We start from the raw sequence: 461373 nt of genomic DNA on the forward strand, positions 1-461373 counted from the left end.
CTGATCGTCGCGATGCTGGGCGGTGAGCAGCACCTCCCCTGCCCCGATCACCTTGGTAAACGCCTGGTAACGTGCGTTACGCGCGGCCCGCTCCAGGCTGGCACCAGGTTGCACCTGTACACGTAATACCTGCAAAGGTATGCCCAGGCTGTCACATAACGCTTGGCAATGACTGGGCCAGGCGTCAGCGGCCGCTTGCAGGCCATGATGGACATGCACAGCGCTGAGGGGCGGCAGGCTTTCGGTGTTTGCCAGGGAGGCCAGAAGGTGCAGCAGGACGGTGGAATCAAGGCCACCGGAGAATGCGATGTGCCAGGCGGGGGCATTGCGCCAGGGGGCCAGGGTTCTCAGGAGCCTGGCGGGTAGAGCCGGTTTCATCAGATGTCACCGCCACAAATCTGGAATACGTAGGCTGAGCATACACAAAGCAAATGTGGGAGGGGGCTTGCTCCCGATTGCTGAGTGTCAGTCACTGCATCTGGTGACTGATCCACCGCTATCGGGAGCAAGCCCCCTCCCACATTGAGTTACGGCGTCGACTTTAGAGACCGTAGCTCATCAGGCGCTCGTAACGACGGGCCAGCAGCGCTTCGTTATCCAGCTTCTTGAGCATCGCCAATTGCGAGCCCAATTCAGCACGGATGGTCGCGGCGGCCGCAGCCGGGTCGCGGTGAGCGCCGCCCAGTGGCTCGGCAATGACTTTATCCACAATCCCCAGGCCCTTGAGGCGATCGGCGGTGATGCCCATGGCTTCAGCCGCATCCGGTGCCTTCTCTGCGGTTTTCCACAGGATCGAGGCGCAACCTTCCGGTGAGATCACCGCGTAGGTCGAGTATTGCAGCATGTTCAGCTGGTCGCAGACGCCGATGGCCAGTGCACCGCCGGACCCACCCTCACCGATGACGGTGGCGATGATCGGGGTTTTCAGGCGCGCCATGACACGCAGGTTCCAGGCAATCGCCTCGCTCTGGTTACGCTCCTCGGCGTCGATGCCTGGGTAGGCGCCCGGGGTGTCGATGAAGGTCAGGATCGGCATCTTGAAGCGCTCGGCCATTTCCATCAGGCGGCACGCCTTGCGGTAGCCTTCCGGACGCGGCATGCCGAAGTTACGGCGCACCTTCTCGCGCACTTCACGGCCTTTCTGGTGACCGATCACCATCACCGGCTGGTCGTCCAGGCGAGCAATACCGCCCACGATGGCTGCGTCATCGGAAAAATGGCGATCGCCGTGCAGCTCGTCGAACTCGGTGAAGATGTGCTCGATGTAGTCCAGGGTGTACGGACGGCGCGGGTGGCGAGCCAGGCGCGCGATCTGCCAGCTGGTCAGCTTGCCGAAAATATCTTCGGTGAGCGTGCTGCTCTTGTCTTGCAGGCGAGCGATCTCATCGCCGATATTCAGCGAATTGTCATTGCCGACCAGGCGCAGCTCTTCGATCTTGGCTTGCAGGTCAGCGATCGGCTGTTCGAAATCAAGAAAATTCGGGTTCATAAGCGTCCGTCTTGGGTCGACGGCCAAGGAGTGCCTGGCCAGCCGGTTGTCTATTCGCGCCCTACCTTAAGGGAGAGGCGCGTTTAGGTCGAGATTAAATGTTCAGCCGAGGTCAGGGGTGCTGACCGTCAACGGTATTGGAGGAAGACGTTGTCTCGCCCGAACTGGTCACGCAAAGCTTGAATCAAGCCATCGGCGGGATCGATTCGCCACGTCTCGCCAAACTGCAACATGGCCTTGGCGTCGCTGCCGGTGTACTCCATGGTCACCGGGCACGCGCCGCGGTGGCGTTTGAGCAGGTCACCCAACCAGCGTAGCTGATCGCCCTTGAGCGCTTCAGTCTTGACTTTCAGGCGCAGGCTCTCGGCGAGGTTGGTACGGGCATCTTCCATGCTCATCACCCGCTTGATACGCAGGCGCAGGCCGCCGGAGAAGTCGTCGTTGCTGACCTCCCCTTCCACCACCACCATGGCGTCGGTCTGCAGCAGCGACTGGGCGGAGTGGAAGGCATCGGCAAACAGCGACGCCTCGATACGGCCCGAGCGGTCGTCCAGGGTGATAAAGCCCATCTTGTCGCCCTTCTTATTTTTCATCACTCGCAGGGCGATAATCATGCCGGCGACGGTCTGGGTATCGCGCGCCGGTTTCAGGTCGATGATGCGCTGGCGGGCAAAACGCCGGATCTCGCCTTCGTATTCGTCAATCGGATGGCCGGTCAGGTACAGGCCCAGGGTGTCTTTTTCCCCCTTGAGACGTTCCTTGAGCGTGAGTTCCTTGGCCTTGCGATGGTTGGCGTAGACATCGGCATCTTCTTCGACAAAAAGCCCGCCAAACAGGTCGGCGTGGCCGCTGTCATGGGTGCGGGCGGTCTGTTCGGCGGCCTTGATTGCCTCTTCCATGGCGGTGAGCAGCACTGCGCGGTTGCGGTCGATATTGGCCTGGTAAGCCTTGGGCTCATCATGGAAATACGGGCCGAGCCGGTCGAGTGCGCCGCTGCGGATCAAGCCATCGAGAGTACGTTTGTTGATGCGCTTGAGGTCAACCCGTGCGCAAAAATCGAACAGGTCCTTGAACGGCCCGTCCTGGCGCGCCTCGGTGATGGCTTCCACCGGGCCTTCGCCCACGCCCTTGATCGCGCCGAGGCCATAGATGATGCGGCCTTCGTCATTCACCGTGAACTTGAACTCCGAGGCGTTCACGTCCGGCGCGTCGAGGCGCAGTTTCATGGTGCGCACTTCCTCGATCAAGGTCACGACCTTGTCGGTGTTATGCATATCCGCCGAGAGTACCGCCGCCATGAACGGCGCCGGGTAGTGGGCTTTTAGCCAGGCGGTCTGGTACGACACCAGGCCGTAGGCGGCGGAGTGGGATTTGTTGAAGCCATAACCGGCGAATTTCTCCACCAGGTCGAAGATGTTACCCGCCAGGTCGGCGTCGATATTGTTAGTTGCGCAGCCCTCAATGAAACCGCCACGCTGCTTGGCCATTTCCTCGGGCTTTTTCTTACCCATGGCGCGACGCAGCATGTCTGCACCACCAAGGGTATAGCCAGCCATCACCTGGGCGATCTGCATCACCTGTTCCTGATACAGAATAATGCCGTAGGTCGGCGCCAATACGGGCTTGAGGCCCTCGTACTGGTAGTCGGAGTGCGGGTACGCCAGTTCGGCGCGGCCGTGCTTACGGTTGATGAAGTCATCCACCATGCCTGATTGCAGCGGGCCCGGACGGAACAGGGCCACCAGTGCGATCAAGTCTTCCAGGCAGTCGGGCTTGAGCTTTTTGATCAGCTCCTTCATGCCCCGGGATTCAAGCTGGAACACCGCCGTGGTTTCGGCTTTTTGCAACAGGCTGTAGGTCGGTTTGTCATCCAGCGGGATAAACGCGATATCCAGCGGTTCTTCGCCCACCTTGGCACGGTCGCGGTTGATGGTCTTGAGCGCCCAGTCGATGATGGTCAAGGTGCGCAGGCCAAGGAAGTCGAACTTCACCAGGCCGGCCGCCTCCACGTCATCCTTGTCGAACTGGGTCACCAGGCCGTCGCCTTCTTCATCGCAATAGATCGGCGAAAAGTCGGTCAGCTTGGTCGGCGCGATCACCACGCCACCGGCGTGCTTACCGACGTTACGCACTACGCCTTCAAGCTTGCGCGCCATCTCCCAGATTTCCGCGGCTTCTTCGTCGACCTTGATGAAGTCGCGCAGGATCTCTTCCTGCTCGTAGGCTTTTTCCAGGGTCATGCCGACTTCGAACGGGATCATCTTCGACAGGCGATCCGCCAAACCGTAGGACTTGCCTTGCACCCGTGCCACGTCACGGATTACCGCCTTGGCGGCCATGGAACCGAAGGTGATGATCTGGCTTACCGCGTTGCGGCCGTATTTCTCGGCCACGTACTCAATGACCCGGTCGCGGCCATCCATGCAGAAGTCAACGTCGAAGTCGGGCATGGATACCCGTTCCGGGTTCAGGAACCGTTCGAACAGCAGGTCATATTCCAGCGGGTCAAGGTCGGTAATCTTCTGCACATAGGCCACCAGCGAGCCAGCGCCTGACCCCCGGCCCGGACCGACCGGCACGCCGTTGTTCTTGGCCCACTGGATAAAGTCCATCACGATCAGGAAGTAACCGGGGAACCCCATCTGGATGATGATATCCAGCTCGAAATTCAACCGGTCGACATATACCTGACGCTTGGCTTCATAGTCTTCGGTGGTGTCCTTGGGCAGCAGGACGCTGAGGCGCTCCTCCAGGCCATCGAACGACACCTTGCGAAAGTACTCATCGATGGTCATGCCATCGGGAATCGGGAAGTTGGGCAGGAAGTGCTTGCCCAGCTTCACTTCAATGTTGCAGCGCTTGGCGATCTCGACGGAGTTTTCCAGGGCCTCGGGCAAATCGCTGAACAACTCCGCCATTTCTTCGGCGCTTTTGAGGTACTGCTCTTCGCTGTAGTTTTTCGAGCGGCGCGGGTCATCCAGGGCCCGGCCTTCGCCGATGCACACGCGGGTTTCGTGGGCCTCGAAATCTTCTTTCTTGATAAAGCGCACATCGTTGGTCGCCACCAGCGGCGCGCCCAGCTTGTCGGCCAGAGCCACGGCGGCGTGCAGATGCTCTTCATCATTGGGGCGGTTGGTACGTTGGACTTCCAGGTAGAAGCGGTCCGGAAAAACCTGCATCCATTCGCGAGCCAGCACTTCGGCTTCTTGGGGATTACCGCCCAGCAGCGCGATACCGATTTCACCTTCCTTGGCCGCCGAGAGCATGATCACGCCTTCGCTGGCTTCGGCCACCCACTCGCGCTCGATAATAATCGAGCCGTTGCGCTGGCCGTCGATAAAACCACGGGAAATCAGCTCGGTAAGGTTGCGATAACCCACGCCGTTCATCGCCAGCAGGCTGATGCGGCTAAGGGGGTTATCCGGGTCTTTGTTGGACAGCCACAGGTCGACACCGCAGATCGGCTTGATGCCGGCGCCCATGGCATTCTTGTAGAACTTGACCAGGGAGCACATGTTGTTCTGATCGGTAACCGCCACCGCAGGCATGTTCATGCCCACCAGGGTTTTGACCAGTGGCTTGATCCGTACCAGGCCGTCGACCAGGGAGTATTCAGTGTGCAGGCGCAGGTGAACGAATGAAGCCGGCATAGTGATCCTGTCTTGATACATGAAAACAACAAGGCCCGGATTGTACCGGGCCTTGGTAAAAACATCAGCCTTGCCGCTAAACCTCGATCAGGCTCTCACGCGCCTCATAAGCCTGGCGCACCGGGGCAAAGGAACGACGATGAATAGGCGTTGGGCCGAGGCGGGCCAGGGCTTCCAGATGAACGGGCGTCGGATAGCCCTTATGCCCACCCATGCCATAGCCGGGGTAGATCAAATCGAACGCAGCCATTTCGCGGTCACGACTGACCTTGGCCAAGATCGACGCCGCAGCAATGGCCGGAACCTTGCCATCGCCCTGAACCACGGCTTCAGCGCGCATCGCCAGTTTCGGGCAACGGTTGCCGTCGATCATCGCCAATTTCGGGGTGATATGCAGGCCTTCCACCGCACGCTGCATGGCCAGCATAGTAGCGTGCAGGATGTTCAATTCGTCGATTTCTTCTACTTCTGCCCGGGCAATATGCCAGCTCAGGGCTTTCTCACAGATCTCGTCGAAGAGTTTTTCACGACGGGCTTCGGTGAGTTTTTTCGAATCGTTGAGGCCCAGGATCGGACGGTTCGGGTCAAGGATCACCGCTGCCGTGACCACTGCACCGCACAACGGACCGCGCCCTACTTCGTCAACGCCGGCCACCAGCTCATGAGCTTGGGCAACCAGGCTGAAATCCAGGCCCATTTGCGTGATCATAAGGCTCCCTGTTTTTGGCCGATCAAGGTCAACACGGCGTCGGCCGCCTGGTTCGAGGCATCACGACGCAGGGTACGGTGAATGTCATCGAAACCACGGGTCTGCTCTTCGCCGCCGTCGATCAAGGGTAGTAGAGTTTGCGCGAGCGCTTCGGGCGTTGCATCGTCCTGCAATAACTCCGGCACCAGCAGGCGCTGGGCCAGCAGGTTGGGCAGAGAGATGTAGGGGCTCTTGACCATGCGCTTGAGGATCCAGAAGGTCAGCGGCGCCAGGCGATAGGCTACGACCATGGGGCGCTTGTACAGCAAGGCCTCCAGGGTGGCAGTACCCGACGCGATCAGCACGGCATCGCAGGCTGCCAGGGCCAGGTGGGACTGGCCGTCGAGCAGGGTCAGCGGCAGGTCGCGGCCTTCCAGCAAGGTTTCGATCTGCGCGCGACGTTGCGGGCTGGCGCATGGCAATACAAAACGAACGCCCGGTTTTTGCGCTTGCAGACGTTCGGCGGCGTCAAAAAACAGCGCACCCAAGCGCCCGACCTCACCGCCACGACTGCCCGGCATCAACGCCACCAATGGGCCATCGGGCAAGCCCAATGCGGCACGCGCCGCAGCACGGTCAGCGTGCAGGGGGATGGCATCTGCCAAGGTATGACCGACAAAGCGCACCGGCACGCCCTGCTCTTCGTAGAACCGCGCCTCGAATGGCAACAGGGTCAACATCAGGTCGCAGCCTTCGCGGATCTTCAACACGCGCTTCTGCCGCCACGCCCATACGGACGGGCTGACGTAGTGCACGGTCTTGATTCCGGCCTGACGCAGCTTGAGTTCAATATTGAGGGTGAAATCCGGCGCATCGATACCGATAAACACATCGGGCTTTTCTTCGACGAGCGTCTTGACCAGCAGTTTGCGACGAGCGAGAAGCTCGCGCAGGCGTCCCAATACCTCCACCAGGCCCATGACCGACAGACGCTCCATGGGAAAATAGGAGGCAAGACCTTCGGCCTGCATCAAGGGGCCACCCACCCCGATAAATTCCACCGCGGGATGCTGGGCCTTGAGGGCACGCATCAGGCCAGCACCCAGGATATCGCCGGAAGCTTCACCGGCCACTAGCGCAATACGCAGGTTGGCCATGATCAGCGGGTGATGCCGCGAGTCGACGCCTGGATCGAGTCACGGAACACCGCGACTTCCGGGAACAGCGTAGCCGGCTCGGTCAGTTCGGTCAGGGCCTGCTCAACCGTCAATCCTTGGCGGTAAACGGTCTTGTAGGCGCGGCGCAGGGCGTGGATCGCATCCTCGCTGAAACCCCGGCGGCGCATGCCTTCGAAGTTCATGCTACGGGCTTCGGCAGGATTGCCGAACACCGTAACGAATGCCGGGACATCCTTGCCGATAGCAGTGCCCATGCCGGAGAAACTGTGGGCGCCGATATGGCAATACTGATGCACAAGGGTGAATCCCGACAGGATCGCCCAGTCGTCAACGTGCACGTGGCCTGCCAGCGCGGTGTTATTGACCAGGATGCAATGGTTGCCGATCACGCTGTCATGGCCGATATGCGCATAGGCCATGACGAGGTTGTGATCACCCAAGGTGGTTTCGGCACGATCCTGCACAGTCCCGCGGTGAATGGTGACGCCTTCACGGATGATGTTGTGGTCACCGATTACCAGGCGTGTTTCTTCACCCTTGTACTTCATGTCCGGGGTGTCTTCGCCTACCGAGGAAAACTGGTAGATACGATTGTGTTTGCCAATGCGGGTCGGACCCTTGAGGATCACGTGCGGCCCGATGACAGTCCCCTCGCCGATTTCCACACCTGCGCCGACGATCGACCAAGGGCCGACCTCAACGTCGGCGGCCAGTACGGCCGACGGATCGATGATTGCGCGAGGGTCAATCAAACTCATAGTTTGCGTTCCGCACAGATGATCTCGGCAGAGCACACTGGCTTGCCATCGACCGAGGCCTGGCATTCGAACTTCCAGATCTGGCGCTTGCAGCTGATGAACTTGGCTTCCAGGATCAACTGGTCACCCGGGGTGACCGGGCTGCGAAAACGCAGTTTGTCGGAACCCACGAAATAGTAGAGCGTGCCGTCGGCAGGCTTGAGGTCGAGCATTTTAAAACCAAGGATACCGGCAGCCTGGGCCATCGCCTCGATGATCAACACACCCGGCATGATTGGATGCGCAGGAAAGTGACCGTTGAAGAATGGTTCGTTGATGCTGACATTCTTGTAGGCACGAATGCGCTTTTCCTCGACGTTGAGGTCCACTACACGATCCACCAGCAGGAACGGGTAACGGTGAGGCAGGTATTCGCGAATCTCGTTGATGTCCATCATTTCGGGGGGAAGCCTGTAATAAAGATTGGGGGCGGGCGGACTAAGCGCACGCCCCGCTAGCAAATCAAGGGGGCAGTCTAGCGGCTGTGCACACTTGATATGGAAATGGTATCAGCCTTCTGATGAAGCATTACCGCCAGGGGTCACGTCCCCAACACGCTTTTCCAGCTGTTTGATGCGTCGTGCCATGTCGTCGATCTTCCTCAACCGCGCCGCACTCTTGCGCCATTCAGCCGCAGGTTGCATGGCGGTACCGGAAGAATAGGCACCAGGCTCGGTAATCGAGTGGGTCACCATGGTCATGCCGGTGATGAAGACGTTGTCGCAAATGTCGATATGCCCGACCAGCCCGACACCACCGGCGAGCATGCAATGCTTGCCGATCCTGGTGCTGCCGGAGATGCCCACGCAGGCAGCCATGGCGGTGTGATCGCCAATCTGTACGTTGTGGGCGATCTGGATCTGGTTATCGAGCTTCACGCCGTTGCCGATCACGGTATCGGCCAGGGCCCCGCGATCAACAGCGGTGTTCACGCCGATCTCCACATCGTCGCCGATCAATACGCCGCCGACCTGGGCGATCTTGTGCCAGACACCCTTGGAGTTGGCAAAACCGAACCCTTCACCGCCGATCACCGCACCCGACTGAATGACCACACGCTGACCAATACGCACATCGTGGTAGAGAGTCACACGGGGAGCCAGCCAGCCATCGGTGCCGATTTCACAGCGCGCACCGATAAAGCAGTGGGCGCCCACGGTCACGCCTGCACCGATACGCGCGCCACTCTCGATCACGGCAAACGCACCAATGCTGGCCGAAGGGTCAACCTGAGCATCCGTGGCGATCACGGCCGAAGGATGAATACCACCGGCCGCCTTAGGCTTTGGATCGAACAGGTGTGACGCCTTGGCGTACGACAGGTACGGGTCGGCCACCACCAGCGCATCCCCGATAAACCCTTCGGCGTCAGCGGCCTTCAGCAACACGGCTGCGGCCTGGCAATCGACCAGGTACTTACGGTATTGGGGATTTGCGAGGAAGCTCAACTGAGCTGGGCCAGCCTCCTGCAAGGTGGCTAGCCCAGTAATTTCTTTCTCCGGGGAGCCACGCAAGGTGGCCCCCAGGAACTCGGCCAACTCGCCGAGCCTGATAGTCGCGGTCATGGGTTACTTCAGCTGGTTCATGCGCTCGATCACCTGGCGGGTGATGTCGTATTGAGGCTTGACGTCAATCACGGCGCCGCGCTCGAACACCAGGTCGAAGGCACCCTTCTTGATGACTTCTTCCACGGCGCTGTCGAGCTTGGGCTTGAGCTGCTTGAGCATCTCACGGTCAGCCACGGCCTTGGCTTCGTTCAGTTCCTTGGACTGGAACTGGTAGTCACGGGCCTTTTGCTTGAATTCAAGCTCCAGACGCTCGCGCTCGCCTTGCTGCATCTTGTCGCCACCGGCTACCAGGCGATCCTGGATGCCCTTGGCGCTGCTTTCCAGGGTCTTGAGCTTGGTCAGTTGCGGACCGAATTTCTTCTCGGCGTCCACGGCGTAACGCTTGGCCGCGTCGGATTCCAACAGGGCCATCTGATAGTTCAGGACGGCGATTTTCATTTCGGCGAAGGCCGGGGTGGTTACCAGCACAGTGGCCAGCAAGACCAATTGAGTCAACTTACGCACGATGTACTCCTACAGAATCCGTTGTCGTTATCTTAGGTCAGACGCTTAGAACGTCTGGCCGAGGGAGAATTGGAAAATCTGGGTTTCAGCGTTATCCGGTTTCTTGATCGGCATGGCCAGCGCAAAGCTCAACGGGCCCAGCGCAGTCACCCAGGTCACACCCACGCCCACGGAGCTCGCCAGGTTGCTGAGGCTCACGTCGTTGCATTGGGTGTTGGACCGCGAACCGTTCGGGTTGGTGACTTGTTCACACTTGGAGTCGAACACGTTACCCACGTCCCAGAAGACTGAGGTGCGCAGCGAACGCTGGTCCTTGACGAATGGCAGCGGGAACAGGATCTCTGCACCACCCTGGATCAGCACGTTACCACCGAATGGCAGCGGGTCGTTGTCATCATCCCGGCGAGTGCCTGAGTTACCTGTTGCCAGTTCACCACGGCTAGGCGTACCACGTGGACCCAGAGTGCTGTCCTTGAAGCCACGCACCGAGTTGAAACCACCCGCATAGTAGTTCTCATAGAACGGCAAGCCATTGGTCGAACCATAACCATCGCCATAACCCAGCTCTGTGTGCAGGCGCATGGTGTAGTTATCGCTCAACGGCTGGAACAGCTGGCCGCGGTAATCGAGCTTGAAGAACGACAGGTCGCTGCCCGGCGTGGTGACTTCCGCAGTCAGGCTTTGGGAATGGCCACGGGTTGCCAGCACACCTTTGTTCAGGGTCGACTCGGACCAGCCGGCAGAGGCCTTGAAGTTCAGGAACTTGTCACCTTCACGGCGGGTGAAGTCGAAGATCTCGTCCACGGTGTACACACCGGTCTTGATCTCATCCTGTTGCGCAGTGATACCGAAGGTCAGGCGCGAGGTCTCGCTGATCGGGTAACCGATGTTGGCGCCCACACCCAGGCTGTCGATTGCATAGCTTGCAACGTCAACGTCGAGGTCTTTGTAGTCGGTGGTGCGGTAGAAGGCGTTGTAGCCCAGGCTCACACCGTCAGCAGTCCAGTAGGGGTCGACATAACCGAAGTTATAGCGGCTCTGGTATTCGCTTCGGGTCAGGCCGATGGAAACCTTGTTACCGGTACCCAGGAAGTTGTTCTGGGTGATCGAGCCACCGAGGATCAGGCCGGCACTCTGTGCGAAACCGACGCTGGCGGTGATCGAACCCGAGGCTTGCTCTTCAACGGCGTAGTTCACGTCTACCTGGTCATCCACACCCGGTACGGCCGGGGTTTCGACGTTGACTTCCTTGAAGAAGCCCAGGCGCTCAAGACGGGTCTTGGACTGGTCGATCAGGTAGGTCGAAGCCCAGCCACCTTCCATCTGGCGCATTTCACGACGCAACACTTCGTCCGCAGACTTGGTGTTGCCACGGAAGTTGATGCGGTTTACGTAGGCGCGCTTGCCCGGATCAACAACGAAGGTGATGTCCACGGTGTGGTCTTCATCATTCGGGGTCGGTACACCGTTGACGTTGGCGAAGGTATAGCCTTCGTTACCCAGGCGGCGGGTGATCAGTTCGGAAGTAGTGGTCATCAGCTTGCGCGAGAACACCTGGTCCTTCTGCACCAGCAACAGGGACTTGACCTGGTCTTCAGGAACTTTCAGGTCGCCGCTGAGCTTGACGTCACGAACCTTGTACTTCTCGCCTTCGTTGACGTTGACGGTGATATAGACGTGCTTTTTGTCCGGGGTGATGGACACCTGGGTCGAAGCGATGTCCATGTTGATGTAGCCACGGTCCAGGTAGTAGGAGCGCAGGCGTTCCAGGTCACCGGAGAGTTTTTCACGGGCGTACTTGTCATCGTTTTTGAAGAACGACAGCCAGTTGGTGGTCTTGAGTTCGAACAGGTCGACCAGGTCGTCATCAGCGAACTTGGTGTTGCCCACCACGTTGATGTGCTGGATGGCCGCCACGGTGCCTTCGTTGATGTTGACCTTCAGGCCCACACGGTTACGAGGCTGCGGGATCACTTCGGTTTCCACGGTCGCGGAGTAGCGGCCCTGGGCAACGTACTGGCGTTGCAGCTCGTTACGCACACCTTCAAGGGTAGCGCGCTGGAAGATCTCGCCCTCGGCCAGGCCGGATTGCTTGAGGCCCTTCATCAGGTCTTCAGTGGAGATGGCCTTGTTACCCTCGATCGCGATACTGGCGACGGAAGGTCGCTCGACGACCGTGATAACCAGGACGTTGCCTTCGCGACCCAGCTGGATATCTTGAAAGAACCCGGTTTTGAACAGCGCACGAGTGGATTCCACCAGGCGACGATCATCCGCCTGTTCCCCGACGTTCAACGGCAAGGCACCAAAGACGCTACCGGCGGATACCCGCTGGAGGCCGTTGACACGAATATCGGAGATAGTGAAGGACTCGGCGTGAACTTCGGCGATCATCAATACGGTGAGAACCGCAGTTAGCAGCAGACGTTTCATGAAGTCCTTTCTTATTCCAACTGGCAATAAACAAACTGCCGCAAAATGCGGCAGATTCGCAATTCAGCGAAGCGTTACAGTCGTCCCAGATCGTTGACCAGAGCTAACAACATCACTCCGACCACCAAACTGATACCGATCTGTATCCCCCAACCCTGCACCCGATCCGACAAGGGGCGACCACGCACCCACTCGACCAGATAAAACAACAGATGCCCCCCATCCAATACTGGAATGGGCAGCAAATTCAGAACCCCCAGGCTAATACTCAGATAAGCCAGGAAATTCAGGAAATCCGCGACACCCGACTGGGCAGAAGCGCCCGCCACTTTAGCAATGGTTATCGGTCCACTCAAGTTTTTTACCGAGAGCTCACCGAACAACATTTTCTTGAGGGATTCGAGGGTCAGCACGCTCATGGTCCAGGTGCGTTTCGCGCCCTCGCCAATCGCGGCCAAAGGCCCGAAGCTGACCTCTCGAACCATTGATGGCGGCCACTCGACACCTTTGACGCCGGCCCCCAGGTACCCCCCGGCCGCCTTGGCCTCGCCACGAACCGACAAGGTCACAGGCACATCGATTTGAGCACCGTCTCGCTCAACTTTCAGCACGATCCTGGTATCAGGGCGTACACGCACCAGGTCGACCACTTGCTGCCAGTCACCCAGCGCCTGGCCATCGAGGGCCAACAGACGATCACCGGTTTTCAGGCCCGCGGCCTGGGCCGGGCCTTTCGGATCGAGCTCAGCCAGCACCGGCGGCAATGCCGGGCGCCAAGGGCGAATCCCCAGGGATTTGATCGGATCCGGCTCGTCGGCCCCTTTGAGCCAATGATCCAGCGCCAATGCCCGCGGGGTTTCGGCGCTGGAATCCTGGTCACGCACCACCACATTGACGGTGCCGCTTTCACCCAGGCGACGCACCAACTGCAAATTGACCGCGCCCCAACCCGTGGTTGGCTCGCCATCAATGGAAACAATTTCCTGCCCTGCGATGAGGCCGGCCTTGGCCGCGATGCTGTCCGCCTCGACCGCGCCGATGACCGGACGCACCTGCTGGCTGCCCATCATGGCCAGCACCCAGAAGAACACCATCGCCAACAGGAAGTTGGCAATCGGGCCCGCAGCAACAATCGCGATACGCTGACGAACGGTCTTGCGATTGAACGATTGGTCCAACTGATCGGCGGGCACTTCGCCTTCACGCTCATCGAGCATCTTGACGTAGCCACCCAGCGGGATAGCGGCGATTACAAACTCGGTGCCACGGCGATCATGCCAGCGCAACAACGGCATGCCGAAACCGACGGAAAAGCGCAATACCTTGACGCCGCAACGACGCGCCACCCAGAAGTGGCCAAATTCGTGGAAGGTAACCAGCACACCCAGAGCAACCAGGGTGCCGACAATCATGTAGAGCGCACTCATCTAATTTCTCCGCATTTCAATCCAATGCCTGAAGGCTCGAACCCACCCACAGCCTAACGCGTATTGCGGCCCAGCCATTGTCCGGCCAGGGCTCGCGCCTTGGTATCCGCCTCAAACACGGCCCCCAGGTCATTCACCGCCACGACAGGCTCAAGGCCCAGGACGTCCTCGATGATACTCGCGATCTGCGGAAAGCGGATGCGCCGTTCGAGAAACGCCGCCACGGCCACTTCATTGGCCGCATTCAGCATCGCCGGCGCGGTGCCGCCCGCCTCGGCCACCTGCCGCGCCAGGCGCAGGCATGGGAAGCGCTGCTCGTCCGGCGCTTCGAAGTCCAGGCGCGCCACCGCAAACAGATCCAATGGCGCTACGCCGGAATCAATCCGCTGCGGCCAGGCCAAGGCGTTGGCGATCGGTGTACGCATATCCGGATTACCCAGCTGCGCCAACACCGAACCGTCCACGTAATCGACCAGGGAATGGATCACGCTTTGCGGGTGAATCACCACCTCGACCTGGTCAGGCCGCGCATCGAACAACCAGCACGCCTCGATCAACTCCAGGCCCTTGTTCATCATGCTTGCCGAATCCACGGAGATTTTGCGCCCCATGGACCAGTTCGGATGAGCGCAGGCCTGATCGGGAGACACATGTTCCAGCTCGGCCAACGGAGTCTGCCGGAATGGACCACCAGACGCCGTCAGTAGAATCCGGCGCACGCCGACCTGGTTCAAGCCGCGGGCAAAATCCCCGGGCATGCACTGGAAAATTGCGTTGTGCTCGCTGTCGAGTGGCAGCAGCACCGCACCGCTCTTGCGCACCGCCTGCATGAAGAGCGCCCCGGACATGACCAGGGCTTCCTTATTGGCCAACAGAATCTTCTTGCCGGCATCGACTGCAGCGAGGGTCGGGCGTAAACCCGCCGCACCGACAATCGCCGCCACGACGGTATCCACCTGCGCATCGGCTGACACCTGGCACAGCCCCGCCTCACCCACCAGGACCTGCGTGTCCAGCCCGGCAGCCCGCAGATCATCCTGCAAGCTACGGGCTGCCGCAGCCTCAGGCACCACGGCAAAGCGCGGCGCATGGCGTACACACAAGGCCAGCAACTCGCTCAAGCGCGTGAAGCCGGTCAGGGCGAAAACCTGATAGCGATCAGGATGACGGGCAATGACGTCCAGGGTACTCAGCCCGACCGAGCCGGTCGCCCCCAGCACGGTGACCTGTTGCAGGCGGCTCACGAAGCGATCATCCACAGCAGCACGGCGAAGATCGGCAGCGCGGCAGTCAGGCTGTCGATACGATCCAGCACACCACCATGCCCCGGCAGCAGGTTACTGCTGTCCTTGATTCCGGCCTGGCGCTTGAACATGCTTTCGGTGAGGTCACCCACCACCGAGATGAACACGACGATAGCCGCGCCCAGCAAGGCCAGAAAAATCTCCTTTACCGACCAGCCGCGTACCACACCGACTACCAGCGTGATCAGCAGCGTCAATGCCAAGCCTCCGTATACGCCTTCCCAGCTTTTGCCGGGGCTGACGGCCGGGGCCAGCTTGCGCTTGCCGAAGGCACGGCCGGAGAAGTAAGCGCCAATATCTGCGCCCCACACCAGCACCATCACCGCCAGGATCAATTCGTTACCGAGGGGGTAACGCTTGATTTCCACCAGCCCTTGCCAGGCCGGCAGCAGGATCAGCAGGCCAATCACCAGCTTGCAGGCCACGCTCGACCATTGACTACTGGTGCGCGGGTAAGTCAGCACCAGGAATGTCGCCAACGCCCACCACAGCACTGCCGCACCCAGCACCCAAGGCGCAATGTCCGGCAGGATGTACATCAGGAACAACAGCACTGCGACCACTGCCGCATACGCCACACGCGGCAATTGGTTGCTGAAACCCGCCAGGCGCGCCCATTCCCAGGCCCCCAGGGTCACGACCAGGCCGATAAACAGCGCAAAGCCTGAACCTTCAAGCAGGAAAAAACCGCACAAGGCAATCGGCAGCAGGATCAGCGCCGTGATGATTCGTTGTTTTAACATTTAAACCCGGGCTCCAGCTTCGATCTGCTCGCTCGTTTTACCGAAGCGACGCTGACGGGAAGCGAAATCAGCCAGCGCATTGCGCATGGCATCGTGTTTGAAGTCCGGCCAGAACAGGTCGGAGAAGTACAACTCGGTGTATGCCAGCTGCCACAGCAGGAAATTGCTGATGCGATGCTCGCCACCGGTACGAATGCACAAGTCCGGCAACGGCAGGTCGCCAGTCACCAGGCAGGTTTGCAACAGTTCAGGCGTGATGTCGTCCGGTCGCAGGTGACCGGCCTGCACTTCGCGGGCCAGCCGCTGCGCTGCCTGGGCGATATCCCACTGACCACCGTAGTTGGCTGCGATCTGCAGCACAAAGCGGTTACTGCCTGCGGTAATAGCCTCGGCTTCGCGCATGGCGGCTTGCAGTTCCGGGTGGAACCGCGAGCGATCACCAATGATGCGCAGACTGATGTTGTTGTCATTGAGGCGCTTGGCCTCACGACGCAACGCCTTGAAGAACAGGTCCATCAAGGCGCTGACTTCATCGGCGGGCCGCTGCCAGTTTTCACTGGAGAAGGCGAACAAGGTCAACACTTCGACCTTGGCCTCAGCGCACACCTCAATCACTGCCCTTACCGCGTCAACACCCGCTTTATGCCCGGCAACACCCGGCATAAAGCGTTTTTTCGCCCAGCGATTATTCCCATCCATGATGATCGCGACATGGCGCGGCACCACGGAGGGCACAGTCTGCTTGGTCTTTTCCATGAAGGCGTCCTGACCCCTTATACGGCCATCAGGTCCTTTTCTTTTTCTTCGGTCGCCTTGGTGATCTGCGCTTCGGCGTCCTTGGTCAGCTTGTCGATATCAGCGACGGCACGACGTTCTTCGTCTTCGCTGATTTCCTTGTCCTTGACCAGCTTTTTCAGGTCACCCAATGCATCACGGCGGATGTTGCGCACGGCAACGCGCGCATCTTCAGCGGCACTGCGTGCCTGCTTGGTGAAGCCTTTACGGGTTTCCTCGGTCAGGGCAGGCATGGAGATCAGCAACAACTCGCCCAGGTTGGTCGGGTTGAGGTTCAGGCCGGCGCTCTGGATCGCTTTGTCTACAGCAGCAAGCATGTTGCGCTCGAAGGCCACGACTTGCAGGGTACGCGAGTCCTTGACGGTGACGTTGGCCACGCTGCTCAGGGGAGTGTCAGCGCCGTAGTAAGGCACCATCACGCTGCCCAGGATGCTCGGGTGCGCCTTGCCGGTACGGATCTGGCCAAATGCGTGGCTCAGGGATTCCAGGGATTTTTGCATACGCGCCTGGGCGTCTTTCTTGATTTCATTGATCATTGTTGGCCTTCCTCGATCAGAGTCCCTTCTGCGCCGCCGTGTACGATATTCAGCAGGGCGCCGGGCTTGTTCATGTTAAATACGCGCAACGGCATCTTGTGGTCGCGGCACAGGCAGATAGCCGTCAGGTCCATCACGCCCAGCTTGCGATCCAGCACTTCATCGTAGGTCAGATGATCGAACTTCTCGGCATGCGGGTCTTTGAATGGGTCTGCAGTGTATACGCCGTCTACCTTGGTCGCCTTGAGCACCACGTCGGCATCGATTTCGATCGCGCGCAGGCACGCAGCCGAGTCGGTGGTAAAGAATGGGTTACCAGTGCCGGCAGCAAAGATCACCACTTCCTTGGAATTCAGGTGGCGCATGGCTTTGCGTCGATCATAGTGATCGGTCACGCCAACCATGGAAATAGCCGACATCACGATGGCCGAAATGTTGGCGCGCTCCAGGGCGTCGCGCATGGCCAGGGCGTTCATCACAGTGGCCAGCATGCCCATGTGGTCGCCGGTGACTCGATCCATGCCAGCCGCACTCAGTGCCGCACCACGGAACAGGTTGCCACCGCCAATCACCAGGCCGACCTGCACGCCGATACCGACCAGTTGGCCGACTTCCAGCGCCATGCGATCAAGCACCTTGGGGTCGATCCCGAACTCTTCCGAGCCCATCAGGGCCTCGCCGCTGAGCTTGAGTAGAATGCGTTTATAGCGAGCCTGATAACCACTGCCCTGCTGAGCCATTGCGAATCTCTCCTGCGGCGTATTTTTTAAAAAATTCTTGGCGAGCCGTTTACGGCTTGCGTTCACTCTAGCTGGACGCTATCACAGCGCCATCGGAACACGGCTTTGTAAGCCAGTTCCGAGAGGAAACCAAATAAAATTGGCCTTCCCATTTGAAAAGAGGCTGCGCGCGTGAGCGGGCAGCCTCTTTCGGCGACAGTCTGGAACTGTCTTATTGCTTGGCGGCAGCCAGCTGGGCAGCAACTTCTTCAGCGAAGTTGTCGACCGGCTTCTCGATGCCTTCGCCTACTTTGAAGTAAGTGAAGGAAACGATTTCAGCACCGGCTTTCTTAGCCAGTTCGCCAACCTTGATTTCAGGGTTCTTGACGAACGCCTGCTCAACCAGGCTTGCTTCAGCCAGGAACTTGCTGATACGGCCTTTGATCATGTTTTCAACGATGTTCTCTGGCTTGCCGGCGATCTTGTCGGCGTTGAGGCTCAGGAACACAGCTTTTTCACGCTCGATTGCGTCGGCAGACACTTCCGAAGGCAGCAGGAACTCAGGGTTGCTTGCAGCAACGTGCATTGCGATGTCTTTAGCCAGCTCAACGTCGCCGCCTTTCAGAACAACTGCAACACCGATCTTGTTGCCGTGCAGGTAACCACCAACCACATCACCCTCAACGCGAACCAGGCGACGGATGTTGACGTTTTCGCCAACCTTGCCGACCAGTACCAGGCGATCAGCTTCTTGAGCTTCGATCAGCGGAGCGGCGTCAGTCATTTTCTCGGCGAACGCTTTTTCAACGCTGGCAGCAACGAATGCCTTGAAGTCATCCTGCAGGGCCAGGAAGTCGGTCTGCGAGTTCACTTCCAGCAGAACGGCGGATTTACCGTCTTCCTTCAGGGCGATGGCGCCTTCAGCAGCGACGTTGCCTGCTTTCTTGGCAGCCTTGATGGCGCCGGAAGCACGCATGTCATCAATGGCTTTTTCGATGTCGCCGCCGGCCTTGGTCAAGGCCTTTTTGCAATCCATCATGCCTTCGCCGGTACGCTCACGCAGTTCTTTAACCAACGCTGCAGTAATCTCTGCCATTTCAAAATCCTCTTGGATAGGTTTTCAACCATTCCACCCGATCAAACGGGCGATCAATTCTTCCCGAATCTCCGTTGTAGGCCGCTGCACGTTACAAAGAATGTAGCTGCGCTGCCGACAAATGGTTTTCGAGGTGGCAAAAAGGGGGCCAAGCCCCCTTTTTGCTTACTGAGTCAACGCCAGGGCGTCAGTTACTCAGCGGCAGCTACCGGAGCTTCTTCAACGAACTGCTCGGTACCACCAGCAACGTGGTTGCGGCCACGGATTACAGCGTCAGCCATCGAACCCATGTACAGCTGGATAGCGCGGATTGCGTCATCGTTGCCTGGGATGATGTAGTCAACGCCTTCCGGGCTGCTGTTGGTATCGACTACGCCGATAACCGGGATGCCCAGCTTGTTGGCTTCGGTGATCGCGATGCGCTCGTGATCAACGTCGATAACGAACAGTGCGTCAGGCAGACCGCCCATGTCCTTGATACCACCCAGGGAACGATCGAGCTTTTCCAGGTCACGAGTGCGCATCAGCGCTTCTTTCTTGGTCAGCTTGGCGAAAGTACCGTCTTCGGCTTGCACTTCAAGGTCACGCAGACGCTTGATGGAAGCACGGATGGTTTTGAAGTTGGTCAGCATGCCGCCCAACCAGCGGTGATCGACGTACGGCGAACCGCAACGTGCTGCTTCTTCAGCAACGATCTTGCCAGCGGAACGCTTGGTGCCGACGAACAGGATCTTGTTTTTACCCTGGGCCAGGCGCTCTACGAAAGTCAGTGCTTCGTTGAACATTGGCAGGGTTTTTTCAAGGTTGATAATGTGGATCTTGTTACGCGCGCCGAAAATGTACTTACCCATTTTCGGGTTCCAGTAACGGGTCTGGTGACCGAAGTGCACACCGGCCTTCAGCATATCGCGCATGTTGACTTGGGACATGATAGTTCCTTAATAAGTCGGGTTTGGCCTCCACGTATCCCAATGACCAACCAGCGGCATCAAGGCCTCCGGCACCCAGGTCATCGTGTCGACACGTGTGTGGATTTAAGCTTCGCGGGGTATCCCCGGAAAGCGGCGCATTTTATACCACAGCATCGACAAAAACGAAACCCGCAATCACATTTGCCCCGCCGCCTTTAGCCAAACCCTTGGATAGAGCGACCCTGGCGCTACCTTAATAGAGAGAAGCGATCACCAGACGCTCATGATTTGACACCATCGTCTGTTAGAATTGCGTTTTTTGGGACTTGCGCGAATGCTTCACCCCTTTGTCGCGCCCCCCGTGAACCGTATTGATTTCAGCGCGTCGCGCTAGAGAGAGCCTGTATGACCGTTACCTTGAAAACCGCCGAAGACATCGCAGGCATGCGCGTTGCCGGCAAACTGGCTGCCGACGTGCTGGAAATGATTGCCGAACACGTCAAGCCCGGTGTCACCACCGAAGCGCTGGACCGTATCTGCCACGACTATATAGTCAACGTGCAAAAAGCCATCCCTGCCCCACTGAACTACAAAGGCTTCCCCAAGTCGATCTGCACCTCGATCAACCACGTGGTCTGCCACGGGATTCCCGGTGACAAGCCGCTGAAGGATGGCGACACCCTGAACATCGACGTCACCGTGATCAAGGATGGCTACCACGGCGACACCAGCCGTATGTTCCACGTCGGCAACGTGCCGGTGTGGGCCGAGCGCCTGTCCCAGGTCACCCAGGAATGCATGTACAAGGCTATCGAGATCGTCAAGCCTGGCTGCCGCCTGGGTGACATCGGCGAAGTGATCCAGAAGCACGCGGAAAAGAACGGCTTCTCGGTCGTGCGTGAATTCTGCGGCCACGGCATCGGCAAGGTGTTCCACGAAGAACCGCAGATCCTGCATTACGGCAAGGCCGGCACCGGCATGGAACTCAAGGCCGGCATGACCTTCACCATCGAGCCGATGATCAACCAAGGCAAGGCCGACACCAAGGTGCTGGGCGACGGCTGGACCGCCATCACCAAGGACCGCAAGCTCTCGGCCCAGTGGGAACACACCCTGCTGGTCACCGAGACCGGCTACGAGATCTTCACCCTGCGCGCCGACGACACAATTCCTCGCGTCTCTGCGTAAAAAGCTGTGTTGGTTTTCCCACGCTGTGCTGTGACTGACTATTAGATAGAAAGGAAAGCCGATCGATGCCCCAGGTGGATCCCGAACTCTTCGACCGCGGCCAGTTCCAGGCCGAGCTGGCACTGAAGGCGAGCCCCATCGCCGCCTTCAAGAAGGCTATCCGTCAAGCCCGCGAGGTGCTCGACGCGCGCTTTCGCAGCGGTCGGGACATCCGTCGCCTGATCGAGGACCGCGCCTGGTTCGTCGATAACATCCTGCAAAAGGCCTGGGAACAGTTCAGCTGGAGTGCAAACGCCGATATCGCCCTGGTGGCGGTCGGCGGCTACGGTCGTGGCGAACTGCACCCCTACTCCGACATCGACCTGTTGATCCTGCTGGACAGCGCCGACCATGAGATCTTTCGCGATTCTATCGAGCGTTTTCTGACGTTGCTGTGGGACATCGGCCTGGAGGTCGGCCAGAGCGTGCGGTCGGTGGCCGAGTGCGCCGAAGAAGCCCGCGCTGACCTGACGGTGATCACCAACCTGATGGAAAGCCGCACCATCGCCGGCCCCGAACGCCTGCGCCAACGCATGCTCGAAGTCACCAGCACTGCACACATGTGGCCGAGCAAGGATTTCTTCCTGGCCAAGCGCGCCGAACAGAAGGCGCGGCACCACAAGTACAACGACACCGAATACAACCTGGAACCCAACGTCAAAGGCTCCCCGGGCGGGCTGCGGGATATCCAGACGATTTTGTGGGTGGCGCGCCGCCAATATGGCACGCTGAACCTGCGCGCCCTGGCCGGCGAGGGCTTCCTGGTGGAAAGCGAAAACACCCTGCTGGCCTCGTCCCAGGAGTTCCTGTGGAAGGTGCGCTACGCCCTGCACATGCTTGCCGGACGTTCCGAAGACCGCCTGCTGTTCGATCACCAGCGCTCCATCGCCACCCTGCTGGGGTTTGAAGGCGAAGACGCGAAGACCAGCATCGAAAGCTTCATGCAGCAGTATTACCGGGTGGTCATGAGCATTGCCCAGCTCAGTGACCTGATCATCCAGCACTTCGAAGAGGTGATCCTGGCTCCCGAAGACGAAGCGCCGCCGCAGCCGATCAATGCGCGCTTCCAGCTGCACGATGGCTATATCGAGGCACGCAATGACAACGTGTTCCGCCGCACCCCGTTCGCCATGCTGGAAATCTTCGTACTGATGGCCCAGCAGCCGGATATCAAAGGCGTGCGTGCCGATACCATTCGCCTGCTGCGGGAAAACCGCCACCTGATCGACGACGAATTTCGCAACGACATCCGCAACACCAGCCTGTTCATCGAGCTGTTCAAGTGCCGCATCGGCATCCACCGCAACCTGCGGCGCATGAACCGCTACGGCATCCTCGGGCGCTATCTGCCGGAGTTCGGCTTTATCGTCGGGCAAATGCAACATGATCTGTTCCACATCTATACCGTCGACGCCCACACCCTGAACCTGATCAAGCATCTACGTAAGTTGCAGTACACCCAGGTCTCAGAGAAATTCCCGTTGGCCAGTAAGCTGATGGCCAAGCTGCCCAAGCCCGAGCTGATCTATCTGGCCGGCCTGTATCACGACATCGGCAAGGGCCGGCATGGCGACCACTCGGAAATCGGCGCGGTGGACGCCGAAGCCTTCTGCCAGCGCCACCAGTTGCCCCTGTGGGACAGCCGCCTGATTGTCTGGCTGGTGCAAAACCACCTGGTGATGTCGACTACTGCCCAGCGCAAGGATTTGTCCGACCCGCAGGTGATCCACGATTTCGCGGGAGTCGTCGGCGATGAAACCCGCCTCGACTACCTGTATGTGCTGACGGTCTCCGACATCAACGCCACCAACCCCACGCTGTGGAACTCCTGGCGTGCCAGCCTGTTGCGCCAGTTGTACACCGAGACCAAGCGCGCCCTGCGCCGCGGCCTGGAAAACCCGGTGGATCGCGAAGAACAGATCCGCCGCACCCAGAGCGCGGCCCTGGATATCCTGGTGCGCGGTGGCAACGACCCGGACGACGTCGAGCAACTCTGGTCGCAACTGGGTGACGATTATTTCCTGCGTCACACCGCCGGCGACGTGGCCTGGCACAGCGACGCGATCCTGCAGCAACCGGCCGATGGCGGCCCTTTGGTGCTGATCAAGGAAACCACCCAGCGCGAATTCGAAGGCGGCACGCAGATCTTCATCTACGCGCCGGACCAGCACGATTTCTTTGCCGTGACCGTGGCCGCCATGGACCAGCTCAACCTGAACATCCATGACGCCCGGGTCATCACCTCCAGCAGCCAGTTCACCCTCGACACCTACATCGTGCTCGACACCGACGGCGACTCGATTGGCGACAACCCGGCGCGGGTGAAAAAGATCCGCGAGGGCCTGACCGAAGCCCTGCGCAACCCGGACGATTACCCGACCATCATCCAGCGCCGGGTGCCGCGCCAGCTCAAGCATTTTGCCTTTGCGCCCCAGGTGACCATTTCCAACGATGCCCAGCGCCCGGTAACGGTGCTGGAGCTCAGCGCACCGGACCGCCCAGGCCTGCTGGCACGCATCGGCGGGATCTTCCTGGAATTCGACCTGTCATTGCAGAACGCCAAGATTGCGACCCTTGGCGAGCGGGTGGAAGACGTGTTCTTTATTACCGATGCCGACAACCAGCCGCTGTCCGACCCGGAGCTGTGCCGACGTTTGCAGGACGCCATCGTCCAGCAATTGAGCGTGACCCAGGAACCTGGCGTTGAGCTGACGCGCCTGACTATTTGAACACCCGGCTTATTGTGGGAGGGGGCTTGCTCCCGATAGCGGTGGGTCAGCAACAAAGAGATCAACTGACAGGCCGCTATCGGGAGCAAGCCCCCCTCCCACCTTTAGATCTGCTTTGTCCGGCACATCGCATTACAACTGAATTAAACGAGATCTTCGATGAACAACGCCCTTAACCAGTTGCAGCCCTACCCCTTCGAGAAATTGCGCGCTCTGCTCGGCAGTGTCACGCCGAACCCGGACAAACGCCCGATCGCACTGTCCATCGGCGAGCCCAAGCACACGTCGCCAGCATTCGTTGCCGAGGCATTGAGCAACAATCTCGACCAGATGGCGGTGTACCCCACCACCCTCGGTATCCCGGCACTGCGCGAAGCCATCGGCGCCTGGTGCGAACGCCGCTTCAACGTGCCCAAAGGCTGGTTGGACCCGGCGCGTAACATCCTGCCAGTCAACGGCACCCGTGAAGCCCTGTTCGCCTTTACCCAGACCGTGGTCAACCGCGGCGATGATGCGCTGGTGGTCAGCCCGAACCCGTTCTACCAAATCTACGAAGGCGCTGCGTTTCTCGCCGGCGCCAAGCCGCACTACCTGCCGTGCCTGGATGCCAATGGCTTCAACCCGGATTTCGAGGCGGTTTCGCCGGATATCTGGAAACGCTGCCAGATCCTGTTCCTGTGCTCGCCAGGCAACCCGACCGGCGCGCTGATCCCGGTGGACACCCTGAAAAAACTCATCGTCCTGGCCGACGAATACGACTTCGTGATCGCCGCCGACGAGTGCTACAGCGAGCTGTACTTCGACGAACAAACTCCGCCGCCGGGCCTGCTCAGTGCCTGCGTCGAGCTGGGGCGCCAGGACTTCAAGCGTTGCGTGGTATTCCACAGCCTGTCCAAGCGTTCCAATCTTCCGGGCCTGCGTTCCGGGTTCGTGGCCGGCGACGCCGATATCCTCAAGGCGTTCCTGCTGTACCGCACTTACCACGGCTGCGCGATGCCGGTGCAAACCCAGCTGGCGAGCATTGCCGCCTGGCAGGACGAAGCCCACGTGCAAGCCAACCGTGACCTATATCGCGAGAAGTTCGACGCGGTGCTGGCGATCCTCAAGCCGGTGCTGGACGTACAAAGCCCGGACGGCGGCTTTTATCTATGGCCGAATGTAAATGGCGACGACGCCGAGTTCTGCCGTGACCTCTTCGTGCAAGAGCACGTGACCGTGGTGCCGGGTTCCTACCTGTCGCGGGCAGTGGATGGCGTCAACCCGGGTGCTGGCCGCGTGCGCATGGCGCTGGTTGCGCCGCTGGCCGAATGCGTGGAAGCAGCCGAGCGGATTCGCGACTTTATCCAGCGTCGCCGATAAGCACCACGGGTCACTTCATGTGACCCAGGTTCGCCTCACTCATATCCAACTCCGCCAGCACTTCCCTCAAGACGTCGTCACCAATCTGGTGATGACGGCTCAAGCTGTACAACTCCAGGCGTTGCGCCCGCAGAGCCTTGAGTCGCAGCCTGCGTTCCAGCAGGTCCATCTGCTGCGCCAGTGCCTGGGCCTCAGCCGAATCGTTGAACACCTCCAGTTGATGGCGATATTCCGACATCAGCCGCGCCTTCAGTTCCGTAGCCAATGCCGCCTGGGCGGCGTCGGGGGTTTCGGCTTCAGCAGGTTCCTCAGCCTCCAGAGCATGAATCGCGGCCACGGCGGTCTTTTTCCACGCCTCGCGCACCTCGTTATGACGCTTTTCATCCGGGCTCTTTTCCACACCGCGCAACAGCAGCGGCAGCGCAATACAGGCGGCGACCAGCGACAGCAGGATCACCCCGGCCGCAATGAAGATCAGCAGGTCGCGCTCAGGAAAATCCTGCCCCGGTGCCAACAGCAGCGGCACCGACATGACACCGGCCAAGGTCACCGCCCCGCGGACACCGCCGACGGTCAACAACCAGCAGGAACGGGCAGTCGGCACCAGTGTGAGCGCACTTTTCCCACGCAGCCTGCGGAGCAAACCCGACAGCCGCCAGATGCTCTGCACCCAGATAAAACGTAACACCACCAGCACCAGGAAGATCGCCACCACATCCAGGCAGCGGTACAACAGGGTGGGCCACAGCGTGGTTTCATGACTCACCACCGCCTTGATGATGTCCGGCAATTGCAAGCCGAGCAGCAGGAAGATCAGGCCGTTGAAGGCGAATTCCAGCAACGACCAGACACTGCGATTGAGCAAGCGTGTACTGGTCTGGCGTGGCAACAGGTCGAGCCAGCTCTGCATCATGCCCGCCGCCACCGCCGACAAAATGCCCGACGCGCCCAGGCGCTCGGCCAACACATAGGCAGCAAAGGGCAGCAACAGCATGAACACCACATGGGTCGCGGGGTCATCCCAGCCCCGCGCAATCATCCAGGCACGCAGGCGGCCGACCAGCCAGCTCAACGCCACGCCGACCGCAAGGCCGCCCACGGCGACCAGGACAAAGGTCAGGCTGGCATCCGCCAGGGAAAATACCCCGGTTAACGCCGCCGCCAGGGCGAACTTGAAGGTCACCAGGCCCGACGCGTCATTCATCAACGCCTCGCCCTGAAGCATGTGCATCAGCGGCTTGGGTAAACGGTTCTGGGAAATGGCCGACACCGCCACGGCATCCGTCGGTGATAAAACTGCCGCCAGGGCGAAGGCCACCGGCAGCGGAATCGTCGGCAATATCCAGTGGATGAAGTAGCCGGCGCCGACCACGGTGAACAACACCAACCCTACCGCCAGCGTCAGGATCGGCCCGCGCAGACGCCACAATTCGCGCTTGGGCATGCGCCAGCCATCCGAAAACAGCAGCGGCGGCAGGAACAGAAACAGGAACAGCTCCGGGTCCAGGGCCACATGCAGCCCCAGCGTAGGCCAGGCCAACAAGGCCCCGGCGGCAATCTGCACCAGCGGCAGGGGCAGAGGAATGACACGCCCGACAAGGCGCGAAACGCTGACCAGCATCAGCAGGATAAGAACGGTATAGGCGGTTTGCATAACGCGGGTTTCCCGGGCAATCGACTTGCAACGACACACGTGAGGCAACAACTGGCCGTTGAAGTGCCATATTACCCGGCTATGTTACCTGCTCATGCTACGCGCAGGCTTTTGCACAAAAGTCGCAGAGTGGTGACGAGCGGCGCCGAAACTTGCTGGTCGTGGCATAATCCGTGACCTTTCATTTTCGTACGTCCAAAGGGGGGCAATTCCTTGACCGCTTCAAGCAAAACCTTGCACCTTTTCGGCATCAAAGCCTGCGATACCATGAAAAAGGCGCGCAACTGGCTCGATGAGCACGCGGTGAGCTATGAGTTCCATGACTACAAAACGGTCGGTATCGACCGCGAACACTTGACCCAATGGTGCAACGAGCACGGTTGGCAGGTGGTTTTGAACCGTGCGGGTACCACCTTTCGCAAACTCGAAGACGAACGCAAAGCCGATCTCGATCAGTCGAAAGCCATTGAATTGATGCTCGCACAACCCTCGATGATCAAGCGCCCGGTGCTCGATCTCGGCGACAGAACCCTGATTGGCTTCAAGCCAGATAGTTATTCGGCGGCCCTCAAGTAGGCCAGCCTTCCATTTTTGTAGAGGTAACAGCATGTCCAATTCCCTGTTCAGCCTGGGCTTCGGCGTCGGCACTCAGAACCGCCAAGGTGCTTGGCTGGAAGTGTTTTACGCACAACCGTTGCTCAACCCGTCGGCCGAGATCGTTGCCGCCATTGCGCCGATCCTGGGTTACACCGAGGGCAACCAGGCGATCACGTTCACCATCAGCCAAGCGCTGCAACTGGCCGATGCACTCAAGAACGTCGACTCCACCCAAGCCGCGCTGCTAAACCGCCTGGCTGAAAGCCACACCCCACTGGTTGCCACACTGCTGGCCGAAGACGCCGCGCTGACCTCCACGCCTGAGGCCTACCTCAAGCTGCACCTGCTGTCCCATCGCCTGGTCAAGCCCCACGGCCTGAACCTGGCCGGCGTGTTCCCGCAGTTGCCGAACGTGGCCTGGACCAGCCAGGGTGCCATCGACATCAACGAACTGGCCGAACGCCAACTCGAAGCGCGCCTGCGTGGCGAGCTGCTGGAAGTGTTCTCGGTGGACAAGTTCCCGAAAATGACCGACTACGTGGTACCGGCTGGCGTGCGTATCGCTGACGCAGCACGTATCCGCCTGGGCGCCTACGTGGGCGAAGGCACCACGGTGATGCACGAAGGCTTCGTCAACTTCAACGCCGGCACCGAAGGCCCAGGCATGATCGAAGGCCGTGTATCGGCAGGTGTATTCGTCGGCAAAGGCTCGGACCTGGGCGGCGGCTGCTCCACCATGGGCACCCTGTCAGGCGGCGGCAATATCGTGATCAAGGTCGGCGAAGGCTGCCTGATCGGCGCCAACGCCGGTACCGGCATCCCGTTGGGCGATCGCAACACCTTGGAGTCGGGCCTGTACATCACCGCCGGCACCAAGGTTGCCCTGCTGGACGAGCAGAACCAATTGGTCAAGGTGGTCAAGGCGCGCGAACTGGCTGGTCAACCAGACCTGCTGTTCCGCCGCAACTCCGTGACCGGTGCCGTGGAATGCAAAACCCACAAATCGGCCATCGAACTGAACGAAGCGCTGCACGCTCACAACTAAGCAGCCACTCGATGCCACTAGCGGGCCGCACCTCCGGGGCGGCCCGCTTATACGAGTCTTGATCACCATGCTTGTGCCCTCCCCCTGGCGCGCCGATTTCCCGGCCATCGCCACCCTGCAACGGCAGGACCAGACCTACCTGGACAACGCCGCCACCACGCAAAAGCCCCAAGTCCTGCTGGATGCACTCAGCCATTACTACGCCAATGGCGCCGCCAATGTGCACCGTGCCCAACATTTGCCGGGCGCCCATGCGACCCAGGCCTTTGAAGACAGTCGCAGCAAGGTCGCGCAGTGGTTGAACGCAGGTGACAGCGGGCAGATCGTGTTCACCCACGGCGCGACCTCTGCGCTGAATCTCCTGGCCTACGGCCTGGAGCACTTATTCAACGCGGGCGATGAGATTGTCATCAGCGCCCTGGAACACCACGCCAACCTGTTGCCCTGGCAGCAACTGGCCAGGCGTCGCGCGCTCACACTGGTGGTAATGCCCCTGGGTGATGACGGGGTGATCGATCTTGCGGCCGCCGACGACTTGATCGGCCCGCGCACGCGCCTGCTCGCCGTAAGCCAGTTATCCAACGTGCTCGGCGCCTGGCAGCCGTTGGAAGCCTTACTGGCGATGGCCAAAGCAAACGGCGCCTTTACCGTGGTGGATGGCGCCCAAGGCATCGTCCATGGCCGCCATGATGTGCAGGCCCTGGGCTGCGACTTCTATGTATTCTCCAGCCATAAACTCTACGGCCCCGACGGCGTAGGCGTGCTATTTGGCCGCAATGAAGCCCTGCATCACCTGCGTCATTGGCAATTCGGCGGCGAGATGGTGCAACAGGCGGATTACCAGAGCGCCAGTTTCCGTCCCGCGCCCTTGGGCTTCGAGGCCGGCACGCCGCCGATTGCCAGCGTGATCGGCCTGGGGGCGACCCTCGACTACCTGAATTCCCTGGATCAGCCCGCCGTTATCGCCCATGAAGCGGCGTTGCACGACTACCTGTTGCGTGGGCTCAAGGCACGCAATGGCGTACGCATACTCGGATCGCCGCACGTGGCGCTGGTCAGCTTTGTGGTGGACGGCGTGCACAATGCCGACCTCGCCCATCTCCTGACCGAGCAAGGTATTGCCGTACGCGCCGGTCATCATTGCGCGATGCCGTTGCTCAAGGCGATGCAGTTGTCCGGGGCCATTCGCGTCTCCCTCGCGCTGTACAACGATTCCGATGACCTGGAGCGCTTGTTTGAAGCGCTGGACCAGGCGCTGGACATGTTGCGATGAGCCTGCCAATTGACGCAGCAGCAGCGCTGGACGCGTTCCAGGCCGTCGGTAGCTGGGAGCAACGGGCCCGGTTGCTGATGCAATGGGGCGAGCGGCTGCCCGTGTTGGCGGAGGATCAAAAGATCGACGCCAACCTGGTGCAAGGCTGCGAAAGCCTGGTGTGGCTGGTGGGGCGTTTGCAGGGCGGCCATTGGCAGTTTGCTGCCAGCAGCGAGGCACGGATGATCCGTGGGTTGGTAGCGTTGCTGCTGGCGCGGGTCAATGGGTTGTCGGCGGCGCAGTTGCAGGCGGTTGATTTGCCTGGTTGGTTCGATCAACTGGGGCTTTCTCGCCAGCTTTCACCGTCGCGCAGCAACGGCCTGAATGCAGTCCTGCAGCGCATGCGTGAATTAAGCCGTACACACAACTAAATGTGGGGAGGGGGCTTGCTGCCGATAGCGGTGCATCAGGTACGTATATCAATCTGACACACCGTAATCGGGAGCAAGCCCCCTCCCACATTTGGATCTATGTTCGACAGTGGGATCTAGGTGGGCTTGACCCGCTCCGAGGGTCTACGCACACCAGCCACAATCTTATCTACCGCCTTGGTCGCCGCCACCATGCCGAACGTGGCGGTTACCATCATCACCGCGCCAAATCCCCCTGCGCAGTCAAGCTTGACCCCATCGCCAACAAAACTCTTCTGCAAACAGATGCTGCCATCCGGCTTGGGATAGCGCAGCTGCTCGGTGGAAAACACGCAGGGCACGCTGTAATGACGGGTCACTGTGCGTGAGAAACCGTAGTCCCGCCGCAGCGTGGAGCGCACTTTCGAGGCCAGGGGGTCATTAAAGGTACGGTTCAGGTCGCACACCTGGATCAACGTCGGGTCAATCTGCCCGCCGGCGCCGCCGGTGGTGATGATCTGGATCTTGCGGCGCTTGCACCAGGCGATCAGCGCCGCCTTGGCGTTAACGGCGTCGATGCAGTCGATCACGCAATCGATGTTCGGGGTGATGTACTCGGCCATGGTGTCGCGAGTGACGAAATCCGCCACGGCATGCACGGTGCAATCCGGGTTGATGCCCCGCAGGCGCTCGGCCATAACCTCGACCTTGGGCTTGCCCACGGTGCTGTCCAGGGCATGCAACTGCCGGTTGCTATTGCTGACGCAGACATCGTCCAGATCAAACAGTGAAATCTCGCCCACCCCGCAACGGGCAATCGCTTCCGCCGCCCAGGAGCCTACGCCGCCGACGCCGACAATCGCCACATGGGCCGCTTTCAAGCGTTCCAGGCCCTCAATGCCGTACAAGCGGGCGACGCCTGCAAACCGCGGATCTTCTGTACTCATGATCATTACCCCAAAAACCGGCGCGCATTATGGACTACAGAGCGACAAGTTCGAAGCTTCCAGCTACAAGTAAAGAACTTAGGTGGACTTTCGCAGACTAACGTCCGGCTTTTCCTTGTCTGCTATACGCTCAGGGAGGGGCCGGTGTAGGATGCGCGCCGTTCGGCGTAGGCCGACACCTCTTTTCGTTCCACACCTTTTGGAACCCGAAATCGCCATGTCATCGCGTAAATTTGGACTCAACCTGGTGGTAGTGCTGGCAATTGCCGCGCTTTTCACCGGCTTCTGGGCGCTGATCAACCGCCCGGTCACTACCCCCAACTGGCCTGAACAGATCTCCGGGTTTTCCTACTCGCCTTTCCAGCAGGGCCAGTACCCGCAGAAGAACCAGTTCCCCACTGACGAACAGATGCGTCAAGACCTGGCGATCATGAGCAAGCTGACGGACAACATCCGTACCTACTCGGTCGACGGTACCCTGGGTGACATCCCCAAGCTGGCCGAAGAGTTCGGTCTGCGCGTGACCTTGGGGATCTGGATCAGCCCGGATCTTGAACGCAACGAGCGTGAAATCCAGCGCGCCATCGAAATCGCCAACACCTCGCGCAGTGTTGTGCGCGTGGTGGTCGGCAACGAAGCGTTGTTCCGTGAAGAAATCACCCCAGAAGACCTGATCGTACTGCTCGACCGCGTACGCGCCGCGGTAAAAGTGCCGGTGACCACCTCCGAGCAATGGCACATCTGGGAAAAGAACCCGCAACTGGCCAAGCACGTTGACCTGATTGCCGCGCACATCCTGCCATTCTGGGAATACATCCCGATGGACAAGGCCGGCCAATACGTGATTGACCGCGCCAAAGACCTGAAGAAAGCCTTCCCGAAAAAACCGCTGCTGCTGTCGGAAGTTGGCTGGCCGAGCAACGGCCGTATGCGCGGTGGCAATGAATCGTCCCCGGCCGACCAGGCGATTTACCTGCGCACGCTGGTGAACAAGCTCAATCGCCAGGGTTACAACTACTTTGTAATCGAAGCCTTTGACCAGCCTTGGAAGGTCAGCGACGAAGGTTCGGCGGGCGCCTACTGGGGCGTGTTCAACGCCGCACGCCAGCAGAAATTCAATTTTGAAGGCCCGGTGGTGGCGATCCCGCAATGGCGCGTGCTGGCCATCGGCTCGGTGGTGCTTGCACTGCTGTCCCTGACCCTGTTGATGATCGACGGTTCGGCCCTGCGCCAGCGTGGTCGTACCTTCCTGACCTTTATCGCGTTCCTGTGTGGGTCGGTGCTGGTCTGGATCGGCTACGACTACAGCCAGCAATACAGCACCTGGTTCAGCGTCACCGTGGGCATTCTCCTCGCTCTGGGCGCCCTCGGTGTGTTTATCGTGTTGCTGACCGAAGCCCACGAACTGGCAGAAGCAGTCTGGACCCACAAGCGTCGGCGTGAATTCCTGCCGGTGATCGGGGATTCGCACTACCGCCCGAAAGTGTCGATCCATGTGCCGTGCTACAACGAGCCGCCGGAGATGGTCAAACAGACCCTCGACGCCCTGGCCGCCCTTGATTACCCGGACTACGAAGTCCTGATCATCGACAACAACACCAAGGACCCCGCGGTGTGGGAACCGGTGCGTGACTACTGCCAAACCCTGGGCCCGCGCTTCAAGTTCTTCCACGTCGCCCCTCTGGCTGGTTTCAAGGGTGGCGCGCTGAACTACCTGATCCCGCACACCGCCAAGGATGCCGAAGTGATCGCAGTGATCGACTCGGACTACTGCGTGTCGCCCAACTGGCTCAAGCACATGGTGCCGCACTTCGCCGACCCGAAAATCGCTGTGGTGCAGTCGCCCCAGGATTACCGCGACCAGAACGAAAGCACCTTCAAGAAGCTCTGCTACGCCGAATACAAGGGTTTCTTCCATATCGGCATGGTCACCCGCAACGACCGCGACGCGATCATCCAGCACGGCACCATGACCATGACCCGGCGCTCAGTGCTTGAAGAACTGGGCTGGGCCGACTGGTGCATCTGTGAAGACGCCGAACTGGGCCTGCGCGTGTTCGAGAAAGGCCTGTCAGCGGCTTATTACCACGACAGCTACGGCAAGGGCCTGATGCCGGATACCTTTATCGACTTCAAGAAACAGCGTTTCCGCTGGGCCTATGGTGCGATCCAGATCATCAAGCGTCATACCGCCAGCCTTTTGCGCGGCAAGGACACCGAGCTGACCCGTGGCCAGCGCTACCACTTCCTCGCCGGCTGGCTGCCGTGGGTGGCCGATGGCATGAACATCTTCTTTACCGTCGGCGCGCTGTTGTGGTCGGCGGCAATGATCATCGTGCCGACGCGGGTCGACCCGCCGTTGCTGATTTTCGCCATCCCGCCCTTGGCGTTGTTTGTGTTCAAGGTCGGCAAGATCATCTTCCTCTACCGTCGTGCGGTAGGTGTGAACTTGAAAGATGCGTTCTGCGCGGCGCTGGCTGGGTTGGCGCTGTCCCACACCATCGCCAAGGCGGTGCTGTATGGCTTCTTCACCACCAGTATTCCGTTCTTTCGTACGCCGAAAAACGCGGATAACCACGGCTTCTGGGTGGCGATCTCCGAAGCCCGCGAAGAAATGTTCATCATGCTGCTGCTGTGGGGCGCCGCGCTGGGGATCTACCTGGTGCAGGGCCTGCCCAGCAATGACATACGCTTCTGGGTGGTGATGCTGCTGGTGCAATCGCTGCCGTACGTGGCGGCGTTGATCATGGCGTTCCTGTCGTCGCTGCCCAAGCCGGCACCGAAGGCAGAGCCTGTGACTGCGGTGTAAAAACTTGCGCATTGCACTAAACGGCGGCCTCTGGCCGCCGTTTTGCTATAAGATAACGGCCCTTTTGTGTGCCCGCCCCGCTCTTCCAAATACGCTTTCCGGAGTTTCCCCATGACGGCCCATGCCGACCTTTCGCCGACCCTTCAACTTGCCATCGACCTGATCCGTCGCCCATCGGTCACGCCGGTCGATGCCGATTGCCAGAAGCTGATGATGCAGCGCCTGGGCGACGCCGGTTTTGCACTTGAACCGATGCGCATCTTCGACGTGGACAACTTCTGGGCCACCCACGGCAAGCATGAGGGCCCGGTGTTGTGCTTCGCCGGTCACACCGACGTAGTACCGACCGGCCCGGTGCAGGCCTGGCAGAACGACCCGTTCGATGCGTTGATCGATGAAAATGGCATGCTCTGCGGGCGTGGCGCGGCGGACATGAAAGGCAGCCTGGCGGCGATGCTGGTGGCGGCGGAACGCTTCGTCACCGACTACCCGGACCACAAGGGTTCGGTGGCCTTCCTGATCACCAGCGATGAAGAAGGTCCCGCGCACCACGGCACCAAGGCTGTGATCGAACGCCTGGCGGCACGCAAGGAGCGCCTGGACTGGTGCATCGTCGGCGAACCGTCGAGCACCACCCTGGTGGGCGACGTAGTCAAGAATGGCCGTCGCGGCTCCCTCGGCGCCACCCTGACCGTACGCGGTGTACAGGGCCACGTGGCCTACCCGCACCTGGCGAAGAACCCGATCCACCTCGCCGCGCCGGCCCTGGCGGAACTCGCTGCCGAGCACTGGGATGACGGCAACACCTTCTTCCCGCCGACCAGCTTCCAGATTTCCAATCTCAACTCCGGCACCGGCGCCACCAACGTGATCCCCGGTGACCTGATGGCGGTGTTCAACTTCCGCTTCTCCACCGAGTCCACCGTCGAGGGCCTGCAACAACGGGTCGCGGCGATCCTGGACAAACATGGCCTGGACTGGCACGTGGACTGGGCGCTGTCGGGCCTGCCGTTCCTCACCGAGCCGGGGGCTCTGTTGGATGCGGTATCCGCCAGCATCAAGGCGATCACCGGGCGTGAGACCAAGGCGTCCACCAGCGGCGGTACCTCCGATGGGCGCTTTATTGCCACCCTGGGTACCCAAGTGGTCGAACTGGGCCCGGTCAACGCGACGATCCACCAGGTCAACGAGCGCATTCTCGCCAGCGACCTGGATGTACTGACCGAAATCTATTACCAGACCCTGATCAAGTTGCTCGCCTGATGCTTGCCTGCCCCATTTGCAGCGCACCGCTCAACGCGGTGGACAATGGCGTGGTCTGCCCGGCCGGGCACCGTTTCGATCGCGCGCGCCAGGGTTACCTGAACCTGTTGCCGGTGCAGCACAAGAACAGCCGCGACCCGGGCGACAACCTGGCCATGGTCGAGGCACGCCGTGACTTCCTCAACGCCGGGCACTACGCCCCGGTGGCCAAGCGCCTGGCCGAGCTGGCCGCCGAGCGCGCACCGCAGCGCTGGGTCGACATCGGCTGTGGCGAGGGTTACTACACCGCGCAAATCGCCGAGGCCCTGCCCAACGCCGATGGCTATGCCCTGGATATCTCCAAGGAAGCGGTCAAGCGTGCGTGCAAACGCAACCCATACCTGACTTGGTTGATCGCCAGCATGGCCCGTGTGCCATTGGCCGATGCCAGCTGCCAGTTCCTCGCCAGTGTGTTCAGCCCTTTGGACTGGCAGGAAGCCAAGCGCCTGCTCAGCCCCGGTGGCGGCTTGATGAAGGTCGGCCCCACCAGCGGCCACTTGATGGAACTGCGCGAGCGCCTGTACGACGAAGTGCGCGAGTACACCGACGACAAACACCTGGCCCTGGTGCCGGACGGCATGAGCCTTGCGCACAGTGAAACCCTGGAGTTCAGCCTGAGCCTGGCCGCCCCCAAGGACCGCGCCAACCTGCTGGCGATGACGCCCCACGGCTGGCGTGCCAGTGCCGAGCGTCGCAGCGAGGTGATCGAGGCGGTTGAGCCACTGCTGGTCACTGTGTCGATGCGCTACGATTATTTCGTGCTTCAATAACCGCCTTTCAAGCATCCGCGAATGGATTTTCGAATCCCGCAACGAGGAACATCCATGCGCCAACCCGATATTGAGATTTACCTGAAAGACGCCGACGTCGATCACAAGGCCATCGCCGCCTGGCTCGGCGCCGCCCTGGGCCCGTGCACCGACTGGATCCAGAAAGGCCAGACCTACAAGTGCAAGGCCGGCAGCGTGCCGGTCACCTGGCTGCCGAAAGCCGTCGGCAAGTGGAACAGCCTGTACCTGGAAAGCGACCAGACCCCGTGGGAAGACGACATCGCCTGCGCCCGCGCTGCGTTCGCCGCGCTGAACGTCGAAGTGCGCTGTGCACCGGGGACGTGGGTTGAGGAGGAAGGTGAGGAAAGTGCCGACACCTGGATTCGCATCAGCGTAGACGGTGAAGAGCAGATCACCTGGAAGACCACCTGATCCTGATCTATAAACCCAATCAAAAGTGTGGGAGGGGGCTTGCTCCCGATAGCGGTGGGTCAGTCACTGAATACATTGACTGATACTCTGCCATCTGGAGCAAGCCCCCTCCCACATTGGTTCAGTGGTGAACTTACAAACCGACCACATCCTCGGCCTGCAAGCCCTTCTCACCCGTCACCACGGCATACTCCACCTGCTGGCCTTCGGCCAACGAACGGTGGCCTTCACCGCGAATGGCGCGGTAGTGCACAAACACATCCTTGCCATCTTCCCGTTGAATAAAGCCGTAGCCTTTTGCATCGTTGAACCACTTCACATTGCCGGTTTCGCGCGTTGCCATCAGTTCACTCCCACTTGGTTTTTATTATTGAGTCGCTTATTTGAACTGCCGAGTATAAGACAGGCTCAAAAACCATCAACTCAACTTTACATCGCTGCTTTTTTGCCGATTTTCGGCGAATACGGCACACTACCCGCCCGAGCGCCTGCTCGGTTTTTTTTCCACTTGAAGCAGTTCGCCTATGACCCGCTCCCCGTTCCGCCGTCTGGTGTTTGGCACCTTGCGCCGACTGTTGTACCTCTGGGTTCGCTCGGAGACGATCAACCAGTCGTCCCTAACCCTTAACCTGGACCGCAGCCGGCCGGTTTTCTACGTCCTGCAATCACCCTCCCTCACCGAGTTGGCCGTGGTCGATGCCGAGTGCACCAAGGCCGGCCTGCCGCGCCCGGTGCTGCCGGTCTCGGTGGGGCCGTTGCTGGAGCCCGCGGCGTTTTTCTACCTCACGCCGGATCCGGACTGGCTCGGTCGCCAGGACAAGCGCGGTACGCCGCCTGCCCTGACGCGCCTGGTCAACACCCTTACCGAACACGCCGAAGAGAATGCACAAATCATTCCGGTCAGCGTGTTCTGGGGACAATCCCCGGAAAGCGAGTCCAGCCCGTGGAAATTGCTATTTGCCGACAGCTGGGCCGTCACCGGGCGCCTGCGTCGGTTGTTGAGCATCCTGATCCTCGGGCGCAAGACCCGGGTGCAATTCTCCGCGCCTATCAACCTGCGCGAATTGATCGAGCACAATAAAGGGCATGAACGTACCGTGCGCATGGCCCAGCGCATCCTGCGTGTGCACTTTCGTAACCTGAAGACTGCGGTGATCGGCCCAGACTTGTCCCACCGACGTAACCTGGTGAAGGGCCTGGTCAATATGCCGCTGGTCCGCCAGGCCATCCTGGATGAGGCTGAACGGGAGAAGATCAGCCCGGAAAAAGCCAAGGCCCAGGCCCTGCGCTATGGCAACGAGATTGCCTCGGACTACACCTATACCGCGATCCGCTTCCTGGAAGTGGTACTGAGCTGGTTCTGGAACAAGATCTACGACGGCATCAAGGTCAACAACATCGAAGGCGTGCAGAAGGTCGCCCAAGGCTACGAGGTGATCTATGTACCTTGCCACCGCAGCCATATCGACTACCTGCTGCTGTCTTACCTGCTGTTCAAGAATGGCCTGACCCCACCGCACATCGCCGCCGGGATCAACCTCAACATGCCGGTGATCGGCAGCCTGCTGCGCCGTGGCGGGGCGTTTTTCATGCGCCGCACCTTCAAGGGCAACCCGCTGTACACCTCGGTATTCAATGAATACCTGCATACCCTGTTCACCAAGGGTTTCCCGGTGGAGTATTTCGTCGAAGGCGGCCGTTCGCGCACCGGGCGCATGCTGCAACCGAAAACCGGGATGCTGGCGATTACCCTGCGCAGCTTCCTGCGCTCCTCGCGCATGCCAATCGTGTTCGTGCCGGTGTATATCGGCTATGAACGCGTGCTCGAAGGCCGCACCTACCTGGGCGAACTGCGCGGCGCGAGCAAGAAGAAAGAATCGATCTTCGATATTTTCAAAGTGGTCGGCGCTCTCAAGCAGCGCTTTGGCCAAGTCGCCGTCAACTTCGGCGAACCGATCAAGCTGGCCGAATTCCTCGACGCCGAACAACCGGATTGGCGCGCCCAGGAACTGGGCCCGAACTACAAGCCGGCCTGGCTCAACGAAACCACCAACCGCCTCGGCGAACAGGTGGCGCGGCACTTGAACGAAGCTGCAGCGATCAACCCGGTGAACCTGGTGGCCCTGGCACTGCTGTCGACCACCCGCCTGGCCCTGGATGAGCAAGCCATGGCGCGCCAGTTGGACCTGTACCTGGCGCTGTTGCGCCGCGTGCCCTACTCGCCCCATACCACCCTGCCGGAAGGCAATGGCCTGGCGCTGATCAAGCACGTCAAGGACATGAAGCTGCTGTCGGAACAGAGCGACGCCCTGGGCAAGATCGTCTACCTGGACGAACAGAACGCCGTCCTGATGACCTACTACCGCAACAACGTGCTGCACATTTTTGCCCTGCCGGCGTTGCTTGCGAGCTTCTTCCAAAGCAGCTCGCGGATGAGCCGCGAACAGATCCTGCGCTACACCCGCGCGCTCTATCCGTACCTGCAATCGGAGCTGTTCATCCGTTGGTCGCTGGAGGAGTTGGACACAGTGGTCGACCAATGGCTGGACGCGTTCGTCGAACAAGGCCTGCTGCGCTTCGAAAACAACGTGTACCTGCGCCCGGCCCCGAGTTCGCGGCAGTTTGTGCTGCTGACGCTACTGTCCAAGAGCATCGCCCAGACCCTGCAGCGCTTCTACATGGCGATATCGCTGCTGCTCAACAGTGGCCAGAACAGCATCAGCGCCGAAGAGTTGGAAGACCTGTGCACGATCATGGCCCAGCGCCTGTCGATCCTGCACGGCCTCAACGCCCCGGAATTCTTCGACAAGAGTCTTTTCCGACATTTCATCCAGACGTTGCTGGAGCAAGACGTGCTGCGCCGCGATGAAGCGGGCAAACTGGGCTATCACGACCTGCTTGGCGAACTGGCCGAAGGCGCGGCCAAACGCGTGCTGCCGGCCGATATCCGCCTGTCGATCCGCCAGGTCGCCTTGCACCGCGTGGATGGCGCCGCCGAAGCATCGCCCGAAGCGGATGCGGTGCCCCCTAAAGAAAGCCGCTAGATTGACTGAGGCGCCGGGCGGATTCCGGCGCCGTTGAAAAGGAGCTGCACTATGAAAAAGATCATCCTCCTGGGCCTGACTGCTCTGCTCGGAGCCTGCCACTCGATGACCCCTACCCCGAAGGCCAGCCTCGACGGCGAAGTGTTCTACCTGCAACGCATTGCCCTGCCGCCTGCCGCCACACTGAGTGTCAGCCTGCAAGACGTGTCCCTGATGGACGCTCCGGCCGTGACCCTTGCCGAACAGAAAGGCCCGGTCAAAGGCCAGGTGCCGCTGCCGTTTCACCTGAGCTATGACCCTGCCCAGGTCAAGCCCGGCCACACCTACTCGGTGAGCGCTCGCATCGAGCTGGACGGCAAGCTACTGTTTATCACCACTGAGCGGCACACCGTGCAACTCAATGGCCAGGATCCCCAACCGCTGCGCCTGCGGGTTGATGCGGTCGCACACTGATCATTCCACAGTCATAAGGAAGCGCCCATGCTTCGTAAAACTCTTCGCCTTACCGCCCTGTGCGCCGGATTGGTGTTCGGTGCCAATGCAATGGCCCTGGATCTCGGTAGCCTGTCCCAGGGCGACGCCAGCGGTGGCCTCAAGGATGCCTTGACTCAGGGTGCGCAGATCGCCGTGAAACAACTGGGTAAACCCGGTGGTTTCAGCGACAACCCGGAAGTGAAAATCGGCCTGCCGGGCAAACTCGGCAAAGTCGCCGACAAGCTGAAAATGTTTGGCATGGGTGACCAGGTCACGCAGCTGGAAACCAGCATGAACGCGGCGGCTGAAACCGCCGTGACCCAGGCCCAGCCGATTCTGGTCAACGCCGTGAAGAAGATGAGTGTGACCGACGCCAAGGGCATTCTCAGTGGTGGTCAGGACTCCGCCACTCAATACCTGAACAAAAGCAGCCGAGAGGAAATCCGCGCCAAGTTCCTGCCCATCGTCAAGGCCGCCACCGACAAGGTCGGCGTGGCCCAGCAGTACAACGCCCTGGCCGGCAAGGCCGCAGCTTTCGGCGCCGTGGATGCCAAGAGCGCCAACGTTGAAAACTACGTGACCGAGCAAGCCCTGGATGGTTTGTTCAAGATGATTGCGCAACAGGAAGAGACCATTCGCAAGAATCCGGCCGCTGCAGCAACCAGTCTGGCGAAAAAGGTGTTTGGGGCGCTGTAACCCTCAACTGCACCTGTTTACCACTGCGCCAAGGCCGCTTCTAACGGCCTTGGCGCGGTTGTTTCAGGCAACGCCCACTAATGGATCAACGAAAAAGCGGGTACAAGGGTCTGTGGAGCGAGTGATAGCCGCTGACCGGTTGTTGATGCTGGTATGTCGTCACGGGTCGGGTGTGGCTGAAGTGGGGACGATGATGGCCCGAAGCCCCTTCATCAGGCCTGTAGGGTCGGGTGGTGCCAACGTCATCACGGGGAAAATGATTACCTAGCAAAGCCCCGAGAAACGCCCCTTTGAAAGCTGCAATGGCATTAAAAAACGACATGTAGAACTCCATATACTCATTGAAAACGGCTTGGCCGCCTAGATGGCGATGCCAAGTCTTCTGCCTGTCCATCAGGCATTTCTGAGTCGGGGAAACAGGCGCAGGCGTTCCAACTGAGCTGCTGGGTGTTTGCATCAGCATGTAAATCAGCGTGGATAACCAGCCAACAGCCTGGCCCATGGAGCATTGCTTGATCGTAAACGGCAAACACTTCGCGGGGCGCGAAGTGTTTGCGATTACTCAATGACAAAAGTTACAGAGGCTCACTCAATGCATTGAGCGTCCCATTTGGGTGTTGCTATTGGCATTGGCATTGGCATTGGCAATGCTGTTGTTGATTGTGATATTGCCCTTAGGCTGTGAATGGTCATATTTGAAGGATGCGAGCGCCTCAGTCAGCTCACGCCGGCTGACTGAGTCATTATGCAAATGTTTGTGAGGCAGTCCCCCCCCCAGCAGCATGCCGATCCCGGTATAAAAGTTACCCAATGCTTGTAGTAGCATCTCAGTTCCACCTCTATGAATGTTCTGGAAACTTGATCCTGGCGATAAAAATCGACCGGATTAAATACCTGTCGAACAGGTAACCATATGTGGCAAGCGTGAAAAAAAGGTTCCCGCCCGGCTTACCAAAACATTCGCAGATTTACACCCCATCCTTCCTGATTCTGAACCATGCTGCGTACAGCGCCGGCAAGAACAGCAGCGTCAACGCCGTCGCTACAATCAATCCGCCCATGATCGCTACGGCCATCGGCCCGAAGAACACGCTACGCGACAGCGGAATCATCGCCAGCACGGCCGCCAGGGCCGTCAGCACAATGGGGCGAAAACGCCGGACAGTGGCTTCGATGATCGCCTGCCAGGGCGCCAGGCCGGCCTTGATGTCCTGCTCGATCTGGTCGACCAGGATCACCGAGTTGCGCATGATCATCCCCGACAAGGCGATGGTGCCGAGCATGGCGACGAAACCGAAGGGTTGGCGGAATACCAGCAGAAACAGGGTGACGCCAATCAACCCCAACGGCGCGGTAAGGAAGACCATCGCCGTGCGTGAGAAGCTGCGTAACTGCAGCATCAGCAACGTCAGCACCACCACAATAAACAGCGGCACGCCCGCCTTCACCGAGTTCTGCCCACGAGCGGAGTCTTCCACTGTGCCGCCCACGTCCAGCAGGTAGCCGTCCGGCAGTTCGGCACGCACCTGTGCGAGGGTCGGCAGGATCTGCTGGACCAATGTCGCCGGTTGTTCCTTGCCGTAGATATCAGCGCGCACCGTCACCGTCGGCAGGCGGTTGCGGTGCCAGATAATGCCCTCTTCAAAACCGTACTCGAGGGTGGCGATTTGCGAGAGCGCCACGCTTTTACCATTGTCGGTAGGCACCGCCAGGCTTGGCAGCAGCGACAACTCGGTACGCTCATGGACAGTGCCGCGCAGGAGGATTTCGATCAATTCATTGTCCTCCCGGTATTGGCTGACACTGGAACCGGTCAAGGAACTCTGCAGGAACTTCGACAGGTTGGCGGTGCTCACGCCGAGGGCACGCGCACGGTCCTGGTCGATGTTCAGGTAGACGATTTTGCTCGGTTCTTCCCAATCCAGGTGCACGTTGACCACATGGGCGTTTTCGCGCACCTTGGCCGCCACTTTGCGGGCCAGGGCGCGAACTTCTTCAATGTGCTCGCCAGTCACGCGAAACTGCACCGGGTAACCCACGGGCGGGCCGTTCTCCAGGCGGGTGACCCGCGAGCGCAGGTCGGGGAATTGCTCGTTGAGGGTTTCAATCAGCCAGGTGCGCAGGCTTTCACGTTCCTCGATGGTGTTAGCCAGCACCACGAATTGCGCAAAGCTGGCGGCCGGCAATTGCTGGTCCAAAGGCAGGTAAAAGCGCGGCGAACCGGTGCCCACATAAGCCACGTAGTTATTGATGCCGGCGTGTTCCTTGAGCAACGCCTCCAGGCGCTTGACCTGGTCGGCGGTGTTGCTCAGGGAGGCGCCTTCGGCCAGTTTCAGATCGACCATCAGCTCCAGGCGCCCGGACGCCGGGAAGAACTGTTGCGGCACGAAGCGGAACAACGCAACCGAGCCGATGAACAGCAGCAGGGTCAGGACGATGACCGTCTTACGCCGACGTACGCACCACTCCACCAAACGTCTTACGCGCTGGTAGAAGGGCGTGCCGTAGGGATCAGGACCATCGGCGCCATGCTTGGCCGCATGAATCTTTGCCAGGTCCGGCAAGAGCTTTTCCCCCAGATAGGGTACGAACACCACGGCGGCCACCCAGGAAGCCAGCAAGGCGATGGTCACCACCTGGAATATCGAACGGGTGTATTCGCCGGTGCTCGATTGCGCAGTGGCAATCGGCAGGAAGCCCGCCGCCGTGATCAACGTACCGGTGAGCATGGGGAACGCGGTGCTGGTCCAGGCGAAGCTGGCAGCCTTGAGGCGGTCGTAGCCCTGTTCCATTTTGATCGCCATCATTTCCACGGCGATGATCGCGTCGTCCACCAGCAAGCCCAGGGCCAGGACCAGGGCGCCGAGGGAAATCTTGTGCAGGCCGATGCCGAGGTAATACATGGTGGCAAAGGTCATCGCCAGTACCAGCGGAATCGCCAGGGCGACCACCATGCCGGTGCGCACCCCCAGGGAGAAAAAACTCACCAGCAATACAATCGCCAATGCTTCGGCCAGTACCTGGACAAATTCGCCGACGCTGGTCTTCACCGCGGCCGGCTGGTCTGACACCTTGCGCAGCTCCATGCCTGCTGGAAGGTTCTTCTGCAAGCGTGCGAATTCACCTTCCAGGGCTTTACCCAGTACCAGAATATCGCCGCCGTCGCGCATGGCCACGGCCAGGCCGATGGCGTCTGCGCCCATATAACGCATGCGCGGTGCCGGAGGGTCATTGAAGCCACGGTGGATGTCGGCCACATCACCGATGCGGAAGGTGCGATCCCCCACACGGATCGGGAAGTTGCGGATTTCCTCCACGGTTTTGAAATTGCCCGATACCCGCAACTGCACGCGCTCGCTCGGGGTTTCAAAGAAACCGGCGGTCGAGACCGCATTTTGCTCCTGCAACGCCTGCTGTACCGCGGCCAATGGCAACCCGAGGGTGGCGAGCTTGAGGTTGGACAGCTCGATCCAGATCTTCTCGTCCTGTAGGCCAAGCAGCTCGACCTTGCCTACGTCCGGTACCCGCTGCAGTTGAATCTGGATGCGGTCGGCGTAGTCCTTGAGCACGGCATAGTCAAAGCCGTCGCCGGTCAGCGCATAGATATTGCCGAAAGTGGTGCCGAATTCATCGTTGAAAAATGGCCCCTGGATGTCCGGCGGCAAGGTCTGGCGGATGTCGCTGATTTTCTTGCGCACCTGGTACCACAGCTCAGGGATCCGTGCCGAGGGCATCGAATCGCGAGCCATGAAGGTCACCTGTGATTCACCGGGGCGCGAGAAGGACACGATGCGCTCGTACTCACCGGTCTCCATCAGTTTTTTCTCGATGCGCTCGGTGACCTGGCGTGACACTTCCTGGGCCGTGGCGCCGGGCCAGTTGGTCTTGATCACCATGGCCTTGAAGGTAAAGGGCGGGTCTTCGCTTTGCCCCAGCTTGGTGTAGGACAAGGTGCCGACCACCGCCAGCAGGATCATCAGGAACAGCACGATCTGGCGATTACGCAGCGCCCATTCGGAGAGATTGAAACCCATGGGACTACTCCTTGGCCGCCAGATTCACCACACGGTTGGAGCGATCCACCGGGCGCACTTGCTGGCCCTCATGGAGCACATGCACGCCTGCGGCAACCACCCAGTCGGTGGGGGTCAAGCCTTCCAGTACCGGCACGGTTTTTTCACCGAAGGCGCCAATGCGCACCGGGGTGCGCTCAAGCGTGTTGTCCGGCTGTACACGCCAGACGTAGGACGCGCCATTCTCGGCGCTGAGGGCAGACAGCGGCACCGACAGTGGGATGACACCGTCAGCTTGTATGAACACACGGGCACTTTGGCCCAGCTCGGCGGGTACTTTGCCACCCGTGAAGGCCACGCGAGCGGCGAAGGTGCGTGATTTCGGGTCGGCGGCAGGTGAGAGCTCACGAATGCGCCCGGCGAAGCGTTGATCCGGCTGGCTCCACAACTCCACCGACACCGCTTGGCCAATCTTGAAACGACCAAAGCCATGTTCGGGCAGGCTGATCAACACCTCACGCTCGCCATCGGTGGCCAGGGTGAACACAGTCTGGCCAGCAGAAACCACTTGTCCCACTTCCACCGCACGCTTGGCGACCACTCCGTCCTGAGGCGCACGCAGCACAGCATAACCGGCCTGATTGCTCGAGACCTCGTGCTCGGCCTTGATCTGCTTCAGGCGTGCTTCACCCGCTCGGTAGAGGTTTTCGGAATTGTCGTACTGCGAACGGCTGACCATCTGACGATCCATCAGGGTCTTGTAGCGATCACGCTCTGCGCGCACCAGGCTCAGGTTGGCCTCGGCGGCAGCCACTTGGGCACGGGTGGCTTCCAGTTGCAGGCGCACATCCTGGGGGTCGAGTTCGGCAAGCGGCTGATTGGTTTTGACCCGCTCCCCCTCCTCCACCAGGCGCTTGCTGACTTTGCCACCGATGCGAAAGGCCAGGTCTGGCTCATAACGGGCACGCACCTCGCCAGGGTAACTGTCCATTGCCTGCGCCGAGGGTTGCGGTTGTACCACCATGGCTGGGCGGACGCTGGTTGGGGTCGCTTCTTCATGGCCGCAGGCGGCCAACAGGAAGACCAGGCTGACAGGCAAAGCAAGGGGCAGGACGGCGCTGCGCATGCTGAAGGACCTTTCGCAAATAGAGCTAGGAATAATTATACTGGCCGGTATGTTATTAATACCAAACTCGCCAGTCCAGTATTAAAGGTAAAAATGTCCGACAATCCTGTGAACACCGCCAGCCCCGGGCGTCCCAAGGACATGGCAAAACGCCGGGCAATCCTCGAAGCGGCGAAGTCCCTGTTCTTGAGCAACGGTTACGCGAACACCAGCATGGATGCCGTCGCCCTGGCGGCCGGCGTATCGAAACTCACCGTATACAGCCATTTCACCGACAAAGAGACGTTGTTCACTGCCGCGGTGGTGGCCAAGTGTGAAGAGCAATTGCCGGTGATGTACTTCGAGCTACCCGCAGGCATGCCCGTCGAGACTGTGCTGTTGAACATCGCCCGGGGCTTCCATCGGCTGATCAACAGCGAGGAGTCGGTGAACCTGCATCGCCTGATGATGACCACCGGCAATCAGGACGTGAAACTCTCACAAATCTTCTTCGAGGCCGGCCCCATGCGCATGCTGCAAGGCATGGAGCGCCTGCTCGGCAAGATTGACCAGAGCGGTGCCCTGCGCATCGATAAACCATTCAAGGCAGCCGAACACTTCTTTTGCCTGCTCAAGGGCACGGCGAATTTTCGCTTGTTGTATGGCTGCGGCGGGCAACTGAGCGCCGTAGAGGCCGAGGAACATGTGCAGGAGGTGGTGAGGTTGTTTATGCGCGCGTTCAGGCCCTGAACCCATCGGCCCCACGCGCCTGCGTGGGAACGACCAGCCTCAGGGTTTCAGGGCTTTTTTAGCATAGATGTCATAACGGCTGGATTTACCATCCAATGCATGGCTCGGCTTCGGCCCGTCAATGCAAGGCGCCTTGCGCGGGCGCTTGACCACCACGCGGTGGCTGGCCAGCGCCAGGGCAGCCACGAGCAACGCCGGTGCATCCGGATCATCGCCTACCAGCGGCCGGAACAGGCGCATTTCCTTCTTCACCAGAGCAGTTTTCTCACGGTGCGGAAACATCGGATCCAGGTAGATCACCTGCGGCGGCTCACCCTCCCAATTGAGCATCACGTCGATAGAGTTGCCCTTGAGCAACTGCATGCGCGCCACAATCGGTGCCACTTCAACATCTTGCGCAGCGCGTGCCAGACCGTCTTCGAGCAAGGCGCCGATCAACGGCTGGCGCTCGATCAGGCTCATCTCGCACCCCAGGCTGGCGAGTACGAACGCATCCTTGCCCAAGCCGGCCGTGGCGTCCAGTACCCGGGGCCGCACGCCTTGGGCGATGCCCACGGCCTTGGCGATCATTTGCCCGCTGCCACCGCCATATAGACGCCGGTGCGCCGCGCCTCCTTCGACAAAGTCGACCCGCACGGGCCCCGGCGCATCAGGCCCAAGCTGTTGCAGTTGCAGGCCCTGTTCCCCGACTTGCAGGGAAAAATCCGCATCCACCACCTGCTGGGGCAAGCCCAGCAGCGCAGCCCACTGCTCGGCGCGGGCCTGGAAACTGTCGGCCAACGCCTCGACCTGGATGCGGCTGGCCGCTGGTTGTTCGTTCATCAATCGCTACGCTCGAAAATATTAAGGATCGGCCAAAAACGGCCGATAAAAACAACAGTCAGGTATTTTGCCAGAGCTGAGCGACGACCGAGAAAAATGTCAGACATTCTTCCTCTAACCATCGGTGTACTGCCGACCCACAACCACTACGGCCTGCGCAATACCCAAGCGCTGGCCGGGGTGAGTCATGTGTGGCAGGACTTCTTCGCCCGGGCATTGGCCGAGCAGCTCGGTGAAACGCCGCAGGCGCTGGCCGCCAAGGCGCCAGCACCGCTGGACCCAGCGGTTGAGCCCAGTGAAGGCGCCGACCTGTTGTCGCAGATCCTCACCCAACGCGAGTGCGAGGTCAAAGACACCGAGATCGCGCCGCCCGAGCCGCTGTTCCTGCCGATAGCCGAATTCGAAACCGAGCTACTGCCACCGGCCGCGACACCGTTCCCGGAAGACGAAATCATCGCCCAGCAGCGCCTGCAGGATTTCGACAGTGGCTGGGTACGCCCGATTGTCCTGAACGCCGGCCAACCGCTGCCAGCGCCAGGCCCGGCGCCGCAGCCACGCCCACTGCATTTGCCGATTGCCGAGTTCGAACTGGACCTGTTGCCACCGGCTGCTGCGCCTTACCCTGAAGAAGAGCTCGTGGCACAACAAAAAGCCTTGGATTTCGACTACTACTGGGCACGCCCGCTGGTTACCCAAAACCTGCGCCTGGCCGCTTAAACCTCAGCGACATACCCACCAGCGTCCCATATCCAGATGAAAGTGGTTGCGATGCGCTGCGTTGTAGTCCGGGCTCAATACCACGTTGAAATCATCACAAGCGCCATCGCGCACCTGGCGCAGGAAACGCGCACTGTCACCCTCCCCCGGCCAATCCTTGAGCACACTGATGCTGCGCCCATCCGCCAGGCGAAAACCGGCGATGTCCAGGGCATTGGCCGAGGCGTGCTGGCTAAGTCGCCCTTCGGCTCGGTTGTAGACATTGCGACAGGCAAAGCTGCCCAAATGCTCGACGCGACTCACCCGTTGGCCAAAAATCGCCTGGGCCGCCGGTTGCAGGCTGTGGCGCTCGAACAAGGCGAACGCCACGGCCAGCGGGCAACTGGCGAGAAAGCTGCTGCTCAAGACGACGTCAGCGCCCTGCACCCGCAAGATATTGCGCAAGGGGCACGCCGCATCGGCTGCGGTGTCCGCCTGGCGACTTACCCGCAGGCCGGAGGTTTGCAATACCTGGTCACACAGCGCCGGATCATCTTGCAAACGGCTGAGCTTGTAGCGCGTCAGCAGGTTCGGGCTGGCGCGCACATCCAAAGGTGCCCAGGGATTCCATTCAGCCGGCATCGGCACCCAGCCCCGCCAGACAGCCAGCGCAGATATGCCCGTCAGCAATAGCAGCGCACCCAGCGCTTTTATCCAGCCCACGGTTCAATCCTTGAAGAATTGAGTGGCCTGGCCATAAGGCATCGAACGCTCAGTAAAGGTGAAGGTACCTCGCTCATGGACTTCCTGCGCCGCACGGTAGAACTCGCCATACGCCGCCAACGCCATGGCCGAGCCGACACTGATGCGCTTGACGCCCATCGCATTCAATTGCCCTACGCTGAGCTTAAGGCCACCGGACATCAACACATTCACGGGTTTGGGCGCCACCGCCTTGACCACTGCCAGCACCTCTTCGGCACTGCGCAAGCCCGGGGCATAAAGCACGTCGGCACCGGCTTCGGCAAAGGCCTGAAGGCGCCGAAGGGTGTCGGGCAGATCGAGGCGGCCATGCAGGAGATTTTCTGCGCGGGCGGTCAAGGTGAAGGGGAATGGCAAACTGCGGGCAGCGGCGACGGCGGCCTCCACACGTTCAACCGCCAGATCGAAGGGATAGATCGGGTCTACGGCAATGCCCGTGGCATCTTCGATGGAGCCACCAACAATCCCGCTGGCCGCCGCCCGCAAGATGGCCTGGGCGCAGCCTTCGGGCGTATCACTGAAGCCGTTTTCCAAGTCCGCCGCGACCGGCAGCGTGGTGGCGTTGGCGATCATTGCAGCATTGAGCAGGGTGTCCTCGAGGGTCAGGGCGCCCTGCGAATCCGGCCGCCCCAGGCTGAATGCATAACCCGCGCTGGTGGTGGCCAGCGCCTCGAAGCCCAGGCTGGCGAGCATGATCGCGGAGCCCGCATCCCAGGGGTTGGGCATCACAAACGCGCGGTCACGTTCATGCAGGGCCTTGAAGGTTTCGGCGCGTAGGGTTTGGGCATCCATGACTGACTCCTGGCGAGAAAAGGAGCCTTAGAGTAACCCCAGTTGCTCCGCTTCGGGCGCTCGATGCAAGGTGGGCAGCGGCGGCAAGCCGGGCAGGCGCGCCATCAGCTTGGCGTGAAAGCGCAGGGCCAGTTGTGCGGCGAGGCGGTTATCCGAGGTGTGCAGGAACATGTAGGGCGTACGCCCCTCTTCGATCCAGCTGGCGATCTTTTCCACCCACGGGATCAGGAACGGGTCGTTGGCCTCAAGCTGCGGATGGCCGATAAAACGCACCTGGGGAAACTGGGTCAGCGCCGCCGGGCGCGGTGGCACCCTGGGCTTTTTTGCCTGGGCATGCAGAACCGCCGCCGACGTGGAGGTGCAGCTGAACAGGGCACGGGGATCCAGGCAGATGCGCTCGACGCCACGGTCACGTAAAAGGCGGTTGAGCATGCGTTCGGCGTCGCCCTTGGCGAAGAACTGCTCATGCCTGACTTCCACGGCCAGCGGACGATCAATACCATCAAGGAACCCGGCCAGCTCAGCGAGGCGTTGCGGTGTAAAACCCTTGGAGAGTTGCAGCCACAGCGGCGAAACGCGCGCACCCAGAGGGCTCATCAGCCCGACAAAACTTTCGGCCGCCGGCAATTGCTCACGCAAGTCGCCGGCATGGCTGATATCCCCGGGGAATTTGGCGGTGAAGCGAAAGTCATCGGGCATGATGTCAGCCCAGCGCTGTACTGTGGCGGTCGAGGGGCGAGCATAGAATGTGGTATTGCCTTCAACAGCGTTGAAGACCTGGGAGTAGAGCCCGAGGTAATCGCCGGAACGAGCATCGAGGGGATACAGGTATTCACGCCAGGCGTTTTCACTCCAGGACGGGCAGCCGATGTAGTAAGGCAACCCCATCAGATATGGATATCGAGACCCAGAACTTCCATATCCCACTCGACAAAACCGGCAGTGGTCAGGTAACTGGCCAAGGCGGTGGCAACGCTTTTGCTCATGGAGCGGGGGAAGACCATGTCTTGCTGACGGGCGGGAACGCCGCTGGTACGGGCGCCTCCAGCACTTTGGGCGCGGGAGGGCGACTCAGAGTGGACTTCGATGAAGTCCGGCGAATCCTCGACCGAATCATCTACCGTCACGTTGGCCTTGCGCGGCTTACGCTTGAGTGGGTAGGACTGTGAGGAAAAGCCGTCTATACGCATACATGCAGACTCGGTATCAATGATGGCAATTTAGCGGCACTTTCCGTGGTGCGCAAATGCTCTGGTGATAACTAGAACACATAATTCGTAAAAGGTTTAAAAACTGCGGCAAATTCTGACGATTGGCGAAATTTGCCACCGAATGCCTACATTCTTGACGTCAAATAATTCCGCGTTCGGCCTTGGTCTGCGCCACTTTATCGCGCAGGTAAACAGGTGCAGCCTGATCTGCCGCAATGGCCTCGCCGCGCTCGAACGCGAACCGTGCCAATGCCAGCAAATCTTCGGCGTGGGGCAACATCGCAGCGTCCCGTCCTGCCAACTGCACCTTGATGCGTTCGCCATAACCCCAGCCCGTGCCGGCACCAAACCAATCCCCACTGACGTCATCCGGTAATGTCACCGCTTGCGGCGCCTGTACCGCTTCCACACCCACCAGGCGCATTTCGCCGGCGGTCTCGCGGTAGCAACCCCAATAGACTTCATCCATGCGCGCATCGATCGCCGCCGCCACTTGCGTGGCGCCGTGTTCACGCAATGCGCGCTGGGCCAGCACGGCGAGGTTGGACACCGGCAATACCGGACGCTCCAATGCAAAGGCCAGGCCCTGCACCACGCCGATGGCAATACGCACACCGGTAAAGGCACCCGGGCCACGACCGAAGGCGATGGCATCCACACACGCCAGGGTGGTGCCGGCGTCTTCAAGCAACTGCTTGATCATCGGCAACAGCTTCTGCGCATGCAGGCGCGGGATCACCTCGTAGTGGCTCGTTACCTTGCCATCGTGCAGCAAGGCAACGGAGCAAGCTTCAGTCGCGGTGTCCAGGGCCAGCAGGGTGCTCATCGGTGTAGGTGTCCAAGTCGGGAAAAAAGTGCGCCAGTATAAACAACAACGGCCCGCAAGCGGGCCGTTGTACGTAAAGCCGATGGCAGGATCAGCTCAATGCTTGCAACACCTTGGCGGTGATGGCTTCTACCGAGCCCACGCCTGGGATATGGCTGTACTTCGGCTTGCCTTGGGCTGCTGACAGCTTCTGGTAGAAATCCACCAGCGGCTTGGTCTGGGAGTGGTAGACCGACAGGCGATGACGCACGGTTTCTTCGGTGTCGTCTTTACGCTGCACCAGGTCTTCGCCGGTAACATCGTCCTTGCCTTCCACTTTCGGCGGGTTGTAGACGACGTGATACACGCGGCCGGAGCCTTCGTGAACACGACGGCCGGCAATACGCTGGACGATTTCTTCATCTTCAACCGCGATTTCGACCACGGCGTCCAGCTCCACGCCCGCCTTCACCAGGGCTTCAGCCTGGGGAATGGTGCGTGGGAAGCCGTCGAACAGGAAACCGTTCTTGCAATCGTCCTGGCTGATGCGTTCCTTGACCAGGTTGATGATCAGGTCATCGGAGACCAGGCCGCCGCTGTCCATCACACTCTTGGCGATCAGGCCCAGCTCGGTGCCAGCCTTGACGGCCGCACGCAGCATGTCGCCGGTGGAGATTTGTGGAATGCCGAATTTTTCAGTGATGAACTTTGCCTGAGTACCTTTACCGGCCCCGGGAGCTCCCAGCAGAATGACGCGCATCGATGTGCTCCTCAATTTTTTATAGAGATGACGCTCGGATTCGCCGCGTGGGGCCAATCTCGTAAAAATGTGGTTCCAGGCCGATCAAACGGCCAAAGGCTGATCAAGATACACAGCGGGCCCTTACCATACAAGCCGCCAAAAGTAGGAGAAACCCACGCCCGGCATGCGTCAGCGACGGGGTGTGCCTGAGCGCAACCCGCCCCCTCAAACGATGACCGCCCTTTTCAGGGCGGTCCTCGGGGTTTATCCGCAAGCCGTTGAGAACACGCAAGAAACCTCAACCGGTGTTGCGCAAACCGGCGGCAATACCGGCGACGGACACCAGCAGCGCCTGTTCCAGAGGGCTGTCTTGCGCCGCCTCCTGTTGACGCGAACGTGCCAGCAACTCGGCCTGCAACAAGTGCAAAGGGTCGAGGTAGGTGTTGCGAAGACGAATGAACTCCAGGGTGTCGGGGCTATGGGCCAGCAGCTGGGACTGCCCGGTCAGGCCAAGCACCACGCCACACGCCTGCGACAATAGGTCGCGTAAGTGCGCACCCAATGGCAGCAGGTCCGCCTGCACCAGACGCTCATCATATAGACGAGCAATATCGGCATCCGCCTTGGCCAGCACCATTTCCAGCATGTCGATGCGCGTGCGGAAGAACGGCCACCGTTCACGCATCTGCCCCAGCAACGGGCCTTCACCCCGTTCCAGCGCCTTGCTCAATGCCGCTTCCCAACCAAGCCAGGCGGGCAGCATAAGGCGCGTCTGGGTCCAGCCGAAAATCCACGGGATGGCGCGCAGGCTTTCAATACCGCCGGCCCGACGCTTGGCCGGACGACTGCCCAGGGGCAAACGTCCCAACTCCTGCTCCGGGGTGGACTGGCGGAAGTATTCGACGAACTGCGGATTTTCCCGCACCACGGCACGGTAAGCGCTGACCCCGTCGGCCGCCAACTCATCCATCAAATGACGCCAGGCCGGCTCCGGTGGCGGCGGCGGCAACAACGTCGCTTCCAGCACGGCGGCCAGGTAGAGGTTGAGGTTTTGTTCGGCAATATCCGGCAGGCCGAATTTGAAGCGAATCATCTCGCCTTGTTCAGTCGTACGGAACCGCCCCGCCACCGAGCCCGGTGGCTGCGACAGGATCGCCGCGTGAGCCGGGCCGCCGCCACGGCCGACCGTGCCGCCACGACCGTGGAACAGCAGCAGCTCCACCTGCTGCTCGCGGCAAATATCCACCAACTGCTCCTGCGCCCGGTACTGCGCCCAGGCCGCGGCTGTGGTGCCAGCGTCCTTGGCCGAATCCGAATAGCCGATCATCACTTCCTGTGGGCCCTGCAACCTTGCGCGATAGCCCGGCAGTTGCAACAGCCGCTCCATCACCGGCCCGGCGTTATCCAGGTCGGCCAGGGTCTCGAACAGCGGCACCACGCGCATCGGCCGTTGTACACCCGATTCTTTGAGCAGCAACTGCACCGCCAGCACATCCGACGCGGCGCCCGCCATGGAGATAACGTACGAACCTAATGATGCCGCTGGTGCGGCAGCAATTTCCTTGCAGGTATTCAACACTTCGGCAGTGTCCGCCGACGGTTTGAAATAGCCCGGCAGCAACGGACGACGATTGGCCAGCTCCTGGGTGAGGAAGCTGATGCGGGCCTCTTCGTCCCAGTCCTCATAACAGCCCAGCCCCAGGTAATCGGTGATTTCAGTCAGGGCCGAGCAATGGCGGCTGGAATCCTGGCGCACGTCCAGGCGCACCAGGAACAGGCCGAAGGTCACGGCGCGTCGCAGGCAGTCGAGCAGCGGGCCATCGGCAATCACGCCCATGCCGCATTCATGCAGCGACTGGTAGCACAACTCCAATGGGTCCAGCAGGTCGCGGTTGTCCTGCAACACCTCGGCAGGCGCCGCCGTGTAGGCGGTCAACGAGGTGTGAGCCCACTGGCGCGTCGCACGCAGGCGCTCACGCAGTTGCTTGAGCAACGCGCGATAGGGCTCGACGCTGTCGCCAACCTTGGCCTGCAACGCCGGGCTGGCTTGTTGCATCGACAACTCGGAGGCCAGGTGGTCGATGTCGCGCAAATACAAGTCAGCCGCCATCCAGCGTGCCAACAACAGCACTTCGCGGGTGACCGGCGCGGTGACATTCGGGTTGCCGTCACGGTCGCCGCCCATCCACGATGCAAAGCGAATCGGCGCTGCCTCCAGGGGCAGGCGCAGCCCGGTAGCGGCAAACAGGGCCTGGTCAGCCTTGCGCAGGTAATTGGGGATGGCGTGCCACAGCGAATGCTCGATGACCGCAAAGCCCCATTTGGCTTCGTCTACCGGGGTGGGCCGGACCCGGCGGATTTCCTCGGTATGCCAGGCTTCGGCGATCAGTCGTTGCAGGCGTGTGCGGATCTGCTCGCGCTCGGCACTGGTGAGGTCACGGTGATCCTGCAAGGCCAGTTGCGCGGCGATTGCATCGTATTTCTGGATCAGGGTGCGGCGAGCCACTTCAGTGGGGTGGGCGGTGAGCACCAGCTCAATCTCCAACCGTGCCAACTGGCGGGCCAGGGATTCATTGCTGTGCCCCTCGCCTTGCAGGCGGGCCAGCAACTCCGGCAAGACTCGGGATTCGAACGGCGCGGGTTGCGACTCATCGCGCCGATGAAGCAACTGATATTGCTCGGCAATGTTGGCCAGGTTGAGAAACTGGTTGAAGGCCCGGGCCACGGGCAGCAATTCGTCTTCCTGCAGCTGGTTGAGACGGGTGCTCAGTTCATCGCCGGCGCCGCGACGGTCGGCCTTGGCGCCTTTGCGGATCTGCTCGATCTTATCGAGGAAATCATCGCCGTACTGCTCTCGAATGGTGTTGCCCAACAGCTCACCCAGCAGGTGAACATCCTCACGCAAGCGTGCATCGATATCACTCATCAGCCAATCTCCAGCCAGAAATCCGGGACGCGCAGGTGTTCCAGAGTGCCGCCCGCGTCGGTATCTGACAAGGCCGAACGCAAACGACTTTAAACCTTGTGGCTGACAGCTAGTCTCAAGAGTGAGCCGCCACGTTATCCAAGCAGGCGGCTGGTCACTCATCACCGCCTGCCATCGCAGGCTTATTGAGGTTGCCATGAAGATTCGAGAACTGCCCCAGCACTGGGAAGAAACCGCCAAGGGTCGCCTGACCCAGACTGAATACGCGATTCATCTGGACGTGGAATCCGCGGCACGCTTGGCTGCCCTTGCCGAGATGTATCCCAAGCGCCATACCGAAGAATTGCTCGGAGAGCTGATCGGTGCCGCCCTGGAAGAGCTGGAAGCCAGCTTCCCCTATATCAAGGGCCAGCAGGTGATTGCCACCGACGAGGAAGGTGACCCGCTGTATGAAGACGTCGGGCCCACTCCACGTTTTCTGACCCTGTCGCGCCGTTATCTGCATGATCTGTCAGCCAGTGCCGACGAACAAAAGCACTGATATACATCCGCAATGCCCATCTGAATCAAGTATTCCGGGCCTCCTAGAGGCTCGGGCTACCTCTGCGAGCGCTGAAAGTTCCATGTTTAAACCCTGACCGATCAGTCAGATATTTTTTTAGGCAAATCGCCATCTTCTCTGAACTTTTGAAAAAAGCCGCCGGTCACAGCCAGTAAGCCATCACTTGGAACGGTCGTTTGAAACTGGCGTCATGTGCTTTATCGCCGGGGCCGCAATCGATACGCCACGATGGATTTTGATGTTTTTCAGGAGTTATCCAATGGAGTTGAAGACGATGAACACCAGCACTGCCAAATCCTCGTTTAACCACCTGCGCGGGCTCAAATTGGCCGCGCTGGCAATCGGCACCAGCTTCGTTCTCGCGGGCTGCGCCGGCAATCCTCCAACCGAGCAGTACGCCGTGACTCAATCGGCTGTCAACAGCGCCGTGAGCGCCGGCGGCACCGAGTATGCCGCCGTGGAAATGAAGGCGGCCCAGGACAAGCTCAAGGAAGCTGAACTGGCCATGCACGACAAGAACTACGACAAGGCTCGTATGTTGGCCGAGCAGGCCGAGTGGGACGCTCGCGTTGCTGAGCGTAAAGCCCAGGCTGCCAAGGCTGAACAGGCTGTGAAGGACTCCCAGAAGGCTGTTGAAGAGCTGCGTAAGGAAGGCATGCGCCCGGCTGCTATCCAGCAGAAGTAAGCCGCAGCCCCTTGACTGCATCGCACCTGATATCGAATTGAAAGGACGACACGACTATGCGTAAACAACTGATGATCCCTGCCCTGCTGGCGATGAGCGTTGCCTTGGCGGCCTGCTCCACCCCGCCGAACGCGAACCTGGAAAATGCACGGACCAACTTCTCGGCCCTGCAAACCAACCCGCAAGCCACCAAGCTGGCAGCGCTGGAAACCAAAGACGCCAGCGAATGGCTGGACAAGGCTGACAAGGCGTACCGCGACAAGGAAGACGAGAAGAAGGTCGACCAACTCGCCTACCTGACCAACCAGCGCGTTGAAGTCGCCAAGGACACCATCGCCCTGCGCGAAAACGAAGCCAAGCTGAAAAACGCCGGCGACGAACGTGCCCGCGCCCTGCTGGACGCCCGTGATGCGCAGATCAAGCAACTGCAAAACAGCTTGAATGCCAAGCAGACCGACCGTGGCACCCTGGTGACTTTCGGCGACGTATTGTTTGCCACCAACAAGTCCGACCTGAAATCCAGCGGCCTGGTGAACATCACCAAACTGGCTCAGTTCCTGCGCGATAACCCGGACCGTAAAGTCATCGTTGAAGGCTACACCGACAGCACCGGTTCGGACTCGTACAACCAGAGCCTGTCCGAGCGTCGTGCCGCTTCCGTACAACGTGCACTGGCTCAACAAGGCGTGGACATCTCGCGCATCGTGACCCAGGGCTACGGCAAGGAATACCCGGTTGCCGACAACGGCAGCGTGTCTGGCCGTGCCATGAACCGTCGCGTTGAAGTCACCATCTCCAACGATAACCAGCCGGTCAAGCCACGCTCTTCCGTTGCTTATTGATCGTTGACGCTGGATAAAAAAACCCACCTTATGGTGGGTTTTTTTTGATCAGGAATACTGGATCGTGCGATCTGTATCTTCATCTGGCGGCGTTATCATTGCTCCGCTACGGGAGGTATCGGCCAAATCGTCCGTCCAGTTGTTACGCGCCTGCTCTTGCGCGTTTTGCCGCTCCAATGCCTGATGTGCCCTGGCCATGGCCACCATGTTGTGTATCGCATCAATATTTATCACTGCTTCCCGGCCCCGCTCCGTGTAAAAGTTATATGCCCTTTGTGGCTATTTACACAAAACGGTTCCAGGTAATTTCGTTACATGCGAGCTTCTGCGTGAAGCTGGGGATCAACCCCATTCATCTCTGCACGCGTGAAAACCCGCCCATAACCGGCGGCTTGTTCAACAACCGTCAATCAGTAGTTGACCGGGCCCTGGCTAGGGGCCCCACCTGCCTGGATCTGGCCACCACCTTGCGTGGCATCCTGACCGCCTTCACCACCTTGGCCGGCCTGGGCAAGCAGCTGTTTCAGCTTTTCCAGCAGCTCCTCAAGGGTATCGCCGCCTCCAGCCCCCTGAGCGCCTCCGCCCCCTTGTGAACCACCAGCCCCTTGACTGCCGCCTCCACCCTGCCCGCCTTGGGCACCCTCGGCAAGCTTGGCGTCAATTTGATCCCTGATATTTTGAATGGCGGAGCCTTGCTGAGAATCTGCGGCATTGCCCGAATTGCCAACATTGCCTGCGCCCTGTACACCACTTGCACCAACGATACCAACCATAATTGCATGCTCCAGATTAATGAATACGGTGAACTGATCAGCCAAGCGAATCAGTTCACGATCTGTGGCAAGCACGCCAAAGTGGTTCCAGCCTGTAACGGTTCGCAGCAGTCTTAAATGACTAATCGGCATCTATAAGGGAGTTTTCCCACAGAGGCGATGCAGCGCCTCATTGTTGCAACTGCGGGGTTTCCTGCCCCATGCAACGAACGGCCTGCTTCTTGTTGTTCACCAGTACGCCGCTCAAGCCTTTCTGTTCGGTATCAAACATCACCAACACACCGTCCACGCACTGCGCCACTTGCGCGGCGGGCGTCAGGGATATTTTGTAATCCTCACCCGGCAAGGTCTTGAGCATGGTGAAGTCGCTGAGCAGCAACGCATCCTCCGGCTTGGCGAAATGCAGGTAGCCGTAGTACCACAGGCAACCGACGGTGCCGATGATGGTGCCGATACCGGTGAGGATCAGCGGGATCATGTTGCGTTCTTCACTCATTGCGGGCTCTCTGATGGATCGACTTTAGAGGTTGGATAATTCGGGATTTCGCCCAGGCGACGCAGGCCATTGAAATGCTGTGGATCTTCCAGGTAACGCAGCATCACGGTTTGCCAGGTTTTGTCGGCAAAAGTCTGCACATGGCCGCCACGGGTCAGCTGCAGCACCCTTGGCGGTGGGGCCGCTTGATACAGGCGCAGCCCATTGGACACCGGCACGATCGGGTCATCCAGGCTGTGAAACAGCAGTTTTGGCACGCCGGTCAACTGGGGCATGGTGTTAATTGCACTGTCGGCGTCGGGCACCAACCAAGACAAGGGAACCTGGAACGGCCAGGTTAACCATGAAGTGCTCAGGGCGAATTGTCCTACGTCACGATAACTGGCCGGCACACCGTCCAGCACCAGGGCCTTGAGTTGGCTTTGACGCTCCGGATGGGCTGCCAGGTAATGCACGGCCAGTGCGCCGCCCAGGCTTTGGCCCAACACAATCAGCGGTTGGCCCTGGGTTTGGGGCGCCTTGTCGATCCAGCTGAACGCGGCGTCGATATCCTGATAGATCGCCGGCAACGACGGCTTGCCTTGCGAAAGTCCATAGCCGCGATAGTCCAGCAGCAGCACTTGATAGCCCTGCTCGGGCAACCACCAACTGCCACCCAGGTGCCAGGACAGGTTGCCGCCGTTGCCGTGCAGGTGCAGCACCGTGCCCTTGAGCGGCACACCGGGTTTGGCCGGCAGCCACCAGGCGTGGAGTTTGATGCCGTCGGCGGTGGTGATGGTGACGTCGCGGTATTGCAGGCGGGCTTTTTCCGGCGTAAACGGCAGGCCGGGTTCGGGGTAGAACAGCAAGGAGCTGCAGCCATTGAGTGTAAGTAGCAGGCATAGAATGCCGAGGATTCTCATCCGTTGAAACCTCGCTGACAAATATGAAGTCCCTTGGAGACCCCCTAAAGGATATTGGAGTAATCCGCCTCGATCCGGTCCAGGCTCAGGTGATTGAGGAAGTTGGAGAAACACATCCACGCCGCCAGCGCGTTCATGTCACGAAACTGATCCGGCAGGTACTTGGGCGGTACCACCAGGCCTTCGTCGACCAATTGGCGCAGGGTACGCATGTCTTCCAGGGTGGTCTTGCCGCAGAACAGCAGCGGCACTTGTTCCAGCTTACCTTTACGCACAGCAAGCTGGATGTAGTTGTAGACCATGATAAAGCCCTTAAGGTAGGACAAATCCTTGGTAAACGGCAGACCGGTCGGCACCGAGCCACGAAATACCCGGCTGGCGTTGCCATAGCTCTCGGCCATTTCAAAGCCTTGCTCGCGGAAGAACTCGAACACCTGCAGGAAGTCGGCGCCCTCCTCCACCATGTGGATGGCGCGGGTACGGTTGGTCAACTTGCGCAGACGGCTGGGGTAGGAAGCAAACGTGATGATTTCCATCAGGATCGCCAGGCCTTCCTGGGTCACGGTGGATGACGGCGGCCCCTTGGACAGGAACGTGCAGATCGGCTGGTTCTGGCCATTGAGGGTGGTGCCCACATGCACCAGCCCTTCATGCACTTCCAGGGCGCGCACGTCACGGTCGTTGAACATCGCGTCGGCGCGGATCTTAATGTAGTCGGCACCCGCCGCCGCGTCGGCGACGATGCCATCGGACTCAAACACGCGAATGGTTTCTTCCGCTTCGCCGAACACCTTGTTCAGCCGGGTCTGCAACAGTGCAACGGCGTCCTTGGCGGTAAGGGTCTTGGCTTCGTCCTTGAGGTCGCCACGGCCATCGATATTGTTCAGGTAATCGGACAGCATCAGGCCCAGGTCGGCCAGGGTCGGGTCGCCGGCGTGGAAGGCATCGGAAGCGGCGCCATACAGCTCCTGGGAGATCAGGCCGAAATCCTCGGTGCCGCGTGCTTCGAGCATGCGCACCACCATGCGGTATTCGCGGCACATGCGACGCATGATCTGCCCCACCGGGCTGAACTGCCCAAGGCGACGGGTGATGTCGCGCTCGATGTTCTGGAACTCCAGCTTGACCGCACTGGAGTCGAACGACAACGGCCGGCTCAAGTAGTAATCGCGGTCCACGGCAGGCATGGCCTTGCCCTTGGCCTTGAGAAATCCCTGGCGGATATTCTCGTCCCATTTCACCGCGTCGAGGACACGGATCGGTGTTTGCGCCAGCACAATGCGATCGGACAAGGTGCGTATCGTCTGCTGGTATTCGTCCACCCGGTGCTTCCTCTTTAAACGTTATTTACCCACGCGCCGGTAGCGCACGGCTTCAACGAACACATCGGCATTGGCCGGGTCATCCAGGTAGGCAAACACCTGGTCCATGGGGCTATCCACCAGCACACCGGCGCCTTCGACGGTGTCTACAGTGCTGCCGTGCAAGGCCTGCTGGCCAATGGCTTGGTGGATCTGTTCGAGGTCGAGGTTGTAGACCACCAGTTCGTGCTTTTCATCAAACTCAAAGCCCGCCAGGATGAAATGCCCGCCCAGTCTTGCAGGCAGCGGCGCCGACATATACCAGCGGCTGCCGTGGCGCGAGACGCTAAACAGATACTCATCGCGCTGGCCCGGCTTGGCTTTAGGGTAGCTCACCGCTTTATAACGATGCTCGCCGGCACGGGTGATCTGCAGGTTGAGCGGCTCGCCCCAGGCATTCCTGCTGGCCCACTTGCCTAGCAGAGCCTCTGGCGCGGCTTCAGCCGTCGGCAATGGTTCCTTGAAAGTCACCAGGCAACCGCTGAGCAACAGGACCAACAAGGCGATTACCGCGACGCGCCAGACTTTCATTGGACATCCCCCGGTGTCAGACCGAAGCCAGCACCAAATGCATGTAACGCTTGAGGATTTCAAGCATCTCTTCGCCGGTCAGCGGCTCTGGGCCGCCAAGCAGGCCCTGATATTCCATCCGACTGATAATAGCCGTCAACACTTTGGCATCCTGTTGCGGCTCACGGGAGCCCAATACCTGGAAAAACTGCCCGGTGCCCTGCAACAGGATCTGCTGATGGGAACGCACCAGCTCGGCCAGGCGCGGGTTCAACAGCGCCTCTTGGCGAAAGGCCAGTTCGGCCATCAGGTATTCGCGACGGTTGGTCAGTTGGCGCAGCACGTAGTCGGCGGTCAGCCGGGCGATGTCATCGGCCAGTTGCGAACGCGACTGTGGGCTGCCATCGCCATAGGCAACCATCTCGCGCAGCAAGCCCTCGTTGCGCACCCATAGCTTGCCCATGAACGCGGCACTGCGTTCGACGTACTGGGCGAAGGTGTCGGTAAGCAGGTCGTCGATATCCTTGAAATAGTAGGTAGTGGCCGACAGCGGCACGCCGGCCTCCGCGGCCACGGCCCGATGGCGCACGGCGCGTACGCCTTCGCGCACCACGATGCGCATCGCCGCATCGAGAATGTCCTGGCGGCGTTGCTCGCTGCCCCGGCGACTGGCCTTGCGGCCTTGGTACTGAACGCTTTCAGCCACGGCGGCAGCAATGCCGGCGGCACCTTCTTGAGCCATTACGCGGTTCACCAAACACATCCTTGAATAGATCAAAACCTGGCGCTGTTCGCTTGACGCTTGAATACGCCACATAAAAAAGCCGCCTTATAAAAGGCGGCTTCGGTTTTCGCTACGGTTACGCTTGTGGCCGCATGTGCGGGAACAGGATCACGTCGCGGATCGACGGCGAGTTGGTCAACAGCATCACCAGGCGGTCGATACCGATGCCTTCACCGGCGGTGGGCGGCATGCCGTATTCCAGGGCCCGTACGAAGTCGGCGTCGTAGTGCATGGCTTCGTCATCGCCGGCGTCCTTGTCGGCCACCTGGGCCATGAAGCGCTCGGCCTGGTCTTCCGCGTCGTTAAGCTCGGAGTAGGCGTTGGCGATTTCACGGCCACCAATGAACAGCTCGAAACGGTCGGTGACGTTCGGGTTGTCGTCGTTGCGACGGGCCAGCGGCGACACTTCGAACGGGTACTGGGTAATGAAGTGCGGCTGTTCCAGCTTGTGCTCCACCAGTTCTTCGAAAATCATCACCTGCAACTTGCCCAGGCCTTCGAAACCCAGCACCTTGGCCCCGGCTTTCTTGGCGATGGCGCGGGCCTTGTCGATGTCATTCAGGTCGTCAGCCGTCAGCTCAGGGTTGTACTTGAGGATCGAGTCGAACACCGACAGACGCACAAACGGCTCGCCGAAATGGAACACCTTGTCGCCGTACGGCACGTCGGTGCTGCCCAGAACCAGCTGTGCCAGCTCGCGGAACAGTTCTTCGGTGAGGTCCATGTTGTCTTCGTAGTCGGCGTAGGCCTGGTAGAACTCCAACATGGTGAATTCAGGGTTGTGACGGGTCGAGACACCTTCGTTACGGAAGTTGCGGTTGATCTCGAACACTTTCTCGAAACCGCCGACAACCAGGCGCTTGAGGTAAAGCTCAGGCGCGATGCGCAGGAACATTTCCATGTCCAGGGCGTTATGGTGGGTTTCGAACGGCTTGGCTGCGGCACCACCTGGGATGGTTTGCAGCATCGGCGTTTCCACTTCGAGGAAGTCACGCTGCATCAGGAAGCTGCGGATGTGCGCAATGACTTGCGAACGCACGCGGAACGTCTGGCGCACCTCTTCGTTGACGATCAGGTCGACATAGCGCTGGCGATAACGCTGCTCGGTGTCGGTCAGGCCGTGGTGTTTGTCCGGCAGCGGGCGCAGGGACTTGGTCAGCAGGCGCACGCTGGTCATCTCGACGTACAGGTCGCCCTTGCCGGAACGGGCCAGGGTGCCCTCGGCTGCGATGATGTCGCCCATGTCCCAGGTTTTCACCGAGGCCAGGGTTTCTTCGGAAAGGGTCTTGCGGTTGACGTAGACCTGGATACGCCCGGTCATGTCCTGGATCACCATGAACGAGCCACGGTTTAGCATGATGCGACCTGCCACCTTGACCGGGATCGCAGCCTCTGCCAGCTCTTCCTTGGTCTTGTCCGCGTACTGCTTCTGCAAGGCATCGCAGTAGTTGTCGCGGCGGAAGTCATTGGGGAAGGCATTACCCTTGGCGCGCTCGGCAGCAAGCTTTTCCTTGCGCAGGGCGATCAGGGAGTTTTCTTCCTGTTGCAGGGCTTGCGGGTCGAGTTGTTGGTCGCTCATGTCTTTAAATTTTCCATCTGGTTCGTTGTCCCAGGCGTAGGCCGGGGATCGCCTACAGTATTCTTACAGGCCGGATTTGAGGCTGGCTTCCAGGTATTCGTCGATATCGCCGTCGAGTACCTTGTCGCAGTCGCTGCGTTCGATGTTGGTGCGCAGGTCCTTGATCCGCGACGCATCGAGCACGTACGAACGAATCTGGTGACCCCAGCCGATATCCGACTTGGTATCTTCCAGCGCCTGGGAAGCCGCATTGCGCTTCTGCATTTCCTGCTCGTACAACTTGGCCCGCAGCATTTTCATGGCGGTGTCCTTGTTGGCATGCTGGGAACGCTCGTTCTGGCAACTGACCACGGTGTTGGTCGGTACGTGGGTGATACGTACGGCCGAGTCAGTGGTGTTTACGTGCTGGCCACCAGCACCGGAGGAACGGTAGGTATCGATGCGCAGGTCGGCCGGGTTGATCTCGATTTCCACCTTGTCGTCGATCTCGGGCGAGACGAACACTGCGGAAAACGAGGTGTGGCGACGGTTGCCGGAGTCGAACGGGCTCTTGCGCACCAGGCGGTGTACACCGATCTCGGTACGCAGCCAGCCAAAGGCGTATTCACCCTTGATGTGCACGGTCGCGCCCTTGATACCGGCGACTTCACCGGCGGACAGTTCCATGATGGTCGCGTCGAAACCGCGCTTGTCGGCCCAACGCAGGTACATGCGCAACAGGATGTTGGCCCAGTCCTGGGCCTCGGTGCCGCCGGAACCGGCCTGGATGTCCAGGTAGGCGTTGTTCGGGTCCATTTCATGGCTGAACATGCGGCGGAACTCAAGCTTGGCGAGGTTTTCCTCAAGACGGGCCAGCTCGGCGACGACATCGCCCACTGCGCCTTCGTCGTTTTCCTCGACGGCCATGTCCAGCAGGTCACGGCAATCACCCAGGCCGGTGTTCAGTTCATCGAGGGTATCGACGATCTGCGCCAGCGCAGAGCGCTCGCGCCCCAGCTCCTGGGCGTATTCAGGTTTGTTCCAGACGCTCGGATCTTCAAGCTCGCGATTGACCTCGGTCAGACGCTCATGCTTTTGATCGTAGTCAAAGATACCCCCGAATAGTTTCGGAGCGCTCGGACAGGTCCTTGATGGTGTTAAGGATCGGGTTGATTTCCATGGCAGGCAGCACTCGTTGGCGAACTTTTGAAAGCCGGCGAGTATAACGGCAAACGGCTGGAAACGGCAGTCCGCTTGGCCGAAAAGGCGGGGGTTTGTACACAATCCCAAGACCAATGAAGATTGAAATGTGGGAGGGGACTTGCCTTTCCCACATTTGGCTTTGTGCTGACCTTGAGTTATTCGATGCCCACTTGATTGCGCCCATTATGCTTGGCCGTATACAGCCCCTTGTCCGCCGCCATGATCAACTGCCGGCAATCCGTGCCCTGTACCGGTGTCAAGGTCGACAAGCCGATACTGATGGTCAGGCTCGAACCTTCCACCGGCGCATTGTGCGGGATTTTCAACGCGGCCACGGCCATGCGCAGTTTTTCCGCCACCAGCCGCGCACCGCCCGGGGAGGTGTTTGGCAGCACCAGGGCGAATTCTTCACCGCCGTAGCGCGCCGGCAGGTCCGAAGGGCGGCTGCTGGCATCGCGGATGGCTTCGGCGACTTTGCGCAGGGCTTCGTCGCCTTCGACGTGACCGAAGCTGTCGTTGAAGGTCTTGAAGAAATCCACGTCGATCATCAACAGCGACAGTTGGGTCTGATCGCGCATGGCACGGCGCCATTCCAGTTCAAGGTACTCGTCGAAGTGGCGGCGGTTGGACAACCCGGTCAGGCCGTCGGAGTGCATCAGGCGTTGCAGCACCAGGTTGGTGTCCAGCAGCTGTTGCTGGCTGACCCGTAGTGCGCGGTAGGCGGCATCGCGCTGCAACAAGGTCATGTAGGAACGCGAGTGGTAGCGGATGCGGGCCACCAGCTCGATGTTGTCCGGCAGTTTGACCAGGTAGTCATTGGCTCCGGCGGCAAAGGCCGCGCTCTTGATCAGCGGGTCTTCCTTGGTAGACAGCACGATGATCGGGATATTAGCGGTGGCCGGATGATTGCGGTATTCGCGCACCAGGGTCAAGCCGTCGAGCCCCGGCATTACCAGATCTTGCAGGATCACCGTCGGTTTGATGCGGATCGCCTGGGCAATCGCCTGATGCGGGTCGGCGCAAAAGTGGAAGTCGATGTTTTCTTCATGGGCCAGGCCACGCCGAACGGCTTCGCCGATCATGGCCTGGTCGTCGACCAGCAACACCATCGCGGCGTTTTCGTCGGTCTTGAAGTCGTCGAGCTGTAAATCATTCATGTGCAATCACCTGAATTACTACCTGCAAACCGGCACGGCGGGAGATTTTTGTTCATTTCGCAAAGACCTCCAGCAATCGGGGCGCAATTCTATCCAGTGGGCGAATTTCAACAGCGGCGTCGATCGCCGCTGCCGCTTTGGGCATGCCATACACCGCCGAACTCTGCTGGTCCTGGGCGATGGTCAAATATCCTTGTTCCCGCATCAACTTGAGGCCCTGGGCGCCATCGCGCCCCATGCCGGTCAGCAAGACGCCGACGGCATCGCCGTTCCAATGGCTGGCGACGCTTTCGAAAAATACGTCGATGGACGGCCGGTATATCTCATTCACCGGCTCTGCCGTATAGGCTAGCGTGCCATTTTTCAACAAGCGAATATGGTGGTTGGTACCGGCCAGCAATACCACCCCGGTTTGCGGCGGCTCGCCTTCACAGGCCAGGCGTACCGGCAGGCCGGAGGCGCTGCCCAACCATTCGGCCATGCCCGCGGCGAACACCTGGTCCACGTGCTGCACCAGCACGATGGCGGCGGGGAAATTGCGCGGCAAGCCCTTGAGCAGGATCTCCAGGGCCGCCGGCCCACCGGCCGAAGAACCAATGGCCACCAACCGTTGACGCTTGCCAGTGATGCGCTGCGTCGGGGTTTCGACACGCACACGACTGCCGCGCTGGCCGACCAGCCAGCCGATATTGAGGATCTTGCGCAACAACGGCGCGGCCGCATCCTTGGGGTTGCCCACACCCAGCGCCGGCGTATCCACCACGTCCAGGGCGCCATGGCCCATGGCCTCGAATACGCGGCTGACGTTAGCCTGGCGGTCGACCGTGACGATCACGATCGGACATGGCGTGTCGGCCATGATCTGGCGGGTAGCCTCTACCCCATCCATGACGGGCATGATCAGGTCCATAAGGATCAGGTCCGGGGTCAGTTCGGCGCAACGCTGCACCGCTTCCAGGCCATTGCTGGCCACCCACACCACCTCATGGGCGGGTTCGAAACTCAAGGCACGACGCAATGCCTCTACGGCCAGGGGCATGTCGTTGACGATCGCAATCCTCATGCCCGGGCGCCTCCGATCAGTTCAACCACGGCGTCGAGCAAGGCGTCGTCATGGAAACTGGCTTTGGCTAGATAATAGTCGGCACCGGCGTCGAGCCCACGGCGCCGGTCTTCTTCACGATCCTTGTAGGAAACCACCATCACCGGCAACGATTGCAGGCGACTGTCACGACGCAAGAGTGTGACCAATTCAATACCGTCCATGCGAGGCATATCAATGTCAGTGATAAGCAGGTCGAAGTCCTCGGAACGCAATGCGTTCCAGCCATCCATGCCATCGACCGCAACAGCCACTTCATAACCACGATTGAGTAATAATTTGCGCTGCAGCTCGCGTACGGTCAGCGAGTCGTCTACCACCAGCACGCGCTTGCGCGGTGCTTCGCTGGCCTGCTGGCTGCGCCGGGCGATACGCTCCAGGCGGCCGGTGTTGAGCAGCTTGTCCACCGAACGCAGCATGTCTTCGACATCGACGATCAACACCACCGAGCCGTCATCGAGCAGGGCCCCGGCAGAGATGTCCTGAACCTTGCCCAGGCGATCATCCAGGGGCAACACCACCAGGGTGCGCTCACCGATAAAGCGCTCCACGGCAATCCCGTACACGGCGTCGCGCTCGCGGATCACCACCACTTTCAAGGTATCTGATGGGGTTTGCCCCGGCGGACGCTGCAACAACTGGCTGGCGGCTACCAGGCCGACGTGCCGGCCCTCATGCCAAAAGTGCTGGCGCCCCTCCAATTGCACGATGTCGTCGGGTGCCAGGTCGCACATGCGTTCGATATGGGCCAGCGGAAAGGCATAGGCTTCTTCGCCCACCTCCACCACCAGGCTGCGCACCACCGACAAGGTCAACGGCACTTCCAGGTGGAAGCGGCTGCCCTGCCCCACCGTTTGCTCCAGCACCACGGCGCCGCGCAGTTGCCGGACCATGTGCTGCACCGCGTCCAGGCCGACGCCGCGCCCGGACACTTCGGTGACTGTGTCGCGCAGGCTGAAACCGGGCAGGAACAGGAACGTCAGCAGTTCCTCTTCGCTCAAGCGCAGAGCGGTGTCCACCGGCGACAGGTGCCGGTCGACGATGGCGCCGCGCAGGCGCTCGAGGTCCACACCGTTGCCGTCATCGCTCAACTCCAGCACCAGCAGCCCGGCCTGGTGGGACGCGCGCAGGCGGATCAGGCCCTCCGCGGGCTTGCCTGCCAGCATGCGCTGTTCGGGCGTTTCGATGCCGTGGTCGACGGCATTGCGTAGTAAATGAGTGAGCGGCGCTTCGAGTTTTTCCAGTACGTCGCGGTCGACCTGGGTCTTTTCGCCCTCGATCTCCAGGCGCACTTGTTTGCCCAGGCTGCGGCCCAAGTCACGGACCATGCGCACCTGCCCGGCCAGCACGTCGGCAAACGGACGCATGCGGCAGGCCAACGCAGTGTCGTAGAGCACCTGGGCACGCTGCCCGGCCTGCCAGCCGAACTCATCCAGCTCGGCGTGTTTTTCCGCCAGCAGCGCCTGGGCTTCGCTCAACAGGCGACGGGTATCGGCCAGGGCCTCCTGGGCTTCCAGGCTCAAGTCCAGGGCCTTGAGCTGGCCGTCCAACGTATCCAGGGCGCGCAAGCCGTTGCTTTGAATGCGCTTGAGGCGTTGCATGCTCGCCAGGTACGGCTTGAGCCGTTGGGTTTCCACCAGGGACTTGCTGGACAGGTCCAACAGGCTGTTCAAGCGCTCGGCCGTCACCCGCAGCACGCGCTCGCCGCCTTCGGTCATGCGTTTGTTCTGACGCGGGGCTTCACTGCTGACCGGCGGCGCTGGCTCCGGCTCCGGCTCGTGCTGCACTTCGTCAACGGCGGGCGCAGGCTCGGGTTTTGGCGCACCCATGGCGATGGGCTGTGTCGGATCGAGCAGACGCTCCATCAGCGCCACATACACCTCGATATCTGTCGCGCCCACATCATTGCCCGGCGTGGCGATACGCATCAACAGATCGGTGCCTTGCAGCAACGCGTCGATGTGTTCGGGTTGCAGATACAGGCGGCCTTCCTGGGCGCTGACCAGGCAATCTTCCATGACGTGGGCCACGCTGACCCCGGCATCCACGCCGACAATCCGCGCCGCGCCCTTGAGCGAGTGCGCGGCGCGCATGCAGGCTTCGAGCTGGTCGGCTTGGGTTGGGTTGCGCTCCAGGGCCAAAAGGCCCGCGCTCAATACCTGTGTCTGCGCATCGGCCTCCAGGCTGAACAGTTCCAACAGCGAGGCATCGCGCATCTGGTCGGGGGTCATGCGAGGCTCCGAGTCACGGCGGACAACAATTGCGCTTCGTCCAGCCAGCGCAGGCTGCGGCCTTTCCACTGCAACACGCCCTGGGTGTAGCGTGCGCTGGCCTGGGTACCGGAGGCCGACGCCGCCTTCAGGGTGCGTTCATCGATGGCATGAATGCCATCCACTTCGTCCACCGGCACAACCACCGGGCCGTCCTGAGCCGCGATGATCAACATGCGCGGCATGATGCGCGCGCCGCTGGCACCAGCACTGGTGCTGTCCAGGCCCAGCAGTTCTATCAGTGACAGGCACGCCACCAACGCGCCGCGCACATTAGCCACGCCCAGCAGCGCCCGGGAACGCTGGTGCGGCAGGGAGTGGATCGGCTGCAATGGCGCCACTTCCACCAGGCAGCGGGTAGCAATACCGAGCCATTCCTCGCCGAGGCGAAACATCAACAGTGAACGGGTGACTACCTCGTTATCCGCTTCGACGGCAGCCTGTGGGCGATGATCGTCCTGCTGCAGCGCATAGCGGTCCAGCAGGCGCGTGGCGGCGGCGGAGTACACCGAGCAATTGCGGCAGTGGATGTGCTCAGCCAGCAATGGGCAAGACTTGTCGCCATGAATGCCGATGCGATTCCAGCAGTCGTCGATGGCTTGGGTATCGGTCAGCGTCAGGTCCAGGCCTGCGGTGTCGAGCGCGTCAGGGCTACTCATGGTTTGGACTCACTGTCAGCTCGCTCGCTACGGGCGGCGCGCGCCTGAAGACGGCGCGCCCCCGCACTGTCGCCCTGGGACTCGAGCAGCGCGGCCAGATGCATCAGGGCCTGCGAATGCTGCGGTTCCAGGTACAAGGCTTTGCGGTAATACCCCTGGGCCTCCAGGGCGCTGCCGGCCACATCGCTGAGCAGCCCCAGCCAGTAGAACACCTGGGCGGCCGGTGGATGGCTGCCCAAAAAGCGTTCGCAGGCGGCACGAGCCTCGGCACTCTTGCCTTCATTGGCCAAGGTCGCGATCTGGCTGAGCAGCTCGCCGGCATCGGTATGTGGCACTTTGGCCGGTGGCTCTGGCGGGCGGGGCTTGCTGAACGGACGCGGCTTGAGCGGTATCGGTGCCGCGCTGCGTTGCGGCGTTGGCGCGGGCATGGGGACAAATACCGGTGCCGGCGGTGTCTGTTCTACATGCCGGCTGAAGGCAAAAGATTGCGGCACCCCAATCGAACGCATGCCGTGGCGGCCCAATAGGCTGCCCTCGGCCGGGCCGATAAATAGCACGCCGTCCACGTGGGTCAGTTCCTTGAGCACGTCAAAGACTTGCTTTTGGGTCGGCTGGTCGAAATAGATCAGCAGGTTGCGGCAGAACACAAAGTCATAGATGGGCTCGTTGGCCAGCAGTGCCGGGTCGAGCAAGTTGCCCACTTGCAGGCGGACTTGTTCACGTACCCGGTCGGCGATGCGGTAACCGCCCGCCTCTTCGGTGAAGTGGCGGTCGCGAAACTCAAGATCGGCGCCGCGAAACGAGTTCTTGCCGTACACACCGCGCCGCGCACGCTCTACCGACAGGGGGCTGACGTCCATCCCCTGCACTTTGAACTGATGGGGCGCCAAGCCCGCGTCGAGTAAGGCCATGGCAATCGAATAGGGCTCTTCGCCGGTAGAACACGGCAGGCTGAGAATGCGCAGGGCGCGCATTTGCTTGATTTCGGCCAGGCGCACCTGGGCCAGGCGAGCCAGGGTTGCAAAGGATTCGGGATAGCGAAAAAACCAGGTCTCGGGGACGATCACCGCTTCGATCAGCGCCTGCTGCTCGTCACGGGAGTTTTGCAGGTACTGCCAGTAATCCTGCGCCGACTGTGCCTGGGATGACTGGCAGCGCTGACGCACGGCACGCTCGATGATCGCCTCGCCCACCGAAGCAACGTCCAGGCCGATGCGTTCTTTCAAGAACGCCGAAAAACGCGGGTCGCTGCTCATAAACTCAACTCGGCGGAAAACAGCAAGGCGCGCACTTCAGCGGTCAGCAGCTCGGCGACGCCAATCCACTGCATCAAGCCCTGGGCATCCTCGCGCACCGGCCCCAGGTACGGCGCCCGCTGGTTGTCCAGGCCATAGGGCTGGAACTCGGCGGGGTCGCAACGCAGGGTGTCGGTGGCCTGCTCCAGGATCAGCCCCAGCCAGCGCGCTTGGCTCCAGGGCTGCGGCTGGTAATTGACCAGCACCAGCCGCGTACTGGTGCGAGCCTGGGCCGAGGTGCCGAAGGTCAGGGCGCTCAAGTCAATCACCGGCACCAGCGCCCCGCGATGGGCGAAGATACCCGCCACCCACAGGGGCGCATGGGCGATGGGTTTGAGCGCCAGGCGCGGCAGCACTTCCGCCACTTCGGTGGCCTTGAGGGCAAAGCGTTCGTTGCCGATGTGGAACACCAGGAACAAGGCCTTTTTCGCTGCCGGGACGGCGCTGCGTTTAGCCGCAATATCGCTCATCAGACTTTGAAACGCGACACGCCGCTGCGCAGACCGACCGCAACCTGGCTCAGTTCATCAATGGCGAAGCTTGCCTGGCGCAGGGATTCGACGGTCTGGCTGCTGGCATCGCCTAATTGCACCAGCGCGTGGTTGATCTGTTCGGCGCCGGTGGCCTGGGCCTGCATGCCTTCGTTGACCATCAGCACACGCGGCGCCAGGGCCTGGACCTGATGGATGATCTGCGACAACTGCTCGCCGACTTGCTGCACTTCGAACATGCCCCGGCGTACTTCCTCGGAGAACTTGTCCATGCCCATCACCCCCGCCGACACTGCCGACTGGATCTCACGCACCATTTGCTCGATATCATAGGTGGCTACGGCGGTCTGGTCGGCCAGGCGGCGCACTTCGGTGGCTACCACGGCAAAACCGCGACCGTATTCGCCGGCTTTCTCCGCCTCGATGGCGGCGTTGAGCGACAACAGGTTGGTCTGGTCAGCCACCTTGACGATGGTCACCACCACCTGGTTGATATTGCCGGCCTTCTCGTTGAGGATCGCCAGCTTGGCGTTGACCAGGTCGGCCGCGCCCATCACCGAGTGCATGGTTTCTTCCATGCGCGCCAGGCCCTGCTGGCCTGAACCGGCCGCGACCGAGGCCTGGTCAGCGGCGGTGGACACTTCGGTCATGGTGCGGACCAGGTCCTTGGAGGTAGCCGCGATCTCGCGGGACGTGGCACCGATTTCGGTGGTGGTGGCCGCGGTTTCCGTGGCGGTGGCCTGTTGCTGCTTGGAGGTCGCAGCAATCTCGGTGACCGAGGTGGTGACCTGCACCGACGAACGTTGCGCCTGGGATACCAGGGCGGTCAGTTCGGTCATCATGTCGTTGAAGCCGGTTTCGACAACGTTGAATTCGTCTTTGCGCTCCAGGTTCAGGCGCTTGCTCAGGTCACCGGTGCGCATGACTTCGAGGATCTCGACGATGCGCTGCATCGGCGCCATGATCGCGCGCATCAGCAACAGGCCGCACAACGCGGCGGCGAGAATCGCCAGCAGCAGCGAGACGCCCATGCTGACCTTTGCGGCCGCAACGGCATCATCGATGGCGGCCGTGGCATTGTCAGCAACCTGTTTGTTCTCATTGATGATGTCGTTGAGCTTCATGCGGCCTGCGGTCCAGGCAGGAGTCAGTTGCTCGTTGAACAGTCTCAGCGCCTCAGCCGGGTTATTGTTCTGATGGGCCGCCAGGACCTGGGCGAGAATCGCGTTGTAGTTCTGGTGGAGTTTTTCGAAGGCATCGAATTGGGTGCGATCCTGGGTGATGTTGATAGTCCCCGCGTAGCTCTCCATGTGCTGCTCGAGTCGCGCCTCGAACGACTTGTAGTCCTGCTTGTCTTCCTCGGAAATGGCCTGGTTTTCGTGGATTCCGACCAACTCTTGGGTCTGCAGGTAGCTGTCGACCCAGGCACTGCGGATCATCGAGCTGAAAAACACCCCTGGCACGGCATCGTCACGGACTGAGTTTTCGCTGGCTTCGATCTTCAGCAGACGCGAATACGAGAGCACCACCATCAGTAGCATGATCGCGATGATTACCGCAAAGCTCGCCAAAATCCTTTGGCGCAGGGTCCAGTTCTTCACAGTAATTCCTCGCAGGGCCATTCAAATGGAGGGAAGTATAGCTGAGCGGGTGCCTGCGTTTATCAACGCTTTTGAGGGCGCGTGCACAGAATGAAAATGTAGGATGGATATCACCTGTGGGGATGGACCTTGCTCCCTCGTGGGCTCGAAAGCCCACGCAGATCCAACTGACGGACCTCAGTTCAAATGTGGGAGGGGACTTGCCCCCGATGGCGGCCTTGGGGCCGGCCGGGATACGGAAACGGGACGCATGAGATCAGGCTCAGAGGCAAGATCAAGAGCGGCCCGCCTCACGTCGTACTTACCGTTGGCCTACAGAGTTGTATCGGTTGCCTTAACTTATGTGCTTATCCGCACCTGCTTTTCCAACTCCAGCTTCAAACCCGGCTCAAGCTTCAGTTGGCGAGCCAATTCGTCCAGATAGGACTTCTCCATGAAGTTTTCCTCGTCCACCAGCATCACACTGGCGATGTACATCTCGGCAGCCATTTCCGGGGTGCTGGCGGCGCGGGCGACGTCGGCAGGGTCCAGGGGCTTGTTGAGTTCGGCGTGCAGCCAGTGTTGCAGTTCCTGGTCGTTGTCCAGCTTGGTGAACTCCCCTTCGATCAACGCGCGCTCGCGCTCATCCACATGCCCGTCAGCCTTGGCCGCCGCCACCAGGGCCTTGAGGATGCCCTGGCTGTGTTGCTCGACCTGGGCCGGTGGCAGGCGGTCGATGGTTTGTGGCTCACCCAGGGGGGCGCTGGCCTGCTGGGCCTGCCAGTTGCCGTAGGCTTTGTAGGCAATCACACCCAGTGCCGCCAGGCCGCCGTAGGTCAGGGCCTTGCCGCCGAATTTGCGTGCCTTCTTGTTACCCAGCAGCAAGCCCATGGCCCCGGCCGCCAAGGCGCCGCCGCCAGCACCGCCGAGCAGGCTACCGAGCCCGCCGCCACCGAGCAAACCGCCCAGGGCGCCTTTGTCATTGGATTTTCCCTGGCCGCCAGCCTTGTTCTGCAACATGTCCTGACCAGACTTGAGCAACTGATCGAGCAATCCACGGGTATTCATTTGTAGCCTCCAGACACTTGAGTTCGTAGGAACAATAGGCCCTCAGCCTAAAACTAAGTGCCAAAGAGCCACGATCTAGAGTGCTTCCAGATGTAACGTTTGACTGCCATGCTGGAAATGTCTTGTTGCACATGCAACGCCATCATCACGCCATCAATCATTTTTCCTTATGCATCGAACCGCTTAAGCTATCCGGCGTCTGTTTAATGTCCGTTGCGTTTGGCCGAAGGCATGTCCGAACCGTTATTTCTGATCCATTACGTGCCAGGAACGGCGCGGGATTTGCTCACGACAGGTTGTCTCTATGCACCGCAGGAATTTGCTCAAAGCATCCATGGCCATTGCGGCTTACACCGGTTTGTCGGCCAGTGGCCTGATGGCCGCGCAGGCCTGGGCCGGGAACCGGGCCGCCGATGGCAAGGCCGTGGCGTTCGATTTCGAATCGCTCAAGGCGCAAGCCAAGCAATTGGCCACCCGTGGCTATCAGGACACTAAACAGGTACTGCCACCGACCCTGGCAAGCATGACCCCGCAGAATTTCAATGCCATTGGCTATGACGGCAACCATTCATTGTGGAAAGAGCTGAACGGCCAACTCGACGTGCAGTTCTTCCACGTCGGCATGGGCTTCAAGACGCCGGTGCGCATGCACAGTGTCGATCCCAAGACCCGCGAGGCCCGCGAAGTGCATTTCCGCCCTTCGCTGTTCAACTATGAAAAAACCACGGTGGACACCAAGCAACTGACCGGCGACCTGGGCTTTTCCGGCTTCAAGCTGTTCAAGGCGCCGGAACTGGACCGCCATGACGTGCTGTCGTTTCTCGGCGCCAGCTACTTCCGCGCAGTGGACTCCACCGGCCAATACGGCCTCTCGGCTCGTGGCCTGGCGATTGATACCTACGCGAAAAAACGCGAAGAATTCCCCGATTTCACGCAGTTCTGGTTCGAAACCCCGGACAAGAACGCCACGCGTTTTGTGGTCTATGCCCTGCTCGACTCGCCAAGCGCCACTGGCGCCTACCGCTTCGATATCGACTGCCAGGCCAATCAGGTGGTCATGGCGATCGATGCGCATATCAATGCGCGCACCGCCATCGAACAACTGGGCATCGCGCCGATGACCAGCATGTTCAGCTGTGGTACCCACGAGCGGCGCATGTGCGACACCATCCACCCGCAAATCCACGATTCGGACCGCCTGGCGATGTGGCGCGGCAATGGCGAGTGGATCTGCCGCCCGCTGAACAACCCGGCCAAGCTGCAATTCAATGCGTTCGCCGACACCGACCCCAAAGGCTTCGGCCTGGTGCAGACCGATCATGAATTCGCCAGCTACCAGGACACCGTCGACTGGTACAGCAAGCGCCCCAGCCTATGGGTAGAACCTACCACTGCGTGGGGCGAAGGCTCGATCGACCTGCTGGAAATCCCTACCACCGGCGAAACCCTGGATAACATCGTGGCCTTCTGGACCCCGAAAAACCCAGTGGCCGCCGGTGATTCGCTCAACTATGGCTACAAGCTGTACTGGAGCGCATTGCCGCCGGTGAGCACGCCGCTGGCACAGGTCGACGCGACTCGTTCGGGCATGGGTGGATTTACCGAGGGCTGGGCGCCCGGCGAGCATTACCCGCAGGTGTGGGCACGGCGTTTCGCCGTCGACTTCAAGGGCGGCGGCCTGGATCGCCTGCCGGCGGGCACCGGCATCGAACCGGTGGTGACCTGCTCCCATGGTGAGGTAAAGGATTTCAGCGTGCTGATGCTGGACAACATCAAGGGCTATCGCATCCTGTTCGACTGGTACCCCACCAGCGACAGCGTGGAGCCGGTGGAGCTGCGCCTGTTTATTCGCACCCAGGACCGAACCTTGAGCGAAACCTGGCTCTACCAGTACTTCCCGCCAGCGCCGGAGCAGCGCAAGTACACCTGAGGTGAGCTTCGCGATCATTCCCACGCGAGAACGTGGGAGTGATCGTATATAGCTCAGAAGCGCGATACGCTTTTCATCGCACCAATCAAGTACCGCATCGCCACCTGATCGCTTTCGGTCAGCGCCCGATACTGGGCCAGCAGCTCCATTTCATCCGAACTCAACCTTCGATCCCGCAAGGACATCCGGCGGCTGAGAAAAGACGCCACCGCACCCGCTACGCCATAGGACTTGGCCATGGACTGTTACTCCTGATATCAGTCAAATACTCCTGGTGCCCACTTCCCAACTCCCCGAAGCGCAACGCTTCCGTGGACAAGCAACCTGCCTCCCTGGGCCAGGAACCAGACTTACCCTAATCTTAGAAACTATCTCGTCGCACGTGGGATTTTTTTAGAGTATTAACTTAAAAAAATAGCCTGGGTAATAAAACCCTACAGCCGTTACTCACACAGTGGTCGATACAGGTGAATATCCAACGGCTCCTGTGCATACAGCTCGGCATGGGGTTGCTGCAACAGTCGGCAACCATGGCGCAGGTAAAAGTCCACGGTGTTACGCGACGACGTGGCCGAGATATACAGCGCTTGAGCTCCCACTTGCCGGCCGTGCTCGCAGGCCAGCACCAACAACCGGCTGCCCAGGCCCGAGCCACGGGCCGAGTGACTGACATGCAGGAACTTCAACTGCCGCATCAGCAGGCCTTGATGATGGAAAGGCCGATTGTCCACCACCGCTGCGGCGACCAGCGCCTGGCCGTCAAATACGCCCCACAACCATCCGCCACGCTGGAGGCAGGCCCGCAGAGCCTCTGCATCCTGCTCGGCCTCGCCTTCGGGCCAGCCGCGCATATCATGGTGCGCGGCATACAACACCAGTTCGCCGCGATCCATGCGATAGCACGCCTGGATCAGTTCCGTACGGTCGATGGTTGCCAGCAAGGGGATATCGTTTTCGGTTAACGCGCGTTCCACCAGCATAGGGATCTCCTGCTTCACGGCCACCAAGGATCAGCCTTCCTTTAAAGGCGAGCAAGAAAAAACCCACCGTGTCAGGGTGGGTCTGGCAGGGCCGTGTGCAAGATCAGTCGCGCAGATCCGACTCATGGATCGGCTGGTCGCGATGGGTCGCCCGCTGGTATTGCGCCGGCCAGATGGCCTTGCGCCCACCCAGGTCATCATCGGCATGCAGCGGCCAGTACGGGTCGCGCAACAATTCACGGGCCAGGAAGATAATGTCGGCCTGGCAGGTGCGCAGGATGTGCTCGGCCTGGGCCGGTTCGGTGATCATGCCGACCGTGCCGGTGGCGATGCCCGACTCCTTGCGCACACGCTCGGCGAAGCGCGTCTGATAGCCGGGGCCGGTGGGGATCTCGGCATTGGCGGCGGTGCCCCCGGACGACACGTCGATCAGATCGACGCCCAGGTCTTTCAGGCGGCGCGCCAGCTCCACGGTTTCATCCGGGTTCCAGCCGTCTTCCACCCAGTCAGTGGCCGATACCCGCACAAACAGCGGCAACTCCTGGGGCCATGCGGCGCGCACCGCCTGGGTCACCTCAAGCACCAGGCGAATGCGATTTTCGAACGACCCACCGTACTGGTCCTGCCGCTGGTTGCTGATCGGCGAAAGAAACTGGTGCAGCAGGTAACCGTGGGCAGCATGGATTTCCACCACTTTAAAACCGGCACTCAAGGCGCGATTGGCGGCGGCAACAAAATCGGCGATCACTTGCTGGATCTGCCCTTCGTCCAGTGGCTTGGGCTGGGTGTGATTCGGGTCGAAGGCAATCGGTGATGGCCCCACCGGCACCCATCCACCTTCGTCCGGCTTGACGCTGCCGTGCTTGCCGATCCAGGGCCGATGGGTGCTGGCCTTGCGCCCGGCATGGGCCAGCTGAATACCCGCCACCGCCCCCTGGGCCGCGATAAAGCGCGTGATGCGCCGCAGCGGTTCGATCTGGGCGTCGTTCCACAGGCCCAGGTCCTGGGCGGTGATGCGCCCGTCGGCCGTCACAGCGGTGGCTTCGGTGAAAATCAGCCCGGCGCCACCCACGGCGCGACTGCCGAGATGTACCAGGTGCCAGTCATTGGCCAGGCCGTCGTCGCTTGAGTATTGGCACATCGGCGAGACCGCGATGCGGTTGAGCAGGGTCAATTGGCGCAGGGTATAGGGTTCGAGCAGCTGACTCATGGCGCACCTCTTCTGGGTTCTATGGGCACTGTTCAACAGTGCTTAGAGCCTAGTCGACAACCATCGATTGCACAGGGTTCAGAAAGGAAAGCGGGAGCCGATTGCCGGCTCCCGTGATGCAGCGTCTTACATTTCGACCTGGGTGCCCAGCTCGATCACGCGGTTTACCGGCAGCTTGAAGAAGCGCAGGTTGCCGTTGGCGTTCTTCAACATGAAGGCGAACAGGGCTTCGCGCCAGCGCGCCATGCCCTTGATGCGGGAGGCGATCACCGTTTCGCGGCTGAGAAAATAGGTGGTGCGCATCGGGCTGAAATCCAGCTCATCCAGATGGCACAGCTTCAGCGCTTCGGGCACATCCGGTTCGTCGGTAAAGCCGAAGTGCAGGATCACCCGGAAGAAGCCTTCGCCGTAGGAATCCACCTCGAAGCGCCGTGCGGCAGGCACCCTCGGAATGTCTTCGTAGACCACCGTCAGCAACACCACCTGCTCATGCAACACCTGGTTATGCAGCAGGTTGTGCAACAGCGCATGGGGCACCGCATCCGGACGTGCGGTGAGGAACACCGCAGTACCCTGCACGCGATGGGGCGGCTGCACGCGGATGCTGTTGATAAAAATCGGCAACGGCAAACCGCCTTCGTCGAGGCGCTCGACCAGCAACTGCTTGCCGCGCTTCCAGGTGGTCATCAACACAAACAAGACGATCCCCGCCAACACCGGAAAGGCGCCACCCTGGATCACCTTGGGCACGTTTGCCGCGAAGAACAGGCCGTCCACCAACAGGCAGCAAAGCAATACCGGCACAGCCAGCACCGGTGGCCATTTCCACAGCAGCAGCATGACCGCCGACACCAGGATAGTGGTCATCAGCATGGTGCCCGTCACCGCTACGCCGTAGGCCGAAGCCAGGGCGCCGGAGGATTCGAAGCCCAGCACCAGCAGGATCACACCCACCATCAGCGACCAGTTCACGGCACCGATGTAGATCTGGCCCTGTTCAGCACTGGAGGTGTGCTGGATATGCATACGCGGGATGTAACCAAGCTGGATCGCCTGGCGAGTCAATGAGAACGCACCAGAGATCACCGCCTGGGATGCAATCACTGTAGCCAGTGTGGACAAGCCCACCAGCGGGATCAGCGCCCAGCTCGGTGCCAGCAGGTAGAACGGGTTGCGCGCGGCTTCCGGATCCCCCAGCAGCATGGCGCCCTGGCCGAAATAATTGAGCACCAGCGCCGGCAGCACCAGGATGAACCAGGCACGGGCAATGGGTTTGCGGCCGAAGTGGCCCATGTCGGCGTAGAGCGCTTCGGCACCGGTCAAGGCCAGCACCACCGCGCCGAGAATCGCCACGCCGATACCGGGGTGCACCATAAAGAAGCGCACGCCCCATGCCGGGTTCAGTGCATTCAGCACTTCGGGCTGCCGCAGGATGCCGTACACACCCAGCCCTCCCAGCACCAGAAACCAGGTGACCATCACCGGACCGAACAGTTTGCCGATGCGATCGGTGCCGTGCTTCTGAATCAGGAACAGCGCCACCAGCACAATCAATGCGATGGGCACCACCCATTTTTCCAGGCCGTCGAACGCCAGCTCCAGGCCTTCGATGGCCGACAACACGGAAATGGCCGGGGTGATCATGCTGTCGCCATAGAACAGTGCCGCGCCACACAGCCCGCACACCACCAGGAAACTGCGCAGTTTTGCACGCTCCCCGGCCGCTCGCCGCGCCAGTGCGGTGAGCGCCATGATGCCGCCTTCGCCCTGGTTGTCGGCACGCAGCACGAACAGCATGTACTTGATCGACACCACCCAGATCAGCGACCAAAAGATCAGTGCCAGGATCCCCAAGACGCCGTCATGGTTGACCTGCACGCCATAACCGCCGTTGAACACCTCTTTAAGGGTGTAGAGCGGGCTGGTCCCGATATCGCCATAAACCACCCCGACCGCTGCCACCAGCATGCCAATCGGCTTGGCGTTTGAATGCTCGGCACCTGTTGCCTGACTACTTGCCTGACCCATCAACCACTCCTGCCCTTTGACCCGAGGTCTTTTATAAACAGCACGTCTAAGCTGACCCTAGCATGCGCTGTTTTACTTCTCGTAACAGACGTTTTATTGACCCAAGGGCTTCGCCCGTGCGCAACGGCGCGAAGCATAGCGCAGCACTCGTCGCATTTCCCTGCATAAAGCTGGTCAAGTGCATCGCCCGTCGCTAGAATTGCGCACTTTTTGATCAGAGGCGCACCAAGCGCCCATCCGTTGCCTTGTCGTGCACGACCGGCAGCGTCATTCAATACCGAGGTTAGACATGTCCACCACCATCGCAAAAGCCAACCCCAAGGTTGGCTTTGTTTCCCTGGGTTGCCCGAAGGCCCTGGTCGACTCCGAGCGCATCCTCACGCAATTGCGGATGGAAGGCTATGACGTCGTGTCCACTTACCAGGACGCCGACGTGGTGGTGGTCAACACCTGCGGCTTCATCGACTCGGCTAAAGCCGAGTCGCTGGAAGTGATTGGCGAAGCCATCAAGGAAAACGGCAAGGTCATCGTGACCGGCTGCATGGGTGTGGAAGAAGGCAATATCCGCAACGTGCACCCGAGCGTGCTCGCCGTGACCGGCCCGCAGCAGTACGAGCAGGTGGTCAATGCCGTGCACGACGTGGTGCCGCCACGCCAGGACCACAACCCGTTGATCGACCTGGTGCCCCCCCAAGGCATCAAGTTGACCCCGCGCCATTACGCGTACCTGAAGATTTCCGAAGGCTGCAACCACAGTTGCAGCTTCTGCATCATCCCGTCGATGCGCGGCAAACTGGTGAGCCGCCCGGTCGGTGACGTGCTCGACGAGGCCCAGCGCCTGGTCAAGTCAGGCGTCAAGGAGCTGCTGGTGATCTCCCAGGACACCAGCGCCTACGGCGTCGATGTGAAATACCGCACCGGCTTCTGGAACGGCGCGCCGGTGAAAACCCGTATGACCGAACTCTGCGAAGCCTTGAGCAGCCTGGGTGTGTGGGTGCGCCTGCACTACGTTTACCCGTACCCGCACGTTGATGAGCTGATCCCGCTGATGGCCGCCGGCAAGATCCTGCCGTACCTGGACATCCCGTTCCAGCACGCCAGCCCGAAAGTGCTCAAGGCCATGAAACGCCCGGCCTTCGAAGACAAGACCCTGGCGCGGATCAAGAACTGGCGCGAGATCTGCCCGGAACTGATCATCCGTTCCACCTTCATCGTCGGCTTTCCCGGCGAGACCGAAGAAGATTTCCAGTACCTGCTCGACTGGCTGACCGAAGCGCAGCTGGACCGCGTCGGTTGCTTCCAGTATTCGCCGGTGGAAGGCGCTCCAGCAAACCTGCTGGACCTGGCCGTGGTGCCGGACGACGTCAAGCAGGACCGTTGGGAGCGTTTCATGGCACACCAGCAGGCGATCAGTTCGGCACGCCTGCAACTGCGCATCGGCAAGGAAATCGAAGTGTTGATCGATGAAGTCGACGAGCAAGGCGCGGTTGGCCGTTGCTTCTTCGATGCGCCGGAAATCGACGGTAACGTGTTTATCGACGACGCCAGCGGCTTGAAGCCGGGCGACAAGGTCTGGTGCACCGTGACCGATGCCGACGAGTACGACTTGTGGGCTGAAAAACGCGACTGATAGCATTTGCGTAATTGATCGTTCCCACGCTCTGTGTGGGAATGGACCCTCAGCGTCCCGCCAGCCGGCGCCGACAATGATGATCAAGGCGTAATATTTTTGAAAAAGCCCCGCCTCTGACAAGATGCGGGGCTTTTTTCGGTCTATCGTTTTGCCCATCAACGCCAATTACGGCAAGAGGCAGCAGGCATGCGGCAGCATTCGGTTATCCACACACCTCAATCCAGCGATTACGCGCGTTTGGCGCAGATCTGGGAAGACTCGGTACGCGCCACCCACGATTTCCTGCCGGGCAGCTATATCGACTTGCTGAAAAACCTGGTGCTGACCCGCTACCTGGACGCGGTGATGCTGGTCTGCACCAAGGACTCACGCCAGCACATAACCGGGTTCGCCGGGGTGGCGGCGGGCAAGGTGGAGATGCTGTTTATCGACCCGCAACATCGTGGCCAGGGCCTGGGCCGCCAATTGCTGGGCTATGCAATTGACCACATGAATGCCGATGAGCTGGACGTCAACGAACAGAACCCCCAGGCCCTGGGATTTTACTTAAAACAAGGCTTCGAGGTGATCGGACGCACGGAACATGACGGCCTTGGCCAGCCCTACCCGTTGCTGCATATGCGTTTGCGCCAGGCGCAACAACAGTCGCGTCAGGGCTAAATGAAATGGGCTCGGGATTAACCGGCGCCAGGCAGGTACAATAGCCGCCCCCTTTTGCTACGGCCCTTGTCATGACTGACCCCATACGCCTCTCCAAACGCCTTATCGAACTGGTCGGTTGCTCCCGTCGGGAGGCTGAGCTGTTTATCGAAGGCGGCTGGGTCTCGGTGGACGGCGAAGTGATCGACGAGCCGCAGTTCAAAGTCACGACCGAGAAAGTCGAGCTGGATCCGGAGGCTAAAGCCACCGCGCCAGAGCCGGTCACCATCCTGCTGCACGCACCGGCGGGCATGGATGCTGAAACCGCCATGGGCTTGATCAGCGCCGAGACCTTGTCCGAAGAACATCGCTTCAGCAAGCGCCCGCTCAAGGGGCATTTCCTGCGCCTGACCGCCAGCGCCGACCTGCAAGCCAAGGCCAGCGGCCTGCTGGTGTTCACCCAGGACTGGAAGATTCTGCGCAAGTTGACTGCCGATGCCGCCAAGATCGAGCAAGAGTACGTGGTAGAAGTCGAAGGCGACATGGTTGCCCACGGCCTCAACCGCCTGAACCATGGCCTGACCTACAAAGGCAAAGAGCTGCCGGCCGTCAAAGCCAGCTGGCAGAACGAAAACCGCCTGCGCTTTGCGATGAAAAATCCGCAACCCGGCGTGATCGCGCTGTTCTGCGAAGCGGTTGGCCTGAAAGTCGTCGCCATTCGCCGTATCCGCATCGGCGGCGTGTCCATCGGCAAGGTGCCAGTTGGCCAATGGCGCTACTTGTCCGGCAAAGAGAAGTTTTAAGTCGTTCCCCGTTTCCCGACACCGCCCGATTGGGCGGTGTCCACCGTTGAAAACCAGGATTGCCCACCATGATTCACAACGACGTACTGCGTAGCGTGCGCTACATGCTCGACATCAGCGACAACAAGATGGTCGAGATCATCAAGCTCGGCGGCATGGATGTGACCAAGGAAGACCTGCTGACCTATCTCAAGAAAGATGAAGAAGAAGGCTTTGTGTTCTGTCCGGATGAGGTCATGGCCCACTTCCTCGATGGCTTGGTGATCTTCAAGCGCGGCAAGGACGAAAGCCGTCCGCCGCAGCCGATTGAAACCCCGGTGACCAACAACATTATCCTTAAAAAACTTCGCGTGGCCTTCGAGCTGAAAGAAGACGACATGCATGCGATCCTTAAGGCAGCTGAATTCCCGGTGTCCAAGCCTGAACTGAGCGCGCTGTTTCGCAAGTTCGGTCACACCAACTACCGCCCGTGCGGCGACCAGTTGCTGCGTAATTTCCTCAAGGGCCTGACCCTGCGGGTCCGCGCTTAAGCCATGAGTTACCAGGTCTCGCCCGTCGGCTTCGTACGCTCCTGCTTTAAGGAGAAGTTCGCTATCCCGCGCCAACCGCAACTGGCGCCGGCCGCCCGCGGCGTGCTGGAGCTGGTGGCGCCGTTCGACCAGGGTGAGGCGGTGCAGGGGTTGGAGCAGGTCAGCCATGTGTGGCTGCTGTTTCTGTTTCACCAGGCCCTGGAAGACAAGCCGCGCCTGAAAGTGCGCCCGCCACGTTTGGGTGGCAATACGTCCATGGGCGTTTTTGCCACTCGCGCCACTCACCGGCCTAATGGCATTGGCCAGTCAGTGGTGAAGCTGGACAAGGTGGAGCCGGGGCGGCTGTGGATATCCGGGATTGATCTGCTCGATGGTACTCCGGTGCTGGATATCAAGCCGTATGTGCCGTATGCCGACGTTATCGACGGCGCCACCAACGGCATCGCCAGCAGTGCGCCGCAGCTGATTGCTGTGCAGTGGCTCAAGACTGCGCTGCAACAGGCACAAGGCCACGCTCAGCGCCTCGGCGAGCCGTTGGTGGAACTGATTGAGCAGTGCTTGGCGCAAGATCCGCGGCCGGCGTACCAGATGCCTACGTCCGAACGGGAGTACGGGGCGCAATTCTGGGATGTAGATGTGCGCTGGCACTATCCGGAACCGGGGATGATTTGTGTGCTGGAAGTGGTTCCCGCCGGATAAACCGGACACCCAATGTGGGAGGGGGCTTGCCCCCGATGGCAGTGTGTCAGTCAGTTATTTGTTAACTGGTACACCGCTATCGGGGGCAAGCCCCCTCCCACATTGGGTCTTGCTGACTTTGTATTATTTCTCGACGAACGCACGCTCAATCAAGTAATCACCCGGCTCACGCATCCGGGGCGAAACCTTCAGACCGAAGCTGTTCAACACTTCGCTGGTCTCGTCCAACATGCTTGGGCTGCCGCACAGCATGGCGCGGTCATCCTCGGGGTTGATCGGCGGCAGGCCGATGTCGCTGAACAGCTTGCCGCTGCGCATCAGGTCGGTCAGGCGGCCTTCGTTTTCGAACGGCTCGCGGGTCACAGTCGGGTAGTAGATCAACTTTTCACGCAGGGCCTCGCCGAAGAATTCGTTCTGCGGCAGATGCTCGGTGATGAATTCGCGGTAGGCGACTTCGTTGACGTAACGCACGCCGTGGCACAGGATCACTTTTTCGAAACGCTCGTAGGTTTCCGGGTCCTGGATCACGCTCATGAAGGGCGCGAGGCCAGTACCGGTGCTGAGCAGGTACAGGTGCTTGCCCGGCTTTAAATCGTCAAGCACCAGGGTGCCTGTCGGTTTTTTGCTGATAATGATCTCGTCGCCTTCCTTCAAGTGCTGCAATTGGGAAGTCAGCGGGCCATCGGGCACCTTAATGCTGAAAAACTCCAGATGCTCTTCCCAGTTCGGGCTGGCAATCGAGTAAGCGCGCATGAGCGGGCGGCCGTTGGGCTGTTGCAGGCCGATCATCACGAACTGACCGTTCTCGAAGCGCAGGCCCGGATCGCGGGTGCACTTGAAGCTGAACAGAGTGTCGTTCCAGTGATGAACACTGAGGACACGCTCGTGGTTCATGTTGCTCATGTACGGGGGACTCCTGGAAATGGGTCTGCGCCAAAGATACAGATGCGCAATTGCACAGCATTCTAATGGCGGCGACAATATCTGTTAACTGGATTATTAAGATAAGGGTTATCGGTTATATCGATATGCGATTTACTCTCCGTCAACTGCAAGTCTTCGTCGCCGTCGCCCAGCAGGAAAGCGTCTCCCGCGCTGCTGGCCTTCTGGCCTTATCTCAATCTGCCGCCAGCACATCGATCACCGAGCTGGAGCGTCAATCCAGCTGTCAATTATTCGACCGCGCCGGTAAACGCCTGAGCCTCAACGCCCTCGGCCACCAGCTGCTGCCCCAGGCCGTGGCGTTGCTGGACCAGGCCAAGGAGATCGAGGACCTGCTCAACGGCAAGTCCGGCTTCGGTTCCCTGGCGGTCGGTGCCACCCTGACCATCGGCAATTACCTGGCGACGCTGTTGATCGGCAGCTTTATGCAGCAACACCCCGAGAGCCAAGTGAAGCTGCACGTGCAGAACACTGCGCATATCGTGCATCAGGTGGCGCACTATGAAATTGACCTGGGTCTAATCGAAGGCGACTGCAGCCACCCGGATATCGAGGTGCAAACCTGGGTGGAGGACGAACTGGTGGTGTTTTGTGCGCCGCAGCATCACCTGGCCAAGGGTGGCGTGGCAAGCATGGAGGAGTTGACCCATGAAGCCTGGATCCTGCGGGAACAAGGCTCGGGCACGCGCCTGACCTTCGACCAGGCCATGCGTCATCACCGCAGCGCGCTGAATATCCGCCTGGAGCTGGAACACACAGAGGCGATCAAACGGGCGGTGGAATCTGGTTTGGGGATTGGTTGCATTTCGCGGCTGGCGCTACGCGATGCGTTCCGCCGTGGCAGCCTGGTGCCGGTGGAAACCCCAGATCTGGACCTGGCCCGGCAGTTCTACTTCATCTGGCATAAGCAGAAGTACCAGACCTCGGCCATGCGCGAGTTCCTGGAGCTGTGCCGCGCCTTCACTGCGGGGGTGCAGCGCAGCGACGAGATCGTACTGCCGAGTATCGCTTGATGCTCAGACGAGGATCACCGCCCACACCAGGGTGATCATGGTCAGCGCCACGAATTGCGCGGCGCTGCCCATGTCCTTGGCATTTTTCGACAAGGGGTGGCGGTCCAGGGAAATGCGGTCGATAGCCGCTTCCACCGCGGAGTTGAGCAGCTCGACGATCAGGGCCAACAGGCACACCGCAATCAGCAGTGCCCGCTCAACCCGGCTGACCTGCAGGAAAAAGCTCACTGGGATCAGGATAACGTTCAGCAACACCAACTGACGGAATGCCGCCTCGCCAGTGAAAGCCGCGCGCAGGCCATCCAGGGAATAGCCCCCTGCATTGAAGATACGTTTGATACCGGTTTGACCCTTGAAAGGCGACATAGATGTAGGCAACTGAACCAAAGAAGTGGGGAAGCTAGATCACGCAAAGTCAAAAAAGCGTGAAGCGGTTGTAACTTAATGCTGCGAAATTGACTCAAGTTGTTGCAACAGCAGTGCCGCCTGGGTTCGCGTACGCACCCCCAGCTTGCGGAAAATCGCTGTCACGTGTGCCTTGATGGTCGCCTCGGACACGCTCAGCTCGTAGGCAATCTGCTTGTTCAGCAGCCCCTCACAGACCATGGTCAACACGCGAAACTGCTGGGGAGTCAAGCTGGCCAGGCCATCACGGGCAGCCTTGGCTTCCTCGGACACATTGATTTCTTCAAACGCCTGGGGTGGCCACGAAACATCGCCATCCAACACCGCGCGCACGGCTTTCTGGATATCTTCCATCGCGCTGGACTTGGGAATGAAACCGCTGGCACCAAACTCCTTGGAGCGCACTACCACGTCGGCTTCTTCCTGGGCCGAAACCATCACCACAGGAATTTGTGGGTATTGCCCGCGCAGCAGCACCAGGCCCGAGAAACCGTAGGCGCCCGGCATATTCAGGTCGAGCAATACCAGGTCCCAGTCGGATTTTTCGGTGAGGCGGGCTTCGAGTTCGGCGATGCTGGCCACTTCGACCAGGCGTACATCAGGACCAAGGCCCAGGGTTACCGCCTGATGCAGTGCGCTGCGAAACAGCGGGTGGTCATCGGCTATCAGGATTTCGTATGTGGCCATTGGTTAAATGATCCTGTTTTTTATGGGAGCCCTGATGGGTTCAGGGTTCACCAATACACAAGGCGACGGCCAGGCAGCTATCGCCACAGGGCTCGCCCAACGCCAAAAGCACATGAAATGACGTCGAGCATTCACGGTTGCGCCCCAATCGGCGCCCAGCATGCCCAGCGCAGCCTGGAGGGTCAAGCGCTACGCCCGTGGGCATTCTAGCGGGTGGCGGGTTCAGGGTGCCATCATGCAAACGTCGTCTGGCTAGACTGCCGGTATATAGGGTGCAAGGCGCGTATGGACAGCGTCCATCGGGTCCAAGGGCATTTGGAACTTGGCTGCCAGGTAATGGGCGCTGAATACATCGAGGTAGGCGTCCAGCACTTCGCTTGCAGTCAAGTCTTCGGCCAGCTCCAGACACAGCGCCGCCACCTCGGCAGTACAGAAATGGTCATCACGCTTGGAACGCCGCAGCTTGTAGCGCGATAACTGCTCAGGGGCCAGGCTTAGGACTGGCAAATGCTCCAGGTAGGGGCTTTTGCGAAACATCTTGCGCGCTTCGCTCCAAGTGCCATCCAGCAGGATAAACAGCGGACGCTTGCCCTCCTCCACGCGAACTTGACTGACCACCCGTTGCGGCGCCACAAACTCGCCGGGAAATACGATGTATGGCTGCCACTGCGGGTCAGCCAACAACGTCAGCAAATCAGGATCCACCTCGGTACGTGACCAGGCATATGCCGTGGTGTCGCCGATTACATCGGCAATCAGCCAGCCCGTGTTGCTCGGCTTCATCGGTTCAACGTCGTGCATCAGCAGGCACATGGCTGACCTGGCCGCGACTTTGGGCCGCCAGGCGCACAAGCAATATTCGGGAATCACCCGACAGCCGGGGCAGCGCTCAGCCCGGGAACCACGATTGAGAAACGGCCTGATGGCACGCGCCAGGCGTTGGGTGCGCAAGCGGGAAACGGCGTGGCTCATCGGGCACGCGGCGAAGAAAAGGAAATCGACACGGAACAAACTCGTGAAAAACAGAAGTGCCCGCAGTTTACCAGCGATACGCCTGGCTGTAGTGGCAAGGGCTCACCTATAATTGCGCGCCACTGAACGCACAGCGCAGTGGCTGGTCTATGCACCAGTAACCGAATCAGGAGAGTTTAATGCTGCGTTCCATGCTGCGCCTTGTTGCCCCATCCGTCGCCCTTGCGTTGGCCTTGCCTATGGGCGCCCATGCGGCCTCGCTGCTGGAGGCTCAAATGAACAGGAAGCTGCAAAGCGTCGCGGCTGAAAGCAATAAGGACCTGCCCCGGGAAATCGATGAAAAGACCCTGGAAGTGGCCTACACCGTCGAAGGCATGCAGCTGATTGATCACCTCAGCGTGCTACCTGATCGCGCCGAACAGATGCGCGCCAACCCCAAGGCTGTGTACTTCCAGCTGGGCCGCAGTGTGTGCACCAACCCGGGCTATCGCGAGCTGATGGCCAAGGGCGCGGTGATGCGCTACGAAATCACCGAAAACAAGACCAACCGTCCTGTAGCGTCGGTCAAGTTTGTTGAGGCCGATTGCCCGGCGCCGGCAAAGAAGAAAAAGTAACCATTGCTGACTCCTCACGCGCTGCTGTCCAGTAGCGCGTATGCCCCCGCTGCGTTTCCTGCCAACAACCGAACTTCGTGATGGGTGACCAATAAGCGGTTGCCAGCCAAGGGTTTTTCAGCCCATGATCAGCCATCCCATACGCCCATCCACAGCAGTTTCAATGCTGTTCTGTAGTACTTTCAGGGCAAGAAAGGCCTGCCCTCCTGCGGCATGTCGCGACACATGCAGTGTCGTGGCCCCGACGACGCTCTCGTCGACTACCCAGGCCCTGCAAAGAAGGAGAAGTTGAATGCCTTATGAATCGAATGAGCAATTGCTTCGTCATTTTGAAGAAAACGGGACCGACCTCACGCAGCAGGTCGACGCGCAAATCCAGCTGATCGCCCCTAATAGCCCAAATATCCCCCTTTATCGCGACATGATCCTCACCGTCCTGCGCATGGCCCAGGACGACCGCGACCGCTGGAACGCCAAGATCACCCTGCGCGCCATCCGCGAACTGGACCACGCCTTTCGTGTACTCGAACAGTTCAAGGGGCGGCGCAAGGTGACAGTATTCGGCTCGGCACGCACACCTGTGGAAAGCCCATTGTATGCGTTAGCCCGAGAAGTGGGCGCTGCGTTGGCGCGTTCCGACCTGATGGTCATCACCGGCGGCGGCGGCGGTATCATGGCCGCAGCCCACGAGGGCGCGGGCCTGGAGCACAGCCTGGGGTTCAACATCACCCTGCCGTTTGAACAGCACGCCAATCCGACCATCGATGGCACCGAAAACCTGCTGTCCTTCCACTTCTTCTTTACCCGCAAGCTGTTCTTCGTCAAGGAAGCCGATGCGCTGGTGCTATGCCCGGGTGGTTTCGGCACCCTGGATGAGGCACTTGAAGTGTTGACCCTGATTCAGACCGGTAAGAGCCCACTGGTGCCGGTGGTATTGCTGGATGCACCGGGTGGTGGGTTCTGGCAAGGCGCCCTGGACTTTATCCGCAGCCAGTTGGAAGCCAATCGCTATATCCTGCCCACCGACCTCAAGCTGATCCGCCTGGTCTACAGCGCCGAGGAAGCGGTGGACGAAATCAACCAGTTTTACGCCAACTTCCACTCTACCCGTTGGTTGAAGCGTGAGTTTGTGGTGCGCATGCACCATCCCCTCAGCGACCATGCCTTGGCCCATTTGCAGGAAGAATTTGCCAGCCTGCGGCTCAGTGGTGAGTTCCAGCAACTCGCCTATACAGGTGAAGACCACGACGAACCGCGATTCAGTCATTTGACCCGCTTGGTGTTCAACTTCAATGGCCGCGATCAGGGGCGGCTACGAGAGTTGGTGGATTACATCAACCTCCCGGAAAACTGGGCGCAGGCTCAGGGCAAGACGCAGCAACGGGTGACGCCAGAACCCGCGTGACTTTATTGCAGGCGAAAAAAAAGGCCCACTATTTTCATAGTGGGCCTTTTGTTTTGTAGCGTTCAATCGTCCATATCTCGACCGCTTAACAAGCGACTGATCATGTCCATGGAAAACCCACGATAACTCAGAAAACGACCTTGCTTCGCACGCTCCCTGGCATCTATCGGAAGGTGACCGGCAAACTTGCGACGCCAGGTGTCTTCCAACTGCGACTGCCAACTGATACCGCATTCACGTAGCGCGAGGTCGATATCGGCACGTTGCAGGCCACGCTGGCTCAGCTCTTCGCGAATTCGCACTGGGCCATAGCCAGATCGCGCGCGGTAAGACACAAAGCTTTCAAGGTAACGGGCTTCCGACAACAGCCCCTCTTCCGTCAACCGGTCAAGGGCTGTTTCGATCATCTCAGGCTCTGCGCCGCGCTGACGCAATTTACGCGTCAGCTCGACTCGACCATGCTCGCGGCGAGCGAGCAGGTCCATCGCAGTGCGCCGAACGGCGACGAGTGTATCCAGTACCACAGTCATCGTTTGCTTCAGATGTCAGTGTCTGCTTCTTCCATTTCGTCAACCGGCTCGCGGTTGGCGGCAGCTTTCACGTCCGGCGCTGGGGTCAGCAGCTTATCGCGAATCTGCTTCTCAAGCGTGGCGGCGATATCCGGGTTGTCTGCCAGGAACTTGGCGGAGTTGGCCTTGCCCTGACCGATCTTGCTGCCGTTGTAGGCATACCAGGCACCGGATTTCTCGACGAAACCGTGCAGCACGCCCAGGTCGATCATCTCGCCGTTCAGGTAGATACCCTTGCCGTAGAGGATCTGGAACTCGGCCTGACGGAACGGAGGAGCCACCTTGTTCTTCACAACCTTGACGCGGGTTTCGCTACCGACAACCTCATCACCTTCCTTCACCGCGCCAGTACGTCGGATATCCAGACGGACCGAAGCGTAGAACTTCAGCGCGTTACCACCCGTGGTGGTTTCCGGGCTGCCGAACATCACGCCGATCTTCATACGGATCTGGTTGATGAAGATCACCAGGCAGTTGGCGTTCTTGATGTTACCGGTGATTTTACGCAGCGCCTGGGACATCAGGCGGGCTTGCAGGCCCACGTGCATGTCACCCATTTCGCCTTCGATTTCAGCCTTGGGTACCAATGCGGCCACGGAGTCGACCACGATCACGTCGATGGCGTTGGAGCGCACCAGCATGTCGGTGATTTCCAGGGCCTGTTCGCCGGTGTCCGGCTGGGAAACCAGCAGGTCGTCGACGTTGACGCCCAGCTTGCCGGCGTACTCAGGGTCCAGGGCGTGCTCGGCGTCGACGAATGCGCAGGTCGCTCCCATCTTTTGCGCCTGGGCGATCACCGACAGAGTCAGGGTGGTTTTACCGGAAGATTCAGGACCGTAGATCTCAACGATACGGCCTTTTGGCAGGCCGCCAATGCCGAGCGCGATATCCAGACCCAGAGAGCCAGTGGAAATAGCCGGGATCGCCTGACGGTCGTGATCGCCCATACGCATTACGGCACCCTTGCCGAATTGACGTTCGATCTGACCCAGGGCCGCAGCCAAGGCTTTCTTCTTGTTGTCGTCCATTAAAGTCCTCACGTAATCAATAAGGCCTGACGGCCAACACCTGTATAAGTAGACAGTATTGTTCCACAAAGATACGGGATCGCCTACCCCTGTTTTTCTATTTCTGCTGCAGCTCGTCGCAACAAGCCCTCCAGCGCGGCCTTTACCGTTTGTCGGCGGACGTCATCGCGGTTGCCGGGAAAGTGCGCAAGCTCGGCCGTGACCTCGTCACCTACTGCAAAGGCCAGCCAGACAGTACCGACCGGCTTGTCCGGCGAACCGCCATCCGGGCCGGCAATACCGCTGACCGCGACGGCAAAGCGCGCCAGGCTTTTTTCCTGCGCGCCACGGGCCATGGCCTCCACCACTTCCTGGCTGACGGCGCCTACTTTGGAGAAAAGTTTTTCCGGCACGTTCAACTGCCGCGTCTTCTGCCGGTTGGAATAGGTGACATAGCCCGCCTCGAACCAGGCCGAACTGCCCGGTATCCGCGTAATGGCCTCGGCAATCCCGCCGCCGGTGCAGGACTCGGCAGTGGTGACGTGAGCATTGAGCACCTGCAAACGACGACCAAGGTCGGCAGCCAGTTGAGTGATTTCCTTCACGGTCTTCTCCAGGAATGAGCGAGGGGTTCGCCTACCCTACAGGAGCTTATCGACCATGCAAGATAGAGAGTGCATCAAGAGGCTAACGTGCGACGGCCTGCACATACACCTGGCAGGCACGCAGGGCGATCAGGGCGCTGTCGCCGTCGTCGGTGATGCGGATAATTCGCTGAGCATGCGCCGGGTCAAGTCGGGCTCGCGGGGCTGCATGAACCAGGCTGCCGGCGGTGGTGGTGGCTGGCACTGTACAGCCACTGGCGGAATCGGCGGCGTCGAAAAGGACTGACAACCGCACATCAGCAGTGGCCAGGCGATCACGCAGAGCAGCTTGGTTGCGTTGGGCATCGTTCATCTCCTGGGTGTGTTGGTGGTCGTTGGCGTTGAGTTGTTGCTCAAGGGCCAGGCGCTTTTCCTGTTCCGCCCTCTGCTGGCTCAGCGCCGCCTGGTTTTGCTGGTTCAACGTTTGCAAATGGGAAGCGGCCTGATGCTCCAGCTGCGCACCATATCGCCAGGCCTGCAACTGCCACACCAGCGCCATGAGCAGGCCTATGCCGATCCACCGCAACACACTTAGGAAACGCATAGCACCGCCTTCGCCCGCGCCCACAACTGCAAGCGGTCCTCCAGGCCGTTGAGTCCGCCGTTGATACGCCGGGTAATGGTGGTGAACTGGTTTTTGTCAGCCAGTTCGTTGAGCCCGTTGCTTTGCCAGAACCAGGCGGCGGATTCACAGGCCCATTGCGGTTGTTCCAATAAATGGGGTTGCCTCAACAAGCGATCATCACCAAACAGTGCCTGACTGCAAGCGAGGTAATTGCGACGCCCCGTGATCTGGATCAGCCCCCTGCCCCGGTACCTTTGACCGTCACCATCTGCTTCGGGGGTATTACCCAAGCGTGCGGCCAAGTTACCGGTGTCGTACTTGCTGAGGTATTGATCGCTGCCTAGTTCTCGGACGTAGCGCAGCTCGGCGGACTCATGGCCGATCTGGGCGAGAAACGCGGCGATGCGCTTGGGCGTGTTGATGTCCCAATTCAGCATGGCCGAATTGATAGCAGATATGAAAATGCCCGCTTGAGAGCGGGCATTCGGGAACATTTGCTGGAACTGATCGAGCGTCATGTGAGGACCTTGCCACGCGCCTCCGCCCGGGCCGCCAGAACATTTTCGGGTATGGGTGTGTTTTCCTCAAGGAACCTCAAGCTGTACCAGTCGGTAGAGGCAAGATAAGCGCGGGCCTCACGGGAGTCCGCCTGCGCCTGGAGGTCTTGCAGTGTCTGGTTTTTTTCCAACTTCGACAGATCAAACATCGTTCAGACCCTCAACAGGTTTGGCCAGGTGGGTGGGCGGATCAATTGGCTCAACCGGGAAAGGAACGGGCCCGGCCGATACCTGGAGTCTGCCGTTCTGCCACATATAAGCTGGTGCACCTGCGTTAACGGCCAATTTCAAGGTCAACTCGATCTCACCGTTGCGACGACTGACGGGCCCTGCGAACAACTCATGTCCGATGGCGGACATGGGCAGGGTCATCCCGTCAGGGATCAGTGAAAGATCAATCCTTTCGCCGTTCAGGATCAGTGTTTCGCCCTCGACGATGGCCGTCGTGGGAATAGCGGTGCCAAGAGGCCGAAAAGGAACGTGGTGAATAATCATGCGTGCCATCTCCCGATTGCCGTCACTGTCACGATATTGTTCAGCGTCCGGTCGGACATAAAAAAGTAGGAACCACTATTGCCGTAGCACCTGGCCGACATGTCCCAGTCAACCGACGGGTAAATGTTGGGGAACACCGCCACAGGCGTGTCCGCGAAAGCCGCCAGCCATGCAACGTTGCGCGTGACACCAGCGGTATAGCCGGTAAACCGCTGCTGACAGATTTGCAGGCCGCCGGCAAAGCGGAAGTACCAGTTATCGAGCGCACCACCACGCTCGATCAGCCCGGAGTTAATTGGCAAAGCACCCGAAGGGCCAGCATTGAGCACCCCGGAAATCGCGTTGCCGTTATGAAGAATGCTGCGCCAGTTGGGCGCAGCCGCGCCTGGGTTGACACTGAACTGGCGAAAGTGAATACCATCCCCCGATACCGCCATGGACAATTGCGCACGCCACTGCGGATCATGGCCCCAGGCCTGGGACAGCACACTGACTGCAGTAAACCCCGGCACTCCGTCCGGGTGACCGTAATAACTGTACAGACCCGTATTGGCTTTATTCGGCGAGGCTGTTTGCGCCGCCGACAACCCAATCAACTCCCCCGGTGTTGCACCTGGCCCGGTCCCCAGGGCGAAGACCGACGTGTTGATTTCGGCACGCCACGGAGACCACAGACCGTCGCCACGTCGACCCCGAGTAAAAACCGATTCATCGAGCATGGCCTTCGCGGTTTGCCACACATAACCGCCGGAGTTAGCAACCTGCAGAATCTGTACAAACGGGTTAGGCAGGTTGATGCCGCCATTGCCGAATTGAAACAGACCACTGACTCGAGGCAACTCATTGGCATCATCCGTGGGCTGTTTTGAAATCGGTGTGCTGCCCCAACCTGCATGCCCCATCATTGACACCCGCCCTGGGGTGAAGTCGTCGCTGCCGGTCACCACGTTTTGAGTGGCTGCCGTACCCAACTGAGCCTGGCGGGCAAACAACTCCTGGGTCATTGCGTTGATCTTGATACTGGCGCTGCGCGGTGTGTCACCACCGACGCCAGTGGGTGCCGCACCAATATTGATTTCCTGTCGTGCCATGTGGACTCTCCATAGTCAGTGCAATAAAAAACCCGCTAAAAAGCGGGTACGGGGTATCTGCGTCATTCTCAGGGCAGATGTTTTTCACCAAGCCGGTAGATCGTGGCGCGTGCCGCATTGCGAGCAGCCTGGATGTCGGCAGGCATGAGAATGCCCTCCTCCATCTGCGCCAACGCATACCAGTCACTGTCCCTGAGGTAGCCATGGGCCTGATCCAGGGCGAGATCATCTTCCAGCTCCTGGGCGCTCTTTATTTTTTGCAACTGGCTGACATCAATCATGGATCACCTCTTCCAGGGAGGGTGCTGACCACTCTTCAGTTATTGCCGAGGTGGGTACTTCAACTGGCCCATTAGAGATCACCTCAATGATCCCAGGCTCCGCCGGGTTTCGCAGCCACAGCGGGTCATCCCACTTGACCGGCAATTTAAGCGTCAGGGTCAGGTCGCCGCCGATACGTGCGACGGTATCGACAAAACAGTCACTGTCCATGGCACTGGCCAGAAGGCGGTATCCGTCCGGGATGACCGAAAGATCAAAATCCCGACCATTGACCGTGATCACTTCATCGTGCACAGAGACCTTCAGCGGCTCATCCGTCAAGAAGGGAAACAATTTGATCCTGATCATTTCCAGGCTCCCCATACAGTCACGGCGTTTTGGAAACTTTGAGCTGTCGAGCCATTTCTGATGATGATGTCCACCGCACTGGTCCCGTTGACGTAGCAGTTCAACGCGCCGAAATGTTCATAAGTCATCTGAGGCTGCGGATTTACATAAACACTGCCACTGCCCAATACGATTGCTACCGGCAAAGCAACCGTCACCACCGTAGGCTGATTAGGTGGCAATACCGCACTGACCGGACTATAGCCCTGAATGCAGATCTGGCCGTTGATGTACTTGCTGATATTCCAACCGCCTACCACTGTTTTATTCATTAACCCGAGACCCGATACTGGATCGCCCTCGGCATTGGCGCCGGTGTACAGACGCGCCCATGCTGTCCATGTGCCGTTAGCATTGACTCGCCTGAACGCTGTGTTAGTGGTGTCGGGGTTGACCCACTCTTGGGTGGAGTACACGGCCGACAAATACTTGTGCGACAAAAAGCCGTAACTGTTAGGACCGTTGGGGCCGGGAATATTATTGCCGTAGTACTCCCCAGTGGCCGCCAATGCGTCCGCACTGGTGGTCAGTATCTTGACGACACCGCCCACGCCAAAATCACCCGCCTTGATAACTTGCGTCCAGGCTTTGCCCGCTGCGGCCCCCTGCAAGAACTGACGCTCCCAGGTCATATTTTCCAACAGGCTATAGGCAATTTGCCGCACATACCCACCTGAGCCGGAGAGCACCTGAATAATGAATACGTAAGGGTAAGGCAGGGAGATACCACCATTCCCGAACATGAACAGCCCATTCACAATAGGTAAGTTATCGGCACTTTCGGTGGGTTGCATGACGATGGGGGTAGTCCCTCCCCAGCCATTGGCTTTTGCCAAGGTATAACCATTGTAAAGCTCATAGGTCATCGCATTGATCTTGGTCATCGCACTACGCGAAGTGTCTCCGCCTATCCCGCTGGGGAGTGCGCCAAGATTGATTTCTTGTCGTGCCACTTGAGTATCCCAAATAGAAAAAATCGCAAATGTGTGGTATTCGAAAACACCGTCAACTTGGAAGTGTCAGTTGTAATAGCGCTCAATAGGAAACTTACAGACTGGAATTGAAAAACAAGTCACACCCAAATTATCAATATTAATTGAATCACCCAAGGTCGAACGTTGAACGCTCACACGCACCCTACGTTCATTACCCGTCATCATATGCAAAGAGGCATACTGCGCGTGATTAACAAACCAGCTCATCCCTCTATCCATGCTGGAGACACTCAAGTAGTCATCTGCATCCATAACCAAACCACTATCCCATGTATCAAAATAGTTTACGGATTGACTATAAGACCAACTTTTTGTAAACCGGCTATAGCGAACAACCCGATCACTTGACGAGAAATCTACGTTGGCGTGTTCATCATAAATCTCCATGCCGTAAGCGCTCTTACTTCTCTGATCAGCATACTTACACGACACGTATTCCATAAGATGATTCTGAAGGTATTTACCGCCCATGGTGCCAGACGTAACTTTGAATCCCGTCCATCCACCTGGCCCACCGAGTATCGTAGTGTAAAGGCTCAAGCTCGGATGGCTGGGCGTGATAATTCTTAAAAATATCTGGGGTGGCTCTTGCGTTAGAATCGGCTTTGCAAAATTGGCAGCACCATAACCCGGCCTATCTGTATATCTAGACTGGATTCTGAACTGCCCCCGCTCAGAGAATACCAACACCTTATTGTCGCTACTGATGACTACATCGCCCGTGCTATTTGCTGCCAAAAGTCCATAAGCCATCAGGTCACCCTCATCACTTCAACGACACATTCAACCGTCCTGGCTGACCAGTAATATTTATAGCGATGACCGTCATACACGCCGTAATTCAACCATGTGCGTATACCTATCTGGGTCCCCCCCAGTTCTTTATAGGTAGGAAGAACAGGCCAACTATCAGATATTGTCTGGTCATACCCGGCGTACTTTCTGGGCGTAATGAGAACGAAACATTTAGCGGGGTCATAACCTGGCACATCCATGATGATATCGTAGTTACTTCTCACACCTCCGCCGCCGGCAGTAATAGCCGGAATAATCTTCGAACTAAGACGTTGGATCGTAAAATCCTCCATACCCAAAGTCTTTACGCCAAGGCTATCGAAAACATTCAATCCATACTCCGCCATTACGACAACCTCCCGACCATAGTTCGCTTCACGCCGCCAGCATCAAATACCGCCAAGCCATCATTATTGAGCAAGGCAGAACCACCTCCTCCCGCGCTACGAAGGGTAAAAGTACCCGCCTTGACATTAATCTCAAGCAGCGGCAGGCCATTTGCATCCTTGGTTTCAGACGTCAGGGTCATACCCAAAACGATGTTCTGGATAAATGCCGTGTTAATAACCGCCGTATTGATAAATACTTGGCCGTTATCGACTACGAACGGCGTCACCAACGCCCCCCCCACTTCATCAACCACCGAAAAGCGCTGGGCGAAAGCAATGATCTCAGCGGTATCACCATCGGCCCCCAGGGCAAGACCCGCTATTACCTTCTTGCCGTTCTTGCTGGTCTCGACCTTGAGCGTCTTCATGGCCGAGACCTTGCCATCGGTAGTAGCCAATACCCGGTTGGTCTCCTGAATATTCGAGTTGTTTTTTCCAGCCTCCACTCGAACATTTTCGAGTTTCTCACCCTGCGCCTTATCCGCAGCGGTCAACAGGTTGACCTGGGAAGTGAAGGTCGAAGCGTTGGCGTCTACCTTGGTACTCAAGGTCGTTACCCTAGACGCCAGAGCCTGGGTGACGGTTGCCGACGTTTTCGCCACATCCAGGATGCTTGCGGCGTTTTGTCCCACTTTGGCTTCCAGCCCATCGGAGCGTTGTGATTGCGCGAAGTCCCGCTCTGCAATCGCCGACATCAGCGACCAAACACCTACTGACGATGTATCGTCGCCGACACTCCCAGCCTCATCCCCGACAGAGCCGGATTTGACCAAGGCGTAGACACCATCAAGTTTCTCGGAGGTAGCCTTGACCCTGCCGTCTACCGCCTCTACGGCGCTGGAGTTCTTGCTGATTTCCAACGCCATGGCGGCATTGGTTTCGGCAACGGTACCTACATCGAACCAATAACCAGGGTTTGGCGGTGGAGTATTGGCAGGCACGGCAATGATCGCCTGAAACAAATGCTGTCCCCGGCGGACCATGTCACCTTTTGTATAGGGCTTCGTGAGCTCGTACTCCAAGGCATCGGAAACTTCAGCAATCAAATCCTGAAATTCCTTCTTCGCCTGGGCCAACCGATCATTCACCGATCCTGGCCCAGCCCCCCCGATAAGATCAATTTCCTGACGCAAGCTCTCGTACAGCGCTCCCTTGCCAATGGTGTTGGCAAAATATTCGTCGTATTCAGTCTGATCAGAGCTTGCACGGCCATTCACAGCCCCGTTCACCGGGTAAAAAGCCCCGATGTTGCCGGTGCGGTCCACCAGCCTTGCCCAGAAAAAAAGTGATGTACCGGCACCCAGGCCCATCAACGTCAGTTCGCTTTGCGGATACGCGTAATCCCCCAACTTGGTCGCCATCGCCAGGTCGGCAGTCTTTCCATACCAGACCTCCGTGCGCTGCAAATCCGCCGTGCTCACCCCCTGCGGAATCTGCCATTTCACCTTGATCGCAAACACCAACGATTCCGTCGTCAGCGCTGCCACGATCGGCGGCAGTGTGGTCTTGCCGTTAAGTACGGTCTCTACAGACTCGCTATAGAGGGAGCCGATATCCAGCGCGTTGATCGCCCGCACCTTGGCCACATAACGCCCGGCATAAATGCCGGACACCTCGATAGAACTACCACCCGTGCGGCCAGCGTAGACCCATTCGCCGTCGTTCTTGCGCCAGTAAGCCTCATAGGCGATGGCATTGGCCGCCCGCTGCCACTCGATGGTCATGACATTGACCGCGCTGCCTTGCTCAACAAAATGGTCATTGCTGACCGTCACGCCGGTCGGGCCCGCTTGCACGCTCGGCGGGATCACGGTGATGGGTGGGCTGTCGATTTTCGCGCCGTTGTCGATGGCCGCGAACTTGCTCGGCACGTGCTTGACCGCGCTGAGGCTATATTTGATTTCGTCATTCGAAAAGTCTTCGGAAATCGACAGCACGCGGAACTGTTGCAAAGCCAGGGTCGCGGAGTCGATGGCCCAGATCGATTGAGCCGGGGGCAGTTCGTCGAGCTTGGTTTGCAACACAACCAACTGCTCATCCGCACCTGCGGCGCTGACGGATTTGACCTCACGGGACACGGCCTTGCCGTTGGGCATCACCAAGGTAATGGTGTCGCCCGCCGTGGCGCTGACTTCGGCATCCAGGGTCAGGCTGTCGAGGGTCGCATCCCGCAGGCGCCCGCCAATGCGGCGGCCGGCGCGGTCGTTGTCGGCCACGCGAATGATCTGGCCGGGGCGTGCCAGGGTGCCGTCGAGGCCGACCGCGAAAGTCACGCTTTCGGTTTCCAGGCGGTTGGTCAGCAAGGCCCATTTGCCGATGCGCTGGGCTTGGGCCTGGGACGTGCAACCGGTGGCACTGATTTCGGTTTGCTGGATGCCATAGCGCGCGATGCCTTCGGCGTCGTCGACGTACTGCACCTTCTGGCGATAGAAATCCGTCGGGTCATTCCAGCTGACCAGGGCGACGGTGTAGCGAGTCTTTTTCGCTGACCCGCCGTAGATGAATTGGCCACCAATGACGTTGGCGTTGGAGTAGGTGTAGACCGGGTCTTCCGGCATATCTGCTACTGCCATCACCGAACCTGCGCCCCAATAGGCCATGCCGCGGAAGGTGGTCGCCAGGTCCTGCAGCACCTTCAGGGCATCGGCACGCACCGACAGGTACAAGTTGCAGGTGAAGCGCGGTTCGGTGCCGCCCTTGCCATCGGACACTGGCTGGTCGCAATACTGGCCGATGCGGTATAGCTCCCACTTATCCACTTGGCCGGCGTTGAGCAGGTGGCCGAGGCCGTAGCGTTGGTGCAACAGCAGGTCGTAGTAGATCCAGGCCGGGTTGTCGGTCCAGGCGGATTTGAACGTGCCGTCCCACACGCCGCTGTAGGTGCGGGTTTGCGCGTCGTAGTTGCTCGGCACCTTGATGATCCGCCCGCGCAGCTCGAAGGAACGCGAGGGAATCGATTGGAATTGCGCGGCATCGAATTGCAGGCCGATCAGCGCCGAGCCCGGGTAGCGCAGCTTGGCGTCGATCACCTCGGTGGACGACTCCACGGTGGTGGTATCGGCGATCGCGCCACTGGTGGAGTTCGGTGTGATCCGGCGTACACGCAGGGTCCAGCTGTTTTTTGCCGGTGGCAGATCAACCCGGTGGGAGCGTTCGTACTTGGTGGTGGTTTTACCGCTGAAGGCTGCCGCCAGTACCTGCACGAAGGCGCCGCCATCGGTGGCTAGATCAATAGCGTATTGCACCGTGTAGCCGTTGGTGTCGCCGTTGCTGGTGTTGGTCTGCGACAACCGCGTGACAGCCAGGCGAACCCGCACCGCCGACAGTTGCAGGTTGGAATAGGACTTGGTCCAGGGCTGATCGCTACGCAGCTCGACGGACACCGGGCTTTCGTTTTCCACGGCAGGGAAGCCTGGGATGTGCGTCTGGTCCTGGCTGCCGTTGCGTGTATCGAGGGTCACGCCACTGAAATTGAGGCTGCCATCGGCGTTGGCCAGTGGCGTCTCGTCGAGAAATACCGAGCGCTTATCGTTTTTCAAACCGACAATCTCGCCTTCGCTGACGAGATCGAGGATACGGGCATAGGCCGTACTTTGCAGGCTGTCTGGCGCCTCTACGGAGGGACGGGGCTTGGACGCGCCGCCTTTGCTGCCAGCGAGAGTGAGGTCAGTCATGGCTTTCCTTCAGGCGAAATAAAGCCCGCACTCGGCGGGCTGGGTGAAAAGGAGAACGGTTAGAGTTGGTCCTGGGCGTAGATGCCGGCACTGATCACAGCACTGCCGACGACCAACTCGCCGTATAGCAAGCCGACCGGATTGCCCTGGGCGTTGGTGTTGACCGGGCCGTTGAAGCTGTAGCTCGGGCGGTTATTAGGACTGTCCTGGGCACCAAGCCCTTTGGGGGGCGGTGACAACATCTGCATGACACCGCCCATCGCCATGGACGCCCCCGCCATCAACATCATGCTGGCAGCCGGCCCCGTCAGGAAACCAAACGGGTTGTAATACGCCACCGCGATCAATACCGCACCGATAATAGTCTGCAACCCGCCTGCGCGCTTGGAGCCGGTCAATACCGGCGCGATGCGGATCACGTCCTTGCCAAGGGGCTTTTGAATATCGTCTTCGGCGATGTTGCGCTTGCCGTTGAATACGGCAAAGCGCAAACCTTTATCAGCGCTCTGCAGCATGTAGCGCTCAAAGCCAGGAAACTGTTTGAAGTAGCCCATTACATCCTTGAAACCACCTGCGGTGGTCACGCGATGTTCTCGACCGAAAAGCCTGGCGAGCGAGCCTGATAGCAGCACCGTTCGCATCGTATGTTGTTCGACTGCCAATCCCATGAGCACTCTCCTGATCATCTTCAAAACGTTGGCTAGAGCTGATCCTGCGCATAGATACCCGCACTGACCACCGCACTGCCCACCGTCAGCTCGCCATACAGCAAGCCCACCGGGCCGCCCTGGATGCTGGTGTTGACCGGGCCGTTGAAGCTGTAGCTGGAGCGGTTATCCGGGCGGTCCATGGTGCTCAGCCCCTTGGGCATCGGCGACATCAACTGCATGACGCCGCCCATGGCCATGGAAATCCCCATACTCGCGGCGAAGGTCCAGCCAGTGGTGGATGAAGCGCCGATCAAGGTCGAGGAGCTACCGGAAGCGGCGAGGCCACCAGAGAAATACGACGCCGCGACAATCAATGCGACCCCGATAATGGTTTGCATCGACCCTGCGCGCTTGCTGCCCATCAGCACCGGGGCGATGCGGATATCCGAGGTTCCGGAAGGTGCGTTGAGCCGGTCCTGGCCGATATTGTCGCAGCCCAGGAAAATCGAGTAGGTCACGCCGCGGTCCTTGGACTCCATCAGGAAACGCTCGAACCCGGGCACCAGGATGCACAGCGCGTGAATCGCTTCCGAGGCGTTCCTCACCGCCAGCCGATGCACTCGGCCAAAGCTGGCGCCCAGGCTGCCGTAGAGGCGCACCGTTCGGACTTTTTCATGATGCATGGCATCCTCCAGGCGAATGATCCGCCGATGTGGTTAGTGTTCGGCCCGCAGGCCATGTCGCCAATAGCTGACCGTCACCTCGCCCCAATAGCCGCCGTAGGTATCGCGCTTGCTATCGCGACCATACAGGTGGTGCAGGATGGAACCAGGGGCCGGGTAATGCTCGGGTTCGCTTTGCAGCACGCCGTCGGCCAGGTAGATCGCGGCATGGTTGGGCACTGGCGACCGAATCTGCATCAGCACGATATCGCCCTGTTGCAGTTGGCTGACTTGCATAAAACCGGCGGCCGGCAGGTTGTCCAGGTAGAGATTGCCGCCCTTGTCCCACCAGCCGTCTTCGCGCTGATAATCGCCGAGTTCGATGCCCAACTCGCGGCGGTAGTAGTCGAGGATGATGCTCAGGCAGTCATGCACGCCGTGGGCGAAAGCGCGACCGATCAGGGGCGCCTGGTAGCCATTCGGCGTGCAACTGGCCCATTCACCGGTACACACCTGCCCGTCGTCCCCCTTGCGCACTTCGACAATGTGCCAAGGCAACCCTGAGGCTTCACACGCCACGCGGTCCGCTTCACTGGGCGTCGCCGGGCAATCGGGATGGCTGTGCACCACCGCAAGGATTTCGCCATGCTCTTCGGCGGCGGCATAGTCCTCGGGTGCCAGGCGAAAGTGTTCGCTGGGCGTGCTCGCCGTATTGCGACACGGCACATACACACGCTTGCGCCCTTCGCGAATCATCAGGCCACAGCACTCATGGGGGTAGTCGGCCACGGCGTGTCGGGCAATCGCCGCCAGGTTGGTCTTGTTCATGTTCAGCTCCGCAACAGGCCCGCAGCCGGAAATGAACCGTAGGGCAGTGGGTTGTTCTCGCCGAAACGCAGCTTGCAGCTGGTCAGCCGCCCACCGCATTTATCCTTGGCCGCATCCGTGACGATCACGTCATTGGCATCCGCCACCGGGCCGCCGTTGTAGCCGCAATAGGGGCCGCGGTAACCGCCGCAGCTGAGCCACCAACACACATTGGCGACGATCTGCCGACGGGGCAGTTGCACGCCATTGAAGTCCAGCGCGCTGGCCAGTTCGAACTTCACCGTCTCGCTGCTTTCCGCGACTTTGCGCTCGACGTACCAGATGTCCGGCGGCAGTTCCTCTTCCGGGTCCGCTTCGGGCTGGCCGTCGAGGTACTTGGCCAAGGTGCGGTGACGGATCAGCCGAGCGCCGACCAGGTCCTCGAAATACAACACCAACGCCGTGATGAAACCACCGACGTTACCTACGGCCAGCGTTGGCGTCGGTTGGGTGCCCTGCCCCGACATTTCAAAGCCCTCGGCCTGGATCGGCCAAGGTGAATATTCGTGACCCTGCCAGAAGATCGATGACTCCTGGGGGTAACCGTGAAACCGGTACAACTCGGCGCCCAGGGGGGTGGCATCGAGCTCGAAAAGCTCCACCCAGGCCCCGGGCTCCAGGGTCTGGATATCTGCTGTGATGGACATATGATTCTCCGGGCAAAGAAAACCCCGCACTACGGCGGGGTGGAGGCGGCGCTAGGGGTGGAAGGCTTGCTCGAACGTTGCCGTCAGAGAGTAGAGCCCGGCGCCCATGGGCGTTGGCTGGTAACCCTTGCAGCGATACAACGCAGGCGCTGCCAGTGGTGCGGTCCAGTTGAATGCCTTGGCGCCGGCATGGCGGTCGAGGAAAGCAACGATCGCTTTGATGCGCGCTTCGTCACCCACGAACGTCAGTGGCCAGGACTGGGTCTTGTTGTGGATCCCATCCGCAGCCGTTTGCTGGTAGCCGTCGCCGAACTTGGCCGACTTCAAGCGAAACTCGACGCTGCCGACGGGTTCCACCTTGGGCACCCAAGTGAAAGTTTCTGTGCTCATGTTTTCTCCAGGCGTAAGCCGTTGGTGGTCAGCGGCCGTTGATGGCCGACCAGATTTGCCCGCCCGGCTTGAGGTCACGGGCGATCTGTTCGGCAGCACCCTGGCGGGCGGAACCGGCATAGGCGCGGGCGACATTCTGGGCGTTGGTGTCGGTGCCCGAGCCCTGGCCGTCGGCAACGTTGATGGTTTGCTGGATCACCACCTGGTTGCTGCTAGTAGTGCCTGATTGACCGCCGCCCAGTGCGCGCACGCCCAGGGAGCCGTCGGCGCCACGGCTCAGAGGCATGATGGCTTCGGGGCCGGCTTCGCCGAAGAGGGCCATGGGGGCCAGGGTTGGGCCGGTCGCAATGGAGTTGGTGAATACACCTCCATTGGCATACTTAATGCCGGAGACATTGAGTTCATTTTGATACCCGCTTGGCCCCAGCACTGAACCTGCGGGAACAGAAGGGCTCAACCAACTGGTGATGGCCGAGCCGGCCAAACTGAACAACGACTTCAGGGCACTAGAGGCCGCCGTTTTGGCAGCCATCGCCGCCATGTCTTTAAGTACCGAGGTGGCAAAGTCTGAGAAGTTGAACTTCCCCGTAGTCGCAAACGTCAGGACCGCGGCATCCATCTTTTCAAAAGCACTGGCGAACACCGCCTTCGATTGCTCGGCTGCCGTACCTGCGCTAGTAGAATACTCTTTGAACGCGGCACTGGCGCCTTCGCGCCAATCATCGAGCAGCTGGGTCATATCGGCGAAATTACTTTTAACTTGCCCAGTTTTTTCTTCACTCAGAAGAGCCATCCCCTCCTGATCCGATGAAGCTGCATCCCCATACGGCCCACCCGTTGGAAACTTCAGCCCCGCCCGCTCGGTGTAACTGGACTGCGCCTCCAGCGCACCAACAAAATCATTCTGCGCACCCTGGCTCTGCTTGAGCACTTGCACCAGTTGCGCATTTTTCTGAATAAAATTTTCCGCCGCATCCGTGGCCGGGTCATAGGCCCTTTGAAAGCCCTTGAACTGGCCGGACGTGACCTGTAGCGCCGCTGCGGCAGAGGCGCTGACCTTTTTACTGGCGTCCTCGATCTTCTGCTGCATCTCGCGCATGCTGTTTTCGGTAATCCGCGACGCCTTCGCCAGGGCCTGCTCCAGGCTGCCGAGGTTGAGCGTCAGACTACCCTGGGAAGCAGTTGCCATAGGTTTCTCCGGGTCATGGATAAAACCCGTCGAAACGGGTTTCAAGGAAAGTGGCGTCGTCCTTAACGCCACTCGTTCATCGCACGTTCGAGCGACACACCCCGGCGCAGCTCGTGGGGCATGAAGTCAATCATTTCGGCCGTGCCGCCGCCCAGCCGGTGGGTCTGCAGCGCTATCAACGCGCTGCCCGCCTCCAGCCGCCTACCGGCGTGCAGGGAACCATATCGGTCGATATAGCGTCCCCAGGCCAGGGCTTCGTGATAGGTCATGCGTTCTTTGGCTTCGGTGATCGTGCGGCCGCCCACTCCGTTCAGCACCAGTTCGTGCCAGAACTCATCGGCGACCGTCAGCTCTTTGCGCCGCTACCCTGAGTGCCATTGACCTCATTGACTGCATTGAGGATCAGAAATCCCAATGACGGCTCAAGACCGAAAGCATCGTCGTAACTAAGGGCTTCATCGCCCTCAGCCCCCAACGATACCGACGCGGCGAGGTAGCTGGCGTTGCGGCTTTGTGACGACTCACCCTGGCTGAACAGACGCTCGATCACGCCGAACGACTGACGGCGGATGTGCAACGTGAAGGTATCGGTCACTTCCTTGCCGGTTTTGCTGTCCAGGTGCGTCCAGCTGATGTCTTTCTTCACCGGCAGGCCATCGACGATGCCGCCCTTGGCTTTCAGTTGTTTGAGGTTCATGGCGTCTCTCAGGCTTTCTTGATCCAGGCGCTTGCGCCGGTGCGTTGGATGGTGACGGTGGTAGTCACGACCGCGTTCAGTGCGAAATTGAACGGGAAGTCCGACACGTAGCCGTCGAAAGTGAACCAGGTGCGGGTCGCCGGCAGTTCAAAGCCATCGCCCTTGGCGTTCAGCGTGGGCAGCACGTCCTTGCCGTCGGACCAGCCCACCGCCCACTTCACACCGGTATCGCCCTTGGCTTCAGACAGCTGGTGCAGGCGGATATGGCTGGCGTTGGTCGGGTCGGCGTTCAGGCCCAGGCTCGCAGTGCCTGGGGTGCGCAAACCTTTCTTGTAGCTGCGCTCTTCGGCATTGAGGCTGGTGTCTTCAATCTGCTCGGCCGGCGCGCCACCAGGTTCGAATGAAGTGGCGTGCTCAATTTCCAGCACGGTGTAGGGCCCGGTGCCGGAGACCGGCGGGACGAGGGCAAAAATCTGGGTACCTTGGGTAAGAATCGACATCGAGTGTTCTCCATGAACAATAAAAAACCCGCGAAGGCGGGCTGTGGGGTGCAACGGCTGTGTTGCTGCGTGCAAGGCAGGTCGAGACGGGATCAGGGTGCCGGTTTGCCATCCAGGTAAGGCGGCGCATTCGGGTCCGGCTCTCGGCTCTTGATCAGGTCGACCAATGCCTGGTTGCTCTGGGCCAACAGTCGAATGGCCGCGTTGAGCGCCACCTGGCCATCGGTCTGGGTTTGCAGGGCGGCGATCAAGCGGTTGATCGCGGCCAATTCTTCGTCGTTCATAGGCATCTTGGTTCCTGTATCACGTCAGGTAGGCAGGGTGTGGGAGCTTCAACAGCGCGCAGCGATGACAATCAAGACGCCAACCCAGTGGCCATGATCGAACTGCGATACCCCGTCGCCGGGTCGCCAACGTGGGTCAGTTGGGTAATCGACCAGCGCCCCTGCATGTACGAAGGCCAGGTTTCATCCAGCACCAGCAAGCCTTCGGCAGCGAGCAACGGGTTACCTGGGCAATCGATCTGCAGCTTCAAACCTTCACGGCCCACTCGGCGCAGTTCGCCTTCGGCCACGGCGCGGGCTTCGGCTTCGTTCTGGCAGCGCTGACGCAAGGTCTTGAACGGGGCAATCCCGACCTGGACCACGCGCTGTTTGCCGGCGGCGGCGTCCCACCAGCTGACGCGGCTGCCCATGTATTTGGAGCGTGATTTTTCGTCGAGCTTGGCGGTAATGAAGGCATGCTCACCGGGCCGGTTGTCCTCGGTCACCGATAATTTCACTGGCGGCAATAGCTGACCGGAGAGTGACTTGGCCTGCCCCGCTTCGGCCAGTACATAGAGCTCGTTGAACGGTTTGGTGACCGCGTTGTAGCGCTTGGCCAGGCGAGTGATGAAGGCCATGTCGCTTTCATTGGACTGGTCGATGTGCGCAATCGCAATGCCGTCCAACGCGGGTGCCACTCGCGGTGAAAAACCATGGCGGCTGACCAGTTGGCGAAACAATGCCCCCAATGTCGTCGGCCCATGGCTGGCGGAGCGGCGCTGGCGATATCCGCTCTTATCCACCTCACTGAAGGGCGCGGCCGTGGCCACGATCATCAGGCGCATCGGAAACAACACCGGGGTTCTTTGGGTGACGACAAACTCGCCTTTTTCCACCAAGCCGGTTTCCTGGTAACCGACGCGCAGGCCGATCTTGCCGCTCAGGCTGGGCAACCCCTCCAGCCCTTCGATATTGAGGGTCAATTCCAGGCGGTCAGTCTGGATACCGGCAGCGTCGGTGTGGCTCCAGTGCATCAGGCGTTGATTGAGCAGCGCCGCGTTGGCGCCGTAGAACTCTACGATCGGGGTAAATCCCTGTGCCATGCAGCCTCCTTAATCCCACGCCAGCACGGGTCGTACAGCCGCCGGCCTGGCTTGCATCTCAGGCACGATCACCCATACGCCGGCCGGCAATACCGGACCGTATTCAGCCAGTTCAGGGTTCAAGCGCCAGAGGGTTTCTTCCGCAGCGTCGTCGCAACGCCCCAGCTCGCGATAGAGCAACAGGTTGACCGAATCACCGGCGATACTTCGCACTCTACGCATTGACGAACTCCTCCAGTTCCAGGGTCCAGGTCATGACCATGGCAGTGCCGTCATCGATCACGTTGCTTTGGGTTTCCACCACTGAGTTGATCCGCCACAGCCCCCAGTTACGGCCGATACCATCGACCAGCGGCAAAGGCGCACGCGCATTTTGCAGTGCGCGCAGTTCGTCCAGGCGCTGCATGCCGGTGGCGTACATGGCCGTGCCGCTGAACGTGAGCTTTTCCAGCTTCTGGCCGTTCTGCCGCGACTGGGGTTTGCTGGCAATAATCGCCAGGTCACTCCAGCCGCCGTCGCTGTTGCGGATCAACGACGAATAGGCAAAACCTCGGGACAAGCCAAAGATAAAGTCGCCGAGTACCATTTGTTGTCGCATCAATCACCTCCTGAAGGATCGGCCAGTGCCGCGTTGCGCCGAATGCCAAGAGAGTCGGTGACCATGGGCATGCATTGAAACTGCAGTGCCTGGATCACCTGGTTGACCACTTGCTGGGCATCGGCGGGGTTGACGCCGGTGATCTGGATACTCGGTGAGATCGTGACCTGAACGTTATCCGTGCGGGCACTGTTGAGCTCCTTGCTCAGTGCATTGGGTGCGGGCAGGCGATCATTTGAGCTGAACAGTTTGTCACCGAGCCAACTGCCCGCTTCGCTGCCCAGCAAGCCACCGATGGCGCCGCCAACTGCGGTGCCGATACCTGGGAAAACCAGGGTGCCGAGCGCGGCGCCGGCGGACGCTCCGGCCCAGGCGCCACCGGCGGTGCTGAGACCGGAACCGACAGCCTTGGCGTCGTCAGTGCGTACGCCCTGAATCACATCAAACGCCGTGTCGGCGTACCTCATCGGGCCAAGGCGGCGAGCACCCGCCAGCCCCAGTTTGCTCACTGCTCCCGAAGGATTGGCAGGCATCTTCAGCGGGCCCGGCAGAGGTTCACGACTGAAGTTGCGAGCCTGTGGCGCTGTCGCTACCCGACCTTCGGAAGGCATGGGGATGAGCTTGCGCTCTAAGGCTTCGATCAGCCCTGGACCTCTGCTCGCTGGCGACTGGCCCGCAGTTCCACTCTTGCTTCGACGGTTCGCCACGGCCACTCGAGGTTGCAACCGTCGAGCCGGACCACCGGCATCGAAACCTAAAAATGGTGCAGGCAACGATGCCTTTGCATCACGTTCGAGGCTGTTTAGGATCCGCGCAAACACACCGCCGTTCTTGCGGGCGGGTGATCGTTTGGTCGAGGCAGTCTTCGGTGCAACCAGTTGTTTCTTCGGCCTGTTCTGAGTGTGTTGAGATCCCTGCTTTTTTTGCGACCTCGGCTGACGAGGGTTCTTTTTCCCGCGAGAACCTGGCGAGCGCGAACGGCGGCTTTCGATGGGATGCTGAGTTGCCGTTGCACAGCAGCACGACTTATCTTTTTCAGCACCGCCCTCCTTGAACAGCTTGCCAACACCCGGAAGCTTACCCAGCGTCGCATCGACCACGTTGCCTGCAACGCGGGTTTTTATCGTTTCTCCCAAACCGGAGAAAAACTCGGAAAACACCGGCGTAACGGCGCCCGCTGTTTTAACCGCGCCCGCCAGAGCCGGCGACTCTGCAGCAGCGCCATTGACACTATCCACCAGGCCCGTTTTGGCTTTCAGCCAAAGTGCTTCGCCCCAGACCGGCGTGGCCTCCAGGGTCGTAGAGAAACGCTTGCCGCTTTCGCTGGACTCCTCGCGCAGCGCCTTGATCGACTTTTCCGAAGTCGCCGTTTTGTCAAACTTCAACTGGCTGCCTGAATGCTGCAGCGCACTTGCCAGATCGATTATCTGTGCGCTGCCCAGCGTCATGGCCTCGCGGGTATGGCGCAAATCCTCTGAGGTGGTCGAAACGGATTCAGCCACCGTCTTCGATTCTGTTCGCCCATCCATGTTGGACGAACGCACAGCAATCGCCCTGAGCGACGACAAGGCGGTGTCGAGAGAATCCACACCCTCACGCAATGAGCCGAGCGACAGAGCCAGCTCATCGAGTTTCAGCGTCGCGTCAGTGAGGGCGGCAACTGTCCCGGACAAGTCAGCCAGACCTGTTGATGGGGTTGAGCTGCCAACCGACAAAGCGCCAAGGCTGACGATATCGGCGTCATGTGCGCCGTCTGTAGTGCCGAACGCATCCCGGCCATTCTTGGCCATGGCATATGCGAGCGAATACTTGTCCTGCATCCCGCTTACTCCTGTTTAACGCCAAGGCGAGTGATCGCAATGTCGTAGCGGCGCAATGCTTTTCCGGCGTCCCAGTCGAGGATCTCCGCCTCATTGACCGAGTAGATCAACGGCACCACATCGAGGATTACGTCGATGTCGCGCTGCGAAAGAAGTCCGCCGGTTGATTTAAAAAATCGTCGATGCGCTCCTGCAGTTCCGTCCAGTCGGGCACGGTCAAACCAGCCAGGTCGGGAATCATCAGGCCGGTGCAATGGGCGGTAATGAACTCGGCGCGCTCTTTGTTAGTGGCGAGCTTTTTCATCACTTTGGTGGCGCGCAGGGCGGGCATTTCCAGGGGCAGTTCGGTCAGGGTTCGGCCGGCTGCGTCCAGGGGCAATAGCAACTGGACGGGTTGGTCGTGGGGTGTCGCGTCCTGTGCGTCCATGAAGAACGACGCAGGGCGCGTCGACATTTCATGTACGTACTGGGCAATGCTCACGTAGTCCGGACGCTTGAGCTGATCGAGCTCTTTTTCCGACAGGCCGGTGGCGAGTTTCGCCAGTTCGAAAAACTGATCGTCCTCGTCATCACCGGCCCGGGCCAGCGCGTCTTTTTGCGCGGCGTAAAACAACGGTTTGAGCTGAACCTGCTGGATCGTCGCGCCGGTGTCGGCGGTGATCGGAGCCAGCAGGATATGCAACGGTGGCATCCAGGCCATGGGGCAATTCCTTGTTGAAAGGTATTGAAAAGTACCGAAAATCCAGATCTGAACGCGGTCCCTGTAGGAGCAGGCTTGCCTGCGATAGCATCAACTCGGTGCTCCAGACACACCGAGTCGCCTGCATCGCGGGCAAGCCCGGCTCCCACATTGACCGTGCCTGCCTTAGATTGCAGTCATTTTTAAGGCATCAGTACGGCGCGGCGCGCATCGCCAAGAATGTCGACACCGTTGAGCACGAACTTCTGGGTGCGCACGTCGATGTCGATCACCGAAATGCCATTTTCCAGACGGTTGTAGGTACGGCAAGACAGTTCCAGTGTGGTGGTGGCCTTGTCGCCCATCTTCAGCTTCGCCTCCTCCAGGGATTTGAGCTTGCCGCCGACGGTGTGGTAGGTGAAGTAGGTCTTGCCGTCCTGGTCCTGGCCGGCTTCACGCACGTTCAGCAAAATGTCGTCGCCCGTGCGCACGCCCAGGGCCAGCATGATTTCCGGGCCGGCACCTTGCAGCACCAGTTTGGCATTGAGCACTTTGCCGCTCTTGGCCATTTCTTCGGCGATGAAACGCCCGCCGGACATGGCTTCCATGTCGAACTCGATCTTCGGCGGGGTGAACTCTTCCACGGTTGCGGACAACGGCAGGCCTTGAAGGGTGGCCGCGATGGCCTGTCTGACTCGGTTGGTAAACATTAGAGAACGTCCTCCAGGAACTGCTCGATGATTTCATCGCGGGCGTTGAGTTGATAAACCATGTGTTCGTTCGGCGCGTAGCGGCCGTAGTCGATAACGATGAACCAGGTGCCGTTCTTGTACTTCTCGACGCTGTTCAGTTCCGGGTGCAGGTATACGCTGCCGCCGGGAATGGTTTCGTCGGCCACCAGGGTTTGCAGCCAGTCGTTGATGCGCTTGACCTCCTGGTCCATGAAGGACTTGGTGAGGTTCTTGGCCATGGCTTTCTGGCCGGCCTTGACCAGCTTGCGGCTGATGGCATCTTCCAGGCCGACGTAGCTGATGAACTTGCCGGTGATGGAGCGGTTACCCAACAGCGAGAAACCGCCGAGGATGGTGCGGGCGTAGTAGCTCACGCCATGGCGGTTGAGCAGGTCGCCCTCGGTGGAGGTGTCGAGGATGTTGTACTCGACCACGCGGGAAACGTCCTCGGCGAAGGTCACTTGGTTGCCGGGGCTTTCCCACTGCTTGACCTTGGCCAATGCGGCGATGGCCAACGAGGATGGCGACAGGAACACGTTTTTCTTCGCGGCCTTGGAGTACACCGACGGCATGTTGTGCACCAGCAGGCAACGGTCGAAACCAAGGTCGGCACCGCCCAGCTCGCCGCTGTAGGCAACTTGGTCTGCAACGGAAGCGTCCTTGCCATCCAGCACCACACGCGCCTTGATGCGCTTGCCGAAGGAGGCGAATTCACCGGCCACGGCCTTGGTGCCGGTAAAGCCTGGGGCGCCAATGATGGTCAGGTCTTCCGGGACGCTGCTCAGGGCCGCCAGTCCCAGCTTGCGACCGGTGACCGGGTCGTTGCCGCCGATCACATTGTTGACGGTATCAGCCGGGGTGGCGCCTTCTTCGACAATGACCACATAGACCGGCACCTTGACCACTTTGAGGATCTGGTACACAGCCTGGAACAAGGTGCCCGACTCGGTGCCGGTAGGGTCCAGCAACGCCTGGGTGGTGAAGCTGTTGATACGGAACGGCGCGTTTTTCGGGATCGATGCGTGGGCATTCGGCGCAGTGCCGACCAGCCCGATCACGTTATCGCCAAGGCCGCCCATGGCCTCGGGGGATTCAGTGGCATTCACAGTGATGCCGTTGTGCTCGAAGTTCAGGACTTCTGCCATGGTTATTCAGCCTTCTTGGGGGTGGAATTGAGGACGCTGGTCAGTTCCAGGCGGCCAGCGGTGCGTAGGGCGGATGCTTCGACGTCGAGCAGTTCCAGTTCCTCGCCGGCGGTGGACCAATGGCCGTTGCCGATGGGGAATGGGATGAGGACGGTGTAGGTTTGGCGGGTGGGCATGGGTGGAAAACTCCGGGTGGAAAATGCAAAAGCCCCTGCGGGGAGGGGCTTTTGAGGGGCGAAAAAAAACCGCTTTCGCGGTTGTCAGTTACTTGAGGAAATCGGGTTTGGATGGCCAGATTACTGTGTCTGGATCGTCTCCCTGATCTGGAATATCACGCAGCTTCTGGCGATATTCAGCAAATATGAGCTTGTGACTGTCGAGCATCGGATAGTCTGGCATCGCTGCATAATCACTCGCCGACAAGTCTTGATCCCTTGCCTTACGAATCATTTCCCACTTGATAATCGGATGGAGTTCCGCAGGTATAAATTGTGGTTTCATATTCTCTCCTCAGCCTAGAGCCAACATCGTGCCCCAGTCACCTGGGTTGGTTACAACGCCTGTGCAAGCCCCTGCCAGCATCACCTCAACGACGCCAGTTGATGATGTGCGCATCGGGTGCAGATGGTAATAACTACCAAACAATTCTGTAGGAGAAATGACACTGGAACACCAGCGCCATTTGCCTTTCTCAACGCCATTACTCCATGCTCCAGACACGTTACCTTCCAAAAGACGCACGAATGCACCTACCGTCAGGTAGGAGTTCTGTGGTACTGCACCAGAGCCATTCGCGAGCGCCATATCGACCGTGTAAGGGAACGCAAGCCAAGGACTAACGCCTGAAACCGACCATTTCATTTGCCACAGATATACAAACGTGCGCCAATAGTCGCTCGCCCTGATTTCAAAGTTTGGATATTGTTCACGCACATCTGCCTGCACCTGAAGCATGAAATCCACATCAGTCTGCGGGCGTCCGGCCGCTTGAGAGACAGGGGTGATAGTTCGCAACTTAGTGGGCGTCACTTCAGCATGAATCCCCCAGTTTTCAATCAGTGTCCCGTCGGCATTGGGGGAAAGATTAAAGTTCTTGGTGACCGCTAACCTTGGGAGTCTATTTTTCAACTCCGCCAATTGAGCGTCATACGCCAAGCGGGCATCCGCTATCGCCTTGTCAATTTCCCCGACTTTTCCGGTAATAACATTAGTCAAGTTATTTGCCGCACTAACGACGGCAGCAAGTTGCTGTTCAGTACTCAAATGAAAGCTCCTAAACGCTTGGAGAGCGTCATGTAAAATCAATTAAAAACGCTCTATTTCTTTTCGACTTCCATCACCCGAAATAGAACCCCTACACCGCGTGCCATATTGTCTATGCTCGCGGCCGACAAGGCCGCAATTTCATCAGTCAATAGCACATTCAAATTCTCACTCCCCACCACAATCGTCACGCTATCCGCCGGCAACGGCGAAATATCCAGCGTAAACTTCTGCAGCACTCGCGCCGCCGCCGCTTTATACGTCAGCAACTTCCCCGCTACGGAATACACCGCCAGCAAGGTCCCACTGGCGAGGTAAAAACCGAACTCACCAATCTCATACTCACCATCGCCATCAAACAGCGCGGCCATCCTGAGTTGGCGCTCGCCCAGGTCTTCGTAATCGACGATGGCCACCCGTTGGCGCTCGTCACGCAAGGCGACTTCGCTGCCGTCAGGGTTGTAGCGGCCAGTGCCGGCGCCGATGTGGGTGATTTCGCCTTTGAGGCCCTGGTTCTTTGCCTGCAGCACTTCATCCAAACCTTTGGAGGTGAAGCGCACCAGGCGCGTGATTTCATCTGTCATGGCTGCGCCCTGAGGTCGTAGTCGTTAATGGTGTAGTGCTGGGCAACCCCGGCACTGTTTAACCGGGCAACCAGCGCCAATTCCGGCAACGCGCCGTTTAGATAGAACTCGCCGTCGCTTAAAGGAGCGTCGAGGACTTGTGTGAACGCGAGTTGACCTTCGGTCTCATGCACGATGGTAATCGTCGCCTGATCGCGCTCACTCTTGGCCGCATTGATACGCCGGATCAGCCGGTTGTGATCGCCGCTGGACCAACTGCGTCCGATGATCGCCTGCACGTCGAAGGTGTAAGGCACACCCAAAGGGCGCTGCTGATACCAGGCGCTGATGTTAGGGGTAAAACCCAATGACTCCACCGCATGACTCAGCGCCTTGGGCGTACCGGCCTGGCGCTGGATCTGCCAGGACAATGCGACGGTCAGACGCTTTTCCGCCTCGCTGGCCTCGGCATCCCATTCGCTGACGCCGCGGTCGGCGGCCAGGTAAGGGAGGAATTCGCTTGGGGTTTGAAGTGGATTCATCAGCGCTGGAAACGGCGGTGTGACTCGTTCAAGCAACGTGCCGAAGCCCAAGTCCAACGCCTTTTCCAGCGGTGAACTGTTGGCCGGCAACAAACTCGCTTTAGGTTCACTCATAGCGTGCGCACCTCCACCTCGACACCCGTGCAATACGGGGCCTGGAACGCGGTGCTGACAATCGGCGCCAGCGGTTCAAGGATTTGCAGTTGCGCAGCGCCAGCGCTGTGTATGGCATAGTCGATCCAGCTGGGGTCAACCCGCCCTTCCAGGCGATGGCAGGACTCTGCGTAGCCTTGCAACAGTTTCTGCGCGGCCACTTGGGTCAACCCGGAGTCCGGGCCGGCGTTGATCTTGGCCACCACGCGAATTTTATAAGGTTGAATCTGCGCACCTTGGACGGTGACAAGGTCGGTTTCCGGCCGTACATCCGGTCGTGCGAAATGTCGACGTACACCGTCAAGCAAGTCCGCAGACGGTGTACCGTCGCCCTCCCTGGAAAGCACGGTGACCATGACTTCGCCCGGTGCGGTGCGTCGAGCGTTGCCGTCCTTGACCTGGGCCGCATAACCATCCGGATCGAAGGTGTAGGTGACGGTCACCACTCCAGGCGTCGCACTCTGCACTTTCACCGCAGGACGCTCGCCAAGGGTGAAGACTTCGCGGCGATACTGCATCCGCGAGCCGGCCGCAGGAGCATGGGGCGCCAGGTAGTAACGCAGGCGAGCGTCGTCGTCGCTTTCCAGGGTGGGCGGCACGGGCGGGAAAGCCGCCGGGTCGCCAGGGTCGAGCACTTGGCGCTCCAGGCCCATATCGGCCAGGCGCGCATCCAGGTTGCTGCCGGTGGCCCACCACGCGAGCATCTGCTTGATACGGGCGTTGTATTTGCGCTCATGGGTTTGCAGGCGCACGCAAAACGCTTCCAGGGCCAGGGTCAGCAGTTCGCTTTCGTTGTCGAGGCTGACCTTGAGTTTGGCCGCGCTTTGCGGAGCTCGGCTGGCAACGTAGTCGATGACGAACGCCTTGAACTCGGCCAGCAACGGTTCGAACTCATCCACCTTGATGATGGCCGGTTCCGCCAGTTGGTTCTGGCCGGGGATCAGCATGCTCATGTCACGACCTCGAAGGATTGTTGGCGGTTTTTCCAGGTGCCGGCAAACCGCAGCAGCAGGCCGGCGCCTTGGCGGGTGGCGACGATGACCTGGGGTTCAAAATCGTCGATGCCGTTGTGGGTGTTGTAGAACGCCTGGGCGGCGTGGCTCTGGGCGAGGATCAGCAGGTCATCACCGAGGTTTTGCCCGAGCAACTGCGGGATCAGCGAACCGTACAACGGACGCTTTTGCCGAGTGCCCACGGGGGTGGTCAGCGCTCGGGTGGCGCGCTGCACAAATTGCAGCCAGTCATCGACGGCTGCCCCGGTGTTCCTCTCGATTCCGAGCATGGGGTGTCCTTATCGGGGGCTGATGAGTCGTCCTTGGTGGTCCACTACCGGGCCGCTGAAATGCGCGCCGCTGGCATCGAGCAACAGGCTGGTGCCGCCGACCTGCAGGACGATGCCGTGGGCGTTGAGGGTCAGGCTGGTGGCGCCGACCTTGACGTCGACTTGTTCGCGGGAGCCGCTGAAGGTAGTGGGGCCATTGACCCAATTGAAGGTATGACTGGCATCGTCATAGTCGGTTTGGGTGCCATCTTGATGGCGACGCCGGGTCAGCGTCGCAACACTGGAGACCGGTGGAAAACGATCACTGTTGAGACCAAACAGGGCCACGGACTGCGCACCGCCCTCTCCACCCCCGTAGTTGAGCAACAGACATTGTTCGCCCACCGTTGGAATGCGGGTTTCGGTTTGCGCACCGGCGCTGGGGTTGAAAAAGCGGATCGCAGGGGTGAGCAAGTCACCGTGGCTGACCTTGCAGGTATTGCTGGCAGCATCGACCTGCTGGCAAATGCCAATCCGGCAGAAGCTTTCAGCGCGGCGGTAAAGGTCTTCGAGTTGGGTCTCCATCTCTGCCAGGCGTTCGACGATCGGTCCCAATTGCATGCGTAACAGCGCGTCGAACATGGGCTACTCCGCCAGTGGTTTGTATTGGGCCGGGTCGTCGATATTGGAGACGTCCCAGGTGCAGGCAAACAGCGGCTGGCCTGTAGGATCCTCAAGTAGCGGCGGCCCCAGATAGAGGGTTTGGGTGAAGGAGACCGTCCAGGTGTCGTAGTCCGCATCAAGGGTGCTGCGCACAGCCGGAGCGGCAACAATATTTGCGGGCAGATCGCACTGTGCCTGGGGCAGGTTCCAACGGTTATCCAGCACCAGGTCCATCAGTTGGCTGGCCAGGTCGCAGGCATCGAACGGCAATGCACCGGGGGCGACCATGGCCCTGATTGAAATGCTCAGCACGTGGGCCTTGCGCCCTTCGCGAGAGCGAATGCCCGGGCCATTGCCTTCGACGGTGACCTGCACACCGGTTTTTTCAACGTCGCCCTGGAAGTCCTGGTGGCTGCCGACCTTGAGGTCCGGGAAGGCTGCATGCAGCGCAGCGCCCACGGCCTGGGGCAGTTGGGATGGCTTTTCGATAAGCGTCATTTTGAGTAGCGTCCTTGCAACAATTACTGCGGGTCCTGGCCGGAGCCTTGGTTGATCCCGATGCGCTTGGCCGCCCACCGCTCATAAAGGCCGATGGCCACATCGGCACCGGCCATGGCGGTCAGGCAACCAATGGCGCCGGCGGTCCAGATCGACATGCCGGCGGCGTAGCACAGCATCAGCGCCGAAACCCCACAGACCATGCAGGCCCCGGAGCGCAGCGCCAGACGGCGGATCAACGACCAACCGCGGGCACCTTCCTTGTCGGCGCGCCACATTTCTCCAGACACTCCGCCGATCACGGCCAATACGATCACCAGCCAGATAGGCATTTCCGCTAACGCTTGCTGTTCATTTGTCATGTCACGCCTCCTGGCTGAGCAATTAATAATCCATATTTCATTTACACATGCTTCGATAGGTAGGCATTCCAAAAAGCCCGGTTACCCGGGCTTTTCAGTAATGCTGTCCTCGGACTTTCGGCGCTACTGGCGCGGTACGGTCCTTTCCTCAATGTTTTTCCGACCACGATCCCTGTCTGCCGGATAACTGCTTCTGGTGCTTTACGCTGCACACCCGGGTCAGTTGCCAACCCTCTGAACCATCAAGGCCGGTTCATCGCTGCCTGTTTTTGAAGCGTTGAAACTAAAGAGCGTCGGCATCCTTGCCGGTGTTGCCTGGCATCCCTGCCATCGCTTCGATGGCGTCCTTGCCGATGTTGCGTGCCTTCCTTGTCTTCCTTGGCAGCATCCTTGCCGCCTCCACCAGGCCTTGTTGGCTGGCTTGAGGTGAAGAATATGCATGTATGCATATACAGTCAATGCATAAATGCATTTATTTTGGCCGTGGAAATGCACGTATGCATTCGAAGCCTTGCGGGCTTGGGGTTTGGCGGTTTTCTGCGGGCGAAAAAAAACCCGCTCATGGGCGGGTTTCGTCTTACGCGAGGAGGTTAACGGGCGTACATGCCCCACCAGAAAACATGCCCGAGAATGCTGATCTGCTCATCCTGGATATCCTGGAAGCTGTAGTCCTCATCCGGATGCTCATCACGGTTGAAACTGCGCAGGCGGATTCCCGAAGGCAGGCGGTAGAGCTGTTTAACCCGCAGTTGGCCGTTGTGGTTGATGGCATACAGATCACCATCAACGATATCGCCGATGCCGCTCTTGCCGGCATTCACGCCAACCGTGGCGCCGTCGCGCAGTACCGGCAACATACTGTTACCGCGCACCGTCACGCACTTGGCCTGGTCGAACTGCACTCCGTTATGCCGCAGGCTGCGCTTGCCGAACCGCAGGCTGGCCTTCTCGCTTTCCTCGATGACGAATCTTCCTGATCCAGCAGCCAATTCAACCTCGCGCAGAAAGGGGATCGACACCTCGTCATCATTGACGGGAGTGTCGTCGTCCCACAGGCTTATGTCCTTGAGTTCCGAATGCATCGGGTCGCGCCCGTCATCGCGCAACCCACCCACCGCAGCGCGCCCGCGCAGTTGGTCGGTGCTCACGCGAAAATACTCGGCGATGCGCGAGATGTGTTTATCCGACGGATCAACGATCTTGCCGCTGAGGATCCGGGACAGTGTGGATTGAGGCACGCCGGTGCGCCGATGAAGCTCCGTGGGGGAGATTCGGTCGCGATCCAGCAGCTCTCTTAAGACGATAGAAACGTTGCGTTTTTGCATAACGCGGATAGTGACGGGAGTTTTCGGAGTTGGCAAATGCTAATTTGCATATTTATGCATTAAACAGCCAATTCTGTTTACCATGAAACAAAATACTGTATATGCAAACAGTGAACTACCCATTACTCTTGCGGGCGGCCTGATGTTGAGACACCAAGGATTTCAGCGTCCCTTGCTTATCGACAATTCAGGGGCTATGTATAAAACTCATTAATCACCTAGCCAGCAACGACGGAGGTGCTCATGGCTTATTCAGCGCTAGCTGTCGCTAACGCCTTCATTGAACGTGCGAAGGAAGGCAAGGTTTCGGGCCTGACCCCGATGAAGCTGCAGAAACTGTTGTTCTATACGCAGTCCTGGCATTTGCGCGAACGGGACCAGCCCCTTATGGATGACCACTTCGCCCGCTGGCAATATGGCCCGGTCATCCCGTCGCTTTACCATGAGTTGAAATCCTATGGTAATCGCCCGGTGACCGCGCTGCTCAGCAACCTGAAGCCCGACGCCGAAGACATTGTCTTCGTGACACCGAGGGTTCCTGAGAGCGACACCTACACCCATCGTTTGATTGACCGGATCATTAACAAATACGGCAAATGGTCCGGCACCCAACTGTCCAACCTTTCCCACGAGGACGGCACAGCCTGGGCCCTCAAGGGCGCCGACGGTTCGGCCATTGACTGGGAAGACATGGCAGCACTCATTCACCCAAAGAGCCGCATCCGTGAGTGAGGAACTCGATAACCTGGAACTCACCCTGCCCCCCGTGGCAGGGCCTGACCAGGACTCCCAGGCCGGCGGCGAGCAAGCCCTAGGCACCGACGATGAAAGAAGCCAGAACCTCAAAGACCAGAAGGCCGAAAGGCAACTGCGCAAGAAGTATGCGGGGCGTGCGTTTTGGTTCGCTGCGTGCGGGGTGATCTTCTGGGGGGTCCTGCTGGTGTGGAATGGCTGGTCGACGTATTACTCGGGTAAGGCGCCGTTCTCGGACAATGTATTGATTGCCATCACTACGGCGACTTCAATCAACTTGTTTGCGGCGTTTCTTGGGGTGATCAGAGGGTTGTTTCCGGCTAGTGGGCGTAAATCCAAATAGTCTGGTCGTACTCATGCCCCTGACTTCTCTCTATCCGGCATTGAGATGTGAGCGCGCAAAAGTCAGCTCATCATTTTCAAGGCACTGATCGGATTTTTAGTTTTTGCCCACCTTATCCAGCAGCGACCGGCTGCAAAAATCGCACCGAGGCGGAGTTTCATCTTGCGGCCAACACCCCAGATTTCCGCCACGTCCGTATTGCGCAAGACCCAGTTCCGCTTAATCGGGTCGGTGATATTGGCCACCCCGGCCAGCATCAACTGAAGCCGCACCCGCGGCGGCTTCTGTCGTCGGCCAGTCAGCGGCGCGGAGTCTGCAAGGCGTGGTAGCCGTAATCGGCGCGAGCTTTGCGTAGAGGAACGCCCGCCTCGATAGCCGCACGAATATGTTCTTCGGCCTGGTGGATTTCTTCGGCCACCGCCAGCACTTCGCTCAGTGAACCGGCCGGAATCACCACCAGGCCATCACCGTCGCCGCGCAACCAATCATCGGGTTGTACCCGCACGCCACCCAGCGTAACGGGCGCCTGAATCGCTTCGACACGCACGCGATCCTTGCCGGTGCGCATCCAGTTACCCCGGGAAAAGATCGGGTAGTTAAGCTCCAACGCACGGTCGACATCGCGGCAGATACCGTCAATCACCGTCCCGGCCAACTGCCTACGGGCGGCGGTAGAGGTCAGCAAATCGCCCCACACGGTGGTGTCGAGCCGCGCCTGGTTGTCGATCACTACCACCTGGCCGGCCTCAAGGTCGTCGATGTAGTCACCCACCGAGCCGCCGTCCAGGCCAATAGGGCCGTAGCGCAGGGTCCAGGCTTTGCCTGTGAGGTTGAACGACCGGTCCAGAGGCATGATGTCGGTGCACTGGCAAACGATTTTCAGGCGGTCCATCGCATCGCTGAGGTCGGTGCAACTCAGGGCGTCGAGGCGGGTAACAATAGAGGTTTGCATGATGTGGCCTTCCTTGTGTCCTGTGGGTTAACGCGCGGTGGCGTCAGCACTGAATGCGTGGATCTTGTCGACGATCTGGCGTGACGCCGTCCGGATTGCCGTGGCGGTATTGCCAGCGATGTGCGGCGTCAATTGCGCATTGGCAATAGCGGTCAATGGCGAGTCGAAGCGGTCTTTTTCAAGGGCAAAGGTATCGATGGCGACGGCTTTGATATGCCTGGGAAACTGGCGCATGAAGGCGGCCAACTGGTGTTCGTCGACGATCCCGCCGCGCGCGGTATTGATGAGGATTGATCCCTGGCGCATCTGCTGGAACTCGGCAGTGCCGAACAAGCCTCGGGTCTGCGGGGTGAGCGGTACGTGGATCGAGACGATGTTCGCCTCGGCCAGTAACTGTTCAAGACCTGCCCGTCGTTCAAGCCCAAGGCTGTGCGCCACCGGTTCGGTAAAACGTTCGGACCCGGTAGCGATCACCTTGATGCCCAGCGCCGCAGCCTTGCGCGCCACCTGCCGGGCAATGCTGCCGGTGCCCACCAGCCCAAGCGTCAGTTCGGCGTATTCGCAGGCAGGTGCCAAGGAGCCTTTTGCCCAATGGCCGTTGTGCGTTTTAGTGTTGTAGTCATCCAGGTCGCGCGACAGAAACAGCGCCTGGGCCACGACGTATTCGGCAACAGCGGCCGCGTTGGAGCCTGGGGTGTTGAGGATCGCCACACCACACTGCTCGCACGCCAGCCGATCAATATGATTGACCCCTGTGCCAGCCTGGGCAATGGCGCGCAGTGGCGTGGCCAACGCCGGCGAGGTGGCAGCGCGGATCAGGCCAGCGCCCAACGGGATGTTCAGGCGCGTCTTGAACACGCTGTAGCCCCCGGCCTGACTCACGGCGGCAATAAAGCCAGGCTCGTCATGGCAGTTGATCTCGGCATAGTGAATGCGCGTGCCGTAGTGCTGCCGAATGCGCTCTTTGTCCGCGAAATAATGCAGGTTGAGGGTGACGCCCAGGCCCAGTTCAAGAAAGCGATCGGCTTCCTCAAACAGTAACGGCGGCCCAGGGGCATCCAGTATCAGGGTGGTAAATGCCATACAGTTGATCCTCTTGGAGGGTAGCGCCTGCCGATACCCAGGTTGCCCTGGGCATCGAGGTTAATCACCAAGTGAAATGGTGGGCGCTTGCGGGATCGACCAGGCCTGCATCGGTACTCACGGCCGCGAGGAACCCGCTGTAGAAATCATTCAGCGATGACGACTGGATGAACGCGGGATTGCTTTTGGCGTAGATCAGAAACAAGCGATAGATTCGCAAGTTCTTTTCCTTGAGGTAGACCTCGGCCTTGAGACTGGGCCACAGGTTGAGCAAGCTGCCCTCCTTGAATTTCCATGGATCTGCCGGCTCGGTGCCGGTGGTGGCCTTGTACACGAAGCGCTTACCTTCAATCACTTCCAGATGCAGGCTGGCCAGCAGCTGTTCGGCGGTGCCGACGGCTTCGGTCTTCAAGGCTTGCGCCAGCATCTGGATATGGGTCTTTTCCGGGATGCTGCCGGTCAGGGTCAGCCAGGCGCATTTGAGGTCGGTTCGCGCAATGGCGTAGGCCATGCCTTTGACGTAGGTGTGAAAGCTCTCATCCTCGTTGAAGGCCTTGGACAAGTAAGTTGCCGGTTCTTGCGCAAACTGCCCGACGCCGATCAGTTCGCTGTGCAACCCACCGGCCAGCAAGGCGCGGGTCCAGGGAATCGCACGAATGGCATCGGGACGCGACTCGAACACCTTGATGTTGAAGATACGAGAAGGCGGCCGGGTGCCTTTGGCTGTGGCCCTGACCACATCGAATCGCGCCAGGTCCCGCAGCAGGGAAGGCAGCGCCGGATGCTCGAAGAACGTCGCCTGGTAGCGGCGCACCACGTCCCCCCAACGCTGAATCCTGCCGGCAATGACCTCCTCGGACGGCTGCGGCTGGCGCTCGGCGTGCATACGGTACAACTGGCTGAGAAAGTTGACGGACTGGTTGCGGGTCAGCAGATGAGCGCGCATCTCCGCGCAGCCGGCCAGCATGAAGCGGGTTTCCGGGCCCTCCAGCGCGCCGAACTCCTGCAAGGTCTCGGCGATCACCCCATTACCCCGTGCGTGTTCCCCGCCCATGATGACGTGGACGACCACCTCGATGCCGTAGCGGGCCGCGATCAACTTGTGCTGATTGGCAATCGCCATGTTCAGCTTGTGCATGGCCTTGCCGCCTTGCTTGCCCGTGTCGCTGGGGCCAAACGTGATGTATTGGCGGTTGCCGCGCGTTGCCAGGTGCTGGCGGTACACCGGGTTTTCGTACACCTCATGCACCGTGGCCAGCGTGCGCTCGGCGCCTGCCAGATCTTCAGGTTGCAAAGCGATGTCAATCCCGTCCCGTACCTGGGCCGCTTTCATCAGGAACAGCACCTCTAGCGCGCTGAGGGCCGAGGTGTACTCGGCGATCCCGTGGATTTTCATCCGGTCGCGATAACGGTCGATCATTTCAAACCGTTCCACCGCATTGCGCGCATCGTGCATACGGATATAGCTCGGATCCTGCTCCATCAGCGCAATGTAATCCTGGCCGGCATATTGCTCGGCTTTCCGGGTGTAAATCGGCGTGGTGCGTTGCAAATACTCCTGCCACAGGGCAGCGGGCGTCCGGGCCGCCCCGCCCTCCAGCGCGACCTCAAGGGCGGCCTGACGCGCACGCTCATCCAGCTCGTGATAGTGCCGGCCCTGGCCCAGGCCGATGGTTTCCAGCCACTGGCTGGAAAGAATCTCATCGACCACGCTGCTGAACATCTCGGCGTTTTCACGAAACTCGATATCCAGATAGTGAAAGCCAAACGCATGCACCCGCAGCAGCAGACGGTCGATGGCGGCGGGCTGTGTAAAACGGATGCTGCTCAGTGCGTCGATCAGTTCGGCGGGACGCTTGAAATGCTCGGGATGATCCTTGCCCACGCGAGCACGAATCTCTTCAAGGCGATGCCGTGCGCCGCCGTCCTTGATCAGACTGTCGATATCAGCGATGTAGCGATTGCGCAGCGCCGTTTCCAGCGCCACCACCAGGGTTTCGGTGTGCTGGTTGGTGTCATAGGGGCGGCCATCCTTGTCGCCGTATAACCAGGTGAACAAGGTCAGCCATTTTTCCTGCGGCGCCAGGCCCAGGGCGTGATGCACGTCGGGCAACGCGTCATACACACTGTCGGCGTAAAAAATCTGTGACTCGATATCGGTGCCATTGCTGCCCGACCACACGGCGTTGTACAACTCCAGCAGGAGCTGCGCGGTGACTTGAGGCTTTTTCAAGCCACGGTCCTCGACGTGCTGTGCCAGTTTCTGCAAGACCAGCACAACGGAATGCTTGAGCTGGTCGGTCTCTTTGCACAGCACTCCCAGGCTGATATTTACCCCCGCCGGCGCTGCAATCAACTGCGGATCGAGCGTGAGCAACTGACGAGGCAGACTGGCTTGCGAAGCAATCTGGGTCGCCACACTCCTGACCGACAACTCGAAAAGCAGTTGCTTGATCAGCAGCAACTTCCAGAACGCCTCGACGTCTTTGCTGGAGCGCGATTCGAAGAACGCCTTGCCCAAGGCTGCAGCCAATTTCGAATCACCCTTGTCCAGATACGACAGCGTATCGATTTCAGCATAGATCCTGAGACAGGCACGGGCATGCGGGGTGTGGGAAGCATCATCCGTGTTGGCCTTGAGTGCGTGCTCCAGGGCTCGCCATAGGACGTCATGCAGTAGCGCAGGGTTGGTATGGCCGATTGAGGGGCGAGTTGATGCATTTTCCAGTATGGAGTTGATCACATGATTCATGGGTTCAAGCCTCGATAATTGTCAAATCCCTTGTTTGCAGTACGCCGAACAGACACACGCAAAATCATCAATGTCCCAGGCTTAACCCACTGCGTCGCAACGAACGGAACTCACCTGTTCGCCGACAGAAAGCCCCCTTGTCGGTACCGAAAAACGGCAAAAAAAAGAAACAATTTGTTACATCTGTGAGCAATAAAACATGCTCCGAATTTTTCAACAAAAGACCTTTTTGGAATAGAAAGTTAGGAAAAACTGGTAGGAAGCTAATAAAAATCACATCAATGATTCTGTTTTAGTACAGGTGTTTTTTCTAAAACCCTGATTATTCGAAATTAAATCCACCCGCTCAAAAACGCTCGCCCCAAGAAGAATCTCGCGCAGGCACGGCCTGCGAGCGCAACCTAAACAATTCTTCATAAACACGACTTTATGAATAGCCTTGCACCACGCCTCTAATCTTCTCCACGTCGCCAAGCTACTCGCAGAAGATGCGGCGATGACCAAGGAGACGGACCGTTATGCCTGGGCTTCGCATTACTTGCAGGAAATGGTCAAGGCGGTGGTTGATGATGTGGTGAAGGTGTTGGATTCGCCGGTTAATACTCAGTAAGCCGCGAAAATAGAAAAGGCGGGTAACCGCTAACCTGTGGCGGCGCCGCTCCTTTAGTGGTGGATGTCGGGGCGGCACCGCTTTTGTTTTTTTTACCTATCCGTTGCTGCAGGTAAAAGAATCGGGCGACGCGCTGGATGTCGGTGAGGGTTTCCGGGCGGGTCATCTTCTGCCATTCGAACACCTGCCGGAAACTGAGCGCCCATTTGAACTGGCGCACGAATTCTTCCAGGTGGTTCTGCACGACGCGGTACAGCGTCACCAGGTCGCCGTTGATGTCGTTGAGGACCTCAACCGGTGCTGCCTGGGGGCGCATGAGGTAGAGCGCGGCGCCGCCGGCAAACACTTCAACGTAGCGTTCGTGTGGCGGGAAGAGCGGGATAAGGCGGTCGGCCAGGCGGCGTTTGCCGCCCATCCAAGGGATGATGGGTGTGGACATAAAAAAGCAAGACCTTTGCTGTATGGATAAACAGTTATAGACTCGCTTTGCTTTGTGCAGGAAGCAAGAACGTTGGCTGGACTTGCAGGGATGATCTGCAGGAAAGGTGCCGGGTTGGGGGTTGACGCATCCTGCTCGACCGCTCCTTTTACTTCGATGTAGAAACTTCTTTTACGTAATCCCGACAGGCCCGTAAGGCGATCAATCCTTGATCAGCCGAACCTCGCATGGTCGCGGCCCGGCTACGTTTGTAAGCGACACACGAATCTCGTTGCGGGCCTTGAGCAATTCGTCGGTAAAGCGGTATTCCACTGTGCGGTCGCTATCGAGCACGGTCTTTTCAGCAGCGATGGCGCGCTCAATGGCTTCGAAGTGCTTTGGCGTGAAGGACAATGAACAAGCTTCTAATAATCCGGGGGAATAACAAAGAGTGCTAAGAATTATAAAAAACTGTCATTTCCGACAGTTACAAATCCTATACAAATCATGCCAACTAATACTCACAACAAAAACCACCAATAAAAGATTTCGTAATATGTGAGGAGATTTAAGATGACCTATGTAGTGACTGACAACTGTATAAACTGCAAATATACCGACTGCGTTATGGTATGCCCGGTAAATTGCTTTCACGAGGGTCCAAATTTTCTAGTAATAGATCCTGATGAATGCGTCGATTGCGAAGCGTGCGTACAAGAATGCCCAGCGGGTGCTATTCTCCACGAAGACGCACTACCTCTTGAAATGAAAAATTTCAAAGAACTCAATGCTGAATTAGCTAGGGGCTGGCCAAAAATCACCAGAAACAAACCTGAACTTCCAGATGCTTATCGATGGGTGAATATGGATAACAAACTTGAACTTTTAATACGTTGATATAAGTAAATCCACCTTTCGCCTGCTTATCGTCTCTTAAGATAGCCGCTACTGGCTACGACGTTGTAAAGGTGAACTTACGCGTACAGGCACGCCAACTACAACTGCCGGCACCTGTTGCGACGGACTGTTCAATACTGGCGCAGTTTATTCGTTATCGTCGACAACGCTCATCCTGAACAGGATTTATGCATAGCGACTCATCAAACAAACCAGATTGCACCAGTGTCTGGCGTACCCGCGCCCAATCATGTTCCTGATACCGATTAATGCCGAGGTAATGCGCCATCGTGAAGCAATACACCTTCAGAATAAGGGGACGCATTTATTTTCCATCGGTAATCCACTCCTTTCGTATCAGCATCAGCAACGTGGACAATCCACGCCCCCAGTTGCGCGCCCCCCACCATCACGCTAATCTCCCTTCGTCGCTGCAAATTCAGCGACCGGGCGTGAGAACCCGAGTCAATCAAGGCGCAAAGCGCCCAAGAACCCTATCGCGGCGCTTTTTTTCGTCTGCGATATCGTTTTATGGCGGCTGTGCGTGGGAGACCCTCGGGTCTACCGGTTGCCTTGATTGCCGGTTTCTCACCCTGCGCACAGCTGCCACCCAAATCTGTGAGAAGGTTCGTGGCAGTTCCTCAAATCAAGGAGCTTTCACTTATGTGCTTCTATGTTTACCGCACCAAACGGCGTCACCCTTCTCGATTCATTTCCTCCATGCTCGGAGGTGCTGTATGAATTCTGTGCAAGACCTGACCACCCTCGGCGTCACCCCCTTCTCCTTTCACTCCGACCAACCTCTATTCCGCGTTAACAGTGGTGTTTCCCTGCAAGAAGCCTTGCACCACGCCTCCAATCTTCTCCACGTCGCCAAGCTGCTCGCAGAAGATGCGGCGATGACCAAGGAGACGGACCGTTATGCCTGGGCTTCGCATTACTTGCAGGAAATGGTCAAGGCGGTGGTTGATGATGTGGTGAAGGTGTTGGATTCGCCGGTTAATACTCAGTAAGCCGCGAAAATAAAAAAGGCGGGTAACCGCTAACCTGTAGCGGCGCCGCTCCTTTAATGGTGAATGTCGGGGCGGCACCGCTTTTGCTTTTTACCTATCCGTTTGCGACCTGCGTCCTCCCGACCTCGCGTGTTAACCTTGCCGCCATCGCAAAAAATGCTGGGCCAAGCGCCCCCTTTGCCCCATCACTTTCAACGAATTTGCCTACTACCCAATGAGTAAAAACACTTCAGACCTGTCCTCCCACACTCCGATGATGCAGCAGTACTGGCGCCTGAAAAACCAGCACCCTGATCAGTTGATGTTCTATCGCATGGGCGACTTCTACGAGATCTTCTATGAAGACGCGAAGAAGGCCGCCAAGCTGCTGGACATTACCCTGACCGCCCGCGGGCAGTCGGCGGGGCAGTCGATTCCGATGTGTGGGATTCCTTATCACTCGTTGGAAGGCTACTTGGTCAAACTGGTGAAGCTGGGCGAGTCGGTGGTGATCTGTGAGCAGATCGGTGACCCGGCCACCAGCAAAGGGCCGGTGGAACGCCAGGTGGTGCGCATCATCACCCCAGGCACGGTGAGTGATGAGGCGTTGCTGGATGAGCGTCGCGACAACCTGATCGCTGCGGTATTGGGCGATGAGCGTCTGTTCGGCCTGTCGGTGCTGGATATCACCAGTGGCAATTTCAGTGTGCTGGAGATCAAGGGCTGGGAGAACCTGCTGGCGGAGCTTGAGCGCATCAATCCGGTGGAGTTGTTGATCCCGGATGATTGGCCCAAGGACTTGCCCGCCGAGAAGCGTCGTGGGACCAAGCGTCGTGCGCCGTGGGATTTCGAGCGTGATTCGGCACTGAAAAGTCTGTGTCAGCAGTTCTCGGTGCAAGACCTTAAAGGTTTTGGCTGTGAAACCCTGACATTGGCCATCGGCGCCGCCGGTTGCCTGCTCAGCTATGCCAAGGAAACCCAGCGCACCGCCCTGCCGCATTTGCGCAGTCTGCGTCATGAGCGTCTGGACGATACCGTGGTGCTCGATGGCGCCAGCCGTCGCAACCTGGAGCTGGACACTAACCTGGCCGGTGGGCGCGATAACACCCTGCAATCGGTGGTCGACCGTTGCCAGACCGCCATGGGCAGCCGCTTGCTGACCCGTTGGCTGAACCGTCCGCTACGGGACTTGACCGTGCTGCAAGCGCGTCAGACGTCTATTACCTGCCTGCTCGACGGCTATCGCTTTGAAAAACTGCAGCCGCAACTGAAAGAAATCGGCGATATCGAACGTATCCTGGCGCGGATCGGCCTGCGTAACGCGCGGCCCCGTGACCTGGCGCGCCTGCGTGATGCCTTGAGCGCCCTGCCGCAGTTGCAAGTGGCGATGACCGAGCTGGACACGCCGCACCTGCAACAGCTGGCGGTGACTGCCGGCACTTACCCGGACCTCGCGGCACTGCTGGAAAAAGCCATCATCGACAACCCGCCCGCGATCATCCGTGATGGCGGCGTGTTGAAAACCGGCTATGACAGCGAGCTGGATGAGCTGCAGTCCCTGAGCGAAAACGCCGGGCAGTTCCTGATTGACCTGGAAGCCCGCGAAAAAGCCCGCACCGGCTTGGCGAACCTTAAAGTCGGTTACAACCGTGTCCACGGTTACTTTATTGAGCTGCCGAGCAAGCAAGCCGAGTCGGCGCCTATCGACTATCAACGTCGCCAGACCCTCAAGGGCGCCGAGCGTTTTATCACCCCGGAGCTCAAGGAGTTCGAAGACAAGGCGCTGTCAGCCAAAAGCCGCGCCCTGGCCCGCGAAAAGATGCTCTACGAAGCCTTGCTCGAGGACCTGATCAGCCGCCTGGCGCCATTGCAGGACACCGCCGCCGCCCTGGCGGAGCTGGATGTACTGAGCAACCTCGCCGAACGAGCGCTGAACCTTGACCTGAACTGTCCACGGTTTGTCAGCGAGCCCTGCATGCGCATTGTGCAAGGCCGACACCCTGTGGTGGAGCAGGTATTGACCACGCCATTCGTCGCCAACGATCTGTCGCTGGACGACGATACACGCATGTTGGTGATCACCGGTCCGAACATGGGCGGTAAATCTACCTACATGCGCCAGACCGCGTTAATCGTGTTGCTGGCGCATATCGGCAGCTTTGTGCCGGCAGCCAGTTGCGAGCTGTCCCTGGTGGACCGTATTTTCACGCGGATCGGTTCCAGTGATGACCTGGCCGGCGGCCGTTCGACCTTCATGGTGGAAATGAGCGAGACCGCCAACATCTTGCACAACGCCACCGAGCGTAGCCTGGTGCTGATGGATGAAGTGGGCCGCGGCACCAGCACCTTCGACGGCCTGTCCCTGGCCTGGGCGGCGGCCGAGCGCCTGGCGCATTTGCGCGCCTATACGCTGTTTGCCACCCACTACTTCGAACTGACGGTGCTGCCGGAAAGCGAACCGCTGGTAGCCAACGTGCACCTCAATGCCACTGAGCACAATGAGCGCATCGTGTTCCTGCACCATGTGCTGCCAGGGCCAGCCAGCCAGAGTTACGGCCTGGCCGTGGCGCAGCTGGCCGGTGTGCCGAACGACGTGATCACCCGCGCCCGCGAGCACCTCAGCCGCCTGGAAACCACAGCCCTGCCCCATGAAACGGTGGTCACCAGCCCCGCCAAGGCCAGTAAGAAACCTGCAGCGCCGCACCAGAGCGATCTGTTCGCCAGCCTGCCCCATCCGGTACTGGATGAGTTGTCCAAGCTTGATCTGGATGACTTGACACCACGTAAAGCGCTCGAAATGTTATATGCACTGAAGACTCGGATATAACGCAGACGCTTGCAAGCTGGTAGACTCTCGCGCGGTTTGGGATGCTGTGGGCTTTTAGCCTGGCCTGCAGACTATCGCTCCCAAACCTCGCGAGCCCCGCCGGAAGGGGTTTCGCTGCCGCCGCCTGAGGAGAAAATTAGAAATGACCTTCGTCGTCACCGACAACTGCATCAAGTGCAAGTACACCGACTGCGTAGAAGTGTGTCCGGTGGACTGCTTCTACGAAGGCCCGAACTTCCTGGTTATCCACCCGGATGAGTGCATTGACTGCGCCCTGTGTGAGCCGGAATGCCCGGCCGTCGCGATTTTCTCCGAGGACGAAGTCCCGGCGGAGATGCAGGAGTTTATTCAGTTGAACGTCGAGCTGGCGGAGATCTGGCCGAATATCACTGAGAAGAAAGATCCGCTGCCCGATGCCGCGGAGTGGGATGGCAAGAAAGGTAAGATTGCAGACCTCGAACGCTGATAGCGTCGCCGCCCTCCAAAAGGCCCCTTGCGGGCCTTTTTGCGTTTCTGAAGGACGTGTTTTACTTTTCTGCAGGCGAAAAAAGGGGCGGTATGACCCGCCCACATTTTTTCCCTAGTCCCTTTATTCCTTTTTCATCGTCCTGATGAATCGCATCCTGCGACGTTCCCTCAAACCATCGTTCCTTGATGGCTGTGTCAATCCGTGGACACAGGACTGATCTTAGAGAGTTCAATGAGAAGTTCAACGGGATCCAACGTGCGAACTGACACGCGCCCACATCAAAATTAAGATAAATAATTGTTATATTTCAAATAGATAGAAAAAACTCGCACGCATTTGAGACGTACACACCCAGCAAAAAAACCAAACACTTACGAGAAAGTAAGCGAATGCTTACACGCCCAATTGAATAATGCGCGAAGTCGCGTGCTTGACCTGTGAGCGGGCCAAAAAAAGCCCCGACCACGTCGAGGCTTTTGTCCGTCGACTGGATCAGTCGTCGCTGACCGTAATGGTCGGCATCGCCGGGGCAGCTGCTTCCTGCAACACGATGCGCGCCCCCACATGACGGGCCAGTTCCTGATAGATCATCGCAACCTGCCCATCGGGTTCGGCCGCAACAGTGGGTTTACCGCCATCGGCCTGTTCGCGGATATCCATCGACAGTGGCAACGAGGCGAGCAGTTCGACGCCGTATTGTGTCGCGAGCTTCTCACCCCCGCCCTCACCAAACAGATGCTCGGCATGACCACAGTTGGAGCAGATGTGTACCGCCATGTTTTCCACGACGCCCAGCACCGGAATATTGACCTTGCGGAACATCTCCACGCCTTTCCTGGCGTCCAGCAGCGCCAGGTCCTGAGGGGTGGTAACGATCACCGCCCCCGCCACCGGGACTTTCTGCGCCAGGGTGAGCTGGATGTCGCCAGTGCCTGGCGGCATGTCGATTACCAGGTAGTCGAGGTCGCCCCAGGCCGTCTGCGTGACCAGTTGCAGCAACGCACCGGAGACCATCGGCCCCCGCCAGACCATCGGTGTATTGTCATCGGTGAGAAAGGCCATGGACATCACTTCCACGCCCAGCGACTCGATGGGTACAAACCATTTCTGGTCCTTGACCTTCGGCCGCGTGCCTTCGGCGATACCGAACATCACGCCCTGGCTCGGCCCGTAGATATCGGCGTCGAGAATACCCACCCGTGCACCTTCCCGGGCCAGGGCCAGGGCCAGGTTGGCCGCGGTGGTGGATTTACCCACGCCCCCCTTGCCGGAGGCCACCGCCACCACGTTCTTGACGTTGGCCAGGCCCGGGATCTGCGCCTGAGCCTTGTGCGGCGCGATCACACACCGGATGTCGACCTTGGCCGAAGCCACGCCATCCAGGCCCTCGATGCCCATTTGCAACATCTGCGCCCAGCCGCTCTTGAACAGGCCGGCGGCATAGCCCAGCTCCAGTTGTACCGACACCTGGTCACCCTGGACCTCGATGGCACGTACGCAACCGGCACTGACCGGGTCCTGGTTCAAATAAGGGTCGGTGTATTGGCGAAGAACGGCTTCCACCGCTGCGCGATTGACGGCGCTCATGGGCTACTCCCGAAAAAAGACTGACTGAAACAGGCGGCTATCCTAACCGTTCCGGCCGGCGAACGGCATGCTTTCTGAGGCGCCGAAAATTCTGAAACAGCCTCACGGGGTGAAATAAATTTCCCGGCGCTTTATAGTGGCCGACCTCCGTTTCATCAAGTAGCCGAGCCCCATGTCCGAGCCACGCAAGATCCTCGTCACCAGCGCCCTGCCCTATGCCAATGGTTCCATCCATCTTGGCCATATGCTTGAGTACATCCAGACCGATATGTGGGTGCGCTTCCAGAAGCATCGCGGCAATCAATGCATTTATGTCTGCGCGGACGACGCCCACGGTTCGGCCATCATGTTGCGCGCCGAAAAGGAAGGCATCACCCCGGAACAACTGATCGCCAACGTGCAGGCTGAACACAGCGCCGACTTTGCCGAGTTCCTGGTGGACTTCGACAACTTCCACTCGACCCATTCCGAAGAAAACCGCGAGCTGTCGAGCCAGATCTACAAGCGCCTGCGTGACGCCGGGCACATTGCCACGCGCTCGATCACCCAGTATTTCGACCCGGACAAGAAAATGTTCCTGGCCGACCGCTTCATCAAGGGCACCTGCCCGAAATGCGGCACCGAAGACCAGTACGGCGACAACTGCGAAAAGTGCGGTGCCACCTACGCGCCGACTGACCTGAAGAATCCGAAATCGGCCATTTCAGGTGCCACCCCGGTGCTCAAGGATTCCCAGCACTTCTTCTTCAAGCTCCCGGATTTCCAGCAGATGCTGCAAACCTGGACCCGCAGCGGCACCCTGCAGGACGCGGTGGCCAACAAGATCGCCGAGTGGCTGGATGCTGGCCTGCAACAGTGGGACATCTCCCGCGATGCGCCTTACTTCGGTTTCGAGATCCCGGACGAGCCGGGCAAATACTTCTATGTGTGGCTGGATGCGCCGATCGGCTACATGGCCAGCTTCAAGAATCTGTGCGACCGCACGCCGGAGCTGGACTTCGACGCGTTCTGGGCCAAGGACTCCACCGCCGAGCTGTACCACTTCATCGGCAAGGACATCGTCAACTTCCACGCGCTGTTCTGGCCAGCGATGCTTGAAGGCTCGGGCTACCGCAAGCCAACCGGCATCGCTGTGCATGGCTATCTGACGGTCAACGGCCAGAAGATGTCCAAGTCTCGCGGCACCTTCATCAAGGCGCGCACCTACCTGGATCACCTGTCGCCGGAATACCTGCGCTATTACTACGCCTCCAAGCTGGGCCGTGGCGTCGACGACCTGGACCTGAACCTGGAAGATTTCGTACAAAAGGTCAACTCGGACCTGGTCGGCAAAGTCGTCAACATCGCCAGCCGTTGCGCCGGGTTTATCCACAAGGGCAACGCCGGTGTAATGGTGGCGGAAAACGCTGCGCCGGAACTGACTGAAGCCTTCCTGGCGGCCGCGCCAAGCATTGCCGACGCCTATGAAGCCCGCGACTTTGCCCGCGCCATGCGCGAGATCATGGGCCTGGCCGACCGTGCCAACGCCTGGATTGCCGACAAAGCGCCCTGGTCGCTGAACAAGCAGGAAGGCAAAGAAGCTGAAGTCCAGGCGATCTGCTCCACCGGCATCAACCTGTTCCGCCAGTTGGTGATCTTCCTCAAGCCGGTCCTGCCATTGCTGGCCGCCGACGCCGAGGCGTTCCTCAATGTGGCTCCCTTGACCTGGGCCGACCACGCCACGTGGCTCAGCAACCATCAGTTGAACGCGTTCAAGCCGCTGATGACCCGTATCGACCCGGTGAAAGTCCAGGCCATGACCGACGCTTCGAAAGAAGACCTGATTGCCAGCCAGACCGATACCGGGCAATCCTCACCTGCGGGCAATGGCGAACTGGCCAAGGACCCGATTTCCCCGGAAATCGATTTCGACGCCTTTGCCGCCGTGGACCTGCGCGTGGCGCTGATTATCAAGGCCGAAGCCGTGGAAGGTGCCGACAAGCTGCTGCGCCTGACGCTGGACATCGGTGACGAACAGCGCAACGTGTTCTCCGGGATCAAGAGCGCTTATCCGGACCCGTCCAAGCTCGATGGTCGCCTGACCATGATGATTGCCAACCTCAAGCCACGGAAAATGAAGTTTGGCATTTCCGAAGGCATGGTGATGGCAGCTGGCCCCGGAGGCGAGGAAATCTACCTGCTGAGCCCGGACAGCGGCGCCAAGCCGGGTCAACGTATCAAGTAAGTCCAGCAAAATGCCCCGTTTCAACGACGGGGCTTTTCAGCTTGCCCACCTCACAGGGCCGGGCGTCAACGCTATGATCAAAGCATGAACCTCATTCAACGTATCGACGCGCTGCTACCGCAGACTCAATGCGGCAAGTGCGGGCACCCGGGCTGCAAGCCTTACGCCGAGGGTATCGCTAAAGGCGAGGCAATCAACAAGTGCCCGCCGGGTGGGCAAGAAACCATCACTGGGCTTGCGTACTTGCTACGCGTACCGGTGCTGGACCTGGATATCAGCCGCGGCGAAGCACCGGCGCAGATTGCCTATATCCGCGAAGCCGAATGCATCGGTTGTACCAAATGCATCCAGGCTTGCCCAGTGGATGCCATCGTTGGCGCCGCCAAATTGATGCATACGGTGATAATCGACGAGTGCACCGGTTGCGATCTGTGCGTCGCCCCCTGCCCTGTCGACTGCATTGAGCTGCGCCCACTGGTCAGTGTCGTCCCCATAGTGGGTGGCCTGGCGACCAACGATCTCGAGCGCCATGAACGTAGCCTCAAGCGTGATCGGGCACGCAGGCGTTATGAACAACGCAATGCGCGCCTGCAACGGGAAGAAGAACACAAGCTCGCTGAACGCCTGGCACGTTCCGAGCGCTCGGCACCGATGGACACAATACCTGTAGATAACCATCAGGTTGTTCAGGATGCTGCGATCAAGAAAGCCAGGATCACCGTCGCGATGAGCCGCGCCCAGTTGTACAAATCCTTGAAAGCGTTTGGCCATCCACCGACTTTTGAGCAGCAGTCGCAACTGATCGTCCTGCAACGGCAATTCGAAGCTGCGGAGCAGGTGCTGGCCATGCTTGAGGTGGACAGCCCGCCAGCGACAGCAATACCCAAGGACCCAGCACTCAAGCGTGCCAAGATCCAACTGGCCATGCGTCGTGCGGAATTGAAAAAGGCGCGGGAGCAGCGTGCTGACAACCAGCAACTGGCCACATTGAGTGCCGCGTTGACTGCCGCCGAGCACAACCTGCATGAAGCCGAAGCAGCCTCCGAGCAGCCGCGACCGTCTTTGCAGCGCGTGGAAAAACGCCCTATCGACAGCCAACTGCGTCAGTTGAAAACCGCGTTGGCCTACGCTCGCGCTGATGTCAGCAAATTACAACGTCAACCGGCCCCATCTGTGGATGAATTGAACGCCGCGCAGCGAAGGCTGGACGAGGCAGAGCGTCAGCTGCAAGCCCATAGACCGAGCCCATAATGAGTCGGGGGGCTTGCTACGCGACATGGCCGCCACCACATTGATACGTGCCGGGTTTAAGGCCTGGGCTCTTTTTTCAAATGACGTAGACCACCCGCAAGGAATCGCTCTGCCCATGAACGCCGCAAAACGCCTGGAAATTTTCCGCAGGTTTCACGAAGACAATCCGGAACCCAAAACCGAGCTGGCCTACTCCTCGCCGTTCGAATTATTGATTGCGGTGATCCTGTCGGCTCAGTCCACCGACGTGGGCGTCAACAAGGCGACCGCCAAGTTGTACCCGGTAGCGAATACCCCCGCAGCGATTTATGCCCTCGGCGTGGAAGGCTTGTCCGAATACATCAAGACCATTGGCCTGTACAACAGCAAAGCCAAGAACGTGATCGAGACATGCCGCCTGCTAATGGAACTGCACGCAGGCGAGGTACCACAAACGCGGGAAGCCCTTGAGGCCTTGCCGGGCGTGGGGCGTAAGACGGCTAACGTCGTGCTCAATACGGCATTCCGGCAACTGACCATGGCGGTGGACACGCACATTTTCCGCGTCAGTAACCGAACCGGTATTGCACGCGGGAAGAATGTGGTCGAGGTGGAAAAGCAACTGATGAAGTTCGTACCCAAGCCGTATCTGCTCGACTCCCACCACTGGCTGATCCTGCACGGGCGCTACGTTTGCCAGGCTCGCAAGCCACGCTGCGGCAGCTGTCGTATCGAAGACCTGTGTGAATACAAGGACAAGACGTCCGACGATTGAGCGATCATTAGGTTTCTTGATCAGTCGATTGAAAAAATCTTTTTTACCCACTCGCGGTTTATCGCTATAAGGAGCCCCAACGGCAGTCTTAGCCTGGAGTTAACCTTATGAGCACTGGCAAAGAACAACTGGAAGTAGAAGACGACCTCGTTGAGTCGGACGATGATGTGGTAGAGGCACCTGTGGCAGAGGTGGCCAAGACCAATTTGAGCAAACGCCGCACTATCGACAATCTTCTGGAAGAGCGACGCTTGCAAAAACAGCTGGCCGATTACGACTTCGATTTCTGATCGATGCGTCAACGACCGGAAGCCTCCCTGACGGAGGCTTTTTTCTGCCGGTTACACGGGTGTACGAGCGGTGCAATGCCCGCCTAGACCAGGCCGTTGCGCTGGGCCAGTTCGATCAGGTCCACGAGGGAGCGGGCATTGAGCTTGAGTAGCAGGCGAGTCTTGTAGGTACTGACCGTTTTGTTGCTGAGGAACATGCCGTCGGCAATCTCCTTGTTGGTTTTACCACGGGCCAATTGTTGCAGCACCATCATCTCTCGGCCTGAAAGGCGTTCGACCATATCGGCTTCACTGGCGTTGCCCATGGTTGAGCGCACCGAGTTCAGCGCCTGGTTCGGGAAGTAGCTGTAGCCGGAAAGCACCGCCTTGATGGCACTCAACAGTTCTGTCAGATCCTGCTGCTTGCACACATAGCCGGCCGCCCCTGCCTGCATGCAGCGCATGGAAAAATGGCCAGGAGCTTGTGACGTCAGCACCAGCACCTTGAACGATACCGCCTGCTTGGTCGAAGCCAGCCGACAAATAACTTCCAGGCCATCGAGCTTGGGAATTCCTATATCCAGTATGACAATGTCCGGCATATGTTCCCGTGCAAGTTGCAATGCATCGACACCGTTATCAGTCTCGGCAACGACCTCATAACCATGACGCTCCATTAGCATGCGCACAGCAAGACGAATGACGGGATGATCATCCACGATCAGCACTTTATTCATGAGAAAGTCCAATTTCGCTGTTCGAATTATTTAGAGCAAGCACAATAGCCTAGTCGATTGCTAGTTGGCATAGCATTCACCCCCGAGCAACAGTAGGCAGAGACCCACCCCACAAGAAGATAGGAATTAACCTACAAAAAATCGCCAACTTAGAGGTGTGTGGCTTTATGCTTCCTTTCAGACCTTTCTCGACACATACATATTTTGAGTGAAATATCCCCGGCATAAGCTGCAGAAGGTAAACGCGCCGCACATGACTTTCAGGAAATGCCCCTTGTTTCTCGCGATGACGCACGCAAAGTGGCGAGCACATTCCATTTACGTTAGTTCCATTTAACATATTTACACACACTCAAAATTCCTACAGAAAATTCAACAAGTCGCATACCTCCATCACTTACATGAGTGAATTTTCTGTCAGAAATAGTTCCTCCGCAGATGTAAAAAATCATTCATCCTAAAAAATAAAAGACAACAACCGAAATACCTCTTGCAAGTTGCGGAAAAACTTACACAGGCTAAACGCAAATAAACATCAACACCTATTTAACGCTTGCCTACCAATACCCAGGCGAAAAAAAATGGCCCCTTGAACAAGGGGCCATTTTCACAATGCGCCTGACAGTTAGAACAACGAGCGGCCCTTGTTAGCAGCAATACGCATACGCAGTGCGTTCAACTTGATAAACCCGGCCGCATCCGCCTGGTTGTAGGCCCCGCCGTCTTCTTCGAAGGTGGCAATGTTGGAATCGAACAGCGACTCATCGGACTTGCGGCCCGTGACAATCACATTGCCCTTGTACAGCTTCAGGCGCACGACGCCATTCACGTGAGCCTGGGAAGCGTCGATCATCTGTTGCAGCATCAGGCGCTCAGGGCTCCACCAGTAGCCGGTGTAGATCAAGCTGGCGTACTTGGGCATCAGTTCGTCTTTGAGGTGGGCTACTTCACGGTCCAGGGTGATGGACTCGATGGCGCGGTGGGCGCGCAGCATGATGGTGCCGCCAGGGGTTTCGTAGCAGCCACGGGACTTCATGCCTACGTAGCGGTTCTCAACGATGTCCAGGCGCCCGATGCCGTGCTGGCCGCCGATCCGGTTCAAGGTCGCCAGTACGGTGGCCGGGGTCATTTCAACGCCGTCCAGCGCAACGATATCGCCGTTACGATAGGTCAGTTCCAGGTACTGCGGCTTGTCAGGAGCGTTCTCCGGGGAGACGGTCCATTTCCACATGTCTTCTTCGTGCTCGGTCCAGGTGTCTTCCAGCACGCCGCCTTCATAAGAGATGTGCAGCAGGTTGGCATCCATCGAGTACGGCGACTTCTTCTTGCCATGGCGTTCGATCGGAATGCCGTGCTTTTCAGCGTAGTCCATCAGCTTTTCACGGGACAGCAGGTCCCATTCACGCCAAGGGGCAATCACTTTTACCCCTGGCTTGAGGGCGTAGGCACCCAGTTCGAAACGTACCTGGTCGTTGCCCTTGCCGGTGGCGCCATGGGAAATAGCGTCGGCGCCGGTTTCGTTGGCGATTTCGATCAGGCGCTTGGCGATCAGCGGACGTGCGATGGAGGTACCCAGCAGGTACTCGCCTTCGTAGACAGTGTTGGCGCGAAACATCGGGAAGACGAAATCGCGGACGAACTCTTCGCGCAGGTCGTCAATGTAGATCTCTTTCACGCCCATGGCTTGCGCCTTGGCACGTGCAGGTTCGACCTCTTCGCCCTGACCCAGGTCAGCGGTGAAGGTCACCACTTCACAGTTATAAGTATCCTGCAGCCACTTGAGGATCACCGAAGTGTCCAGGCCGCCGGAATACGCGAGAACGACCTTGTTTACGTCGGCCATGCCATCACTCCACGGGTTTGTACGGAAAGGCGTCGATTCTACCGATCAAAACCGTGAAATTACAGGGGCGCGACAGCAAATGAAGATAAAGCGACAGATTATGTCGAGTGGGCGACCGATGGTCGCACCTTATGATGTGGCGGCAGGATTGCTCGGCGCAGTGGCCTGGGATGCCGGTTTCTCGGGGGCCGCTACCCGCTCAAGCTGGATATTCACACGACGGTTGCGGGCGCGGTTGGCCGCATTGGTGTTGGGCGCCAAAGGATAGCTTTCGCCATGAAACCGCAGGGTGATCTGCGATTCCGCGATGCCGTTGGCCTTGAAATAGTCCATCACCGCCAGGGCGCGCCGGCGCGAGACATCGCGATTGGTCAGTCGGTTGCCACTGTTATCCGAATGGCCGTTCAACTCGACGTGATTGACCGTGGGGTCGGCTTTCATGAATGCAAGAATCACCGACAGCTTCTTCTTGGCAGCCGCGTCCAGTTCGATGCCGCCACCGGGGAAGCCGACTTCAGTCTGTTTGACCTGGTCATAATTCATTGGCAGCAGCTTGGTGGTGCACAACTGATAGTCGCTGTAGGCCTTGTTGAACTTCACCGGCAGCAGGCGAATTTCCGAATAACCACCCTCACGTCCGTAATGCCGCACGGTCGGGCTACGCCCCTCGAGCAAGCCGGTGAACAGACGCCCGGCCTGGGCTTGGGAGCTGTTGAACAATACGTCACCACTGCCGACCCGTACGGCGCCGAGGTTGATATCCCCTCGGCCCGGCTGCCAGGGCGCAGCAGCAGCCAACAAAGTCGCCGAACCTGCGCCGAACGAGCCGTTATAGGCCTTCAAGCGAAACGTCGCCTGCTCACCGGCGCGGCGCACGAATTCGCCGGAGCCGAAATCGGTGATCGGCTGGGTCAGGCGGCACTCGAACTGGTCACCTTCTACCTTCCACTCAATATTCTCCAGGCGGGTCTGGAACGTGAGGGCCATCGCAGGCAGGCTGGCGAACACACTGAGCAGGGCTAGATAATGCTGGCGCACGGGAAGGCTCCACTGGTTTCTACAACACTTCAAAGCGTCATACATCGTTAAGGCATACCCGGGAATATCGGTCGCATCCGGCAAAACTTGATAGCGAGTGCCTGCAAGAGTCTTTTCCGGTAGCATTCCCACCAGATTGACCCGCCTGGAATCCCCAATGTCCGACCGCCTGACCCTGCTGCGTCCCGACGACTGGCATATTCATCTTCGCGATGGTGCTGCGTTACCCCAAACCGTGGCCGATGTGGCGCGCACGTTTGGCCGTGCCATCATCATGCCTAACCTGGTACCTCCGGTGCGCAATGCCGCAGAAGCCGACGCCTATCGCCAGCGCATCCTCGCTGCACGACCGGCCGGCAGCCGCTTCGAACCGTTGATGGTGCTCTACCTGACCGACCGCACCCAGCCTGAAGAAATTCGTGAGGCCAAGGCCCGCGGCTTCGTGCACGCCGCCAAGCTGTACCCGGCCGGCGCGACCACCAACTCCGATTCCGGCGTGACCAGCATCGACAAGATCCTGCCAGCCATCGAAGCCATGGCCGAGGTGGGCATGCCGCTGCTGATCCACGGGGAAGTCACCCGTGGCGACGTGGACGTTTTTGATCGCGAGAAGGTCTTCATCGACGAGCACATGCGTCGCGTGGTCGAGCTGTTCCCGACCCTGAAGGTGGTGTTCGAGCACATCACCACGGCCGATGCCGTGCAGTTCGTCACCGAGGCTTCGGCCAATGTGGGCGCGACCATCACCGCCCATCACCTGCTCTACAACCGCAACCACATGCTGGTGGGCGGGATTCGGCCGCACTTCTACTGCCTGCCGATCCTCAAGCGCAACACCCACCAGGTGGCGTTGCTGGACGCCGCCACCAGCGGCAACCCGAAGTTCTTCCTCGGCACCGACTCCGCGCCCCATGCCCAGCACGCCAAGGAAGCCGCCTGCGGTTGCGCCGGTTGCTACACGGCGTTCGCCGCTATAGAGCTGTATGCCGAAGCGTTTGAACAGCGCAATGCCCTGGACAAACTCGAGGGCTTCGCCAGCCTCAATGGCCCGCGTTTCTACGGCCTGCCGGCAAATACCGACCGCATCACCCTGGTTCGTGAAGACTGGACCGCCCCTGCCAGCCTGCCATTCGGCGAGCTGACTGTTATCCCGCTGCGCGCCGGTGAAACACTGCGCTGGCGCCTGCTGGAGGAAAGCAAGTGAGTGAAGACCATTACGACGACGAACAAGAGCACAGTGGTGGCGGTTCCCGTCACCCGATGGCCGAGCGATTTCGCGGCTATCTGCCGGTTGTCATCGACGTAGAAACCGGTGGTTTCAATTGCGCCACCGACGCCTTGCTGGAAATCGCCGCTACCACTATCGGCATGGATGAACACGGTTTTGTGTTCCCGGAACATACCCACTTCTTCCGCGTCGAGCCATTCGAAGGCGCCAATATCGAAGCGGCAGCCCTGGAGTTCACCGGCATCAAGCTCGACCATCCGCTGCGCATGGCGGTGAGCGAAGAAGCGGCGCTGACCGATATCTTCCGCGGTGTGCGCAAAGCGCTGAAGGCCAATGGCTGCAAACGCGCGATCCTGGTGGGCCACAACAGCAGTTTCGACCTGGGCTTCCTGAATGCCGCCGTGGCGCGACTGGACATGAAGCGCAATCCGTTTCACCCGTTCTCCAGCTTCGACACCGCCACCCTTGCCGGTCTGGCGTATGGCCAGACCGTGTTGGCCAAAGCCTGTCAGGCGGCCGGTATCGACTTCGACGGCCGTGAGGCTCACTCGGCCCGCTACGATACCGAGAAGACTGCCGAGCTGTTCTGCGGCATCGTCAATCGCTGGAAGCAGATGGGCGGCTGGGAAGACTTCAGCGATTGAAGTTGAACCCCGCACATAAAAAAACCGGCCCTCTCAGGCCGGTTTTTTTGTGCCGTGAAACGGGCGCTTACAGCTTGCCAGCGTTCTCGGTCAGGTAAGCAGCAACACCTTCTGGCGAAGCGTTCATGCCCTTGTCGCCTTTTTTCCAGTTGGCAGGGCAGACTTCACCGTGCTCTTCGTGGAATTGCAGGGCGTCGACCAGGCGAATGAGCTCTTCCATGTTACGACCCAGCGGCAGGTCGTTGATGATCTGCGAGCGAACGACGCCCTTGTCGTCGATCAGGAACGCGCCACGGAAGGCCACGCCGCCTTCGGATTCAACGTCGTAGGCCTTGGCGATGTCATGCTTCATGTCGGCAGCCATGGTGTATTTGACTTTGCCGATGCCGCCATCATTGATGGCAGTGTTGCGCCAAGCGTTGTGGGTGAAGTGGGAGTCGATGGAAACAGCCACTACTTCTACATTACGCGCCTTGAAGTCGTCCATGCGGTGGTCCAGGGCGATCAGCTCCGAAGGGCAGACGAAGGTGAAGTCCAGCGGGTAGAAGAAGACCAGGCCGTATTTGCCTTTGATGGCTTCGGACAGTTTGAAGCTATCAACGATTTCGCCATTGCCGAGGACGGCTGGGACGTCGAAATCCGGGGCTTGTTTACCGACGAGTACGCTCATTGGATATCTCCTGATATGGGATGACGATTGAAGCAAAAGGACCGGTCGAGTCTGCCTGTAGAATCCGACAGAAACATGACGCAATCACGCTTCGTGAAGACCGTCCATCATACACTGAAAAAACCGTTCGTCAGCGCATGGGCAATGCGCGGCAGATCGTTGATGAAACTACTTTGACAATCATTCTCGTTAACATTAAGATCCATCGCACTTAAGCCTTAAACCCGCGACGGTTCTCCCTTATGTATGTCTGCCTCTGCACTGGCGTCACCGACGGACAAATCCGCGAAGCAATCTACGAAGGTTGCTGCAGCTACAAAGAAGTGCGTGAAACCACCGGCGTTGCCAGTCAGTGTGGTAAATGTGCGTGCCTCGCCAAGCAAGTGGTACGGGAAACCCTGACGCAGCTGCAAACAGCCCAGGCCGCGCTCCCCTACTCGACAGAATTTACACACGCCTGAAAAGGCTGTTTTAAAGAACCGGACCTAGTGTCCGGTTTTTTTATGCCTGTAATTCAATTAGTTAGCACCAAGACGCGGAACACAAACATTCTTATTCCGATTAATTTTCATTTATTATTCAATAACTTAGGTTTGACACTAGGATTTCCACCGCTCAGACTCTGCCCTATACACAGCTATTACAGGGCAGGACCCCAGTCATGAAAGGCGACATCTCAGTCATCCAGCAACTCAACAAAATCCTTGCCAATGAACTGGTCGCGATCAATCAGTACTTTCTGCATGCGCGCATGTACGACGATTGGGGCCTGGAAAAGCTTGGCAAGCGCGAATACAAAGAATCGATCAAGGCCATGAAGGACGCCGACGCGCTGATCAAGCGCATCCTGTTCCTGGAAGGCCTGCCGAACGTGCAGGACCTGGGCAAGCTGAACATCGGCGAGCATACCCAGGAAATGCTCAGCAGCGACCTGGGCTTTGAGCGCAAGAGCCATAGCGACCTCAAGGCCGCCATCGCCCATTGCGAAACCAAGGGCGACTTCGGCAGCCGTGAACTGCTGGAAGACATCCTGGAAGACCAGGAAGAGCATATCGACTGGCTTGAAACCCAGCTGGGCCTGATCGACAAGGTCAGCCTGGAGAACTACCTGCAATCGCAGATGGGTGAATAACTCCTAGCGTACAAAAAAGCCCCGCTCTCGTATTGAGAAGCGGGGCTTTTTATTGCCGGTCAATCAAGCTTCAGTCTTGGCTGCCGCTTTTTCCGCTGCGTCTTTGATCAGCGCTTGCAGCGAACCATCGGCTGCCATTTCAGTGATGATGTCGCTGCCGCCAACCAGCTCACCGGCTACCCACAGTTGCGGGAAAGTCGGCCAGTTGGCGTATTTAGGCAGGTTGGCGCGAATTTCCGGATTCTGCAGGATATCCACGTAGGCGAACTTCTCACCACACGCCATGATGGCCTGGGAGGCTTTTGCGGAAAAACCGCACTGAGGAGCGTTAGGCGCGCCCTTCATGTAGAGCAGAATGGTGTTGTTGGCAATCTGGTCTTTGATCGTTTCGATGATATCCATGGAACACCTCGGCTGGAACTTTGCGACTCACAGGTCGGCACGGTGGCGCATTGTAACGCAAAATCCCAGCGCGGTGCTCGGGCACCTCACGCCGCTGCCACTTGCACCGGCACGCCATTAAGCGCGGCGTTACCCGACAACTCGTCCAACTGCCGCTCGTCGGTCAAGTCATTGGCACTCGCCCCGGGCTGAGCACTGGCGATGCTCATTTGTACGCCCGGGCGGCCATGCCCCCAGCCATGAGGCAGGCTGACCACGCCCGGCATCATGTCCAGGCTGGCCAACACGTCCACTTCGATCATGCCGATGCGCGAACTCACCCGCACCCGTTGACCGTCATTGAGCTGTCGCCTGGCGAGGTCGTCAGGATGCATCAGCAATTGATGGCGTGGCTTGCCCTTCACCAGCCGATGGTAATTATGCATCCAGGAATTGTTACTGCGCACATGACGCCGGCCGATCAGCAGCAGCTCGTCGGCCACCGGCACCGGCTGCGCCTCGAAGCGCGCCAGGTCAGCGAGGATCACAGCCGGTGCCGCCTGGACCTTGCCATCGACAGTCTTCAAACGCGCTGCGAGATTGGCCTTGAGCGGCCCCAGGTCCACACCATGGGGATGATCGGCCAACATCGCCACCGATAGCTTATGACTGGATGCATCACCGTAGGCGCCTGCGCGCAGCCCGAAATCGATCATCTGTGCCGGAGGCAGGGTTGGCTTGAGCGCTACGCCGGTCTGCGCCGCGAATGCCTTGGCCAAGCCGACAAAGATCTCCCAGTCATGCAGCGCCCCCTCGGGCTTGGGCAGGATCGCACGGTTGAAGCGGGTGACATTGCGCACCGCGAACATATTGAAGGTGGTGTCGTAGTGATCGTTTTCCAATGCAGAGGTGGACGGCAGGATCAGGTCGGCATAACGCGTGGTCTCGTTGATATAGAGATCGACGCTGACCATGAACTCCAATCCATCCAGCGCCTGCTCCAACTGGCGACCGTTGGGCGTCGACAGCACCGGATTGCCGGCCACTGTCACCAGCGCGCGGATCTGTCCTTCGCCTTCGGTGAGCATTTCCTCGGCCAGGGCCGACACCGGCAACTCTCCACCGTATTCCGGGCGCCCGGACACACGGCTCTGCCAGCGATTGAAATGGCCGCCACCAGTCGAGGCCACCAGGTCGACCGCCGGGCTGGTGCACAGCGCACCGCCCACGCGGTCGAGATTGCCAGTTACCAGGTTGATCAACTGCACCAACCAGTGACACAGGGTGCCGAACGCCTGGGTCGAGACGCCCATTCGGCCGTAGCAAACGGCTTTGTCAGCGCCAGCGAAATCGCGGGCCAACTGCCGAATCTGCTCGGCAGGCACCGCACACTGGCGACTCATTGCCTCGGCGCTGAAGCCGACAATTGCTCGGCGCACGTCTTCCAGCCCTTCAACTGGCAAATGGCTGTCGCGGGTCAGCCCCTCAGCGAACAAGGTGTTGAGCAGCCCGAACAACAGCGCCGCGTCGCCTCCGGGGCGTACGAACAAGTGCTGGTCGGCGATGGCGGCTGTCTCGCTGCGCCGAGGGTCGACCACCACCACTTTGCCGCCACGCGCCTGGATGGCCTTGAGGCGTTTTTCCACGTCCGGCACGGTCATTATGCTGCCGTTGGAGGCCAGCGGGTTGCCGCCGAGAATCAACATGAAGTCGGTATGGTCGATGTCCGGAATGGGCAGCAACAGGCCATGGCCGTACATGAGGTGGCTGGTGAGGTGATGGGGCAGTTGGTCGACCGAGGTGGCGGAAAAGCGATTGCGCGTTTTCAATAGCCCGAGAAAGTAGTTGCTGTGGGTCATCAACCCATAGTTGTGCACGCTGGGGTTGCCCTGATACACCGCCACGGCGTTCTGCCCGTGCCGGGCCTGGATGCTTGCCAGCCGTTCGGCCACCATGGCAAACGCTTCATCCCATGCGATCGGCTGCCATTCGCTGCCGACCCGCAGCATCGGCTGGTGCAGGCGGTCCGGGTCGTTCTGGATATCCTGCAGGGCCACGGCCTTGGGGCAGATGTGCCCGCGACTGAAACTGTCCAGGGGGTCGCCCTTGATCGAGGTAATCGCCAGGCTGCCATCGTCAGCCTGGGTGGTTTCCAGGGTCAGGCCGCAGATGGCTTCGCACAGGTGGCAGGCACGGTGATGGAGAGTCTTGGTCATGGCCAGTCTCTTTTATAGGGGCTTTGGCTTAACTATGGGCGGCGAGCTGCCAGCGCGCCAGCAACCTTCGTGCTGTGAATCGGTGGGCATAGGCCAAGGCATGGCTAAGCATGAGTAAATGTTTCAGAAATCCTCCACCCATTGGCTAAAACCGACGCTACCTGGCTTGGGCCCGCCTCGGCGCATTGCAAAAGGCCTCGGCGCCAGTGTACAAATGACCCGCTGCTGTCAGGAAATCGTCTTCAAACGCGCGTCAGCGCCCTGCTTGAACACCCCTAAAAACCGTAGCCCTATTGGTAAGACGCGACATTTAATGTCAATATCGCGCCTTCCCCTATTTCGTCGCCCCGTGCGGCTTCCGCCGCAGGTCTCGCCCGTTGTCACAATAAACAAGGCTTTGAGTATCTGCGGTCTGTTGCAAAAAGGTAGTTAATGATGAGCGCAAGGCACTTTCTCTCCCTGATGGATTGCACGCCCGAAGAGCTGGTCAGCGTGATCCGTCGAGGCATTGAGCTTAAAGACCTGCGTAACCGCGGCGTACTGTTTGAGCCTTTGAAAAACCGCGTACTCGGGATGATTTTCGAGAAATCCTCGACGCGTACACGCCTGTCGTTCGAAGCTGGCATGATCCAGCTGGGCGGCCAGGCGATTTTCCTGTCACCGCGTGATACCCAACTGGGCCGCGGTGAGCCGATCAGCGATTGCGCCAGGGTCATGTCACGCATGCTCGACGCGGTGATGATCCGTACCTTCGCCCACAGCAACCTGACTGAATTTGCCGCCAACTCCCGCGTGCCAGTGATCAATGGCCTGTCCGATGACCTGCACCCCTGCCAGTTGCTGGCCGACATGCAAACCTTCCTCGAACACCGGGGCTCGATCCAGGGCAAGACCGTGGCCTGGATCGGCGACGGCAACAACATGTGCAACAGCTATATAGAAGCGGCGATCCAGTTCGACTTCCACCTGCGTATCGCCTGCCCTGAAGGCTACGAGCCGAGCACCGAGTTCATGGCCAAGGCCGATGGCCGTGTGCAATTGCTACGCGACCCCAAGGATGCCGTAGTCGGCGCCCACCTGGTCAGCACCGACGTCTGGACCTCCATGGGCCAGGAAGACGAAACGGCAAAGCGCCTGGCCCTGTTCGCGCCGTTCCAGGTGACCCGTGCCCTGCTCGATACGGCCGCGCCCGACGTGCTGTTCATGCATTGCCTGCCTGCCCACCGTGGCGAAGAAATCAGCCTCGACCTGCTCGACGACCCACGTTCGGTGGCTTGGGACCAGGCCGAGAACCGCCTGCATGCGCAAAAAGCCCTGCTGGAATTTCTCGTCGAACCGTCGTACCACCACGCATGAGCCAGCCACTCCTGCTGAACCTGCGCAATCTGGCATGCGGCTATCAAGATCAACGGGTGGTGCAGAACCTCAACCTGCACCTCAATGCCGGCGACATCGGTTGCCTGCTCGGTTCCTCGGGGTGCGGCAAGACCACCACCTTGCGCGCCATTGCCGGCTTTGAGCCGATACACGAAGGCGAAATCAGCCTGGCGGGTGAAGTCATCTCCAGCGCCGGTTTCACCCTGGCACCCGAGAAACGTCGTATCGGCATGGTGTTCCAGGACTACGCTCTGTTCCCGCACCTGAGCGTGGCCGATAACATCGGCTTCGGTATTCGCAAACATCCGCAAAAGGATCGCGTAGTTGCCGAGTTGCTGGAACTGGTGAATCTGAAGGATCTGGGAAAGCGGTTCCCCCACGAGCTTTCCGGCGGCCAGCAGCAACGTGTCGCCCTCGCCCGCGCCTTGGCGCCGGAGCCACAATTGTTGCTGCTGGACGAACCTTTTTCCAACCTGGATGGCGAACTGCGCCGCAAGCTCAGCCACGAAGTGCGCGATATCCTCAAGGCGCGGGGCACCAGTGCGATCCTCGTCACCCATGACCAGGAAGAAGCGTTCGCCGTCAGTGACCATGTCGGCGTGTTCAAGGAAGGTCGCCTTGAACAGTGGGATACGCCCTACAACCTTTATCACGAACCGCAGACGCCCTATGTCGCCAGTTTTATCGGCCAGGGCTATTTCATCCGGGGTCAATTGAACTCGCCCGAGTCAGTGAGCACCGAGCTGGGTGACCTGCGTGGTAATCGCGCCTATACCTGGGCCATCGGCGGCGCGGTGGATGTTTTGCTGCGCCCGGATGATATCGTCTACGCGCCGGACAGCGCATTGAAAGCTCGGATCGTCGGCAAGACGTTCCAGGGAGCCTCGACCTTGTACCGGTTGCAACTGCCAACGGGTGCACAGCTGGAATCGATTTTCCCCAGCCATGTTGATCAACAGATGGGGACGGATGTGGGGATTCGAGTGGCTGCCGAGCATCTGGTGCTGTTCCAGGCGTAAGCAGCTTCCTGAGGAAGCCGGGTTAAACATGTGGGAGGGGGCAAGCGCCCTCCCACATTTGGATTGTAACAGGGCTGAAAGTCAGGCCCGGCCAATCGGCGCGAATTTGGCCTGGGTATGTTCAGCCAGCACTGCTGCGGGTAACTCCACCTCCAGCCCCCGCCGTCCCGCACTCACAAAAATCGTTGCAAAGGGTTGCGCCGTTTCGTCGATAAACGTACGCAGGCGCTTCTTTTGTCCCAGTGGGCTGATGCCGCCCAACAGGTAACCGGTGGAACGCTGAGCCGCCGCCGGATCGGCCATTTCGACTTTTTTCACGCCCGCCGCATGAGCCAGCGCTTTCAAATCAAGACTTCCGACGACCGGCACCACCGCCACCAACAATTCGCCTTTCTCACTGCTCGCCAGCAGCGTCTTGAACACCTGCGCGGGGTCGAGGCCCAATTTTTCCGCGGCCTCCAGGCCATACGAAGCTGCCTTCGGATCATGTTCATAACTATGGATGCGATGTTCGGCGCGAACTTTTTTCAACAAATCCAATGCGGGCGTCATGGAGTCTCCGGGCAGGGAAAACAGGTGCCCAATTCTAGGCCAAGCGCAGGCAAAACGCTCTAGTTCAAGCGCTGCTGGCGCACAGGCCAAACCTAACCAACGAGATCATTCACCAGACCAATAGTTAGAAAGTGACTGGCGGTTCACTTTCGACCTTTGACAGCGGTCATTCTTGTCTATATTTTTTCGTTTCCGAATACTGTAGGAATACTCCTCAGTACTCCAGCAGTAAGCCGCGACCCAGGATGGGGATCCTTGTCACGGTGAAAATCGCGCAACCGCCCGCTGAGGCAGTGCGCCAGACAAGAACAACAATCGAGGTTTTCCATGACAACTGCTCTTCAACAGCCTTCACTTTCGAGCCAATGCATGGCCGAATTCCTGGGGACCGCGCTGCTGATCTTCTTCGGTACAGGATGTGTCGCCGCGCTCAAGGTCGCGGGTGCGAGCTTCGGCCTCTGGGAAATCAGTATTATCTGGGGGATCGGCGTGAGCATGGCGATCTACCTGAGTGCCGGTATTTCCGGGGCTCACCTCAACCCGGCGGTCAGTATCGCCCTGTGCATTTTTGCCGATTTTGAAAAGCGCAAACTGCCCTTCTATATTCTTGCCCAGATCGCCGGCGCCTTCTGCTCCGCCGCCTTGGTATATACGCTTTATAGCAACCTGTTTTTCGATTACGAACAAACCCACCATATGGTCCGCGGCTCCCAGGCCAGCCTGGAACTGGCATCCGTGTTCTCCACCTATCCCCATGCACTCCTGAGCACCGCCCAGGCATTCCTGGTGGAAATGGTCATCACCGCGATCCTGATGGGCGTGATCATGGCCCTTACCGATGACAACAACGGCCTGCCACGCGGCCCGCTGGCCCCGCTGCTGATCGGCTTGCTGATCGCCGTGATTGGTAGCGCCATGGGCCCGCTGACCGGCTTTGCGATGAATCCGGCACGGGATTTCGGACCCAAGCTGATGACCTTTTTCGCCGGTTGGGGTGAAATGGCCTTCACTGGTGGCCGCGACATTCCTTATTTCCTGGTGCCGATTTTCGCCCCGATTGTCGGCGCATGCCTCGGCGCCGCAGCCTATCGCGGGCTGATTGCCCGCCACCTGCCAAGCGCCGCACCTGTTATAGCTGAAACACCTGACACGGCTGTCAACGGCAAGACCCGTATTTCCTGAAAGCGCCAGCCTGGTCCCCTGCCCTTCGCGGCCCAGGCTGATTTCTGACTTCCTTATTTCGTAAGGCACCTGACATGACCGACATTCAGAATAAGAACTACATCATTGCCCTTGACCAGGGCACTACCAGTTCCCGGGCGATCATCTTCGATCGTGACGCCAACGTGGTGTGCACCGCCCAGCGTGAATTCACCCAGCATTACCCGCAAGCCGGCTGGGTCGAACATGACCCGATGGAAATCTTTGCCACCCAGAGCGCGGTGATGGTCGAAGCGCTGGCGCAAGCCGGCCTGCACCATGACCAGGTCGCCGCCATTGGCATCACCAACCAGCGCGAGACCACCGTAGTCTGGGACAAGATCACCGGCCGCCCGATCTACAACGCGATCGTCTGGCAGTGCCGCCGCAGTACCGAAATCTGCCAGCAGCTCAAGCGCGACGGCCACGAGCAGTACATCAACGACACCACCGGGCTGGTCACCGACCCCTACTTTTCCGGCACCAAACTCAAGTGGATCCTCGATAACGTTGAAGGCAGCCGCGAGCGTGCACGCAATGGCGAACTGCTGTTCGGCACCATCGATAGCTGGCTGATCTGGAAGTTTACCGGCGGCAAGACCCACGTCACCGACTACACCAACGCCTCGCGCACCATGCTCTTCAACATCCACACCCTGGAGTGGGATGCGAAGATGCTGGAGATTCTGGAGGTGCCGCGGGAAATGCTGCCGCAAGTGAAGTCTTCCTCCGAAATCTATGGCCGCACCAAGAGCGGCATCGCCATCGGCGGCATCGCCGGTGACCAACAAGCCGCGCTGTTCGGCCAAATGTGCGTGGAAGCCGGCCAGGCCAAGAACACCTACGGCACCGGCTGCTTCCTGCTGATGAACACCGGCGACAAGGCAGTGAAATCCAAGCACGGCATGCTCACCACCATCGCCTGCGGCCCACGCGGTGAAGTGGCCTACGCCCTTGAAGGCGCGGTCTTCAACGGCGGTTCCACCGTGCAATGGCTGCGTGACGAGCTGAAAATCATCAATGACGCCCACGACACCGAATACTTTGCCGGCAAGGTCAAGGACAGCAACGGCGTGTATCTGGTCCCGGCTTTCACCGGGCTGGGCGCGCCTTATTGGGACCCGTATGCCCGTGGTGCGCTGTTCGGCCTGACTCGCGGCGTACGCGTGGACCACATTATTCGTGCAGCCCTGGAGTCGATTGCCTTCCAGACCCGCGATGTACTCGACGCAATGCAACAAGATTCTGGCGAACGCCTCAAGGCCCTGCGTGTGGATGGCGGTGCGGTTGCCAACAACTTCCTGATGCAATTCCAGGCCGACATCCTCGGTACCCAGGTCGAACGCCCGCAAATGCGCGAAACCACTGCCCTCGGCGCTGCCTACCTGGCCGGCCTGGCGTGTGGCTTCTGGGGCAGCCTGGACGAACTGCGTGGCAAGGCGGTGATCGAGCGCGAATTCGACCCCCAACTGGACGAAGCCGCCAAAGAGAAGCTCTACGCCGGCTGGCAAAAAGCGGTGAGTCGCACCCGTGATTGGGAACCTCACGAAGGCGCTGAATAGGCCGATCGCGAGCTCCATATAGGGTTGTAACTGGCAGGGAGCGGATTCCTGCGTCATCATGGGCCACTTTTGTATGGCAGCCCAAAGGACGCCCCATGAATCTGCCTCCCCGCCAACAACAAATCCTCGAACTGGTCCGCGAACGCGGTTATGTCAGTATCGAGGAAATGGCGCAGCTATTCGTTGTTACCCCGCAAACCATCCGCCGTGATATCAACCAGTTGGCGGACGCCAATCTGTTGCGCCGCTACCACGGCGGCGCGGCCTATGACTCCAGTGTCGAGAACACCGCGTATGCCATGCGTGCAGACCAGATGCGCGACGAGAAACAGCGCATCGGTGAAGCCATCGCGGCGCAAATTCCCGACCACGCCTCGCTGTTCATCAATATCGGCACCACCACCGAATCCATCGCTCGTGCACTGCTCAATCACAACCACCTGAAAATCATCACCAACAACCTCAACGTCGCCACGATGCTCAGTGCCAAGGACGACTTCGATGTGTTGCTCACCGGCGGCAACGTACGCCGCGATGGCGGTGTGGTCGGCCAGGCCAGTGTGGATTTCATCAACCAGTTCAAGGTCGACTTTGCCCTGGTGGGCATCAGCGGTATCGACGAGGACGGCAGCCTGCTCGACTTCGATTACCAGGAAGTGCGGGTTTCCCAGGCAATCATTGCCAATGCACGCCAGGTGATCCTGGCAGCGGACTCCAGCAAGTTCGGGCGCAATGCCATGATTCGCCTGGGGCCGATCAGCCTGGTGGACTGCCTGGTGACTGATCAGCAGCCAGTGCCGGCGTTAGTGCAGTTGTTGAATGAGCATAAGGTTCGGCTGGAAGTCGTGTAGCGCCTGCACTGCCGCCATCGGGAGCAAGCCCCCTCCCACATTTTGAGCTGTGAACACATACCAATGTGGGAGGGGGCTTGCTCCCGATGGCGATCTATCCAGCACTCAATCTTTTGAGTCTTCCCCAGGCTCATGTTCACAAATTTTCCTTTCCCCATCCTTCGATGAGTTTTTTTAATCGAAGTCGGGTGGCTGTGCGCGCATTTATCAGCTACCATTTTCGCAAATGAACATTAATGTTCGAATTCCAAGACGAAAAGATCGCGAGGCTAGCCGATGAACCCTTCCACCTTGCCTGCTCCACCGCTTGCCGAAGTCTATGACGTTGCCGTAATCGGTGGCGGGATCAATGGCGTCGGCATTGCAGCAGACGCAGCCGGTCGCGGTTTGTCGGTATTCCTTTGCGAAAAGGACGACCTGGCCAGCCACACCTCATCGGCCAGCAGCAAGCTGATCCACGGCGGCTTGCGCTACCTGGAACATTACGAATTCCGCCTGGTGCGTGAAGCCCTGGCCGAACGTGAAGTGCTGCTGGCCAAGGCACCGCATATCGTCAAGCAGATGCGCTTCGTACTGCCCCACCGTCCGCACTTGCGTCCGGCCTGGATGATTCGTGCCGGCTTGTTCCTTTATGACCACTTGGGCAAGCGGGAGAAACTGGCGGGTTCCAAAAGCCTCAAGTTCGGCGCCGACAGCCCGCTGAAAAGCGAAATCACCAAGGGCTTCGAATACTCCGACTGCTGGGTGGATGACGCCCGCCTGGTGGTACTCAACGCCATGGCTGCCCGTGAAAAAGGCGCGCACATCCATACCCAGACCCGTTGCATCAGCGCCCATCGCAGCAACGGCATGTGGGAGATGAACATGGAACGTGCCGATGGCAGCCTGTTCTCGATCCGCGCCCGCGCACTGGTGAATGCTGCCGGCCCGTGGGTCGCCAAGTTCATCAGGGACGACCTCAAGCTGGATTCGCCCTACGGCATCCGCCTGATCCAGGGCAGCCACCTGATCGTGCCAAGACTGTACGAAGGCGCCCACGCGCACATCCTGCAGAACGAAGACCAACGCATCGTCTTCACTATTCCGTACCTGAACCACCTGACCATCATCGGCACCACTGATCGCGAATACACCGGCGACCCGGCGAAAGTAGCGATTACAGAAGGTGAAACCGACTACATGCTCAAGGTGGTCAACGCGCACTTCAAGAAACAGCTGAGCCGTGACGATATCGTCCACACCTACTCCGGCGTGCGCCCACTGTGCAACGACGAGTCGGACAACCCGTCGGCCATCACCCGCGACTACACCCTGGCGCTGTCCGGCGGCAATGGCGAAGCGCCGATCCTGTCGGTGTTCGGCGGCAAGCTCACCACCTATCGCAAGCTGGCCGAGTCGGCCATGGCCCAGCTGGCGCCGTACTTCACCCAGATGCGCCCAAGCTGGACAGCCACGGCCAGCCTGCCCGGCGGTGAAAACATGACCACGCCCGAAGCCCTGGCCGATGCGATCCGCGCCAAGTTCGACTGGATCCCGAGCGAAATCGCCCGCCGCTGGTCCACCACCTACGGCAGCCGCACCTGGCGCCTGCTGGAGGGCGTGCAATCGCTGGCCGACCTGGGTGACCACCTGGGTGGCGGCCTGTACAGCCGTGAAGTTGATTACCTGTGCGCCGAAGAATGGGTGACGCAACCGCAGGACGTACTGTGGCGCCGTACCAAGCTTGGCCTGTTCACCACCCCGCAAGAGCAGGACAACGTGCAACGCTACCTGGCGAAGGTCGAACAGAGCCGTAGCAAGATCGAAGCGGCCTGATAGCCATCCCCAAACTGTCGGAGCGAGCTTGCCCGCGAGAAACCTGAGAGCGCCGCGTTTATTTAGAGTAAACGCGGCGCTTTTGCGTTTTCGCGAGCAAGCTCGCTCCCGCAGATGACCTGGGCGGCATTCGGTTTTCCGAACGCAAGCTCGCGCCCTATTCGGTTTGCCGGACCCGGCGTCGAAAACCGCGTCGCAACATAAAGTTAATCCCGATATAAATCATGAAGTTAACCTTTTATTTTCGGTATGGCACGACTCATGCTCTACACTCTTTGACGATTACCTGAGGCGCCTTAGGAGCCGTCACGGGCATTCGCTGTACAAAAGAGCCGTTTAGCTGGCTTCATAAAAAAAACAAATGTCGAGGAAGTATTGATGCGCATCGTTCCCCATATCCTGGGCGCAGCTATTGCTGCTGCTCTGATCAGCACTCCAGTTTTCGCCGCCGAACTCACCGGCACACTGAAGAAAATCAACGACTCCGGCACCATCACTCTCGCTCACCGCGACAGCTCCATTCCGTTTTCCTACATCGCGGATGGTTCGGGCAAACCCGTGGGCTACTCCCACGACATTCAGCTGGCCGTCGTTGAAGCCCTGAAAAAAGACCTGAACAAGCCCGACCTGAAGGTCAAGTACAACCTGGTGACTTCGCAAACCCGTATTCCGCTGATCCAGAACGGCACCGCGGACCTCGAGTGCGGCTCCACCACCAACAACGCCGAACGCGCCCAGCAAGTCGATTTTTCGACCAACATCTTCGAAATCGGCACCCGCCTGCTGGTCAAGAAAGACAAGGAAGGCAAGCCCTCCTACAGCGACTTTGCCGATCTTAAGGGCAAGAACGTCGTGACCACCGCTGGCACCACGTCCGAGCGCATCATCAAGGCGATGAACGCCGACAAGCAGATGGGCATGAACGTCATCTCCGCCAAGGACCATGGCGAATCCTTCCAGATGCTCGAAAGCGGCCGTGCCGTTGCGTTCATGATGGATGACGCCCTGCTCGCCGGTGAAGAAGCCAAGGCCAAGAAGCCGGACGATTGGGTCATCACCGGTACTCCGCAGTCCTTTGAAGCCTATGCCTGCATGGTGCGCAAAGGCGACCCGGCCTTCAAGAAAGCCGTGGATGACGCCATCGTCGGGCTGTTCAAATCCGGCGAAATCAACAAGATCTACGCCAAATGGTTCGAGAGCCCTATTCCACCAAAAGGCCTGAACCTCAACTTCCCGATGAGCGAAAAGGTCAAGGAACTGATCGCGAATCCGACCGACAAGCCGGCACCGGAAGTAAAGATCTGAAAACCTGACTAACCTTATCGCCTGGGGGGCTCACTCCCCCCAGGCATCTGTTACTACCTGCTGGCTTTAATTTGGAACACTCGACCTGGCGGTTTCCGAGCCGATCGTGTGTGCCTGGCATTCATTGCCAGGCGGGAAAGGATCTTCCCCAAGCGGGTGCTAGTACATTGATCGATCTCGAGGGGAGACCCTAATGAATTACAACTGGGACTGGGGCGTGTTCTTCAAGTCCACTGGCGTTGGCAGCGAGACGTATCTCGACTGGTACATCGCCGGCCTGGGCTGGACCATTGCCATCGCTGTCGTGGCATGGATCATCGCCTTGCTGCTGGGCTCCATTCTGGGGGTCATGCGCACCGTGCCAAACCGCATCGTATCGGGCATTGCGACCTGCTACGTGGAACTGTTTCGTAACGTGCCGTTGCTGGTTCAGCTGTTCATCTGGTACTTCCTGGTGCCCGACCTGCTGCCACAGAACCTGCAGGACTGGTACAAGCAAGACCTTAACCCGACTACCTCGGCCTACCTGAGCGTTGTCGTGTGCCTGGGCCTGTTCACCGCCGCCCGCGTGTGTGAACAAGTGCGTACCGGCATCCAGGCGCTGCCCCGTGGCCAGGAGTCCGCCGCACGCGCCATGGGCTTCAAGCTGCCGCAGATCTACTGGAACGTGCTGCTGCCCCAGGCCTATCGCATCATCATTCCGCCGCTTACCTCGGAATTCCTCAACGTGTTCAAGAACTCCTCGGTGGCGTCCTTGATCGGCTTGATGGAACTGTTGGCGCAAACCAAGCAGACCGCCGAGTTCTCGGCCAACCTGTTCGAAGCCTTCACCTTGGCCACGCTGATCTATTTCACCCTGAACATGAGCCTGATGTTGCTGATGCGCATGGTCGAGAAGAAAGTCGCGGTGCCCGGCCTGATCTCCGTGGGGGGTAAATAATGGAATTTGATTTCAGCGGCATCATCCCCGCCATCCCGGGCCTGTGGAACGGCATGGTCATGACCCTGCAGTTGATGGTCATGGGCGTGGTCGGCGGCATCATCCTGGGTACGATCCTTGCGTTGATGCGCCTGTCGTCCAGCAAACTGCTGTCGCGTGTGGCCGGCGCCTATGTGAACTACTTCCGCTCGATCCCGCTGCTGCTGGTGATTACCTGGTTCTACCTGGCGGTGCCGTTCGTGCTGCGCTGGATCACCGGCGAAGACACTCCCATCGGTGCGTTCACCTCCTGCGTCGTGGCGTTCATGATGTTCGAAGCCGCGTATTTCTGCGAAATCGTGCGAGCCGGCGTGCAGTCGATTCCCAAGGGCCAGATGGCGGCGGCACAAGCCATGGGCATGACCTACGGGCAGACCATGCGCCTGATCATCCTGCCCCAGGCGTTCCGCAAGATGACGCCACTGTTGCTGCAACAATCGATCATCCTGTTCCAGGACACTTCGCTGGTCTACACCGTGGGCCTGGTGGACTTCCTCAACTCCGCCCGCTCCAACGGCGACATCATCGGCCGCTCCAATGAGTTCCTGATCTTTGCCGGTGTCGTCTACTTCATCATCAGCTTTTCCGCCTCGCTGCTGGTCAAGCGTCTGCAAAAAAGGTTTGCCGTATGATCTCTATCAAGAACATCAACAAGTGGTATGGCGACTTCCAGGTGCTGACCGACTGCAGCACCGAGGTTAAAAAAGGCGAAGTGATCGTGGTGTGCGGGCCGTCCGGCTCGGGCAAATCCACCCTGATCAAGTGCGTCAACGCTTTGGAACCGTTCCAGAAAGGCGACGTAGTGGTCGATGGCACCTCCATCGCCGACCCGAAGACCAACCTGCCGAAACTGCGTTCGCGGGTGGGCATGGTGTTCCAGCACTTCGAGCTGTTCCCGCACCTGACCATTACCGAAAACCTGACCATCGCGCAGATCAAGGTGCTGGGCCGCAGCAAGGAAGAAGCCACCAAGAAAGGCCTGCAGCTGCTTGACCGCGTGGGCTTGTCGGCACACGCCCACAAGCATCCTGGCCAGCTCTCCGGGGGCCAGCAGCAACGTGTGGCAATTGCCCGCGCACTGGCCATGGACCCGATCGTCATGCTGTTCGACGAACCGACCTCGGCACTGGACCCGGAAATGGTCAACGAAGTGCTCGACGTGATGGTGCAACTGGCCCAGGAAGGCATGACCATGATGTGCGTGACCCACGAAATGGGCTTTGCACGCAAAGTGGCCGACCGCGTGATCTTCATGGACGCCGGCAAGATCATCGAGGACTGCCCGAAGGAAGAGTTCTTCGGCGACATCAGCGCCCGCTCCGAACGTGCGCAGCACTTCCTTGAGAAAATTCTGCAGCACTAAGTACTACTTAGCTAAGTACACAGCTCCTACTGTAGAAACCGGGCCAATGTGGGAGGGGGGGCAAGCTCCCTCCCACACTGGACCACACAGGCTGGCAGCTCTGGTTGACCCAAGGCATCTGTGATGAAATGCGACCCCAATCAATATCGCGCCGCGCCGCCATCACTTGCCGTGAAGCCTCGTCTGATACGCCAACTCTTCCTGCCGCCGTTGATCATCGCCCTGATGGTCGGCTTGGGCTATATCGGCTTCTGGGTCAGTGAGTACTATGGCATCCGCACCCTCAGCGATAACGGCGAACGCCAGTTGGAACTGCACGCCCGCACCGTCGAAAGCGAACTGAGCAAATACACCTACCTGCCCAGCCTGTTGGAGCTCGAGTCGAGCGTTTCGCGGTTGCTGGCCGACCCGAACCAGGAAACCCGCACCACGGTCAATGCTTACCTCGAGGGCCTGAACCGCCGCAGTCGCAGCCGGGCCATCTACGTGATGGACACCACCGGCCGCGTGCTGGCCACCAGTAACTGGCGCGATGCCGACAGTTACCAGGGCGAAGACCTGTCCTTCCGCGCCTATTTCCAGAATGCCGTACGCGGCCAGCCCGGCCGCTTCTATGGCATCGGCAGCACCAACGGCGAACCCGGCTATTACCTGGCCCATGGCTTGGAAGAGCATGGCAAGATTATCGGCGTCGCGGTGGTCAAGGTCCGCCTCGAGGCCTTGGAAGAACGCTGGCAACGCGCCCGCCTCGAAGCTTTCGTAAGCGACGAGAACGGCATCATCATCCTCTCCAGCGACCCGGCCCGCCGCCTCAAGGCCGTACGCCCACTGAGCGAAGACACCAAGGAACGCCTGGCCCACAGCCTGCAATATTACTGGGCAACGCTCAACGAACTGCAGCCCCTGGCCCGTGAGCGCCTGAACGAAGGCACCGAGAAACTGACCTTCCCGGCCAACAGCGAAGTGGTCAACGACGAGCACGCCGTCAGCTACCTGGCGCAAACCCGTCCGCTCAACGACACACCGTGGCATTTCACCCTGCTCACCCCGCTCAACGACCTGCGCCGTGCCGCAATCAACCAGGGCATCCTGGTAGCCGTTGCCTTTGGCCTGGTGGCCTTCTTGCTGATTGCCTGGAATGAACGGCGCAAAGTCATTGCCACCCGCCTCGCTGCCCGGGAAGCCCTGCAGGAAGCCAACAGCCAACTGGAACGGCGGATTGCCGAACGCACCGCCGACCTGCGCGCCAGCAACGAACGGCTCAAGGGCCAGATCCGCGAACGGCGCCAGGCCGAAGAAACCCTGCGCCACGCCCAGGACGAACTGGTGCAGGCCGGCAAACTCGCGGCCATCGGCCAGATGTCCACCAGCATCGCCCACGAATTGAACCAACCGCTGGCGGCCCTGCGCACGCTGTCGGGCAACACGGTGCGTTTCCTCGAGCGCGGCGCCCTGGACACCGCCAGTACCAACCTCAAGGCCATCAACGAATTGATCGACCGCATGGGCCGCATCACCGCCAGCCTGCGCTCCTTTGCCCGACGCGGTGACGACCAGGGCGAAGCCAACCTCGGCAAGGCCGTGGACGCCGCGTTCCAGGTACTGGGCGCACGCCTGGACGGCCTGCCGTTGACCTTGCACCGTGACTTCATCAACGTCCAATTGCAGATCGACCAGACGCGCCTGGAGCAGATCCTGGTCAACCTGATCGGCAATGCCCTTGATGCGATGCAAGCGCAACCGGCACCGCAGCTATGGCTGGAAGGCCAGGTCGTCGATGGCAAATACCGCCTGCGGGTGCGTGACAACGGCCATGGCATCGACCCCGAGACGCGCAAGCATTTGTTCGAACCGTTCTTCACCACCAAGCCTGGCGAGCAGGGCCTGGGCCTGGGCCTGACGCTATCGGCCAGTCTCGCGGCGGCCACCGGCGGCAATCTCGCCGTGGAGCACCCTGCCGGTGGTGGTACTGCCTTTGTCCTGAGCCTGCCGCTGGTGGGCACTCAACAAGCCGAGTCGACATGAATACAGACACTACAACTGCGACCGACGACCTCACCGTGCTGATCGTCGAGGACGACCCCCATGTGCTGCTGGGCTGCCAGCAAGCCCTGGCGCTGGAAGACATTCCCAGCATCGGTGTGGGCAGTGCCGAAGAGGCGCTGCATCGCATCGGCGAAAACTTCGCCGGCGTCGTCATCAGCGATATCCGCCTGCCGGGTATCGACGGCCTGGAACTGCTGACCCGACTCAAGGCCCTGGATAAAAGCCTGCCGGTGGTACTGATCACCGGGCACGGCGACATCTCCATGGCGGTGGGTGCCATGCGCAATGGCGCCTACGACTTCATGGAAAAGCCCTTCTCCCCCGAACGCCTGGTGGAAGTCGCCCGCCGCGCCCTGGAGCAGCGCGGGCTGGCGCGGGAAGTCTGGTCGTTGCGTCGCCAACTGGCCGAGCGCGACTCGTTGGAAGGCCGCATCATTGGCCGCTCGCCGGCGATGCAAAACCTGCGCGAACTGATCGCCAACGTCGCCGACACCTCGGCCAACGTGCTGATCGAAGGCGAGACCGGCACCGGCAAGGAGTTGGTCGCGCGCTGCCTGCATGATTTCAGCCGGCGCCATTCCCACCAGTTCGTCGCCTTGAACTGCGGAGGCCTGCCGGAGAACCTGTTCGAAAGCGAAATTTTCGGCCACGAAGCCAACGCCTTTACCGGCGCCGGCAAGCGCCGCATCGGCAAGATCGAGCACGCCCACCAAGGCACACTCTTCCTCGATGAAGTGGAAAGCATGCCGATCAACCTGCAGATCAAACTGCTGCGTGTCCTACAGGAACGCACCCTGGAACGCCTGGGTTCGAACCAGAGCGTGGCGGTGGATTGCCGGGTTATCGCCGCCACCAAGTCCGACCTCGACGAACTGAGCCGCGCCAGCCAGTTCCGCAGCGACCTGTACTACCGCCTCAATGTGGTGACCCTGGAACTGCCGCCCCTGCGCGAGCGGCGCGAAGACATCCTGCAGCTGTTCGAACACTTCCTGCAGCAATCGTCACTGCGCTTCGACCGCAGCGTCCCGGACCTCGACAACCAGACCTTGTCCAGCCTGATGAGCCACGACTGGCCGGGCAACGTGCGGGAGCTACGCAACGTCGCCGAACGCTTCGCCCTCGGCCTGCCCGCCTTCAAGAAAAGCGGCGCCGGCAGCGGTAACCAGGGGCTGGCCTTTACCGAGGCAGTGGAAGCCTTTGAGCGCAACCTGCTCAGCGACGCCCTGCAACGCAGCGGCGGCAACCTGACCCAGGCCAGCCAGGAACTGGGAATGGCCAAGACCACGTTGTTCGACAAGGTCAAGAAATACGGGTTGAGCCACTGATGGACCTGTTTTTGAAGGCTGCCCTTGGCGCGGCGGTGGTATTGATCCTGGCGGCGCTGGCCAAGACCAGGAACTATTACATCGCGGGGCTGGTGCCGCTGTTTCCGACCTTTGCGTTGATTGCCCATTACATCGTCGGCAAGGGCCGTTCGGTGGAAGATTTGAAGACCACCATCGTGTTTGGAATGTGGTCGATCATTCCGTATTTTGTGTATTTGGCGACCTTGTATGTGATGGTCGATCGGATGCGGCTTGAAGCGTCGCTGGCGGTAGCGGCGGTGGCGTGGTTGATGGCGGCGACGGTGCTGGTCAGCGTGTGGGTACGCTTCCATACCTGACTCAACTCGTTCAAAAATGTGGGAGGGGGCTTGCCCCCGATAGCGGTGTGTCAGTCACCTAGTCTTCAACTGACCCACTGCCATCGGGGGCAAGCCCCCTCCCACATTTTTGGACCACAGTGTGTCAGCGGACGATCTTGTCGACTTGGATGCCGAGCTTTTTAAGGCGATACCAGAAGCTGCGCTCGGAAATCCCGATGCGCTGCGCCGCCGCGGCCTGAACGCCATTGCTCTCCTGCAACGCCGCGAGGATGTAGGCCTTCTCCACCTCTGCCAACGCCGCATCCAGGTCCCGTGGCACCCCCGGCCCGTCGCTGAGAATCGCTGTCACCCCGCCCTCGCTCGGCTTGGAAGCAAACAGATACCCAGGCAAATCAATATCTTCGATCACCGGCGACGCCGCCACGATGGTCGCGCGCTCCACGCAGTTCTGCAGCTCGCGGATATTGCCCGGCCAGTGATATGCCGCCATGGCCTGTAACGCCTCGGGGCTGAAACCGGTAATGCGTTTGCCGGCAGTGGCGCTCAACGTCTGGGCGAAGTGCCGGGCCAGGGGCGCGATGTCTTCCACGCGCTCGCGCAAGGCCGGCAGCGGAATCGGGAACACGTTGAGGCGGTAATACAGGTCTTCACGAAACTCTTTGTTGGCCACCGCATCCAGCAGGTTCTTGTTGGTGGCGGCGATCACCCGCACATCCACCTTGCGCTCCCGCGGGTCGCCCACCGGCTCGATCACCCGCTCTTGCAAGGCACGCAAAATCTTGGCCTGCAACGCCAGGGGCATATCCCCGACTTCGTCGAGAAACAGCGTGCCTTTGTCCGCCTGCATGAAGCGCCCGACCCGGTCGGCCACGGCGCCGGTGAAGGCGCCTTTGCGATGCCCGAACATCTCGCTTTCCAGCAAACCTTCGGGAATCGCCGCGCAGTTGACCGCCACAAAGGGCTTGTCGGCCCGGCTGCCATGCTTGTGGATGGCGCGGGCGACCATTTCCTTGCCGGTGCCGCTTTCGCCGGTCAGCAGGATGGTCGCGCTGCTGTCACGTACCGAATCCACCGCCTGCAATACCTTTCGGAACGCCGGGCTGTCGCCGACCAGGCTGTCAAACTGTGCATGCTCGTCCAGTTCGGCGCGCATGCGTGCGTTGTCGCGCATGATGTCGCGAAATTGCAGGGCCTTGGCCACGGTGATGTCCAGCTCGTCGATATCGAACGGCTTGGCGATGTAGTCATAGGCGCCGTTGCGCATCGATTGCACGGCATTTTTCACCGTGCTGTAGGCGGTCATAACGATCACCGGCACCTGGGGGTAGCGCAGCTTGATCTCGGCAAGCAGCGCCGGCCCGTCCATGCCCGGCATGCGCCAGTCGCTGATGACCAGGTCGATATCCTCATCCCCCAGCACCTTGAGGGCATGCAGGCCATTGCCCGCGCTGAACACCTGGATGCCGTTCTGGCTCAGGGCGGACGACAACAGGTCACACAGCTTGGGCTCGTCGTCCACCACTAATACGTTATGCGTCATGCCCATCCTCATCTTCGCCGTCGTCTTCACCGTTAGCCGGAATGTACAGGCTGAACGTGGCGCCGGCATCTTTCTCGCTGGCGCATTCGATGCTGCCGTCATGACTTTCCATGATCGAATAGACTTTGGCCAGGCCCAGCCCGGTGCCCGACGCCTTGGTGGTGACGAATGGCGTGAAGATGCGCTCGACCATATCCGCGGCAATGCCCTGGCCGGTGTCGGCGATGCTGATCACTGTGTTGTCGCCGACGCTGCGGATCCCCAGGGTCAGGCGCCCGCCTTCGGGCATCGCATCGATAGCATTAAGAATCAGGTTGAGGCAGGCCTGCTTGAGCTGCTTGGCGTCGGCGTAGATGGTGGCGTCGGGCGCCTGGTCGTCAATCTGGGCATCGATGTTGTGGCTGCTCAGTTCCGGGCTGCAGAAACCGAGGATCTCTTCCACCAATGTGCGGGCCGGCTGCAACACGCGGATCGGTGGGTTGGGCTTGGCGAAGTCGAGGAACTCGGTGATCAGGTCGTTGATGCGGCTGACCTCGCTGATAACATATTCCAGATGGCGCTTGTCGGTATCCGCGAGGTCGGCGCGCCGGTGCAACAGTTGGGTGGCGGTCTTGATGATGCCCAGCGGGTTGCGGATTTCGTGGGCCAGGCCCATGGCGACTTCACCCAGGGCATGCAGGCGATCACGTCGGCGCAGTTGGGCTTCGAGGTGATGCAATTCACCCAGGCGCTCGGTCATATGGTTGAAGGTGCTGCTCAATTGCGCCAGTTCGTCACCGCCGCTGACCATCACGCGGTGCGTGTAATTGCCCGAAATCACCGCGTCCACGCCCTCGGACAAGTCCCGCAGCGGCTTGGTCAGGCGCCGCGACACCAGCAACCCGGCTGCCAGGGACAGCGCCGAGCTGAGCAGGAAGATCAGCACGAACAGGTTGCTCTGGTTCACCAGCCCCACCAGGCTGGTATGGCGCAGCAGTCCGCTGAAGATCACCCCTTGCAGCTCGCCCGCATCGTTGAAGATCGGCCAATACAAGCCGCTGTACTGGTTGGTGAACTGCTCGCTGGGTTGTTTGGTACTGCGCAGTGCAGCCTCGACGTTTTTCGGGATGCGCGACGGGTGGTTCTCGAAGCGCTGGGTGGAAAAAATTTCAGAAAAGCCTGCAGGGTTGGCCAGGTAAAGACGCAGGTCGAGGGAGTGCACATCGGCCACGCTGGTAAGGAAACTGCTATCCAGGTAGGTCGCCACCAACAGCAGGTAGTCAACGCCGTCACGGCTGGTTTCGAAGGTCGACACCACCAGGCCGGTGCTAACCCCGGCGACTTGCACGGTCTGCAGCACCGCGTTGCTGGTCAGGCTGATCTGCCTGACGATGTCATCGGCGGCCGTGCTGAACACCACTTTATGGTCACTGGTGCGAATCAGCGCTACCACGTCGATATCGGTAGCCTCGGCGATATCGGCGGTCAGCCGGTCATGCTTGGCGGCTTGTTTGGACGACGGCGGGCTGGTGTAGCGCAGGAACAGCTTGGCCATGCGCGCGTTGTCATGAAGGATGTCGCCGATCTCGTCCTTGACGATCTTGGTCGACTCTTGCAGCCAGATGCGTACGTTGCTGTCGAAAATCTGCGACAGCGTGGTGGCAGCCAGCTCGGCCGCGATCATGGTCGGAATAACGCTGACCAGCCAGAACGCCAGCACCAGCTTGCGCTGGACGCTCCAACGCGAAATGGCAAAGGGGCGGGCTTTCTGGCGGGTCTTGGTGATCATCAGGTTTCGCTTATCGCAGCAGCCATGGCAGGGTCGGAACGATCCGGTCGAATAAACAGTTTTACAAGCTTGAGCAAGCCGTTGACCAGCCGGTTGCGGTGGCGAAAGAACAGGCTGTTGCCCTGGAACTCGCACCCCAGGCGCAGTTTACTGGCATACCCGGCCTGGCCGCACTCGTACAGCGGGATTTTGTGTTGAATACAATAGTCGACATTGGTCAGCCAACTGCGAAAGTAGAGGTTGTATTCGCGGCTGAACTGGATGTCGTGTCCAAAGAACTTGTCCACCAGCCGATGCTCGTCCAGCAGGATCAGGTTGAACGCCACCAGGTGTTCGCCCACCCAGTAAAGAACACAGATCGCCCGCTCGTTGAGTTGTTCGAGCACTTGGGTGAAGTAACCGGCGGGCAGGCGCTCGAACTGCAGGTCCGCGCGCGTCAGCGTCGCTTCATACAGGCGCATGACCTCAGGCAGCACGTCATCGATATTACGGCGCCACTCGACCCGCGGCCCCGGTGCGCGCAGCTTGCGGCGCAGGTCCTTGCGCGTGGATTTGCCCAGCGAACCCAGGTACGCGTCCACCGAACCGTAGGGCAGCGGCAACACACCAGTCGGCAGACTCGGCATAGCTTGAAAGCCCGCGGCGCGGCAGCTATCGACCCAATCCGGGTCGTTGCTCGGCGCGTCCTTGACCGCCACCAACCCGATACCGAACTGATCGGCATCGCCACGCGCAGCCGCCAGCAACTGTTGCAGCAACAACGGGCGCCGGGCCTCGGGCACATGGCTGGCGACCCCGGCGTCACAGCGCTCAGCCACCGGCGAACCGATGGCGTATAACGCCAGTTGCAAAACACCCGGCCACAGCCGGTCCAGGCGCTCGGTCAAGCGCTTGCCGGCCCCCGACACCGTGGTGTCGAGGCGATAATGGGTGATGAACGCGGCAGCCACAGCCACCAGGGTTTGTTCCTCGTAGACCGCCAGGTAACGCCACTGAAAGTCATCGATGGCGGCGTTTTCCACGGCCAGGTAATAGTCCCAATCCTCCAGGGCACCGGGAAAACAGTCGTTCCAGGCATCGCGCTGGATGGCGCGGATGGTCGGGAAGGCTTGGGTGGTTAGCACAGATTGCCCTTATTTCTATGGCGAACGCCGATCCAATGTGGGAGCTGGCTTGCCTGCGATGCAGGCGCCTCGGTACGTCAGGCAGACTGCAGTGATGCCATCGCGGCGGTGCGGCGATCCGACAAGCCCGCTCCCACATTGACCTGCGTTGGCTTGAACACCGCATGCTGCCCGATAAACTCGGCACTCAACTCGATCACCCGTCGGTATTGCAGGTCGACGGTGATCATGTGGTAGCAGTTATCCAGCAGGATCTTGGTCACCGGACCGCCGAGGTGGCGCTCCACGTAGTCGGCGTTCCAGCGGCTGGTGATGTCATCCTCAATGGAGTGCAACACCAGCGCCGGTACCTTGACCTGGGGCATGCGTTTCTTGACCACGGCGTTCATACGGTGCAACTCGCGCACTGTGATGCCTTCCATGGTCAGCAACCCCGCCTCGCTGCTTTCCCCTTCCTTCATCTGCCGCTCGACGATGGCTCGCAGGCGCTGGTTCTTGATGCCGTAGGGCGGCTTCTCTTCGAAGCGGCAGATGTGCACGCCGAACGGAATCTTCATCAGCAACGGCGTGAGGAACGCCAACTTGTTAATGCTCCAGCCGTCGTACTTCAAGGTGGTGGAATACATCAGCAGCCCGGCGACTTGCCCTGGGTGTTCAGATGCGACATACATCGACATCACCGCCCCCATGGACAAACCACCGACGAACACCTGCTCGTGGCGTTGCCTGACCTGTACGAAGGTCTTGCGCACCCCTTCGTACCAGTCCAGCCAACCAGTGGCTTGCAGGTCGTTGTTGTCGCCGCAGTGCCCGGCCAACGTCGGCACATACACCGTGCAGTTACCCGCCTTGGCCAGGCCCTTGGCGACCTGGCGCAACTCCGTCGGGGTGCCGGTCAGGCCGTGGATCAACAGGATCCCGACCGGACCTTCACCGAGTACGAAACCGGCATCGCCTTCACCGAGGTCAATACCGTGCGCACTCACCGCTGGGTCGCTCGCACCAGCAGTTGCTCGAGCAGCTTGAGGCCCAGGTCGATTTCCGGGTAGCTGATTTCAAGGGACGGGGCCAGGGTGATCACGTTCTTGTAGTAACCGCCCACATCGAGGATCAGCCCGAGTTTCTGGCCGTCTACGACCATGTCGCCTTTCATGCCTTCCTCGACCATGTAGTCCAGAGTCGCCTTGTCCGGAGTGAAGCCGTCCGGCCCGCAGATTTCGCAGCGCAGCGCCAGGCCCAGGCCATCGACGTCGCCGATGATCGGGAAGCGTTTCTGCAGGTCTTGCAAGCCTTCCAGGAAGTATTTGCCCTTGGCCATGACCATCGCGCCGTAGTCGACTTCGCTGGTCATCTTGAACATCTCCAGGCCCACCGCCGTACCCAACGGGTTGGAGGCGAAGGTGGAGTGGGTCGAACCTGGCGGGAAGATCTTCGGGTTGATCAACTCTTCACGGGCCCAGATGCCCCCCAGTGGGTTGAGACCATTGGTCAATGCCTTGCCGAACACGATCACGTCCGGTTGTACGTCGAAATGTTCGATCGACCACAGCTTACCGGTGCGATAGAAGCCCATCTGGATTTCGTCGGACACCATCAGGATGCCGTGCTGGTCCAGCACATGCTTGAGTTCGCGATAGAAGTTCATCGGCGGGATCACGTAGCCGCCGGTGCCCTGGATCGGCTCGACGTAGAACGCAGCGTATTCGCTCTGGCCGACTTTCGGGTCCCACACGCCGTTGTATTCGGTCTCGAACAGGCGGGCGAATTGCTGCACGCAGTGGCTGCCGTACTCTTCCTTGGTCATGCCTTTCGGACCACGGAAGTGGTATGGAAACGGGATAAATTGCGCACGCTCGCCGAAGTGGCCGTAGCGACGACGGTAGCGGTAGCTGGAGGTGATCGACGAGGCGCCGAGGGTACGCCCGTGGTAGCCGCCTTCGAAGGCGAACATCAGGCTCTTGCCGTTGGTGGCGTTACGTACCACTTTCAGGGAATCTTCGATGGACTGCGAACCGCCGACGTTGAAGTGCACGCGACCGTCGAGGCCGAACTTGTTCTTGGCGTCGACCGCAATCATTTCCGACAGCTCGATCTTGCCTTTGTGCAGGTACTGGCTGGCGATTTGCGGCAGGGTGTCGATCTGCTTTTTCAGCGCATTGTTCAGCCGCGGGTTGGCGTAGCCGAAGTTGACCGCCGAGTACCACATTTGCAGGTCGAGGTAGGCCTGGTCTTCGGTGTCCCACACATAGGAGCCTTCGCAGCGGCTGAAAATGCGCGGCGGCTCGATGTAGTGAACAGTGTCGCCGTAGGAGCAGTACTTGGCTTCCTTATCCAGCAGAACCTGGTCTTCGGCGGTAGCGATACGGATATCAGACATGATGGAAGAGTTCCTGATTGTCAGCAGAGGTATTGAAGGTGGTGGCGTTGGCGGCGATGCCCTGTGGCAGCTTGGCCAGCAATGCAGGCACTTCGGCGAAGGTGTCGAAGCGCGCGTGAGGTATCTGGTTGGCGACGCAATATTCGGCGAGGCTGCCTTTGGCGAACACGAAGTCGGCGGTGGAAGCCACGCACATGTCCGACTTGCCGTCGCCGATCACCAGCACGCGCTTGTTGCGCGGGGTGGATTTGCACTTGCAGTTGCCGGACGCGGCGCGGCACGCATCGCTGGCATAGGGGAAGTCGATGCGCCAGCTGTTGTGGTCGACCTGGCGCAGGCGGTTGGCGAGGATCGGCAGCAGGGTCACGTAATGGCGCGACAGGATGCGGGCGATGCCTTGTTCGATGCCGTCGCTGACCACTTCAATGGTCGCGCCCAGGTCCATGACGTGATCGACGAAATCCGGAAAGTCCGGGTCGATCTCGACGCTGTCGAAATACGCCAGCAGTTCACTTGGGGTCGCCTTGATCAGCGCCAGTTGGCGGCTCAGGCATTCGCGTGAACCGATGTGCCCATCCAGCCATTCCTGTTCGATGGTTTCCCACTCGGGGCCGGCGAAGCGTTGGAGGACGTTGTCGATGACATCCGTGGGAGTAATGGTCCCATCGAAGTCACACACGATATGCCAGTGGATCATCTGCCTTTCCTTTAGGTAAAGGGCCTTGGAGAGTGCGCTGTGTGCGCTTGCCAAGGGATAGAGCAGGGACTGTGCCAACTGGCCAAAGCCCAGCGGGGCTGGGGGTTTTCAGGATTCTCAAAAGACAATGTGTCTTGGGAGCTACAATTTTTGTAGCTTGCTACAAACAAGATGAGTGCTTGCGCGGAGGCGAGGGTTTGCGCGTTCATGCGCGCCTGTCCACCTTAGGAAAACGCACCATGTCCAAGCTCACATCTGCTGTATTCACCGGTCTACTTGGGCTGTGCAGCGCTTCCAGTGCCGCGTGGGCGGACGGCATCAGCGGCGACGTGGGCGCAGGCCTGAGCTATCAGCCCCATGACCCCAGCGGCAGCCGCTACGAAACCCGGCCCGTGCCCTACCTGGACCTGGACTGGGGAGACGTCAGCCTGAGTACCGATGACGGCCTGACCTGGAGCGCGCTGAACAGCCACGGCATCACCGCCGGCCCCTATATCAACTACCTGGCGGGGCGTACTTCCAACGGCGAGTTGCAGGGTTTGCGCAACGTGTCGGACATGGCCGAGGCCGGCGGTTTTATCCAGTACGCCCCGGCCGATTTCTGGCGCGTATACGCGCAACTGGGCCAGGCCGTGGGCGGCGGGCATTCCCAGAGTGGCACCCTGGGCAAAGTCGGCGGTGAATTGGGCTACCCGCTGGGTGGCGGGATTATCGGCAGCAGTGGCCTGGTGGCGCATTTTACCGATGCACGCCAGGCCAACACCTACTTCGGCGTTGACAGCAACGAAGCCGCCGCCACCGGCTTTCGGTCCTACAACGCCAGCGGCGGTTTCCAGAACGTGACGCTGAGCCAAAGCTTCGCCTTCCCCCTGGCGCCCCACTGGTCCCTGCTGACCAGTGCCAGCTGGGTGCACCTGGTGGGCTCGGCAGCCAAGAGCAGTATCGTCAAGCAGGCTGGCGACGTGAATCAGGGGCAAGTGCAGACGGCGATCAGCTACACCTTCGATTAAAGCCAGAGCAAAAAGCAGGTATAGATCAGCCTGATGTAAGAAAATCAAAATGTGGGAGGGAGCAAGCCCCTCCCACATTTCGAACTGAGTCCGACATACCGGCCCACTCAGCTCTCCTCCCCCTCCGCCAACAACACAATTCCCGCCACAATCACCATCACGCCCACCCAATGCAACAGGCTGATGTGCTCCCCCAGTCCCAACCACGACCCGAGCAACACTGCCACGAACACCAGCGAGCTCAAGGGAAACGCCAAGGACAAACTGCTGCGCCGCAGGATCAGCATCCACACAAAAAACGCACCGAGATAACTGGCAATCGCCGCCAGGATCCCCGTGTTGCGCGCCACGTCAGCCAGCCACTGCCAGGTGAAATCCATTTGGCCCAACTGATCACCGGCCACCTTGGTAAACAACTGCCCGGCGCTTTCGGTCGCGATCAACAGCGCCCACAACACCAGGGTGCCGAGGCGTCCATGCAACCAGCCCGTATCGATAGTCTGCGTCGTCATGCCTGGCCCCCCGCAATCGCCACCAACATCACGCCCAAGGTAATCACCAGCGTGCCCACCCAACGCCTCGGGCTGACGGTTTCCTTGAGCACTACCCTGCCCGCCAGTACCACCAGGCAATACGCCAATGCCGCCAGCGGAAACAACAGGCTCAACGGCGCACGGGACAACGCCTCGAGCCAGACGAAAAACTCGATGACATAGGCCCCGACCCCGGCCCAGAGCAGCGGCGCATTCAATACCTGGCCCCAGAATGCGCGCAGGCGAAAGCCGCCATCGAGCTGGGGCAAACGGTCTACGCCCAACTTGAAACACAACTGGCCAATCACATCGAGAACGATGGAAAAGGCCAGCAACAACACCACGGTCAGGGTCATGGGAACAGCTCCTCAAACAGGTCGATCAAGGCTTCATTGGTCGCGGCATTGCGCTGCAGATCCTGCGCACTCCAGCGCTCCGGTGGCGGCTGGTCGGACTTGGCTTCCCAGCGCTTGAACGCGTTGCTGAACGCCGGCACAGCGAACTCACCGCACACATCGATACCAATGATGCGTTTATGCACCGCCAACGCCCGCAGAGCCTGGAGCAAATGGGTCAGGCGCATGCCGCCCTGGTCCCAGTTGGTGGCAGCGTCTTCGCTGGCCAGCACATCTTTGTCGATGGTGATCCAGATCGCTTCGGTGGGCAGGCTGGCGATCATCTGGTCGAGGAACGCTGCCCAGTCCAGGTCCGCCAGGTTGCGCCAATGCAGGTGGTTTTCCTGTTGCTGGTGGCCGGCACCGTCGCCGACCCGGCCCCAGACTTTCGACGGCGGATGCTGCCAGGGAAACAACTGCAAGTGGCCGCGCTTGAGGGCACCGAGGTTGCCGCCGCGCAATTGCGGGTTATGCAGGTCATCACTGCACGGGCCGAGGGTCACGATGCGTTTGATCGCCGGCATCTTCAGCGCACGGTTGACCCACGAACCACAGTGGCGTTTGGGTGCAAAGCGCACCCAGTCGGGGTGGTTGTCGAAGTGGATCAGGCTGATGGGTTCTTTCAGGTCGGCCAAAAAGGCCGGTGTGAGATGGTGATAGTCGCCGGAGCCGACAAACAGGATCTCCGGGCGCGCGTCCATGGGCCGGGGCCGTTGGGCCAGGCGCGCAACAAAGCGCTTCCAGGTTTTTTCGGTGGCCCACAAACGCAGTTTCGGGCCCAGGTCCAGCAGATCAAGGCGCGTGGCCCGGCCGATGGCCAACTGCCGGGCAATCGGGGCCTGGCCGGTGAGGCTGTGGTCGAGGTCAAGGATATTCAAGGTAATGTTTCACCCCTAATGGCAGCGCCCAACCGCAGGCCGGCTGGGCTTCAGGGGGGTAATGCAAGGGGCGGGCCAGGGCTATGAGACCTGCATAGATCAAAATGTGGGGGCTTGCGCCCTCTTCTCAAACTTCAAGTAATCTACTGATTTTAAAGAGTTAAAATTTAGTCTTAACGCCGGATATTTTGGAGGCGGCCCAGGTTGCTGCGCGACGGCGCCACGTCGGCGATGTGACCGGGTTGTTGGGTTGTTGGGGCGAGTACATATCCGTTGCTTAGGTAACGGCTACTATAGGTTCCGCCCTTACGGCGGCTCACTTTGCAAAAGCGGCAAAGTAAGCAAAACGCTCTTGCCCCACCACTCGGCACCTCGCCCAGGCTCGGTGTGCCCTCTCTCCGGCTTGAAACCGTGGGCCGCCGTCATGGGCCATCCTTGGCCCAGGACGGCTAACCCGGCGTCCTGCCGGGTTACCCACGGTTTCAAGCCTGCGTTCGGCCAGCGTGGTTTAACGGGGCGCCTGAGATCAAGATCAAAAGCGACTCGCTGCGCATCGCAGATACGCTGGCGGCGCTTGTGCTTTTCTGTGGGAGCGGGCTTGCCCGCGAAAAACTGGAGGGCGCCGCGTTCATCCTGATTTCCTGCGCCATCGTTAACGACCATCGCGGGCAAGCCCGCTCCCACAGGGGGTACGCGCACGCCTCGACGATCAGGTCGGCTCTAAGGCCGCCTCGCTGTGTTTTTGATCTTAGGCGCCCCGTTAAACCACGTTGGCCGGAATTCGACAGGGGTTTGGGGGGTAAACCGGCAGGGATGCCGGTTTAGCCGCCCCGCGCCATGGATGGCGCGTGGCGGCGGCCCCCCAAATCAATGTCGGATTACGGGCACACCGAGCCTGGGCGAGGTGCCGAGTGGTGGGGCAAGAGCGTTTTGCTTACTTTTGCGCTTTTTCAAAAGTGAGCCGCTGTAAAAGCGGAACCATAAGTGGCCGTTGCCCAAATAACGGATATGTACCCAGGACGAAAACCAACATCCTGCTCGGCTGTCAGGCCGCCACGGAAGCAAGCTCTCTAGTTTGCTGCGCGACAGCGTCACATCGAAGATGTGGTGGGGACTCCCACATTTTGATCTGTGCTCGGCTTTGGCTTTAGTTTTTAGCGTCTTCGATGATCTGGCGAATCGCCCCAACGAAGGCTTCAGCCGGCTGGCCGCCGCTCACCGCATATTGGTCGTTGAACACGATGGTCGGCACCGAGGTCACCCCACGGGAGACCCACAGTTGCTCCTGTTCGCGGACTTCGGCAGCGTATTCATCAGAGGCAAGAATCTCGGCGGCGCGCTTGAGGTCCAGGCCGACGCTTTCGGCGATGATCGCCAGGGTCGCGTGGTCTGAAGGGTCCTGTCCATCCGTGAAATAAGCCTTGAACAGCGCTTCCTTGAGGTTGTACTGCAAACCTTCCAGCCCGGCCCAATGCAGCAGGCGGTGGGCATCGAAGGTGTTGTAGATGCGGCTCTGGCCATCGGTGCGAAAAGCAAAGCCCAACGCTGCGCCCATGTCACGGATACGCTCGCGGTTGGCCTGGGATTGTTCAGGGGTGGAGCCGTATTTCTCAGTGATGTGCTCAACGATGTTCTGACCGATGGCGGGCATGTCCGGGTTCAGTTCGAACGGCTGGAAATGAATCTCGGCCTGCACCTCGGTGCCCAACTGGTCCAGGGCTTCGGTCAGGCCACGCAGGCCGATGATGCACCAGGGGCAGGACACGTCGCTGACGAAATCGATTTTCAGGGGAGTACTCATGCAGACAACCTCGCTGGCATTAATGTGCGCCATAAAGGTTGCACGATACACCAACTTCACAACAGCTTCGCAGGCTCGCCCAGGTCAATCTGCGCCCAGTGCGCGGCATCTTCGCGATGGGCTTGCAAGTACGGCAATACCGCAGCCAGCAACGGCGCCTTGAACGCTTCCTGGAAACGATGGGCCAGGCCGGGAATCAACTTCAACTGGCTGCCTTGAATATGCGCGGCCAAGTGTACGCCATGCATCACCGGCAACAACGGGTCAGCAGTGCCATGCACCACCAGGGTCGGCACCCTCAGTTGGTTGAGCAACGGCACACGGCTGGGCTCGGCGAGGATCGCCATGATCTGGCGCTTGACGCCCTCGGGGTTGAAGGCACGGTCGTAGGACAGCGCCGCCTGCTGCAACAGTGCCTGGCGATCATCCTGCACATCCGGGCTGCCAAGGGCAGCGAGCAAATCCGCCTGTTGTTCCAGCGCCACCTCACGATTGGGCGCACTGCGCCGTGACAGTAATTTCACCAGCGCCGCATTCGGCGCCGGCAGGCCCTCGGCACCGGAACTGGTCATGATCAGCGTGAGGCTTTCCACCCGCTGCGGCGCCATCGCGGCCAGGTGCTGGGCGATCATGCCGCCCATGCTCGCGCCCAGCACATGGAATTGCCGGACCTGCAACGCATCCATCAAGCCCAGGGCATCATCGGCCATGTCCGTCAGGGTGTAAGGCGCAGCCACCGGCAAGCCGAGCTTGTAGCGCAGCACTTCGAACGTCAGGTTCGCACTGGCGGGGGCCTGGCGCCAAGTGGACAGGCCCACGTCACGATTGTCATAACGGATGACCCGAAAACCTTGTTCGCACAAGGCCACCACCACTTCATCGGGCCAGTGGATCAACTGCCCGCCCAAGCCCATCACCAGCAGCAGGGCCGGGTCGGAGGCACGGCCGATACTCTGGTAGGCGATGCTTACCTTTTCCAGGTCGACCGTTTGGGTCGGGACATTGACATCACATCGAGACGCCGCAAAAGACGGCAGGCCGAATAAGAGAGCGGCCAGTAAAAACAACACGCGCATGAAAAACACCAAAACGCAGAACCCCAGTAGAGCGCGAGTCTGATGAAGTTTGTTCAAGCGCGCTGCCACAGTTCCATGACAGTTTAATGAAGATCGCTCAGCGGTCGTGTCGATAGCTATATGACGCCAGCCGCCTCCCATGCCGCCCTCTAATGGGAGATTGAAATCATAGAGCGACTCAACACCATGACTGATCCCACATTCGCCCCGCAGGCGCGTCCGCTGCTGCAGCGCAACATCGACGAAACCCTACTGTGGGATGCAACGCTACGTTGGCAGGATTGCCACCGCGAGATGCTCGCGCTGATGACCGGCATCCCGAGCGTGCGCAGCTCCATCAACCGACTCCTCAGGGAGCAGCTGCAACTGGACGGTGAGCAGGTGGTACTGGAGTTTGCCGCCACAGCGCAACGCGGCCGCAGCCGGATCTCCCTGACCGAAGCCTGCCTGTACATGCAGCAACATCCCGGCATGGATACCGCGCAGGCCCCCCAGGGCAGCCTCCTTTATTTGCCGGCGCAGCACACACTGGCGCAGTACAGTGTCGCCCAGTGGCTGGACGAGTTGAAAAGCCTGGACCTGGAACAGGCCATCGATGACAACTGGCTGCGGTATTGGCGCACGGAGCGCGCGCCCTATACGCCGGTGACGTGCCTCAAGCGTGCATTCGAACTGTACCGGGCTCACTTCGAGGCCAGCGCTGAACGATTGTTGGCCGAAGGCAAGGTCAATGCCGAAGTCCTCGCACCGGTGTTTTCCCTGCTGCACCCAACGGCAGCCGAAGGCCCGCCCCTCTATGTCGAACAGGTGCTGCTCAAGCCCGCCGATAACCGCGCCATTGCCCTGCCCGGCGCCTGGGTGCTGAGCGTGGATGACGAACAACCGGTCAACCAGCTTTTGTACCTGCCGACCCTCGCACCGGTGTGGCATACCTTCACCCAGCGCGCGGACATGGAACGTTGGTTGCTCGATCGGCAACAGGCGTTGTTTGCCATCACCGCAGGCGACCCCCTGGCGACCATTGAGTACAAGCTCAACACCAAGCCGCTGGAGGCCGGCATCAGTCTCTGGTTCACCCAGTTGGCCAAGGCGCAATACCAGAACGCGATCAAGCCCGTGGCCGACGTCACGCTCGACAATGCCTTCCTGGCGCGCCTGCACGTCGATCAACTCGATGCCCGGCACCATCCGCTGTTTTCCAAGGCGCCATCGCTGCCGGAGGCAGACCCCGGCACATTTGCGCAGCAGGAGTTCCCGCAGTTCGGCCACCTGAATAATACGGTTGATGCCGCTCAGCGCATGGCCCTGATACAGCATCACCGCAACGCCCTCGAAAGCGTGTTGGCCGACGAAATGGCCGCCGGCCCAAACGGCACACGCTGGCTGTCCCTCAAGCAACAAATGGATGACTTGAAAGTGCAGCGCAAGGCCGCAGAGCAAGCGGCCCGTGCCATGTTGAAACGGCGCCCGCTGGACCTCACCACCCTCAACCGCCACTACACCGCACTGTACCAGGCGCGTATGCAGGGAATACGGATCGAGGCCCGGATCCAGCGAAGCCTGGAGCACATCAGCGACGAAGACCTGCAACAACTCGAAAGCGCCTTGGACACACCCAAGCCGAATGTCGCAGCATTGGCGCTCTCCATCACCCAGTCCGGCACCTCCAACCGTACCGAACTCAAAGGCCCCCTGGTCTTCCTGCCGCCATCAGACCGGCAGACACCCACCGGCACACATTTCATTTACTGGCCCGGCAGCGACGGCGCCTTGCAGCGCTTTGCCTCAAGGCAAGCCCTGGAAGAAGGCCTGTTCAGAATCCAGCCCGAGGATGAGGTGCTGGCCCTGCACTTCGTCGCACTGGCCGAAGACCCGTTCGACTACAGCCTGCGTAGCCAGCAAACCGCCTTTGAAGAACAGGCCACACGGTTGCGCCAGACCTGGTCCGCCCACGAGCACGCGGCACGGCTGGCCGGTGAGCTGGAAAACCTGTGCGAACAGACCTTGCCGACCCTGTTGATACCCGATAACTCGGCCCGTGAAGCGGCGTTTCTACAGCTGCTTGAGCAACACAACAGTCGCTTGCTGACCGAGCAATTGCCGACCTGGTTACTCACTCAAACCCCCGATGACCGGGAAGCGCTCAAGACACTGCTCGACGCCTATATTTACGCGTTGAAACGCGCCCAGGCGCTGATGGATCGCTCTTTGTTATCGCGCGACGTGTTTGTGCGCCAGCAAGTCGATGCACGGTTGCGCAAGGATTTCGCCCTCGACAAAGGCTTTACCGTGCAACTGGAGCTGCCCGATACAGTCGCGCAAAAGCGCGATATCGTTGCCGGTGCCGCGCCGGGGACGCCGGTAAAGACTATTGATGTACCCAGCGCCAAGCGCAGCAGAATGTCCGTGGAAGAACTGGCGTTGCGCAACATCGGCAGCGACATCAGCCTGCGCCTGGGCTTCATGAGTACAGAGGTGACCGCCGACGACCCCACTGAACTGGCCACCCTCAGGGCCGGTGTCACCGCGGCCTACCTGGCGAGCACAGTGCCCGATCTCAACCTGGCCAAGCGCTATGAAGACCTGATCCTCGAAACATTCAGAGGGTTCACGCGAGAGTCCGCGCACCAGAAAAAATACCGTCGCGAATGTCTGATCGAACCCTGGCGCTTGACGCTCAAGGCCCAGGGCCTGCTCGCACGCATGCAGAACCACATCAACTCCGACGAGTTGCGCCTGCTGAACATTGCGATCGATGCCGATACTCACGCGGCCTGGAATGTCGACGGCCAACGTATCAGCCTGCTGCCGGCCCACCTGAGTGCAGGCGGCCAAGACACCCAGGAGCAAAGCCCGATCACGCTGTCGGGCATCACCTTCATTGAGGAAAGGAATTGCGGCAAGACATTGCTCTATTTGCCTGAGGCGCCCGACCAGCGTTGCCTGCGCAGTTACGCCAGCCTCAACCAGGCGCGCCTTGCCCTGTTTGAACTGTGCCGCCTCGACAGCATGGTGGAATACGTGGCAGGCCGCGCGATCAAGGGCGACGTGCGGGCACACATCAGTCGCATTGACCAGGCCACCGTCAAAGGCTACGACGCAATGATCCAGGCCGGCGTGCCTTGGCCGGCCAGCACCTCGCTGGCCGCCCATCAACTTGATGCCCATATGGGCCGGCTGATCGAAGCCAATCGCAATGACGCGCGCGCCAACGCGGACCTGGCCCATGAAAAATACGCACTCAAGCGCGGCAAATTGTTCAACGGCATCAAGATCGCCCTGAACGTTGTGCCGTTTATCGGCACCGCCATGTCCCTGGTCGACGCGACCACCAGCCTGTATCAAGCGGTAGCGGCATTCCAGCGCGGCGAAACCGCCCATGGCATCGATCAATTGGCCTCGGTATTCGACTGCCTGGTGTATGCCGCCCTGGATGCCCTGACCCTGGCCGCCGCGCCCGGTGCAAGAGCCAGCAAGGCCAGCCAGTTGACCCACGCTCGCCAACTGCAACCCGTCTCCCGCGCAAGCTTCTGGCGCTCGCTGAAATCGCACCAGGGCACCACCACCCGCCAGCGCTTCGCCGGGTATGAACATCCTGAGCCCCTTGACCCAGGCTTATTGCAACCGGTGCACAGCGGGCCTTACCGGCACACCTTGCGCCACACCTCGGGAGAGCATTTCATTTTCAGTGAAGGGCGCCATTTCAAAGTCAGGTTCGACGCCACCACCCACGAAACGCGCCTGGTCGCCGGCGGCAAATACTATTCACCGGCCATTGCCCTGGACCACGCCCTGCAATGGGACACTTATTCGGCCCTGCACGGTGGGCACCTCACCGGTTATTCAGGGGGCAGCCGGCGACCTGGGCGCGGGTCACGTCGCCCAGGCTCTGCGGTGCCCGCCGCTGTGGAACGCCAGACTCCCCCCGCAGTGGCCAACGTCAACCAGCAGCGCCAGGCCAGGCTGGGGGAGATCAACCGGCTGACGCGAGAGTTCGACGCACAGGTGGTGGAAACCAGCCGGGCAGTGAAGCGGCTTGACGACCAATTCGCCATTGCCACCGACGCCGCCGGCACGGTCCAAAGGTTCGAGGAAACCAGCGCGCTGGACTCGCTGTTGGCCAGTGACATCGAGAAAGGCAAGCGACTGTACGCACTGAACGAAACAGCCGCGGGGTTCGACGGCAGCACCTTGCGGCAGGACATCGCCCAGAATCAGAGTCGCAACGCCCATGTTGTGAGTGATCGCTTGCTGAATCAGGCACTCAACGCCAATCGACGGATGCTCAACGCGCAGGACCAGATCCTGGACCTGTCGGCACGCAAGCAGGCGATGCGCGCTTTCGGCCCTGAACACCAGGCGGCTGAAGCGGCGATCAAACGGCTGCGAAGCGCAATGATCGATGACCTGAACCGCATGAGCAGCCTCCTGGATGAGCTGGATACCTGGACCCCGCGCATCACGGTGCCGTCCAACAGGGCACAAGTCACCGATCTTCTGGAAAAGCTGCGCAAACAGCACACCCCACTCAACCTGTTGACGATGAAAGCCGGGCACATACTGCAAAACCTGCACGGCCCACGTAACCCTGCAGATCTGACGTGGGTGTACCAGGAACTGGTGCTGCATGAGGCCATGAAAAAGCTGGATCGCACCCTGGTCACCCACCTGCAACTGCCCCAGGCCAACATCAGCAGGGCCCAGCGCAATCTGGCACTGCAGAACATCCTTGAGGTGTATAAGCAATTTCATCGTGACCTGACGGCCTGGAGTGTCAGCTCACCGGGGCATTTTGACGCGCCTCAGGTGCAGTCCATGCTGGACAACCTCAACCAATTGGTAAAAACCGCCCGTCAAGGCATCAAAAAGGCCCACACCCAGCCACCGGCCTCGGCCACCAAGACCACCTTTGAAACCGAGGATGGGCAACTGCTGATAGGTACCGAGCAGCCCAAACAACAGCAATCGCCCAGACGGTTCATCGTCAGCGACGAAGCCGGAAACCCCGTGGAGGTATGGGACCAACTCGCCAACAACGACCAGTTCCGCCTGAACACTGCGCTGAGTCAGCCGACACCAGTGCCCCCGACGCTGTCCAGCAACATCACGACGGTCGCCGCTGAGGCCCGTACCCGCTTGAACGGGGTGGATGTCTATGAAAATACGGTGCGGTCCTACAAAACCATGGAACCGGTCAGTGTCGAACACATGCTGGTCAGTGAAGCCAAGGCCCTGGAAGCACGCGCCAACAAGGTACATGCCCTGGACGCCAACCATACATTGATCGAACCGCTGCGCAGCCGAGCCACCGCCCTCAGGAACGCCGGTCGGGATTTACGCATCGAACGCACGTTGGCCAGTAAGATGCCGAGCGAGGGCTACCTGGACTACCTGATTGAGCACAACCGAGTGGAAATTCGTAAAGTTGGGACCCGACGCGAGCTGAAGCAAAAACGCCCCGACGGCACCACCGATTACCTGCAGGAGTACGCGATCCACGACCGCCAGGCCCCGGACACTCCGGTATGGTATGCGCACTTTCACTACACGCTGGCCGACTCGGCGCTCGACAGTTTTGCCAAGGCGCATTTGAAAATACCGGATCAACGTTACCTGGGTCTGCATTGGCAAATGGCCGCCGAAGGACGCGGTGTAACCTTTGCCGACCTGAAGATCTGGCGCGGCAACATCGGTAAGCCGATCGCCAATAAGCATTTCAGCGTGGCCCAATAGCCGCATAGTAAACGGTGAACAAACATGAGCAGAACTCAATGGGTTAACATTGAACGCAAATTCTGCTCATGGAGGCCATCGTGCTGGAAATCCGTCATCTCAAGACCCTGCACGCCTTGCGCGAGGCCGACAGCCTGGTGGAAGCCGCCGAACGCCTGCACTTGACCCAGTCCGCCCTGTCTCATCAGTTCAAGGAACTGGAAGAGCGCCTGGGCATGCCGCTGTTCGTGCGCAAGACCAAGCCGCTGCGCTTCACCAGCGCCGGCTTGCGCCTGCTGCAACTGGCCGACGCTACCCTGCCGTTGCTGCGTGGCGCCGAGCGTGATATTGCGCGTTTGGCCGGCGGCACCGCCGGGCGTCTGCATATGGCCATCGAATGCCACAGCTGCTTCCAATGGCTGATGCCGACCATCGACCAGTTCCGCGATGCCTGGCCGGAAGTCGAGTTGGACCTGGCCTCCGGCTTTGCCTTCGCGCCACTGCCGGCCCTGGCCCGCGGCGACCTGGACCTGGTAGTGACCTCCGACCCGCTGGAATTGGCCGGTATCACCTACGTGCCGTTGTTCACCTATGAGGCCATGCTGGCGGTGGCCAACCAGCATCCGCTGGCGAACAAACCCTACATCGTGCCCGAAGACCTGCTCACCGAAACCCTGATCACCTACCCGGTGGAGCGCGACCGCCTGGATATCTTCACGCGCTTCCTGGAACCCGCCGACGTCGAGCCGGCCCAGGTGCGCACCTCGGAACTCACGGTGATGATGATGCAACTGGTGGCCAGCGGCCGCGGCGTGTGCGGCATGCCCCATTGGGCCCTGCATGAATACAGTTCACGCGGCTACGTGAAGGCCAAGCGCCTGGGCGAGAAAGGCTTGTTTGCGACGCTGTATGCCGGGATCCGAGCGGACATGCTGGACGCGCCGTATATGCGCGACTTCCTGCTGACGGCCAAGGACACGTCGTTTTCTACGTTGGATGGGGTCAGCGCGGTGCGTTGAGCATGTCCTTACCCCTATGACGGGCTCACGGCGCCCCGCGATCCAAATGTGGGAGGGGCGGTGCGACGATTCGACTTGCCCCCGATGGCGGCCTGACAGCCGACCAGGATGTTGGATCAGACCGGGTACATATCCATTGCTGCGGTAACGGCCACTTAGGGTTCCGCTTTTACAGCGGGTCACTTTTGGAAAAGAGCCCCAAAAGTAACCAAAAAGGCTCTTGCCCCACCACTCGGCACCTCGCCCAGGCTCGGTGTGCCCGTAATCCGACAGGGATTTGGGGGGCCGCCGCCACGCGCCATCCATGGCGCGGGGCGGCTAAACCGGCATCCCTGCCGGTTTACCCCCCAAATCCCTGTCGAATTCCGGCCAGCGTGGTTTAACGGGGCGCCTAAGATCAAGATCAAAAGCAGGTCAAGATCAAGAGCGGCCCGCTTCGCATCGTGGTTACTGACGGTCGCTACGTCAGAGTTGTGTAGATACCCATGCGCATCGCAAGCCAGCTCCCACATGTGGATAGAGGTGCATCAGCTGGATACTCGCTACATGCCGCCCGCCCTCACATCGACCCAATTGCTCGCTTCAGGCCGGCGTTGTCAGTGAAGCGCGGTAAAACGGCAGGATATGGTCACGGGTCAACGGCGCCAACTGCAAGCCGCCGTCGCCGGCGGGGTCGATCCAGCGCACTTCTTCGATCTCCGCGGCTGGGTTTACTGCCACGTCGATCCGTAACTGGAACATCTGGGCTTCGACGATAAACCCTGGCTCGTTGGCGGCCGGCCCCGAGAATGTGCCGATGTACGTGGCTTTACTTGGGTCGATATGCAGGTCCAGTTCTTCGCGCAGCTCACGGGCCAGGGCTTGCACCGGCTGCTCGCCCGCATCGATCTTGCCGCCAGGTTGCATGAAGGCTTGGGTGCCGCGTTTACGCACCAGCAGGGTTTGGCCGTCGCTGCCGATCAGGATGGCAGCAGCAATGCGGATAGTCTTGGACATGGAACACCCCAGGTTCTGAAAGTCGCCAAGGATCCCATGGGCTTGCTGCCCACACAACCTTCTGCCCGGATGTGGCCGACATACATGCACCGCCGGCCCCATCACCGGCCACCCTAGACTCGCACACTCCTATAGCCCCGGGTGCGCCGCTCCGATAGCGCACCGAGCCCCTTTTGAAGAGTTTGCCCATGCATATTTCATTGCCGCCTACCCAGGAACCCTCGGCTGACGAACCTCAGGCCGATGGCACGCCTGCCGCGACCGCAGAGCCGGTGACGCTGCCCGTGGTTCCGCCGCCTTCGCTGTCCACAGACGCACAGTTGGCCCACCTCATCCGCGCCCTCGACACGCTCAATACCAAGACCCAGCAACTGTTACAGCAACAACCGAGTGTGGGCGGTGTGTACCAGCAGACATTGGCCGAGATATTCCCCGAGCTGCATCGGCCCATCGATCCCAACCAGATCTTTTACAGCCGCTATCGCGAAGGCCAGGACGGGCAAATGCAGCTGCTGTCGTGCGAAACGTTGGGCACGCTGCTCAACAGGCTGCGCGCACCGGACGCAGAGGCGTATCTGGCGACCCAAAGTGGCGCTTTCTACCGCGAACCCGACACCCTGGACGCCGACAAACGCCTCACTCCCACCGCCCAGACCGCCACCCTGCCCGGCCGATTGGAAGTCGCCATCAGCCTGAGCCTGAACACCTTCTGGCGCAGCGACCAGCCACCCCAGGCCAGCCCGCAAGCGCAACTGGTCGCCCTGCGTCGGCAGGTGCTGGCCCATCAACTGGCCCTGCGCGTCCTCGACGCTACGTTGTCGGCCAACGCCCAGGCGCTGGCAGAAACGGTGCTCAAGTACCCCAGTGACGCGGCGCGGGAACTGGCGCTACCCGTCGGCAGCAGGCCCGCGGCGTTCAGGCTGGCGCTCGCAGATGGCGGTGAGTTCGCCGGGGCATTTATCCTCAGCCTCCCCCAGGGCGCACGCCCAACGGGCAGCGTGGTGCTGTACAGCCCGGGCGAGGAATACGAGGAATTCGACGACCTGCAGCACTTGAATGACACCGTCGCAGCACGCATCCAGGACGGCGGGCCGGCCGCAACGCTGCTGGTAGCCAGCCTGCCCACAGCCGCCCGCAACGGCCTGGGCGGCCTGCCGGTATTGGCCAGCCAACCGATGCGAATCAGTGCCGACGTGATTGCTGACAGTGTCCACTCACTGCGCATACGCCAATATCATGCTGCCCGTCATGCGGTGCGCAGTGAGGTGTTGCCCCAGGCAGGCGAACTCGACGCGGCCGCCGACCTGGCCCCGCAATTGGATGTGGCCACTGCCTTCGCCGCACGCAACCTGCGCCTGATAGACGCCGAACCCGCCTGGTTGAAGACCGCCAGCGTGCAGGATCAGGCGCGGTACCGGCAATTAAACAAGGCGCTGCTTGATAGCAACCTGGTGCTGTTCCCGCTGCTGGAAGCGATCTCGAACCTGCAAGCGTTCTCTGAAGCGCAGACCGACAAGGTGTTGAAAAGACAAAAACCCATTTATGCCGACGTGGAGATCGACCCCTACAGAAGCCTGGTGCATCTGCGTGCATCCGCAGAACTTGGGTCGAGGTCGGCCGAGGTGCGCGGATATCGTGATGCGGCCAGCGGTATTGTCTACGTCAGCGAAGACCCCAGGATCAACATCCCGCACTCCCTGCAAGGCAAGCAGGTGAGGTGGGGCACCTGGCGCACCTCGACCCTCGTCGACCTGCGCACACTGGCCAGTTATGCCCGCCGTAATGTCGAGTCGTTCTCCGTGGCAAGCTTGCTCACGAGAATCAGCGCCAGCGCCGATATTGTCGACACCGCCGGCGTGCATCGAGGCAAGCTTGGCGATGAAGATTTGCGCGCGCTCGCCCAAGAGGCCGACATTGGCCAGGGCTACGCCACCTACCTGCGTAACGCGTTCGCACCGGATGGCGCGGGAAACATCTTTGCGGCAGCCTGGCAGGCGGCCTGCGCGGCGCAACTGAACAAGGATGCCTTGGAGAGCCGGCTCAACCCTGATGCCGACGCACTGTTTACCTTTCAGACCCCCGGCAGTGGGCGCGACTGGATAAAGGCCGTTGCCGAACACCCCGACTCGACCACCCGCCCCCGGATCAGCGATCACGAGATAGAGGTCAACCTGCTGGTCATGGGCGGTGCGCAGGCCAGGGGCCAGGGCGGGCAGGTGGTCAATCGCGTGCTGGTGATCCATCGCAAGGGCACCAGGCCTGACGGTGTCAGCCTGCTGTATACGCCGGACGCCCCGGATCGCATGCCCTTGCGTGAACTGGCCAAGGGCCTGGCGGAACTCGACACGCTCAAGGTCAGGGCCGAGTGGCGGGCCTACTTCAGGCCACGCATGGCGACCCAGGATGCCGAGGAAATCAAGCGGATCTTCAACGATACCCGTGGTGTGCATCGCTATGCCTTGATGCCCATCCACGGGAATCTCCACGCGTACCTGTATTCGGCGCAACTGGGGTTTCAACTGGCTCACGCCGACTTCCGCTCACGCAGTAACGCCGAGGTCTCCCGTGAGACGGCAGTGAACGCCTTTATGCTGGGCGTGGAGGTGGCAGATACCCTGCTCGGCCTGGTCCCCGGCAAAGCCACCCTGGCGCTGCTGCGCCGCGGTATCCAACGCGGGCTGGGCCTGGCCAGGCAACTGGGGCGGCGAATACCGGGGCTGGCGAAAACAATCGGCGCGGGCTACAAAACCCGCCTCACGCTGGCCGCTGCCTCCGTGCGCCCGCTGGAACCTGCCTGGGTCGATGTGGTGCCGTATCGGTTACCGGAGCAGATCGAGCCATTTTTCAATGTCGCAGGGTTTGCCCAAGCCAACCGCTACACGCTGTCACGCCAGACCGGCAGCGCACCGTATTTTTTTGACAAGCACAATAACCAGCGGATCGCGATGCGCGATCAAACGGGCCGCTATCACCTGTATCAATCCTATGTCGAGGACGGCGCACGCTATGTCAGCGACCCGGCAGGCACCAGGGCCAATTTCATGGTCGTGCCAGGCGATGCCAAGGGCTGGAAACCGCGATTCGAACGCAACGCCCAGGGCGGCGGGTCCATCCTCGGCGCCCTGCGCCCGCTCACCCCTGAACAGCAAGTGGACGCGGACCTGATCCTGGCCATGCAAGTCTACGCCACGGAAGCAGAGATGCGGGTGTTCGAAGAGGTCATCAGGCAAACCAGCGCCGCGCAAAAACTTAATTTCATCACCCGCGCACGCCAGCAGCTGGGTGCTAATGTGGATGAGGCTGAGTTTCGCCGCTGGCTGTCCAGACCCTACAGCTTGAGCACAGCCAATCAACAAAAACTACGCACGTCCGTACTGACCCTGCGCTTCGACCTGGCCGCATTCGAACACATTCATAAGTCGACCCGCAGCCTGACACCACCGCTGTCCGCCGCAGACAAGGATGAACTGTTCAAGCAGGTCAAACGGCTGATCGGCAAGAACGATAATTTCGCCAAGGAGATCCGCACCTCGATCTCCATCATCGACCCTGATACCGAGGCGCAATTCGTCGGCTACGCCATCACGCAAAAACATCAGAATGCGATGGAGCGGTTTGCGCACAAATATGAGCTCTACACCTGGCAACAGACGGCGATGAATGAGTTCATCAACGAACCTGCACGGCGCGCGCTGATCATCGAGTTGGCCGCCAACAGCAACATTGCCCGCGAACAGGCTGCGCACCAGTTCTTGTTACGGCCCGATGTAAACAAAACCCTGGAAGAGTTCATGAAGGATACCTTCAAGACCAAACTTGCCCGGCTTCAGGTCACTTCCTATTCAGAAGACTTCAAGCAATCCGGCGTGCCCTATATCGCCATGTCCCGGGGCAAACACGACGCAGACGCTGGCATCACCATGGTCGACAGCCGCACCGTCACGCAATTCGAACGGGAGTTGCCCAAATTCTCCACGCCCCTGGAATTTGAAGTACCCCGCGTTCAAACCCACAGGACCCAACGGCCGAAGCCGGCCCAGCCGACGGTCGCAGAAGCCATCCCCGTCCGCGACCCGGACATCAATATCGTGAAGCTGGATGACCTGGCGCAAACCCAGAAAAAACTCCTGCCCGACAGCGCCATTGCCAAGCTCGAACAGATCATCCAGGACATCCAGGCCGGACGCCTGAGCCGCAAGCGGATCAACAACTACACCTATGTTGATCTACCCCAGGTACAGCCCGGCTCGGGGCGTGGTCTGTGGCGGGTGGCGATAGAGCAAAACGGCAAGGAAGGTGGCAAGGATGTCTATATCATCCGGGGCGTCTTCGACTATCACGGCAGCAAGCACGTGGCCTGGGGCGTGTAGCCACGAAACCGTTACGGCAGGGGCAGCGGCGGCACTTCATCGGGCACCCGGATAAACACACTGTACTTGGCGCCCTCCATGGCTTCGAATGCGATCAGCTTGTCCACCAGTGGCAGGTTCAGTACCTTGCCGGCATTAAGCAACAACATGCCATTGTCGGCATTGAGGTTGCGCGCCAGGACCATGCCCTCGGCGAGTTCGCGAGTACTCATGACCTTGACGTTGGGGTCGCCCAGGGTCACGTCGCTGAGAAACGTGGCGCAGGCCAGCACGAAAGACTCGACCATTTGCGGGTCGTAAAGGCGCCCGGCGTACTTGCGGATATACAGCAGCGCTTCGTCACTGTTCAAATGCCGCTCGAGGATCAGGCCTTTTTGCAGCTCGATGAAGTCCACCGCCAGTTTCAGCAGGCGCGAACCGGCGGGGATCGCCTCGCCCTTGAGGTGATCGGGAAAGCCGCTGCCGTCCCAGCGCTCCTGGTGATGACGAATGATACGCGCGGCATCCTTCATCGGTTCCAGGGTCATCAACAGCGACTCGCTCTGCGTCGGGTACTCGCGGTACAGCCCGCGGTCGGTACTGTGCAGTCTGTCCGATGGCGCGATCATCATGCTGTCGGTCCAGCTCAACTTGCCGATGTTGTACAACGCGGCGGCCATGGTCAGGTCGCGGGTACTGGCTTCGTCCATGGCCTGGCTGGCGCAGTACACGCGGATCAGCTCGATCAGGGCGCGGTTGGTCTGCTTGTCCTTGGGTAAGCGCAGGTTGGCCAGCAACGAGAACACTTCGGTGCCGGTCACGTAGCTGCGCTTGAGCTCGTCGTAGGCCAGGTCGAGCATGTCGGCGGTCTGCTGCAATTCAGCGGTACGCGCCACCACGCGTTTTTCCAGCGTAGCGTTGAGTACCTTGAGCTGCTCGTTCTGCCCGTGGGCCAGGCGTTGCAAGCGTTGATGCTCGAGGACTTGCTGCAACACCAGCGGCAGCTCCTCATCATTCCAGGGTTTGCTGATGTAGCGGTGGATCTGCCCGTCGTTGATTGCCTTGATGATGGTGGTCACGTCAGCGTAGCCGGTCAGCAGGATACGACCGGTGGCGGGATACAGACGATGCACCTCGGCCAACAGCGTTGCCCCATCCATGCCGGGCATGCGTGCATCGCTCATCACCAGGTCAATGGGCCGAGCGGCCATGATCTCGAGGGCCTGGGCACCACTGGTCGCCAACACCACGTCGTAGGGCTGGCCGCGCAGCAGGCGGCGCAGGCTGTTGAGAATCGACTCTTCATCGTCCACAAGCAGCACAGCCGGCTTGGTAGCGAGTGGTTCATCCATGGTAACTCTGCCTTTAATAAAACCAAGTTGGGCTACATTGAGCCGTTGTATCGTGCCGTGCTCCGTCGCTGACGGGCCTCATACAGCAATCGCTGTTGATTTGACGCCAACTGGCCGTCGATATCAAGGGAGCTCGACTATGCTGTCATAGTCAGTTCGCGCCCCGCTCGAGCGAGGACCAGGGAAGGAAGCGTTATGCTATCAAGCCGTTTGCCACTACCGAGCACATCATGAACGCCAAGGCTGCGCGGGCCAACCGCCGCATTCTGATCGTGGATGACACCGCCTCGATCCACCAGGACTTTCGCAAGATCCTGTGTGCCGATCAACAGGGTGAGCAAACCCTCGACAGCCTGGAGTCCACCCTCTTTGGCACAACTGCGCCGGTGCGCCTGGGCTTCGAGCTTGATTCCGCCTACCAGGGCGAGGAAGCACTGGCGCTGGTGAACACAGCCCTGGCCGCCAATGCCCCCTACGCCATGGTATTTATCGATATGCGCATGCCCCCTGGCTGGGATGGCCTGCAAACCATCGAACAGCTGTGGAAGGCCGACCCCAACCTGCAAATCGCCTTGTGCACCGCCTATTCGGACTATTCCTTCGAAGCCATCGAAGCGCGGTTGAAATACGACGACCAGTTGCTGATCCTGAAAAAGCCCTTCGACCCCCTGGAAATCCGCCAGATGGCCAGCGCCCTGACCTGGAAATGGCAGCTGGCCCAGGATGTAGCCCTCAAGGTGATCGGCCTGGAACGCACCATCGAGGAACGTGTGCAGGAGTTGCTCAAGGTCTCGCATTTGTTGCAATACGACGCGCTCACAGCCCTGCCCAACAGCACATTGCTGGGTGACCGGCTGACCCAGGCGATCGCCTTGGGCCGGCGGCACGACACACAACTGGCGGTGATGTTCCTCGGGCTCGACCGCTTCAAGCGCATCAACAACGCCCTGGGTTACCCGGTGGGCGACGAACTGCTGCAGCAGGTCAGCCAAAGCCTGGCGACGACGGTGCGGGCCTCCGACTCGGTGTTTCGCTATGGCTCCGATGAGTTCGTGATCCTGCTCAACGACATCCAGCATCCCCAGCAAACCCAGCATATTGCGCAGAAGGTGCTCAAGGCGGTCAGCGTGACTCGCCACGTGGCGGGGCATGACCTGAGCATCACCGCCAGCCTGGGGATCAGTATTTGCCCCAATGACAGCGCCCATGCGGTGGCGTTGATCAAGCATGCGGAAACTGCCATGCACACCAGCAAGGAGCGTGGCCCGAACGACTTCAGTTTCTACACCGAAGACATGAACCGGCGCGCCCAGCACCAGCAACACCTGGAAAGCGCGCTGCGCCAGGCCCTGGAGCGGGATGAATTCACCCTGCACTACCAACCCAAGCTGGCGCTGAAAACCGGGCGCATCGTCGGTGCCGAAGCGCTGGCCCGCTGGTTCCAGCCGCGTGCAGGCTGGATCAGCCCGGCGGACTTCATTCCGGTTGCCGAAGACAGTGGGCTGATCGTGCGCCTGACCCAATGGGTGTTGCGCCAGGCTTGCGAACAAGCCCAGGCATGGCGGGCCATGGGCCTGCCGCCCTTGCCGATCTCGGTGAATATCTCGGCCATCGACTTCCGCCAGCGCGACTTTGTTGACAACCTGGCCGCCATCCTCCAGCACACCGGCCTGCCACCTACCCTGCTGGAACTGGAGATCACCGAAAGCGTACTGATGCAAAACGTCGACGCCACTGTGGATAGGTTGCACCGGATCAAGGCCATGGGCGTACGCCTGGCCCTGGATGATTTCGGCACCGGCTACTCCAGCCTCAGCTACCTGCGGCGCTTTCCCATCGACGTGCTGAAAATCGACCAGTCCTTCGTGCGCGGCCTGAGTGTAAATAGCCAGGACGCACAGCTGATCAGCGCTATCATCGGCATGGGCAAGAGCCTGGAGCTGAACATCATCGCCGAAGGCGTGGAAACCGTTGAACAGTTGAAATTCCTGCAAGCCCAGCAGTGCGAGGAAGGCCAGGGTTTTCTCTTCAGCAAGGCATTGCCGGCCGAGGACTTCGCCCAGTTGCTGCAAGCGGGTGGCGCAACACTGATGCCCGATCAATAACCCAATGCTTGCAAGGAGTGCCTGCTTGAGCAATGTCTCGATTTACCGCCTCGGCCTGATGTGGGTGCTGGGGGCGGGCCTAGCGGTGCCGTTGATGGCCGCACCGCTGGACGAAGCGCTCAAGCCCCTGCCGGCCATTGCGGTACTTGACCCGGCCAAAGTCGAACTGGGCCGCCAACTGTTCAATGAGCCACGGCTGTCGGTCAACAACACGCTGTCCTGCGCCAGCTGTCACCACCTGGAAACCAGTGGTGCCGATGACAAAGCCTTCTCCCTGGGCTTTGACGGCAAGCCGGTGTCCCTCAACACGCCCACCGTGTTCAACGCCAGCCTTAATTTCAAGCAGTTCTGGGATGGACGGGTCAATACCCTGCAAGCGCAGGTCGAACACGTAGTAATCAGTCCGGTGGAAATGGGCAGTGACTGGAAAACCGTGGTGCAGAACCTGTCCTCCCTGCCCGTCTACCAGAACGCGTTCAAGCAGGCGTACGCCGACGGCGTCACCGCAGCCAATGTGCAAGACGCCCTGGCCACCTATGAGCGTACGCTGCTGACCCCCAACTCGCGGTTTGACCAGTACCTGCTGGGTAATACCGAGATTTTGACGATCCAGGAAAAGTACGGCTACCAGCGCTTCAAGGACTACGGGTGCATCGCCTGCCACCAGGGGGTGAATATCGGCGGCAACATGTTCCAGAAATTCGGCGTGATGGGCGACTATTTCAAGGCCCGCGGCAACCCGCTGGAATCGGACCTGGGCCGCTATCTGGTGACCCAGGATGAAGAAGACCGGCATGTGTTCAAGGTACCCAGCCTGCGCAATGTGGCGGTCACCGCGCCGTACTTCCACGACGCCTCGGCCAAGACCCTGGAGGAGGCCGTCGACGTGATGTTCAAATACCAGCTGGGACGCACGCCGAGCCAGGAAGACAAGGACCTGATCATCCAGTTCCTCAAGACCTTGACCGGCGAATGGGCGGGCAAGCCACTATGAGCCGCTCGTCACGCGTGTCACGACGCCGCATCAGCCAGATGCTCTTGGGCTTGATAACCCTGCTGCTGGTTTCGACGCTGGTGTTTCTGTACCTCAAGTCCTCCCGCGACCAGACGGCCAGTTATACCCAGTCACGGGACCTGATCCGCCAGCTCCAGCAGCTCAATGCCCAGTGGGACAGCGAAGTGCTCAAGGCGCGAATTGCGATTACCCACAACTACGATCCTCTGGTCACGCCGCTGGCGGAAATGACGCGTCTATGGGCTGACCTGCAGAGCCGCGACACCTATCACAATCCGGTCGACCTGCCGCGTTGGCGCAGCAGCCAGGAAGCCTATCAGGCCGCCATCCAGGAAAAAGCGCGATTGGTGGACCAGTTCAAATCCCACAACGCGGTATTGCGCAACTCCCTGGCCTTTCTGCCGACGGCCGAAGACGATATCCAGGCCCAATTCAATGAAATTGACGATGAAGGCCGGCTGCGCCTGCAAGGCGTGGCCACCGACACCTACGACCTGCTGCTCAGCAGCCTGGAGTTTGCCCAGGTTACCAGCGACGAGCGCGCTGCCGATATCCTGGTAGGCCTGGGCAAGCTGGCGATCAACAAGGAGAGCCTGCCCAGCGACTTCCAGGCGCCGGTGGAGATCCTCAGCAATCACATCTCGCTGATCCTGCGCGAGCAGCCGCTGGTCAACAGCCTGCTTGAGCGGATTGCCGCGGTCCCGGTAGCCGAACGCCTGGACGAGCTGACCACCCACCTCAACCAGGACCAGCAAACGGCCGATCTGGTTGATCATCAATACCATCGCTACCTGTTGGTATTCTCGACCTTGCTGGTGGTGTTGCTGCTCTACCTGGCGATGCGCCTGCTGCGCAGTTTCGCCGAGATCAACCGGGTCAATCGTGCCTTGCAGGCGGCCAACGAAACCCTGGAGCAACGGGTGGAACGCCGCACCCAACAGCTCAAGGATGCCCAGAGCGAACTGATGGACAGCGCCCGCCAGGCCGGCATGGCCGAGATCGCCACCAACGTGCTGCACAATGTCGGCAACGTGCTCAACAGCGTGAATATCTCCGCCGACCTGGTCACGCGCACATTGCGCAATAGCAAGGCACAGGGCCTGGGCAAGGCCATGCAATTGCTCAACGAGCACCCCGACGACCTGGCTACCTTCCTTACAGAGGATGCCAAAGGCAAATTGCTGCCGGGCTATTTGAACCAACTGGTGGACGCGATTGCACTTGAACAGCAAGGCATGGCCGACGAGCTGACGCAATTGAGCAAGAGCGTCGACCACATCAAGGACATCGTCTCGACCCAACAGTCCTATGCGGGGGCTTCATCATTGCTCGAACCCGTCGACATCGGTGCCCTGATGGACGACGCCTTGCGCATGAACGCCGGCGCCCTGAGCCGTCATCACGTCACCGTGGTCAAGGAGTACGCGCAGGTGCCGCAGATTCTCGGCGACAAGCACCGGCTGCTGCTGATCATGGTCAACCTGATCAGCAACGCCAAGTACGCCATGACCGGCCTCAGCGACCGGCCACGCCAGATGACCCTGACGGTGCTGCCGGGGGCTGACGACACCTTGAAGATCAGCGTGAAGGATGACGGCGAAGGGATACCGCCCGAAAACATGATCCGGATCTTCACCCACGGCTTTACCACGCGCAAGGAAGGCCATGGCTTCGGCCTGCACAGCTGCGCCCTGGCGGCCGTGGAAATGAATGGCCAGCTCAGCGCCCACAGCGACGGGCCGGGCCGTGGTGCTGTGTTTACCTTGACCATCCCTCTCACTCACGCCGGAACAACCCCATGAACAAACCGCCCAACCGGCGCGTCCTGCTGATTGATGACACGCCGTCCATCCATGACGATTTTCGCAAGATCCTGATGCCGGCGGTGGAATCCAACCAAGCGTTGGACGCTATGGAGTCAGCCCTGTTTGGTGAAACCGCCAAACCTCAGGCCCAGGCGTTCGAGCTGCATTCGGCCTATGGCGGCGAAGAAGGCCTGGGCTTGCTGACCACCGCCATGGCCGAAAAACGCCCCTATGCCTTGGCCTTTGTCGACATGCGCATGCCCCAGGGCTGGGACGGTGCCCGCACGATTGAAGAATTGTGGAAAGTCGCCCCCGACCTGCAAGTGGTGGTGTGTACCGCGTACTCCGATTACTCCTGGGAAGACCTGCTGTTTCGCCTGCATGCCCACGAGCGCTTGCTGATCCTGAAAAAACCCTTCGACAACATTGAAGTCCAGCAAATGGCCAACACCCTGGCCAACAAATGGGACATGGCCCGCCGTGCCTCCCTGCAAACCGAGCAGCTGGAGCAACTGGTGGCACAGCGCACCCAGGCGCTGCAACTGGAAATCGACGAGCGCAAGCTGTTGGAAAGCCAACTGGTGCAATCGGAGAAACTCGCCTCATTGGGGCAACTCGCAGCCGGAGTCGCCCATGAGATCAACAACCCGGTAGGCTTCATTTCCTCCAACCTCAGTACCCTCGACAGTTACTTCAATCGACTGCAGCAGATGCTCGAGGCCTACCAGCACAGCGAAGCGTTCATTACGGCGCAGGACCAGCGCGATCAACTCCTGGCACTGCGCACGACGCTGGAGTTGGACTTTCTCAGGGAGGACATTCCGATCCTGATACGCGAATCCAAGGAGGGCATTGGCCGCGTGGTACAGATCGTCAAGGACCTGAAGAATTTCTCACGAGTGGATAACGACCAGACCTGGCAGTTCGCCAACTTGCAGCACGGCATCGATTCAACATTGAATATTGTCGCCAGCGAACTCAAGTACAAGGCCGACGTGATCAAGCACTATGCGCCCTTGCCAGACATCGAATGCCTGGTCTCGCAGCTCAATCAGGTAGTGATGAACCTGGTGATCAACGCAGCCCAAGCCATGGGCCCGGAGCGTGGCACCATTACCATCAGCAACGGCGTGGAAGGCGAGAACGTCTGGCTGGAAGTGGCCGACAACGGCTGTGGGATTGCGCCTGAAACCGTGCAGAAGATCTTCGACCCGTTTTTCACCACCAAGCCGGTGGGCGAAGGTACGGGGTTGGGGCTGTCACTGTCCTATGGCATCGTCAAGAAACACCGCGGCGATATTTGCGTCAGCAGTGAACTGGGCAAGGGCACGACCTTTCGGGTGGTACTGCCGATTCGGCAGACGGCGGCGTAGGGCACGCCGCCGAATCATGCTCAAGCGTCAGCCTTTTTTGGACTCGAACCAAAGGATGCAAAGCGCTTGTTGAACCCGGCAATCCGGCCTTCGGCCTGGGTCTTGCGCTGCTGGCCGGTGTAAATCGGGTGCGACGCGCTGGACACGTCCAACGGGATGTAGGGATAGGTGTTGCCATCGCTGTGTTTGTGGGTGCGGTCGCTGTCGGCGGTGGAGCCGATCAGGAAGAACACATCGGCGGCAGTGTCGTGGAACAGCACGGTGCGATAGTCAGGGTGGATACCAGCTTTCATAAGGCCTCCGGGGCGTCTGGGTGTAATTTGAGTGTTATACAGTAACACAAGAAAACACACCCAAACGAGAACCTATTGCAATAATGGTAGACCGCAAAGCTCTAAGGGCTCCCTGGAACCTGTGACCCACGAAACCCGCAGGCCCGTTTCTGCCCGTCAAACGCCGGGGTCCAAGCCGATTTCATGGGAGCCCCCAGCCGCTTGACCCGACGGCCTTAACTGCGCACAGCATCCAATGCTGACTTGACCACCTGCGGCGTGGACTCGTTGTTGCGCACCGTATCGGCATAGCCTTGGGCGATGCCCTTGAAGTCACCACTCACAGCGCTGGCAAGGGCCTTATCGAAACCATCAGCTCGGGTTTTGTCAAAACCGGCCTTGGCCCCCTCGATAGCCCCGTCTATCCCCGGTTCCGAGTTGCTGATCCCATTGAAAACATTGCTGAGACCCGGGATGAACCAGGTTTTCTTTCCAACTTCACCCGCGAACCACTGCAGGTCACTTTTGACCGTACCGTCCTTCTTGACATAGTTGTCTTTGGTCGAATCCAGGCGGTGGTCATCGCGCAGTGCGGTATAACCCTGCTCCGTAAAGTCCTTCCACATGCCTGCCGGCGTACCACGCCTGGCATCGCCGCTGCTGGTGATACCTTCGAGTTCGCCATTATCGTGAGCTTTGCCACGATGTTCACCGTTAGCCGATAAGGATGTATCAATGTAGTTGAGCACCCGCGCGGCGTTGAATGCGGCATCGGCTCGTGCCTCCGGGTCTTTGTTGTTAATCGTCCAGTCCCCCAAACGTCGGTAGGCCCATTCACGATTGATATCTTTCTGATGACCAAGGTTCTTGAGGATCGGATTGTCGGCGATGATCTGTTCCGCGGAACGGTTATCACCCGAAGGGCGGCCCGTGGCGAAATTCGGTTTTCGCCGCACATCCTGTTCGGGCTTCTCGATACCTTCCATCAGTTTGCGCTCTTGGGCGATATGCGCAGCAGCCATTTCCTCATGATCATCGGCTAAGTAATCTGAAGCGTTAAAGATACTTCCACTAGCACCAACATTGCTCAATGTAGTCATACAAAAATCACTTGTTCTAGTCGTTATAAACTCCGTCTTGAAAAATGCGTCCTTGGCCTACCAGCGCGATCTGGTCACACCCAGATGCCGAACCAGGTGCCTAAAGAGTGGTAACGCTGCAGTCATCGGTTCCTCTATGACGTTGATAGATATTTTTTACTGTACAAAGATTCGCACGCACAAATACGCGACGGGAAGATCAACCTTGTCCGTGCTTTATCGACAGGCGCAGAATGGGTAATCGACCTTCAGAGTTGAAACCAAGGAAAACCGTATGAGTCTGTCTTTGTTAAGCCGTTACGCCTTCTTTGCCGTGTGCGTCATTTTCACCCTCGCCAGCCTCCCTTTTATCGAACATGAATGGCTGTGGCCCATCACCCTGGTCACCGGCATCCTCAGCCTGATCGGTATTTTCGACCTGCTGCAAAGCCCCCACGCGGTGCGCCGCAACTACCCGATCCTGGGCAATATCCGTTACCTGGTGGAAGGTATCCGCCCGGAAATCCGCCAGTACCTGCTGGAGTCCGACAGCGACGCCCTGCCCTTCTCCCGGGCACAGCGTTCACTGGTGTACTCGCGTGCCAAGAACGAAACGGCGGACAAGCCCTTCGGCACCTTGATTGACGTGTACCAGTCGGGCTTCGAATTTATCGGCCACTCCATGCGCCCGGCGCCGTTGAGTGACCCCAGTGCCTTTCGCGTGATGGTCGGCGGCCCACAGTGCACGCAGCCGTACTCGGCGTCGGTGTTCAATATCTCGGCGATGAGCTTTGGCTCGTTGAGTGCCAACGCGATTCGCGCCCTCAACCAGGGCGCCAAGCTCGGCAATTTTGCCCATGACACCGGTGAAGGCAGCATCAGCCCCTACCATCGCGAAAACGGCGGCGACCTGACCTGGGAACTGGGCAGCGGGTACTTCGGCTGCCGCACCAGCGACGGTCGTTTTGACCCGGAACGCTTCGCCGTGCAGGCGCAGAACCCGCAAGTGCGCATGATTGAAATCAAGATGAGCCAGGGCGCGAAGCCCGGCCATGGCGGGATTCTGCCCAAGCACAAGGTCACCCAGGAAATCGCTGATACCCGCGGCATCATGATGGGCGAAGACTGCATCTCGCCATCGCGGCACAGTGCGTTTTCCACGCCAATCGAGCTGATGCAGTTCATCGCCCAGTTGCGTGAACTGTCCGGCGGCAAGCCGGTAGGCTTCAAGTTTTGCCTGGGCCACCCCTGGGAATTCATGGGCATCGCCAAGGCCATGCTCGAAACAGGCATCCTCCCGGACTTTATCGTGGTCGATGGCAAGGAAGGCGGGACCGGCGCCGCGCCGGTGGAGTTCACCGACCATATCGGCGTGCCGCTGCGTGAGGGCCTGCTGTTTGTGCACAACACCCTGGTGGGGCTGAACCTGCGCGACAAGATCAAGCTTGGCGCCAGCGGCAAGATCGTCAGCGCCTTCGATATCGCCAGCGTCCTGGCCATCGGCGCCGACTGGGCCAACTCGGCGCGCGGCTTCATGTTCGCCATCGGCTGCATCCAGTCGCAAAGCTGCCACACCAACAAATGTCCGACCGGCGTCGCCACCCAGGACCCACTGCGCCAACGCGCCCTGGTGGTGCCAGACAAAGCCCAGCGCGTGTTCAACTTCCACCGCAACACCCTGCACGCCTTGGCGGAAATGCTCGCCGCTGCCGGCCTGGATCATCCCTCGCAGTTGTCGGCCAAGCACCTGGTGCGGCGCATGTCGGCGACCGAGATCAAGCTGTTCTCGCAGTTGCATGTGTTCTTGAAACCCGGTGAATTGCTCACCGGCGAAGTGAACGGTGAGTTCTATTCACGCATGTGGCAAATGGCACGAGCGGATAGTTTTGAACCCCATGAAGTCGCCGCTGCCTGAGGACGCCCGCCATGTTGAAAGTCATCGCCGAGGATTTCATCCGGCCTGAACACCTGGAGACTGTGCGCCCGTGGTACGCAGAACTGGTGGAAAAAACCCGCCAGGAACCGCTGTGCATCGCCTACGATCTGTTCGTTGACCAGAAAGACCCGGGACACTTTATTTTTATCGAACAATGGCCCGATCAGGCGGCGCTGGATGCGCACTTCCAGACCGAGCACTTCAAACGGTTGGTGCCGCAGATCAACGCCTATCAGGCCGAGCCGTGCAGGTTCTTGTTGATGGACGCTTTCTGAAAATACCCATTTACCCGCTGAACCGGACCACCGACGGCATCGTTGAAAACAAGGAGACTCACATGCCGTTATTGGACTTCGTCGCCATCGCCGAGCAATTGCCTGAAAGCTGGAAATCCACCGGCCTGGGCCAGGTCGGCTCAGCGCGGATCAAGGTGTTACGCATGGATGGGCAGGCGTATGAAGAAGAAACCCATGATTACAACGAAGGACTGCTGGTAGTCAGCGGCCTGTTGCGCTTGAGCATCGCCGACAAGAAGATCCGAGTGGGTGCCGGCCAGATGTACCTTGTCGAAGCGGGTACTGCTCATGCCGTGCTGCCCGGTAGCGAAGGCACGCTGGTCATCATTGATGTCTAGAGACATCCAGTAATATCCACCCTTTGCATTTGCTTACAAATACCGCCAACCTGCGCCCGCCCGATGTGCGGCGTACGACAACCCGCGCACTCACCTATCGTCATTCAACAACTTGTTCAAGAGCCCGCTGCCATGCTGAACGGACGCGACCCGCGCATCGATTTTTTTCGGGGCCTGGCGTTGATCTTCATTTTCTGGGATCACGTGCCCCACAACCCGCTCGGCTTGATCACCTTGCGTAACTTCGGCTTCAGCGACGCGGCGGAAGTCTTCGTATTTCTCGCCGGCTTCGCCTCGGTACTGGCCTACGGCAAAGTCCTGCAGCGCGAGGGCTACTGGATGGCCTGCCTGAAGATCCTGCGGCGCACCTGGGTGCTGTACGTGGTGCATATCTTCCTGCTGGCACTGTTGATGGGCATTGTGTTCTTCGCCAACAGCCATGTGGAAACCCGTGACCTGGTGGCGGAGATGGGCCTGACGCACTTCGTCACCCACCCGCAGCAAGCGCTGACCGATGAGCTGCTGCTGCGCTTCAAGCCCAACCTGATGGACCCGTTGCCGCTGTACATCGTCTTGCTTGCCGGTTTGTCCGTGGTGCTGCCACTGATGGTGCGCGCTACCTGGGCGGTGGTGGGCGTTTCGCTGGTGGTGTACCTGCTGGCACCGTGGATGGGCTGGAACCTGCGGGCGATCGCCGATGGCGTGTGGTATTTCAATCCCGTCACCTGGCAATTGCTGTTTGTGCTGGGAGGCGCCGCGGCGATCTACAGCCAGCGCACCCGAGAGCCAGAGAAGCGCCCCTTGCAGCGTCAGCCGCTGTTTGTCGCAGCGGCGCTGTACGTGCTGGTGGCTGGCGTGATCACGCTGTCGTGGCTCTGGCCTGAAGTCCATGACGCAGTGATGCCGGCCGCGCTCAGCAACCTGCTGTACCCCATCAGCAAGACCGACCTGTCGCCGGTGCGCCTTGTGCATTTCCTTGCCCTGGCCTATGTCACCGCTAAGCTGCTGCCCGAACGGGGCTGGACGCAAAACCCGCTGGCCGAGCGCGTCTGCCAGATGGGCCGCTATTCACTCGAGGTATTTTGCCTGGGTGTGGTGCTGGCGCCGCTGGCAGATATGCTCAATGCCCTGGCGGGTGACGCCATGGCCATGCAGTTGCTCACCGCCCTGGTCGGCGTGGTGCTGATGTCGGCCCTCGCAGTCTGGCTGGAGTTCAACAAACGCCTCAATCAGGCGCCGCGCGAAACGACGCAAAATAGGTAACCGCCGGCACCCACCAAGTGCTTCCTTCTGCCTTCCACCTTACGGTGAAAGGAACAGCACTTGGCTACCCATCTACTGCTCAACGGACTGTCGGATAACCTGCAGCCCCCGACTTCACTCGACGTGATGTCAATGAGGTTTGCGCATCAACGAGCATCGCTGGTTGGACTTATAGGCATGGCTTTTCGACGTCCCAAGAGTGTAATCAAGTAGGCGACGGAGTCGGCGTTGTTGAGCACTACAATGATGCGTTTCAACGGATCACTGCGGAAAGCTCGCCGGGCATCGCTGAGGGTTTGCGTGCCCGTGGCGGCGAGCAGCCGGTTGAGAACAGGCGCCGTTGACGTGCCCTGGGCTGGATCTGCTTTGAGACCGGTGGCGATGTCCACAACCTGGAACAATTCAGGGGTCGGGGTATTGAGCGACAGTCGCGAAAGCTGGCGGTTTTCGAGCACCCGTTTAGTGCTGATGCCGTCATGGGTCTGAGGGTCAATCAAGTCATGGAAGGGATGGGTGGAATGCACGTAGGCCAAGTCCAAGGTCTCACATTCGTGATGAGAGATTTCGTGAATGAGCGTCGTCGCACGCGCATGAACGTTGACATAAAACGGTTTGATCAACAGACGACTGTATTTCAAGCCTGGGTTAAAAAAAGACTCGGTCAGGTACAGCAATTGAAGAGGGTCAGGGACGATCGTGAAGGCCATCACTTTATAAGTGCCCGTGAGCGCCGGCATTCGTGAGCGGCCGATGACAAATCGTGTTGAGTTCGGCGAGGTCAATGAGGGCTCCAGTAACGCGTTGCACACCTTGTCGACGACCTCCTGGATTTTTTCAAGTTGCTGGACCTCGAGAACCTGCAAGCCAAAAAACAGTTTGATCTGTTTGGCCAGTTCAGTCTCGGCATGGGGTGTTTGCAGGAGCAGGCGTACGTTCTCCTGGGCGTTCCTGGCATAGAACGTCGCCATTGCCAGTGCCTCGGTGATCATCAATGATTCTTGCGCGTAAAGCGCGCGGATATCGCGCATGCCAATGGCCAATATATTCATATTGGGCCGTGCAAAGGGCTCCGAGTAGAAGCGATTGGTCAATCGTGCAACCGCTCTGCGGCCGGTCAGCAATGGGTCACTGCTACTGAGCATCCACTGTTGTCGCGTGTTGCTATGCACCAAGGGGCCAATTTCTGCATCGCCGGTAATGTGCCAACCCAGGCCGAGCTTGATAACCCGGAAGACTTTGCCTGCCACGGCTGCGTAGTAGTGATTGGAAGCGGACCGGTAAAGGTTGAGGGCGGTGTCTTTAACCAGGCTGGCCAAGGTTGGCTCAAGGACTTCGAAACGTTGTAGCCGGGTGCGTTGCGCCGCGGTTATATCCAGTGCGGGCCAGGACACCACAGCCGTTGCAGAGTCAGGAGACGCCGGGGAGCTGTCGCTTTCTGGCACGGCGGGCCTGGAGCGGCGCAGGCTGGCCATCAGGGCAACGCCTGCGATGAAATGCCCAAGTGCCTCATGCCAGTTTTGGCTTTGCAGGTCATCGGCACTGTCTTTGAACAGCTTGAAGCTCTGCCAGACGATCAGGGGGTAAGCCAACTTACCCGGAATGAACGCGCTGGCAGCCTGTACACCCGCTGAAAACACGGCCTTGACCGTCTCCCAGGAGGCCTGCGCATTGGCTTTTTTCTGGCAACCCAGCAAGCGCGTCAGCAGCTCGGTATTATCGAAGTACAGCTGTTTGAACAGCGGCACGTTGATGGCGTTGTAAGCCAGTTTTACCCCTGTGCCTTGGAGGGCGTCTGTCAGCGTGGCCTGGTCGACTGCCGGGACCACCTGCAACACCCAACTCTTCAAGGCGCCTGGCGATGTCAGTTCAGCAACGAGCCCGGCCTCATCCGGATATTCCTTGAGGGTGTGGCCAGGGCTATAAGGCGCATAGAGAACTAGAGGCGTCTTGTCAGCACCGGCACGACTGATCAAGTACACCCCAGGCACCTTGAGGATGTTCTTCCCGGCATCGATCAGCACTTGCAGCGCACAGATGCTGGCACTGGCATCCACTACGTTCGCTCGGGCAGTCGCATCCGGCATATCCATGATCTGCTGGATAAGCCCGAAGGTCGTTGGTGACAGCTGGCCTTGCAATGTCAGGCTGTGAGCGTATTGCATCAGTTGCCAAGGCAATTGCTTGGCGAACCGCGTAGAGCGTTGCACGAAGTCCGGACTGGCGGCGCCCAGGCGTAACTCGATGTAAGTCCTATAGGCCTCGTTGATCTTCAGCGCCTTGATGCGATTGCCCAGTGTCTGCGAGTCCAGGGTGGCGGGCAGCGTCGTTGCGCCGGTACCGGCAAAGAATGGCACCTCATCGTTCCAATATGATTGATGACTCAGTGCATACTCCAGCAGCGACTGGTTACGGGCAGGCGTATTGCCCTGAGCCGGCAGGCCCACTTCGATTTCATCCGGGGTTACGCTGTTGCGGTCATCCAACGCCGCCAGCAATGCGCTGAGCCGGTTGCGCGTGAACTGAGCCAGCGAGTCAATCCCGTGCAGGAAATCGCGGTTGTCGCTGACATTATTTCGATACTGCTCTAACAGTTCGGCATAGAGCTGTTGATCGACGGCACTGGCTTGGCCCAACCACTGCAGGCCATGCTGCACGATCATGGACCGGACCATGTCCGTGGCTCGTCGCACATTGGTGGGCGCCAGGTTTCGCGTGACTCGAACCTGCCACAGCTTACGCAGCTGCTGGGCCGACAGCTGCATCGAGAGAATTTGCGCCAGTTCAAGGTCTTTTTGCCCGGCATAGGTTCGTTGCACATGTTCAACGAGGTTGTCTTCGATCAGCTCAAGGGAACTGAGTGCATAGGTCGGATAGGACTGCCAGTCCGCTCGGGCCAGATTCTCCAGAAAAACCTGACGTTCGGCCGGATCTGCCAGGCGTTGATCCACCGCGGCTTTAAACTGGCTTAATGAACGGAAACCTTCCAGCCCCAACGCAGGCGTCCATAACAGAATGCGCCCCGAATATCGCGGGTCCAGCCCGCCGCGCTCGGTCAACACGAAACAGTTATTGAGAGCCTGCGAGGTCGTTTGCCCAATGATCTTCACCTTCATGTAAAACGCATCAGGACGGAACCCGTTGACACTCAGGCGCAGGTCCCGGGCGTAGATCCCCAGCACACTCGAGAGCACTTCGTAGTCGGTCGGTAACAAAGCGTTGTTCCAGAGCCTGAGCTGCATTTGCGCGATCAGGCCCATCTCCATGGCTTTTCTCAGCACCGGCTCCATGTTGGGGTACAGGCTGTGGGTCCGACGCAAATACTGGGTAAAACCACCCATGGCCGTTTCGATCAGGTGATTGAAGGTCTTGACCTCCAAGCCGGAGATTTTGGTGGCCGCGTTGTCAGGTGCGGTTGAATAGAGCTGGGTGTCCGGCGAGTCGGTAAGTGGGCCTGCTTCACCACATAAGCGCGCCAGGAAATGCTCGACCATGCTGCTCGATGACACTAGCTGAGGTTGTTCGGTGGCACTCGAGGGACGGCTGTAATACCGCACCGACAGGCACGCAGCCTGCAGGTGCGCAAGCTTGAGGCTGTGCAGTTTGGTATTCAGATAAGTAATGGCCGAGCGTTCCAGCGAAGGTCGCGAAGATCGTTGCTGCTCGATTTCGGCAGCGACATTTTCGAGCAAATGCACCGTGGTGCGCATCGCCAGGAGCGTTGGTGGAATCCTCGGTTGCAGCGCACTCGCCGTCCAGCTGGCCGCCAACTGCGTACTCCAGCGCCCCATGGGTTCGAGGGTCAATAGTGCTGGATCAACCATGCCGCGCACATCCAGCACATGGTCGACCACCGCGTCGAGGTCCAGGGTGCCCTGGCTCAGACGATACTGGTCCAGCGCATATCCAAGGTTGCGTCCTTGCTTTTGAATGATGCCTTCCAGGAGGCTTTGGAAAATGCCCCCGGTGATGGGCGCGGGGGCGATGTCGCTGGTTTGCAGGTCGGCTTCGCTGCAGCGTTCCGGCCTGGACAGATAGTTTCTCCAGGCAGTGGGATGCTGCAAGGGGTCCAGGTGACCGAGAAGGTGGGCTTTGAGTGAGTCCAGCTCGGTAAACGGTTGTAAGCCAAGATGAGGGCTATAGAGCAGCCAGAGTGATGCCTCGCCGCTTTTGTCATGGCGGATAATCAAAGTGCTGGCCAGCTCGGTCGAGGGCTGTCGCGGCCCCTCCAGCAGGGCTTTATCGATCGCCAGGGCGGGCGCGATGGTGATCGCGCCAGGGTCGGCCTTGAGCGGCAGCGCCTGCAGTTGCAGACGCTGCTCAGGCGAAATGATGCCTTGCTGTTGTTGATCCAGCAGGGCGATGAGAAACCCATGGAACATCGCTTGAATAAACAACTGCTGTCGCGTCATTCCGGTCGAAGCCGGTTGCTGCCAGAACAACTTGGGCTGTTGCAGCATGTATGCGCTGAGCCCCTGGGCCAGCCCTTGGACTGAGGTTTCCCAGCGCAACTGATCATCGGCGCCCTGAGTCAACCGCTGGGGGTTGGAGTAATGGCGGGTTTCTCCTCTTGGCCAGCCATTGGCGACGAAATACATCAGCACGGTTTCATGCAGGGAACGCATGGTGGTGTGTCGGGACGCTGGCGTCTCGGTGCCACCCGAGAAGCCGGAAGTATCGACGTGGGTGCTCTGCACTTGCGTCTGGCGCTGGTCGATACCTGCGAAGGACTGGGCCATTTGCGCGGCGATGTATTCATCCAGCAAAGACGTGAAACTGGGTAGTTTGAGCAGTTCCTCGCGCAACAGGCGGGCATTTTCAAGCCGGTTGTTGGCAAGGGTCGCTTGCTGTGCTTCAAAGACAGCCCCAGCCACGGTTTGGGTGGAAATACTCAGGCTCGTCACCGACGCCAGCTGCGCTTGCTGGGCAATGGACAGATAATCAAGCAACGGCTGGCGCTGCACCGGATCCTTCAGCCAGGTTGCCAATTGGGTATTGAGCGCCCCACGGCTTTCCAGCTTTTCCAGGCCTCGAGCAGGTGTGTAGAGAAATACCCCTGCGCCTGGGGCGGGGCTCATGACAAACGCGCCCGCCAGTTCAATCGGCTGTTTATCGGGTACGCTCAGGTGCAGGGTTTGCACATGCATCGGCGCTTTTTGTGCCTGGCGCAAGGCATCAGTGGCCAGATAGACAGTGTCGAGCCAGTCGAGGTCCTGGAGCGTGAAGTGGCGCGTGCTTTGGCGCGCGGTCAATTGTGTACGGTCGGTCTGGGTTTCGCGGAAAAAATACGGAAGGTTATCGCTAGCCATCAAGTGCGCTCCATGCAGGCCTGGCTGCTGGATAAACAGCCATGAGTGATCCGGGAGGATCACTCTGGCAGTTCAGGCTTGCACCGATGCGCTATATATACAACGAAGCGTCATGCCTTGGAGTGCTCGGCGCAGGAGTCGCCTTCACCCCGAAAAAGCGCCAGTGACTTTAACAATGTGCCGGTGTCCCCTTGAGTGATGAACGCTTCACGAAAGGCTTTCCCGGTCTCCGGGTTGAACAGCCCGTCACGCTCGAACCGTTCAAATGCCTGCCTGGCCAGGACACCCGACCACCTGTAGGAGTAGGCGTTGGCACCGTAGTCGATAAGCTGTTCAAAGCTATTGAGTGGACGAGCGCCAGCCGGCCATTGCAAATGCCCGACTTGCGCGTTGCATTGGCTGAAAACCTCATGGGGTGTGCGTCCGTCACCGTGAGTGCGGTGCAACTCGAAGTCGACCAGGCTTGTGAGCAAAACCCTGGCGGTTTCCTGACTGGTCTGGGTGTGAATCAACCGGCTGATTTTGGTGGCCATGTCGTCAGGCAGAGGTTCTCCCGTCTGGAAATGGCTCGAGAGCCAGATCAGGAACGAGGGTGTAAAGCAGAACTGCTCCAAGACCTGACTGACGAACTCCGACGCGTCACGGCTCAGTTGTTCAATACTGGAGATTGCCCGGTAAGGCGCCGAGGTCAACAGGTGCTGCAGGCAGTGGCCGAACTCGTGTAGCAAGACCCGCAGCTGTAAATGACCCATCAAGCAAGGATGGGTCTTGGTCGGGGCCGGCATCTGGGTACGCAGCACCGCCATGGGCAGTTTTGGTCGTCCTTCAGCCGTCATTCGGTGGCTTCGTAGACTGGATGTGAAGCCAAACCCCGCCGCCTCACTGCGGCGATAAGGGTCAATGAACAAATGCCCGATCGGCTCTGCGTACTCCCTGAGCTCAAATACCCGCACATCCGGGTGCCAGGTATCGACCGTGGCCTGTTCGATCAAATCGACGCCGAACAGAGTCTTGGCGAACGCGCATAGCCTTTGCAGTACCCACTCAAATGGGAAGTAGTTGCCCACGGTTTGCTGGGAGATGCCCGCCAGATCCTGACGGATTTTTTCCGCGAAATAATCGTGGTCCCAGGGCTCCAACACATCGATACCGCGTTGCGCGGCATAGTTTTGCAGTTGCTGTGCCTCGTGGGTAAACGTTGTGCGTGCCAGGTCGATCTGTTGGTGAATAAATGCGCTGACCTGCTCCGTCGTGCCTGCCATCTGCTCCACCAGTGCCAGTTGGGCGAAATTGGCATGACCCAGCAGCTGCGCTTTCTGATGACGACTATAGAGCAGCGCTGTCAGCACCTGTTCATTGTCATTGGCAATCGCATCCGGGCCGCGGTCCACTGCACGGCTGTAGTAAGCGAGCATGATTTCCTTACGCAAGCCTCGATGATCGGCGTATGTCATCACCTCGCGAAAGGACTGCTCCGACAGGGTCAATAACCAGCCTTGCAGACCGGCCGCCGTAGCCGCGGCCGCCATGCGTGCCTGAGCTGAATCAGGCAATCCGCTCAACAATGACGCGTCCAGGATGTGCTTGCGCCATGCATCGTTTGCGTTTTTCACGCGGTCCAGGAATGCCTGGCTGAAGACGTCGATGTCTTGGTTCAACGCACTGAGCTGTAGCTGCTTGTCCGGTGACAGCTCAAGGCCGGCCACGCGGTACTTGCGCAGCTTTTTTTGCAGCGCGCCTTGGCGTTGCTCACTGAACAGCGCGGCGATCGGGCTGGCGGCCAGTTGTCGGTGAAGCCGATACAGGTCGCTATTGCCTGCCAGCTCGGCTTTGTACTGGGTTGCCATCGCTTGACTACGCGTTGATGCCTGCTGCCAGGCCAACCCTTGGGGGACGGAGTCAAGCAGCGTAAGGACATGCACAAAACCCTCCAGGCGCGCTTCCAGTTCATCCACGGCCAGCACCAGGTCATCCCAGGTGGGAAAGGCTGCCTGACTGGCAATAATCGAAGCGGTGGCACTGCGGCACTCGGTGATGATCTGCTGAATGGCGGGCAGCAGGTGGTGCGCCTGGATCGCTGAAAACGGCGGCCGATCATAGGGCAGCAGCAGGGGATTACTGTCGGGCATGGGGTCACTCTTTAAAAAATGGCAGTCGAAGCAGCCAGCCTAAAGAGTGAATAACCGCAGGGAGGAATAGATAGGTAGGGGCACCGACACGCAAATGTGGCGCCCCTTAAGGCGCCACGTTTGCGTGCACAGGCGCGCTCAGTAGCTCATGGCTGCTTGAGCGCCGCACCGTTGCCTGCGTTGGTCGGCTGCAACCTGAACACGTAGAACAGCACCGTCAGCAGCACCAGGAACACCGGGCCGACGTACAGCGCAATGCGGGTGTCCGGGAAGTACGCCATCAGGCCCACCACCAAAACCAGGAATGCCAGGGCCAGGTAGGAACTGACCGGGTACAGCCACATGCGGTATTTCAGGGCTTTCTGTTCGGCCGGGCTCAGGCCCTTGCGGAACTTGAGCTGGGCCAGCAGGATCATCACCCAGGTCCAGATCGCGCCGAAGGTGGCGATCGAGGTCACCCAGACAAAGACTTTTTCCGGCACCAGGTAGTTGAGCAGTACCCCCAGCAGCAAGGCAAAGATCGACAGCAGCAAGGCCTTGCGCGGTACGCCGTTGCTGGAGGTGGTGCCGAAGGTCGCCGGCGCCTGGCCGTTCTGCGCCAGGCTGTAGAGCATGCGCCCGGTGCTGAAGATGCCACCATTACAGGACGACAGCGCGGCGGTGATCACCACGAAGTTGATGATGCCGGCGGCGGTCTTGATACCCAGGCGCTCGAAAGTCATCACAAAGGGGCTGCCCTGGGTGCCGATTTCGTTCCACGGGTAGATCGACAGGATCACGAACAAGGCGCCCACATAGAACAGCAGGATGCGCCAGAACACCGAGCCGATGGCATTCGGGATGGTCTTCTGCGGGTTCTTCGCTTCACCGGCGGTGAGGCCGATCATCTCCACGCCCAGGTAGGCGAACATCACCATTTGCAGGGACATCAGCACGCCCTGCACGCCATTGGGCAGGAAACCGCCGTGGGCCCACAGGTTGGAGATGCCCAGTGCCACGCCGTCATTGCCGAAGCCAAAGGCGATGATGCCGACGCCGCCGATCACCATGGCAATGATGGTGACAATCTTGATCAACGCGAACCAGAACTCGAACTCACCGAACGCCTTGACCGCGATCAGGTTGATGGTGCCCATGCTGATCAGTGCCGCCAGGGCCCAGATCCAGCGCGGTGTGTCGGGGAACCAGACGCCCATGTACACGGCGACGGCGGTGATTTCCGCGACACAGGTCACCAGCCACAGGAACCAGTAGTTCCAGCCGGTGAGAAAGCCTGCCAACGGGCCGAGGTAGTCCTGGGCATAACGGCTGAACGAACCGGCGACGGGATTGTGCACCGCCATTTCGCCCAGGGCGCGCATGATCACCAGAATCGCCAGGCCGCCAATGATGTAGGAGAGCATGATCGCCGGGCCGGCCATTTCGATGGCCTTGGCCGAGCCGAGGAACAGGCCGACACCGATACAGGCGCCGAGGGCCATCAGGCGAATATGCCGTTCACCGAGTTCACGTTTGAGCGGGCCGCCTTGAGCGGTCTCGCCATGGGGCAGTGGGTTGCCGACGGGCATAAAGGTACAACCTCATTTTGTTATTGGATTAGCCACCGAGCCTCAGGTGTATCAGCGGATGGCCTGATACACCGGCTGGGACCGGGTCTGCCTCGTGGGCAAACCCGCCTGGCCGTAGGAAACCGGGCAGGTCAGCGGGGCGTGCAGTATAAAAAGCTACCGACAGGGCTTTTCACTTAATAAACAGCAAAATTTGGCGATAAGCCCCGTAAAAACCGCTTTCGGCGGCGGCAGCTCCAGGCGTCTAGATCGGCCTTCACGGCGCAAAACGGCAGGAATTATTACATAACTTGTCTGCAACCGGGCGCTTGTGCCCGGGCTGTTGGCAAGCGAGCCGTCATCAGTCGCCAAGGCTAATCCACACTGAAAAACACGCGCCTGGCCAACGCCCGCGAAATGCTCGCCCGATCAATCTCCAGGGTCTGGCGCACGCGCCCGGCCTGGCCGGTACGCATACGTGCAAAGGCTTGCGCCTCGACCTCGGCCTGGGCCTGGCGCCCCAGGCGCTCCTGCTCGGGGCTCTTGAGATGTGCGGCGGTGTAGTGGTCATCCGGGCCCTGGCTGCGTTCATAGTGAAAGTGAGCATAGCACAGAGGTTGTTCGGTATGGGCATCCGCCACCACGTATACCTGCAGGAAATCTCGGGTTTTGCCCTCAAGCGGTACGCGGGCGTCCTGGCGAATGATGGTCACCTCGTTGAGACTGTGCAGAAAAGCCAGGTCCTCTGTGCTGTCCAGCTTGAGTTTGCTGGCGCGAACCCGTGCTTGCACGCCGGCCGCCTCCAGTCGCAGCGCCGCTGCCCGCAGCTCGCCTTCCCGGGCCCTGGCATTGCCGAGCTGCACGGCCGACAAGCGCGAATGGTCCAGGCTGCGCAGTTTGCCGGCAATACTGTCGGCCACCATCCGTCGGCTGGTGGCCTGCTCCTCAAGCAACGCTTGCTGGGACGCCGGCGTGCAGGTCGCGGCCAGCGCTTGCACCTTGAGGATCGCTTTGTCGACATCGCGCAGCAGACGCTGCCCCTTGTTCATCAACGCGCCCAATTGCGGATCGGCCGCGGAACGCGGGGCTGGTTGCTTCTCGGGATCCCAGACGCCGTCCGCCGCCTCGGTGAAGGTGGCGATCACATTGTCCTTGGCATCCACCAGTTCCGCCGTCTCGGCACCACTGCCCTGGGCGCGGTCCTTGAAGCGGGCCACATACACATCACGATTGCGTGTACGAATGATCTTCTTCTGCCGCGCTGCGGTTGCCACAGGCGCACTGGCGGTTGGCGCATCCACAGCCAGCAGCCCCGCCAGCTCCTCCTCCACCTGCTTGCGCAAACCACCCAGCAACGACTGGAGCTTTTGCAGATAGGGCAAGTCAAAGCTCTCCGGCGTCATGGCGCGCCAGAACTCGATATGATCGTCGGTCGAGGCATACACCTGGCTGAAGCTTTTAAGCAGTTCGATGCGTTCATCGCGGGTCACGGCCAATTGCTCCAGGTCCGCCAGGGAACGGCTGGCACACCGGGCCCGGTTCATCACCTGGTTCAAACCCTGGTAGAACTCGTCTTCCAGTGGCGGGCCGCCGGCATCGATACTCAGGCCCCACAGGGAGGTCATTTGCAGGGTCTTGAGGTCCACGTTAGACGGCCGCGCGGGTATCTGTGCCACCAGCGCAGCGGCTCTATCACGCCCCAGGCGCGGTACGTTGCGCAATTGATGCATGGCACTGATTTCCAGGGTGCGCCACTCAATCGCCGACGCCTGTACCACCACCAGTTCGCTCATCCGCGCCTGGAGGCGGATATGGGCTTGATGGTTAATATCTGACTCAGCCTCCTCGGCGCTCTCGTTTTCCAACAACTCCAACAGCGGCCTGACCTGGGCATTGATCCGCAGCATGTGCTCCCGGACCTGGGCATCCAGCAGCAGCAAGGCCAGAATCAGCGATTCCAGCACTTCGCAAAGATCCTCTTCGTAATGGGGCCGTGGCTTGATCTCCCGCAGTCGCGTGAGCAGTTGCAGCTCGTGCTGGGAGAGGCGCACCTTGTTCTGGACTTCCGTGCGATAGCGCTCGCGGACCTGGGAAAGTTGCTCATCGCTGAGGGGGGCGGCCTGGCGCATCAGTCTCCCCGCGACTTCCATGGCTGCCTGGGCGCGTATGCGTGCCTGGCTTGCCTCAAGGTACTCACGCTCAAGCGTGGGCAGTGAAGCCAGCGCCGCCTGTTGCGCACTTTGAATCACGCTGTCGGCATTGCCGCCGTCCAGGTAGAGGCGCAAATCAACATCCCAGCGGCCCTCGCCCAGCGCTTTGAGCCGGGGGCCGAGGGTGGCGCCATCGGCGCTGATCACTCGCACGCGACCTTCTTCAGCCTGGACCCGGTACAAGTGCCCACGCACCAGGGCCTGCCACTGGGCCGGGGTGTGCGTGGTATCACGCAACAAGCCACGCCAGCGGCCGCTTTGTTCGGCGTCGGGCAGGGCCTCGGGCCAGGGCTCGGCGAACGCCTTGAGGCTCAGGGTGCGCAGTCGGGCCCGCTGGGCGGCGGTCAAGGTCGAGCGGGCATTGGCCCAGCCGGCGGCGGCGCGGAAGGTCGCAGGCAGCGGGATCTGCGTCGGCACCGGCCGCCCTGGAATAACTTCGGGCTGTGCCAAGGGCGCAAACAGCGGATGCTCCATTGGCACCTGTTGTTGTGGATCGTAAGGAGCGCCCTGGTGGGCGAGGATCAGTGTCAGGTTCATCACTACATCCACGACCGCCGCGCTCTGCACTTGCTCATCGCCGCTGGCCAGCCCCTGGACATCCTGTTTCAAGCTGTCCATCAGTTGCAGTAGCCACCCGCCCAGCATCCAGGGTCCCTGTGCGAACGGCAGCACAGCGCCGAACAGCAACCACCCGGCCTGTTTCAAACTGGCCCAGCGCTGTTCGGTATTTGACACCGATTGCCGGTCGGCCAGCGCCATCAGGGCCTTGGCGGTCGCGTTGAACACCTGGCTGGTCGGCCCCTCGGCACTGACCTGTTTAGCGAGTTGCGCTGGTGCGGGTTTTTCATACTGGGTGAACTCATCACCCGCCAGAAAGCGACGTATATGCGGTTCGTCAAAACCGCCGTTGGCATAGACCGCCCGGCGCCCAGGGGCGAGCCAGGTCAGCGCGCCGTCCTGCAACGGGCCTGGGGCCTTGATTGCGGCGAACAAGGCGCCTATCGACACAAACTCCAGCAACATCGGTTCCAGCAAGGGCCGGTACAGCAGGTGAATACCGGTCTGCAGCCGTCGTGGGCCGATGATGAATTGGTTGGCAACCACATTCTCAGCCGCGTCCGACGAGGCCTTGAAAGCCAGCGGCCACAACGCCATCGCTTGGCCGTCGACCTGGCGGTCGGCGGTCTTGGCTTGCAACACGGCATGTACACGTTTGAAGCCTTGCCGGGTCAGGCCGTGCTCGCCCTTGATCTTCAATTCCAGCGCCAGCATCGGCAGCTGCACGCGCAGTTGGCGCCTGAACAGCTGTAGGCGGCGGGTGGACTGCTGCGGGTCATCCACCAGTTTCTGCTTGAGCAGATCCGGGTACGCCTGGCCGACATTGGCGCGGGTCACGCAACCCTTGAGCAGGTTGTACGTCAGCCATGCCGGGGCCTTCGCATTGTCGAGGGTGATCGCCGTGGGGGTAGCGGGGAATCCGGCCAGGTTCTCCAGAGCCAACTCGGTAAGGGTGACGGTTACGGGGTCGACTTCACCCGCGATGAAACCGCCCTGCACCGGCACTGCGGCGGCGACCACGCGTTTGAACGTCAGGCGGATATTGCCGGGGCGTACTTCCTGGGCACTGGATTCGCGCCTCAAGCACGCTTGCAGGACGTTGTCGGCAAACTGCTGGATCGAGCCGATACCCTCGAGAAAATGCGCCCCGGCACTGTCCTGGCGCGCCAGCACCCAGGCCTGGAGCAGCCGCGCATAGGCAATGCTGTCAGCGTCGCTGGCCTGGGCCAGCCACAGCGGCATGACATTGCGCAGGTTACGCTGCAACTCGCTGGGCCGGGAGACAAACCAGCGGCGCGCGTCGGTGATGTAGTTGAGCAGCGCCTGATGTTGCCCGGGCGCCAGGGGGATGCTGCGGTCGATGCGGTCGATATCGCGCAGTTGCTGCGCCAGGTAGCTCGCCGCCAAGGCGTCGAACGGATCGCCCTCGACATCGGCGGCAAACCACTGGGTCAGCGCGCCGGGCGTCGGGGCATAGGCCGCCAGCCGCGTGGCGACATCTTCGAGGCGGGGCAACGGATGAAGGCCAGTGGCGGGGTTGAACAGTACACGCTGCGGCCCATGGCTGAGGACCAGCAACGGCAGCATCTGCGCCGCGTCATTCGCTCCAGGTTCGCCGCGCAGGTACAGGGCCTGCACGCGTACCGCATCACCGTGCAGGCTCCACTGCGGGTCAGGCCGGCTGGGGCGCAGCAAGTGCCTGGGGAATACGCTGGCAAAACGTTGCGCGGTAAAACCTGGCGGCGGCGGGGTTTCATAGAGCAACGCCAGCAGGTCATCCGACACATAGCCCCAACGCGTCATGTTCACCGGCAAGTCTTCGCGCCACCAGGCTTGCAGGTGCCGGGCATAGGCCCCCAACAGCAGCGCTCCGCAGCGATTGACCAGGGCTTCCAGTTGCGCCAGGGTCGGGCCGCCGGGCACGAACACCTCGCGCTGGCGCTGCACAACCACCTGGTAACCCTGCACCAGCTGCAGCGGCTTGGCCGTGGCCAGGCGCTGCAGTAAACAATCGACCAGAGGCTGGTAGACCAGGGCGTCGTCGCTCTCGTCCGGCGTGCCGATATAAAGCCGCTCGGCATGCCAGGTTGCTGCCCCGAAGTGTTGGTCCAGGTCAGCCTGGGCACTTTGCTGCGCGACCGTGCGCAACGACGGCGGCGGATGCAGCAGGGTGTGGATTTGTTCGATAGCCGCCTGGCGTGGCGACGCCGGGGCGGGGTTGAGGGTGGTCATGATGAGCGCTCTCCATCCGGTTAAAACGGCAACGCTACGCCCTGCCCTTCGCCCCATTGCCATAGACAATTACCGCTGTCGATGCCCCGCCACGCGAGTCCCGCTGAGGTAGTTAATTACCCTCTGGGCCGGCGTCGCGCTCCGTAGTGTGGGCCGGTCGTTTTCTTCGACAGCTGTGCAAAGGCCCGCACGGATCACCCACACTACGGAAAACCCTGGATATGCCCGCACTCCCGTCCCCTACCCATGAAGAGCTGCTGCGCCAACTCAGCCTGTGCACCAGTAGCTTGCAGAGCCTGCTTGATTGCCAGCCGCTGTTCGCCACGCAACTGAGCGCCGCCTTGCGCCAGGAACTGGGTGAACTGTTGCCCGACCAGCTTCTGAACCCTGATGCGCTGTACTTGAATGAATACACCTACGACAGCCCCTCGCAGGTGCCGCGTATCACGCGTTCGCGCAACCTGACCCAGGTCGTGCAAGCGGCCGTTGTTACTGGCGCCGCACCCACCCTGCTCGCCAAGGCGACGCAAGCCGCGCCCGACGGTCCGGCCATGGGCTTCTACCGCGACGCGTTGAGCGCAGGCACGAACGGCGAGTTTGCCGCCCTTGAAGTGGCGGCCTTGGATGCGCTGGTCGATGACCTGCGCCAGAACAGCCTGCTGGCTTATCAACGCAGGCTCCGGGATTTCTGGTCCGGGCCGCACCCGCTCACTGGCGCCCTCAGTGTCCAGGATGCCGTAAGCCAACAGCTGCGTGACCTGATGCGTATCGAAGCGGACCTGAAACTGCTCAACGCGCGCCAGGCCAAGCACCCGGACCTGACACTGCTGGCCGAAGGCCGGCAATTGATCGAGAACCTGCTGCTGCATGAAACCTCGGGGGCCGCGACCCCGCCGCGGGCGGTCAGCCTCACCCTGTATGACCCACAGACGCCCACGTGGTCGGTGCCGCTCAACGGGGCGTTCATCCTCAGCGAACAATTGCACTCGACGCTGCCGGCGGTGCTGTACACCCCGCAATATGGTGGCGAAACCTTCAAGGACTTTTTCACCCTGCAAAACACCTTGAGCAGGCGCTTGGTCAGCGGCACAGACAAACACCTGTTATTGGCCAACGTGCCGAGTAGCGAACGCGAGCGCGCCAGCGAAGTCTTGAAGAGCGGGCAGAACCTGCGCTTTACCACGATCACCGGGCCGGTGTTCAGCCACTGCCTTCACGCCCAGCGCGAACAGCAGCAGGCGGATATCACCCACGCCTTTGGTACCCCCAACACCACGTTCGAGGCATTGACCGACACGCTGCACACCCACTTGGCGCTGCCGTTGGCGGGCAACAAGGCGCTGCTGGAGCGCCTGCCCGCGGCCCTCGACCCCATGGCATTCACCGCCACAGCCCACACCGCGCCCGACAGCGAACAGCAAAAGCACCTGATCCACCTGTGGGATTCGCTCAACGATCAAATCGGCTACCTGCTGGACAAGGACAGACACCCGACATTGGACAGCGTGTTATCGACGCTGCTCGAGGAAACCTTCCCCCAGTTACCCACGGGCGCCCGCACAGACGACTTATATGTCAACCGCTACCGCAGCGACAGTGCGGGCACCCGCCACCTGGAATCCTCCCAGCCTCTGCGCGAAGCACTGTTGCGGCGCTTGCCCACGGACACTGTGCAGGACCAACCCACGGATGTCGCAATTGCCCAGGCGGTATTCGCCAGCCCCAGCGCGGTAGCCGAAACCGAGCAAGTGGCCTGGAACGGCACCCTGCAAGGACTGGTCGGAACCCTGCGCACGCGCTTGCCGACGCAGGTCACCGCCTATTGGCACACCCCCCCGGTGGCTGGCTTAAGCTGCCCGCAAATCAAGCTCAACGACCTGTACCGTCAGTGCCTGGACGTGCAGGCGCGCCTGCGCTTTATCGACAATACCCTGAGCCCGGCCGCCAAGCTGTTGATCGAGCGCGTGCTGGGGCATCCCAGCCAGGCGCGGCGCGAAGCCCGCTTCAGCCATGGCCGGCGGCCCGGGGTGTATCAACTGACGATCGACACCGGCAGCGCTCAAGGCCAGCGACTGGCTGGATGCTTCGTCTTGACCCCCAGCGACGCCAGCCTATCAACCCTGCCCCACTGGCCCAACGGGCACAAGAACCTGAGTACCCAAGGCAGCGGCGGCAGCACGGTGCATGGCCCAGTGGTGCTGTTTTCCCCCGGCCAGGGGCTTGAAGAATTCCCGACCTTGCAGATGCTGCACGAGGGATTGAGCGCCCGTCTCGACGCCGCCGAGGAAGCTGGCAGGCTGCTCGCCTGTACCCTGCCGATCGGCCAGGCCCAGCAGCTCGATGGGCTCTGGGGCCTGCACCTGAGCAAGGTGTTCAGGCCGATTGAAGGCGACTTCATTGCCGATACCGTGCAAAGCCTGCTGGACAAACAGCTCGATGACATCCAGCCCCTGCTGGGCCAGGCCGGACACTGGAGCGAAACCGACTTCAAGCCCACCTGTGGCCCCGGCGACGTCGAGCACAACGGCCGTGCCGGACTGGCGGAACTGCTGGACACATCTGCCGCATTCATGGCGCGCAACCAACTGCTGCTCGATGAGCACCAGCCAAACTGGGAGAAACGCCTCAGCCCGACAGACAAAGCCCGCCTGCACAACCGCGCCCAAACAGCCCTTGAGAAGCAGCAGGCACTGGCGCACCAGTGGAAGGTCGTACCCGCGTTGAGCGAATACGCCAGGCAACAGGTGATGGATAAGATCAATGCGCTACCGGCCTTGAAAGCGTTGGCCGCCACCGTCAAGGCCGGGTGCCCTGGGCCTGAGGCAGACCCGGACCTGACCCTGGTCACCCGTACCGAACGGGTACGCATCAGCGCCGGCAGTGGCTTTGGCTCGAGTCATGAAAGCGTGGGTGACGTCGAGCGGATGAGCCTGACGCAGCTGCTCCTGAGAAATACCAAACCCTGGGAAAAGAGCCTCACCTGGAGCGCTGACGACAAGCTCGACGCCACACTGACCAACGCCGCAGGCCAATGGCTGCGCGATGGCCGCAGCAAACCCATCACCTTGGCAAAAGACGTGCTGGAACAGTGGCTCAAAGAGCTGGATATCGGCCCGCGCTATATCGAAAACGTACTCCAGCAAAACCTCTATCCGCAGCCCATGACGAGCCAGGCCCAAACCCTGAAAGACACGTGGATGGCCGCCCAGCAGGCCACCTTGAGTTACGCCGCGTTATTGGCCGAGCTGAACCCGGACGCCTATAGCACGCCGCTGGCCAGTGACAACGCGCAAAAGAAAGCCGCCGCCTGGGTCACCGCGGTACTGGCAGCCCCCGATCCAAAAAACCGCCAGCCCGTAGACGGCCAGAGCGTGATCGCTGCGGCGCTGATGTTCAATCCCGCCAGTGACGCTCCCGAAGGGCGTGGCGGTCAAACGGTAAACGGTGTGCTGCTGATCGGTACGGCGGTCGAAGAGCCTGTCGTGCTGTATGCCCCGGACGCGCCGGATGGGCAGTTGCTCAGGGAGATCAAAAGCGAGGCCGAGTTGGCTAAGCTGGCGCAGACCCCGGCCTGGCAGGCTTACCTCAAAGCCAGCTTGCCTGCCGGTACGCGCTTGTTGAACCCACGATTCGCTCCCCACACCGAGAATTTCCTCGCCGGGCTGTATCGCCAGAATCACCAGTACCTGGCAAACCAGGCCGACGACCAGACGCTGAGCAATGAGGAACTGGAGAGCCAGTCCGCCTTCAACAAGGTGATGTACGGCGTCGAGATCGCCTTGACCGCACTCGGCGCGTTCCCAGGCATAGGGCACTACGCCGCGTCGACCGTGAAATGGCTGGCCCGAGTGGGCGGCCTGACGCTGCAGACCCTGCGCAAACTGGGGCGCAACATCCCCGGGCTGATTGTGCGCCATGGCTTTGCGGGCCGGGTCATGGTCGAGATGGCGAACGCCGGCGCGCCCCTTGCCGGTATCAGCCTGCGCCCACTGCCCTTGGTGCTCGGTTCGGGCGCGCGCGGTACAACATCGATGAGCCAGGCTATCCTGCCGGGCTATCAGCGTGAATTCCAACGCCAGAGCGCCAACCTGGCAGTGCCCGGCGGGATTCCCGCAAGCGCTTCCCTGGCCGAAGGCAATGCCATTTATCGGACCGCGGGCTCGCCCTCGACCTTGCTGGTGCGCGGCACCCACGCCTCGGGCGATGAGGTCGTTCTGCGTATCCAGGATTCGTTCAACCTCTACGATCCCAATGGTGTGGTCGCACGGGTGCTGACACCCTCAGGTGCCAGCACGCCCTTTCGCTTGCGCCGGGTCGCGGGCACGCAGCGCTGGGCGCTGGACACCCTGGAACGCCTGCCCGGTGGTGCCCCCAAGACCAGCCAGGAAGTGGACGAAGCGCTCAGGCAGTGGCAGGTGTACGTCGCCACCACACTGGCGCAAAATCCCGGACAGACGCCCGCCCTCACACCGGCCGTATTTTTCGCCGAACGCGGTATCCCGTTCAGAACCTGGAGCCAACACGTTAAACAGAGCGGAGAAATAACGGCCCGGGGTATCGAACGCCTCACTTTCGAAGCCAAGCCCTTCAGTGATTCGACCTTTATGCGCTGGGCCGAGGCGCCCCATAAAACGCCCCAGAGCGCGCAGTTGTTCAGGCAGGAGAACAGCGTGAAGCTCTCGGTGTGGGAAATCTATGTCCAGCGAGATGGTGCGCTGACCATCAGGGGCATGGCCCGGCAATCAAAAATACTCAATACGCGCATCACCGGAAAATACAACCGGCGTATCACTGACCAGCACCTGAAAGCCTGGTACGAAAAAACCCGCGACCCGGCCCACCGCAACAGAATCGCCCTCGAGAAGTTCGCCATCGAAAACGGCATCCATTTGCCGTCTTGGTACCGCTACGTTCGCCTGGACGGCAGCTTCAAAGGGGACGCCTTCCTGGTGCGCCGCCTCAAGCGCCTGAACATTGCGGTGACCGCGGTAGCCGAGCCGGTGCCCGGTCCGTCTACAGCACCCGTCTGAAGCGTCAATCTACGTCTACGCTTTAGACAAGTCCGATCAATCTGCACGCATGGATCAATCGACTATGGGCGCTCTGTGGCAAACCGATCCGAGCAAGACTGCAATCAACAACGACAGCCCGTCCCCCGCGCCTTTGTCGAAAAAGAAACCGCCGCCTCGCCTTTGGCGACGGCTGGGTTGGCTGATCCTGTTGATGGCTGTGCTTGCCGGTGCTTATGCCGCGTTGCGGGAAATGCGCAGCGCCCACTGGCAAGCCCGCTTGTTCAGTCAATGGGCAAGCGAGCTGACCTACAGCGTCGGTCCTGGCGCCAGCGACGCCATGGTGTATCCCGGCGCCGGGCCCTTTGACCAGCGCCTGGGCTACAGCGCCCTGGGCGAGTTCCTGCCGCGCCTGCTCAAGCGCAACTATGTGATCGTATCCCAGGCACGCTTCTCCGAGGCGCTGATGAATTACAGTCGCCATGGGTTATTTATTCCCTACGCCGAGAAACTCCAGGCCGGGTTGTCGATCACCGATTGCCGCGCCACGCCGCTATATCAGTTCAGCTATCCGCCGCAGCTGTATGCACGCTTCACTGACGTGCCACCGCTGCTGGTGCACAGCTTGTTATTCATCGAAAACCGCGAACTGCTGGACCCCGACCCGGCCCAGGCCAACCCGGCCGTGGACTGGCCACGATTTGCCAAGGCGGCCTGGTCGCAAGTCGCCCGCCAGTTGCACTTGCCCGGGCAAACGGCCGGCGGCAGCACCTTGGCGACCCAACTGGAAAAGTACCGCCACTCACCCGACGGCCTGACCCTGTCAGGCAGTGAAAAAATCCGCCAGATGCTGTCCGCCAGCGTGCGCGCCTACCAGCATGGCCCCGACACCCTGGCCGCCCGGCAAAACGTGGTGCGCGACTACCTCAACAGCGTGCCGCTGTCGGCAGTGCCCGGTCATGGCGAGGTGCACGGCATGGCCGAAGGGCTGCGGGTGTGGTACGGCGCCGATTTTGCCCAGGTCAACCGGGCGCTGGCGGACACTGGCCGAGCCCCGACCAGCCTCGCCGCACGTGGCCTGGCCTTGCGCCAGGTACTTTCGTTGATGATTGCCCAGCGCCGTCCTTCCCATTACCTGATCAAGGGCCGCGACGAGTTGACCGAACTGACCGACAGCCACCTGCGCTTGTTGGCCCATCATCAGATCATTGATGCCGACCTGACCAAGGCGGCGCTGGCTGCCCAGGTCAGTTTCCGTGATTGGCAACAGCAACCGACGTTGCAACGGGTCGACAGCAATAAAGGCATCAGCGTGGCGCGCAGCCAATTGGCCGGCCTGCTCAACCGCCCGCTGTACGACCTTGATCGCCTCGACCTGGCCGCCACCAGTACCTTGCAAGGCTCCTTGCAGAACCAACTCACCGACTACCTCAAGCAGCTCGCCGAACCAGCGTATGCCGCCAAGCTCGGCCTGCTCGGTGAACGCTTGCTCAGCCCCGCCAGCACCGCACAGGTGCGCTACAGTTTTACCCTGTTCGAGCGCACCGCCGACGGTGCGCGGGTGCGGGTGCAAACCGACAATACCGACCAACCGTTCGACATCAACGAAGGCAGCAAGCTCGAACTGGGCTCCACCGCCAAGCTGCGGGTGCTCACCACCTACCTGCAGATCATCGCCGAGCTGCACGAGAAGTACGCCGTACTGGCCCCGGCCGCCCTGAAGAAACTCGACATCGCCGAGCAGGATCGTATCAGCCGGTGGGCCGTCGACTACCTGATCCAGGCTACGGATAAATCCCTGGCAAACATGCTCGATGCTGCCCTCGACCGCACCTACTCGGCCAGCCCCTACGAAGGTTTTTTCACCGGTGGCGGCCTGCATCACTTCCATAATTTTCGCAATGAAGACAACCACCGCAACCCGACCTTGCGTGACGCCCTGCGCGAGTCGATCAACCTGCCCTTCATTCGCCTGATGCGTGACCTGGTGCGCTTCACCACCTACTCTGGCGCCAACAACAGCGCGGCACTGCTCAAGGACGACAGCGACCCGCGTCGCCAGGAATACCTCGCCGGTTTCGCCGACCGTGAAGGTACGACCTACCTGCGCAAGTTCTGGAAGAAGTACCAGAAGAAAGACACCCAGGCACGTCTCGATACTTTTCTCGACGGCCTGCGCCCCACGCCCATGCGCCTGGCCGCCGTACACCGCTACCTGTTGCCCGACGCCAGCCAGGACAGTTTCAACCGGTTCGTGCGTGCGCACCTGACCGGCGCCAAGGCGAATGAAAAACTCAGCGACGAACGCCTGCAAAAACTCTATCGGGATTACGGCCCCGGGGCCTATGACCTGCCGGACCAAGGTTATATCGCCAAGGTCCACCCGTTGGACCTGTGGCTGGTAGGCCACTTGCTCAAGCATCCCGAAGCGACGTTCAGCGAGGTGGTCAAGGCCAGCCAGTTCGAACGCCAGGAGGTCTACAGCTGGTTGTTCAAGAGCCGCCATCAGAGCGCCCGTGACAGCCGGATCCGCACCATGCTCGAGGTCGAAGCCTTCCTGGAGATCCACCAGCGCTGGCAGGCCGTCGGTTACCCCTTCGACCACCTGGTGCCGTCCCTGGCCAGCGCCATTGGCAGCTCCGGCGACCGCCCGGCGGCCCTGGCCGAGTTGATGGGGATCATCCTCAACGACGGCGTGCGCCTGCCGGTACTGCGCATCGACAGCCTGCACTTCGGCGCCGGCACGCCCTATGATACCCGCCTGGTCAACGATCCCAACCGCAGCAAGCGCGTGATGCCGGTGGAAGTGGCCCGGGCCCTGCGCGGCGCACTGTCCCAGGTGGTGGACGCCGGCACAGCCAAGCGCGTGGCCGGCAGTTTCAAGCTGGCCGACGGCACGCCCCTGGCCATGGGTGGCAAGACCGGCACCGGCGACAACCGCATCGAAGCCATCGGCGCCGGTGGGCGGATACTCAGCTCCAAGGCGATCAACCGCACCGCCACCTTTGTGTTTTTTATCGGTGACCGCCACTTCGGCACCCTCACCGCGTTCGTTCCCGGCAGCTCGGCCCAAGGCTTCACCTTTACCTCGGCCTTGCCGGTGCAAGTGCTCAAGGGCATGGCACCGATGCTGGTGCCGTATCTGGAAGCGACGGGAGAGGCGCTGTGCCACCGGTCATGAAGCGGGCTGCAGCGCATCGAAGATAATGTGCGTGCTCGTCTGCCGGACCGCGCCAGCGGATGTTCCTTTCACCCCCCTCTTACACCTGCCGCTGCCCGACCATCAGTCGCCCGAGCTTGCCAAATAAAAAGATATATCTTAAGTTCTATCTTAATCGAGACGGAGAACTTAAAAATGAGAGAGCACCACCCTCACCATGGCCGTGACGGCTTCGATAAACGCCCGGGCCGCGGCCCTCGGGTGTTCGCGCCGGGCGACTTGAAACTGCTGTTGCCGGCGCTGATCGCCGAACAGCCCTGCCATGGCTACGACTTGATCCGCCAGATCGAAAACCTGTTCGACGGCGCCTACACCCCGAGCCCGGGCGTGATCTACCCCACCCTGACCTTTCTTGAAGAGAGCGAATTGATCAGCGGTGACGCCGAAGGCGGAAAAAAACGCTACACAATCACCGACGCCGGTCGTCTCTTCTTAAGCGAACAGGCGGTTGCCCTCCAAGGCATTCGCATGCGCATGGAAGTCAGCAAGCGCTCACTGCGCGGCCACGACCGCCCGCCGGAAATCCACGAGGCGGTGCACAACCTGCGTCATGCCTTGCATTCGCACCATGGGCGTTGGAGCCCGGAAGAAATCGTTCGTGTCGCGGCGCTGCTCAACGGCACCGCCCAAGCCATCGTCGACGGGAAAGACCAATGAATACTCAAGCCATCCATCGCGTTACCCACGAAATCAAACGCCGCCGCCTGCAAGTCCTACGGGTGGTCGACCTCACGCCGCACATGCGCCGCATCACCTTGGGCGGTCCTGAGCTGGCGGGCTTCATCAGCCTGGGCAGTGACGATCACATCAAGCTGCTGTTCCCGCAGAACGCCGCCGAACAAGCCGCACTGGAAAGCCCCACATTCACCATCAAGGGCGACGGCCCGCAACCGGCCATGCGCGATTACACGCCACGGCGCTACGACTTGAGCATCGGTGAACTGGATATCGACTTCGTGCTGCACGGCGACGGCCCCGCCTCCACCTGGGCCGAGCAGGTGCAGGTCGGCCAGTACCTGTATATCGGCGGGCCACGGGGCTCGATGATCGTGCCGGATATCTTCGACAGCTACCTGTTGATTGGCGATGAAACCGCAATCCCGGCCATCGCGCGGCGCCTGGAAGAACTGCCGGCGGGTCGAAAGGTGCTGGCGGTGATAGAAATCGCCGATGCAGCGGAACAGCAAGTGCTGAAGAGTGCTGCGGATGTTGAGACTATTTGGGTGGTGCGCGGCCAGGAAGATCTGCTCGATGTAGTACGCAATCTGACGCTGCCTGGCGGCACGCTGTACAGTTTTGTCGCGACCGAAACCAAGTTGTCACGCCAGGTGCGGCGGGTGTTGCTGGATACGCACAAGGTCAACGAGGAGTTCTTGAAGGCTGTGGGCTACTGGCGGGCCGAAGGCAGCGAAGACGCATAAGGCTGACACGGTCGAAATGTGAGAGGGGGCTTGCCCTACTGTCAGTCAGTTAAGGCTTTTTGTAGGAGGGCGATGTACGCTTAAGTGACTGAAGCCCCCTCCCACATTGGATCAAGCTGAATCAGTTGGAGTGCGCCCGGCCCAGGCGTTTATCCAGCCCCACCACTACCAGCGCCACCAGCACAAACCCCGCCAATAGCCCTCCGGCATTCACAAACACCTGTGGGTAACCCAGGGTCAGCACATCAATGAACGGGTACTGATACTGCCCGAGCAAATCCCCGCGCAACAGCACATAACCGAAGTACACCAATGGGTAGATCACCCAGGCACCAATGTGCCTGAAACGCAGCTGCCCCTTGGGCACGCACCGCCACCAATAGATCACAAACAGCAGCGGCATCACGTCATGCAGCAATTCATCCGCGATGAATTGAAAGCCTTCGGGGCTCCACAAATGCCGCAGCAGCAGGTTATACGCCAGGTTCACCACAACGATGCTCACGGCGATTGCGCTGCTGACCACTGGCGCCAGGAAAAACCGTTTCATCGCTGAGTCGCGCTGGCCCCCTGCATAACTGAGCACCACCACCGCCAGGGTGTTGGTCAGCACCGTGAAGAAACTGAAAAAGCTGATCAGCCCACCCATCAGGCTGGCGTCGATGGCCCAGCGTGAATAGAAGATCAGGTATTGCTGGATCGCCAGCCCCACCCAACCGGCCAGCGCCGCTACCGCCACAAAGCGCTTCATGGCCTCAATCCAGCGGGCGTTTGGTGCGCATCAGTTTGACGTACAGGCTTTCGACTTTCTCCCGTGCCCAAGGGGTCTTGCGCAGGAAGGTCAGGCTCGACTTGATGCTCGGGTCGCTCTTGAAGCAGCGGATATCAATACGCTCGGCCAGGCCGCTCCACTCGTAATGTTCAACCAGGGTGGTGAGCACGTGTTGCAGGGTCACACCGTGGAGCGGGTCGTTGCTTGTCGCGGTCATGCCGGGCCTTTTGCAAATAGAGGAAACACAGCCGCGCACCTTAGCCGACGAGGCGTGCAGGTGGAAGCATCGCATTGAATATAGCCCGCCAGGAAAAGTTCCCTTTCCGACGCAAAAAGAGATGTTATATTGTAACCATATCTATCAGTCGTTTTACCTAGGAATAACCGATGTCCCTGCCTTCTCTCTGGCGCTTGTCCCCCTTCGCCGCCGCCTTGTTGATCAGCTCCCCAGCCCACGCCCTGGAACTGCCACCCCAAGTGGTCACCGGCAACCCGCTGGGCAGCGAACAACTGGCCTCGCCTACCACAGTGCTGGAAGGTGATGAGCTGACCCTGCAACAAAAAGGCAGCCTCGGCGAAACCCTGAACAAGCAACCAGGGGTGTCATCTTCGTATTTCGGCCCGGGCGCCAGCCGCCCGATCATTCGCGGCCAGGATGGCGACCGCATTCGCATCCTGCGCAATGGTGTAGGCGCGCTGGACGCGTCGTCACTGTCCTACGACCACGCGGTGCCGCTCGACCCGATCAATGTAGACCGCATTGAAATCGTGCGCGGCCCGGCTGCCCTGCTGTATGGCGGCAGCGCCATCGGCGGTGTGGTCAATACCTTCGACAACCGCATCCCCACCGAGGCTATCGAAGGCATCCACGGCGCCGGCGAGTTACGCTACGGCGGCGCCGATACCACCCGCAGCAGCGCGGGCAAGCTGGAAGCCGGCAACGGCACCTTCGCCCTGCACCTGGATGCCAATGCACGGGAATTCAACGACCTGAAAATCCCAGGTTATGCCCGCAGCCGCCACGCCCCGAACACCGAAGACGGCCCAGGCAAGAACGGCCGCCTGGGCAACAGCGACGGGCGCCAGGACGGTGGCGCCGTCGGTGGTTCCTACACCTGGGACGATGGTTATGCCGGGCTCTCCTACAGCAACTACGACAGCAACTACGGCTCGCCGGCCGAGCAGGACGTGCGCATCCGCATGCAGCAGGATCACTACGCCTTTGCGTCCGAAATCCGTAACCTGCAAGGGCCATTCACCTCGGTGAAACTCGACGCGGGCTACACCGACTATGAACATCGCGAAATCGAAGGCGGCGAGACCGGTACGATCTTCAAGAACAAAGGCTATGAAGCCCGTGTTGAAGCTCGCCACCAGCCGATCGGCCCATTCGATGGCGTGGTCGGCGCCCAAGTGACCCGCAACGAGTTCTCGGCCCTGGGCGAAGAAGCTTTCGTGCCGCAGACCGACACCAATGCCGGCGCACTGTTCATCCTCGAAGAAATGCAGGCCACCGAGCGCCTGAAACTCAGCCTCGGCGCCCGCGTGGAACACACCAGCGTCGATCCCGATGCCAAGGGCAACGAGCGATTTGCCAATGCCAGCAAGAGCAATGACTTCACCGCCGGCAGCCTGTCGTCCGGCGCGGTGTATACCCTCACGCCAATCTGGTCCCTGGCTGCTACGTTGGGCTACACCGAGCGCGCTCCGACCTTCTATGAGCTGTATGCCAACGGCGCCCATGTCGCCACTGGCACCTTTGAGCTGGGCGATGCCAACCTGAAGAAAGAAAAAGCCGTGTCCAGCGACCTCGCGCTGCGCTTTGACAATGGCACCCACAAGGGCAGCTTCGGCGTGTTCTACAGCCGCTTCTCCAACTACATCGGCCTGCTCGGTACGGGGCGCACTTTGAACGATGAAGGTGAAGAGGACGCGGGCGGTATCCCCGAATACGAATATTCCGGTGTGCGTGCGCGTTTCGCCGGCTTCGAAGCCCAGGATCACTGGCAGCTCGGCGAAGGCGCCTACGGCAAGTTCGCGTTGGAACTGTCGGGCGACTACACCCGCGCCACCAACCTGGACACCGGCGAAGCCCTGCCACGCATCGCGCCGCTGCGCTTGAACAGCGGCTTGCTATGGGAACTGGACCGTTGGCAGGCGCGTCTCGATGTGGAACACGCAGCAGGCCAAGGGCGCGTGCCGGATAACGAAAGCGGCACCGATGGCTACACCACCCTCGGTGCGAGCGCGGGGTATCGCTTCAATGTCGGTGCGAGCCAGTGGCTTGCCTTCGTCAATGGCGAGAACCTGACCAACCAGACCGTGCGCTATGCCAGCTCGATCCTGCGCGACATCGCTCCAGCACCGGGGCGTAGTGTGCAGTTCGGCATCCGCACCACCTTCTGACCCACACAGCAAATCCCCTGTGGGAGGGGGCTTGCCCCCGATAGCGACCGCCATCGGGAGCAAGCCCTCCCACCTAAATTTTGCAGCGACAATGAGTCACTGTTACCAAAACTGAAATGATGCATCTTGCGATTCACCCTTTCTCAAAACGCCGCGCCGCATTATCCTTCGCAACAATCTGAAACGCTTCACCTCCCGGTCGATCCCCTTTGCCAATTTTTCCTATACGCAAAGACAGCGCTGTCTTACCTCGACCAGCGCTGGAAGGGTTATTGCCCGCCTGTGGATAACTCGGTTATCCACAGAAAAAATCAAAAATAACGATGAACCAAGCCCGAGCCGAATCGTCATCTACAGTGAGTGAAGCACGGGGTTACATAATTCCAACGTAACGGAGAAACACACTATGAGCACTGATGGGGCTTCAAGCCCAAGCCGCCTGCTGCCCAGGCTGCTGGGGATCTTGCTGCTGATCATGGGGCTGGCCTTGCTGGCCGGCGGTGTCAAGCTGAGCATGCTCGGCGGGTCGCTGTACTACCTGCTGGCCGGTATCGGCATCGCCCTGACCGGCGTGTTGCTGCTCGCCACCCGCCGCGCCGCGCTGGGCCTTTATGCACTGGTATTGTTCGCCAGTACCGTGTGGGCACTGTGGGAAGTCGGGCTGGACTGGTGGCAACTGGTGCCGCGCCTGGCCCTGCTGTTCGCCCTGGGCATCGTCATGCTGCTGCCGTGGTTTCGCCGTCCGTTGCTGCGCGGCCAAGCCGCGCCATTGGGCACTGGCGCGCTGAGCGTGGCCGTGGTGCTGGCCGGTGCTACCGCCCTGGCCAGCCAGTTCACCAACCCAGGTGAAATGGTCAAGACTGGCCAACTGGACCGCGACGCGGTGCCGGGCATGGCCAGCGCTGCACCGGCCCAGGCTGATGGCGACTGGAATTCCTATGGCCGTTCCGCCCACGGGGATCGTTATTCGCCACTGGCACAGATCACCCCGGAAAATGCGCATAAGCTGGTGCCCGCGTGGACCTTCCGTACCGGCGACATCCCTGGCCCAGGCGACCCCGGTGAAACCACCGCGGAAAACACCCCGCTGAAAGTCAACGGCATGCTCTACGTGTGCACTCCGCACAGCCAAGTGATTGCCCTGGACCCGGACACCGGCAAGGAAATCTGGCGTTTCGACCCGAAGATCACCACCCAGGGTGCTGAAAGCTTCAAGGGTTGGGCGCACATGACTTGCCGTGGCGTGTCGTACCACGATGACGCTGCCTACGCTTCCGAGCAGAGCCCCACCGGCAGCGCCAGCCCGGCTGCCGCGCCGAATGCCTGCCCGAAACGCATCTTCGTCCCTACTGCTGACACTCGCCTGATCGCCCTGAACGCCGACACCGGCAAGATGTGCGAAGACTTCGGTGACAAAGGCCAGGTCGACCTGCGTGCCAACATCGGCAGCTTCGCCCCAGGCGGTTACTACTCCACCTCGCCACCGGCCGTGACCAAGAACCTGGTAGTGATCGGCGGTCACGTGACCGACAACGTTTCGATCGATGAGCCAAGCGGCGTGATCCGTGCGTTCGACGTGCACACCGGCAAACTGGTGTGGAACTGGGACAGCGGCAACCCGGACGACACCACCCCGTTGGCCGAGGGCAAGACCTACACCCGCAACTCGCCGAACATGTGGTCCATGTTCGCCGTGGATGAAAAACTCGGCATGCTTTACCTGCCGATGGGCAACCAGATGCCCGACCAGTACGGCGGCGACCGTACCGACGATTCGGAAAAATACGCCGCTGGCCTGACGGCCCTGGACATCGACACCGGCCACGTGAAGTGGACCTTCCAGTTCACCCACCACGACCTGTGGGACATGGACGTCGGCGGCCAGCCTTCGTTGATCGACATCAAGACCGAAGCCGGCGTCAAGCAGGCCGTGATGGCGTCGACCAAGCAAGGCAGCATCTACGTGCTGGACCGCGCTACCGGCCAGCCGGTGGTGCCAATCCACGAAGTTGCCGTACCCCAAGGCGCAGTGGCGGGCGACCGTACCTCCCCTACCCAGCCCAAGTCCGACCTGAACTTCATGCCGCCGCCGTTGAAAGAACGCGACATGTGGGGCGTTACGCCGTTCGACCAACTGATCTGCCGGATCGACTTCAAGTCGATGCGCTACGACGGCCCGTTCACCCCACCATCGCTGCAAGGCTCGATCGTTTACCCAGGTAACTTCGGTGTGTTCGACTGGGGCGGCATCTCGGTCGATCCAGTACGCCAGATCGCCTTCGTGAACCCGAGCTACATGGCGTTCAAATCGAAACTGATCCCGGCTGCAGACATCGCCAAGCAAGGCCCACGCGTCAGCGAAACCGAAGGCGTACAGCCAAACAAAGGCGCGCCGTACGGCGTGATCCTTGAAGCGTTGCTGTCGCCCATGGGCCTGCCGTGCCAGGCACCAGCGTGGGGCTACGTGGCAGCGGTCGACCTGACCAACCACCAGACCATCTGGATGCACAAGAACGGCACCGTGCGTGACAGCTCGCCGGTTCCTATCCCGCTGACCATGGGTGTGCCTAGCCTGGGCGGTACGTTCACCACCGCCGGTGGCGTCGCGTTCCTCAGCGGCACCCTCGACCAGTACCTGCGTGCCTATGACGTGAAAAACGGCAAGCAACTGTGGGAAGGCCGCCTGCCTGCAGGCGCGCAAACCACACCGATGACCTACACCGGCAAGGACGGCAAGCAGTACGTGCTGGTCATGGCTGGCGGTCATGGTTCCCTGGGTACCAAACAGGGTGACTATGTGATGGCGTTCAAACTGCCGGATTAAGTGGACCCGGCGGTAAAACAAAGGCGGCTACCTGATGGGTAGCCGCTTTTTTTTTCGTCTGCCAAAAATTGACGATCGTTAATACGCGATTAATCAGCCGGCTAAAAAACCAGCGTTTCAAGAAAAGTCCTATCGGTCCCCTGCGCCCTTAAAACTAATTTAGTGCACACGCCCTGCGTACCCTATACGCACACTGATAAAACTCTAAAGGGAGCTTCTGAACATGATGGACCATGCTGCGACAAAACCAACCACGTGCAAATCAGCAAAAATTATAGAACTTGAATACCTCGACACTTCCAGTCTGAAACAACTGATCAGCGGAGAAGTACTTGCCATCCGGATACCTGAGTTTGCGAACGCCAAAACCAGCGAGCGGTTAAAGCAAATCATCGGTGAGGCCGACACGCTGGAACAATACAGCCATGAAACCTACGAGGATGGCCACGTCGTACAGCATTTCTACGGCGTGCATCGCTGGGGCACCCCGTTCAACTCCACCTACGGCAAGGCTGCCGGCAGCGATGCCCAAGCCAAATATTATGCTGACGCGGCCCATATGCGCGGTGTGATCGACAGCATTTGCGCACCTGAAAAGCCGCCCATCCAACACCTGATGGAGCAGCTCCAGGAGATCTGGCCGCAAGGCTCAGTCACCGCAGCTTTTCAAGGCCAACCGATGTTCTGCGGGATTATCCGCGCCATGTTTCCCGAGACGGCGCACCTCTCGGAAACGGTTCCCCATGTGGATTGCCTGCCTCTGTCGATCGCGGAACTGGAACACCAATTCAGCGCCAATATTTATCTGGAAACGCCGCCATCAGGCGGAGAGTTGATCATCTGGGATACCGAGGCCTTTGCCTATGACGAGGTCAAGCGTTTCGAAGGCGCACAACTGCCCGAGGACCGTTTGCAAAAGCCGTTGCGTATCCAGCCGCGCAACAACGAACTGGTGATCATCAATACCCGCCGCCCCCACGCCATTTGCGGATTCGAGTCGGGAAAACGTATCAGCATGCAGTCGTTTATCGGCTATACCCCTGGCGAACCGTTTTATTTCTGGTGCTGATACTTTTAACTCGCTTGCAAATGGATATGTTTTTATGACCCCCGAAGAATTCCGTCGCCATGGCTACGCCATGATCGACCTGATCGCAGACTATCGACAAAACATCGAGCAACGCGGCGTGCAGCCCACCACGGTACCTGGCGAGATCAAAGCTGCCCTGCCGGTGAGCCCGCCTGAAAGCGCCGAACCCTTCGAACAGATCATGGGTGATGTGGAAAAACTGATCATGCCCGGGCTGCTGCACTGGCAGCATCCCAGTTTTTTCGGTTTCTTCCCCTCCAACGTGGAACTGTCCTCGGTACTGGGCGATTGCCTGAGCACCGGCTTGGGTGTGGTGGGATTGTCTTGGCAATCCAGCCCGGCGCTTACCGAAATTGAGGAAGTGACCACCGACTGGCTGCGCGACATGATCGGCCTGAGCCGCGAATGGAGCGGCGTGATCCAGGACTCCGCGTCAACCTCCACTCTGGTGGCACTCATCAGCGCCAGAGAACGCAGCTCCCAGTACGCGCTGATGCATGACGGCCTGCAAGACAGCGGCGCGCCCCTGATCGTCTACACCTCAGCCCACGCCCATAGTTCAGTGAACAAGGCGGCCATTCTCGCTGGATTCGGCCAGAACAATATCCGCACGGTCGCCACCGACGAACGCAACGCCATGTCACCCCAGGCGTTAGCGCAAGCCATCGAGCAAGACCTGGCCGCTGGCAACCGCCCCTGCGTAGTGATTGCCACCACCGGGACCACGGCCGCCATGGCGATCGACCCCCTGGATGCAATTGGTGAACTGACCCAGCGCCATGGCTTGTGGCTGCATGTCGACTCAGCCATGGCCGGCGCCGCAATGATCCTGCCGGAGTGCCGAGCGCTGTGGCGTGGTATCGAAAACGCCGACTCCCTGGTCCTCAACCCGCATAAGTGGCTGGGCGCAGCCTTCGATTGCTCGGTGTACTTCGTTCGCGACCCTGAGCATTTGATTCGCATCATGACCACCAACCCGAGCTATCTGCAGTCCAACGCCGACGGCCAGGTCAGAAACTACCGCGACTGGCGGATTTCCCTGGGTAGCCGCTTCCGCGCCCTGAAGCTGTGGTTCCTGATCCGCGAGCAAGGCGTCAGCGGCCTGCAAGCGCGGCTGCGACGAGACCTGGCTAATGCGCGCTGGCTGGCGGAGCAGATTGAAGGCAGTGCGCACTGGAAACTGGTGGCCGCGCCGGCCCTGCAAACCCTGTGCATTCGCTACGAACCGCCAGGCTTGAGCGGCGAAGCGCTGGATAAGCACACACGCGACTGGGCAGAAAGGCTCAACCTGTCAGGCAAAGCCTACGTCACGCCGGCGATCCTCGATGAACGCTGGATGGTGCGCGTGTCCATCGGCGCACTGGGCACCGAGCGCCAGCATGTCGAAGGGTTGTGGGCGCTATTGCAGTCCCTGGTGATTGAAATGCCTTCTAGATAGGCACCCGCTCACGCCTCATCCACCTCTCGAACGCCATGGCATTCAAGGGCCGGCTGATCAGGTAGCCCTGGGCGGTGTCGCATTTCCAGCGCTTGAGCAGGGTGAGGCTGTGCTCGAACTCAACGCCTTCGGCCACCACCTTGAGCCCCAGGTTATGGCTCATCTCGATGGTGGAGCGCACGATCACACCATCGCCGCTGGTACTGTCGAGATTGCGCACAAAAGACTGGTCAATCTTCAACTCTTGCACTGGCAGGCGCTGCAATTGCGCCAGGGATGAATAACCAGTGCCGAAATCATCCACAGACAGGCTGATGCCGCAACCACGCAACTGTTCCAGCACGCTGAGGGCCTGTTGCGGGTTGTGCATGATGGCGCTTTCGGTGATTTCGAAAATCAAGTGTTCGGCCGCCACCCCGTATTGCATCAACATTGCGGTGACGCGAACGGCCAGTTCATCATCGGCCAGGTCATCCACGGATATATTCACTGACAGCTGCATCGGCAAGCCACGCTGCGCCCACTCTGCCATTTGGCGAATGGCCTCCTCGATCACCCATAGGGTCAGGCCGCCCATGCTGCCGGTACGCTCGGCGAGGGGAATGAACTCAGCGGGCGAGACTTGTCCGAAGCTTGGATGTTGCCAACGCAACAGGGCTTCGGCCTGGCGCACGTGGCCATGGGTGAGGTCGAGCTTGGGCTGGTAGCACAGGAACAACTCGCGTTCGATCACCGCGCGGCGCAGGTCGCGGATCAGGGCGATCTGGCGTTGGTGAGCGAGGTCGCGGTCCGGCTGGTATATCTGCAGATGCCCCGGCAAGTTGGCCGCGTCATGCCGGGCGATGGCGGCGCGATTGATCAATTCGTCTACCTGCTGCCCGTCAGCGGGGTACGCCGCGATACCGATGCTCACTTCGTGGCGCACTTCGTCGTTGCCGATGTGCTTGGGTTCGGTCAGCAGTCCGTAGAGGCGGTCAGCACGGGCCACAGCGCGGTCGATCCCGGTGTTTTCCAGCAACAGCAGGAACTCACTGCCGGCCATACGTGCCGCAGTGTCGCTGGCCAGCAGGCTCATGGACAGGCAACGACTGGCTTCGCGCAACATTTGCTCGACACCCTGGGGGCCGAAGCTTTCATTGATGACCCGGTAGTTTTCAATCCCCAGGTACAGCAGCACCACCGGCCGCCGCGCACTGATCGCACTGCCCAGGCGCTCCATGGCCAGGGCGCGATTGGGCAGGCCAGTGAGCGGGTCATGCAAGGCGTTATGGGCCAGTTGCCGTTCGCGCATGGCGATACCGCTTTGCATGGCATTGAAGGCGCGGGCCAGCAGGCCGAACTCATCATGGCTACGCACCCGCACCGGTGTGCGGTAGTCACCGGCACCTATGCGTTCGGCGGCTTGCACCAACGCATCGAGGGGGCGCGACACTCGCCGTGCAAGCAACAACGCCGCCGCCAGGGAGACCAGCAACACCGCCAGGGCAATTGCGAGAAATTGCCGGTCCAGCGGTGCAAAGGATTGCAGGGCATGGTCCAGCGGGCTTTGCAGCAAGACGCGCACCTCATCGCGTTCACCGGCGTTGGCCAAAGGCAGTACTTGGCTGAGCACGCGCTGGCCATGAAACAGATACACCTGCGCCTGCGGTTCGAGGCGCGCCGCACGCAGCAGGCTGGTGACCGTAGCGCGGTAGCCATCGGGTTGGGTCGTAAAGAGCTGGCCGACACGGTCGTCCTGCACACTGAGAAACGACACCTCAAGGTTGCTCATGGACCGTAGCTCATGGGCAAATTGCGCATCCATGGGGAAGCCCATGACCACGCGGGCGATGGGCTGCGGGTCGAGCATTTCCTTTTGCACCAGTAAGTAGGGTTGCCCATCCATCGCCACGATCAGCATTTGCTGACTGCTGCGCCGCGCCTGGCGCAACGCCTCCTGATAGGGAAACAGCTGGCCCCGAGCCAGCACTGGTAACGTACTGGCGATGACCTTGTCATCGAGATCAAGTACGAACACCGCACTGGAGCTGACCCCGGTCCCATGCCGACGCAGCGCCGCTTGTATCTCCGTGGCCTCGCCGCTGGCCACCGCACGCTTGAAAGGACCGTCGACGGTGAGCCAGTCCAAGCCGTATTGCAGGCGGCGACCGCGCAGATCCAACAAGCGTTCGAACACCTGTCGACCGGTGTTCAACTGCACCTCGGCCTGGTTTTCCACGGCGCGGGTAGTGGCAGCCTTGACCGCGAAGTAAGTCGCGACCACGACCACCAGCAACAACAGCGCCAACACCGCGGCAATGCGGGTTTGAAAAGTGTGGCGCCACTGCATTGCCATGCCCTCTGGCCGTGCTCGACGCTCTCTGCGCCCCCTTCCTGTGGTCATACGCGTCCCTGCCAACTGTTAACCTGGCGTCAAAAAAATATCCATTTAAATGGGATATTCGGTTTCAGCAGATTAGCTGGGACTGGGCATAAGTAAACCCAGCAAATACCGAGGGGTTAGCGTCATATTATTGACCAGAGAGGTTATGCCCCTCGCGCACGCATAAAGTCCCCCCAACGGCGCACCAGATAGTTGTGCTCATCCATCACCGAGTTCCACACGGCGATATGCCCCATGCGCTGCTCATAGGAGCCGCCATCGCGCACATCGCCGATATCGATCAACGGCAAGCCATCGCTGCCCGGCAGCTCCTCCCGCGCCGGCTTGCCCGCGTACCAGTAATCCCATTCGGCGCTGCTCAGGTGATCACGGGTACGCGCCGGGTTGCCGATGTAGTAGCCTTGGCGCGCCATGACAGCCCCGGGCCAGCCGCAAAGCCACCAATTCAAGTACGCATAGGCCGCATCCAGCACCGGCCCCTGGGCATGGCGCGACAAAGACAAGCCGCCGAACCAGGCGCGATAGCCTTCGCGGGGCACCGCCAGGCGGTATTTCACCCCGGCGCGGTGCAGGCGCATCAAGGTCGGCGACCACAGGCTCTGGATATCGATGTTCGGGCTGAGCATCAGCTGCGCGGCTTCTTCATCGTCCGACCAGAACGCCGCGAAGTGCCCTTGCTTCTGCTTGCGCACCAGGATGTCGGCCAGCACATCGATTTCTTCGATGCTCATATTGCCGATGTCCTTGAAAGTCGCCAGCCCGGCGCCCTGCACCGCCAACGCCGCATCCAGGGCACCGATGGCGGCGTCGCTCTGCAAGGCGGTGCGCGCCCCCCAGGCCGGGTCCAGCAACCAGCCCCAGCTTTCGTTGCGGCTGCAAAAGCCTTCAGGCAAACGCTCGGGGCGGTAAGCGAAACTGTCGGCGTTGTGGGTCAGGGGCAGCATGCTGATGCGCTCGGTGACGGTGCTGCCGAGGCTGCCATCGTGCTGCACGAACAGACGTTCGCTGGGCACGCTGCCGCTGCCCAGGCGGTCGCCTGCAGACAAGCGCCCGCGCTTGGGCAGGTCATTGATCTCATGCCACAGGGCAATACGCCGGGTGTCGATGGGCTGGATCGCCCGTGCCGGCCAGACGAAGTCAACGTTGTGGAACCACTGGTCATACAGGTCATAGCTATCGGGTTGCATCACCGCGATGCGCTGGGCCTGCTCGACATCGTGCACCTGGTATACCAGGCGAATACCCAGGTCCTGTTCGGCGCGCACGCGCAGCGTTTCAAGCAGAGTCACGGATGTGCCAAGGACACGCAGGGTGATCATGCCGCGAACCGCCGGGAGAAGACTTCAAAGGAGCGGCGCAGCAGCGCCGGATCAAGGCCGCGCAGGATAAACACCAGCCGCGATTGGCGGTCTTTGCCCGGCCACGCAGGCAAATGGACCGGGGCATGCAGGCAGTGCTGCACGCCATGAATGACGATGGGAGCGTTACTGGCGTTCACGTTAAGCAGTCCTTTGACACGAAGGATTCGTTCGCCGTGGCATCTTAGCAGCATCGACAGCCACACCCCGAAACCGACCCAGTCCAGCGGTTGATCGAAGGTCAGGCAGCACACCTGCGCGGCACCGTGGGTGGTTGTGGTGGTGGGTCGCAGTTGCCAGCGGCTGACTTCTACGGCCGGCTCGGCGCTGCGCAAGCCTTCGCCCAGAAGCAGTTGCTCGCCGCTGTGAATATCCAAGGTGTTGAGGATCGGCGTGCCGGCATTGATTGCCCGCAGGTGCGCGCGCAGTGGCTCGCAGTTGCCTGCCAAGTCGGTCTTGCTCAACAGCAAGCGATCCGCCGCCGCCACCTGGGCCAGCCATTCCGGGTGCAGGCGCTCTTGCAGCGCGGCGTGGCTGGCGTCGACCAGGGTGATGATCAGGCCGATATGAAAGCGCCCGCGCAATTGCACGTCATTGTTCAGGGTCGCCAGGATCGGCGCCGGATCGGCCAGGCCGGTGGTTTCCAGGATCACCCGTTTGAACGCCGGGATTTCCCCGCGTTCGCGGCGTTGCAGCAAGCCGAGCAGCGCATCTTTCAACTCGCCGCGGATCGAGCAGCACACGCAGCCGCTGGGTAGCAGGACGGTGTCGGGGGCGACCTCTTCTACCAGCAGATGGTCGATGCCGACGTCGCCGAATTCATTGATCAGCAAGGCCGTGTCACCGAGGCTTTCACCGTGCAACAGGCGGGTGAGCAACGTGGTCTTGCCGCTGCCGAGGAAGCCGGTGATGACATTCAGGGCGATGCTCATACAGCCGACTCCAGGTGATCCAAGAGGTGCGAATCAAGGGGATCCAAGGGTCGGCCCAGCATGTTTTCAGCTGCTTGCCAGAGTTGATCCAGACCGCTCGCCAGCGCCTGTTTACCGGTGGCACCGAGCAGCAGATACGACGCGCCCTGGAAATCTTCAACCTTGAGCCGGAACACCACCAGCACCTGGTTGATCGCCGCGATCCGGCGCAGGCGCTCACGACGTCGCGGTAACTCGTCACCCAAGGGATCGCTCCAGTGCAAATCCTCACCTAACAGCCCGCAGAGTCCGCACATGGCTACACCTCGTTCATGGCATGACATCGCCGGAGTTCGGGCCCAGGGTCTGGCCGACAAACAGATTGCCGCCTGGCTCACTGGCCAGCAGTACCGCCACCGGCGCGACTTCGTCCGCCAGGCCGAAACGGCCCAGGGGCAACTCGGCGGCCTTTGCGCGTTTCCAGCTGTCGCTGATGCCGCCCACCAACGGCGTCTCGATAGGCCCAGGCGCGATGGCATTGACCAGCACATTGTCCTTGGCCACTTCCAGTGCCAGGGATTTGGTAAAGCCGATCACCCCAGCCTTGGCTGCGGCGTAATGGGTCAACTCGGCGCCGCCTTTGATGCCCAGCTGCGAGGCAACGTTAATGATCCGTCCCCAACGCTGTGCAAGCATATGCGGCAAGGCGCGCTGGCTGGCGATAAAGACGCTGGTGAGATCGACACGCAGCATGTCGTTCCACATCTCGATGCTTAACTCGACACAGCGCGCCTGGGTGAGCATGCCGGCGTTGTTGACCAGGATATCGATACCGCCAAAATGTTCGACGCAACGGTCGACACTGGCCTGTGCGCCTTCAACGCTGCCGACATCGGCCAAGCACTCGAACACCTCGGCGCCGAGATTGCGGCAGGTGATGGCGGTTTCGGCCAGGCTCGCAGCGTCGCGGTCGGCCAGCAGCAGGCGTGCACCTTCGGCGGCGTAGGCCCGGGCGATGGCGGCACCGATGCCACTGCCGGCGCCGGTGATGACGGCGCGGCGATGGGTGAGTTGATTCATAAAAAACTCCTGGAAAACACAGTTCCAATGCGGGAGGGCGGTCGCACCGCCCCTTCTCATTTTTGGATTGAGTACATCAGTCAGGCCAGCGCACGGTCAGGCCGCCATCGATGACGATGCTTTGGCCGGTCAAATAGCTCGATGCATCACTGGTCAAGAACTGCACCAACGACGCGACTTCATCGGCCCGTCCTACCCGGCCCAACGGGATCGCCCGCGCTGCTTTGGCCAAGCCCTCGGGGCCCAGCGAATTCTTCGCGTCCAGCGACTGCGGCGTCTCGATCAACCCCGGGATCACCGCATTGCAACGAATACCCAATGCCGCCAACTCCACCGCCAACGACCGACATAGCCCCGGCACCCCTGCCTTGGCCGCCGCATAATGGCTATGCTCCTGCCAGCCATACACGCCGCCGGCAATCGATGAAATCGCCACCAGTGCGCCGCCTTCCTTCATATGCCGGGTCGCGGCGCGAAAGGTGCGCATCACCCCGGTCAGGTCGACATTGAGCATTTCATCCCACAGCGCGTCGGTCATTTCCAACAAGGGTGCACGGCGTAACAAACCGGCATTGGCCACCGCGTAGTCCAGGCGCCCGAAATGCGCCACGGCCTGCTCGGCCAAGGCGTCCACCGAGGCGCTGTTGCCCACGTCCAACGGCAGCATCAGGCACTCACCGCCAGCCTCTTGCACGAATGACACGGTGGTCTGCGGGTCATGGGGATCGGCCGGGTAATACCCGCCCATCACCGCTACGCCATTGCGCGCATAGGCCACGGCGAGGGCTTGGCCGATGCCGCTGGCGGCACCGGTGATCAAGGCAACTTTAGGCGTCATCACTCTCTCCTTACTGAACGGTTTCCGGACGCACATGGCGTGCGGCAAACATCAAGGCGCCGGACAAGAAGCACGGTAGTGCGCCGAACCACAGCGCGGCGGTCTGCCAGTCACTGCCGGCGGCCAGCACTTGGGTCGCGCCAAAGCCGGCGACCACCGCGCCGATCGGGCCCATGGCGTGGATGATCGCGCCGCCGGTGGCGCGGATGCTGGTGGGGAAACTCTCGCTGATAAAGAACAGCGCTGCCGAGTAAGGCCCGATCAGGAAGAACAGGCCCAGGCTGTACAGCCCGACCACCATCGGCAAATTGCTCGGCCCAAATAGCATGCCGGCAAACGCCAGGCCGCCGAGCATCCAGCCCAGGGCGATGACATTGCGGCGACCGATCTTGTCGCCCATCCAGCCGTGGCTGAGGTAGCCGCAGTAGCCCACCAGGTTCGACAGCACCAGGATGATCAGCGAGTTCTCGAAGGAGATGTGGTGCACGCTGACGATCACCGAAGTCCCCAACACGCTGAACACCTGGATCGCCGCCCAGTTGAGCAACAGCGCGGCACCGATCACCAGGGTGGCGCGGCGGGCCGGGCCACGGAACGCGGCCTTGAGGCCAGCCTTGCTGTGTTCGTCGTAATCCACGTCGTAGGTCAGCGCGACGTTCTGCGCTTCGCTCACCGCGCCGCTTTTGCGCAGTTGGCTGATGCGCTGATGGATCTGGAACTGCGGGCTCTCCTTGAGCTTGCGTGCCATGATCGCAATCACAATGGCCGGGATCGCGGCGAAGACGAAGCAGCCCTGCCAGCCGATGATTGGCAGCAACAACGCGGTCAACCCTGCTGCGATCAATGCACCCACTGGCCAGCCGCCCTGCACCAGGCTGTAGATGAAGCCGCGACGCTTGGTCAGCCGTGGGTCTTGCGAGGCGCCATACAACTCGCTCAGATAGGTGGCGTTGACCGTTTCCTCGGCATAACCCAGGCCGCCCAACGAACGGATCAGAATCAGCGGCGACTTGCCCCATGCCCCGCCGATCGCGGTGAGCGCCGAGCACAATGCAGAGCCGGCCACGGTAAAGATGATGCCCGTGCGCCGGCCCAATTTATCGACGACGGGGCCAATGGCGAATGCCACCACCGCCGTGCCCACCGCCACCCAGGTCGCGATCTCGGCTTGCTCCACTTCACCCCAGCCAAAGTGCCGGCCGATTTCCGGCAGCAAGGTGCCGAACAGAATGAAGTCGTACACCGCAAATACCCAGGCGAAAAACGCGATCCAGGTGGCAAAGCGCACTTCCTGGGACGTCAATTGCCGGGGTTTCCAGCCAGTCAGGTCAAGCTTGTTGTAGATAGACATGGATCGCGCCTCGGGGGGTGGTCAAAGGGTCAGGTACGCGGTTGGCGACGGATAAAATCATCGGCGATTTCGTCGAAGGTGACGAAGCGCACGCCGGCATGGCTCTGGATATGCTCGATCAGGCGCTCCAGCATCAGCAGCACTTGCGGGCGACCGGACACGTCGGGGTGGATGGTCATGGTGAACACCGCGTGTTCGTGCTCGCGGTAGACCCAGTCGAACTGGTCGCGCCACATTTCTTCCAGGTGGCGCGGGTTGACGAAGCCGTGGCTGTTGGGAGCTTTCTTGATGAACATCATCGGCGGCAGGTCGTCGAGGTACCAGTTGGCCGGGATCTCCACCAGATCGGTTTCCTCGCCGCGCACCAGGGGTTTCATCCAGGTGTCGGGGTGCTGGCTGTAGTCGATCTTGGTCCAGCTGTCACCCTTGCGCACGTAGTAAGGGTGGAAATCGTTATGCATCAGGCTGTGGTCGTACTTGATGCCTTTTTTCAACAACAGCTCGTTGGTGACCTTGCTGAATTCCCACCAGGGCGCGACGTAGCCGGTGGGGCGTTTGCCAGTGACCTGGGTGATCAGCTCGATGGACTTGTCGAGCACGATTTCTTCCTGCTCGGCGGTCATGGCGATGGGGTTTTCGTGGCTGTAGCCATGCACACCGATTTCGTGGCCGGCATCAGCCACCGCCTTCATCTGCTCGGGGAAGGTTTCCATCGAGTGCCCCGGGATAAACCAGGTGGTGCGCAGGCCGTAGCGTTCAAACAGTTTGAGCAGGCGTGGCGCGCCGACTTCGCCGGCAAACAGGCCGCGGGAGATATCGTCGGGCGAGTCTTCGCCCCCATAGGAACCCAGCCAGCCGGCGACGGCGTCCACGTCGACGCCAAATGCACAGAGAATATCTTTAGCCATGGTGTGTCTCCTTAAACGTTAAGTACGGATTCGACGGCCAACGCACCACGCAACAGGCGTGCGTCTTCCCCCGTCGGTGCGCTGAGCAGCAGCCCGGTGGGCAAGCCCTGGGCATCGCGGCCGCTGGGCAAGCTGACGCCCGGCATGTCGAGCAAACTGCCGGGCATGGTCAGGCGCAGGGTGGCGAGATTAGTGGTGGCGAACAGCTCATCGTCGGCCTCCAGCGCTGCCAACGCTGGGGCGACATGGGCCACCGTCGGGGTGATCAGCAGGGCGCCGTCGAGGTCGTCGATCAACTGCTGTTGCAGGCGCCGGCGCCCTTCGATCAGGTGCATGAGCTGGCTGGCCGGCAGTGAGCGTGCGGCTTCGAGGCGACGCCGCACACGGGGGTCTAGTTGCTCGGCATCGGCGCTATTGAGCAAGGCTTCGTGCAAAGCGAATGCTTCGAATGAACCGAGCCAGCCGTGCGCCTCGATCAGCGCAAGGGTGGCCTGGAAAGTGGCGGACGGACGCACCTCGACTAACGCACCGGCGGCCTTCAATTGATCGACGGCATGTAGCAGGTTAATGCGTACGACCGGCTCGATATTGTCCAGGGTGCCTTGCTCCAGCACCCAGCGCTGGCCCTTGAGGCTGCCGGCGATGTGGCGTTGGCTACGGCCAGTACGGCCAGTGAGCACATCATCGATGGCCAGCGCATCGCGCACGCTGCGGGTCAGCGGGCCGAGGCTGTCGAGGGTGTGTGCCAGGGGGAAAACGCCTTCGCGGCTGTAGCGCCGGCAACTGCTGCGGTAGCCCACCACGCCGTTGAGCGCGGCAGGAATGCGGATCGAGCCGGCGGTATCGGTGCCCATGGCAATCGGCACAATACCGGCCGCCAGGGCAACCGCCGACCCCGAGGACGAGCCTCCGGGAATGCGTGGTTGATCACTGCTATTGGGGTTGTGGGGCGTGCCGAAATGCGGGTTGAGACCCAGGCCGGAATACGCCAGCTCGCTGAGGTTGGTCTTGCCCAGGCTGACCATGCCAGCGCGGCACAACAGCCCAACACTGGGGGCGTCATGCGCAGCAGGCGCCGCGTTGCGGCGGTAAGCAGCACCGGCCGTGGTGACGGTGCCCGCCATGTCGAACAAATCTTTCCAGGCCAATGGCACGCCATCGAATACGCTCAAGGGCTGCCCGGCACGCCAACGGGCAGCCGAGGCCTCGGCTTCACGCCGGGCGCGCTCGACGGTCAGGGAGATGAAAACGCTGGGGGCCATGCTCGCGTGAACGAGGGCCTGTTCAAGCACCTGCACCGGGTCGCTGTGACCGCTGGCGAATGCTTCGGCCATTGAGGTGGCGTCTGACATCGGCATACCCTTATATAAACGTACATATTAATAAAATGTACGTTTTATAAAGGCAGCTTTCGTGCCAGTCTCGTTAGAGGATTCCTCCCTAGCTCGACGGTCTCCCTTCGAACCATCGAGCTAGATAGTTTTTCATGAAATAAAAATCTCGCGAAGGCATCCACCTAAATCGCGAGTAAAATAATGTACCTTTCATTAAAAAGTACGTTTTGGTGCAAAAAAGTAACAGTCCCATGTTTACAGCCCCAAAAAAGTGCCGTCGACGTGGCGCAGAGTGACAGACGCATCTATGAGAGAATCCCTGGCCACCGTCCACAGCCACAGGAAAGCTATGAAAGCAGTGTCCGCCTCGGCGTCCCGTTACGCGATGATCCACCGAGTTTTGCGCGACGCGATCGTCAACGGCACCGCGCGCCACGGGCTGGTCCTGCTCGAGGCGCCGCTGGCCGACTTGTTCGGTACCAGCCGCGTACCGGTGCGTAAGGCGCTGGACCTGCTGCATGCCGAAGGGCTGATTTGCCGTTTCAACGGCCGCGGTTACCTGATCAACCCCGACGGCCTGGCCATCGAGCCCCTGCGCCTGCCCTTGAGCCACGGACACCTGGGCCTGAACCATGAAGACGAGTTGGTAGACACCCGGCCGCTGGGCGAGCGAATTGTCGAGGAGATCGGCGCGGCGTTGTCTACCTGCATCGCCTTCGGTCATTACCGCCTGGACGAGCAAGCCGCCGCCGACCACTACGGCGTCAGCCGCGCCGTGGTGCGCGAAGCACTGATGCGCCTGCGCGACCGTGGCCTGGTGGAGAAAGAACCTTACTCCCAATGGCTCGCAGGGCCGCTGACTGCCCGTGAAGTCACCGAAGACTACGAATTGCGCGCTTGTTTGGAGCCCGAAGCCCTGCGCCAGAGTGCACCGGGCCTGGACCGCGTCATGCTCCAGGCCATGCTGCAGCGCGTGCTCGACGCCCAGGACAGCCCCCATTGCAGCCTGGAAGCCATCGAACAGATCGAGCAGGACTTGCACCAGCACTGCCTCGCCGGCCTGCAGAACCGCAAGATCGCCGCCCTGATCCGCCAGGGCCAAAGCCCGATGATTATCAGCCGAATTTTCCATCGTTTACTGGGGATCGGCGCCGATCCTGCCATGCTCGCCGAACATCGCTTGATTCTTGAATTGTTGCTGCATGGGGCGTTCGATGCCGCAGCGTTGAATCTGCGCGAGCATTTGCAGCGAGCCAGGCAGCGGATGTTGCAGCGATTGAAGGTGCTATCGGTGTTGCCGGAACAGCCGCTGCCTGCGTATCTGCACAAAATCAGCTGATTCAATACGGGTCAACTGTCAGGAAGGAGCTTGCCCCCTCCCATACTCTCCAGGTAGCCGCAGTAATTTCATGCAATATGTTGCTATCTCACCCCCACCATTGAAACCACTGCTGACCCGCCCCATCTAACCTCCATACTTCCTTATGCAGGTGCCCCATGAGCGACCAGCAAGACGTCCCTGATTACGACCTGAACGACTACGCCGACCCCGAAAACGCTGACACCACCTCGTCCAACACTGGCCTGGCCCTGCCTGGGCAAAACCTGCCGGACAAGGTCTATATCATCCCAATCCACAACCGGCCGTTTTTCCCGGCGCAAGTATTGCCGGTGATTGTCAATGAAGAGCCCTGGGCCGAGACCCTGGAGTTGGTGAGCAAATCCGACCACCATTCGCTCGCGCTGTTTTTCATGGACACGCCGCCCGAAGACCCACGGCATTTCGATACCTCCGCCCTGCCGCTGTACGGCACCCTGGTCAAGGTGCACCACGCCAGCCGCGAGAACGGCAAGCTGCAATTCGTGGCCCAGGGCCTGACCCGCGTGCGCATCAAGACTTGGCTCAAGCACCACCGCCCACCCTACCTGGTGGAAGTCGAATACCCGCACCAGCCCAGCGAGCCCACCGACGAGGTCAAGGCCTACGGCATGGCGCTGATCAACGCGATCAAGGAACTGCTGCCCCTCAACCCGCTGTACAGCGAAGAGTTGAAGAACTACCTCAACCGTTTCAGCCCCAACGACCCCTCACCGCTCACCGACTTCGCCGCCGCGCTGACCTCGGCCACCGGTAACGAGTTGCAGGAAGTGCTGGACTGCGTGCCCATGCTCAAGCGCATGGAGAAAGTCTTGCCGATGCTGCGCAAGGAAGTCGAAGTCGCGCGCCTGCAAAAAGAGCTGTCCGCCGAAGTGAACCGCAAGATCGGCGAGCACCAGCGCGAGTTCTTCCTCAAGGAACAACTCAAGGTCATCCAGCAAGAGCTGGGCCTGACCAAGGACGACCGCAGCGCCGACGTCGAGCAGTTCGAGCAGCGCCTGGAAGGCAAAGTGCTGCCGGCTCAGGCGAAAAAGCGCATAGATGAAGAACTGAACAAGCTGTCGATTCTCGAGACCGGTTCGCCGGAATACGCCGTGACGCGCAACTACCTGGACTGGGCCACCTCGGTGCCGTGGGGCGTGTACGGCGCAGACAAGCTCGACCTCAAGCATGCACGCAAGGTGCTGGACAAGCATCACGCGGGCCTGGACGACATCAAGAGCCGCATCCTCGAATTCCTCGCCGTCGGCGCCTATAAAGGCGAAGTCGCCGGCTCCATTGTGCTGCTGGTGGGCCCGCCGGGCGTGGGCAAGACCAGTGTGGGTAAATCCATCGCTGAATCCCTGGGCCGACCGTTCTACCGTTTCAGCGTCGGCGGCATGCGCGACGAAGCCGAGATCAAGGGCCACCGCCGCACCTACATCGGCGCCCTGCCCGGCAAGCTGGTGCAGGCATTGAAAGACGTGGAGGTCATGAACCCGGTAATCATGCTCGACGAGATCGACAAGATGGGCCAGAGCTTCCAGGGCGACCCGGCGTCGGCGTTGTTGGAAACCCTCGACCCTGAGCAGAACGTCGAATTCCTCGACCATTACCTGGACCTGCGCCTGGACCTGTCCAAAGTGCTGTTCGTGTGTACCGCCAACACCCTCGATTCGATCCCAGGCCCGTTGCTCGACCGTATGGAAGTGATTCGCCTGTCGGGCTATATCACCGAAGAAAAAGTCGCCATCGCCAAGCGCCACCTATGGCCCAAACAGTTGGAAAAAGCCGGCGTGGCCAAAAACAGCCTGAGCATCAGCGACGGCGCCCTGCGTGCGTTGATCGACGGTTATGCACGGGAAGCCGGTGTGCGCCAGTTGGAAAAACAACTGGGCAAACTGGTGCGCAAAGCGGTGGTCAAGCTGCTGGATGAGCCCAACAGCGTGATCAAGATCGGCAACAAGGACCTGGAAAGCTCCCTGGGCATGCCGGTGTTCCGTAACGAGCAAGTACTGTCCGGCACCGGCGTTATCACCGGCCTGGCCTGGACCAGCATGGGCGGCGCTACGTTGCCGATCGAGGCGACGCGTATCCACACGCTCAATCGCGGCTTCAAGCTTACCGGGCAGTTGGGTGAAGTGATGAAGGAGTCCGCCGAAATCGCCTACAGCTACATCAGCTCGAACTTGAAGTCATTTGGCGGTGATCCGAAGTTCTTCGACGAAGCCTTCGTGCACTTGCACGTACCGGAAGGCGCCACGCCGAAAGACGGCCCAAGCGCGGGTGTGACCATGGCCAGTGCATTGCTGTCCCTGGCGCGCAACCAACCGCCGAAGAAAGGCGTAGCGATGACCGGTGAACTGACGCTGACCGGGCATGTATTGCCGATTGGTGGGGTGCGCGAGAAAGTCATTGCGGCGCGGCGTCAGAAGATCCACGAGTTGATCTTGCCGGAGCCGAACCGTGGCAGTTTTGAAGAATTGCCGGAGTATCTGAAGGAAGGTATGACGGTGCACTTCGCCAAGCGCTTTGCGGATGTGGCGAAGGTGCTGTTCTGATAGAGCTCTAGCGCCTGAACCGGCCTCATCGGGGGCAAGCCCCCTCCCACATTTTGATTTGTGAACACATTCAAGTGTGGGAGGGGGCTTGCCCCCGATGGCGTCAGTGGCCGCGACACATATCCTGCTTGTCACACCCTGTCTCATCTTCGGTTATGCTCGCCCTTCGTCGTGTATAAACGGAGCCCCCATGACCGCTGCCCGCCTGCTTCTCCCCTTGAGCCTTGCCCTGCTGGCCGCTTGCGCCAGTGCTCCCAAGCAAAACATCAGCGTGGAAAACCAGAGCAGTTGCCCAATCCTGCTTAAAACCGGACAAAACCTGATTCTCACCCTGCCAAGCAACCCCACCACCGGTTATCGCTGGGCCATCCAGGACTCTGCCGGCGGTGTCTTGCGCGCCTTGAGCCCCGAGGTCTACAGCAGCAGCGAATCCGGTGTGATTGGCGGTGGCGGGCAGTCCACCTGGCGCTTCCAGGCATTTGCCACTGGCCAGGGCCGTTTGCGCCTGACCTCCCAGCGACCTTGGGAACCGGAAGCCGAGCCGGTCGAAACCTTCGACTGCGCCATTACGGTGAACTGATATGCCATGGCTGATCCTTGCCTTGATGGGCGCCGGCACCTTCATCTACGGCCTGGCGACCCATGCGACGCTGTTGTGCCTGCTGGTCAAGCCGCTGCCGGTGCTGGCGCTACTGGGTTGGCTGCATGACGCACCGCCCACCGACTATCGGCGCTGGATCAGCCTGGGGCTGATTTTTTCCCTGGTGGGCGACGTCTTGCTCGCCTGGCCGGGGGACCTGTTTATCTTCGGCCTGGGCGCATTCCTGTGCGCGCACCTGGCCTATCTCAAAGCCTATCTCAGTGATTGCCGGCGCCTGGCGGTGCTGGCCCTGATGCTGGCCCTCGGCGTCGGGACGATCCTGTTGAGTGTTCTGATTGCCCATGGCCTGGGCGACCTGTTGGTACCGGTAGTGGTTTACGCGCTGGTGATCAGCGCCATGCTCTGGCGTGCATTGGCGCGCTTGGGCAGCGCTGTGCCGAAACGCTCGGCGCTGCTGGCGGCGGCGGGTGCAGTATCGTTTGTGTTTTCCGACACGTTGATCGGTATCAATCGGTTTGTACTGGCGTTCGATGCGGCCCCCTATCTGTTGATCACCACCTATTGGCTCGGGCAATGGGGCATCACTGCCTCTGCTTTCCATCAGACAACCCGCGCATCCGAAGACCAACTTGGCTAAAATGCCGGCCTTTCCCCCTCGTCGCCGGAACAGCCGTGAGCAAAGAACCCGATCGCCTATTCGCCCAGCCCCTGCCCCAGGTGCCGGACTTCGCCTTTAACGAGGATGTGGTGCGGGTGTTCCCGGACATGATCAAGCGCTCGGTGCCGGGTTACCCGACCATCGTCGAGAACCTCGGCGTGCTGGCCGCGCAATTTGCCCAACCCAACAGCGTGTTGTATGACCTGGGTTCCTCCCTGGGTGCTGTCACTCAGGCCCTGCGTCGTCATGTACGCACCGATGGGTGCCGGGTGATCGCTGTGGATAACTCGGCGGCGATGGTCGAACGTTGCCGGGAATACCTCAATGGCCAGGACTCGATGTTCCAGGAGCTGCTGCCGGTCGAGGTGATTGAGGGCGATATTCTCGCCCTGCAGTTCCAGCCCGCTTCGGTGGTGGCGCTGAACTTCACCCTGCAATTTATCGCCCCTGACGAACGCCTGGCGTTGCTCGGGCGTATCCGCCAGGCGCTGCTGCCAGGCGGGGCGCTGATCCTTTCGGAAAAGCTGCGCTTCAACGATGTTGAAGAACACGCGCTGCTCACCGACCTGCATATCGCCTTCAAGCGCGCCAACGGCTACAGCGAACTGGAAATCGCCCAGAAGCGCAGCGCCATCGAAAACGTCATGAAGCCCGACAGCCTAGAGGAACACCGCGAACGCCTGCTGGCGGCCGGGTTCTCGAAAGTCGTGCCGTGGTTCCAGTGTCTTAACTTTGCCTCGTTGATTGCCTTGCCATGATTGATTTGTCCCCCCTCGCCCGCCACCTGGTTGGCACCCCCTTGGCCGTGTGGGCCCAGGGCCTGCAAGCGCAGCTCGATAGCAAGATGGAAAAGGGCCACGGCGACCTGGAACGCTGGCAGAGCGCGCTGGATGCGCTACCGCAGATCCAGCCCAGCGAAGTCGACCTGCTCAATGGCCTGGTGCTGGATACCGACTGCGACGACGCCACCCGTGCGCAAATGCACACTGCCCTGATGGGCCTGAGCCCCTGGCGCAAAGGCCCGTTCCACCTGTTCGGTGTGCATGTGGACACCGAATGGCGTTCGGACTGGAAGTGGTCGCGGGTCGCGCCGCACCTGGACCTGAACGGCAAGCGCATCCTCGATGTGGGTTGCGGCAACGGGTATTACATGTGGCGCATGCTCGGCGCCGGGGCCGACAGCGTGATTGGCGTAGACCCGAACTGGTTGTTCTTCTGCCAGTTCCAGGCGGTGCAGCGTTACCTGTCCGAGCCACGGGCCTGGCACCTGCCGTTCCCGTTCGAAGATTTGCCGGCGAACCTGGAAGGCTTTGATACGGTGTTTTCCATGGGCGTGTTCTACCACCGCCGCTCGCCGATCGAGCACTTGCTGGCGCTGAAAGACACACTGGTCAAAGGCGGCGAACTGGTCCTGGAAACCCTGGTGGTGGAGGGCGATCAGCAGCAGGTGCTGGTGCCGGAAGATCGCTACGCACAGATGCGTAACGTGTGGTTCCTGCCCTCGGTGCCGGCGTTGATGCTGTGGCTGCGCCGTGCTGGATTCAGTGAGGTGAGGTGCGTAGATGTGAGCGTGACCACGGTTGAGGAGCAGCGTGGGACGGAGTGGATGAAGTACCAGTCGCTCAGTGACTTCCTCGACCCTGAGGATCACAGCAAGACCATCGAAGGGCTGCCGGCGCCGATGCGGGCTGTGATCATCGCCAAGAAGTAATCACTGAATAGATGAAGATCCAAATGTGGGAGGGGGCTTGCTCCCGATAGCAGAGTGTCAGCCACCACATTTATGGCTGATACACCGCTATCGGGAGCAAGCCCCCTCCCACATTTTTTGTTCTCAGTGTTCTTTAGAGTGGTGGTTTAGCTCGGCGGGCCTTGAAGAATTCGCTCAACACCGTGCCGCACTCCTCGGCCAGCACGCCGCCTTCAAACAGCACCTTATGGTTGAGAAAGCCCTGGGTAAAAAACTGCCCCTGACTCTGCACGATCCCGGCCTTGGGCTCCAGTGCGCCATACACCACCCTTGCGATGCGCGAATGCACGATCAACCCGGCGCACATGCTGCACGGCTCCAGGGTCACATACAGCGTACTGCCCACCAGGCGATAGTTATTGATCGCCTGGGCGGCAGCGCGGATCGCGACCATTTCGGCATGGGCACTGGGGTCGTTGCCACTGATCGGGCAGTTGAAGCCGCGCCCGATGATTTCACCGTCCTGCACCAGCACCGCACCTACCGGCACCTCGCCCAGCGCCGCGCCTTGGGCAGCGAGGGCCAAGGCTTCGCGCATGAAATCCTGATCGCGGCTGCGGTCGATAATTGCCGTGGGGCGAACCTGGCGCATCACACCACCTCGATGGCGGCCATCAGGCCGGTTTCCATATGGTCGATCACATGGCAATGGAACATCCACACCCCAGGGTTATCCGCCACTAACGCCACACGGGCGCGTTCGTTCTTGCCCAGCAGGTAGGTGTCGGTGAAATACGGGATCACCTTGTGGCGGTTCGAGGCGATCACCTTGAAGCTCATGCCGTGCAAGTGGATCGGGTGCTGGTACTGAGTCATGTTCTTCAATTCGAAGATGTAGCTCTTGCCCTTCTCAAGCTTGGCAATCGGGCGGTCGGCGCAGGTCTTGTCGGTGATGTCCCAGGCCTGGCCGTTGATCTGCCACAGGCTCGGCGGCTTGCCGTTGTCGACGTTGACCGACACCGAGCCGACCCATTCGAAATTGAAGTTGAGTTTCTCGGCATTGGCCAGGTCCGGCTCGGCAACCGGGTTGGACGGTAATGCCGGTGGCCACTGGGTGGGTGCGTCGGTATTAGCGACCGAACGAAAGGTGCCAAGACGCACGGGGCCGTTGCGGATCGACAATTCTTCACCCGCCGGCGGCGCCTTGATCGCCAGGCAGATACGCATGCCCGGGCCCAGCCAGTATTCCTTGCCCAACGGGCGCGGCTCGATGGGGTTGCCATCCAGCGCGTAGATCTGTGCTTCGACGCCGGGGATGTTAAGACGATAGGTCAGGGTGTTGTCGAGGTTGAGCAGGCGCACCCGGGTAATCTGCCCGGCAGGGAGATCGACGACTGCCTGGGACACTCCGTTGATTGTCGACAAGCGTCCCGCCGTACCGCCACGCGCTGCTTCACGGGGAATGCTGAAGGCGACGAAGGCGCCCTCTTCGTCCACATGCCAGCTTTTCAAGCTGAGGGTGCGCTCGTAGTTGAAACCGGTGGGCTCGCGCTCTTCGATGATCAGCGGGCCGACCAGGCCACGGCCGAGTTCTTCGCTGCTGTTTACATGGGGGTGATACCAGTAGCTGCCGGCGTCGGGCACACGGAATTGATAGTCGAAGTATTCGCCCGGCAATACCGGCAACTGCGAGACGTAGGGCACGCCGTCCATTTCCAGCGGCAGGCGGATGCCGTGCCAATGGATGGTGGTGGCAACCGGCAGGTGGTTGATGAAGCGTACCCGCAGCCATTCGCCTTGGCGCACGCGCAGCTCGGTGCCAGGCGCCGAAGGGCCGAATGCCCAGGCCTCGGTCTTGTGCCCTGGCACCAGCTCCACATCCAGCGGCGCGGCAATCAGTTGGTAATCGCTTCCTGCGTTGGCATCGGCAACCTTGCCCAGCCAGTAGCGGTAGGCGCCACCAGCCCCCACACCGACTACTGCCAGGCCGGCAAGGCCACCGAGGATCTGTCGACGGGAAAACGATTGGGACACAACAACCTCACGTATCTGCCGCAGGCACGGGGCCTGCAAAGGGCAGATACGATACACCCGCGGGCGCTAAACAGTAAGGGTTCGCATGTGGGAGGGGGCTTGCTCCCGATAGCGGTGTATCAGACAAAAACTTAGTGGCTGATACTTCGCTATCGGGGGCAAGCCCCCTCCCACCTTGGATCTTCATTGTTTTTTAGTGCTTGGCAGCCGCCAGGATCAGGGCCTTCATCTCGGCAACCGCACCTTTGAAACCAACGAACAACGCATGCGCCACCAGCGCATGACCAATGTTCAGCTCGTTGATGCCCTTGATCGCGGCCACCGCTTCTACGTTGTGATAGTGCAGACCATGGCCGGCATTGACGATCAGGCCTTCGTTGAGCCCGCAGTTCACGCCGTCGATGATGCGTTGCAGCTCATCAGCCACTTCGGTCGGGGTGGTGGCATCGGCGTAACGGCCGGTGTGCAGTTCGATGGCCGGGGCACCGACACGGCGCGAGGCTTGGATCTGGCGTTCGTCGGCGTCGATAAACAAGGACACTTCGCTGCCGATCTTCGACAGCCGCTCCACGGCGGCCTTGATCCGCGCTTCCTGGCCAGCGACATCGAGGCCGCCCTCGGTGGTCAGTTCCTGGCGGGTTTCCGGCACCAGGCAGATATGCGCCGGGCGGATGCGTTCGGCAAACGCCATCATTTCTTCGGTAACACCCATTTCGAAGTTCATGCGCGTTTGCAGCACGTCCTTGAGCAGCAGCACATCACGCTCCTGGATGTGGCGGCGATCTTCGCGCAAGTGCACGGTAATGCCGTCGGCCCCCGCTTCTTCGGCGTCCAGCGCGGCCTTGACCGGGTCAGGGTAACGGGTGCCCCGGGCCTGGCGCAGGGTGGCGACGTGATCGATGTTGACGCCAAGAAGAATGCGATTGCTGGTGGTCACGGAAGCGCTCCTGAAAAGGGAAAGAATCGGTGCACAGCATACACGGGGATGTCAGGGCTTTCGAAACAACTCGCGACTGACCAGCGGCCGCCCGCCCAGATGCACAGCCAGGGCCTGGCGCATCAAACGCTTGGCGGCGGACAAGGCACCCGGCGCAGTCCAATCCGCGTCACTCATGGCCAGCAGCTCGGAGCCCTGGAACAGGCCCGGTTGCAGCAGGTACACACGCTCCAAGCCGGCGTCCACTTGCAGGCGGTACATCCCATCGGCGGCGATGGGATCGCCGTGCAGGTCGTTACTCAGTTCGAAGCCGTAGCCAAGGTCGTCGAGCAAGCGCCATTCGAAGGCGCGCAGCAACGGCTCCAGGGGCCGGCCTTCGGCCAGGGCCAGCAACGTGGCGGCATAGTGATCGAAGACCGCCGGGTGCGGGTCTTCGGCGGGCAACAGGCGGATCAGCAGTTCATTGAGGTAAAGGCCACTGAACAGTGCATCCCCATTTAGCCAGGCGCTGGTGCCGACGCTTTCCAGGCGGCCGACGTTCTTCAGCTCGCCCTTGCCGCGAAACTCCACATCCAGGGCCACGAAGGGCCGCGCCAACGTCCCCGCCTTGCCTCGCGCACTGCGCAACACTGCACGCAGGCGGCCTTGGGGCGTGAGGAAATCCACCAGCGCGCTGGTCTCGCGATAGGCGCGGCTATGCAGGACGTAGGCGAGTTGGCTGGGAGGTGGGGACTGGGACATGGGTGCTCACTGCTGGCATGCATTTTTGAAAACGACACAAACCCAATGTGGGAGGGGGCTTGCCCCCGATTGCAGTGTGTCAGTCACTTAATGGTTAACTGACCCACCGCTATCGGGAGCAAGCCCCCTCCCACATTTTTCACCCCTGTGGTGCATTCGAGACCTTACAGGTCGCCATAGCCCAGGGAGCGCAATGCACGCTCGTCATCGGACCAGCCGCCCTTCACCTTCACCCACAGGTTAAGCATGATCTTGGAGTCGAACAGCAATTCCATATCCTTGCGCGCTTCGGTGCCGATGCGCTTGATGCGCTCGCCCTTGTCGCCAATGATGATTTTCTTCTGTCCGTCACGTTCAACAAGGATCAGCGCATGGATATGCAGAGTCTTGCCCTGCTGCTTGAACTCTTCGATTTCCACGGTGATCTGGTACGGCAGCTCGGCGCCCATCTGGCGCATGATTTTCTCGCGCACCAGTTCGGCGGCGAGGAAGCGGCTGCTGCGGTCGGTGATCTGGTCTTCCGGGAAGAAGTGCTCGTTCTCCGGCAGGTAACCGGCGATCACACGCTCCAGGGCTTCGAGGTTGTGGCCGTGCTGGGCCGAGATCGGCATGATCTGGGCGTTCGGCAGTTGTTCCTGCAGCCAGCTCAGGTGCGGCATCAGTTCGGCTTTGTCTTCGATGCGATCGGTCTTGTTCAACGCGACGATCAACGGGCCGGTGACGTACTGCACGCGCTCGAGGACCATCTGGTCTTCGTCGGTCCACTTGGTGCGGTCGACCACGAAGATCACCACGTCGACGTCTTTCAACGCCGCCGAAGCGGTCTTGTTCATGTAGCGGTTCAGGGCTTTCTCGCCGCCTTTGTGCATGCCCGGGGTATCGACGTAGACCGCTTGCACGTTGCCTTCGGTCTTGATGCCCAGCATGTTGTGGCGGGTGGTCTGGGGCTTTCGCGAGGTGATCGCGAGCTTCTGGCCGAGGATGTGGTTGAGCAGCGTGGACTTGCCCACGTTCGGGCGGCCGACGATGGCAACATAGCCACAGCGTGTTGCGGTTGAATCAGTCATGGCCATTCTCCACGCCCAGGGCAATCAGTGCTGCAGCGGCCGCTACCTGTTCGGCAATACGACGGCTCACACCCTGACCTCGGCTTTTTTCGTTCAATAAGGTGATTTCACATTCCACGAAGAACACGCGGCAATGAGGCTCACCCTGGATATCCACCACTTCGTAGCGTGGCAGTTCGCAACCGCGGGACTGCAGGTATTCCTGCAGGCGGGTCTTGGGATCTTTGTTGGTGTCGACCAGTGTCAGGCTTTCGATTTCCGAAGCCAGCCAGGCAACCACGCGCTCCTTGGCCGTCTCCATTCCTGCATCGAGGTAGATCGCACCGATCAATGCTTCCAGGGCATCGGCCAGAATCGACTCGCGACGGAAACCGCCGCTTTTCAACTCACCGGACCCTAGCCGCAGGTACTCGCCCAGGCCGAAACCTCGGGCCAGCACGGCCAGGGTCTCGCCTTTCACAAGGCGAGCCCGCAGGCGCGAAAGCTGGCCTTCGCGCGCTTGCGGAAAACGCTCGAACAGCGCCTCACCAGCGGCGAAATTGAGGATGGCATCACCGAGGAATTCCAGGCGCTCGTTATTGCGCCCTGCAAAGCTGCGGTGTGTGAGGGCAAGGACCATCAATTCCTGGTCCTTGAAGGTATAGCCGAGCTGGCGCTCGAGACGGCTTAGAGAAACGGTCACGGTTTATCCATATCTAGTTGGTGGCACCGGCGGCCATCGAGGATTGACGCAATGTTCAAATTCACATCCTGATTGGTGCTGCATGAGGCCGGACGGTTAATTGTCCAAGCCCCAGAAAAGCATTCGGCGCTGTGTTCACAGCGCCGCCTGTATTACTTGATCAGCCCGACCCGCGAGAAGTTCGGCAGGTGGCTGAGCTTGGGTTCCGGCCAACTCATCCAGACCGCGAAGGCTTTGCCGACGATATTCTCGTCGGGCACCATGCCCAGCAGGTCCTTGGGAATACTGGGGTCATCCCAGTAACGGCTGTCGTTGGAGTTGTCGCGATTGTCGCCCATCATGAAATAGTGCCCGGCAGGCACTTTCCACTCACCATCAGGCATCGCACGGTAGCGGCTCATTTCCTTGCGGATTTCGTGTTCCACCGCACCGAGTTTTTCCTGGTACAGCTCGGCGCTGCCCAGGGTGTTGGGCTCGGCGCCCAGCAGCTTCTCGGCCACCGGCTCACCGTTGATCAACAGGCGCTTGTCGCTGGTGTAGCGCACCACATCGCCCGGCAGGCCGACGACACGCTTGATGTAGTTGACGTTCGGGTCGCTTGGGTAGCGGAACACCATCACATCGCCGCGCTGCGGGTCACCGACCGGGATGACTTTCTTGTCGATCACCGGCAGGCGAATTCCGTAGGAAAACTTGTTCACCAGGATGAAGTCGCCCACGTCCAGGGTCGGTTTCATCGACCCCGAAGGGATCTGGAACGGCTCTACCAGAAACGAGCGCAGCACCAGCACGATGAACAACACCGGGAAGAACGATTTGCCGTATTCAACCAGCAAGGGCTCTTTGTTGAGCTTCTCGACCACCACCGCATCGGGCTGGCTGACGCTGCCCTGATAGGAAGCGATGGCTGCCCGCCGACGCGGGGCGAAGAACACCAGATCGAGCAACGCCAGGAAACCACAGACGGCAACGGCGATGACCAGCAACAGCGGGAAATTTAGTGACATAGGACCTAACTATCCAACCTGAGCACCGCAAGGAAGGCTTCTTGTGGAATTTCCACGTTGCCCACTTGCTTCATGCGTTTTTTACCGGCCTTTTGCTTCTCAAGCAGCTTGCGCTTACGGCTTACGTCACCGCCGTAGCATTTGGCCAGTACGTTCTTTCTGAGAGCCTTGACGGAGGTCCGCGCAATGATCTGCCCGCCAATGGCGGCCTGGATCGCGACGTCGAACATCTGGCGCGGAATCAGTTCTTTCATCTTCTCGGTCAACTGGCGACCTTTGTAGTGCGCGTTGTCCTTGTGCACGATCAGTGCCAGGGCATCGACCTTGTCGCCGTTGATCAACACATCCAGTTTCACCAGATTAGCCGATTGGTAACGGTCGAAATGGTAATCCAGCGAAGCATAGCCGCGACTGGTGGATTTGAGTCGGTCGAAGAAGTCCAGGACCACTTCGTTCATCGGCAAGTCGTAGGTCACTTGCACCTGGGTACCGAGGAACAGCATGTCGTGCTGTACGCCACGCTTTTCGATACACAAGGTAATCACGTTGCCCAGGTGTTCCTGTGGCACAAGGATATTGGCGCGCACGATCGGTTCGCGCATGTCTTCGATGGAAGACAGGTCTGGAAGCTTGGACGGGTTATCGACGTAAATCGTTTCACCGGTTTTCAGCGCCAGCTCAAAAATAACGGTCGGTGCCGTGGTGATCAGGTCCAGGTCGTATTCGCGCTCCAGGCGCTCCTGGATGATCTCCATATGCAGCATGCCCAGGAACCCGCAGCGGAAGCCGAAGCCCAGGGCATCGGAGCTTTCCGGGGTGTACTGCAGCGACGAGTCGTTGAGCGTCAGCTTCTGCAAGGCTTCACGGAAGTCTTCGAAGTCGTCGGAGCTGACCGGGAACAGGCCGGCGTAGACCTGCGGCTGGATACGCTTGAAGCCCGGCAGCATGGCGACGTCGGGGGTAGAGCTCAAAGTCAGGGTGTCACCTACCGGCGCACCGTGGATGTCCTTGATACCCGCGATGATGAAGCCTACTTCACCGGCTTTCAGATCAGTGGTGGCGGTGTGCTTGGGGTTGAATACACCGACGCTGTCCACCAGGTGGATCTTGCCGGTGGACTTGACCAGGATCTTGTCGCCCTTCTTTACACGGCCATGGCGCACGCGTACCAGGGAGACAACCCCCAGGTAGTTGTCGAACCAGGAATCGATAATCAACGCTTGCAGCGGATCTTCGTAGTTGCCGGTTGGCGCAGGAATGGTCTTGACCAGGCGCTCGAGCACTTCGTCGACGCCCAGGCCGGTCTTGGCGCTGCACTCGACGGCGTCGGTGGCGTCAATGCCGATGATTTTCTCGATTTCTTCCTTGACGCGATCAGGGTCTGCTTGAGGCAGGTCGATCTTGTTCAGCACCGGCATGACCTCCAGGCCCTGCTCGATGGCGGTGTAGCAGTTAGCCACGGACTGGGCTTCAACGCCCTGGCCCGCGTCCACTACCAGCAATGCGCCTTCGCAGGCTGCCAGGGAGCGGCTGACTTCATAGGTAAAGTCGACGTGGCCTGGGGTGTCAATGAAATTCAGCTGGTACTTGATACCGTCTTTGGCGGTGTAGTACAGCGTCACGCTGTGGGCCTTGATGGTGATCCCGCGCTCGCGCTCAAGATCCATGGAGTCCAGGACCTGGGCTTCCATTTCACGCTCGGCAAGGCCGCCGCACATCTGGATAAACCGATCGGCCAGCGTCGACTTGCCATGGTCAATGTGGGCGATGATGGAGAAATTGCGGATATGACTCAAATCACTCACGGATCAACACTCAAAAAGGCTGCAGGCAGATTGCCCGCTGAAAAATAGCCGGGAATTGTACCTGATGCTCAGGCCAGGCGTCATCTTTGGTGACCAGAACAAAAATGCCCCACTCATGGGAGCGGGGCATTTTTTGTGCATAAGCGCGACGTCAACCGGCCCGGCGCAGCAGCCAGAACCCGGCCACGGTACAGATGGCCGTCGGCACCAGCACCGCAAACAGCGGCGAGAAACCGAACACCAGGCTCGAGGGCCCGAGCAAATCCTGGGCGATGCGGAAGGTAAAGCCCACCAGCACGCCGGTGAATACGCGCTGGCCCAGGGTTACGGAGCGCAACGGCCCGAAGATAAAGGAGATCGCCATCAACACCAGCGCGGCGGTAACCACCGGCTGCAGTACCTTGACCCAGAACGCCAGCCAGTAGCGGCCATTGTTCAGGCCCTGGTCCTTGAGGTAATGGATATAGCTCCACAAACCGGAGATCGGCAGGGCTTCCGGAACCATGACTACCGTATTGAGCAATTCCGGCTTAAGGGCGATATCCCATTGCTCGGTCGGCACGTTGATCACTTCGGTGCTGGATTTGGTGCCCTGGCCCACATTACGGAAGTAGGTGGTGGTGACATCAGTCAGTTGCCACTGCTCGGCACTGTACTGCGCACGCTTGGCAAAGCTGGAGGACAGCATGTGCCGTTCTTTATCGAACGTGTAGCGGGTCACTCCGATCAACAGGCCGCCTGGCTGCACGGCGTTGATATGGATGAACTCATCACCCTGGCGGTGCCACAGGCCGTGCTTGGCGCTTTGCGCATCGCCAGACCCTTGGGCCAGGGCGCGATTGGCCTGGGCGGTGGCTTCCGCCGGGGGCGCGATGTATTCGCCGATCAGCACGCTGCACGCCATCAGCAGCAGCATCGGCTTCATTACCGCCCAGACGATACGGCCAATGGAAACGCCGGCGGCGCGCATGATGGTCAGTTCGCTGTTGCTGGCCAGGGTACCCAGGCCGATCAGGCAACCGATCAGCGCTGCCATCGGCATCATGTCGTAGAGACGACGCGGCGCAGTCAGTGCCACATAGCTCAGTACATCCGAGACCGTATAGGTGTCGGTGACGTTGCCCACTTCATCAATGAAGGCGAACAGCAAAGCCAGGCCGAGGATGATGCCCAATACCGCCAGGATGGCGATCAGTACGCTGCTACCAATGTAGCGATCAAGCTTAGCCACGAGCCAACTCCTTCAGGCCACGACGGCTCTTCATTTTCAAACGGATAGGTTCCCAGTAGAGCAGCCCCAGGCCGATCACCAGGAAAATCCCATGCACCCACCACAGGCCCAGCACCGGCGGCACCTTGCCTTTCTCCAGGGAACCACGAGCGGAAATCAGGATAGTCAGATAGGCCATGTACAGCAGGATCGCCGGCAGCAGCTTAAGGAAACGCCCCTGGCGCGGGTTGACGCGCGACAGCGGCACGGCCATCAGGGTCACGATAAACACCAGCAGCGGCAGGGAGATGCGCCATTGCAGCTCGGCGATGGAGCGCAGCTCCTGGCTGCCGATCAGCGATGAGGTCGGCAGCGCGTCGCGGTCGGTGACCTCGTCGCTGATCTCGGGCTTGGGCAGCATGACGCCGTAGGTGTCGTACTTGATCGCCCGATAGTCCGCCAGACCGGGGCTGCCGTCGTAGCGATAGCCATTTTCCAGGATCAGGTAGCGGTTGCCGTCGGGGCGCACTTCCTGGCGCCCGCTGTCGGCCACCAGAATCGAAATGCCACGGTCCTTCTGGTTCTGGCCGAGGTTTTTCTGGGAGATGAACACACCGCCGAGGTTGGAACGGTCATCGGTCATGGTTTCGGTATAGGTCACCCGCGTGCCATCGTTGAGCGCCTGGAAGCGGCCGGGCTCGAGGGTGTCGAATTCGGTCATCGCATCCTGTTTGTTCAGCAGCAGCTGGAACTGCATGGCGCCCTGGGGCGCCAGGCTCATGCTCAACCAGGCTACCACCAGGGCAACGCCGGCGGCCGGCACCATGGTCATGGCCAGCAGGCGCTGCTGGCTCATGCCGGTGGCCGACAGCACGGTCATTTCACTCTCGAGGTACAGCCGGCCATAGGCCAGCAGTATGCCGAGAAACAGCCCGAGCGGCAGGATCAGCTGCAGCATGCCGGGCATCCGGTAGCCCATGATCAGGAACAGTGAACCTGGATCCAGGGCGCCAGCGGCGGCCTGGGCCAGGAACTTGACGAAACGACCACTCATGATGATGACCAGCAACACCGCACTCACGGCACTCAGGGTCAACAGGACTTCGCGGGACAGATAACGGAAGACGATCAAACCAGACACTCCAGGGTTGTCAGGCTAAGGCGGCCAAACAAGCAAGCATACCGAGTCAGCCCGTTTGCGCGGGCCGGCTAAAAAGATGGGGCATTATCCTGTGATTGTTCGCGCCTGTCACTGCGCAACCTCACGCGCACGCACAAAGCGTGCGCCAAGGGTTGTCAGGCTCCGCCGGCGAGGTTCAAACTGCGGCCTTTGTCGCGGGCGGCTTACAACGCCGCCAAGCTTTAAAGCCTGGGTACAAACGCCAGGCTCACCGACCTTTATAAGGGACCCGAAAATGGAACTGGTTGTAAAAAGCGTTAGCCCCGAAACGTTGAAAACCGCCACCCTCGTGGTCGCTGTCGGCGAAGGCCGCAAACTCGGCGTCGCCGCCAAGCAACTGGACGAACTGAGCGGCGGCGCGATCAGCGCGGTGCTCAAGCGCGGCGACCTGGCCGGCAAGGTCGGCCAGAGCCTGCTGTTGCAGAGTCTGCCGAACCTCAAGGCTGATCGCGTTTTGCTGGTGGGCGTGGGCAAGGACGCCGAATTGGGCGACCGTCCATTCCGCAAGATCGTCAGCGGCATCCTCAGCACCCTCAAGGGCCTGGGCGGCACCGATGCGGTACTGGCACTCGATGAAATCATCGTCAAGGGCCGTGACAGCTACGGCAAGACCCGCCTGCTGGCCGAAAGCCTGGTGGACGGCGGCTATACCTTCGACCAGTTCAAGAGCCAGAAGGCCGAACCTCGCGCCCTGAAGAAGATCACCCTGTTGACCATCAAGGCCGCCCAGGCTGAAGTCGAGCGTGCCGTGACCCACGCCCAGGCGATTGCCAAGGGCATGTCGTTCACCCGCGACCTGGGCAACCTGCCGCCGAACATTTGCCACCCGACTTTCCTCGGCGAACAGGCCAAGGCGCTGGGCAAGGAGTTCAAGGGCCTGAAAATCGAAGTGCTCGACGAGAAGAAGATCAAGGAACTGGGCATGGGCTCGTTCTATGCCGTGGGCCAGGGCAGCGACCAGCCGCCACGCCTGATCGTGATGCAATATAACGGCGCCAAGAAGTCCGAGAAGCCCTACGCCCTGGTGGGTAAAGGCATTACTTTCGACACCGGCGGCATCAGCCTCAAGCCGGGCGCCGGCATGGACGAGATGAAGTACGACATGGGCGGCGCCGCCAGCGTGTTCGGCACCCTGCGCGCGGTGCTGGAACTCAAGCTGCCGGTCAACCTGGTGTGCATCCTGGCGTGTGCCGAGAACATGCCGAGCGGCGGCGCTGCCCGCCCAGGCGATATCGTCACGACCATGAGCGGCCAGACCGTGGAAATCCTCAACACCGACGCCGAAGGCCGTCTGGTGCTGTGCGATGCCCTGACCTATGCCGAACGCTTCAAGCCACAAGCCGTGATCGACATCGCTACCCTGACCGGCGCCTGTATCGTTGCCTTGGGCTCCCACACCTCGGGCCTGCTGGGCAACAACGACGAACTGATCGAGCAACTGCTCAGCGCAGGCAAGGCCGCCGATGACCGTGCCTGGCAACTGCCGCTGTTCGATGAGTACCAGGAACAGCTGGACAGCCCGTTCGCCGACATCGCCAACATTGGTGGCCCGAAAGCCGGCACCATCACGGCGGCCTGCTTCCTGTCGCGTTTTGCCAAGAACTTCAACTGGGCGCACCTGGACATCGCTGGCACGGCCTGGACCAGCGGCGGCAAGGACAAGGGCGCCACTGGTCGTCCAGTACCGCTGCTGACCCAGTACCTGCTGGATCGCGCCAAAGCCTAAGCGCCACCGGCCCTTCTGTAGGAGCGAGCAAGCTCGCTCCTCCAGGACTGGCGGGCCAGCACCAGGAACTGCAATGACCCAAGTCGACTTCTATATATTGCCCAGCGCCGATCCCCTTGCACGCCTGGACTTTGCCTGCAAACTCACCGAAAAAGCCTGGCGCATGGGCCACCGCATCTATCTGCATTGCAGCGATGCCGCCCAACGTGACGAACTGGACGCCCGACTCTGGCGCTTCAAGGGCGAAAGCTTCGTGCCCCATGGCCCCGCCGAATCCGAACCTGAAAGCCTGGTCGTCCTGGGTTTGGGCGACAGTTGCGGCAATCACCAGGACCTGCTGGTCAACCTCGACCTGAAAGTACCGGCCTTTGCCAAGGCGTTTGCCCGCGTGGCGGAAGTGGTGGTGGAAGACCCGGCTATTCGTCAGGCCGCGCGGGAGAGTTTCCGTTTCTATCGCGAACAGGGCTATTCTCTGCAAGATCACCGGCTACAACGACTTTGAGCAAACGATGGACACTCCCAACCCGCTGAAAAAAGACGACCACCTGCTGGACGACCTCGAGTCTATCCGCCAGTTGCTGGGTGATGACAACCTGCAGCCGCCGCTGCTGACCGACACGGTCGATGGCGAGGTACAGATTCCGCTGCTGTTCGACATGGTCAGCGGCAAGCCTGCCGCGCCGGAACCTGTGACTGCAGACCCCGCTCCCACCGTAGAAAAAGCCCCCGATGCCCTGCTGCTGCACCTGGACAACGAACTGCGCGCCGCCGCCCAATTGATCATGCAAGACGTGATCGACGATTTTGCGCCGCATATCGAAACCGAGATCAAGCGGCGGATGGATGCGCGCATGGAACGGTTGCTCAGCCAGTACCAGTCCTGAACCACACTGATATTTCCTGTGGGAGGGGGCTTGCTCCCGATAGCGGTGTATCAGCCGATGATTCGGTGGTTGACACTCAGCAATCGGGAGCAAGCCCCCTCCCACATTAGTTTTGCATCAGCCTTAAGTCCGTCTTCAACTCGCCCTCTTCGTCCTGCCCCGTTATACTTGCCGGCTTTCCTGAATAAATGCCAACTAGGGTCCCGCCGCGCATGGATAAGACCTACCAGCCCCACGCTATCGAAACTTCCTGGTACAACACCTGGGAGTCCGAAAACTATTTCGCCCCACAAGGTGCCGGCGATTCCTACACCATCATGATTCCGCCACCGAACGTCACCGGCAGCCTGCACATGGGCCATGGCTTCAACAATGCGATCATGGATGCGTTGATCCGTTTCCGCCGCATGCAGGGCCGCAATACCTTGTGGCAACCGGGCACCGACCACGCGGGTATCGCCACCCAGATGCTGGTGGAGCGTCAACTCGAAGCCACCGGCCAGAGCCGTCACGACCTGGGGCGCGAGAAATTCCTGGAAAAGATCTGGGAATGGAAAGACCAGTCCGGCGGCAATATCAGCCGTCAGATCCGTCGCCTGGGTTCGTCCGTAGACTGGAGCCGCGAGCGCTTCACCATGGACGACGGCCTGTCGGAAGCCGTGAAGGAAGCCTTTGTACGCCTGCATGAAGACGGCCTGATCTACCGCGGCAAGCGCCTGGTCAACTGGGACACCAAGTTGCACACGGCCATTTCCGACCTCGAAGTGGAAAACCACGACGAGAAAGGTTTCCTGTGGAACCTGAAATACCCGCTGGCTGACGGCGCCAAGACCGCCGAAGGAAACGACTACCTGATCGTCGCCACCACGCGTCCGGAAACCATGCTGGGCGACGCCGCCGTCGCGGTTAACCCAAATGACGAGCGCTACCAGGCGCTGATCGGCAAGTTCGTCGAACTACCGCTGGTTGGCCGTCGCATCCCGATCATCGCGGATGATTACTGCGACCCTGAGTTCGGCACCGGCTGTGTGAAGATCACCCCGGCCCACGATTTCAACGACTACGAAGTCGGCAAGCGTCACAACCTGCCACTGCTTAACATCTTCGACAAGAATGCCGCCGTGTTGCCGGCCTGCCAGGTGTTCAACCTGGACGGTACGCTGAACGACAGCATCGACGGCAAGATCCCGGCCGAATACGCCGGTCTCGACCGCTTCGAAGCGCGCAAGCAGATCGTTGCCGCGTTCGACGCTGCCGGGTTGCTGGTCAGCGTTGACGACCACGGCCTGAAAGTGCCGAAGGGCGACCGCTCCGGCACCGTGATCGAGCCGTGGCTGACCGACCAGTGGTACGTGTCCACCAAGCCGCTGGCTGAGCCTGCGATTGCCGCCGTGGAAGATGGCCGTATCCAGTTCGTGCCCAAGCAATACGAAAACATGTACTTCTCGTGGATGCGCGACATCCAGGATTGGTGCATCAGCCGCCAGCTGTGGTGGGGTCACCGCATCCCGGCCTGGTACGACGAGTCGGGCAAGGTTTACGTTGGCCGCGACGAAGCCGAAGTACGTGCGAAGAACAACCTGGGGCCGGACGTTGCCTTGCAACAGGACAACGACGTCCTGGACACCTGGTTCAGCTCGGGCCTGTGGACCTTCTCCACCCTGGGCTGGCCGCAGCAGACCGAGTTCCTGAAGAAATTCCACTCCACCGACGTGCTGGTCACCGGCTTCGATATCATTTTCTTCTGGGTTGCCCGGATGATCATGCTCACCATGCATTTGGTGAAGAACGAAGACGGCACCCCGCAGGTACCGTTCAAGACCGTATACGTGCACGGCCTGGTACGCGATGGCCAGGGCCAGAAGATGTCCAAGTCCAAGGGCAACGTCCTGGACCCATTGGACATTATTGACGGGATCGACCTGGAAACCCTGGTGCAGAAACGCACCTCGGGCCTGATGCAGCCGAAGCTGGCGAAAAAGATCGAGAAGCAGACCCGCGACGAGTTCGCGGATGGCATCGCCAGCTACGGCACCGACGCCCTGCGCTTTACCTTCTGCTCGCTGGCCTCTACCGGTCGCGACATCAAGTTCGACATGGGCCGCGTCGAAGGCTATCGCAACTTCTGCAACAAGATCTGGAACGCTGCACGCTACGTGCTGGACAAGGGCGAAGACTGCGGCCAGAACGACGAAGCCTATGAGCTGAGCCTGGCCGACCGCTGGATCATCTCGCAGCTGCAACGCACTGAAGCCGAAGTGACCCGCCAGCTCGACCAGTTCCGTTTCGACCTGGCCGCACAGGCTCTGTACGAGTTCATCTGGAACCAGTATTGCGACTGGTACCTGGAACTGTCCAAACCCGTGCTGTGGGACGAAAACGCACCGGTCGAACGCCAGCGCGGCACCCGTCGTACCCTGGTGCGCGTGCTGGAAGTGGCGTTGCGCCTGGCGCACCCGTTCATGCCGTTCATCACCGAAGAAATCTGGCAGCGCCTGGCACCGCTGGCCGGTATCGAAGGCAAGACCATCATGCTGCAACCTTGGCCGGTGGCCAATGAAGCACGCATCGATGCGGCCGCCGAAAGCGATATCGAATGGCTCAAGACCCTGATGCTCGGCACGCGCAACATCCGCGCCGAGATGAACATCGGGCCGGGCAAGCCATTGGCGGTGTTCGTCAAAAACGCCAGCGCTGAAGATCAGCGTCGCCTCAGCGAGAACGACGCGCTGCTCAAGAAGTTGGCGAAGCTGGAGTCGATCACCGTATTGGCTGCCGATGCCGAAGCGCCGCTGTCCGCCACCGCGTTGGTCGGCGACATGGAAGTGCTGGTGCCGATGGCTGGCCTGATCGACAAGGGCGCGGAACTGGCCCGTCTCGACAAGGAAATCGCCCGCCTGCAAGGCGAAGTGCAACGCGTGGGCGGCAAGCTGTCCAACGCGGCGTTCGTCGACAAGGCACCGGCAGAAGTGATCGACAAGGAACGCGCCAAGTTGGCCGAAGCTGAACAGGCTTTGGGCAAGCTGGCCGAGCAACATGCGCGGATCTCCAGCCTGTAAGGTTTGATTCGCGTGAAAAAAGAGACCTCCGGGTCTCTTTTTTTGCCTCTGTGGGAGGGGGCTTGCTCCCGATAGCGGTGGATCAGTCTCAATATTCTTGACTGTCACACCGCTATCGGGAGCAAGCCCCCTCCCACATTTGACCGGGTTGAGCTCAGGATGTGTGACAATGGCCGCCACTTTGAGCCAACACCAGAATCAACATGACCGCCCCCACTACGCCTAAACCTCCGCGCAAGAAGCCTAAATCCGCTACCCCGGCCAAGCCCGTGGTTGCGCGCAAAGAGGCTACCCTGCACCCGCGCAACCGCCACACAGGCCGTTACGACTTCCCGGCGCTGATCAAGACCACGCCAGAGCTGGCGCAATTCGTGATCATCAATCCCTATGGCAAGGAGAGCATCGACTTTGCCAGCCCGGATGCGGTGCGGGTATTCAATCGGGCCTTGCTCAAGTCGTTCTATGGCATCGAGCATTGGGACATCCCGGCCGATTACCTGTGCCCGCCGGTGCCGGGGCGTGCCGACTATGTGCATTTTCTCGCCGACCTGCTGGCCAGCGTCAACGACGGCAAGATCCCGCGCGGCTCCATCGTCAAGGTGCTGGATATCGGCATGGGAGCCAACTGCGTCTACCCGCTGATTGGCTATATGGAGTACCGCTGGAACTTCCTGGGCTCGGAAGTCGACCCTATAGCCGTCGCCGCCGCCAGGGCCATTGTGCAATCCAACGACCTGAGCAAGGTCATCCAGCTGCGCCAACAGCCCAACCCCAAGCAGATCCTGCTGGGCCTGCTGGAGCCGGGCGAGCGCTTTGACCTGACCATGTGCAACCCGCCGTTCCATGCGTCCATGGACGAAGCCACCAAGGGCAGCGAGCGCAAGTGGCGTGCCCTGGGCAAGGCCGATCCGAAACGCAAGTTGCCGGTTCTCAACTTCGGTGGCCAATCGGCCGAGCTGTGGTGTGAAGGCGGCGAAGCGCGCTTTGTGACGCAGCTGATCGCCGAAAGTGCGCATTTTGCCCACAAGGTGTTGTGGTTCAGCACCCTGGTGTCAAAAGCGTCAAACCTGCCCGCGATCCAGACCGCGCTGAAAAAAGCCGGCGTGCTGGAAAGCCAGGTGGTGGAAATGTCCCAGGGGCAGAAGCAAAGCCGGTTTGTGGCGTGGACGTTCCAGACCAAGAATGAGCAGCAGATCTGGCGCCAGCGCTGGGTCCGCTAGCCCACCTGTAGGAGCGAGCTTGCTCGCCAAAAAACACCAAGGCGCCGCGTTCAACCAGGACGGGCGCGTTATCGTTAACGTCTTTCGCGAGCAAGCTCGCTCCTACAGTTAGTTAGAAAAACCGCAGGCAACAAAAAACCGTGCCCGGATCACTCCGAAGCACGGTTTTTTTTACTGCGTCTTACTTGTTAACAGCGTCGGTCAGGCCTTTAGCCACAACCAGCTTGATAACTTTCTTGGCAGCGATTTCGATGGCAGCGCCAGTCGAAGGGTTACGGCCAGTACGGGCAGGACGCTCGGTCACTTTCAGCTTGCCAATGCCTGGCAGAGTGATTTCGCCGCCGTTTTCCAGCTGATCAGCAACGATCTGGCCCAGTTGGTCCAGAGCAGCACGCGCGGTGGTTTTTGGCGCGTCGATAGCTTCAGCGATATCAGCGATCAGTTGGTCTTTAGTCAAAGCCATTGTGGTGTTCCTTCCCTATCAAATTCATATGGATTGCAGAGTGCAGTGTCAGCCGTCGAGCCCGACCGTCATGGCCTGGCATCCCCGGCCATAACCACGGAGATCGGGGTTATAGATGCTTGAAACGGGGATTGGTTCGACCTGACAAATGCTGAATGCACGCTTAACGCCGAGACTTGGCGTAAGACCGGGCAAAACTAGCACAGAGACGGGGAAATATCCGCCTCAACATACCCATTTGGTCAGCTTTATCGCTCTAAACCGTGAAAAAAAGGCATATGGCCGGTCGGAGAAGGGCAAAATGCCCTTCGGGGCACGTCTTGACCAATGGGTGCGGTACACTGGGCGACTTTTCGGGGAGGCTAACCGCTCCCCCTTCAACCAGCCGAGAAGCCTATGCCGATCCGTCATTGCATCGTCCACCTGATCGACAAAAAACCCGACGGCACACCCGCAGTTCTCCACGCCCGCGACTCCGAGCTGTCCGAGTCGGCCGCCATCGAGAACATGCTTGCCGACCTCAACGAGAGCTACAACGCCAAACAAGGCAAGGCCTGGGGTTTCTTCCACGCCGAGTCCGGCGCGCACCCGTTCAGTGGCTGGTTGAAGGAATACTTTGATGGTGGCCAGGATTTCACCACTTTCAGCCGCACCGCCGTGGAGCACCTGCAGAAGCTGATGGAGGAATCCAACCTCTCCACCGGCGGCCACGTGCTATTTGCCCACTACCAGCAAGGCATGACCGACTACCTGGCGATCGCCCTGCTGCACCACAGCGAAGGCGTGGCGGTGACCGACGAGCTGGACGTGACCCCCTCGCGTCACCTGGACCTGGGCCAGTTGCACCTGGCAGCACGCATCAACGTCTCCGAGTGGCAGAACAACAAGCAGTCCAAGCAATACATCTCCTTTATCAAAGGCAAGAACGGCAAGAAGGTCTCGGAGTACTTCCGCGACTTTATCGGCTGCCAGGAAGGCGTCGACGGCCCGGGCGAAACCCGTACCCTGCTCAAGGCGTTCAGCGACTTCGTCGAAAGCGAAGACCTGCCTGACGAATCCGCCCGGGAAAAGACCAAGACCCTGGTGGACTACGCCAGCAGCCAGGCCAAGCTCGGCGAGCCCATGGGCCTGGAAGAACTCTCCGGCTTGATCGATGAAGATCGGCCAAAAGCCTTCTACGACCATATCCGCAACAAGGACTACGGCCTGTCGCCGGAAATCCCGGCGGACAAACGCACCCTCAACCAGTTCCGCCGTTTCACCGGGCGCGCCGAGGGCTTGTCCATCAGCTTTGAAGCACACCTGCTGGGCGACAAAATCGAGTACGACGAAGCTGCCGGCACCTTGATCATCAAGGGCCTGCCGACCCAACTGACCGACCAGCTCAAGCGTCGTAATTGATGCTGGGCGGGGTCTTCAAAAAAGTCCTGCTGGTATTGCTGGTGGTGGTGGTGATCCAGAACTGGGGCAAGGTCGAGCGGCTGTTCAACCCGTCCCAGGTGGTTTCGGAGCAGGTACGCAGCTCGGCGCGTGTGGTGCTTTATTCCACTGACTGGTGTGGATACTGCAAACAGATCCGGCGCTTTCTGGACCAGAAAGGCATTCCTTACCAGGCGCTGGATATCGAGAAAGACGCTCAGGCGCGCAAGGCCTATGAGGCGCTGGGCGGCGGCGGGATTCCATTTGTGGACGTCAATGGCACATTGATCCGCGACTACAACCCGGATGCGATCATGGCAGCCCTGAAATAACCTAATTCCTGAAACACCGTGGATCAAATGTGGGAGGGGGCTTGCCCCCGATAGCATTGAGTCAGTCAATGAAAATGGTGACTGATTCACCGCTATCGGGGGCAAGCCCCCTCCCACATTTGGTTTTGTGGTGGTCTTAGAAGTTGGCCTCTAGAGACACCATCGCTGTGCGCTCCTCCCCCACGTTGTAATACGCCGTGCTCGGCGCCAGGCCGTTGACCGGTGTCGAGTTGAACGCCACGGTGCGGGCCGAGCTGAGGTATTCCTTGTCGAAGACGTTGAGCATCGACAAGCGCAGGGTCGCCGACTTGATGACCTTCTTGTCCACCGGCAAATAGATACCGGCATTGAGGTCAAACACCGTGCGGCCGTCGATTTTCTCCTTGTTGGTCAAATCGCCATAGAAGCTGCCGACATACTTGCCCGCCACGTTGCCGTAGAACCGCGAGTCGTCATAGCCGAACACCAGGTTGAACATGTTTTCCGGCACGTTGGCCAGTTGCTTGCCAGAGGTGGGCAACAGCACATTCTTGCTGAGCAGATCGTCCTTCTGCTCGGACTGGGTGTAGGTGTAGGACGCGTAGTAGTTGAAGTTGTGGGGCAACAAACCACTCCATTCCAATTCCAGGCCTTTGTTAGCGACACTGCCAACGTTGAGCACCATGTAGTCGCCACTGGCATCGGTGGTCGACACCTGGCGATCCTTGAAGCTGATGTAGAACAGGGTCGCGCTCAAGGCCATGTCGTCTTCGGTGTAGCGCCAGCCCAGCTCCTGGTTCCAGCTCAACTCGGACTTGAGGCTGACGGAGTCGCCTTTGTTGTACAGCACATAGTTGGGCGGCGTGCGCATGTTGCGGGTGACGTTGTAGAACGCCTGGTTGCTCTCGTCGACCTGGTACTTGGCGCTGAAGCTGGGCAGGAATTGGTGGTAACGGGTGTTACGTTTTTCCGGCTTGTCGTACAGGCTGCCGAGGTTGTTGCCGTCACGTTCGACGTATTGGTAGGCCACGCCGCCGACAAAACTCAGGTCCGGCGTGGCTTGCCAGCTGTCCTGTACCCAGAGCTTCTGCGATGGGGTGACGGTGTAGTAGTGACGACCTTGTACCGTCGCGCCGTTCTTGTCGACCACCTGGCCGCCGCTGTTGTAGTCGCCCCACACATCATCCGGCGCGCCTTCGCCGTTGATGCCGATAAACGGCTGGGTCTGGCGCTGGCGTGCGCGTTCGTACCAATAGCCGTAATCCAGGCTGTGTTCGTCGTTGATATCCCACTTCATTTTGGCCGTGACGCCGGGCCGCCAGGTCTCGGTCCACGAAGGGCGATAGTAGTTGGCCGATTGCAGGTTGCCGAGGTCGTAGTTACCGGCTTTGTCGGATCTCGGCCCCAGGTTGGAGGCAGTCTGGCCGCTGAAGCTGCCACCGTTGGACCAGTAGTAGTACGGCGTGACCGTCAACGACAGGTTGTCTTGCAGTTGCCAGCGCTGGGTCAGCGTGGCGTTGACGCTTTCAAAGGGGTTGCGGTTGAGCTTGTAGGACGCAGACAACAAACCGGCCTTGTACACCGGGCTTTCAGCGTAGTCCTTGCGCCGTCCTTCATTGTCGAACTGCGACTTGCTCAGGCTGTTGTAGTTGTAGTTTTCCTGCTTGTTGTACTTGACCGTGGCCAACGTGGAATTGCCGTTGTCACCTTCGAACAGGCTGCTCCACTCGATTTTATCGCTGCGCAGGGTGCCCTTGCCGCGCCACTTGTCACCTTCCAGGTGCGATGCCGAGACCCAGGTCTTGAGACCACCGAAATCGCCAGTATTCGCCCGCACGAAGGTCTTGCGTAGGTTATTGGTACCCAAGGTCTGCTTGGCAAAAAACCCCGCCTCCTTGGTTGGCCGCATCGTGATCATGCCGATGTTGCCGCCGCTGGAACCGATGTGCGGGCCGTCGGCCTCGGAGGAGCCCTGAGTGGCGAACACTTCGGCAAGGTTTTCCGGGTCGCCCAGCTGGTTGGAATACACGCTGTAGTTGCCAGAATCGTTGATCGGCACGCCGTCCACCGACACCCCGACCTGGTCCGAACTCATGCCGCGCATAGTGAAGTTGGTGCCGCTGGTGCCGCTGGCGTCATCGCTGGAAACGTTGATGCCCGGCGTGTATTTGAGCTTGTCGATGGCGTTGGCGGTGGCCGACATTTCGTCCATGGCCTCCTTGGTCACCGTCGAGCGCGCCTTGGCACTTTCTTCGCGAATCATGTGGCCGTTGCCCAGGGTCTGCTTGCCGGCAACGTTCACCGAACCTACGTCCTGGGTGTCATCAGCCATAACCAGCGGTGCAAAGCCGCCCAGGCCCGATGCCAGAAGCAGGGCATAAAGAGAGTTGTAGTTCACGTGTAGATCCCTTACTGACATTGTTGTGTTGTATGGGGCAGAGGTGCTCTTCCTGACCACTTGCTCAGGAACCCAGGGATGATCCACGGCACGTGTAACCGTTTGGTGACAGGTTTTGGCGATTGCGATGAAGGTTCGGTGAACGGCGTTGGCCTAGCGCAACACGATGACTCGGCCCAACAGCCTGTGTTGTTCGAAGCCCAGCACCGCTTGCAAGGCGTTCAATACCGCCAACGGGTCGTTGCTCGGGAAACTGCCGCTGACGCGTTTGGCGCCCATCTCTTCATTGAGCAGAAGCAATCGGCCAGGGTAATAACGACTCAAGTCCTGGACCACATCGGCCAGCGGCGCCTTGTAGTAGTTGAGCCAACCATCGCGCCAGGCCAGGCGGGATTCGCTGTCGACAGCGTGCATGGCATCGGCAACGCCATCGGCGTAGGCCACTTGCTGGCCTGCTGTCAAAACCTGCTGCTGGCCCTGTTCCGATGGTGTGACGCCCACCCGGCCGGACAGTACGGTAACCTCGGCTCCGGCCGGTTGCAGGCGCACCTCAAACTGGGTGCCCAGCACCTGCGCTTGACCACCGCCCGCCTCCACCACAAAGGACTGGCCGGTGTGTGCCACGCTGAAAAATCCCGCGCCACGCCGCAGCTGGATATGCCGTTGACCATGGCTGAAATCCACGGCAATGGCGCTGTCGGCGTCAAGGGTGACCACGGATTGATCGGTCAGGGTGAAGGTCTTCACCTCCCCCGGCGCCGTCACGTAGTCAGCACCCAACTCATCGACCCAGCGCGACGGCTGCCAACCGGCGCCCATCGACACCATCACCAGCAGGCAGGCGGCCATGGCCATTGCGCCGGACCAGCGCAGTGCACGGGAGCGCCTGGAGGAATTCATCTTATTGAGGTAGGCCTGCAAGGCCAGCGCGTCCTCATCGGCCAGCTTGCGCGCCGGCTCTTCGCTCAGCTCCCACAGTACCTGAGCCTGGGCGTACGCCTCGGCATGCGCGGGATCGGCGCGCAGCCAGCGGCTGAACGTTGCCTGGTCACCGCTGCTGGGCTGGTCATGCAGCAGGCCGAGCCAGTCAAGGGCGGCCTGTTCCTGGGCGGGTGTCGGCGTGATGTTCACGGTGCTTTCCCTGGCGTGCGTGGCTGCGCTGGTTCACGAAGGCTGGCCTTGCAGGCTTCGAGGGCGCGCATCATATGTTTTTCCACGGCACTTTGGGACAGTCCCATGGCCCTGGCAATTTCCGCATACTTGCGCCCGTGGATACGGTTAAGCAGGAAAATCTGGCGGGTACGCTCGGGCAAATTGCGCAGGGCGGTTTCCACGTGGCGCAGATCGTGGCCTGCCTCCAGTGCGGCCTGGGGTTCGCAGACTTGGTGATCTGATTGCTCGGGCAACCAGCCTTCGCTGCTGCGTACTCGTGCACCTTCGCTACGCAGGTGATCGATGGCGATATTGCTGGCGCAGCGCAGCAGGTAGGTGCTGAGTTCTTCAACCTGAATCAAGGGGCGACGCCAAAAACGCAGGAACAAATCCTGCACCAGGTCGGCCGCTGTGGCACGGCAACCGACGCGGCGACTGACCAGCGCTTCCATCTGCGAACGCTGGGACAAAAACACCTGCAGGAAATGCGCACGTCCACCGGCCGCATCGGGGTGCGGGCGGTCCTGGGGTTCCGGCGGTGGGCTGATCATCATGGCAGGCTCAGGACAGGGCTAACGCCGCGACAGGGCTGGCCAGCAGGCTGAGGCCTGCCAGAATTAACGCCAGCCTTGGCCGATATGGCAACAGCAGTACCAGCAATAAGGCGCTGAGCATCAACACTGCACACCACTCGACCAGGCCCTGACTCCAACCTGAGGCACGCACCGCCGGCCAGATCGAGACACTCAATAATAACCAGCCGCCCAGGCGCAGCCCCAAGCGCCGCTTCGACGTGGGTTTGCTGTGCAGCAGCTCGCCGTGATGACGGTCGGTGGAAAGGCACAGCGCGGTAAACCCGGCGTAGCACATCAGCAGCGCGAGGAGCATCAGCCGGCCTCCTGCTTGAGCGTCAACCTACGCGCACGCTCGGCTTTGGGTTGCGCCGCGGTACGGCGTTGCATCTTCCACGCCGCCCAGGCAAGGAACATACCGCTGGCCAGGCAGGTCAGGTCGAAGCCGGCCATGGCCCAGTCGCCGTTCATCAGCGAGACGCCCAAATGCTGCTGGGTGGTCATTGCGTTAAGCAGCGGGATCGCCACAAACAGCAGCGCGCCGATGCTCAGTTGTTCGACCCAGCCTCGGCGACCGCGACGCAGCATCGCGTGCAACAAGCTCAGGCCCCAGGCGACAAAGAAGGCTTGCACCTCCCAGTCAGAGCGCGCGGCGAAACTTACCGGCAACAGGCGGTTGGCCCAGAAAAACGCGGCGATGGCGATCATCAAGCCAGACATGCTGGCGATATTCAGCACCTCTACCAGGCGCAATTCAAACGGCATCGCTGCGCTCTTGGCGTGCTTGAGCTGACGCTTGCCGAGCCAGATCACCAGCCCTGTGCCGATCATCGCCGTGCCCGCCAACCCGCAGATAAAGTACAGCCAGCGCAGCACCGGACCGGCAAAATGGCCCATGTGCAGGCCGTAGAAACTGCCACCGACGACCGCCGGCAGGGACGGCTCGCCACTGACCCTCAACAACTCGCCGGTGGTGCCATTGAACGACACGGTATTGCCGAAATTATGCACCACGCTATCGGAGCCGGCGCGGAACACATTGACTGACGCGTTCACATCCCCAGGGTTGTTGACCGCCACCCGTCCCACATGGCCGCCCGCCCACCGCTCCCGCGCCTGCTGGTACATCGGCAATAACGGCAGCAACTGGCCCGGTTGGCCGAGGGCCGGCGCATTGTCGGTGTTGGGAAACAGCTCCTTGAAGAACCCCCGGCTGTCGTCGCCATAGGACGCCATGATGGGCGCCGGCATCACCATGCTCATGAAAATCACCAGGCTGCTGTAGGTGATCATCAGATGAAACGGCAGCACCAGCACACCCACCGCGTTGTGCCCGTCCAGCCAGGAACGCTGGCCTTTGCGCGGGCGGAAGGTAAAGAAGTCCTTGAAGATTTTCTTGTGGGTGATGATGCCGGTGATCAGCGCGACAAACATCACCATGGCGGCGATGGTCGACAGCCAGCGGCCCCACGGGTAAGGCATTTGCAGTTGGAAGTGGAAACGATAGAAGAACTCGCCGCCCTTGCTGTCGCGGGCCTGCACCGGTTGGCCGCTGACCGGGTCGAGGATTTTCTGGATGAAGGTGCCGCGCTTGCCCGGCTCGACCTTGTCTTGCCACATCACCGACAGGCCAGGGTCGCGACTGTTCGGCAGAGTAATGAACCAGCTTGCGGCTGTGGGCGCCTGTTGTTGCAAGTAGCTTTGGGCCACGGCAAGGCTGCGCCCGTCATCCAGGGGATGGGCCTGCACTTCGGGTTGCATCCAGTGGGTTATTTCGTCTTTGAAATAGGCCAGGGTGCCGGTCAGGAAAATCGCGAACAGCAGCCAGCCGAAGATCAACCCGGCCCAGGTATGCAGCCAGGCCATGGCTTGGCGAAAACCCTCTTTCATGTGCGCACCATCCACAAACCTACGCCGGCCAGAGTGGCAAACAGCGCGCTTGGCAGCATCACCCCCGCCCAGGCGCGCCACGCAGTGCGGCAGGCAAAGCACCACAGCACCGCCAGCAGGTAGAACACAAACGAGCTCATCATGCCGGTGACCACCGCGTCGGCACGCGATGTGGGCATCCACAACGCCAGGCAGATGGCGGCCAGGGACGCCATCAGGTAGCCGCCGATAACAGCCGCCAGCACACGCGAGGTGACGGCGAGGCGGTAGGAAACGGGCAATGAGGTTTTGCTTTTCATGCGGCAGCGCCAAGGTGATCAGCGCGCAATATTAATGATAAATATTCTCATAAGCAAAAGAGAACGGATGAATCACCTGCCGTGGCGGATTGCCGAACCTCGTCGCCGCCCCTACAATGCGAACAATTCTTGTTCTCTAAAGCATGGCGATGCTTACGGAGTGATCGCGTTGCAGCCGTCCAATACCGTCGAAGTTCTGTACAACGACCATCACCACTGGCTCACCGGCTGGTTGCGACGCAAGCTCGGCTGCCCGGAAAACGCCGCCGATCTGGCGCAGGACACCTTCATCCGCGTGCTCAGCGCACGGGACACCCCGACCCTGGTCGAACCCCGTGCCTTCCTCACCACCGTGGCCAAGCGCGTATTGTTCAACTTCTATCGCCGCCAGGACCTGGAGCGCGCCTACCTCGATGCCTTGGCGCAAATGCCCGAGTACGTCGCACCGTCGGAAGAAGACCGCGCAATCATCCTGCAAACCCTGCTGGAGCTTGACCAACTGCTCGATGGCTTGCCCAGGCTGGTCAAGCGGGCCTTCCTGCTCGCGCAGCTCGATGGCCTGACCTACGCGCAGATCAGTGCTGAACTGGGCATCTCCATCGCCACCGTCAAGCGCCACCTGACCAAAGCGGCCATGCGCTGTTACTTCGCGTTATGAACGTCTCCAGCCAAGTCGCCGAACAAGCCGTGCACTGGCTGCTGGAAATGCAGCAAGGCGCGCTCACTCCACGCCAGCAAGCAGCCTGGCAACAATGGCTGAATGCCCACAGCGAGCACCAGCGCGCCTGGGAACAGATCCAGCAGGTCAACCAACGCCTGCGCGGCATGCCCTCGCCCCTGGCCCACGCGGCGTTGAATGCCCCCACCCTGCGCAGCCGGCGCCAGGCGCTGAAGTTGCTGCTGATCCTGGGCGCCGGTTCGGCAGCAGTTTGGAGCCTGCGCCAGCAACATATCCTGCCACCTCTGAGCGCCGACTATCGCAGCCCGGTGGGCCAGCGTCGCACCGTGCAACTGGCCGATGGCAGCCAGTTGAAACTCAACACGGGCAGCGCAGTGGATGTGCATATCGATGGGCAGCAACGGCTGATCCGCCTGCTCGAAGGCGAAATTCTGCTGACCGCCCATGCAGGCAATACGCCGTTGCGCGTGCTGACCGGCCAGGGCCTGCTCAGCAGCCAGGCGGCGCGCCTGAATGTGCGCCAGTTCAACGACCATACCCAACTCGCAGTGCTGGCCGGTCAGGTCGAGGTCACGCCCAATAACTACAGTGGCTTGCCACTGAACGTAGCGGCCGCGCACCAGATGAATTTCACCCGCAAAGGCTGGGACACCCCGCGCCCGACCGACGCCAACAGCGGCGCCTGGGCCGACGGTATGCTGGTGGCCGCGCATATGCGCCTGGAAGATTTCCTCAGCGAACTGGGGCGTTATCGCCGCGGCCAGCTGCATTGCGACCCGCAAGTGGCGAACCTGCTGCTGTCCGGCAGCTACCCGCTGGATGACAGCGAACGCATCCTCGACCTGCTGGAAGTCAGCCTGCCGGTGAAAGTGCGGCGCTTTACCCGCTACTGGGTGACCGTGCAGGCACGTGCCTGAATTTATTTTGCGTTTAAGTGAGCCGTTTTCCGCACCTGGCGTGACAGAGAAGGAAAGCCACCTTGATCCTTCCTTCTCAGGACCGCCTTCATGCCCCAGCAACCGACGCTTCTCGCCCGCACCTTGCGCCAACTCCTATTGGGCGCCAGCCTCAGCCTGACCGTCCTTCCCCCCGCGATGGCGGCCGACACCAAGACCTACCACATCGCGCCGACCACCCTGGAAGCGGCCCTGAATCAATTTGGTCGCGAAGCCGGGGTGCTGGTGTCTTTCGGTTCCGAAGTGACGGCCGGCATGCAAAGCCGCGGCCTGTCGGGCAATTACAGCGCCGCCGACGGCCTGCAGAAATTACTGGAAGGCACCGGCCTGCAAGCCCGGGCCGAAGGTGACAATGCCTACAGCCTGCAACCGACCGGCGTCACCGCCCCCCTTGAATTGCAAACCTCCAACGTGGTCGGCGACTGGCTCGGTGACGCAGCGCAAACCAACGTGTTCGAACACCCCGGCGCCCGTGACGTTATCCGCCGTGAAGAGTTTGAACGCCAAGGCGCAACCCAGGCCCGCGATGTGCTCAACCGCATCCCCGGCGTCAATGCCCCGGAAAACAACGGCACCGGCAGCCACGACATGGCGTTGAACTTCGGCATTCGCGGGCTCAACCCGCGCCTGGCGTCGCGCTCCACGGTGTTGATGGATGGCATCCCGGTGCCTTTTGCGCCCTACGGCCAGCCACAGTTGTCCTTTGCGCCGATCAGCATGGGTAACATGGACGCGGTGGATGTGGTACGCGGCGGCGGTGCGGTGCGCTACGGCCCGCAGAACGTCGGTGGCATCGTCAACTTCGTGACCCGCGCTATCCCGGATGCGCCCACGGTCAAGGGCGGGTTGCAGACCGAGACCAGCCCGTCTTCCAGCCACGATGGCTTCAAGACCACCGGCAACCTGCTGGCCGGCGGCACTGCCGACAATGGCCTGGGCGGCGCGCTGCTGTACTCGGGTACTCGGGGCGGCGACTGGCGCGAAAACAGTAATACGCGCATCGACGACCTGATCCTCAAGGGCAAATACCAACTGGACGACGCCAACAGCTTCAACGCCATGGCGCAGTACTACGAAGGCCAGGCCGATATGCCCGGCGGTTTGAACGTCAAGGACTACAAGGCCGATCCGTATCAGTCCACCCGCCCCTACGACAAGTTCTGGGGCCGCCGTACGATGTTCAACGTCGGCTATCGCTACGAGCAGGATCGTCGCGAATTCACGGTCAACAGCTTCTTCACCAAGACCCTGCGCAGCGGTTATCTGGACCAGGGCAGCTTCCTGTCGCTGTCACCACGCGAATATTGGGTACGCGGCCTCGAGACCCGCTTCGCCCAGGGCTTCGACCTCGGCCCCACAAGCCATGAAGTGGGCGTCGGCTACCGCTACATCAATGAAGCCGGCCACGAACTGCGCTACCGCACACCGATTGCCGCCAACCAGCAAATCCCGACCACCAACAGCCGCAACGACCGCGACACGCGCGGTGGCACCGAAGCCAATGCGTTCTTCATCGACGACCGCATCGATATCGGCAAATGGACCATCACCCCGGGCATTCGCTACGAGATGATCGAGTCCCAGCAGACCAACAACCTGAGCAACGTCAAATACAAGGGTGACTACAACACCGCGCTGCCGGCGCTGAACGTGCTCTACCACCTCACCGACGACTGGAACCTCTACGCCAACACCGAAGGCTCGTTCGGCAGCGTGCAGTACAGCCAGATGCCCAACCGCGTGAACAGCGGCGAAGTCAAACCGGAAAAGGCCCGCACCTGGGAGCTCGGCACGCGCTATGACAACGGCACGCTGCGTGCGGAAATCGGCGCCTTCCTGATCAACTTCGACAACCAGTACGACAGCAACCAGACCAACGACACAGTGATCGCCCGTGGTGAGACGCGCCACCAGGGCATCGAGTCGAGCATCAACTACGCCCTTGACGGCCTGAGCCCGGCACTGGCGGGTTTCGATGTGTATGCCACTTATGCCTATGTTGACGCGACCATCCGCGAAGACGGCCCGAACAAAGGCAACCGCGTGCCCTTCTCGTCCAAGCATAAAGGCACCCTCGGCGTGGGTTACACCGACGGCCCGTGGAAGCTGAATGTGGACAGCAGCTACCAGAGCAGCCAGTTTGCCGACAATGCCAACACCCAGGCCGAAAGCGCCGACGGTGCCAATGGGCGCATTCCCGGCTACATGCTGTTCAGCAGCCGTGCGGCCTATGACTTCGGCCCGCAACTGGCGGATTTGAATGTGGCGGTGGGGGTAAAGAATATCTTCAACAAGCAGTACTACACCCGCTCGTTTGACGATAACAACAAGGGCAAGTACGTGGGTGAGCCGCGTACGGTGTATGTGCAGACGTCCATTGCGTTCTGATCTGCCTCCAACCTGCAGACCGTAACAAATCCAAATGTGGGAAGGGGCTTGCCCCCTTCCACATTTGATATTCAGTGTGTCCAGGATTGAAGTACATCCGAGGGTCTAGCTACCCGCCAGGCAACTGGGCGTACCCGCCACCAACGCATCGATGGCACAACGCGTCTTGGCCGGCATATGCACCGCCGTCGGCCAGACTACATGGATCGGCGCCGGCTGCTCGCGATAGCTTGGCAACACTGCCTGCAATTGCCCGCGCAACGCATAGTGGGCGATCAACCAACTCGGTAACCAGGCCAGCCCTACGCCCGCGATGACCGCATCGGCTACCGCTTGGAGATCATCCAGCACCAAGGGCGAGGCCAGGTGCGAGCGATGCGTGGTGTTGCTGCGATAGGCAATGCCACGATGACCGGTCAGGTCTTCGATACTTTCAATGCTCCCCCTGCGCTGCAGATACGCCGGTGACGCCGCCAGCCCCATGACCTGCTGCCCCAGGCGGCGTGCACTCAGGCGGTCGGTATCCGGCAACGTGCCGATCCGCACGGCCATATCGAAGCCCTCCTGGGCCAGATCAATCATGCGGTCGGAGAAGCAAATCTCGATTTCCAGTTCAGGGTAACGCTCCATCAAGCCCCACAACGCCGGAGCCGCATAGTGGTGCCCGAAAGCCAACGGTACGCTCGCCCGCAGCCGCCCGCGTGGTTGTTGCCGACCACTTTCGAGCACCGATTCGGCGGCTTCCAGTTCGGCCAAGGCGCGCAGGCAATGCTCGTAGTACGCCTGCCCGTCCTCGGTCAATCGTTGGCGGCGCGTAGAGCGCTGCAGCAGACATGTGCCAAGCCGCGCCTCCAGGCGCGCCAAGCCTTTACCGACGGCCGAGCGCGTGAGGTTAAGGCGCTCGGCGGCTTCAGTGAGGTTGCCGCTCTCGACGATTTGCAGAAACAGCTCGACGCCATCAAAACGTGGGGTAGCCATGGGTTAATTGTCGCCCTTGATTCCCTGATCACTGGAAAACTTATCACGAATAACGAATCAGATTCCCGCGAGAATAAACCCTCTCTTATTTGAAAGGAACCTGTCATGCCGCCCGCCGCTGCTGTATCGGCCCTCCAATCGCCGAGCACCGCCAGAAATGGCTTGGCCCTCACCGCCGTCTGCCTGGTGGCCCTGATGTTCGGCCTGGAAATCTCCAGCGTGCCGGTCATCCTGCCAACCCTTGAACAGCAACTGGGCACCGGTTTCCAGGACGCCCAGTGGATCATGAACGCCTACACCCTGGCCTGTACCAGTGTGCTGATGGCGGCGGGTACCTTGGCGGACCGCTTCGGTCGTCGGCGCATGTTGGTGTTGTGCCTGTGGCTGTTTGGCCTGGCTTCGCTGGCCTGTGGCTTGGCGGAGAGTGCGTCGACACTGATCGTGGCGCGGTTCGTCCAAGGCATTGGTGCTGGCGCGATGATGATTTGCCAGTTCGCCATCCTATCCCATCAGTTCCGCGACCCGGCGGCGCGAGCGCGAGCCTTCGCGATATGGGGAGTGATTGCCGGCGTGGGCCTGGGGTTCGGGCCGATGGTCGGGGCATTGATCCTGGCCGTGGCGGACTGGCGCTGGGTGTTTCTGGTGCACGTACCGCTGACCCTGTTCACCCTGGTGCTGCTGCATGCCAGCGTGCAGGAATCCCGTGACCCGGCCAGTCATCGCCTGGACATCGCCGGTATGCTGACCTTGACGCTGACGGTGTTCGCGCTGGTCTATTTCATCACCCAGGGCAGCGAGTATGGCTTTGGCACTCCGGCGATGCTCGGCTGGGCCGGCCTGTCCTTGATAGGCATGCTGCTGTTCATTTTGATCGAACGGCGCAGCCCACACCCGATGTTCGATTTCTCGGTGTTCCGTATCCAGCGCTTCAACGGTGCGTTGATGGGCTCGATCGGCATGAACTTCAGCTTCTGGCCGTTCATGATCTACCTGCCGTTGTATTTCCAGGCGGGGCTGGGCTACGACACCCTGACCACTGGCGCCGCTCTGCTTGCCTACACCTTGCCTACCCTGCTGGTGCCGCCCCTGGCCGAACGCCTGGCCCTGCGTTTCGGCGCCGAACGCATCATTCCCCTGGGCCTGGGTACGATGGGCGCGGGGTTCCTGGCCATGGCCGCCGTCAATGTCGCCGCACAGCCAAGCACCGCACTGGTGTTGTTCAGTTGTGTGATCGCCGGCATTGGCCTGGCGTTGACCAATTCGCCCACCACCAACACCACCACCGGGGCCGTTTCGGCTGACCGTGCGGGCATGGCGTCGGGCATCGACTTCAGCGCACGACTGATCACCCTGGCACTCAACATTGCGTTGATGGGCCTGGTGCTGTTGCTGGGAATCAGCCACCACCTGGCCAACGTGCTGCCCGACAACACGGCATTGGAGTGGGCAGCGCTCAGCCAGCATATTGCGGCGGGCAAGCTGAACGCGCCGGGGCTGACCGCCGTTGATGCGCAGACGGCACTGCGCAGCGGCGCCGGTTGGGCCATGCTCTTTGCGGGCTTGGGGGCTTGCGGATTAGCCGCGCTGAGCCGGTATTTCTTCAGGCTCCGTGGCTGAACGAAAACGGGCCTGCATATGCAGGCCCGTTTTCAGTGGGGGTTTAAAAAACGGTCAGCCGTTGATTGCAGCGTTTTCGTTTTCCAGGAATTCCTCTTCAAGCGCGTCTTCATTCACTTTGTTGATTGGCTGGGTTTTCGCGGCAGCGCGAGGCTTGCCTTGCAGTTTGCCAAACAGGTGTTCCAACGCATGGTCCAGCTTGGTGGCGGCGCCATCGATCGCTTGTTCCAGCGTATCGGCTTTATGGCACACGGAAACCGGTTGATGGCCCTTTGGCCGTGCTTCCAGGCGGCAACTTAAATCGTGGGGACCGGGCTTGTCGCCGTTCTCATCCCGCAGGTAGACCTCAACGCGGGTCAGGTCTTCTTCGTAACGTTCGAGCGTGCTCTCAATGGTAGTACGTACCCACTCCTCCAGTCGGATGCTGCTTTCAATATGGTTATCGCTATTGACTTGGATTTGCATAGTTCTTCCCTTATTTCAGCTAGCTCGCCAGAGGTCACAAACTGCAACACCAGGGTGGTGAAACCATGACCTCCTGATTACACAATTGAGCACCTGCTGAAACAATTCAACCCCTTTGCAAAGATAAATCCTACATTACAAATTAACCCTGACGACGGGCAAAAACGCTGGTAGGGTGGGGAGTTAGTTACATCTTCTTACGACCTGCCAACCTCATAATTGCGCCTCTGCCAAGGGGTGCAAAACGCGAAAAATCCCTGCTTCCTCCACCAGCCAATCATGCACCGCACGCACGCCCGGATGGTTCAACGCACCCGGCGCATACAGCAGCACGTAGCGTTTATGGTTGGGCACGGCCAGGCCGAATGGCACGATCAGGGTGCCTCGCTCCAGTTCATCATTGAGCAAGGTGCGTCGCGCAATTGCCACGCCCATGCCGGCAATGGCGGCTTCGATGGTCAAGTGATTGCGATTGAAGGTATGCCCGCGCCGCACATCCGCACCGTGATAGCCGATGGCATTCAGGTAAAACTCCCACTCGGCATATTCATAACTCCCACGCCAGGCGGTGATGTCGTGTAGCAGTGGGAAGTGCGCGAGGTCAGCCGGGCCGTGCAACGGTGGCCGGCCACGCAACAAGCTGGGCGCGCATACCGGGAATATCTGCTCGTCCAGCAGGGCTGTGGATAACAAGCCGGGGTAGCTGCCGTCGTTCAGGTCAATAGCAAGGTCGAAATCACCTTCATGCAAGGCGATGCTGCTGTCCTCGGCGACCAGGCGCAATTGAATATCCGGAAAACGCTGCTGCAAACGCGGCAGGCGCGGGGTCAGCCACTTGCCGAGAAACGACGGGATCGAACGCAAGCGTAAGGTGCCGCTGATCATTCCCGCGTCCAGGCGCCGCAATTCCGCATCAATGCTGCCATAGGCCTCCCCCACCACGGCCGCAAGGCGCTGCCCCTCGGCGCTGAGCTCCACCCCGCGCGCACGCCGATGAAACAACCGAAACCCCAGGCGTTCCTCCAGCTGGCGAATCTGCTGGCTCACCGCACCTGGTGTGATGTGCAGTTCTTCGGCGCAGCGGGTGAACGACAGGTGCCGTGCAGCGCAGGAGAAAACATGCAACCAGACATAGGTCTGGCCATTGAGGGGGCGAGTCATAGGGTTTAGTCCTGCTAAAGGGTGTCTTAGAACAATTCGTTGGTCAGTATCAATGTAAGGGCTCAGTATCGCCTTAATTGCGCTCGTCCTACAAAACATGGCAGCGATTTCTACTCCATTGCTTGTAAGGGTTTAGCATGGCTATCAGTGTTTTCGATCTATTCAAAGTGGGCATTGGCCCCTCCAGCTCCCATACCGTCGGCCCGATGCGCGCTGCGGCAACCTTCGCCCAGACGCTGGTCGACCAGCATTTGCTCAGCCAGACCCGCCGCGTCGAGATACGCCTGTACGGCTCGCTCTCCGCCACGGGCATCGGCCACGCCACCGACCGCGCCTGTGTCATGGGCCTGATGGGCGAATGGCCGGACAAGGTCGACCCCACCTCGATCAATGCACGTATCCAGCAACTGCGCGAGTCCAGCCAATTGCTGCTTGCGGGTTCCCAGGAAATTGCCTTCAACTGGCAAACCGACCTCCTGCTATTGGACGAAAGCCTGCCTTACCACCCCAACGCCATGTCCTTGCACGCCTATGGCGACAATGGCTTATTGAGCGAGCAAACCTATTACTCGGTGGGCGGTGGCTTCATCATCGAAGCTGCCGAAGCTGCATCAGGCATCGCACCGACCAGCGATGTGCAATTGCCCTACGACTTTTCCAGCGCGGTAGAACTGCTGGCCTTGTGCAACAAGCACGGCCTGCGGGTTTCCGAATTGATGATGGCCAACGAACGTGCATGGCGCAGCGACGAAGAGATCCGCAGCGGCCTCTTGCATATCTGGTCGGTGATGCGCGAATGCGTGGAACAGGGCCTGCGCGATGAAGGCATCCTGCCTGGTGGCCTGGATGTGCCACGGCGGGCGGCGAAATTGCACCGCAGCCTGTTGGAAATCGGCAAGCCCAACGTCATTACTTCGACATTATCTGCGATGGAATGGGTCAACCTGTTCGCCCTCGCCGTCAACGAAGAAAACGCCGCCGGCGGGCGCATGGTCACCGCGCCGACCAATGGTGCGGCGGGTATCATCCCGGCGGTGCTGCATTACTACATGAAGTTCAATCCTGACGCGTCCGATGACGACGTAGTGAATTTCTTCCTGGCCGCTGCCGCCGTAGGCATTCTCTGCAAGAAAAACGCCTCGATCTCCGGGGCCGAAGTCGGCTGCCAGGGCGAAGTCGGCTCGGCCTGCGCCATGGCCGCCGCCGGCCTGGCCGATATCCTCGGGGCCACCCCGGAGCAACTGGAAAACGCCGCCGAAATCGGCCTGGAACATAACCTCGGCCTGACCTGCGATCCGGTTGGCGGTCTGGTGCAAGTGCCGTGCATCGAGCGCAACGCCATTGCCGCGGTCAAGGCGATCAATGCCACGCAAATGGCCCTGCGCGGCGACGGCAAGCACTTCATTTCCCTCGATCGGGTGATCCGCACCATGCGCGATACCGGCGCCGACATGCATGACAAATACAAAGAAACGTCACGGGGCGGCCTGGCGGTCAGCTGGGTGGAGTGCTGATTGGAGCACTGCTACCCGAGCATCCCGCCTGCGCTGTCTGCGATCGTTTTCTCAGTGTTGCCCTGAAACAGGTCACCGGCCCCAGTAGCCACACAGGACAACGGTGGGAGGGGGCTTGCCCCCCGATAGCTGTGTGTCAGCCAATAAATACTCGGCTGAAAGACCGCTATCGGGGGCAAGCCCCCTCCCACATTGAAACTTCAGCGCCTGTACGGCACGAGGCTTGCTGTAGAGCTTATGAGGAAAACGGACTTTGGCCGATGGTCAGGCGATGCGAACTAATCCTGACACCGGCCGTCAATGACTGCATGTTCTTATCAGGCGGTAACGCACCATGGACAATCCTTTTCAGATCATCACCGATACCTTCAGCCCTCAATACCGCGTCAACCTGAGCATCCAGCGGCTGGACGGCAGCATCATGCTCACCCTCTCGGATGAAACCGGCGTGGTGGCCAAGCGCATGATCAGCGCCGAACAGCGCAACGACCCGCAACGGCTGCGACGCCTGGTACAGAGCATCCAGTTCGGCATCGCCATCGAGCAGGGCCATAGCGCCGTGGAAATCCTCGAACTGATGACGGACGGCGATAACCACAAACTCCTGCAGCAACCGCCCGCCCGTACCCTGCCGTTCAGCGTCGGGCTTTAAAGCTCACCCTTCTCGGTTTCAAGGCTCGCCTCGCCCTTGCGACGCGGGCCTTCGACCTTCACCGAAGGGAAAGCCGACGACGCGTAGCGCACCACCAGGATGGCAAACGCCAACAGCAGGATGCCACCGCACAGGTAGATGATGCCCACGTCCGGCGGGTTGTGATGCGACACATTGGAGATCAGCAGGCGCGTCAGCGCGGTGATCGCCACGTAGATCAGGAAGCGCACCGGCATGTGGTTGGTCTTGAAGTAAATCCCGACCATCGCGCCCAATTCCAGGTAGATGAACAACAGCAAGATGTCATCGATCTTGATGTGCCCGTTCTCCAGCATCCCCAGAAATTCCATCACCGCTGCCCAGGCGGTCACCGCTCCGATGGCAAATAGCGCCAGGTAGTGGAACGACTCGACAAACAGATTCCCCAGGGACTCGGCCAGCCCATGGACTTGCTGGCGCAGCCTTTCGGCCCAGTTGATTTTCACGGTGGTGTTTCCTTAGGTCGGCTCGACCGGATAATGCGGGTTGGACGTGACGGTTGTTCTGCATGCAGAAAAAAGGCCAGGGCTGGGGAATAAGATGGTGGCCGTGTGATACGAGGCACTTAATTACACCCCGATCGTTCCCACGCTCTGCGCGTGGGGACGATCGGGCCATAATTCCAGCGCCCCCGGGCAAGGGATCAGAAATTTCCGGTGTAGCCCTCCATTTCCCAACTACATTAAAAACCTACTATCCAAACCCCAACGTTTGGCTTATCCTTTTCGCTGTATATAAATACAGTAGTCGCAAAAGACAACTATCGTGAAGGCATGTGAGGTGGTGAATGGCCGTCGAAGTGGTATACCGCAGCAGCCGAGATCTGGAGCGTTTGTTCATGGATAAAGCCGAAGCTGACCGTCATGACAAGATGCTTGAACTCGCTGAGTTGCTGGCAGAAGTGTTGCAAAAAGCCGTGCCGTCGCTGAGCGAGCAGCAGGTGGAAGAAGCCGGGATCTACATGGCGAAGAACCGCGATGTATTTGCCAAGGCGTTCAAGAGCCAGCCGGACGCGCTGTCCGAGTTGCTGAACCCGGCGGCAGAGTAAAGCCCGAATTGAACAGGCCCTGAATCATCGATTCAGGGCCTTTTTAATGCCTGGGTTATTTGTACAGCAGGCGTTCGGCCAGCTCGTCGGCCACCCGTGCCGGGGAGCGTTTTTCGGCTTGGGCGTGGGCGAAGATTTCGGTCAGGCGCGTGCCGATGTTCGACAGGTGCGCGGTGATGCCAGGCAGGTCCGTGCCGGCGTGTTTGAGGGCGACGTAGATCAGGCCACCGGAGTTGATCACGTAGTCCGGGGCGTAGAGGATGCCACGGCCTTCCAACTGGTCGGCGATGTCCAGGTTGGTCAGTTGGGCGCTGGCCGAACCGGCCACCGCGGCGCAACGCAACTGGCCAACGCTGCTGCGGTTGAAAACGGCACCCACGCCGCAGGGCGCGAGGATGTCGCAGGGAGTGCTGAGCAAGGCGTCGTTGGCGATGGGGTGGGCGCCCAGTTGCTCCATGGCCAGCTGCACCTTGCCGTGGTCGATGTCGCTGACCAGCAGTTCGGCACCGGCGGCGTGCAGTTGCTCGGCCAGGGCATAACCGACGTTGCCCAGGCCCTGCACCGCGACGCGAAGGCCTTCGAGGTTGTCGCTGCCCAGGCGCGCCATGGCGGTGGTGCGGATGCCCGCGAAGACGCCCATGGCGGCATGGGGCGCAGGGTCGCCAGCGGCGGTGGTACTGGTGACGAAGCGGGTGTGCTGGGCAATGCAGTCCATATCGGCGACTGAGGTGCCGCTGTCGATGGCGGTGATGTAGCGGCCATCGAGTTTTTCGATACAGCGGCCAAATGCTTCGAACAGGGCCGCACGACTTTCCACGTGCGCAGGACGCATGATTACTGCGGTAGCGCCGCCCACCGGCAGCCCAGCCAACGCGGCCTTATAGCTCATGCCTTGGGCCAGTCGTGCAGCATCGGCCACGGCACTTTCATCGTCAGGGTAAGCAAGGTAGCGACAACCGCCCAAGGCAGGCCCGCGACGGCTGTCGTGGATGGCAATGATCGCCTTCAACCCGGTCACCGGGTCGACGCTCAGGTGCAGCGATTCAAGGCGGGTGCTGTGCATGAGCGCAAACATCTTCGAGCTCCCGAATCACTTTTGGTGTTGGCCCAAGTATAGGCTTGCGTCAGAAAACTGCTGGATCGCACTGGAATAAGCGAGTCAGTTTCGTGGGCTCCAAGACATAAGAAAGTGGGATATTTCTCAAGATGCTGGACGAATATTCACAGCAAGGCTAAAACGGGGGCATACGCCGGAGAACGCAATGAATCCCCGCACAGCCTTTTTCGCCTGCCTGGACCGTTCACCCCCTGCGCTGTTTGAAGCCGCGCTATGGATTGCTGCCGAGCATGACGCCCGCGTGCAGCCCTTGCTGATCCTGCAGGATCTCACCGCGCTGCAACAGCAGGTCAGCCTGGGCATGCCCCTGTTGCCCGCAGATGAACTCGGCCAACCGCTGCTGCGGCGCATGAATGACCTCGGGTTCGCCCAGGATGACCACACCCCGTTGCGTCCCGCTGCCGCATTGCTCGACAAGGTGCTGCAACGCAAACGCGGGCAGCCCTTGGCCATGGGCCTGATCGCATTGGAAATGGCGCGGCGCCTGGAGATCCCCATGGTCGGTGTGAACTTCCCCGGCCACTTCCTGCTGCGGGTACCCGGTGCCGATCACCTGTTGGACCCGTGCGGCGGCCGCCGCCTGTACCCCAACGACTGTCGCGACCTGCTGCACCGCCAATACGGGCCGAAACTCAAGTTACAGGCCGATCACCTGCATTCGGCCGAACCTCGGGCGATCCTGCAACGGCTGTCGCGCAACCTGCGCCAACTGCACCTTTCCAATGACGAGCCGCTGGCCGCCCTGATAGATGCCGAACGCGTGCTGGAACTGGGCAATGCCAACGCCGCCGACTACCTGGCGCGGGCCAGCCTGTACCAGCGCCTTGACTGTCCGAGTGCCGAACGCTTTGACCTGGAACATGCGCTAATGCTCAGCGATGACCCGATCCAACGCCTGCGCCTGACCGAGCGGCTGGGGCATCTGCCGCCCAATTCAGTGGTGCATTAAGGCGCCTTGAGAATGTCGCTACGTACCGTGTCAATGGGTTCGCTCACGCCTGGCGAGCGCACCTGGATAATCAACAGCGCCGCCACCACCGCCGGAATCGCGCAGAACAAGAAGATCTGCTGCACCGGTATATGCATCGCCAGTAAAAGGCTGCCGAACAACGGCCCCAGGATCGACCCGAACCGCCCCACCCCCAATGCCCAGCCCGTGCCGGTGGCGCGCACCTGCGCCGGGTAGAAATTGCTCGCAAACGCATTGAGGGTCAGTTGCCCGCCGATGATGCAGAACCCGGCGGCAAACACGCAGGCCACCAGGTAGCGTGGGTTGTCGTGGTTCAAGCCCAGCAGGACGGTGCACAACGCCGCTGCCGCCAGTACGCCGGACAGCAGTCGCACTTTGCTTTTCAGGCGGTCGGCAAACCAGGCCATGAGGATGGCGCCCAAGGTACCGGCGAACAGGAACATGGAGGTGACCAGGTTGGCTTCATTCAGCGCCAGGCCGCTTTCGAGCAGCAGCGAAGGCAACCAACTGATCATGAAGTACAGCAGGATCAGGCTGACGAAAAAGGTCGCCCAGATCAACAACGTCGGGCGGGCGTAGCCGTTGCGGAACAGCTCCACCACCGTAAGGTTACTGCCCTGCTCCTGGCGGTTTTCGGCTTCGCTCGCAGACGGCGGCTGCCAATCGGGCAGCATGCGCGCCGTGACCTTGCGCAAACGCAGATAAGGCGGTGCATCGCGCAACAGACGCGGCAGGGATTCGGGCAACAGCCACGCCAGGAATGGGAACAGCAGCAACGGCGTCACCCCGCCAGCCAGGAACACGGCCTGCCAACCAAAGCCGTCGATAAACCCCGCGGCTACAAACCCGCCCGCCGCACCGCCGAATGAGAAGCCACACGCGGCCAGGGTCACCATCAAGGTGCGCAGGCGTGGCGGCGAATATTCCGACATCAACGCCATGGCACTGGGCATCGCGCCGCCCATGCCGATACCGCAGATAAACCGTGCCGCCATCAGTGTGGTCAGGGAATTGGCAAACACCATCAGCACTGTGAGGCTGGCGTAGATCAGCACACAGGCCAGCAAGATACGTCGCACGCCAAACCGATCTGCCAGCGGCGTCACCAGCAGCGAGCCCAGGGTCAGGCCCAGCAGGTTGGCACTGAAGACCGGACCAAACGCGGCTTTTTCCAGACCCCAATCCTTGGCCAGCGCCGGCACTACATAACCCAGCACCTGGGCGTCATAGCCATCGGTGACCAGCAGCAATGCCAACAACAGGAGAATCAACCATTGGTAGCGCGACACCGGGCGGGCGTCGAGTGCCGCGCGAAAGCTGGCAATCTGATTGTGCATCGCAAGGTACCTTTATTTTTTTATGTTGGCACGATCAAATGTGGGAGGGGGCTTGCTCCCGATAGCGGTGTGTAAGTTGACAAACTTATTGCTGATACACAGCAATCGGGAGCAAGCCCCCTCCCACATTTGGATTTAGGCAATTTCTGAAAGCTAAGGTGTGTCAGGTTGGTTGGCAGGATGAGCCTGCACAAACGCTGGATGCTGCGCCGCCAACGCCGCTACTCGGCCGATACGCGGGTACGCGCCCAACGGCACCTTGAAGCGCTCGGCCGCGTACAGCTGGGGTATCAGAAACGCGTCCGCCATGCCCGGCTGCGCGCCGAAGCAAAACCCGTCATCGCCAATCAACTGTTCCACCGCGCCCAAACCCTGGCTGACCCAATGGCCGATCCACTCGAGCAGTTGCGCCTCATCATGCCCCCACTTACGCAACAGGTTTTGAGTGCTGGAGTTATGCAAAGGATGGATATCGCAGGCGATGATCGACGCTACTGCGCGCTGGTGAGCACGGGACGCGGGATCTTTTGGAAGCAGCGGCACCTGTGGATAACATTCCTCCAGGTACTCAACGATCGCCTGTGATTGAATCAGCAGCGCGCCTTCTTCAGTGCGCAACGCCGGCACGCGCCCTTGCGGGTTGATCGCCAGGTACTCAGGCTGGTGATTGGCGCCGCCTGCCGGCACCAGCAGGTTGACCGGCAATGCAGTGAAGTCCAGGCCCTTGAGCGCCAGGGCAATTCGTACCCGATACGACGCGGTAGAACGGTAATAGGTATAGAGTTCCATTGCCCTGCCCTCTCAGCGCGCCGCGACTACGGTGCCGCGGCATTCACCAAAGCCGATGCTGGCAAAACCTTCGCGGATGCAACGGCCACGCAAGATGATTTCGTCGCCGTCCTCGAGGAATTTACGCACCTCGCCGCAGGGCAGTTCAATCGGCTTTTTACCACCTTCGGTGATCTCCAACAGGCTGCCAAACTGCCCCGGTTGCGGACCGGACAAGGTGCCCGAGCCGAACAGGTCACCGGCCTGCAACTGGCAGCCGTTGACGCTGTGGTGCGCAACCATTTGCGCCACGGTCCAGTACATGTGTTGGGTGTTGCTCAAGGTCAGGCGATGGGGGGAGAGGTTCTGCTCACGCATCGAGGCCGTGGTGAGCAGCACCTCCAGTTCGATATCAAAGGCACCCGCGTTCTGATCGCGCTTATCCAAGAGATACGACAACGGTTGTGGGTCACCCTCGGGCCGCGCCGGTTGTGCTTTACGGAATGGCTCCAGCGCTTCGGCCGTCACCACCCATGGCGAGATGCTGGTGATAAAGCTTTTCGACAGAAACGGCCCCAGCGGCTGGTATTCCCAGGCCTGGATATCCCGCGCCGACCAGTCGTTAAGCAAGCAGAAGCCGGCGATATGTTCGGCGGCATCGCCAATGGCAATCGCGTCGCCCATGGCGTTGCCCTGGCCGATCCAGATGCCCAGTTCCAATTCGTAATCCAGGCGTGCACAGGGTCCGAAGGTCGGCTCGGTCTGGCCGGCCGGCAGGGTCTGGCCCTTGGGACGCCGCACATCCGTGCCCGACGGGCGAATGGTCGAGGCACGGCCGTGGTAGCCAATCGGCACGTACTTGTAGTTCGGCAACAATGGGTTATCCGGGCGGAACAATTTGCCGACGTTCTGCGCGTGCTCGATGCCAACGTAGAAGTCGGTGTAGTCATTGATCCTGGCCGGCAAATGCATCTGGCAATCGGCGGCACGGTGCAGCACCTGCGCCTCGCGGGTCTGCAGCTTGCTGCCTTCGGCCAGCAGTTCCAGCAGGCGCTCGCGCAGGGCCACCCGAGGGCCACGGCCGAGTTCAAAAAACGCGTTCAGTTGGCCACCCGCCGTGGCCTCGACGGCGCGTCGGGCTTCACCGTCAAACTCGTCCAGCGCGGCATGCAGGTCGAGGATTGCGTCGCCAATTGCCACACCACTGCGAGGTGCCGAGCCATTGATGCTGAACACGCCCAGTGGCAGGTTTTGCAGGGGGAAATCCGCGTGGCCGTTGGCGGAGGCCACCCAGCTACGGGCAAGCGATGGTTGGGTCATGGGTTATCTCCGATTCGGGTTGAAGGTGGCGGGCAGCGCGGCCCAGCACGCATCGTAGGCAGGTTGCAGTTGCGGGCACTCCAGGGCGAACTGGGTCGGGCGCAACACTTGGCTGGTCTCGAACATGAAGGCCATGGTGTTATCAATTTTGTGCGGTGCCAGGTCTGCAGTGATGGCCTTGGTGCAGGTCTCGCCGTCCGGGCCGTGGGCGCTCATGCAACTGTGCAGCGACGCGCCGCCAGGCAGGAAGCCTTCGGCCTTGGCATCGTAGGCGCCCTGGATCAGGCCCATGTATTCGTTCATCAGGTTGCGGTGGAACCACGGCGGACGGAAGGTGTTCTCGGCCACCATCCAGCGCGGTGGGAAGATCACGAAGTCGAGGTTGGCCAAGCCATGGGTGCTGGTGGGCGAAGTCAATACGGTGAAGATCGACGGGTCCGGGTGATCGAAACTCACCGTGCCGATAGTGTTGAAACGCCGCAGGTCGTATTTGTACGGCACGTTATTGCCGTGCCAGGCGACCACGTTGAGTGGCGAATGATCGAGCTCGCAGGCCCACAGCTCACCGAGGAATTTCTGTACCAGCGTTGTAGGTTGCTTGAGGTCTTCATAGTGGGCAACGGGTGTAAGGAAGTCGCGAGGGTTGGCCAGGCCGTTGCTGCCGATAGGTCCTAGATCCGGCAGGCGCAGCGGGGCGCCGTGGTTTTCCGCGACGTAGCCGCGTGCTTGCGCATCCAGCAGCTCGATACGGAATTTCAAGCCACGGGGCAGCACGATGATTTCCAGCGGCTCGACCTCCAGCACGCCGAGTTCGGTGGCGATACGCAAGCGGCCTTGCTCGGGGACGATCAACAGTTCGCCGTCAGCATTAAAGAACACGCGCTCCATCGAGCGATTGGCGCGGTAGTGGTAGATGCTGATGCCCGAAGGTTTTTCCGACCCCGAGTTGGCCACCATGCCGACCAGGCCGTCGATAAAGTCCGTCGGCTCACTCGGAATATCCAACGGGTTCCAACGCAGGCGATTAGGCGTTACTGCGCCCAGCGGGCCACCGGCCAATTGGCGTTCCAGCTTGATGAACGCCGGGTGGTTGGCCGACGGCTGGATGCGGTACAGCCAGGTACGCCGCGCTTCGCTGCGGGCCATGGTGAAGGCGGTACCGGAAAACAGTTCGGTGTAGAGCCCGTAAGGGGCTTTTTGCGGCGAGTTCTGGCCGACCGGCAGCGCGCCAGGCAAGGCCTCGCTGGCGAATTCGTTGCCAAAGCCCGAAAGGTATTCGAGGTCCATGGATCTTCCTCTGTACACAAGTTATTTTTGTCGTAATTCGGTTACGCATAACGTAATTTGATCGCTATCGAGCGTCAAGCTATAAAGACGCCCATTCATCTCTCGGATTCTCGCCCTTCCATGGAAAAGCCCCGCGACACCGGTAAACAGAAAGTCCGCTCGGCGGAAGTCGGCACCGATATCCTCAAGGCCCTGGCCGAACTGTCTCCCTCCACCTCGTTGTCACGCCTGGCCGAACATGTGCAGATGCCGGCGAGCAAGGTCCACCGCTATTTACAGGCGTTGATCGCCTCGGGTTTTGCCGAACAGAACCCCGCCACCAACCATTACGGCCTGGGCCGCGAAGCGTTGCGCGTGGGCCTGGCGGCGCTGGGCAGCATGGATGTGTTGAAAGTCGGCGCCATGCCCCTGGCGGAGCTGCGCGATGAATTGAATGAAACCTGCTTCCTGGCGGTGTGGGGCAACCAGGGCGCGACGGTGGTGCAGATTGAGCCGGCAGTGCGTGCCGTCACGGTGGTGACGCAGTTGGGATCGGTATTGCCATTGCTCAGCTCGTCCACCGGGCTGGTGTTCAGCGCCTACCTGCCATCGCGGGAAACCGTGGAATTGCGCGAACGCGAGATCCAAGCCGGCGCCGCCCACTCGCTGGCGGACGATCAGGCCTACGCCACGGTGTGCGAGCAGATCCGCAGCCGTGGCCTGCATTTTGTGCATGGCTTGCTGATGCCCGGCGTGGATGCGTTGTCGGCGCCGGTGTTCAATGCGGTGGGGCATGTGGCGGCGGTGATGACCGTAGTCGGCCCGACATCACTGTTCCACGCCGATGAAGATGGCCCGGCGGCGCAGCATCTGCTGGCGGCGACCCGGGCCGTGAGTTGGCGCATGGGCTATCAGCCCTGAATCAATCCTCGCTGCGTGACAGGGCCACGGCCACGCGATCCTCCAGCGCCTTGACCTGCGCGCCGGCCACCACATAGTTGTTGGTCAGCATCGAGAACACCAGCTTGCGCCCGTGGGCGTCGGTGACGTAGCCGCTCAATGACGACACGCCGCCCATGGAGCCGGTCTTGGCATGCAGGTTGTTTTGCGCTGGGGTGGTGCGCAGGCGATAACCCAGGCTGCCGCCGGTCATGCGGTCAGTGTTGCCAGCAATCGGCAGCGCGTTGTACCAGGCGTTGAACCACGGCTGTTTACTCGCGGCCAGCAGCAGGTCGGTGAGGGTTTGCGCCGACACCAGGTTGCGCCGCGACAGGCCGGAACCGTCAACTTGATTGAGGCTGCTTGTGTCCACCCCCTGGCGCTTCAAGAACCCGGCCACCGCCACCACGCCCGCCGCCGCCGTGCCGCTGTTGGCGGTCTGGCGGCCCATGGCCTTGAGCAAGGCTTCGGACATGTTGTTGTTCGAGAGCTTGAGCAGCGGCACGATCAGCTCCTGCAATGGCGCCGATTGGTGCTCGGCCAGCACTGTCACTGCTGCCGGACTTGCCGCGCCCATCACTCGGCGCCCTAATACTTTAATCCCCTGCTGCGCCAGCGCCTGCTCAAACAGATTGGCCACCAGTTGCGTCGGCTCCCAGACACTGATCAGTTGCTGGCTCTGTCGCCCCGGAGCCACCGCGCCACTGAGCTGCAGCAGGTTGGTGCCATGGCGGCGGTTGATTCCATAGGTGTTGCCCGGCCCACTCACGGCGCGATTGCTCAGTTGCAGGTAATCGGTGGGCGGGAAGATATCGACACTCACCGGCGAGCCAGCCCGCAACGGCGCCTTGGCGGTGACCAGTACGCTGCCGGCATCGAAATCTGCATTGGGTGCCACGGTCAGCGCCGAAATCTGCGCGCCGTAGTAGGTGGTTTCATCATCATGGGACCAGTCGACGCCCAGCCGCTCGGCATCGAACCAGGTGTCATCGAACACCAGGTCACCCTGAACCTGGCGCACACCCTGGCTGGCCAACTGCGCGGCGAGGGCCTGGTAGTCGGCGAACTGGATGCTCGGGTCGCCGAGGCCACGCAGGTACAGGTTGCCAGTCAGACGGTCGCCCTGGCGTATGCCATCACTGACTAACTGAGTAGAGAAACGGTACTGCGGCCCCAACACATCCATCGCCGCCGCGGTGGTCAGCAGCTTGAGGTTGGAAGCGGGCACCAAGCGGGTGCGCGGGTTGTGCTGGTAGAGCGTGGTGCCAGTGCGGGCATCGCGCACCATCAGCGACACCGTGGCGCCGTGCAGCGCAGGGTCGGTTAACAGTTTGTCCAGGGTGGCAGGCGTGGACGTCTGCGAAACGCTGGCGCAGCCGCCCAGCAACAAGCTCAAGCCGACCAGCAGGGCGCTGGTGTGAAACCATTTTGCAAAATGCATCAGTCGCGTTTTCCATAAGCATCGAATGCCCGCAACGCTAACAGCTCAGGTGTCAATGTGGGAGGGGGCTTGCCCCCGATAGCGGTGTGTCAAGCAACATTAGTGTTTGCTGACACACCGTCATCGGGGGCAAGCCCCCTCCCACATTTGATCTTCGCTGCTTTAAGCATTTCGTTCGCTTAACTGACTGGCATCAGGGCAAGCCTCCTCCCACACAAAGCGAACTGCAGTCAGAAGGTCAGGGTGCTGGACACTGACACCTGCCGCGCATCGCCTATGGACACAAACTGCGTATTCACCGACGAGGTGTAGTAAGTGCGGTCGAACAGGTTCTTCACGTTGAGCTGGAACTTGACCTTCTGCCCCTCAAGCCTGGTGTCATAGCTTGCGAACACATCGGCCACGGTGTAGCTCGGCAGTTCGAAGCTATTGGCCGCGTCCCCGGCGCGCTTGCCCACATAACGTGCACCAGCGCCGACCCGCAATTGATCGCCACCCAGGATGCTGCCGAAGTCATACACCGCCGACAGCGAGCCGGTGTTTTTCGCCACGTTCTGCAGGCGGTTGCCTTTGAGCGTCGGGTCTTCGGTGACCTCGGCATCGGTGTAGGCATAGCTGCCGATAAGGCTCCAGTTGTCGGTCAACTGGCCGCTGGCATCCAGCTCCAGGCCACGGGAGCGTACCTTGCCCGCCACGCTGTAGACCGACGTCAAGCCTTCACCCACCTGCACCAGCACATTGCGCTTGTCGATCGTGAACAGCGCCGCGCTCGCAGTGATACGTCCCGGCATATCGAACTTGGTGCCCAGCTCCCAGGCCTTGGACTCTTCCGGCTGCAGGCTGCCGTCCAGCATGGTTTTATTCGCCAGTGGCGCGATGGTGGAGTTGGGCTTGAACGACTCGGTATAGCTGCCGTAGAACGACAGCTCATCGGTGTAGCGATACACCAGGCCGGCACGCGGCACCCACTTCTGCCCGTTGCCATCAGTGTTGGCAGTGAACGGCACGCCCTTGCCGGCGTATTGGTCGTACATCTGGTAGCGCGCACCGCCGACCAGGATCCACTGGTCATTGAGGTGGATGGCATCCTGAAAGAACAGCGAGTCGCTGCGCAGCAGGTCGGTCTGGTTGCTGTCGGGGGCGCTGACCCTGGAACCCGCCACTTCGTTGCCATACACGGGGTTGTTGTAGTCGAACGTGCCACGCGGCGCCTGGCGGATCAGGTCGGCACGGTAGATCTTGCGGTACTCGTCGTCCAGGCCGAACACCAAGTCATGTTGCATGCCGGCCACGTTGACCTTGCCTTCGAGGCTGGCGGTGGCAAAGCGGTCAGTGGTCAACGCGCCCTGGGTGCCATCCATGCTGCGGGTCAGGGTGCCGTTGGTGTTGACCTTGACCACGCGCACCTGGCTGGCATCGTAGGTCTCGCGGTTCCAGCTGTAGCCAAAGTGGGCCTTCCAGTCGTCGTTCAGATCGTGATCGACGGTGAGGCGGTATAAATCCGAGCGGCCTTCCATATTGTTGAATGGCTCATCCAGGCGACGGGTGGCGGGGATGTTCAACGGGTGGTTGGTCTTGGGGTCGATGGCGGTGCCACGGTCGAACGGCGCGAGAAATTCGCGGTGCTCATAGGCCACTGCCACTTGGGTGGTGTCGCCATACCAAGCCAGGGACGGCGCCACCAGCGTCTCACGGTGGGTGCCGTAGTTACGCCAATAGTCTTCATCTTCATGATCGACGATCAGCCGATAGGCCAGGCCGCTGTCACCGAGCGGGCCGGTGGTGTCCAGGTTGCCACCGCTGCCGTTCTTGCCGCTGCCGAAGCTCGAGCCACGGGCGGTCAGGGAAGTGGACTGCACCAGCTCGGGCTTCTTGCTGACGATATTGACCACGCCACCCGGGTCCTGGATGCCATACAACAAAGACGACGGGCCCTTGAGCACTTCGACACGCTCGGCGGTCGCGTTCATGGCCCGGCCCTGCACCACCGGCATGCCGTCCTTCATGATCGAGCCATTACGGTTGTCGCCAAAACCGCGCAACATCACCGCGTCCTGGGTGCTGCCGAGGGTGTTGGACTGGGTGATGCCGCTGACATTGCCCAGGGCGTCATCCAGGTTGCGCGGCTGTTGGTCGCGGAGCACCTGGGCCGGCACCACGTTGACGGTTTGCGGGGTTTCCAGCAAAAGGCCACGGGAGCGCATCACCGAGCTGGTGATCGGCGGCTGATAGCTGGTGCTGTCCTGGGTCGGGTTGGCTGCGCTGATGGTGGTGGCGCCGAGGCTCACCGCTGCGTCGGTAGGCACCGGCTCCAGGGCCAGGGTGCGGGCGTCGATCTGGCGGAAGGTAAAACCTGAATGGCTCAGCAGGTGTTGCAGGGCCTGGGTCGCACTCATCTGCCCGCTGACCTCCGGGGCATTGAGGCCATAGGGCGCGTCATCGGTGTAGATCACGCTCAGGCCCGTGACCCGGCTGAAATCGCTCAGGGCCTGGGGCAACGGTTTGGCGGCCAGGGCAAACTTGAACTGAGCGCTTTGCTGCTCCTGCGCCTGGGCGATGCCAAGCGGCAGCAATGCCAACCCCGACACCGCTAATACCGAGGCTCCCAGCCACTGTTTTACCCAACCGCTTGCCGTTGCCTTCATGCTGTGAGAACCCGTGTAGAAAACGCTGTTAATGCGAATAGATCGCAGTTTCATGCACTACACGGATGGGTCGCGGGTTTACCTCACCTGAATCAGAAAATATTTTCTCGGATGCTCCCTAGTCGCCCCTGTCAATCAATGAGCCGCTCGCCGCCAGGCACTCCTTGGCGCTCTTCTTCAGCTTCTTGATCAGCCGCTCCTGGCGCAACGCCTCCCCTTTGCTTGCACACTGCTCGGTATAAACCAGCGCAACAGCGGGGCTGGACAAGAAAAACCGCGCGCCCTTGCCGCTTTGATGGGAGGCAAAGCGGCGCACCGGATCATTGCTGATGCCGCAATACAGCGAGCCATTGGCGGCGCGCACCAGGTAGACAAACCAGGGTTTGGATTCAGAAGGATCAGTCACAAGTCGTTTCGGCAAACCGCAGGGAGGCCAATCTTATCAACGACCGGCCTGGAATGCCTTCAAGCCTTTGCGTGCCTGGGCACGCACGGCGTTTTTCAGCGCTGGCGACCAGCCGAGCAACAGGCCCTTGAGGCCCAACGCCTGGCGCGACCAACGCCACAGGTCGAAGTGGTCATGGTGTTCGCAGATCTTGCCGTCGCGAAACACAAACCTGGCGCCGATATCGTTGACCACGGTATTGCCGGTGGCGCTGAACAGGTACGTCGCCACCCAGTGCGCGCTGCCGGTGGTTGCATCACTGCGCACCTGGTCGAACGTCAGGGAAAAGTCCTTGGCGCGGGTGGTGAGCATGCGCCACATGTCGCCGGCATCGCGCCCGCGCAATTCACCGAAGGCCGGGTCGCTGAATATCACGTCATCGGTGTAGCAGGCGGCCATGGCTTCGGCGTCCAGGCGTTGGAAGGCCTGGTAGAACTGGGTGATCAGGGCGTTATGGGCATCACTCATGGGCAGGTTTCGCACGTGGTTCAGGAAGGACTGAACGATAGTCCGCACCGCATGGGAAAGCCATGGCTATTCACCGCGTCGATGAGTGATGCCCGACCGTATCAGAGGTAGACCACATCCAGTGTGGCGCTGCCGTCTATCTGGATCTCTTCGGTAATCGGCAGATTCCGCTTGTTGGTCAGCGTCGTGGCCACTTCCAGCACCCCCTTGAAGGTGGTCATCGCCAGCGGTGTCGGAGTGGGGTTGCCAGGGTCCTTGATGCTGCGTAGAAAGCCCGGCTGCCAAGCCGTACTGCCGGAGGCCTCGAGCCACATGTTGCCATTGGCCGACTCAATCGGGGTACCCGGTACGTCATCGGCGCTCACCTCAGCCATGTTGAGGACGTACCAGCCGATTTTTGTATTGTCACTGGCCAGGCCAAGTCCGAACACTGCCGTCGATCCATTGTTCCCACTCGAGGTACCGGGGCGATTATCGGTACTCTTGATTGCGATCAGCGTCGGCGCATCGCAGGTCACCGACACCTGCAAAGAGGAATCGGGAAGTTTGGTCTCAAGGTAGGGATGCAGGTCCTGGGCCGAGATCTTGCCGTGGTCGACCATGCCGCCATTGGACAAGAGGGGCGTACAGGCTGCCGGTGTGATCTTGCCGACCACACTGAGATCCACACTGGACGCAGCCATTACATTGGAAACACCCGCCCACAACAAGGCGGCGGTCATAAGTGCACGAGACGGTTGCATATCAATGCTCACTTTCGGCCGATTATCAACGGATCGAACAACGCACTCCGGCGTTTTGCCAACCTGCAGTTCGGCTCAACTAATTAGACTAGGAATGTCAGCCCATCGCTATAACGACGAAAAGACCATGACAACTTAGAGCAGGCCGCCTTCAAGTTGAATACAACTAATACGAATCCAAACTCACACACTAGTTAATTAACCACTGTCACAAAACTGCAACTTTCTAAGGCACCATGCCTGCGGCACGCGCATAAGCGAACAAGTCCACATCCGTGGATATACACAACCGGTGCATGGCGGTGCTTTTTTGTTTGCTGATGGTGGAAATACTGCGATTGACCCGCGCCGCAATCTGGCTGACGGTCATGCCGCTGGCGAGCATGCGCACCACCTCGCGCTCCTTGCCGGACAGCTGCGGCTGTTGCGATTGATCACCCGGCCCCGCCTCCACCAACTGCTCGCGCAGGGACTCGCTGGCGAAGTTCTGGCCGGCGCTCACCGCCTTGATCGCCTGGGGCAGTTCCTTGGCCGAGGCGCTCTTGGCAACGATGGCGCGTGCGCCATGGGCAAATGAGGCACGCAAGGTGGCCACGTTGGCGAACATGGTTACCAGAATCACCGGCAGCGCCGGGTACTGGCGATTCAACAGGCTCAGCAGGCCGTAACCATCGGCCTGCTGGCCCCCAGGCATGGCGAAGTCAGTGACGAGCACATCGCAAGGCACCTTGGCCAATAAGTTGAGCAACTCATCGGGACCGTTGGCCTCACCAACCACCTTGCACTTGCCGCCCGCCTCAATCACCACTCTCTGCCCAATACGTACGATGGGATGATCGTCAGCAATAATTACACGAAGCATAGATACCCACGAATGATGGCAAATTGAATGCACGCAAAATAACCTTGCTGACGATTGGTAACAACCGGTAACAGCAAGTGAGGTTCAGCCGCACCCCATGTTTTGAAGGGGGTAGTTTTGAACTTACAGAACAAAAGGAAAATTCTTACACTCCAAAGTCACGACAAAACCGTTCAACTTCGACAAATCGTCACAATGCACGCAAGTAGTCGAGATAAGCCGCCAGATCGCGCTGGAAAACTTCCAACTTCTGCAGGTTGAATGCCACGCCATGGGCACGTACCTCGCTGATCAAGACGCTGCCCCTGGACTCCAGCCCCGCGCTTCCCAAAAAGGCCAGGCTGCCCACGAGGCGATGCAAGCGCTCGGCGGTCAATCCGGCATCCAGGCTAGTAAGCGCGTGCGTCAGTGCCTGGGTGTCCTGCTGCGCTTCCATGAGCAGGCTGCGTAGCATCTGATCCACGATCTGCGGGCTGCCAAACAGCTCGACCAGGCTGGCGCGAGTCGGCCAACCCGGCGCAGAAGCGCCCGGCGACCGGCTCGAAAGCGCTGCCGGTTCGCCGGGCAGCCAGCGCATAAGCATGTCACGCAACGGTTCAAGGGCCAGCGGTTTGAGCAACCAGGCATCCATGCCGGCGTCGCGGCAGCGTTGCGGGTCGTCGTGCACCAGGTTACCGGTCAGCGCGATGATCGGCACTCGCTCACCCCCCAGGTCCTGCTCGCGCTGGCGTATGGCACGCGCCAGGCTATACCCATCCATGACCGGCATCTGGCAGTCGCTGATCACCAGGTCAAAACGCCGGCACGCCATGGCCGCCATGGCACTGCTGCCATTTTCGACCAATTGGTGGCTCAGCCCGAGCTTGTCCAGCTGCCAGCCCATCATCGCCCGGTAGGCGCAATGATCCTCCACCACTAACACACAATGATGCCGCCAATGTGCCGGCGTCGTGGCCTGGCGCATCAGTTGTTCTGCGAAGCGACATCGCTCGAAAGCACGCCCGCCTACCTCATCAGGTGCTTCTTTGCAGTACTACTGGGGTTCGGGCAGCACTGACGTAACAGTCAGGAACAACCATTCAAGGCACTGCATGGCGCAGCCCTTAAAGCCATTCAAATAACTGTAATCGCACAATCAAAATATCCTTTCAGATGCATAACTGACGATACAACAACTACGAAAAACAACTTTCTCGCTTAAATAGCCTCACCACCGCGTCGCTCTACTCGCCTGCGGGCCAATGTCGTAAAAGTTGTATATCCGCGTATAGCGGCGATCACTAGATTGTGTGCACCCCGCCAGAGGGTAACGATCCGCCACATTTATCAGGGCGGTTATAACCCAGACCTGACAGCACTTGCCTTGCTGTCGTGGGTCGCCATGGGTCTGTTTTCACCTGCTGGCCACACACCGGAACAACACATCTATGAACAAGCATTTGGTTGCCTTTGGCAGCATCCTGTTGATCACCTGTACGCCATTCGTCTTTGCGGCCAGTTCCCAGGACCTCACCGTCAGGGGCGTGATTACTCCCAGCGCCTGCGACACCCAGATTACCGGCGGTGGCGTGGTCGATTTCGGAAAAATGTCGGCCAAGGAGCTCAATGCCGAGCAATACACACCACTGCCCAGGCAAACCGTGCAATTGAGCGTGAGCTGCGAAGGGCCAACGCTGTTCACCTTGAACACCATCGACAACCGGCCCGGCTCCAGCGCCAATCACCCGCACTGGCATGGCCTGGGCATGACCCCGGAAGGCGAGAAGATCGGCGGCGCCGGCTTCAACCTGCATAACCCGCTGGCCGACAACCTGCCCGCCCAGACCATCAACTCAAGCGATGGTGGCACAACCTGGCAACTGGGCACCCAGCTCAACCCCACCGTATTGACGGCAGTGGCGATCAACAACGTGCCAGTGCCGGTAGCGGTGCGCCAGTTCCACGCCAACCTCAGGCTCAACACCCACATCGCGCCCAGCGACAACCTGACGCTGCTCGACGAAGTGCCGGTGGACGGCCACGCCACCGTACAACTCATGTACCTGTAACTGCCGTACACAGCCCCTATCCAAGGAACACGTCCCATGAAAACACTACTTGGCGCATTGACCGGCGCAACGCTGCTGTTCGCCACCACGACCACTTTCGCTGCCTCGACCGTGGACCTGACGGTCAAGGGCCTGATCGTTCCCAGCGCCTGCACGCCGAGCCTGTCCAGTGGTGGGGTGATCGACCATGGCAAGATTTCCGCCAAGGACCTTGACCCCGACAAACCCACCATCATCGGCAACCACACCCTGACAATGTCGGTGGCATGCGAGGGCAAGACCCTTATCGCGCTGCAATCGGAAGACAACCGCAGGGGGTCCTCGATCAGCACCAGCGACTACGGTCTTGGCCTGATCAATGGCACGCAGAAACTCGGCCACTACGTCCTCAGGATCGCCAACCCGATCGCCGACTCCGTTGAAGTACAGTCCATCGCATCTCTCAACGGCCAGGACAATTGGTACCTTGAAAAATTCTGGGACCCTACCCTGTATATGTCCATGGCTGACATGAGTGATACCACCCAGCCAGTGCCGGTACAGGAATTGCTGCTGGACCTGGAGGTGCAAACTCTCATCAACCGCACCGATGGCCTGGACCTGAGCAATGAAGTACAGATCGACGGTTCCGCCACCCTCACCGTGATGTATCTCTAACCCGCTGGACGCCCATGCCTGCCTGGAAATCGGCGGTCATGGGCCATTTTTCGTATCGGCCACCCTCATTCGAACCAGTGACCTGCACCGATGAACATGCGCCCTTGCCTTTTTGCTGTCGTACTCGCACTGACACTGACCGCCCAGGCGCTCGCGGCCTCTTTTGTCGACCTCACGGTGACCGGCCGGCTGACCCCTGACGCCTGTAATGTGGAACTGTCCGACAACGGCTCCGTCGATCACGGCCGCATTCCCGCCCACACCCTCAGCAGCGACGAATTCACCGTGCTGCCGGCCCAGTTGCTGGAACTGACGGTGCTCTGCAACCGGCCGATGCTGTTTGCCCTGGTGGGCATCGACAATCGTGCGGATTCATCATTGGCGCCGGACTACTTCTACGGCCTGGGCAGAAATGTCCACGCCCCGCAGGAACGCCTCGGCTCCGTGGCACTGTCCTTTCGCAACCCGGTGGGCGACGCGCAGAGCCTGCAGGTATTGGCCTCCTACGACAGCGGCGGAACCTGGGCGGCAGAGCCCAACGCCTATCCCAGGTCCTACATGGGGTTTGCCTTACCCGGCGACCGTCAACCGGACTTCATCCGCCAGCTGAGCGCCCAACTGCGGGTCGACACCTCAATCAACTTTTCGCAATACCTGACCCTGGACCAGGAAGTGCCCCTCGATGGTTCCATCGTCCTGGACTTGCGCTACCTCTGACTCCACCTTTTTCCCAATGGAAACTCCGTCATGACGTCGACACGCTGCACACTCGCGACCCTGGCCTTACTGTTGAGCCTCCACGCCCAGGCTGACGGCATGGTGCCCGACACGTCCGTGGTGATCATTCACGAAGCCGACGGCGAAGCGGCGGTCTCGGTCACCAACACCGACAGCAGCCTGGCCTTGCTGCACGTGACCTTGCAAGACATCCCTGAAGACACCGAGCCCCTTTTGGTGGTAACGCCACCGCTGTCCCGAGTGGAAAGCGGCAAATCGCAACTGGTGCGCTTCATCTTGCAAAACCAGGCGCCGCTGAGCACCCAGCGCCTAAAACGCGCAATTTTCGAAGGCATGCCCCAGGGTCGTGCAGCCACCGAAGCCGGACACGCCCGGGTCGGCGTGACCGTGCGCCAGAACCTGCCGGTGATCGTGCATCCCAAGGGCCTGGCGATCAACCGTACACCCTGGACCGGCCTGACCTGGACCCTGCGCAACGGCACATTGCAGGTGCGTAACGATACGCCGTATGTGGTGCGCCTGGCCCAGGAGCTACGCCTGCTGCCCGGTGATGGTCAGGCGACCCTGCCGCGCACCTATGTGCTGCCCGGCCAAACCCTGAGCGTGCCGGCCACCGGCGGGCCCGCTACCCAGGTGCGGTTGCAGCCGGCCACGGTGTATGGCTTTGCCGTGGCCGCCTACGACGCGCCCATCTCCCTTTGAAATCAACAGGCGCCAGGCTGGCGCCTGCATAACGAGTGACGGCTCATCGACCGTTACCAGGACGCTGCCAACGTAGCCAGGGCCGGCATCGGGCGTCCACCAGATTGAGTGCCTTTCGTGAAAACAGTCTTGAGTTACCGTGACGGCGAAGCCGTGCCCGCTGCATCTGCCCGTCCACCGTTGGCGACCCTGGTATTGCTGTGCGCGCTGGTGCCGGCCAAGGCGTGGTCCGAGGCTGCGCCACGGCCGGGCTTCGACGCCCAGACCCTGCACCAGCGCGGCATCGACCCACAGCTGGCGAGCCTGCTGTTGGACGCGCCGCGCTTCACCGCCGGCCGGCATACGATCACCCTGCGGGTCAATGGCCAGCGTCGTGGCCGCCTGGAGGTGGCTTTCGATCAACAGGGCCGGCTGTGTTTCGATCGCGCCCTGCTGGAGGCTGCCCACCTGTTGACGCCCAACGACAGCGGCCCGTGCCACGACTTTCTCGGGCAGTACCCGCAAAGCCTGGTGGAGCCGGATCCGGCCACGCTTTCAGTGGCGCTGGTAGTGCCCACCGATGCCTTGCGCCCGGTGCCTCAGGATGTTTCGGGGTATGAAACCGGTGGTTTCGCTGGCCTGCTCAACTATGACCTCAGTGGTTTCTACAATCGTTATGGCGATGACGCCAGCCGGTTCGGCTCGGCCAACACCGAAGTCGGATTCAATGCCGGCGACTGGATCGTGCGCAGTCGCCAGGTACAGACCTGGCAGGACGGCCTGTCGCGCAGCACCCATCTGGAAGCCTATGCCCAGCGCACCTTCGCCAACCACCAGGCGGTGCTGCAGGCCGGGCAGATCAACCTCTATAACCCGGTGCTGGCTGGCGCGCAGATCAACGGGGTGCAGGTGCTCACCGAACAAGCCCTGCAGGAGCAAGGCCAAGGCGCGGTGATCGAAGGGATCGCCAACAGCCCGGCGCAAGTCGAGGTACGTCAGAACGGCGCGCTGATCCACTCCACGGTGGTGCCCGCCGGGCCGTTTGCCCTGAGCGATGTGCGCCGCCTCAACACCCGCTCGGATGTGGAAGTCACGGTCAAGGAAAGCATCGGCGGTGAACGCCGTTTCACCGTGCCGGCGGCAATGCTGGGCCTCGGTTTGCCAGCGCCGGGCTATTCCCTGGCGGCAGGCCGCGTACGCAATATCGGCGACGCTCAGGGCACCGATCCCTGGGTGGTCAGCGCCGGCTGGACCGGCCCCGTGCACCCGCAACTGAGCGTCGGCGGCGGCATGACGGTGGCCGACGACTACCGTGCCGGCGGCGTCAGCCTGAGCTGGCTACCGTGGCTGGACAGCCAAGTGCAACTGACCAGCCAGGTGTCGAATAGCAGCGGCTGGGAACAGGCCTCTGGTGTGCAAACCGACCTGTCCTGGTCACAACGCCTGAATGAGCGATGGTCATTCAGTGCCGCCAATTCCTGGCGCAGCCCCGGCTATCGCGAGCTGGAAGAAAGCACTTACCGCCAGGTCACCAACGAGCACAGCCGTTCGCGTTACCGCGACCAGCAAAGCGCCACCCTGGGCTGGTCCCATCCCTGGCTCGGCGCCTTCAGTGCCGGGGTGTCCCGCTCAGCCAGCTTCGACGGCCGCAGTAGCAGCCGCGCCCTGGCGTCCTGGGGCACCAGCGTCAGAGGCGTATCGCTGTCTGCCAGCGCCGAATGGCAGATGGGCGGGCAGGATCAACAGGACAATGCCGTGTACCTGAATATCAGCCTGCCTCTGGGCGAGAATCGCCGGATGCGCGCCTGGGTGCGCAATTCCGGCGGCGAACATCGCACCGGCGTAGGCATGAACGACCAGCTCGACGATCAGTTGAGCTATCGCGTCAGCGCCGAGCATGACACTCGCGACAACCAGGTGGAAACCACCCTGGGCGTCTCTGCCCTGCCGCGCTACACCCAGCTCGACTTGAGCTACAGCCGCTCCGATGCAGAGCGTTCCAGCTACCAGGGCGGCGCACGCGGCGGCGTGGTGCTGCATGGCGATGGCGTGACGTTTTCACCCTACCCGGTGCGCGACACCTTCGCCTTGCTCTCAGTGGGCGAGATGAGCGGGATCAAGGTCAACACTCCCAGCGGGCCAGTATGGACCGACTGGCAAGGCCAGGCGGTTGTGCCCCAGGTGAGCGCCTATGGACGTAGCCCAGTGGAAGTCCAGACCCGTTCGCTGCCGCGCAACGCCGATATCACCAACGGCCTGGCGGTGATTGCCGCAGGTCGCGGCGCGGTGGACCGGGTTGAGTTCGGCGTGGGCCTGACGCGCCGCGCCTTGCTCACCGTCAGCACCGACGAGGGTGCGCCCTTGCCAAGGGGCGCCTCGGTCAGCACCGCAGCAGGCGAGTTCGTCACCCTGGTGCAGGATTCCAGCCAAGTGTTCCTGCCCAACGTGCTGGAGCAGCCGACGCTGTGGGTCACCTTGCCGGGCGGCAGCCGCTGCGTGCTGCGCTTCGAATTGCCGAACAAAGCCGACCCCACGGTGTATTTCGAAACCGCGCCCGCCCGTTGCCAAACGCCTTGAGGATAACCGCCATGCTCCGAATGACTTTCCTGCGCCCCATCACCCTGTGGCTACTGCTCGGTTTGACTGGCAACGCCCTGGCGGTGGATGAATGCCAGCTCACGCTCAGCGAATCGCTGCTGGATTTCGGCTTGATGAGCCGCATCGCTCAGAACGACAGTGCGCCACAACGCCTGCTCGGGGAACGACGCCTGAGCCTGACCTTCAACTGCCCCCAACCCCAAGACCTGAGCCTGTTCTATCGCGCCCTGGCCGCCGATGCGCAGCAACTGCGCTTTACCGAGCACGGGCACTACCAGATTGAAGCCAGCAACGCCGTGGTCGATGGCAAGGCGGTGGAACTGGGCTTGCTCGCCGCCCCTGGGCAACCAGCGCTGAGCAACGCCAGCGTGCAAGACTGGCGTGCCGGCCACGGCATCGCACCGACCTTGCAGGGCAGCGTGGGCAACGGCAGCAACCTGTCCCTGCAACTGACGTTGCGCGTCTGGGCCGACAGTGCCGCCACCCGGGTGCGAGACGCCACCACCTGGGAAGTGTCCGGAACGTTTTATTCGCCGCTACAGGGGCGCTACCGCGAACTGACCTTACGTGCGCATTTTGCCCCGGCCGCCTGCCAGCCTTCGTTGTCCGACCATGGCGTGGTGGACTACGGCGTCCTGCCGGCCAAAAGCCTGAACGCCACCACCGAAACCCCGATGCCCCTGAGGACCCTGGGCTTTGCCGTCAGTTGCGATGCGCCGACCCCGTTCGCCCTGCGCATGCACGATAACCGCGAAGGCTCGGCCACCGGTGGTATCGATGAGACCGCCTACGGCCTGGACCTGGATGCCAGCCGCAACAAAATCGGCGTGTATTTCGTCACGGTCGACCCGGCGGAATTCACCGCCGATGCCTTCACGTCGCTGTATCGAACCGACTCCACCAGCAACGGCGTGGCCTGGAGCAGCTCCAGCCAGCGCCAGATCCCCATGGCCGCCAACAGCATCATGGGTTTCACCGACAGGCTCGGCACCACCACAGGGCCGGTGGCTATCCAGAACCTGAGCGGCACCGTGCGCATCAAGACCTACCTGGCCCCCACGCAATCGCTGGACCTGCGCGAAGTGGTGCGTATCAACGGCTCCGGCACTATCGAAATCATCTATTTGTAAGGAGTCGCCTGATGAACATCCACCGCACTGCACTGCCCGCCTTGTTGCTTGCGCTGAGCGCCGCGCCGACCCAAGCCGCCTCCAGCATCGACCTGAGTGTCCTGGGCCGTATCATCCCCACGGCTTGCACGCCACTGTTGTCCGCAGGCGGAGTAATCGACTACGGCAAGATTTCCCACCAGGACCTGAACCTCGAGCAAGGCACGCGCCTGCCCGTCAAGACCCTGCAGATCAGCATCGATTGCAATGCGCCCAGTCGCTATGCCCTGCGCATGCGCGACAACCGCGACGGCTCGGCCACGGTCAACAGTGAGATTTACTACGGGCTGGGTTTCGACCGCAGCGGCAACCGAATCGGCCTTTACTCCATGAGCTTTGACCCACGGCAAACCCAGGCGGACAACAGCGCGTCGATCTACGGCACCGAGTCGACCACCGGCGGCGTGGCCTGGCGCACCGCCAACCTCAACCCTATCGACATAGGCGCCAACAGCTACCTGGGCTTTACCGACATCGAAGGCAGCGTCGCTGGCCCCTCGGCGATTGGCACGCTGACCGGCACCGTGAGTATCCACACCGTGATCAGCGCCCGGCGCAACCTCGACCTGAGCGTCGACACGCCCCTGGATGGCTCCGCCACGCTGGAAGTGGTTTACCTCTAGACCTTCTCGCTGGTGACTTGCACATAGCGCGCCCGCCCGGCACCCAGGCCCGCCACGATCGCGCCCAGGCCGATCACTGCGAAGATCCAGCCGGTAGCGTCCCAGCCACCGGTCCAGTCATGCACCGGGCCGACAGCGAACGGGCCCATGGAGGCCAGGGTGTAGCCGAAGCCCTGGGCCATGCTCGACAGGTTGGCGGCGACGTGGGAATCGCGCGAGCGCAGCACGATCAAGGTCAGCGCCAGGCTGAAGGTGCCGCCCTGCCCCAGGCCAAGCAGAATCGCCCAGCCCCACAGGCCATCCAAGGGCGCATAGAGACAACCAAACAGGCCGCCGAGGGTCAGCAGCATCACCACCACAATGGCCAGGCGCTGGTCTTGGCCACGGGTGGCCAACCAGGGCGCGGCGAGCGAACTGAACAATTGCACAATGATCGAGCCGGACAGCGCCAACCCGGCCTCAGTAGCACTCAAGCCGCGCCCGATCAGGATCGACGGCAGCCAGCCAAACACGATGTAGGCCAGGGAAGATTGCAGGCCCATGTACAAGGTGACCTGCCAGGCCAGCGGGTCGCGCAGCAAACCTCTTACGCGATAGGCAACCTGATGGGCACCGTGTTTCGGCCCAACCTGGGGCAACCAGAACAACGCCGCCAGCAGCGCCGGCAGAATCCAGAACCCCAGGCCGATGTTCCAGCTGCCGCCGTAGTAATGACTCAACGGCACCGTAGCCCCCGCCGCCAGTGCGGCGCCCAGGCACAGGGCCATGGTGTACACGCCAGTCATGGTGCCGGCGTGCCTGGCAAAGTCACGCTTGACGATGCCCGGCAACAACACGCCGATGATGCCGATACTCGCACCGGCGATCAGGCTGCCGGCAAACAGGCCAACCTCACCCAAGGAGCTGCGCAGAATGATGCCGGCGGCCAGCGTCAGCAAAATTCCCAGCACCACCCGCTCAGCACCAAAGCGCCGCGCCAGCACCGGCGCCAGCGGTGCGAACAGGCCCAGGCACAGCACCGGCAACGTGGTCAGCAACCCGGCCTTGGCCGCCGACAACCCCAGGCTCGCGGACACCTCGCTGAGCAGCGGCGCCATGCTCGACAGCGCCGGGCGCAGGTTCAGCGCCACCAGAATCAGCCCCAGCAGCAACAGCCATGGGCGGGCGACGAGCGGCGACGTGTGTTGCACCACCTCGTCATCGGCTTCGGCGTCGATCAACAGTTCTTCAAGTTCAGTCTTGCGTTGGGTTTCAGGGTTCATTGATCAACTGCCGGCAGAGGGATTTGGCGCGTTCGGGGTCTTGGTGTTCCACCGCGTCGAGCAAGGCGCTGTGCAGGTCGAGCACGGGCTGACGACGTGGTGAGATGTTCAAGGTCTGGCGCAACTGCGCGCCGACGATGGCGGAAAAGTAGTGGTACAGCTCGCTCAACGCCGGGTTATGTGCGGCGTCTACCAGCCGACGGTGGAACACCAGATCAGCGTTGATGTAAGCCTCCAGGTCACCGTGATACAACTTGGCACTGGCCTGGAGCGCCTGGCGCAACGCGTCTAGGTCTTCATCGGTGCGACGCACTGCGGCGAGGCCGATAGCCTCCACCTCCAGGATCTGCCGCGTCTCCTGCGCCTGCTCCAGGGAGCAATGGGACAGCGCACGCATTGTGCCCAGCGGGTCGGTCATCGAGCGCAAATAGCTGCCGTCACCCTGGCGGATTTCGATCAAGCCAGAGAATGCCAATACACGCATGGCCTCGCGCACGGTATTGCGGCTGATGCCCAGCTCGGCAGACAGCTCCGGCTCGGTAGGCAGGCGTTCGCCGATGGCCCACACGCCTTGGGCAATGCGCAGGCGCAACTGCTCCAGGGCCTGGTCGACCAGGGAGCGTTTGATCAGTGGGGCGATGTCTGTCATGGGGTTTGCGCTTTCGTCCAATCATAGGATGAATTTTCCTACAGGCTATTAGGAGTTGCCTACAAAGGCAACGCACTAGGGTTCTTAGGCAGCAAAAGGAGCAGTATTTTCGATTGGTAAAATTACCCTCAGAGGGTAATTATTGGACTCAGGTGTCTTATGGAAAAGTACACACCTCATTACGATTTGGCGGTAATAAAGGCAGATGTCAGACGGCTTCGAGAAAAGGCATTTACGTCCACTGCAAAGAACACAGGGAGGGCGCTCGGCTTTGAGATCCACGAGATGCAAGAGGTCATTTTTCAATTGCAAACCAGGATGTTGTACAAATCAATGACTACCTATGCAGATCATCGGATCTGGCAGGACGTGTACCACATCAGTTCACGCGATATGGAGATTTACATAAAGGTGACCTATCGCTCAGACGGTATCCCACCGGTAATTTCCTTCAAGGAGTGCAACTCATGAAAACTCAACAATGTTTTATCTGCGGTGTGCCCGACGGCATGACCCGATTCGAGGGCCGCAGCGAAACCCTTCGCGTCAAAGATATGGAACGTCGTGTCGATGATCTTTCTGGCTGGGAATGCCACGCCTGCAGCGACGGTATGTATGACCCGGACAGCTCAGAGCGTCACGCCAAGGCAGGTGATGAACTCGTCCACGCAGGGAAAAAAATGATTGGCTCGGAGATGAAACGTATCCGTCGCAAGCTGCACCTTACGCAAAAAGAAACCGTACAACTGCTATCCGGTGGCGGTCACAACGCTTTTTCACGTTATGAACGCGGCGAGCTTCTGCCGCCGAAGCCACTGGTCCTGTTGATGCGATTATTGGACCGTTACCCTCATTTGCTCGCCGACGCCAAGGTGTTGGCCGAAGGCGCTGACCTGCGCGGGTTCACTCATACCGTGAACACTGAAGATGAGGCGCTCAAGGCCTCCTGAACAGACAAAACAAACCCGGCCAGGCCGGGTTTATTTGTTCAAACACCGATCAATGCAAAATCTGGCTCAAGAACAACTTGGTCCGATCATTCTGCGGGTTGTCAAAAAAGTCATTCGGCGCCGCCTGTTCCACGATCTCGCCCTTGTCCATGAAGATCACACGGTTGGCCACGGTGCGCGCGAAGCCCATTTCGTGGGTCACGCACAACATGGTCATGCCGTCTTCGGCCAGGCCGATCATGGTGTCCAATACTTCCTTGACCATTTCCGGATCCAGCGCCGAAGTCGGTTCATCGAACAGCATGATTTTCGGTTTCATGCACAAGGCACGGGCAATCGCCACACGCTGTTGCTGCCCGCCGGACAGTTGCCCAGGGAACTTGTGCGCCTGTTCCGGGATGCGCACGCGCTCCAGGTAATGCATGGCGATTTCCTCGGCCTTGCGCTTGGGCATCTTGCGCACCCACATCGGCGCCAGCGTGCAGTTCTGCAGGATGGTCAGGTGCGGGAACAGGTTGAAGTGCTGGAACACCATGCCGACTTCACGGCGGATCGCTTCGATCTGCTTGAGGTCGTTGGTCAGCTCCACGCCATCAACCACGATACGGCCCTGCTGGTGCTCTTCAAGGCGATTGAGGCAGCGGATGGTGGTGGACTTGCCCGAACCCGACGGGCCACACAACACGATGCGCTCGCCTTGCTTGACGTTCAGGTTGATGTCTTTCAACACGTGGAACTGGCCGTACCACTTGTTGACGCCCTGCATCTGGATAATGCCTTCAGGGCTCACAGGCTGCTTGATTGCTTCGCTCATAAAAACCACTCCTAACGCTTGTGGCCGGTGTCGAGCTTGCGTTCCAGGTGCATGGAATAGCGCGACATGCCAAAACAGAAAATCCAGAACACCAGGGCGGCGAACACGTAGCCTTCGGTGGCCATGCCCAGCCATTTGGGGTCGGCAGCGGCTTGCTTGACGCTGTTGAGCAGGTCGAACAGGCCGATGATGATCACAAGGCTGGTGTCCTTGAACAGTGCGATGAAGGTATTGACGATCCCCGGGATCACCATCTTCAGGGCTTGCGGCAGAATCACCAGGCCCGTGCTGCGCCAATAACCCAGGCCCATAGCTGCGGCGGCTTCGTACTGCCCCTTCGGAATCGCCTGCAAACCACCGCGCACCACTTCGGCCACATAGGCCGACTGGAACAGGATCACACCGATCAGCGCCCGCAGCAGTTTGTCGAAGTTCATGCCTTCGGGCAGGAACAACGGCAACATCACCGAGGACATGAACAGTACGGTGATCAACGGCACGCCGCGCCAGAACTCGATGAAGGTCACGCAAACCACCCGGATCGCCGGCATGTTCGAGCGCCGGCCCAGCGCCAGCACAATCCCCAGCGGCAAGGCGCCGGCGATGCCGACCGTGGCGATCACCAGGGTCAGCATCAGGCCGCCCCATTGGCTGGTCGCCACGGTGCTCAAGCCGAAGACGCCACCGTGCAGCAGGAAGTAGGCGATGATCGGGTACAGCACCAGGAAGCCCAGGCCGTAGATCGCCTTGCGTTGCCAGCGCGAGATGAACAACGGTGCCACGCCGACAATGGCCAGCCACACCGTAAGGTCCACGCGCCAGCGCAGCTCGCCAGGATAGTAGCCGTACATGAATTGCCCGAAGCGTTGCTGGATGAACACCCAGCAAGCCCCCTCTTTCGTGCAATCGGCGCGGGTAGTGCCGACCCAGTTTGCGTCGAGAATGGCCCACTGCAGGATCGGCGGTACCACCAGGTACACCAGGTAAATCGCCAGCAGGGTCAGCAGGGTGTTGAGCCAGCTTGAGAACAAGTTGGCGCGCATCCACGCCACCGGCCCGAAGACTTTGCTCGGTGGCGGCATATCAGGTTTGAACGTATGCGTCGTCATGGGCGTTTCCTCACCGCTCGATCAGCGCAATGCGCTTGTTGTACCAGTTCATCAGCAGGGAAATGCTGATGCTGATCGCCAGGTACACGCTCATGGTGATGGCAATGACCTCGATAGCTTGGCCGGTCTGGTTGAGCACCGTGCCGGCAAACAGCGAAACCATTTCCGGGTAGCCGATACCGGCGGCCAGCGAGGAGTTTTTCGCCAGGTTCAGGTATTGGCTGGTCAGCGGCGGAATGATCACGCGCAGCGCCTGCGGGATGATGACCTTGCGCAACGTTGGCCCCGGGCGCAGGCCCAGAGAACGCGCGGCTTCGGTCTGGCCGTGGCTCACGGACTTGATCCCCGAGCGCACGATCTCGGCGATAAACGCCGCCGTATACACCGTCAATGCCAGAGTCAGCGCCAGCAGTTCAGGGATCAATACCCAGCCACCGACGAAGTTGAAGCCTGCAAGCCGGGGCATCTCCCAGTGCAACGGCGCGCCGAAGATCAACGCACACAACGCCGGGATCACGATGAACAGCGCCAGGCCGGCCCAGAATTTATGGAAGGGTACGCCAGTGGCTTCAAAGCGCCTGTTGGCCCAGCGGGTCATCAGCACGATGGCGACAATGGCGATCACCAGGCTGGCGACAAATGGCCAGAACCCGTCGGCCGCCAGGGCTGCCGGCATGTTCAGACCACGACTGCTGACGAAGAAGGTATCACCGAAGTTATGGCTGTTGCGCGGCCCCGGCATGGTCAGGAACACCGCGAAATACCAGAACAGGATTTGCAGCAAAGGCGGGATATTGCGAAAGACTTCTACGTAGACCGTCGCCAGCTTGCTGATCATCCAGTTGGGCGACAGCCGCGCCACGCCGATGATAAAGCCCAGCAGGGTTGCCAGCACCACGCCGATCACGGTCACCAGCAAGGTATTGAGCAAGCCGATCACAAACACCCGGGCATAGCTGTCCGATTCGGTGTAGTCGATCAAATGCTGCGCGATGCCAAAGCCGGCACTGCGCTCAAGAAAGTCGAAACCCGAGGTGATGCCCCGGTGTTGCAGGTTGGTCTGGGTGTTATGGAACAGGTACCAGCCCAGCGAGACAACCGCCACGATGGTGATGATCTGGAATAGCCACGCGCGCACTTTGGGATCGCTGAAGCTGAGCTTCTGCTTGGGTGCGCCGATTTGATTTTGCATGAAGTGCCCCGCAAAGAATGGAACAGAACATCACCCGGCGGTTGGCCCACCGAGTGATAGAACCATCAGCGATCAGCGCACAGGGGGTGCGTATTGGATGCCGCCGTTGTTCCACAGCGCGTTCAGGCCACGGTCAATTTCCAGTGGTGTGCTCTTGCCCAGGTTGCGCTCGAACATTTCGCCGTAGTTGCCCACCTGCTTGACGATCTGTACGACCCAGTCCTTCTTCACTTTCAAGTCTTTGCCATATTCACCGTCGGCACCGAGCAAACGCGCGACGTCGGGGTTCTTGGTGGACTTGGCTTCGGCTTCAACGTTTTTCGAGGTCACACCGGCTTCTTCAGCGTTGAGCATGGCGTAGCCCACCCAGCGCACGATGGCCAGCCACTCGTCGTCACCGTTACGCACGACCGGGCCCAGAGGCTCCTTGGAAATGGTTTCCGGCAGCACCACGTAGTCTTTCGGCGCGGCCAGCTTGCTGCGCTGGGCAAACAGTTGCGACTTGTCAGACGTCAGCACGTCGCAACGCCCGGATTCCAGCGACTTGGCGCTTTCGTCGGAGGTGTCGAAGGTGATCGGGGTGTACTTGAGGTTATTGGCGCGGAAGTAGTCGGAAACGTTCAGCTCCGTGGTGGTACCGGCCTGGATGCAGATGGTTGCACCGTCCAGTTCCTTGGCGCTTTTCACGCCGAGCTTGTTGTTGACCAAAAAACCGATGCCGTCGTAGTAGGTAATGAAGCCTGGGAATTTCAAGCCCATGCCCGCATCGCGAGAGCTGGTCATGGTGGTGTTGCGCGACAGGATGTCGACTTCGCCCGATTGCAGCGCGGTGAAACGCTCCTTGGCATTCAACTGGCTGAACTTGACCTTGGTGGCGTCGCCGAAGACCGCAGCGGCCACGGCGCGGCAGTAGTCAGCGTCGATGCCGAGGATCTTGCCACTGGCATCCGGCACCGAGAAACCCGGCAAGCCATCACTCACGCCACATTGCACAAAGCCTTTCTTCTGCACGGCATCCAGGGTGGCGCCCGCCTGGGCAAACCCGCTGACACCCAGTACAGCCGCCGCAGTGACGATGGCCAGGGTGGATTTCAATACCTTCATTCAAACCTCCAGTTGCTCTTGTTGTGTCCAAGCTCCAACCCCAGCGCACCCTTATGAGGCGATATCGACCCGTGTTGGCTTTTTTTGGGGTCAAGCGGCATGAGGTTTTCGCAATCATTCCAGCGGCTATCCCCTGAACGGCGGTCACTGATAGTGTTACCGTCCCGGGAGAGTTCTGACATCGACCTACACATAGCAAGGCGCGTACCAGAGTGCCGGCCAAGGGGTTGCAACCCTGGGTTAATGGCAAAAGATTCACCCTTGCGACATTCTCTTAATAGATCAACCTGTCGCGCACCGTTCCAACGCCCCCAATCGGAGCGCACGCACATATATGGAGCAGACATGACCGAACCCTTGATTCTTCAGCCCGCCAAGCCCGCAGACGCCTGCGTTATCTGGTTGCATGGCCTGGGTGCCGATCGCTACGACTTCCTGCCGGTAGCCGAGGCGCTGCAGGAAAGCTTGCTGACCACGCGCTTCGTTTTGCCTCAGGCGCCGACGCGACCGGTGACCATCAACGGCGGCTACGAGATGCCGAGCTGGTACGACATCAAGGCCATGAGCCCGGCGCGTTCGATCAGCCTGGAAGAACTGGAAGTCTCGGCGAAAATGCTCACGGATTTGATCGAGGCTCAGAAGAGAACCGGGATAGACGCTTCGCGAATTTTCCTCGCGGGTTTTTCCCAAGGCGGCGCCGTGGTTTTCCACACCGCATTCTTAAATTGGGAGGGGCCATTGGGTGGCGTTATCGCCCTCTCCACCTACGCGCCAACCTTTGACAATGAGCTGGAATTATCCGCCAGCCAGCAGCGCATTCCGACGCTGTGCCTGCATGGCCAGTACGACGATGTAGTGCAGAACGCCATGGGCCGCAGCGCCTATGAGCATTTGAAGGGCCGTGGTGTCACCGTGACATGGCAGGAATACCCAATGGGCCACGAAGTGTTACCCGAAGAGATACGCGACATCGGCACCTGGCTGGCTGAACGCCTGCGCTGAAACCTGCATTTATGTAGCCGTATGACAGACGCACTACGCCGCGCCCGATTCTTGCATTACACTGGCCGGCGTATATTCCTTAACCAATTAATGAGATGACCGTGCTCAAAGCACTCAAGAAGATGTTCGGCAAAAGCGCGGCTGAGCCGCTCGCGCCTGTTCCCAGTGCTCCTGCCCCCAAGCCCGGCAACCGCAATGACGGTCAACAGCCTGGCCGGACCGCGCCCGCCGCCGCACCGAAACAACCCTCGGTGACGCCGCCTGAACAGGCCCAGCCTGCCGAGGTCGCTACGGCGCCTGCGGCCAAACCACGTCGCGAACGCGCGCCCAAGCCGCCGGTAACCCCATGGAAACTCGAAGACTTCGTCGTCGAGCCCCAGGAAGGCAAGACCCGCTTCCACGACTTCAAGCTGGCCCCGGAACTGATGCACGCCATCCAGGACCTGGGCTTCCCGTACTGCACGCCGATCCAGGCGCAGGTGCTGGGCTTCACCCTGGCAGGCAAAGACGCCATCGGCCGCGCCCAGACCGGTACCGGAAAGACCGCCGCATTCCTGATCTCGATCATCACCCAGCTGCTGCAGACGCCGCCGCCGAAAGAGCGCTACATGGGTGAACCGCGCGCATTGATCATCGCCCCGACCCGGGAGCTGGTGGTGCAGATCGCCAAGGACGCCGCCGACCTGACCAAGTACACCGGCCTCAACGTGATGACCTTCGTCGGCGGCATGGACTTCGACAAACAGCTCAAGCACCTCGAAGCCCGCCACTGCGACATCCTCGTTGCCACCCCGGGCCGCCTGCTGGACTTCAACCAGCGCGGCGACGTGCACTTGGACATGGTCGAAGTGATGGTACTGGACGAAGCCGACCGCATGCTCGACATGGGCTTTATCCCGCAAGTACGCCAGATCATCCGCCAGACCCCGCCCAAAGCCGAGCGCCAGACCCTGCTGTTTTCCGCGACCTTCACCGAAGACGTGATGAACCTCGCCAAGCAGTGGACCACCGACCCATCCATCGTCGAGATCGAGGCGCTGAACGTCGCCAGCGAAAACGTCGAGCAGCATATCTATGCCGTGGCCGGTGCCGACAAGTACAAGCTGCTCTACAACCTGGTCAATGACAACGGCTGGGAGCGCGTGATGGTGTTCGCCAACCGCAAGGACGAAGTGCGCCGCATCGAAGAGCGCCTGGTACGCGATGGCGTCAACGCTGCGCAACTGTCGGGCGATGTGCCGCAGCACAAGCGCATCAAGACATTGGAGGGTTTCCGCGAAGGTAAGATCCGCGTGCTGGTGGCCACCGACGTGGCCGGGCGCGGCATTCACATCGACGGCATCAGCCACGTGATCAACTTCACCCTGCCGGAAGTGCCGGACGACTACGTGCACCGCATCGGCCGTACCGGGCGGGCCGGGGCCGCGGGTGTGTCGATCAGCTTTGCCGGGGAAGATGACTCGTACCAATTGCCGTCGATCGAAGCCCTGCTGGGGCGCAAGATCAGTTGCGAGACACCGCCGACGCACCTATTGCGGGCAGTGGAGCGCAAGCGCCCCTAAGCTGAAATACGCTCAAAATGTGGGAGGGGCTTGCTCCCGATTGCGGTGTGTCAGTCAACAAAGATATCGATTAATCCACCCCAATCGGGAGCACCTCGAATCGTCGCGCCCCCCTCCTACATTCGTTTGCATCAAGCGTCACCTCCCCCCTGTATCAGCCCACTCAGGATAGGCTGGCGAATACGCCAGGCCTCGTCCCTGAATGCATCGAAATATTCGACGCTGCTGCTCACCATATCTTTCAAGCTGCTGAGGGCGGGTTGCGTTTGAGGCTGTGTCGAAGCAGAAAAACTACCCTTATTGCCTTCAGGCACGGCGTTCTCCCTCGTCTGACTTCTACTTTCGATTGATCGGCCAAGATTGGTAAATCTCAAAATAGCTCGCGTACCACCGAACATCTGGCTGTACGGGGTAACTCCAGCTTTATCGGTAAATTTATAGGTCAACCCCAACATGCGGTCTCGCGATGCCAACACAGCACTGCCGATCGGTGTATCAGACAGGTTACCCACACCGGTCCATTTTGCTGCGGCTCCCTTGTAGGCCATATGCGCCGAGGTATAGGCCCCTCCCACGCCCACAGCCAATGAGGCTATGGAGAACCCGAACGCGGCCCATCCCAAGTTATTGATGTGGTTCGAGCGGTCCCAACCCATTGCTTTATCGACCTCGGCAACGCCCAGTGCTGCGGTGCTCAGTGTTCCGCTGACGACCCCCAACCCCGCACCAACCAACACTGCCGCCTTGGAAGCGATAAGCATCCCCGCCGCACCTGCCGACACAGCCGCCGCGAGCGCTGGAGCTGCAAACCCTACCGTAACGATGGAGAGCGCCAACGCCGCGCCGGTCAATACCCACTTCAACCAGCTAGGCCATAAACCGCTAGGGTCTACCATGTTGCTCGGGTTACACGCACAGTAGGCATAGCCGTTGAGCCCGCCCTTACCAAAAGGGGTCAGCTCGTCGACCTGCAAAAACACCATCAGCTCCGGATCGTAGGCACGACGACCGTTGCCCAGGAAGTAGAGCCTGGATGCCGCATCTAATCGCTGGCCATTGAACGCTGGTAGTTGCAGGTCTGCCATGGTGCGGGTCTTGCCATCATCCAGAGGAATTTTGGTATAGCCGTAAGGCGTGTATTGTCGCCGCACATGAGCCTGCCCCGGCGCCGATATGCCACGCACGCTGCCGGCGGCATCGTTGGTATGCAGTTGCGGCCCGTCCACGCCACCACCACGCGCCATTACTTGGTCATCGCCGTTGAAATAGCGGATCTTTTTACTGCCTTCAACTAAGGATTCAAGGTGCTCGCCTGCATACGCCAGCATCACGGGCTGTTCATTTCCACGCCAAGCGAGTACCTGACGGGATTCTGCGTCGTACCGGTAGCTGTATTGAAAGCCATCGGCCCTTATGTCGGTCAATTGATCAAACTCGTTGTATGTGTAGAGCTGGCCTGACGGCCCAACCAATAAATTGCCCGCCGCATCATAGGTCAGGGTGACATCCTGCACCGGGAGCGTGTGAGTCAAACGCGTCAGCTGGGTGGGGTCGGTGCCGGTGAAAAACCGTTCACAAACATCTTGCGTATTACCGACAAAGGAGGTGACCACATGGGTAATGTTATTGAGGCTGTCAAAACTGAAGTCTTGACCGACGATGCTACGCCCCAAGCGATCCTGTGGGTGTTCGCGGCCTTCGCAGCGATAAGTCTTCAAGCGCAAGTAGGCGTCGTAGCTAAAGGTCTCACCGATGACCAGCTGTGCTTTCGCGTCTCGAAAAACCCGCTTCGCCAACATACTGTTGGGGTGATACTCACTGGTCATCACCTGCAACAGCTCGCCGTTTTGCTCAAAGCGGCGCTCGGCTTCTCGCCCCAGTGAGTCGTAGGTAATCCTGGTGACGACTCGCGTATTCTCGTAAACGGCGGTCAGCGTCTGAGGCCGACCAAATATATCGTAATCCTGCTCGATCACCATTGAGCCGGTGGTCATCCGCAGGAAACGCCCGTGTGCATCATAATCGAACTGGCTTCGCTGGCCATCGGCTGTGATTTGATACTTCAAGCGCCCGCCGGGGGAATAGTCATACAGTGTGGTAACGGACGTACCACTGACCGTTTGAACATCCTTTTCGGGATTGCCGTTGACGTCGTAAACAACCTCATGAATCGAGCCATCGGTCTGCGAATGCGTCAAAGCGCCGGACATCAGGTCATGTCGGTAGGTGTTGACTGAGCGCCCTGCTATTTCAATACGACTGGGCCTGTTCAGCTCTCTGTTATAAAAACGTTTCTCACGAACACCGAGTGGGGAAACAATGGAGGCAGGCTCCATCCATCCGGCCTCATACTCCAAAATCATGGCCTGCCCTTTCCCGCGGACCTGGCTGATCATGCGGCCCAGGCTGTCATACGTACGGGCCCCCACAAGTTTGCCGTCGATCATGAGTGCAGTGGCTGATTCGCTACTGGTACCGCGTGCGTATTCGATTTTACGCAGGCGCTGTGCAGTGCCATCGGCAGGTTTTTGCAAAACGGTTACCTGTCGATTGAAAGCATCGTAGGTGAATTCGGTGAGATTTTTACCCACATCCAGCACCGAAAGGCATCGGCCCAGCCCATCGTAGGTGCGCGACTCAATTTCGACGCTGTTGTCGTTAACGTCGAGGCGCTCGACCTTCGCCGGCTGGTTATGCTCATTGAACCAAGTCTTCAGGCGTTCACCGCCTTCCACCCCCTCGATCTTGAGGTTCAGCAGGGGATCGTACTCATCGATCAACACACTGCCATCAGGACGCTTCACACGGCTGAGGTTGCCCCAGCGATTATAGGTGTAGGTAGTCTCGAGTGTCCGAGTCCCGTCGCTCAGATAATCGGTATGCACCTCTTCGACGCATTGCCCAAGGGCGTCATACCGCCAGGTCCCAGTGATAAGCTCCGGCACGCCCAGCGAGTGAACTTCGGAGACCTGGCGCCCGAGACCATCATAGTAGGTGATGACCTGGGTGCCTTGGGCATCGATGGTGATCAAATGTGCCCCTCGGGTGGGCGTGGCAAAATGGTAGGCATAACGGCGCCAGGCCTGTTCTGGTTTACCGGCTGACACCGTTTCCGCTGTCATTCGGCCATTGACGTCAAACGCCATGGTCAGCGTGCTGCCACCATCGCGGGTCATGGACAACAGGCGACGGTTGACCAGGGAGAGGCTGCGCACTGACTCAAGCCACTGCCCCTCGCGTCCTTTCAAACGCCGGGTTTCAACCAGGTTATCACCGGTAATGGCGTAGCTGATTTCGCTGACTGAAGTGAGTCCGTCAATGGTGGTGGAAATACTCTTCAACCGGCCCGCCAGCTCGACAGGGGTTTGGTAGTGGGTATGCCGAGTGCTGGATACACCCGCCTGGGTACTCGACTCCTGGACGACAGAATAATCACCACTGCCCCGTTGTATACCTGTGTAGGTGTACTCGGTGATTGGCAGCGCAGGCGTGCCTCCTGCTGGAATAAGCCGCTCCTGCTTCACATAGCGCTTGAACAGGCCGTGGGGGTCGGCCGGACACTTGCCTGTCTCTCCCTGTATCGGGTAATAACTGTATTCGGTGCGCACTCCGGAGGCTGCGGTACGGCTGAGTTCATTACCATATTCATCAGTTTCAATTTGCTGAACCTCTTCCCTTGGCGCCCCACCGGCCAGCAATTCAAAGCGCTTGGTAATAGTCTTAGGTAGATGCAGGTTGGCTGGTTGCGCGGGAAACAGGCCGGGTTCGATATTGTAGGCCATCGTCGTCGTGGTCACGGTGCCTTCGCGACGGACCTGCTCCTCGGTCAACAGATGAAACTTGTTGTAGGTTGTTTTAGTGGCGCTCAGCTCAACGTTGTTATTAGCAGTATCAATGCACTTCTCCTCCGTCCAGTAGTTATAGGGCGAACCCACCAGATACAGATTGTCCTCACCCTCGCGAAAGCCACCGGAGAAGGGATAGCCAGTGAAGTTCAAGCCGGGGCTGTAGCCATAGGTTCTGGAAATGCCTGGTTGACCGGCTGCGGGTGTCTGAACCCAACTGGTGACACGCGGAATGTGCTGCCCATTGGCATACTGATGGCCGTTTTCTGCATAGCGGATCAACTCATCACCTCCCATCGGCGGCCGCACACGATTGATAGCGATCATGCCGTTTCGAAAGGGAGCTGTGTACTCAAGCACATAACCTGCAGTCGCTGCCGGTCCACTGCGATCATACGGGACGGTAATACCTGTCAGCCGCCCATTGGAATAGCTAAAGCGGATACGTGCATAGCGGTCGCCATCAACCCGCGTATCTGCCATCGCCAAGCGCCCGCCTGTGTACGTGAGCAACAGCAATACTTGCTGGCGATGATCCAGAATCCGCTCAAGCGATCCGCCCGGGGCATATTCCCACGTCAAGCGCTCGCCACTTTCAAACTCAATAGCAACAATACGATAGGGCGTAGTGCTACCCGTGCGTCGCAACACTTCAACGGTGCCGTCCTTGTAAATTACATGAAGCGTATTGGCATCCGGCCTTTTGACCATCCAATTCTTAAGCTTGCGATCCTTGATCACCAGCGTTGCGCCTACCGGGGGCAGGCTCTGGGTTTTAAATTGCTCACCGGTAAGCAATGTGAGCCTAGAACGTGCAATATCAAATTCAGTATTGCTGATCCTGCAACCGTGACCGTAAACACCAGATGTCATATCCATCATGGAAAACGAAAGCGCGATACTTCTGCTCACTTCAAGCGAGCCCTGCGGGTAAAAATTTGCCAAGTGAACTTGGTATCTGTATTGACCGGTACGTGCATCTACCGCACCGCCAAAATAAGAACTGAAATTGAAAGCTTGAGAGTAAATATCCATATCAGACTTGCGCCCTGCAAAGAAATTGATAGCCGCCCCTTACCTCAATCGCCCTTAACCAACCTTAAACGTTCGCCCCAATGATATTGCTCAAGACGAAATACATGTTCGACCCCGAAATTATCCCATAACCGCCAGTTACTTTTAGTATCGAGGTGCGGATTCGAAGCATCACTCACAAGTGCAACTACAGCACGCATTATCGTAGGATACTTATTTAACCTGATATACTTTTCACGACCATCGGCCTGCTCGAGGACAATATCTTCCAGTGTAACCACGGGATTTAAAACATCCTTATTAATCACCACCCCACCTTTTGCATAGAATCGAAAATCCCTTCTATAAAGATAAGATGTTCGAAAACTGGCACCTTCCCGCCATGCGGGTACTGGATTATCAAACCCCCGATTGACTAGAAACCGCAAACCTGGCGGTGGCATCCAGTAATAAGCCTTGACATTATGCTGTTCATCAGCAAAAGCATCATTATCGACATACTCGACGAGATCAGTGACCAACAACCTATAGGATTCTTGAGGATGAATTATTACTCGCGAATTAAAATTCACATCACCCACCTGGTAGTTAGTCGAATACTTAACTCCGCCCACCTCGATAGTCGCCATAAATACAGCAGGTATGACAGTTAAATTTGGCTTGCGACGCATATATCGATAAACAATTTCTACTGCCATTGAGGTACTACTTCTCGAAGACTCTGAATCTCCAGTTTGCCGGCCTTTTTCACGACTTTGAGATCTCAACCCGGCATCGAATATATTTTTCTGTTTGTCACAGCTCCAACCTTCGGGAAGCGGCGCATCTGGATCTGCTGAAAATTGCGTAATCGCAAAGCTGTCGAGCTCAGCCTGCGTCAATCTCACGGCTTCCCAACCCTTATCGGGATCCCATTGCTCAGCAATGATCTCAACAAAAACTACGCATTGATGACGATCATTCGGATATAACTCTCTCGTATACTCCAGACCATTGGGTAGCTTAATTTCAAAATGCACTAACTTTCGAGGAGGAGGAGCAATGGCGCCGCCTAATATTAGGTAAGGATGACCTGGCACTTCGACACTAGGTACGGTCAATGTAAACTTTTGTTCAGTACCATAGTTATCCAACAACCTCCAAAAACTTTTCGTATCGTTATTTTCAGCAGTCAAGGTCGACTTCAATCTGACGGCTCGCATAATAGTCGGCCGTTCATTAAACCTGCATTGAGGGTTCGCCGAAGGCGCTGGCAAACCTGGGCGTATCTCATCCAGATAAAGCCTTGCGGAAGGATTATCTTTGTGTACAACTGTACCCACTACGTTTGACCAACGATTTTCAAGAGGATTTTGATAAAACAGCGTACTCTTGAAATCCTCGCCCTCACCGGGCAAATTCAGCGGCCTTTCAAATCCCAAGTTTCTAACGAACTGCATTTTCCCAGGAGGCGTCCAGTAGTAAATATGTACTTCCGTTCGATAAGTAGCGCCGGCTATGTAGCCTTGGTTATCCATGTAAAGATCGAGGTCGGACGCTTTTAGTTCAAATGGTGCAACGGCGCTGATAGTGACAGTAGAGCCAACTCCCTTGCTTAAGCCATCACTAGTATAAATACCCCCGCCAATCACCACTCGCGCCATAAAAACTTCCGCACCAACAGGCGCATTCGGATCACAACGCAAGTAGCGGCTGATACTTTCCCCGCTTGCCTCGCCAACGTCTCCAGCGACCTGCCAATACTCGAATTCCTCCGATGGACTATCCATCCAAAGTCCGAGAACAAATTCATTTCTTTCCTTATCGCAACTCCACCCTGCTGTTAGCGTTTGATTGTCGTGTTCTGAGCAACTGACCACTGCGACACTGGCACGCTCCTCATCCGTCAAGAGCGAACGACCCCAAACGCCATCAGGGCCGCATGTTTCTTTAACCACATCAATAATGACTTCACATTGATGGCGGCCATTGGCATAGAGTCCGTTGGCCACCTCCGTCCCAGCGGGGCGCCTGATACTTAAACCCGACAAACGACAGTTGCTTGTACTTGCGTGAGTAGCCATTTCCCGACGTCTCCAATAAGTAGCGCTGGTGCAACGGAACGGCGCTGAAACACGCCCTCGGTGCCTTGACCTCATCAGAACCGCTGGGGAGACGCGAAACAACTGTAAGAATTGACAGTTTTATAGAAGTATTTGAAATATCACTCGTAACTTAAAGATGCTGGATGGACCCCTTAAGACTTCCAACGCTCTGCCGCAGCGTGATCACTACCCCGCCCTTCCACCCACCGTGCGCCGTCCGGGGTATTTTCCTTCTTCCAAAACGGCGCCCGCGTCTTCAAGTAATCCATCACAAACGCACACGCCTCAAACGCCGCCTGGCGATGAGCACTGGCTGCCGCGACAAACACAATCGGCTCGCCCGGCTCCAGCGCGCCGATGCGATGCAGCACCTCCAGCTTGAGCAACGGCCAACGCTGTTCAGCTTCGACGGCGATCTTGGTCAAAGCCTTTTCGGTCATGCCGGAGTAGTGCTCAAGAAACATCCCCGACACCTCGCGCCCGTCATTGAAGTCGCGCACATAACCGACAAAACTCACCACCGCGCCCACGCCGACATTGGCGTCGTGCATGGCGTTGACTTCAGCGCCGGGATCAAAGGCTTCGACTTGCACACGAATGGCCATGGTCAGCCTCCGGTCACGGGTGGGAAAAACGCGACTTCATCGCCGGCTTGCAGTGGCTCGTCGAGGCCACATAGCTCCTGGTTGCGGGCGCACATCAGGCTGGTCTCGTCGAGCACTTCGAAGCCCGGATCGACCGCCAATGCTTGGCGTACGGCGTCGACGGTGGCGAAGTCACCTTCCATCTCCAGCGAATCCAGGCCAATCGCTTCGCTGTAGCGGGCAAAAAAAAGCACGTTGATACTCATACCTGATCCGCCTTGAAGTGCCCGCTCTTACCGCCCAGCTTTTCCAGCAGGCGAATGCTTTCGATGGTCATGCCACGGTCCACGGCCTTGCACATGTCGTAGATGGTCAACGCCGCGACACTGGCTGCCGTCAGCGCTTCCATCTCTACACCGGTCTGCCCGGAAAGCTTGCAGCGCGCCAGGATATGCACGGCATCCACGCCATCGGCGCGCAGTTCGACCTTGACGCCGGTAAGCATCAGCGGGTGGCACAAAGGGATCAAATCACTGGTTTTTTTCGCTGCCTGGATCCCGGCGATGCGGGCCACGGCGAATACGTCGCCCTTGGGGTGGGCGCCGTCGACAATCATTGTCAGGGTTTCGGGCAACATTCGCACCCGCGCTTCGGCCACCGCTTCACGGAATGTCACGACTTTGTCGGTGACGTCGACCATATGGGCGCGACCTTGGGAATCGAGATGAGTCAGCACAGGGATACTCCTGATCAGAAGCGGCAATTGTAAACCCGTGGGTCAAATTTGCGCAGGGCTGTTTATTGCATAAATAAAGGGGTGCAGCGCCCCCCTTTAATCACAACATCCAAGGTTAGAAACGGAAGGTAAACCCGGCATTGATCCCGTTGTTGTTACCGCGGTTGGACAGCAAGCCGCTGTAGTTCAACGAAACCAGGGTGTCCCTGGTCAAGGCCATTTCCGCACTGGCCTTGATCACCGCGCCATCCCGGGCCACGGGCACGCTGTTGACGGCAAAGGCGGTGTCGCTGCCGGCAAACTTCAGCGAGGCTTCGCGGTCGGTGTCACCGAACTGATGCTCCCAACCCAACTCACCGCGCAAGGTCACCGCCGAGGTGGCGCTGATCGGCAACTGCGTATGCGCACGCAGGCCCAGGGTCGACAGCGTCGCGTCCTGGCTTTGCTTACTGGCGTGCAAGGCAGCGGCGCCACCTTTCTCCTTGAACGAGTCGCTTTGATAGTTCAGGTACGTGAGGTTGGCGAAGGGTTCGAGCAGGTTCCATTGGGTATAGCCGATCTCGGCGAACACTTGGTCGGTGCGTGCGCTGTAGTCGGCCTTGGCGTAGTCCGACTGATTGGCGTAGGCCACCCGCCGCGAAGTGTCCAGGCGGTGCCAGGTGGTGGCGCCACCCAGGCGCAGGGCAATGGCTTCGAAGCGCTTACCGCCATATACCGACAGGTGATAGTTGTCGCTGTCTGCCGAAGCCGACTGGCCATTGAGGTGGCTCTGGGTATAACCGGTCGCCGCCCCCACCCGCCAGCCATCACTCACCTCGGTGTCCAAACCCAACAGCACGCCGCTGGTGGACGACGAGTAGCCACTGGCGTTGTTGTCACCGCTGACGTTATTACGCCCCCCTAGCAGTTGCACCCAGCCGCCGTTGTCGCTGGTCTGGATCTGCGCGCTGGAATCCAGCGCCTGGGCCTGCTGCAGACGCCCGTTGACCGCTTCGCGCAGGTAGCGGCTGTCGGCCATTTGCGCCGCCGCCACATCCGAGTGCAGTTGTCCCGACAGTTGCTTGAACGCGTCCCGTGCCTGGTCGGTTGAATCCGAAGCCAACAGGCTTTCGTAAACCGGGCTGCCGGCGCCCAGCGTCTCGGCCGCCGTCGCCACCGCCCGCTCGTTGCGGGTTTGCGCGACGCTGGCGAAGCTGGTCTGGTTGCGCGCTATCGCCAGGGTCAGCTGGTTGGGTTGGTAGTTGAGCTGCGTGCCAATGAACAGGTAGTTGGGCGCGAATGCGGCAAACTGGCCATTGATGCCCTGGCTGGCGCTGAGGATGCTGAACTGCTGGCCCAGCAAGCTGCGCGCCTCACTGGCGGACAGCAGGTTGGGGCTGTTCTCCAGGGACACGCTCACCACGCCGCCATTGAGAGTCGCCACACCGCTGCTCTGGATCTGGTCGCTGCGGCCATTGGCACCGACTTCGACGGCATACACCGAGCCCGGATTGAAGGTCACGTCGCCGGTATGCAAGGTGCCAATCGAATGGCCCGGCGCCACACGTCCGCCGTTGTTGACGCTCAAGGGCCCTACCGTGCCGTTGCCGGCCAGGGTGCCGCCCAAGGTGGTCAGCACGCCGTTATCCGCATTGCGCGTACCCACGGCGCTGCCATCCACCGTCACGGCAGAGGTCAACGTGCCGTCCACCGACAGTTTGCCACCGCGCAGCCAGGTGCTGCCTGAATAGGTGTTCTGGCCCTCCAGCACCAGTTCACCGTCCCCCAACTTGACCAGGCTGCCAACGTAGGTAGCGCTGGTGAGCCGGTCCTGGCCACGGGTGAGCGTCGCCTGCTCGCGGGCATGGCCGATCTCGTATTCGAACTGATCATCAGCCGACGCATTGTTGGGCAGGCCATTGAGCCAGCCCTTCTGCTGCTTGGTAGCCGTCCAGGTCGCCTGCTCGGCTGCGTCTTCCACGCGCCGGGCGCGAACGGCCTCATCGGAAATCGGGTTGGCCCAGATATCGCGGGTACCGGTAGGCAAGGCCACTGCCATTGAACCAAGGAACTGCCCCGGCCCTTGCATGGCTTTTTGCAGGTTGGGCAAGCCCCAGCCGCTGACCACACCCGGCACTTGCGGCGTACCCGGGGCGGCATCGTGCACCGGCTGCAGGTTGTCGTAGGTGCGGCCACCTGTCAGCGCACCGACAGGCGTGTCCGGGCCATCCGGCGCCTGCAGGCTGGAAGTGGTGAGCAATACGTCCCGCGCCTGGCTGGCGGTCATGTAGGGAAAGCGCTGGATCACCAGGGCCAAGGCGCCGGAAACGCTCGGCGCGGCGGCGGAGGTGCCGTTGGCGTTGGGGATGATTTCACCCTCCGGCCCCGCGGACGGGATGCCCGACACGCCCATCACGCACCACCACTTCGAGGTGCCGCAACGGTTGTAGACCTGGGCGCTGGTCTCGTCATAGCCGGTGATCGCGAGGAATTTGCCTTCGATGTCCGGCTTGAAAAACGGCAGGTTGGCGTTGGTGTCCGGGTTGGCACCGTGGCTGTCGTTGCCCGCCGAGATGATCTGGATGAAGCTGTTTTGCCGTGCGGTGTCAGCCATGGCGTCCATCCAGGTCTTGTGACCGGCGTGGGCCTTGTCCCAGAACGGGCGATAGGCCGCAGTCATGTCTCGCAGGTTTTGCGCGGCGCTGTCGCCGACAGTACCGAAGTGGTTCTCCACGTCATCGCGCGAGCTTTGCCCCCAGCTCTGGTTGACGATCGACACGTTCTTCGCCGCCAGGGCGTTATAGCTGGCCATGAACGCGTTGTAGTCGAGGTCGTTGGAACCCTGGTACCGATCGTTGTCGCTGCCGCCGGTGTTGGCGACAAAGATGTTCGCATCGAAGGCAATGCCGTGCATACCGGTGCCGTTGCGGCTGGCCCCGAGCACACCAGACATTTCCGTACCGTGACCATCGTTGAACGCCGGGTCGTATTCCCCGGGAATACTGAAATGCTCACCCTGCTTGAACTCGCCGCTGGGCACCTCAAGGCGGTAGCGCGGATGGGTGGCGTAGTACTCGCCGGTGGAGGTCACCGCCTGCACGCGGTCCTGGCCCTGGGCATTCTTGCCCTGGAATTCGAAGTGTTTGGTAAGGACGCCCGAGTCGAGCACGCCGACATTCACCCCCTTGCCGGTGATGCCCAGGGCATAGGCGTAGTACGCGTTGGTGCGGTCCAGGCCAGAGTTGACCTGGGCTTCCGGGGTCTTCCAGGTTTGTGCATTGGCGCTCCAGTCACGGGTTGCGCCAGCCCAGGATTGCCCGGCGCTCAGTTGCCCATTGAGATTGCTGCTCACGCCCGGCTCTACGTAGGTATAGGGCTTGGCGGTCGGCAGGTTGGCGATGATCGCCTTGGAGAAATCGAGAATATTGGTGGTGTAGCGACCATTGTTGCTGAACAGCCGGCTGCGGTAGTAATCCAGGCGCGAGGTGTAGTCCAGCGGTCTCCGGGTATCGCCGAGCATTGCGCCGATGGTGAGGTTTTCGGGCTGCAGTTCGTAGTTCTGCTTGAGGGCCGAGTCGAACTTGCCGGACTGGGCAGCGAAGTCCTTGGCCGCCAGATCGACGATATCTGCGTAGGCAAACCGCAGGTTCTTGTACACGCCGGTGCCGGGGCCGAAGGAGGCGACGGCTTTGCGGAATGCCGACTCCAGTACCTGGGAGGTGTAGGGATTGTCTTCGGCCCAGGCCATGGAACCCTGGCCCAGCCAGAGGGCCAGGCCGAGCGCGACGGGCGTCAGGGGTATCTGCTTGAAGCGAGTGGCGTGCTTGTGTTGCGACAAAGTGAAGCCATTACCTGCTACGTCCATTTTCCTTTCCCTTTGGATATGTGCGTCGTCAATGAGCGATGTATCGGGCTTTTGTAATAGGCAGGGTCACGGTGAAAACCCTAGATAGGTCTTCAAAACGTTCGTCGAATCAAGGAGGTGGCGTTCCGACGGGGTCGTGGAGTGTTCTTATTGTTTTTACCGCGAGAAAAAATGTAACAAAATAATTACAAAAACCACAAGCACCCAGGGCGCGTTATCGCAGACAAATGTCGCCCACAACAAAAACCCCGGATTTCGTGAAAAATCCGGGGTGGTTCGTGGCATTTAGCCACTCATTGTTACAGGTGGGATTCGGCGTATTCAGCCAGGATCGAACGAGGTACCCCTTGCAGCGCGATATGCACGCCGTTGGGGAAGTCTTTGAAGCGTTCCGTCAGGTAGGTCAGCCCGGAGCTGGTCGCGGACAGGTAAGGGGTGTCGATCTGTGCCAGATTGCCAAGGCACACCACTTTGGAACCGGCGCCGGCACGGGTGATGATGGTTTTCATCTGGTGCGGGGTAAGGTTCTGGCACTCATCGATCAGGATCAGGCTCTGCTGGAAGCTGCGCCCGCGGATGTAGTTGAGGGATTTGAACTGCAACGGCACTTTGCTGAGGATGTAGTCGACGCTGCCATGGGTGTTTTCGTCATCCATGTGCAAGGCTTCGAGGTTGTCGGTGATCGCCCCCAGCCACGGCTCCATTTTTTCCGCTTCGGTGCCAGGCAGGAAGCCGATTTCCTGGTCCAGGCCCTGCACGCTGCGAGTGGCGATGATGCGGCGATAGCGCTTGGTCACCATGGTCTGCTCGATGGCGGCAGCCAGGGCGAGGATGGTTTTGCCCGAGCCGGCAGCGCCGGTCAGATTGACCAGATGGATGTCCGGGTCGAGCAGCGCGTACAGCGCCAGGCTCTGGTAGATATCCCGCGGTTTCAGGCCCCAGGCTTCCTGGTGCAACAGGGGTTCCTGATGCAGGTCGAGGATCAACAGCTTGTCGACCTGGATCTCTTTGATCCAACCCACGAAGCCCTGTTCGTCGACGATGAATTCATTGATGTGCACGGCCGGCAGGTTGTCGATCAACTGCACCTGGTGCCAGGTACGGCCGTGGTCCTGGCGGGTCTCGACCTTGCTGACACGGTCCCAGAACGAGCCGGTCATCATGTGATAACCACGGGAGAGCATCGACACGTCGTCGACCAGCTGGTCGGTGCTGTAGTCCTCGGCAGCGATCCCACACGCTCGTGCCTTGAGGCGCATATTGATGTCTTTGGTCACCAGCACTACGCGCAGGTCCTTGTCGCGCGCGTGCAGGTCGATCAACTGATTGATGATCTTGTTGTCGTTGAGGTTTTCCGGCAGCAGGCTATTGGGCTCGCTGCGCTTGCTCATCAGGATCGATAGCAAGCCCTTGGGCCCGCTCTTGCCACGCTGGATCGGCACGCCGAGCTCAACGTCATCGGGCGAGGCTTCGCCCAACGTCTTGTCGATCAGGCGGATGGCCTGGCGGCATTCGGCGGCAACGCTGTGGTGCCCGCTTTTGAGTTTGTCGAGCTCCTCAAGCACGATCATCGGGATGGCGACGTGATGTTCTTCGAAGTTAAGCAGTGCGTTTGGATCGTGGATCAATACGTTGGTATCAAGCACGTAAAGGATTGGCTGGTCGGAAGAAGGGGTGCGTCCATGATCATCCATACTCGGTCACCTTTGTGGGAGCCAGTCGACGCAATACCTGGGCGGTGCTGCGCCTCGATTCGACCACCGACCACACCTGAGTGACGTCAAGTGCAGTGCCCACATGAGGAGTCTTGGAAGACGCCACCTGTGTTGCAGGGTTCGGCGGTCTGACTTCGTAATACCGCAAAACCCATGACAGGAAAAAGCACTTTGACGCTTTTTTGAAGTTTATTTTTCAGGATGACGAATAGCACTAGCCGAGTGCCAGCTGCCCCGTTAAAGTCGGAAGTCCGCCTGCATCGAAATGTCGCAGCAAATCACCCCAAAAAATCCTCATCCCCAACAGGGCCGGCCTTCTCAGCGAAATGCCTCGCGGCACTCCTGCCAACCCAAGCCACTCTGCGCCGTAGCCTGCAACACCATCGGTAATGCCACCCGCGCCTTGTCCTGGGTGTCGTGAAAGGCAATCACGCCTTTGCGCCACAGCAGCATCAGCGTCAGCACCCGCTGCGCCGACTCATCGGTCTTGAGCTTGCCCGGCTCGTCCTGGGAATCGATGTCCCACAACGCCACCTGCAAACCCTGCTGCTGGAAGAAACCCTGGCTGTCCGCGCGGCGCTGCCCATAGGGTGGGCGGAACAGCGGCAGATAGTTTTCCGGCATCAGGTTCTGCACCAGCGCGGCACTGCGGGTGATGGAGCTTTGCCAGTCAACCCAATGGCTGTGGGAACGGTACTCCCAACCCTGGATACCTACGCACTGCCCCTGGTACAGCGCCTGCACATCGGCAGCAGAGCTGCGCTCTACACGGGTTTGCAAGCTGCTGCCGAGGGCAAAGAAGGTCGCGTTCATCTTCTGTTTGCGCAGGTAGTCGGTGAGCCAGTCGGTATTACCACCAACCGGTGCCGGGCCGCCATCGAACGTCAGCAAGAACATGCGGTCATTGAGCTCGTCGCCATTGCGCTCATGCTCGCCAAAGCGCGCCACTTCGCTGCTGATCTGCGGGAACAGCGCAGCCTTGCGCAGCAGTTCGTCGAGGTAGCGCTCGTGGAAGTGCCGGCTGGGGGCGGCCCAGCCTATATAGAAAGAGTTGTCACTGACCTCGAACTTGCCGGCCTGCTCACGCAGGTCGTCCATGTTGTCCACCAGGAAGCAGAACGAGGCATCTTCTTCGCAGCTTTGCTGGGCGAAGCTGTAGTTCTCCAACAGCCGTTGCCACAACTGGCGACGCAGATCGTCGATAGCCGCCAGGTTGATGATCTTCAAGCCCAGCCGCTGCTTGAGCGCCGTTTCGTCCTGGGCCTCGCTGGTCAGCAGGCTGTGGGCAAACATCAGGATTTCCGCACGCGAAGCCACATCGAACAGCGCCGGGCTGCTGAGTTTTTCCGGCCAGGTGCTGCGGTCGAGGCTGGCTACGTCAACCGGCGCCGCCTGGACATTCAGGCAGAGCAGGCAAGCCGACAATAAAAGCGCTAATCGCACACGGGGTCTTCCTTTCCAGAGTTACCGGCCATCATAGCGGATCGCACCTATCACCATCATAGGTGGAGTCAAAACGCCCCAACCCCTAGAATCGCGCCCACGCTACACGCCACGATTCCAGGAGCCAACTTCATGCTGATGGTGATTTCCCCCGCCAAAACCCTCGACTTCGAGTCAAAGCCGGCCACTGCGCGCTTCACCCAGCCGCAATACCTGGACCATTCCCAGGAACTGATCGAACAGCTACGCGAACTGAGCCCGGCACAAATCAGCGAGTTGATGCACGTCTCCGACAAGATCGGTGGCCTCAACGCCGCCCGCTTCGGCAGCTGGACGCCCGCCTTCACCCCGGCCAATGCCAAGCAGGCGCTGTTGGCATTCAAGGGCGATGTGTACACCGGTCTCAACGCCGAGACCTTCAGCGATGCCGATTTCAGCTACGCCCAGGATCACCTGCGCATGCTCTCCGGCCTCTACGGCCTGCTGCGCCCCTTGGACCTGATGATGCCGTACCGCCTGGAGATGGGCACCAAGCTGGCCAACGCCCGTGGCAAGGACCTCTACGCCTTCTGGGGTACACGTATCAGCGAGTGGCTGAACGAAGCATTGGCCGCACAGGGCGATGACGTGCTGCTCAACCTGGCTTCCAACGAGTACTTCTCGGCGGTCAAGCGCCCGGCCCTGAATGCGCGGGTCATCAACACCGAGTTCAAGGACCTGAAGAACGGCCAGTACAAGATCATCAGCTTTTACGCAAAAAAGGCCCGGGGCATGATGAGCCGCTTTGTGATCGAAGAGCGCATCAACGACCCGGCCAAGCTCAAGCAGTTCGATGTACAGGGCTATCGCTTCGATGCGGAGCAGTCCAAGCCGGATAACCTGGTGTTCTTGCGTGATCACGCACCGGAATAAGGCGTTACGCCCCTCTTTCAGACAGTGAGATCCAAATGTGGGAGGGGGCTTGCCCCCGATTGCGGTATTTCAGTCAACACTTCAGTGACTGACGCACCTCTATCGGGAGCAAGCCCCCTCCCACATTTGCTCGTATTTCAAACCAAAAATCGTCATTTATTTGGCGCCAGAAAAACATCCAGATACAACCCTAACGATTTCTTCACTCGACACTCGTCGGTTTTTTTCGTAGTGGCACCACTTTTTTTAATCAGTAGTGGCACAAAACTATCTTCTCTCTCCAACTCCCCATAACTACTGGCTTAAATAGCAAGTGCTATCACTATAGTGCCAGTGCCATCTTTTCTAATATTTCAAGAAATTTCCGGAAACAGGATGAGCGGCCAGGAACTTCACCCTGAAGCGCCGCTCATACCACCGGTAACGAAATTCTCTGTTTACGTAAGAGATGACTTACACAGCGACCAACGGAAGTAGTCAAGTTGTCATAAAACACTTTGACTCTATGGTCATAATATCAACTGTATGAGTTGAGGGTAGCGATAAGCACTTATTGCCAACCCCTGAAGGCCAAGGCAGCGCTGACCTAAATGAGCCAGTGGTGAAAACCCAAGGCATTGATATCAAAAGGCTTTCAGCCTATATCAAAGCCCTGCGGCACTGGCGCCGGAGCCCTCCGCCAAGGAAGCCCGGCTGCATTTCAGGGCAAGCCCCAATAAAAAGGCCAAGTTGCGCACAACTTGAGTGCAATAGTTAGTCACTCACTATTCAACATGCCTGCACGCGGCAAGTCGGCGTCTATTCGCCTAACTTTCGCGGCATCAGTGACGCTTGCAAACATGAACTCCGGCCATCTATTGGCATGATTAAGAACGTCTTCAGTGACAAAGAGGTAAATGCGATGCGTATCAGCATATTTGGTTTGGGTTACGTTGGCGCAGTCTGTGCCGGTTGCCTGTCTGCCCGTGGCCACGAAGTGGTCGGCGTAGACATCTCCAAGGAAAAGATCGACCTGATCAACGCGGGTAAATCGCCAATCGTTGAACCGGGTCTGGGCGAACTGTTGAGCCAGGGTATCGAGACTGGCCGGCTGCGCGGTACCACCAACTTCGCCGAAGCCATTCGTGACACCGATCTGTCGATGATCTGCGTCGGTACGCCAAGCAAGAAAAACGGCGACCTGGAGCTCAACTACATCGAATCGGTATGCCGCGAGATCGGTTTTGTGCTGCGTGACAAGACTACCCGCCACACCATCGTGGTGCGCAGCACCGTATTGCCGGGCACCGTGGCCAACGTGGTGATCCCGATTCTTGAAGACTGCTCCGGCAAGAAAGCCGGCGTCGACTTCGGCGTTGCGGTCAACCCGGAATTCCTGCGTGAATCCACCGCTATCGCTGACTACGACCTGCCACCGATGACCGTCATCGGCGAGTTCGACAAAGCCTCCGGCGATGTCCTGCAGTCGCTGTACGAAGAACTCGACGCGCCGATCATCCGCAAGGACATCGCCGTTGCCGAGATGATCAAGTACACCTGCAACGTGTGGCATGCCACCAAGGTCACCTTCGCCAACGAAATCGGCAACATCGCCAAGGCCGTCGGCGTCGATGGTCGCGAAGTAATGGAAGTGGTGTGCCAGGACAAAACCCTCAACCTGTCCCAGTACTACATGCGTCCAGGCTTCGCCTTCGGCGGTTCGTGCCTGCCAAAAGACGTGCGTGCCCTGACCTACCGCGCCGGCTCCCTGGACGTGGAAGCGCCGTTGCTTAACTCGCTGATGCGCAGCAACGAGTCCCAGGTACAGAACGCCTTCGACATCGTTTCCAGCCACGACAAACGCAAAGTCGCGCTGCTGGGCCTGAGCTTCAAGGCCGGTACCGACGACCTGCGTGAAAGCCCACTGGTGGAACTGGCGGAAATGCTGATCGGCAAGGGCTACGACCTGAGCATCTACGACAGCAACGTCGAGTACGCCCGTGTGCACGGCGCAAACAAGGACTACATCGAAGGCAAGATCCCCCACGTGTCGTCTTTGCTCAACTCGAACTTCGACGACGTGATCAACAACTCCGACGTGATCATCCTGGGCAACCGCGATGAGAAGTTCCGTGCCCTGGCGCAGAACGCCCCGCATGGCAAGCAAGTGGTCGACCTGGTGGGCTTCATGTCCAAGGCCACCAGCGTGAGCGGCCGTACCGAAGGTATTTGCTGGTAACAGCAACGGCAAGTTTCAGGCTGCAAGTGTCTTTATCCCCAGCGCTTGCAGCCTGAAGCCTCCTCCCCCTGCGGATGACGCTTATGTCCAAGTTAAAACATATATTTCTGCAAGCGGCCGGCTGGTTGTTCTTCCTCAGCCTGCTGATGGGTCTCGCCCTGCTGTTGCCGACGAGCACCTTCGATTCGCAATCGAAGAATTTTATTTTCCTGATTGGTGCCGTGGGTATCTGGCGCTACTCCATGGGCGCGACGCATTTCTTTCGCGGCATGCTGTTCCTGTACGTGGTCTATCCGCACCTGCGCCGCAAAGTGCGCAAGCTGGGCAAGGCCGCCGACCCGTCCCATGTGTTCCTGATGGTCACCAGTTTCCGCATCGACGCGCTGACCACCGCCCAGGTCTACAGCTCGGTGATCCGTGAAGCCATCGAATGCGGCTTCCCTACTACCGTGGTCTGCTCGCTGGTGGAAATGTCCGATGAGCTGCTGGTCAAGAGCCTCTGGGAAAAGATGAACCCGCCGGCCCACGTCAAGCTCGACTTCGTGCGCATCGCCGGTACCGGCAAGCGTGACGGCCTGGCCTTTGGTTTCCGTGCTATCTCTCGCCACCTGCCGGATGACCGCGCCGTAGTAGCCGTAATCGATGGCGACACCGTGCTCGCTGAAGGCGTGGTGCGCAAGACCGTGCCTTGGTTCCAGCTGTTCGGCAATGTCGGCGGCCTGACCACCAACGAATTCTGCGAAGTGCGCGGCGGCTACATCATGAGCGAGTGGCACAAGCTGCGTTTTGCCCAGCGCCACATCAACATGTGCTCCATGGCCCTGTCCAAGCGCGTGCTGACCATGACCGGGCGCATGTCGGTGTTTCGTGCCAGCGTGGTCACCGACCCGGGCTTTATCGCCGATGTGGAAAGCGACTCGCTGCAACACTGGCGCCTGGGGCGTTTCAAGTTCCTGACCGGCGATGACAAGTCCAGCTGGTTCAGCCTGATGCGCCTGGGCTACGACACCTTCTACGTGCCGGACGCCGCGATCAACACCGTGGAACATCCGCCGGAAAAAAGCTTCATCAAGGCCAGCCGCAAGCTGATGTTCCGCTGGTATGGCAACAACCTGCGCCAGAACTCCCGCGCCCTCGGCCTGGGTGTACGTCGCCTCGGCCTGTTCACCAGCGTAGTGCTGTTCGATCAGCGCGTGTCGATGTGGACCTCCCTGCTGGGCCTGACCGTGGCGATGATTGCCACCTTCAAGTACGGCGGCGCGTTCATCCTGGTCTACCTGCTGTGGATCGGCCTTACCCGCCTGATCCTGACCCTGCTGCTGTCGTGCTCGGGCCACAAGATCGGCCCGGCCTACCCGATGATTCTCTATTACAACCAGATCATGGGCGCGTTGGTGAAGATCTACGTGTTCTTCCGCCTTGATCAACAGTCCTGGACCCGCCAGGACACCAAACTGACCCGCGATTTGGCCAGCTTTCAACGTTGGTTCAACACCTGGTCGTCTCGGACCATGACCTTCTCCGCCGGCAGCATCTTCGTTGCCGTGTTGCTGATGATGGTCTGACCCTGCCAAGCCTGAATTAACTAGGAACTAGAACATTATGAACAGCCAAGTAAACGCCAACGTTGTCCACGAATCCGAAGCCCAGCGCCAACATGCACGGGTCAAAATCCCGGCCAAGCTGCGCTTCTTCAACAGCGACCGCACGCCGACCGAAGCGCGGGTCATCGACCTGTCCGCCGGCGGCCTGGCCTTCACCGCGACCCAACCGCTCACCGTCGGCCAGGTGCACAAGGGCCGCCTGCAATTCGTCATCGATAACCTCGGCCTGGCCATGGATGTGGAGCTGCAGATTCGCTCCTACGACCGCCAGACCGGCCGCACCGGCTGCCAGTTCCAGAACCTCGATGCCCAGGACATTTCCACCCTGCGCCACCTGATCACCTCGCACCTGTCCGGCGACATCGTGACCATGGGCGACGTGCTGGCGACCCTGCAACGCGACAACTTCACCAAGGCACGCAAGGTCAAGGACGGCGGCAGCGGCATGACCGCATTCGGTCGCCTGCGCGCCGTGACGTTCAGCCTGGCGATTTTCCTGGTGGGCCTGGCCGCGTTCGGTTTTGTCTTCAAGTCCCTCTACGGCATGTACTTCGTCAGCCACGCCCAGGCCGGCCTCGTCAGCGTGCCGGGCATGAACGTGACCATGCCGCGTGACGGCACCGTGCAGAGCTTGCTCAAAGGCGATTCGGTTGCGGCCAAAGGCGCGCCACTGGCGACTTTCAGCACCAGCATGCTCGACGTCCTCAAGGGCCACCTGGACGAAGACCAACTACAACCGGCCAAGGTCGAAGAGCTGTTCGGCAAGCAAATGACCGGCACCCTGACCTCGCCATGCGATTGCGTGGTAGCCCAGCAACTGGTCGCCGACGGCCAGTACGCCAGCAAGGGTGATGTGATCTTCCAACTGGTGCCACGCGGCAGCCAAGCCAATGTGGAAGCACGCTTCACCTATCGCCAGTTCGGTGATGTGCGCCCAGGTACGCCGGTGAGCTTCCAGGTAGCCGACGAAGAACAGGTTCGCACCGGCACCATCGTCAGCAGCACCAGCCTGAACAGCGCCGACCTGTCCTCCGACATCCGCGTGCAGATCAAGCCGGATGCACCGCTGGACAGCACCTACGCCGGCCGCCCGGTGGAAGTCACCAGCGACCGTGGCCCTTCCCTGAACTGGCTGATCGATAAAGCCATGGCTCACGGTCTGTAAGCGAGGACATGCCTGTGAACTCTATTCCAACAACACCGCTGACCTCTGTGGGAGCCGGGCTTGCCCGCGATGCAGGCGACTCGGTGCATCAGTTGCACCGCAGCGATGCCATCGCAGGCAAGCCAGCTCCCACACAGAGCAGATCCCACACTGCCCTGGCTTATTGCGCTCTGGCACTGGCAGTGAGCCTCGCCGGTTGCGCCGGCCTGCCCGACCAACGCCTGGCCAATGAAGCGCTCAAGCGCGGCGATACCGTCACCGCCCAGCAGAATTACCAGCAACTGGCAGACCTGGGCTACAGCGAGGCCCAAGTGGGCCTGGCTGATATCCAGGTAGGTACCCGTGATCCGGCGCAAATCAAACAGGCCGAAGCCACTTACCGTGCGGCCGCGGACATTTCGCCCCGTGCCCAGGCACGCCTCGGCCGCCTGCTGGTGGCCAAGCCCGGCGCCACCGAAGCTGAACACCATGAAGCCGAAACCCTGCTGAAAAAAGCCTTTGCCAATGGCGAAGGCAATACCCTGATCCCGCTGGCGATGCTGTACCTGCAATACCCGCACAGCTTCCCCAACGTGAATGCCCAGCAGCAGATCAGCAAATGGCAAGCGGCCGGTTACCCGGAAGCCGGCCTGGCCCAGGTGCTGCTGTATCGCACCCAGGACACTTACGACCAGCATCTGGATGATGTGGAGCGCATCTGCAAGGCCGCGTTGAACACCACCGATATCTGCTACGTCGAGCTGGCCACGGTCTACCAGAAAAAAGCCGAGCCGGAAAAACAGGCCGAGTTGCTCAAGCAGATGGAAGCAGGCTACAGCCGTGGCAGCGTCACCGCCCAGCGCGTCGACAGCGTCGCCCGCGTACTCGGTGATGCCAGCCTCGGCACGCCGGACGAAAAAACCGCCCAGGCTTTGCTTGAAAAAATCGCCCCTGCCTACCCGGCCTCCTGGGTCAGCCTGGCGCAACTGCTCTACGACTTCCCCGAAATGGGCGACGTCGACCAGATGATGAAGTACCTCGACAACGGCCGCGCCGCCGACCAGCCGCGCGCCGAACTGCTGCTGGGCAAGCTCTACTACGAAGGCAAGTGGGTGCCGGCCGACGCCAAGGCCGCCGAAGCCCACTTCGAAAAAGCCGTGGGCCGTGAAGTGGCCGCCGATTACTACCTCGGCCAGATCTACCGCCGTGGCTACCTGGGCAAGGTCTACCCGCAAAAAGCCCTGGACCACCTGCTGACCGCTGCGCGCAACGGCCAGAACAGCGCCGACTTCGCCATCGCCCAACTGTTTTCCCAAGGCAAGGGTACCAAGCCCGACCCATTGAACGCCTATGTCTTCAGCCAACTGGCCAAGGCCCAGGACACGCCAGAGGCCAATGACCTGGCTACCCAGCTCGAGGCGCCATTGACCCCTGAGCAACGCGCCGAAGGCCAACGCCTGGTGCAACAGGAACTGGCCGCCCGCGGCACCCTGGCCCAAAGCACGCTGCAACTGCACGCCCTGCAAGAAGAAGACGGCGAGGAATCCCTATGAAGCTCAACCCATTCGTCAAGGCCGGCATCGGCCTGACCTTCGCCCTGCTGTGGTCGTGCCCGACCCTGGCCGCGCTGACCGAAGCCAAGAACTTCGGCCTGGAGGTCAAAGCCACTGCACAGTCCGAAGATGACCGCGACCTCGGCACCCAGAAAGGCGGCGACGTCAACGGCATCGGCCTCGACCTGCGCCCGTGGATCTACGGCGAAAGCGGCGCGTGGAGTGCCTACGCCATGGGCCAGGCCGTCGTGTCCAGCGACATCATCGAGACCGACACCTTGCAACAGTCGGCCGATGACACCACCGAACAATCGAGCAACGACGACCGCAAGGCCAAGAAAAACTACCTGGCCCTGCGCGAGTTCTGGGTTGGCTACAGCGGCTTCACGCCCTACCCCGGCGAGATCCTCAAGTTCGGTCGCCAGCGCCTGCGCAATGACGACGGCCAATGGCGCGACACCAACATCGAAGCGCTGAACTGGACCTTCGACACCACCCTGCTCAAGGCCAATGTCGGCGCCGCCGAACGTTTCAGCGAGTACCGCACCGACCTCAAGGAACTTTCGCCCAAGGACAAGGACCGCCAGCACTTCTACGCCGACGCCGCCTACCAGTGGACGCCGGGCCAGTGGATCGGCCTGCGCGGTCACCACACCCATGACGACGGCAAGCTCGACTACGCCGAACCAGGCGTGGCCACGGACCCGTTGGACAAACGCGAGAACGGCGACCTGACCTGGCTCGGCATCGAAGCCAACAGCGACGCCTACAACTGGCGCAATACCAACACCGTCAACTACTGGGCCAGCATCACCGGCATGCGCGGCGACCGCGACACCGTAAATGCCTTGAATGCCGACGGCACTCGTCCGACCAATGCCAAGCGCAGCGATAACGTGAGTGGCTGGGCCACCGACCTCGGCGTGCGCCTGCGTCTGGACCCGCAATGGCAAGTGGGCGCGGCCTACTCCCGCGCCAGTGCCGAGTACGAGCAGAACGGCCTGCAAAGCAACCGTTCGAACTGGACCGGCACCCAATCCCGCGTGCACCGCTTCGGCGAAGCGTATCGCGGCGAGATGAACAACATGCAGTCCATGAGCTTGTTCGGTTCCTGGCAGCTGCGCGAGGACTACGACGCCAGCCTGGTGTACCACAAGTTCTGGCGCGTGGACGGCAACAAGCCGGTGGGCAGCAACGGTATCGATGCGGTGCAGAACAACACCGATGACGTCACCGGCGCGATCCTCTCCAGCACGTCCCTGCCTCTGGAAGACGGTAAGAAAGACCTCGGCCAGGAGATGGACCTGGTGGTCACCAAGTACTTCAAGAAAGGCTTGCTGCCCGCCGCGCTGAGCCAGTCGATCGACGAGCCGTCGGCCCTGGTGCGCTTGCGTGCCGGCGTGTTCAAGCCGGGCGACGCCTATGGCAGCCAGGTCGACTCCTACATGCACCGCGCGTTTGTCGACGTGGTCTGGAAATTCTGATGGGAGCCTGCGCCATGAATGCTCAAAGCCTACTCGTCGCGGCAATGCTGTTGGCCAGCGCCACAGCGTTCGCCGATACGACGGCCAAGGCGCCGATCATCGCCAAGGAACTGCAACAGGCCAAGACCTACACCATTTCCAGCCCGCCCACCGCGCCGCTGGAAATGGCCAAGCCTGCCCTGCCGGACCTGTCGGGCTACACCGCCGCAGCCATGGAAAAGAAGATCGTCAAGACCAAGCCGGGCAAGATCAGCGTGCGCCGCATGATGCAGGAAGACGCGCTCAAGGACTTTATCGGTGGCGATAACAAGATGGCCGAATGGGTAGTGCGCCAGCACGGCATTCCCCAGGCGATCTTTGTCGACGATGGCTACATGAACCTCAAGGACCTGGTGGGCAAGCTGCCCAAGCAGTACTTCAGCGAAACGTCGCCGGGTGTCTTTTTGGCCAAGCTGCCGATCGTGGTCGGGCGCAAGGGCATCCTCGATATCGACAAAAATACCCAGGAATTGCGTCTGTCCCAGCAAGCCGGCTCGTTTTTGATCAACGACGGCCAGCTGTTTGTGCGCGATACCAAGGTCACCGGTTGGGATGAAAAAGCCAACGGCCCGGCGCTGTTCAAGTCGGCCAAGGAATTCCGCCCGTTCCTGCTGGCCTGGGGCGGCACCGAGACCTATATCTCCAAGACCAAGATGGCCAGCTTCGGCTACGCCAACAGTAAGTCCTACGGGGTGAGTATTTCCCAGTACACGCCAAACATGGCCAAAGTGCTCAAGCGTCCTGAGCCGACCGGCTGGATCATCGACTCCGAGTTCTCGGACATGTGGTACGGCTTCTACTGCTACGAGACCACAGGCTTCGTGATCAAGGGCAATACCTACAAAGACAACATCGTCTACGGCATTGACCCCCATGACCGATCCCACGGCCTGATCATCGCCGACAACACGGTGTACGGCACCAAGAAGAAGCACGGCATCATCATTTCCCGGGAAGTGAACGACAGCTTCATCTTCAACAACCGCAGCTACGACAACAAGCTCTCGGGCCTGGTGATCGACCGTAACAGCGTGAATAACCTGATCGCCGACAACGAGATCTACCGCAACCACACCGACGGCATCACCCTCTATGAGAGCGGCGACAACCTGTTGTGGGGCAACAAGGTCATCGCCAATCGTCGCCACGGCATTCGTGTGCGTAACAGCGTGAACATCAAGCTCTACGAAAACACCTCGATGGCCAACGGCCTGACGGGACTCTACGGCCACATCAAGGACTTGACCGACACCGACCGCGACATTGCCCTCGACCCGTTCGACGCCAAGGTCTCGCTGATCGTGGTTGGTGGTGAACTGGCGGGCAACGGCAGCGGGCCGCTGTCCATAGATTCACCGCTGAGTGTCGAGCTGTACCGCGTGTCGATGCTGGCGCCGACCAAATCCAGCGGCATCAGCTTCAACGGCATTCTTGGCGAGCGCCAGGAAGAAATTCTCGACTTGCTGGTGCGCCAGCAGAAAGCCGTGCTGATCGACCCTGTCGAACGCCAGACCGAAATGCAGGACTGAGGATGACCCTTATGCACCCACACATGATCAAACTGCTGAGCCTCTCGGGTCTGACCCTCGGCCTGCTCGCGGCCAGCCAGGGCGTGCGCGCCGACGAAGCCAAGGCGCCGACCTTCACCGCCGAACCATGCTGCAGCCTGTGCCCGGCCGCCCATGACGCGAAGAACTACACCACGCGCTACCAGCAGAACTTCACCACCCTGGTCCAAGCCCAGGGCGACTGGCTGTTCCGTACCCAGGAAGACCTGCGCACCGAATTCGACACCACGCCCGCTGGCTACAAACGCATGCAGCAGTTGCACGATGCGTTCAAGGCCAAGGGCGTGGAACTGGTGGTGGTCTATCAGCCGACCCGTGGCTTGGTGAACCGCAACAAGCTCAACCCTGAAGAAAAAGCCAAGTTCGACTTCGACAAGGCCCTGACCAACTACAAGACCATGCTTGGCCGTTTCGCCAAGATGGGCTACGTGGTGCCGGACCTTTCGCCACTGACCAACGAGCAATTGCCGGACGAATTGCCGGCCCACGATTTCTACTTCCGCGGCGACCAGCACTGGACCCCGTACGGCGCCCAGCGCACGGCGAAAATCGTCGCGGCCAAGGTCAAGCAGATGCCTGAGTACGCCGAGATTCCCAAGCGCGAATTCGAGACCAAGCGCTCGGGCCGCATGGGCAAGACCGGCACCCTGCACAACATGGCCGGGCAACTGTGCGGCACCAGCTATGCGATTCAGTACATGGACCAGTTCACCACCGAGCCCAAGGGCGAAGCCGGTGACGGCGACCTGTTCAGCGATTCGGGCAACCCGCAGATCACCCTGGTGGGCACCAGCCACAGCGGCAAGAACTACAACTTCGCCGGCTTCCTCCAGGAGGAAATCGGCGCCGACATCCTTAACGTCGCCTTCCCCGGCGGTGGCCTGGAAGGGTCGATGATCCAGTACCTGGGCAGCGACGAATTCCAGAAGACTCCGCCGAAGATCCTGATCTGGGAATTCTCGCCGCTGTACCGCCTCGACCAGGAAACCATCTATCGCCAGATGATGGCGCTGCTGGACAACGGTTGCGAAGGCAAGACCGCGCAGATGTCCGCCAGCACCACCCTCAAGCCCGGCAAGAACGAGCTGATGGTCAACAGTGCCAACAAGGACCTGCGCAACGCCAACCACCAGGTCGATATCCGCTTCGCCGATCCGTCGGTGAAAACCTTGCAAGCCACCCTCTGGTACATGAACGGTCGCCACGAGGACATCAAGATCGAGAAACCCGAGACATCCGATACAGACGGGCGTTTCGCCTTTGAACTGCGCACCGATGAAGACTGGGCCTCGCAGAACTTGCTGGCCGTGGAAGTGCAGGGCCCGGAACAGGGTGCTGCCGCGCAGAAGGTCGAAGCGAAAATTTGCACACGAAACGTATTCCCAGCCGGCGGTCAACAAACCGCTTCAACCGGGCAATGAGGTTACTTATGCAAAAGTTATTGATTCCATCGTTGCTGGGCCTGGCGATCTTCGCCGGGGCAGCCAACGCCGCCGCGCCGCTGCGTCCGCCCCAGGGTTATTTCGCACCGATCGAAGCGTTCAAGACCGGCGACTTCAAGAATGACTGCGATGCCATGCCGGCGCCGTACACCGGCTCGCTGCAATTTCGCAGCAAGTACGAAGGTTCGGACAAGGCGCGTTCCACGCTGAATGTGCAATCCGAAAAGGCCTTTCGCGACAGCACCGCCGACATTACCAAGCTGGAAAAAGACACCAGCAAGCGCGTGATGCAATTCATGCGCGATGGCAGGCCCGAGCAGTTGGAATGCACCTTGAACTGGCTGGCTACTTGGGCTCGGGCGGATGCGTTGATGTCCAAGGACTTCAACCACACCGGCAAATCCATGCGCAAATGGGCACTGGGCAGCATGGCTTCAGCCTATGTGCGCCTGAAATTCTCCGAGTCGCAGCCGCTGGCCAAGCACCCGCAGGAATCCCAACAGATCGAAGCCTGGTTCAACAAGCTGGCCGACCAGGTGGTGAGCGACTGGGACAACCTGCCGCTGGAAAAAACCAACAACCACTCCTACTGGGCCGCCTGGTCGGTGATGGCGACTTCCATCGCCACCAACCGCCGCGACCTGTTTGATTGGGCGGTGAAGGAATACAAGGTCGGCGCCAACCAGGTCGATGCCCAAGGCTTTTTGCCGAACGAATTGAAGCGCCAACAGCGCGCCCTGTCGTATCACAACTACGCCCTGCCGCCGCTGTCGATGATCGCCAGTTTTGCCCTGGTCAACGGCGTGGACCTGCGCCAGGAAAACAACGGCGCACTCAAACGCCTGGGCGACAAGGTGCTGGCCGGGGTGAAAGACCCGGAGATCTTCGAGCAGAAGAACGGCAAAGAGCAGGACATGAAGGACCTCAAGGAAGACATGAAATTTGCCTGGCTTGAGCCCTTCTGCACGCTCTACACCTGCGCACCGGATGTGATCGAGCGCAAGCATGAGATGCAGCCGTTCAAGACATTCCGCCTGGGTGGCGACCTGACCAAGGTCTACGACCCGGCGCACGAAAAAGGCAAAAAAGGTTCCTGAGCAAACGCGGTAAAAAATGTGGGAGGGGGCTTGCTCCCGATGGCGGTGTAACAGTCGCCATCTGTGCTCAATGACACACCGCTATCGGGAGCAAGCCCCCTCCCACATTTGAAGCCGGTTTCGTCAGTAGAAATGCAATACAACCTCCCCCGAAATCGTGGGGGGGTTTGGGGGGGCTCTGGCCCTTGACTGTTGGTTAAACATGGAGAGATCGGGATGGTTTTCTCGTCCAATGTGTTCCTGTTTCTGTTCTTGCCGATCTTTCTCGGCTTGTACTACTTGAGCGGGCAACGCTATCGCAATCTGCTGCTGCTGATTGCCAGCTACGTGTTCTACGCCTGGTGGCGAGTGGACTTCCTGGCGCTGTTCGCCGCCGTCACGCTATGGAACTACTGGATCGGCCTCAAGGTCGGTGCCGCCGGCGTGCGTACCAAGCCGGCGCAGCGCTGGTTGCTGCTCGGCGTGGCAGTCGACCTGTGCATCCTCGGCTATTTCAAGTACGCCAACTTCGGCGTCGACAGCATCAACGTGATGATGAAGTCGGCGGGCCTGGAGCCTTTCATCCTCACCCACGTGCTGTTGCCGATCGGGATCTCGTTCTACATCTTCGAGTCCATCAGCTACATCATCGACGTGTACCGTGGCGATACCCCGGCGACCCGCAACCTGATCGACTTCGCGGCGTTCGTAGCAATCTTCCCGCACTTGATTGCCGGCCCGGTGTTGCGTTTCCGTGACCTGGCCGACCAGTTCAACAACCGCACCCACACCCTCGACAAGTTCTCCGAGGGTTGCACGCGGTTCATGCAGGGTTTCATCAAGAAAGTCTTTATTGCCGACACCCTGGCGGTGGTGGCCGACCATTGCTTCGCCCTGCAAAACCCCACCACCGGCGACGCCTGGCTGGGTGCACTGGCCTACACCGCGCAGCTGTACTTCGACTTCTCGGGCTACAGCGACATGGCCATCGGCCTGGGCTTGATGATGGGTTTCCGCTTCATGGAAAACTTCAAGCAGCCGTACATCAGCCAGTCGATCACCGAGTTCTGGCGGCGCTGGCACATCAGCCTCTCTACCTGGCTGCGTGATTACCTGTACATCACCCTGGGCGGCAACCGCAAAGGCACGCTGACCACCTACCGCAACCTGTTCCTGACCATGCTGCTCGGTGGCCTGTGGCACGGTGCCAACATCACCTACATCGTGTGGGGCGCCTGGCACGGCATGTGGCTGGCAATTGAAAAAGCCATCGGCCTGAACACCGCGCCGCGCAGCTTCAATGTGCTGCGCTGGGCCTTCACCTTCCTGCTGGTGGTGATGGGCTGGGTGATCTTCCGCGCTGAAAACCTGCACGTTGCCGGGCGTATGTACGGTGCGATGTTCAGCTTTGGCGAGTGGTCGCTGTCGGAACTCAACCGCGCCAATCTCACCGGGCTGCAAGTGGCGACCCTGGTGGTGGCCTACGCAACCCTGGCGTTCTTCGGCCTGCGCGACTTCTACACCAATCGCCCTGCCCAGAAAACCAAGCCGGCCGATCCGAGCCTGATCAAGGCGGTGCCTGGCGACAACCCCGGCAGCATCCACGAGCCTGGTTTCAGCGTGGGCCGTGACGCTGCCGTGCAACCGGCCTACTGGACCGCTGAATGGCCACGCTACGCCATGCGCGCCGCGGTGCTGCTGCTGTTCGTAGCGTCGATCCTGAAACTGTCGGCGCAGAGTTTCTCGCCGTTCCTTTACTTCCAATTCTGAGGGAGCCGACCATGACCCGTTCATTACGCGTCCTCTACATCAGCCTGTTCATGGTGCTGTTGCTGGCCCTGGGCGCCTGGTCGCTGCGCAGTTTCCTGGGCTTCAGCACCAACGCCGATGCGACCGTGCTCAACGGTCGCTGGACCAAAGCCGTCGAGACTCATTACGACGACGAGTTCCCGATCAAGCGCATCGGCACCAACCTATGGGCAGCGCTGGACTACAAGCTGTTCAATGAAGGCCGCCCCGGCGTGGTGCTGGGCCGCGATCACTGGCTGTACAGCGACGAGGAATTCAACCCCGCCGTCAATGAAGACCAGAACCTGGAGGGCAACTACGCCCTTGTCGAAGGCGTGCGCCAGAAGCTCAAGGCCCAGGGCATCCAACTGGTGATGGCGATCGTGCCGGCCAAGGTGCGCCTGTACCCGGAACACCTGGGTGAAGTGAAACCGGCGAGCATTCACGCCAACCTGTACCAGGACTTCCACGCCCGGGTTGCCGCCGACCAGATCATCGCCCCGGACCTGCTCGGCCCGCTGCAACAGGCCAAGCTGGGCGGCAAGCAGGTGTTCCTGCGCACCGACACCCACTGGACCCCGGATGGCGCGGAAATCGCCGCCAAGCAACTGGCAAAGACCATTGCCGACAAGACCCCGCTGAGCGGCGAGCCGCAGCACTTTGTCACCGAGGCCGAGAAGACCGAGCCACACAAAGGCGACCTGCGTCTGTTCCTGCCCCTGGACCCGCTGTTCGAAAACCTGATGCCGCCCAAAGAGCCGCTGGAAAAACGCGTCACGCACCTGGCCGAAACCAAAGGCGACGACGCGCTGTTCAGCGACAGCGAAACCCCAGTGGCACTGGTGGGCACCAGCTACAGCGCCAACCCCAACTGGAACTTCGTCGGCGCCCTCAAGCAAGCCCTGGGCAGTGACGTGGTCAGCTACGCCGAAGACGGCCACGGCCCGATCCTGCCGATGCTCAGCTATCTGAAAAGCGACGACTTCAAGAACAACCCACCCCAGGTGCTGATCTGGGAATTCCCCGAACGCTATCTGCCCGTAAATAACGAAATCGGTGATGCCGACCCATCGTGGGTTGCGCAGCTTAAACAAGCCGGTTCGCGCCAACAGAACATGGCAAGCAACACACCTGCTTTTAAAAATCAGAAACCCGAGACGCCCGACCGGGCGCAAAACTGAAAGAGAGGTAACTCACATGACTTTCACTACAACTCCTCGTCGTCTCGCCAAGACCCTGGCCATCGCTGCCGGCCTGAGCTTCGTATCGATGTCCGCCTTCGCCGGTGGTGACGCCGCCCTGTACGGCCCAACCGCGCCAAAGGGTTCGAGCTTCGTGCGCATCTACAACGCCAGCAACCAGGAAGTCAGCGCCACCGTCGGCAGCACCAACCTCAGCGACGTGGCGCCATTGGCCAGCAGCGACTTCAGCTTCATGCCGGGCGGTGACTACAGCGCCAAGGTCGGCAGCCAGACCGTGCCGGTCAAACTCGCTGCCGATCACTACTACACCCTGGTCAACAACAGCAGCGGCCAGCCTCAGCTGATCGAAGAGCCGCCGTTCAAGAACAAGCAGAAATCCCTGGTACGCGTGCAGAACCTCAGCGACAAGGCCCTGACCCTGAAAACTGCCGACGGCAAGACCGATGTGGTCAAGTCGGTGGCCGCCAAGGGCCGTGGTGAACGCGAGATCAACCCGGTGAAGGTGAGCCTGGCGCTGTATGACGGCGACAAGAAGGTCGGCGATGTGAAGCCGGTGGCCCTGGAGCGCGGTGAGGCAGCGGTGCTGTACGTCACAGGTTCCGGTTCGAGCCTGTCGCCAGTCTGGGTCAAACGCCCGGTGTCGACCCGCTAACTATTTCCCTGAGTTGACACGCCCCCTTGTGGGAGCTGGCTTGCCTGCGATGGCGGTCTTGAAGGCGCCATCGCAGGCAAGCCAGCTCCCACAATGACCGGGTTTCAACTCAGGACCGAGACAAAAACAAGAGTGAAACGACAAACCTTCGTAGCTCTGACCCAAACTGATTCAAGGAGAAACACCCATGATCCCAGTAATCCTTTCCGGTGGTAGCGGCTCACGTCTTTGGCCGCTTTCGCGTAAACAGTTTCCCAAGCAGTTCCTGGCCCTGACCGGCGAGCACACGCTGTTCCAGCAAACCCTGGAGCGCCTGGTGTTCGAAGGCATGGACGCCCCTATCGTGGTGTGCAACAAGGACCACCGCTTCATCGTCAACGAGCAACTGAGCGCGCGTAAGCTCGAATGCCAGCGCATCCTGATGGAGCCCTTTGGCCGCAACACCGCACCGGCCGTGGCCCTGACCGCGATGATGCTGGTTAACGAAGGCCGCGACGAGCTGATGCTGGTGCTGCCCGCCGACCATGTGATCGACGACCAGAAAGCCCTGCAACGTGCCCTGGCCCTGGCCACCGTGGCGGCAGAGCGTGGCGAGATGGTGCTGTTCGGCGTACCGGCGACCCGTCCGGAAACCGGTTACGGCTACATCAAGTCCACCAACGACTCGCTGCTGCCCGAAGGCGTGAGCCGCGTGCAACAGTTCGTGGAAAAGCCCGATGAAAAACGCGCCATCGAGTTCGTCAAGAGCGGTGGTTATTTCTGGAACAGCGGCATGTTCCTGTTCCGCGCCAGCCGTTTCCTCGAAGAGCTGAAAAAGCACGATCCGGACATCTACGACACCTGCGTACTGACCCTGGAACGTAGCGAGCAGACCAACGACACCGTGACCTTCGACGACGCCACCTTCGCCTGCTGCCCGGACAATTCCATCGACTACGCGGTGATGGAAAAAACCCAGCGTGCCTGCGTAGTGCCGCTGAGTGCCGGCTGGAGCGACGTGGGTTGCTGGGCCTCGCTGTGGGCGGTCAATGACAAAGACGCCAACGGCAACGTGAGCAAAGGCGACGTGGTGATCCAGGACAGCCGCAACTGCATGGTGCATGGCAACGGCAAACTGGTGTCGGTGATCGGCCTGGACAACATCGTGGTGGTGGAAACCAAGGACGCGATGATGATTGCCCACAAGGACAAGGTCCAGGGCGTCAAGCAGATGGTCAACACCCTCAACGAGCAAGGCCGCAGCGAAACCCAGAACCACTGCGAAGTCTATCGTCCGTGGGGCTCCTACGACTCGGTGGACATGGGCGGGCGCTTCCAGGTCAAGCACATCTCGGTCAAGCCGGGCGCGTGCCTGTCGCTGCAGATGCACCACCACCGCGCCGAACACTGGATCGTGGTCAGCGGCACCGCCGAAGTCACCTGTGACGAGAACGTGTTCCTGCTTTGCGAGAACCAGTCCACCTACATCCCGATCGCCTCGGTGCACCGCCTGCGCAACCCGGGCAAGATCCCGTTGGAGATCATCGAAGTGCAATCGGGCAGCTACCTGGGCGAAGACGATATCGAGCGCTTCGAAGATATCTACGGTCGCTCGACGCCGGTTGAACGTGGCGTGTCGGTGAAAACTATCGCGCAGTAAAACAGTCGTACAAGAAGTCCTCGCCCAGCCCATTGCGTCCCCTATCCGCAGTGGGTTGGGTGGGGGCTTTTTTTTGCTCGTTCACACCTGTTTCAGCACATCCTCAACCGAAATAATCGGGGAACGTGTTCGGCCCCAGATACAGGAAGTTCGACGACGTCAGCTTGATTTCCTTGTCCATCTTGAGCTCAACGATCTGGCTACCGGCAGTGACGGGACCCAGCTCCTTGGGCACCTGGTCGGTGCTGAATATCACCTTGTATTCGCCTCTGCCCGCATAGCGTTCATTGCCCAGGAACAACAGGGTTTCAACGTTCTCACTGTTGAGTTGTTGGCCGGGAGGATTTACGTACACGCCGCCCTTTGAACCCGCGCGTGTTTCACCTCGGGCCAGGTCATTGATACCTTGGGCTCGAGCGATCGCTTCGGCGCCTTCCTTGCTGGTGTAGTGAATATAAACCGGTTGCCCATTGTGAAAGCCCGAATCCAATACCGATGACCAATCAGGGTGATTAGTCAAAGGGCGACTCACTATAGAGGGTGAAGGCGGATTGCCTTTGCGCGCGTTTTTTTGCGGTTGCAGCCTGATGCTGTCCACATCCGTAGCTTTTCTGCCCGCACCGACATTGACTGCCAATCGCCATTCGCCATTACCTTTGGGCACCAGCACCATCACCTGGTTTTTAGTTTCAGGATCAATGACCCGAATGGGTCTGCCCTTGCCCTGGTAGCGACGTTCAACCAGAAATGCCCGGCTCTCGCCCGTGCCATCGGTAAAGTTGACATAGAAGTCATCACCTACCTGGTAAGTACCGTCCTCCCTTAAGGGACGGCCCTCCAGAAAGTCCTCAGGCATGGCGTGAGCACTGTAGTCGCGGCGGATACCGGCAACGTCGGACGCCGCATCGGACAATTTGACGGTGTCGTCAAGAGAAGAAGATTGCTTCTGCAATATGTCCTTCAACTCCCTGTAGCTACTCTTCAATACCGACTTGCTCCCCCTTGCCAAACCTTCCGCCAGGTCTCCAAGGCCATCAGCAGGGTTCAAGCCACTGACAGTCGAACGCAGGACCTTATCGGATGCCTTGAACGCTCGCGCGCCAAGTTTTCCGCTCAAGTTGCCCAAGGCTTTACCCGCTTGGCCCACGCCCTTGGCGACTGGAACGATGAAACCGAAAATATCCAGCGCAAAATCCCGGATCGCCGCGCCGGTATTACCCTTGACGGCGTTTTCAATTGCATTGGCGAATGGGATCAGCCCTTTTACAAAGTCATGGCCAGCCTTGATACCGGCCTCTTCCTCTTCCACCTTGGTCACACCCCTGGCGCCAGCCTGCATCGCTTCGCGATCATGCAGCAGGTGGCCGGCCACCACATTGGCAATCGTGTCGAACCGCGCATTCATGGCATCCGCTGCATTGGCGACCTGTCCTGGGCGCGGCTCGGGCAAGTAAGGCCCATCGAGCCGCTGCGTCAGGAGCCCTTGGGAGACTTTGCCTGGCTGGGGTGGGGTGCTGCTTTCATAGGCTTCATAATCGACCGCGACGCTGACCCCTTTGGCCTGGGTAGTGGCGTAAGTTTCAGCGTTGGCGACCCGAGGCGGGGGATTGGGCAGATAGCGTGGCAGGTCATCGCGACGGCGGATGGTGCCTTGCAGAGGAAATACTTCGTAGTAGACATGCCGCAGGTTTTTTTCGTCCTGGTCGCTGCCACTTGGGTCGATCTTGGTCAGAACGCGCATCAACAACCCATAACGCCCCTTGGCAGCGCGTGCCTGGGCATCAGTCTCTTCCCCTTCAGCCTCCGCGACACTGGCTTTGCGTAGGGAGAAAAACTCGACCTTACCCGACGCGATGGTTTGCCTGTCTTCCAACGGTAGCTGCGACAACTGGTGTTTGACTGTGGTCGTGACCCCCTCTTTCAAACCGTTGAAGTAATCATCGAACTGAGTATTGAACTGCGCATTGACATCAGGAAGCGGCCTGACCCGCAGAAAACGGTTACCAATCTGAAAGTCGTAGCGCTCCTTTTTGGGAATACGGTCCATTTTCCCTGACATGTAGATGTCCAGTAATGAGTGCTCGTCGCTCTCACTGGCATCGATGTTAACGATGCGCGTGTTGCGCACATCAAACGGACCGTTTTTGTAGACACTTTCCAGGTTGCCAGTCGCAATGCCTTCACGTGTCGGCATGGGCGCGCTTAACTGGTCGTGGGCTTTTTTCAGCGCGGTGAGCTCCAGATCGAAGGCCTCGCGGACCTCAGTCACCTCTTGCACCGTATAATCGTCATCGTCCCTTCGATCAATTTTGCCCTGGGCGATGCCCCATTGAATCAATGCGCTGGCCTGAGCCTTGGTCTCAATAATGACCTGCGCGGATGTAACAGGATTCAGTTCGGCCAGGCCCATGAAGGTTTTGAAATCGGTGTGCGTCGCTATACCCGGCGACCAAAACTCTTGCGCCTGCACAACCGCCGACAGTCGGGTAAACGCTGCAGACTTGACCACCATGTTACTGGGCATATCCGCGACTATAAATGCCGGTTCAGACCCTGCAAGCAGCATACGTGCGGCGGCTGGCGCCATCTCGGCAGGCACCTTGCCTTGGTCCACCAGATACTGCTCAAGACGCGCCACCACCACCGCAGGATGAACGTCCCGGTTGGCCGGCTGATAAAGGTCGTAGCCTGCGACTACGCCGCGCTTGCTGCCCGCCTGGGGATCAAGCTCCAGGATCATGGCCGTCAATGCCCAATCAACCGCATCTGCGATTACCGCCGTGTCCGTGCTCTTGAAAGCAGTTTGCAGCGTTTGCCCCAAGCCTTTGATCTCGGCAGTACTCATCATGTATTCGAGGACTTGCGCCGCGCTCATGCCTTGGATCGACGCCCCATGCCGTTCATAAAAGGCCTGGAAGATGCCGTTGCCGGGCGATAGCTTGACCATTTCTGCCGTCGCCATTTCGCTCAGCTTCATGCGTCGCTCGCTGTCCAGGGTGTCTGGCTGGTTCAACAGCCCCCAGTGATTGCCGTAATCGGCCGGTTCGGGTAACGGCTGTTTAAATACCGCTATCAGGTTTGCCAGTTGCACGGGATCTTTCGGGACCAACACTTGGTTTTCCCTCAGGAACCACGCCACCGAGTCCTCCTCACCCGGCCCGATGCCATGGGCGCGCGCAAATGCTGAATATTCATGAATGGAAAACGTCTTCGTTTCCAGCAACGGCGCTACGTCCAGGCTCGGATCCTTGGCAATGGCCTCTTGGATCTGTTGTAACGCCGTGACGAGGCGATAGTTGTTTTGGATGTTCCCCGTCAGTTGCTGCCAATGCTCAAGCGTCTGCCCGGCCATCAGCGCGCCTTCGCCAACAGGAGGGTTTTCCAGCTCAATACTGCGGCGCAATCGGGACAACGCAGGTTGACGAGGTACAGAAGGCATTTCGGATGCTTTATTGTCCACCGCTACGGCAGACGATTCGGCCGGCAAGGGCGACGGCGTGGCAAGGGCCACCGGCGGTGGCAGATAAGATGGGCTGGGCAAGTGACTGATCATCGACTCTATCTCACAGAAAAGGGATTGGAACCGGGACATGTCGGGGTATCCGTTCTGACAAGCTCGGTCGCCTCCTGAGTGTCGATTCGTATCAATAACGCGACAAAAAGTTATTTAGGGATATGTCCCCTAGGCAGCGCCGCTCCTGCCTCGGCTCCTCCGATAGTCAATCCGGCCCGGCCACAGGTACGATGGCCTGTCCCTAAACGAGGTTGTCAGCATGTTCTTTGGTGTTTTACTGATCATTACCTGGCTGATCCTGCTGCTGCGTTACCCGGCCAAGGCCTTGCCGGTGTCGCTGACGGCTGCCATCGGCCTGGGTCTCGTCGCCGTCTGGGTGGTGTGGCTGGACAACCGCGAAGCCGCGCAGCTGGCGCGCCTTGAGTTGCGCATCACGTATGCCCCGCAGGAATGCCCGACCGACCGCCCACTGAAATTGACCCTCAACAACGGCAACGATGTACCGCTGACCGAATTGCGCTGGCGCGTCGCCGCCTATGCGCCGGGCGACACGGTCAACCTGGCCGACAACGTCTACGCCGCCCCACGCTATCGTGGCCCCGGCGAATTGCAGGCCGGTGCCACCTGGGACGATTGCCTGCCCACACCGCCATTGCGCCCCGGCTATCGCCCACAAACCCTGGAATTTCGCGCCGAGCACCTGCAAGGCAGCTTCTCGGACTGACAAAGGAATGATGCATGCCCAACGTACTGATCACCGGTTGCTCCAGCGGTATCGGCCGCGCCCTCGCCGACGCGTTCAAAGCCGCAGGCTTCAACGTATGGGCCAGCGCCCGCCAGCCCGATGACGTCGCCGCCCTCGCTGCCGCAGGCTTCAATGCCGTGCAGTTGGACGTCAACGACAGCGCCGCCTTGCAACACCTGGCCGAGCAATTGAGCGAGCTGGATGTGCTGGTCAACAACGCTGGCTACGGCGCCATGGGCCCGTTGCTCGACGGCGGCACCGAGGCGATGCAGCGCCAGTTCCAAACCAATGTATTTTCTATCGTGGGCGTGACCCAGGCGCTGTTCCCCGCCCTGCGCCGCAGCAGGGGCCTGGTGGTGAATATCGGCAGCGTTTCCGGGGTGTTGGTGACGCCGTTCGCCGGCGCGTACTGCGCATCCAAAGCCGCTGTCCACGCCTTGAGCGACGCTCTGCGCATGGAGTTGGCCCCGTTTGGCGTACGCGTCATGGAAGTTCAACCCGGCGCGATCAACACCAGCTTTGCAAAGAATGCCGGGGCCCAGGCCGAACTGTTGCTCAACGAAACATCGCCATGGTGGCCGTTGCGCGAAGGCATTCGTGCCCGCAGCCAGGCCTCTCAGGACAAACCCACCCCAGCCGGTGAGTTTGCGGCGGATGTGCTCAAGGCCGTGCAACTAAACCAGCCACCGCGCCTGCTGCGCTCGGGCAACGGCAGCCGCGCGTTGCCATTGATGGCGGCGCTATTGCCCAAGGGGTTGCTGGAGAAGGTGTTGAAGAAGCGCTTTGGCTTGAGCGGCAGCCTCTAGCCCTTCATAAAATCAATAAACGCCCGCACCTTCAGCGGCAGGTGTCGGGTATCCGGATACATCGCGTAGACCCCTTGGGGCGCGAAGCGATGATTCGCCAACACACGCACCAGCCTTCCAGCCTCCAGGTCCTCCTGCACCAGCCATTGCGGCAAAATCGCCACACCGTGACCGCGCACGGCAAACGCTTGAAGCACCGCCGCGCTATCGGCCACCAACGCGGCAGGCCCGGCGCGGTATTGATATTGGCCACCCGCCGGGTCGGTCACGCTCAACTCAGTCAAGCGACCATGGCCCAGCCGTGGTACTTGCTCTAATTCATCCAGGTTTTGAACCCCGGCAAACTGCGGCGCCGCAACAGCAAACACATCGAACGTCGACAACTGCACCGCCCGATGATTGGAGTCAAGCAAGCGCCCCAGGCGAATCGCCACGTCGAAACGTTCGGAGATCAAATCGGCGTGGGTGGAGGATGTGGATAAGTGAATATTCAGGTCCGGGTGCAGGCGGCGAAAGGCTTCCACCGCCGGGGCGACCACGGCCAGGGCATACTCCAGGGTGGTGGTGATACGCAGGGTGCCCTTGAGCTGGGCGTGCTCGGAGCGGGCTTCTTCCACCGCCAAACGGGCCTCTTCGAGCATGCGCGTACAGCGAAGGTAGAAGCGTTCGCCAGCATCGGTGAGCGCGAGCTGACGGGTATTGCGGGTCAGCAGGGTAACGCCCAACTCCGCTTCCAGGCGCTTGAGGTTGAAGCTGACCACGGCGCGGGTCTGGCCGAGTAGATCAGCGGCGGCGGTGAGTGAGCCGGCCTCGACCACGGCCTTGAAGGTGTCGAATCGGTCCAGGCTGACCATGGGCCACGCCCTCCGTTGTCAAAATATTTTTGACAAACTAACAGCCAAACCGACGTATCTCAAACGTTGCGCCCGCCCTACCCTGCACGCTTCATTCGCAGGATCGCGTTCATGACCTACCGCTCGAAAGTCGCCTGGATCTTTTTACTGGGCTTTGCCCTGGACCTGGTGAACATGTTTGTCGCCACCGTCGCCTACCCGGATATCGCCCGCGAACTGCAAGCCTCGGTCACGCAACTGGCGTGGATCAGCAATGCCTACATGCTCGGGTTGACGGTGATTATTCCCTTGAGTGTGTGGCTGGCGGCGATTATGGGCGAGCGCACGCTGATCGCCACCAGTCTGCTGCTGTTCGCAGGAGCCTCGGTGATGGTCGGCCAGGCCGGTTCCATCGACGTCTTGATTGGCTGGCGCGCTTTGCAGGGACTCGGTGGCGGCTTGTTGATTCCCGTGGGGCAAGCCATGGCTTACCGGCACTTCCCAGCGGTCGAGCGCAGCCAATTGACAGCGCGTGTGATGTCGGTGGCATTGCTGGTGCCAGCGCTGTCCCCGGCGTTGGGCGGGCTGATTGTCGATAGCCTGTCCTGGCGCTGGATTTTCTACGCAAACCTGCCACTGGCCTTGATCACCCTGCTGCTGGCGCTGCTGTGGATAAAACCCGATATGCCTGCAAGCGTGCGCCCGCCCCTGAACCTGGGCAGCATTTTCAAACAGGCCGCCAGCCCGATGCTGCGCGTGGCGATGCTGGTCTACCTGTGCATTCCCGGGGTATTTATCGGCACCAGCCTGATCGCCATCCTCTATGTACGCGGCCTGGGGTATGACGCCACCCAGGCCGGCGCACTCATGTTGCCCTGGGCCCTGGCCTCGGCCATGGCGATCTACCTGAGCAAGCAACTCTTCAATCGTTGTGGCCCGAAACCCTTGCTGGTGGCGGGCATGGCGCTGCAATGCGGCGGCATCCTGTTGCTCAACGAGCCGGCCCTGATCATTGCCGCCTATGCCTTGATGGGCCTGGGCGGCAGCCTGTGCAGCAGCACCGCACAGACCCTGGCCTTTCTGGATATCCCCACCGAGCGCATGGGCCACGCCAGCGCCTTGTGGAATATCAACCGCCAAGTGAGTTTCTGCTTGGGTGCCGCCGTACTCAGTGCCGTGCTGTCGGCCTTGGATTCCTTCGCCATAACCTTCACGATGGCGGCAGCCTTGACCCTGTTGCCGCTTTTCGCAGTGTTGCGCCTGGATGCATCCAGGGTACGCAGCCTGCTTCACCCTTCCAGCGAGCCCAAGCATGATTGACTACAGTGATTTTTTTGAAGAAGTGATCCAGACCCACGTCGAGATCGAGCAATGGTTTGCCGGTGTTGCGCCTGAGGGCACCCTGCAAAACCTGCTGGCGCGCTTCTCACCCGAGTTCAGCATGGTCGCGCCCGCCACCGGTACGCGCGTCAATAGAGCCGGGGTCAATGCGCTATTCACGCGCCTGGGCGGAATGCGCCCGGGGTTGAAAATCACCTTGAGTGAAATGACCGGCATTGATCGTCATGCGCGGGGGGCCACGGTGACTTACCGCGAGCATCAGGTGGATGACAGTGGTACACAGACGGATCGCCGGGCCACTGTGGTGTTTGAGAAGCAGGCCAGTGGTGCGCTGTTGTGGCGGCACTTGCATGAAACGTTTATCAAGGCTTAACGCGGGTCTGAATGTGGGAGGGGGCTTGCTCCCGATAGCGGTGTGTCAGTGTCAGATGTACCGACTGACACACTGCTATCGGGAGCAAGCCCCCTCCCACATTTGAATCTCCCACAGTTTTTAGTTTTGTGTTGGGTTGACGATCACGGTGCAGGTGATGCCAGCCGCCAGCAGCACGCCCTCGGGCACTTCATCAATGTGAATGCGCACCGGCACGCGCTGGGCCAGCCTCACCCAGTTGAACGTGGGGTTCACATCGGCAATCAGCTCGCGGCTCTCAGGGTTGTCACGGTCGTAGATACCGCGGGAGATGCTTTCCACATGGCCCTTTAGGGTCTCGCCGCTCATCAGCTGCATGTCGGCTTTGTCACCGACTTTGACGTGGGGCAGCTTGGTCTCCTCAAAGAAGCCATAAACCCAGAACGAATTCATATCCACCACAGCCATCTTCGCCTCGCCGATACGCGCATAGTCGCCGCGATGCACGTTGAGGTTGGTGACGTAGCCGTCCACCGCCGCCAGCACGCGGGTGCGTTTCAGGTTGAGTTCAGCGGCTTCCAGTTGCGCCAGGGCGTGCTGGTAATCGGCCAGGGCCGAGTCGGCGATGTTGCTGGCGTCGTCGCGGTTTTCCCTGGAGATCACCAGGGCGTCGAGGTCGGCGCGACGGTGGGCGTTGAGCTTGCGCATCTCCCAGGTGGCCTTGCGTGAGGCCACCAGCGATTGGGCTTGCCTGACGGCAATGCGGTAGTGCTCGGGGTCGATCTGCATCAGCAGGTCGCCTTTTTTCACCAGCTGGTTATCGCGTACCGGCACATCCACCACCTCGCCGGTCACGTCAGCCGCCACGTTGATGATGTCGGCGCGTACCCGGCCATCACGGGTCCAGGGCGTTTGCATGTAGTGCACCCATAATGTGCGGCCAATCCAGATTGCCAAAGCCAGCACCAGCAAGGTGGCGAGCAGGCTGAAAAACTTTTTCATCGGGGCATTCTCAACGGTAGACGCTCAGCGCCAGGGCGCCGAACAAGCAAGCGAACAGGCTCAGGCGCAGCAACGCCGGGTGCCAGAAAAACCGATACAGGTCGAACCCGGCCAGGAAGCGATCAATCGCCCAGGCCAACACCGCGGCGATCAGGAACATCAGGGTCATGGTCGGCATATAGATGCCATGAAATGCGATTTCACGGGGCATTCGAGGCTCCTTTTAGGGCCGCCAGTGGCGATTGCGGGTCGAGCAGCGAAGTGCGGATAAAGTGCAGGTAGCTCTTCACCCGGCGCAGGGCCGAGGTGTCGAAGTGCGGGGCGAAGGGTTCGTCGGTGGCCTGTACGCGGCTGATCGCATGGTCGACGGCGATCAAGCCGCGCTCCAGGTTGCTGGCGCTGGGTTGCCGGAACAAGCGCACCAACGAGCGGCCCATTACACGAATTGCCTGGCGCCATGGCTGGGACTCGGCATACGCCGGGTGCACCGGCAGAATCGCTTGCTCCTTGCGCAACTCGATGATCGCGTGGCCGACTTCCAATACCACGAACATCCAGCGCAGCAAGTCGCGCTGCACCTGCGGCTGGCCGACCGCGAGGCCGTAGGCCTGGTGCAGCAGGTCGCGGGTGCGGCTTTCAAAGCTCGAGGCCAGGCCCTTGAGCTTGGCGCTGATCGCATACACCACCTGCTCACGCAGGTCCTGCTCCAGGCGGCGCCACAACCAGCGGCTGTTGGGCGGCAGGATGATCGCCCCCGCTGCCGCGCACACCAGCATGCCGATGACCATGGCAATGTAGTCGTTGATAAAGGTGTAGGGGTTGTAGACCGTGAGGTTGTCCGGCACCGAGCCGGTGCTGAAGAAAATCAACAGCCCCACACCGACACCGGCGTACCGGGGGCGGGAAGAGAGAAAGGCCCCGAAGATGATCACCGGTGCGAGCATCACGCACAGCAACGGGAAACCGTCGATCCTGGGAAACACGAAGAACATTTCGACAAAGCCGACCAAGGCGCCGATCAAGGTGCCGCAGGCCATCTGGAACGCCATGCGCTTGGGGTTGGGTGTGGCGGCGGAGAGGCCCACCGTGGCCGCTGCGATCAAGGTCATGGTCGCGCCGCTGGGCCAGGCGGTGGCGACCCAGTAACTGCCCAGCACGACAAGGATAAATGAGGCCCGTACCCCGGCGGCGGTGCAGGCCAGCCAGTTGGTTTTCGGCGTGTAGGATTCGTGCCAGTCTTCCCGCGCATGGTGGTGGTCGGCCAGGGACGCGTGGGTTTGCGCGTAGTTGTGCAGGTCGTCGACGAAGCGGTACAACAACTCGTAGGCAGTATGGAAATCCAGTTGCTCGGCTTCGGTAGGGTTATCGTCCTGGAAGCTCGCCCGCAGGCTGCGCACCTTGGCAGGAAGGCCGTCCTTGTAGGCGCTCAGTTGATTGACCAGGTGTGCGGCATCCGGGCTGGTGAGGGCGCGACCGGAGAAGCTGTCGAGCACTTCGGCGAGATCTTGCAGGCCGGGTTTGATCGCTGCGACCACATGATCGGCCTCATCGGCACGCAAGCGTTCAAGCAACTGGTGCAGGGCGTTGAAGCGCGTGGTGATGCTCATGAATTCGCTGTTGAGGCGACTGAGTCGCCCATTGCGCCGACGCATGTGCGGGTCTTCGAACACGGTGACGCTGCGCAAGCCTTCCAGGCCCACCGCTTCGGCGATAAAGCGCACGTTGCTGGCCTCGAAGCCCTCCCGCTGGCTGCGCCCGCGCAGGCCGTCGGTGACGAACAGCGCGAACACGCCGAAGCGCTGGTACAACGCGTTGCGCATGGCCGCGCTGGAGGTCTGCGGCAGGATCGCCGCGCTGACCAGCGTGGAGCAAAGAATCCCCAGGGAGATTTCCAGCACCCGCCATACGGCCGCCATAAAGGCGCCGTCCGGGTGGGCCAGGGCCGGCAGCCCGACCATCGCTGCGGTGTAGCCGGCGAGCACAAAGCCATAGGCGCGGAAGTTGCGGTTACGCGTGGCGCCCGCGGTACAAATGCCCACCCAGATCGCCAGCGCGCCGAGGAACAGTTCGGTGTTCTGCGCAAACAAGGCGATCAGCAGCACCATCACCGCCGACCCCGCCAAGGTGCCCAGGAAGCGGTAGAAACTTTTGGCGAACACCTGGCCGCTCTGGGGCTGCATTACGATAAATACGGTGATCATCGCCGTGCGCGGTTGCGGCAGTTCCAGGCGCATGGCCAGCCACAGCGTGAGAAACGCAGCGACCAGCACCTTGAAGATATACACCCAGGTCACGCCGTCGCTGCGTGCCCAGTCGAAAAAGCCACGGCGCCACTCAAGGGAATGCAACCAGCGCAGCGGTGCAGGCAAGGGAGTCATCAAATCCTACTCAGTGATCAAACACGGCAAGCGCCGCCGGGGTCTTGCTCGGAAGGGTCTTGGCATCCTGGGGCACATCGTTGCCGGCACCGAGGCCGCCGCCCAGGGCGGTCACCAATTCCGCATGGACACTCAGGCGCGCCGCCTGTACCTGTTGCTCGACCTGTTGCTGACGGAACAGCAGGCTCTGGGCGTTGAGCACATTGAGGTAATCGGTCAGGCCGCGTTGGTAGGCGATCATGGCGATGTCGTAGGTTTTCTGCGCCGAGGCCACCGACTGCGCGGCGAAGGCCGACTGCTTGTCCATGGACTCGCGGCGGATCAACTGGTCGCTGACGCCCTTGAGCGCGTTGACCAGGGTCTGGTTGTACTGGGCGACGGCGATGTCATAACCGGCACTGGCTTCGCCCAGTTGGGCGCGCAGGCGGCCGCCATCAAAAATTGGCAAGGTGATCGCCGGGCCGACGTTGTAGTTGAATTTCTTCCCCGCCAGGAATTCCAGCATGCCGCCGCCGGTGGCCATGTAGCCGAGGCTGCCGACCAAGTCGACGTTGGGGTAGAAACCGGCGTGGGCCACGTCAATGCCACGGGCCTGGGCCGCCACCTGCCAGCGGCTGGCGACCACGTCCGGGCGTTGACCGAGCAACTGCGCCGGCAGGCTCGAAGGCAGTTTCAACGGTGCGGCGAGGGCCAGGCACGGGCGTTGCAACTGCGCACCCTCGCCCGGGCCTTTGCCCGCCAGCGCCGCCAGTTGGTTACGGCTCAAGGCGATTTCTTCGTCAAGGGCATCCAGTTGGCGATGGGTCTCCGGCAGCGGGCCTTCGGCCTGGCTGACGTCGAAGTGCGTGCCGATCCCGGCGTCCAGGCGTTTGTGGGCCAGGTCGAGGATCTGCTGTTGCTGGGTCAGGGTGGCAGCGGCGATATCGCGGTTGGCGTAGTGCAACGACAGCTGGATATAGGCGCGCACCACGTTGTTCTGCAGTTCGAGCTGGGCCTGGCGCGCTTCGGCGGCGCTCATATGGGCGAGGTCGACGGCGCGCTCGGTGTTGTTGCTTTCCCGCCCCCACAGGTCGAGTGCGTAGCTCAGACCCAGGGACGAATTGTTGTCCCAGGTGTTGGCACCGCTCAGTTCGCCGGGACCGTAGAACTGATCTTTCGGCCAGTTGTGGCGCTTGAGGGTAGTGTCGCTGTTGACTTGCAACGACTCGGCCGACTCCGCTACTCCGGCCAGCGCCCGCGCTTGTCGCACGCGTGCGGCGGCCATGGCCAGGCTGGGACTGTTCTGGGTGGCGAGTTCGACCCAGCGGTTGAGCTGCGGATCGCCGTAGGCTTGCCACCATTGGGTGGTGGGCCAGTGGGCGTCCTGGGCGGCGTCTTGAATGGCTTCGTCGGTGGCCAAAGTATTGGCGTTGAGGGCGTGGCCTTGGGGGGCGATTCCTCCGGTTCCGATGCAGCCGCTGATGGCTAACGATAAGGCCCAAACACTGAGAGTCTTCAGCTCTCTGCTGATGTGACGCGGCACGGCAAGCGAATTCCTGAGAGGGTGTTGCGCAAGAGGTGGCGCAATTCTAGGCGGCGGCAGGGAGGACGATAAGCTGGCATTCCTGTGAATCTTTGTTACCGTTCAGGCGATAATCCGTTGGTAGGGATCACTGGACGGCGTTACTTTCTGTCACAATTTGCTATCTCCCTTGAGAACACCCCATGGACACTTTGCAAAATATGCGCGCTTTCAGCTGCGTGGCCGAAGCCGGCAGCTTCACTGCTGCCGCCGTGCAACTGGACACCACTACGGCCAATGTCTCGCGCGCGGTCTCCAACCTTGAGGCCCACCTGCAAACCCGCTTGCTCAACCGCACCACCCGGCGCATCGCGCTGACTGAAGCCGGCAAGCGCTATTTGCTGCGCTGCGAGCAGATCCTCGCCTATGTGGAGGAAGCCGAGGCCGAAGCCAGCGATGCCCACGCCCGCCCCGCCGGGCAGCTCAAAGTGCACACCATGACCGGCATCGGCCAGCACTTCGTCATCGACGCGATTGCCCGCTACCGCCGCACCCATCCCGACGTCACCTTCGACCTGACCCTGGCCAACCGCGTGCCGGACCTGCTCGACGAGGGCTACGATGTATCCATCGTGCTGGCCAGCGAACTGCCGGATTCGGGGTTCGTGTCCCAGCGCCTGGGTATCACCTACAGCATCGCCTGCGCCTCACCGGAATACGTCAAGGCCAAGGGCTGCGCCCAACGGCCCCAGGACTTGCTCAACCATGCGTGCCTGCGCCTGGTCAGCCCGGTGATCCAGCTGGACAAATGGACCTTCAACGGCCCCGAAGGCCAGGAAAGCGTGGCGATCAACAGCTCGCCGTTCCTGGTCAATTCGGCCGACGCGATGAAAACCGCGATCACCAGCGGCATGGGCGTCGGCCTGCTGCCGGTGTACGCCGCCATCGAAGGGTTGCGCAACGGCACACTGGTGCGGGTGATGCCGACCTACCGCTCCCAGGAATTGAACCTGTACGCCATCTACCCCTCGCGCCAATACCTGGATGCAAAGATCAAGACCTGGGTGGAATACCTGCGCGGTTCGTTGCCGGAGATTCTGGCAGCGCATCAGGCGGAGTTGGTGGCGTATGAGTTGAGCGGTGGTTTGGGTAGTGTGCGGATGGCGACCTGATTTCTGCCTGACAACACAGAACAACTGTGGGAGGGGGCTTGCTCCCGATAGCAGGGTGTCAGTCACTAAATGTTTAGACTGAACCATAGCTATCGGGAGCAAGCCCCCTCCCACATTCAGAGCCTGCCCCCCCCTTTAGAGCTACGGTGTCCTGACAATCAACGGCGGGAATGTTAGCGTGCTTGGCATTCTTCCGTAGTCGATGAGCCCGCCTGCAATGAAAAAGACTGTCCTGGCCTTCAGCCGCATCACCGCGCCCATGATCGAACGCCTGCAACAGGATTTCGAGGTGATCGTGCCCAACCCCAATCAGGGGGATATCAACGCGCAGTTCAACGAAGCCCTGCCCCATGCCCACGGTCTGATCGGTGTGGGCCGCAAGCTCGGCCGCGAGCAGCTAGAAGGCGCAGGCAAGCTGCAAGTGGTGTCCAGTGTGTCGGTGGGCTACGACAACTACGACGTGCCGTACTTCAACGAGCGCGGGATCATGCTCACCAACACCCCCGATGTACTCACCGAAAGCACCGCGGACCTGGCTTTCGCCCTGCTGATGAGCAGCGCACGCCGGGTGGCCGAGCTGGACGCCTGGACCAAGGCCGGCCATTGGAAAGCCAGCGTGGGCGCGCCGCTGTTTGGCTGTGATGTGCACGGCAAGACCCTGGGCATCGTCGGCATGGGCAATATCGGCGCGGCCGTGGCCCGACGTGGGCGCCTGGGTTTCAACATGCCGATCCTGTACAGCGGCAACAGCCGCAAGACCGCGCTGGAACACGAGCTGGGCGCGCAGTTCCGGAGCCTGGACCAGTTGCTGGCCGAGGCAGATTTTGTCTGCCTGGTGGTGCCATTGAGCGACAAGACCCGCCACATGATCAGCACCCGCGAATTGAGCCTGATGAAGCGCAGCGCGATCCTGGTCAATATTTCCCGTGGGCCGGTAGTGGATGAACCGGCCCTGGTCGACGCCCTGCAAACCCAACGTATTCGCGGGGCCGGGCTGGATGTGTATGAAAAGGAACCGCTGGCCGAATCGCCACTGTTCCAACTGAGCAATGCCGTGACCCTGCCGCACATCGGCTCGGCCACCGATGAAACCCGCGAAGCCATGGCCAACCGCGCCGTGACCAACCTGCGCAGCGCGCTGCTGGGCCAGCGCCCGCAGGATCTGGTGAATCCCCAGGCCTGGAAAGGCTGATACATAACCCAATGTGGGAGGGGGGCTTGCTCCCGAGGGCGGTGGATCAGTTGTACATCTGCTGACTGACACGCCGCTATCTGGAGCAAGCCCCCACATTAGCAGTGCCCGACACAAAATCCGGTTAAAGCCCAGGCCAGCCGAGTCGATAACCTTCCATAGATGATCGTCATCCCTGATCCACAGAAGGTTTTTATGTCCACCACCAAAGCCCGCGCAGACTCACTCTCGCTTCTGCTCTTTACCTTGCGCAGCGGCAAGCTGATGGCCATCAACCTGTTGAAAGTCAGTGAAATCATCCCCTGCCCGCCGCTGACCAAGCTGCCGGAGTCCCATCCCCACGTCAAAGGTATCGCCACCTTGCGCGGCGCTTCGCTGTCGGTGATCGACTTGAGCCGCGCCTTGGGTGAAATGCCCCTGCAAGACCCGGACGGCGGCTGCCTGATCGTCACCGATGTCAGCCGTTCCAAGCAGGGCCTGCATGTGCAGGCAGTGAGCAAGATCGTGCATTGCCTGACCACCGATATCCGCCCGCCCCCCTACGGTTCTGGCGGCAATCGCGCGTTTATCACCGGGGTGACCCAGGTGGAAGGTGGCCTGGTGCAGGTGCTGGATATCGAGAAAGTCATCCACGGCATCGCCCCGGCACCGATTGAAGCGGCGCCGACCGACCTGACCATGGAAGAAGCCGAAGTACTGGGCAATGCGCGCATCCTGGTGGTGGACGACAGCCAGGTAGCCCTGCAGCAATCGGTACACACCTTGCGCAACCTCGGCCTGACCTGCCACACAGCCCGCAGCGCCAAGGAGGCCATCGATGTGTTGCTGGAGCTGCAAGGCACCGGCGAGCAGATCAACGTGGTGGTGTCGGACATCGAAATGTCCGAGATGGACGGCTACGCCCTGACCCGTACCCTGCGCGAAACCCCGGACTTCCAGGAGCTCTACGTGCTGTTGCACACCTCCCTGGACAGCGCGATGAACAGCGAAAAAGCCCGCCTGGCCGGTGCCGATGCGGTGCTGACCAAGTTCTCATCGCCGGAACTGACCAAATGCCTGGTCGTGGCCGCCAAAGCTGTGGCGCAAAAGGGCCTGTAGGCGTTGACCGATTATTTCCAGCTGTTGCGTCGCGACCTCACAGGCAGCCTGCCCGCCCCGCAGTGGCCAGCAGATACGCGGCTAGATCATTACCGGGATGAGCTGGCCCCGGCGATCCATGCCGTGCTGCGCATGACCCAGGACCAGGGCGGCGGCCGTGTCGCCAGGCTGGATGAATGGCGCCGGCAATTCGTCATCAATGCCGAGTTCGACCCAACGCTGTGCCTGGTAGCCAGCAACGCCGACGGCATCCTCGGGGTGGCCCAATGCTGGACCAGCGCCTTTATCAAGAACCTCTGCGTGCACCCTTGCGCCCAAGGCCAGGGCCTGGGCCGTGCCTTGTTGCTGCAAGCCTTCCAAATGTTCAAGCAGCGCGGCGAACCTTATGTCGACCTTAAGGTGCTGGAGAGCAACCTGCGTGCCCGGCAGCTGTATGAAAGTGCGGGTATGAAATTTGTCCTACGGGACATAGTGACCAAGGACTGATGACCACTGGCGCATAACTTGCTTCCAGAGAGCCCGAGCGGTGAATAGAGGTAAAAACCCGTCACTCCTCAAGCGTCCCCTCTGAACTTGCCTGGTGACAGATCCGCCATGAACACTCATTTTTCCTGCGTAGGTTGTGGCAAATGCTGCAACGACCATCACGTGCCCCTGACCCTTGAAGAGGCCCGGCAATGGGCGGCGGACGGCGGTAATGTCATCGTTCTGGTCGAAGGCTTCCTACGTAACGGCCTGGGCTTGCCCCTGCAACAACGCGAACACGCCGAGCGCCGTTCCGTGATCGTGCCCAGCGGCAATACCGAGGCTTTCGTGGCAATCACCTTTGCCGCCTACAACGCTGGGCCCTGCCGGAATCTTGACGAAGACAACCGCTGCCGCATCTACGAGCGACGCCCCCTGGTGTGCCAGATCTATCCGATGGAGATCAATCCGCATATCCCGCTGAACCCGGGTGCCAAGGATTGCCCGCCGCAGTCCTGGGAACAGGGACCGGCGCTGATCGTCGGTGGCGAACTGATGGACCTGGAACTGGCTGAGCTGATCCGTCGTTCGCGCCAGGCCGACCGTGATGATGTGCAGGCCAAGGCGGCGGTGTGCGCGTTGCTCGGCATTCATACAACCGCGCTCAAGGGCGACGGCTTTACCGCGTATCTGCCGGATATGCAGGCATTTGCCCTGGCCATTGAGCAGACAACTGACCAATCAGCCATGGCCACTGAATGGGTGTTCCATGTGTCCGGGATGGATATCGCCGAACAACTGCTGGACGCTGGTGCGCAGATTGCCACCGAGGTGCCGGCCAACTATGCGTTTATCTCACTGAGGGCGGCCTGACCGCTGATGGGGATTTGGCGAGTGCGCCTCATGTCAATGGGGCCTCGCCCCCAGCCATCACGGACTGGATGGCAGCACATCGAGACGATAGGGCTCGACGATGCGCTGGTATTCACCGTTTTGCATCAGCTCTTCAAGCGCATGGTTGAGTTCATTGCGCAACGAGGTATCGAGCTTGCGCACTGCGATCGCCACGCTGTCGCCCAACAGGTCAGACGAAACAACCGGGCCGAGAAAATCGAAATCCAGGCCCTGAGCCGTGTCCAGCAGGGCCTCACGTATCTCTACCGCACCTTGCAGGGTCGCATCGATATCGCCCGCGAGGAGGCTGTTGATCAGTTGATCATTGAGCCAGAAACTCTTGATGATCACGCCTGCCGGCGCCCACTGCGACAGGGCAAAGGCTTCACGATTGCTTCTGATCAAGACCCCGACACGCTTGCCCTTGAGCGACCGCCGATCAGGGGTCAGGCCTGCGGTTTTACGGGCCACCAAGCGGGTGGTGATGGGGTAGAGTGCATTGGTAAAGCTCACCTGTTGTCGCCGATTCGACGTCGGCGCCATGCCCATGATCGCGTCGAACTTTCGGCCTTCCAGGGCCGGGAAATTTTCCATGACCACTTGGTCGACCCAGGTACAGCGCACGTTGAGTTGCTCGCACAGGGCGTTACCCAGTTCGATATTCAACCCCACCAGTTGCCCTTGGGAGTTGCGGTGTTGGAACGGCGGGAAGTGCGCGGCGACGGCGAAGCGGATTTCGTGCCGTGGTTGATCGCTGGCGGCAGCAACAGTCGTCGACAGCAAGAGAGCAAACACAGCACAAATGTGTATCAGGGCCACAGGAACGTCCTTTTCCGGGAAAAACTGGCTCACCGCCCCCGATGAGCGTCATTGGGGCGGAGTAAAATGCTGTGCCAGCTTTCAAGAAATGGTCGCGGACCTACAATCAGAAATATCTACATGCGCCGTAGGCAACAGCCGATACAGCGCAACAAACTTTGATCCTAACGTTTACCCATGGAACGACGAGTGCCCGGTGGCGCCATACCCGGCGTCTTGGCATGGCCATTCTTGGCGCCGCCTTTGTACCAGGGCTGGCCGGCATGCTTGGCTCCGGCCAGTTCACCCGGCTTGAAAGGGAACTTGAACGCGGGAATCTCGGCTTTTTCAACACCGTCGGCAGTGGCCAGGTCGACGAGTTCGGCCGCTTCGACAGGGGGTTGGGTGGGGGAAGACATAAGGGCTCCGGCGCAGCTATAGGCGTAAAAGCGCGAGTATACGGGGCTGGAGCTGCCAGCGGTAAGCTTCCACCACAAGTTCAAAGCCCCCAGCTGTCACCGCTGTCAGTTTGCCGTCACTGTGCTGACCGCATGACAGCGCTATAAAGCACTCATTCAAACTTCAACTTGCAGCTTGCAGCTTGAAACTTGCAACTGCGCCGCTGGCGTCCTTCCATGCACATAAAACGAAACACGGCCCTGATGGTGGGCGTACTCCTGATACTGGCCGTTGCAGCCTGGACGTTGACCCGCCCGCCCAAGACCCGGCTGGCAGCGCCCAGTGCAGTTCCTGTTCGGGTGGTGAGCGTGGTGCAACGGGATGTCGCGCGGTACGTCAGCGGCATCGGCTCGGTGTTGTCGTTGCACAGTGTGGTGATACGTCCGCAGATAGACGGCATCCTCACCAAACTACTGGTCAAGGAAGGCCAACTGGTAAAAGCCGGTGACTTGCTGGCAAGCATCGACGACCGCTCCATCCGGGCCAGCCTCGACCAGGCCAAGGCGCAATTGGGCCAAAGCCAGGCGCAACTGCAAGTGGCACTGGTCAACCTCAAGCGTTACAGGGAGCTGAGCGTTGACGACGGTGTGTCGAAACAGACCTACGACCAGCAACAGGCGCTGGTCAACCAGCTCAAGGCCACCGCGCAAGGCAACCAGGCCGCGATAGACGCGGCTCAGGTACAACTTTCCTACACCCAGATTCGCTCCCCGGTCAGTGGTCGCGTGGGTATTCGCAGCGTGGATGAAGGTAACTTCCTGCGCATGAGCGACACCCAGGGACTGTTTTCAGTCACCCAGATCGATCCGATCGCCGTGGCTTTCTCCCTGCCGCAGCAGATGCTGCCGACCCTGCAGGGGCTGATCGCCGCGCCGACCCGGGCGAGTGTCGATGCCTACCTGGGCGCCGACACCGACGGCCAGACCGGCGACCTGCTCGGCGAAGGCCACCTGAGCCTGATCGACAACCAGATCAGTTCCACCACCGGCACGCTGCGGGCCAAGGCCGAGTTCAATAACCCGTCGCAAAAGCTGTGGCCGGGGCAACTGGTGACCATCAAGATCCAGACCGCCCTCGACAAGAACGCCCTGGTGGTGCCGCCGACCGTGGTGCAACGTGGCCTGGACTCGCACTTCGTGTACCGGGTAAGCGATGACACCGTGGAGGTGGTGCCGGTGCAGGTCGCCTACCAGGACAGCGAGATCAACATTATCAAGGGCGTGCAGGCCGGGGATGTGCTGGTCAGCGACGGTCAGTCGCGGCTCAAGGCCGGTGCCCGGGTGGAGGTGCTCAAGGAGCCGCCGCAAATAATCCAGACCGCTGAAGCCAAGGTGCAACCATGAACGGCAGCCGTTCACCCTCGGCCTGGTGTGTTGATCACCCGGTCGCTACCTTGCTGCTGACCTTCGCCTTGGTATTGTTGGGGATGATTGCCTTCCCGCGCCTGGCTGTCGCGCCACTGCCGGAAGCGGAATTCCCGACGATCCAGGTTACCGCGCAACTGCCCGGCGCCAGCCCGGATACCATGGCTTCATCGGTGGCCACGCCCCTGGAGGTGCAATTCAGTGCCATCCCCGGCATGACCCAGATGACTTCCAGCAGCGCCCTGGGGTCCAGCCAGCTGACCCTGCAATTCACCCTGGAAAAAAGCATCGACACCGCCGCCCAGGAGGTCCAGGCCGCAATCAACACCGCATCGGGCAAGTTGCCCAGCGATATGCCGAGTTTGCCGACCTGGCGAAAAGTCAACCCGGCGGACAGCCCGGTGCTGATCCTCAGTGTCAGCTCAGATAGCATGCCCAGCACCGAGCTGAGCGACTATGTGGAAACCCTGCTGGCGCGCCAGATCAGCCAGATCGACGGCGTCGGCCAGATCAACATCACCGGTCAGCAGCGTCCGGCGATTCGCGTGCAGGCATCCCCTGACAAGCTCGCGGCCATCGGCCTGACCCTCGCCGATATCCGCCTGGCCATCCAGCAATCGAGCCTGAACCTGGCCAAGGGCGCGATCTATGGTGAGAACAGCGTGTCGACCCTGTCGACCAACGACCAACTGTTTCACCCGGAGGAATACGGTCAGCTGATCGTTTCCTACAAGGACGGCGCGCCGGTGCAACTGCGTGATATCGCCAAAGTCGTCAATGGTTCAGAAAACGCTTACGTGCAAGCCTGGTCCGGCGATACCCCGGGTGTGAACCTGGTGATTTCACGCCAGCCCGGCGCCAACATCGTCGAGACCGTCGACCGCATTCAAGCCGAACTGCCGCGCCTGCAAGGCATGTTGCCGGCCTCGGTGCAGGTGAGTGTATTGACCGACCGCACCAAAACCATCCGCGCCTCATTGCATGAAGTGGAAATGACCCTGCTGATCGCTATCCTGCTGGTGGTGGCGGTCATGGCGCTGTTCCTGCGCCAGCTGTCGGCGACGCTGATTGTGTCGGCTGTGCTTGGCGTATCGCTGGTGGCCAGTTTCGCCCTGATGTACCTGATGGGGTTCAGCCTGAATAACCTGACCCTGGTGGCCATCGTGATTGCCGTGGGCTTTGTGGTCGACGATGCGATTGTGGTGGTGGAGAACATTCACCGGCACCTGGAGGCGGGCCTGGGCAAGCGCGAAGCCGCGATCAAGGGTTCCGGCGAGATTGGCTTTACCGTGGTGTCCATCAGCTTCTCGCTGGTGGCGGCGTTTATTCCGCTGCTCTTCATGGGCGGCGTGGTCGGACGGCTGTTCAAGGAGTTCGCGCTGACAGCCACCTCGACCATCCTGATTTCGGTGGTGGTTTCGCTGACTTTGGCACCGACATTGGCGGCCCTGTTCATGCGTGCACCCACCCATCACGCCCACGCCAAGCCCACCTTCAGCGAACGCCTGCTGGCCGGCTATGCACGCAACCTGCGCCGTGCGCTGGCGCATCAACGCAGCATGGCCGCGATCTTCGTGGTGACCCTGGCCCTGGCCGTGGTCGGCTACGTGTTTATCCCCAAGGGCTTCTTCCCGGTCCAGGACACGGGCTTTGTGCTCGGCACCAGCGAGGCGGCGGCCGATGTGTCGTACCCGGACATGGTCGCCAAGCACAAGGCACTGGCCGAGATCGTCAAGGCCGACCCGGCAGTGCAAGCCTTCTCCCACTCAGTGGGCGTCACCGGCAGCAACCAGACCATCGCCAACGGGCGCTTCTGGATTGCCTTGAAAGACCGCGGTGACCGTGACGTATCCGCCAGCCAGTTCATCGATCGCCTGCGCCCACAACTGGCCAAGGTGCCGGGTATCGTGCTGTACCTGCGCGCTGGCCAGGACATCAACCTGAGCTCCGGACCCAGCCGCGCCCAGTACCAGTATGTGCTCAAGAGCAATGACGGCCCGACGCTGAACACCTGGACCCAACGCCTCACCGAAAAACTGCGCGCCAACCCGGCGTTTCGCGACCTGTCCAATGATCTGCAACTGGGCGGCAGCATCACCCACATCAGTATCGACCGCCAGGCCGCTGCCCGCTTCGGCCTGACCGCCACCGATGTCGACCAGGCGCTGTACGACGCCTTCGGCCAGCGCCAGATCAACGAGTTCCAGACCGAGATCAACCAATACCAAGTGATACTCGAACTGGACAGCCAACAGCGCGGCAAGGCCGAAAGCCTCAATTACTTTTACCTGCGCTCGCCGCTGACCAACGAGATGGTGCCGTTGTCGGCGCTGGCCAGGGTCGACCCGCCCAGCGTGGGGCCGCTGTCCATCAGCCATGACGGCATGTTCCCCGCCGCCAACCTGTCGTTCAACCTGGCGCCCGGCGTGGCCCTGGGCGATGCCGTGATCATGCTCAACCAGGCCAAGAACGACATCGGCATGCCGAGTACCCTGATCGGCAACTTCCAGGGCGCGACCCAGGCATTCCAGAGTTCGCTGGCCAGCCAGCCGTGGCTGATCCTTGCGGCGCTGGTGGCGGTCTACATTATCCTGGGTGTGCTGTACGAGAGTTTCGTGCATCCGCTGACGATCATTTCCACCCTCCCCTCGGCAGGCCTCGGTGCGCTGGTCATGCTGTGGCTGCTGGGCCAGGATTTTTCAATCATGGCCTTGATCGGCCTGGTATTGCTGATCGGCATTGTGAAGAAGAACGGCATCCTGATGATCGACTTTGCCCTGGAAGCCCAACGCGTACGCGGGTTGTCGCCGCAGGATGCGATTTATGAAGCCTGCGTCACGCGGTTCCGCCCAATCATCATGACCACCCTCGCCGCCTTGCTTGGCGCAGTGCCGTTGATGCTGGGCTCGGGGCCGGGTGCGGAACTGCGTCAGCCGTTGGGCATCGCGGTAGTCGGTGGCTTGCTGGTGAGCCAGGCACTGACGCTGTTCACTACGCCGGTCATATACTTGTACCTTGAACGGTTTTTCCACAGGCCCAAACCAGCGCTGGCGCTGGGGACCACACACTGAGGCGGTCATGCGCGTCCTGATTATTGAAGATGAAGAGAAAACCGCGGACTACCTGCATCGCGGCCTTACGGAGCAAGGCTACACCGTCGACGTGGCGCGTGAAGGCGTCGAGGGTCTGCACCTGGCGCTGGAAAACGATTACGCGGTGATCGTGCTCGACGTGATGCTGCCCGGCCTGGACGGCTTTGGTGTGTTGCGTGCGTTGCGCGCCCGCAAGCAGACGCCGGTGATCATGCTCACCGCCCGCGAGCGCGTGGAAGACCGCATCCGCGGCCTGCGCGAAGGTGCCGACGATTACCTGGGCAAACCGTTTTCGTTTTTGGAACTGGTAGCGCGCCTGCAAGCCCTGACCCGCCGCAGCGGCGGCCACGAGCCAGTGCAGGTTACGGTCGCCGACTTGTGGATCGACCTGATCAGCCGCAAGGCCAGCCGCAACGGCCAACGCCTGGACCTGACCGCCAAGGAGTTCTCGCTGCTCAGCGTATTGGCGCGGCGCCAGGGTGAAATCCTGTCCAAGACCGCCATTGCCGAGATGGTCTGGGACATCAATTTCGACAGCGACGCCAACGTCGTGGAAGTGGCGATCAAGCGCCTGCGCGCCAAGCTCGACGGGCCGTTCGAACACAAGCTGCTGCATACCATTCGTGGCATGGGTTATGTGTTGGAGAACCGTAGTGTCGGCTAATTCCATTGCCCTGCGCCTGAGCAGCATGTTCACCCTGGTGGCGTTGCTGATCTTCGTGCTCATCGGCGGCGTGCTGTATCAGCAGGTGGATCGCGGCCTGGGGTTGCTGCCCGAGGCCGAGCTGGATGCGCGCTACAGCGTGCTGGAATCGTCGGTCAATCGCTTCGGTACGCCGGAGCATTGGGTCAAGATCAAGGCCAAGCTCAAGTTGCTGGGCGAAGAAGACAAGCGTATCCGTTTCTGGGTGGTCAGCAGTGACCCGAGCTACGAATACGGCGAGCCCGATGCGCAAATCCGCGCCTTTGCACAGGGTCCGACAGGCAAGCGCGACCTGCGCCTGCCCGGCCATGATTATCCGTTCAAGGTGCTGGTCAGCCAGTTTGCGGCCAAGGACCAGCGTCCGGCGCTGCGCTTCATGATTGCCATTGACACCGAAAACTTTCGCGCCACCCAGCACCACCTGCTGGTAGCGTTGGTCAGCCTGGCGCTGGTCGGCGTGGTGCTGGCGGCGCTGCTGGGGTTCTGGGTCGCGCGTATCGGCCTTAAGCCCCTGGGCAAGCTCTCGGATGAGGCACAGAAACTTGCGCCACCCAAACTCTCCGGGCGCCTGCATCTGTCACCGCTGCCGCCGGAACTGAGCCAGTTCGTCAACTCGTTCAACGCCACCCTCGACCGCGTCGAACAAGCCTACTCACGCCTGGAATCCTTCAATGCCGATGTGGCCCATGAACTGCGCTCGCCGCTGACCAACCTGATCGGCCAGACCCAGGTCGCCCTCACCCGCGGGCGTTCCGCGGAGCAATACTTCGAGGTGCTGCAATCGAACCTGGAAGAGTTGGAACGGCTGCGCTCGATCATCAACGACATGCTGTTCCTCGCCAGCGCCGACCAAGGCAGCAAGGCCACCAAGCTGATCGAAAGCTCCCTGGCTGATGAGGTAGCGACGACCCTCGATTACCTGGATTTCATCCTCGAAGACGCCCAGGTTGAAGTGCGCGTGCACGGCGATGCCGTGGTGCAGATCGAAAAGGCCCATCTGCGTCGCGCACTGATCAACCTGCTGAGCAATGCCGTGCAACACACCGCGCCGGGGCACGTGATCGACGTACACATCGAGGTGCGGGAGCAACAAGTGGTAATCGGCGTGACCAACCCCGGCGAGGCGATTGCCCGCGAGCACTTGCCGCGCCTGTTCGAACGTTTCTATCGGGTGGATGCGTCGCGTAGCAACAGCGGAGCGAATCACGGGCTGGGGCTGGCTATCGTCAAGGCGATTGCGTTGATGCATGGGGGGGATGTGTTTGTGCGTAGTGAGGACGGCGGAAACACCTTTGGCATTACCCTGCCCGTCTAAATGTTGAGAACACTTCGGTCAAATGGGGGAGGGGGCTTGCTCCCTCCCACAGTTAGATATCTATGTTCCTTCGGAAACTGTTACGGTTTGGGCAATAGTTATTATCTTGTTACACTCTGTATCGCACCGCTCGCCTGCGTTACTTTGACGCATCGATGAGCGCGACGGCAAAGGCAGCTGACCCGCTTACCCGAATTTCCCTCGACTTTTTTCCAGGGCTCTACACTGGGAATCTGTCTTAAAGCCGCTGACTTCAGCGGCTTTTTTTTGCCGTACAAAAAGGCCAGGCACACCCCCACGACACTGGCCGTTCTTGATTGACCAAAGGAGCTCCACCGGTGAAGAACTCGCTGACGTTCACCCCGTTATTCCTCGCAGTTGCAGCAACGATCACTCCCCTCGCCCAGGCGGCAGACACCACCCCCACCGACGGTTTCGTTGAAGGCTCCCACCTCACGATCAATACGCGCAACTACTACATGAACCGCGACCGTCGCGACATTCATACCGATGACAGCAAGGAATGGGGCCAGGGTTTTATCGGCACCTTCGAGTCCGGCTACACCCAAGGCACCGTCGGCTTCGGCCTGGACCTCAATGCGATGCTCGGCCTCAAGCTCGACGGTGGTGGCGGCACCGATGGCTCCAGCATCCTTCCCTACGGCAGTGGCAACGGCAAGGCACCCGGATCGTTCTCTACCGCCGGCGGCACCTTGAAAATACGTGCCTTCGATACCGAACTGAAAGCCGGCGACCTGTTCCTCAACAACCCGGTGATCGCTGGCGGCATGACGCGCATGCTGCCCCAGACCTTCCGTGGTGTGAGCCTGACCAACCACAGCTTCGACGGTTGGATGATCGAGGGCGGCCAGGCCAGCTTCACCAAGCTCTACAACCAGAGCGGCCACCGGCGCATCGGCACCAGTTATGGCGCCTTGCCCACCAACGCCGACAGCCAGCACCTGGACTGGGCCGGCGTATCGTTCAGCGGTATCACGGGGCTGACCAGCAACCTGTACGCCTCCGAACTCAAGGACGTATGGCACCAGTACTACTACGACCTCGAATACACCTATGCTCTCAACGACCTGGTCAGCCTGACCCCCGGCTTGCACTACTACCACACCCAGGACACCGGCCAATCGTTGCTGGGGGATATCGACAGCAATACCTACAGCCTGCATTTCACCGTCGGCGTGGGCAACCACAGCGTCACGGCCACCTACCAGCGGGTCAACGGCAACACCCCGTTCGACTACATCGCCCAGGGCGACAGCATTTACCTGGATAACTCCCAGCAGTACTCGGACTTCAACGGCCCCAACGAGCGCTCATGGAAGCTCAAATACGCCTACGACTTCGCCGGCCTCGGTGTGCCTGGCCTGACGTCCGCTGTGTCCTACATCAGCGGCAAGACCGACCTGACCAAGGTCGACCCCAACAGCCGCGGCTACAGCAGCTGGTACAGCGCCGATGGCAAAGATGCCAAGCACTGGGAACGGGATATCGATGTGAAATATGTAGTGCAAGGCGGCAAGGCCAAGGACCTGTCGGTGCGCCTGCAATGGGCGACCAATCGAGGCAGCAATGGCTATTCGGCAGTGGATCGGGACGTGGATGAGTACCGCGTGATTGTGGACTACCCCATCAACGTCTTCTGACAGCGTTCCTGATGTGGGGGCTTGCTCCCACATTTTGGTTCTGCGACCTATTCCAGAGTTACTACTAAGCTATGGGCATCCCCAAAGCAGAAGTGCGTCCGATGAGCCCAAGCCTTACCCGTCCTGACCGCCGCCCGGAGCGCTTGCTGATCCTGGGCAGTACGCTGACAGTGTTGCTGATCGTGGGGATCGTCACCGCGCTGCTGATTCGGGAACAGGCCAATACCTTGCAGACGGCCAAGCGCACCGCCAATACCATCACTCAATTGATCGATGCCGACGTGCTGCGCAACGTGGAGCTCTACGACATGGCCCTCAAAGGCCTGATCGCCGCCACCGAGCGCACTGACCTGCAAGACGTTTCAGCGAGCATCCGCCATCTGGTGCTGTTCGATCGCTCGGCGGCGGCGCCGTACAAGGGCGATATCCTGCTGCTGGGCCCGAACGGCGAGGTGATTGCCGATTCGTCCCTGCTCACACCCAAGCTGGGTAACTTCTCTGATCGGGATTATTTTCAGGTGCACCGCGAAAATCCGGACGCGGGGTTATATATCAGCCGTCCATTCATGGCCCGCTGTGTGTGCGATGACCCATGGCGCATCGCGTTCAGCCGCCGCGTTTCGTCGCCGGACGGGCGCTTCCTGGGCGTCGCCGCCGCCTCCATGCGCCTGTCGTACTTCCACCAGTTGTTCAGCAGCCTGAACATCGGCAGCAACAGCACCATCAACCTGCTCAACCACCAAGGCATCCTGTTGGCCCAAGAACCTTTGCTGGAAGCAGGCATGCTCGACAAGGACCTGAGCCAGCGCCCCAATGTGGCACGCATGCTGCGCGAGCGCGATGGCAGCTTCCAGAGTATCTCCAGTGTCGATCACCAGGCGCGGGTGTACAGTTTCTCCAGTGTGGGCAACCTGCCGCTGATTGTCGCGGTGGCCCTGTCCAGCAACGAGATATTTGCGCCATGGCGGCGTGCGGCGTGGCTGGTGAGCATCGCCACAGGCGTGCTGTGCGTAGGTCTGTTGTGGCTGACCTGGGCGCTGTGCATGGAGCTGCGCCGTCGTCATCGCGCTGAACAGGTACTGTCAGAATTGGCAGCCACTGATGCCCTCACCGGCCTGGCCAATCGCCGTACCCTTGACGAGCGCCTGCGCCTGGAATGGAACCGGGCACAGCGCTCGACCGAGCCCTTGACCGTGTTGATGATCGATGTAGACCACTTCAAGGCTTTCAACGACCGCCATGGTCACCAGGGTGGCGATGACGCGTTGCGCGCGGTGGCGCAGGTGATCGACAGCAATATCCGCCGTCCGGCCGACCTGGCAGCACGCTATGGCGGTGAAGAGTTTGCCGTGGTGCTGCCCCATACCGACGCCAAGGGCGCCTGGGTGATCGCCGAGCGCATCCGCATCAGCGTCGAGCGTTTGCCACGGGTGGCTGGGGATAAACAGCCGGTTACCGTGAGCATCGGCATGAGTACCTGGCAGAACCGTAGCGGTATGTCCCTTGAGAGTGTGCTGCTCAAGGCCGACCAGGCGTTGTATGAGGCCAAGCACACGGGGCGCAATCGGATTGTGGATGCCGCGCCCCTATAAACAAGGCATAAAAAAAGGCCACCCGAAGGCAGCCTTTAAAACTAAAGAAAGAGAGTTGTTACTTACACCGCCGCAACGGGACGCATGTAAGAGATCGGTGCGGTGCTGGCATCTTCGAAGGTCACGACTTCCCAAGCGTCTGTCTGCTCAATCAACTTGCGCAGCAGCTGGTTGTTAAGGGCGTGGCCCGACTTGAAGCCTTTGAACTCGCCTATCAGGCTATTGCCCAGCAGGTAGAGGTCACCGATTGCATCGAGGATCTTGTGCTTCACGAACTCGTCTTCATAGCGAAGGCCGTCTTCGTTCAGTACACCATCCGCGTCGACCACAATGGCGTTTTCAACGCTGCCGCCGAGTGCGAGGTTGTGCTTGCGCAGGTACTCGATGTCACTCATGAAACCAAAGGTACGGGCGCGGCTGACTTCTTTTACAAACGAAGTGCTGGAAAAATCCACGCTTGCACTTTGGGTGCGGTCACGGAATACCGGGTGATCGAAATCGATCTCAAAGCTCACTTTAAAGCCTTCGAACGGGACGAAGGTGGCGCGCTTGTCGCCGTCTTCTACTGTCACTTCCCGCAGAATGCGTATGAACTTCTTGGCTGCGTCCTGTTCTTCCAGGCCGGCAGATTGAATCAGGAATACGAAGGGTCCAGCGCTGCCATCCATGATCGGGACTTCGGACGCGGAGAGCTCGACGTAGGCGTTATCGATGCCCAAACCGGCCATGGCCGAGAGCAAGTGCTCCACCGTGTCCACTTTGACGTCACCGTTGACCAATGTGGTCGACATAGTGGTTTCGCCAACGTTTTCCGCGCGAGCAGGTATCTGCACCACAGGGTCCAGGTCGGCACGCACAAACACGATGCCGGTGTCGACAGGTGCAGGCTTGAGGGTCAGGTAGACCTTTTCCCCGGAGTGCAGACCTACACCTGTGGCACGAATAATATTCTTCAGGGTGCGTTGTTTAATCATGGCTTGGACCGCTTCAGCGCAAATTGCGAACTGGTATCAACAAAGGCTGGCGATAATAGCAGACCAGACCTTTGCTGAACACCAATCACCTTCATAGCCCTGATACATTCCATTAATCGGCCTGACGACGCAAGAATGCCGGGATGTCCAGGTAGTCCAGGTCATCTTGCGGATTCGGGCTACGGGACGCAGCAGCACCGGCCTGGGCCTGGTTGCGCATCACGGTCGGACGGTCCAGGTCACGGTAGTTCACCGATGGCAACTCCTGGCGAGCAGGTGCTGGAGCGGCAGCCGCTTGGCTGGCGTGGCTGGCTTGGCTGTTATGCAGGGTGTTGTCGATCACCTTCACAGGCTTCTCGATTTTCGCACCCAGGCCGGTGGCAACCACGGTCACGTGCAGTTCGTCGCGCATGTCCGGATCGATAACGGTACCGACCTTGACCATGGCGTGCTCGGAAGCAAAGGCTTCGATGATGCTACCCACGTCGGAGTACTCACCCAGGGACAGGTCAGGGCCGGCAGTGATATTCACCAGGATGCCGCGTGCACCTTGCAGGTTCACGTCTTCGAGCAACGGGTTGCGGATGGCCGCTTCGGTGGCTTCGCGTGCACGGTTCGGACCGCTGGCGCAGCCAGTGCCCATCATCGCCATGCCCATTTCGCTCATCACGGTACGTACGTCGGCAAAGTCGACGTTGATCATGCCCGGGCGCTTGATGATGTCGGAGATACCGCGAACGGCACCGGCCAGTACATCGTCAGCCTTGGCGAACGCGGACAGCAGGCTGGCGTCCTTGCCCAGGATGGTCAGCAGTTTCTCGTTGGGAATGGTGATCAACGAGTCGACGCTTTCAGACAGCAGACGGATACCTTCGTCGGCGATCTGCATGCGCTTGCGGCCTTCGAACGGGAACGGACGGGTCACGACGGCAACCGTCAGGATCCCCATTTCCTTGGCCACTTCGGCAATGATCGGTGCAGCACCGGTACCGGTACCGCCGCCCATGCCGGTGGTGATGAACACCATATTGGTGCCCTGCAGCACTTCGGCAATACGCTCGCGGTCTTCCAGGGCAGCTTGACGGCCGACTTCCGGATTGGCGCCAGCGCCGAGGCCTTTGGTCACGGCTGTGCCCAATTGCAGGATGGTCCGCGCGCCGATGCTTTTCAGCGCCTGGGCATCAGTGTTGGCGCAGATGAATTCAACGCCTTCAATGTTGCTCTTGACCATGTGATTGACAGCGTTGCCGCCGCCACCGCCAACACCGATTACTTTGATAACCGGGCTTGCGGGGATGTTGTCTACGAGTTCGAACATGTTCCCTCTCCTTTCATTTTCTCTAGTTTTTTCGCCTACTGCTTACTACGGGTGCTGCGGTGTCGCGGTAAATCTTTAGAAATTGCCTTTGACCCAAGCCTGCAGCCGCTCGAACAACGGCGCTTTGGCTTCGTCGTCGCTGCGGTAGCTGTCGCGGATACTCGGGCCCGACAGGGAAATGCCGTCGGTCTGCTTTTGCAGCCCGTACAACAGCAAGCCCACACCGGTGGAATAAATCGGGTTGCGCACAACGTCGCCCAGGCCTTTCACGCCATGGGGCACGCCCAGGCGCACTGGCATGTGGAAGATTTCCTCGGCCAGTTCAACCGCGCCTTCCATCTTCGAGGTGCCACCGGTCAGCACGATGCCGGCCGGGATCAAATCTTCGTAGCCGCTGCGCCGCAGTTCAGCCTGGATCAGGGTGAACAGTTCGTCGTAGCGTGGCTCGACCACTTCGGCCAGGGCCTGGCGCGACAGCTCACGGGGTGGACGGTCGCCGACACTTGGCACCTTGATGGTCTCGCCGGCGCCGGCCAGTTTGGCCAGGGCGCAGGCATAACGAATCTTGATTTCTTCGGCGTACTGGGTCGGTGTACGCAGCGCCATGGCGATGTCGTTGGTGACCTGGTCGCCGGCAATCGGGATCACCGCGGTGTGACGGATCGCACCCTCGGTGAAGATCGCGATGTCGGTGGTGCCGCCGCCGATGTCCACCAGGCACACGCCCAGTTCTTTTTCGTCGTCGGTCAGCACCGAGTACGCCGAAGCCAGCTGCTCGAGAATGATGTCGTCGATTTCCAGGCCGCAGCGGCGCACGCATTTTTCAATGTTCTGCGCGGCGTTGACGGCACAGGTCACCACGTGGACCTTGGCTTCCAGGCGCACGCCCGACATGCCCAGGGGCTCGCGCACGCCTTCCTGGTTATCGATCACGTAATCCTGCGGCAGGGTGTGCAGCACGCGCTGGTCAGCCGGGATCGCCACGGCCTGGGCGGCGTCGAGGACGCGCTCAAGGTCGGCGGAGCTGACTTCGCGGTCGCGGATCGCCACGATGCCGTGGGAGTTCAGGCTGCGGATATGGTTGCCCGCCACGCCGACGAACGCCGAGTGGATCCGGCAACCGGCCATCAGCTGCGCTTCTTCAATGGCGCGCTGGATCGATTGCACGGTGGACTCGATGTTCACCACCACGCCCTTCTTCAGGCCCCGGGACGGATGCGTGCCAATACCGACGATTTCGATCGCGCCGTCTTCCCCGACCTCGCCCACCAGCGCCACCACCTTGGAGGTGCCGATATCGAGACCGACGATCATTTTGCCGCTTTGCACGTTTGCCATGGGTCCTGCCTCTTCTTAATTCTTCGCGACAGCGGGTTGTGCTGCCGTGGGCGCAGCCGGTGTACGCCAGCCGACGGCAAGGCCGTTGGCGTAACGCAGGTCGACGCTCGCAATGTTCGTAATCTGTTCTTTCAAGGTTTTTTCATAGATGGCAATAAAGCGGCGCATCTTTTCCACCAAGCGGTCGCGTCCCAGCAACAACTCGATGCCCGGGCCGGAACTGCCTGCCCCGGTCGTCAAAAACCAGCTGCCCCGCTCACGCAATTCCAGGCGTGCAATGGAGAAGCCCAGTGGCCGCAGCATCTGGCTCAGGGCCTGGTACTGCTGCATCACTTGCTGCTGCGCCCGCTGCGGCCCGAACAGCTGCGGCAGGTGCTCGTAGTTGGCCAGCTCACGCGGGGTGAACGCCTGGCCCTGATTGTTCAACAGCGCTTCATCACCCCAACGGGCCACGGGCAGTTGTTCTTCCAGGCGGATCGTCACCTGGTCCGGCCAGACACGGCGGACTTCGGCGTGGGCGATCCACGGCATCTGTTCCAGCTCCGAGCGCATGCCGGCCAGGTCGATGGTAAAGAAGCTCGCCGCCAGGTATGGGCCGATGCGCTGCTGTACCGCCTGCTGGCTGATGTAGCTCAAGTCGCCCTGCACGCTGATCTTGGTGATCGGCCGGTCGGCATACGGCAACAGACGCTGCGCGCCTTCGTAGGTACCAAAGCCCAATACCACCAGCAATACCGGCCAGAACAGCGCCTTGATAAAACCAAAGTTGGCTTTTGGCAGGCGCGCCGACATCGGCTCTTTAGCCACCATTCGGCTGGCGCCCCGCGGCACCGGCTTGCGGCTCGGTGCTTGTGGGGGCTGATGACGAAGCGATGCGCCTTTCATGTGTTCAGCCTCTTGGCTCAATGCTGTCGGCCAGGATCGCCAGCACCAACTGCTGGAAGTCCAGGCCGGCGGCACGGGCTGCCATGGGAACCAGGCTGTGGTCGGTCATGCCCGGTGCGGTATTGACTTCAAGGAACCAGAAATTCCCCTGGTCATCCTGCATCACGTCTGCCCGCGCCCAACCGGCGATACCCAGCGCCTCACAGGCTTTCGCCGTGAGGTCCATCAATTGCTGTTCCTTGCTTGCTTGGAGGCCACACGGGATCCGGTACTGGGTATCGGAAGCCAGGTACTTGGCGTCGTAGTCATAAAAGGTGTGGGGCGTGCCCAATGCGATAGGTGGCAATACCTGGCCACGCAGGGTGGCGATGGTGTACTCGGGACCGGAAATCCACTGTTCCACCAACACTTGCGAATCGTAGGTACTTGCCGCTTTCCATGCGTCGATCAATTCGGCGGCCGAGTTCACTTTAGCCATGCCGATACTGGAGCCTTCATGGGCTGGTTTGACGATCAAAGGCAGGCCCAGTTCCTTGGCCGCAGAAATACAATCGTCTTCGCTGCACAGCACGGCGTGACGTGGTGTTGGAATACCCAGGCTGTGCCACACCTGCTTGGTGCGCAATTTGTCCATCGCCAGCGCGGAAGCAAGGATACCGCTACCGGTGTAGGGGATGCCGGCGCATTCGAGCAGGCCTTGCATGCTGCCGTCTTCACCGCCACGGCCATGAAGAATGATGAAGGCGCGGTCGATCTTTTCGGCCTGCAGGCGGGCGAGGAAGTCATCGCCCACGTCGATACCGAAGGCGTTCACACCCGCACTTTGCAGCGCGTCGAGCACCGCATTGCCGGACTTGAGCGACACTTCGCGCTCAGCGCTCTTGCCGCCGAACAATACCGCCACGCGGCCGAAGTCGGCAGGCGCGACGGTGGAAAACAGGGAGCCGTAGTCAGTGGTCATTTCGACTTCCCCTTTGCTGCGGCAAACAGCGGACTCGCCAGCAATTTAGGTGCAAGGCCGCCAATATCGCCGGCGCCCTGGCACAGCAGGATGTCGCCGGCACGCAACAGCGGCTTGACGATAGGCGCCAGGTCCACGCCACGCTCGATGTAGATAGGGTCCAACTGGCCACGCTGGCGGATGCTGTTGCACAGCTTGCGGCTGTCGGCGCCCGGGATCGGCTCTTCACCGGCCGGGTAGACTTCCATCAACAGCAGCACGTTGGCATCGGCCAGTACATTGACGAAATCGTCGTACAGGTCGCGGGTGCGGCTGTAGCGGTGCGGCTGGTAGACCATCACCAGGCGGCGCTCCGGCCAGCCACCACGCACGGCCTTGATCACGGCTGCGACTTCAGTCGGGTGGTGACCATAGTCGTCCACCAGCATCACGTCGCCGCCTTCAACCGGCAGCTGGCCATAGACCTGGAAGCGTCGGCCCACACCGGCAAAGCGCGACAGGCCCTCGACGATGGCTTCATCGCTGACGCCTTCGTCGGAAGCGATGCAGATAGTCGCCAGGGAGTTCAACACGTTGTGGTTGCCCGGCATGTTGACGGACACGTCCAGCGGCTCGCGGTCTGGACGCAGCACGGTGAAGAAGGTCTGCATGCCTTCCTGGCGTACATTGATCGCACGCACGTCGGCATCTTCGCTGAAGCCGTAGGTCACGGTCGGACGCTTGACCAACGGCAGGATTTCACGCACCACCGGGTCGTCCAGGCACACCACGGCCAAACCGTAGAACGGCAGGTTGTGCAGGAATTCGACGAAGGTTTTCTTCAACTTGTTGAAGTCGCCGTCGTAGGTCGCCATATGGTCGGCGTCGATGTTGGTGACCACGGCCACCAATGGCTGCAAGTGCAGGAAGCTCGCATCGCTCTCATCGGCTTCGGCGATCAGGTAGCGGCTGGTGCCGAGCTGGGCATTGGTGCCGGCTGCATTCAGGCGGCCACCGATGACGAAGGTCGGGTCCAGGCCACCGGCGGCGAACACCGAGGCGATCAGGCTGGTGGTCGTGGTCTTGCCATGGGTACCGGCAACGGCGATGCCATGGCGGTAGCGCATCAGCTCGGCGAGCATCTCGGCACGCGGCACCACTGGAATACGGCGCTCAAGGGCAGTGGCCACTTCCGGGTTGGAGGTGTTCACGGCGCTGGACACCACCAGTACATCGGCCTCGGCGGCGTTCTCGGCACGGTGACCGATAAAGATCTGCGCGCCAAAGGACTTCAGGCGATCAGTGACCGGCGACTCTTTCAAGTCCGAGCCGGACACCTGGTAGCCCAGGTTCAGCAACACTTCGGCAATTCCGCACATGCCCACGCCGCCGATACCGACGAAGTGGATACGGCGGATGCGGCGCATCTCGGGTTGCGGCATGGCTTTCTGATTCTCAACCATGGGCCACCTCCAGGCAGATATCCACCACGGTGCGGGTTGCGTCAGGTTTGGCCAGGCGGCTTGCGGTGCTCGCCATGCTGTTGAGTCGTTCCGGTTGCATCAAAACCTCGGTCAGGCGTGCGGCCAAATCGGCGGCGCCGGTCGTTCTTTGCGGCAGCAGGAAGGCAGCGCCCTCCCCGGCCAAATATTCGGCGTTGCGGGTCTGGTGATCGTCGATGGCGTGGGGCAAAGGCACCAGCAAGGACGGCAGACCGGCGGCGGCCAGTTCACTGACGGTCAGCGCGCCAGCGCGGCAGACCACCAGGTCGGCCCAGCCATAGGCTTGGGCCATGTCTTTGATGAAGGGCTGCACATTCGCCTCCACACCCGCCTCGCGATAACGCGTCGCGGTGACTTCATCGTGATGCTTGCCAGCCTGGTGGAAGATCTCCGGGCGCAATTGCACAGGCAGCTGCGCCACCGCTTCGGGCAGCAGTTTGTTCAGCGGTTCGGCGCCCAGGCTTCCGCCCAGGATCAACAGGTGTGCCTTGCGCCCGGCCAGCGCATCACGCGCAATGGCCATGAACAGCTCGGTACGCACCGGGTTGCCGGTGGTACGCAGCTTGTCCGAGGCGGCGAACGTTTTCGGGAAAGCTTCACACACCCGCGAGGCCAATGGCACCAGCAGGCGGTTTGCGGTACCGGCGACGGCGTTCTGTTCGTGCACGATCACCGGTACGCCGGCGAGCTTCGCCGCGACGCCGCCCGGGCCGGTCACGTAGCCACCAAAGCCAAGCACACACACAGGCTTCAATTCACGAATGACCTTGCGTGCCTGCCACACAGCCTTGAGCAATACGAACGGTGCCTTGAGCAGGGACAGCTTGCCCTTGCCGCGCAGACCGGTGACGTTGATCAAATGCAGGGGTAAGCCGGCACTCGGCACCAACTCGTTCTCGATGCCACGGGGTGTACCCAGCCAGTGCACGGTGTAGCCGCGGCTCTGGAATTCACGCGCACAGGCCAAGGCCGGGAACACGTGGCCCCCGGTGCCGCCCGCCATGATCAGCACGTTAGCGCCCATGGGTCGGCTCCTCGGCGAAGTCGCTTTCGCTGAACTCCATCTCTTCACTGCCCAGGTGGGTCCGACTCTCCCACTCGATACGCAGCAACAAGCCAAGACAGGCGCAGCAGATCACCAACGAACTGCCGCCGTAACTGAGGAACGGCAAGGTCAGGCCCTTGGTCGGCAGCAGGCCGACGTTCACGCCGATGTTGATCAGGAACTGGCCGATCCACAGGAACGACAAGCCGTACGCCACATAGGCGGCGAAATACTGTTTGGCCCGCTCGGCCCACAAGCCGATGTACATGCCGCGCACACACACAAACACGAACAGCGCCACGGTGCACAGCGAACCGACCACGCCAAGCTCTTCGGCCAATACCGAGAACACAAAGTCGGTGTGCGCTTCCGGCAGGTAGAACTGCTTCTGCACACTGTTGCCCAGGCCCACGCCCAGCCACTCGCCGCGACCAAAGGCGATCAGTGCCTGGGTCAGCTGATAGCCGGAACCGAACTGGTCGGACCAGGGATCGGTAAAGGTGATCAAGCGCGCCATCCGGTAGGGTTGCGCCTGTACCAGAATCGTCACTGCTGCCACCGCCAGCACCACCATCAAAGTGAAGCGGAACAGGCCTACGCCGCCGAGGAACAGCATCGCCGCCGCCGCCCCCATCATCACCACGGTGGCGCCGAAGTCCGGCTCCATCAGCAACAGGCCGGCCATGGGCAGCAGCACGATGAACGGCTTGAAAAAGCCCATCCAGCTTTCGCGCACTTCTTTCTGGCGTCGCACCAGGTAGCCGGCGAGGTAGATCACCACGAACACCTTGGCGATTTCCGAAGGCTGCACGTTGAACGCGCCGAAGCCGATCCAGCGCATCGAACCATTCACCTCGCGACCGATGCCGGGCAGGATCACCATGACCAGCAAGCCGAACGCACCGATCAGCATCAGCCAACCCAGGCGCTGCCAGGTGGCGATGGGGATCATCATGGTAACGATGCACGCGCCGAGGCCGATCACCAGGTACACCAGGTGACGGATCATCATGTACAGGGTGTTGCCCGATTGCACGGCAGCCACTTCGGAGGACGCCGAAGTGATCATCACCAGGCCCAGGCCCAGCAGCGCCAGGCAACCGGCGAGCATCGGGAAATCAAGGTCGACACCGCGCCCGGTGATGATCGGCGACGGGTACGGTTTGATGATGTTGCGCAAGTTGATGTTCATGCCAAGGCCTCCACGGCGCGAGCGAACAGCTGGCCGCGCTCTTCGTAGTTCTTGAACATGTCGAAACTGGCACATGCGGGCGACAGCAACACCGCGTCACCCGGCTGGGCCAACGCCTGGCACTGGGCAATGGCGTCGTCCAGGGAGGTGGCGCGTACTTGCGGCACGCCATCGCCGAGGGCAGCGGCGATCAAATCCGAATCACGGCCCATCAGCACCACGGCACGGCAATGTGCAGCCACCGGACCCTTAAGGTCCTTGAAGTCGGCGCCCTTGCCATCGCCACCTGCGATCAACACCAGCTTGCCGTCAATATCCGCCCCCAGGCCCTCGATGGCCGCCAGGGCGGCACCGACGTTGGTGGCTTTGGAATCGTTGTAATAGCTGACGCCATTGAGGTCGCGTACCCACTGGCAGCGATGCTCGAGCCCGGCAAAAGTGCGCAGGCTGGCGAGCATGGCGTCGAACGGCAAGCCGACGGCGTGCCCGAGCGCCAAGGCCGCCAGGGCATTGGACTGGTTATGGGCGCCGCGGATTTTCAGCTCGCGCACCGGCATCAGGTTCTGGAATTCGAAGGCCAGGTATTTCTCGCCGTTCTCTTCACGAATGCCGAAGCCTTTGAAATCAGGCTTGCCCAGGCCGAAGGTCCAGCATGGCAGGCCCTCGCCCATCAGCGGACGGCTCAAGGCATCCTGACGGTTGACCACCACTTGCCGCGCGCCCCGGAAGATCCGGTGCTTGGCCAGGTGATAAGCCGGCAGGCCACTGTAGCGGTCCATGTGATCTTCGCTGACGTTCAGCACGGTAGCCACTTCGGCGCCGAGGTCGTGGGTGGTTTCCAGCTGGAAGCTCGACAGTTCCATCACGTAAAGCTCGACGTCATCGCTGAGCAGGTCCAGCGCCGGCACGCCGAGATTGCCACCCACGGCCACGCGCTTGCCGGCCGCAGCCGCCATCTCGCCAACCAGGGTGGTCACGGTGCTTTTCGCGTTGGAGCCACTGATGGCCACGATCGGCGCCTTCGCGTTACGCGCGAACAGGTCGATATCGCCGGACAGTTTCACGCCACGCGCCGCAGCCGCTTGCAGGGCCGGTGTCGCCAGGGCCAGGCCCGGGCTCACGTAGAGCTCATCGGCACGACATAGAAACTCGACATCCAGCTCGCCACAACGCACTTCCACGTGCGGGTAGTCACGGCGCAGCGTGACCAGCTCCGGTGGATTTTCCCGCGTGTCGGCCACGGCAAACGACGTGCCCCGGTTCGCCAGGAAGCGAACCAGGGACATGCCGCTCTTGCCGAGGCCGACAACGATGCGGAAGTGGTCTGAAGCGATCAGGGACACTCGTTTCTACCTCAGTTTCAGGGTGGCAAGGCCGACCAGTACCAGAATCACGGTGATGATCCAGAAGCGGACAATCACGCGTGGCTCGGGCCAGCCCTTGAGTTCAAAGTGGTGGTGGATCGGTGCCATGCGGAACACGCGACGCCCGGTCAATTTGAAGGAAGCCACCTGGATGACCACCGACAGGGTTTCCATCACGAACACGCCGCCCATGATGAACAGCACGATTTCCTGGCGGACGATCACCGCGATGGTGCCCAGGGCTGCGCCCAGCGCCAGTGCGCCGACGTCGCCCATGAAGACTTGTGCGGGGTAGGTGTTGAACCACAGGAACCCCAGGCCGGCACCAATCAGCGCGCCGCAGAACACGATCAACTCACCCGCGCCCGGTACATAAGGAATCAGCAGGTATTCAGCGAATTTCACGTTACCCGACAGGTAGCAGAAGATGCCGAGCGCGCCGCCCACCATCACCGTCGGCATGATCGCCAGGCCGTCGAGGCCGTCAGTCAGGTTGACCGCATTGCTGGAGCCGACGATCACGAAGTAGGTCAGCACCACGAAACCGATGCCCAGGGGAATGCTGGCGTCCTTGAGCATCGGGATGATCAGGGTGGTCTCGACTGCGCTTGGGGCCGTTGTGTACAGGAAGATCGCCGCGGCCAGACCGAACACCGACTGCCAGAAATACTTCCAGCGGCTTGGCAGCCCCTTGGAGTTTTTCTCGATCACCTTGCGGTAGTCATCGACCCAGCCGATGGCGCCGAACAACAGGGTCACCAGCAGCACCACCCACACGTAGCGGTTGTGCAAGTCTGCCCAGAGCAAGGTGCTGATGCCGATGGACGACAGGATCAACGCACCGCCCATGGTCGGGGTGCCGGACTTGGACAGGTGCGACTGAGGGCCGTCATTGCGAACCGATTGACCAATTTGCAGGTTCTGCAGGGTGCGGATCATCCACGGCCCCAGGAACAGCGACAAACACAACGCGGTCAGCACACCCAGGATCCCGCGCAGGGTCAGGTACTGAAAGACCGCGAAGCCTTTGTGGAACTGTTGCAGATACTCAGCCAGCAGCAGCAGCATTAATGTTTCTCCGTACTTGAGCCACACAAGGCTGCGACGACGTTTTCCATCACCGCGCTGCGCGATCCCTTGATCAAAATGGTTGTGTTTTTATCGCGTTCACCAGCGGCCAGCGCCTGGATCAATTCAGCCTGCGTCGCGAAATGCCGCGCACCAGGGCCGAAGGCACTAACGGCGTGCGCCATGTTCGGGCCGACCGCGTAGAGCGCGTCGACCTTGGCGCTGGCGTAAGCGCCGACTTCGCGATGGGACTGCTCGGCCCAGTCGCCCAGCTCGGCGATATCCCCCAGCACCAGCACCTTGCGACCATCGAAACCCTTGAGCAGGTCTATGGCGGCGCAAACGGAAGACTGGTTGGCGTTGTAGGTGTCATCAATCACGCGCATGCCGTTGCTGGCCAATTGCGCTACGGTGCGGCCCTTGACCGGCTGCACTGCGCCCAGGCCCGTTGCGATACCGAAGAGCGACACACCCAGCACATGGGCGGCGGCGGCGGCGGCCAGGGCGTTGGCGACGTTATGGTTGCCCAGCAGGTTCAACTGCACGTGCTCGTCGCCTTGCGGGGTGTGCAAGGTAAAGGACGGGCAACCACGAGCGTCAACACGGATGTCGGAAGCATGGAAATCGGCGGCCGCATTCAACACCGCAAACGTCAGCACCTTGCGACCGGCGGCGCGTACACGCCAGGTCTCGAAAGCCTTGTCGTCCAGGTTAAGCACGGCAGTGCCCGCGGCGTCGAGGCCTTCAAGGATTTCGCCCTTGGCTTCGACAATTTTTTCCGGGCCGCCGAATTCGCCGACATGGGCGGTACCGGCGTTGTTGATGATTGCAACGTGGGGCTTGGTCAGCGCCACGGTGTAGGCGATTTCGCCGATACGCGAAGCGCCCAGCTCGATCACTGCCGCGGTGTGTTCCGGGGCCAGTTCAAGCAGGGTCAGCGGTGCGCCGAAGTCATTGTTCAGGTTGCCACGGGTGGCGAGTACCGGCCCGCGAGTGCGCAGGACACCGGCGAGCAATTCCTTGACCGTGGTCTTGCCGCTGGAGCCGGTGACGGCCGCTACCGGCTTATCGAAGGCGGCACGGTTGAGCGCACCCAATTGGCCCAAGGCCAAGCGGGTATCGGCAACCAGCAGTTGCGGCAAAGTGGAGTCTGCCACTTCGCGCTGCACCATGGCGCCGACGGCACCCTTGGCGGCGACTTCGTTGAGGTAGTCGTGACCATCAAAACGCGGGCCTGACAGCGCGACAAACAATTGCCCCGGCTGGATATTGCGGCTGTCGATACTGACGCCGGTGAACGTGCAGTCGCTCGACAGTACACGGGCCGACAGGGCCTGGGCCAGTTCGCTGAACTTCATCGCCTTAAGCATGGGCGGCCTCCCAGGCGGTCAGGGCGCGGTCGGCCTCGACCAGATCGGAGAAGGCATGGCGTTCGCCGTTGATTTCCTGGTAGTCCTCGTGGCCTTTGCCCGCCAGGACCACCACGTCGTCAACACCAGCGCTGGCAATCAACCGGGCAATGGCGGCACCGCGGCCGGCAACGAAAGTGGCCTTGGCGGCATCTTTGAAGCCGACACGGATGTCGTCGAAAATCTGGCTCGGGTCTTCGCTGCGTGGGTTATCGTCGGTAACGACTACACCATCAGCCAGACGCTCGACGATCTCGGCCATCAACGGACGCTTGCCGCGGTCACGATCACCGCCGCAGCCGAACAGGCAGAGCAATTTGCCCTTGGCGTGCGGGCGCAAGGCCTCAAGGACTTTTTCCAAGGCGTCCGGGGTGTGGGCGTAATCGACCACCACCAACGGCTGCGTGCCGCCACCCAGGCGCTGCATGCGGCCAGCCGGGCCTTCCAGCTTCGGCAGCACGCGCAGGATTTCATCCAGAGCGTAATCCAGGCCCAGCAACGCGCCGATGGCGGCGAGCAGGTTGCTCAGGTTGAAACGCCCGAGCAGGGTGCTGCGCAAATGATGCTCGCCCTGGGGCGTGACCAAGGTGGCGCGCACGCCTTCGTCATTGAACTGGGCTTCACGGCAAAACAGGTATGCGCTGGTGTCCTGCAGGCTATAGCTGATCAGGCGCGCTTCGCTGTCTTCGCCAGCCAGTTGACGGCCGAATGCGTCGTCGAGGTTGACCACCCGGCATTTCAAGTCATTCCAGGCAAACAGCTTGGCCTTGGCAGCGGCGTACGCCTCCATGGTGCCATGGTAATCGAGGTGGTCGCGGGAAAGGTTGGTCATCACCGCTACGTCAAAGGCCAGGGCCGTAACTCGGCCCTGGTCCAGGCCGTGTGAAGAGACCTCCATGGCAACCGCCTTGGCACCGGCCTTTTTCAGGTCGGCCAGGGTCGCTTGCACGGCAATCGGATTCGGCGTGGTGTGCAGGCCGCTTTGCAGCGCGCCATAAAAGCCGGTGCCCAGGGTGCCGACAATGCCGCAGTGCTGGCCCAACAGATCAAGGGCCTGGGCGACCAATTGGGTCACGCTGGTCTTGCCATTGGTGCCGGTCACACCCACCAGGTTGAGGTGGCGGCTCGGGTCACCGTAGAAACGCCCGGCAATATCGGAAAGCTGCGCTGCCAAGCCCTTGACCGGAATCAACGGCACGTCGGTGATCGGCAGCACGGTGGCGCCTTCCACTTCATAGGCCACGGCGGCCGCACCGCGTTGCAGGGCGTCGGCGATATGCGCACGGCCATCGAACTTGCCGCCGGGCACCGCCAGGAACAGGTCACCGGCGCGTACATTACGGCTGTCCAGGCTCAACTCGCGAATCAGCAGATCGCGGCCGGCATGGGCAAAAATCTTGTTCAGGCTCAGAGACATCAGCCGCGCCCTCCATTGGCTTTTACAGCGGCGGCCGGCGGTCCGGCGTTGGCTTGTTGGGTCGGCGGCAAGTTGTCCGGCGTGATGTTCATCAGGCGCAGGGTGCCGGACATCACTTTGCTGAACACCGGCGCCGACACCAGGCCACCGAAGTAGCCGGCTTTACTTGGCTCGTCGATCACGACGACGATGGCGTAGCGCGGATCGCTCATCGGGCCGAAGCCGGCGAACAGCGAACGATAGGAGTTTTCGGCATAGCCCTTGGTACCCACCGAGGTCTTACGTGCAGTACCGGACTTGCCTGCCACGTGATACGCCGGGACCTGGGCACGGAATACGCCACGCGGTGCTTCGATCACTTGTTGCAGCATGCCCTGGATGGTCTTGGCGACGTTCTCCGGCATGACTTGGGTGGCTTGCGGCGGTTCGTCGACATGGATCAGGCTCAGCGGGACCATGCGGCCGTTATTGGCCAATACCGAGAATGCATGGGCCAATTGGATCGCGGTCACCGACAAGCCGTAGCCGTAGGAAAGCGTGGCCGTCTCGGCCTTTCTCCACTCGCGATAGTTCGGCAGGTTGCCGACGCGCTCACCCGGGAAGTTGAGACCGGTGGGTTGCCCCAGGCCGATTTTTTGCGCCAGGCGATAGATGGCCTCGCCGCCGATATCGAAGGCGACCTTGCTCATGCCGACGTTACTGGAGTTGATCAGGATACCGGTCAAATCCAGGATCGGGCCTTCGCTGCGGGACACGTCACGAATGGTGTACTTGCCCAATTGCAGCGTGCCTGGATACACCTCTACCTTGTCACTGGGTTTCCAGCGCCCGGTTTCCAGGGCGGCACTCATGGAGATGGCTTTCATGGTCGAACCTGGTTCGAACACGTCGATCATTGCGCGGTTACGCATCATCGCCGGTTGCAGGTTGCGACGGTTGTTCGGGTTGTAGGTCGGCTGGTTGACCATGGCAAGGATCTCGCCGGTCTTCACATCCATGATCACCAGGCTGCCGGCCTTGGCGCCGTTCTCCATGATCGCGTTACGCAGTTCACGGTTGGCCAGGTATTGCAGGCGCAGGTCAATCGACAACGCCAAGGGCTTGCCGGCCTTGGCGTTCTTGGTGACCTGGACATCCTTGATCAATCTGCCGCGCCGATCCTTGATGACCTGGCGCTTGCCGGGCACACCGGCCAGCCATTCGTCATAGGCCAGCTCTACGCCTTCGCGGCCATGGTCATCAATATCGGTGAAACCGACCATATGCGCCGTGGTTTCACCCGCGGGGTAGAAACGACGAAACTCCTCGATGCCATAGACGCCGGGGACTTTAAGGTCGAGCACTTGCTGGCCTTGTTCGGGGGTGAGGCCACGAACCAGGTAGATGAATTCCTTATTGGCCTGGGCTTCCAGGCGCTCGGTCAGGGCTTTGCGGTCTTGGCCGAGCGCGGCGGCAAGCTCAGGCCACTTGTCCTTCGCGACCTGCAACTCCTTGGCATTGGCCCACAGGGTGGTCACCGGGGTACTGACGGCCAGGGGCTCGCCGTTACGGTCGGTGATCAGGCCACGGTGCGCAGGAATCGGAATATGTCGCAGGCTTCGGGCATCACCCTGGCCGATCAGGAAGTCACGATCGACCACCTGCAGGTCGAAGATGCGCCAGACGATCGCGCCCACCATCAATGCCAGCAAGCCAAGCATCAGACGGAAGCGCCATGGGTAGAGTGCGCCTTCGAGTTTCATCATGGCGCCACCATGCGGACTTCGGCCGCGCCAGGGATGTGCATCTTCAACTGTTCGGTGGCCAGCACTTCGATACGGCTGTGGGCCGTCCAGGTGCTTTGCTCGAGGATCAACCGGCCCCACTCCGCCTGGGCTTTATCACGCACGCTCAATTCCCCGTACAGGGTATTGAGCAACTGGCGGTTCCAATGGGCGCTGTAGGACACCGCAATCGCGGACACCAGCACGCCGATAAACAGCAGCAACATAAAGAAGCTGCCGCCCGGGAGGGGCTTGGCGAAAAGCTTGCTCACCGCAGCTTCTCCGCGACGCGCATGACGGCGCTACGGGAACGTGGGTTGGCCTTGAGCTCTGCTTCGGAAGCGAACTGCGCTTTACAATGGATTTTGATTTTCGGCACAAAGGCTTCGAAACGCACCGGCAGGTTGCGCGGCAGGTTGTCGGACTCGCCCTTGACCAGACGACGCATGAACAGTTTGACGATGCGGTCTTCCAGGGAGTGGAAGCTGATCACCACCAGACGACCGCCCACTTCCAAGGCGTCAAGCGCGGCTTCAAGGCCGGCTTCCAGGTCGCCCAATTCATTGTTGACGTGAATGCGCAGGCCCTGGAACGCACGAGTCGCCGGGTTCTTGCCTTTTTCCCACGCAGGGTTGGCGACCTTCAGCACTTCGGCCAGGTCGGCGGTACGCTCGAACGGCTGGATTTCACGGCGCTCGACCACGGCGCGTGCCATGCGCCCGGCAAAGCGCTCTTCACCGTATTCCTTGAATACGCGGGCGATTTCTTCCACCGGAGCCGTGGCGATGAACTGCGCAGCGCTGACACCACGCGTAGGGTCCATGCGCATGTCGAGGGGGCCGTCGTTCATGAAGCTGAAGCCGCGCTCCGGGTCGTCGAGCTGGGGCGAAGACACGCCCAGGTCGAGCAAAACCCCGGCCACCTTGCCCGCCATGCCGCGCTCGGCGACTTCGGCACCCAACTCGGCAAAGCTGCGTTGCACAACGACAAAGCGGCCGTCTTCGGCCGCTAGCGCTTGCCCGGTGGCAATCGCTTGAGGGTCTTTGTCGAACCCGAGGAGCCTACCGTCGGGTCCGAGCTGGCTGAGTATCAACCGGCTGTGCCCACCCCTGCCAAAGGTGCCGTCCAAATAGCAGCCATCCGCGCGTACGGCGAGAGCCTCGACGGCTTCGTCAAGCAGTACGGTGATGTGGTTAAAGCCGCTATCAATAGTCACAGGATCAAATCACGCAGTTCATCAGGCATGGCGCCCGGTTGTTGAATAGCAGCCAGGTCTGCTGCAGACACAGCATCCCAGGCATCTTCGTCCCACAATTGGAACTTGTTCAGTTGGCCCACCAGCATTGCGCGCTTGTCGAGCTTGGCGTACTCGCGCAGACGCGGTGGCACCAGGAAACGACCGCTGCCATCGAGTTCAAGGTCGACGGCATTACCGATCAGCAAACGCTGGAGGCGGCGGTTTTCTTCACGCAATGAAGGCAGCGCGCGCAACTTGGTTTCAATCAACTCCCACTCATCGAGGGGGTAAACACACAAACAAGGGTCAACGGCGTCAATCGTGATGATCAACTGGCCTGAACTTCGCGAAATGAGCTCGTCACGATACCGGCTCGGCATGGCGAGACGGCCTTTTGCATCGAGACTGATAGCGTTAGCTCCGCGAAACACAGATGCGTTTCTCCAAATTTTAGCGTTTTACGTTCAAAAAACCCACTTTGTGCCACTTTCCGCCACTTGCGCACACTATAGGAATGCGCCTACCACACCGTCAAGGCGCGTATTCAAGGAAAAGCCTTACAGAACGGAGATTTAGGAAGGTAAAAGGAGGAGAAACCAGAGTTTGACGATGTTTTTGACTCAACAACGGCAAATAGCTCAGAGAGCTACGACCTAAAGTTAAAGTAATTTATTAAGAGTAAGATTTTTTTGGTATTACGAAGATGCATCTGCCAATGATTTGGCAGGGAGGGATTCTTGCGTTACTACCGGGTTTGCGCACGAGATTCGAACGCAAGGAAAAAAGGTGGAGAGTCGATCTGTAAGCCGGGTTCTGTCTTGAACAGTCATTCGTCTACGATGGCCATCACTGGACATCTTTAGCAACCTACCCGGTCCCAGCGCGGGCCACGCCTTGGGACCCTATTTGGTCTTGCTCCAAGTGGGGTTTACCTAGCCACGAACTGTTGCCAGTCGTGCGGTGCGCTCTTACCGCACCTTTTCACCCTTACCGGCACCGAAGTGCTTAGGCGGTTATTTTCTGTGGCACTTTCCGTAGGCTCACGCCTCCCAGGCATTACCTGGCACTTCGCCCTATGGAGCCCGGACTTTCCTCCCCCCCCTAATTTTCATAGAGGGCAGCGACTGTCCAATCGACTCTCCGCCGCGCAGGTTAACGGCACGGCGGCGTCAGGACAAGTATTAAAAGTCCCGCGGTGCCATCACGTTCAGACGCAATACAGGTTCGCCCCCGGAACTATTCGGCTTTCTGCTTATCCAGCGCCACCTGGTACAACACATTTTTGCGCACCCCGGTAATTTCCGCCGCCAAGGCCGCGGCACGCTTGAGCGGCATTTCCTTGAGCAGCAAATCGAGGATGCGCATCGCCTCGCTCCCCACCGCATCTTCATTTTCCGGCGCAGTCCAACCCGCCACCAGCACCACGCACTCACCCCGCTGCTGATTGCTGTCGCCTTCGACAAATGCGCGAAGCTCTTCCAGCGGCAAGCCCTTGAGGGTTTCAAAGGTCTTGGTCAGCTCCCGGGCCAACAGCGCCAGGCGCTCACCGCCAAACACCTGCTCCATGTCCTGCAGGCACTCCAGGATACGGTGCGGGGCTTCGTAGAAGATCAGGGTGCGCGGCTCTTCCTTCAACGCTTGCAGGCGTGCGCGACGCCCCACCGCCTTGGCCGGCAAGAAGCCTTCAAAGATAAAGCGGTCCGATGGCAGGCCAGCGGCAGATAATGCAGCGATCAGCGCGCAGGCTCCCGGAACAGGCACTACATTGATACCAGCGGCGCGTGCCTGACGAACCAAGTGATAACCCGGATCGGAAATCAAGGGCGTACCCGCATCGGAGATTAACGCCACGTCATCGCCGGCCAGCAGGCGCGTGATGAAACGGCTGCCTTCTTCACGCTCGTTGTGCTCGTGGCATGCCGCTAATGGCGTGCTGATTCCAAAATGCTGCATCAACCGCTGGGAGTGCCGCGTGTCTTCGGCCGCGACCAATTTAACCTCGCGCAACACTTTCAGCGCCCGCGCACTGATGTCGTCCAGGTTGCCAATGGGCGTCGCCACGACAAAAAGCGAGCCTGCAGTGGAATTCAATGGACCTGGAGCAGTCAAAACGCACACCTCGATGGTTGGCAAAAGCAACATTGTAGCGCGTAGACGCCTTGAAAATATGCCATCACGGTGGATGCCGATTCAGCCACCGTTAGTTAATCGCAACATTTGCACGACCTAAATCGACTGTTTCACGCCACTAACGTCGCGCCTGGGCCAGTGCTTGGGTACACTTCCACGCTAATTTGATCGGTATCAGGAACACTTACATGATCGCTTGCCTGCGGCTGCTCTCTGCCTCGCTGCCTTGCTGGCCGCTTGCGCCAGCTCGCCCTCGTCCAGCCTTGGCGACCTTCCACGGACCCCGGATGCCAGTATCGAGCAATTGCTCGAACAGGCAACGAACGCCAAGACGCCAGAAAAGGCCGCCATGTTGCGCCTGAGTGCGGCTGACCTGGCCTACCAGCAGAACAACCCTGCCCGCTCGTCGCAGATTCTTGCGCAGGTGCCCCTGGATGTCCTGAAGCCGGCCGCTCAAGTATTTGCCAGCACCCTGGCCGCCGAACTGGCAATGACGCGTAATCAGCCTAAGGCGGCATTGGCGGCGCTGAACCATCCCAGCCTGCAAAGCCTGAAGGAGCTGCCGACAGACCAGCAGATCCGCACCGGCACCGTGCATGCCCGCGCCTATGAAGCAGATGGCCAGACCCTCGCCGCCGCTCGCGAGCGGGTAGCCATGGCACCGCTGCTCACCGGGGATGCCGCTGCAAGCAACCACGAAGCCATCTGGGTATTGATTGCTGCGTTGCCTGCCGAACAGCTGCAAGCCACCGGCAACCCGACACTGGACGGCTGGATTACCCTGGCCCAGGCGGTCAAGGGTGCCGGCACCCTGGAGCAACAACAAGCCGCCATCGATACCTGGCGCGCACAGAACCCGGGCCACCCGGCCGCGGTTCAACTGCCTACGCCGCTGACCAAGCTCAAGGAACTGGCCAGCCAGCCATTGAACAAGATTGCCGTGCTGCTGCCGCAGGAAGGCCCGCTGGCTTCGGTTGGCAAGGCGCTGCGTGAAGGCTTCATGGCGGCTCACTACCAGGCCGAACAAGCCGGGCAGAAGGCGCCGATCATTGAGTTCTACGACAGCTCGCGCATGACCTCCCTCGACGACTTCTACGCCAAGGCCCAGGCCGCCGGCGTGCAATTGGTGGTTGGCCCGCTGGAAAAACCACTGGTCAAGCAGCTCAGTGCACGCCCGCAATTGCCGATCACTACCCTGGCGCTGAACTACAGCGAGACCGATCAAGGCCCGGCACAACTGTTCCAGTTCGGCCTGGCCGCTGAAGACGAAGCCCGTGAAGTGTCGCGTCGTGCCCGCGCCGATGGCCTGCATCGCGCCGCCGCCATGGTGCCCCGTGGCGAATGGGGCGAGCGTGTGTACAAGGCCTTCCGCCAGGATTGGGAAGCCAATGGCGGCACCGTCATGGGTGTCGAATATGTCGATCAGCCCGTGGCACTGGCCCAGCAGATCGCCGATCTGTTTCAGCTGCGCAAAAGTGAAGGCCGTGCCAAGAGCCTGCAGAGCACGGTCGGCACCGACGTTGCCGCCCAGCCTTCGCGTCGCCAGGACATCGAGTTCATCTTCCTGGCCGTCACCCCGCAACTGGCCCAGCAGATCAAGCCGACCCTGAACTTCCAGTACGCCGGTGATGTGCCGGTCTACGCGACATCCCACGTATTCAGTGCCAGCGGCGACCGCAACCAGTACCTGGACATGACCAACGTGATGTTCTGCGAAACCCCTTGGCTGCTTAATACCACCGACCCGCTGCGCAACCAGGTGGCCGCGCAATGGCCACAAGCCAATGGCAGCCTGGGCCGCCTGTACGCCATGGGTGTCGATGCCTACCGCCTGGCGCCACGCCTGGGCCAGCTCAAGGCGCTGCCGGACACCCGTGTCGACGGCCTCTCGGGCAACCTGGGCATCAGCGCCAACCAGCGCGTTGATCGCCAGATGCCATGGGCGAAATTCGTCGGCGGCGACATCCAGCGCCTTCCAGATACCCCGCGCTGATGCCCGAGCGGTCCAGCGCACAAAGCGGCAAGGATGCCGAACTCCAGGCACTGAAATACCTGCAACAACAGGGTCTGCGCCTTTTGGCGCAGAACTGGTTGTGTAAACGCGGAGAGCTTGATCTGGTCATGCTTGACGGCGATACAGTAGTATTTGTCGAAGTCCGCTATAGAAAACACGCACAATGGGGTGGCGCGCTCGCCAGTATCGACGGGCGCAAGCGTCAGAAGCTGATACTCGCTGCGCAGTTCTTCCTGCAAAAAGAGCATCGCTGGGCTGACAGCCCCTGCCGTTTCGATGTGGTAGCCATGGAAAGCACACCATCGGGTCCCGCTGATTTGAACTGGCTCAAGGATGCCTTCGACAGCTGACCCACCCGGCACCTTCACCCCACACTTTTTGCTCTTTGCTTTGCGGGCTGCACATTACCTGTGCCAAACAGCCGCGCTACTTAAGGTCACACAGATGGACATGCAATCCCGAATTCGCCAGCTTTTCCAGGCCAGCATCGACACCAAGCAACAGGCGATGGACGTACTTGCACCGCACATCGAGCAAGCCAGTCAGGTCATGGTCAACGCCTTGCTCAACGAAGGCAAAATGCTTTCGTGCGGCAATGGTGGTTCGGCTGGCGATGCCCAGCATTTTTCGTCCGAGCTGCTCAATCGCTTTGAGCGTGAGCGTCCGAGCCTGCCGGCCATTGCCTTGACCACCGATTCGTCGACGATCACCTCGATCGCCAATGACTACAGCTACAACGAAATCTTTTCCAAGCAGATCCGCGCCCTCGGCCAGCCGGGCGATGTGTTGCTGGCGATTTCCACCAGTGGCAACTCGGCGAATATTATTCAGGCGATCCAGGCCGCACATGATCGTGAAATGATTGTCGTAGCCTTGACCGGACGCGACGGCGGCGGCATGGCTTCGCTGCTGCTGCCCGAGGACGTAGAGATTCGCGTCCCGGCCAATGTCACCGCACGCATCCAGGAAGTCCACCTGCTGGCGATCCACTGCCTGTGCGATCTGATCGACAGCCAACTGTTCGGGAGTGAAGAATGACCGTTAACCGCCTCAGCCTTATGGCCATTACGCTGTGCCTAGCCATCAGCGGCTGCAGCTCGGCAATCACCGCCACACGGGACACCCCCATCCAGGACGACAGGGGCACGCGCACATTCGGCAGCACCATTGATGATTCGCTGATCGAAACCAAGGTCAAGGTCAACGTCGCCAAGGCCGCCACCGACCTGGGCAACGGCGCATCGCGCATCGTGGTGACCAGCTTCAACGGTGTCGTCCTGCTGGCAGGGCAAACACCCCGCGCCGACCTCAAGGCCCAGGCCGAGCAAGCCGCCGCGGGGGTGCAGCGGGTCAAGAAGGTCCATAACGAGTTGCAGGTCATGGACCCGATCACCCTGCTGGCCATCAGCAACGATGCCTTGTTGACCACCAAGATCAAGGCGCAGATGCTCACCGACAGTGCGGTCCCGGGTTCGCGGATCAAGATCGTCACCGATAACGGCATCGTCTACATGATGGGCCTGCTGACCCAGGCCGAAGCCACCCGTGCCGCCAACCTGGTACAGGGCGTGTCCGGTGTGCAGAAGATCGTCAAGGTGTTCGAATACATCGACTGATGTAGATCGACAGCAACAAAAAAGGGCGCCGTGCATTGACTGCATGGCGCCCTTTTTAGTGAGCAGGGTTTATTGGTACTGCTGGTATGGATTGCCCTGGAACTGGTTGTTCTGCTGTGGCACCTGCTGTTGCTGACCCGGCTGACCGTACTGCTGGCCGGGGATAGGGCCGAGGTTGACCTCTACGCGACGGTTCTGGGCACGGCCATTCACGTCGGAGTTGCTGGCAATCGGGTTATCCGGGCCGGCACCGCGGGCGCTCAGGTTGGCAGCGCTGACGCCCTGGGAAGTCAGGTAGTTGGCCACGCTCTGGGCACGACGCTGGGACAGGTCCATGTTCAACTGACGGCTGCCGGTACTGTCGGTGTAGCCGACGATCTGGATGGTGTTCTGGTTGAACTGCTTGAGGGAGTTGGCCAGGTTGTTCAGCGGCTGGTAGAAGCTGCTGGAGATCGCGTCCGAGTTGGTGGCGAAGGTAATGTTGCCCGGCATGATCAGCTTGATCTGGTCGCCCTGGCGCTGCACTTCCACTCCGGTGTTGGCCATGCTTTCGCGCAGTTTTTTCTCTTGCTGGTCGGCGTAGTAGCCATAACCAGCGGCGCCGGCACCCGCGACGACTGCACCAATCAGCGCGCCCTTGCCACGGTTGTTATGGTCAATGGCCGCACCAGCCAACGCGCCGGCCAGCGCACCCAGGCCGCCGTACTTGGCGGTCTTGCTCATACCGCTTTCGGAACCATTGCTGGCCTGTCCCTGGCTGCCGTCATATGGATTAGGTGAAGCGCAGCCAGACAACAGGGCTACGGCGGTAGCGACAACAAGCAGACGACGCGGAGTAAACATGAAGGGAAGCTCCTACTTTTGCATTCTGTGATGCAGAGGACATTGGCAATGGACCTGTGCCGAGTTTGGAACACGACCAGCGGTAAAAATTCCGTGGCCGCCGCCCATGCTGTAACAAAAGGTTAGCCAATGTCACCGCTACAGGAACCGTAGCAGACGCAGGCAGAAAACGACCTGGGTTTTTGCTGCAGCGCTTGTCAGACTCATTCACGATCAAGCGCGCACGAAGGGATTTTCCCGCATCTCGTCGCCCAGGCAGGTGTCCGGCCCATGACCGGTGACCACCGTCGCGCCTTCGTCCAGCGTATACAGGCGCTGCTTGATCGAGCGCACGATTGTCGCCTGGTCGCCGCCCCATAAATCGGTGCGCCCCACGCCGCGCCGGAACAAGGTGTCACCGGCAATCAGCAACTTGGCATCGGCAAACCAGAAACTCATCGAACCCGGCGTGTGCCCTGGTGTGTGCAAGGCCACGCCACAACCGCAGGCCAGTTCCTCGTCATCTTCCAGCCAGCGGTCCGGCGACGGCACCGGGACATAGGGCACGCGAAACATCTGGCACTGCATTTCCAGGTTGTCCCAGAGGAATTGATCTTCTTTATGCAGGTGCAGCGTCGCGCCGGTCTTCTCCTTCAACTGCCCGGAGGCCAGGAAGTGATCCAGATGGGCATGGGTGTGGATAATGCTCACCACCTGGAGGCCCAGGGCAGCGAGCCGCGCCAGGATCAATTCAGGGTTGCCGCCCGGGTCGACCACAATGGCTTTTTTGCTGATCGGGTCACCGATGATGGTGCAGTTGCATTGCAACGGGCCGACGGGGAAAGTTTCGCGGATCAACAGGCTTTTCTGGTTAAGCATGGGACGTTCCTGCAAGCTCTATGGCATTCCTGACACAGTATGGTTGACCTTGCCCCAGATCTGGAAGGCATCGAATTTGCGTTGCATCAAATGCTAAGCTACTCAAGCGCCATCGAACCCAGCAACAGCCAGGACCGCAGCGTGTCGCGTTTGGAGCAAGACGTATGGCGAATCAACAGCAGGTCATCTGCGAACACTGCGACTGCGTGTACGAAAAAGTCACGCTCGCCAAACATCAAACCGCCCTGTGCGTACGCTGCGCGGGCGTATTGCAGCGCCATAACGGCCTGACGGTGCAACAACGCCTGGCCCTGACGGTAACCGCAGCGGTGTTGTGGACCTTCGCCAACTTTTACCCGGTGATGAGCATCAGCCTGCAGGGCTTGAAAAACAGCGCGACGCTCTGGGATTCGGTAGTGGCGTTGAGCCTGGGGCCGATCACGTTTATTGCGTTGGTGGCGGCAATTTCCATCATTATCGCGCCGGTGTTTCAACTGCTGTTGCTGATCTGGGTATTGAGCTTCGCCTTGGCCGGCCGACGCTCGCCGGCATTCAAGCTGTGCATGCGCTGGCTGGAAGCCCTCAGGCCCTGGAGCATGCTGGAAGTCTGCCTGCTGGGTGCGATGGTCGCGGTGTTCAAGCTGGCCGGTATGCTGGATGTAATCCCCGGCACCGGCCTGTTTGCCCTGGCCGCCCTCAGCCTGTTGCTGATCCGCATTGCCGGGCGCGATGTGCGCGACCTGTGGGACACCGTATGAATTCACCGCCCACTGCCCGCGAGCTCAACCTGTGCCTTTGCCACACCTGCGGCCAGGCCTGCGACATGCTTCAAGAGCCCACCGAGTGCGACCGCTGCGGCGCGCCCTTGCACCGGCGCAAGGTTCAGTCCCTGACCCGAACCTGGGCCTACATGCTCACCGCCCTCGCCTTTTATGTACCGGCCAATTTACTGCCGGTGATGAACACCACCATGCTCGGCTCGGGGGCGGACAGCACCATCATGAGCGGCGTGCTGGAGTTCTGGCAGCATGGCGCCTGGGACATTGCCCTGATCATTTTCATCGCCAGCATCGCCGTGCCGGGCATCAAGTTCGTGTCATTGGCACTGTTGCTGGTCACCGTGCAGCGCAATAGCCTGTGGGCGCGCAAGGAGCGCTCCAAGCTGTTCCGGTTTATCGAGCTGATCGGCTATTGGTCAATGCTCGATGTGATCGTGGTCGCACTGGTGGCCGCGCTGGTGAGGTTCCAGGCCCTGGGCACGATCGAGCCGCGCCTGGGCATTCTGTTTTTTGGCTTGGTGGTGGTGTTTACCATGCTCGCGGCCATGAGTTTCGACCCACGGCTTATCTGGGAAAACCCACACTATGAGGAGCGTTCGGATGACGCCACACGACGTTGACACCCCAGCAGGCAAGCCTGCGATCAAGACGCGTCGCTTCAGCGTTTCACTGGTGTGGATCGTACCGATTGTCGCTGTGTTGGTGGGCATCTCGCTGGTGATTCACAGCGTCATGCAACAAGGCCCGACCATCACCCTCAACTTCAAGACCGGCAGTGGCCTGGTCGCCAACAAGACCGAAGTCAAATACCGCAACGTGGTGATTGGCCAAGTCACAGGCGTCGCATTGAGCGATGACCAGAAAAGCGTCAACGCCACCGTCGAGTTGTCCAAGCAGGCGGAAAGTTTCACCCGCGAAGATTCCAAGTACTGGGTGGTGCGCCCACGTATCGGCGCAGGCGGCGTATCCGGCATCGACACCCTGCTCTCCGGTGACTATATCGGCGCCGATATCGGCCAGTCCGAGACCCGCGCCAAACAGTTCACAGGCCTGGAAAATCCGCCGCCCATCACCTACGGCGAGCCAGGCAAGCGCTTTACCCTGCATACCCAGGGCCTGGGGTCGCTGGATATCGGCTCCCCGGTCTATTACCGCAAAATCCCCGTGGGCCAGGTGGTGGCCTATGAGCTGGACAGCGAAGGCAAGGGCGTGAATATCGAAATTTTCGTGCATGCGCCCAATGACCTGTATGTCACCGAGAACACCCGCTTCTGGAATGCCAGCGGTATCGATTTGAGCGTCGGCGCCAATGGCTTTGCGTTGAAGACCGAATCCGTGTCGTCCATGTTGATGGGCGGGATCTCCTTCCAGGCCCCACCCTACAACCCCAACGACAAGCCAGCCGAGGAAAACCGCGGTTTTGAACTGTTCGAAGACCAGCAAAGCGCCCTCGCCCCGCCCAATGGGAAGGGGCAATACATGGTCCTGCGCTTTGACCAGGCCCTGCGCGGGCTGAAAGTCGGCGCGCCGGTGGAATTCCTCGGCGTCGAGTTCGGTAAAGTGGTGTCGATCAACCTGGATTTCGATGCGAAGAAACGCAGCTTTCCGGTCAATGTCGGCATCGTGATCTATCCGCAACTGCTCGGCGAAGCCCACACCAAGCTGCTCAAGGCCATGAACAATAACCCTGACGATGAGGCGGCTGGCGTGCGCCTGATCGGCAGCTTCATCGAAAACGGCCTGCGCGCCCAGGCTCGCAGCGGTAACTTGCTGACCGGCCAGTTGTACATCGCCCTGGACTTCTACCCCAAAGCCGAGAAAGTCGCCTTTGACCCCAACCAACGTCCGGTTGGCATTCCCACGATCCCCGGCAACCTGGAACAGTTGCAGGAGAAGCTCGAAGGCATCGTCAACAAGCTCAGCCAACTGCCTGTCGAGCGCATCGCCGGCAACCTCGACGCCAGCCTGGTCGAACTGCGCAAGGGGCTGGCGCAATTCAACGCCAAGACTCTGCCGGGTGTTCAGACGACACTGGCCGACGTGAGCAAGACCCTCCAATCAGCCAGTTCTACCCTGGCCGAAGACTCGCCGCAGCGTGAACAACTGACGCAGACCCTGGATGAACTGGCGCGCATGTCGCGCTCCTTGCGCGAACTCTCGGATTACCTTGGCCGGCATCCGGAGTCGCTGATTCGCGGTCGTCCCGATAACGCCGCGCCGACCGACCTGCAAGGACCACCGCGCAAATGACCATTGGAGCCGCCATGACGTTGCCGTTGAAGATCACGCTGCTGACCTCCCTGCTGCTGCTCGCAGCGTGTCGCAGTGAACCCATTGCCTTCCACACCCTGACCCCGGTGCACTGGAGCAACAGCTCGCGAGCGGATGCCGGCGGCGTGCGCATTGACAGCATCAGTGTGCCGCCCCAGGTTGACCGCGCGCAGATAGTGGTGCGCCAGGGCGACAGTGGGTTGGCGATTCTTGAAACCCAGTGGTGGGCTGCCAGCCTCGCCGACGAGCTGAGGAGCGCGTTGGTGGATCAGTTGGCCAATAGCAATCCGCAGCAGGCTGTGGCCTTGCGCGTTGAAGTACAGCGTTTTGACTCGGTCCCCGGGCGGTACGCGTTGCTCGACGTGCGCTGGCGCCTGCGACAGGTCAACGGTGATCGCCCGGCCCTGACTTGTCGCAGCACCTTGCAGTCACCCGCAGGGCCGAGCATCGACGAGCTGGTGGTGGCACACCAGAACAACCTCAAGCGTTTCGCGGCGTTGATCAATCAGACGGTCGACACGTCACTCAAAGGCTGCCCTGCCGCCCAATAAACCGCGATGCACTCAGGCCAGCAGGCCCATGGACTTGGCTCGCGCCACCGCCTGGGTTCGACGCTCCACGCCGAGTTTGCTGTTGATATGGCTGGCGTGGGTCTTCACCGTATGCAGGGAGATAAACAGCTGGTTGCTGATTTCCTGGTTTGAACAGCCTTGCGCAATCAATTGCAACACCGCCAGTTCCCGCGTGCTCAGGGTTTCTTGATGAGGCGAGGCCTCGACCACACGGGCTTGAGGCAGCAGCGCCAGCAAGCTCTGGTTCAGCAGGCCCTGGGCCTCCTTGCCCAACTGCTCGCGCATCCAGTCCGGGTAACCCTCCAGCAACCGCTGAAATGGCTGTAGCGCGCCGCCTGCACCAGCTTCAAGTGCGCGAGCCAATACCGTCCTGGCCTTGGCCTCCTGGCCACACTCCAGCAGGAGCTGTGCCTGCTGGGTCATGGCCATCAGGGCAATCATCTGGCGCCCACTGTCATGGGCCTGTTGCGCCAGTCGTTCGAGGCGTTGCAGTGCAATGTCGGGCTGATGGCGCGTGGCATCCAGGGCAGCTTGTTGCAGCTCGATATGCTGTGGCAGGTGCGGATGAAACTCCGGGGCGGCGGCGGCGTGCTCACCGTTGTAGGTCTGCCCGAGCCGGCTCAGCCAGGCATCGGCCAAGTCAGTGCGCCCCTGGGCCAGCCACAATTCGCATTTGATCAGGGTGATCATCGCCAGATAGTAGATTGGCGGCACGTCCCAGATATGCATCAAGCGCTCGGCTTCGGCCAGCTCGGCAAAGGCATTGGAAAAATCGCCACGCCGGCCTTCGAAGTTGGCGATCACGCAATGCCCGATCAAAACGCTGATGTCCCGGCAAGCGCGGGCTTCGGCCAAGCCGGCGCGCAAGCGCACAAGGCCGGCTTCGGGTTGGTAACGCGCCAGCAGCAGGTAGCCTTCATAGAGCGACAACCGCGCGCGCACGGCGTACAGCCGTTGGGGTGCCAGGCCGTGCAGGCGCTCCAGGCCCTGGCGTACTTCGTCCAGGGAGCGCAGGATCTCGCCCCGCGCCTGCAGCACGCGGGCCCGGTCGTAATGAGCCAAAGCTTCAAACAGTGGGTTACCGACGCGCTGCGCCAGTTCCAGGGATTCGCGGTTCAGGCCCCGGGCGCGCCACAGGTCGGCATCGACTATGGCCAGGTTGGACAGGGTCGACAGGCACATCAGGCGCTGGCCGTAGCGCTTTTGCGGCAGGCTTTCCAACGCCTCATGGCAATAGCGCTGGGTCAACTCGCGATCCCCGCGCCCCCGGGCAATGATCCCGCTCAGTGCCAGCCATTGGGCCAGCATGGATTTCTGCGCGGTGGCCGATGGCGCCGGCAGGAAGCGGCTGAGGTAGCTGGACAGCTCCTGCGCCGCATCCAATTGGCACGCCAGCCCCAGTGCCCAGCTATACAGCACGATCAAGCGCGGTGTGCTGATCAGCAGACTGTCGGGCAAGTCCATCTTCCAGCGCAGCAGCATGCCGACATTCTGCTCCGCCAACAGCTGCTCTTCGGACAGGTTCTGCACCAGGTTCGCCGCCACATCCAGGTGACCGGCCCGCAGCGCCTGCTCCACCGCTTCGTCGATCAACCCCTGGGCGTTGAACCAACGGCAGGCGCGCAAGTGCAAGCTGGCCGGCGGCAAGGTAGCGTTCTTCTCGCGGCGGGTACGCAGCAGGTCCGAAAACAAATGGTGATAACGGTACCAATGGCCTTGTTCATCCAGAGGTACCAGAAATACCTGGTGAGCCTGCAGATAACGCAGGATTTCTGCGCTGTCATGGGCTTCGCGCACCGCGTCGCACAACTCGCTGCAAAAGCGCTCCTGGGAGGCCGTGTCGTACAGGAACCCTTGCACCTCCACGGGCAGGCAATCGATGACTTCTTCGAGCAAATAATCGCGAATCAGCCCTTCACCACCGTGCAGGCTCTGGGGCAAGGCGCCGTCACTGCCAGCTTCGGAGGCCGCCAGCAGCCAGAAGCGTAGGCCGGCGACCCAACCCTCGCTACGGCGGATCAAGTTTTCCAACGCCTCGCCGCGCAACGCACTGCTGTGCCCATCCAGCACAGCCAGGGATTCGTCATGGGTCAGGCGCAGGTCTTGCTCATGCAGTTCCAGCAGGTGCCGCGACAGGCGCAGGCGCGCCAGGTGCCAATCGGGGCGCTGCCGACTGGTAACCATAACCAACAGCCCATCGGGCAAATGGTTGAGGAAAAACTGCAGGCAGCGATCCAGCACCGGCCCCTGGGCCAGGTGGTAGTCGTCCAGCACCAGCAACAAAGGCGAGCGCGTAGACAGGTGCACCGCCAGCTCATCGAGCAGGCCATCGAGCCATTCTTCAAAGGCAAAGGGTTGATGGCGCTGGCGCATTTTCAGCAAACCGAGGGATTGGCCGCCGAGCTGTGGAAAGTACTGCTGCAAGCCGTCCAGCAGCCGTTCCAGGAAGCGCCCGGGGTCACTGTCCCTTGGGCTCAGGCCCAGCCACAGGCTTTGCCAATGGGCTGGCAGGCCCTGGCAGAACTCCACCGCCAACGAACTCTTGCCGAACCCCGCAGGGGCGCAGACCAGCAGCAGTCGCCCGTCCAGGCCGGCATTCAGCCGTTCGCACAGGCGCGGGCGCAGCACGTAGCCGTCAGGTAGCGGGGGCCTGTAGAAACGGCCTTCCAGGGTCGGAATCACCACGCTGGCAGGCCCGTGGATTCGGGACAGATCAGTCATCGCCGGGCTCTTGTAGAAGGCTGTTGTCGGCATTGCAGATGTCCGCAGACTAGCGGTAAAAGCGGCGCGATTGTAGATCTTTGCAACAAATGGCTGAAAAAGAACTGCGACAAGAAATATCCCAGATGGCAGCACAAACAAAAAGTGGGAGGGGGCTTGCTCCCGATGGCGGTGGATCAGCCAATGCATCTATCGACTGTCGCGCCGCTATCGGGGGCAAGCCCCCTCCCACAGGGGTGCACTGGTGTGGGTTAGCGAACACCGTCCTGGCGCAGGGCCGCTGGGGTGAAGTCGCTGGTGGTGGCGGTGAAGCCGAAGTCATAGGCCTGTTTCTCTTCGTTCTTCATGCCCAAGGCCAGGTAACGGCCGGACTGCAGGTCGTAGAGGGTTTCCAGGGCGTACCACGGCACTTGCTTGTCGTAGTAGTTCTCGGCATGGGCTTCGGCGACTCGCCACAGTTGGCCGCGACCGTCGTAGTGGTCGATCACCGCCGCTTGCCAGGTGTCTTCGTCGATGAAGAAGTCACGCTTGGCGTAGATGTGGCGCTGGCCTTCCTTCAAGGTGGCGACCACGTGCCAGACACGACGTAGCTCATAGCGCGTCAGGTCCTGATTGATGTGGCCGGCCTTGATGATGTCGGCGTACTTGAGCTTGGGATCGTCGATCTTGTAGCTGTTGGAGGCGATGTAGATTTCTTTCTTACCTTCCAGCTTCCAGTCGTAGCGATCCGGCGCACCGTTATACATGTCGAGGTTGTCGGACGTACGCAGGCCGTCAGCGGCAGTACCCGGCCCGTCGTAGGACACTTGTGGCGCCCGGCGCACGCGGCGCTGGCCGGCGTTGTAGACCCACGCCGAACGCGGCTCCTTCACTTGGTCCAGAGTTTCGTGCACCAGCAGTACACCACCGGCCAGGCGGGCCGGTGCGGTGACTTGCTGCTTGAAGTAGAACAACACGTTGCCCGGGTTTTTCGGGTCGAAGTCCTTCATTTTGTCGCGGAACACGAACTGGTCGCGGAAGTACACCAGGCTGTAGGACCCGTTGGTTTGCGGAGTAGCCTGGGTGACCAGGCGGGTCACGCTGCCGCCGCGATAACGGGTGATGTGGTTCCAGATGACTTCGACGCCACTTTTTGGAATCGGGAAGGGTACGGCGGTCTCGAAGTTTTCCAGGCCGTTGCCGCCGGACACCAGGTTGGTGGTGGTAGCGTTCTTCTTGATCGAGGCAAACACATCAGCCGGCACGGTGGCACCACGGTGGGTCGGGTAAACCGGCATCTTGAAGCTGTCCGGGTAACGCTTGAACATCGCGTACTGCCCGGGGGCCAGTTTGTCCTTGTACTGCTCGACGTTCTGCGCAGTGATGGTGAACTGCGGTTGTTCACTGGCGTATGGGTTGGCCAGGAACCCCTTGGCATCCACGGCGCCGGCATTGGTGGGCAGTGGTGACCATTTAGGAATGGTGCCAGCCGCGTTGCCCGCCATCTCGGCGCCCATCGGGGTCAGGGTCGTGCCGAGCTTGGCGGCTTCATCCGCCGAGACTGCCGCCATGACGTTGCTCGCCAGGATCGACAGCCCAAGCACACCCACGTGCAACAGACTTTTAGTTATTTTCATACTCTGGTCTTCCTGAATACATGCCACTTGAAAAGAGTGTGCTTAGAAGTTGGCGCCGAAACTCAAGGCGACAAAGTCGCGGTCATCCACAGTGCTGAACTTGCCACCAAAGAAGTTGGTGTAGGCCAGGCTCGCGGTGTAGGTGTTCTGGTATTCGGCATCCAGGCCCAGGCTGACCGCCTTGCGCCCTTCTTCAAAGTTGCCGCCGGGACCAGGCGAGTAGCCCTTGACGTCATGGGACCAGGCCACGTTGGGCTTGAGGTTGACGCCAGCGAACACGTCCGGGTATTCCCAGATGGCACGGGCACGGTAGCCCCAGGAGGTTGCGGTGGTGTAGCCGTCGTTGTTGCAGTTGGTGTTCAGGCCGGCAGCGTTGGGCAGGCCGGCGCCGTTGGCGGTGGAGTTGTTAAGCGCGGCGCAGAAGCCACCCGGCAAGGTACCTGGGCCGAACACTGGATCACGGCCATAACGCGCCTGGGATTTGCTTTCCAGGCCCCCAACATGGGTCACACCGATTTCACCGACCGTGGTGAGGCGGCTGGCGCCCATGACTTGGTCGAAGAAGTGCGTGAAGGTGGTCTGGAACTGAGTGACTTCCTTGCGGTTGTAGCCATGCAGATCCTGGCCGGGCGAACCCTTGAGCACGGAAGCATTGCCAAAGCCTGGGATCGGCGTGACACCGGCAAACAGAATGTCGGTGGTGCTCAGTTGCACCGGAGCGTTTGGCCGATAGCTCAATTCACCACTCCAGGCGGTGCCGGTAGGCAGCGTGGTGGAGAAGCTCAAGCCATAGAGGCGGATATCTTCAGGATACTCGACGAAGTAGTTCGAACTGCCGGCGACGATCAGCGGACGCAATGCCCCCAGCGGGCCCAAAGGACGAGTATAGGCCGCCGATGGCGCACCCTGTGCACTGAAGATCGGCGCACGGCTGTGGTAGTTCATGAAGTAGGCGCCGAACTCGGTGTCCAGCGGCTCGAAGTTGTAGTGCATGGCCACGCCGAACTGGCCGCTGTCCCGTGCGTCACGGTCCGGCCCACGGCGCACCAGCACGCCCTCGCTGTTGACGTCCACACCCAGGGCACCCAGGGTCGGCAAGGCTGCGGCCGGGATGGTCGAGCGCTTGTTCAGTACCCGCAGGTTATTGCTGCAACCATCGGAGATCACGTCCGGCTGCGAGAAGAAGGTGCCGCAGTTATCGGTAACGGTCTGGTCCCACTCCAGTTGGTAAAACGCCTCTGCCGACAGGTTGTCGGTAAGCGTCTGGGACACATAGAACATGTTGACCGGGATCAAGCCTTCCTTGATCTCGGCGCCGGGACGACGGAACGCCGACACATCGATCGGGTTGATAGAGTTGATGCCGCCGCCGATGAAGGTACTTTCACCCCAGCTCACCACCTGCTTGCCAAACCGCACCGAGCCCGGCGCATCGGCAATCGAGTAGTTGTGGTAGACGAACGCATCGAGGATCTGCCCGCCCGAAGACTTGGCGCCTTCCTTGCGGTTGTTGTCACTGATGTCCTTGAACTGACGGCTTTCGTCCTTGAGTTCGAAGTCGTACCAGTACTTGCCACGCACAAACACACCGGTGTCGCCGTACTTCAGTTCCAGGTCGTGGATGCCCTTGAAGATCTTCGAGAACGTCTCGCCGCGCTTGAAGTTCAAGTGGCCGTCATCGGAAGTCTGGGACAAGCCCTTGCCACCGTTGTTGGCACCGATCAGGTCGCGGTTGGGCTTGGCCGTGGACCAGCTTGCCCCGACGGAAAGCGACGAATCAAAACTCCCTTCGATTTCACCAATGTTGAAACTGACGCCGAATGCGGGCCCGGCGAGCGTAGAAGCGAGACTGACGGCCAGGGGCAGTCTTGCCCGGCGCCAGAACTGGTTTACTGAGGTCATCGACGCTACTCCATGTGCATTTTATTGTTATGGCAGTGAGTTCTGCGGCTGGATGCATGTAACGGCCGGAATACAACGATTCCAATGCCGCACGACAACCGGGCCCCCATGGCCCGAAGCACAACATCCTTGAAAAACTCTGAAAGGGACTATAGCCAGCGGTAGGTATCGCTTGATCCCTCTAAAGTGTGATTTGCATCACCAAGCCGTCTGCCACAACCCTTTCGCCACGCCGACGAAGGCCGGCGCGAGAAGGATGGCTGAAATTCGGTAAATCACAAGTAGAGCCGCAAGATAGAGCGTTGCCGCGCCCGAACGGGCGCGACGAGGGGCATTAGAGTGTAGACAGGAAAGTACTGTTGTTGGCCTGCCATTCGATGATGTCGATGCGGATACGTTTTTTGTCGAGCTTTCCTACGCTGGTCTTGGGAATTTCAGTAACAACGGCGATCTGGCTCGGGATCGCCCACTTGCTCAAATGCCCCAGCTCGACGAAAGGCTTGAGGTGCTCCTTGAGCTCTCGTGCACCAATCACATGGCCCTCATGCACCACCAGCAACGCGAATGGGCGTTCGCCCCATTGCGGGTCGGCAATGCCCACCACTGCGACTTCGCGAACAGCCGGGTGGCGGCTGACCAGGTCTTCGAGAGCCAGGGACGAGATCCATTCGCCACCGGTCTTGATCACATCCTTGATGCGGTCGCGGATATCGATCACGCCGAACGCATCCAGCGTGGCAACGTCGCCGGTATGCATCCAGCCGCCGGCCCATAGCTCGGCACCTTTTTGCGGCTCGTTGTAATAGCCCTCGGTGAGCCAGGGCGCACGCAGTACCAGTTCGCCCTGGGTTTCACCATCGGCGGGCAGGAAGTTGCCGTTCGTATCCATGATCGCCGCCTCCACCAACGGCCCAGGCACGCCGGCCTTGATGCGATACGTGGTGCGCTCGTCTTCGCTGCCGGCCATCAGTTCGGCATTGAGGTGGGCGCAGGACACCAGCGGCCCGGTCTCGGACATGCCGTACGCGGCGGTCAGTTGAATGCCTCGAGCCTTGGCCGCTTCGTACAACGAGCGGTTAAGCGCACTACCGCCGATAACGATTTTCCAACCGCCAAAATCCACGCCCTGGGCGGCCTTGGCGTTAAGCACCATTTGCAGGATGGTCGGCACGCAGTGGGAAAACGTGACCTTCTCCTTGCGCCACAGCTCCACCAAATATTCCGGATCGTAGCGACCGGGGTAGACCTGCTTCAAGCCAAGCATGGTCGCCACATAGGGCAGGCCCCACGCGTGTACGTGGAACATCGGCGTGATCGGCATATACACGTCGTTGGTGCCCAACAGGCGCACGCTGTCGACACTGCCCATGATCGTCGCCACACCGATGGTGTGCAGCACCAATTGGCGATGGGTGAAGTACACACCCTTTGGGTTACCGGTGGTGCCGGTGGTGTAGAAGGTAGTGGCGACGGAATTTTCGTCGAAATCCTCGAAGTCGTACTTGGGGCTGGCAGCGGCCAACAGGGTTTCGTACTCACCCACCAGATTGGGTAGCTCGCAGGTCTTGGTGTCACCATCGGTAATCAACAAGGTCTTGTCGACCGTGGTCAACTGCCCGGCGATGGCCTGGTAGAGCCCCGCAAACTCACTGTTGACCAGCACGAAGCGGTCTTCGGCGTGGTTCATGGTGTAGAGAATCTGTTCCGGCGACAGGCGCACGTTGATGGTGTGGATCACCGCGCCGATCATCGGGATGGCGAACATGCATTCCAGGTAACGGTGGCTGTCCCAGTCCATCACGGCCACGGTGTCACCGGCCTTGACCCCCGCTTCGGTCAACACATTGGCCAGGCGCGCAACGCGTTCGATCAGCGTTGGGTAGGTATAGCGCAGCTTGTCGCGGTAGATGATTTCGCGGGTCTTCTCGTAGCGCGTCCCGGACATCAGCAGGCGTTTGATCAACAGCGGGTATTGGTACGCACCTTCGGCGGGCGGGATAACTCGGGTCTGCAACATACGAATCCCTTTAATGACTGCACGGTCTTGGCTTGAAGACTTGCACTGTAGAGGGCTTATGTTTCAGCCAAATCAGCCAAAGGAATGATTTGCGGAACTCAGTAAATGCTAGCTTTGCGCCAGTATCTGCAGCTTATGGAAGACCAATGTGGGAGGGGGCTTGCTCCCGATTGCTGGGCATCAGCCACTGTATTTGCTGGCTGATCCACCGCTATCGGGAGCAAGCCCCCTCCCACATTTGAACGAAGTTCACGAGAAACCGAGGTTATTTCATGCTGGTAAACGCCAGCTTCACCCCAATCGCAATCAGCACCGCGCCCATGGTCCGATCAAACCAATGCCCCATCTTCGCAAACCCGGCGCGTACGCGCTGCTGGCTGAACAGCATGGCCACCAGGCAAAACCACAACGCCGTCGCCACCGCCAGGTACACGCCATAACCAGCCTGCACCGCCAGGGGCGTGTGGGGGTTGATCACCACGGTGAACAGCGAGAGGAAGAACAACGTCGCCTTAGGGTTCAGGCCGTTGGTCACAAAGCCTGCGGTAAACGCACCCCGCGGGGTGCGCTCGCCCACTTCTCGGTGCAACTCACCCTCGGCAGCGGGCTTGGCCGGCTGGGCGCGCAGGGCCTTGAAGCCGATATACAGCAGGTACGCCGCCGCTGCCCATTTCAATGCGTTGAACAACACGATGGACTGGGACACGATCAAGCCGATACCCAGCAACGAATAACCTACATGCACGAAAATCGCCGTGCCGACGCCCAGGGCCGTCCAGGTTCCGGCGCGGCGCCCATGGGTCACGCTCTCACGGACCACCACGGCGAAATCCGGGCCGGGGCTGGCCACCGCCAGCAAGTGAATCAAGGCTACGGTCAAAAACTCGGCGACGTACATGCTCACTCCATTAAGTAACTGATTATTTCATCTGATAGGCTCGGCAGATTACGCCTTCGAACCTCGTCGCAAAAGGTACAGTTGACCATGAACAAACGCCGCGCCGTCTTCCTCGATCACCCTTCCCTGGATCTGGGCGACCTCGACCTGGGCAGTTTGCGTGACTGCTTCAGCGAGTTGCAGCTGTTTGAGCAGACCACGCCGCAGAATGTGGTGGAACGCTTGCAGGGCGCCCAAGTCGCGATCAGCAACAAAATACCGCTCACGGCGCAAACCCTGGCGGCGTGCCCGGAGCTCAAACTGATCCTGGTATCGGCCACCGGCACTAACAACGTCGATCTCGAAGCCGCACGCGCCCACGGCATCACCGTGAGCAACTGCCAGGGTTATGGCACGCCGTCGGTGGCGCAGCACACGATCATGCTGTTGCTCAACCTGGCGACGCGCTTGAAGGACTATCAACAGGATGTGGCCGCAGGTAAATGGCGGCAGGCCCAGCAGTTTTGCCTACTGGACCATCCGATTGTCGAACTGGAAGGCAAAACCCTCGGCCTGCTCGGCCATGGCGAGTTAGGCGGTGCCGTGGCACGCCTGGCCGAAGCCTTCGGTATGCGCGTGCTGCTCGGCGCAATACCCGGGCGCCCTGCCCGCGCCGATCGCGTGCCGCTGGATGAGCTGCTCGCCCAGATCGATGCGCTGACCCTGCACTGCCCACTCAACGAACACACCCGCGACTTTATCGGCGCCCGTGAATTGGCGCTGCTCAAGCCCGGTGCGTTCGTCGTCAACACCGCACGCGGTGGCTTGATCAATGAACAAGCCCTGGCCGATGCGCTGCGCAGCGGGCATCTGGGCGGCGCGGCAACCGACGTGTTGAGTGTCGAGCCGCCGGTCAATGGCAATCCGCTGCTGGCTGGAGACATTCCACGCTTGATCGTCACGCCTCACAACGCCTGGGGCAGTCGTGAAGCGCGGCAACGTATCGTCGGGCAACTGACGGAAAACGCCCGGGGCTTTTTCAGTGGCGCCCCGCTGCGCGTCGTCACTTGATAAACTGCGCCCCTTTTTCAAGGAGCAGACCATGGATCCGCGCAGTGAAGTACTGCTTCGCCAGGCCGAACTTTTTCAAGGCAACCTGCTGCTGGTAGGTTTGCCTGCCGACGATTTGCTCGGGCGCCTGCCCAACGCCCACGGCTGGTGCTGGCATGCCGGCGACCAGGCGGCACTCGACGCGCGCTTCCCCGAACGCAGCCAGTTCGGCGTGAATGCGCCCGAGCGCGAGTTTGATGCGGCGGTGATCTTCCTGCCCAAGTCCAAGGACCTCACCGACTACCTGCTCAACGCTGTGGCCGCACGCCTGCCGGGTGCCGAACTGTTTCTGGTAGGGGAGAAAAAAGGCGGTATCGAAAGCGCCGCCAAACAGCTGCTGCCCTTCGGCAAGCCGCGCAAACTGGATAACGCGCGGCATTGCCAGTTGTGGCAAGTCACCGTGGCCAATGCTCCGCAAGCCGTGGAGCTGGAGAGCCTGGCGCAGGTCTTCGATGTGCCGCTGGCCGAAGGCCCGCTGAAAGTGGTGAGTTTGCCGGGCGTGTTCAGTCATGGGCGCCTGGACCGTGGCACCGAGCTGTTGCTGGAGCATCTGGATAAACTGCCCAGCGGGCATTTGCTCGATTTCGGATGCGGCGCCGGTGTGCTGGGGGCTGCGGTCAAGCGTCGCTACCCGCATAACACGGTGACGATGCTGGATGTGGACGCCTTCGCCACCGCCAGCAGCCGCCTGACCCTGGCCGCAAACGGGCTGGAAGCCGAGGTGTTGACCGGTGACGGCATCGACGCGGCGCCCATGGGTTTGAACGCGATCTTGAGCAACCCGCCGTTCCATGTCGGCGTGCACACGGATTACTTCGCCACGGAAAACCTGCTGCGAAAAGCGGCCAAACATCTGGCAAAAGGCGGCGAACTTCGTTTGGTTGCCAACAGCTTCCTCAAGTATCAGCCGTTGATCGAAGAGCATCTGGGCATCTGCGCGATCAAGGCCGAGGGCAATGGTTTTCGCATCTACCGTGCCAAGCGTCCCTGACGGGCGTTTGAAAAAGAAGGCTTGCCGAATGGGTTTTGCCTAGGCAGAATCCGCAGCGTCCTAGGGGAGTAGTCTCCCACGAGCGCCATGCTCGTCCGGCATACGTCAACATACTTGGTCAGCAGACCATGGCGTATGCGACCCAGGAGTCCGCACAGACGGACCGGGGTTTGACAAGACCTATGACACGCACACCTTACCCGGGGCGGGAAGGCTGTACGTGTCATAGCCGTGTCGACCCGCCCCTGGAAGCTACCTGATGCTGGATTCACTGCTCGTTCCTACCGCAATCGTTGCCTTGGCCGAAATCGGCGACAAGACGCAACTGCTCGCGCTTATCCTTGCCGCACGCTTTCGCAAACCCTGGCCAATCATCGCCGGCATAGTCGCTGCGACCCTGGCCAACCATGCGGCGGCCGGTGCCGTGGGGGCCTGGTTCGGGAGTTTCTTCTCGGATGCGGTGCTGCACTGGATCCTCGCCGCAAGCTTCTGTGCCACGGCGCTGTGGACCCTGGTGCCGGACAAACTCGATGATGACGAAGCCAGTACCACCCGCAAGTTCGGGCCGTTCCTGACCACATTGATAGCGTTCTTCCTCGCCGAAATCGGTGACAAGACCCAGATCGCCACGGTGATGCTGGCAGCGCAATATCCGGAGTTATGGCTGGTAATTATCGGCACCACCCTGGGCATGTTGATTGCCAACGTACCGGTGGTTCTGGCGGGGAATTTTGCAGCGGAGAAACTGCCGTTGACCTTGATTCGCCGATTGGCGGCTACGGCGTTCTTTGTATTGGCGATTGTGGCAGTCTACAAAGCCATGCAAAGCAGTGGCTGGATCTAAGACTGCAACCCGATCTATTGTGGGAGAGGGGGTTGCTCCCGATAGCATTTAATCAGCCACAGATTTACTGACTGATCTATCGCTATCGGGAGCAAGCCCCCTCCCACATTTGGATCGTCATCAAGCCTCAGGATTTTTTGGCCTGTTGGTACAGCGGCATCACCTTCGGAATCGCTGCCTGCAACGAAGCGATGCGACTGTCGGAAGCCGGGTGAGTGCTCATGAACTCCGGCGGGGCACCTTCGGAGGCCTTGGCCATCTTGTTCCACAAGGTGATCGCCGCGTTCGGGTTGTAGCCGGCACGGGCCGAGAGCTCCAGGCCAATCAGGTCCGCTTCGTTCTCATTGCTGCGGCTGTTGGGCAAGGTCATGCCATAGTTGGCCACGGTATCAGCCAACGCCAAGCTGTCCTGGCCAAGACCGAATATCGCCCCGGCGCCCTGCTTGGCCATCTCGATGCCGTACGCCTTGGACATGGCTTCACGCCCGTGTTCGCGCAAGGCGTGGGCGATTTCATGGCCCATCACCGCCGCCAACTCGTCATCGGTGAGCTTGAGGTTGTCGATCAACGCGCTGTACACCAGGATCTTGCCGCCCGGCCCGCAGTTGGCGTTCATCTCGTCGCTCTTGATCAGGTTCACTTCCCAGTTCCATTGCGCCGCATCCGGACGGAAGGTGGGTGCCTGGGCAATCAGGCGCTTGGCAATGGCCTGCACGCGCTTGGCGTTGGCGCTGGTCTTGTCCAGAACCCCTTTGCCGCTGGCTTCACCCAGGGTCTGCTGGTAGGACTGGGCATACATCTGGTCGACTTCCTGGCTCGACAGCATGCTGAACATGTACTGCTTGCGCTCTACCCCAACGGCGCCGCCGCTGGTGGTATTAACCGACTGACAACCCGCCAGCAGCATCGCTGCAACCAAACCACTTACCACCAATGACTTCTTCATGAACACGCTCCCTGAACACATGGCGCGTATCGTAGGCGGTCGTTTGTATCCGCGCCAGATACATCAGACATTTAACTACTGAATTTCGGACACATCCCACAGTGCAGATGACCTGGTTGGCGCCGGTTCAAGCCGGAGTCAGGCATTCCGGCCCATTGAGCTTCGGATCATTGACCATATTGGCCAGCACGCGCTCGCGTAATGCAGCGGGCTCACCGGCCAGCAAGCCCTGCAACACATGCAGCGGCGTCTCGGGGTCAAGCCACGCCGCCTGCCCCGTCGCGTCCAGGATCAACGGGCGTCGCTGGCTTTGCGCCGCCTGGGTGATCACCGCCGTACTCAGCCACACCTGTTCCTGCACCGGATAAGCTTCCCAGATCGCGGCAAAAAACAGTGTGGAGCCCTCCCCCGGCGTCAGCCAATACGGGCGCTTGCGCTGGGTGCCGCGCCACTCGTAGAAACCGTTGGCCGGCAGCAGGCAGCGGCGCTGGCGAAAGGCTTCGCGGAACATCGGTTGCTCGGCCAAGGTTTCGGCGCGGGCGTGGGCCGGGGTGCGGGAAAGGTCGGTGAGCCAGGGCGGCGTAAGGCCCCAACGGGCACGGGCCAGGGTGAGTTGGCCTTCGTTCAGACGCTGGATCAGCACCGAATCATTGGGAGAGATGTTCCACTGGGCCTGCTGATCGGCAGGGAAGCCGGGCAAGGCAGCAAAGGCGGGGTTCCAGCGAAACAGGGCATAACGTCCACACATGGGGCAACACGACTCTTGGGGTAAACCGACCGACAGCCTAACAGACCAATACGTCGGGGAAACTGTCGGGTTCATCGCCGGGCAGCGGTTGCGCACCGATATAGGCGGTGATCAGCTCGCGGGCGCTGGCAGCCTGGTCATTGTCGACTTCGAGCCCAAGCAAGCCGAAGATCGGCAGTTCGCCGGTGCCACCGAGCAAATGGCGGCCCACCAGGTGCGCCTCGATACCTTCGCTGGCAAGCATCTGTTGCAGCAGCTCGCCTTCCATCAGGTTTTCCGGTTCGTAGATTCGCTGCATGGGCGCGTACCTGTCATTCATTTTCGTTGCGGGTTTCAAGCATCCACTCGTCACCATGGACTTGCAGGTCGAACGTGATCGGCCGGCAACACACTTGGCAGTCTTCTATATAGGACTGGTCACCACCAGACAAATCCACCGTTGTCTCGACCGCTTCGCCACAATAAGGACAATCGTACAGCGCAGTTTCCAGCATCGCGGTCTCCAAGGTGACTTGTGCGTATAATCGCCGGTCTATTTACAGGGCTATTTCCGGCTGAGCCAGTTTACTCACGCCGCTCCTGTTATTTCCTTTACTTACCCTAGCCGTTTCTAACAAGAGAGCATGATGGGCGAATTCGATACCATCCGACCTTACAACGACAGCGAAGTCCCGGCAGTGCTGGCGCGTCTGTTCAGTGACAAGGCCTTTCTGGACATCCTGACCCACTTCCGCTTCCCGCGCTTTGCAGGCGCCCTGGGCTGGTTGCTCAAGCCGATGATCGCGCGCAAATTGCGCCGCGAGTTTGCCGGCGTCACCACCGTGGCCACGCTGCAGGACAAAGTCGAGTATTACGTCGACCATACCATTGACCGGGCGACCGACGGCGTGACCTATACCGGCGTCGAACAGCTCAAATCCGGCACCGCCTATCTGTTTTTGGCCAACCACCGCGACATCGTGATGGACCCGGCCTTCGTCAACTATGCCGTGTACCACGCCGGCCTGCCGACGCCACGCATCGCCATCGGTGACAACCTGCTGCAAAAGCCGTTTGTCAGCGACCTGATGCGCTTGAACAAGAGCTTTATCGTGCACCGTTCGATTACCGGGCGAAAGGAGAAGATGGCGGCCTATAACCTGCTGTCGGCCTATATCAACCATTCGATCCGCAACGACTGCCAGTCGATCTGGATTGCCCAGGCCGAAGGCCGGGCCAAGGATGGCGATGACCGCACTGAATCGGCAATCCTCAAGATGTTCCATGTCAGCCGCAAGGACGAGCCGTTTGCCGAAGTCATCCAGTCGTTGAACCTGACGCCGGTGTCCATCAGCTACGAGTACGACCCTTGCGATGCCGCCAAGGCCCGCGAGCTGTATATCCGCGCGACCACCGGCACCTACAGTAAGGCACCGGGTGAGGACGATGTGAGCATTGCCCTGGGCATCACCGGCTACAAGGGCCGGGTGCATGTGAATTTTGCGCCGCCGATCACCGAGCGCTTCGAAGATACCAAGCTGCTGGCAGTGGAAATGGATCGACAGATCCTCGGCGGTTACCGGCTGTTCCCGGTGCATTACCTGGCGTACGCGCAGTGGAGTGAGGCCGACCCGCAGTTGCAGGTGCCCAAGGCTGCCGATGTGTTCCCGGCCGATGAGCTGGCCAAAGCCAAGGCGGAATGGGAACGGCGTCTGAACGAATGCCCGGCCGAACACCGCCCGTATCTGGTGGTGCAATATGCGACGCCGGTGCGCAATCAGTATCGGGTCAAGGCAGGGATTCCCCTGTAAACACTGATCCAAATGTGGGGGGGGCTTGCTCCCGATAGCGGTGCGCCAGTCAGCTTATCTGTATCTGACCCACCGCTATCGGGGGCAAGTCGAATCGTCGCACCGCCCCTCCCACATTTGTATTGCGGTGTGCTTACACGTGGGTGCTAAACCAGGACAGGGCCAGCGCCAGCCCCAGGCCTGCGAACCCAACCCGGTAAGCCTGGCGATGCGCCCGCTCGGTGCGGGTGTCCAAAAAGAGCATCGGCTGGTCAATCGCACGCTCTTCGCTACGCATGGCGAGGTCGGCCATTGCGCGTTGCGCGTGCAGGCGGGTGATGAACAGCACCAGGGCGCCCGAGCAGGCAACCAGTAGGGCAACAGCATTGATGAACAGTGCAGGCAGCGCCATCGCAAACCTCGGCGGATCAGTGTTCGGGTATCAGTCCAGATACAAAGCTGAACGATAGTCGCCTCCTGCGCCTTTGATACTCCCTCCCCATTGACGGCTAATGTATCCAGTAATTTACAGCGTCACCTGAACGTCACCTTAACAAGCCACCCTGTTGCCCTTCGACGCTTGAGGAGCTTGTCATGTTGCATGCGCAAAACCAGGACCGACTGTATCTGATCGCCCAAAGCGATGAGCAAGAGGCACTGATCGGTAGCCTCGCGTTCAACGTCCAGGACCGCCACTGGCTGGTGTATTGCGCCCTCGGCGGGCACCAGCATGCCGACCTGCCGGAACTGGATTTGCTTACCGGTGTGAGTGTGCTGGACTTTTATGTCGATACTGCGGCATGACCAAACCGCAGGCATAAAAAAACCGGGCTCAGCGATGAGCCCGGTTTTTTGCAGACAGCTTATTGTGCGCTGAGCAATTGGCCGATGCTTGGGTCCTTGAACAGGCGGGTCAATGCATCACTGAGCACGTCGCTGACCAACTTGGTGTTGGTTTCCTGGTTGGGCGACATCCCGAAGCGCTGGTTGAGCGAGGCGGCGTAGCGGCCGCTATAGCGACGGGTACCGGCGCTGACGTCGGACTTGAAGGTCGCACCGATGGACGCTTCAGTCACATACAGGCCTTCCTTGGGCGACTGATATTTCAGCTCGGCCAGGGTCACGGTCAGTTGCGGCACGCCTGGGGAGTTGGTCGGGGTAAAGCCCAGCAAGCGCACGGCGGCTTCAGCCTGGGCCTGCAACTTGGGCAGCACGTCCTGGCCGGTCACCGAAATCAGCGCCGTCTCAGGGTACAGGCCGCCACGCGAACCCAGGGTCGGCGACGGGCGACCGTCTACCACTCGCACCGACACCGGCTGGCCATGGCCTACCGCGGCCAATGGCGCAGTGACTTTAGGCTGCGGGCTGAGTTGTTGCGGGCTGTTGGCGCAGCCAACCAGGGTCAAACTGGTCACAGTGATCAAACCGAACAACAGGCGTTGCAACATACTCATTTCTCCAGGACTGGGTGCAGACAGGCCGCCAGTATAACGGTGCACGCGCGCCACTCACCAGCGATCCTGAACGGCGGCTGAAGGCAGGGTGCAAATTACAAATTCGCATAAATTCGTCACCCCAATGTCATGCCACACTGGCAATCTTCAAGCATGTAACGCAATAGGTACACAGCCATGCGCCTTCTCAAGACCCTGTTCATGTCACACACCCGTCACCGCCACTTCGCCCTGCTCGATGCCCAAGGCCATTGCCAGGCATTCAAGCAGTGCAGCCTGCCGCCGGTCGGTGAAGGCTGGGTCGAAGTGACAGAGATTCACCTGGGCTGGATGCACCGCCCACTGCCGGCCTGCGCCCGGGTCAGCCCACAGGTTTTTCGCGCACGGCACCGGCAAGTGTTGGCCTCCTGACCGAGGCGCTAATAAAAGTCATAAAACACGCCCATTTCCTTGGCGTTCTTCGCTACAATCTCCCCCCGATTATAAGGACGTCTCCTGATCGGGCCTCGCAGCATCGTTAATGCCCAGGCATTAGCCCCCAAAATCGCCCACAGAGAGCCGCCCACACAGATCGAGTGAGGCTGGCGTGCTTGCTGTTTCCTTTGCAAACCACCCGTCTTTGTCGAATCTGCCAGAGCTGCCATTGCGCTCGGCCACTTGAGTTGTTTGCCCGTTTTGCCGCATGTCGGCAGAGGTTTGCGGGCCAGGTGCCAGGCTGGGCAGCCCTTTTTTGAGGTTCACGTCTTCAAAAGAGCGTGAAAAAACGGGTTTTCACAACTTCACAAGAGTGTGGCGAGCAAATGAATAGTTTGGCGTTTGTACAAGCACCATCAGCGTCTGGGGCAGCCCAATTACACAGGATCGAGCTTTCTTCAAAAACCGGAGCTTGAGCCTGTCCGCTACGGATTGGTTGCACGAATCGCACGCTTTGACCATAAGTCGAATTGCCACAGGCGCCCATGAATGCGTTCATAGGCAGATTAGCCCGGCAGGAAGCGTGTGCTGAAGTTGCAAAGAATTGCGAAACGGACATGGCGATCCTGGCCATGGGTAACCTGGGGCAACACGTGAACCGCCCCGTCACTCCTGGCAGCCATGCCGTCAATTTGGTGCTGCAGATTTTGGAGACGCGTTAAATGGCGCATAACGAAGCAGTCGACGTAGTACTGGTAGGGGCCGGCATCATGAGTGCCACCCTGGCCGTACTGCTCAAGGAGCTCGACCCCGGCCTCAAGCTGGAAGTCGTTGAGCTGATGGATTCGGGTGCCGCGGAGAGTTCCAACCCGTGGAACAACGCGGGTACCGGCCACGCCGGGCTGTGTGAGCTGAACTACACGCCGCAGGCCGCCGATGGCTCCATCGACATCAAGAAAGCCGTGCACATCAACACTCAGTTCGAGGTGTCGAAGCAATTCTGGGCGTACCTGACCAAGAAGGGCACTTTCGGCTCCTCGAAGTCGTTCATCAGCCCGGTTCCGCACCTGAGTTTCGTGCAGGGCGACAAAGGCGTGTCCTTCCTCAAAAAGCGCTTTGAGACCCTCAGCCAGCATCACGCGTTTTCGGACATGCACTACACCGAAGACCGCAGCGAAATGGCCGAGTGGATGCCGCTGATGATGCCGGGCCGCCCGCTCGACGAAAAAATCGCCGCCACTCGCGTGATGAACGGCACTGATGTCAACTTTGGCGCACTGACCAATCAGTTGCTTGGCCACCTGACCAGCTCGGCCGATGCCCAGGTCAAGTATTGCAAACGCGTCACTGGCCTCAAGCGCAACGGCGCCGGCTGGACCGTGAGTATCAAGGACGTCAACAGCGGCAACAGCCGTGATGTCGACGCCAAGTTCGTATTCCTCGGCGCCGGCGGTGCGGCGCTGCCGTTGCTACAAGCCTCGGGCATCGAAGAAAGCAAGGGCTTCGGCGGCTTCCCGGTCAGCGGCCAATGGCTGCGTTGCGACAACCCGGAAGTGGTCAAGCAGCACCAGGCCAAGGTGTATAGCCAGGCCGCGGTAGGCTCGCCGCCCATGTCGGTGCCACACCTGGACACCCGCGTAGTGGACGGCAAGAAATCCCTGCTGTTCGGGCCTTACGCCGGTTTCACCACCAAGTTCCTCAAGCATGGCTCGTTCCTTGACCTGCCGATGTCAATTCGCGCCGGCAACATCGGCCCGATGCTGGCCGTGGCGCGGGACAACATGGACTTGACCAAGTACCTGGTCAGCGAAGTGCGCCAGTCCATGGAACAGCGCCTGGAATCCCTGCGCCGCTTCTACCCTGAGGCGAAAGCCGAAGACTGGCGCCTGGAAGTGGCCGGCCAGCGGGTGCAGATCATCAAGAAAGACCCGAAGAAAGGCGGCGTGCTGCAATTCGGCACCGAGCTGGTGGCGGCCAAGGACGGTTCACTGGCGGCGCTGTTGGGCGCGTCCCCGGGCGCTTCGGTCACGGTGTCGATCATGCTCGAACTGATTGAGCGCTGCTTCCCGCAAAAAGCGGCCGGTGAATGGGCGACCAAGCTGCACGAGATCTTCCCGGCACGGGAAAAGATCCTGGAGACCGATGCCGAGCTGTATCGCAAGATCAACACGCAGAACAACATCAGTCTTGAGCTGGTGGAGCAAAGCAACGAGGCTGAAAGCTACGCGTGAGGTCGTGACGCAGAGCGTCACAGGATGCATTCCCACGCAGAGCGTGGGAACGAGCGCTAAAAAAAACGCCCCTCGGGGCGTTTTTTTTTGCTTCGGATAATCAACCGCGGGCGTTGTCGATCAGTTCGATGTATTCGGCGGCGTTGCGCTGGTCCTTGATCATGTCAACGAAGGTCTGGCCGTGCTCGTCCTTGCCATCCAGGTCCCAGCCTGCTTCCTTGAAAAAGCCCAGGAACCGTTCGAAGTCGTCGATACGCAGGCCGCGATAGGCCTTGATCAGTTTGTGCAGGGACGGCGAGGTGGCATCAACCGGTTCGAAGTCCAGGAACAACTTGATCTGCTCGTCGCCGATCTCGTCACCAATCACCTGTTTCTTATCTTTACGCATTACCGACTCCAGCCTGCAGACATTTACACGGGGCTTGAAGTCTACCTGCGGGACGCAGGCTTCGGAAGCGGCGAGAAAGCACCGCTTCCCCCACATTTGGATCTCAGTGGATTAATCGAACTGGGCAAGCATCCAGCGGTGATACTCAGCCATACCCGCCTCGCCTTCACGAGGCGCCCAGCTCGCCAGTTCACCTTCACCAACCGGACGGTAAGGGCCAGCCTTGCATTCAAACATCACGCTGTCCGGCTCCAGCACCACCAGGCCATGAAACACACCTGGCGACAGGTCAACACCCTGACACTCTCCTCCAGCCTGAAGTACACGCTTGCTCAACACCTCGCCCGCGTCACTGAAAATCAGGATGCCCAGGCGGCCTTTGAGCACCAGCAGGGTTTCAGCTTTATCAGCGGTCAGGTGGCGATGAGGCTGCACATAAGTGTTGGGCTGCAAGCCAACTGCCATGCGATGACAAGGTTCTTGCATCTCATGAAAGTTGACGTTCTGACGGCCACGGGGATTAGCGGCCGCTTTCTCGGCCAACTCAGCAAACAGGGTCTGATCAAGAAAGCGGGCCATCATTTACATTCCTTTAACGGCAAAAATGCCATTGGCGTTACGCCAGTAACCCTTGTAGTCCATGCCATAACCAAAGATATAGCGGTCGATGCACGGCAACCCGACGAAGTCGGCTTTCAGCTCAGGGCGGGCCTTGCGGTCGTGGTCTTTGTCGATCAGCACAGCAGTGTGCACTTTACGTGCGCCGGCGTGTTTGCAGAAGTCGATGATCGCACCCAGGGTGTGGCCTTCATCGAGAATGTCATCGATGATCAGCACATCGCGGTCGATAAACGAGACTTCCGGCTTGGCCTTCCAGAACAGGTCGCCGCCGCTGGTTTCATTGCGATAGCGGGTAGCGTGCAGGTAGGAAGCTTCCAACGGGAATTGCAGATGGGTGAGCAATTTGCCGGCGAAGATCAGGCCACCGTTCATCACGCAGAAGACCACCGGGTTGGTGTCGGCCATTTCGCGGGTGATGTGTTCGCCTACCTTGGCGATCGCTGCTTCGACTTGCGCTTCGGTGTACAGGCAGTCAGCCTCGTGCATGATTTGACGGATATGCTCGAGATCAGCAGACATGGCGCTCTCCAAGGGGGTGCTGTGGCAAGAAAAGCGGGCGAAGGTACGCTTCTCGTGCGCTCCAATCAAGCCTTTATGGACTAACGTACTTGATGTCTATAGGACAACACCCTCGGATAGATTAATCTAGGCCGGTTTTTTTGCCCGCCGCCGGAGCCTTTCCCATGCCCACTCGCGAGATCCGCCACCCGCTGATCCGACACAAACTCGGCCTTATGCGCCGTGCCGACATTAGCACGAAGAATTTCCGTGAGCTTGCTCAGGAAGTCGGAGCGCTGCTCACTTACGAAGCCACCAAGGATTTACCCCTGGAGACCTACGAGATCCCCGGTTGGGCCGGTCCCGTACAAGTGGAGAAAATCGCCGGTAAGAAAATTACCGTCGTGCCGATCCTGCGCGCCGGTATCGGCATGCTCGAAGGCGTCCTCAGCCTGATCCCGGGCGCCAAGGTCAGCGCCGTGGGCGTAGCCCGCAATGAAGAGACCTTGCAGGCCCACACTTACCTGGAAAAACTCGTCCCGGAAATCAACGAACGCCTGGCCATGATCATCGACCCGATGCTCGCCACCGGTAGCTCCATGGTCGCGACCATCGACCTGCTGAAAAAAGCCGGCTGCAAGGACATCCGCGCCATGGTGCTGGTGGCCGCGCCCGAAGGTATCGCCGCCGTCGAGAAAGCCCACCCGGATGTGCAGATCTATACCGCGTCCATCGATGAGCGCTTGAACGAGCACGGCTACATCATCCCGGGCCTGGGCGATGCCGGTGACAAGATCTTCGGCACCAAGCAGAAGGACGCGTGAGCATGCAGGATGAATTCAACGACCCGCTTTGGCGCCAGATCCTGTCTGGCGCACAGATGCTCTTCGTAGCATTTGGCGCGTTGGTGTTGATGCCGCTGATCACAGGTCTTGATCCAAACGTCGCACTGTTCACCGCAGGCCTGGGCACGTTGCTGTTCCAGGTGGTGACAGGGCGGCAGGTGCCGGTCTTCCTGGCATCGAGTTTCGCCTTTATCACCCCGATCATTCTCGCCAAGGGCCAGTTCGGCCTGGCGGCAACCATGGGTGGGGTGATGGCGGCCGGTTTCGTCTACACGTTCCTGGGCCTGGCCGTGAAGGTCAAGGGCACCGGGTTTATCGACCGGCTGTTGCCGCCAGTGGTGATCGGCCCGGTGATTATCTCCATCGGTCTGGCCATGGCGCCGATTGCCGCCAATATGGCCATGGGCAAGTCAGGCGACGGTGCCGAGTTGATCCATTACCAGACGGCGATGCTGATCTCGATGCCGGCGCTGCTCACCACCTTGATCGTTGCGGTGTTCGGCAAGGGCATTTTCCGCCTGGTGCCGATCATTTCCGGTGTGCTGGTGGGGTTTGCCATGTCGTTCTACTTTGGCGTGGTCGACACCGCAAAGATCGCCGCTGCGCCCTGGTTCGCCCTGCCCCATTTCACCGCGCCGGAGTTCAACTGGCAGGCGATCCTGTTTATCGTCCCAGTGGCCCTGGCCCCGGCGATCGAGCATATCGGCGGTGTGATTGCAGTAGGCAGCGTGACCGGCCGCGATTACCTGAAAAAGCCCGGCCTGCACCGCACGCTGCTGGGTGACGGCATTGCCACCACGGCAGCGGGGATGTTTGGCGGCCCGCCGAACACCACCTACGCCGAAGTGACCGGCGCAGTGATGCTGACCAAGAACTACAACCCGAAAATCATGACCTGGGCGGCGGTATTTGCCATCAGCCTGGCGTTTATCGGCAAGTTCGGCGCACTGCTGCAGAGCATCCCGGTACCGGTGATGGGCGGGATTCTGTGCCTGCTGTTCGGCTCGATTGCCGCAGTGGGGATGAACACGCTGATTCGCCACAGGATCGACCTGGGTGAAGCGCGCAACCTGGTGATTGTGTCGGTGACCCTGGTATTCGGGATTGGCGGTGTGCTGGTCGGCACCGGCACCGGCCCGGATGATTTCGGCCTCAAGGGCATCGCCCTGTGTGCGGTGGTGGCGATTGGCCTGAATTTGCTGCTGCCGGGCAATGATGGCTGGAAGAACAAGAAGCCGGATGAGCCGCTTCTTTAACTAACGCCGCAAAACTGAATGTGGGAGGGGGCTTGCCCCCGATGACGGAGTGTCAGTCGACATCTAATCGACTGATCCACCGCCATCGGGGGCAAGCCCCCTCCCACATTTGATTTTCAGCGTCTGTTAAAGCTCGCCGAGCCCGTCGATCAGCGCCTGGTTCTGCTCAGGCGTACCGATGCTGATCCGCAGGAACTGGGCAATCCGCTCCTGCTTGAAGTGCCGCACGATCACCCCTTGCTCACGCAACTTGGCCGCCAGGCCGGCCGCGTCGTGTTGCGGGTGGCGAGCGAAGATGAAGTTGGCCGCTGATGGCAACACTTCAAAGCCTTTAGCCTGCAACTGCGCAACGAGCTTCTCGCGACTGTCGATCACCAACTGGCAGGTCTTCGCGAAATACTCACGGTCATCGAACGCCGCCGCCGCACCGACAATCGCCAAGCGATCCAACGGGTAGGAGTTAAAGCTGTTCTTGACCCGCTCCAGCGCCTCGATCAGGTCTGGGTGGCCCACGGCCAGGCCCACACGCAAACCGGCCAGTGAGCGCGATTTGGACAGGGTCTGGGTCACCAGCAGGTTCGGGTAACGGTCTACCAGGCTGATGGCGGTCTCGCCGCCGAAGTCGATATAGGCTTCATCGACCACGACGACCGAGTCCGGGCTGGCCTTGAGAAGCTGCTCCACCGCATCCAGCGCCAGTACGCAGCCGGTCGGCGCGTTCGGGTTGGGGATGATGATCCCGCCGTTGGGCCTGGCGTAGTCCGCCACTCGGATCTGGAACTGCTCATCCAACGGCACGGCGTCGAACTTGATGCCGTACAAGCCGCAGTACACGGGGTAGAAGCTGTAGCTGATATCCGGGAACAGCAGCGGCAGATCGTGCTGGAACAGACCATGGAAGATGTGCGCCAGGACCTCATCGGAACCGTTGCCGAGGAACACCTTGCCGGCGTCGATCCCGTAATATCTGGCCACGGCTTGTTTGAGCAGGTCGCTGTTGGGGTCCGGATACAGGCGCAGGTTGTCGTTCAGCTCAGCCTGCATGGCCGCCAGCGCCTTGGGCGATGGGCCATAAGGGTTTTCATTGGTGTTGAGCTTGACCAGTTTGGTCAGCTTCGGTTGCTCACCGGGTACGTAAGGCACGAGGTCCTTGACGAAAGGGCTCCAGAATTTGCTCATGCCTTACTCTCCCTTGACGATGCGGTATTCAGCGCTGCGTGCGTGCGCACTGAGGGATTCACCACGGGCCAGCACCGAAGCGGTCTTGCCCAGTTCGGAAGCGCCTTGGGGCGAGCAGAAGATGATCGACGAGCGTTTCTGGAAATCATACACCCCCAGTGGCGACGAGAAGCGCGCGGTGCCCGAAGTCGGCAGCACGTGGTTCGGCCCGGCACAGTAGTCGCCCAGGGCTTCGCTGGTGTGGCGCCCCATGAAGATCGCCCCGGCGTGACGGATCGACGGCAACCAAGCCTGTGGGTCCGCTACGGACAGCTCAAGGTGCTCCGGCGCGATGCGGTTGGCCACCTCGATGGCCTGCTCCATGTCACGCACCAGAATCAGCGCACCGCGGCCATTGATCGACTTCTCGATGATCTCGGCACGCTCCATGGTCGGCAGCAGCTTATTAATGCTGGCGGCAACCTTGTCGAGGAACTCGGCGTCGGGACTGACCAGGATCGCCTGGGCGTCTTCGTCGTGCTCGGCCTGGGAGAACAGGTCCATGGCGATCCAGTCCGGGTCGGTCTGGCCATCACACACCACGAGGATTTCCGAGGGGCCGGCGATCATGTCGATGCCGACCTGGCCAAATACATGGCGCTTGGCGGTGGCGACATAGATATTGCCGGGGCCGACCACCTTGTCGACCTTCGGCACGCTTTCGGTGCCATAGGCCAGTGCCGCGACGGCTTGTGCGCCACCGATGGTGAACACGCGGTCGACACCGGCGATGCAGGCGGCAGCCAGTACCAACTCGTTGATTTCACCACGCGGAGTCGGCACCACCATGACCACTTCGGTCACGCCCGCCACTTTGGCCGGGATCGCATTCATCAGCACCGACGACGGGTACGAGGCTTTACCGCCGGGCACATACAAACCGGCGCGATCCAGCGGCGTGACCTTCTGGCCCAATACCGTGCCGTCGGCTTCGGTGTAGCTCCAGGAGTCCTGCTTCTGTTTTTCGTGGTAGCTACGCACCCGAGTCGCTGCCACTTCCAAGGCTTCGCGCTGCGCGATGGTGATGCGTGTCAGCGCCAGCTCCAGGCGTTCGCGGGGCAGAATGAGGTCAGCCATGGACTTGACGTCCAGGCCATCAAACTGACGGGTGAAGTCCACCAGCGCCGCGTCACCGCGCTCGCGCACGGCCTTGATAATATCGAGCACTCGCTGGTTGACCGAATCGTCGGACACGCTTTCCCAGCTCAGCAGATGATCCAGATGATGGGCGAAATCCGGGTCGGCAGCGTTGAGTCGGGCAATTGCAGTGGACGTGGTCATAGCGAGGGCCTCATAGGATTGGCAAAAAACTCAGGCGCCCTAAACTACCGTTCGCTCCGCTTGGGCACCTGAGAATTCTGGCTATGAGGCGGATAGACGGGCGCAGCCTTTGGGCTACGCAGGTGAGTCAACCGCGGTGTCGAGACTCCACTGCCTTGCGCAGGGTGTCGATCAACGCCTGGATGCGGGCGTGTTGCATCTTCATCGACGCTTTGTTGACGATCAGGCGGGAGCTGATGTCGGCAATGAAATCCTGCGGTTCCAAACCGTTGGCACGCAGGGTGTTACCGGTGTCGACCACGTCGATGATCTTGTCGGCCAGGCCGATCAGCGGCGCCAGCTCCATCGAGCCGTAGAGCTTGATGATATCGACCTGGCGGCCTTGTTCGGCGTAGTAGCGCTTGGCGACGTTGACGAACTTGGTTGCCACTCGCAGGCGGCCCTTGGGCTCGACATCGCCGACACGGCCGGCGGTCATCAGCTTGCACAGGGCGATACGCAGGTCCAATGGCTCGTAGAGGCCCTGGCCGCCGTATTCCATCAGTACGTCCTTGCCGGCCACCCCCAGGTCGGCGGCGCCATGTTCAACGTAGGTCGGCACGTCGGTAGCCCGCACGATCAGCAGGCGCACGTCGTCCTGGGTCGTGGGGATGATCAGCTTGCGGCTCTTGTCCGGATTCTCGGTCGGCACGATGCCAGCTTCAGCCAGAAGCGGCAACGTGTCGTCAAGGATGCGGCCCTTGGACAGTGCGATGGTCAACATGGGAACGTCAGTCCTTTATCAGGCTATTGCGGCCCGGTCGCAAATGGCGCCGGACACAGATCGAGGCCATTACAGCCTCGATTTGAAACAAACCAGTGTATGCAGGAGCGAGCTTGCTCGCGAAGAACGTCAACGATAACGCGTTTACTCAGAGTCAACGCGCTGTACATGAGTTTTTCGCGAGCAAGCTCGCTCCTACAGTGCAGCGGGGGTTAGCCCGGTACGCGGCGGATTTTTGCGCCGAGCATCTGCAGTTTTTCCTCGATGCACTCGTAACCACGGTCTATGTGGTAGATACGGTCGATCAGGGTGTCGCCTTCGGCGCACAGTGCCGAGATCACCAGGCTGGCCGAGGCACGCAAGTCGGTTGCCATCACTGGCGCGCCCTTGAGCTTGTCGATGCCGGTGACGATGGCGGTATTGCCTTCGACCTGGATCTTGGCGCCCATGCGGTGCAATTCATACACATGCATGAAGCGGTTTTCGAAGATGGTCTCGATCACGGCACCGGTGCCTTCGGCAATCGCGTTCAGGGAGATGAACTGCGCCTGCATGTCGGTCGGGAAGGCCGGGTATGGAGCGGTACGCACGTTGACGGCCTTTGGCCGCTTGCCGTGCATGTTCAGCTCGATCCAGTCTTCGCCGGTAGTGATTTCTGCGCCGGCTTCCTTGAGTTTTTCCAGGACGGCTTCAAGGATGGTCGGGTCGGTATCCTTGACCTTTACACGACCACCGGTCACGGCAGCGGCAACCAGGTAGGTGCCGGTCTCGATACGGTCCGGCATGACCTTATAGGTGGCGGTGTGCAGACGTTCTACACCATCAATGGTGATGGTGTCGGTGCCAGCACCGGAAACCTTCGCACCCATGGCGTTGAGGAAGTTGGCCAGGTCGACCACTTCCGGCTCACGTGCGGCGTTTTGCAGCACGCTGCGGCCTTTGGCCAGGGCAGCGGCCATCATGATGTTCTCGGTACCGGTTACGCTGACGGTATCAAAGAAGAAGTTCGCACCACGCAGGCCGCCTTCCGGCGCCTTGGCCTTGATATAGCCGCCTTCGACGTCGATGGTCGCGCCCATGGCTTCCAGGCCACGGATGTGCAGGTCGACCGGACGCGAACCAATGGCACAACCGCCAGGCAGGGCCACTTCGGCTTCACCGAAACGGGCAACCATCGGGCCGAGTACCAGGATCGACGCACGCATGGTTTTCACCAACTCGTACGGAGCGATCAGGGTCTTGATGGTACGCGGGTCGATTTCGACTGACAGTTTCTCGTCGATCACAGGCTCAATGCCCATGCGCCCGAACAGCTCGATCATGGTGGTGATGTCGTGCAGGTGCGGCAGGTTGGCCACCGTCACCGGGCCGTCGCACAGCAGGGTTGCTGCCAGGATCGGCAAGGCGGAGTTTTTCGCACCGGAAATGCGGATCTCGCCATCGAGGCGGGCACCGCCGGTAATAATCAATTTATCCATAAGAATCTCGACGCCTTGGGGGCTCAGGTGCGCTCGGCCCAGGCCGCGCGGCTGAAAAATTTCATAGTGACCGCGTGGATGCTGCCATCGGTGATCCACGGGTTCAAATGGGCATAGATCTGCTGTTGACGCTTGACCGGGCTCAACGCCGCCAGTTCATCGCTAATCACATTCAGCTGGAAGTTGCAGCCTTCGCCTTCAACTTCAACGCTCGTTTCGGGCAGCTTTCCTTCAAGGAAGCTTTTAACTTCGTTGGCCTGCATGCTCAACCTCTATCGGCGCCCAGTGCGCACGGGTCGCACATCATACAAAAAAGCCCCGCGCCTGCGAACCCCGCATAGCAGGACTCTGACGGAGGGCTTTTCTGATAAATGTGTATTAAGGGTGTGCCAACAGCTCGGTCAGGCCGGAAACCTCGGCAATCTCGCGCATGTCTTCAGGCAAGGCACGGATACTGAGCGGCTTTTTTGCCGCTTCGGCATCGCGCATGAAGCACAGCAGCAACGACAGGCCGACACTGCTGGACTTGGTCACCGCCGAGCAATCGAGCACCACTTCGGGCGCCTTGCTGGCCTTGATCAGCGCCTGGCCCTGCTTGCGCAGGTCAGGCCCCGTACGGTAATCCAGCACGCCGCTGAGGAACAGCTCGCCGGCGTCGCCGATACGAACAGCCGACTCGGTCATTGCGCAGGCTTCCCGGCAGCTTTGTCGGTTTCTTCCTTGGCCTTGGCAACTTCACCGGCCCAACCGTTGATGGTCTTGTCCAGGTCATTGCCATTGCGCTGCATCGCATCGGCGAACTGATCACGGAACAGCTTGCCGATGTTGATGCCGTTGATGACTACGTTACGCAGCTTCCACTCACCGTTGATTTTCGTGAGGGTGTAGGACACCGGATAGATCGCGCCATTGCTGCCCGAGACTTTCATGCCGACCTCGGCACGGTCGCCCGACTCTTCCTTGGCAGGGTCAACGACGATGCCCTGGTTGTTGTATTCCAGCAGAGCGTTGCCGTAGAACTGGAACAGGCCACGCTTGAAATTTTCCTGGAACGTCTGCATTTGCGCCGGAGTTGCCTTGCGCGAATACTTGACGGTCATGATGCTTTTGGAAATGCCTTCGGCATCGACCACCGGGCCAACAATCGTGTTGAGTGCTTCGTAAAACCGGGAAGGGTCTTGCTTGTACTGCTCTTTGTTGGCCTTCAGGTCGGCCAGCATCCTGCTGGTCGTGTCCTGCACCAAATCGTGCGCAGAACCTGCCGCGTTGGCCATCAGCGGCAACGCTGCAAGCAGTACCAGCAGGCCACGTCGCAAGGTAGAGATCATGAATAGATTCCTCATTTGGCGTCTTTATTGACCGTATTGAGCAGGAATTTACCGATCAGGTCTTCAAGCACCAGCGACGACTGCGTGTCGTGGATGGTCGAACCATCCTTGAGCAGGGCTGTTTCCCCGCCCACGCTGACACCGATGTACTTCTCGCCCAGCAGACCCGCGGTGAGGATAGATGCCGTGGAGTCAGTCGGCAGGTTATCTACCTTCTTGTCCAACTGCATGGTCACTCGCCCGGTGAAGCTGTCGCGGTCCAGATCGATTGCCGTGACCTTGCCGATGGTAACGCCGGCCATGGTCACTTTAGCTCTGACCGTCAAACCGGCGATATTGTCGAAGTACGCGTAAAGTTTATAAGTATCGGCGGTGGGGCTGGCCGACAGGCCGCTGACTCGCAGGGCCAACAACAGTAAAGCCAGGATGCCAGCCAGCAAGAAAAGGCCGACACCGATTTCCACAGTGCGGTTTTGCATCAGAAATCTCCAAACATCAAGGCGGTCAAAATGAAGTCAAGGCCCAGTACCGCCAGCGAGGCGTACACAACGGTCTTGGTGGTGGCGCGACTGATCCCTTCTGAGGTGGGCTCGCAGTCATAGCCTTGGAATACGGCAATCCAGGTGACCACAAAGGCAAAGACAATGCTCTTTATGATGCCGTTGAGCACGTCACCGGTGAAGGTCACGCTGTTTTGCATGTTGGCCCAGTAGGAACCGTCATAGACGCCCAACCAGTCAACCGCCACCCACGAACCGCCCCAGATACCCACCACGCTGAAAATCATCGCCAGCAATGGCAGGGAAATGAAACCGGCCCACAGGCGCGGGGCAACAATGTACTTGAGCGGGTCCACGCCGATCATTTCCAGGCTGGACAGCTGCTCGGTGGACTTCATATTGCCGATTTCGGCAGTCAACGCCGAACCTGCACGCCCCGCGAACAACAAAGCGGTCACCACCGGACCCAGCTCACGCAGCAGGGTCAGGGCCACCATCTGGCCTACCGCCTGCTCCGAACCGTAGCTGGACAGGATGTTGAAGCCTTGCAGCGCCAGCACCATGCCGATGAACATCCCGGAGACTACGATGATCACCAGGGACATCACCCCGACTGCATGCAACTGCTTGAGCAGCAGGCCAAAGCCGCCGCCGATGCCACCGCGGCCCAGCAGGGCGTGGAACAGGAAAATGGTCGAACGCCCAAGGACTTCGACGATGTCGATGCCCGAGCGACCGAAAAGGCGAACCTTCTCGATAAGAGATGTCTTGCGCATCAGCGCTTCCCCAGAAGATCTGAGCGGTAGTCCGCTGCCGGAAAGTGAAAAGGCACCGGGCCATCGGGATCGCCTGTCATGAATTGGCGAATGCGCGGGTTATCGGCGTTCATCAACTCTTCAGGCGTACCCTGCCCCAGCACCTGGCCATCGCCCACTACATACAGGTAGTCGGCGATGCTCGCGGTTTCGGCCAAATCGTGGGACACCACGATACTGGTGATCCCCAGTGCGTCGTTGAGCAGACGGATCAGGCGCACCAGCACGCCCATGGCGATCGGGTCCTGGCCAACGAACGGCTCGTCGTACATGAGGATCTGCGGGTCGAGGGCGATGGCTCGCGCCAGCGCGACACGGCGCTTCATGCCGCCGGACAATTCGTCCGGCATCAGGTCGATGGCACCGCGAAGGCCCACGGCCTGCAGTTTCAGCAACACGATGTCACGAATCATTTCATCGGACAGCTGGGTGTGCACCCGCAGCGGGAAGGCTACGTTTTCGAAAACATCGAGGTCGGTGAACAGCGCGCCGCTTTGGAACAGCACGCCCATATGCTTGCGAGCATCGAACAGATCGCTGCGCGACAGGGTCGGCAGATTCTGACCGTTGACCCACACTTCGCCCGCACTAGGCCGCAATTGCATGCCCATCAGGCGCAACAGGGTGGTCTTGCCGCAACCGGAAGGCCCCATGATGCCCGTGACCTTGCCGCGAGGAATGCGAATATCGACGTTATTGAAGATGCTGCGCGTCCCGCGCTTGAAGGAAAGACCCTTCAGCTCGACCGCGTAGGCGTTATCGGCACTCATCTAATCTCCTTGGGATGCAGCCTTTCACTCAGACACCATGTGTGCGACTTTGGTTTGCAAAGGATGCGCAATAGTTAGGCACATGGGTTGGGTGGACCGAACTGGCGGCGAACTATATCACTGCTGGTGCAGAGCCCCCAAGGCCGGAACAGCGCTCGTTCAGATTTGAGACAGGGGAAAAACGTTGCCTGCTATGTTAAGGACGGTGATTTTCATGTACCCCGCGCACAAACCCTGACGAACTTACGTGAGCGTATTGATCATTACAGCTATAATCGCCGACTTTTCGTCAGGCTATACGATTCAGACATGAGCCAATCCAGCGAGCTTATCCAATCCGCACAACGCACCATCCGCCTCGAGCTTGAAGCCGTAGAAGGCTTGCTGGCCCATATCGATGCGGATTTCGTGCGCGCCTGCGAGCTGATCCTGGCCAGCAAGGGCCGTGTTGTCGTGGTCGGCATGGGCAAATCCGGCCACATTGGCAACAAGATCGCCGCGACGCTGGCGAGTACCGGGACCACCGCGTTTTTCGTGCACCCGGCCGAGGCCAGCCACGGCGATATGGGCATGATCACCAAGGATGACGTGATCCTGGCGCTGTCCAATTCCGGCACCACCAACGAAATCGTGACCCTGTTGCCCCTGATCAAGCGCCTGGGCATCCAGATGATCAGCCTCACCGGCAACCCGGAATCGACGCTGGCCAAGGCTGCCGATGTCAACCTGAACGTGCACGTGACCCACGAGGCCTGCCCGCTGAACCTGGCGCCCACCTCCTCCACCACTGCTGCGCTGGTCATGGGCGATGCATTGGCCGTGGCGCTCCTGGAGGCCCGCGGTTTTACCGCCGAAGACTTCGCATTTTCCCACCCAGGCGGCGCGCTCGGCCGTCGCCTGTTGCTTAAAGTGGAAAATGTCATGCATTCCGGCGCCGAACTGCCAAGCGTCCCACGCGGCACCCTGCTCAGGGATGCGCTGATGGAAATGACCCGCAAAGGCCTGGGCATGACGGCGATCGTCGAACCCGATGGTCGCCTGGCCGGGGTATTCACCGACGGCGACCTGCGTCGTACCCTGGACCGCACCGTTGATATCCATACCGCGACCATCGATGCGGTAATGACGCCTCACGGCAAGACCGCCCGCGCTGAAATGCTCGCGGCTGAAGCTTTGAAAATCATGGAAGACCACCGGATCGGCGCGCTCATCGTCGTCGACAATGATGATCGCCCTATCGGGGCCCTTAACCTTGGCGACTTGCTGCGCGCAGGAGTGATGTAGATGAACGGCGACCTGTTGCAACGCGGTAAAAACATCAAGCTGGCGATTTTCGACGTTGACGGCGTGCTGACCGATGGCCGCCTGTACTTCCTCGAAGATGGCAGCGAATTCAAGACGTTCAACACCCTCGATGGCCAGGGCATCAAGATGCTGATGGCGACCGGTGTGCAAACGGCGATTATCAGCGGTCGAAAGACACCGGTTGTGGAACGCCGCGCACAAAACCTGGGGATTGCTCACCTGTATCAGGGCCGTGAGGATAAACTGGTAGTGCTGGACGAGCTTCTTGGCCAACTCAACCTAAGCTATGAACAGGTCGCCTATTTGGGTGACGACTTGCCTGACCTGCCGGTGATTCGCCGGGTGGGCCTGGGCATGGCCGTTGCGAATGCCGCGGCGTTTGTGCGCGAACATGCCCACGGCACCACCACCGCCCGTGGCGGCGAAGGTGCTGCCCGGGAGTTCTGCGAGTTGATCCTGCGTGCCCAGGGCAGTCTTGAAGCGGCCCACGCCGCCTACCTATAGAGCGTTATATGCTGAGTAAAAAGATCCGCAACTTCCTGTTATTCGGGGTCATCGCCGCGCTGCTCCTGGCGGTGGGCTACTGGAATATCAGCCCGGGGCGCTTTCTCGACAAGCCTGTTGCGCAGGTTGACGAGGGGCTCATCGACAATTTCTCGATAAATGCCTACAGCATACAATTCATGCCGGACGGCAAGGTTCAATACGAGTTGACGGCCGATAAAGTCGAACACCTCAAGGCCTCCGACATCAGCCTGCTGACCAATCCGGACTTGAACCTTTATCGCGGAACCGACTTCCCGTGGCACGTCACCAGCAAGCGTGGCGAGGTCAATTCCGGCGGCACCGAAGTTGAACTGATCGACTCGGTACGCGTCGCACGTACAGACGCACAGAACCGCGACACCATCATTACCAGCAGTCGCATGACGGTATTCCCACAGAAGCAATATGCGCAGACCGAGCAAGACGTTAGAATCGACGGCGCTGGCGGTGTATCGACTGGCAAGGGAATGAAAGCGTATTTGAAAGAAAGCAGGATACACCTGCTATCGAACGTAAGAGGACAGTATGAGGCTCGTTAAAACCCTCCCTATTTTGCTCGGTCTGGGCGCAGCACTGGGAAGCGTGAGCGCCTGGGCTCTGCCGAACGATAGCCAGCAACCGATCCACATCTCGGCTGACGATGCGCAGCTGGATGACAAGCAAGGTGTCGCCACCTATACCGGCGGCGTGATCATCACCCAGGGCTCGATGAAGATCACCGGTAATACGGTGACACTGACGCGTACCCAGGCCGGCGATATCGATGTCGTGACCTCAGTGGGCAACCTCGCTTACTTCGAACAGAAGCAGAAGGCAGAAGATCCAGGCCCGATGAAGGGCTACGGCAAGACCATTCAATACCATGCCCAGCAAAATCGCATTGTACTGATCGACCAGGCCAAGGTGCTGAGCGCCGACGGTAACTCGACCGAAGGCGAGAAGATCGTCTACAACACCCAGCCCCAGGTCGCCCAGGCCGGCCGCGCCAATGGCAACAAGGTCACCGCACCTCGTCCGCGTATCGACATGGTTATCCAGCCGAAGAAGAAGGCCGAGTAATGGCGACCCTGAAAGCCCAGCACCTGGCCAAGGCCTATAAAAGCCGCCAGGTGGTACGCGACGTCAGCCTGTCGATCGACAGCGGCCAGATCGTCGGCCTGCTCGGCCCCAACGGTGCCGGCAAGACCACCTGCTTCTATATGATCGTCGGGCTGGTCCAGGCGGACCAGGGCCGCGTATTGATCGACGACCTGGACGTCAGCCACCAGCCAATGCACGGACGTGCCCGCGCCGGTATCGGCTATCTTCCGCAAGAAGCGTCGATCTTCCGCAAACTGTCGGTGGCCGACAACATCATGGCGATCCTGGAGACCCGCAAGGAGCTCGATCGCGATGGTCGCCGCAAAGAGCTGGAAAGCCTGCTGCAGGAATTCCACATCAACCATATTCGCGACAACCTCGGCATGAGCCTGTCCGGTGGCGAGCGTCGTCGCGTGGAAATCGCCCGCGCCCTGGCGACCGCGCCCAAGTTCATCTTGCTGGATGAACCGTTTGCCGGTGTCGACCCGATCTCGGTGGGCGATATCAAGCAGATCATCCACCATCTCAAGGCCAAGGGCATTGGCGTGCTGATCACCGACCATAACGTGCGCGAGACACTCGATATCTGCGAAACGGCTTATATCGTCAACGACGGCCAACTGATTGCCGAAGGCGATGCCGAGACTATCCTGGCCAACGAGCTGGTCAAGGAAGTGTACCTGGGTCACGAGTTCCGCCTGTAGGCACGGTGGTATCGCGGATTTTCCTGGAGCGCGCAGGAGTCAATAGAAACCTTGGCTTTTTTATTGTTACCGCGCTCTAGGCAAAGCCCCCGAGATCAGGCATATAATTTGCTTATGTTTGGCGCTCACGCGCCCTGTCGTGGATGGCGCATTGCGCCGGCGAATAAGGTGTTAAGCCCCTGCCATGAAACCATCGCTAGTCCTGAGAATGGGCCAGCAGCTGACGATGACACCGCAGCTGCAACAGGCCATCCGCCTGCTCCAATTGTCGACCCTGGACCTGCAACAGGAAATCCAGGAGGCCCTGGAGTCCAATCCGATGCTCGAACGCCAGGAAGAAGGCGACGACTTCGACAATGCCGACCCGCTGGCCGATAACATCGAGCAAAAACCCAACCCCGACGTGCAGGAACCCTCCTACCAGGAAACCGCCCCGACGGTGGATAACCTCGAGGACGGCGAATGGAACGAACGCATTCCCAACGAGCTTCCCGTGGATACCGCGTGGGAAGACGTGTACCAGACCAGCGCCAGCAGCCTGCCGAGCAATGACGATGACGAGTGGGACTTCACCACCCGTACCTCTGTCGGCGAGAGCCTGCAGAGTCATTTGTTGTGGCAACTGAACCTGGCACCGATGTCCGACACCGATCGCCTGATCGCGGTCACCCTGATCGACTGCATCAACAACCAGGGCTACCTGGACGAGACCCTCGACGAGATTCTTGAAGCCTTTGACCCGGAGCTGGACATCGAACTGGACGAAATCGAAGCCGTCCTGCATCGCATCCAGCAATTCGAGCCCGCCGGCATTGGCGCCCGCACCCTCAGCGAGTGCCTGCTGCTGCAATTGCGCCAGTTGCCGGCCAAGACGCCTTGGCTGGCCGAAGCCAAGCGCCTGGTGTCGGACTATATCGACCTGCTGGGCAGCCGCGACTACAGCCAGCTGATGCGCCGCATGAAGCTCAAGGAAGATGAATTGCGCCAGGTCATCGAGCTGGTGCAGAGCCTCAACCCGCGCCCGGGCTCGCAAATCGAGTCCAGCGAAGCCGAATACGTCGTCCCCGACGTGATCGTGCGCAAGGACAACGAGCGTTGGCTGGTGGAGCTGAACCAGGAGTCGGTGCCCCGCCTGCGGGTCAACCCGCAATATGCCGGTTTTGTGCGCCGCGCCGATACCAGCGCCGACAACACCTTCATGCGCAACCAGTTGCAGGAAGCGCGCTGGTTCATCAAGAGTCTGCAAAGCCGTAACGAAACCCTGATGAAGGTGGCGACCCAGATCGTCGAGCACCAGCGCGGTTTCCTGGAATACGGCGACGAAGCCATGAAGCCTTTGGTCCTGCACGATATCGCCGAAGCGGTCGGCATGCATGAATCGACGATTTCCCGGGTGACCACGCAGAAATTCATGCATACCCCACGGGGTATTTATGAGCTGAAATACTTTTTCTCCAGCCACGTCAGTACCTCCGAAGGCGGTGAATGCTCGTCCACAGCGATCCGCGCGATCATCAAGAAACTGGTTGCCGCGGAAAATCAGAAAAAGCCGTTGAGTGACAGCAAGATCGCTGGTTTACTGGAGGCACAAGGCATTCAGGTCGCCCGTCGAACCGTCGCCAAGTACCGCGAGTCCCTCGGGATCGCGCCTTCCAGCGAGCGTAAGCGTTTGATGTGACGGGCGGGCCATAGCGTTCCAGTGGCAGGCGTCTTGCCTGCCGCTTTATGCACTGGCAACGAAGGAGAAGCTGTATGCAAGTCAACATCAGTGGACACCATGTAGAAGTCACCCCTCCACTGCGCGACTATGTCGAGCAGAAGCTGAGGAAGCTTGAAGGACATTTCGACAAGATCACCAACGTGCAGGTCATCATGAAGGTTGACAAGCTTCAGCAGAAGATCGAAGCGACCCTCCAGATACCTGGTGGTGAAGTGGTTGCCAATGCCGAGCATGAAGACATGTATGCATCGATTGACTTGCTCACCGACAAGCTCGACCGCCAACTCAAAAAGCATAAGGAAAAGAATCTGAGCCTGCTCCAAGGCACAGGTCGTTAACTCTCCCCCCATGATCCGACTTGAAACCATCCTGACCCCCGGCCGTTCCCTCGTGAACGCGCCGGGCGGCAGCAAGAAAAAAGCCCTCGAACAAATTGCCAACCTGATCCACCGCGAAGTGCCGGGTCTGGAGATGCAAGATGTCTTCGAGGCGTTGATTGCCCGTGAAAAACTCGGCTCCACCGGTTTTGGCAACGGCATCGCCATCCCTCACTGCCGCCTCAAAGGCTGTGATACACCCGTGAGCGCCCTGCTGCACTTGGAAGCTGCGATCGATTTCGACGCCATCGACGGTGCCCCGGTCGACCTGCTGTTCGTATTACTGGTCCCGCAAGCCGCCACCGATGCGCATCTGGAACTGCTAAGGCAGATCGCCAGCATGCTTGATCGCAAGGAAGTACGCGAAAAACTGCGCAGTGCCAAGACCAATCAGGCCCTGTATCAGGTCGTCCTGGATGAACAAAACGGGCAGTAATCATGCGTTTGATCATCGTCAGCGGCCGTTCCGGCTCAGGTAAAAGCACCGCCCTCAACGTCCTTGAGGACAACGGTTTCTATTGCATCGACAATTTGCCCGCCGGCCTGCTGCCGGAGCTGGCGGAACGCGCACTGATCCATACTGAATTGGCGCAACCCCTGGTCGCTGTGTCTATCGATGCCCGCAACCTGCCCAGCCACCTCTCGCGGTTTCCGGAACTGCTGGAAGAAGTGCGCGCCAAGCATATTCATTGCGATGTACTGTACTTGGATGCCGACGAAGAAACGCTTCTCAAACGTTTCTCAGAAACTCGTCGCCGCCACCCGCTCAGCAGCGCCAACCGCTCCCTGGCCGAAGCCATCCAGGACGAGACCAAGTTGCTGGGGCCGATCATTGATCTGGCTGATCTTAAGATCAACACCACCAATCTGAACCTGTATCAGCTGCGCGATGCGATCAAGCTGCGCCTGCTGAACCAGCCAGAGCCCGGAACTGCGTTCCTGGTCGAATCATTCGGTTTCAAACGTGGCATGCCGGTGGATGCCGACCTGGTGTTTGATGTGCGCTGCCTGCCCAATCCCTATTGGAAGCCAGAACTGCGTGATCAGTCCGGATTGGACCAACCGGTGATCGATTACCTGGCCGCGCAACCGGATGTAGAAGAGATGTTCCAGGACATCTCCAGCTACCTGCTCAAATGGTTACCGCGCTTTGCCGCGAGCAACCGCGCCTATGTCACCATTGCCATTGGCTGCACTGGCGGCCACCATCGCTCCGTCTATCTGACGGAACGGCTGGGCCAGGTGCTGCAACAAACCCTCAAGAACGTCCAGGTCCGCCACCGCGACCTTAGCTGAAAGGAACACCACTGCGATGCCGGCTCGGGAAATTGAAATCATCAACAAGCTGGGCCTGCACGCCCGGGCCTCGGCCAAATTCGTCGGCGTGGCCGGGAAGTACCCTTGTCAGATCCGCGCTGGTCGTACACCGGAATCCATGGTCGATGGCAAGAGCATCATGGCGATGATGATGCTGGCGGCCGGCAAGGGCACCAAGATTCACCTGAAGACCGAAGGCGAGCAAGAAGACGAAGCGATGGCGGCATTGGTTGAGTTGATCAATAACTACTTCGACGAAGGCGAATAACCTCTGAAGTAGCAGCGAGCCTCATCCCAACGCCGTATCCATCACCATCATCAGGCAAAACCCGATACACAGCCCGAGGCTGGCGAGCTTTTCGTGACCATTTCGCCGCGATTCGGGGATCACTTCGTGGGTCACCACCAACAGCATCGCACCGGCGGCCAGCGCCAGGCCCAAGGGCAATAGCACCTCGGCCAGGCTCACCAACCAGGCACAAAGCACCGCGAATACCGGCTCGACCAAGCCTGACGCCGCGCCGATCAGAAACGCTTTGACCCGCGACATCCCCGCCCCAGCCAGCACCAGCGCAATCACCAGGCCCTCCGGTACGTCCTGCAAAGCAATGCCCATGGCCAGGCTGTCTGCATCTGGCATGCCACCACCCGCCGAGACACCCACAGCCATACCCTCTGGAATATTGTGAGCGATGATGGCAAACACAAATAGCCAGATGCGCGGCGGGATCACCGGTTTATCCGGTGTGCCCACCAGCATTTCCGGGCTGGCACCGGAGACCTTTCGATCGACCAGGTACAGACCGAACGCCCCCAGCATAATGCCGAAGCTGATCAACCCACCCGCCCCCCAGGGCGAGAGCCCCAGGCTTTCAGCCGCGGCGATACCCGGCACCACAAGGGAGAAAGCGGTCGCCGCCAGCATCACACCGGCACCGAAGCCCAGCAGGGTATCGCTCAGCGCTACCGGCATGCGCCGAATCACCAGCACAGGTACCGCGCCCAGCGCCGTGCCGAGCGCGCAAATCGCACCACCCTGCAAGGCCCGCAGGATGCGGGGCTCCAGGTTCAACCAGGCCAGCCCATGGGCCACCAGCAACGCAGTACCGGCCAATAGCAACAGCGAACCAAACGCGTAACGAAACATTCGCACGCTACTGATCGCCAGTGTTTCAGTACCCATAGTCGGCCTTAGATCTTGTTATGGAGGAATTTCAGGCCAGGGCGGCCTGGTAGCGTGCGGCAACTTCCGGCCAGTTGATGACACTGTAGAAGGCATTGATATATTCCGGGCGACGGTTCTGGTACAGCAGGTAGTAAGCATGCTCCCACACGTCGAGGCCCAGGATCGGCGTATTGCCAGTCATCAGTGGGCTGTCCTGGTTGCCGCTGCTTTCCACCACCAGTTTTTTTTGCGGGGTGACGCTGAGCCAGGCCCAACCGCTGCCGAAGCGGGTCAAGGCTGCCTTGGTGAAGGCTTCCTTGAAACGATCATAGCCGCCCAGTTGTTCGTCGATAGCATTACCCAGCGCACCTTCTGGCTTACCGCCGCCGCTGGGCGACATGACGGCCCAGAACAATGAATGGTTAGCATGCCCGCCACCTTGATTGATCACCGCGGCCCGCAGCGTTTCCGGCAGTTGCTGGACGCTGGACACCAGCTTTTCCACCGGCCAACCGGCAAACTCAGTACCCTCGACTGCAGCGTTGAGGTTGTTGATATAGGTCTGGTGGTGCTTGGTGTAATGAATCTCCATGGTTTGCGCATCAATATGCGGCTCGAGGGCGTCGTAGGCGTAGGGCAAGGCCGGCAAGGTATAGGTCATATCAATGTGCTCCGTATTGAGACGTGGTCGATTGCGGCGCAGCAGCGCCCAACAAGCGATGGGTACGCGGGTACTCGCCGTGATCGCTGATGAAGTTCAACAGTTCGACATAGGTCTTGCTGCTCTGGCGCAATGCTGCCTCGCGTAATTGCGGGTGCAGGCGGGGGTCCTGCATGGTCTGCAACAGGCGCTGGTGGATGGCACAGAGGTATTCCGCGCTTTCCTCTGGTTGGTTCAGGCGCAAGTGCAAGTCCGCCAGGTTGTGATGGGAAATGACGCAAGCCGCCACTGCTTAGTCGGCATCCGCCCAGCGTTCGAACAACACTTGGGCCAGGGCCAGGGCTTGCAGATAGGCCTCGCGGGCGTCAACCAGCTCGCCCGCCATAAAACAGCGATTGGCTCGTTCGATCGTGCGTTTCCAGTGCTCCATAGTGAGCCTCCAAAGCAGGGTCGTTGGTTACACGCCGCCGGCCGTGAGCTTTTCCGGGTCCAGCAGGACTTCCAGTTGGCTGCGTGGCAGGTCGGTGTGCTCGAGGGCGACATCGATCACCGGGCGGCCTTGCTGATAAGCCTTCTTGGCGATTTCAGCGGCTTTTTGGTAACCAATGATCGGGTTGAGTGCGGTGACCAGGATCGGGTTGCGCGACAGCGCCTCCTTGAGCTTGGCCTCGTTGACCTTGAAACTGGCAATGGCCTTGTCCGCCAGCAAACGGCTGGAATTGGCGATCAATTCAAGGCTGCTGAGCAGGTTCTGGGCGATGATCGGCAGCATCACGTTCAGCTCGAAGTTGCCCGATTGACCGGCCACGGTGATCACCGTGTCATTGCCGATGACTTGGGCGGCTACCATGGCTGTGGCTTCCGGGATCACCGGGTTGACCTTGCCCGGCATGATCGACGAGCCCGGCTGTAAGCCTTCCAGCTCGATTTCACCGAGGCCGGCGAGTGGGCCGGAGTTCATCCAGCGCAGGTCGTTGGCGATCTTCATCAGCGAGACGGCCGTGGCTTTCAACTGGCCGGAAACGGCAACGGCGGTGTCCTGGGAGCCAATCAGCGCAAACAGGTTCGTGCCTGGAGTGAACTTCACCCCGGTCAAGCGGCTCAGTTGCTGGCTGAAGCGCCCGGCAAACTCGGGGTGCGCGTTGATCCCGGTGCCCACGGCGGTGCCGCCCTGGGCCAGCGCTTGCAAGGCCGCAAGCAGGTCCTGCAAGTGACCGATATTGGCCCTGAGCTGCTGCGCCCAGCCATTGAGCACCTGGCTCATGCGTACTGGCATGGCGTCCATGAGATGAGTACGGCCGGTCTTGATGAACGGGTGAACCTCTTCGGCCTTTTGCTCGATTACCTGCACCAGGTGCAGCAGGGCCGGCAGCGTTTGTTCATGCAGGACCAACGCAGCACTGACGTGAATGGTGGTGGGGATGATGTCGTTGCTGCTTTGGCCGCAATTGACGTGGTCGTTGGGGTTGACCGCCTCGCCGAGCAAACGGCTGGCAAGGGTGGCAATCACTTCATTGGCGTTCATATTGGAGCTGGTGCCGGAACCGGTCTGGAAGATATCCACCGGGAAGTGCTGCATGTAGTCGCCTTCCAGCAAGCCTTGGGCGGCATCGACAATGGCCTTGCCCTGCCCTTCGCTGATTTGCTTGAGGTCAACGTTGACCTTGGCCGCGGCGGTCTTGGCCAGGATCAGGGCGCGAATGAATTGCGCCGGCATGCGTTGATGACTGATGGGAAAATTGTTCACCGCACGCTGGGTCTGGGCGCCATACAAGGCTTCTGCCGGGACTTTCAACTCGCCCATGCTGTCGCGTTCGATACGGGTATTACTCATCGGAAGATCCTTGCACAAGGTCAGACACAGAAATGGAGGGCAGCAATTGGCAGGTCGCCAGTTGCCAGGCAAAGGACTGCCAGCGCTTGAGGCGGCAGGGGCAATGGGAGAGTCGTTCCAGGTCGCGCAGCGGGCGCCAGGCCTGGTCCAGGCACATGGAGCGCCAATGCCAGGGCAGCGCGATATCGCTGGCGGTGTCGATCAGCAGGCGGAATGAGGTTTCGGCGATCGTCCACGGATGGGTCGCGGTGCAACACGCCAGGTATCGACCTTCATTGAGGTAATGCTCGATCAGCCGCGGTTCATCAGGATCGAGGCCGCAGCGAATCTGGCGGCTCATCCAACGCCAGCTTTCCAGGTAAGGATCCTCATGCAGGACAGAACTCATGATCCACACTCACTCGGTAATGATATTCATTATTAAATGATATTGAGAATCAAAACAAGTGTGGCAGATTGATCCTGCCATGACCAAGCCATAAAAAAGGCGCGCCATCCAAAGGATGGCGCGCCTTTTATTGAGTGTTGGAGGGGGATTAGCTGCCAGCGACAGTCATCCGCTCGATGAGCACTGAACCTGTGCGAATATTGCTGCGCAGTTCCAGGTCATTACCCACGGCAACGATCTGCTTGAACATATCGCGCATATTGCCGGCAATCGTCACTTCCTGGACGGCGAACTGAATCTCGCCATTTTCCACCCAGAACCCCGCCGCGCCGCGAGAGTAATCACCGGTGACCATATTCAGGCCGTGGCCCATCAATTCGGTGACCAGCAACCCACGCCCCATGCGCCGCAGCAACGCAGCCTGGTCTTCATCACCATGGGTAACGAACAGGTTATGCACGCCGCCGGAGTTGGCGGTGCTTGGCAGGCCAAGCTTGCGACCGGCATAAGTGCCCAATACATAGGAGACCAACTCGCCCTTTTCGACAAATGGCTTGGCATAGGTCGCCAGGCCATCGCCGTCGAACGACGAACTGCCCATGGCTCGCATCAGGTGTGGGCGCTCGTCGATGGTCAGCCACTCTGGAAACAGCTTCTGGCCGATTGCGCCTTCAAGGAACGAAGACTTGCGATACAGGTTGCCCCCGGAAATAGCGCCGAGGAAGCTACCGAACAAACCACCGGCCAGCTCTGCGGAAAACAGCACCGGCACTTCGCACGTCGGCACCGGGCGCGCACCGAGACGGCTGGCGGCACGTTGCGCAGCACGCTGGCCAATGCTGACGGGGTCCGCCAACAAATCGCCCTGGCGATTCACGTCGTACCAGTAATCGCGCTGCATCTGGCCGTTGGCTTCGGCGATCATCACGCAACTGAGGCTGTGACGCGTCGAAGCATATCCACCGATAAAGCCATGGCTGTTGCCGTAAACGCGGCAGCCCTGGTGGGTGCTCAGCGTAGTGCCGTCGGCATTCTTGATCCGGGCGTCGGTATCGAAGGCCGCCGCCTCGCAGACCAGCGCCTGCTCGATGGCTTGCTCGGGGGTGATGTCCCAGGCGTGGAACAGGTCAAAATCCTGTACGTCCCTGGCCATCAGCGCCTTATCGGCCAGCCCCGAGCTTTCATCTTCGGACGTGTGCCTGGCAATCGCCAGTGCTGCGGCAACGGTCTCGCGAATGGCCTCCGGGCCACTGGCCGAGGTGCTTGCCGAGCCTTTGCGCTGGCCTGCGTACAAGGTGATACCGAACCCCTGGTCGCGATTGAACTCGACGGTTTCCACTTCCCGCTGGCGCACCGACGTCGACAACCCCTGCTCCAGCGACACCGCTACTTCACAGGCACTGGCCCCCTGGCGCTTGGCCTCGGCAAGGATCTGCTCGACTTGTTCCTGCAGTGCCGGTAACGCTTGCGGACCGACGCTTTGGGCTGCACTCATGGTTTTCTCCACTCAAATTCTGCTTTCGGTTAAGGCCATCGAGCGACCGGGCCGGACAAGCGGCCCCCGACTGGTTATCATGGCGGCGTTTCTTTGCGGACTGCCACCATGGTTGATTCTTACGACGACTCCCTCGATGGGGAGAAAAGCAAAACCCAGGTCAAGCGCGAGCTGCATGCGCTGGTTGACCTGGGCGAGCGCCTCACAACGCTCAAAAAAGAGTTGATTGCCAAACTGCCACTGACCGACGAAATGCGCCGGGCCTTGGCGGATGCGCCCAAGCACAGCGCGAATATCGCGCGTAAACGGCACATCATGTTTATTGGCAAACTGATGCGCGATCAGGACATTGACGCGATTCTGGCCTTGCTCGATCAAACTGATGCCTCCACTCGCCAGTACAACGAACGTTTCCATAACCTGGAACGTTGGCGTGACCGCCTGATCGCGGGCGATGACGCCGTGCTGGAGAAATTCGTGCTGGACTACCCGGACGCGGACCGCCAGCAACTGCGCTCCCTGATCCGTCAGGCCCAACACGAACTGGCGCATAACAAGGCGCCGGCCACCAGCCGTAAAATCTTCAAGTACATCCGTGAGCTGGACGAGACTCAACGCGGTCTGCGCTGATCCTCTTCCCCGGGTGGCGGCCTGCGCCACCCGAAGCTCCATCCTTTACGACCCCGTGCCACCCACGGTGATCGCGTCAATTTTCAGGGTTGGTTGGCCTACGCCTACCGGCACCGACTGCCCATCCTTGCCGCACGTGCCCACGCCGCTGTCCAGCGACAGGTCATTACCGACCATCGACACCTTGCTCATGGCTTCCGGCCCGTTACCGATCAGTGTCGCCCCTTTGACCGGCGCAGTAATCTTGCCGTCTTCGATCAAATACGCCTCGCTGGTGGAGAACACAAACTTGCCGCTGGTGATATCCACCTGGCCACCGCCGAGGTTGGCGCAGTAGATGCCACGTTTCACCGAGGCGATGATTTCCGCCGGATCGCTTTGGCCGCCAAGCATGTAGGTGTTGGTCATGCGCGGCATCGGCAGGTGCGCATAGGATTCGCGGCGGCCGTTACCGGTGCGCGCCACACCCATCAGTCGAGCGTTGAGCTTGTCTTGCATATAGCCCTTGAGCACGCCATTTTCGATCAGGGTGGTGCACTCGGTCGGCGTCCCTTCGTCATCGACGCTCAACGAACCCCGGCGACCGGCCAGGGTGCCGTCATCGACAATGGTGCACAGCTTGGATGCAACCATTTCGCCCATGCGCCCACTGTAGGCGGAACTGCCCTTGCGATTAAAGTCGCCCTCCAGGCCGTGGCCCACGGCTTCGTGGAGCAACACACCGGACCAACCCGAGCCCAGCACCACCGGCAAGGTACCGGCGGGCGCCGGAATCGCTTCCAGGTTCACCAGGGCCTGGCGCAGCGCCTCACGGGCATAGCCCATGGCACGGTCGTCAGCGAGGAAGTAACGGTAGTCGGTGCGCCCGCCACCGCCATGGCCACCACGCTCGCGGCGACCGTTCTGCTCGACGATCACACTCACATTGAAACGCACCAGCGGCCGCACATCCGCCGCCAACCCGCCGTCGGTGGAGGCGACGAGGATGCGCTCCCACACGCCAGCCATGCTCACGGTCACTTGCTGGATACGCGAGTCCAGGGCGCGGGTGGCCGCGTCGACACGCTTGAGCAGCTCGACCTTTTCGGCACGGCTGATCACTTCCAAGGGGTTATCCGGCGCGTACAACTGCGTCACGTCCTGGGTGCTGAACGCCTGCACCGTACCGTTCTGGCCGGCACGGGAAATCGAACGTGCCGCACGCGCCGCCAGGCCCAGGGCTTCCAGGGTAATCGCATTACTGTAGGCAAAGCCGGTTTTTTCACCGGATTGCGCACGCACGCCGACGCCCTGGTCAAGGTTGAAACTGCCTTCTTTGACGATGCCGTCTTCCAGCGACCAGGATTCGGAGATCTGCCCCTGGAAATACAGGTCGGCGGCATCGATGCCCGGCCCGGCCAGATCGCCCAGCACGGTTTGCAGACTTTCGATGGTCACGCCACCGGGTGCCAGGAGGTGTTCACTGACTGAGGACAACAACTCGCTCATAGGTTTGGCCTTAAATTCATCGTTCTGAAGCAGGCCGCTACGCGCCCTGCGAGAAAAAGCGCCGATGGCTGACCACCGGCATGCGCGCCCTTATCGACGCCTGTTCACTGCTATCGCGTTCGGCCAGCAACACCGCTTCGCCTTGATCCTGTTGTGCCAGCACCCGCCCCCAAGGGTCGACAATCGCCGCGTGGCCATGGGTTTCCCGTGGGCCTGGGTGCACGCCACCTTGAGCGGCCGCCAGCAGGTAGCACTGGGTTTCGATGGCCCGCGCCCGAATCAGCACATCCCAATGGGCGGCCCCGGTCACCGCCGTAAAGGCCGAGGGCGCGGTAATCAATTCAGCCCCCGCAGCGCGTAATTCGCTATACAGCTCGGGGAAGCGCAAGTCGTAGCACACCGTCAGTCCCAAACGCCCCACTGGCGTATCCGCCACCACCACATTGCTTCCGAAAGCATAGTCGTCGGATTCGCGATAACGACCACGAGCATCCGCGACGTCCACATCAAACAGGTGCAGCTTGTCGTAACGAGCGACAATTTCACCCTGATCATTGATCAGCAGCGAGCAAGCGTTGGACTTGGCGTTGGGTTGGTCCTTGGGCGGCAACGGCAATGTACCGGCCACTACCCATAAGGTGAGGTCACGGGCGGCCTGTTTCAACCATGGCAGGATCGGGCCTTCACCCAGGGCCTCGGCGCGGCCGATATCGGCCACGTCACGGCGACCCATCGCAGCGAAGTTTTCCGGCAGTACCGCGAGTTTCGCGCCACCCGCCGCCGCTTGCTCCAGCAGGCGGCGCGCCTGGGTGAGATTCGCCAGCACGTCACTCTGGCTGACCATTTGGATTACTGCAAAAGACATGGGCCGACACTCCATACAGGGCATGGGGCCATGCTACTCCACAGGCTCTCAGTTTGGCTTTTCAAATGGCTTGTCGAAGGTGATTTTCGGATCCTTCCAGGGGCCCTGTACCTTGTATTGCACACTGGCAAAGCGCGAAACCCGATCACCGATCAGTTTGTCGATCAGGAACAACGCGCCGCCAATAGCTGGTGCACCGACAATCAGCGCCGCGATGGGCAGGTTGTTGGTCACCGGCAAGGTCACCAGCAACTTGGCGTCGACGCGATCAGCCACCAGGTCCAGGGTACCGTTGAGCTCCAGATTGGTAGAGGGCCCGGTCATGGTGATGGGCTCACGGGTCACGAACACGCCATTACTGGCGGCCAGTAAGCCCTTGACCCGGTCGTAACTCAAGCCCTTGCCAAGCAGGTCGGAAAAGTCCAGACGCAAACGCCGGCCAATGGAATTGAAGTTGAGCAGGCCAAACACCCGCAACGCCTGCGCGCCCCCCTCCACTTCGACGAACTGGCCTTTACGGAATGCCGCATCCAGGCTGCCGGAGAAGCGCTTGGGCCCAACCCAGGCCGGCGAACCCGGCCAACGGCCATCCACGTCCAGATGGAAATCTTCGCTGGTCACCGTCGGGGCAAAACCCCAGCCCTTGAGCACATCGGCAATGTTCTTGCCGTCCAGGCGGCCCTTGTACCAACTGCTGCTTGCGCCCGGCGCCCCTTCCCAGCCGCCGGCACCCTTGAGCTGCATGCCCTTGAGGCCCAGGTCGAGGTTATTGAAGGCCATGCCCTTGGCGGTCGGACGGATCCTCAATGACCACGCTCCCACCAGGTCCGGCCCCTGAAAGAGCTGGTCGATGGCGATATCCAGTGCAGGAATGCTCTTGGGGTCGATATCGGCCAGCGGATCGGGCGCGTTTTCGTCCGCCTGTATCGTCGGGTCCACTGCGGGCAATTTTACATAGTTGAGATTGACCGCAATCGGCGCACCCTTGGCGTCGGGCAGATTCACCGTGCCCTTGGCCTGCTGGCTATCAAATTGCAGACCCCAGGCAGCGGGCTTGCGATCCAGCTGCAAGCTGACCTGGTCAAACTGGGTGCCGAACCCGGTCAACTTGCCCACTTTGAAATCGGCGCCACTGAGCAACTGCTTGGCATTGCCGCCCGGGTCATTCCCCGCGTAGCGATCCACGAGTTTTTTCCATGGGTCGATATCCAGTTCCGACAACACACCACGAATGCGCAGCCCCTTCGCACCGGGCAGCACGGCATCGCCATTGCCGAGGAACAATTCGCCGCGCCCGTCATTAAATTTGTCCGGCGGCGCAGCAAAGGTAAAGTTTGCCAGCTCGCCGTAATCAAACCAGTAACGGCGCTCAGCCCCCTGCAAGGTCATGCGGAAGGTGCTGTCGCGCCCCTGGCTGGCCGGCATGCCGAATGGCGCCGGCAAGTCCACGGCGACGCCCTTGAGATTGGAGTTGACCATCAACTGGCTGTCTGCGCCGTCCAGGATGACTTGTAACTGGTAGGGGATATCCCCGGACACCGGCAGTGGCTGGCTGACGTTCAACCAATCCGTGAGGCGCTTGACCGTTACCTGGCCGTTGGCGGTCACGCGGGTGCTGATATCGCCCGGCTTGCCTTCGGCAAAAATCTGCGCAGTGATCGGCCGGTCGAAGGCCTGGGCCGAGATGTTCTGCCCGCTCAGGCCCTTGGCACTGTCAAAACGGAAATTGCCTTTGAGCTGGGTCAGGTCCAGGGTCGGCTCGGCCAATTGCAAGCGCGCCTTGTCAGTCTTGAAGTCAACCACGATCTTGGGCTCGGTGCCCTTGGCCAGGGGCACGTCCAGG

Annotated in this window: 411 protein-coding genes, 1 other RNA gene, 4 pseudogenes and 1 riboswitch (2 of these 417 only partly in view); of the genes and pseudogenes, 165 read left to right on the top strand and 251 right to left on the bottom strand. The window is 60.2% G+C overall.

What is annotated here, in order from left to right; genetic code table 11:
• From tilS to rpsB, 18 genes are all read right to left on the bottom strand, one after another.
• Positions 1-378: the beginning of a tRNA lysidine(34) synthetase TilS gene (gene tilS, locus BLU48_RS18800; RefSeq protein ID WP_057021920.1), read on the bottom strand. Its footprint begins 942 nt before the window's first position; the window shows 378 of its 1320 coding nt (coding positions 1-378); its start codon is at positions 376-378; its stop codon lies off the left edge, out of view.
• Positions 379-541: 163 nt separating this feature from the next.
• Entirely contained in the window at positions 542-1489 is a 948-nt protein-coding gene (locus BLU48_RS18805; protein WP_003189182.1) for an acetyl-CoA carboxylase carboxyltransferase subunit alpha, read from the bottom strand.
• Between the two features lie 128 nt (positions 1490-1617).
• On the bottom strand, positions 1618-5139 hold the full coding sequence (gene dnaE / locus BLU48_RS18810; protein WP_057021919.1) for a DNA polymerase III subunit alpha: 3522 nt from the start codon (positions 5137-5139) through the stop codon (positions 1618-1620).
• Positions 5140-5215: 76 nt separating this feature from the next.
• Positions 5216-5848 (bottom strand): ribonuclease HII, encoded by a 633-nt coding sequence (gene rnhB / locus BLU48_RS18815; RefSeq protein ID WP_046071292.1) that lies wholly within the window; start codon positions 5846-5848, stop codon positions 5216-5218.
• Positions 5845-6984, bottom strand: coding sequence for a lipid-A-disaccharide synthase (lpxB, locus tag BLU48_RS18820; protein WP_057021918.1), 1140 nt, complete (start codon positions 6982-6984; stop codon positions 5845-5847). The genes rnhB and lpxB overlap by 4 nt, the downstream gene beginning before the upstream one ends.
• Before the next feature lie 2 nt (positions 6985-6986).
• Positions 6987-7763: an acyl-ACP--UDP-N-acetylglucosamine O-acyltransferase gene (gene lpxA / locus BLU48_RS18825; protein WP_043049624.1), complete on the bottom strand. Its 777-nt coding sequence runs from the start codon at positions 7761-7763 to the stop codon at positions 6987-6989.
• Complete coding sequence (gene fabZ, locus BLU48_RS18830; protein WP_034118457.1) at positions 7760-8200, bottom strand: 3-hydroxyacyl-ACP dehydratase FabZ; 441 nt, start codon at positions 8198-8200, stop codon at positions 7760-7762. Before fabZ ends, lpxA begins: the two co-directional genes overlap by 4 nt.
• Positions 8201-8311: 111 nt before the next feature.
• The gene (gene lpxD / locus BLU48_RS18835) at positions 8312-9367 is read right to left on the bottom strand and encodes a UDP-3-O-(3-hydroxymyristoyl)glucosamine N-acyltransferase (protein ID WP_057021917.1); all 1056 of its coding nucleotides are present in this window, start codon (positions 9365-9367) and stop codon (positions 8312-8314) included.
• 3 nt (positions 9368-9370) lie between these two features.
• The gene (locus tag BLU48_RS18840) at positions 9371-9874 is read right to left on the bottom strand and encodes an OmpH/Skp family outer membrane protein (RefSeq protein ID WP_003189173.1); all 504 of its coding nucleotides are present in this window, start codon (positions 9872-9874) and stop codon (positions 9371-9373) included.
• Between the two features lie 45 nt (positions 9875-9919).
• Complete coding sequence (gene bamA / locus BLU48_RS18845; RefSeq protein ID WP_034118455.1) at positions 9920-12307, bottom strand: outer membrane protein assembly factor BamA; 2388 nt, start codon at positions 12305-12307, stop codon at positions 9920-9922.
• 74 nt (positions 12308-12381) lie between these two features.
• A complete protein-coding gene (gene rseP / locus BLU48_RS18850; protein WP_057021916.1) occupies positions 12382-13734 on the bottom strand; it encodes a sigma E protease regulator RseP in 1353 nt (450 codons plus the stop codon).
• 53 nt (positions 13735-13787) lie between these two features.
• Positions 13788-14978: a 1-deoxy-D-xylulose-5-phosphate reductoisomerase gene (gene ispC / locus BLU48_RS18855; protein ID WP_057021915.1), complete on the bottom strand. Its 1191-nt coding sequence runs from the start codon at positions 14976-14978 to the stop codon at positions 13788-13790.
• Positions 14975-15781: a phosphatidate cytidylyltransferase gene (locus BLU48_RS18860; protein ID WP_057021914.1), complete on the bottom strand. Its 807-nt coding sequence runs from the start codon at positions 15779-15781 to the stop codon at positions 14975-14977. The genes ispC and BLU48_RS18860 overlap by 4 nt, the downstream gene beginning before the upstream one ends.
• Positions 15782-16537: a polyprenyl diphosphate synthase gene (gene uppS, locus BLU48_RS18865; RefSeq protein ID WP_005785713.1), complete on the bottom strand. Its 756-nt coding sequence runs from the start codon at positions 16535-16537 to the stop codon at positions 15782-15784.
• Between the two features lie 17 nt (positions 16538-16554).
• On the bottom strand, positions 16555-17112 hold the full coding sequence (frr, locus tag BLU48_RS18870) for a ribosome recycling factor (protein ID WP_043049618.1): 558 nt from the start codon (positions 17110-17112) through the stop codon (positions 16555-16557).
• Positions 17109-17852: a UMP kinase gene (gene pyrH, locus BLU48_RS18875; RefSeq protein WP_003189161.1), complete on the bottom strand. Its 744-nt coding sequence runs from the start codon at positions 17850-17852 to the stop codon at positions 17109-17111. Before pyrH ends, frr begins: the two co-directional genes overlap by 4 nt.
• A 211-nt stretch (positions 17853-18063) precedes the next feature.
• Positions 18064-18927, bottom strand: coding sequence for a translation elongation factor Ts (gene tsf / locus BLU48_RS18880; protein WP_003189160.1), 864 nt, complete (start codon positions 18925-18927; stop codon positions 18064-18066).
• A 191-nt stretch (positions 18928-19118) separates the two neighbouring features.
• Entirely contained in the window at positions 19119-19856 is a 738-nt protein-coding gene (gene rpsB, locus BLU48_RS18885) for a 30S ribosomal protein S2 (RefSeq protein WP_003219330.1), read from the bottom strand.
• Positions 19857-20243: 387 nt separating this feature from the next.
• Here rpsB and map point away from each other — a divergent pair, with 387 nt between their 5' ends.
• From map to dapC, 3 genes are all read left to right on the top strand, one after another.
• Positions 20244-21026, top strand: a complete 783-nt coding sequence (map, locus tag BLU48_RS18890; protein WP_057021913.1) for a type I methionyl aminopeptidase — start codon at positions 20244-20246, stop codon at positions 21024-21026.
• Between the two features lie 65 nt (positions 21027-21091).
• Positions 21092-23794, top strand: coding sequence for a [protein-PII] uridylyltransferase (locus BLU48_RS18895; RefSeq protein WP_046071284.1), 2703 nt, complete (start codon positions 21092-21094; stop codon positions 23792-23794).
• Positions 23795-23953: 159 nt separating this feature from the next.
• Positions 23954-25153: a succinyldiaminopimelate transaminase gene (dapC, locus tag BLU48_RS18900; protein ID WP_057021912.1), complete on the top strand. Its 1200-nt coding sequence runs from the start codon at positions 23954-23956 to the stop codon at positions 25151-25153.
• A gap of 10 nt (positions 25154-25163) precedes the next feature.
• Here dapC and BLU48_RS18905 read toward each other — a convergent pair whose 3' ends face one another.
• Positions 25164-26807, bottom strand: a complete 1644-nt coding sequence (locus tag BLU48_RS18905) for a Na+/H+ antiporter (protein WP_057021911.1) — start codon at positions 26805-26807, stop codon at positions 25164-25166.
• A gap of 267 nt (positions 26808-27074) precedes the next feature.
• Between BLU48_RS18905 and BLU48_RS18910 the strand changes: the two genes are divergently transcribed.
• The 4 genes from BLU48_RS18910 (at position 27075) to BLU48_RS18925 (ending at position 30132) form a co-directional block, all read left to right on the top strand.
• Complete coding sequence (locus BLU48_RS18910; RefSeq protein ID WP_231989062.1) at positions 27075-27383, top strand: arsenate reductase; 309 nt, start codon at positions 27075-27077, stop codon at positions 27381-27383.
• A 31-nt stretch (positions 27384-27414) separates the two neighbouring features.
• Positions 27415-28449 (top strand): 2,3,4,5-tetrahydropyridine-2,6-dicarboxylate N-succinyltransferase, encoded by a 1035-nt coding sequence (dapD, locus tag BLU48_RS18915; protein ID WP_057021909.1) that lies wholly within the window; start codon positions 27415-27417, stop codon positions 28447-28449.
• Positions 28450-28516: 67 nt separating this feature from the next.
• Complete coding sequence (locus tag BLU48_RS18920; protein ID WP_057021908.1) at positions 28517-29722, top strand: aminotransferase class V-fold PLP-dependent enzyme; 1206 nt, start codon at positions 28517-28519, stop codon at positions 29720-29722.
• Complete coding sequence (locus BLU48_RS18925) at positions 29719-30132, top strand: SufE family protein (RefSeq protein WP_057021907.1); 414 nt, start codon at positions 29719-29721, stop codon at positions 30130-30132. Before BLU48_RS18920 ends, BLU48_RS18925 begins: the two co-directional genes overlap by 4 nt.
• Positions 30133-30248: 116 nt before the next feature.
• On the opposite strand, the gene tcdA is transcribed toward BLU48_RS18925, so the two are convergent.
• The gene (gene tcdA / locus BLU48_RS18930) at positions 30249-31058 is read right to left on the bottom strand and encodes a tRNA cyclic N6-threonylcarbamoyladenosine(37) synthase TcdA (protein WP_053254726.1); all 810 of its coding nucleotides are present in this window, start codon (positions 31056-31058) and stop codon (positions 30249-30251) included.
• A gap of 217 nt (positions 31059-31275) precedes the next feature.
• Here tcdA and BLU48_RS18935 point away from each other — a divergent pair, with 217 nt between their 5' ends.
• The 4 genes from BLU48_RS18935 (at position 31276) to BLU48_RS18950 (ending at position 36371) form a co-directional block, all read left to right on the top strand.
• Positions 31276-33867: a glycosyltransferase gene (locus BLU48_RS18935; RefSeq protein ID WP_057021905.1), complete on the top strand. Its 2592-nt coding sequence runs from the start codon at positions 31276-31278 to the stop codon at positions 33865-33867.
• A gap of 111 nt (positions 33868-33978) precedes the next feature.
• On the top strand, positions 33979-35130 hold the full coding sequence (dapE, locus tag BLU48_RS18940; RefSeq protein ID WP_057021904.1) for a succinyl-diaminopimelate desuccinylase: 1152 nt from the start codon (positions 33979-33981) through the stop codon (positions 35128-35130).
• Positions 35130-35939: a putative RNA methyltransferase gene (locus tag BLU48_RS18945; protein WP_057021903.1), complete on the top strand. Its 810-nt coding sequence runs from the start codon at positions 35130-35132 to the stop codon at positions 35937-35939. Before dapE ends, BLU48_RS18945 begins: the two co-directional genes overlap by 1 nt.
• A gap of 54 nt (positions 35940-35993) precedes the next feature.
• Entirely contained in the window at positions 35994-36371 is a 378-nt protein-coding gene (locus tag BLU48_RS18950; protein WP_057021902.1) for a hypothetical protein, read from the top strand.
• 133 nt (positions 36372-36504) lie between these two features.
• Here BLU48_RS18950 and BLU48_RS18955 read toward each other — a convergent pair whose 3' ends face one another.
• Entirely contained in the window at positions 36505-36714 is a 210-nt protein-coding gene (locus BLU48_RS18955; protein WP_003219353.1) for a cold-shock protein, read from the bottom strand.
• A 181-nt stretch (positions 36715-36895) separates the two neighbouring features.
• Between BLU48_RS18955 and plsB the strand changes: the two genes are divergently transcribed.
• From plsB to BLU48_RS18970, 3 genes are read left to right on the top strand one after another with little or no spacing between them, the layout of a single operon-like run.
• Complete coding sequence (gene plsB / locus BLU48_RS18960) at positions 36896-39415, top strand: glycerol-3-phosphate 1-O-acyltransferase PlsB (protein WP_057021901.1); 2520 nt, start codon at positions 36896-36898, stop codon at positions 39413-39415.
• 51 nt (positions 39416-39466) lie between these two features.
• Positions 39467-39868, top strand: a complete 402-nt coding sequence (locus tag BLU48_RS18965) for a YbaY family lipoprotein (protein ID WP_057021900.1) — start codon at positions 39467-39469, stop codon at positions 39866-39868.
• Positions 39869-39895: 27 nt separating this feature from the next.
• Complete coding sequence (locus tag BLU48_RS18970; RefSeq protein ID WP_057021899.1) at positions 39896-40585, top strand: DUF4197 domain-containing protein; 690 nt, start codon at positions 39896-39898, stop codon at positions 40583-40585.
• An 85-nt stretch (positions 40586-40670) separates the two neighbouring features.
• Here BLU48_RS18970 and BLU48_RS31760 read toward each other — a convergent pair whose 3' ends face one another.
• The 4 genes from BLU48_RS31760 to BLU48_RS18985 form a co-directional block, all read right to left on the bottom strand.
• Complete coding sequence (locus tag BLU48_RS31760) at positions 40671-41087, bottom strand: hypothetical protein (protein WP_138233644.1); 417 nt, start codon at positions 41085-41087, stop codon at positions 40671-40673.
• 87 nt (positions 41088-41174) lie between these two features.
• Positions 41175-41411, bottom strand: coding sequence for a hypothetical protein (locus tag BLU48_RS18975; protein WP_057021898.1), 237 nt, complete (start codon positions 41409-41411; stop codon positions 41175-41177).
• Positions 41412-41553: 142 nt separating this feature from the next.
• Complete coding sequence (locus tag BLU48_RS18980; protein ID WP_057021897.1) at positions 41554-44619, bottom strand: efflux RND transporter permease subunit; 3066 nt, start codon at positions 44617-44619, stop codon at positions 41554-41556.
• Between the two features lie 4 nt (positions 44620-44623).
• Positions 44624-45724, bottom strand: a complete 1101-nt coding sequence (locus tag BLU48_RS18985; RefSeq protein WP_057021896.1) for an efflux RND transporter periplasmic adaptor subunit — start codon at positions 45722-45724, stop codon at positions 44624-44626.
• A gap of 93 nt (positions 45725-45817) precedes the next feature.
• Between BLU48_RS18985 and BLU48_RS18990 the strand changes: the two genes are divergently transcribed.
• On the top strand, positions 45818-46453 hold the full coding sequence (locus BLU48_RS18990) for a TetR/AcrR family transcriptional regulator (protein ID WP_057021895.1): 636 nt from the start codon (positions 45818-45820) through the stop codon (positions 46451-46453).
• 39 nt (positions 46454-46492) lie between these two features.
• On the opposite strand, the gene BLU48_RS18995 is transcribed toward BLU48_RS18990, so the two are convergent.
• On the bottom strand, positions 46493-47275 hold the full coding sequence (locus BLU48_RS18995) for a class I SAM-dependent methyltransferase (protein ID WP_057021894.1): 783 nt from the start codon (positions 47273-47275) through the stop codon (positions 46493-46495).
• 96 nt (positions 47276-47371) lie between these two features.
• Between BLU48_RS18995 and BLU48_RS19000 the strand changes: the two genes are divergently transcribed.
• Positions 47372-47992, top strand: a complete 621-nt coding sequence (locus BLU48_RS19000; RefSeq protein WP_057021893.1) for a hypothetical protein — start codon at positions 47372-47374, stop codon at positions 47990-47992.
• A gap of 3 nt (positions 47993-47995) precedes the next feature.
• Here the strand turns inward: BLU48_RS19000 and BLU48_RS19005 are convergent, their stop codons facing one another.
• The 7 genes from BLU48_RS19005 to ppc all read right to left on the bottom strand — a co-directional run bounded on the left by BLU48_RS19005 (position 47996) and on the right by ppc (position 55209).
• Positions 47996-48694 carry an extensin-like domain-containing protein gene (locus BLU48_RS19005; RefSeq protein ID WP_057021892.1) on the bottom strand — a complete coding sequence of 233 codons (699 nt, stop codon included), beginning with the start codon at positions 48692-48694 and terminating at the stop codon, positions 47996-47998.
• A 3-nt stretch (positions 48695-48697) separates the two neighbouring features.
• Positions 48698-49525, bottom strand: coding sequence for an isocitrate lyase/PEP mutase family protein (locus BLU48_RS19010; protein ID WP_057021891.1), 828 nt, complete (start codon positions 49523-49525; stop codon positions 48698-48700).
• 27 nt (positions 49526-49552) lie between these two features.
• Positions 49553-50413 (bottom strand): DUF72 domain-containing protein, encoded by an 861-nt coding sequence (locus tag BLU48_RS19015; RefSeq protein WP_057021890.1) that lies wholly within the window; start codon positions 50411-50413, stop codon positions 49553-49555.
• Positions 50413-50715 carry a hypothetical protein gene (locus BLU48_RS19020; RefSeq protein ID WP_046071261.1) on the bottom strand — a complete coding sequence of 101 codons (303 nt, stop codon included), beginning with the start codon at positions 50713-50715 and terminating at the stop codon, positions 50413-50415. Before BLU48_RS19020 ends, BLU48_RS19015 begins: the two co-directional genes overlap by 1 nt.
• A 160-nt stretch (positions 50716-50875) precedes the next feature.
• Positions 50876-51562, bottom strand: coding sequence for a tRNA (adenosine(37)-N6)-threonylcarbamoyltransferase complex dimerization subunit type 1 TsaB (gene tsaB, locus BLU48_RS19025; protein WP_057021889.1), 687 nt, complete (start codon positions 51560-51562; stop codon positions 50876-50878).
• Positions 51563-51653: 91 nt separating this feature from the next.
• Positions 51654-52301 carry an adenylate kinase gene (gene adk / locus BLU48_RS19030; RefSeq protein WP_057021888.1) on the bottom strand — a complete coding sequence of 216 codons (648 nt, stop codon included), beginning with the start codon at positions 52299-52301 and terminating at the stop codon, positions 51654-51656.
• Positions 52302-52581: 280 nt separating this feature from the next.
• Positions 52582-55209 (bottom strand): phosphoenolpyruvate carboxylase, encoded by a 2628-nt coding sequence (gene ppc, locus BLU48_RS19035; RefSeq protein WP_057021887.1) that lies wholly within the window; start codon positions 55207-55209, stop codon positions 52582-52584.
• Between the two features lie 196 nt (positions 55210-55405).
• Between ppc and BLU48_RS19040 the strand changes: the two genes are divergently transcribed.
• The 3 genes from BLU48_RS19040 (at position 55406) to BLU48_RS19050 (ending at position 57298) form a co-directional block, all read left to right on the top strand.
• Entirely contained in the window at positions 55406-55750 is a 345-nt protein-coding gene (locus tag BLU48_RS19040; RefSeq protein WP_043050914.1) for a hypothetical protein, read from the top strand.
• A gap of 280 nt (positions 55751-56030) precedes the next feature.
• Positions 56031-56456, top strand: a complete 426-nt coding sequence (locus BLU48_RS19045; RefSeq protein WP_043050915.1) for a DUF4398 domain-containing protein — start codon at positions 56031-56033, stop codon at positions 56454-56456.
• 56 nt (positions 56457-56512) lie between these two features.
• Positions 56513-57298, top strand: coding sequence for an OmpA family protein (locus tag BLU48_RS19050; RefSeq protein ID WP_046071257.1), 786 nt, complete (start codon positions 56513-56515; stop codon positions 57296-57298).
• Between the two features lie 410 nt (positions 57299-57708).
• Here the strand turns inward: BLU48_RS19050 and BLU48_RS19060 are convergent, their stop codons facing one another.
• The 16 genes from BLU48_RS19060 to BLU48_RS19135 form a co-directional block, all read right to left on the bottom strand.
• Complete coding sequence (locus BLU48_RS19060; protein ID WP_169718274.1) at positions 57709-58146, bottom strand: hypothetical protein; 438 nt, start codon at positions 58144-58146, stop codon at positions 57709-57711.
• A gap of 94 nt (positions 58147-58240) precedes the next feature.
• Positions 58241-58567 (bottom strand): hypothetical protein, encoded by a 327-nt coding sequence (locus BLU48_RS19065; RefSeq protein ID WP_043050917.1) that lies wholly within the window; start codon positions 58565-58567, stop codon positions 58241-58243.
• On the bottom strand, positions 58564-59469 hold the full coding sequence (locus BLU48_RS19070) for an alpha/beta hydrolase (RefSeq protein ID WP_057021883.1): 906 nt from the start codon (positions 59467-59469) through the stop codon (positions 58564-58566). Before BLU48_RS19070 ends, BLU48_RS19065 begins: the two co-directional genes overlap by 4 nt.
• 44 nt (positions 59470-59513) lie before the next feature.
• Positions 59514-60791, bottom strand: coding sequence for a flavohemoglobin expression-modulating QEGLA motif protein (locus tag BLU48_RS19075; RefSeq protein ID WP_057021882.1), 1278 nt, complete (start codon positions 60789-60791; stop codon positions 59514-59516).
• A gap of 21 nt (positions 60792-60812) precedes the next feature.
• The gene (locus BLU48_RS19080) at positions 60813-61361 is read right to left on the bottom strand and encodes a hypothetical protein (RefSeq protein ID WP_057021881.1); all 549 of its coding nucleotides are present in this window, start codon (positions 61359-61361) and stop codon (positions 60813-60815) included.
• A gap of 16 nt (positions 61362-61377) precedes the next feature.
• Positions 61378-62094 (bottom strand): TetR/AcrR family transcriptional regulator, encoded by a 717-nt coding sequence (locus BLU48_RS19085; protein WP_057022233.1) that lies wholly within the window; start codon positions 62092-62094, stop codon positions 61378-61380.
• Positions 62095-62200: 106 nt separating this feature from the next.
• Entirely contained in the window at positions 62201-63703 is a 1503-nt protein-coding gene (gene lysS / locus BLU48_RS19090) for a lysine--tRNA ligase (protein WP_034118409.1), read from the bottom strand.
• Positions 63704-63766: 63 nt separating this feature from the next.
• A protein-coding gene (gene prfB, locus BLU48_RS19095; RefSeq protein WP_108240705.1) for a peptide chain release factor 2 occupies positions 63767-64862 on the bottom strand; the annotation gives its coding sequence in 2 pieces (ribosomal slippage) (positions 63767-64789 and positions 64791-64862; 1095 coding nt in all).
• Between the two features lie 178 nt (positions 64863-65040).
• A complete protein-coding gene (locus BLU48_RS19100) occupies positions 65041-66042 on the bottom strand; it encodes a diguanylate cyclase domain-containing protein (RefSeq protein WP_057021880.1) in 1002 nt (333 codons plus the stop codon).
• A 52-nt stretch (positions 66043-66094) separates the two neighbouring features.
• Positions 66095-67105 (bottom strand): chemotaxis response regulator protein-glutamate methylesterase, encoded by a 1011-nt coding sequence (gene cheB, locus BLU48_RS19105; RefSeq protein ID WP_057021879.1) that lies wholly within the window; start codon positions 67103-67105, stop codon positions 66095-66097.
• Complete coding sequence (locus BLU48_RS19110; protein ID WP_057021878.1) at positions 67102-69375, bottom strand: hybrid sensor histidine kinase/response regulator; 2274 nt, start codon at positions 69373-69375, stop codon at positions 67102-67104. Before BLU48_RS19110 ends, cheB begins: the two co-directional genes overlap by 4 nt.
• Entirely contained in the window at positions 69372-70073 is a 702-nt protein-coding gene (locus tag BLU48_RS19115; protein ID WP_057021877.1) for a chemotaxis protein CheW, read from the bottom strand. The genes BLU48_RS19110 and BLU48_RS19115 overlap by 4 nt, the downstream gene beginning before the upstream one ends.
• Complete coding sequence (locus BLU48_RS19120; RefSeq protein ID WP_057021876.1) at positions 70070-71329, bottom strand: CheR family methyltransferase; 1260 nt, start codon at positions 71327-71329, stop codon at positions 70070-70072. The genes BLU48_RS19115 and BLU48_RS19120 overlap by 4 nt, the downstream gene beginning before the upstream one ends.
• Positions 71326-71838, bottom strand: coding sequence for a chemotaxis protein CheW (locus BLU48_RS19125; protein ID WP_057021875.1), 513 nt, complete (start codon positions 71836-71838; stop codon positions 71326-71328). The genes BLU48_RS19120 and BLU48_RS19125 overlap by 4 nt, the downstream gene beginning before the upstream one ends.
• On the bottom strand, positions 71838-73460 hold the full coding sequence (locus tag BLU48_RS19130; protein ID WP_057021874.1) for a methyl-accepting chemotaxis protein: 1623 nt from the start codon (positions 73458-73460) through the stop codon (positions 71838-71840). Before BLU48_RS19130 ends, BLU48_RS19125 begins: the two co-directional genes overlap by 1 nt.
• Positions 73461-73799: 339 nt before the next feature.
• Positions 73800-74507 carry a tellurite resistance TerB family protein gene (locus BLU48_RS19135; protein ID WP_057021873.1) on the bottom strand — a complete coding sequence of 236 codons (708 nt, stop codon included), beginning with the start codon at positions 74505-74507 and terminating at the stop codon, positions 73800-73802.
• A gap of 304 nt (positions 74508-74811) precedes the next feature.
• On the opposite strand from BLU48_RS19135, the gene BLU48_RS19140 reads away from it, so the two are divergent.
• A complete protein-coding gene (locus BLU48_RS19140) occupies positions 74812-76437 on the top strand; it encodes a glucan biosynthesis protein D (RefSeq protein ID WP_057021872.1) in 1626 nt (541 codons plus the stop codon).
• Between the two features lie 53 nt (positions 76438-76490).
• Here BLU48_RS19140 and BLU48_RS19145 read toward each other — a convergent pair whose 3' ends face one another.
• From BLU48_RS19145 to BLU48_RS19160, 4 genes are all read right to left on the bottom strand, one after another.
• A complete protein-coding gene (locus BLU48_RS19145; protein ID WP_043051506.1) occupies positions 76491-76676 on the bottom strand; it encodes a hypothetical protein in 186 nt (61 codons plus the stop codon).
• Between the two features lie 204 nt (positions 76677-76880).
• Complete coding sequence (locus BLU48_RS19150) at positions 76881-77417, bottom strand: GNAT family N-acetyltransferase (protein ID WP_057021871.1); 537 nt, start codon at positions 77415-77417, stop codon at positions 76881-76883.
• 103 nt (positions 77418-77520) lie between these two features.
• Positions 77521-78627, bottom strand: coding sequence for an NADH:flavin oxidoreductase/NADH oxidase (locus BLU48_RS19155; RefSeq protein ID WP_057021870.1), 1107 nt, complete (start codon positions 78625-78627; stop codon positions 77521-77523).
• Between the two features lie 126 nt (positions 78628-78753).
• Entirely contained in the window at positions 78754-80655 is a 1902-nt protein-coding gene (locus tag BLU48_RS19160) for a potassium transporter Kup (RefSeq protein WP_057021869.1), read from the bottom strand.
• Between the two features lie 289 nt (positions 80656-80944).
• On the opposite strand from BLU48_RS19160, the gene rimO reads away from it, so the two are divergent.
• From rimO to tsaA, 5 genes are all read left to right on the top strand, one after another.
• The gene (rimO, locus tag BLU48_RS19170; RefSeq protein WP_005785474.1) at positions 80945-82285 is read left to right on the top strand and encodes a 30S ribosomal protein S12 methylthiotransferase RimO; all 1341 of its coding nucleotides are present in this window, start codon (positions 80945-80947) and stop codon (positions 82283-82285) included.
• A gap of 189 nt (positions 82286-82474) precedes the next feature.
• A complete protein-coding gene (locus BLU48_RS19175; protein ID WP_057021868.1) occupies positions 82475-82948 on the top strand; it encodes a GNAT family N-acetyltransferase in 474 nt (157 codons plus the stop codon).
• A 71-nt stretch (positions 82949-83019) separates the two neighbouring features.
• Positions 83020-83730 (top strand): rRNA pseudouridine synthase, encoded by a 711-nt coding sequence (locus BLU48_RS19180; protein WP_057021867.1) that lies wholly within the window; start codon positions 83020-83022, stop codon positions 83728-83730.
• A gap of 68 nt (positions 83731-83798) precedes the next feature.
• A complete protein-coding gene (locus BLU48_RS19185) occupies positions 83799-84260 on the top strand; it encodes a YehS family protein (RefSeq protein ID WP_043048901.1) in 462 nt (153 codons plus the stop codon).
• A gap of 3 nt (positions 84261-84263) precedes the next feature.
• Entirely contained in the window at positions 84264-84959 is a 696-nt protein-coding gene (tsaA, locus tag BLU48_RS19190) for a tRNA (N6-threonylcarbamoyladenosine(37)-N6)-methyltransferase TrmO (RefSeq protein ID WP_057021866.1), read from the top strand.
• A gap of 123 nt (positions 84960-85082) precedes the next feature.
• On the opposite strand, the gene fpr is transcribed toward tsaA, so the two are convergent.
• Positions 85083-85862: a ferredoxin-NADP reductase gene (gene fpr, locus BLU48_RS19195; RefSeq protein WP_003172178.1), complete on the bottom strand. Its 780-nt coding sequence runs from the start codon at positions 85860-85862 to the stop codon at positions 85083-85085.
• A 125-nt stretch (positions 85863-85987) separates the two neighbouring features.
• Between fpr and BLU48_RS19200 the strand changes: the two genes are divergently transcribed.
• Positions 85988-86914 (top strand): LysR family transcriptional regulator, encoded by a 927-nt coding sequence (locus tag BLU48_RS19200; RefSeq protein WP_057021865.1) that lies wholly within the window; start codon positions 85988-85990, stop codon positions 86912-86914.
• Positions 86915-86917: 3 nt separating this feature from the next.
• Here the strand turns inward: BLU48_RS19200 and BLU48_RS19205 are convergent, their stop codons facing one another.
• The 3 genes from BLU48_RS19205 to BLU48_RS19215 all read right to left on the bottom strand — a co-directional run bounded on the left by BLU48_RS19205 (position 86918) and on the right by BLU48_RS19215 (position 88978).
• Positions 86918-87280: a diacylglycerol kinase gene (locus BLU48_RS19205; RefSeq protein WP_043048897.1), complete on the bottom strand. Its 363-nt coding sequence runs from the start codon at positions 87278-87280 to the stop codon at positions 86918-86920.
• A 75-nt stretch (positions 87281-87355) separates the two neighbouring features.
• Entirely contained in the window at positions 87356-88006 is a 651-nt protein-coding gene (erdR, locus tag BLU48_RS19210) for a response regulator transcription factor ErdR (RefSeq protein ID WP_046071233.1), read from the bottom strand.
• 252 nt (positions 88007-88258) lie between these two features.
• Complete coding sequence (locus tag BLU48_RS19215; protein WP_057021864.1) at positions 88259-88978, bottom strand: tRNA-uridine aminocarboxypropyltransferase; 720 nt, start codon at positions 88976-88978, stop codon at positions 88259-88261.
• Positions 88979-89157: 179 nt separating this feature from the next.
• Between BLU48_RS19215 and BLU48_RS19220 the strand changes: the two genes are divergently transcribed.
• Both BLU48_RS19220 and BLU48_RS19225 read left to right on the top strand, forming a co-directional pair.
• Positions 89158-89592 carry a PA3611 family quorum-sensing-regulated virulence factor gene (locus BLU48_RS19220; protein WP_043048893.1) on the top strand — a complete coding sequence of 145 codons (435 nt, stop codon included), beginning with the start codon at positions 89158-89160 and terminating at the stop codon, positions 89590-89592.
• 292 nt (positions 89593-89884) lie between these two features.
• The gene (locus tag BLU48_RS19225) at positions 89885-90997 is read left to right on the top strand and encodes an LOG family protein (protein WP_056847464.1); all 1113 of its coding nucleotides are present in this window, start codon (positions 89885-89887) and stop codon (positions 90995-90997) included.
• A 62-nt stretch (positions 90998-91059) separates the two neighbouring features.
• Here BLU48_RS19225 and recX read toward each other — a convergent pair whose 3' ends face one another.
• The 41 genes from recX to BLU48_RS19430 all read right to left on the bottom strand — a co-directional run bounded on the left by recX (position 91060) and on the right by BLU48_RS19430 (position 121027).
• A complete protein-coding gene (recX, locus tag BLU48_RS19230; RefSeq protein WP_057021863.1) occupies positions 91060-91527 on the bottom strand; it encodes a recombination regulator RecX in 468 nt (155 codons plus the stop codon).
• 8 nt (positions 91528-91535) lie between these two features.
• A complete protein-coding gene (gene recA, locus BLU48_RS19235) occupies positions 91536-92594 on the bottom strand; it encodes a recombinase RecA (RefSeq protein ID WP_005785454.1) in 1059 nt (352 codons plus the stop codon).
• A gap of 83 nt (positions 92595-92677) precedes the next feature.
• Positions 92678-93178 carry a CinA family protein gene (locus BLU48_RS19240; RefSeq protein ID WP_046071230.1) on the bottom strand — a complete coding sequence of 167 codons (501 nt, stop codon included), beginning with the start codon at positions 93176-93178 and terminating at the stop codon, positions 92678-92680.
• 82 nt (positions 93179-93260) lie between these two features.
• A complete protein-coding gene (locus tag BLU48_RS19245) occupies positions 93261-93761 on the bottom strand; it encodes a lysis system i-spanin subunit Rz (protein ID WP_057021862.1) in 501 nt (166 codons plus the stop codon).
• Complete coding sequence (locus BLU48_RS19250; protein WP_057021861.1) at positions 93749-94300, bottom strand: glycoside hydrolase family 19 protein; 552 nt, start codon at positions 94298-94300, stop codon at positions 93749-93751. Before BLU48_RS19250 ends, BLU48_RS19245 begins: the two co-directional genes overlap by 13 nt.
• Before the next feature lie 180 nt (positions 94301-94480).
• Complete coding sequence (locus tag BLU48_RS19260; RefSeq protein WP_057021859.1) at positions 94481-94834, bottom strand: hypothetical protein; 354 nt, start codon at positions 94832-94834, stop codon at positions 94481-94483.
• On the bottom strand, positions 94831-95925 hold the full coding sequence (locus BLU48_RS19265; RefSeq protein WP_057021858.1) for a hypothetical protein: 1095 nt from the start codon (positions 95923-95925) through the stop codon (positions 94831-94833). Before BLU48_RS19265 ends, BLU48_RS19260 begins: the two co-directional genes overlap by 4 nt.
• Before the next feature lie 68 nt (positions 95926-95993).
• Positions 95994-96206: a hypothetical protein gene (locus BLU48_RS19270; protein WP_057021857.1), complete on the bottom strand. Its 213-nt coding sequence runs from the start codon at positions 96204-96206 to the stop codon at positions 95994-95996.
• Positions 96199-96555 carry a hypothetical protein gene (locus BLU48_RS19275; protein ID WP_057021856.1) on the bottom strand — a complete coding sequence of 119 codons (357 nt, stop codon included), beginning with the start codon at positions 96553-96555 and terminating at the stop codon, positions 96199-96201. Before BLU48_RS19275 ends, BLU48_RS19270 begins: the two co-directional genes overlap by 8 nt.
• The gene (locus tag BLU48_RS19280; RefSeq protein ID WP_057021855.1) at positions 96552-97478 is read right to left on the bottom strand and encodes a pyocin knob domain-containing protein; all 927 of its coding nucleotides are present in this window, start codon (positions 97476-97478) and stop codon (positions 96552-96554) included. Before BLU48_RS19280 ends, BLU48_RS19275 begins: the two co-directional genes overlap by 4 nt.
• A 135-nt stretch (positions 97479-97613) precedes the next feature.
• Positions 97614-98342: a hypothetical protein gene (locus BLU48_RS19285; protein ID WP_124356024.1), complete on the bottom strand. Its 729-nt coding sequence runs from the start codon at positions 98340-98342 to the stop codon at positions 97614-97616.
• Positions 98342-98731, bottom strand: coding sequence for a hypothetical protein (locus BLU48_RS19290; protein ID WP_057021853.1), 390 nt, complete (start codon positions 98729-98731; stop codon positions 98342-98344). The genes BLU48_RS19285 and BLU48_RS19290 overlap by 1 nt, the downstream gene beginning before the upstream one ends.
• Positions 98731-102447 carry a TipJ family phage tail tip protein gene (locus BLU48_RS19295; protein WP_057021852.1) on the bottom strand — a complete coding sequence of 1239 codons (3717 nt, stop codon included), beginning with the start codon at positions 102445-102447 and terminating at the stop codon, positions 98731-98733. Before BLU48_RS19295 ends, BLU48_RS19290 begins: the two co-directional genes overlap by 1 nt.
• A gap of 59 nt (positions 102448-102506) precedes the next feature.
• Positions 102507-103115, bottom strand: coding sequence for a tail assembly protein (locus tag BLU48_RS19300; RefSeq protein ID WP_043048875.1), 609 nt, complete (start codon positions 103113-103115; stop codon positions 102507-102509).
• A gap of 32 nt (positions 103116-103147) precedes the next feature.
• On the bottom strand, positions 103148-103780 hold the full coding sequence (locus BLU48_RS19305; protein ID WP_057021851.1) for a tail assembly protein: 633 nt from the start codon (positions 103778-103780) through the stop codon (positions 103148-103150).
• A gap of 33 nt (positions 103781-103813) precedes the next feature.
• On the bottom strand, positions 103814-104587 hold the full coding sequence (locus BLU48_RS19310) for a C40 family peptidase (protein ID WP_057021850.1): 774 nt from the start codon (positions 104585-104587) through the stop codon (positions 103814-103816).
• A gap of 2 nt (positions 104588-104589) precedes the next feature.
• Positions 104590-105273: a phage minor tail protein L gene (locus BLU48_RS19315; RefSeq protein ID WP_057021849.1), complete on the bottom strand. Its 684-nt coding sequence runs from the start codon at positions 105271-105273 to the stop codon at positions 104590-104592.
• A gap of 51 nt (positions 105274-105324) precedes the next feature.
• The gene (locus BLU48_RS19320) at positions 105325-105663 is read right to left on the bottom strand and encodes a phage tail protein (RefSeq protein WP_057021848.1); all 339 of its coding nucleotides are present in this window, start codon (positions 105661-105663) and stop codon (positions 105325-105327) included.
• Positions 105664-105691: 28 nt separating this feature from the next.
• A complete protein-coding gene (locus BLU48_RS19325; RefSeq protein ID WP_057021847.1) occupies positions 105692-106852 on the bottom strand; it encodes a phage tail tape measure C-terminal domain-containing protein in 1161 nt (386 codons plus the stop codon).
• Between the two features lie 62 nt (positions 106853-106914).
• Positions 106915-107169 carry a hypothetical protein gene (locus BLU48_RS19330; protein ID WP_057021846.1) on the bottom strand — a complete coding sequence of 85 codons (255 nt, stop codon included), beginning with the start codon at positions 107167-107169 and terminating at the stop codon, positions 106915-106917.
• Between the two features lie 29 nt (positions 107170-107198).
• Entirely contained in the window at positions 107199-107549 is a 351-nt protein-coding gene (locus tag BLU48_RS19335; RefSeq protein WP_057021845.1) for a phage tail assembly chaperone family protein, TAC, read from the bottom strand.
• An 8-nt stretch (positions 107550-107557) separates the two neighbouring features.
• A complete protein-coding gene (locus BLU48_RS19340) occupies positions 107558-108049 on the bottom strand; it encodes a phage tail tube protein (protein WP_057021844.1) in 492 nt (163 codons plus the stop codon).
• A 92-nt stretch (positions 108050-108141) separates the two neighbouring features.
• Positions 108142-108339, bottom strand: a complete 198-nt coding sequence (locus BLU48_RS19345) for a hypothetical protein (RefSeq protein WP_228391189.1) — start codon at positions 108337-108339, stop codon at positions 108142-108144.
• Positions 108340-108404: 65 nt separating this feature from the next.
• A complete protein-coding gene (locus BLU48_RS19350) occupies positions 108405-109415 on the bottom strand; it encodes a contractile injection system protein, VgrG/Pvc8 family (RefSeq protein WP_057021843.1) in 1011 nt (336 codons plus the stop codon).
• 9 nt (positions 109416-109424) lie between these two features.
• Positions 109425-109637 carry a tail protein X gene (locus BLU48_RS19355; protein ID WP_017137071.1) on the bottom strand — a complete coding sequence of 71 codons (213 nt, stop codon included), beginning with the start codon at positions 109635-109637 and terminating at the stop codon, positions 109425-109427.
• Entirely contained in the window at positions 109630-110013 is a 384-nt protein-coding gene (locus BLU48_RS19360; RefSeq protein ID WP_057021842.1) for a phage tail protein, read from the bottom strand. Before BLU48_RS19360 ends, BLU48_RS19355 begins: the two co-directional genes overlap by 8 nt.
• Positions 110013-111833, bottom strand: coding sequence for a hypothetical protein (locus BLU48_RS19365; RefSeq protein WP_057021841.1), 1821 nt, complete (start codon positions 111831-111833; stop codon positions 110013-110015). Before BLU48_RS19365 ends, BLU48_RS19360 begins: the two co-directional genes overlap by 1 nt.
• Before the next feature lie 127 nt (positions 111834-111960).
• Entirely contained in the window at positions 111961-112533 is a 573-nt protein-coding gene (locus BLU48_RS19370; protein WP_056845358.1) for a phage tail assembly protein, read from the bottom strand.
• A gap of 182 nt (positions 112534-112715) precedes the next feature.
• A complete protein-coding gene (locus BLU48_RS19375) occupies positions 112716-113222 on the bottom strand; it encodes a phage major tail tube protein (RefSeq protein WP_056845359.1) in 507 nt (168 codons plus the stop codon).
• Positions 113222-114388 carry a phage tail sheath protein gene (locus BLU48_RS19380; RefSeq protein WP_057021840.1) on the bottom strand — a complete coding sequence of 389 codons (1167 nt, stop codon included), beginning with the start codon at positions 114386-114388 and terminating at the stop codon, positions 113222-113224. Before BLU48_RS19380 ends, BLU48_RS19375 begins: the two co-directional genes overlap by 1 nt.
• Before the next feature lie 2 nt (positions 114389-114390).
• Positions 114391-114564 (bottom strand): hypothetical protein, encoded by a 174-nt coding sequence (locus BLU48_RS32065; protein ID WP_003189022.1) that lies wholly within the window; start codon positions 114562-114564, stop codon positions 114391-114393.
• Positions 114565-114652: 88 nt separating this feature from the next.
• A complete protein-coding gene (locus BLU48_RS19385; RefSeq protein WP_057021839.1) occupies positions 114653-114889 on the bottom strand; it encodes a tail fiber assembly protein in 237 nt (78 codons plus the stop codon).
• A gap of 9 nt (positions 114890-114898) precedes the next feature.
• Positions 114899-115651 carry a hypothetical protein gene (locus BLU48_RS19390; RefSeq protein WP_057021838.1) on the bottom strand — a complete coding sequence of 251 codons (753 nt, stop codon included), beginning with the start codon at positions 115649-115651 and terminating at the stop codon, positions 114899-114901.
• 53 nt (positions 115652-115704) lie between these two features.
• Positions 115705-116235 (bottom strand): hypothetical protein, encoded by a 531-nt coding sequence (locus tag BLU48_RS19395; RefSeq protein WP_057021837.1) that lies wholly within the window; start codon positions 116233-116235, stop codon positions 115705-115707.
• Positions 116232-116870, bottom strand: coding sequence for a phage tail protein I (locus BLU48_RS19400; RefSeq protein ID WP_057021836.1), 639 nt, complete (start codon positions 116868-116870; stop codon positions 116232-116234). The genes BLU48_RS19395 and BLU48_RS19400 overlap by 4 nt, the downstream gene beginning before the upstream one ends.
• Positions 116867-117862, bottom strand: coding sequence for a baseplate J/gp47 family protein (locus BLU48_RS19405; protein WP_057021835.1), 996 nt, complete (start codon positions 117860-117862; stop codon positions 116867-116869). Before BLU48_RS19405 ends, BLU48_RS19400 begins: the two co-directional genes overlap by 4 nt.
• A complete protein-coding gene (locus BLU48_RS19410) occupies positions 117859-118191 on the bottom strand; it encodes a hypothetical protein (protein ID WP_057021834.1) in 333 nt (110 codons plus the stop codon). Before BLU48_RS19410 ends, BLU48_RS19405 begins: the two co-directional genes overlap by 4 nt.
• A gap of 9 nt (positions 118192-118200) precedes the next feature.
• Positions 118201-118812, bottom strand: coding sequence for a phage baseplate assembly protein V (locus BLU48_RS19415; protein ID WP_057021833.1), 612 nt, complete (start codon positions 118810-118812; stop codon positions 118201-118203).
• A 3-nt stretch (positions 118813-118815) separates the two neighbouring features.
• Positions 118816-119331: a hypothetical protein gene (locus BLU48_RS19420; RefSeq protein ID WP_057021832.1), complete on the bottom strand. Its 516-nt coding sequence runs from the start codon at positions 119329-119331 to the stop codon at positions 118816-118818.
• Positions 119332-119354: 23 nt separating this feature from the next.
• On the bottom strand, positions 119355-119693 hold the full coding sequence (locus BLU48_RS19425; RefSeq protein ID WP_043048845.1) for a phage holin family protein: 339 nt from the start codon (positions 119691-119693) through the stop codon (positions 119355-119357).
• 590 nt (positions 119694-120283) lie between these two features.
• Positions 120284-121027 (bottom strand): LexA family transcriptional regulator, encoded by a 744-nt coding sequence (locus tag BLU48_RS19430; RefSeq protein ID WP_172833446.1) that lies wholly within the window; start codon positions 121025-121027, stop codon positions 120284-120286.
• Positions 121028-121261: 234 nt separating this feature from the next.
• Between BLU48_RS19430 and BLU48_RS19435 the strand changes: the two genes are divergently transcribed.
• Positions 121262-121750 (top strand): Panacea domain-containing protein, encoded by a 489-nt coding sequence (locus BLU48_RS19435; protein WP_056845367.1) that lies wholly within the window; start codon positions 121262-121264, stop codon positions 121748-121750.
• Entirely contained in the window at positions 121743-122114 is a 372-nt protein-coding gene (locus BLU48_RS19440) for a hypothetical protein (RefSeq protein ID WP_057021831.1), read from the top strand. Before BLU48_RS19435 ends, BLU48_RS19440 begins: the two co-directional genes overlap by 8 nt.
• 62 nt (positions 122115-122176) lie before the next feature.
• Here BLU48_RS19440 and BLU48_RS32570 read toward each other — a convergent pair whose 3' ends face one another.
• The 4 genes from BLU48_RS32570 to BLU48_RS19460 all read right to left on the bottom strand — a co-directional run bounded on the left by BLU48_RS32570 (position 122177) and on the right by BLU48_RS19460 (position 126901).
• On the bottom strand, positions 122177-122386 hold the full coding sequence (locus BLU48_RS32570) for an ultraviolet light resistance protein B (RefSeq protein WP_307718377.1): 210 nt from the start codon (positions 122384-122386) through the stop codon (positions 122177-122179).
• A gap of 26 nt (positions 122387-122412) precedes the next feature.
• Positions 122413-123066 (bottom strand): RraA family protein, encoded by a 654-nt coding sequence (locus tag BLU48_RS19450; RefSeq protein WP_057021830.1) that lies wholly within the window; start codon positions 123064-123066, stop codon positions 122413-122415.
• A gap of 27 nt (positions 123067-123093) precedes the next feature.
• On the bottom strand, positions 123094-124149 hold the full coding sequence (locus tag BLU48_RS19455; RefSeq protein ID WP_057021829.1) for an NAD(P)-dependent oxidoreductase: 1056 nt from the start codon (positions 124147-124149) through the stop codon (positions 123094-123096).
• A 64-nt stretch (positions 124150-124213) separates the two neighbouring features.
• Positions 124214-126901: a phosphoenolpyruvate carboxylase gene (locus BLU48_RS19460; RefSeq protein WP_057021828.1), complete on the bottom strand. Its 2688-nt coding sequence runs from the start codon at positions 126899-126901 to the stop codon at positions 124214-124216.
• 436 nt (positions 126902-127337) lie between these two features.
• Here BLU48_RS19460 and BLU48_RS19465 point away from each other — a divergent pair.
• Positions 127338-127511 (top strand): annotated as a pseudogene (locus BLU48_RS19465) (DUF3077 domain-containing protein); the annotation flags it as partial.
• Between the two features lie 43 nt (positions 127512-127554).
• Here the strand turns inward: BLU48_RS19465 and BLU48_RS19470 are convergent.
• Both BLU48_RS19470 and BLU48_RS19475 read right to left on the bottom strand, forming a co-directional pair.
• A pseudogene (locus BLU48_RS19470) lies at positions 127555-127950 on the bottom strand (DNA adenine methylase); the annotation flags it as partial.
• A gap of 201 nt (positions 127951-128151) precedes the next feature.
• The gene (locus tag BLU48_RS19475; RefSeq protein ID WP_057021827.1) at positions 128152-128343 is read right to left on the bottom strand and encodes a hypothetical protein; all 192 of its coding nucleotides are present in this window, start codon (positions 128341-128343) and stop codon (positions 128152-128154) included.
• Between the two features lie 159 nt (positions 128344-128502).
• Here BLU48_RS19475 and fdxA (BLU48_RS19480) point away from each other — a divergent pair, with 159 nt between their 5' ends.
• On the top strand, positions 128503-128826 hold the full coding sequence (gene fdxA, locus BLU48_RS19480; RefSeq protein WP_082636609.1) for a ferredoxin FdxA: 324 nt from the start codon (positions 128503-128505) through the stop codon (positions 128824-128826).
• Between the two features lie 26 nt (positions 128827-128852).
• On the opposite strand, the pseudogene BLU48_RS32715 reads toward fdxA (BLU48_RS19480), so the two are convergent.
• Positions 128853-129142: pseudogene (locus BLU48_RS32715) on the bottom strand (phage terminase large subunit family protein); the annotation flags it as partial.
• Positions 129143-129563: 421 nt separating this feature from the next.
• Between BLU48_RS32715 and BLU48_RS19485 the strand changes: the two are divergent.
• The 3 genes from BLU48_RS19485 to fdxA (BLU48_RS19495) all read left to right on the top strand — a co-directional run bounded on the left by BLU48_RS19485 (position 129564) and on the right by fdxA (BLU48_RS19495) (position 133111).
• Positions 129564-129839 carry a DUF3077 domain-containing protein gene (locus BLU48_RS19485; RefSeq protein WP_057021826.1) on the top strand — a complete coding sequence of 92 codons (276 nt, stop codon included), beginning with the start codon at positions 129564-129566 and terminating at the stop codon, positions 129837-129839.
• A gap of 214 nt (positions 129840-130053) precedes the next feature.
• Positions 130054-132645, top strand: coding sequence for a DNA mismatch repair protein MutS (gene mutS / locus BLU48_RS19490; RefSeq protein ID WP_057021825.1), 2592 nt, complete (start codon positions 130054-130056; stop codon positions 132643-132645).
• A gap of 142 nt (positions 132646-132787) precedes the next feature.
• The gene (gene fdxA, locus BLU48_RS19495) at positions 132788-133111 is read left to right on the top strand and encodes a ferredoxin FdxA (protein WP_046071163.1); all 324 of its coding nucleotides are present in this window, start codon (positions 132788-132790) and stop codon (positions 133109-133111) included.
• A 495-nt stretch (positions 133112-133606) separates the two neighbouring features.
• Here the strand turns inward: fdxA (BLU48_RS19495) and apbC are convergent, their stop codons facing one another.
• Entirely contained in the window at positions 133607-134701 is a 1095-nt protein-coding gene (gene apbC / locus BLU48_RS19500) for an iron-sulfur cluster carrier protein ApbC (RefSeq protein ID WP_057021824.1), read from the bottom strand.
• A gap of 172 nt (positions 134702-134873) precedes the next feature.
• Between apbC and metG the strand changes: the two genes are divergently transcribed.
• The 4 genes from metG (at position 134874) to BLU48_RS19520 (ending at position 139220) form a co-directional block, all read left to right on the top strand.
• The gene (gene metG / locus BLU48_RS19505; protein ID WP_057021823.1) at positions 134874-136925 is read left to right on the top strand and encodes a methionine--tRNA ligase; all 2052 of its coding nucleotides are present in this window, start codon (positions 134874-134876) and stop codon (positions 136923-136925) included.
• An 84-nt stretch (positions 136926-137009) separates the two neighbouring features.
• Positions 137010-138176: an electron transport complex subunit RsxB gene (gene rsxB / locus BLU48_RS19510; RefSeq protein WP_057021822.1), complete on the top strand. Its 1167-nt coding sequence runs from the start codon at positions 137010-137012 to the stop codon at positions 138174-138176.
• Positions 138177-138291: 115 nt separating this feature from the next.
• A complete protein-coding gene (gene nth / locus BLU48_RS19515; protein WP_046071159.1) occupies positions 138292-138930 on the top strand; it encodes an endonuclease III in 639 nt (212 codons plus the stop codon).
• A 107-nt stretch (positions 138931-139037) separates the two neighbouring features.
• A complete protein-coding gene (locus BLU48_RS19520) occupies positions 139038-139220 on the top strand; it encodes a PA3496 family putative envelope integrity protein (protein WP_057021821.1) in 183 nt (60 codons plus the stop codon).
• A gap of 83 nt (positions 139221-139303) precedes the next feature.
• Here the strand turns inward: BLU48_RS19520 and BLU48_RS19525 are convergent, their stop codons facing one another.
• From BLU48_RS19525 to BLU48_RS19535, 3 genes are all read right to left on the bottom strand, one after another.
• Positions 139304-139936 (bottom strand): response regulator transcription factor, encoded by a 633-nt coding sequence (locus BLU48_RS19525; protein ID WP_003188986.1) that lies wholly within the window; start codon positions 139934-139936, stop codon positions 139304-139306.
• 625 nt (positions 139937-140561) lie between these two features.
• Positions 140562-141779: an argininosuccinate synthase gene (locus BLU48_RS19530; RefSeq protein ID WP_034118348.1), complete on the bottom strand. Its 1218-nt coding sequence runs from the start codon at positions 141777-141779 to the stop codon at positions 140562-140564.
• A 129-nt stretch (positions 141780-141908) separates the two neighbouring features.
• Complete coding sequence (locus BLU48_RS19535) at positions 141909-142817, bottom strand: flagellar protein MotY (protein ID WP_057021820.1); 909 nt, start codon at positions 142815-142817, stop codon at positions 141909-141911.
• A gap of 157 nt (positions 142818-142974) precedes the next feature.
• Between BLU48_RS19535 and pyrC the strand changes: the two genes are divergently transcribed.
• Both pyrC and rnt read left to right on the top strand, forming a co-directional pair.
• Positions 142975-144021: a dihydroorotase gene (pyrC, locus tag BLU48_RS19540; RefSeq protein WP_057021819.1), complete on the top strand. Its 1047-nt coding sequence runs from the start codon at positions 142975-142977 to the stop codon at positions 144019-144021.
• Positions 144018-144689 (top strand): ribonuclease T, encoded by a 672-nt coding sequence (gene rnt / locus BLU48_RS19545; protein ID WP_046071155.1) that lies wholly within the window; start codon positions 144018-144020, stop codon positions 144687-144689. Before pyrC ends, rnt begins: the two co-directional genes overlap by 4 nt.
• Positions 144690-144756: 67 nt before the next feature.
• Here the strand turns inward: rnt and BLU48_RS19550 are convergent, their stop codons facing one another.
• Positions 144757-145359 carry a peroxiredoxin gene (locus BLU48_RS19550; RefSeq protein ID WP_003172097.1) on the bottom strand — a complete coding sequence of 201 codons (603 nt, stop codon included), beginning with the start codon at positions 145357-145359 and terminating at the stop codon, positions 144757-144759.
• 242 nt (positions 145360-145601) lie between these two features.
• Here BLU48_RS19550 and BLU48_RS19555 point away from each other — a divergent pair, with 242 nt between their 5' ends.
• Positions 145602-145820 (top strand): bacterioferritin-associated ferredoxin, encoded by a 219-nt coding sequence (locus tag BLU48_RS19555; RefSeq protein WP_017526354.1) that lies wholly within the window; start codon positions 145602-145604, stop codon positions 145818-145820.
• A 200-nt stretch (positions 145821-146020) separates the two neighbouring features.
• Entirely contained in the window at positions 146021-146491 is a 471-nt protein-coding gene (bfr, locus tag BLU48_RS19560; RefSeq protein WP_043048827.1) for a bacterioferritin, read from the top strand.
• 63 nt (positions 146492-146554) lie between these two features.
• Here bfr and grxD read toward each other — a convergent pair whose 3' ends face one another.
• On the bottom strand, positions 146555-146893 hold the full coding sequence (gene grxD, locus BLU48_RS19565) for a Grx4 family monothiol glutaredoxin (RefSeq protein ID WP_005785264.1): 339 nt from the start codon (positions 146891-146893) through the stop codon (positions 146555-146557).
• An 86-nt stretch (positions 146894-146979) separates the two neighbouring features.
• Positions 146980-149088, bottom strand: coding sequence for a molybdopterin oxidoreductase family protein (locus BLU48_RS19570; protein WP_046071153.1), 2109 nt, complete (start codon positions 149086-149088; stop codon positions 146980-146982).
• A 435-nt stretch (positions 149089-149523) separates the two neighbouring features.
• On the opposite strand from BLU48_RS19570, the gene argF reads away from it, so the two are divergent.
• Together argF and BLU48_RS19585 are read left to right on the top strand one after the other, a co-directional pair.
• The gene (gene argF / locus BLU48_RS19580) at positions 149524-150444 is read left to right on the top strand and encodes an ornithine carbamoyltransferase (RefSeq protein ID WP_057021818.1); all 921 of its coding nucleotides are present in this window, start codon (positions 149524-149526) and stop codon (positions 150442-150444) included.
• Positions 150441-151484, top strand: a complete 1044-nt coding sequence (locus BLU48_RS19585) for an ABC transporter ATP-binding protein (RefSeq protein ID WP_057021817.1) — start codon at positions 150441-150443, stop codon at positions 151482-151484. Before argF ends, BLU48_RS19585 begins: the two co-directional genes overlap by 4 nt.
• Positions 151485-151565: 81 nt before the next feature.
• On the opposite strand, the gene ybaK is transcribed toward BLU48_RS19585, so the two are convergent.
• Complete coding sequence (ybaK, locus tag BLU48_RS19590; protein WP_057021816.1) at positions 151566-152036, bottom strand: Cys-tRNA(Pro) deacylase; 471 nt, start codon at positions 152034-152036, stop codon at positions 151566-151568.
• A gap of 327 nt (positions 152037-152363) precedes the next feature.
• Between ybaK and BLU48_RS19595 the strand changes: the two genes are divergently transcribed.
• The 11 genes from BLU48_RS19595 to BLU48_RS19645 all read left to right on the top strand — a co-directional run bounded on the left by BLU48_RS19595 (position 152364) and on the right by BLU48_RS19645 (position 164820).
• Positions 152364-153218 (top strand): MIP/aquaporin family protein, encoded by an 855-nt coding sequence (locus tag BLU48_RS19595; RefSeq protein WP_057021815.1) that lies wholly within the window; start codon positions 152364-152366, stop codon positions 153216-153218.
• A 74-nt stretch (positions 153219-153292) separates the two neighbouring features.
• Positions 153293-154798: a glycerol kinase GlpK gene (gene glpK / locus BLU48_RS19600; protein WP_057021814.1), complete on the top strand. Its 1506-nt coding sequence runs from the start codon at positions 153293-153295 to the stop codon at positions 154796-154798.
• Positions 154799-154893: 95 nt separating this feature from the next.
• Positions 154894-155649 carry a DeoR/GlpR family transcriptional regulator gene (locus BLU48_RS19605; RefSeq protein WP_017526345.1) on the top strand — a complete coding sequence of 252 codons (756 nt, stop codon included), beginning with the start codon at positions 154894-154896 and terminating at the stop codon, positions 155647-155649.
• A gap of 276 nt (positions 155650-155925) precedes the next feature.
• Positions 155926-157464 (top strand): glycerol-3-phosphate dehydrogenase, encoded by a 1539-nt coding sequence (gene glpD / locus BLU48_RS19610; protein ID WP_057021813.1) that lies wholly within the window; start codon positions 155926-155928, stop codon positions 157462-157464.
• A 378-nt stretch (positions 157465-157842) separates the two neighbouring features.
• The gene (locus BLU48_RS19615) at positions 157843-158769 is read left to right on the top strand and encodes a glutamate/aspartate ABC transporter substrate-binding protein (protein WP_043048814.1); all 927 of its coding nucleotides are present in this window, start codon (positions 157843-157845) and stop codon (positions 158767-158769) included.
• Positions 158770-158962: 193 nt separating this feature from the next.
• Positions 158963-159709 (top strand): amino acid ABC transporter permease, encoded by a 747-nt coding sequence (locus tag BLU48_RS19620; protein ID WP_057012160.1) that lies wholly within the window; start codon positions 158963-158965, stop codon positions 159707-159709.
• The gene (locus tag BLU48_RS19625; RefSeq protein ID WP_057021812.1) at positions 159709-160380 is read left to right on the top strand and encodes an amino acid ABC transporter permease; all 672 of its coding nucleotides are present in this window, start codon (positions 159709-159711) and stop codon (positions 160378-160380) included. The genes BLU48_RS19620 and BLU48_RS19625 overlap by 1 nt, the downstream gene beginning before the upstream one ends.
• Complete coding sequence (locus tag BLU48_RS19630; RefSeq protein WP_046071143.1) at positions 160377-161111, top strand: amino acid ABC transporter ATP-binding protein; 735 nt, start codon at positions 160377-160379, stop codon at positions 161109-161111. The genes BLU48_RS19625 and BLU48_RS19630 overlap by 4 nt, the downstream gene beginning before the upstream one ends.
• A 123-nt stretch (positions 161112-161234) precedes the next feature.
• Complete coding sequence (aauS, locus tag BLU48_RS19635; RefSeq protein WP_057021811.1) at positions 161235-163136, top strand: two-component sensor histidine kinase AauS; 1902 nt, start codon at positions 161235-161237, stop codon at positions 163134-163136.
• 65 nt (positions 163137-163201) lie between these two features.
• Positions 163202-164482 (top strand): two-component response regulator AauR, encoded by a 1281-nt coding sequence (gene aauR, locus BLU48_RS19640; protein WP_231989063.1) that lies wholly within the window; start codon positions 163202-163204, stop codon positions 164480-164482.
• Positions 164482-164820, top strand: a complete 339-nt coding sequence (locus BLU48_RS19645; protein ID WP_057021809.1) for a GlpM family protein — start codon at positions 164482-164484, stop codon at positions 164818-164820. Before aauR ends, BLU48_RS19645 begins: the two co-directional genes overlap by 1 nt.
• Positions 164821-164944: 124 nt before the next feature.
• Here BLU48_RS19645 and BLU48_RS19650 read toward each other — a convergent pair whose 3' ends face one another.
• From BLU48_RS19650 to BLU48_RS19675, 6 genes are all read right to left on the bottom strand, one after another.
• The gene (locus BLU48_RS19650; RefSeq protein WP_057021808.1) at positions 164945-166342 is read right to left on the bottom strand and encodes a sigma-54-dependent transcriptional regulator; all 1398 of its coding nucleotides are present in this window, start codon (positions 166340-166342) and stop codon (positions 164945-164947) included.
• Positions 166332-168110, bottom strand: coding sequence for a sensor histidine kinase (locus BLU48_RS19655; protein WP_057021807.1), 1779 nt, complete (start codon positions 168108-168110; stop codon positions 166332-166334). Before BLU48_RS19655 ends, BLU48_RS19650 begins: the two co-directional genes overlap by 11 nt.
• A complete protein-coding gene (locus BLU48_RS19660; RefSeq protein ID WP_057021806.1) occupies positions 168110-169234 on the bottom strand; it encodes a GNAT family N-acetyltransferase in 1125 nt (374 codons plus the stop codon). Before BLU48_RS19660 ends, BLU48_RS19655 begins: the two co-directional genes overlap by 1 nt.
• 77 nt (positions 169235-169311) lie before the next feature.
• A complete protein-coding gene (locus tag BLU48_RS19665; protein WP_057021805.1) occupies positions 169312-170220 on the bottom strand; it encodes an alpha/beta hydrolase in 909 nt (302 codons plus the stop codon).
• Complete coding sequence (locus BLU48_RS19670; RefSeq protein ID WP_046071135.1) at positions 170217-171611, bottom strand: aspartate aminotransferase family protein; 1395 nt, start codon at positions 171609-171611, stop codon at positions 170217-170219. Before BLU48_RS19670 ends, BLU48_RS19665 begins: the two co-directional genes overlap by 4 nt.
• A complete protein-coding gene (locus BLU48_RS19675) occupies positions 171604-172308 on the bottom strand; it encodes an MtnX-like HAD-IB family phosphatase (protein ID WP_057021804.1) in 705 nt (234 codons plus the stop codon). The genes BLU48_RS19670 and BLU48_RS19675 overlap by 8 nt, the downstream gene beginning before the upstream one ends.
• A 239-nt stretch (positions 172309-172547) precedes the next feature.
• On the opposite strand from BLU48_RS19675, the gene BLU48_RS19680 reads away from it, so the two are divergent.
• A complete protein-coding gene (locus BLU48_RS19680; protein WP_057021803.1) occupies positions 172548-173318 on the top strand; it encodes a MipA/OmpV family protein in 771 nt (256 codons plus the stop codon).
• A gap of 107 nt (positions 173319-173425) precedes the next feature.
• Here BLU48_RS19680 and BLU48_RS19685 read toward each other — a convergent pair whose 3' ends face one another.
• The 5 genes from BLU48_RS19685 to BLU48_RS19710 all read right to left on the bottom strand — a co-directional run bounded on the left by BLU48_RS19685 (position 173426) and on the right by BLU48_RS19710 (position 178001).
• Positions 173426-173830, bottom strand: coding sequence for a DMT family transporter (locus BLU48_RS19685; protein WP_057021802.1), 405 nt, complete (start codon positions 173828-173830; stop codon positions 173426-173428).
• Complete coding sequence (locus tag BLU48_RS19690; protein WP_057021801.1) at positions 173827-174207, bottom strand: DMT family transporter; 381 nt, start codon at positions 174205-174207, stop codon at positions 173827-173829. The genes BLU48_RS19685 and BLU48_RS19690 overlap by 4 nt, the downstream gene beginning before the upstream one ends.
• Entirely contained in the window at positions 174204-175124 is a 921-nt protein-coding gene (locus BLU48_RS19695) for an arginase family protein (protein ID WP_057021800.1), read from the bottom strand. The genes BLU48_RS19690 and BLU48_RS19695 overlap by 4 nt, the downstream gene beginning before the upstream one ends.
• 1147 nt (positions 175125-176271) lie before the next feature.
• The gene (locus BLU48_RS19705; protein ID WP_057021779.1) at positions 176272-176925 is read right to left on the bottom strand and encodes a DsbA family oxidoreductase; all 654 of its coding nucleotides are present in this window, start codon (positions 176923-176925) and stop codon (positions 176272-176274) included.
• 56 nt (positions 176926-176981) lie between these two features.
• Positions 176982-178001: an alpha/beta fold hydrolase gene (locus BLU48_RS19710; protein ID WP_057021416.1), complete on the bottom strand. Its 1020-nt coding sequence runs from the start codon at positions 177999-178001 to the stop codon at positions 176982-176984.
• Positions 178002-178187: 186 nt separating this feature from the next.
• Between BLU48_RS19710 and BLU48_RS19715 the strand changes: the two genes are divergently transcribed.
• Both BLU48_RS19715 and metR read left to right on the top strand, forming a co-directional pair.
• Positions 178188-183734, top strand: coding sequence for a dermonecrotic toxin domain-containing protein (locus tag BLU48_RS19715; protein WP_231988977.1), 5547 nt, complete (start codon positions 178188-178190; stop codon positions 183732-183734).
• A gap of 80 nt (positions 183735-183814) precedes the next feature.
• Positions 183815-184732 (top strand): transcriptional regulator MetR, encoded by a 918-nt coding sequence (gene metR / locus BLU48_RS19720; RefSeq protein WP_043051677.1) that lies wholly within the window; start codon positions 183815-183817, stop codon positions 184730-184732.
• Between the two features lie 582 nt (positions 184733-185314).
• Here metR and BLU48_RS19730 read toward each other — a convergent pair.
• Entirely contained in the window at positions 185315-185728 is a 414-nt protein-coding gene (locus tag BLU48_RS19730; protein WP_057021417.1) for an NUDIX hydrolase, read from the bottom strand.
• Between the two features lie 188 nt (positions 185729-185916).
• Between BLU48_RS19730 and BLU48_RS19735 the strand changes: the two genes are divergently transcribed.
• Positions 185917-190098: a hypothetical protein gene (locus BLU48_RS19735; protein ID WP_057021418.1), complete on the top strand. Its 4182-nt coding sequence runs from the start codon at positions 185917-185919 to the stop codon at positions 190096-190098.
• Between the two features lie 11 nt (positions 190099-190109).
• On the opposite strand, the gene nosR is transcribed toward BLU48_RS19735, so the two are convergent.
• A complete protein-coding gene (nosR, locus tag BLU48_RS19740; protein ID WP_057021419.1) occupies positions 190110-191429 on the bottom strand; it encodes a response regulator c-di-GMP phosphodiesterase, NosR family in 1320 nt (439 codons plus the stop codon).
• Positions 191430-191659: 230 nt separating this feature from the next.
• Between nosR and BLU48_RS19745 the strand changes: the two genes are divergently transcribed.
• From BLU48_RS19745 to BLU48_RS19760, 4 genes are read left to right on the top strand one after another with little or no spacing between them, the layout of a single operon-like run.
• Complete coding sequence (locus BLU48_RS19745) at positions 191660-193534, top strand: putative bifunctional diguanylate cyclase/phosphodiesterase (RefSeq protein ID WP_057021420.1); 1875 nt, start codon at positions 191660-191662, stop codon at positions 193532-193534.
• Between the two features lie 25 nt (positions 193535-193559).
• Complete coding sequence (locus tag BLU48_RS19750; protein WP_057021421.1) at positions 193560-194528, top strand: cytochrome-c peroxidase; 969 nt, start codon at positions 193560-193562, stop codon at positions 194526-194528.
• The gene (locus tag BLU48_RS19755) at positions 194525-196351 is read left to right on the top strand and encodes a DAHL domain-containing protein (protein ID WP_231988978.1); all 1827 of its coding nucleotides are present in this window, start codon (positions 194525-194527) and stop codon (positions 196349-196351) included. The genes BLU48_RS19750 and BLU48_RS19755 overlap by 4 nt, the downstream gene beginning before the upstream one ends.
• Positions 196348-197727, top strand: coding sequence for an ATP-binding protein (locus tag BLU48_RS19760; RefSeq protein ID WP_057021423.1), 1380 nt, complete (start codon positions 196348-196350; stop codon positions 197725-197727). Before BLU48_RS19755 ends, BLU48_RS19760 begins: the two co-directional genes overlap by 4 nt.
• 20 nt (positions 197728-197747) lie before the next feature.
• Here BLU48_RS19760 and BLU48_RS19765 read toward each other — a convergent pair whose 3' ends face one another.
• Entirely contained in the window at positions 197748-198020 is a 273-nt protein-coding gene (locus tag BLU48_RS19765) for a type B 50S ribosomal protein L31 (RefSeq protein WP_016970719.1), read from the bottom strand.
• A 215-nt stretch (positions 198021-198235) separates the two neighbouring features.
• The gene (locus tag BLU48_RS19770; protein WP_231988979.1) at positions 198236-199099 is read right to left on the bottom strand and encodes a hypothetical protein; all 864 of its coding nucleotides are present in this window, start codon (positions 199097-199099) and stop codon (positions 198236-198238) included.
• A 274-nt stretch (positions 199100-199373) separates the two neighbouring features.
• Here BLU48_RS19770 and BLU48_RS19775 point away from each other — a divergent pair, with 274 nt between their 5' ends.
• The 4 genes from BLU48_RS19775 to BLU48_RS19790 all read left to right on the top strand — a co-directional run bounded on the left by BLU48_RS19775 (position 199374) and on the right by BLU48_RS19790 (position 202911).
• On the top strand, positions 199374-200993 hold the full coding sequence (locus BLU48_RS19775; protein WP_043050135.1) for an FMN-binding glutamate synthase family protein: 1620 nt from the start codon (positions 199374-199376) through the stop codon (positions 200991-200993).
• Between the two features lie 11 nt (positions 200994-201004).
• Positions 201005-201289, top strand: coding sequence for a putative quinol monooxygenase (locus BLU48_RS19780; protein ID WP_057021425.1), 285 nt, complete (start codon positions 201005-201007; stop codon positions 201287-201289).
• A gap of 62 nt (positions 201290-201351) precedes the next feature.
• Positions 201352-201648 carry a cupin domain-containing protein gene (locus BLU48_RS19785; protein ID WP_057021426.1) on the top strand — a complete coding sequence of 99 codons (297 nt, stop codon included), beginning with the start codon at positions 201352-201354 and terminating at the stop codon, positions 201646-201648.
• A gap of 132 nt (positions 201649-201780) precedes the next feature.
• Positions 201781-202911: an OpgC family protein gene (locus tag BLU48_RS19790; RefSeq protein WP_057021427.1), complete on the top strand. Its 1131-nt coding sequence runs from the start codon at positions 201781-201783 to the stop codon at positions 202909-202911.
• Between the two features lie 146 nt (positions 202912-203057).
• Here the strand turns inward: BLU48_RS19790 and BLU48_RS19795 are convergent, their stop codons facing one another.
• The 4 genes from BLU48_RS19795 to BLU48_RS19810 form a co-directional block, all read right to left on the bottom strand.
• The gene (locus BLU48_RS19795; RefSeq protein ID WP_057021428.1) at positions 203058-208217 is read right to left on the bottom strand and encodes a dermonecrotic toxin domain-containing protein; all 5160 of its coding nucleotides are present in this window, start codon (positions 208215-208217) and stop codon (positions 203058-203060) included.
• Positions 208218-208327: 110 nt separating this feature from the next.
• Complete coding sequence (locus BLU48_RS19800) at positions 208328-210346, bottom strand: M3 family metallopeptidase (RefSeq protein WP_057021429.1); 2019 nt, start codon at positions 210344-210346, stop codon at positions 208328-208330.
• A 146-nt stretch (positions 210347-210492) separates the two neighbouring features.
• Entirely contained in the window at positions 210493-211914 is a 1422-nt protein-coding gene (locus tag BLU48_RS19805; protein ID WP_057021430.1) for an amino acid permease, read from the bottom strand.
• A 353-nt stretch (positions 211915-212267) separates the two neighbouring features.
• A complete protein-coding gene (locus tag BLU48_RS19810; RefSeq protein ID WP_057021431.1) occupies positions 212268-216893 on the bottom strand; it encodes a hypothetical protein in 4626 nt (1541 codons plus the stop codon).
• A 221-nt stretch (positions 216894-217114) separates the two neighbouring features.
• Between BLU48_RS19810 and BLU48_RS19815 the strand changes: the two genes are divergently transcribed.
• The 4 genes from BLU48_RS19815 (at position 217115) to BLU48_RS19830 (ending at position 226543) form a co-directional block, all read left to right on the top strand.
• Positions 217115-221923: a dermonecrotic toxin domain-containing protein gene (locus BLU48_RS19815; RefSeq protein WP_057021432.1), complete on the top strand. Its 4809-nt coding sequence runs from the start codon at positions 217115-217117 to the stop codon at positions 221921-221923.
• A gap of 64 nt (positions 221924-221987) precedes the next feature.
• Entirely contained in the window at positions 221988-225083 is a 3096-nt protein-coding gene (locus tag BLU48_RS19820; protein ID WP_057021433.1) for a transglycosylase domain-containing protein, read from the top strand.
• 174 nt (positions 225084-225257) lie between these two features.
• Entirely contained in the window at positions 225258-225779 is a 522-nt protein-coding gene (locus BLU48_RS19825) for a PadR family transcriptional regulator (protein WP_046071113.1), read from the top strand.
• Positions 225776-226543, top strand: coding sequence for a siderophore-interacting protein (locus BLU48_RS19830; protein WP_057021434.1), 768 nt, complete (start codon positions 225776-225778; stop codon positions 226541-226543). The genes BLU48_RS19825 and BLU48_RS19830 overlap by 4 nt, the downstream gene beginning before the upstream one ends.
• A 121-nt stretch (positions 226544-226664) precedes the next feature.
• On the opposite strand, the gene BLU48_RS19835 is transcribed toward BLU48_RS19830, so the two are convergent.
• Complete coding sequence (locus tag BLU48_RS19835; protein WP_057021435.1) at positions 226665-227294, bottom strand: Pr6Pr family membrane protein; 630 nt, start codon at positions 227292-227294, stop codon at positions 226665-226667.
• A gap of 4 nt (positions 227295-227298) precedes the next feature.
• A complete protein-coding gene (locus BLU48_RS19840; protein WP_043048686.1) occupies positions 227299-227532 on the bottom strand; it encodes a VF530 family protein in 234 nt (77 codons plus the stop codon).
• Between the two features lie 170 nt (positions 227533-227702).
• On the opposite strand from BLU48_RS19840, the gene BLU48_RS19845 reads away from it, so the two are divergent.
• The 4 genes from BLU48_RS19845 (at position 227703) to BLU48_RS19860 (ending at position 235073) form a co-directional block, all read left to right on the top strand.
• Positions 227703-229721: a TonB-dependent receptor gene (locus BLU48_RS19845; RefSeq protein ID WP_057021436.1), complete on the top strand. Its 2019-nt coding sequence runs from the start codon at positions 227703-227705 to the stop codon at positions 229719-229721.
• A gap of 406 nt (positions 229722-230127) precedes the next feature.
• Positions 230128-232545 carry a glucose/quinate/shikimate family membrane-bound PQQ-dependent dehydrogenase gene (locus tag BLU48_RS19850; RefSeq protein WP_043048685.1) on the top strand — a complete coding sequence of 806 codons (2418 nt, stop codon included), beginning with the start codon at positions 230128-230130 and terminating at the stop codon, positions 232543-232545.
• Between the two features lie 223 nt (positions 232546-232768).
• On the top strand, positions 232769-233614 hold the full coding sequence (locus tag BLU48_RS19855; RefSeq protein WP_057021437.1) for a 2OG-Fe(II) oxygenase: 846 nt from the start codon (positions 232769-232771) through the stop codon (positions 233612-233614).
• Positions 233615-233648: 34 nt separating this feature from the next.
• On the top strand, positions 233649-235073 hold the full coding sequence (locus BLU48_RS19860; protein ID WP_057021438.1) for a pyridoxal phosphate-dependent decarboxylase family protein: 1425 nt from the start codon (positions 233649-233651) through the stop codon (positions 235071-235073).
• Here BLU48_RS19860 and BLU48_RS19865 read toward each other — a convergent pair.
• The 9 genes from BLU48_RS19865 to BLU48_RS19905 form a co-directional block, all read right to left on the bottom strand.
• A complete protein-coding gene (locus BLU48_RS19865) occupies positions 235066-237402 on the bottom strand; it encodes a putative bifunctional diguanylate cyclase/phosphodiesterase (protein WP_057021439.1) in 2337 nt (778 codons plus the stop codon). The two genes, BLU48_RS19860 and BLU48_RS19865, sit on opposite strands and share 8 nt — an antisense overlap.
• A gap of 197 nt (positions 237403-237599) precedes the next feature.
• Positions 237600-238775, bottom strand: a complete 1176-nt coding sequence (locus BLU48_RS19870; protein WP_057021440.1) for an ABC transporter substrate-binding protein — start codon at positions 238773-238775, stop codon at positions 237600-237602.
• Entirely contained in the window at positions 238772-239746 is a 975-nt protein-coding gene (locus BLU48_RS19875; protein ID WP_057021441.1) for a CobW family GTP-binding protein, read from the bottom strand. Before BLU48_RS19875 ends, BLU48_RS19870 begins: the two co-directional genes overlap by 4 nt.
• The gene (locus BLU48_RS19880; protein WP_057021442.1) at positions 239743-240042 is read right to left on the bottom strand and encodes a hypothetical protein; all 300 of its coding nucleotides are present in this window, start codon (positions 240040-240042) and stop codon (positions 239743-239745) included. Before BLU48_RS19880 ends, BLU48_RS19875 begins: the two co-directional genes overlap by 4 nt.
• A gap of 13 nt (positions 240043-240055) precedes the next feature.
• Positions 240056-240805 carry an SDR family NAD(P)-dependent oxidoreductase gene (locus tag BLU48_RS19885; protein WP_057021443.1) on the bottom strand — a complete coding sequence of 250 codons (750 nt, stop codon included), beginning with the start codon at positions 240803-240805 and terminating at the stop codon, positions 240056-240058.
• Positions 240806-240881: 76 nt separating this feature from the next.
• On the bottom strand, positions 240882-241643 hold the full coding sequence (locus BLU48_RS19890) for an SDR family NAD(P)-dependent oxidoreductase (protein WP_057021444.1): 762 nt from the start codon (positions 241641-241643) through the stop codon (positions 240882-240884).
• 10 nt (positions 241644-241653) lie between these two features.
• Positions 241654-242994 (bottom strand): MFS transporter, encoded by a 1341-nt coding sequence (locus tag BLU48_RS19895; protein WP_057021445.1) that lies wholly within the window; start codon positions 242992-242994, stop codon positions 241654-241656.
• Positions 242995-243023: 29 nt separating this feature from the next.
• Positions 243024-243902: a polysaccharide deacetylase family protein gene (locus tag BLU48_RS19900; RefSeq protein WP_010212857.1), complete on the bottom strand. Its 879-nt coding sequence runs from the start codon at positions 243900-243902 to the stop codon at positions 243024-243026.
• Between the two features lie 11 nt (positions 243903-243913).
• On the bottom strand, positions 243914-245254 hold the full coding sequence (locus BLU48_RS19905) for an amidase (RefSeq protein ID WP_057021446.1): 1341 nt from the start codon (positions 245252-245254) through the stop codon (positions 243914-243916).
• Between the two features lie 331 nt (positions 245255-245585).
• Between BLU48_RS19905 and BLU48_RS19910 the strand changes: the two genes are divergently transcribed.
• The 6 genes from BLU48_RS19910 to cmoB all read left to right on the top strand — a co-directional run bounded on the left by BLU48_RS19910 (position 245586) and on the right by cmoB (position 252124).
• Positions 245586-246575: a GntR family transcriptional regulator gene (locus BLU48_RS19910; protein WP_057021447.1), complete on the top strand. Its 990-nt coding sequence runs from the start codon at positions 245586-245588 to the stop codon at positions 246573-246575.
• 158 nt (positions 246576-246733) lie between these two features.
• Complete coding sequence (lon, locus tag BLU48_RS19915; protein ID WP_046071096.1) at positions 246734-249154, top strand: endopeptidase La; 2421 nt, start codon at positions 246734-246736, stop codon at positions 249152-249154.
• A 190-nt stretch (positions 249155-249344) separates the two neighbouring features.
• Complete coding sequence (locus BLU48_RS19920; protein WP_057021448.1) at positions 249345-249734, top strand: protease inhibitor I42 family protein; 390 nt, start codon at positions 249345-249347, stop codon at positions 249732-249734.
• Between the two features lies 1 nt (position 249735).
• Positions 249736-250392: a lysoplasmalogenase gene (locus tag BLU48_RS19925; protein WP_043048678.1), complete on the top strand. Its 657-nt coding sequence runs from the start codon at positions 249736-249738 to the stop codon at positions 250390-250392.
• Positions 250393-250427: 35 nt separating this feature from the next.
• Entirely contained in the window at positions 250428-251171 is a 744-nt protein-coding gene (gene cmoA / locus BLU48_RS19930; protein ID WP_046071093.1) for a carboxy-S-adenosyl-L-methionine synthase CmoA, read from the top strand.
• Positions 251168-252124: a tRNA 5-methoxyuridine(34)/uridine 5-oxyacetic acid(34) synthase CmoB gene (cmoB, locus tag BLU48_RS19935; RefSeq protein WP_057021449.1), complete on the top strand. Its 957-nt coding sequence runs from the start codon at positions 251168-251170 to the stop codon at positions 252122-252124. The genes cmoA and cmoB overlap by 4 nt, the downstream gene beginning before the upstream one ends.
• A 133-nt stretch (positions 252125-252257) precedes the next feature.
• On the opposite strand, the gene tadA is transcribed toward cmoB, so the two are convergent.
• The 10 genes from tadA to lptF form a co-directional block, all read right to left on the bottom strand.
• On the bottom strand, positions 252258-252755 hold the full coding sequence (gene tadA, locus BLU48_RS19940) for a tRNA adenosine(34) deaminase TadA (RefSeq protein WP_057021450.1): 498 nt from the start codon (positions 252753-252755) through the stop codon (positions 252258-252260).
• Positions 252755-254137, bottom strand: a complete 1383-nt coding sequence (locus BLU48_RS19945; protein ID WP_057021451.1) for a multicopper oxidase family protein — start codon at positions 254135-254137, stop codon at positions 252755-252757. Before BLU48_RS19945 ends, tadA begins: the two co-directional genes overlap by 1 nt.
• Before the next feature lie 193 nt (positions 254138-254330).
• Positions 254331-255074: a pyridoxine 5'-phosphate synthase gene (pdxJ, locus tag BLU48_RS19950; protein ID WP_057021452.1), complete on the bottom strand. Its 744-nt coding sequence runs from the start codon at positions 255072-255074 to the stop codon at positions 254331-254333.
• A 51-nt stretch (positions 255075-255125) separates the two neighbouring features.
• Positions 255126-255815, bottom strand: a complete 690-nt coding sequence (gene recO, locus BLU48_RS19955) for a DNA repair protein RecO (RefSeq protein ID WP_057021453.1) — start codon at positions 255813-255815, stop codon at positions 255126-255128.
• A 164-nt stretch (positions 255816-255979) separates the two neighbouring features.
• A complete protein-coding gene (era, locus tag BLU48_RS19960) occupies positions 255980-256882 on the bottom strand; it encodes a GTPase Era (RefSeq protein ID WP_029297473.1) in 903 nt (300 codons plus the stop codon).
• On the bottom strand, positions 256875-257564 hold the full coding sequence (gene rnc, locus BLU48_RS19965; RefSeq protein WP_003188856.1) for a ribonuclease III: 690 nt from the start codon (positions 257562-257564) through the stop codon (positions 256875-256877). The genes era and rnc overlap by 8 nt, the downstream gene beginning before the upstream one ends.
• 152 nt (positions 257565-257716) lie before the next feature.
• The gene (gene lepB, locus BLU48_RS19970) at positions 257717-258571 is read right to left on the bottom strand and encodes a signal peptidase I (protein WP_057021454.1); all 855 of its coding nucleotides are present in this window, start codon (positions 258569-258571) and stop codon (positions 257717-257719) included.
• 5 nt (positions 258572-258576) lie between these two features.
• Positions 258577-260376 (bottom strand): translation elongation factor 4, encoded by a 1800-nt coding sequence (gene lepA / locus BLU48_RS19975; RefSeq protein ID WP_043048666.1) that lies wholly within the window; start codon positions 260374-260376, stop codon positions 258577-258579.
• 151 nt (positions 260377-260527) lie between these two features.
• Positions 260528-261607 carry an LPS export ABC transporter permease LptG gene (lptG, locus tag BLU48_RS19980; RefSeq protein ID WP_057021455.1) on the bottom strand — a complete coding sequence of 360 codons (1080 nt, stop codon included), beginning with the start codon at positions 261605-261607 and terminating at the stop codon, positions 260528-260530.
• On the bottom strand, positions 261600-262718 hold the full coding sequence (gene lptF, locus BLU48_RS19985; RefSeq protein WP_057021456.1) for an LPS export ABC transporter permease LptF: 1119 nt from the start codon (positions 262716-262718) through the stop codon (positions 261600-261602). Before lptF ends, lptG begins: the two co-directional genes overlap by 8 nt.
• Before the next feature lie 283 nt (positions 262719-263001).
• On the opposite strand from lptF, the gene BLU48_RS19990 reads away from it, so the two are divergent.
• From BLU48_RS19990 to rlmF, 5 genes are all read left to right on the top strand, one after another.
• Positions 263002-264492: a leucyl aminopeptidase gene (locus BLU48_RS19990; RefSeq protein WP_057021457.1), complete on the top strand. Its 1491-nt coding sequence runs from the start codon at positions 263002-263004 to the stop codon at positions 264490-264492.
• Between the two features lie 73 nt (positions 264493-264565).
• Positions 264566-264994 (top strand): DNA polymerase III subunit chi, encoded by a 429-nt coding sequence (locus BLU48_RS19995; RefSeq protein WP_057021458.1) that lies wholly within the window; start codon positions 264566-264568, stop codon positions 264992-264994.
• Positions 264995-265001: 7 nt separating this feature from the next.
• Positions 265002-265376, top strand: coding sequence for a hypothetical protein (locus BLU48_RS20000; protein WP_057021459.1), 375 nt, complete (start codon positions 265002-265004; stop codon positions 265374-265376).
• Positions 265377-265588: 212 nt separating this feature from the next.
• Positions 265589-268435, top strand: a complete 2847-nt coding sequence (locus tag BLU48_RS20005) for a valine--tRNA ligase (protein WP_057021460.1) — start codon at positions 265589-265591, stop codon at positions 268433-268435.
• Positions 268436-268638: 203 nt separating this feature from the next.
• The gene (rlmF, locus tag BLU48_RS20010; RefSeq protein WP_057021461.1) at positions 268639-269655 is read left to right on the top strand and encodes a 23S rRNA (adenine(1618)-N(6))-methyltransferase RlmF; all 1017 of its coding nucleotides are present in this window, start codon (positions 268639-268641) and stop codon (positions 269653-269655) included.
• A gap of 181 nt (positions 269656-269836) precedes the next feature.
• On the opposite strand, the gene BLU48_RS20015 is transcribed toward rlmF, so the two are convergent.
• Positions 269837-270118, bottom strand: coding sequence for an HU family DNA-binding protein (locus BLU48_RS20015; protein ID WP_005785131.1), 282 nt, complete (start codon positions 270116-270118; stop codon positions 269837-269839).
• Between the two features lie 396 nt (positions 270119-270514).
• On the opposite strand from BLU48_RS20015, the gene yejK reads away from it, so the two are divergent.
• Positions 270515-271519 carry a nucleoid-associated protein YejK gene (gene yejK, locus BLU48_RS20020; protein ID WP_003171997.1) on the top strand — a complete coding sequence of 335 codons (1005 nt, stop codon included), beginning with the start codon at positions 270515-270517 and terminating at the stop codon, positions 271517-271519.
• Positions 271519-271869, top strand: a complete 351-nt coding sequence (locus BLU48_RS20025; protein ID WP_043048652.1) for a glutaredoxin family protein — start codon at positions 271519-271521, stop codon at positions 271867-271869. The genes yejK and BLU48_RS20025 overlap by 1 nt, the downstream gene beginning before the upstream one ends.
• A 136-nt stretch (positions 271870-272005) precedes the next feature.
• On the opposite strand, the gene BLU48_RS20030 is transcribed toward BLU48_RS20025, so the two are convergent.
• From BLU48_RS20030 to BLU48_RS20055, 6 genes are all read right to left on the bottom strand, one after another.
• Positions 272006-274246, bottom strand: a complete 2241-nt coding sequence (locus BLU48_RS20030) for a TonB-dependent receptor family protein (RefSeq protein ID WP_138233646.1) — start codon at positions 274244-274246, stop codon at positions 272006-272008.
• A 153-nt stretch (positions 274247-274399) separates the two neighbouring features.
• A complete protein-coding gene (locus tag BLU48_RS20035) occupies positions 274400-275377 on the bottom strand; it encodes a FecR family protein (RefSeq protein ID WP_057021463.1) in 978 nt (325 codons plus the stop codon).
• The gene (locus tag BLU48_RS20040; RefSeq protein ID WP_057021464.1) at positions 275374-275952 is read right to left on the bottom strand and encodes an RNA polymerase sigma factor; all 579 of its coding nucleotides are present in this window, start codon (positions 275950-275952) and stop codon (positions 275374-275376) included. Before BLU48_RS20040 ends, BLU48_RS20035 begins: the two co-directional genes overlap by 4 nt.
• Positions 275953-275959: 7 nt before the next feature.
• Positions 275960-276286, bottom strand: a complete 327-nt coding sequence (locus BLU48_RS20045; protein ID WP_057021465.1) for a DUF3325 domain-containing protein — start codon at positions 276284-276286, stop codon at positions 275960-275962.
• Positions 276286-277860 carry a PepSY-associated TM helix domain-containing protein gene (locus BLU48_RS20050; protein ID WP_057021466.1) on the bottom strand — a complete coding sequence of 525 codons (1575 nt, stop codon included), beginning with the start codon at positions 277858-277860 and terminating at the stop codon, positions 276286-276288. The genes BLU48_RS20045 and BLU48_RS20050 overlap by 1 nt, the downstream gene beginning before the upstream one ends.
• A complete protein-coding gene (locus BLU48_RS20055; protein ID WP_043048646.1) occupies positions 277857-278159 on the bottom strand; it encodes a DUF3649 domain-containing protein in 303 nt (100 codons plus the stop codon). The genes BLU48_RS20050 and BLU48_RS20055 overlap by 4 nt, the downstream gene beginning before the upstream one ends.
• Before the next feature lie 169 nt (positions 278160-278328).
• On the opposite strand from BLU48_RS20055, the gene BLU48_RS20060 reads away from it, so the two are divergent.
• The 3 genes from BLU48_RS20060 to fecA all read left to right on the top strand — a co-directional run bounded on the left by BLU48_RS20060 (position 278329) and on the right by fecA (position 282182).
• On the top strand, positions 278329-278817 hold the full coding sequence (locus BLU48_RS20060; protein ID WP_057021781.1) for a sigma-70 family RNA polymerase sigma factor: 489 nt from the start codon (positions 278329-278331) through the stop codon (positions 278815-278817).
• Positions 278814-279755: a FecR domain-containing protein gene (locus tag BLU48_RS20065; protein WP_057021467.1), complete on the top strand. Its 942-nt coding sequence runs from the start codon at positions 278814-278816 to the stop codon at positions 279753-279755. Before BLU48_RS20060 ends, BLU48_RS20065 begins: the two co-directional genes overlap by 4 nt.
• 90 nt (positions 279756-279845) lie before the next feature.
• Positions 279846-282182, top strand: coding sequence for a TonB-dependent Fe(3+) dicitrate receptor FecA (gene fecA / locus BLU48_RS20070; protein ID WP_057021468.1), 2337 nt, complete (start codon positions 279846-279848; stop codon positions 282180-282182).
• 105 nt (positions 282183-282287) lie between these two features.
• Here the strand turns inward: fecA and BLU48_RS20075 are convergent, their stop codons facing one another.
• Positions 282288-283160 (bottom strand): LysR family transcriptional regulator, encoded by an 873-nt coding sequence (locus tag BLU48_RS20075; RefSeq protein ID WP_057021469.1) that lies wholly within the window; start codon positions 283158-283160, stop codon positions 282288-282290.
• Between the two features lie 105 nt (positions 283161-283265).
• Here BLU48_RS20075 and BLU48_RS20080 point away from each other — a divergent pair, with 105 nt between their 5' ends.
• Positions 283266-284777 carry an MFS transporter gene (locus BLU48_RS20080; RefSeq protein ID WP_057021470.1) on the top strand — a complete coding sequence of 504 codons (1512 nt, stop codon included), beginning with the start codon at positions 283266-283268 and terminating at the stop codon, positions 284775-284777.
• A 54-nt stretch (positions 284778-284831) separates the two neighbouring features.
• Here the strand turns inward: BLU48_RS20080 and BLU48_RS20085 are convergent, their stop codons facing one another.
• Positions 284832-285242: an HPF/RaiA family ribosome-associated protein gene (locus BLU48_RS20085; RefSeq protein WP_032877636.1), complete on the bottom strand. Its 411-nt coding sequence runs from the start codon at positions 285240-285242 to the stop codon at positions 284832-284834.
• A gap of 213 nt (positions 285243-285455) precedes the next feature.
• Positions 285456-286403: a LysR substrate-binding domain-containing protein gene (locus BLU48_RS20090; RefSeq protein WP_057021471.1), complete on the bottom strand. Its 948-nt coding sequence runs from the start codon at positions 286401-286403 to the stop codon at positions 285456-285458.
• Between the two features lie 137 nt (positions 286404-286540).
• On the opposite strand from BLU48_RS20090, the gene BLU48_RS20095 reads away from it, so the two are divergent.
• A complete protein-coding gene (locus BLU48_RS20095; protein ID WP_057021472.1) occupies positions 286541-287917 on the top strand; it encodes an L-serine ammonia-lyase in 1377 nt (458 codons plus the stop codon).
• Between the two features lie 334 nt (positions 287918-288251).
• Complete coding sequence (locus BLU48_RS20100; protein WP_056845458.1) at positions 288252-288569, top strand: DUF3509 domain-containing protein; 318 nt, start codon at positions 288252-288254, stop codon at positions 288567-288569.
• On the opposite strand, the gene BLU48_RS20105 is transcribed toward BLU48_RS20100, so the two are convergent.
• Positions 288566-289054, bottom strand: a complete 489-nt coding sequence (locus BLU48_RS20105) for a phosphate-starvation-inducible protein PsiE (protein ID WP_016978246.1) — start codon at positions 289052-289054, stop codon at positions 288566-288568. The two genes, BLU48_RS20100 and BLU48_RS20105, sit on opposite strands and share 4 nt — an antisense overlap.
• Before the next feature lie 341 nt (positions 289055-289395).
• On the opposite strand from BLU48_RS20105, the gene BLU48_RS20110 reads away from it, so the two are divergent.
• Positions 289396-289656, top strand: coding sequence for a YebG family protein (locus BLU48_RS20110; RefSeq protein ID WP_003188807.1), 261 nt, complete (start codon positions 289396-289398; stop codon positions 289654-289656).
• 55 nt (positions 289657-289711) lie between these two features.
• On the opposite strand, the gene BLU48_RS20115 is transcribed toward BLU48_RS20110, so the two are convergent.
• Entirely contained in the window at positions 289712-290731 is a 1020-nt protein-coding gene (locus BLU48_RS20115; RefSeq protein ID WP_046071032.1) for a Glu/Leu/Phe/Val dehydrogenase family protein, read from the bottom strand.
• Positions 290732-290918: 187 nt separating this feature from the next.
• On the opposite strand from BLU48_RS20115, the gene BLU48_RS20120 reads away from it, so the two are divergent.
• Positions 290919-291722 carry a SirB1 family protein gene (locus BLU48_RS20120; RefSeq protein WP_057021473.1) on the top strand — a complete coding sequence of 268 codons (804 nt, stop codon included), beginning with the start codon at positions 290919-290921 and terminating at the stop codon, positions 291720-291722.
• Here BLU48_RS20120 and BLU48_RS20125 read toward each other — a convergent pair.
• The 4 genes from BLU48_RS20125 to hmgA all read right to left on the bottom strand — a co-directional run bounded on the left by BLU48_RS20125 (position 291719) and on the right by hmgA (position 296455).
• Complete coding sequence (locus BLU48_RS20125; protein WP_057021474.1) at positions 291719-293080, bottom strand: MFS transporter; 1362 nt, start codon at positions 293078-293080, stop codon at positions 291719-291721. The two genes, BLU48_RS20120 and BLU48_RS20125, sit on opposite strands and share 4 nt — an antisense overlap.
• A 153-nt stretch (positions 293081-293233) precedes the next feature.
• Positions 293234-293869, bottom strand: a complete 636-nt coding sequence (gene maiA, locus BLU48_RS20130) for a maleylacetoacetate isomerase (protein ID WP_057013023.1) — start codon at positions 293867-293869, stop codon at positions 293234-293236.
• Positions 293870-293881: 12 nt separating this feature from the next.
• Positions 293882-295168 carry a fumarylacetoacetase gene (gene fahA / locus BLU48_RS20135; protein WP_057021475.1) on the bottom strand — a complete coding sequence of 429 codons (1287 nt, stop codon included), beginning with the start codon at positions 295166-295168 and terminating at the stop codon, positions 293882-293884.
• Positions 295169-295171: 3 nt separating this feature from the next.
• Entirely contained in the window at positions 295172-296455 is a 1284-nt protein-coding gene (gene hmgA, locus BLU48_RS20140; protein ID WP_057021476.1) for a homogentisate 1,2-dioxygenase, read from the bottom strand.
• A gap of 120 nt (positions 296456-296575) precedes the next feature.
• Between hmgA and BLU48_RS20145 the strand changes: the two genes are divergently transcribed.
• The gene (locus BLU48_RS20145; protein WP_057021477.1) at positions 296576-297355 is read left to right on the top strand and encodes an IclR family transcriptional regulator; all 780 of its coding nucleotides are present in this window, start codon (positions 296576-296578) and stop codon (positions 297353-297355) included.
• 1 nt (position 297356) lies between these two features.
• Here the strand turns inward: BLU48_RS20145 and dacB are convergent, their stop codons facing one another.
• The 7 genes from dacB to BLU48_RS20180 form a co-directional block, all read right to left on the bottom strand.
• On the bottom strand, positions 297357-298814 hold the full coding sequence (dacB, locus tag BLU48_RS20150) for a D-alanyl-D-alanine carboxypeptidase/D-alanyl-D-alanine endopeptidase (protein ID WP_057021478.1): 1458 nt from the start codon (positions 298812-298814) through the stop codon (positions 297357-297359).
• A 230-nt stretch (positions 298815-299044) separates the two neighbouring features.
• Positions 299045-301459 (bottom strand): TonB-dependent siderophore receptor, encoded by a 2415-nt coding sequence (locus tag BLU48_RS20155; RefSeq protein ID WP_057021479.1) that lies wholly within the window; start codon positions 301457-301459, stop codon positions 299045-299047.
• Positions 301460-301577: 118 nt separating this feature from the next.
• Entirely contained in the window at positions 301578-301865 is a 288-nt protein-coding gene (locus BLU48_RS20160; RefSeq protein WP_057021480.1) for a GIY-YIG nuclease family protein, read from the bottom strand.
• A gap of 36 nt (positions 301866-301901) precedes the next feature.
• Entirely contained in the window at positions 301902-302372 is a 471-nt protein-coding gene (locus BLU48_RS20165; RefSeq protein WP_057021481.1) for a nuclear transport factor 2 family protein, read from the bottom strand.
• A gap of 101 nt (positions 302373-302473) precedes the next feature.
• A complete protein-coding gene (locus BLU48_RS20170) occupies positions 302474-303115 on the bottom strand; it encodes a DUF1120 domain-containing protein (RefSeq protein ID WP_057021482.1) in 642 nt (213 codons plus the stop codon).
• Between the two features lie 226 nt (positions 303116-303341).
• On the bottom strand, positions 303342-303977 hold the full coding sequence (locus tag BLU48_RS20175; RefSeq protein ID WP_057021483.1) for a response regulator: 636 nt from the start codon (positions 303975-303977) through the stop codon (positions 303342-303344).
• A 190-nt stretch (positions 303978-304167) separates the two neighbouring features.
• Positions 304168-304941: a response regulator gene (locus BLU48_RS20180; protein WP_082636601.1), complete on the bottom strand. Its 774-nt coding sequence runs from the start codon at positions 304939-304941 to the stop codon at positions 304168-304170.
• A gap of 463 nt (positions 304942-305404) precedes the next feature.
• Between BLU48_RS20180 and BLU48_RS20185 the strand changes: the two genes are divergently transcribed.
• The 7 genes from BLU48_RS20185 (at position 305405) to BLU48_RS20215 (ending at position 312491) form a co-directional block, all read left to right on the top strand.
• Entirely contained in the window at positions 305405-306025 is a 621-nt protein-coding gene (locus BLU48_RS20185) for a DUF1120 domain-containing protein (protein WP_057021485.1), read from the top strand.
• Between the two features lie 36 nt (positions 306026-306061).
• The gene (locus BLU48_RS20190) at positions 306062-306682 is read left to right on the top strand and encodes a DUF1120 domain-containing protein (protein ID WP_057021486.1); all 621 of its coding nucleotides are present in this window, start codon (positions 306062-306064) and stop codon (positions 306680-306682) included.
• Positions 306683-306772: 90 nt separating this feature from the next.
• A complete protein-coding gene (locus tag BLU48_RS20195) occupies positions 306773-307399 on the top strand; it encodes a DUF1120 domain-containing protein (RefSeq protein ID WP_057021487.1) in 627 nt (208 codons plus the stop codon).
• Positions 307400-307429: 30 nt separating this feature from the next.
• Positions 307430-308122 (top strand): fimbria/pilus chaperone family protein, encoded by a 693-nt coding sequence (locus BLU48_RS20200; RefSeq protein WP_057021488.1) that lies wholly within the window; start codon positions 307430-307432, stop codon positions 308120-308122.
• 117 nt (positions 308123-308239) lie between these two features.
• Entirely contained in the window at positions 308240-310678 is a 2439-nt protein-coding gene (locus tag BLU48_RS20205; RefSeq protein ID WP_172833427.1) for a fimbria/pilus outer membrane usher protein, read from the top strand.
• Between the two features lie 11 nt (positions 310679-310689).
• Complete coding sequence (locus BLU48_RS20210; protein ID WP_057021489.1) at positions 310690-311829, top strand: DUF1120 domain-containing protein; 1140 nt, start codon at positions 310690-310692, stop codon at positions 311827-311829.
• A gap of 11 nt (positions 311830-311840) precedes the next feature.
• The gene (locus BLU48_RS20215) at positions 311841-312491 is read left to right on the top strand and encodes a DUF1120 domain-containing protein (protein WP_057021490.1); all 651 of its coding nucleotides are present in this window, start codon (positions 311841-311843) and stop codon (positions 312489-312491) included.
• On the opposite strand, the gene BLU48_RS20220 is transcribed toward BLU48_RS20215, so the two are convergent.
• Together BLU48_RS20220 and BLU48_RS20225 are read right to left on the bottom strand one after the other, a co-directional pair.
• On the bottom strand, positions 312488-313753 hold the full coding sequence (locus tag BLU48_RS20220) for a CynX/NimT family MFS transporter (RefSeq protein ID WP_057021491.1): 1266 nt from the start codon (positions 313751-313753) through the stop codon (positions 312488-312490). The genes BLU48_RS20215 and BLU48_RS20220 overlap by 4 nt on opposite strands.
• On the bottom strand, positions 313743-314402 hold the full coding sequence (locus BLU48_RS20225; RefSeq protein WP_057021492.1) for a FadR/GntR family transcriptional regulator: 660 nt from the start codon (positions 314400-314402) through the stop codon (positions 313743-313745). Before BLU48_RS20225 ends, BLU48_RS20220 begins: the two co-directional genes overlap by 11 nt.
• 159 nt (positions 314403-314561) lie before the next feature.
• On the opposite strand from BLU48_RS20225, the gene BLU48_RS20230 reads away from it, so the two are divergent.
• On the top strand, positions 314562-314873 hold the full coding sequence (locus BLU48_RS20230) for a type II toxin-antitoxin system MqsR family toxin (protein WP_057021493.1): 312 nt from the start codon (positions 314562-314564) through the stop codon (positions 314871-314873).
• A complete protein-coding gene (locus BLU48_RS20235; RefSeq protein WP_057021494.1) occupies positions 314870-315352 on the top strand; it encodes a type II toxin-antitoxin system MqsA family antitoxin in 483 nt (160 codons plus the stop codon). The genes BLU48_RS20230 and BLU48_RS20235 overlap by 4 nt, the downstream gene beginning before the upstream one ends.
• A gap of 49 nt (positions 315353-315401) precedes the next feature.
• Here the strand turns inward: BLU48_RS20235 and BLU48_RS20240 are convergent, their stop codons facing one another.
• The 4 genes from BLU48_RS20240 to BLU48_RS20255 all read right to left on the bottom strand — a co-directional run bounded on the left by BLU48_RS20240 (position 315402) and on the right by BLU48_RS20255 (position 319571).
• Complete coding sequence (locus BLU48_RS20240) at positions 315402-316166, bottom strand: amino acid ABC transporter ATP-binding protein (protein WP_003171943.1); 765 nt, start codon at positions 316164-316166, stop codon at positions 315402-315404.
• 11 nt (positions 316167-316177) lie between these two features.
• Positions 316178-317275 (bottom strand): amino acid ABC transporter permease, encoded by a 1098-nt coding sequence (locus BLU48_RS20245; RefSeq protein ID WP_057021495.1) that lies wholly within the window; start codon positions 317273-317275, stop codon positions 316178-316180.
• A 10-nt stretch (positions 317276-317285) separates the two neighbouring features.
• Entirely contained in the window at positions 317286-318467 is a 1182-nt protein-coding gene (locus BLU48_RS20250) for an amino acid ABC transporter permease (RefSeq protein WP_046071008.1), read from the bottom strand.
• Positions 318468-318539: 72 nt separating this feature from the next.
• Positions 318540-319571, bottom strand: coding sequence for an amino acid ABC transporter substrate-binding protein (locus BLU48_RS20255; protein ID WP_005785045.1), 1032 nt, complete (start codon positions 319569-319571; stop codon positions 318540-318542).
• A 345-nt stretch (positions 319572-319916) separates the two neighbouring features.
• On the opposite strand from BLU48_RS20255, the gene BLU48_RS20260 reads away from it, so the two are divergent.
• The gene (locus BLU48_RS20260; RefSeq protein ID WP_043048587.1) at positions 319917-320573 is read left to right on the top strand and encodes an alpha/beta hydrolase; all 657 of its coding nucleotides are present in this window, start codon (positions 319917-319919) and stop codon (positions 320571-320573) included.
• A 95-nt stretch (positions 320574-320668) separates the two neighbouring features.
• Positions 320669-322135, top strand: a complete 1467-nt coding sequence (gene rhlB, locus BLU48_RS20265; RefSeq protein ID WP_057021496.1) for an ATP-dependent RNA helicase RhlB — start codon at positions 320669-320671, stop codon at positions 322133-322135.
• Positions 322136-322266: 131 nt separating this feature from the next.
• Here the strand turns inward: rhlB and BLU48_RS20270 are convergent, their stop codons facing one another.
• From BLU48_RS20270 to BLU48_RS20305, 8 genes are all read right to left on the bottom strand, one after another.
• The gene (locus BLU48_RS20270; protein WP_057021497.1) at positions 322267-327015 is read right to left on the bottom strand and encodes an RHS repeat-associated core domain-containing protein; all 4749 of its coding nucleotides are present in this window, start codon (positions 327013-327015) and stop codon (positions 322267-322269) included.
• A gap of 44 nt (positions 327016-327059) precedes the next feature.
• Entirely contained in the window at positions 327060-329006 is a 1947-nt protein-coding gene (locus tag BLU48_RS31765; RefSeq protein WP_124356013.1) for a hypothetical protein, read from the bottom strand.
• A 245-nt stretch (positions 329007-329251) separates the two neighbouring features.
• Positions 329252-329704 (bottom strand): molybdopterin synthase catalytic subunit MoaE, encoded by a 453-nt coding sequence (moaE, locus tag BLU48_RS20280; RefSeq protein WP_057021499.1) that lies wholly within the window; start codon positions 329702-329704, stop codon positions 329252-329254.
• Between the two features lie 2 nt (positions 329705-329706).
• Entirely contained in the window at positions 329707-329949 is a 243-nt protein-coding gene (gene moaD / locus BLU48_RS20285) for a molybdopterin converting factor subunit 1 (protein ID WP_057021500.1), read from the bottom strand.
• On the bottom strand, positions 329946-330419 hold the full coding sequence (moaC, locus tag BLU48_RS20290) for a cyclic pyranopterin monophosphate synthase MoaC (protein WP_057021501.1): 474 nt from the start codon (positions 330417-330419) through the stop codon (positions 329946-329948). Before moaC ends, moaD begins: the two co-directional genes overlap by 4 nt.
• A gap of 115 nt (positions 330420-330534) precedes the next feature.
• Positions 330535-334263, bottom strand: a complete 3729-nt coding sequence (locus BLU48_RS20295; RefSeq protein WP_057021502.1) for an autotransporter serine protease — start codon at positions 334261-334263, stop codon at positions 330535-330537.
• Between the two features lie 299 nt (positions 334264-334562).
• Positions 334563-335957 (bottom strand): PhoH family protein, encoded by a 1395-nt coding sequence (locus BLU48_RS20300; protein ID WP_057021503.1) that lies wholly within the window; start codon positions 335955-335957, stop codon positions 334563-334565.
• A 339-nt stretch (positions 335958-336296) separates the two neighbouring features.
• Complete coding sequence (locus BLU48_RS20305) at positions 336297-337421, bottom strand: polysaccharide deacetylase family protein (RefSeq protein ID WP_057021504.1); 1125 nt, start codon at positions 337419-337421, stop codon at positions 336297-336299.
• A 132-nt stretch (positions 337422-337553) separates the two neighbouring features.
• Between BLU48_RS20305 and yaaA the strand changes: the two genes are divergently transcribed.
• The 13 genes from yaaA (at position 337554) to BLU48_RS20375 (ending at position 355742) form a co-directional block, all read left to right on the top strand.
• Positions 337554-338333: a peroxide stress protein YaaA gene (gene yaaA, locus BLU48_RS20310; RefSeq protein ID WP_057021505.1), complete on the top strand. Its 780-nt coding sequence runs from the start codon at positions 337554-337556 to the stop codon at positions 338331-338333.
• 901 nt (positions 338334-339234) lie between these two features.
• Positions 339235-340551, top strand: coding sequence for a nucleotide sugar dehydrogenase (locus BLU48_RS20315; protein WP_043049799.1), 1317 nt, complete (start codon positions 339235-339237; stop codon positions 340549-340551).
• A gap of 83 nt (positions 340552-340634) precedes the next feature.
• Positions 340635-342116 carry a mannuronan synthase gene (gene alg8, locus BLU48_RS20320; RefSeq protein ID WP_164484813.1) on the top strand — a complete coding sequence of 494 codons (1482 nt, stop codon included), beginning with the start codon at positions 340635-340637 and terminating at the stop codon, positions 342114-342116.
• 37 nt (positions 342117-342153) lie between these two features.
• Entirely contained in the window at positions 342154-343320 is a 1167-nt protein-coding gene (locus BLU48_RS20330) for an alginate biosynthesis protein Alg44 (protein WP_005785015.1), read from the top strand.
• A gap of 83 nt (positions 343321-343403) precedes the next feature.
• A complete protein-coding gene (gene algK / locus BLU48_RS20335; RefSeq protein ID WP_231989064.1) occupies positions 343404-344852 on the top strand; it encodes an alginate biosynthesis TPR repeat lipoprotein AlgK in 1449 nt (482 codons plus the stop codon).
• Entirely contained in the window at positions 344849-346336 is a 1488-nt protein-coding gene (locus tag BLU48_RS20340) for an alginate export family protein (RefSeq protein ID WP_046070997.1), read from the top strand. The genes algK and BLU48_RS20340 overlap by 4 nt, the downstream gene beginning before the upstream one ends.
• Positions 346336-347904, top strand: a complete 1569-nt coding sequence (gene algG / locus BLU48_RS20345; RefSeq protein WP_057021507.1) for a mannuronan 5-epimerase AlgG — start codon at positions 346336-346338, stop codon at positions 347902-347904. The genes BLU48_RS20340 and algG overlap by 1 nt, the downstream gene beginning before the upstream one ends.
• Before the next feature lie 11 nt (positions 347905-347915).
• On the top strand, positions 347916-349364 hold the full coding sequence (locus tag BLU48_RS20350; protein ID WP_057021784.1) for an alginate O-acetyltransferase: 1449 nt from the start codon (positions 347916-347918) through the stop codon (positions 349362-349364).
• 8 nt (positions 349365-349372) lie between these two features.
• Positions 349373-350482, top strand: a complete 1110-nt coding sequence (locus tag BLU48_RS20355; RefSeq protein ID WP_082636602.1) for a mannuronate-specific alginate lyase — start codon at positions 349373-349375, stop codon at positions 350480-350482.
• Between the two features lie 216 nt (positions 350483-350698).
• Positions 350699-352231: an MBOAT family O-acyltransferase gene (locus BLU48_RS20360; protein ID WP_057021509.1), complete on the top strand. Its 1533-nt coding sequence runs from the start codon at positions 350699-350701 to the stop codon at positions 352229-352231.
• A gap of 11 nt (positions 352232-352242) precedes the next feature.
• Complete coding sequence (locus tag BLU48_RS20365; RefSeq protein ID WP_057021510.1) at positions 352243-353430, top strand: alginate O-acetyltransferase; 1188 nt, start codon at positions 352243-352245, stop codon at positions 353428-353430.
• A 16-nt stretch (positions 353431-353446) separates the two neighbouring features.
• Positions 353447-354103, top strand: coding sequence for an alginate O-acetyltransferase AlgF (locus BLU48_RS20370; protein WP_043049782.1), 657 nt, complete (start codon positions 353447-353449; stop codon positions 354101-354103).
• A gap of 187 nt (positions 354104-354290) precedes the next feature.
• Complete coding sequence (locus tag BLU48_RS20375; protein WP_057021511.1) at positions 354291-355742, top strand: mannose-1-phosphate guanylyltransferase/mannose-6-phosphate isomerase; 1452 nt, start codon at positions 354291-354293, stop codon at positions 355740-355742.
• A gap of 103 nt (positions 355743-355845) precedes the next feature.
• Here BLU48_RS20375 and BLU48_RS20380 read toward each other — a convergent pair whose 3' ends face one another.
• The gene (locus BLU48_RS20380) at positions 355846-359334 is read right to left on the bottom strand and encodes a hypothetical protein (RefSeq protein WP_231988980.1); all 3489 of its coding nucleotides are present in this window, start codon (positions 359332-359334) and stop codon (positions 355846-355848) included.
• Positions 359335-359515: 181 nt separating this feature from the next.
• On the opposite strand from BLU48_RS20380, the gene BLU48_RS20385 reads away from it, so the two are divergent.
• Positions 359516-359980, top strand: coding sequence for a hypothetical protein (locus BLU48_RS20385; RefSeq protein ID WP_057021512.1), 465 nt, complete (start codon positions 359516-359518; stop codon positions 359978-359980).
• A 14-nt stretch (positions 359981-359994) separates the two neighbouring features.
• Positions 359995-360807, top strand: a complete 813-nt coding sequence (locus BLU48_RS20390; RefSeq protein WP_057021513.1) for an SDR family oxidoreductase — start codon at positions 359995-359997, stop codon at positions 360805-360807.
• Here BLU48_RS20390 and BLU48_RS20395 read toward each other — a convergent pair.
• Positions 360804-361661, bottom strand: a complete 858-nt coding sequence (locus BLU48_RS20395; RefSeq protein WP_057021514.1) for a LysR family transcriptional regulator — start codon at positions 361659-361661, stop codon at positions 360804-360806. The genes BLU48_RS20390 and BLU48_RS20395 overlap by 4 nt on opposite strands.
• Positions 361662-361772: 111 nt before the next feature.
• Between BLU48_RS20395 and BLU48_RS20400 the strand changes: the two genes are divergently transcribed.
• Both BLU48_RS20400 and BLU48_RS20405 read left to right on the top strand, forming a co-directional pair.
• On the top strand, positions 361773-362960 hold the full coding sequence (locus BLU48_RS20400) for an MFS transporter (protein WP_057021515.1): 1188 nt from the start codon (positions 361773-361775) through the stop codon (positions 362958-362960).
• The gene (locus tag BLU48_RS20405; protein ID WP_057021516.1) at positions 362953-363354 is read left to right on the top strand and encodes a hypothetical protein; all 402 of its coding nucleotides are present in this window, start codon (positions 362953-362955) and stop codon (positions 363352-363354) included. Before BLU48_RS20400 ends, BLU48_RS20405 begins: the two co-directional genes overlap by 8 nt.
• 120 nt (positions 363355-363474) lie before the next feature.
• Here BLU48_RS20405 and BLU48_RS20410 read toward each other — a convergent pair whose 3' ends face one another.
• Genes BLU48_RS20410 through BLU48_RS20425 form a run of 4 tightly spaced genes read right to left on the bottom strand, consistent with a single transcriptional unit; the run spans position 363475 to position 368235 of the window.
• Entirely contained in the window at positions 363475-364335 is an 861-nt protein-coding gene (locus BLU48_RS20410) for an efflux RND transporter periplasmic adaptor subunit (RefSeq protein WP_057021517.1), read from the bottom strand.
• Between the two features lie 10 nt (positions 364336-364345).
• A complete protein-coding gene (locus BLU48_RS20415) occupies positions 364346-364546 on the bottom strand; it encodes a DUF1656 domain-containing protein (RefSeq protein ID WP_046070983.1) in 201 nt (66 codons plus the stop codon).
• Positions 364536-366713, bottom strand: a complete 2178-nt coding sequence (locus BLU48_RS20420) for an FUSC family protein (protein WP_057021518.1) — start codon at positions 366711-366713, stop codon at positions 364536-364538. Before BLU48_RS20420 ends, BLU48_RS20415 begins: the two co-directional genes overlap by 11 nt.
• A 10-nt stretch (positions 366714-366723) precedes the next feature.
• Positions 366724-368235 (bottom strand): efflux transporter outer membrane subunit, encoded by a 1512-nt coding sequence (locus BLU48_RS20425; protein ID WP_057021519.1) that lies wholly within the window; start codon positions 368233-368235, stop codon positions 366724-366726.
• A gap of 182 nt (positions 368236-368417) precedes the next feature.
• On the opposite strand from BLU48_RS20425, the gene BLU48_RS20430 reads away from it, so the two are divergent.
• The 5 genes from BLU48_RS20430 to BLU48_RS20450 all read left to right on the top strand — a co-directional run bounded on the left by BLU48_RS20430 (position 368418) and on the right by BLU48_RS20450 (position 373014).
• Positions 368418-369386, top strand: coding sequence for a LysR family transcriptional regulator (locus BLU48_RS20430; protein WP_057021520.1), 969 nt, complete (start codon positions 368418-368420; stop codon positions 369384-369386).
• 217 nt (positions 369387-369603) lie between these two features.
• A complete protein-coding gene (locus BLU48_RS20435) occupies positions 369604-370578 on the top strand; it encodes a 2-hydroxyacid dehydrogenase (protein WP_057021521.1) in 975 nt (324 codons plus the stop codon).
• A 195-nt stretch (positions 370579-370773) separates the two neighbouring features.
• The gene (locus BLU48_RS20440; protein ID WP_057021522.1) at positions 370774-371676 is read left to right on the top strand and encodes a chemotaxis protein CheV; all 903 of its coding nucleotides are present in this window, start codon (positions 370774-370776) and stop codon (positions 371674-371676) included.
• A 3-nt stretch (positions 371677-371679) separates the two neighbouring features.
• Positions 371680-372162 carry a GNAT family N-acetyltransferase gene (locus tag BLU48_RS20445; RefSeq protein ID WP_057021523.1) on the top strand — a complete coding sequence of 161 codons (483 nt, stop codon included), beginning with the start codon at positions 371680-371682 and terminating at the stop codon, positions 372160-372162.
• A 108-nt stretch (positions 372163-372270) separates the two neighbouring features.
• Positions 372271-373014 carry a YkgJ family cysteine cluster protein gene (locus BLU48_RS20450; RefSeq protein ID WP_057021524.1) on the top strand — a complete coding sequence of 248 codons (744 nt, stop codon included), beginning with the start codon at positions 372271-372273 and terminating at the stop codon, positions 373012-373014.
• A gap of 57 nt (positions 373015-373071) precedes the next feature.
• Here BLU48_RS20450 and BLU48_RS20455 read toward each other — a convergent pair whose 3' ends face one another.
• Positions 373072-373854: a transporter substrate-binding domain-containing protein gene (locus BLU48_RS20455; RefSeq protein ID WP_057021525.1), complete on the bottom strand. Its 783-nt coding sequence runs from the start codon at positions 373852-373854 to the stop codon at positions 373072-373074.
• A gap of 164 nt (positions 373855-374018) precedes the next feature.
• Positions 374019-374252 (bottom strand): hypothetical protein, encoded by a 234-nt coding sequence (locus tag BLU48_RS20460; RefSeq protein ID WP_057012972.1) that lies wholly within the window; start codon positions 374250-374252, stop codon positions 374019-374021.
• 216 nt (positions 374253-374468) lie between these two features.
• On the opposite strand from BLU48_RS20460, the gene BLU48_RS20465 reads away from it, so the two are divergent.
• The 6 genes from BLU48_RS20465 to BLU48_RS20490 all read left to right on the top strand — a co-directional run bounded on the left by BLU48_RS20465 (position 374469) and on the right by BLU48_RS20490 (position 384019).
• On the top strand, positions 374469-375635 hold the full coding sequence (locus BLU48_RS20465) for an efflux RND transporter periplasmic adaptor subunit (RefSeq protein WP_057021526.1): 1167 nt from the start codon (positions 374469-374471) through the stop codon (positions 375633-375635).
• Positions 375632-378727 (top strand): multidrug efflux RND transporter permease subunit, encoded by a 3096-nt coding sequence (locus BLU48_RS20470; protein ID WP_057021527.1) that lies wholly within the window; start codon positions 375632-375634, stop codon positions 378725-378727. Before BLU48_RS20465 ends, BLU48_RS20470 begins: the two co-directional genes overlap by 4 nt.
• 7 nt (positions 378728-378734) lie before the next feature.
• On the top strand, positions 378735-379412 hold the full coding sequence (locus BLU48_RS20475; RefSeq protein WP_046070973.1) for a heavy metal response regulator transcription factor: 678 nt from the start codon (positions 378735-378737) through the stop codon (positions 379410-379412).
• Positions 379402-380766, top strand: coding sequence for a heavy metal sensor histidine kinase (locus BLU48_RS20480; protein ID WP_057021528.1), 1365 nt, complete (start codon positions 379402-379404; stop codon positions 380764-380766). The genes BLU48_RS20475 and BLU48_RS20480 overlap by 11 nt, the downstream gene beginning before the upstream one ends.
• A gap of 338 nt (positions 380767-381104) precedes the next feature.
• Entirely contained in the window at positions 381105-382427 is a 1323-nt protein-coding gene (locus BLU48_RS20485) for an OprD family porin (protein WP_057021529.1), read from the top strand.
• Positions 382428-382528: 101 nt separating this feature from the next.
• Positions 382529-384019: a diguanylate cyclase gene (locus tag BLU48_RS20490; protein WP_057021786.1), complete on the top strand. Its 1491-nt coding sequence runs from the start codon at positions 382529-382531 to the stop codon at positions 384017-384019.
• Between the two features lie 62 nt (positions 384020-384081).
• On the opposite strand, the gene lpxC is transcribed toward BLU48_RS20490, so the two are convergent.
• From lpxC to rsmI, 18 genes are all read right to left on the bottom strand, one after another.
• Positions 384082-384993 carry a UDP-3-O-acyl-N-acetylglucosamine deacetylase gene (lpxC, locus tag BLU48_RS20495; protein WP_003171886.1) on the bottom strand — a complete coding sequence of 304 codons (912 nt, stop codon included), beginning with the start codon at positions 384991-384993 and terminating at the stop codon, positions 384082-384084.
• 112 nt (positions 384994-385105) lie between these two features.
• A complete protein-coding gene (ftsZ, locus tag BLU48_RS20500) occupies positions 385106-386311 on the bottom strand; it encodes a cell division protein FtsZ (protein WP_046070969.1) in 1206 nt (401 codons plus the stop codon).
• Between the two features lie 75 nt (positions 386312-386386).
• Positions 386387-387649, bottom strand: coding sequence for a cell division protein FtsA (ftsA, locus tag BLU48_RS20505; protein WP_003188682.1), 1263 nt, complete (start codon positions 387647-387649; stop codon positions 386387-386389).
• Positions 387650-387664: 15 nt separating this feature from the next.
• Positions 387665-388534: a cell division protein FtsQ/DivIB gene (locus BLU48_RS20510; protein WP_057021530.1), complete on the bottom strand. Its 870-nt coding sequence runs from the start codon at positions 388532-388534 to the stop codon at positions 387665-387667.
• Positions 388535-388538: 4 nt separating this feature from the next.
• Entirely contained in the window at positions 388539-389495 is a 957-nt protein-coding gene (locus BLU48_RS20515) for a D-alanine--D-alanine ligase (RefSeq protein ID WP_057021531.1), read from the bottom strand.
• Positions 389492-390937, bottom strand: coding sequence for a UDP-N-acetylmuramate--L-alanine ligase (gene murC, locus BLU48_RS20520; RefSeq protein ID WP_043050548.1), 1446 nt, complete (start codon positions 390935-390937; stop codon positions 389492-389494). Before murC ends, BLU48_RS20515 begins: the two co-directional genes overlap by 4 nt.
• Positions 390930-392000, bottom strand: a complete 1071-nt coding sequence (murG, locus tag BLU48_RS20525) for an undecaprenyldiphospho-muramoylpentapeptide beta-N-acetylglucosaminyltransferase (protein WP_046070965.1) — start codon at positions 391998-392000, stop codon at positions 390930-390932. The genes murC and murG overlap by 8 nt, the downstream gene beginning before the upstream one ends.
• A complete protein-coding gene (gene ftsW, locus BLU48_RS20530; protein ID WP_046070964.1) occupies positions 391990-393213 on the bottom strand; it encodes a putative lipid II flippase FtsW in 1224 nt (407 codons plus the stop codon). Before ftsW ends, murG begins: the two co-directional genes overlap by 11 nt.
• Positions 393210-394556, bottom strand: a complete 1347-nt coding sequence (murD, locus tag BLU48_RS20535) for a UDP-N-acetylmuramoyl-L-alanine--D-glutamate ligase (RefSeq protein ID WP_057021532.1) — start codon at positions 394554-394556, stop codon at positions 393210-393212. Before murD ends, ftsW begins: the two co-directional genes overlap by 4 nt.
• Before the next feature lie 6 nt (positions 394557-394562).
• A complete protein-coding gene (gene mraY / locus BLU48_RS20540) occupies positions 394563-395645 on the bottom strand; it encodes a phospho-N-acetylmuramoyl-pentapeptide-transferase (protein WP_004371987.1) in 1083 nt (360 codons plus the stop codon).
• Complete coding sequence (locus BLU48_RS20545; RefSeq protein WP_057021533.1) at positions 395645-397015, bottom strand: UDP-N-acetylmuramoyl-tripeptide--D-alanyl-D-alanine ligase; 1371 nt, start codon at positions 397013-397015, stop codon at positions 395645-395647. Before BLU48_RS20545 ends, mraY begins: the two co-directional genes overlap by 1 nt.
• The gene (locus BLU48_RS20550; RefSeq protein WP_057021534.1) at positions 397008-398471 is read right to left on the bottom strand and encodes a UDP-N-acetylmuramoyl-L-alanyl-D-glutamate--2,6-diaminopimelate ligase; all 1464 of its coding nucleotides are present in this window, start codon (positions 398469-398471) and stop codon (positions 397008-397010) included. Before BLU48_RS20550 ends, BLU48_RS20545 begins: the two co-directional genes overlap by 8 nt.
• Complete coding sequence (locus tag BLU48_RS20555) at positions 398471-400213, bottom strand: peptidoglycan D,D-transpeptidase FtsI family protein (protein WP_164484468.1); 1743 nt, start codon at positions 400211-400213, stop codon at positions 398471-398473. The genes BLU48_RS20550 and BLU48_RS20555 overlap by 1 nt, the downstream gene beginning before the upstream one ends.
• On the bottom strand, positions 400213-400506 hold the full coding sequence (gene ftsL / locus BLU48_RS20560; protein WP_003171871.1) for a cell division protein FtsL: 294 nt from the start codon (positions 400504-400506) through the stop codon (positions 400213-400215). The genes BLU48_RS20555 and ftsL overlap by 1 nt, the downstream gene beginning before the upstream one ends.
• The gene (gene rsmH / locus BLU48_RS20565; RefSeq protein ID WP_057021535.1) at positions 400503-401450 is read right to left on the bottom strand and encodes a 16S rRNA (cytosine(1402)-N(4))-methyltransferase RsmH; all 948 of its coding nucleotides are present in this window, start codon (positions 401448-401450) and stop codon (positions 400503-400505) included. Before rsmH ends, ftsL begins: the two co-directional genes overlap by 4 nt.
• Positions 401447-401902: a division/cell wall cluster transcriptional repressor MraZ gene (gene mraZ, locus BLU48_RS20570; protein ID WP_003171868.1), complete on the bottom strand. Its 456-nt coding sequence runs from the start codon at positions 401900-401902 to the stop codon at positions 401447-401449. Before mraZ ends, rsmH begins: the two co-directional genes overlap by 4 nt.
• A gap of 355 nt (positions 401903-402257) precedes the next feature.
• An RNA gene (gene rnpB / locus BLU48_RS20575) (RNase P RNA component class A) lies at positions 402258-402611 on the bottom strand.
• Between the two features lie 96 nt (positions 402612-402707).
• Positions 402708-403613: a 16S rRNA (cytidine(1402)-2'-O)-methyltransferase gene (gene rsmI / locus BLU48_RS20580; RefSeq protein WP_164484812.1), complete on the bottom strand. Its 906-nt coding sequence runs from the start codon at positions 403611-403613 to the stop codon at positions 402708-402710.
• 184 nt (positions 403614-403797) lie between these two features.
• Between rsmI and BLU48_RS20585 the strand changes: the two genes are divergently transcribed.
• The 4 genes from BLU48_RS20585 (at position 403798) to BLU48_RS20600 (ending at position 407231) form a co-directional block, all read left to right on the top strand.
• Positions 403798-405594, top strand: coding sequence for a penicillin-binding protein activator (locus tag BLU48_RS20585; protein WP_138233647.1), 1797 nt, complete (start codon positions 403798-403800; stop codon positions 405592-405594).
• Positions 405594-405965 (top strand): YraN family protein, encoded by a 372-nt coding sequence (locus tag BLU48_RS20590; RefSeq protein ID WP_046070957.1) that lies wholly within the window; start codon positions 405594-405596, stop codon positions 405963-405965. The genes BLU48_RS20585 and BLU48_RS20590 overlap by 1 nt, the downstream gene beginning before the upstream one ends.
• A 94-nt stretch (positions 405966-406059) precedes the next feature.
• Positions 406060-406653 carry a phosphoheptose isomerase gene (locus BLU48_RS20595; RefSeq protein WP_007904374.1) on the top strand — a complete coding sequence of 198 codons (594 nt, stop codon included), beginning with the start codon at positions 406060-406062 and terminating at the stop codon, positions 406651-406653.
• Entirely contained in the window at positions 406650-407231 is a 582-nt protein-coding gene (locus tag BLU48_RS20600; RefSeq protein WP_043050538.1) for a BON domain-containing protein, read from the top strand. The genes BLU48_RS20595 and BLU48_RS20600 overlap by 4 nt, the downstream gene beginning before the upstream one ends.
• 69 nt (positions 407232-407300) lie before the next feature.
• Here the strand turns inward: BLU48_RS20600 and BLU48_RS20605 are convergent, their stop codons facing one another.
• Both BLU48_RS20605 and BLU48_RS20610 read right to left on the bottom strand, forming a co-directional pair.
• On the bottom strand, positions 407301-408074 hold the full coding sequence (locus BLU48_RS20605; RefSeq protein ID WP_046070956.1) for an OmpA family protein: 774 nt from the start codon (positions 408072-408074) through the stop codon (positions 407301-407303).
• Between the two features lie 213 nt (positions 408075-408287).
• Positions 408288-408932, bottom strand: coding sequence for an MBL fold metallo-hydrolase (locus BLU48_RS20610; RefSeq protein ID WP_057021536.1), 645 nt, complete (start codon positions 408930-408932; stop codon positions 408288-408290).
• Between the two features lie 164 nt (positions 408933-409096).
• Between BLU48_RS20610 and BLU48_RS20615 the strand changes: the two genes are divergently transcribed.
• Genes BLU48_RS20615 through BLU48_RS20630 form a run of 4 tightly spaced genes read left to right on the top strand, consistent with a single transcriptional unit; the run spans position 409097 to position 412533 of the window.
• Positions 409097-409690 carry a paraquat-inducible protein A gene (locus BLU48_RS20615; RefSeq protein WP_043050535.1) on the top strand — a complete coding sequence of 198 codons (594 nt, stop codon included), beginning with the start codon at positions 409097-409099 and terminating at the stop codon, positions 409688-409690.
• Entirely contained in the window at positions 409687-410331 is a 645-nt protein-coding gene (locus tag BLU48_RS20620; RefSeq protein ID WP_057021537.1) for a paraquat-inducible protein A, read from the top strand. Before BLU48_RS20615 ends, BLU48_RS20620 begins: the two co-directional genes overlap by 4 nt.
• Positions 410312-411961, top strand: coding sequence for a PqiB family protein (locus BLU48_RS20625; protein WP_056845497.1), 1650 nt, complete (start codon positions 410312-410314; stop codon positions 411959-411961). The genes BLU48_RS20620 and BLU48_RS20625 overlap by 20 nt, the downstream gene beginning before the upstream one ends.
• Positions 411958-412533 (top strand): PqiC family protein, encoded by a 576-nt coding sequence (locus BLU48_RS20630; protein WP_231988981.1) that lies wholly within the window; start codon positions 411958-411960, stop codon positions 412531-412533. The genes BLU48_RS20625 and BLU48_RS20630 overlap by 4 nt, the downstream gene beginning before the upstream one ends.
• A 12-nt stretch (positions 412534-412545) precedes the next feature.
• Here BLU48_RS20630 and BLU48_RS20635 read toward each other — a convergent pair whose 3' ends face one another.
• The 5 genes from BLU48_RS20635 to BLU48_RS20655 form a co-directional block, all read right to left on the bottom strand.
• Positions 412546-415275, bottom strand: coding sequence for a LuxR C-terminal-related transcriptional regulator (locus tag BLU48_RS20635; RefSeq protein ID WP_057021538.1), 2730 nt, complete (start codon positions 415273-415275; stop codon positions 412546-412548).
• 251 nt (positions 415276-415526) lie between these two features.
• The gene (locus BLU48_RS20640) at positions 415527-416891 is read right to left on the bottom strand and encodes a DUF1329 domain-containing protein (protein ID WP_043050531.1); all 1365 of its coding nucleotides are present in this window, start codon (positions 416889-416891) and stop codon (positions 415527-415529) included.
• A 42-nt stretch (positions 416892-416933) separates the two neighbouring features.
• Positions 416934-418793 carry a DUF1302 domain-containing protein gene (locus BLU48_RS20645; RefSeq protein WP_043050530.1) on the bottom strand — a complete coding sequence of 620 codons (1860 nt, stop codon included), beginning with the start codon at positions 418791-418793 and terminating at the stop codon, positions 416934-416936.
• Positions 418794-419127: 334 nt separating this feature from the next.
• Positions 419128-420810: a fatty acid--CoA ligase gene (locus tag BLU48_RS20650; protein ID WP_057021539.1), complete on the bottom strand. Its 1683-nt coding sequence runs from the start codon at positions 420808-420810 to the stop codon at positions 419128-419130.
• A 265-nt stretch (positions 420811-421075) separates the two neighbouring features.
• Positions 421076-421708 carry a LysE family translocator gene (locus tag BLU48_RS20655; RefSeq protein WP_057021540.1) on the bottom strand — a complete coding sequence of 211 codons (633 nt, stop codon included), beginning with the start codon at positions 421706-421708 and terminating at the stop codon, positions 421076-421078.
• Between the two features lie 87 nt (positions 421709-421795).
• On the opposite strand from BLU48_RS20655, the gene BLU48_RS20660 reads away from it, so the two are divergent.
• From BLU48_RS20660 to BLU48_RS20670, 3 genes are all read left to right on the top strand, one after another.
• Positions 421796-422758 carry a 2-hydroxyacid dehydrogenase gene (locus tag BLU48_RS20660; RefSeq protein WP_057021541.1) on the top strand — a complete coding sequence of 321 codons (963 nt, stop codon included), beginning with the start codon at positions 421796-421798 and terminating at the stop codon, positions 422756-422758.
• A 31-nt stretch (positions 422759-422789) separates the two neighbouring features.
• Positions 422790-423788 (top strand): class I SAM-dependent methyltransferase, encoded by a 999-nt coding sequence (locus BLU48_RS20665; protein ID WP_057021542.1) that lies wholly within the window; start codon positions 422790-422792, stop codon positions 423786-423788.
• A gap of 50 nt (positions 423789-423838) precedes the next feature.
• Positions 423839-423960, top strand: a riboswitch (yybP-ykoY riboswitch).
• An 87-nt stretch (positions 423961-424047) separates the two neighbouring features.
• The gene (locus BLU48_RS20670; RefSeq protein WP_005784895.1) at positions 424048-424632 is read left to right on the top strand and encodes a TMEM165/GDT1 family protein; all 585 of its coding nucleotides are present in this window, start codon (positions 424048-424050) and stop codon (positions 424630-424632) included.
• 127 nt (positions 424633-424759) lie between these two features.
• On the opposite strand, the gene BLU48_RS20675 is transcribed toward BLU48_RS20670, so the two are convergent.
• From BLU48_RS20675 to BLU48_RS20690, 4 genes are all read right to left on the bottom strand, one after another.
• Complete coding sequence (locus BLU48_RS20675; protein ID WP_043050781.1) at positions 424760-425578, bottom strand: M48 family metallopeptidase; 819 nt, start codon at positions 425576-425578, stop codon at positions 424760-424762.
• 127 nt (positions 425579-425705) lie between these two features.
• Positions 425706-426326 (bottom strand): SOS response-associated peptidase, encoded by a 621-nt coding sequence (locus BLU48_RS20680; RefSeq protein WP_057021543.1) that lies wholly within the window; start codon positions 426324-426326, stop codon positions 425706-425708.
• A gap of 37 nt (positions 426327-426363) precedes the next feature.
• Positions 426364-426624 (bottom strand): putative signal transducing protein, encoded by a 261-nt coding sequence (locus BLU48_RS20685; protein ID WP_003188624.1) that lies wholly within the window; start codon positions 426622-426624, stop codon positions 426364-426366.
• A 13-nt stretch (positions 426625-426637) separates the two neighbouring features.
• Positions 426638-426820 (bottom strand): CPXCG motif-containing cysteine-rich protein, encoded by a 183-nt coding sequence (locus tag BLU48_RS20690; protein ID WP_057021544.1) that lies wholly within the window; start codon positions 426818-426820, stop codon positions 426638-426640.
• Between the two features lie 132 nt (positions 426821-426952).
• On the opposite strand from BLU48_RS20690, the gene BLU48_RS20695 reads away from it, so the two are divergent.
• Positions 426953-428116, top strand: a complete 1164-nt coding sequence (locus tag BLU48_RS20695) for a 1-acyl-sn-glycerol-3-phosphate acyltransferase (protein ID WP_172833428.1) — start codon at positions 426953-426955, stop codon at positions 428114-428116.
• Between the two features lie 133 nt (positions 428117-428249).
• Here BLU48_RS20695 and BLU48_RS20700 read toward each other — a convergent pair whose 3' ends face one another.
• The gene (locus BLU48_RS20700; protein ID WP_046070944.1) at positions 428250-428507 is read right to left on the bottom strand and encodes a hypothetical protein; all 258 of its coding nucleotides are present in this window, start codon (positions 428505-428507) and stop codon (positions 428250-428252) included.
• 182 nt (positions 428508-428689) lie between these two features.
• Here BLU48_RS20700 and BLU48_RS20705 point away from each other — a divergent pair, with 182 nt between their 5' ends.
• Entirely contained in the window at positions 428690-428899 is a 210-nt protein-coding gene (locus tag BLU48_RS20705; RefSeq protein ID WP_043050775.1) for a hypothetical protein, read from the top strand.
• 59 nt (positions 428900-428958) lie between these two features.
• Here the strand turns inward: BLU48_RS20705 and BLU48_RS20710 are convergent, their stop codons facing one another.
• A complete protein-coding gene (locus BLU48_RS20710; RefSeq protein ID WP_043050774.1) occupies positions 428959-429543 on the bottom strand; it encodes a YajG family lipoprotein in 585 nt (194 codons plus the stop codon).
• 183 nt (positions 429544-429726) lie between these two features.
• On the opposite strand from BLU48_RS20710, the gene BLU48_RS20715 reads away from it, so the two are divergent.
• Together BLU48_RS20715 and mqo are read left to right on the top strand one after the other, a co-directional pair.
• Positions 429727-429960 (top strand): hypothetical protein, encoded by a 234-nt coding sequence (locus BLU48_RS20715; RefSeq protein WP_057021546.1) that lies wholly within the window; start codon positions 429727-429729, stop codon positions 429958-429960.
• Positions 429961-430685: 725 nt separating this feature from the next.
• On the top strand, positions 430686-432194 hold the full coding sequence (mqo, locus tag BLU48_RS20720; protein WP_057021547.1) for a malate dehydrogenase (quinone): 1509 nt from the start codon (positions 430686-430688) through the stop codon (positions 432192-432194).
• A 100-nt stretch (positions 432195-432294) separates the two neighbouring features.
• Here mqo and BLU48_RS20725 read toward each other — a convergent pair whose 3' ends face one another.
• The 3 genes from BLU48_RS20725 to BLU48_RS20735 all read right to left on the bottom strand — a co-directional run bounded on the left by BLU48_RS20725 (position 432295) and on the right by BLU48_RS20735 (position 433722).
• The gene (locus tag BLU48_RS20725; protein ID WP_057021548.1) at positions 432295-432582 is read right to left on the bottom strand and encodes a PA4642 family protein; all 288 of its coding nucleotides are present in this window, start codon (positions 432580-432582) and stop codon (positions 432295-432297) included.
• Between the two features lie 111 nt (positions 432583-432693).
• Positions 432694-433161 (bottom strand): WbuC family cupin fold metalloprotein, encoded by a 468-nt coding sequence (locus tag BLU48_RS20730; protein ID WP_046072646.1) that lies wholly within the window; start codon positions 433159-433161, stop codon positions 432694-432696.
• A gap of 3 nt (positions 433162-433164) precedes the next feature.
• The gene (locus BLU48_RS20735) at positions 433165-433722 is read right to left on the bottom strand and encodes a hypoxanthine-guanine phosphoribosyltransferase (protein WP_046070938.1); all 558 of its coding nucleotides are present in this window, start codon (positions 433720-433722) and stop codon (positions 433165-433167) included.
• 164 nt (positions 433723-433886) lie between these two features.
• Between BLU48_RS20735 and upp the strand changes: the two genes are divergently transcribed.
• Both upp and BLU48_RS20745 read left to right on the top strand, forming a co-directional pair.
• Complete coding sequence (upp, locus tag BLU48_RS20740; RefSeq protein ID WP_017138223.1) at positions 433887-434525, top strand: uracil phosphoribosyltransferase; 639 nt, start codon at positions 433887-433889, stop codon at positions 434523-434525.
• Positions 434526-434527: 2 nt separating this feature from the next.
• The gene (locus BLU48_RS20745; protein ID WP_032877767.1) at positions 434528-435802 is read left to right on the top strand and encodes a uracil-xanthine permease family protein; all 1275 of its coding nucleotides are present in this window, start codon (positions 434528-434530) and stop codon (positions 435800-435802) included.
• Between the two features lie 126 nt (positions 435803-435928).
• Here BLU48_RS20745 and hisC read toward each other — a convergent pair whose 3' ends face one another.
• From hisC to BLU48_RS20795, 10 genes are all read right to left on the bottom strand, one after another.
• Positions 435929-436981 (bottom strand): histidinol-phosphate transaminase, encoded by a 1053-nt coding sequence (gene hisC / locus BLU48_RS20750; protein WP_057021549.1) that lies wholly within the window; start codon positions 436979-436981, stop codon positions 435929-435931.
• A gap of 3 nt (positions 436982-436984) precedes the next feature.
• Positions 436985-438301 (bottom strand): histidinol dehydrogenase, encoded by a 1317-nt coding sequence (hisD, locus tag BLU48_RS20755; protein ID WP_057021550.1) that lies wholly within the window; start codon positions 438299-438301, stop codon positions 436985-436987.
• 127 nt (positions 438302-438428) lie between these two features.
• Positions 438429-439064: an ATP phosphoribosyltransferase gene (gene hisG / locus BLU48_RS20760; RefSeq protein WP_003188599.1), complete on the bottom strand. Its 636-nt coding sequence runs from the start codon at positions 439062-439064 to the stop codon at positions 438429-438431.
• Between the two features lie 212 nt (positions 439065-439276).
• Positions 439277-440542, bottom strand: coding sequence for a UDP-N-acetylglucosamine 1-carboxyvinyltransferase (gene murA, locus BLU48_RS20765; RefSeq protein ID WP_057021551.1), 1266 nt, complete (start codon positions 440540-440542; stop codon positions 439277-439279).
• 23 nt (positions 440543-440565) lie between these two features.
• Positions 440566-440805 carry a BolA family protein gene (locus tag BLU48_RS20770; protein ID WP_057021552.1) on the bottom strand — a complete coding sequence of 80 codons (240 nt, stop codon included), beginning with the start codon at positions 440803-440805 and terminating at the stop codon, positions 440566-440568.
• Between the two features lie 115 nt (positions 440806-440920).
• The gene (locus BLU48_RS20775) at positions 440921-441226 is read right to left on the bottom strand and encodes an STAS domain-containing protein (RefSeq protein WP_057021553.1); all 306 of its coding nucleotides are present in this window, start codon (positions 441224-441226) and stop codon (positions 440921-440923) included.
• Positions 441223-441870, bottom strand: coding sequence for an MlaC/ttg2D family ABC transporter substrate-binding protein (locus BLU48_RS20780; RefSeq protein WP_057021554.1), 648 nt, complete (start codon positions 441868-441870; stop codon positions 441223-441225). Before BLU48_RS20780 ends, BLU48_RS20775 begins: the two co-directional genes overlap by 4 nt.
• Before the next feature lie 11 nt (positions 441871-441881).
• Positions 441882-442349: an outer membrane lipid asymmetry maintenance protein MlaD gene (gene mlaD / locus BLU48_RS20785; protein ID WP_003171814.1), complete on the bottom strand. Its 468-nt coding sequence runs from the start codon at positions 442347-442349 to the stop codon at positions 441882-441884.
• Positions 442349-443146 carry a lipid asymmetry maintenance ABC transporter permease subunit MlaE gene (gene mlaE, locus BLU48_RS20790; RefSeq protein ID WP_057021555.1) on the bottom strand — a complete coding sequence of 266 codons (798 nt, stop codon included), beginning with the start codon at positions 443144-443146 and terminating at the stop codon, positions 442349-442351. Before mlaE ends, mlaD begins: the two co-directional genes overlap by 1 nt.
• The gene (locus BLU48_RS20795) at positions 443146-443955 is read right to left on the bottom strand and encodes an ATP-binding cassette domain-containing protein (protein ID WP_003216128.1); all 810 of its coding nucleotides are present in this window, start codon (positions 443953-443955) and stop codon (positions 443146-443148) included. Before BLU48_RS20795 ends, mlaE begins: the two co-directional genes overlap by 1 nt.
• A 309-nt stretch (positions 443956-444264) precedes the next feature.
• Between BLU48_RS20795 and BLU48_RS20800 the strand changes: the two genes are divergently transcribed.
• The 10 genes from BLU48_RS20800 (at position 444265) to BLU48_RS20845 (ending at position 451272) form a co-directional block, all read left to right on the top strand.
• Positions 444265-445239, top strand: a complete 975-nt coding sequence (locus tag BLU48_RS20800) for a KpsF/GutQ family sugar-phosphate isomerase (protein WP_057021556.1) — start codon at positions 444265-444267, stop codon at positions 445237-445239.
• Positions 445240-445764 (top strand): KdsC family phosphatase, encoded by a 525-nt coding sequence (locus BLU48_RS20805; RefSeq protein ID WP_057021557.1) that lies wholly within the window; start codon positions 445240-445242, stop codon positions 445762-445764.
• A gap of 8 nt (positions 445765-445772) precedes the next feature.
• On the top strand, positions 445773-446345 hold the full coding sequence (gene lptC / locus BLU48_RS20810) for an LPS export ABC transporter periplasmic protein LptC (protein WP_057021558.1): 573 nt from the start codon (positions 445773-445775) through the stop codon (positions 446343-446345).
• Positions 446332-446865, top strand: coding sequence for a lipopolysaccharide transport periplasmic protein LptA (gene lptA / locus BLU48_RS20815; protein ID WP_057021559.1), 534 nt, complete (start codon positions 446332-446334; stop codon positions 446863-446865). The genes lptC and lptA overlap by 14 nt, the downstream gene beginning before the upstream one ends.
• Complete coding sequence (lptB, locus tag BLU48_RS20820) at positions 446865-447590, top strand: LPS export ABC transporter ATP-binding protein (protein ID WP_005784841.1); 726 nt, start codon at positions 446865-446867, stop codon at positions 447588-447590. The genes lptA and lptB overlap by 1 nt, the downstream gene beginning before the upstream one ends.
• Positions 447591-447774: 184 nt before the next feature.
• On the top strand, positions 447775-449268 hold the full coding sequence (locus BLU48_RS20825; protein WP_043050758.1) for an RNA polymerase factor sigma-54: 1494 nt from the start codon (positions 447775-447777) through the stop codon (positions 449266-449268).
• Positions 449269-449342: 74 nt separating this feature from the next.
• Positions 449343-449648, top strand: coding sequence for a ribosome hibernation-promoting factor, HPF/YfiA family (gene hpf, locus BLU48_RS20830; RefSeq protein ID WP_027604812.1), 306 nt, complete (start codon positions 449343-449345; stop codon positions 449646-449648).
• A 10-nt stretch (positions 449649-449658) separates the two neighbouring features.
• Positions 449659-450123, top strand: coding sequence for a PTS IIA-like nitrogen regulatory protein PtsN (ptsN, locus tag BLU48_RS20835; protein ID WP_057021560.1), 465 nt, complete (start codon positions 449659-449661; stop codon positions 450121-450123).
• A gap of 2 nt (positions 450124-450125) precedes the next feature.
• Positions 450126-450983, top strand: a complete 858-nt coding sequence (gene rapZ / locus BLU48_RS20840) for an RNase adapter RapZ (RefSeq protein ID WP_057021561.1) — start codon at positions 450126-450128, stop codon at positions 450981-450983.
• 16 nt (positions 450984-450999) lie between these two features.
• Complete coding sequence (locus tag BLU48_RS20845; protein WP_057021562.1) at positions 451000-451272, top strand: HPr family phosphocarrier protein; 273 nt, start codon at positions 451000-451002, stop codon at positions 451270-451272.
• A gap of 21 nt (positions 451273-451293) precedes the next feature.
• Here BLU48_RS20845 and BLU48_RS20850 read toward each other — a convergent pair whose 3' ends face one another.
• From BLU48_RS20850 to pmbA, 6 genes and pseudogenes are all read right to left on the bottom strand, one after another.
• Positions 451294-452187: a ZIP family metal transporter gene (locus BLU48_RS20850; protein WP_057021563.1), complete on the bottom strand. Its 894-nt coding sequence runs from the start codon at positions 452185-452187 to the stop codon at positions 451294-451296.
• Positions 452188-452218: 31 nt separating this feature from the next.
• Entirely contained in the window at positions 452219-452830 is a 612-nt protein-coding gene (locus BLU48_RS20855) for a superoxide dismutase (RefSeq protein ID WP_057021564.1), read from the bottom strand.
• 1 nt (position 452831) lies between these two features.
• A pseudogene (locus BLU48_RS20860) lies at positions 452832-453260 on the bottom strand (hypothetical protein).
• Positions 453261-453287: 27 nt separating this feature from the next.
• Entirely contained in the window at positions 453288-454664 is a 1377-nt protein-coding gene (locus BLU48_RS20865) for a class II fumarate hydratase (RefSeq protein WP_057021565.1), read from the bottom strand.
• On the bottom strand, positions 454657-455052 hold the full coding sequence (locus BLU48_RS20870; RefSeq protein WP_046070921.1) for a hypothetical protein: 396 nt from the start codon (positions 455050-455052) through the stop codon (positions 454657-454659). Before BLU48_RS20870 ends, BLU48_RS20865 begins: the two co-directional genes overlap by 8 nt.
• A 148-nt stretch (positions 455053-455200) precedes the next feature.
• Positions 455201-456547, bottom strand: coding sequence for a metalloprotease PmbA (gene pmbA / locus BLU48_RS20875; protein ID WP_046070920.1), 1347 nt, complete (start codon positions 456545-456547; stop codon positions 455201-455203).
• 108 nt (positions 456548-456655) lie between these two features.
• On the opposite strand from pmbA, the gene yjgA reads away from it, so the two are divergent.
• A complete protein-coding gene (gene yjgA, locus BLU48_RS20880) occupies positions 456656-457177 on the top strand; it encodes a ribosome biogenesis factor YjgA (protein ID WP_046070919.1) in 522 nt (173 codons plus the stop codon).
• A 45-nt stretch (positions 457178-457222) separates the two neighbouring features.
• Here the strand turns inward: yjgA and tldD are convergent, their stop codons facing one another.
• The 3 genes in view from tldD to BLU48_RS20895 are tightly spaced (at most 48 nt apart) and all read right to left on the bottom strand, a layout consistent with a single transcriptional unit that may run on beyond the window.
• The gene (gene tldD / locus BLU48_RS20885; RefSeq protein WP_046070918.1) at positions 457223-458665 is read right to left on the bottom strand and encodes a metalloprotease TldD; all 1443 of its coding nucleotides are present in this window, start codon (positions 458663-458665) and stop codon (positions 457223-457225) included.
• A gap of 37 nt (positions 458666-458702) precedes the next feature.
• Complete coding sequence (locus BLU48_RS20890; RefSeq protein ID WP_057021566.1) at positions 458703-459530, bottom strand: carbon-nitrogen hydrolase family protein; 828 nt, start codon at positions 459528-459530, stop codon at positions 458703-458705.
• Between the two features lie 48 nt (positions 459531-459578).
• Positions 459579-461373: the end of a YhdP family protein gene (locus BLU48_RS20895; protein WP_057021567.1), read on the bottom strand. 2021 nt of this gene lie beyond the right edge of the window; the window shows 1795 of its 3816 coding nt (coding positions 2022-3816); its start codon lies beyond the right edge, outside the window; its stop codon occupies positions 459579-459581.

It is taken from the genome of Pseudomonas synxantha (genome assembly GCF_900105675.1).
GTDB lineage: Bacteria > Pseudomonadota > Gammaproteobacteria > Pseudomonadales > Pseudomonadaceae > Aquipseudomonas > Aquipseudomonas synxantha.

Excerpts from the sequence above, each read along its gene's own strand:
- BLU48_RS20385 (WP_057021512.1), top strand. The coding sequence starts at position 359,516 with ATGTTCTTTGGTGTTTTACTGATCATTACCTGGCTGATCCTGCTGCTG.
- BLU48_RS20805 (WP_057021557.1), top strand. The coding sequence starts at position 445,240 with ATGAACGGCGACCTGTTGCAACGCGGTAAAAACATCAAGCTGGCGATT.
- BLU48_RS20255 (WP_005785045.1), bottom strand. The coding sequence starts at position 319,571 with ATGAAGGTATTGAAATCCACCCTGGCCATCGTCACTGCGGCGGCTGTA.
- BLU48_RS20200 (WP_057021488.1), top strand. The coding sequence starts at position 307,430 with ATGACGTCGACACGCTGCACACTCGCGACCCTGGCCTTACTGTTGAGC.
- BLU48_RS20240 (WP_003171943.1), bottom strand. The coding sequence starts at position 316,166 with ATGAGCGAAGCAATCAAGCAGCCTGTGAGCCCTGAAGGCATTATCCAG.
- BLU48_RS19745 (WP_057021420.1), top strand. The coding sequence starts at position 191,660 with ATGAACGCCAAGGCTGCGCGGGCCAACCGCCGCATTCTGATCGTGGAT.
- nosR (WP_057021419.1), bottom strand. The coding sequence starts at position 191,429 with ATGGATGAACCACTCGCTACCAAGCCGGCTGTGCTGCTTGTGGACGAT.
- BLU48_RS18955 (WP_003219353.1), bottom strand. The coding sequence starts at position 36,714 with ATGGCAACGCGCGAAACCGGCAATGTGAAGTGGTTCAACGATGCAAAA.
- hpf (WP_027604812.1), top strand. The coding sequence starts at position 449,343 with ATGCAAGTCAACATCAGTGGACACCATGTAGAAGTCACCCCTCCACTG.
- fecA (WP_057021468.1), top strand. The coding sequence starts at position 279,846 with ATGCCCCAGCAACCGACGCTTCTCGCCCGCACCTTGCGCCAACTCCTA.
- BLU48_RS20110 (WP_003188807.1), top strand. The coding sequence starts at position 289,396 with ATGGCCGTCGAAGTGGTATACCGCAGCAGCCGAGATCTGGAGCGTTTG.
- BLU48_RS19145 (WP_043051506.1), bottom strand. The coding sequence starts at position 76,676 with ATGGCCAAGTCCTATGGCGTAGCGGGTGCGGTGGCGTCTTTTCTCAGC.
- BLU48_RS19630 (WP_046071143.1), top strand. The coding sequence starts at position 160,377 with ATGATCTCTATCAAGAACATCAACAAGTGGTATGGCGACTTCCAGGTG.
- pyrH (WP_003189161.1), bottom strand. The coding sequence starts at position 17,852 with ATGGCTCAGCAGGGCAGTGGTTATCAGGCTCGCTATAAACGCATTCTA.
- BLU48_RS19690 (WP_057021801.1), bottom strand. The coding sequence starts at position 174,207 with ATGACCCTGACCGTGGTGTTGTTGCTGGCCTTTTCCATCGTTCTCGAT.
- BLU48_RS20220 (WP_057021491.1), bottom strand. The coding sequence starts at position 313,753 with ATGAACCCTGAAACCCAACGCAAGACTGAACTTGAAGAACTGTTGATC.
- BLU48_RS19325 (WP_057021847.1), bottom strand. The coding sequence starts at position 106,852 with ATGGCAACTGCTTCCCAGGGTAGTCTGACGCTCAACCTCGGCAGCCTG.
- BLU48_RS19795 (WP_057021428.1), bottom strand. The coding sequence starts at position 208,217 with ATGGCTAGCGATAACCTTCCGTATTTTTTCCGCGAAACCCAGACCGAC.
- BLU48_RS20605 (WP_046070956.1), bottom strand. The coding sequence starts at position 408,074 with ATGTTTACTCCGCGTCGTCTGCTTGTTGTCGCTACCGCCGTAGCCCTG.
- BLU48_RS20005 (WP_057021460.1), top strand. The coding sequence starts at position 265,589 with ATGGATAAGACCTACCAGCCCCACGCTATCGAAACTTCCTGGTACAAC.
- BLU48_RS19995 (WP_057021458.1), top strand. The coding sequence starts at position 264,566 with ATGACCCAAGTCGACTTCTATATATTGCCCAGCGCCGATCCCCTTGCA.
- BLU48_RS20370 (WP_043049782.1), top strand. The coding sequence starts at position 353,447 with ATGACTTTCACTACAACTCCTCGTCGTCTCGCCAAGACCCTGGCCATC.
- fpr (WP_003172178.1), bottom strand. The coding sequence starts at position 85,862 with ATGAGCAACATGAACCACGAGCGTGTCCTCAGTGTTCATCACTGGAAC.
- BLU48_RS19485 (WP_057021826.1), top strand. The coding sequence starts at position 129,564 with ATGAATTCTGTGCAAGACCTGACCACCCTCGGCGTCACCCCCTTCTCC.
- BLU48_RS19850 (WP_043048685.1), top strand. The coding sequence starts at position 230,128 with ATGAGCACTGATGGGGCTTCAAGCCCAAGCCGCCTGCTGCCCAGGCTG.
- BLU48_RS20890 (WP_057021566.1), bottom strand. The coding sequence starts at position 459,530 with ATGTCTTTTGCAGTAATCCAAATGGTCAGCCAGAGTGACGTGCTGGCG.
- BLU48_RS20460 (WP_057012972.1), bottom strand. The coding sequence starts at position 374,252 with ATGTCTTCCCCCACCCAACCCCCTGTCGAAGCGGCCGAACTCGTCGAC.
- BLU48_RS19845 (WP_057021436.1), top strand. The coding sequence starts at position 227,703 with ATGTCCCTGCCTTCTCTCTGGCGCTTGTCCCCCTTCGCCGCCGCCTTG.
- BLU48_RS19760 (WP_057021423.1), top strand. The coding sequence starts at position 196,348 with ATGAACAAACCGCCCAACCGGCGCGTCCTGCTGATTGATGACACGCCG.
- BLU48_RS19285 (WP_124356024.1), bottom strand. The coding sequence starts at position 98,342 with ATGGCTTATGGACTTTTGGCAGCAAATAGCACGGGCGATGTAGTCATC.
- map (WP_057021913.1), top strand. The coding sequence starts at position 20,244 with ATGACCGTTACCTTGAAAACCGCCGAAGACATCGCAGGCATGCGCGTT.
- BLU48_RS19225 (WP_056847464.1), top strand. The coding sequence starts at position 89,885 with ATGCCTTATGAATCGAATGAGCAATTGCTTCGTCATTTTGAAGAAAAC.
- BLU48_RS19435 (WP_056845367.1), top strand. The coding sequence starts at position 121,262 with ATGGCTTATTCAGCGCTAGCTGTCGCTAACGCCTTCATTGAACGTGCG.
- aauS (WP_057021811.1), top strand. The coding sequence starts at position 161,235 with ATGAAATGCGACCCCAATCAATATCGCGCCGCGCCGCCATCACTTGCC.
- BLU48_RS19345 (WP_228391189.1), bottom strand. The coding sequence starts at position 108,339 with ATGCCTATGAACGACGAAGAATTGGCCGCGATCAACCGCTTGATCGCC.
- BLU48_RS20355 (WP_082636602.1), top strand. The coding sequence starts at position 349,373 with ATGCAAAAGTTATTGATTCCATCGTTGCTGGGCCTGGCGATCTTCGCC.
- BLU48_RS20705 (WP_043050775.1), top strand. The coding sequence starts at position 428,690 with ATGTTGCATGCGCAAAACCAGGACCGACTGTATCTGATCGCCCAAAGC.
- BLU48_RS20065 (WP_057021467.1), top strand. The coding sequence starts at position 278,814 with ATGAACGTCTCCAGCCAAGTCGCCGAACAAGCCGTGCACTGGCTGCTG.
- BLU48_RS20315 (WP_043049799.1), top strand. The coding sequence starts at position 339,235 with ATGCGTATCAGCATATTTGGTTTGGGTTACGTTGGCGCAGTCTGTGCC.
- BLU48_RS19735 (WP_057021418.1), top strand. The coding sequence starts at position 185,917 with ATGCATATTTCATTGCCGCCTACCCAGGAACCCTCGGCTGACGAACCT.
- BLU48_RS20395 (WP_057021514.1), bottom strand. The coding sequence starts at position 361,661 with ATGGTCAGCCTGGACCGATTCGACACCTTCAAGGCCGTGGTCGAGGCC.
- BLU48_RS19375 (WP_056845359.1), bottom strand. The coding sequence starts at position 113,222 with ATGTTTACCAACCGAGTCAGACAGGCCATCGCGGCCACCCTTCAAGGC.
- BLU48_RS19370 (WP_056845358.1), bottom strand. The coding sequence starts at position 112,533 with ATGGCCTGGATGCCACCGTTGCATATCCTGCTGGCTCCGATCACCGCC.
- recX (WP_057021863.1), bottom strand. The coding sequence starts at position 91,527 with ATGACTGTGGTACTGGATACACTCGTCGCCGTTCGGCGCACTGCGATG.
- BLU48_RS20710 (WP_043050774.1), bottom strand. The coding sequence starts at position 429,543 with ATGTTGCAACGCCTGTTGTTCGGTTTGATCACTGTGACCAGTTTGACC.
- BLU48_RS20410 (WP_057021517.1), bottom strand. The coding sequence starts at position 364,335 with ATGAAAAAGTTTTTCAGCCTGCTCGCCACCTTGCTGGTGCTGGCTTTG.
- lpxA (WP_043049624.1), bottom strand. The coding sequence starts at position 7,763 with ATGAGTTTGATTGACCCTCGCGCAATCATCGATCCGTCGGCCGTACTG.
- fdxA (WP_046071163.1), top strand. The coding sequence starts at position 132,788 with ATGACCTTCGTCGTCACCGACAACTGCATCAAGTGCAAGTACACCGAC.
- BLU48_RS20300 (WP_057021503.1), bottom strand. The coding sequence starts at position 335,957 with ATGGATGATCATGGACGCACCCCTTCTTCCGACCAGCCAATCCTTTAC.
- BLU48_RS20360 (WP_057021509.1), top strand. The coding sequence starts at position 350,699 with ATGGTTTTCTCGTCCAATGTGTTCCTGTTTCTGTTCTTGCCGATCTTT.
- BLU48_RS19775 (WP_043050135.1), top strand. The coding sequence starts at position 199,374 with ATGAGTCTGTCTTTGTTAAGCCGTTACGCCTTCTTTGCCGTGTGCGTC.
- BLU48_RS19305 (WP_057021851.1), bottom strand. The coding sequence starts at position 103,780 with ATGCATCATGAAAAAGTCCGAACGGTGCGCCTCTACGGCAGCCTGGGC.
- BLU48_RS20415 (WP_046070983.1), bottom strand. The coding sequence starts at position 364,546 with ATGCCCCGTGAAATCGCATTTCATGGCATCTATATGCCGACCATGACC.
- BLU48_RS31760 (WP_138233644.1), bottom strand. The coding sequence starts at position 41,087 with ATGGGCCAGGCTGTTGGCTGGTTATCCACGCTGATTTACATGCTGATG.
- BLU48_RS20470 (WP_057021527.1), top strand. The coding sequence starts at position 375,632 with ATGAACGGCAGCCGTTCACCCTCGGCCTGGTGTGTTGATCACCCGGTC.
- BLU48_RS20210 (WP_057021489.1), top strand. The coding sequence starts at position 310,690 with ATGCTCCGAATGACTTTCCTGCGCCCCATCACCCTGTGGCTACTGCTC.
- lysS (WP_034118409.1), bottom strand. The coding sequence starts at position 63,703 with ATGAGCGACCAACAACTCGACCCGCAAGCCCTGCAACAGGAAGAAAAC.
- BLU48_RS19380 (WP_057021840.1), bottom strand. The coding sequence starts at position 114,388 with ATGGCAGAAGTCCTGAACTTCGAGCACAACGGCATCACTGTGAATGCC.
- BLU48_RS19645 (WP_057021809.1), top strand. The coding sequence starts at position 164,482 with ATGGACCTGTTTTTGAAGGCTGCCCTTGGCGCGGCGGTGGTATTGATC.
- BLU48_RS18950 (WP_057021902.1), top strand. The coding sequence starts at position 35,994 with ATGCGCCAACCCGATATTGAGATTTACCTGAAAGACGCCGACGTCGAT.
- BLU48_RS20655 (WP_057021540.1), bottom strand. The coding sequence starts at position 421,708 with ATGTACGTCGCCGAGTTTTTGACCGTAGCCTTGATTCACTTGCTGGCG.
- BLU48_RS20635 (WP_057021538.1), bottom strand. The coding sequence starts at position 415,275 with ATGACTGATCTGTCCCGAATCCACGGGCCTGCCAGCGTGGTGATTCCG.
- BLU48_RS20190 (WP_057021486.1), top strand. The coding sequence starts at position 306,062 with ATGAAAACACTACTTGGCGCATTGACCGGCGCAACGCTGCTGTTCGCC.
- BLU48_RS19150 (WP_057021871.1), bottom strand. The coding sequence starts at position 77,417 with ATGCTGGTGGAACGCGCGTTAACCGAAAACGATATCCCCTTGCTGGCA.
- yjgA (WP_046070919.1), top strand. The coding sequence starts at position 456,656 with ATGGTTGATTCTTACGACGACTCCCTCGATGGGGAGAAAAGCAAAACC.
- apbC (WP_057021824.1), bottom strand. The coding sequence starts at position 134,701 with ATGAGCGCCGTCAATCGCGCAGCGGTGGAAGCCGTTCTTCGCCAATAC.
- pmbA (WP_046070920.1), bottom strand. The coding sequence starts at position 456,547 with ATGAGTGCAGCCCAAAGCGTCGGTCCGCAAGCGTTACCGGCACTGCAG.
- BLU48_RS19310 (WP_057021850.1), bottom strand. The coding sequence starts at position 104,587 with ATGAACAAGACCAACCTGGCGGCGATTGCCCGACACGCCGTGGCCGAC.
- BLU48_RS19065 (WP_043050917.1), bottom strand. The coding sequence starts at position 58,567 with ATGAGTGAAGAACGCAACATGATCCCGCTGATCCTCACCGGTATCGGC.
- BLU48_RS20185 (WP_057021485.1), top strand. The coding sequence starts at position 305,405 with ATGAACAAGCATTTGGTTGCCTTTGGCAGCATCCTGTTGATCACCTGT.
- BLU48_RS20080 (WP_057021470.1), top strand. The coding sequence starts at position 283,266 with ATGCCGCCCGCCGCTGCTGTATCGGCCCTCCAATCGCCGAGCACCGCC.
- BLU48_RS20745 (WP_032877767.1), top strand. The coding sequence starts at position 434,528 with ATGCAGGATGAATTCAACGACCCGCTTTGGCGCCAGATCCTGTCTGGC.
- fdxA (WP_082636609.1), top strand. The coding sequence starts at position 128,503 with ATGACCTATGTAGTGACTGACAACTGTATAAACTGCAAATATACCGAC.
- glpK (WP_057021814.1), top strand. The coding sequence starts at position 153,293 with ATGACCGACATTCAGAATAAGAACTACATCATTGCCCTTGACCAGGGC.
- BLU48_RS18860 (WP_057021914.1), bottom strand. The coding sequence starts at position 15,781 with ATGTTAAAACAACGAATCATCACGGCGCTGATCCTGCTGCCGATTGCC.
- BLU48_RS20675 (WP_043050781.1), bottom strand. The coding sequence starts at position 425,578 with ATGAAGAAGTCATTGGTGGTAAGTGGTTTGGTTGCAGCGATGCTGCTG.
- BLU48_RS20690 (WP_057021544.1), bottom strand. The coding sequence starts at position 426,820 with ATGCTGGAAACTGCGCTGTACGATTGTCCTTATTGTGGCGAAGCGGTC.
- ptsN (WP_057021560.1), top strand. The coding sequence starts at position 449,659 with ATGATCCGACTTGAAACCATCCTGACCCCCGGCCGTTCCCTCGTGAAC.
- BLU48_RS18910 (WP_231989062.1), top strand. The coding sequence starts at position 27,075 with ATGAAAAAGGCGCGCAACTGGCTCGATGAGCACGCGGTGAGCTATGAG.
- BLU48_RS20340 (WP_046070997.1), top strand. The coding sequence starts at position 344,849 with ATGAAGCTCAACCCATTCGTCAAGGCCGGCATCGGCCTGACCTTCGCC.
- rhlB (WP_057021496.1), top strand. The coding sequence starts at position 320,669 with ATGACCGTGCTCAAAGCACTCAAGAAGATGTTCGGCAAAAGCGCGGCT.
- BLU48_RS19810 (WP_057021431.1), bottom strand. The coding sequence starts at position 216,893 with ATGACCACCCTCAACCCCGCCCCGGCGTCGCCACGCCAGGCGGCTATC.
- BLU48_RS19905 (WP_057021446.1), bottom strand. The coding sequence starts at position 245,254 with ATGTCAGACGCCACCTCAATGGCCGAAGCATTCGCCAGCGGTCACAGC.
- algG (WP_057021507.1), top strand. The coding sequence starts at position 346,336 with ATGGGAGCCTGCGCCATGAATGCTCAAAGCCTACTCGTCGCGGCAATG.
- BLU48_RS19360 (WP_057021842.1), bottom strand. The coding sequence starts at position 110,013 with ATGCGACAACAAATGGTACTCGGCGACTTTATCTTTGGCTTGTCCCGA.
- BLU48_RS19550 (WP_003172097.1), bottom strand. The coding sequence starts at position 145,359 with ATGAGCGTACTCGTCGGTAAACAAGCCCCGGATTTCGACGTCCCAGCC.
- BLU48_RS19570 (WP_046071153.1), bottom strand. The coding sequence starts at position 149,088 with ATGACCAAGACTCTCCATCACCGTGCCTGCCACCTGTGCGAAGCCATC.
- hisC (WP_057021549.1), bottom strand. The coding sequence starts at position 436,981 with ATGAGCAAATTCTGGAGCCCTTTCGTCAAGGACCTCGTGCCTTACGTA.
- BLU48_RS19115 (WP_057021877.1), bottom strand. The coding sequence starts at position 70,073 with ATGAGTAGCCCTGACGCGCTCGACACCGCAGGCCTGGACCTGACGCTG.
- BLU48_RS19765 (WP_016970719.1), bottom strand. The coding sequence starts at position 198,020 with ATGAAAGCTGGTATCCACCCTGACTATCGCACCGTGCTGTTCCACGAC.
- BLU48_RS19780 (WP_057021425.1), top strand. The coding sequence starts at position 201,005 with ATGTTGAAAGTCATCGCCGAGGATTTCATCCGGCCTGAACACCTGGAG.
- BLU48_RS18920 (WP_057021908.1), top strand. The coding sequence starts at position 28,517 with ATGCTTGTGCCCTCCCCCTGGCGCGCCGATTTCCCGGCCATCGCCACC.
- tldD (WP_046070918.1), bottom strand. The coding sequence starts at position 458,665 with ATGAGCGAGTTGTTGTCCTCAGTCAGTGAACACCTCCTGGCACCCGGT.
- BLU48_RS19160 (WP_057021869.1), bottom strand. The coding sequence starts at position 80,655 with ATGGGTCAGGCAAGTAGTCAGGCAACAGGTGCCGAGCATTCAAACGCC.
- BLU48_RS20440 (WP_057021522.1), top strand. The coding sequence starts at position 370,774 with ATGTCCACCACCAAAGCCCGCGCAGACTCACTCTCGCTTCTGCTCTTT.
- BLU48_RS20665 (WP_057021542.1), top strand. The coding sequence starts at position 422,790 with ATGGATCCGCGCAGTGAAGTACTGCTTCGCCAGGCCGAACTTTTTCAA.
- BLU48_RS20430 (WP_057021520.1), top strand. The coding sequence starts at position 368,418 with ATGGACACTTTGCAAAATATGCGCGCTTTCAGCTGCGTGGCCGAAGCC.
- BLU48_RS18965 (WP_057021900.1), top strand. The coding sequence starts at position 39,467 with ATGAAAAAGATCATCCTCCTGGGCCTGACTGCTCTGCTCGGAGCCTGC.
- BLU48_RS20025 (WP_043048652.1), top strand. The coding sequence starts at position 271,519 with ATGCTGGGCGGGGTCTTCAAAAAAGTCCTGCTGGTATTGCTGGTGGTG.
- BLU48_RS19300 (WP_043048875.1), bottom strand. The coding sequence starts at position 103,115 with ATGGGATTGGCAGTCGAACAACATACGATGCGAACGGTGCTGCTATCA.
- BLU48_RS20000 (WP_057021459.1), top strand. The coding sequence starts at position 265,002 with ATGGACACTCCCAACCCGCTGAAAAAAGACGACCACCTGCTGGACGAC.
- BLU48_RS19175 (WP_057021868.1), top strand. The coding sequence starts at position 82,475 with ATGCGGCAGCATTCGGTTATCCACACACCTCAATCCAGCGATTACGCG.
- BLU48_RS20870 (WP_046070921.1), bottom strand. The coding sequence starts at position 455,052 with ATGAGTTCTGTCCTGCATGAGGATCCTTACCTGGAAAGCTGGCGTTGG.
- dapD (WP_057021909.1), top strand. The coding sequence starts at position 27,415 with ATGTCCAATTCCCTGTTCAGCCTGGGCTTCGGCGTCGGCACTCAGAAC.
- BLU48_RS20420 (WP_057021518.1), bottom strand. The coding sequence starts at position 366,713 with ATGACTCCCTTGCCTGCACCGCTGCGCTGGTTGCATTCCCTTGAGTGG.
- mlaD (WP_003171814.1), bottom strand. The coding sequence starts at position 442,349 with ATGCAAAACCGCACTGTGGAAATCGGTGTCGGCCTTTTCTTGCTGGCT.
- glpD (WP_057021813.1), top strand. The coding sequence starts at position 155,926 with ATGAACCCTTCCACCTTGCCTGCTCCACCGCTTGCCGAAGTCTATGAC.
- BLU48_RS20390 (WP_057021513.1), top strand. The coding sequence starts at position 359,995 with ATGCCCAACGTACTGATCACCGGTTGCTCCAGCGGTATCGGCCGCGCC.
- BLU48_RS19755 (WP_231988978.1), top strand. The coding sequence starts at position 194,525 with ATGAGCCGCTCGTCACGCGTGTCACGACGCCGCATCAGCCAGATGCTC.
- dnaE (WP_057021919.1), bottom strand. The coding sequence starts at position 5,139 with ATGCCGGCTTCATTCGTTCACCTGCGCCTGCACACTGAATACTCCCTG.
- BLU48_RS19000 (WP_057021893.1), top strand. The coding sequence starts at position 47,372 with ATGTCAGACATTCTTCCTCTAACCATCGGTGTACTGCCGACCCACAAC.
- BLU48_RS20450 (WP_057021524.1), top strand. The coding sequence starts at position 372,271 with ATGAACACTCATTTTTCCTGCGTAGGTTGTGGCAAATGCTGCAACGAC.
- mqo (WP_057021547.1), top strand. The coding sequence starts at position 430,686 with ATGGCGCATAACGAAGCAGTCGACGTAGTACTGGTAGGGGCCGGCATC.
- BLU48_RS18975 (WP_057021898.1), bottom strand. The coding sequence starts at position 41,411 with ATGCTACTACAAGCATTGGGTAACTTTTATACCGGGATCGGCATGCTG.
- grxD (WP_005785264.1), bottom strand. The coding sequence starts at position 146,893 with ATGGATATCATCGAAACGATCAAAGACCAGATTGCCAACAACACCATT.
- BLU48_RS19900 (WP_010212857.1), bottom strand. The coding sequence starts at position 243,902 with ATGGCTAAAGATATTCTCTGTGCATTTGGCGTCGACGTGGACGCCGTC.
- BLU48_RS32065 (WP_003189022.1), bottom strand. The coding sequence starts at position 114,564 with ATGCCCACCCGCCAAACCTACACCGTCCTCATCCCATTCCCCATCGGC.
- BLU48_RS19650 (WP_057021808.1), bottom strand. The coding sequence starts at position 166,342 with ATGACGCATAACGTATTAGTGGTGGACGACGAGCCCAAGCTGTGTGAC.
- cheB (WP_057021879.1), bottom strand. The coding sequence starts at position 67,105 with ATGAGGATTGCGATCGTCAACGACATGCCCCTGGCCGTAGAGGCATTG.
- uppS (WP_005785713.1), bottom strand. The coding sequence starts at position 16,537 with ATGGAAAAGACCAAGCAGACTGTGCCCTCCGTGGTGCCGCGCCATGTC.
- tsaB (WP_057021889.1), bottom strand. The coding sequence starts at position 51,562 with ATGAGCACCCTGCTGGCCCTGGACACCGCGACTGAAGCTTGCTCCGTT.
- BLU48_RS20600 (WP_043050538.1), top strand. The coding sequence starts at position 406,650 with ATGACCGTTAACCGCCTCAGCCTTATGGCCATTACGCTGTGCCTAGCC.
- BLU48_RS19315 (WP_057021849.1), bottom strand. The coding sequence starts at position 105,273 with ATGTCCATCACAGCAGATATCCAGACCCTGGAGCCCGGGGCCTGGGTG.
- dapC (WP_057021912.1), top strand. The coding sequence starts at position 23,954 with ATGAACAACGCCCTTAACCAGTTGCAGCCCTACCCCTTCGAGAAATTG.
- BLU48_RS20075 (WP_057021469.1), bottom strand. The coding sequence starts at position 283,160 with ATGGCTACCCCACGTTTTGATGGCGTCGAGCTGTTTCTGCAAATCGTC.
- BLU48_RS19295 (WP_057021852.1), bottom strand. The coding sequence starts at position 102,447 with ATGACTGACCTCACTCTCGCTGGCAGCAAAGGCGGCGCGTCCAAGCCC.
- BLU48_RS20330 (WP_005785015.1), top strand. The coding sequence starts at position 342,154 with ATGAACAGCCAAGTAAACGCCAACGTTGTCCACGAATCCGAAGCCCAG.
- BLU48_RS19685 (WP_057021802.1), bottom strand. The coding sequence starts at position 173,830 with ATGACGACGCAGACTATCGATACGGGCTGGTTGCATGGACGCCTCGGC.
- rnhB (WP_046071292.1), bottom strand. The coding sequence starts at position 5,848 with ATGATCACGCAAATGGGCCTGGATTTCAGCCTGGTTGCCCAAGCTCAT.
- metG (WP_057021823.1), top strand. The coding sequence starts at position 134,874 with ATGTCCGAGCCACGCAAGATCCTCGTCACCAGCGCCCTGCCCTATGCC.
- BLU48_RS19180 (WP_057021867.1), top strand. The coding sequence starts at position 83,020 with ATGACTGACCCCATACGCCTCTCCAAACGCCTTATCGAACTGGTCGGT.
- BLU48_RS20625 (WP_056845497.1), top strand. The coding sequence starts at position 410,312 with ATGACGCCACACGACGTTGACACCCCAGCAGGCAAGCCTGCGATCAAG.
- BLU48_RS20090 (WP_057021471.1), bottom strand. The coding sequence starts at position 286,403 with ATGACTCGCCCCCTCAATGGCCAGACCTATGTCTGGTTGCATGTTTTC.
- BLU48_RS19670 (WP_046071135.1), bottom strand. The coding sequence starts at position 171,611 with ATGTCTGATATCCGTATCGCTACCGCCGAAGACCAGGTTCTGCTGGAT.
- lptB (WP_005784841.1), top strand. The coding sequence starts at position 446,865 with ATGGCGACCCTGAAAGCCCAGCACCTGGCCAAGGCCTATAAAAGCCGC.
- BLU48_RS19870 (WP_057021440.1), bottom strand. The coding sequence starts at position 238,775 with ATGATCACCCTGCGTGTCCTTGGCACATCCGTGACTCTGCTTGAAACG.
- rpsB (WP_003219330.1), bottom strand. The coding sequence starts at position 19,856 with ATGTCCCAAGTCAACATGCGCGATATGCTGAAGGCCGGTGTGCACTTC.
- hisG (WP_003188599.1), bottom strand. The coding sequence starts at position 439,064 with ATGTTGACCATCGCACTGTCCAAGGGCCGCATCCTTGACGACACGTTG.
- BLU48_RS19595 (WP_057021815.1), top strand. The coding sequence starts at position 152,364 with ATGACAACTGCTCTTCAACAGCCTTCACTTTCGAGCCAATGCATGGCC.
- BLU48_RS19200 (WP_057021865.1), top strand. The coding sequence starts at position 85,988 with ATGCGATTTACTCTCCGTCAACTGCAAGTCTTCGTCGCCGTCGCCCAG.
- BLU48_RS20845 (WP_057021562.1), top strand. The coding sequence starts at position 451,000 with ATGCCGGCTCGGGAAATTGAAATCATCAACAAGCTGGGCCTGCACGCC.
- BLU48_RS18995 (WP_057021894.1), bottom strand. The coding sequence starts at position 47,275 with ATGAACGAACAACCAGCGGCCAGCCGCATCCAGGTCGAGGCGTTGGCC.
- BLU48_RS19925 (WP_043048678.1), top strand. The coding sequence starts at position 249,736 with ATGCCATGGCTGATCCTTGCCTTGATGGGCGCCGGCACCTTCATCTAC.
- BLU48_RS19820 (WP_057021433.1), top strand. The coding sequence starts at position 221,988 with ATGGGCGCTCTGTGGCAAACCGATCCGAGCAAGACTGCAATCAACAAC.
- BLU48_RS20120 (WP_057021473.1), top strand. The coding sequence starts at position 290,919 with ATGAATCCCCGCACAGCCTTTTTCGCCTGCCTGGACCGTTCACCCCCT.
- BLU48_RS19730 (WP_057021417.1), bottom strand. The coding sequence starts at position 185,728 with ATGTCCAAGACTATCCGCATTGCTGCTGCCATCCTGATCGGCAGCGAC.
- alg8 (WP_164484813.1), top strand. The coding sequence starts at position 340,635 with ATGTCCAAGTTAAAACATATATTTCTGCAAGCGGCCGGCTGGTTGTTC.
- BLU48_RS20100 (WP_056845458.1), top strand. The coding sequence starts at position 288,252 with ATGGACAATCCTTTTCAGATCATCACCGATACCTTCAGCCCTCAATAC.
- BLU48_RS19520 (WP_057021821.1), top strand. The coding sequence starts at position 139,038 with ATGAGCACTGGCAAAGAACAACTGGAAGTAGAAGACGACCTCGTTGAG.
- erdR (WP_046071233.1), bottom strand. The coding sequence starts at position 88,006 with ATGGCCACATACGAAATCCTGATAGCCGATGACCACCCGCTGTTTCGC.
- rimO (WP_005785474.1), top strand. The coding sequence starts at position 80,945 with ATGTCCACCACCATCGCAAAAGCCAACCCCAAGGTTGGCTTTGTTTCC.
- BLU48_RS20225 (WP_057021492.1), bottom strand. The coding sequence starts at position 314,402 with ATGACAGACATCGCCCCACTGATCAAACGCTCCCTGGTCGACCAGGCC.
- BLU48_RS20180 (WP_082636601.1), bottom strand. The coding sequence starts at position 304,941 with ATGCGCCAGGCCACGACGCCGGCACATTGGCGGCATCATTGTGTGTTA.
- argF (WP_057021818.1), top strand. The coding sequence starts at position 149,524 with ATGAGCGCAAGGCACTTTCTCTCCCTGATGGATTGCACGCCCGAAGAG.
- BLU48_RS20195 (WP_057021487.1), top strand. The coding sequence starts at position 306,773 with ATGAACATGCGCCCTTGCCTTTTTGCTGTCGTACTCGCACTGACACTG.
- BLU48_RS20770 (WP_057021552.1), bottom strand. The coding sequence starts at position 440,805 with ATGCAGGCCAACGAAGTTAAAAGCTTCCTTGAAGGAAAGCTGCCCGAA.
- BLU48_RS19840 (WP_043048686.1), bottom strand. The coding sequence starts at position 227,532 with ATGACCGCGACAAGCAACGACCCGCTCCACGGTGTGACCCTGCAACAC.
- BLU48_RS19585 (WP_057021817.1), top strand. The coding sequence starts at position 150,441 with ATGAGCCAGCCACTCCTGCTGAACCTGCGCAATCTGGCATGCGGCTAT.
- lepB (WP_057021454.1), bottom strand. The coding sequence starts at position 258,571 with ATGTCACTAAATTTCCCGCTGTTGCTGGTCATCGCCGTTGCCGTCTGT.
- BLU48_RS20165 (WP_057021481.1), bottom strand. The coding sequence starts at position 302,372 with ATGAGTGATGCCCATAACGCCCTGATCACCCAGTTCTACCAGGCCTTC.
- BLU48_RS19125 (WP_057021875.1), bottom strand. The coding sequence starts at position 71,838 with ATGAGCGATATTGCGGCTAAACGCAGCGCCGTCCCGGCAGCGAAAAAG.
- dapE (WP_057021904.1), top strand. The coding sequence starts at position 33,979 with ATGACGGCCCATGCCGACCTTTCGCCGACCCTTCAACTTGCCATCGAC.
- BLU48_RS20380 (WP_231988980.1), bottom strand. The coding sequence starts at position 359,334 with ATGTCCCGGTTCCAATCCCTTTTCTGTGAGATAGAGTCGATGATCAGT.
- BLU48_RS18905 (WP_057021911.1), bottom strand. The coding sequence starts at position 26,807 with ATGCAAACCGCCTATACCGTTCTTATCCTGCTGATGCTGGTCAGCGTT.
- lptC (WP_057021558.1), top strand. The coding sequence starts at position 445,773 with ATGCTGAGTAAAAAGATCCGCAACTTCCTGTTATTCGGGGTCATCGCC.
- murC (WP_043050548.1), bottom strand. The coding sequence starts at position 390,937 with ATGGTTGAGAATCAGAAAGCCATGCCGCAACCCGAGATGCGCCGCATC.
- bfr (WP_043048827.1), top strand. The coding sequence starts at position 146,021 with ATGAAAGGCGACATCTCAGTCATCCAGCAACTCAACAAAATCCTTGCC.
- BLU48_RS20510 (WP_057021530.1), bottom strand. The coding sequence starts at position 388,534 with ATGAAAGGCGCATCGCTTCGTCATCAGCCCCCACAAGCACCGAGCCGC.
- rsxB (WP_057021822.1), top strand. The coding sequence starts at position 137,010 with ATGAACCTCATTCAACGTATCGACGCGCTGCTACCGCAGACTCAATGC.
- BLU48_RS20475 (WP_046070973.1), top strand. The coding sequence starts at position 378,735 with ATGCGCGTCCTGATTATTGAAGATGAAGAGAAAACCGCGGACTACCTG.
- BLU48_RS20670 (WP_005784895.1), top strand. The coding sequence starts at position 424,048 with ATGCTGGATTCACTGCTCGTTCCTACCGCAATCGTTGCCTTGGCCGAA.
- BLU48_RS19015 (WP_057021890.1), bottom strand. The coding sequence starts at position 50,413 with ATGGGGTTGCCTTACTACATCGGCTGCCCGTCCTGGAGTGAAAACGCC.
- BLU48_RS19110 (WP_057021878.1), bottom strand. The coding sequence starts at position 69,375 with ATGACCCCCGACCAGATGCGCGATGCCTCGCTGTTGGAACTGTTCAGC.
- BLU48_RS20700 (WP_046070944.1), bottom strand. The coding sequence starts at position 428,507 with ATGGCGCTGCCTGCACTGTTCATCAATGCTGTTGCCCTACTGGTTGCC.
- BLU48_RS20855 (WP_057021564.1), bottom strand. The coding sequence starts at position 452,830 with ATGACCTATACCTTGCCGGCCTTGCCCTACGCCTACGACGCCCTCGAG.
- BLU48_RS19785 (WP_057021426.1), top strand. The coding sequence starts at position 201,352 with ATGCCGTTATTGGACTTCGTCGCCATCGCCGAGCAATTGCCTGAAAGC.
- BLU48_RS19340 (WP_057021844.1), bottom strand. The coding sequence starts at position 108,049 with ATGTCGATTCTTACCCAAGGTACCCAGATTTTTGCCCTCGTCCCGCCG.
- BLU48_RS20695 (WP_172833428.1), top strand. The coding sequence starts at position 426,953 with ATGGGCGAATTCGATACCATCCGACCTTACAACGACAGCGAAGTCCCG.
- BLU48_RS20055 (WP_043048646.1), bottom strand. The coding sequence starts at position 278,159 with ATGAAAAGCAAAACCTCATTGCCCGTTTCCTACCGCCTCGCCGTCACC.
- BLU48_RS18945 (WP_057021903.1), top strand. The coding sequence starts at position 35,130 with ATGCTTGCCTGCCCCATTTGCAGCGCACCGCTCAACGCGGTGGACAAT.
- BLU48_RS19605 (WP_017526345.1), top strand. The coding sequence starts at position 154,894 with ATGAATCTGCCTCCCCGCCAACAACAAATCCTCGAACTGGTCCGCGAA.
- BLU48_RS19805 (WP_057021430.1), bottom strand. The coding sequence starts at position 211,914 with ATGCCCGTCGGCAACCCACTGCCCCATGGCGAGACCGCTCAAGGCGGC.
- fahA (WP_057021475.1), bottom strand. The coding sequence starts at position 295,168 with ATGACCCAACCATCGCTTGCCCGTAGCTGGGTGGCCTCCGCCAACGGC.
- BLU48_RS19415 (WP_057021833.1), bottom strand. The coding sequence starts at position 118,812 with ATGTTCGACGCGCTGTTACGCATGCAATTGGGACCGATCGTCGAACGC.
- tcdA (WP_053254726.1), bottom strand. The coding sequence starts at position 31,058 with ATGAGTACAGAAGATCCGCGGTTTGCAGGCGTCGCCCGCTTGTACGGC.
- BLU48_RS20615 (WP_043050535.1), top strand. The coding sequence starts at position 409,097 with ATGGCGAATCAACAGCAGGTCATCTGCGAACACTGCGACTGCGTGTAC.
- BLU48_RS20590 (WP_046070957.1), top strand. The coding sequence starts at position 405,594 with ATGCCCGAGCGGTCCAGCGCACAAAGCGGCAAGGATGCCGAACTCCAG.
- ftsA (WP_003188682.1), bottom strand. The coding sequence starts at position 387,649 with ATGGCAAACGTGCAAAGCGGCAAAATGATCGTCGGTCTCGATATCGGC.
- tsf (WP_003189160.1), bottom strand. The coding sequence starts at position 18,927 with ATGGCAGAGATTACTGCAGCGTTGGTTAAAGAACTGCGTGAGCGTACC.
- lptA (WP_057021559.1), top strand. The coding sequence starts at position 446,332 with ATGAGGCTCGTTAAAACCCTCCCTATTTTGCTCGGTCTGGGCGCAGCA.
- ftsZ (WP_046070969.1), bottom strand. The coding sequence starts at position 386,311 with ATGTTCGAACTCGTAGACAACATCCCCGCAAGCCCGGTTATCAAAGTA.
- yejK (WP_003171997.1), top strand. The coding sequence starts at position 270,515 with ATGCCGATCCGTCATTGCATCGTCCACCTGATCGACAAAAAACCCGAC.
- lpxB (WP_057021918.1), bottom strand. The coding sequence starts at position 6,984 with ATGGCCAACCTGCGTATTGCGCTAGTGGCCGGTGAAGCTTCCGGCGAT.
- BLU48_RS20245 (WP_057021495.1), bottom strand. The coding sequence starts at position 317,275 with ATGACGACGCATACGTTCAAACCTGATATGCCGCCACCGAGCAAAGTC.
- BLU48_RS20015 (WP_005785131.1), bottom strand. The coding sequence starts at position 270,118 with ATGGCTTTGACTAAAGACCAACTGATCGCTGATATCGCTGAAGCTATC.
- BLU48_RS19680 (WP_057021803.1), top strand. The coding sequence starts at position 172,548 with ATGTCCAAGCTCACATCTGCTGTATTCACCGGTCTACTTGGGCTGTGC.
- BLU48_RS19920 (WP_057021448.1), top strand. The coding sequence starts at position 249,345 with ATGACCGCTGCCCGCCTGCTTCTCCCCTTGAGCCTTGCCCTGCTGGCC.
- adk (WP_057021888.1), bottom strand. The coding sequence starts at position 52,301 with ATGCGCGTCATTCTGCTGGGAGCTCCCGGGGCCGGTAAAGGTACTCAG.
- ppc (WP_057021887.1), bottom strand. The coding sequence starts at position 55,209 with ATGAGTGATATCGATGCACGCTTGCGTGAGGATGTTCACCTGCTGGGT.
- BLU48_RS20545 (WP_057021533.1), bottom strand. The coding sequence starts at position 397,015 with ATGCTTAAGGCGATGAAGTTCAGCGAACTGGCCCAGGCCCTGTCGGCC.
- BLU48_RS20045 (WP_057021465.1), bottom strand. The coding sequence starts at position 276,286 with ATGCTCCTCGCGCTGCTGATGTGCTACGCCGGGTTTACCGCGCTGTGC.
- BLU48_RS20170 (WP_057021482.1), bottom strand. The coding sequence starts at position 303,115 with ATGCAACCGTCTCGTGCACTTATGACCGCCGCCTTGTTGTGGGCGGGT.
- BLU48_RS20795 (WP_003216128.1), bottom strand. The coding sequence starts at position 443,955 with ATGAGTGCCGATAACGCCTACGCGGTCGAGCTGAAGGGTCTTTCCTTC.
- pyrC (WP_057021819.1), top strand. The coding sequence starts at position 142,975 with ATGTCCGACCGCCTGACCCTGCTGCGTCCCGACGACTGGCATATTCAT.
- BLU48_RS19080 (WP_057021881.1), bottom strand. The coding sequence starts at position 61,361 with ATGAAAGTCTGGCGCGTCGCGGTAATCGCCTTGTTGGTCCTGTTGCTC.
- BLU48_RS20230 (WP_057021493.1), top strand. The coding sequence starts at position 314,562 with ATGGAAAAGTACACACCTCATTACGATTTGGCGGTAATAAAGGCAGAT.
- BLU48_RS19350 (WP_057021843.1), bottom strand. The coding sequence starts at position 109,415 with ATGGCACAGGGATTTACCCCGATCGTAGAGTTCTACGGCGCCAACGCG.
- era (WP_029297473.1), bottom strand. The coding sequence starts at position 256,882 with ATGACTGATTCAACCGCAACACGCTGTGGCTATGTTGCCATCGTCGGC.
- BLU48_RS19385 (WP_057021839.1), bottom strand. The coding sequence starts at position 114,889 with ATGAAACCACAATTTATACCTGCGGAACTCCATCCGATTATCAAGTGG.
- BLU48_RS18990 (WP_057021895.1), top strand. The coding sequence starts at position 45,818 with ATGTCCGACAATCCTGTGAACACCGCCAGCCCCGGGCGTCCCAAGGAC.
- BLU48_RS19815 (WP_057021432.1), top strand. The coding sequence starts at position 217,115 with ATGCCCGCACTCCCGTCCCCTACCCATGAAGAGCTGCTGCGCCAACTC.
- BLU48_RS19705 (WP_057021779.1), bottom strand. The coding sequence starts at position 176,925 with ATGAGTACTCCCCTGAAAATCGATTTCGTCAGCGACGTGTCCTGCCCC.
- hmgA (WP_057021476.1), bottom strand. The coding sequence starts at position 296,455 with ATGGACCTCGAATACCTTTCGGGCTTTGGCAACGAATTCGCCAGCGAG.
- BLU48_RS20145 (WP_057021477.1), top strand. The coding sequence starts at position 296,576 with ATGGAAAAGCCCCGCGACACCGGTAAACAGAAAGTCCGCTCGGCGGAA.
- BLU48_RS18935 (WP_057021905.1), top strand. The coding sequence starts at position 31,276 with ATGTCATCGCGTAAATTTGGACTCAACCTGGTGGTAGTGCTGGCAATT.
- BLU48_RS19260 (WP_057021859.1), bottom strand. The coding sequence starts at position 94,834 with ATGATTATTCACCACGTTCCTTTTCGGCCTCTTGGCACCGCTATTCCC.
- upp (WP_017138223.1), top strand. The coding sequence starts at position 433,887 with ATGCCCACTCGCGAGATCCGCCACCCGCTGATCCGACACAAACTCGGC.
- BLU48_RS20465 (WP_057021526.1), top strand. The coding sequence starts at position 374,469 with ATGCACATAAAACGAAACACGGCCCTGATGGTGGGCGTACTCCTGATA.
- BLU48_RS18895 (WP_046071284.1), top strand. The coding sequence starts at position 21,092 with ATGCCCCAGGTGGATCCCGAACTCTTCGACCGCGGCCAGTTCCAGGCC.
- murA (WP_057021551.1), bottom strand. The coding sequence starts at position 440,542 with ATGGATAAATTGATTATTACCGGCGGTGCCCGCCTCGATGGCGAGATC.
- BLU48_RS19290 (WP_057021853.1), bottom strand. The coding sequence starts at position 98,731 with ATGGCGGAGTATGGATTGAATGTTTTCGATAGCCTTGGCGTAAAGACT.
- mlaE (WP_057021555.1), bottom strand. The coding sequence starts at position 443,146 with ATGCGCAAGACATCTCTTATCGAGAAGGTTCGCCTTTTCGGTCGCTCG.
- BLU48_RS19860 (WP_057021438.1), top strand. The coding sequence starts at position 233,649 with ATGACCCCCGAAGAATTCCGTCGCCATGGCTACGCCATGATCGACCTG.
- BLU48_RS19855 (WP_057021437.1), top strand. The coding sequence starts at position 232,769 with ATGATGGACCATGCTGCGACAAAACCAACCACGTGCAAATCAGCAAAA.
- BLU48_RS19265 (WP_057021858.1), bottom strand. The coding sequence starts at position 95,925 with ATGGCACGACAGGAAATCAATATTGGTGCGGCACCCACTGGCGTCGGT.
- BLU48_RS19020 (WP_046071261.1), bottom strand. The coding sequence starts at position 50,715 with ATGCGTATAGACGGCTTTTCCTCACAGTCCTACCCACTCAAGCGTAAG.
- BLU48_RS20595 (WP_007904374.1), top strand. The coding sequence starts at position 406,060 with ATGGACATGCAATCCCGAATTCGCCAGCTTTTCCAGGCCAGCATCGAC.
- BLU48_RS19070 (WP_057021883.1), bottom strand. The coding sequence starts at position 59,469 with ATGAGAATCCTCGGCATTCTATGCCTGCTACTTACACTCAATGGCTGC.
- BLU48_RS20730 (WP_046072646.1), bottom strand. The coding sequence starts at position 433,161 with ATGGCCCGCTTTCTTGATCAGACCCTGTTTGCTGAGTTGGCCGAGAAA.
- tadA (WP_057021450.1), bottom strand. The coding sequence starts at position 252,755 with ATGCGCCAGGTTCGCCCCACGGCAATTATCGACCGCAGCCGCGATCAG.
- rapZ (WP_057021561.1), top strand. The coding sequence starts at position 450,126 with ATGCGTTTGATCATCGTCAGCGGCCGTTCCGGCTCAGGTAAAAGCACC.
- BLU48_RS19010 (WP_057021891.1), bottom strand. The coding sequence starts at position 49,525 with ATGGATGCCCAAACCCTACGCGCCGAAACCTTCAAGGCCCTGCATGAA.
- BLU48_RS19885 (WP_057021443.1), bottom strand. The coding sequence starts at position 240,805 with ATGAATCAACTCACCCATCGCCGCGCCGTCATCACCGGCGCCGGCAGT.
- BLU48_RS20040 (WP_057021464.1), bottom strand. The coding sequence starts at position 275,952 with ATGATGATCAGCCCACCGCCGGAACCCCAGGACCGCCCGCACCCCGAT.
- BLU48_RS20685 (WP_003188624.1), bottom strand. The coding sequence starts at position 426,624 with ATGCAGCGAATCTACGAACCGGAAAACCTGATGGAAGGCGAGCTGCTG.
- BLU48_RS19245 (WP_057021862.1), bottom strand. The coding sequence starts at position 93,761 with ATGCGTTTCCTAAGTGTGTTGCGGTGGATCGGCATAGGCCTGCTCATG.
- BLU48_RS19270 (WP_057021857.1), bottom strand. The coding sequence starts at position 96,206 with ATGATTGATGTCAGCCAGTTGCAAAAAATAAAGAGCGCCCAGGAGCTG.
- lon (WP_046071096.1), top strand. The coding sequence starts at position 246,734 with ATGAGCGACCAGCAAGACGTCCCTGATTACGACCTGAACGACTACGCC.
- BLU48_RS20735 (WP_046070938.1), bottom strand. The coding sequence starts at position 433,722 with ATGTCTGCTGATCTCGAGCATATCCGTCAAATCATGCACGAGGCTGAC.
- BLU48_RS20085 (WP_032877636.1), bottom strand. The coding sequence starts at position 285,242 with ATGCAAATCCAAGTCAATAGCGATAACCATATTGAAAGCAGCATCCGA.
- BLU48_RS20725 (WP_057021548.1), bottom strand. The coding sequence starts at position 432,582 with ATGCGTAAAGATAAGAAACAGGTGATTGGTGACGAGATCGGCGACGAG.
- BLU48_RS19620 (WP_057012160.1), top strand. The coding sequence starts at position 158,963 with ATGAATTACAACTGGGACTGGGGCGTGTTCTTCAAGTCCACTGGCGTT.
- BLU48_RS19205 (WP_043048897.1), bottom strand. The coding sequence starts at position 87,280 with ATGTCGCCTTTCAAGGGTCAAACCGGTATCAAACGTATCTTCAATGCA.
- cmoB (WP_057021449.1), top strand. The coding sequence starts at position 251,168 with ATGATTGATTTGTCCCCCCTCGCCCGCCACCTGGTTGGCACCCCCTTG.
- BLU48_RS19400 (WP_057021836.1), bottom strand. The coding sequence starts at position 116,870 with ATGAGTGAACCTAAAGCGAGTTTGTTGCCGGCCAACAGTTCACCGCTG.
- BLU48_RS19135 (WP_057021873.1), bottom strand. The coding sequence starts at position 74,507 with ATGAATACCCGTGGATTGCTCGATCAGTTGCTCAAGTCTGGTCAGGAC.
- BLU48_RS19555 (WP_017526354.1), top strand. The coding sequence starts at position 145,602 with ATGTATGTCTGCCTCTGCACTGGCGTCACCGACGGACAAATCCGCGAA.
- BLU48_RS20050 (WP_057021466.1), bottom strand. The coding sequence starts at position 277,860 with ATGAAAGAGGGTTTTCGCCAAGCCATGGCCTGGCTGCATACCTGGGCC.
- BLU48_RS19405 (WP_057021835.1), bottom strand. The coding sequence starts at position 117,862 with ATGAGCATGCTGATCCCCGGCCAGAACCAACTGGCGGAACCGGCCATC.
- BLU48_RS19425 (WP_043048845.1), bottom strand. The coding sequence starts at position 119,693 with ATGACAAATGAACAGCAAGCGTTAGCGGAAATGCCTATCTGGCTGGTG.
- BLU48_RS19460 (WP_057021828.1), bottom strand. The coding sequence starts at position 126,901 with ATGAATCATGTGATCAACTCCATACTGGAAAATGCATCAACTCGCCCC.
- BLU48_RS19895 (WP_057021445.1), bottom strand. The coding sequence starts at position 242,994 with ATGTCTATCTACAACAAGCTTGACCTGACTGGCTGGAAACCCCGGCAA.
- lpxD (WP_057021917.1), bottom strand. The coding sequence starts at position 9,367 with ATGACCGCGACTATCAGGCTCGGCGAGTTGGCCGAGTTCCTGGGGGCC.
- ybaK (WP_057021816.1), bottom strand. The coding sequence starts at position 152,036 with ATGACGCCCGCATTGGATTTGTTGAAAAAAGTTCGCGCCGAACATCGC.
- BLU48_RS20375 (WP_057021511.1), top strand. The coding sequence starts at position 354,291 with ATGATCCCAGTAATCCTTTCCGGTGGTAGCGGCTCACGTCTTTGGCCG.
- BLU48_RS18985 (WP_057021896.1), bottom strand. The coding sequence starts at position 45,724 with ATGCGCAGCGCCGTCCTGCCCCTTGCTTTGCCTGTCAGCCTGGTCTTC.
- BLU48_RS20405 (WP_057021516.1), top strand. The coding sequence starts at position 362,953 with ATGATTGACTACAGTGATTTTTTTGAAGAAGTGATCCAGACCCACGTC.
- BLU48_RS19275 (WP_057021856.1), bottom strand. The coding sequence starts at position 96,555 with ATGATCAGGATCAAATTGTTTCCCTTCTTGACGGATGAGCCGCTGAAG.
- BLU48_RS19045 (WP_043050915.1), top strand. The coding sequence starts at position 56,031 with ATGGAGTTGAAGACGATGAACACCAGCACTGCCAAATCCTCGTTTAAC.
- BLU48_RS20850 (WP_057021563.1), bottom strand. The coding sequence starts at position 452,187 with ATGGGTACTGAAACACTGGCGATCAGTAGCGTGCGAATGTTTCGTTAC.
- BLU48_RS19220 (WP_043048893.1), top strand. The coding sequence starts at position 89,158 with ATGCTGCGTTCCATGCTGCGCCTTGTTGCCCCATCCGTCGCCCTTGCG.
- BLU48_RS19040 (WP_043050914.1), top strand. The coding sequence starts at position 55,406 with ATGAAGATTCGAGAACTGCCCCAGCACTGGGAAGAAACCGCCAAGGGT.
- BLU48_RS20175 (WP_057021483.1), bottom strand. The coding sequence starts at position 303,977 with ATGCTTCGTGTAATTATTGCTGACGATCATCCCATCGTACGTATTGGG.
- BLU48_RS20800 (WP_057021556.1), top strand. The coding sequence starts at position 444,265 with ATGAGCCAATCCAGCGAGCTTATCCAATCCGCACAACGCACCATCCGC.
- moaD (WP_057021500.1), bottom strand. The coding sequence starts at position 329,949 with ATGAGTATCAACGTGCTTTTTTTTGCCCGCTACAGCGAAGCGATTGGC.
- BLU48_RS19790 (WP_057021427.1), top strand. The coding sequence starts at position 201,781 with ATGCTGAACGGACGCGACCCGCGCATCGATTTTTTTCGGGGCCTGGCG.
- BLU48_RS20550 (WP_057021534.1), bottom strand. The coding sequence starts at position 398,471 with ATGTCTCTGAGCCTGAACAAGATTTTTGCCCATGCCGGCCGCGATCTG.
- BLU48_RS20125 (WP_057021474.1), bottom strand. The coding sequence starts at position 293,080 with ATGCACAATCAGATTGCCAGCTTTCGCGCGGCACTCGACGCCCGCCCG.
- BLU48_RS20115 (WP_046071032.1), bottom strand. The coding sequence starts at position 290,731 with ATGTTTGCGCTCATGCACAGCACCCGCCTTGAATCGCTGCACCTGAGC.
- ftsW (WP_046070964.1), bottom strand. The coding sequence starts at position 393,213 with ATGAACATCAACTTGCGCAACATCATCAAACCGTACCCGTCGCCGATC.
- BLU48_RS19770 (WP_231988979.1), bottom strand. The coding sequence starts at position 199,099 with ATGACTACATTGAGCAATGTTGGTGCTAGTGGAAGTATCTTTAACGCT.
- BLU48_RS20350 (WP_057021784.1), top strand. The coding sequence starts at position 347,916 with ATGCACCCACACATGATCAAACTGCTGAGCCTCTCGGGTCTGACCCTC.
- BLU48_RS19835 (WP_057021435.1), bottom strand. The coding sequence starts at position 227,294 with ATGAAGCGCTTTGTGGCGGTAGCGGCGCTGGCCGGTTGGGTGGGGCTG.
- BLU48_RS20775 (WP_057021553.1), bottom strand. The coding sequence starts at position 441,226 with ATGACCGAGTCGGCTGTTCGTATCGGCGACGCCGGCGAGCTGTTCCTC.
- BLU48_RS20865 (WP_057021565.1), bottom strand. The coding sequence starts at position 454,664 with ATGAGTAATACCCGTATCGAACGCGACAGCATGGGCGAGTTGAAAGTC.
- BLU48_RS19365 (WP_057021841.1), bottom strand. The coding sequence starts at position 111,833 with ATGCAGGACAAGTATTCGCTCGCATATGCCATGGCCAAGAATGGCCGG.
- BLU48_RS19825 (WP_046071113.1), top strand. The coding sequence starts at position 225,258 with ATGAGAGAGCACCACCCTCACCATGGCCGTGACGGCTTCGATAAACGC.
- BLU48_RS19450 (WP_057021830.1), bottom strand. The coding sequence starts at position 123,066 with ATGCAAACCTCTATTGTTACCCGCCTCGACGCCCTGAGTTGCACCGAC.
- rseP (WP_057021916.1), bottom strand. The coding sequence starts at position 13,734 with ATGAGTGCGCTCTACATGATTGTCGGCACCCTGGTTGCTCTGGGTGTG.
- BLU48_RS20645 (WP_043050530.1), bottom strand. The coding sequence starts at position 418,793 with ATGACCTCAGTAAACCAGTTCTGGCGCCGGGCAAGACTGCCCCTGGCC.
- rlmF (WP_057021461.1), top strand. The coding sequence starts at position 268,639 with ATGACCGCCCCCACTACGCCTAAACCTCCGCGCAAGAAGCCTAAATCC.
- BLU48_RS19675 (WP_057021804.1), bottom strand. The coding sequence starts at position 172,308 with ATGATCCACTGGCATATCGTGTGTGACTTCGATGGGACCATTACTCCC.
- hisD (WP_057021550.1), bottom strand. The coding sequence starts at position 438,301 with ATGACCACGTCCACTGCAATTGCCCGACTCAACGCTGCCGACCCGGAT.
- nth (WP_046071159.1), top strand. The coding sequence starts at position 138,292 with ATGAACGCCGCAAAACGCCTGGAAATTTTCCGCAGGTTTCACGAAGAC.
- BLU48_RS20650 (WP_057021539.1), bottom strand. The coding sequence starts at position 420,810 with ATGTTGCAGACCCGAGTTATCCCGCCCGCCGAAGGTGCGTACCAATAC.
- BLU48_RS19410 (WP_057021834.1), bottom strand. The coding sequence starts at position 118,191 with ATGCTCGGAATCGAGAGGAACACCGGGGCAGCCGTCGATGACTGGCTG.
- murG (WP_046070965.1), bottom strand. The coding sequence starts at position 392,000 with ATGGGCGCTAACGTGCTGATCATGGCGGGCGGCACCGGGGGCCACGTG.
- tsaA (WP_057021866.1), top strand. The coding sequence starts at position 84,264 with ATGAGTTACCAGGTCTCGCCCGTCGGCTTCGTACGCTCCTGCTTTAAG.
- BLU48_RS18805 (WP_003189182.1), bottom strand. The coding sequence starts at position 1,489 with ATGAACCCGAATTTTCTTGATTTCGAACAGCCGATCGCTGACCTGCAA.
- BLU48_RS19320 (WP_057021848.1), bottom strand. The coding sequence starts at position 105,663 with ATGAGCACAGAAACTTTCACTTGGGTGCCCAAGGTGGAACCCGTCGGC.
- BLU48_RS19865 (WP_057021439.1), bottom strand. The coding sequence starts at position 237,402 with ATGCAGTGGCGCCACACTTTTCAAACCCGCATTGCCGCGGTGTTGGCG.
- lpxC (WP_003171886.1), bottom strand. The coding sequence starts at position 384,993 with ATGATTAAACAACGCACCCTGAAGAATATTATTCGTGCCACAGGTGTA.
- BLU48_RS19710 (WP_057021416.1), bottom strand. The coding sequence starts at position 178,001 with ATGCGCGTGTTGTTTTTACTGGCCGCTCTCTTATTCGGCCTGCCGTCT.
- BLU48_RS19990 (WP_057021457.1), top strand. The coding sequence starts at position 263,002 with ATGGAACTGGTTGTAAAAAGCGTTAGCCCCGAAACGTTGAAAACCGCC.
- BLU48_RS19420 (WP_057021832.1), bottom strand. The coding sequence starts at position 119,331 with ATGACGCTTATCGAAAAGCCATCCCAACTGCCCCAGGCCGTGGGCGCT.
- dacB (WP_057021478.1), bottom strand. The coding sequence starts at position 298,814 with ATGCATTTTGCAAAATGGTTTCACACCAGCGCCCTGCTGGTCGGCTTG.
- BLU48_RS20270 (WP_057021497.1), bottom strand. The coding sequence starts at position 327,015 with ATGGATATTTACTCTCAAGCTTTCAATTTCAGTTCTTATTTTGGCGGT.
- BLU48_RS19800 (WP_057021429.1), bottom strand. The coding sequence starts at position 210,346 with ATGCCCGACAGTAATCCCCTGCTGCTGCCCTATGATCGGCCGCCGTTT.
- plsB (WP_057021901.1), top strand. The coding sequence starts at position 36,896 with ATGACCCGCTCCCCGTTCCGCCGTCTGGTGTTTGGCACCTTGCGCCGA.
- BLU48_RS19355 (WP_017137071.1), bottom strand. The coding sequence starts at position 109,637 with ATGCGTAGAGTGCGAAGTATCGCCGGTGATTCGGTCAACCTGTTGCTC.
- BLU48_RS19615 (WP_043048814.1), top strand. The coding sequence starts at position 157,843 with ATGCGCATCGTTCCCCATATCCTGGGCGCAGCTATTGCTGCTGCTCTG.
- BLU48_RS19185 (WP_043048901.1), top strand. The coding sequence starts at position 83,799 with ATGATTCACAACGACGTACTGCGTAGCGTGCGCTACATGCTCGACATC.
- BLU48_RS20095 (WP_057021472.1), top strand. The coding sequence starts at position 286,541 with ATGGCTATCAGTGTTTTCGATCTATTCAAAGTGGGCATTGGCCCCTCC.
- BLU48_RS19120 (WP_057021876.1), bottom strand. The coding sequence starts at position 71,329 with ATGAGCAGCGACCCGCGTTTTTCGGCGTTCTTGAAAGAACGCATCGGC.
- rsmI (WP_164484812.1), bottom strand. The coding sequence starts at position 403,613 with ATGTTGCTTTTGCCAACCATCGAGGTGTGCGTTTTGACTGCTCCAGGT.
- BLU48_RS19715 (WP_231988977.1), top strand. The coding sequence starts at position 178,188 with ATGACTGATCCCACATTCGCCCCGCAGGCGCGTCCGCTGCTGCAGCGC.
- BLU48_RS19050 (WP_046071257.1), top strand. The coding sequence starts at position 56,513 with ATGCGTAAACAACTGATGATCCCTGCCCTGCTGGCGATGAGCGTTGCC.
- BLU48_RS20490 (WP_057021786.1), top strand. The coding sequence starts at position 382,529 with ATGAGCCCAAGCCTTACCCGTCCTGACCGCCGCCCGGAGCGCTTGCTG.
- BLU48_RS20640 (WP_043050531.1), bottom strand. The coding sequence starts at position 416,891 with ATGAAAATAACTAAAAGTCTGTTGCACGTGGGTGTGCTTGGGCTGTCG.
- BLU48_RS20555 (WP_164484468.1), bottom strand. The coding sequence starts at position 400,213 with ATGAAACTCGAAGGCGCACTCTACCCATGGCGCTTCCGTCTGATGCTT.
- BLU48_RS20155 (WP_057021479.1), bottom strand. The coding sequence starts at position 301,459 with ATGAAGGCAACGGCAAGCGGTTGGGTAAAACAGTGGCTGGGAGCCTCG.
- recA (WP_005785454.1), bottom strand. The coding sequence starts at position 92,594 with ATGGACGACAACAAGAAGAAAGCCTTGGCTGCGGCCCTGGGTCAGATC.
- BLU48_RS19155 (WP_057021870.1), bottom strand. The coding sequence starts at position 78,627 with ATGAGTCAGCTGCTCGAACCCTATACCCTGCGCCAATTGACCCTGCTC.
- BLU48_RS20365 (WP_057021510.1), top strand. The coding sequence starts at position 352,243 with ATGACCCGTTCATTACGCGTCCTCTACATCAGCCTGTTCATGGTGCTG.
- BLU48_RS20515 (WP_057021531.1), bottom strand. The coding sequence starts at position 389,495 with ATGACCACTGACTACGGCTCCCTGTTTTCCACCGTCGCGCCTGCCGAC.
- BLU48_RS19655 (WP_057021807.1), bottom strand. The coding sequence starts at position 168,110 with ATGATCACCAAGACCCGCCAGAAAGCCCGCCCCTTTGCCATTTCGCGT.
- BLU48_RS20620 (WP_057021537.1), top strand. The coding sequence starts at position 409,687 with ATGAATTCACCGCCCACTGCCCGCGAGCTCAACCTGTGCCTTTGCCAC.
- BLU48_RS20260 (WP_043048587.1), top strand. The coding sequence starts at position 319,917 with ATGACCGAACCCTTGATTCTTCAGCCCGCCAAGCCCGCAGACGCCTGC.
- BLU48_RS20295 (WP_057021502.1), bottom strand. The coding sequence starts at position 334,263 with ATGGACGTAGCAGGTAATGGCTTCACTTTGTCGCAACACAAGCACGCC.
- BLU48_RS19215 (WP_057021864.1), bottom strand. The coding sequence starts at position 88,978 with ATGAGCCACGCCGTTTCCCGCTTGCGCACCCAACGCCTGGCGCGTGCC.
- BLU48_RS20235 (WP_057021494.1), top strand. The coding sequence starts at position 314,870 with ATGAAAACTCAACAATGTTTTATCTGCGGTGTGCCCGACGGCATGACC.
- bamA (WP_034118455.1), bottom strand. The coding sequence starts at position 12,307 with ATGAAACGTCTGCTGCTAACTGCGGTTCTCACCGTATTGATGATCGCC.
- BLU48_RS20250 (WP_046071008.1), bottom strand. The coding sequence starts at position 318,467 with ATGCAAAATCAAATCGGCGCACCCAAGCAGAAGCTCAGCTTCAGCGAT.
- BLU48_RS20680 (WP_057021543.1), bottom strand. The coding sequence starts at position 426,326 with ATGTGTGGACGTTATGCCCTGTTTCGCTGGAACCCCGCCTTTGCTGCC.
- frr (WP_043049618.1), bottom strand. The coding sequence starts at position 17,112 with ATGATCAATGAAATCAAGAAAGACGCCCAGGCGCGTATGCAAAAATCC.
- maiA (WP_057013023.1), bottom strand. The coding sequence starts at position 293,869 with ATGGAACTCTATACCTATTACCGTTCTACCGCGTCGTATCGGGTACGA.
- BLU48_RS20215 (WP_057021490.1), top strand. The coding sequence starts at position 311,841 with ATGAACATCCACCGCACTGCACTGCCCGCCTTGTTGCTTGCGCTGAGC.
- BLU48_RS19910 (WP_057021447.1), top strand. The coding sequence starts at position 245,586 with ATGAAAGCAGTGTCCGCCTCGGCGTCCCGTTACGCGATGATCCACCGA.
- BLU48_RS20400 (WP_057021515.1), top strand. The coding sequence starts at position 361,773 with ATGACCTACCGCTCGAAAGTCGCCTGGATCTTTTTACTGGGCTTTGCC.
- moaE (WP_057021499.1), bottom strand. The coding sequence starts at position 329,704 with ATGGCCATTCGTGTGCAAGTCGAAGCCTTTGATCCCGGCGCTGAAGTC.
- BLU48_RS20630 (WP_231988981.1), top strand. The coding sequence starts at position 411,958 with ATGACCATTGGAGCCGCCATGACGTTGCCGTTGAAGATCACGCTGCTG.
- BLU48_RS20610 (WP_057021536.1), bottom strand. The coding sequence starts at position 408,932 with ATGCTTAACCAGAAAAGCCTGTTGATCCGCGAAACTTTCCCCGTCGGC.
- BLU48_RS20825 (WP_043050758.1), top strand. The coding sequence starts at position 447,775 with ATGAAACCATCGCTAGTCCTGAGAATGGGCCAGCAGCTGACGATGACA.
- BLU48_RS19830 (WP_057021434.1), top strand. The coding sequence starts at position 225,776 with ATGAATACTCAAGCCATCCATCGCGTTACCCACGAAATCAAACGCCGC.
- BLU48_RS19280 (WP_057021855.1), bottom strand. The coding sequence starts at position 97,478 with ATGACCAAGATCAATGCGATGACCTATGAGCTTTACAATGGTTATACC.
- BLU48_RS19100 (WP_057021880.1), bottom strand. The coding sequence starts at position 66,042 with ATGAATGATTTACAGCTCGACGACTTCAAGACCGACGAAAACGCCGCG.
- BLU48_RS19395 (WP_057021837.1), bottom strand. The coding sequence starts at position 116,235 with ATGACAGATGAAATCACGCGCCTGGTGCGCTTCACCTCCAAAGGTTTG.
- yaaA (WP_057021505.1), top strand. The coding sequence starts at position 337,554 with ATGCTGATGGTGATTTCCCCCGCCAAAACCCTCGACTTCGAGTCAAAG.
- BLU48_RS19250 (WP_057021861.1), bottom strand. The coding sequence starts at position 94,300 with ATGACGCTCGATCAGTTCCAGCAAATGTTCCCGAATGCCCGCTCTCAA.
- BLU48_RS20660 (WP_057021541.1), top strand. The coding sequence starts at position 421,796 with ATGAACAAACGCCGCGCCGTCTTCCTCGATCACCCTTCCCTGGATCTG.
- BLU48_RS18925 (WP_057021907.1), top strand. The coding sequence starts at position 29,719 with ATGAGCCTGCCAATTGACGCAGCAGCAGCGCTGGACGCGTTCCAGGCC.
- recO (WP_057021453.1), bottom strand. The coding sequence starts at position 255,815 with ATGTCCCAGTCCCCACCTCCCAGCCAACTCGCCTACGTCCTGCATAGC.
- fabZ (WP_034118457.1), bottom strand. The coding sequence starts at position 8,200 with ATGATGGACATCAACGAGATTCGCGAATACCTGCCTCACCGTTACCCG.
- BLU48_RS19525 (WP_003188986.1), bottom strand. The coding sequence starts at position 139,936 with ATGAATAAAGTGCTGATCGTGGATGATCATCCCGTCATTCGTCTTGCT.
- mraY (WP_004371987.1), bottom strand. The coding sequence starts at position 395,645 with ATGCTGCTGCTGCTGGCTGAGTATCTGCAACAGTTCCACAAAGGCTTC.
- BLU48_RS19140 (WP_057021872.1), top strand. The coding sequence starts at position 74,812 with ATGCACCGCAGGAATTTGCTCAAAGCATCCATGGCCATTGCGGCTTAC.
- BLU48_RS18970 (WP_057021899.1), top strand. The coding sequence starts at position 39,896 with ATGCTTCGTAAAACTCTTCGCCTTACCGCCCTGTGCGCCGGATTGGTG.
- BLU48_RS18980 (WP_057021897.1), bottom strand. The coding sequence starts at position 44,619 with ATGGGTTTCAATCTCTCCGAATGGGCGCTGCGTAATCGCCAGATCGTG.
- mutS (WP_057021825.1), top strand. The coding sequence starts at position 130,054 with ATGAGTAAAAACACTTCAGACCTGTCCTCCCACACTCCGATGATGCAG.
- BLU48_RS19890 (WP_057021444.1), bottom strand. The coding sequence starts at position 241,643 with ATGACGCCTAAAGTTGCCTTGATCACCGGTGCCGCCAGCGGCATCGGC.
- BLU48_RS20715 (WP_057021546.1), top strand. The coding sequence starts at position 429,727 with ATGCGCCTTCTCAAGACCCTGTTCATGTCACACACCCGTCACCGCCAC.
- BLU48_RS19625 (WP_057021812.1), top strand. The coding sequence starts at position 159,709 with ATGGAATTTGATTTCAGCGGCATCATCCCCGCCATCCCGGGCCTGTGG.
- BLU48_RS20780 (WP_057021554.1), bottom strand. The coding sequence starts at position 441,870 with ATGATCTCTACCTTGCGACGTGGCCTGCTGGTACTGCTTGCAGCGTTG.
- BLU48_RS19880 (WP_057021442.1), bottom strand. The coding sequence starts at position 240,042 with ATGTGCGGACTCTGCGGGCTGTTAGGTGAGGATTTGCACTGGAGCGAT.
- BLU48_RS19875 (WP_057021441.1), bottom strand. The coding sequence starts at position 239,746 with ATGAGCATCGCCCTGAATGTCATCACCGGCTTCCTCGGCAGCGGCAAG.
- BLU48_RS19335 (WP_057021845.1), bottom strand. The coding sequence starts at position 107,549 with ATGAACCTCAAACAACTGAAAGCCAAGGGCGGCATCGTCGATGGCCTG.
- BLU48_RS19455 (WP_057021829.1), bottom strand. The coding sequence starts at position 124,149 with ATGGCATTTACCACCCTGATACTGGATGCCCCTGGGCCGCCGTTACTG.
- BLU48_RS20435 (WP_057021521.1), top strand. The coding sequence starts at position 369,604 with ATGAAAAAGACTGTCCTGGCCTTCAGCCGCATCACCGCGCCCATGATC.
- BLU48_RS19530 (WP_034118348.1), bottom strand. The coding sequence starts at position 141,779 with ATGGCCGACGTAAACAAGGTCGTTCTCGCGTATTCCGGCGGCCTGGAC.